We start from the raw sequence: 381,957 nt of genomic DNA on the forward strand, positions 1-381,957 counted from the left end.
ATCGCGTTACATTAATGAGAGCACCAGCCCTATTGAGATAAGCCCAACCCCTAGAGCGCGAGTCTTATACCACTGCTCCTTCAAGATATAGATCCCCATCAGCAGTCCAAACACAATACTGATTTGGCGCAATGCCACAACCAAGCTGACGTTTTCAGTCATGGTCATCGCAAACAGCACTAATCCATAGGTGGTGGCCATCATCACCCCAGCTACGGCGGAAGGCTTAATAATGGTCAACGCATTAGATAGCTCATGTCGATTACCAGATACCACAACCCAGACAATCATTGGAAAAAACATCGCCCAGAACTGCATACCGAGATAGAACACCGAAGAATATTGGTCAACGAGCAGATGCGAGGCGGCTTGATTCAAATGCAGCAACGCCTCTTTATCGATAATCGAATAGCCTGTTGTACCGATAGCGGCGACCACTGCCCATAGCACACCAAGGTTCATATAAGCCCTGACTCGCAACTCAGAAAATCGTGTTAACGGCACAAATAAACAACCCAGTGTAATGATTAAAAAGCCAATCCACTGCTGAGTCGAGAGTTCATAACCGAGTAAGAAGGTGCCATAACACACCATCAGCACTGGCAGAGCCCGCGCCATTGGGTAAATCACACCTATATCTGCCTGCTTATAGGCATACGCCAATCCAATCAGATACACCATCTGACAGATGCCACTGAAGAACAGCAATTGCCAAAAGGCAGTTGGCAACGCATCAAAGCCAATGGTGAGCAAAAACCAAATGAGATAAGGGGTCAGTATGGTGGCAGCAGCACCACTTGATGCAAGAAAAAATGCTGGGCCAGAACTTTGATTTGATTTACCAAGAATGTTCCAACCCGCATGTAAAAACGCCGATACCACGACCAGCAAGATAGCCAATATAGACATGCTTTGTGTTCGCTATCGCTTGAGTTCAGCTAGAGATTCAATGCTGATCGCATCGTGTCGCCAATATTCGATATCACAGTCGATCAATTCACCGGTTTGACTGTAGTTGATGCGCTCGACCACCATCGCGGGTGTGCCTGATGTGGCTCGCAGTGACTGAGCTGTGTCGCCTAATAGCGAACTGGTGCTCACACGATATTTGATCTTTGAATAAACCACACCAAAGTGCTCGCGGTAGATATCCGTCAATGACATTGAGAGATCAAAGTCCAATAGGTTCGGGAACAGTTCTGGGCGAACATAGTTGGTCACATGCATGACAGGTCTATCTTCCAGACTACGAACGCGATCAATACGGTGCACTTCTGAGAACGGAGGTAGACCGAGTAGCGTCGATGCGTGCTTTGGCGCCAGCATGGTTTTCGCACCCAATAGCTGAGTAGTCGCCACACGGCCTTGAGATTTGGCCATGTTCATAAAGTTGAGGGTTTGAGTCGGGTCATAGACCAGCGGCTCTGGTGAAATAAACCAACCACGGCGATCTTCTCGATAGATACGCCCTTCTGCTTCAAGTAGAGATAACGCTTCGCGTAAGGTCACTCGTGTGGTGTCGAATGATTCCGCGAGTTTGCGTTCAGCAGGCAGCTTTTGACGTGGTGAAAGCATGCCTGATTCGATTTGTTCCACAATCACATCTTTAATTTTTACGTACTGCAACTCAGTATCCTTTCTATATCCACCTCTTAACGCAGTGTTAAGAGGTGTTTTATCTTATTCTAATTTATATCGTGAGTGAATCATCATCACCCAAAACTCTGAGCTAGCGTTTGCGCCACGCTTGCGTTTTACTTTCGATCCACTTGCCCAGCGTCATATGCAATAATTTTGCACTCCCTGCTGAAAGCATGATCATGACAGCCATCGCTGCCGCCGCGCCTGTTTGACCGGCATCATCCATATTCAATACTGCGACAGAGGCAGGAATCGTGTTGGTTGAATATAAGAAAACAACGGCCGACGTCGTGGTCATCGCATTGATAAACATATAGGTCGCAATGTCTAAAATAGCCGGCATGCACACAGGTAAAGTCACTTTAAAGAATAACTTATATTGAGGCAACTTAACTGAGGCAGCAGTCGCTTCAATCTCTTCTGGTAACTGCTTCAGTGCTGTCACGGCCGTCATATGCCCCACAGTGTAATAGTGAACCACCGTATTAATGACCAAGAAAATCATTGTTCCGTAGAGTACATTTAACGGGTTGTTGGCATCATTGAAATAGAAGATATAGCCTAAACCTAACACCATGCCCGGTACTGCCATCGGGACAATACTCAACATCTGCATTAGCTGACGCACTGGCGCAAACGCGCGCCCTTTTTCGATACAGTAAGCACCGATAAAGATCACTGTCGTACCCACAATCGCACTCCACAAACCCAACTTGAGTGAGTTATAGAAAGGTGCCCAGCCATAGGTACTCATTTCTGCAAAGTTGTAGTTATTTAACGACAGGGTTTTATTCCATGGCCAAAATGTCACGAGTGAGCCATACACTGCCATACCGAGAACGGCGATAACCGCCACACAGATCAGCGAACAGTAGACAAAGCACAGGGTGTCTTTGACCTTGTTAGGCTCTGGTTGGTAAGCCACTGAGCGAGTATCAAACAGATTCTTTTGCTTCTTCTTAACCCAGCGGTCAGCAGCAAACGCCAAACATGCCGGTAGCAGAAGTAAAATACTGGTCACCGCACCCATTGAGAAGTTTTGTTGACCCACAACCTGCTTGAAGATGTCAGTCGCAAGAACGTTATAACTACCACCAATCACTTTAGGCACACCAAAGTCACACACCACCAGCGTAAATACGACAATCAGGGTACTGATCAAACCGTATTTTGCGGCAGGTAAAGTGACAATAAAGAAGGTCTTGAAGGGTGATGTTTTTAGTGCGCGAGCCGCCTCATACAAGCGTGCATCAGAGGTGCGCAGTGAGGTAGTCAGAATCATCAATGCATGCGGGAAAGTCCAAAATATCAGACCCATAGAGATCCCCACCAGACCATACACCGAATTACCCATCAGGAGATCTCTAGCGACGCCTTGATTACCAAATAAGTAAATAAGACTGATCGCGGGTAACAGAGACGGGGCAAGGATCGGCGCGGTACCGAGTACTTGAAATAGCCCCTTCATTGGCATGCAAGAACGCGTAATCGCATAGGCGTATCCGAACGCTAACGTGGTCACGATCACCGTTACTAAAAGTCCGAGCGTAAAGGTATTCTCGACCGAGCGCCATAACGCCTCAGAAGCAAAGTAAGTGGCAAAGTTTTCTAAACCAACAAACTCACCTTGCGAGTTTTGCACACTCTTTTTCAGCATCGCCCAAAGCGGCATCAAGATAAACAAGATCATGCACACCGACAAGAACGCTAAAAAGCCGCCCAAAATCAAGTTGTCTTTGCTGACTCGCTGAGTCCATGAGCGGGAAGCGCGTTGGTTGACGGTATTCGATTGCATCGGGGTCATCTCCATTGAAGTCACCTATGCTGCTTTGTTGAGTTTGGCAGCGGCATGCTTGGCATAACCTCGAAGGCCTTGCTGCTCAAAACCGATATACCGAATGTCACCACGAGTGAGTTTAAGCTCTTTGCTTAGTCTTACTGGCATATCAACATAGATCAGTTTCTCTGGATTCGCGTCTTGCAGTCGGCATTCAACGCGGCAGAAAGCACCTAAGAATTCGACACCTGCGACTTTAACGGGAATCGCATTTCGATAGTCTGTAACAAAGTGAAGCTGCTCCGGACGCACCGCAATATCGAGGTAATCGCCACTTTTTAACACCATATTATCTAGCTCTGGCTTAGCGATTAAACTTTCACCAATGCGCACTTGCGTGTCACTGACCACTGAGGTTTCAATGAAGTTCATGCTGCCAACAAACTCTGCAACAAAGCGTGTGGCCGGTTGCTGGTATATCTCTTCAGGCGTACCCACTTGCTCAATCACGCCGTGATTCATCACCACGATGCGATCGGCCATAGTTAGCGCTTCATCTTGATCATGCGTAACCATAATCGTCGTGATACCCAACTTACGCTGAAGCTGACAAATTTCATCACGCAAGTGAGTGCGTACTTTGGCGTCTAGAGCAGATAAAGGTTCATCTAATAGCAGTAAACCCGGTGAAAGTGCGAGCGCACGTGCTAATGCAACACGCTGCTGCTGGCCACCAGATAGTTGGTTCGGGAACTTTTGCCCAGATGTCGGTAGGCCAATCGTTTCCAGCCATTCATCGACCTTTTCTAAGGCTTCTTTGGTCGGCATGCCTTGGTTTTTAAGGCCAATGGCAATGTTTTCTTGTACGGTAAGGTTCGGAAACAGGGCATAAGATTGGAAGACAATACCAAAGTCGCGCTTTTCTGGCGGCAAGAATGTCGTATCATTGCCATCTTGCGAGATAACGCCTGCAGTTGGTAAGTCTAAACCTGCGATAGCGCGCAATAGGGTTGTTTTACCACAGCCTGATGGGCCTAAAAAACACACAAACTCTCCCTTTTCAATTGAAAGAGAGATCTGTTTTAATGCAGTGAACTGTCCAAATTGCTTCACAACATTTTCAATATTCAAATAAGGTTGGGTGGTCATCTCTCGACACTCCTTTCATGGTATATACCAATGATAGAAATGTAATATTTCAGCTGCGTGACATATTTTTATCAAGTTTGTGAATAACGATCTGACGTTAGAAAAATAGATAGGCTGTATTGGTTTTGATTGTACGACAAAGGGTTAGCACCACAGTGCTAACCCTCATTATAATTTGTCGCTACGCATTATTATGAATGCATGATTAAGGATACGCGATTAAGAGCGTGGCTCTGATTTCGCGTCAAACTTCGCTGCCCATTTCTTTAGAACGTCAGCACGCTCGTTACCCATGCGAGCAAAATCCATCTCCGCCATGTTGGTTTCAACATCTGGGAAGTGCGCAACGGTTGCTTCCACTTCTTTATGACCAACAACTGGGTACATTTCTACGTAAAGCTCATTCGCCGCTTTTGAAATAGACCAATCAACAACACGCTTGGCTGCATCAGACTCTTTCACTAGACCAACTGCTTCAGATTCCCAGCCGATGCCTGCAGGTGTGATTACCGCTAGAGGCGCACCTTGTGTTTTTAGACGTGCACCGCGGCTTGCCATAGAAATACCGATAGCGACTTCACCCATACCCGCTTCAACACATGGCTTAGAGCCTGAGTGTGTGTAGTGAGCGATGTTGTCGTCAAGTTTCTGCATGTAGCTCCAACCTTGGTCTTCACCCATGTTTTGTAGCCATGCTGAAACCTGCATGTAGCCTGTACCCGAAGACGCTGGGTTTGGCATTGAGATGTGACCTTTGTACACAGGGTTGGTTAAGTCTTCCCAGCTCTTAGGCATTGGTAGATTTAGCTGCTCAGCAACGATTTCGTTGAAACAGATAGCGTTAAAGAATGCATCGTTACCAAACCAAGCTTGCTCACCTTCAGGGTCGTTTAGGCTGACACGAAGGTCATCAACACCATTAGGTGTGTATGACGTCAAGATACCTTCGTTCTTTAGAAGAGCCATTGAAGAGCCCGCAAGACCCCATACAACTTCTGCTTGTGGGTTGTTTTTCTCAGCCAAAAGTTTCGCTGTCATGATACCTGTTGAATCACGTACCCAGTTGATTGAAATGTCTGGGTTCTCTGCTTCAAAAGCATTTTTGTATTTCGCTAGGATGTCAGTTTCAAATGCGGTGTATACCGTCACTTCTTGTGCTGCAAATGCATTTGTTGCAAGTAACGAAACAAGTGTTGCGATTGAACCTTTAACAAAACGGTTGCTCATCATCTTCTCCAATAAAGATCGTAGTTATGTATTTTTGTCATGTGTCGCCGTGATTTTGGTCTGCACCAGATGACGTTAATTACAGTAGAGGGCAGATATGACGATTTAGTGAACGGAACATGGCAGAAAAAATACAAAACATGACAGTTCGGTGGCTCAAAATCTGAGTATCGTTGTGAGTATGAAAGTTTTATGAAGATCAAAAGCGGCCTATTTACCCCGAAATAGAACCACTGCTACAGTAGCGTTAAATTTGGTATAGTCCAAGAGAAAAGACAATGAGAAATGAATATCTACTACTCACACCAGGCCCTCTATCCACTACAGAGACGGTCCGCTCAGCGATGTTGAAGGACTGGTGTACTTGGGATGACGACTACAACAAAGAAGTCGTCGAAGTCATTCGCCGCAAGTTAGCTGCGTTGGCAACACAGCAACCTGGCTATACCAGTGTTCTTATGCAAGGTAGTGGTACCGCTTCAGTTGAAGCAACCATTGGTTCAGCAATGAAGACGGGCGATAAACTGCTGGTAGTAGATAACGGTGCATACGGCGCACGCATCGCGCAAATTGCAGAGTATCTCAATATTGACTGCCATGTTGTTTCTCCCGGTGAGACAGCTCAACCAGACCTAAAAGAGATGGAGCAAGTGCTAACCAAGGATAGTGCTATTACTCATGTCGCTATCGTGCACTGTGAAACGACAACAGGCATGCTTAACCCTATTCAATCCATCGTCAGCTTAGCGAAACAACATGACAAAGTGGTGATCTTAGATGCGATGTCGAGCTTTGGTGGGATCCCGATGGATATTGGAGAGATGGGTGTTGATTTTATGATCAGCTCCGCCAATAAATGTATTCAGGGTGTCCCTGGCTTTGGCTTTGTTATCGCCAAACAATCAGAGCTAAAGCAATGCAAAGGGCGCGCGCGCTCATTAAGCTTGGATCTTTATGAACAATGGCACTGCATGGAGGTCAATCATGGTAAATGGCGCTTTACCTCTCCGACTCATACCGTCCGTGCGTTTTATCAAGCCCTTGTAGAGCTCGAACAAGAAGGAGGAATTGCCGCTCGTCATGATCGCTATGCCACCAATCAAACTGCGCTCGTAGCGGGAATGAAGAAGCTTGGTTTTACCCCTCTGCTCGATGAGTCTCTACATTCACCGATTATTACCTCATTCTATTCACCAACTCACAGCGACTACCAGTTCAAAACGTTTTACCTGCGCCTTAAAGAGCAGGGCTTCGTTATCTACCCGGGCAAGGTGTCAAATGCAGACTGCTTCCGCATCGGCAACATTGGTGATGTTCACCCAGATGACATCGAACGCTTAATCAACGCGATTGAAAAATCAATGTATTGGGAGTTGTCAGCATGAGCTTGATTACACCAGATATGGCAAGTGCAGAACAAGGGACACACTTTCGTAGCGAAGGCGATATCAATACCACACCAGCGCGTCAGGCATGGAACCAATCTCTTCAAGATGAGCGTACACAAGCGCTTCTTAAGCGTGATGAAGAAGTGTTCCTGCATCAAGCGATGTCAACACCGTGTCTTGATACATTAGAGGCTGCTGAAGGCATCTATCTGCAAGACACGACGGGTAAGCGTTATATCGACTTTCACGGTAACAATGTTCACCAGCTCGGTTATGGGCACCCTCACGTGATAAAAAGAGTGACAGAGCAGATGGCTAGCCTACCTTTTTCACCTCGTCGCTTTACCAATGAAACCGCCGTAGCCTGTGCAGAAAAACTCACCCAAATTTGTGGTGGTGAGCTCAACCGGGTGCTTTTCGCTCCTGGGGGCACTTCTGTTGTCGGCATGGCGCTGAAGCTAGCTCGACACATCACCAACAACTTCAAGGTCGTCTCACTTTGGGATTCATTCCACGGCGCCTCTCTTGACGCGATCTCAGTTGGTGGTGAAGCTTGTTTCCGAGAAGGCATGGGGCCTTTGATGGCCGGGGTTGAGCGTATTCCACCTGCGGTTTCTTATCGTGGAGCCTTCCCTCGCCTAGAAGCGAGTCATGAAGAGCGAGACGTTCACTACGCAGACTACCTTGAGTATGTCATTGAGAAAGAGGGCGGAATTGGCGCGTTTATCGCAGAAGCCGTGCGAAACACCGATGTACAAGTGCCAAGCAAAGCTTACTGGAAACGCGTTCGCGAGATCTGTGACAAACACAATGTGCTGTTGATTATCGACGATATTCCAAATGGTATGGGTCGCAGTGGTGAGTGGTTTACTTATCAAGCCTATGACATTGAACCCGATATTCTTTGTATCGGTAAAGGCCTCGGTGGCGGTCTAGTGCCTATCGCCGCAATGGTGACAAAAGATAAGTACAACACCGCGGCGCAAGTCTCGCTCGGTCACTACACCCATGAGAAAAGCCCTATTGGTTGTGCCGCTGCGCTTGCGACAATGGAAGCGATTGAACAAGACAACCTACTCGCAAAAGTGAAGCAAGACAGCGATTTCATGTATGAGCAACTCAACCGCATGAAAGAGACGTATCCGCTCATTGGCGATGTTCGAGGTATTGGTTTGCTTTGGGGGGTGGAACTTGTCACCGACCTTAGCACGAAAGAGAGAGCCTTTGCTGAAGCCGAAGCGGTTTTATACCAATGCCTCAACAATGGCATCAGCTTTAAGGTCTCCCAAGGCAATGTCATCCAACTGAGCCCACCGCTTATTATCGAGCGCTCAGATCTACAAACCGCACTCGATATTTTCGAGTCAGCGATACAACAAGTAAGTCAAACATTCGGCTACCCAACGGGGCAATAAGCCGCACTCTACGAGAACTCATTTGAGAACTCATTTGAGAACTCATTTGAGAACTCATTGTAAGAATTTGATAAGGAATAACCATGAACAACGCATCACAGATTCAAGCCGTTATCTTCGACTGGGCTGGCACAATTGTCGATTTCGGCTCATTTGCTCCGACTTCTATTTTTGTTGAAGCCTTTAAAGGCGGATTTGATTTCGAGATCAACCTTGAAGAAGCGCGCGTACCGATGGGGCTAGGCAAATGGGATCACATCAAAGCCGTCGGCAAGCTGGACTCAGTAGACTCTCGCTGGAATGAAATGTTTGGCCGCTCAATGAACGATGAAGACGTTGATCGTATCTACGAAATGTTTATGCCCCTGCAAAAAGCTAAAGTCTCTGACCACGCAGAGCCGATCCTTAATGCGATTGAAGTCGTGAATGATTTGAAAGACAAAGGGATTAAAATTGGATCTTGTTCTGGCTACCCACGTGAAGTAATGGATGTTTTGATTCCCGTTGCTGCCGATTACGGCTACAAACCGGACTATATTGTGGCAACCGATGACCTACCTCAAGGTGGCCGCCCAGCCCCGTTCATGGCACTAAAGAACGTAATCGAGCTCGGTGTCACAAACGTAGCAGCGTGCATTAAAGTCGATGACGCCGTACCAGGTATCGAAGAAGGTCATAACGCGGGAATGTGGACGGTTGGCCTATTGCTCTCTGGTAACGAAGCGGGATTAACCTTTGAAGAGTATCAAGCTGCAGATGAAGCAGCACTGACTGCTGCTCGTGAAAAAGCCCGTAGCGTGATGCAAAAGTCAACGCCACACTACTTAATTGACACTATTGCGGACTTGCCGCAGGTTATTGACGACATTGAGCGCCGCTTGCTCGCTGGAGAGCGTCCTTAAAACGTAAAAAGAGCGCTTAATGTCATTCATTAAGCGCTCTTTAGTATTTTGAATTTAAGCCGTTGCGTAAATGACGCTACCATCTTTAATCAAATCAATAATATCTCTAGCAAGTTCAGGCGGAAGCGCTGGGCATCCCCAACTGCGACCTAAATAGCCATTCTGCTTTATAAATGACTCTGTGGCGTAATCGGCACCATGAACCACAATATAACGCTCACGCGCTCTATCGTTCTTGCCTTTGCTCAAGCCATCCAAACGCAATGAATAGCCGTTGCCACCGTAGTAAGTGTCATCCGTTAAAAAAGTGCCTAAAGAGGTTTTACGAGAGTTTACTACGTTAGAAAATTTCGTTGCTGTTTTACCGCCGCTATTCACACCGTGTGAAACGTAAGTATTATAAACGAGCTTCTGTTTATCTATGTCGATGACAAAGAAACGCTTCTCTGTTGATGGTCGACTATAGTCAATAATTGTTAGCAGTGATTTCTTTCTGTTTGTCGCATTGTCATAAGCAATATAGGCATCACGATAAACATCGAAATCTAATAATCCATTAAGCCCTACCTTGTTGTAAGTATCCTTAATCAAGCTTTCTGATTGAGCTGTTTCCTGTTGCTTGTGAGAACTACTGGCGAACGCCGCCATCGGCAGGGCAAGCATCACCCACACCAAAAAATGTGATATTTTTTTCATTGTCAGTAAAAAGACTTTGGCAATAAAAAGTGAATAAATTTATATATTTAATTAAATATATAATCCCTCAAACTCCCTTTGATGGGCAATATTAATTATCTACACAAATATGAGCTCACCCTCTATTTAATAGAGGTATTTAACTCATAACCACTTCCGTAGGTTAATTAATTGATCGCAATTTGTTACAAGAGCAGATCGGTTTCCTCTGCTGTTTAAGCAGCGAAGAGATAGTATATTATTTGATCTATCAATAAAACTAGAATCTCGTAAATTTACGAGTTACTTACAATGGTAAAGCTAGGTAGAATAAGGCCTAAGTGGCAATTTAACACTAGAATTCATAGACCTACAAAGAAACACCATCGAATAATATTTATTCAAAAAGTGTGACAAAAGTTGTCATTATACAATCAGTTTCAATATGAAAATTAAGGCTTTCTAGCTAGATCTCGCGCAATAATTAGCGCTAAACCAAAAATCTGTAGGAACAAAGCAATATTGCGATAGTGTGCCACTTTATCTTGCAGTGCATCTATTTGCTCTGCTATCTCGAGATTATTTAAGTAGTGAGTATCAATCCGCTCTCGATATCCTTGCTGAGCGTTATCAATGGCCATCATAGCTGAGGATAACATCTGTAATGAAAGCTCATTCTCTTTTAACCCTGTCCATAATTGCAGCTGAGCAATCAAGGCAGCTTGAGTCTGTTGAGGCAATCCTACACTTCGGCTTAGATGTGAATGCAACAAAAGCGCCTCACGCTTGCGCTCGAGCGTTTCAACCCCATTCCAATCCAACTGAATAGCATATTGATTCTGAGCCTCTTGCGCACTCAGAACCCCAATACGCTGGTTATAAGACTCTACCAGCACGCTAGATACCAAAATAGCCAGAATGTTTAATACCAGACCAATGAGAACTAATACCCAAGGAGGCGGGATAAGAGATAAGTGCTTTTGTGGGTTCATAAGTCGACCGAAGCAACTAATACAATACTTACAGTCTAGACGTCACGATTCCCAGATAGCAAAAAGGAGAGCATTCGCTCTCCTTTTTTAGTATTCAACTTGTGTCGAATTCAACTCAGAGTACTCAATTACTCTTGGTTGTCACGGCGACCATGGCCACGCTCGCCACGGTAGTTGCCACGGTTGTCACCGCCACGGTTACGGTCAAAACGACGCTCACCATCACGACGACCACGGTTACCATCGCGACCACCTTCACGGTTGCCATCGCGGTTACCACGGTATCCACCGCGATTACCATCACGACCGCTATCACGACCACCATCACGATTACCGTCGCGGTTTCCACGGTATCCACCACGGTTACCATCACGACCACCATCACGGCGACCACGAGGCTCACGGAAATCGTTGAAATCTACAACAACAGCGCCCGCTTCTTTCTGACGGATGCGCAGCTTGCTTAGCTTGCCTGCTACATCAGAAGGCATCGCTTTAGGAAGCTGTACGTAAGTTTCGCCACGGTCTAGTTTGATAGCACCGATAGAACCTTTTGTTAGGCCAAGTTCGTTTGCTAGAGCGCCAACGATGTCTTTAACCTGAACGCCTTGCTCACGGCCAACTTGTAGCTGGTAAGTATCCCAGTCTTGAGTACTGAAGTCACGACCACCGCGCTCACCACGACCACCGTCACGGCCGCCTTCACGACGATCACGACGACGTTGCTTGTCGCGCTCGATAGCAGAGATCATTGGGTCTTCGCCAACGTAGAATAGAGGACGCTTACCTTGCTGACGTTTCAGAAGAATCGCAGCCAGTGTTGTTGCGTCGATCTCTAGAGACTCTTGCAGTTTCTCAACTAGCTCAGAGAACTTCTCTAGTGATTTGTGTTCTTTTTCAGCTTCTAGCTCAGCACCTAGTTTAACTAGACGTGCTTCTGCTACTTTGTCACGCATTGGAAGTTGGATCTCTTCCATTGATGACTTAGTTACACGCTCGATAGTGCGAAGCATACGCATTTGGTTAGTACGAACTAGAAGGATCGCTTTACCTTTACGTCCAGCACGGCCAGTACGACCGATACGGTGGATGTATGACTCAACATCGAATGGGATGTCGTAGTTAAATACGTGTGTAATACGTGGAACGTCAAGACCACGAGCAACAACGTCAGTTGCTACTAGGATATCGATAACACCTTGTTTGATGTTGTCGACTGTGCGCTCACGTTGAGACTGAGGAATGTCACCGTGAAGTGCTGCTGAACGGAAACCGCGAGCAGTTAGCCAGTCAGATAGACGCTCAGTGTCTTGGCGAGTACGTACGAATACAATAGATGCGTCAGTCTCTTCAGTTTCAAGAAGACGAGACATTGCTTCGTCTTTCTCTACGCCTTTCACAACCCAGAATTGCTGCTCTACTTTATCAACTGTGTGGTTTTTACCAGCAACGTCAACCGTTTCTGGATTACGCAGGAAGCGCTCAACAATGTTTTTCAGCATTGGAGGCATAGTTGCAGAGAACAGTACGCGCTGTGCAGACTCAGGAGCGTGCTCCATGATTGCAGTTACGTCGTCAACAAAACCCATGTTCAACATTTCGTCAGCTTCATCAAGAACGAACGTTGTTACTTCGTCTAGGTGTAGACGGTCGCGGTTGATAAGGTCTTGAACACGACCTGGAGTACCTACAACGATGTGTGCACCGTTTTTAAGCGCACGCATTTGGTCAACGATAGAAGTACCACCGTAGATCTCTAGCACTTTAAGACCAGAAATATTGCGGCCTAGGTTTTTCACTTCAGCGGCTACTTGGATAGCAAGTTCACGCGTTGGTGCAAGAACGATAGCTTGAGGTTTACGTTGTGCAAGGTCTAGCTTGTTTAGAAGCGGAAGAGAGAATGCTGCTGTTTTACCTGTACCTGTTTGAGCTTTACCTAGCGCGTCAGCACCTTTCATTAGGTGTGGAATGGCTGCAGCCTGAATAGGAGTTGGAGAAACAAAGCCCATTTCGTTAAGAGCAGAAAGGATAGAATCATTAAGCGACAGGTCGCTAAATTTGATTTCAGAATCTTGCATTGGGGATCCCATAAATTAATAAAACAAAAGGTCCCACGAGCTCTACCAAATCCAATACCAATCCAAATAAAGAGCTGATTCCGTTCAGATGCGGACAAGTTTTAAATCGCATCAAGCACTAGGGACGTCATCAAGGGGCGGGATTATTCCCTAAAAGCACAAAAAAAGCCAGAAAAAATTGAGTTATGTCACATATTTTCTTTACATTTCTATGAATTGTGACGCTAATTCACCAGATCCATACCTTGATCACACCCACTTTCCAGTCATTTAGGCGATCTTCGCGACAGACTTTGTAAATCAATAGCTTTTGTCGCTAATCACACAGCCTGACGAGATTCACCCTCATATTGGGGTGTTTAGTATAGATATTGTCACGTTCAATCATTATAGTGTGCCGAGATTTCGCAATTTATTGTAAAGAGACCATGTTCCAAGACAATCCACTACTGGCACAGCTTAAACAGCAAATTCAAGAAACCCTTCCAAAAAAGGAAGGGACAATTAAAGCAACCGATCGCGGCTTCGGATTTTTAGAAGTCGATAACAAGACCAGTTTCTTTATCCCACCTCCGTACATGAAAAAGTGCATGCATGGCGACAGAGTCAGCGCCATTATCCGCACTGAAAAAGAGAAAGAGGTGGCAGAGCCACAGGAACTACTTGAACAAGGTATCACGCGTTTCATTGGTCGCGTGAAACTCTTTAAAGGCAAACTTAATGTGGTGCCTGACCATCCACAGCTGAAGAAACTATCCCTTAAAGCCAAAACAAAGAAAGGCCTTAAGCAAGATGAGTTTGCCGAAGGCGACTGGGTCGTTGCTCACCTGATCCGTCACCCTCTGAAAGGCGACAACGACTTCTTCGTTGAAATCTCAGAAAAGATTACTGACGCTAACGACAAAATTGCTCCTTGGTGGGTGACGCTGGCACAAAACGATCTACCTAATACCGAGCCTGCTGGTATCGAACATTGGGAAATCAAAGACGATGCGGATCTTGAGCGTATCGATATGACAGCAATGCCATTTGTCACTATCGATGGTGAATCAACCAAAGATATGGATGACGCACTATACGCCAAGAAAAATGACAATGGCGACTTCGAGCTGACTATCGCGATTGCTGACCCAACGGCTTACATCACACCTGAAGATGATATGGATAAAGTCGCGCGTGAACGTGGCTACACTATCTACTTGCCGGGCCGCAATATTCCAATGCTGCCGCGTGATCTTGCCGATGAACTGTGTTCACTGATTGAAGGTGAAGAGCGCCCGACACTGTGCTGCCAAGTGACTGTCTCTAAAGATGGTGTGATTGGCGATGATATCCAATTCTTTGCCGCTAATATCAAATCGCACGCGCGTCTTGCTTATAACCCTGTGTCAGATTGGCTAGAAAACGGTGAATCTGCAGACTGGGCGCCTAATGAAACCATCGCTCAAGTGGTTCGCGACCTGTACGACTTCTCTCTTGCTCGCGCAAATTGGCGCGAAAAGAATGCGGTTGTCTTCCCAGACCGCCCAGACTACCGTTTTGAGCTAAGCGAAGATAACGATGTAGTTGCGATTCATGCCGACATGCGTCGCAGTGCAAACCGTCTGGTTGAAGAGGCGATGATCACGGCAAATATCTGTGCAGGTAAGACATTGCAGAACCACTTCAATGCTGGTGTATTTAACACTCATGCTGGTATCAAAGCCGAAAAGCTTGAGGATGTGATTAGGCTTGTTAACCCAGACCAAACCCTGCCATTTACCACTGAGTCTATTGCGACACTACAAGGTTTTGCAGAGCTTCGCCGTTGGTTAGCGGGACAAGAGACCTCATACCTAGACAACCGCATTCGCAAGATGCAAGCCTACAGTGAAGTGAGTAACGAACCACTTCCTCATTACGCAATGGGTCTTGATGTCTATGCGACGTGGACCTCGCCAATTCGTAAATATGGTGACATGATTAACCATCGTATGCTGAAAGCGCATATTCTAAACAAAGAGCCTGTACAGCGCCCTGACGAAACCGTCGGTGAAGAGCTGGCACTGCACCGTAAACACCACAATATTGCCGAGCGCACGGTGGGTGATTGGTTGTACGCACGTACATTGGCAGATGAGCCAACGAAGCAAACGGTATTCAACGCTGAGATCTTCGATATCAACCGTGCTGGTATGCGTGTTCGCCTACTAGAGAATGGCGCAAGTGCCTTCATTCCAGGCTCTGTAGTGATGGACAACAAAGAGCGTCTTGCTTGTGATAGCGAGCAAGGCCTGTTGTCTATCGACAAAGAGGTGGTTTACCGCTTAGGTGACGCGCTAGAGGTGACTCTGATTGAAGTCAATCAAGAGAACCGCAGCTTAGTTGCGAAACCAGTAGAAGTGTTTGCTGATAAGCCAGCCCCACAAGCGGCTGAATAAGCATTTATTGTTAACTTCTATTTAAGATAAGCCAGACTTCGGTCTGGCTTTTTCATATCTGCCACTACCCTATTATTCGAGCGATGCAAACAATCCTTTACACCTATCAGCAATGTCAATATAACCGAATCGATAGACAACGTGCTCGCGATCACTATTCTGATGGCAAACGGATATGGAAAGACTGCGTATGGATAACGAACACTCTCTCACCGAAAACTTGCTCGCGCTGATATTGGGCTGTGCACTGGTTTCCCTTGGAGTACACTTTTTTAATCAAATTGGCCTACTGACTGGCGGCACTGCCGGCCTAGCGCTATTTGTAACCAAAATCTCTGACTTCTCCTTTGGCCAAGTCTTCTTTGCCATTAATCTGCCTTTCTACTGGCTCTCTATCACCCGCATGGGCTGGCGATTTACCCTCAACACCTTTATTGCCGTCACCTTAGTCTCTTTCATGGTGGACAACCTGCATCATGTCCTTGATTTCGCAGTGGTGAACTCACTCTATGGTGCTGCAATTGGCGGGAGTTTGATTGGGGTCGGTATGCTGGTGATATTCCGCCATAAAATGAGCTTGGGCGGTTTTAATATCTTGGCGCTCTTTCTGCAAGAACGTTTCAATATTCGTGCAGGAAAAGTACAGATGGGGCTGGATTGCACCATCGTTGCGATGTCGTTCTTAATCATGAATGTCTGGGTGATTGCGTTATCTATTGGCGCGGCAATCATTACCAACTTAATCATTGCCATGAACCACAAGCCTGGGCGATACCAACCACACGGCATACCGGTAGCAACGACATCAAGCACTAGTAGCGCTTCAAAAGCAGACGAACAGGGATGCTAACGACCAGAAATTGTCTTTTTACCAGAAATAGTCTTTAGGGTCTTTTTCCACCTCACGGATCAATGCCGTGAGGTCACTGCTACAAGAAAGGTAAGGGTAGAGAATCCAGTTTAGGATGTCATTAGAAGGCTGCTCATTGGGAACGTGGAGCTCCCACAGGCTGGTATCATGATTCCAGATAATTCTTGCGACACCAATCGCGTAGTCACTGTATTTGGAGTCCAGCAAATAGTGTCTTTTGATAAATTCGACTCCGTTGGGAATCGCCTCGAAGCAAGAAACACCAAGATCGACAGGTAAATTACGGTTGCGGTTATGACATACCGTACTTGCTCGTGTCTCTACTTGCCTCTGTAACAAGTTCACCAAACTCATATCGACTCCCTGTGGCATTTTCATTCACTCATTGGCGACCAAGTTTAGCGAATGAACCTCTCTCCAATTTTAGACTACCCACACCCTTTGAGGTAACTTTCACTCAAAGGTTCTCTATAGAGTGCCACGAGTTTAACTCTCCGATAAAGAACTAGGTCAATAAATCAACCGATTTCAACTTCATGCATTGCTTGATTCACAAAAATGTCATGAGATAGAAATATAGTATCCAACGATTCTCAATTATGGATTAACAACGGAGTTTATTATGTTTCGAGTCTTGATGACTTTGATCTTATCAACAGGCCTACTAAGTCATAGCGCTATCGCTAAAGAGGTCAATGTTTCTGGCTCAACCTCAGTCTCCCGTATCATGGACATACTGGCTGAAGATTATAACCAAGCTAACCCTGATTCATTTATCGCCGTACAAGGCATCGGCTCGACTGCAGGATTAACGCTCGTGCATAAGGACGTGATTGATATCGCTATGACATCACGCTACCTGACGGAAGAAGAGCAAAATCAAGCCTATAGTGTCTCTCAACTTGCTTTCGATGGCCTTACTATGGTGGTAAACCCAGCGAACCCGGTCAGCGATCTAACCCGAGAGCAACTCTACAAAATCTATAAAGGCCAGATTACTAACTGGAAAGAGTTAGGGGGCCATGACCAACGTATCGCTGTAGTAACGCGAGAAGCCTCCTCAGGCACACGTTATAGCTTTGAGACCCAGGTTGGCCTGACGAAAGTGATCAACGACCGCTCGGTGTCTGACATTAGCCCAAACAATCTCGTAGTGAACAGCAATAGCATGGTGAAAACTCTGGTAAACCATAACAAACAAGCTATCGGCTTTATCTCTACAGGCTCGGTTGACCGCTCAGTAAAAGCGCTGACGTTTGAGGGTGTTGAAGGTGAAAACGACGCTATTGCACAAGGGAAATACGCCTTATACCGCCCGTTCTTACTGGTTTATAATCAGGAAAAACTGTCTGACGATGCAAAAGCCTTCTTGAGCTACCTAAAAACAGACCGTGCTCAAACTCTGATTGATGAGTACGGTTACACGCCGCTTGCGAAAGAAAAATAAAGCTGTGGTAGCGGTATCTCGAGACCGTTACATATCAGAAAGCAAAACGCCGAGCAAATGCTCGGCGTTTCTGTATTCTGTAACTGCTTAAAATGCAGTCAGGCCTAGAAATGCAACTGAATAACCGAAGTCACCACAGCGCCAGGACGACGTACTCCCTCAATCTGAACCTTGATTTCACGTTCGATTTCCAAGCCTTTTTTAATCGGCGTCACTTTGGTGAGTGTGCTCACTGCGCGGACTTGATTACCTGACTTAACTGGGTATGGGAATCGCACTGAGTTTAAACCAATATTCACGACCATTTTCGCAGTTGGGAAAAGGTTGTTGTCTGGATCCACCGAATCAGTCAATCGTGGCAACAGTGCTAGCGTCAAGAAGCCATGCGCGATCGTTGTCTTGAATGGCGATTCTTGTTCCGCACGCTCAGGGTCGGTATGGATCCACTGCTCATCTTCGGTTACTGCACCAAACTGATTGATACGGTCTTGGTCAACCATAATCCAATCACCCTTATGCATCACTTCGCCGATTTGAGCCTGCAGTTCGTTATACAGTGTCTCTGCTTCTGGCTTCATCTCAATCGCAGGGGCTGATGGCTTTGCTTGCACTGGGGCAAGGTCGACCTTTTCAACCACTTTTGCTACTGGCTCTATTGAAGGCTCATTAACTGCTTGGTCATTCACCTCATTAAGCCACGCAAAGAACGCGCGATTGTTCGCTTTGTGACGGATCCCTTCCCAATATTCACGAACGCTAGGAGAAACCTTTTGCATCAGCTCCTCTTGGTATTTAGAGACCGCTTCACTGCGATGTTTAAAGATATCCACAACTTTCATAAAAACCTCGAAAAAATCCATGCCAGAAAACTGGACAGACCACAATTTTACCGACTTCACACCAAGGTGCAAAAGGTTTATTGCGAACACGTGTAAACCGAACGCATGATTATCATTACAAATCATAAACTTAGCAATAAAACACTATTTTATTGATATACGCCCAACACGGCCACTCCTAAGTATAGTGGCTTTAAGCGCACTCTGTATTTGTCGCTGAATGGTTTCAAAATATGAAAAGCCTTGAATTTACACACTATTACCGCTATTAAAGACCCATATTCCAAGTAAAAACAGCACGAAGGCACACGATGATAACGAAATGGGCACAACGCTTTTATCAAATGGCACAACTGGTGGGCTCTTGGAGCAAAGACCCTTCAACGCAAGTGGGTGCCGTGATCACCAAGAGCAATCGAATTGTCTCTGTCGGCTTTAATGGCTACCCGCACGGTATTTCAGACAGTGCAGATACTGATGATCGCGACATGAAATATCTAAAAACGCTGCATGCAGAAGAGAATGCCATTCTATTTGCTAAGCGTGACCTGAATGATTGTGAGATTTGGGTGACACACTTTCCTTGCCCAAATTGTGCAGCAAAAATCATTCAAACCGGTATTTCTGCGGTTCATTGCCCAGAGCAATCTGAAGACTTCCTGTCCCGCTGGGGAGATAAGATCAAAGTGAGCCAAGATATGTTCTTGCAAGCGGGCGTTAAAGTAAATTGGCTACCACTCGATCAGCTGCCAGATTAAACTCATCTTTCATGTAGAATCTATACTTGTAAGCCTGAGCCATGTGTGTGCTCGGGCTTTATTTTGCCTTTTTGTCAGCTAAACGCTCAATAATTCGCCTTTCGCTCGCTGAATTCATCACTGTCATTTTTTATTCATCTAACTCTGATTAAATCATCAGGATATTAGGATAAGTCCGTCAAACGGATAATTGATGTAAATGGAGTCACCGTTGGCTAACACAACCCTTAGTGAACAAACGCTAAGCAACCTTCAATCTGTCGAGTATCAATGGGTACGCACGATGTATGTGGAAGGGTATAACGAGAGTGAAATTAATCACTACATCCAAACTTGCTTTGGAGGGGACGACCTTTTTGCTGACCTATTTCGACGGGTGGCACTCAATCAAGAGAGTCTCTACATATTGTTGCAACACCTTGGTTGCGCACCGTCCAATAAGGAGATGTAAATCTCCTTATTTTGTATGCGCCTATTGTATTGCATAACAAACCTCATCATCACTCGCAGCAATTGCTCAGTCTACTTTCTAAGTAAAATCATTCATTTAGTATCAATCCCACAGTATTTACCCTGCTTTTCTGGCACAAAAAAGCCCGAATGTTCATCGGGCTTTCGTTACAAATTTACTGTCTTAGCACGCATTAAGTAAGGAATACTTCGACAGCCAGCTATGCGTAACACCAATAAGATGTGTTTGATTAACATGTCGGCGGCCAAACCAAAGTTTCTTCCCATCCCTATTCCACATAAGCTGAGAAGAGTTAATCAAAAACAACTGGGCGACCTTGCGGTCGCCCTTATCGTTATTATCCTTTAACACCGCCAGCGGTTAGACCACCAACCAGCCAACGCTGTGCAAGTAAGAATACGATAGTAATCGGGAATGCTGACAGTACTGCTGCCGCCGCAAAATCACCCCATAGGTAGTTTTGTGGGTGCAAGTATTGCTGCATACCAACTGCTAGTGTGTACGAGTTTACATCAGAAAGTAGTAGTGACGCTACAGGTACTTCACCAACAACCATGATGAACGACAGAATAAATACAACCGCTAGAATTGGCACTGAAAGTGGCAGTAGAACCAGGCGGAATGCTTGCCATGGTGTCGCGCCGTCAAGTGCAGCAGCTTCTTCTAATGAACCATCGATCGTTTCGAAGTAACCCTTGATTGTCCAAACGTGCAGTGCGATACCACCCAAGTAAGCAAAGATAAGACCACCGTGGGTGTTCAAACCTAGGAATGGGATGTATTGACCTAGCTTGTCAAACAGTGCGTAAAGAGCAACCAGAGCCAATACTGCTGGGAACATCTGGAAGATCATCATCGCTTTTAGGATCGTGTTCTTACCTTTGAACTTCATACGAGCAAAAGCGTAAGCCGAAGTGGTAGATAGACACACAATCAAGATTGATGAAATACCTGCAACTTTAATCGAGTTCCACAACCAAGTAAGAACAGGAAACGGCGGTGGCACGATAGTACCGTCAGCTTTTTCAACTGAGAAGCCAAGAGCCAGTTTCCAGTGCTCCAGAGATGGATTCTCTGGGATTAGGCTACCGGTTGCGAAGTTACCTTCACGGAACGAGATAGCGATAATCATCAGTAGTGGGAAGATGATCAGCGATAGGAATGCCCACATTGCGATGTGAGTAGCCCAAACGCGGTATTTAAGTGATTTACCTTGAACCATTGCCATTTTGAGCCTCCTTAGTCCTGAGCTACTTTAGTTACGCGTAGGTTAAGCAACGCTAGAGCACCTACGAGTAGGAAGATAAGCGTAGCGATTGCACTTGCTAGACCGAAGTCTTGACCACCAGAACCCTCAAACGCGATACGGTAGGTGTAGTTAACAAGTAGGTCAGTGTAGCCCGCAGGTTCAGAGGTACCAATCATGTTTGGACCACCGTTTGTCAGGAGCTGAATCAATACGAAGTTATTGAAGTTAAACGCGAAACTCGCAATCAATAGCGGCGTTAGCGGTTTAATCATCAGTGGCAACGTAATGGTTGTAAAGTTCGAGATGAAGTTTGAGCCATCGATAGCCGATGCTTCATAGAGATCATCAGGAATCGCTTTGAGTAGACCCATACATAGAATCATCATGTAAGGGAAGCCTAGCCAAGTGTTCACGATGATAATCATCAATTTCGCGAGGAACGGGTCTGAGAACCAAGATGGGCTAATGCCGAATAGATTCTCTAGCACCATGTTCACTTCACCAAAGCTCTGGTTGAAGAGACCTTTAAAGATAAGAATCGAGATGAAGGCTGGCACTGCGTATGGAAGAATCAGAAGTACGCGGTAAATGGCGCGGCCTTTCAACGCTTCCCACTGAACCACACTGGCAAGTACAAGACCAATCATCATGGTTAAAGCAACGCTGGCCGCTGAGAACACCATTGTCCAAATAAAGATGCTAATGAATGGCTGCTTGATGCCATCGTCTTTCCATACACGCTCGAAGTTGTGCGTACCTATACCAACGATGTAGCCTGGTGCAACTGTATTGCCAACAAACTCGCCATTTTCGTCAACAGGCTGGTAGAAACCCACCGCAGCGTTTGGACGAAGCAAATCACCAGAACGATTATCTTGTAAGCTCTCACCATCTTCTTGAAGGGTGTAAAGCGGCTCTACAGCAGCGAACTTACGTAGGCCACTCATGCGCACTGCATCACCCGATGGGAAAATTAGGTCAATGCCTGAAAGCTTAGAACGCAGGGCAATGATATCTTTAATCGCCGCTTTTTCCCCTTGCTCTGCCGAAACAGGTGTCAGGTCAAAATCTTGGTCAGCCAGTTCAGATTCTTGGAATACCGGTGAAGCAAGGAGTTCACCGTCTTTGTTGATAACAATCTGATGGCCATTGTCTACGTGGTAAAGGTTAAATGAATAACTGTCACCACTTTGGAATGTTCTGTCGAGAAGTACGCTTTGCGCACGTTCAAAAGAGAGTTGGTTCTTAGCACTATAGTTAGTGAAAGCGAGTCCGACTGTGTAGGCAAGAGGGAATAGGATGAAAAGAATCATCCCCGCGATACCTGGATAAATATAACGGTGTGCGTAAGTCTTCTTGCTACCGAAAACGTAAAGGGCAAGCGCCGTTAAGATAACGGTCAAAAGTGCAAAAGCCAACTCACCACGCGAGTACATTAGAATCGTCGCGTAACCATTAACCAGACCAACGGAACCAAGAAGAGCCCATTTAATAAAGACACTCTTGCTTGACGGCATGCTCGTTGCTGGAGATGTCATTGCATCTGTACTTTGAACTGACTGCATAGAGAAACCTGCTAGCGAAATAAAATAAAAAAATGAAGAAATGAAGGAGGGGTTACCCCCTCCTTAAAAAGTTAACTATTACTTAGTCATTTGTGATTCTGCATCTGCAAGCGCTGCATCTACAGTTTGACGGCCATCAACAACGTTGATGATTGCGCTCTTAGCGCTGCCCCAGAATGCGTTCATCTGAGGAATATTTGGCATGATTTCGCCGTTCATCGCGTTGTCCATTGTCGCAGCGATACGTGCGTCAGCATCAAGCTCACGTTGGAAAGAGTTAAGAGCAACCGCACCTAGTGGCTTGTCGTCGTTAACCATACGTAGACCATCGTTAGTCAGTAGGTAGTTCTCGATGAACTCAACCGCTAGATCTTTATTAGGAGACGCTGTGCTGATACCCGCAGTTAGAACACCAACGAATGGTTTAGAAGCTTGACCTTGGAACTTAGGTAGAGTCGTTACGCCGTAGTTTACGCCAGCTGTTTCGATGTTACCCCAAGCCCATGGGCCGTTGATTGTCATCGCTACGTTACCTTGGCTGAACTCAGCTTCAGATACTGAGTAATCCATATCTGGAGAGATAACGCCTTTGTCTACAAGACCTTTAACAAAGTTCATAGAGTCTTTAACGCCTTGGTTTGCGATACCTGCATCTTTAACATCGTAGCCAGCTGATGTGTATTTGAATGCGTAACCGCCGTCAGCTGCCATTAGAGGCCATGTGAAGTACGGTTCTTTTAGGTTCCACATGATCGCTTTCTTGCCATCTTTTTGAAGTTCTTTGTCTAGAGCTTCAACTTCTTCCCAGTTCTTAGGTGGGTTTGGCACTAGGTCTTTGTTGTAGATTAGAGATAGAGACTCTACTGCTACTGGGTAGCCGATGTACTTACCATCGTAAGTTACTGCGTCCCATGCGAAATCAACAACGCCTTCTTTGATCTCTTTAGAAGGTTTAATTTCTGCTAGAAGACCTGCTTCTGCGTAACCACCGAAACGGTCGTGAGCCCAGAACACGATATCAGGACCATCACCTGTCGCTGCAACTTGTGGGAAACGGTTTTCTAGGCCGTCTGGGTGAGCAACAGATACTTTAATACCTGTCTCTTCTTCAAACTTCTTACCAACTTCCGCTAGACCGTTGTAACCTTTGTCACCGTTGATCCAGATAGTCAATTGTCCTTCTTCGATAGCAGCGTTTGCGCCAAACGAGCCAAGAGCAACTAGAGTACTAAGTGCTACAGTGCTTAGGGCATTTTTCATGTTCATATCCTTTTTATACTTGTGTTGTAGGGCTCGACCACAGAGAGGTTTCGCCTAATCCTCTGCTATAATCTGGCAAAAGAGCAAGAAGCTCATCATCCTATTTTCTACGCCCTCTGTAGTATGGAGTAAATCCGTGATCCACATCCTTAGATGTTGGAGACGGCGATCACAAAACCAGAAGCAAGTGTGATCAGATTCACCTGATTGGCGATGATTTTTTTGAAGTCGGTCTCTCTACGCCAGCTCATCCCCCTCCTTGCTCCTCCCCTCCTACTCCCCCTACAAAAAGTTTACTTGGGAGGATGTGACAGTTGACGGAAATCAGGAAACTACAGCTATCCAAGAGTGGATGGTAAGAACCCTTTCCAGTTGCTTGTAACTGGTTTGCATTGCCGAGTTAGTTTGCTGTTATAGCAAAGATGTTCGTGGTAATAGTTGTTACTTACGGGGGAGACGTCTTCGCTATACGGGGGAGGTAAACTAACCCTTTGGCATTGACGGGTGATGTGGACACGACTTCCCATTTTGTGTCCCTCACCCTTTTTTCTTTATGTTCTTACACAATTTATACTCAAGTGACTTCATAAATTCGGTTATCTTTGTACAATCGAACTTAATGACTCTGAAAGATCGTTCTTTCCCAGAACTGTAGAGGTTACTTTGGTATAACACCTTACTATAAATTCCTACTTTTACTGCCCAGTTGCTAGGACAGCTCAAGCAGTAACTATGATAAAAATATTGATCGAGGACGAGCTAAGATGGCGAGTGTCACATTAAAAAACGTATGTAAAGCATACGGCGATGTATTGATTTCTAAGAATGTTGACTTAGACATTAAAGAAGGCGAGTTTGTTGTCTTCGTTGGCCCATCAGGTTGTGGTAAATCAACGCTACTGCGTTGTATTGCAGGTCTGGAAGATATTACTTCTGGTGATCTATACATCGGCGAACAGCGCATGAACGATGTTGAACCATCAAAGCGTGGTGTTGGCATGGTATTCCAATCTTACGCTCTATACCCTCACTTGAACCTATACGACAACATGTCTTTTGGTCTTAAACTAGCTAAAGCAGACAAAGCAGAAATCGACAAACGTGTTGAACACGCAGCAGAAATCCTGCAGCTAAGCCACTTACTTGAGCGTCAACCTAAAGCGCTATCAGGTGGTCAACGTCAGCGTGTAGCTATCGGTCGTACACTGGTATCTCAGCCAAACTTATTCCTATTGGATGAGCCATTATCAAACCTTGATGCGGCTCTGCGTGTACAGATGCGCTCTGAAATCACTAAGCTACAACGCAAACTGGGTTGTACAATGATTTACGTAACGCACGACCAAGTAGAAGCAATGACAATGGCAGACAAAATCGTCGTTCTTGATGGCGGTTATGTTTCTCAAGTTGGTCGTCCACTAGAGCTATACCACTACCCACAAAACCGCTTCGTTGCTGGCTTTATTGGCTCGCCAAAGATGAACTTCATGAGCGTTTTCATTGAAGAAGCAGAAAAAGAGCGCGTAAAAGTACAGCTTTCTAACGGTACCTCTTTCTGGATCCCTGTTGATGGTACAACTGTGACTCGCGGTGAGCGCATGTCTATGGGTGTTCGCCCTGAGCACTTACTAAAATCAGGTGAAGGCGATGCAACTATCGACGGCACAGTGATGATAGTAGAGAAGCTGGGTAACGAAACTCAAGCTTATCTAAACCTAAAAGGCTCTGATTCAGATGTTATCTTCCGCCAACCAGATACGCTAGAAGTTGAAGTGGGCGATTCATTGAGCATCGGTATTCCTGCACATCGTTGTCACCTATTCCACAGCGATGGTCGCGCATGCCGCCGCCTATTCAAAGAACGTGGTGTGGACTTCGAAGAGCTTGAAGTTGCCTAACTGACACTCTTTCGCTTACAGATGTAAAAAAACCAGCTTCGGCTGGTTTTTTTACATCTGTAGAAGACAGGCAATATCAACGCATTCTCAAAGCTGATAAGAAGTGTCTAGGTTGTAGTCGTTGCCATCTTTGGCTGTAAACTCTTTATCCTCGCTACGTGCCGCTGGCTTTCCTTTACGATCGCTCTTGATAAGGCTAATCCAATGACGCATCGCCACTTCACAAGGTTGATTCTGTTGAGCAAGCGTTGAACAGCACTCAATTTGAATATCATCAATACGTGTTAGCTCGACACACCCAGTGCCTTTATTACAGCCGATCATCACTTCTACGTGGCTGCCCTCTCCGTCTCGCATTAAGATTGAACACGGCGACTCTTTCTCCCCGTTATAAGCCACAAAGTGCTTAGGATGACGCAGGCCTGTGTGGCTGCCATCTTTGAAATACGCCACCAAGTGACGATAGTCAATCATGTAAGCTGATACCTCTTGGTGAGAACCGGTTTCTAATGGAAACAGCTCATCTAAGATCTGTTTGCCTTGGCAAGATTTCTGGTCAGTGGCTTCGGCTGCAAGTGTTTCGACCGCAACGACAGCTTCAGCGATAAATGGTTTCTTCTTATTTTGGTATGACGTGGTATTCATCGTTAGCATATTCATGGTCTTTCCCTCACACAGCACTCGTAATTATTGGTAGAGCAACAATTCCAAACAAGCGTTTAAACTTTGCTTAAATTTGTGATGTCGCTTACTTGGTAGACTAGCGTAATTTTGACTACAATTTCACAACAGAAATTTTACAATGTGAATTTTACAAAATGAGCCTGTCAAAAAGCCTAGTCCGCCAATCCCATTTTCTTGGCACCAAGATACGTAATCTACGTAAGCGTAACCATTTAACCATGGAAGACCTCTCTGCGCGCTGCATTCGCATCGACCCAGATTACGCCCCTTCGGTGTCTTATCTCTCCATGATAGAGCGCGGCAAGCGTGTCCCGAGTGTGGACATGCTGTCGGTGATCGCTCAAGTGTTCCAAAAAGACCCTGCTTGGTTCCTCGATGATGAGCCAGAGCAAGAAGCCATTACCCCTGATAAAGGGCGTAGAGGGGGGATTAGCGGGATGGCATTGGAGCCTAGTTTTCTGTTTTCTAATGATATTTTGCAAATTGCCATCCCAGAAATGCTTTCTCAGGCCGGTATCACCGGGCGACAGTTTGCTCATTTACTCATTCGAGCCCACCAAGAGAGCAATCAAAACCATTTTCCAGACTTAGAACGGGCGGCTGAAGAGGTCGGGCTCAAGCGACTGAACCTCAGCGTTGAAGATTTAATCGATATCGCCCAATCTCTAGGCGTAAACATTCGCTGGATACAGCGTACGCCGCAAGACGTGGTTGATGAGTTAGGGGTGAGCAGTAAGCAAGTCATCAGCTCTTTCTTTGAGCCCCCCAGTACCATTTATCTTAATGAGGTACTGAAAGACTACCCGACTCGGTTGAAATACGACTTAGGGGTGTATATCGGCCACTGCGTTCTGCACAACCGTGAGAGCCTTAAAAATGTGTTGTTGGTGGGCAGTGCTAACACCTGGGAAGACAACATTCACCAGAGCTCTCAGGTAGAACTCAACTCACAAGATATTCTGCAAGCGTGGCGTGACTTCGAGTCGAGTTTCTTTGCAGGCGCCCTGCTCTGCCCTAAAGTCCCCTTTAGGCAACTTCTCGACCGTAATGGTTACGAAATAAGTGTGCATCAGAAAGCAGGCGTCTCTCCTTCTGTCGCTATGCGTAGGATGACCGTTGTCTCTCCTTATCCACACTGGCACTACTTTGATGCTTATGGCCAAAATAAACTGAAAGCGGTTTATCGCGGAAATGGTATTCCGCTTCCGTGGGGAAATATGCGTCAGGTTAACGACCCATGTCAGCACTGGGCGGTATTCCGTCGTTTATCAGAACCGCAATCTGGCAGTTCGGCGCAAATCTCAATTTTGCATGTGGGGGATGAGCCAAGGATCTACTGCTGTGAGTCTGCAAACATGATGGACTTAGCGGGTAACAACCGTGTCTTGTGCGCAGGTATCGATCTTAACCCCGCCATTGAGGCACAAGGCGGTGATGCGGTCAGTATGGCCGAACAGCTTAAAAAGGTGTGTGTCCAGTCTGGCGGTAGCGCGCAAATTCCGCTTTCGATTCGCAAAGATCTCACCACAATCGCCAAAATTCTCAATATCAATTGGATTGAAAGAGGCGTTAACGGCCCAGCGAGAGTGATTTGTGCGCGTGGAGCGGCGTGTCCAAGAGAGCCGAGTTGCTATGGCGACCCAATATCTGTGGTGGAGAAAACGTTTTAACGAACGTATTAACGTATGTTTTAACGGATGTTTTGACAGATTTCAGGCAAAAAAAAGCCAATCACAAATTGGGTGTGATTGGCGCTATATTTTTTGTGAACAATAAAGGTTCACTAACAACGTCAGTTGGCTAGGTGACCCTCGGCTTAATAAGGGTCGATTTAACTAATGCAGATGCTGTGCCAACTTTTAAACCTACCAAGAAAAACAGCACTTCAGTGATAATGTGCTCGATATTCCATCAATTTTAGCCCAACACTGTGCATAGCGAGAATGCACGATGGCTTAACATTATAATTTTGCAACGATAATTCTTTGCAATTTGCAATAAAATCCACATTTGCAATCCATTAAATGCAACTCATAACCTAAAGCACATAGGTTTCGACAATCTACTTACAAGCCATTTTAGGTGAGTGCTATATTTGAAGGACAAAAGGAATGTCTTAAGTACTTAGCAAACTTATTGCTTGTGGTCACTGAGGCTAATCAAAGGAAGGTGCAATGTCGCAATCACTGACATTCATACGCAATACATTTTCAACTTCGTGGTGGATTTCATTTACGCTTGCATCCGCTCTGCTGTCCCCCCTATCATGGTCCAGCAACCCGCTAAACGAATCGGATACTGCCGAGTTGATCAAGCTCACCTACGAAACCAAACTCGATACTCTACCTCTATTTAAACAAGGGCATTATGGTCTGCGCTTATATCGCCAGACACACAACCCCAAGTACATTCCTGCTATTGAGAGTGACTTAACCCGGATCGCTGACCGCCTCAACCTCTTCGCTCAAACGGTAGACAGCGATGAAGAGATTGCCGCTTATTCTCTTAAGCGCTTGCTAGGGTATCTCGATGATTATGATGAAAGAAGTCGCCGCCGTTACCATGCGACACAGTGGAACCCTGAATATCTCTATCTCGGTGTTGACTTGCTAGGCTCAATGGCACGAGCTAATGAGTATGGCCTCAAGCATCAACAAGATGAAAAGCTAAGAAGCATCCTAAAACGCTATGACTTCACTTTTTTTGTTACAGACCGAGATATGATTCAAGCGTGGGCAGCCCAACTCGCCAACCAGGTCTATTGGCTCAAGCAACTAGGTGAAGATGATTACACCGAACTCTTCATTAAGCGCTTTAAAGAGGTCTATCCTGACCACAAAGACAGTGAGCTGACCAAGCAGCAATACATGAATAAACTGTATGGGATGACACACATCATCTTAGCTGATTCTGAGTACTATCAAACAACAGTTACCGAATCTGACCATCAATGGATCTACAACTACTTTAGAGAGAATATCGAACATATTTTGGCGGTAACTAAAGAGGACGTCATTGCTGAAGTGGGGATCTGTTTTCTACTTGCGGGGCTAGACGATGATCCTGTGGTCACAAAATCGAAAGAAGTGATTAAACAGTCGGTGGACCTACAACAAGGTATGGTGCCCTCCGTCACTGGTAGCTTTGATTTTGCCTATGGCGAACATCGTAACGTGCTTGCTATTATGTTGTTAGATTGGCAAACACCTAAGCTAGGCCCAACAATTCAGCACAATCCGCAAGTATTCATTAACCTACCTCAAGGGTTAATTCCCAAGTAACGTTTGCTGTTGCCCACTAGCCGAACATATACATAACCCAAAGAAAAAATAGGCCACCAACACTCATCCATATCGCATAGCGGATATTTTCAGCTTTGTGTTTCTTTGAGTGAAGAATCGAAGACAGAGCGAGTCTTTTGACCAGCTCACTGTGTTGCTCATTATCTTGAGTTGCTTGCTTTGAAGGCTCTTGCTGTGAAAGTAAGTGCTTTGATGCAGACAGAGAGGCACGTTGATGAGCTTGTTCACTCTCGCGTATTTTGTCTGCTGTATTTGCCACTCGAGTGTAACGATGCCATTGCTCAAGCGTCATGTCACCCGATTTATCATAATGAGGCCGAGGCGAAATATGTGGGGATTTAACTGCCATGTCCTTCCTCCTTTGCATCCATAGACTAATGAGTTATCTATTTATAACTTAAGTATATAAGCAAAAAAGGCGCTTCATTAACTAATGAGCCCACCAAGATGTATCAAAACATTAACGCTGCAAATCAAACCCTAATTAGTCATTCAGCAAAACGACGTTAGGGTACATTTTCAAGCGGGACAGATCGTCAGATAAGTTACGTTTGGTTTGCTCTATAATTTCTGTATTGAAAGGCGCGTATTTGTCACTACCACTGTCCGCTATCCAATCCTTGTCTCCCGACAACAGTGCGACCTCTTTCTCTGAGAATGAGCTGCGTGAAGGCTTAACCTGATTGGAAAACTCGACCACCTCTCCAAAGGTCAAACTCGCTAGAAGACGTTCTTTATCGAGTCGAAATCGGTCAAAGTTAAACACTCTAAACTCGACATCTGGATGAGACTGAAACAGTGAATCAAAAACATCAACCCAGGACAAAGAAGTGATATCTAGCCCTGCTAGGTATTGCTCCAGAGATTGGTAGGGGAAATGCCTTAAGTGCTCACAATAGGCAGAGGTATAAAAATCGGCAAAATTACGAATGTTGATAAACACCACCAGCTTTTTGGTGTGAATGTGACGAATACACCAACTGACGCGTTGCTCACAATCGAAGTAGACCCCTTTGTTTAAGTGTTCTGTGCCATTGAGCACATTCTCATCAGATAATAGCAGTCGATTATGAGGTGAGGTCCGGCGTCCCACAGAACAGAACCCAAAGCGATAGATCTTGTCTCTCAGCACATCAAGCGGGTAATACTTCACTCCATATCTGTCCATATGACTGAGCGCAATTTGGTCTTGAACAAAGGTCGTTGCCGTCTTGTGAATACCAATATGAAAGTGACACTCATCAAAGGGGCCAAAACGGTATTGCTTGATTTTATCAATCACACTATGAGCCATAGCGCGGGTATATCGATAGCTTCTTCGCAGCAAACTCACCTCTTCGTACGGCGGAAAATCAAACCAAAACCCCTTTGCTCTCACATTCATCGACTCATCCTAAACTATTAGCGCTAGAGGTACTCAGTGTAAAAACACTAGCACTTTAGTAAGTACTAAATATTCATTAATTTCAGCTCAAGACCTTAATCCTATACCTACCCTCTGTCACACTGAGCAGGTGAACTTATCAAAAGGACCTGATATGCGACCGACAAAAAATGGTATGGATTCACTCTGTATAACAACCACTCTCTTAGCCTCGATTTGTGCCAGCAATGTGTATGCTGCTGCAGAGGAGTATCAACTTGTCTGGGCTGATGAGTTTGATTACACCGGCCTTCCTGACTCAGAGAAGTGGGGCTACGAAACCGGTTATGTGCGTAACAACGAGCTGCAATATTATACTGAAGCAGACCCGCTCAACGCTTATGTGTCCGATGGTCATCTCAAGATCATCGCAAGACGTCCACACGCCACTCACCCCAAAGTGACTTCTGCCAGCCTCACCACTGAAAATATCGTTGACTGGACTTACGGAAAAATTGAAGTAAGAGCTAAGCTGCCAACAGAAAAAGGCATGTGGCCGGCTATCTGGACGCTAGGCAGCAATATAAGAAAAGTTTACTGGCCCAAAAGTGGTGAGATTGACATCATGGAGTACGTCACCAGTAAATTGGGGGTCATACACAGTAATACGGTGTATTTCGATTATGACCTGAATACGAAACAACAGAAAAATGGCAACGCGACACGGATTGAAGAGTTAGAGGCGTTCTATACCTACGCCATTGAATGGACCCCTGAGAGCATTCGCTTTTTCGTCGACGATAAACAACACCATGAGTTTCATATCGATGTTGTTGATAAGGACAGAAACCCTTTCCACAAGCCCCACTACTTAATTATGAACCTTGCCGTGGGTGGAGCTTGGGCTGGGGAGCCCGACTATAGCTCATTCCCAGCCACATTCACGATTGACTATGTTCGCGTCTATCAAAAAACTCAAAGCCAATAATGTTATAGATACTCGCAAAGATACGCCGTTGCTGTTTCGACTTTAAGGTCAAACGATGATTCAGCGTCCACCTCAAATGCCTCGCCAGAGCTGAATGTTGTCCATTCACTGTCAGTGAGGCGTTTAATGGTTAAAGCGCCTTTAACAACGGTCATTCGCTCGGCAGCTACCGTACCAAATGTATATTCGCCTGGTGCCATCACACCAACACTGCTCTCTGCTCCCTGTTGAGAGAAACCCAGTGACTTCACACCACCTTCAAAATAACTGTTTTCCTTAATCATCATGCTTTCCTTGTTTGACTCAAATTAAGATATTGCATAATTTCAGATGTTTAACCAATTGTAAACCGCGTTATAATCTCTAGATAACAGACAACGTTAAGAGCATACATGTTAGAAAATCTAATCCGCGAAGCCAGCGCATTGCTGGGCGACTGGCAGCAAAGCGTACTGGCGATCACTATTGGCAGTTTGATTGTTTGGGGCTTGTGGCGCATCTTGTATCAACGCCTCGATACCATTACCAATAACACGCGCTTCAGCTGGGATGAGAGCTTACTGCATGCCGCAAAGTCACCCATCAGCGTATTAATTTGGTTTTGGCCTGCTACACTCTCTATCGGTGTTGTGCTTGATTACTTTTCTGATACGCCACACGCTTGGCTTGCCACAATCAAACACATCTTACTGATCCTGATATTTATCTGGTTCTGTACCCGCCTTGTGGGTGAAATTGAAAGTCATGCACTTAAATCAGAAAAGCATGACCCCTCGACCATTGAAGCGATTGGTAAGGTCGCTCGACTATTCTTCTTCGTCATTGGTTTGCTCACTATTATTCAGAGCTTGGGCGTCAGCCTAACCGGTCTTTTGACCTTCGGTGGTGTGGGTGGTTTGGTTGTCGGTCTGGCGGCGAAAGATCTCCTATCTAACTTCTTCGGCGGCATGATGATCTACTTTGACCGCCCATTTAAAATCGGCGACTGGATCCGCTCTCCAGATAGACAAATTGAAGGCACAGTGGAACGTATCGGTTGGCGTATGACGGTTATCCGCACATTTGACAAGCGACCTCTTTACATTCCCAACTCTGTCTTTAGCAGCATTGTGGTGGAGAACCCGTCGCGTATGCACAATCGTCGTATATCGGAAAATATCGGTATTCGCTATCAAGATGCTGCGCAGCTCGAGAGTATTGTGAATGAAGTCAAAACCATGCTGAAAACACATCCAGAGATTGATACTTCTCAGACGCTCATTGTTAACTTCAACGGCTATGGCGCATCGTCTCTCGATTTGATGGTTTACACCTTCACCAAGACGGTGAACTGGGTCTATTTCCATGAAGTGAAGCAAGATGTTCTGATCAAGACCTTAGCCATCATTCACCGCCACGATGCGGATATTGCCTTTCCGACTCAAACACTCAATGTCGTCACACAGTCGAATGAAGAGCCGCCCGTTCAGTAATTGGTTGCAAACTACTATTCAAATAACTATCTGGTTATCATAAATAAGGGCCTCCAATTGGAAGCCCTTGTTTATTTATATTGTTCTTCAGTCGATTAACCGTTACGACGCGCTTCCACTGCTGCGGCAAGTTGGCGCAATACTTTTTCTGTATCATCCCACCCAATACACGCATCGGTAATCGATTGACCGTACGTTGGAGCACAGCCGTCAACCAAATCTTGACGTCCTTCCACTAGGTGCGACTCGATCATCACACCAAAGATCGCCTGCTCACCGCCCGCAATTTGACCACACACATCTTCTGCGACGAGCATCTGACGTTGGTACTGCTTTGAGCTATTTGCATGGCTAAAGTCAATCATCACCTTTTGTGGCAAACCTGAAGCTTCAAGCTCGCTCTTAATCGCTGCAACATGCTCGGCACTGTAGTTTGGCTCTTTTCCGCCACGTAGGATCAAGTGACAGTCTTCATTACCCGCCGTTTCAACGATTGCAGAGTGACCGTATTTTGTCACTGATAAGAAGTGGTGTGAGGCACTTGCAGAGCGAATTGCGTCAGACGCGATCTTAATGTTGCCATCGGTACCGTTTTTGAAACCCACTGGGCATGACACACCAGACGCGAGCTCTCGGTGAACTTGAGACTCTGTAGTACGTGCGCCAATCGCACCCCAACTGATCAAATCACCGACATATTGAGGCGTGATCATATCCAGGAACTCACCCGCTGTCGGCATCCCCATATCAGTCAGGTCGAGCAGAAGCTTACGCCCCATACGCAAGCCATCATTAATCTTAAATGTATCGTTCAAGTAAGGGTCGTTGATCAGTCCTTTCCAGCCAACCGTGGTACGCGGCTTTTCAAAGTAAACACGCATGACCACTTCGAGCTTGTCACCCAACTCTTCACGCAGAACCTTTAGGCGCTTACCATACTCTAGCGCCGCTTCAGGATCATGAATCGAACATGGGCCGATAATCACCAACAGACGATCATCATCGCCTTTCAGCATGTTTGAAATGCTTTTGCGACTGTTATACGTGGTAGCTGCAGCGACTTCCGTTGTTGGAAACTTCTCTAAAACCGCCACTGGTGGCAAAAGTTCTTTTACTTTGCTAATTCTTACATCATCGGTTTGAAACATCGCTTACCTCATCCTTAAATCATTAAGCTGTTATAAATTTTTCTCAGCTCAAATACTGAAACTATTTTGTTTGTGTTTTGATTTAAGACGTAAGTTAACCAGTAAAAAAACGAACTTCAATCACTTTTTTCCACAAAAGGCAATAATACCGCTATTTTTATAATAAATTTAGAATGTAAACTTAGCATTACACTCAGCAGTGGCTAGACTTTTACAGTCGGTATCGAACAGTAGATCGCCTCAAGCTCAGCCAACGGTTTAGGCTTGCTGTATGAATAACCTTGAAGTATATCTATACCCGTGCTTTTTAGCGCCATCGAGTGCGCTTCGGTTTCCACCCCTTCTGCCACCACGCGATAACCTAAGCTTTTTCCCATCAAAATCATGGTGGCAACAAAATCTAAATTTGCCTGTCCATCGGTAATATCACGAATAAATGATCGATCAATTTTGACCTCATTAAGAGGCAAACGCTTAAGCAAAGACAAAGAGGAAAACCCAGTGCCAAAATCATCGAGAGAGAGCGCAATACCTGCCGAGTGTAACTGAGCTAATACTTGGCTACATAACTCATAATCGGTGATGGCGGCGGTTTCAGTTATCTCAAAGCAGAAGATTTCTAGAGGTAATTGATGATTGAGGATGGTCTGAATCGCAGACGACGCGAAGTGTGTATTTACGAGCTCTTTCGCACTGACGTTAATGGAGATACGAGATAAGCCTCGTAGCCATTGTGACGCTGACAAATCACGACACACCTGATTGAGAATATACTCGCCAAATGAGGTGATTAAACCACTCTCTTCGGCCACTTTAATAAATTGGTAGGGTGGTACATCACCGAGAGTCGATGAACGCCAACGGGCTAAGGCTTCAACACCCACGACCATATTGTTATCAGCACACACTTGAGGTTGATAGTGAATGTCTATTTCCCCTCTTTTTAGCGCCCCTTTTAGGTGGTGCTCCATGGTCACCATATCATCACTTGAGCAGTTCATCTCTGGCGAGTACACCACCGCTCGACAGCCACCAGCCTGCTTGGCTTTATACATGGCGATATCGGCTTTCTTGATCAATTCATCCGCTGTGGTTCCATCTTCTGGATAGAACGCCACACCGATACTACCTTGTGCTTCCAACTCGATATCATCGTGAACCAGAGGTCGGGCAATACGGCGTAAAATTTGACTGGTTAACTCGTTCGCTTGTTGATGGTTTTGTACATCACAGAAAAATAAAAACTCATCACCTCCCAAGCGAGCCAAATGCTGACGGTCATCTAATAGCTCACGTAGCTGCATGGAAACATGGCGCAATAATGCATCGCCGGTATGGTGACCAAACGTGTCATTGACCATCTTAAAACGGTTTAAGTCCATCAACATCACAGCTCTGCGACGATTGGTGTTTTGACTGATAAACTGATTGATGTCTTGAATGATTTTGCGGCGGTTCGCAATACCGGTTAACGCATCAAAATATGCCATATGATGAATTTTTTCGGCACTTTCTCTCTGTTGCGTAATGTCCGTCAAAGAGCCAATAAATCGGATCGGACGCCCACTAGAGTTGTGCACTGCCGCACCGTTCGCTTGCACCCACAAGAAATCCCCATGCGCAGTACGCATGCGAAATTCAGTTTTAAAAGGCACGTTATTGATGAGGTGCTCGTGAATCTTGTCTTCTATGTCAGAGATATCATCATGATGAATAAACTGGAAAAGCTCACTACAATCAATAAAGTAACGCTCGCTATTAGACACACCCAACATATCAACCAAACGGCTATTCCACGTTAAGCGGTTGGTTTGCAAATCCCAATCCCAGATACCGTCATTTGATGTATTCGACACCACTTTCAGTTGCTGAAGGATCTGCTGCAGGCTTTTTTGACGGGTGTTCGCCGTTTCTAGCAGTGCATCACGTTCAATAAATAGAGCAAGCATATCAAGGTAGTTGGCAAACATAGAGTATGCACCTACCCCTTGATCTACCTGCTGTGAGTCATTAATACACAATAGCTTCCATTGACCATCAAAACCGGTTTTGACCGGGATAACCGTAGAGACGTAATGCTGCTGTGGCATAGTGGCAGGAAAATGCTCAACACTGCGGGCAATCATGTTGTCACTCTGAGTGTGCTTTGCTTGTGAGCCATTGGCGTACAAGGTCTGCTCTATCTGGAAATGCTCAGATTGACAGTGCGCCAATACCGCCTCATCAAAGTGGTAACCAAAACAGTTTTGCGCATCTAGAATCGAATCAAAACCATCTTTAGCTTGCGAATAAAAGCTCTCAAATAGCTCTGCGGGCGATTGAGAATCCGCCGCCATCATTTGCTGACGGACGCTCTTGCTCTCATCCAAGTTCGGCTTAGCACCTTGGCCACCACACGAACTTCTCACTACCAAACATTGTGGGGTAAGGACAACTTCACTCGAATACGCAGCGCCTTTTACACGCTCTACCGCGCGCAGCAGGGCGCAACGAGCAAGTTCTTCAAGGTTTTGGTCAACGGTCGTCAACGAAACGGACTGTTTTTCACCAAGGAATACGTTATCGACTCCTACTAACGCTACATCTTCTGGAACGGATAGCCCTTGAGCTTTCAGTTGCTGCATCATCCCAATCGCATTTTGGTCTGCTGCACAGATGACGGCTGAGCACTGGCAATCTCTCTCAATGTAAGCTTTTCCTGCGTCTCGCCCACCAGCAAAAGAGCAATCTCCGACGGAGAAAAAATCACCAGAAACGAACTCTCCGTGATGCTGGCGCACTTTTTGTTGATAAGATTTAAACCGCAGACGAATATCGTTGACACTCAAGTCACCACAAAAAGCAATTCGCTCATGCCCCATTTCACGAAGCCAGTCATAAAGAACAGCAACACCTTGAGTTTGATTGCTGTAGAACTGCTCAACAGGCAATGGGCTGTAACTCGCTCCGAGAGAGATGACGGGAATGTTTTTCTCAACCGCCTTGGCGATCAATTGATGAGAAGCACTATGCAGGACAACGAGCAGTGCATTGAGATTTTCTAAGCCTATCGGCAACTCATAATTACGACTCTCACCCGAGCGTATAAACACTAAGTTGATGTCTTGCTGCCTTGCTAACTGACGCAAAGCAATGCTGAGTTCACCCATATAGAAGCCGCTGAGTAACGGCATGATCACGCCCACGGTGGGGCGTTCATTATTACAGTGATTAATATTTTTCATTTGTTGTTTGCAAGCGCGTAGAGTCACTGTATTTCACCCCATTAATGATCCATTTCTATTGTTTTGATGAATTCGAGAGGGGATGAAAAACCTAGCCAACCGGTTGTGATTCTTTAATTGTCGTGAGTGATGGAAGCCACATCACAGTATGTTGTTATAGTTGCTTAATTTACGTTGATTTCCTAATCATGAAACAGAAAAACCATGAATATTTAATTAAGCGCACATTTTGTACGCCTTAAATCACGCTCTATGTTCGCTCAATCACATTACTATATAGTGATCTAACAATAAGGCGACAAATAAGCCCATCAGGTGGTAGATGGAAAACTTAAATGTCTCTATCGCCGACTTGTCATGACTGAAGTATTTAAGCTGCAAGGCATAGTAGATAAATCCTGCACTCAACACGGTTGATACCGCCAGATACAGCCAGCCACTCATACCAACCAACACGGGCATCAAGACCACTAACGCCAGTAATATCGTATAGAGCACGATGGAGGTTTTGGTGTACTCAACGCCATGCGTCACGGGCAGCATAGGAATATCAGCGCTGGCATAATCTTCTTTGCGGTGTATCGCAAGCGCCCAAAAATGGGGAGGGGTCCACACAAAAATAATCATCACCAATAACCAAGCATTGCCACTAAGCTCACCCGTCACCGATGTCCAACCTAATAACGGCGGCATTGCTCCTGCGATACCAGCAATCACAATATTCTGTGGCGTTGCGCGCTTTAGATATAAGGTGTACACCACAGCATAACCAAGCAAACTTAGAAAGGTTAACCAAGCGGTTAAGGTATTTACGCCAAACCACAGCAGTGCAAAACCAAACAACCCTAGTGAAAAAGCGAAAAGGCTCACTTTTAGAGCCGACACATCTCCCTGCGGCAGAGGGCGTTTATGCGTTCTGGCCATAATGGCGTCGATTCTTCGGTCAATTAGGTGATTAAACGCAGCAGCCGATCCAGCCATCATACCAATCCCTATCAAGCCTAATACCGTTTGCTGTAACGGCAGTGCGCCATCCACCGCGAGGCACATACCCACAATAGCGGTCAATAGCATTAACAACACCACTTTCGGCTTGGTCAATGTCCAATACACGCGCCACTGAACCAGAGGCTTGCTAGTTGGTTGTGCTGTTAATGTTTTACTCATATCCCACTCCTTGGCGCTCTTACACTATATTGGCAATCTCACGCTATATTGGCGTTCTCAAACTATAAGTGTCACGGCTAGTTGCGGACCGCCGTGGTCCAAATTCGATAATTGGTATAAAGCACAGCTACCACTAAACTTGCTGCGCCCAAGTTATGTGCCACCGCCACCCACAATGGCAGATGTAAGACGACATTGGCGATACCCAAGGCCAGTTGCAGAGTTAACACCGCTGCGACCAATTTCGCTTCCGACCTCAAACTTGCCCACTGCCAACATTTATAGATGAGGAGCAACAGGCATAAAGTCGTCACTAACGCCCCAAAGCGATGCACGACATGAATCGTCATCCGAGGCCCGTAGCTCAATACACCAAACTCATAGTTATCATGACCTGCTTGCCACCAGTCAAAAGCTTTAGCAAAGTCGAGCATCGTCCACCATTGACCTTCGCAAATGGGTAAGCGCGTACACACTAATGCGGCATAGTTTGATGATGTCCAGCCCCCTAACATCACTTGCAGCACGACGACTACAAGCGCGGCAGCAGCAAACAGCTTGAGTCCGTGATTGCTCTCCCCCGTTAGTCGCTGTAACCCATGTGGAGCAGGTGGGTGTGAGAGTTTCCAATACAGCAGAGATAAGCTCGCGAGCAATGTGAAGCCTCCGAGCAAATGTGCCATGACCACCACTGGCAGCAGCTTTAATGTGACTGTCCACATACCAAGTAGGGCTTGGAATACCACTAAAGCAGCAATAAAGGTGGGGAGTGTTCGGCTGATTGTGCGCTCTTTCCAACAGCGAAAAGTAATCCACGCGATCAACAGACCAAGAGTACCGGCGACATAGCGATGAATCATCTCAAGCCAAGCCTTATAAGGCTCTACAGCACGCTCCGGGAAAGCCTGATTCGCGAGCGCAATATCTGTCTGAGACTGCGGCACCAAAATTTTGCCATAACAACCTGGCCAGTCAGGGCAACCTAACCCTGCATCGGATAAGCGAGTGTAAGCGCCCAATGCAATCACAATTACGGCAAGGTAAAGGGTGAATCGAACTAAACTGACGGTGCTCATTAATGCCTCCTTGCGGTGTAACTCGAGGTAGTTATATTACTTACCCTACCCTTGACAGCTTGAGCAGCTTTTTAAAATCACGCAGCATGCCCTTCATTAACTGCGGTTGCGCCGATGACGGAACTAAATCAAACGAGTAACGCATCACCCATTGACCGAGCGGGTCGATAATCACTACGTCTTCACCATCTGCCACACTATCGGGTAAGCGCTTCACCATCTGCGACGGGATATCAAAGCGCTGAATCAAGGTGGTATCACTGTCTCTTTGCATGATCAAAACTGGCTCTACCCGCTCGGTATATTTGCCGAGCGCCAAGTAGCTTTGTCTAAGCAAGGTGACACGTTCTTGGCAGGCTTTCTCACAATGCTTCGGCACCACAAATGCCAGTTGCCACATCGGTTTTTCAGGTCGGTAATCTACGCCAAGGTTTTGATAGGTCAATCTCGGCTCTATCAACACCCCTTGGTTAGTGACACCGGGTTGATACCATTGGTTATACAAAATCACGTACGCCGCGATAGCCGGAATGGCAAAAAACAGCACCAAGGCAATCAAAGTCACGCGCCCTTTCCATACTGAACGTTGCGGTGTCGCTGTCATATCAAAGCCCTCCTCGAGCTTGACGCTTTTGCAATGCTCGAACGCTCACCCATGTCATAAGGCCTAGGAACACCGCCGACATCATGAACCACTGGGTCGCATAGCCAAAGTGCTTAGTCGAAGACATTGGAATCGGCACCCAAGGTTGAGGGTAAGGCCAAGACTCAGCCTGTGGCTGGATCACCACAGGTTGGATCTCGATACCAAACAACTGAGAGATCTGCGCAATATTGAGGTTTTGAATTCGGTAGGGAGCAATAAACTCAGGGTCGATATCATTGCTAAGTGGGTTCTCCGAGCGCTGATAAACCCGAGCGCGATAAACAAAATCACCATGCTTCCAGTTCACCTTAGGCAATACCGAGCGTGAGGCCGGGGCAGTCACAAAGCCCCGCTCCAACAACCAATAACGCTCATCTGCCTCAATCAGTTGATAAGCCAGGTAACCGACTTTGCCTTTATAAACTTGATTATCGAGCAATAGATAACCTTCTGGGATTGCTCGCCCTTGCGCGATGACTGACAACCCCGTTGGGTTTTCTGCCTCGACAATTTCTGTCAAATCAACCGGAGGCTGCTTAGCACGCTCTACCAAACTGTGCTCTAGGCGCTCTTTTTGATAGCCACGATCCAATTGCCACAAACCCAATTTGAACAATAGGGAAAACACAACCACAGTGATAAGAGTCAAAGCGGCAATACGAAAAATAGTCGGACGCGAACTCATCGATTCAGGGGATACAGTTATGGTATTTTTATTTAAAACGGCTTTAGTCATTTTACTGCTCTTTATCATCCTTAATTTGGCGTTTGCCTTAGTACAACTGGTGCGTCAAAGTGACCAATCTGAAGAGCAAAAACCAATGAGCCATTACCTTGGTCGCCGAGTAATGTTCTCAGCTGTGGTGGTTGTCCTTCTCATCCTTGCATTGACTAGCGGGTTGATTGAACCCAACCCAACGCCTCAATAGCACCACCTTATTTAAAGACTAGTCTATTCAGTGGTATGCGCCCACTTTTAAGCTCATACTCTTGCTATAAGACATACACAAATACAAACAAGCACAGCCACACCACATCAACGAAGTGCCAATACCAACTGCCTGCCTGAAACGCAAAGTGGTTCTTCGGCGTAAAGTGGTCTTTGGCAATGCGGGCCAGAAGTACAATCAAAAACAGCGTGCCCAAGCAGACGTGAAGACCGTGAAAACCCGTGAGCATAAAGAAGGTATTGCCATAAACGCCCGATTGCAGCGTCAGCCCCATCTCTTGATAAGCGTGAATGTACTCTTCCACTTGGAAATAGAGAAAGAACACCGCAAGAATAATCGTGATCTCAAGCCAGACGATTAGCGCCGTGCGCTGGTTTCGCTCTAAACTCACATGCGCCATGTGCAGTGTGATAGACGAAATCAACAGTATGATGGTGTTTTTCAGGGGCAAACCTTGCCACGGCATCGCTTGCGTTGTGTCTCCTGCTGGCGTGGTGAGTAGCGGCCACAGCGCATCAAAACTTGGCCATAACAACTCGTGTGTCATCGCGTTGTTACTGGCGCCACCGAGCCAAGGCACAGAGATCATCCGTGCATAGAACAACGCCCCAAAAAACGCCCCAAAGAACATGATCTCAGAAAAGATAAACCAACTCATGCCTTGTCGAAACGAGCGCGACAACTGCTCTGAATACAGACCTGACAACGACTCGGTAATCACGTTGCTGAACCAACCGGCGAGCATATACAGCAACACGCCAAAGCCAATAAACAACACAACTTTACCAAACACGCCGCCCGCGCCATCATTGCCCATGTTTTGGATCGTTAATCCCGCACCGACAGCGACAAGAAACAGAGAGACTGCACCGACAATTGGCCAGCGGCTTTGAGCTGGCACATAGTAAGTACTTACCTTTGATTCGGTGGATGAATGAGGCTCTGTATTCATAGTGTCACTCCTTGCGACGAAACCACAACAGGTTGTGGTGCTGTGTCATTGGGGGTGGTGAAGCTCACCCGCTGAATCGAAACCGCATCGTCACGCTGGGCGGTTGTCGCCTGTGTATCGACACGATCAGAGATGTCATACAGCGTATAAGACAACGTCAGTGTGTGAATCGAATCTGGAATGTCTGGTTCGATGTAGAAAATCAACCCCATCTCAGTCGAAGCTTGTGCAGACAAAGGCTGTTGATTGAAGCAAAAGCACTCCATCTTATTGAAATAGCTCGCACCTAAACCCGGAGACACCGATGGCACGGCTTGCCCTACCATATCCGCAGCAGAGCGGTTCTCCGCGAGATAAAAGGTTTGAATCACCTCCCCGGGATGAACCTCCATCGTGGAGACTGACGGCGTAAAGCGCCAAGGCATATTCGGCGTGACGTGTGACATAAACTCCACCTTAATGGTGCGAGAAATATCCACCTGCATACCCACGGGCGCACTGACTGAACTGGCGTTGGTCTTGCCGTTTATCCCCAATACATCGCACATCACGTCATACAACGGCACCAAGGCAAAACCGAAGCCAAACATGGCAACAACAGCGCCGAGCAGTTTGACCGTCAGTTTGCGATTTTTATCTTGCGTATCCATACCTTCCCCTTTACGCCCTAATCAATCTTGGGCGGCGTTTCAAAGGTATGGTGAGGCGCCGGGCTTGGCACAGTCCACTCAAGCCCCTCGGCTCTGTCCCAAGGTTTGGCAGACGCTTTCTCACCGCCACGAATACACTTGATCACCAACCACAAGAAAATCAGCTGCGACAAACCAAAGGCGAACCCACCAATCGATACAATCTGATTCACGTCAGCAAACTGAATCGCATAGTCGGGAATGCGCCTTGGCATACCGGCTAGGCCTAAGAAGTGCATTGGGAAGAACAAGATATTGACCGAGATGACTGAGCACCAGAAGTGCCACAAACTCAGCTTGTGGTCATACATATTGCCTGTCCATTTCGGCAGCCAATAATATGCTGCTGCCATGATGGAGAATACCGCGCCAGACACCAACACATAGTGGAAGTGCGCTACGACAAAGTAGGTATCATGATATTGGAAATCTGCAGGCACAATCGCCAGCATCAAGCCTGATAAGCCGCCAATAGTAAACAGCACAATAAAGGCGATCGCGAACAGCATTGGCGTTTCAAATGTCATGGCCCCGCGCCACATGGTGGCCACCCAGTTGAATACTTTCACCCCTGTGGGTACGGCAATCAACATGGTGCAGTACATAAAGAACAGCTCGGCAAACACTGGCATACCTGTGGTGAACATGTGGTGCGCCCATACCAAGAATGACAGCAGCGCAATCGAGCAGGTGGCATACACCATCGAGTGATAACCGAACAGTTTCTTACCACTAAATGCGGGAATGATGGCTGAGACAATACCGAACGACGGTAATATCATGATGTACACTTCGGGATGACCAAAGAACCAGAAGATATGCTGGAACATTACCGGATCGCCCCCGCCAGCGGCATCGAAAAAGCTCGTTCCGAAGTATTTGTCCGTGAGCACCATGGTCACTGCGCCCGCGAGCACGGGCATTACCGCAATCAGCAAGAAGGCGGTGATCAGCCACGTCCAAACAAACATTGGCATTTTGAACCAAGTCATGCCCGGCGCGCGCATATTGACAATGGTTACAATCACGTTGATTGCCCCCATGATTGAGCTTATCCCCATGATGTGTACAGAGAACACAAACAGGGCGGTGCTATCAGGGCCATAGGTGGTGGAGAGTGGCGCGTAGAACGTCCAGCCAAAATCAGGGCCGCCCCCCGGCATAAACAGCGAAGCAAGCAATATGGCAAAAGCAAAAGGCAGAATCCAAAAACTGAGGTTGTTCATGCGAGGCAGTGCCATATCTGGCGCGCCAATCATCATCGGGATCATCCAGTTAGCTAATCCGGTAAACGCAGGCATTACCGCGCCGAATACCATGATTAAGCCATGAACAGTCGTCATCTGATTGAAAAAATGCGGCTCAACTAGCTGCAAGCCCGGTTGGAATAGCTCTGCACGAATGACCATCGCCATCGCACCGCCAGTTAAAAACATTGCAAAACTGAACCACAAATAGAGAGTGCCGATATCTTTGTGACTGGTTGAGTAGATCCAGCGCGCGATCCCTTTCGCAGGGCCATGACTATCATGGTCATCGTGCGCATGCCCTCCTGCTAAGACTTCATCGGGTGCGGCAGACTGCTTGCTGGGTTTATTGATAGGTTGGCTCATTACTCTGCCTCCTTGGCGGATGCCGAAAGGGCATTTTCCTTGAACTGATTAATGTCTGAGGCTTGAACGGTATCGCCAGTATCATTGCCCCAAGCATTGCGTTGATAGGTGATAACGGCAGCGATCTCTTGTTCAGTCAACTGATTGGCGAAGGCTTGCATCGCTGTGCCTGCTCGGCCGTTGACGATGATATCGATATGCGCATCCAAATCACCCGTTGCAATCGCACTGCCTTTGATAGCTGGGAATGCGCCCGTCACCCCTTCACCATTGGCTTGGTGACAAACCGCACAACGCGCGGCATAAACCGACTCCCCTTGCGTCATAAGGTCATCCATTCCTAATTCACTTGTAAGAGCTGCCGCCGCTTCTTCTTGCGCTTGAGCAATCTCCACTTTCTTCTCTGCTAGCCAAGCATCGTAATCGTCCTGCTCCATGGCATGAACCACGATTGGCATAAAGCCATGGGCTTTGCCGCACAGCTCTGCACACTGACCGCGGTAAACACCGGGCTTATCAACTAAAGTCCACGCTTCATTAATGAACCCCGGTATGGTGTCTTTTTTCACCGCAAAGTCAGGCACCCACCACGAATGGATGACATCATCCGATGTGAGTAGAAAACGGATTTTCTTACCGATTGGCACAACCAACGCATTGTCCACTTCTAACAAGTAATGCGCGCCCTTCTCTTCTAGACCATCAATCTGTTTCTGGTCGGTAGCGAGCAAACTGAAGAACTCGACGCCTTCGTCTAGATAGTCATAGTGCCATTTCCACTGAGAACCAGTGACTTTGATAGTGATATCAGATTGCGAGGTATCTTCCATCGCAAGCAGGGTCGTAGTCGCGGGGATAGCCATACCAATAAGAATCAGCACTGGAATGACTGTCCAGATGATCTCTACCTTGGTACTTTCATGAAAGTGCGCAGCCACCGCGCCTTTCGATTTGCGGTGCTTGATGATGGAATAAAACATAATCCCAAACACCACGAAAGCAATCGCGCAGCAGATATAAAAAATCAGCATATGCAGTTCATACACCTGCCCGCTGATCTCCGTGACCCCTTGCGTTAAGTTGAAGCGACTCATCGTGCTCGCACTTTCTTCACTGGCAAGTGCAAGTGAAGGGAACAATAACCCCACAGTCGACAGAATTGTTGCGACCAGCCTGTATCGAAGACTGGCACCATCCTTATGCAATCGCATCCATTTAGCTCCTTAGCATTCCCACCAATTATTCAATTGGAAAAAGGCCAATGAGGAGTTCAATGCTTACTCTTTGTTCCCTATATCCCTAAGTGCATCGAAAACAAAACCCCAGTGACAGCAACATCAATGTGCAAAACAAGATGTTATTTTTATGTTAATAAACGCTAGTTAAAGATACGTAAATGCGCAAGGGGTGGATTGGAAAAGGTTGGATTGAAGATTGAAGGTTGAAGGTTGAAGGTTGAAGGTTGAAGGAGAATACAGAATCGCCTTTGATAACAAAATGGCATTGTTTTCCTGCGAGCTTGAGACGCGAGATCCTTTAACCTTCAACCTCGAGCCTCTAACCAACCCAATCATTCCGACAACAGAAGAAGCAATCCGAACAACAAAAGCCGAATGTGATCCCCTCTGTACTCGTGTTTTATTTCGCCACCCACTCAGTTTCAATCAAAGTCTTATCCCCTTGCTTGAGGCGAACTAAAAACACATCACCCTCATGCACCACACCAACGCCGCTTGGGGTGCCGGTCATGATGACATCGTTGTCTTGTAGTGTGGTGTAGGTTTGCAGTTCAGAAAGAATCGTCAGGGGTGGGTAGAGCATTTGACTGACGTGGCCACGTTGAACGCGAACGCAGTTGATGAATAGCTCGATGCTCAACTCTGAGATATCGATATTTTCAAGTGAGATAAAGCGACTAAACACAGCAGAGCCGTCAAACGCTTTGGCGCGCTCCCAAGGTAGGCCTTTGTGTTTAAGTTTGGCTTGCAGTTCGCGCTTGGTGAGATCAAGGCCTACACCCACCGCTGAAAGCTGTTTGTTTTGAACCATAAAGCAGATTTCAGCTTCATAGTGCAACGGCTCTTGGTGATACGAACGCAGCTCTTGAGTGATCGCTGAGCAAGGCTTGCTAAACACCACCATCTCATCGGGAATTGAATTGCCTAGCTCTTTGATGTGCTCCACATAGTTGCGACCCACACAGAGAATTTTACTCGGCTGGATTAACTGCTCTCCATAGCGAATTGATGTCATTTCCTTGGCTTACCTTATGAAAAGTGGAAAGCGTAGTTTAATGATTTTTGGTGTCATTTCAGTGAAGTTGTGGGCAGAAATTGGAAATATTTTGGGGAGTTTGGGTTAAGGTTTTCTGGGAGATGGTCGTGCGATGGTTGGAGGGCGCTTCGCTTGAAGGCGAGAGAATCGAGAGTTCAGAGTTCAGAGTTCAGAGTTCAGAGTTCAGAGTTCAGAGTTCAGAGTTCAGAGTTCAGAGTTCAGAGTTCAGAGTTCAGAGTTCAGAGTTCAGAGTTCAGAGTTCAGAGTTCAGAGTTCAGAGTTCAGAGTTCAGAGTTCAGAGTTCAGAGTCTTGTGAGCATTTGCTGCGGAGTCAATACCAAAATCTGGGTCATCCTGAATTCATTTCAGGATCTACTCACAACACGCGCGAAAGCCAAACCACTCTCCCAAACTAGATGCTGAAATAAATTCAGCATGACACTCGCTGTGACATTCGCAGTAATTCTCCGTTCCCAGAACAAACAAAAACGGAGCAGGTTTCCCCACTCCGTTTTTTAAACAATCTTGCGATTCGTTATGCTACCTGATTATAGGTAGAAACGAGCACCGATTGTCCATTGGTCGTTAGTCTTAGAAGAGTATTGACCAGACTTATCATCATTTAGGTCAAACTGGTAACCAGTGAAACCAACGATGTTAGGAGCGAAATTGTATTCAACTTGAAGAGCTAACTCTTCACGCTCAGTCTCTTTAGAATAACCTTTGTCTTGAACTTCAACTGTTTCGTAGTTGATGCTGAAGTTTAGGCTGTTTGGAAGTGCGTAAGCAGCTAGTAGCTCGTATGCATCCACGTCTTGAAGGTTCTTCTCTTCAGACATTTGGTATACACCTGCTAGGTATAGACCGTTACCGTAAGAGCCGTAAGAAGCTGATACTGCATGGATATCTAGAGCATCTTTCTTAGATACAGTCTCTACATCACCAGTGCTGTATGCGTAACCTAACTTAGCGCCTGCGATAGAGTAAGTAAGAGCTAACTGTACACGATCATCGTAGTCAAACTCAGCTTCAGCTTTACCTTGCCAAGCTAGACCGAAGTCTAGTGCACCAGCTTCACCAAACTCAAAACCGTTACGGTAAGAAACCATTTGGTCTGAACGAGTCTGACCTGTTTTCGCGAAATCTTCACCACGAGTACCACGGTATAGGAAATCGTTCGCAAAAGCGATTGGCATATCAGTAAGACCAGCTACGTCGTAGAAAGGTGACCACTGTGTACCAACTACAAAACGACCAACTTCATCGTGAGTAAGACCAACGTAACCAAGACGAGTAGAGAAAGAGTTGCCGCCATTAGTTAGGTAGTTAAGAGCCCATTCACCGCGCGCATCCACTGTGTAACCGTTACCTAGGTCTTGAGTAGCTGTAAAGTTAATACGTGGAGAATTAGCACCAACTTCTGTGTTGCCAGAAGTATTGTAAGCATTGCTCTTCTCTTCACGCTCTGAACCATTAACGTTTACAGAAACGTGGCCGCCCATAGAGAAAGTAGTGCCGTCGTTGTTGTATAGTTCAACAGCAACAGCTTGTGTGCCGAATGTTGCAGCTGCGATTGCAATAGCAAGGATATTTTTGTTCATTTTAAAGTCCATATCTTAATACTTGGTCCCTGACAGTCCGCTAAAAAGGAGAGCAAAGCGCCTTCACTTCATGCCAGTTCGCGAAATGATAAACACCTAACACGTTGAATTACTCAAGAATCCATCTTGTGATTGCCAACATGTCCAAGGCAATTAACCAGTGACATCGACTCTACACACGAACATCATAAAAGTTCCATAAAACGATCAAAAAGAAGCAAAACCAGAAATCTAAAAAACCTAAAAGCAACAAAATCAAACACTTATAAAAATATAAAAACCTCCTTCTAGTTGTCAATTTAGAACTAAGTTGACATAGCGCACAAACCGTACGCGATGAAGATCACACTTTTAGATTGAGTTGAGAGTCCAATCTCGCTTTGCGCTAACAAATCCGACCACATTAGCGTGCTATAACGCTCAATTTGTAGCCCACCAATTCCGCTAAGTTATTCATTTTCCATAAATATAAATGCCACCAAACTGTCATAAAGCAGCCATGAAACTGTCATGCGTGAGCTCTAACTTATGTCGCCAGCACCAGAAGAAATTTGAACTAATCGTATTTTTCACGGTCGAGCCGAATTTCAATGGGTTAAGTTAATTCGAGCAAGTAAGCTCACTCTTAAAAAAGGTAAATGACAATGAAAACTTCAGCAGTGGCAAGCGCACTACTACTAGCACTAGCTTCTACTTCAACTGTAGCGGCAACGGTATACAGCAACGATGGTACTGAGCTTTCTATCGGCGGTCGTGTTGAGTTCCGTGGCGATTTCATCGGTGATGCTGATGGTGTAGAAGTAGACGGTACTATGTCTGATGCATCACGTATGCGTTTCAACTTTAAAGGTAAGACTGAAATCACTAACGGTCTTTCTGCTTTCGGTGTTTACGAAGGTGAGCAACGTTTTTCTGAAAACAACATCCGCCAACGTTACATGTACGCTGGTCTAGACACAGAAGTTGGCGCATTCTCTTTCGGTAAGCAAGACCACGCTTCTGTTATCATTTCTGACCTAACGGACATCACCGAATTCTCTGGTGTTCAGCAAGCGATCGACGCATCAAGCGACAAAGAAGACTCTGTAATCGCTTACCGCGGTGGTTTCGACTCAGTCGAAATCCAAGCAACTTACCAAGCGAACTCTGAGAAAGATTCTGACAAGTACAGCCTTGCTGCACTTTACTCTGCACCATTCGGTCTAGACGCAGGTATCGCATACTCAGGTGGTGACGTTGACGCTGATGAAGATCAAGACCAAGTTCTAATTGGTCTGGGTTACTCTATCGACAACTTCTATGTTGGTGGTACTTACTCTACTGGTTCTGATGAAAGCGAAGACTTCGATGCATACGAACTTGCAGCAACATACAAATTCACTAAAGAATTCACTCTAGCAGCAATGTACACTTACCGTGAGAACGACCCTAAAGGTTCAGCTAAATATGACGACGTAGAAGGTTTTGAACTTGCTGGTTACTACCGCTTTAATAGCAACTTCCGTATGTACGTTTCTTACTACATGAACCAACTTGATAAAGTAGAAAATAGTGATGATGTACTAGTTGATGCTGAAGACACTCTACGCCTAGGCGTACGTTACGACTTCTAATCAGTCCTAACACCGAACATAACTAATTATCCCATCCAAAGGCCGAGTTAACCCTCGGCCTTTTTTCATTCCCCCTCCTCCAACCTTCTTCCTTCAACCTTTCTTTTCCCAAAATTATTTTTGAAAGAATTCCCCCCCAACTTCTTTCCTATACTCTAACAAACGAATAAAAAGGATTGAGCCATGACATCACCAATCAAAATTACGCTTTACCGCTGGGCAGGAAGCTGGGGACCATTCAAAGTCAATATTCCATGTGGCGAGTGCACACTGACCAAAGACATTCTGCAAGATACCTTTGAGACTGAGTTAGATGGCATTCCGATTGAACTTGAGGTCAAAGATTGGTTGTCGCATTGGTGGGAGCCACTTAAAGCTGGTGGCTGGCATGCACCGATTATCATGGTGGAAGGCAAAATCATCAGCCAAGGCGAGGCATTAAATCGTGGGGTATTGGTTCAATCTGTGATTGTAGAGTGGACCAAGCGTGATGAAATTCAAGGTAATGTTGTGTTTGGTAAAGCCACCTGCCCTTACTGTGTAAAAGCGAAAAAGGCGCTTGATGAGGCCGGGATAGAATACACCTATCATGATGTGGTGAAAGACAGCGCGGCACTGTATCGCATGATTCCAGAAGTCAAAGCGATCATTGGAGAGAAAACCCCTGTCACCGTGCCCCAAATCTGGTTGGATGGTCAATATGTCGGAGGCTTTGATAACCTTGAAAAGCACTTGGTAGATAACACACCGCAAACACCGCCCGACAATATCGTCAACCTCGACTCCCGCGCGAGTTAAACTCATCACATTCAAGATCACAATACCTGAGAAATCAGGTATTTTTTTCGCTGATAGTTGGGGTAAATATCAACCCTGGTATCCTATACTGGTTAAAAAGGGACTTAATGAGGCAAAGTGTTGGTGAAAAACAATAATAAAAACCAATCCTTAGCGCGCCTATCTGTACTTGTCGTGGATGACTGCAACACCACACTACTGCTGTTCAAGCAGCAATTGAAACAGATCGGTGTCACTAAGGTCAGCGTGGCTACCAATTATCAAGACGCACTGCAATCTGTCGGTGCGCACCGTTATGACATTATCATTCTCGATTACCATCTCGATAAATCAGTGACGGGTAGCCAATTGGCGAGCATCTTCTATCGTCGCAAGCTCATCAGTCGCAGCACCGGTTTGCTGTTAGTGTCAGGGGATACCAGTCAAGAAGCGGTACTTACAGGCTTATCTGGGCATGTGCCACACTTTATGAAAAAGCCCTTCCAGCCGAGCGATCTGGCTAAGCGCCTCGTTCAGGTGTATCTCGATCAGTCAGCATTGAGAAAGCTTGAAGATATTCTGCTGCAGGTCGAGAGCTTTGATGAGTTAGGCTTAGTCAATATCGTGGCAAAAGCTCCGACACCTATTTTGGCAGAATCGTACGTGTTGCAAACCCTGATAAAGCAAGCGCGCTGGGATTGTTTAAGCCAATGGCTGTCGCACTCACCCACAACTGTCCATGTACAAAAGCTCATCGCTAAAGCCCAACTGCAAGCGCAGCACGGAGAGAAAGCGCGTGCACTATTGGATATCGAAGATTACATTCGTGACAACCCATTGGCGATTCATGCAATGGATTTGGCCACTCAGTTTTATACTGAAAGCAATAATTTTCACGAGGCTTTCCACTACGCCAAATTGGCTTTTGATAAAACACCAAGCATCAGTTCAAGAGCCATAGCAGCCGCCCGTTTAGCGACCGAACTGAACAAGTGGGATGTGTTACTGGAAATCGGCCGCGCTTATGCGAACTCACTCTCGGTGGCTGATGTGACTTGGATCAGCTCGATGCTGGTCTATGGCAAGTGCTTACAAAATGCGCTGACTCAAATATTGGCCAGCTCAAAACGCGACAGCTTCGTGCTCTCTATCCAAGAGATTTTTGATATTACCTATCAACGCTTATCTGCCACACAGTGTCGCTCGATGGACTTATATAAGCAGCTGTTTCTGATTGGCGTGCGCAAAGAGCAGCAACGGCATAAAGAGGCAAAAGCGATTCTGATTCAAACTGTTTTGCCGTATATCGATGATGTCGCAACTATCCCAACCTGCTTGTTGATTGAGTGCTACTTCCATCTCGATTTTTATCAAGAAGCCTGGTTTGCCGAAAAGGTCTCGACTGAGATTGAGAACCGTAATCTGTTTGATGATGAAACAGAGGAGTTGCTGCAAGAGTATCGCCGCTACCGGGGTATTCAACCGCAACCAACTAGTGCCTCACAGGCATTAAGTGTATTGCAAGCCCCATAAAAGCAGAAAACCCCAAGCGCTTTCACGCTTGGGGTTCGAATCCTTTAATAATAAAAGAAAGTGAATAGAAACTGTCCTCGTTTCGTAACTTTCTTTCATTTTTTCATCAATTACTTAGCAACTTTTTTGATCATACGCTTAAGAAATGATGGTTTCTTTGCTTTGACTTTACCCGTCATCGCTTCTTCCATCATCTGTTTTGCCATTAGTTGACCCAAGTATGCTGAACCTAATTCGTTGTGACCCATCATGGTAGTGCCCTCTCGCAAAATGTAATTAACTTTCAAAACTGTGGTTATATTAACTTAAATAATGACAAAAACAAGAGGCAAATCACATTTTCATATTCAAAAAGCGTGACATTTCATAACCGGCTCGTTTTTATGTAACTAAATTTCATTAGAAGAGGTACTATGACGACACAGGAAAGAAACTAAGGCGATGATTTTAAATAAAAAAAGAAGACACAAGGTCTTCTTCTCTTTTCAAAAAGTGAGTTGAAAGCTAGCTACGCTTTGGCTGACGGTATGTTTTTCCCGCCATTTGGTAGATATCTTTCACTTTTACATCGAACTGGCTATCGAAAAACCAGGCAACGAAGCGAACAATGTCATCACCTTCGTTCATCACATGCTCAACGAACTCTTCGTCGTCACCTTCTTCATTCGTTTGCACGGTCACATGATAGATACGTTTTTCACCTTCCGCCTCTGCAAGTGCAAATTGCCCAGTCAAAGCTTCTGCAGCAGATGATACCTCTTCATCTTCCACCTGTTTCAGCGCAGCGAGTGCCGAAGGAAGATCGACTAATGTGCACAGGTGCTTAACCAGTGCTTCAAAATCATTTTGTTGCATAATTACTCTACGATCTCCCAAGTGTGGGTCATATTAACCCCTTCACCCAACATCAAACACACTGAGCAGTATTTATCCAAAGAGTCCGCGGCGACTTTTGCCACGATCGCAGGATCTAGGTTGTCACCTTTTACGGCAAAGTGAATATTCACTGCGGTAAAGATACGTGGCGCGGTTTCGCGGCGCTCTGTGCTCAAGCTCGCCACACACTCGGTGACGTTTTGGTTGGCTGTTTTCAAGCCGTCAACCACGTCTACGGAGCTACAGCCACCGGCTGCCATAAGCACCATTTCCATTGGGCTTGGCGCAGTTGCACCACCATTGCCGTCCATCACGACAGAATGACCCGATTGAGAGTGACCAAGGAACTTAAAGCCCTCAATCCATTTTACTTCTGCTTGCATCTCTGTTTCTCTTTGCCTATTCGCTGTCTGCTGGAAATACGATACCCGTTTGACGGCGAATCTCTGTAATAATTCGGGCTACCTCAAGTGAACGCCTTGTGCAGTGAGGCACCATCTTTTGGTTCATCACCTGCTGCGCAAACTCGATGGCCTCATAAAGCATGGGATTCTTATCTTGCTCTACGGTTAAATCTTCACGCTTACCATCACGACTGATTTTCTCTACTCGCTCTCCATAAGAGATCATGTCCACCAGCACGCTACCATCTTCACCTTGAATTTCGCTTGGTAAAGCACTGCTGCTGGTTTTGGAGTGAGAAAGCACAACGTTGAAGTTAGGATAGGACAAAATCACATTTCCGCTACCATCGACGCCTGACTCCAGTCGGTGTGCGCTGGCGTGAATACTATCAGGTGCGCCAAATAATTCCACTGCTGCGCCAACACAGTAGAAGCCGATATCCATAATCGAGCCATTAGAAAACGCAGGATTAAAGGTGTTTGGCTGCTCGCCATTGAGGTATTTTTGATAACGCGATGAGTATTGGCAGTAACTAATATGCGCAAGGCGTATGCGGCCAATGTCTTGCATTGCTTGACGCGCCACTTTGAAATTTGGGGTGTGAGGCGACATAAAAGCCTCAAACAGCACCACGTTGTGCTGTCGGGCGATCTCAAACATGCGTGTGGCGAGTGCCACATTCGAGGCCATCGGTTTTTCAACAATCACATGCTTTCCCGCTTGCATCATTTGAATGGCTTGCGGACCATGCAATGAGTTCGGACTGGCAATATACACGGCATCAACCACCTCGCATTGAGCAAGCTCGTCTAGGTCATCAAAGTAGTGTTCAACTTGATACTTGTCGCCAAAAGCCAGTGCGTTTTCTTGGCGACGCGAGTAGACCGCAGTTAAGGCATATTCGCCAGTTTTTAATGCAGCAGCGACAAATTGATCGGAAATCCAGTTTGTTCCAATAACAGCTAAGCGAATCATCACTCTTCCTTGTGTTTGTTGATGTGGCTGAGGAGTTAGTTTTTGTTATAGCGTGACCAGCACTCGAATCGCTAATGCGATAAGTACGATGCCGGTCAGTTTATCAATCAATAACGCCTTGGAGCGAATCTTTTCAATAAATAGCGGACTGGAAAGAAGCAAGGTGATCAGGCTATACCAGAGACCGTCTACTAGCAGCGGCGTTGCGATGATCACGACCTGATTCGATAATGAGTCAGCAATCGCGACAAACTGACTGAACAGTGCGGTAAAAAACACCATAATTTTCGGGCTAAGCAGTGAGATCATCAGCCCTTCTTTCGCCGCTTGCAGCAAAGAGGCTTGCTCGCCTTTTTCCAGTTTTTCAACCACACCGCCTTTTGAGCGCAAGGCATTCCAACCTAAATAGGCCAGATAAAGTGCCCCTAACAAGGTAATACCCTTAAACACCATCGGTGCCTGCACCAGCAAAACACTCAAACCGGTTATCGTTATAAATGCATAAAACCCGATACCTATCGCATGTGCCCATGCCGTGGCAAGCCCATTGGCTCTTCCCCCTGCAAGGCTGTGTTTCGCCACCATCGCCAAACTTGGCCCCGGAGACATCGCTCCTAGCAGGCAAACTGTAAATAATGACAACCAAACTGAAAATGTCATTGCAACTATCCTTAATTGTTATATAACCCATGTGAGGCTTGTTTCAAAGTACAACTTTTTTATCCAACTATGAATTTATAATTCACTGTTTTTAATGGCAATGTTATCACCTAACTGCAAAGCAATCGTTTTACTTCACATTTTCACATTGACTCACGCTTCAATTTAACCATAATACCGCCCGTTTATCCGTCTTTTGGGCGAAATTTTCATCAATGGCTCGAAGCAACTTGAAGTAATCGCAAGTGTGTCGTAACACCTTGGAAACTTCAATGAGTGAGAGCATAAACGAATCTATTTGGAGTGTATTTTGGCTGCTGATAACAACTACAGTTTGGGTCCGGTTCCTAAATCGGCGCGTAAAGGTGTCGCATCACTCACTATGGTGATGCTGGGATTGACCTTCTTTTCAGCAAGCATGTGGACAGGAGGTTCGCTTGGTGCAGGGCTAAGTTTCGATGATTTCTTCTGGGCCGTATTAATCGGTAACCTTCTTCTCGGTATCTACACTTCTTTTCTTGGCTACATCGGCGCTTCTACTGGCCTCTCCACTCATCTTCTTGCTCGCTTCTCTTTTGGTTCTAAAGGATCTTGGCTTCCTTCCGCACTGCTTGGCGGCACTCAGGTCGGTTGGTTCGGTGTTGGCGTTGCCATGTTTGCCATTCCAGTTCACCACGCAACGGGTATTGATACTAACATTCTGATTTTAGTCTCTGGCTTACTGATGACTGCAACCGTCTACTTTGGTATTGCGGCTCTGATGGTACTTTCTGCGATTGCTGTTCCAGCCATTGCCGCGCTGGGTGGTTTCTCGGTATTTCAAGCCGTGGAAAGTGCCGGCGGTATTGAAGCGCTTAAAGCCATTGAACCGAAAGAGCCGCTAGATTTCTCTATCGCGCTGGCGATGGTGGTGGGCTCTTTTGTCTCTGCTGGCACACTGACGGCTGATTTTGTACGTTTTGGTAAAAAACCGGCTTCAGCGGTTGCAGTAACCATGATCGCTTTCTTTATCGGTAACTCGTTAATGTTCATTTTTGGCGCGGCGGGCGCTGCGGTAACGGGTGAATCAGACATTTCACAAGTGATGATTGCTCAAGGCTTGCTGATCCCTGCGATTATCGTACTTGGCCTCAATATTTGGACTACTAACGACAATGCGCTCTATGCCTCTGGGTTAGGTTTCTCCAACATTACTGGCTTACCAAGTAAATACATCTCAATGGTCAATGGCTTGGTTGGTACATTGTGTGCATTATGGCTGTATAACAACTTCGTTGGCTGGCTGACCTTCTTGTCGCTAGCGATTCCGCCGATTGGTGGTGTCATCATTGCGGATTTCTTTGTTAATCGTAAGCGCTATGCAAATTTCGAGAAGACTCAATTTAAGAGCGTAAACTGGGCTGCTATCATTGCTGTAGCACTCGGTGTTGCAGCAGGACACTTCCTGCCAGGTATTGTTCCACTAAACGCGGTACTTGGCGGTGCAATCGTGTATCTTGTGCTTAACCCGTTACTTAATAAAAACGCAGCTGTTGCGCAAACAGCTCAATAAGGTCATTTCATGCCATCCATGATTATAAAAAACGCACGCCTTCAAGATCGTGAAGGCTTGCACCAGATTGTGATTGAACAAGGCACATTCAGCCAAATTCGTGACAATGATAATACAATCGACCCGCAGTCAACTCTGATCGATGCTGATGGTGGCTTGGCTGTCGCCCCTTTTTGTGAGCCGCACATCCACCTCGACACCACGCAAACTGCCGGTGAGCCGAGCTGGAACATCTCAGGTACGCTGTTTGAAGGGATTGAGCGCTGGGCGGAGCGTAAAGCGATGCTCTCGATTGAAGATGTCAAACAACGCGCTAAACAAACTCTAGAGTGGCAGATTGCCAACGGCATCCAACACGTCCGTACTCACGTAGATGTCTCTGACCCGACGCTGACAGCGCTAAAAGCGATGGTTGAAGTACGTGAAGAGATGAAAGAGTGGGTAGACATTCAAATTGTCGCCTTTCCACAAGAGGGCATTCTCTCTTATCCGAATGGCAAAGCGCTATTGGAAGAAGCGGTACAACTGGGCGCTGACGTTGTAGGTGCGATTCCTCACTTTGAATTCACTCGTGAATACGGTGTTGAGTCTCTGCATATCGCCTTCGATATTGCACGTAAGTACGACTGTTTGATTGACGTGCACTGTGATGAAATTGATGATGAGCAGTCACGCTTTGTTGAGACACTTGCCGCACTTGCGCACAAGTATGAGATGGGTGATAAAGTCACTGCTAGCCATACGACAGCGATGGGTTCATATAATGGCGCTTATGCTTCTCGTCTGTTCCGCCTGCTTAAAATGTCAGGCATCAGCTTTGTGGCTAACCCGCTGGTGAACACGCACCTGCAAGGTCGCTTCGATGACTACCCAAAACGCCGTGGTATCACCCGAGTGAAAGAGATGCTAGCCGCAGATATCAATGTCTGCTTTGGTCATGATGATGTGTTTGACCCTTGGTATCCTCTCGGCACAGCCAACATGTTACAGGTATTGCACATGGGTCTGCATGTGACGCAAGTGATGGGCTATGATCAAATCAATCAAAGCCTAGCACTGATCAGTGATAACTCAGCCAAAGCGATGAACCTGCAAAATCAGCATGGTATTGAGGTCGGTAAGCCAGGTAATCTTCTGATCTTGCCAGCAGAAAATGGCTTTGATGCGGTTCGCCGTCAAGTGCCTGTTCGCTACTCTATCCGCGCGGGTAAAGTAATTGCTGAAACGCAGCCCGCAACCACTAAGATTCATTTAGAAGGTGAGAAAGCGATCGATTTTCGTCGCTAATCTATTTGGCCTCACTTAAGACATAAAAACCCGCAATCAGTCTACGCTGGTTGCGGGTTTTCTACATATATTGACTCAAAAAGTTGTCATGCTGAGCTTAACTCAGTATCTAGCTAAGGCAGTCGCAAAACTTAACTCGCGCTAGGTGTTCACTCTGTATCGAATTCAGGGCAGCGTCGGCATTATCAGTGATTAGAATGACTACCAAAGACTATTTAATCGGAATCTCAAACTGCATAAAGAAATCACCTTGATGCTTTTCGTGCCAACGATAATCAAAGCGCAATCTTGGCTCTCCTGCTTTTTTATCTCCGACTCCGAAACTAAACTGCAAACCATGACTGAGTAACCATTCGTCATAAGACATCTGATCAACATCATCTTCCAGCTCAGAAGGCATCCAAACACCTAAGCCAAAATAGTTATTCGCTAAACGTTGGGTTAAGAAGGGGTCAGACTGACTCTTTATCAACCACTGGTCCCAATATTCGGTATCGAGATCAAATTGATTGGTGCTCTCAGAAACCATCAAGTTGGCAAAAGTATCCGATACAAAATTAAGACTTTCTTGCACTGAATAACAAAAACCGCTGCTGTTCACGACAACAGAGTCGACACTACCGTTAGAAGAATACGTAGGGCTATCAAAAAGATCGCAAGCACGCGCAGTCATACTGAGCGTGCATATTCCAAGCGCAATCCAACAGGCCGCTTTGTCAGCTGGCATATAAACCCCAAAAACAACGTCATCTCATAATAATCGATGACTCAAAATCAATAATACGCACCAATTTAAACCATACAGGTGCCGATAACCGTAATAAATATCGCAGATTTGTTAATACGATTGTAGTTATTTTTCGACTAAAACGTGACTTTCTTTAGCAGTTTTACAACGTTTGGTGTGGTCAGATGGCTAATATCTTGATTATTTTCAATATTATTTCTTATGTCCGTACTGCGTATTTTTACCTTTTCCGGACACGCTAACACCGACCATCGCTGAACAATCTCTTCTGCGTTAAAAAAGCGTGCAAAACTGAACAGATTGTCTGGCCCCATAACGAAGGTAAACTCATAATCAGGATAACGCTCAGATAAGGCCTCTAACACCGCATAAGTGGTGACACTCTCCCCTGGTTTGTGCAACTGCTCCTCTATTTGGCAGCGCTTGACACTTTGATGGCCAAGATCACCAATAAACGCATCCACTAATGCACAACGTTGGTCATAAGCGAGCATCGATTTGCCCCATGCATGTGCAATGCTGGGTAACAGCCACACTTGATCAAAGTGCATGAGTGAATCGATCACACTTTTATGTCCAAGACTCGGTGGGTTAAATGCACTGCCAAAGATGGCGACTTTCTGTTTCATGGGCTCGATTCGTTATTGATTAGACATCACATCATTGATTGGAGAGATTTTTGCATCTTCCTGACCAACAATCTACTCGTATGAACAATTCACAGCAAACGGCCATCAAGTTCGTCTGCATCGGGTGACTTAAGATATCAATATCGCTTATCATACCAGAAGATATTTTTTACCCGAGACAAGGTACTGCGATGTGCCGCATTTCGGGTATCTGCTTGCAAGAATCAAGGGAAGAACCATGGAACAACAGATTCGCGATGAAATGCGTGTTTTACCTCAAATCGATGTTGATTTTGAGATTACACGCCGCGTTAATTTTATTAAGAGCAAACTGACTGAATCAGGCTGTAAAGCACTGGTACTTGGTATCAGTGGTGGTGTTGATTCAACCACATGTGGTCGCCTTGCTCAGTTAGCCGTTAATCAATTGAATGAAGAACAAGCAACGGATGCTTATCAGTTTATTGCGGTACGACTGCCTTATGGGGAACAAAAAGACGAAGACGAAGCCCAATTAGCGCTTAGCTTCATTGAGCCGACTCATTCAGTGTCAGTGAACATTAAATCCGGTGTGGATGGCCTACACGCAGCCAGCAATATCGCTTTAGAAGGTACGGGGTTAATCCCGCAAGACCCTGCAAAAATTGATTTTGTAAAAGGTAATGTCAAAGCACGCGCCCGTATGGTTGCACAATATGAGATCGCGGGCTTTGTGGGTGGTTTAGTGCTTGGCACAGACCACTCCGCGGAGAACATCACCGGTTTCTACACAAAGTTTGGTGATGGTGCGTGTGACCTCGCCCCTCTATTTGGCTTAAGCAAACGTCAAGTGCGCCAGCTTGCAAAGCAATTGGGTGCACCAGAGTTACTAGTGAAAAAAACGCCAACGGCAGACCTTGAAGAGCTCAGCCCACAAAAGGCGGATGAAGATGCTCTCAACCTAAGCTATGACCAAATTGATGACTTCCTAGAAGGCAAACCGGTCGATGCAGAAGCCAAAGCAGCGCTTATTCGTATTTATCAAGTCACTCAGCATAAACGCCTGCCAATCCCGACTATCTACGACTAACTCCGTATAGGTTACGCAACAAAGCGACTATCTAGCGCGCTTACACTTGGGTACTGTATGCCTGCTTCGATTACAAACCAGAAGCAGGCATAGTTAGATCTGGCTCTCACTCACTGGTGTATTTCACCCGATTGAAATCGTTTTACACCCCTTTCTCATTAGACCAGCAAACTGAAACTAAACCTTAGTTCCCCTATTTATCATCTTTCATTAGTACTTTATTAGACGCGAAATTTACGAGTATTAAATATCTACGGATTTGCTCACTAGCACTTAGGTGTAAATTTCAGTCTTTAATCGCCTGCCCACTTTGCAACAAACCAATAGACTTTATCCATTAGTTATTGTGTGTCGTGATCTCGCTGTCCACGTGCCGCAATGCCAACTTAACTTGGTTAACTCAAGTGTTTTGGGGTGATACCTAGGGCGGTAGCGTACCCAGGCTCAACACAAACTTAAATGGACTTAAGTGATGAACAAACACCATAAAGGACTCATTCGATCTCATGAAACAGGTTTTGCCTTTGTCTACAGGGTGATCGACATTGTGCTGGTCCTGTGCACGCTCTTTTTCCTCAACGAGGTCTATCTCTCTGCCTTCAGTAAAGACTATGTGTTACTTGGTGCGCTTGGCACTTTAACCTACTTTTTGGTGGCTGAAAGTAGTCATCTCTACCGCTCTTGGCGAACGACGACACTCAAAGCGCACATATTTAACACTCAGCTGTGTTGGTTTGTTGCGGCTGTGACCATCATGACCGTGCTCTATTTCACCAAATCCAGTGAGAGCTTTTCACGTATTGTACTTGGCGGTTGGTTTGTTCTAACACCAGTTCTATTAATGTTTTGGCGTGTGGCACTGAGATTGTTTTTGCAATCGGCTCGTAAGCGAGGCTTCAATGCCCGCCGAGCGATTATCGTCGGACACACACAACAAGGCGTTGCACTGGCACAAGAGCTCGAGTCACACACCCATCATGGGGTGATTTTCGAAGGCTTCTACGATGAGAGACAGAAAGATCGCACCCAAGTCGAGTCAAATTATCGTATCTATGGCAATGTCGAAGAGGCACTCGAACTGGCTAAATCCGGCGATATTGATTACGTCTACATTGCGATGCCGATGCACGCCAATGAACGTATTGCCAAGTTTTTAAACCAATTCTCTGACACCACCGCAAACACCTATCTTGTTCCTGATTTCTTTACCTATAACCTGCTGCACTCACGCTGGGATCAAATCGGCAATGTCCAAACACTGAGTGTTTTTGATACGCCGTTTGTGGGCATCTCATCTTGGGTTAAACGCTTAGAAGACATCATTCTGACATCACTCATTCTCGTACTTATCTCTCCGGTGTTATTGGTTGTCGCTTTAGCGGTGAAACTCACTTCTCCAGGCCCAGTGATCTTTAAGCAACATCGTTACGGACTCGATGGGCGTAAAATTAAAGTTTGGAAATTTCGCTCTATGACCACGATGGAGCAAGGTAGCGATGTCAAACAGGCCACAAAAAACGATCCGCGCATCACGCCCGTTGGCCGCTTTATCCGCCGCACATCTCTTGATGAACTTCCTCAGTTTTTCAATGTGTTACAGGGGTCTATGTCTATCGTCGGCCCTCGTCCACACGCGGTTTCTCACAATGAAGAGTATCGTCAAATCGTCGACCGCTACATGCTGCGTCACAAAGTAAAGCCAGGGATCACTGGCTGGGCACAAATTAATGGCTATCGCGGCGAAACCGACACGCTCGATAAAATGGAAAAGCGCGTCGAGTTTGATTTGGCCTATATCCGCGAATGGTCAGTTTGGATGGACATCAAGATTGTCTTTCTCACTGTATTCAAAGGCTTTACCGGCAAGAACGCCTATTGATCAACAAGGTGGTTGGCATGCAAGTAACATTACTGAACAAGTCAAAATGCGCTCTACTCATACTCAGCACGCTAGTGAGTGGCAGTGTGTTAGCAAGACCATTTAATTATCAGTTTGATAAAGATGACGCGCAGGGGTTTTCTCCTTTCGTTGACGCTGAGCTGGGGTATAACAGCAACGTGACCCATGCCAATGACAACGAAATCGACTCTGGATTCGTTACGGTAACTCCAGGTGTCGACTACACCTACCGCACAGGTGAAAGCCGCTTGAGTGCCTTATATATCGCTGATGGAGGCTACTACTTTGATAGTTCAGATGACAACTACTTTGACCAGTACCTTGAACTCAACGGTGCACTGCAATTCAACATTCGCCATCGTCTTAACCTGATTTACGGTTTTTATGACACCCATGAAGAGCGTGGTCAAGGGCTGACTGAAGGGATCAGTCGACTGGTTAACGATACGATCGAGTATCAGCAACAGCAGTTCTTAGCCGACTACACCTTTGGTGCTAAGCAAGCCAAAGGACAGATAAAGCTCCACGCGGGATTAGAAACTCGCGAATATCAAAACTACCGCACCATCGATAGCGATACAGGAACAAAATACAACGACTATGAGCTCATCAGTTATGGCGGCCGCTTCCTCTACCGCATCAAATCTGGTGCGCAGGCGTTTATTAGTGTGCAGCGTGAAGATAAACAATTTGACTACGCCGCACGCGAGCTTGCCAAACGCGACAATATCTCTGATTACTACGCCGTCGGTGCCCTTTGGCAGCTCACTGGGAAAACCCAAGGTGAAGCCTCTATCGGCTATCAAACTAAAGACTTCGACGACAACAGTTTTGAAGACTTTTCAGGCTTAAGTTGGCGCGCAAACTTAACTTGGCAACCTAAACAACAAACCAAGTTCAAGTTAAGGACTTCTCAATCCGCCGAAGACCCAGATCAATATGGTGGCTACACCGATGAAACGTATTTCGGCCTTGCATGGGCGCAACAGTGGCGCGATCGCCTAATCTCTACCGTCGGCGCCTCTTGGGAAGGGGATGACTTCAACGGTGGGGGCTACGATGGTCGCGAGGATGATCTCACCACCTTACTGTTTAAACTTCGCTACCAATTTAGTCGCCAGTTTAGCTTTGGCGCTCGTTATGAATACGAAGACAAAAGCTCGAACGTTTCTGACATCGAATACTCTCAACACATCATCGGCTTCTTTTCTCAGGTCGAGTTTTAATCAATAGGTCTCGCTATGCAACGTATGCTAATACTGATGCTTTTCCTGCTCTCACCTTGGGCTGTGGCCAATCAAGCAGATTATCGCCTTGGAGCAGGCGATCGCATCCAAATCAAGGTTTATGGTGAATCTGACCTCTCTTTTGATGAGCTATTTATCACCTCAACCGGTCAGTTTGAATATCCCTACATTGGCCGAATTACCGCGATAAACAAAACAACTAGAGAGCTTACTGAACAGATCACTCGCGAGCTCAAAGGGGACTATCTTGTCGACCCTAAAGTAATGGTCTCCATCCTCTCATTTCGCAAAATTTATGTGAATGGCGAGGTGAAAAAGCCCGGTGGCTATGAATATCAACCGGGCCTCACGATTGATAAAGCCATCGCGCTTGCAGGAGGCTTCACTGACCGTGCTGCGCGCAGCAAAATCTCTGTCACCAATAACACGACCGGGAATGACACCCTTAAAGCCAGACTGTCTAACCAAGTTCAGCCTGGCGACATTATTACGATTGAAGAAAGCTTCTTCTAAACCAAAGCGAAATAAGAATGGAATCGAAACAAAACACCTTCACTATTGAGCCGACCGTGATAGATGTCAGCCGTTACTTCACTGCACTGAAGCGCAGAATGCTACTGATCTTGCTCATTGTTGCGGCTCTCAGCAGCGCGACTTATCTTGTCACGCGCCAAATGTCGCCAATCTACTCGGCGACCACCACGCTGCTTATCGAGTCTAAACCAAAGTCAGCCATTTCAATTGAAGAGATCGTCGGTGTCGATGCCAGTAAGCAGGAATACTATCAAACTCAGTATGAAATCATGCGTTCGAACCAAGTTGCCGAGCGCGTTATCAACCAGTTTCAACTCGATTTTAACCCGGAGTTTAACGGCGAACTTCAGACATTTAGTATCAAAAACACGATTTTTGGTTATCTCTACGTGCTAAGAAACCGCTTGTTAGGCTCACCGGAAACCTCAGATGTTTATCCCGGGCTAGCTCAGAATGAAGAGCAGCGACGCAGAGTGTTAAACACCTTCAAAAGTAAGCTATCGGTCAGCCCGGTGCGCCAAACCCAGCTGGTCAACATCACATTTGAATCCTACAACCCAAGCACTGCAGCAACACTGGCCAACGCGGTTGCGCAAGCCTATATCGAAAACAACATTGAGGCGCGGATCATCGTTAGCCAACAGGCAGAAGTCTGGATCGATAGTAAACTCAAAGAGCTTTCAGCCCACCTCAGCCTTTCTGAACGTCGCCTCGCCGAGTTCCTTGAGGGTGAAGGGCTTGTCGATGTTGAAGGGGTCGATGCTCTACAAAGCCGCGTGCTCACCGATGTGACTAGCCAGATCTCTGTCGCGCGCGATCGCCGCTTGGCAGCTGAGTCTCTGTACCGTGTGCTGCAAGATAACCGCAATGCCGATATCTCAACCCTCTATGCGATACCAGACATTTCTAAGCACCCGCAGATTCGCGACGTACGTGTCGCTGAGATTGAGTTGCAACAGAAGCGCTCTGAGCTAAGCAAGCGCTATGGACCTAAACATGACAAAATGGTTCAGGTCAATGCGGAGCTTACATCCATTCAAGGACAAGCTCACCAACTGCTAAGACAGCTCGCCAGTGGCATTGAAAAAGAGTATCGCGCAGCCAAACGACAAGAAGAGGCTTTAAAAGCTGAACTAGAAGATATGAAATCTCAGTTCAACGCGGTCTCTATCAAACAAACGGAGTACTCTAAGTATCAACGTGACGTCGAAAACAACCGTCGTATTTTGGATCTCTTTGAGAACCGTAAAAAAGAAACTTCGGCGACTAGCGACTATCAACCTGCGATCGCACGCATCACAGACCCTGCACTCTATCCCGTCAAGCCAAGTAAGCCTAACCGATTAAAAATCGTGCTCGCTGTGGCAGTCGTATCATTTGCACTGCTCTGCACTCTAGTGATCATCCGAGAGTTCTTACGTAACGAGCTTGAGCAGGCCTCTGATGTCGAGCGTAAGCTTGGGTTTTCTCCTATCGCTTCAATTCCAAGAATCAAAAGGCGTTGGTTTGCCGCCAAACCTTCGGTGACGCAGTTTAATAACAGTGACAACCCATCATTCTCAGAAGCCATTCGTAGCCTTAGAACGCGTCTGCTGCTCTCTGTGAGTAACAAAAACCGAACCTGTTTTGCACTGACATCACCAAACCCCAATGAGGGTAAGAGTACTATAGCGGCGAACTTGGCATTGTCACTCACCAAGGTAGAAAAGGTGATTATTGTCGATGCCGACTTGCGTAAACCGACACTCGGCTCACTGTTTAATCTCTCTTTAAGTGATAACGGGTTAAGTAACTATCTATTGATGGATACACCTTTACAAGACTGCCTGCATTATGATGAAGACTCTGGCATTACCGTTCTTCCATCGGGCTTTATTCCACCTAACCCGCAAGAGATGCTCAGCAGCGAAAAGTTCAAACGTCTAATTGAACATCTAAAACAGCAATACGACCGCGTGATTATTGACTGCCCGCCAGTGATGGTTGTAAGCGATGCGCTACTTATTGGGCATTTATCGGAAGCAATGCTGCTGGTTTTGAAAGCGAATACAACAAAGACGCATCAAGCCAAAAATGCGATAGCTGAACTTATCAACCATCAAGTCAAAATCGATGGTGTGGTGTTGAACTACTGCAATGAAGAGCGTCTATCTAACGCCCAGTCTTACTACAAAAGCTACTCCTATAAGGCAACCCCTGCCGAGTAAGCCGTGAGCGTGATAGGCACTATTTGACTGATTTTAAAATATTTAGGAAACACAACATGGATTCGTTGAACATTCTAATCACGGGCGCCAGTGGGTTTATTGGTACTCACCTCATTCGCTCGTTAATTGGCAATAATCACAACATATACGCCCTCGATAGACTGCCACCACGCGAGCAGCACGATGGGGTGACTTACCTACAACATGACGTTCGAGATCTTACATCATTAGAGATCCCTGAAAAAATTGACCGCATCTATAATTTTGCGGCGGTACACACCACGCCAGGGCATGAAGATATTGAGTATTTTGATACTAATATTTTTGGGGCTATCGAAGTCACTGAGCTGGCCAAAAAACATCATACACAAGAGATTATCTTCACCAGTTCGATCTCAGTTTACGGGCCAAATGAAGCCAGCCTCGATGAGACTTCACAGCTCACGCCTAACTCCGCTTATGGTTATTCAAAAGCGCAAGCTGAAAAGATCCACATGTCTTGGGCGAATGACGCGCAAACACGCCGCTTAACTATCGTCCGTCCAGCGGTAGTGTTTGGTGAAGGCGAAGGGGGAAACTTTACCCGTTTAGCGAAAGTACTGCGCAAAGGGTATTTTCCGTTTCCGGGTCGTACCGATACGATTAAGGCTTGTATCTATGTCAAAGAGCTGCTTAACGCCATTGACTACATTCACGCACAGAATACGCATATCGTGGTATTTAATGGCGCATTTAATCAAAAATACACCATTGAACAGATCATCGATACCTTCGCTCAAGTTTCCTTCCCTAAGGTAAAAAAACTCCTTATTCCTCAAGTGTTAATCATGTCTGCTGCCAAAGTAATTTCCGTGTTTAAGGGATTTGGGCTGGGCATCAACCCAGAGCGAATTACTAAGCTAATCAAAAGCACTAATATTGAACCAAACTGTCTAACCAGTAGTGGTTATCAATATCAGTATGACTTGTCCACCTCTCTACAAGATTGGGCAAAAGACACCGCTGGTGAATACTCTTAAGGGCTGAATGTGGACACAATCACGCAAGCCGCTCCCCGCAGCCAAGTCATCCATGTCCAATATGAGTATCTCATCAGTGCTCTGATTATTGCTAGCCTCATTAGCTCGTCGCTAGTGAGTTCATTGGGTGCGCTCATTTTTCTATTGGCTGGGCTTTTTCACCTTGTCTATCGAATCGAGTATTCGCTTGCGGCGCTGATCAAAGGCTGGCCAATTTTACTATTTGGCATGGTGGGGATCGCCTCAACACTATGGTCAGACAACCCTGCACTGTCTTTTAAGCGTGGGGTGCAAATCTTGCTCTCCAGCATGATTTGCCTATCTCTGATCTACTCCGTGCGCAAAGAGATACTACTCTTGGTGCTAGCAAGCTGCTTAATTCTCGCCACAGGTTACGCACTCAGCTCAAGCCATACCACCTCAATTTTTTACACCGGCGAAGTGATTCGAGTCGGCCACTTTGGTAGTAAAAATAACATGTCGAGTTTTGGTGCGTTCGGCACGCTAATTGGCCTTGGTTGCCTCTTATTGCAGCGCCCACTCAAAGGGCAACGAGCCGTTGGTTTAATCTGCGTTATAGTATCGCTCATGGTGGTTTGGCTGGCCAAATCATTGGGGACGAATCTGATGATCCTCACCGTGATTGGGATTGCTACCTCACTATACCTTTACTCCACTCAGACCCACGATGCAGCCTTTCGCAGATTAGTTAACTTGATGGCAGTGGGGTATCTTCTCGCGATTATCACTACCATCATCATCACATTTGATTATGCCAGCTATGAAACGCTGATGCTCTCTCTGGGCAAAGACCCAACAATCACTGGGCGTACAATTATCTGGGAAATCGGCTTGCACTCAATTAAACAAAACCCTTGGTTGGGTGTTGGGCTGCAAGCCTATTGGAGCGAGTTTAACAGCGGCGCGCTAGAGATATGGCAAGCGATGCACAAGGATGTAGGCAGTTATTTTGGCTTCCATAACCTCTATTTCCATTACTACGCAGAGCTCGGCTTACTCGGTCTACTTGCGATTGTCACGGTCATAGCCACCGCAGCACTCTCTATCTATCGCTCCTCTATTTCGGGTATGTCGAGGGAGGATATCTTCCTAGTGGCACTTTTTATTTTCTTTTTCAGTAAGAGCTTTTTTGAAACCACCGGTTTTAACGAACTCAGTATTGAACATTTTCAGTTGTGTTTGTTCTGGTCTTTGTTGAACAAAAACACCTTTTTCCAAAGTGGCAGTCGATTCTGTCTACGATAATTTGATGTCGAGTTTACCCATGAATATTCTTTATATTGTTCACGATCTCAATGATGCCGCAGTGAAACGCCGAGTCGCTATGCTTGAAGTTGGCGGTGCGCAAGTCACAGTAGTTGGCTTTTATCGAGGGACAGCCGCATTTGACATAAATGAAAATGTCATCAGTTTAGGCCAAACGCATGACGCCTCGTTCATACACCGCATTAAAAGCGTAGTAAAAGAGAAGCTAACGCTTCAAAGGCGCTTTAGAGAGCACCATATTACTCATGATCGCTTTGACCTGATTGTCGCTAGAAACCTCGATATGCTAGCACTGGCGGTGTCAGCGAAAAAAATTCTCCACTTACCCCTCGTTTATGAATGCTTAGATATACACCGTTTTCTGATTCATTCTGGAGTGATAGGGCATGTTTTTAGGCAGCTCGAAAAGCGCTTATCTCAGCACGCTGGCTTGCTGATCACGAGTTCACAAGGCTTTGTCGAGCATTATTTCAACCCCCTTTCTCTGGCGGAACTGCCCACTTTAGTACTGGAAAATAAGGTCTTTTCCTCTAAACCACTCGCTGCACCGACACCAAAATCACTGAATGATGGCCCCATTATCATTACATGGAACGGCGCCATTCGTTGTCATCGTTCACTCGATATCTTGATTCAGGTCTCGCGGAAAATGGCTGGGAAAGTCCAAGTGGTGATACATGGTAAGCCCGCTTACACCGAGTTCGATGACTTTATCTCAACGATTGCTAATGAGCCCTACATCGAATTCCAGGGGCCTTATGTTTTTCCTGATGATCTGGCTGACATCTACAACAGTGCGCATTTTAACTGGACACTCGACTTCTTTGAGCAAGGCGGCAATTCGGAATGGCTGCTGCCTAACCGTATCTATGAAGGGGGGCTATTTGCACTGCCTCCTCTTTATCGAGCTGGCAATTACACAGCGCAAACGCTCAATAACCTACAAATAGGCTTCGCGCTAGAGGGAAAAACAAATCAAGAGATCGCGAACCATCTAGTAACCATGTTGCAAGGTATTGACGAAACGCAATATCAAAGCTTAGTTGCTGCCTCAAAGCAGGTTCCGACTTCACGCTGGTTATTTGATACCACTCAAGCTGAGTGGTTGGTCAGTTCATTGCAGATGTTTTGCCAGCAGCCCGATTCTCTGAGTCTAAGTGAGCAAGCGCAATGCTGAGTAAATCATCCATCGCTTCTAATGCCCTTTGGCATACGTTATCTCAGGTATTCTCGCGCGGCGTAAGGTTTCTCACTATCCCAATTATCGTGCGCCTACTTGACCCTGAGCAGTTAGGGGATGTCGCTATAACAATGGCCTTGACCATGTTCGTGGCAACGGTATTTGGTAATGGCGGCACCATCGACACCATGGTGTATTACTGCAAACGAACAAAGCATGTATTCAAATCCCTATTATGGTTTACCATTGGGGTAAGCGCTCTGCTCTCAGCCTCGGTGTTTGCACTTTCACAGCCGATTTCTGTATGGATTAATGTTCCTAGTGCCAAAGTTTACCTTGAGGTTATGAGCCTATTCCTACCCGTGGTGATGTTACAGTCGGTCTTTCAGGCCAAACTTATCGAACAACAAGCCTTTGCCTACATTGCTAAATGCCAAGCCAGTGTGTCAACCGTCGCGACACTGATTGCGATTGCACTTGCCTTTAATGGCTTAGGTGGATGGAGCTTGCTGATACAGCATATTTTCACTACGTGTGCTCTGTGTGGGCTCTTTTATCGCCGTGTTACGGTTGAAAAGGATGAGCAGTTTCATTCTCAAACGTTAAAGCAGATCCTTCCTTACTACTACAAATCAACTCTCTATAACACGATCATTTGGCTGGGATCTGAGTCGCCTTTGCTGATTGCCTCAAAAACCGTGGGCAGTGCCGGCGCTGGGATATACAGCGCTATGTCACGAGCAGCTTGCATGCCAATGGAGATCCTAGGGCGCGCGTTTCAACTCTCTTTCTTTTCTGAACTCTCAGCAAAGCGGGCAGATGAGCAGCTCAAACAACTCCAGCAGCAACAGCTTTTCTGGTCAATCAAGTGCCGTTTTTTGGCCCTGACAACGCTTTATACCCTCGGAGCATTAGTGGCTTACCCTGTTGTACGTCTTGTACTTGGAGAGCAATATGCCATCCATTCTGATGCCTTCTTTTGGCTGTGTATTGGCTTTGCGGTGATCTCATCAGCCGGCGAAATAGTTGGCTTTCTGCAAGGAACAGGAAGAATTAACTTAGTCACCATACTCAGTACTGTGCGCTGTGTATTAGTGATGAGCTGTTGTTATCTAATGTGGTCGTTTTCAGCCTCGATAGAGGCGGTAGCGCAAGGGTTTGCTCTCGCCAATAGTGCCCTTTTACTGGTTTATCTCTCCACTATTTTCTTAGTACTCAAGTTCAGTGTTAAGGCCTACATTTCACACACTTTACCATTGATAACCGTACTATTTTCAGCCATCGGCACAACCTATTTGGTGGACACTCTAGTTCCAAAGTTTAATCCGCTTGTTGACATAGTAGTGCTATCAACCGCTTACCTATTGAGCTTAGCTATCGCTTTTATTCTGGTTCTGCCAAATGAAACTGGCGCTATCCGCCGCCTACTCACAACCAAGGTATTGAACAAATTGCAAAAACAGACCGTTAGGGAACATGGATGATTGAACTGACTAGTAGAAACCTATTTTGCAAAACAAGTTACGTGATTGACCAGATTGTGGCTAAGACACAAAAAGTACAACCGGTGTTGATTACTGGATACTGGCGCAGTGGGACGACATGGGTGCAAAATGTATTGGCCGCTGGTATCGGCGCCAAAACACTGTTCGAGCCATTAGAGCCGAACACTCTGCTGCCACTGTATAATGGCAGAGTAAAAGAAGTAGCCCCTTACGTGCCATTGTCTTTCGATGTGTTGTCCAAAGACGATTTACGATTTCTTGATCTTGCTTTCGCGGGCATCTCTCCCAAATACCAACAATTTAACTATCTGTCTCGCGGCAACCTGCAAGAGGCCTTTCGCCACAACGTCGTGGTTAAATTAGTTCGCGGTCAATACATTTCAGGCGACCTTAAAGAGCGCTACAACCTGTCGAAAGTGCTGCATGTTTCCCGTCACCCCATGGCAGTCACATACAGCATGCTGCGTACCGATTGGGAATGGAGTATTCACGAAGCCGACTTTGCCCAACTGTATGTAAAAGAGCGTGACATGCCATTATCGGATGATAAACAAGCGATTCTTGACACCCTCTTGCGCTTCAACAACCAGCCACCAGAATGCAAGATTGCGGCAACCTGGGCACTAGGTGAGAAATACACTGAGGAACAAAGTCATACGCAGGTATTTCGCTATGAAGACTTAGTGACCCATCCAGAACGCGAGTTTCAAGCCATGACGCAACAAATAGGTCATGAGCTAACGCTACCAGATAACATCACTGCAGCCTCGGTGGTCACTGCGAAGGACCGCAAGCATATCGATACTGCAAGTCGACTCCATTCGTGGCGCGATAAGTTAGATGCACAGAAACAGTCAAATATCCGCTCGGTATTACGTGAGTTATGGCCAGACATCGAACAACATTGGGAACTGTAAATGAACACTACCGACCGCACTGTGCAACCTCAACCTTTACCGCTAGAGACGCAAGACAAAGTCCTTATCGTCATTCCCTGCTTAAACGAGGTCAATCATATTGAACGCATCGTGACATTTTGTTTCTGCGAAGCCCGGCACCCCGACAGCTTAGTGGTTGTGGCTGATGGAGGGAGTTGTGATGGCACTCTCGACATTCTCAACCAACTGCAGAATAAGCACAAAAACTTAGTCGTACTCGATAACCCAAGAAAAATTCAGAGTAGCGGCATAAATCTCGCAGTAACAACCTACGGCAAAGACTTTGAGGTCTTCATTCGTATCGACGTACATGCAGACTACCCTGCGGGCTATATATCGAGCTTAATTAAAGAACAAAAAGCCACACAAGCCGCCTCAGTGGTAGTGTCTATGGACACGCAAGGAAAAACCGCAAAACAGAAACTGATTGCCGCGACACAAAACTCCGCTTTAGGTAATGGTGGCTCTGGTCATCGTAACTCTCTCTCAGAAGGCCAGTGGGTTGAGCATGGTCATCACGCCTTAATGCATACACAAGCCTTCCTGCAAGTTCAGGGGTACGACGAAAGCTTTTCACATAATGAAGACGCGGAACTTGATGCCCGAATTACTCAGCAGGGTGGCAAAATTTGGTTAACGGCTAGCACCGGCCTGACTTACTACCCAAGGGACTCTTTTGCTGGCTTATTCAAACAGTACAAAGGTTATGGTTCTGGGCGATGTAAAACGCTTTTTAAGCACAAGATGAAGCCGAAACTGCGCCAACTTATCCCTGTGTTTGTTTTTCCTGCCGTTGCGCTCTCCATTTTTAGCTTTTTGACACCTATAGCTGCCATACCTGCCTTGGCTTGGTTGCTTCTTGTACTCTTTGCAGGCGCCCTGATAAGCAAGCCTAAAACACTCTCTGGGAGTGCTCGTTACTTGATTGGTGTGCCCGCTATCGTGATGCATTTTGCTTGGTCACTTGGCTTTTGCCAACAATGTTTAAAGCAGCTTTTTGTCAATCACAAGCCGTCAACTAAACAGGTGGCCACTCATGAAAGTTAACTTATGCGTCTGTACGTTTCGTCGGGCATCGCTCAAAGAGACCTTGAATTCAATTGATGCCATGGTCATTCCCGAAGGTGTGAGCCTCTCTATTATCGTTGCGGATAACGATATAGAGCCATCGGCACAAAGCATTGTTCATGAATTTAATACCCACAGCCAACTCTCTTCTCACTATGTTCATGCCCCTAAGCAGAATATTTCGATCGCCCGAAATGCCTGTCTGGAGCATTGTGATGGTGACTGGGTTGGTTTTATCGACGATGACGAACTGATTGATAAGCACTGGCTTGTCGCAATGCAAACCGCTACTGCAAACAGTCAACATGGTATCTTTCTTGGGCCTGTTGAAGCTCTTTATCACCCACATCACCGCCAGAACTGGATGCCTAAAGGCGCTTTTCACGACACTACCCCAACGTTTCGCAATGGCGAAATATGTTCTGGCTATACCTGTAATGTGCTTATCCGTTACTCCGACCCTAAAGTAAGAGCCATGCGCTTCGATGAGCGGTTTGGCCGCACCGGAGGCGAAGACACCTTAATGTTTGAACAGCTGCAGGCACAAGGCCTCTCTATGACTTATGTCGAAGGTGCATTAGTACAAGAGCCGGTGCCAGAAAGTCGCTCTTCAATGCGTTGGTTGCTGCAGCGACGTTATCGTTTTGGGCAAACTCACGCGCGCGTTTTACTCGAAGAAAACCTCTCGATATTAGCCAGACTACGTCACGTCACAATGGCGGCCGGGAAAGCACTATTTTGCTACTTCTCAGCCTTAGTGATGGCCTTCGATGCCGTAAAGTGGCGCCGGTGGGCTATTAGAGGCGCTCTACACCTAGGGGTTATTTCTCGTATGTTGAAAAATAAGGATATTGAACTCTATGGCCACGCATAACTCGCCAGCGAATGATCGCAAAATCAGCATCATTATTACCAGTTACAACTACGAAAAATTTATTCGTAACAGCATCGATAGCGTATTAGCCCAAGACTACCCACATGTTGAACTCATCGTAGTGGACGATTGTTCATCGGATAGCTCTCGAGAGATAATCTCCAGCTATGCTGATCAGCTTACAAGTTGCTTTCAAGAGGTAAATCAAGGGCATGGCGCTGCATTTAATCGCGGCTTTGCGGCTTCGAGCGGCGATTTAGTTATGTTTCTCGATGCGGATGATTTCCTATTACCGAATGCACTCTCAACCGCTATCGACGCGTTTCAGATGGATACGAGTTTATGCCAGTACCGCATGGCACTGGTTGATGAACAAGGACATCGTTTTGATGTGTTCCCCAAACTCGAAGTCGAATTTGATACCCAGCAAAGAGCCGAAAATAAACTGCTGCATAGTGGTTATTATCAAACAACCGTTACATCAGGCCTCATTTATTCTCGCCAATACCTAACTCAAGTTCTGCCCATGCCAAGTGAAGATTTTAGACAAGGCGGTGATGGATATCTCGTCTCTCTTGCGCCACTCTACGGCCCCGTAACCAGCAGTGAAATTGAGCTTTCGGGTTATCGTCAACATGGTGCAAACCACTCTAGTTTTACCAATCAGTTAGTAAAAAGAGCGCAGTGGCGCATTGAACACAACCAAATGCGCCACAAAGCCATCATCAAAGCCGCTGCACAACAGCAACGAGTCATCGATAAGCATTTCTACTTTAACGATGTCGGCCTTCTAAGTGAATTTATGTGCATCAAACTCTTCTCTGAATCGACCTCTCTCTTTCCTCAAGAGCCCCATACCGATTTGCCTGACCACAAAACAACGCCGTCTCGAACAACCATTGCCCGTCAAGCTCTGCGAAATCTATGGCAAGAGAACATCTCCGTGGCCAACAAGTTAATTCTTGCTGTTTGGTGGCTAAGTATCGCGACACTCCCCAAAAAAGCCGCGCAGCCAATCTACAGCTGGAAAGTGCTTGCATCGAGCCGACCTGCATTGATTTCAAGATTATCAAAAGTGCTAAGAAGAGCGTAAATCACACCTAAAAACCATTAATCTTGGCCTTGAATACCCCTTTTGCATTAAGGGGCATTTGATAACAAACCATGCTTTTATCATGATTTTGTGCACTCCTAAGGTAAGTATGAGAACCAAAATGGTGCTAATAAATAGATGCAAATTAAGACACTGAAAATTAAGCAGTTTTGTTTTCATGCCATTTTCATTCAAGACATGAAATCAGTTTGGCTAAGATCATCGTGTACCTTGTTCGAGGATAGGTAAAGGTAGACTTCACTGGCTAGGCCTCTGACAACATCTGATTCTAGGCAAGGACATGTAAAGGTTGTTTATTTTCTAGATAGATAAATATAAAGAGGACGTTATGTTTACTAAAATTTATGATGAGCTAACTGCAACACTAGATGATCCTAATCTAGTCGAATTAACCAATGGCGACGACGTTTTAAACCTAACAGGTAGTGATGTAAACCTCGTCAATGCTAAGTTCGGTGACGACACAATCAGCGGTGGCGAGAACACCGATATTATCTTCGGTATGAACGGAGACGACGTGATTGGCGGTGGTGCGGGCGACGATATTATCGTTGGTGGTATTGGCGCCGACCGCTTATTCGGCTCTTCTGGTAATGACATCATCGTAGGACGCACGGACGATGCCATGATCGGCGGTGACAATGGTTTTGATATTCTTTACCTAGCGGCTGCGGGTGACGACGATGGTTTCTTTGACTATGTGACACAAGCTCGAGGCATCGAGGCTATCGTTGCTTACGGTCAAGAAGAGGTTTCTGCTCGAGTCAGTTTAACGTCGATTCAAGGCCAATCACAAGATGACGGTGATGAGACCACACCAGACACAGACGACACCTTCATCGCAGTTGGGCTAGAAAGCCTATCACTGATTGGCGTTCACAAGTTCATGGAAGACGGTGCGTTGTCGTTTAGCGTTGAAGATATTGACGGTCAAGAAGAGCAAGATTATATCGAGCTGCTCAACCTTGATATCTTTTCTGAACTTAACCTTGACCTTAAAGCCATCACCTTTGGTGGTGAAGAAAACAGCGTCACTATCGTTACAGATATGGATCTCGACGATATCACTGCGTTCGATGGTGTGTCTCTTGAAGATATGTCAATGGACGCTTAGTCCTTTGAACAAACGCTTCATTGACTAAATGATAAGCACAGAAGCCTATGCTTCTGTGCTTTTACTACTTTCTGTAACGCGATCGATTCTTAGCGAGAGCAAAATTAGGGGTTAAACAAGGAGCCGTTAGCCTATATGAATACACCTCAACCATCACTCAGCTCTGTCTTCACTAAAGCCTCGAAAAAACTCAGGTTTGGTATTTGTTGGATCGTCTTTTTTTCATTCTTCATCAACGTGCTTGCCTTGGCATTGCCCTTCTATTCGCTCCAAGTCTTTGACCGCGTTCTCACTTCACAAAGCATCGATACCTTGTGGCTGCTCTCTGCCATCGCCTTATTATTTGTCACACTTTACGCCCTACTCGATTGGGTTCGAAATCGCATGTTTCTCGCTTTAAGTGAAAACTGGAATCATGACGTATCGAGTGCTGTCCACGTCACTTCCATCTATGCAAGCAAAAGTGGCAAAACACAGAGCCAGAGTATCTTGCAGTTGATGAAGTCCATCCGTAATACCCTATCGCTGTCACTATCGCCCTTGTTTGACTTGCCTTGGACGTCATTACTGTTTTTACTACTTGTTGCATTACACCCGCTTTACGGCGTAATCTCTGCCATTACTATCACTGGCCTTGTATTGCTTTCGTTACTCAATTATCGCTATAAAAAAAACAGCGATAAAGGGGCGTCTAAGGAACTAACTAAAAGCACAAATGAGAGTATCCGAGCCCTTAGTATGACCCGAGCTGCTGCAGGACACTTTTCAAACCAAGATTCAATAAGCTTCACCAAAAGCATCAAAACTCAGAGCTACAGTAAAAACATTGCGGGCTTTTCGCGTTTCTTCCGTTATCTAGCGCAAATTGCGATCGTTTCAACTGGCGCTATACTCGTCATCGACCGAGAAGTGACCGCGGGTACAATGATTGCCGCAAGCATGCTCGCTGGGCGAGTATTCTCACCCTATGAGGCCATGGTCTCCCATTTACATGCATGGTTATCTGCCAGTGATCACTGGTATAAACTCAAGGCGGCGACAAAAGCGGCTCAAGATCACCCGATTGATGTTTCGCTACCGGAGGCCAAGGGCCACATACAAGCACAAGGCGTCACTATTCTCCACCCGGGTTCAACAACCTCTTTTCTCAAACAGATATCGCTGGATGTCCCAGCAGGTTGCACAGTGGCATTTGTCGGCGAATCTGGATGTGGCAAAAGCACACTGCTTAAAGCATTCGCGGGGCTAAGGCAGCCCGCCTTTGGGCATATTCGTCTCGATGGGGCAACCTATGAGCAGTGGTATTCAGAGAAACTGTCTGGGGTATTAAGCTATTATTCCACCGATTCAGAGTTCATGGATGGCACAATTTTAGAGAACATCTCTCGATTTTCTGCGCTAACTGATGCAACAAAAGTCCACCAGGCCTGCCTTGCTGTTGGGCTCCATGAAACCATTCTAAAATGGCCAAAAGGGTATGAAACTCGACTAGGACAAGATGTCACTCCATCAAGCTCTGAATTTCATCGGCTGCTGCTCGCTCGGGCGCTCTTTAGCCAACCGAAAGTACTGATCCTCGACCAACCCGACGCTTTTCTTGGTCCACTCGGTGAAAAGCTACTCAAAAGGATACTCGTTGAGCGAAAAAAACTTAAGCTCACTACACTATTCGCAACCAACCACTCTGCTCTACTTAATTTTTCAGACCGCATTGTGGTGCTTGATAAAGGGAAGATTCAATCTGATGCCCCAACACATCAGCTTGCACAAGCTTATAAAGCGCAGTTAAAACCAGCCTAAACGGAATGAAATAATGAAATCAGGAATAAACTACTGGATTACTGTTGGGCTTACGCTTTTGATTATCGGTGCAGGCCTAACATTCTCATGGATATATTCGGCACCTTTGAGTAGCGCCGCCATCGCGCCTGGTCAGCTTATCGTGGAAGGAAAACGTAAAAAAATTCAACACCTTGAAGGCGGAATCATTGAAGAAATTCATGTTAAAGAGGGCGATTTAGTAGAAAAAGGCTCACAACTGGTAACACTTAACTCAACTCGCGCAAAAACACAATATCTACAAGTTCGCTCGCGATACCTTAATGCGCTTGCGAAGTACAATCGCCTACAATCAGAAGTCAAAGAGCAACGCCATATAGAGTATCATTCAGACCTTCTGGTGGATGACATACTCGCTCAGCAAGCGGTAGACACACAGACGAAGCTAATGCAGATCAGGTTGGAATCGCTTGACGGGTTGACCAACGTGGCTGAAAAACGCATGCAACAAGCTAAACAAAATTTAACCTCTTATCTCTCTCGCGCTAAAACAGACCGCAAGGCAATGGCGTTGTTAGACGAGCAAGTAAACATGCTTTCAAAGCTCTCTAAGCAGGGCTATGCCTCAAAAGACCAACTCCTGTATTCTCAGCGCGAGCGACTCGATATGCAACGCAGCATTGATGATTATGATTCTGCTATTCAACGCCAAGACTTAATTATTGCTGAGGCGGCGCAAACCATTACCAATATTCGCCTTGAGTTCATCAAAGAGGCGTCAGAAGAACTAGAAGAAGCGGAACACGACGTCATCGAGCTCAAAGAACGTGAGCAGCAAGCCATTGAAGAGCTTGCTCGCACCAAGGTTGCAAGCCCAATCAACGGCAAAGTGGTCGAGTTACATGTGAACACACTAGGCGGTATTGTCGATAGTGGTGAAGTGATTGTCGAGATCGTTCCCGTAGATGGAGAGCTTATCGTAGAAGCAAGTGTCGACCCCACCGACATTGATACCCTCGCCATAGGTCAAACCGCTGAAATTCGCCTGACTTCCTACAACTACCGGCGTACTCTCCCTCTTAAAGGCGAGGTGGTCTATATTTCTGCTGACAGCATACTGAATGAAAAAGACGACACTTCGAGCTATACCATTAACGTAAAAATCGACGCCCAAACGCTAGAGCAAGATCACCCCGTAAAACTCTATCCTGGCATGCCAGCTGAAGTGCTTATCTTGCTAGATAAACGAACGGTAGCTGACTATCTACTTAACCCTATTTTGATCTCTTTGAATCGATCATTCAGAGATTCAGACTACTAAACGCTGTACAAGGACTGTTCAGATGCAAAAAATCGCTGTGGTGATTCCATACTTTGGAAAGCTACCTAACTACTTTAACCTTTATATCAATAGCTTGAAAAATACACCTTATATAGACGTGCTGTTTTTTACTGACATTGTCATCAATGAACAGTTGCCAAGTAATTTTAAGGTGATTCCAACCACTTTGCCGATGCTTGCAGAGAGAATAGAAAACAGCCTTGGGATAAAAACTAATATTAATCATCCCATTAAACTGTGTGACTTTAAACCTACGTGGGGTGAAGTATTTCGAGAAGAGCTGCAATCCTATAGCCATTGGGGATTTGGCGATATTGATGTTGTGTATGGCGATATCCCTCAATTTTTACCGCATAACTGGCAAGATAAAGACATCGTCAGTTTTCTTCCCTACTGGCTTAGTGGCTCACTGTGCATCATAAAAAATAGCCCCAAAATGCGGACACTCTATCAGCAGAGTCGGTTTTGGCGAGAAGCACTGGAAACATCGAATCACACGGCATTTGATGAGTGTCATCACTTATATTCTGATTTAAGAAATGGCGAAAGCATTTTTGAACTCGATGATCAGCAATCATTTACTTGGGTGGTGAAAAAGAGCCACCTAAATGGTGACATCGACGCGTACTTTAGCGAGCCTGTAATCAAAGAAAAGATATATGTAAGGGAGTTCATCAACGTCGCGCCGGGTAAAGTCACCTTAAATGACGGGAAAGAAGTGGCTTACTATCACCTAATATGTGAGAAAAACCTAATGTCGTTTGAGCTTATTGAAGGGCAAGTGCCAGAAACGTTCATCATTGATAGGCAAGGGTTTCACTACCAAACTCACTTCCATCGCCCTGGGTATCGTGTAGTTAAAAGCATCGCCGGCTCTGGGTTATTTACCGTTCAACAAATTAGTCGAGGCATAAGAAAATTCAAACGCACGTTTAATTTAGCCCAACAGTAAATTAGCCACTGCTTAATTATAACCAAAAACAAAGATAATCACCTGCAAATGAATTAATCTTCGGGTGATTATCTATTGTTGAGAAAACCATTGTTCAAAAAATATCAGAGATTTTTCTTTGCCCAAGACATCGCTTGCGTTCTATTTTTAACCTCTAGCTTTTTAAAGATATTGTACAGGTGTGACTTAATTGTATGCTCACTGACAAACAGAGAGTCTGCAATTTCTATATTAGAGCCTCCTGATTTAAGGGATTCTAATATTTCCAACTCTCGTCGAGTTAATTCTGCGGCCAGGCAATCATCTTTCTCTACTTGAGTCACACTATTTTCATAGTGATTAATGAGCATATCTACGAGCTTCCTCGGTAGCCAGTTTTCACCCTTCGAGATAGCGCACAAACCGTTACAAACATGCTCCAAAGAGTCCTGTGCTGAAAAAGAGCCGCGTAGAGAGCGCCACCTCAATACTTCATTCACGTCCATTTCACCTTCATGGTTCAATAACACTGTCCCTGCCACTGATTCACTATTACGCAAGACCTCACAACAACTATGGTCAAGCCCTGTGGAAGCGATATCAATAATGACGATACTGTTAGACGGGAATGAAAAATCTGAAAGTGAGGTTGATGTCGGGAGAATCTCAATCAACATTTGAGTTTTGTCTTGCAGCATTCGGCGGAAATTTTCGCTCTGTAAACTGCTTTGTGTGACAAGGAAAACGGAGGGTTGTACCACTTCCGCCTGGGATAACGCCTGAGCCAACGGCATATGATAAGTATTGTCCATAATTTATAATCCAATCGATGTAGGGGTAATTTTTCCCTTCATTCCTTTCTAGCACTAAAAGTAGCAGATAGGTGCTAAATATATCGATATCAAACTATGAATCAAAGTGATTAGTATTGACAAATAAACGGCATCTCAGAGTTGAGAAATATTTGCGTTTATAAAGCAAGAATGAACCAGAACTATCGCAGTATTTTATCTTTACTAACATAAACTATTGAACTAAGAAACAACCGCCTAAAACGTAATTATACTTAATTTAAATATGGTTATTGTTAACTTAACTCTTCCATACCAATATTGTTATTGGCCCAAAGAAGAGCTTGTAGTCGATTTTTTGCATTTATCTTTTTAAAAATATTGTGCAGGTGGGTTTTGACCGTGTTTTCACTGACAAACAGTTCATCCGCTATCTGGTGATTTGACGCTCCGTGTCCCAATAGACGGATAATCTGTTTTTCGCGTTTGGTAAGGCTTTGATAGGTTGAAGAGGTGCTGACACTATGACTATTGCGATAGTGCATGATGTATTGCTGTGCAAGCTTACGCGACAACCACATTTCCCCTTCGAGGATCTTGGTCATCCCTTTCACTAGGTTGCGTAGGTCATCTTGTAGATAGAAGACCCCCACTAAGTCTCGCCAGCGAAAGATTGCATTGAATGAAATGTCTGATGGGCAATTGATCAAGACTTCCTGAAGCGGCCGAGCAATGTCCGCTTTTAATGAACTATAAAAATTGGCATCTTCTTCACTGAGGCTTGAGTAGTCGAGAATCACAATACTGTTTTCTTTCACACCCCACGAATGAGACGCACCTTCAGCGTGCATTCCTAGTTTTAACTCTGAAAACGGTAACACTTCGACCATCACTTGCAAGTTAGACTCTAGAGACTCTTTAAATAAGTTCGACTGCATACTGACATCCGCCAGTAGTATGATTTCCGTCGATTCTTCTTGCTTCATTTAAGCGTCTCCTTCGCTCGAATTTATCTTGAGGGTAATTCGTTGCTGCACTAACGACTTACCTCCTGTTGCACTGTAAAGATAGCTTAACAGGCTTAAACATCGTCAATAGCGTTAAATTAGTATGAACAACCGTATGAAAGTGCTATATCAAGACTAAGCTCATCTAAGATAGTTAGCACTTTCGTATATTGTTCATTATCGGCACGGATTAACTAACTAGTCTCTCCGGTCATTTTTCGTTTAAAATTACCTAGACACTCCCAAATTCAGATAATCCTATGTCTTCGTTTCCAGCTTGCTTCCATACTTTTACTCAACCCACTGAGCACATAGCGCTACCAGAAAAGTTCACGTTTCCGTTTTTTTATCAGCCTCACGCCATCGCCACGCTGGCAGCTAAAGCATTGATGGACCAACTTCAACAGCCAGGCACGCCGTTTGTGCATCAATTTCAGTGTGAAGACGAAAGACAGAGCAACGGTAAAATGTTTGGGGTATTAGTCGTCCGTCATTTCAGTGGGCATCTGGGCTACCTGCAAGGATTCTCTGGCAAGATAGACGATAACAATCACCATCAAGGCTTTGTGCCTCCGGTGTTTGATATGCTTGAGGAGCAAGGCTTTTTCCGTAAGGAGATGGAGCATATCAACCAAGTCACGGCGCTTCTGAGCCAAGCTGAAAGTGACATTGCGCTTCCAGAACTCAGTCAACAGCTCAATGTGATAACCCAGCAAGCCGAACACGAAGTGGAATCACTGCGCCAAATGACCATTGAGCGCAGAGCGCAACGGAAGTTAGCGCGTGAAAGCGCAGAGCATTTAACCGATTCAGAAAAGCAACAACTCATTGAGCAACTCGGTAAAGAGAGCGTGGCAGACAAGAATGCCCTCAAGCACCTAAAGCAGCACTGGCAAGCACAAATCGATGAGGCTCAACAGTTACTTAACCATAAGCGCGCCGATATTACTGCGCTAAAAAAACAACGCGCGACACTGTCCAACCAACTTCAACACCAACTGTTCAAACGCTACCGCTTCTTGAACGGCATGGGCGAGCACAAAGATCTCGTCGATATTTTTGCCGGTACCAGCACACCGACGCCTCCAGCAGGGGCAGGCGAATGTGCCGCGCCTAAATTATTGCATTACGCCTACTCAAATAATCTACAGCCTATCGCATTAGCAGAGTTCTGGTGGGGTACATCACCCAAATCTGAGATTCGTAAGCACAAGCAATATTACCCAGCATGCCAAAGTAAATGCCAACCGATCTTAGGCCACATGCTGCAAGGACTTGAGGTGGATGATAACCCTCTGCTGATCAACCCAGCCCAAAACAAGCCATTGGAAATTCTCTACCACGATGATGCGATTGTCGTTGTCAACAAGCCCGCAAATTTTCTATCCGTGCCAGGCAAACACATAAAAGATTCTGCGTTTACTCGTCTTGAAGCTGACTATCCTGATTGCGAGGGCCCTTTTGTCATCCATCGTTTAGACATGGCGACCTCTGGTATTTTGGTGTTTGCTCTTACTAGACGCGCCAATAAAAGCCTGCAAAAGCAGTTTATCTCGCGCACTGTAAGCAAGCGCTATGTTGCGAAGATTGCACGAAAAGATATCGCAGACACTGGCCGTATCGAACTGCCAATGCGTGGCGATCCATTTGATCGGCCTCGTCAACTGGTGTGTTATGAACATGGCAAGCACGCTTTAACAACTTGGCAAGTAAAAACACGCGATGAAGCAGGCACCACCTTATATTTGCACCCCCATACCGGGCGCACGCATCAATTAAGGGTTCACTGTGCGCATCACTTGGGTTTTGACAGCCCAATTATCGGCGACACGCTATATGGTGAGCCGAACCAGCGTCTTTACTTACATGCTGAGAGTCTCAGCTTTGAGCATCCCTACACCAAAGAGCCGCTGCACTTTCAGGTAGATGCAGATTTTTAGAGGCTTAGGCGTTGTTTTAATCCTTGGTGACGGCATCAGCAATATGCGACAATGATCACTGATTTGAACTGTGCGTGAATACTGATGAACTTTAAAGCAGCAATTTTTGATATGGATGGGCTTTTGCTCGATACCGAGCAGGTGTGTATGAGGATCTTTGAGCAAGCCTGTCATGCCGTAGGCGCCCCTTTCTTAAAAGAGACCTATTTATCGATCATTGGCTGCAATGCACAGCGTATCAATCAAATTTTAACCGAAGGTTACGCACCCTACATCGATTATCAGAAAATCCACGTTGAATGGCGTGAACGCTACAACGCGGTTGTATTACACCAAGCGATTCCCGTTCGTTCTGGTGTGATTGAAATGCTGGAATGGCTACAAGAGCACAACATTCCTTGCGCCGTTGCTACGTCAACACAGAAGGATGTCGCTGAAGTCAAACTCAAGCTTGCTGGGCTCGATGGCTATTTTGCAAACATCACCACTGGATGTGAAGTCACTCACAGCAAGCCTGCGCCCGAGATCTATCAGCTGGCCGCACAACGCCTTAATATCAGTGCCAATGACTGTATTGCGTTTGAGGATTCGAATAATGGAGTCAAAGCGGCGGTTGCTGCAGGCATGGCCACTTTCCAAATCCCTGACCTGGTTGAGCCTTCACAAGAAGTCATAAAGCTAGGTCACGCCATCTTACCCACAATGGGGGATGTTTTAAGCCACTTACAAACGAAAGTCGCTTGAACAAGTAACTTGAACAAGTAACTAGTCTCAGCATCAGGGCATTACTATTAGAGTACTGCCCCATTCTTATGCTTGCTCAGTCCCAGCTATTGTCTCTGAAACTCAGTTCTATTTAAATTCATAAGTGTATGAGAAACCGATAAAGTCGCGCTTACCGAAATCATCATCACTGTAAACACCAAACGTATTAAACGACTGATTGGTGTTGATCTTATAGCTCACTCCCCCACCGAGCCAGTAGCCGCTATAGTCATCTGAGCCTTTGTTCGCGCCACCAAAGCCCATCATTGACCAGTTTTCTGATAAAGGACGCAAACCAAACATACCTACATAACCACCGTGTGAGGCTTTTGGCGTTAACACATAATCTTCTAAGATATCGTCACTGCTCTCTTGACGTTCAAAGAACTCTCCATCGTTGTAGCTATATCCCGCCATCGGGAACAGCTGAATACCAAGAGGCTGGATATTAAAGTGGCTCAGTGGAATAAAAGTACCAATGCTGTAGTTGTTGCGATATGCCCCATCATCATAATCATTGCGACTGAAGTTGAAGTTAACGATCCCCATCGGCAACAACCAAGAACCTCCAATCCGCCACTCGTCACCGTCAGTACTAACACGACCATTGATCATGCGTGCCTCATCAAGGCCTACCGAGCCAGAGACTTTCCATGAATCATCAGCGTAACTGACACCCGCCTTGGTGACAATCTTAGTTGGGTCTTCATGGTGTTTCTCTTCAGCAAGTACAGTCGAAATATGCAAAGCAGAGAGAAGAATTATTGCTTTGGAGGTTTTTTGTATCAGAATTGTCATATCAGCATTTCTAGGCATTCACTCAGCATATCCATCCGATTGATATGTTGATTGGTTGTTATGATTGAAAATGACTACCTGTCCATGCCGACATTTTCGCAACCTAATCTTATCAAAAGTCATTATTCCAGTTAGAATATTCGATATTACAAACAAACGGTCACTTGTTAATCAACTTCGGTTGACATATTGATTTTACAAATTTTTCCCCAGGTGTTTATGCAAGATCTTAATGCTCTCCATGTCTTTGTTGCTCTATTCGACACGAAATCCACTCAAAAAGCAGCAAAAAAGCTTGGGCGCTCTCAATCCTATGTTTCAAAAACACTGGCGCAGCTTCGCGAAGAGTTAGCAGATCCTCTTTTCATTAGAAGTCGAAATGGTTTAATCCCAACCAGTTATGCTTCATCAATTGAGCGAAAATTGAGAAATGCTCTTGAGCAGGTCAGCATTTCGCTGGAGCCTGAACAGTTTAACCCTCGTAACATAGATAGTGTCTGTATTCATATGGTGGAGCCATACATTATCCACATCGGGAAAAAGCTCATTGATAGGATTCGTCAAGAGTCAAACACCACGATTATTTTGCGACAATGGACGCGAAATAGTGAGCAACTCATTCTTGAGGAAGATGTCGATATTGGCCTGCACATTTTGAGTGACAAGCCGCAAGACTTCTATCAAAAGAAGCTCCATTCAAGTGCAGGGTATTTGAGAGGGAAAACAGACGGTGAGTATGTCAAATTTATCGTTGCAGGCGTAAATGAATACACCAACTATTATCAGCACTTGTTGCCGGATACAGAAGCCAATATTATCATTGACCATCACGGGCTGATGGAGCAGCTAATGACGAACTACTGCACTTTATCCTACCACCCGATGAAAGAGCCAGATCCTCAGTTTAAGCTCAACATTGACGCAGCACTGATCACAAAGTCCACCCGCCGTTACTCAAACAAGATACAGTGGCTGTCTGAGCTTATTTCAGAGCTCGTTGATGAGTTTCTGCAGTCCAAATTGCCACTTTATCCACCCACCCCTAAATGAAAAAGAGAAGCCTAGGCTTCTCTTTTTCATTTAGGGGTTCTATTAACACTAAAGTGCTGATAGATAAGCTTTGTAAGACTTCAAGCGCACGGTTGCACCACCAATGATATCCATAAACCCTAGCATTGGGTGAGGTTTTTCAGCAGAAACCCAACCAGAACCCGTTGCACCGATAGGAACGATATAACCTTCCGGCTCTTCAAACTCAATGATTACCGTACGGCCATGTGTACCCATGTTATTGCCAACGTGTTGACGAACATGTTGTGTACCATTAATCACTGACACGCGCGCTTCACCGGTGCCCGCAGTCACACTGTGTACACGACCACGAAAGATTTCACCCGGGTAAGCATCAATATAGAACTCTGCAAACTGGCCAGCTTTAATACCTTTATAGCTTTGATCCGCAATACGCATCTCCACAAACTTTTTACTGGTATCGTAAAGGTGCATGTTACCTACGCGCGTACCGTCAGTAATGTTAGCAATGGACATCTGGCCATCAAACGGTGCACGAATTTCACGACGTTCATTTTGCCACTGTGCTGTAGCGATCTGAGCTTCAATCGATTTGATTTGCGCATTGGCAGAAGCAATTTTAGCGACATGTGAATCAATTCGAGTACGGATGTTGTCACGCTCTTGCTCTTGGGCGTAATCATTCAAACGCTGTAGACGATCAAGCGTCTTTTTATCATTCTCAATCTGGTGATTAACTGCAAGAATCTCAGCCTCTGCAGCAGCGCGCTGTGCTTCTAGGCCACGGATTTGAGAGTCTGTATCCACATCTTTCAATGTGTAGATCAAATCGCCTTTTTTCACTTGTTGGTTGTGAGTAACGAAAACACGCTCAACCTCTTGACCAAGCAACGGGCTAAGCACAGCATGCGGTGCTTTAACTGTTGTGCTGTCCGTCAAATCAGCAGGCGACCAAAAACGGTGCGCAGTAAACAGCATAAAGGCGAGGAAGAAACCTGTACCAATCATAACGGTGGCATTTTTTAGCGTCCAACGAACCAAGCCAGACTTAACCAGTAACCAACAAATTAGGATATATGGCAGCATAATCTCTTTCATGTGATTACTCCTCTGTTACTTTTGTTGTTGACTTAGTGTCATTACTCTCTGGATTCACACCTTTACGAATAATGTTCGAAATACTATCAGCTAATACATCCCAACGAGCGAATGCGATAATGATGGCTAAAACCCACCATGCCTTGTTGATAAACAAACCACACAAAGAGAGGGCAAAAACAATTTGGGTGTGAGCAGAAGACATTTCGTGCGCTTTATGCACCGCAACTTCATGCAGTTGCCAAAGCAAGTAGATGACGTACACAACAATCGCGACGGTCACGAAGAAGACAAAACCCATAAACACTTCAGAGTCGAGCAGACGCAAAATGGTTGGGTAGCCATTTAAGAAGTACTCTTCAGGTAAGTCTTTACCGTGAATTTTACCTAGCTTGGCAAGCAGCAAAGAAGAGCCGACCAATGTACCAAGAATCACCACTGCTTTTATCAAAAACAGGATGATGCCTTTTATCATCCCTAGAAAACTGAACTTGTCTTCTTTCCTTGAAGGTTCGTCTTTTCTATCTTCAGACATGATGTATTTCACCTTAATGATTGTTACTGAAAATGATAATACCCTGCTGGGTTGGTAAATATAGAATAGTGACTATTCCATATTGCTTAATTATTTATATTTTTCTTTCCTTGCATTCACATCATCTATAAGCCATTGTTTTTGTTGACTTTATTCCTGTTGAGCATTGACTTAAATCACAAAGTGTTTAAAATTTTTGCGAATACGCGGGGTAATATATTAAGCGGTTACAGTCTACTTTATTCGCATGCTTAAATTGGAATAGTCATTATTCCAAATGGAATAATGACTTGTTCTACAATCGCGCGTTGGATCTGAATTTATCTATCATTCCTAGAAAACACTATGCCAATATGCTGCGCAGATAGCAGGCAGAGAACAACACCAATCAGTCACTTGAGGTTTCATGAAATTACGTACAAAAATTATTGCTGCAGGGTCTCTGGTTAGCTTGGTATCGCTAAGCCTATTGTCTGCTATCAATTATAATGCGCTCAGCAAAGAAGTTGAGAAGTCAACAGCCACCACGATTGATATCTCACTAGAGCAAGTTGCCGACACACTTACGGCAACAATGGAAGGTAAGTTTCAGTTTGCAGACTACCTTTCTGAGCTGGTTGTGAATACTTCGCGTGATAATGCGACAACGATTTTTAATCAAAATCAGTTGCAAAATGTGTTTGTCACAGCGGGGATTGGCTATGAAAGCGATGGCTCCATTGTTCACAATGATAACAACTGGATCCCACCGTCTGATTGGGATTCACGTCAACGCCCTTGGTATATGCAGGCGAAAAATGAGCGTCAGCGTACAGTAACAGAGCCCTATGTTGATGAGGGAACAGGCAACATCCTTATCTCGGTATCTCAACCGGTTTATCAAGCCGGGCGACTTCATGGTGCCACTTTCTTTGACATCAACTTAAACACCCTCTCTGAGATAGTGAACCAAGCGGATGTGCCATACAGCACACTGTTTATCGTTGACCAAAATGGCACTATCATCGGCCATCCAAACAGCCGCTTAAACGGTCAACCGCTGACGAGCTACATTCCTGGGGGGGTGATCAGCTCAGAATTGTCGATATTTGACGTTGATGGTCGAGCTCACTATCTTGACTTCCATCCTGTGGCTCAAACTGATTGGTACGTGGGCATGATCGTTGATCACGAGAAAACCTATCTACCTCTTGATGAGATGCGCAACAACTCTGTGATTACTGCAACGACGCTAGTCGCTATCGCTCTAGGACTATTTTTCTATATCTTACTTTGGTTGACAAGCCCATTACGTGAACTCGGCGCAGCGATGGACAACGTAGCCAGCGGCGATGGAGATCTCACTAAGCGCCTTGATACTAACACCGATGAAGAGTTCAGTTTACTAGCCAAAAGCTTCAACAACTTTGTTGGTAAAATTCAAGATCTGATCAAAGACAGTCAGCAAACGGCGCACAATATCACCCACGTATCAGAGTCAACTCACGTTGCAGCAAACGATTCACGTCAACTTCTCAATACTCAGGTACTAGAAGTGGAGCAACTTGCTACTGCGATGAACGAAATGTCGACGACCTGTTCGTTGGTTGCGGAAAATGCGCAAAATGCGGCTCAAGCCGCTCAGGCAGCTGACTCAGCAGCAGAAGAGGGCAACAGCATTGTTTCAAACACCTCAGAGTCGATTCAGACGCTCGCTCATCAGATGGAGCAAGCGTCCAATACTGTGCGTGAACTCGAGTCATCGACTGAGAACATTGAATCTATTGTTAGTGTCATTAATGGCATTGCTGATCAAACCAACTTGCTGGCATTGAATGCTGCAATTGAAGCCGCTCGCGCGGGTGAATCTGGCCGCGGCTTTGCGGTAGTTGCTGACGAGGTTCGCACGTTGGCGCAGCGCACGACAGAATCAACAACTGAGATTCGCAACATGATTGAGCAGCTACAAGCCGGTGCTAACACAGCTGCCTCTGCTATGTCACAGAGCTATAACTTAGCGATTGATACCGTCGAGCAGGCTCACACAGCCAACCAATCACTGCACAGCATTAAAGAAGCGATCTCACAGATCACTGAAATGAACATTCAGATCGCATCAGCGGCAGAAGAGCAGAGCTTGGTCGCTGAAGAGATTAATGGTAACACGGTCAACATCAAGGATCTATCAAGCCAAGTTGCAGAGCGCTCGCAAGAGACTTCAAACTTAGTCGACGAACAAACTCGCCTGGTCGAAGAGCAATCATCGTCACTTAACAAGTTTATTGTTTAAACTGTTAGGCTGGTTGACTGACGAACTGACATAAACAGAACAAAAAGCGCAGAGATTGATTTTATCGTCTCTGCGCTTTTTTTACATTGAAGGTTACAGCCTTTGGCTCACTGCTTTAGCCAGCGCGCTATATCATTAGTGAGAGTATTCACCACCACTAACGAGCCCTGCTGCGATAGGTGCCCATAGTCACTAAATAGCATCTCACCATTCAGTTTGTATTCACAGACGCCGGCCTCACATAAAGAGGGCATAGGGTTGATGAAGTCACCGCTGGTGATAATAAACTCAAGCTCTTGGTTTATCGCCTCTTTTATTGTATTCGGCCAAGCGTTCGAGGCTTTTCCCTGCCCTTTTTGGTCATCAATAATCGACACATCAGTAATAAACTGTGGCGATTGACCAAACACCAAATAACGTACCCCTAGGTTATCCAGCTTCTCTAGAGTCGACGTCAGGCGATCAAGACCCGCCTTTTGATGATCGCTCCATTTAGCCGAGAGAAAGACCACATCAATATCAAGCGCTTCGATTAGCTCAAGTGCATTACGATTAAACTCATCGCAATACGGTAACGCGAAAGATTCAAACGTCATGATAGGCGGACAGCCGGCGGAGGCATACTTAATCAGTGTCAACTGTTGATGCTTCGCTAGTGATTCAAACCCTTTGGTGTAATGGTTCAAGAAGGAATCACCCCACATCAGAACCCGCTCCCCCTTTGGCGAGTCAACGAGGGTACATTCCTTATAGTCCCAGTCAGGGTAGTGTTTGGCATTCATCAAAAAACAGGGGTCAGAGGTTGGTTGGGACGTTGCCAGCAATTCTGTCGGTTGACGCTCCACACTCACAACTTGCACAGTGATAGCGAAGGTAACAAAAGAAGCAATACCCGCTCCCGATATCGAAAACACCTGTTTGCGTGACAGCACTTTGCGTCGACGTATGGGTTGCTCGACCCAGTAATAACTTGCCATAGCAAAAGTGAAGCTTAGCGCGATCACCATTAGCGAGTCCCACACTGACAGCGGTGCTAGGCGATAATACTTAAAGAACACCGTAATGGGCCAGTGCACTAAGTAGAGAGAATAAGACAGCAAGCCTACATACACCACAGGCTTTAGCGCCAACCCGCGTTGCACCCAACTAGGCTGAGTATTGGAAAACGAACCAGACGCTATAATCGCTGCCGCTCCCAAACATGGTAACAGTGCACTCAAGCCGGGAAAAGCAGTGTCTTTGTCATAAAGCACGGCGGCAGATACAATCGCGACGAGACCGATGACCCCGAGCAGGTTTGCTGCAAAAGCCGTTCGTAACTTAAACGGTGGCGCGGCGGCTAACACAGCACCCAGCAAAATCTCCCAACCTCGTGTTGGTAACAAGAAGTAATTGGCTGAAGCGGCTTTATCCATCAAAAACCAACTCAAAGCAAAGCTCGCAATCAGCGGTGGATAGAGCGCTAGATACCAGTTCTTGTTAAGCCATCGATAAACGGCTGCGACATAAATAGGCGCAAAGATGTAATACTGCTCTTCAAGAGACAAAGACCAAGTATGAAGCAGCGGTTTAAGCTCAGCAGCAGACCCAAAATAGTTGGTTGTTTTCCAGAAAAAAAGGTTCGAAATAAACGTTAAAGAAGCAACAAGTGATTGAAGGTATTGATGATAAAGCTCAGGAAGAAACAGAGCGTGAGCCACAACGGTTGTAAGCAACAAGGTAAAAAACAGTGCCGGCATAATCCGTTTGGCACGTCGATAATAGAACTCGGTGATAGAGAATGTCCCATTATCAAGCATATGCAGTAAGCTGAGCATAATCACATAACCGGATATAACGAAGAAGACATCAACGCCGATATAGCCGCCACTCAACTGCTCAAAGCCTGCGTGAAACAATACCACCACTAATACGGCAACCGCTCTCAAGCCATCCACATCGGGGCGATAGTTTATCGGTTTTCCTTGCATTTATATTCCCTATTCACCCAAATAATAGGTGGGTGTGTTTTCCTCAACTTTTGAACTAAGAATATCCCGTATTTTCTTTGACTATGGTCTGAATTTTGACTGAAAAGGCCAAGCTAAGACTGACGAATACTCTCATCATGTAACCTAAACTTTAAATCCAGTTGCTAGCACGTAATTTGCGTTAACAACTCTTTACGAGTGCTTTTTAACTTCGTTAAAACACCGTTTTTTTACAAGATCCAGATCACATCTTTTTTTTTCGTCACGCTCTTTGCAATTAACTGCTGCTAACCTCGGGCGCACTTTGAATGAATCAAGGTTAAAACTATAAGGAGTGTTCTTGATGAATACCAAGCAACCAATGTCGCTTACTGGCCGTGTAATCCTGGGGATGGTTACCGGTATTCTTACTGGATTTTTTATTCAAAATTTCTTGGCTGATGTCAGCTTCATTCACGACTATCTCGTGAATGGTCTTTTTGAAGTCGGTGGACAAATCTTTATCTCCAGCTTACAAATGCTGGTTGTGCCACTGATTTTCGTTTCTCTTGTATGCGGTACAAGCTCTCTACAAGATATTACAACCCTGGGCCGTATGGGTGGTAAAACGCTTGGCTTCTACCTCATTACAACAGCAGTAGCGATTACCCTTGCATTGACGATGGGCAACCTATTCCAACCTGGTGCAGGTGCAGACCTGACAGCGGCAGCAAGCTTCCAATCTGCTGAAGCGCCGTCTCTTGGCCAAGTTGTGATTAACATGTTCCCTAAAAACCCAATTGCTTCTATGGCACAGGGTAATACCCTCCAAATTATTGTCTTCGCCATTTTATTTGGTATTGCAATCAGTGCTGCGGGTGAACCAGGTAAACGTGTTGCTAACGCTTTCTCTGACCTAAATGAAGTGATCATGAAGCTTGTTGCGCTATTAATGAACATCGCACCGTTCGGCGTGTTCTTCCTAATGGCAAAACTGTTCTCTGGTCTTGGTCTTGGCGCTATCTGGAGTTTAGGTGGATACTTCCTTGTTCTAACCGGTACACTACTGCTTCACGGTCTAGTGACCTACGGTGTACTATTGAAAAGCATTACGGGTCTGAGCCCAACGCTCTTCTTGCGTAAGATGGAAGATGCGATCATGTTCGCCTTCTCTACGGCATCATCAAACGCGACGATTCCCGTCACGCTTGAGACAGTGAAAAACCGTCTAGGTGTGAAAAACCGCGTAGCATCATTCACTGTGCCTCTTGGTGCAACAGTGAACATGGATGGCACGGCCATCATGCAAGGTGTTGCTACCGCATTTATCGCGCAAGCGTTTAACATCGACCTTACGATGGGTGATTACCTAGCTGTTATCCTAACCGCAACTCTGGCTTCTGTTGGTACTGCGGGCGTTCCTGGTGTTGGTCTTATCATGCTAGCGATGGTTCTTAACCAAGTTGGCCTACCACTAGAAGGTATCGCTCTGATTATGGGTGTTGACCGTCTACTGGATATGATTCGTACCGCTGTAAACATCACAGGTGACAGTGCCGCTTCTGTCATCGTTGCGCACTCAGAGGGCGCGCTAGATAGAGATCGCTTTAACGACCCACTCGCGGGTGAAAAGGAAGAAGAAGTTCACTTCGTTCCTGCCGAAGAAGGCAAGTAATTCGTTAATCTTGTTATAAAAAAGCGCCAAGGCCCCCAGCCTTGGCGCTTTTTCGGTTATAGTCATTACTGTTTCACAAAAGCTTCAATCTCACCTAAAGCCATATTCCCAGCCTTATTCAGCTCTAAGCGAATATATCGAACACCACTCTCTGGCAGCTCTCCACTGGTAAACTCAAAGAGTTGAGCTTCACCCAATGATTCGAAATAGAGTGAAGGTTGCGACCAAACCGTTGACCTTTCGTTATCCAATAAGCTAATTGTCGCGCCATTAATGGTATTCGAATCATACTTATTTCGATTAGTCAGTAATAGTTGATCGATGTTCAGCAACTCTTCTAGGTCTATCTCGAGCCAATGGCTATAACCCCATTTGGTATGATAGTAAGTCCCCGTATCATCATCATTTATTTTGCTCCTAGAGTGTTTGTCACTATGCTCAGATGATGCTGAAACAGGCTTGTTTAATGCGACATTCACTCCCTCAAGTTTCATACCGCTCCAGCGGGTTGAACCATCAATTGGCAGTGTGTCATGATCTAACGAGTCACAATATTGATCACTCTCATATCGATAATATTTATTAGCATCCGCTATAGGGAGAGCAAACGTTGCTATTTGGCTCTTAGCCTCATCTGTTACTTCCTGCCCCCAACTTTCAATCACTGGGGTAAAATCCATACCTGATGCATAAGCAATCGCAATCGCTAACCAGTCATTTTGACTCAACGACTTTGCTTCTTCTCTTTCAAAAATGCTCAGGCCAATTTTATCTCGATAGTGTATCCAGTTTTCATCACTTCTTACTGCCTCTTCATACTCGCGAAGTAATATGTGAAGACGAGGGTATAAGTGCCAGCCATTTTGTAGCAGTCCATTCTCTTCAATTTGCATCATCATCTGTAGATAGAGTGCAGGCCCAGCGCGCCAATCACTACCTAGATTTAAGCTGGCCATGTAGGCCGAAGGATCGTTTTGATGGAACGCTTCCTGTAAGTGGGAGAAATAGACATCACTGTTTAAGTTTGAGCACTCTGTCAGTTTTCCTGTGTTTGCACGGAACATTGACTTGCTGTAATAGGCGTAAAAGTTAGTCGCACTATGCCCGGTAAAGCCAGTGAAGCGGAGACGACTCTTTTCCAATCCATGTCCAAGTTCATGAATATCACCATGTCCAACTGGGTCAAAAGGCCAATTCGCATCATACGGGTTTCCTGAGCATCCAGCACCACATGTCGCTTGATCAGCATTCATGTGCTTAGTATGGTGTTGTGTACGTACCTCTAAGCCTTTAGATTTCGCCCAATCAATAATTTCAGGAACTTCATCAATACCTGGACCTTGGTAACCTGCCAATACGTGCGGGTAGTTATGAGTATATCTTTCAACTGCATTAATTAGCTCATTACCATTATCAAAAACCGGATTGGCCATAGTAATGCCCATTTTCATTGCCGTGGAGTGTACTTCAAAATGGTTAGTCGAAATTTCAGCCCAGTCGAACTCGTTTTTACTTAACTCTTGCTCAAAATAACTAGAGTCTCCCCAACCTGGATAATGCGGATGCTCGCCAACATTCGAGAACAAAAGCGCAATCGGAGTCTCTTTCGTTCCAGACATCTCTACTTGTATTGGGCCACCATAAGGTGAAGTAAATTGAATCGTTTCACCTGGCTCAATCGGAATAGCAGTGGAGCGCAAGAATTTAGGACGCTTGTAACCATTTTGTTCAAACTCTTTTGTTGAAGTGCTACGTTGAGTATTCACAAATACCTTTGCTTCTATATCACTTGAGCTATCTTGGCGTTTAACTGTAACCGTTTGACCAGGAAGAGCATAAGCACCTGTAGACTTAAAGCCACCATGATTAACAAGTTCAACGCCTTTATTATCTGGAATTATATGACTAAAATCACTGCGACTAAAATTACCTAAGTCAGGTTGAGCCGGTGTATTGATTCGATAGTTGTGAATCACATGATCAGCAAAATAAGCCTGTAAGAACGCTAAGGTCTCTGTCGTATCATAACTCATTGGGTAGGTGATATTTTGGCGATAGTCGTCGGCTAATAGAATAATTGCCTTCAGGTAAGCAGGTAGATCACTCTCAAATATATTGATTTTGTTACTATCCAGTTGATTCACCCAATTGTGTATGTCATCAACACCTTGTTTAAACTCCTCATTATAAACATCACTATTGCAAGAACCCTGACACTCTGAAATATCAAAGCTGAAACTATTGTCTCGTAGATGTGTCAGTAACTGGTAAGTCGGAGCGATACTCTCGTCGATTGCCTCATAATCTGCAGTAGGATCGTAACTATTTAGTCCCGTTTGTGCCCAATAGTTTTTGCTCACTGAGCGAATAGCATAGTGTTCAAAAATCGGTATGCTCAGTTCGTTCTTATCTCTGAAGTGATTCGTAAATAGCAGTGGTATACCCAAAGCTTCGGCTCTTTTTACCTGCTCGTAAACCACACCTATATCGTCTTCAGGGTTATAGTGACTAGACAGAATCAGCAAGTCTGTATCAGCATCAATACATGAACTCAATGCTTGCCCATTACAACTAAATACTCCCTCATTATAGGCAACGCTTTCACCAAACTCCTCACCTAACCACTCTTTAAGCTTACTATCTTCTTTAAACCAATAGCTTTCATCATGATGCGCAATAACCACGTTTATTTTATCTGCGAGAATTTCTTGTCTGCTTTTACCAATAAGCCAATCAAGGGCATTATTATAGAACGACCAAAAGTCGTCATTCACCTCGCGGTCAAATCTTGCAATATTTTGCGGGTTCGTCGCTAAGAATAGGTAACGTTGATTTTTGTTTTCACCAATGATACCGACACTATTATTTACTTTACCGTTACCAAAAGAGTAGTTCCCTGGCAATATGGAATAATTGACACCATAGGTTGCTGCAAAGTTGACTGAATCATGACTCGGGTTCCAGGTAATATTATCCAGGCTAGTCTCGTCCCCTTTAGCCTGACCATCTTCAGTTAAATTAAACAGATTTCTCTTAATTGCCTGCAATTTAATCTGATGTTCTTCAATCCCTTGTATTGCATTGAGTAGATGAGTATTGTCTTTTGTACCAGAGGCGCTTTGTGCTGGCAAAGCCATAAATACACAAAGTGCAAGCGTACTTAGCGACATGACGTTTGATGATTTCATGAGACACCCTTTCTTTATTAGAATATAAACTTCCCTTTCACTTCGGAAGTATAAAAACCTTAGTATTAGTTAGGTATATATTCCAAGTTAATTGCTGCTAATTGAACCAAAGTATCAAATTACAGCAACTCTCATCATCCTTGTGAATATTTAAACCCAAAAACATACTTATGAGCAATATAAACATCAGCTATTATTCGTGTTATTTGGAGTGAATATTTTAAATTCTAATCTCAATCTAACAGTCAATTTAGAAACATCTTTTTGACTCATTCGTCACACTTGAACAACCGCAAAATGGTTAGACTAGAGAGGTTGTCCCTGTCTCGCCATGGAGGAATCAATGAAGGCACCTGCACTTACTTCGCTATCTCTACTCGGTTTGATGTCTGCGCCCGCATGGGCAACTTCAAGCACCTCATTAGACTTAACTCACTCTACTGTGGGCTATCTATGCCTCATTATCTTTGGTTTGGCCTATACACTTGTCATGTTAGAGGAGGTGTTGCAGCTAAGAAAATCAAAACCCGTTCTTCTAGCCGCGGGCATTATCTGGGCAATTCTCGGTTATGTTTACACCCAAAATGGCATTGCAGAACAAGCGCATGCCGCTCTTGAGCACAACCTATTAGAGTATGCTGAACTGTTACTATTCCTACTGGTTGCGATGACCTATATCAACGCGATGGAGGAGCGCAACCTGTTTGACGCCCTGCAAGCTTGGATGGTGGGGAAAGGCTTTAACTTTAAAACGCTGTTTTGGCTGACTGGTGTTCTGGCCTTCTTTATCTCTCCGATTGCTGACAACCTCACCACTGCGCTATTGATGTGTGCTGTGGTGATGAAAGTCGCAGGTGACAACAAACGTTTTGTAAATATCGCCTGTATCAATATCGTGATCGCCGCCAACGCAGGCGGTGCGTTTAGCCCATTTGGTGATATTACCACCCTCATGGTGTGGCAAGCTGGCCATGTCGCTTTCTCTGAGTTTATGCCACTGTTTATTCCCTCGGTGGTGAACTATGTTGTCCCTGCGGTCATCATGTCGTTTTTTGTACCAAACACGCAGCCAAATACTATCCACCAGCATATCGAGCTAAAACGTGGTGCACGCCGAATCGTTGGCTTATTTATATTAACCATTATGACCGCGGTCGCGTTCCATGCAGTGCTTCATTTCCCGCCAGTGGTCGGGATGATGATGGGTTTAGCCTACTTACAATTCTTCGGCTTCTATCTAAGAAAAACGCTACGTGCATCGTTAACGAGAAAAGCGGCAATGGCTATCGCCAATCGCGATGATTTAGCGCTCAAGCGTCTCGGCAGTGTGGTGCCTTTTGATGTTTTCCGCCGTGTTTCTCATGCCGAGTGGGACACACTATTATTCTTCTACGGCGTGGTGATGTGTGTCGGTGGCTTAAGCTTGCTGGGCTACCTTGGCATGGCGTCAGAGATCATGTACACCCAGTGGGATCCAATCTGGGCTAACGTCATGGTGGGGATCTTGTCTGCGATCGTCGATAACATTCCCGTGATGTTTGCTGTCTTAACCATGGATCCAGCCCTATCGATGGGTAACTGGTTACTCGTCACCTTAACAGCAGGTGTCGGCGGCAGCTTACTCTCTATCGGATCCGCCGCTGGTGTTGCTTTAATGGGCGCAGCACATGGGCAATACACCTTTTTCGGCCACTTGAAATGGGCGCCAGTGATCGGGCTGGGTTATATCGCCAGTATTTTGGTGCATTTGTGGCTGAATGGGGGGATGTTTTAAGGGGGAAGAAAATTGGAAAAGAAGAATACAGAGGTGGGTGTTCTGTGATCTGTTGAGGGGGAGAAGGCTGGAGGTGGAAGGTTTGAGGATCTATTACATTCAAACCTTCGTGCCTAAAACGAGTGCAAAACGTTGAAGAATCAGTTAACTAACAGCGATCACCTCTGAACTCTGTATTCCCCAATCCCCCCCCCTTCTACCTCCAACCTTCTATATACCCCCTACTCCATCTCCACACGCCCTGCTTGCTGCAAGGTATACGCCGTCAATGGGTCAATATCTCTCACCAACTCACAAACTTGATTAATCGCTTCAACCGATGAGCTACCTTTGCGGTAGCTTAAATAGATCGGGCGATACCAATCTTCGCTGTTTTCTACACGATACAGTTGGCCGGTGTCTAAGAAAGGTTTGACCATGGAATAAGGTAAGTAAGCACTTCCTTGCTTATCGAGGATGAAATCTAAAGCGATCCGCGCGGTTGAGGTTCTCAGCAAGGGTGGTGCCGCTTTGCCGTGGCGCTCTACATGCTCTGAGCCAAACTTGGTGCCCCAGTCTACGTAGACATAACCATTTTCAAATACGGTCTCTACGCTTTGCGGCGAAGTTGAAACCATCACAAGCACTAGATCTGCTACTTTCTTACATTCGAGCTCATCGGCTTTGATCTGATCAAACGCAAACGCCATGTCTAGAGTGCGCTCAAGCAAGTGGCGGTTGAGCGCTTCACGATTGAGCACTTCTGCCATAAAACCATAGCCAGAAAAGGATTCTGTCACTACGCTCAAACAGTTCTGTAGATAGGCATCCCAAATATTGGGTGTACCCCCCATTGTTAGCTGTAGCGCTTGACCACTCTCCAAAGACAACTCCAGCTTTGCCTGCTGTAGGGTCGAAACCATGACCTCTGCGTAGCCAATTAGGCGCTCACCTGCCGATGTCAGCTTGATATTGTTGCGATCACGAGTGAAAAGCTGGGTATCAAAATAGTTTTCTAACTGCTTAATACGCGCACTCACAGCCGCCTGAGTGATATAGAGGTTTTCAGATGCTTTACCAAAATGTTTGGTGCGAGCCACCTCTAAGAAGGTGCGGAAGACTTTTACATCCATTTATTTTTCCTGCAATACAAATGACATCTTATTCAAACAGATTATACAACCATAACGATGGAACAAGATTCAAAAATGTTATGACCGAAGTCCGAGATATGCTTATCGTCACGATAAATATCTTTTGATTCTCTTTCCAGTAGTTTACGAATATGTTTGCGTAACACCACAGCATCAACCGATGTTGTCAGGTGTCATAATTAACTGCGAATTTAACACGCACCCTGAATTTTATATCGAGGTCATTATGTCTGAAACTCACTTTCGCTACGGCAGAAAACGTTTTTATGACAACACCAAGTTCCCACGCGGTTTTGCTAAGTCAGGCGACTTTACGCTAGCAGAAGAGGAACTATTGATTCAATTCGGCGACACCATGCTTGGCTTAGAGCTGGGTGAACTTTCACCAGAGAACAGCGAAGAGAAGCATTTTTTGAAAGTGCTGGCTAACCCGCTAAAAGCGAAATCAAAGCTCGAGCGTACTTGGCTGAAATACACTCAATTGGCTCGTGGCCGCAAACGTTTTCATACCCTTAATGGTTCACGCCGTACCTCAGCTGCCGACAGCTTAGAAGAGTTCGATGCGGTTTTAGAAGACGATTAATTTAGCTTCGAGACAGCTTTTAAAACGAATAACATTTTTTAATTTGTGCTCCGCGAGATCACCAAGGATACGATCCACCAGTGAGCGGAGCACTTTTTCATACCTACTTCGCCAACAGCGCTACTTTCTTCAAAAAGCTCTCTTTAAGATGGGCTTGATCATAATCCATATGATAAGTGTTGTGGAAACCGATACTCAGCTCCACGCCATTACCGCGCAAATAGATGTTGTACCCATCATAGTCAGCAATCGCTTCGACACCCTCATAGATCATGCCATGCTCTGTTGGCGTGCCATTCGCCATAATTCGCTCATAAGCATGTAAGATTTTGGTTGAATCGAGTTCATTTTTCATCGTTCTACCTCCGAGCTGCACTCGGTTATGCACCTTATATAAGTATGGACGATATTCTGTCGTAAGGTGTGAAGCTGGCCAGGTTTTACTCTATGCTTAATCGAGCGCTTGGCTGGCGCTCTATTTACCCACCTTGCTCTCCGTTCTGCTCACATGTCATTAATTTAATATTCGTTAAAAGACAAATAGAAACATTTGCTTACACTCACAAACGCCAACTATAGTTATTGAACACTACACAGAGGTGTTTGTACTCAAGATACATAGCCCTCAACCTGATTAGCGCATTTGCCCAAATTAAAAAGGTTGTCATGAAAAAAAATCGTCTATTAGTGCTGTACGCGCATCCGGCTCAACACCGCTCCGAAGCCAACCGCCCGCTGTTTAACCTAGCGCAGAAAATGGCTGGAGTAACTACAGTTGATATGTACGCAGAATATCCCAAATTCAATATCAACATCGACCTTGAGCAGCAGCGCCTGCTTGACCATGATGTGATCATTTTTCAGTTCCCACTCTACTGGTATTCAACGCCAGCAATCTTAAAAGAGTGGCAGGATCTGGTGCTTGAATATGGTTTTGCCTACGGTACAGATGGGACAGCCTTAAAAGATAAGCTCTTTGTTTGCGCGTTAACCGCGGGAGGTAAACACGAGGCTTATCATGCCGATGGTTATAATCACTTTACCATCCGTGAGCTGTTGCAACCGCTTGAACAGATGGCACGCTTAACCCACATGCGCTATCTACCGCCACTTGCTCTTTTTGGCTCTCGAACCGCACTTGAAGAGAAGCGCGTAGAAAAACACACACTGCTTTACGGCAAAATGCTAAACGCCTTGCTGCTCGACCAAGTATCACCTGACAGCACAGAGAACCTAGAAACACTCAATGAGTTCATCAACCAACTGGATGAGGAGAAATCGGCATGACCGGACTGTTTTTACAAGCCTTTATCTACCTCGTTGCCGCCGTTATTGCGGTGCCTATCGCCAAAAGGCTCGGCCTCGGCTCAGTATTGGGTTATCTGATTGCAGGTGTGGTCATTGGCCCTGTGATTGGTCTGGTTGGTGAAGAAACCACAACCATTCAGCATTTTGCTGAGTTTGGTGTGGTAATGATGCTGTTTTTAGTCGGCCTTGAGCTTGAGCCCAAAATGCTATGGGCCATGCGTAATCGATTAATTGGTCTTGGCGGCCTGCAAGTAGGCGGTACAACCGCGGCGGTCACAGGTATTGCGATGGCGCTAGGCCAACCTTGGACCATCGCGTTAACCATCGGTCTTATCTTTGCCCTCTCCTCCACAGCGATCGTATTGCAAACCTTCAATGAAAAAGGTCTAACCAAAACAGAAGGTGGTAAAAATGCCTTCTCGGTTCTGCTGTTTCAAGATATCGCCGTGATCCCAATGTTGGCGTTTATCCCACTACTTGCACTTCCCGAACTGATTGAAGCGGCACAATCAGCCGCCAGTCACGCCGCCGAGCATCATGAAGAGATCTCTTTAGTCGCAGACTTACCAGGCTGGGCTTACGGGATTGTTATCATCGCCTCTATCGTGATCGTTGTGGTGGGTGGTCACTTCCTCAGTCGACCGCTGTTTCGCTTTGTCGCCGACTCTGGGCTGCGTGAAATCTTCACTGCGACCGCATTAATGCTTGTGATTGGCATTGCGGCCTTAATGAGCTTAGTTGGGCTGTCTCCCGCTTTAGGGACATTCCTTGCAGGTGTGGTGCTGGCCAACAGTGAGTTTCGTCATGAGCTGGAATCAAACATCGAGCCCTTCAAAGGGCTGTTACTTGGCTTGTTCTTCATCACTGTCGGCGCAGGCATCGATTTCTCCATCTTATTTGGTGAGTTCGTTACCATCATGTCACTCACGATTGGTGTCATGGTGCTAAAAGCCTTAGTTTTGTTTGCTTTAGCCCTCATTTTCCGCATCAAAGACAGTAATCGCTGGCTGTTTACCCTGAGCTTGGCACAGGCTGGTGAGTTTGGTTTTGTTCTTTTAAGCTTCTCACTACAAAACCACGTTATCCCATTTGAGCTGGCACAAACTCTGTCGCTGGTTGTCGCGCTCTCTATGTTCTTAACCCCTGGTCTGTTTATTTTGTTTGATAAAGTGATTCTGCCAAGATTTGAGCAAGAGTCGAACGAACAAGAAGCCGACACCATTGATGAACAAGGTACGGTCATTATTGCGGGCATTGGCCGCTTCGGTCAGATCGTTAACCGCCTGTTGATCTCTAACGGCGTTAACACTGTGGTGCTTGATCATGAAGCAGGACAAGTGCAAAACATGCGCGATATCGGAACCAAGACCTTCTATGGCGATGCCACTCGCCCTGACTTGCTCCATACAGCAGGCATCGAACACGCCAAAGCGCTAGTAGTCGCTATCGATGATCGCGAACGTGCGATTGAGTTGGTGGAGTATGTCAAACATACCTACCCTGCGGTGACGGTTATCGCTCGTGCCTTCGACCGTGGTCATGGCTATCAACTGAAACAAGCGGGCGCAGATATTGTTGAGTCAGAAACTTATCACTCTGCCCTTGAAGTTGGGGGTAAGGCACTCCATGTATTAGGCTTTCATCCTTTTGGTGTTGAACGCAGAAAGTCCACTTACCAGCGCGTTGAAGACAAGAAATTCGAGACTCTTTACCAAGCGTGGAAGGGAGGTTCGGAAGGAGAACGTTACGACAACAACTATCGTGACCTCTTCATTCAATCTGAGAAACATCTTGTGGATGAAATGGCGCGCTATTTGAGTGACAAACACTCTCATACTGAGCGTGGCTGGACGCCTCCACCAAAAGGTTATGCTGATCAATTTGATGACGCCACTGATGACCAAAAATAACCAGAAAAACCTCGCCAAACAGCTGTTCAAGATGACTTGGCCGATGCTGTTTGGCGTTTTATCGCTTATGAGCTTTCAGCTTATTGACAGTGCCTTTATCGGTCAACTGGGGGTTTTACCGCTGGCTGCACAAGGTTTCACCTTGCCGATACAGATGATTGTCATTGGTCTACAAGTCGGTCTAGGTATCGCTACCACTGCGGTGATCTCAACCGCGCTGGGGGCGAGTCAAACACGATATGCCCAACAACTCGGTGGGTTAATTATTGTTTTAGGGAGTGTGGGGATCGCCTTATTTGGCGTGATTGCCTATCTGTTGCGTGCGCCTATTCTCGCAGCGCTGAGCGCGCCTGAAGACATTATGCCAATCATTGATAGCTATTGGATTTGGTGGCTGATCAGCTCGTGGACTGGTGCAGTGCTGTATTTTCTCTATAGCCTCTGCCGCGCGAATGGCAACACCTTGCTACCTGGTTCGATGATGATGGTGACAAGTCTACTTAACCTTGTTCTTGACCCTATTTTCATTTTCACCCTCGATATGGGCATCAATGGCGCTGCAATTGCCACGATTATCGCCTTTGGTATTGGCATCTTAATCGTGGCGCCAAAAGTGGTGGCAAAAGAGTGGATGTGCTTCAAATGGGCAGACCTCGATATTGGCAAGAGTATTCGCTCGCTAACCAACATCATGGGACCTGCGATGATCAGCCAATTGCTACCGCCCCTCTCTTCGATGCTCGCCACCAAACTGCTTGCTGGCTTTGGCACCGCTGCGGTCGCCGCATGGGCTCTCGGCTCGCGCTACGAGTTTTTCGCTATCGTGGTGGTGTTAGCACTCACTATGTCTATGCCCCCTATGATTGGGCGCATGCGCGGCGCTAAGAACTACCAAGATATACGCACACTCACCGCCATCGCGGCTAAGTTTATCTTGGTTTTTCAGCTTTTTATTGCTGTCATCACCTATTTCACCGCCGCACCATTGGCTGATTTGATGACCAGCAACGAAGGCAATGTTGAACAAATTCTTATCTGGCATCTGACCATTGTGCCATTAAGCCTTGGCCCTTTAGGGGTTTGCATGCTCATGGTATCTAGCGCCAATGCGATTGGTCGTTCCTACCGCGCCTTGAGTATCTCTGCTCTGCGTCTGTTCGCTTTCTTTCTGCCTTGTTTGTGGATAGGCGCGCAAATCGGTGGCATTGAAGGGCTATTCTATGGTGCGTTCGTTGGTAACGTGTTTGCAGGGATAGCCGCTTGGGTGATGTATCAAAAAGCGCTAACTGAGCTCGAAAACGCCACCTCCAAAGCGTAATTATGATTCAACTCAAATGGCCTCTATTTATGAGGCCATTACCATTTTTTATGTGCTCTTTTCGATATCTTACAGCCTGCTGTAATTGTGATTCATTTCACCCATACAAAATGCCAAATCGTGCACACCATCAATACAAAGCTCAATAACAAAAACCGTGTCATCGCTATAATTTAGGCGCATTCCAAACCGTTATTTTCAGGAGCTTCCATGTCTTTGCCTTTCCTCTATCATGGACAAACCCACGAATGGGTCAGCCTTAATCAGCGCACACTTACCCTCACTCTCGTGACCGATAAAACGACGCCTTTTTCTCAGGTTTTAATCCGCCACGAACCCGATAACGAAGAACACTTTTCGCCAATGACACTCTCGAAAGAGACCGAGCACCTGCGTTATTGGCAAGGGAGTTTTGAGCTGCGCCACGACCAGCCACTCAACACCTATACCTTTAAACTCATCACTGACAATCAGCAGTTTTGGCTCAGTGGCTATGGCATTACCAAGCGCATGCCAGGGCTTGAAAAACACTTCAAAACCAACCCTGAACATCAGCCGCCAAGCTGGGTGAAAGAGCAGATTTTCTATCAAGTATTCCCGGATCGTTTTGCCAATGGGAAACCAGAAATCAGCACTCAAAGCGATGAATACAAAATTGCCGATGAGAGCAAAACCGTTGTTGCAAAAGAGTGGGGGGAGCCCGTTGACGGCCATGGAGGCAATGGTGGATATGAGTTCTACGGTGGCGACCTTTACGGCGTTAAGAGCAAACTCGATTATCTTCAGGAGTTAGGGATTACGACCCTATACCTTAACCCTATTTTCGCGGCACCAAGTAATCACCGTTATGACACGATGGATTATTACAATATCGATTCTCACCTTGCCACCAATGAGGATTTTGCCGAGCTGTGTGATGACGTCCACCAGCGTGGGATGAAAGTAGTATTAGATGCCGTGTTTAACCACACCTCCACAGAGCACCCTTGGTTTAACCGTTTGGGCTGGCATCAAGAGAGTGGCGCATACCAATCTGCCCAATCACAATACCGCGACTACTACTTCTTTGAAGGTGAAACGGAGCAATACATTGGTTGGAAAGGGGTAAGCAGCCTACCTGTGCTGAACTTTGAGAATCAACAAGTGCGTGAGGCTATCTATCAATCTGATGACGCCATCATCAAACACTGGCTTAAAGCGCCCTACAACATCGATGGCTGGCGCTTTGATGTGATTCATATGCTAGGAGAAGGAGACGGCGCAAAGAACAACGCGCACTATGTCAAAGCGTTTCGCGAATCCGCTAAAGAGGTCAATCCGGATAGCTATATCTTAGGTGAACACTTCTTTGAAGCGACCTCATGGCTGCAAGGTGAGCAAGAAGATGGCTCGATGAACTATTATGGTTTCGCACACCCACTGCGCGCTTTGCTTGCGAATAAAGACATTGCGTTAGACCCGATTAGCATCGATATGTTGGAGTTTCGTGATTGGCTAGCAGAGGCGCGCGCCAAAGTGCCGTGGGACAATCAACTGGCACAACTCAACCAGTTAGACAGTCACGATACACCGCGTTTTTTCACCTTGCTGAATGAGAATGAAGCGCTGTTTAAAATTGCGGCCACCTTCCTGTTCACCTATGTCGGTACGCCTTGTCTCTATTACGGCACTGAAATTGGTATGGCAGGCGGTTCAGACCCAGATAATCGCCGCTGTATGGAGTGGGATCGCGTTAAAGACTCTGAGTTTTTACCCTTCTTTAAAGAGCTGATTCAGCTGCGTAAAAGCCACCTTGCGCTACAGCACGGCAGTTTGCTAGAGCTGTATTGTGATGAAGCGTGTTTTGTCTTTGCGCGTCAGTTTGAGGAGGATGTGGTGATTGTGGGGATGAATTTAACAGATGATGAGAAAATCGTGAAACTGCCTAAAGAGTATGTTGAGTTACTTGATTTGTCAGCCTGCGAGTTCGTGTTACTAGGAAAACAGACGCTGATCGTCTAGCCGTAAACAGATATGAAGGCTCAAGCCTGAGCCTTCATATCTTGTGCGTTAATTGGCGATTAAGAATCTCCCCTCAAATGGTGCGAGTTCAATCTCGAAAACACCGTTACTTAGCGCAATTGATTCGTTCGACAACAGATCTTTCAAAGTTCCTTCAATGCCAAGTTCATCCTGCGAGTATCTCAACGACTGATGCGATTCACCAATGTTCAAAGCAAACACAATTTGCTCATCACCCGACTGTTTCGTATCAACATATATATCGCCATTCGAAGTAATATTCGTTCTAACTCCCTGATAAAGCGCTGGGTAGTCTTCACGCAGATTCATTAACGTTGACACGTACTCTTTGAGATCAGCCTGATTGGCATCTAACGTTGCCGTTACTCCCTCTATTTTTGCGCTGCTTCTGGCAACGTGATCATCACAAACACCTCTTATTGCACAAGTATTATTGTCTTCCTTGGCGGCAAAATCATCGACTTGATCGCCTATCTCATCGCCATAGTAAAGCGTAATTGGTCCTGTATAAGCAGCTTGGAAAGCAAACGCGGCTTTATGGCGCAGCCAGTACTCTTCATCGTTTGGCTGAGCAATGTCACCACGCTGAAGAAGATCGCCAAATCTGACTAGATCATGATTGCCAATCATTAAATTGGGTTGCGCGTGAGAAGGATACGCTTGGTGAGTCGTAAAACCGTTATCTAACCAATCGGCCGCTCTATCGCCATCACTGTTTTCATTGACAGCCAGTGTCTCTACGATGCGGTAACGCATGGGAAAATCAAAAGCAGAACACAGTGCAGGATTTTGTGTTGAGCCATACCCAGTTTCAGCAATGTAATCTTCACCATTCCAAATCTCTGCCACCATATACCCTAGTGGATTGACTTCTTGGTCTTCACTGTTGGTGTACGTTACGCTTTGTGAGGCTTCATCTACGGCTTTACGAATTTGTGTCCAGGCTTCTGTTGGGACTTGATAGGCTTGGTCTAATCGCCAGCCATCGATTTTAAGCTCGTTAATCCAATAGGTTGCGACCTCTTGATAAAACTCGAGGCTTTGTGGGTAATCAACCGGATTACTCGGCCCCGAAGGGGTTAAGCCAGATGGTGAGTGTTCAATTAAACCATCTTTATGATGCCCAAAAACCCCGTCAAAAAAGACATATAACCCTCGTCGATGTGCCTCATCGACCAGTTCACGGGCTGTTTCAAGATCGCCAAAACGAGGGTCGACGGAAAAATAGTCGGTTGCAAAATACCCTGTCGCATCCAATCTGTCAGCCCAGTGATCTTGGCCATCGATAGCTTCAGAGTGAAATATAGGCGTTAACCAGATCGCATTCACACCCAGAGATTCAATATACTCTAAAGAATCGATAATCCCTTGAAGATCGCCTTTATGGTGACTAGTACCGTAACCTGTTCCATGACCAATACTATCGTCACCATTGACGAAACTCTCCACCATGATTTGATAGGTTCTTAGTTGGTTACTGTTTTCAGCAACTTGTGAGGAGCACTGATAAGCATCAACGGGAGTCTCTCCTCCTGAACCACCTTCGCCACCAGAAGAGCCGCCACATGCTTGCAGTGCGCCAACAATGGCAACTGCCAATAGTGATTGGGTTATTTTTTTACTCATGAAAACTCCTTTTTTGAATAAAAAAAGGGAAGCATCTAGGCTTCCCAAATATCTTATTAGATAAGACTATAAAATGAATTATTTGCTGTTTACGGCTTTAACGAAGGCTTCTTGTGCGCCTTCTACATTGAGAGCTTTTGCTTCATCTAGTAGAGCTAAAGCCTTGTCTAACATGCCTGCATTAACGGCATTCTCAATACTAGTAATATAAAACTGCTGTTGTTCCACTGACAATGTCGTCTCATTTGACTCAATAACTGCAATTGTCGGAACGCTAGCTTTACTATTTAATTGAGCTTGACTCTCACGCTGTTCAAGCTCGCGCTTGAATTCCTCATGTGCAGTGTCAGAGCTACCCACCACAACTGCAGAATCCTCAATAAGAATCGCATCATCGACAGTAGCAACAATCGTCATTTCTCCATACGGAGAGTGAGGGATCACAGGGTTTGGTACATCCGGTGGATAATTACCACGAGCAATTGCGTCAAGTTTAACCGGGTGTAACACCTCGGACTCACCACTAATGAGCTCTGGCGTAGTGTAAATCAGTAACTTTACTTTCTGCTTACCTACAGGCTGTAAAGTAACTTCTGACACCAACCGATCACCTTCCAAGCCATAAGCATGCTTGTACTCAAAATCATCTGTGCCAAAAGCCTTTAAAATTTGGTTTTGTTCATTTAGAAGAAGCGCATTAGGATAGAACACGGACTTTTTAAAGTGGCTAACGATTTGTAAGTCAAGCTCCTTACCTTGTGTGTCTATATTAAACGCTGCTATGTAGCTCTTTCCTTCTGGAAGAACTAATTTTTGGTTTGATTCATCTATTGAGAAGTTAATACGCTTTGTTGGTTCAACTTCTAACCACTTAACTTGAGAGTAGTTTTCCGCAACTCGCTCAACGTTCGTTGAATCAAAAACAACCGTTTCTGTTGTCGTACAACCCAGCAAAGCCATGCTGATCGCGCAACCTAAGACTAATTGTTTCATTCGCACCTCATTCTCTGATGAAAAAAGCCGACTTAACATAAGTCGGCTTGATTTATGGACTTATAAAATTTAGGAGCTTAGCTTACCACCAAGCCTCTGCTTGAATACCTACGCTGAACTCAGTGTCGTTATTAGTACCAAACGCGTTGTCATCTTCATGATCCATGAAGTATGAACCGTAGATACGAATTTCAGGACGAGCCCAGAAGCTTGAACCCGCAGACCATGCTTGAGCAACAGTTAGCTTAGAACCAGCTGAGTCTTCTGTTGTACCACTTTGCTTAACTTCGTCAGCGTAGTAACCCGCTTCAAAGATAGTCTTCATGTGATCATCCCATTTGTACACTGGACGAACAACTGCATTGTACGCTGTGATATCACCGTCGGCAGTATCTGATGCTTGTGAATACATTACAGTGTGACCAACTTCCCAAGATTCGCCGAAGCCAGTTACACCCCAGTTGATGATACGGAAACCGTCTGCATCGTTGTTATCTTCACCACGATTGTACCAACCGCCACCACCGTATGTAGCCATTTGCTTACCGTACGCTTTAGTACCGTACTGTAGAACTGTTTGGTTGAAACCGTTTGATAGGCCTTGACCAATAACAGCTGTTAGCAATAGACCGTCGTCAGCACCAAGTTTCTGGTCTTGCATTTCATTAGCAAAATCGTACGCAAGAGCAAGTTCTAGATTTGCACCATCCCAAAGGTCAATACCAGCATAACGTGCATCAAATGTATAACCATTTACTTTTCCACCTTCAAAGTCCTCAGCATCATCATGCATGATTGCAAGTGATAGTTTACCTGGACCAACTGATAGGTTTTCAATACCACCGCCAGCACCGCCAGATGTATCTAGGAAGTAGAAGTCAGTGATGTGAATATCTTTACGTTGGTAGTAACGTTGACCAGCCCATAGAACCGCATCTTTATCGCTAAACAGACCCTTAGCTTGTACGTTCATAACACGTAGAGCAGGTTCAGTACCTTCCCAGTTATTGTTACCGTTTTGACCGTAAGCAACTAGAGACTCAAGTTTAAAACTAACGTCACCTTGATTGTAAAGCTCCGCATTAAGGCCAAGCTCTGCATATAGGTCTTTCTCATTACCTAGACGACCAACTTTTGCTTTGTTGTACTCAACGTTCTCACCATTATCACCACTTAGACCAACACCAGCACGCATGTAACCGTGGAAATCAACAGCAGCAGCAGAAGCGCCAGCAGATAGCGTCATAGCAACAGCAGCAGCAATTACACTTACTTTTTTCATTATTAACTCCGTTTAGGTTTTTTATTCTTTTCCTCTCTTATCACCCTAAAAGGCAGAAATAGGGACAACAGAAAAGAGAGGTAAGATGGGATTGCACTCTTTGGTGCTTTCCCCGTTTTGTTTCAACGGTGTCTAGATTAAGCGAGTTGGGTAAGGTTGACGTCCTCCACCCCCATTTAATTTAGGGGGGATGAGAAAGGAGGAGAAAAAGGGGCGTACGCCTTTATTTTCGGTTAGATCACACAATTTAGGGGGAGGAGGAGAGGCATTGATCACAAGTTCAATTTGAAAGTGTTAGCTTGCTCAAATTTTCAAAAAGATGACAAAGTAAAAACGAAATAAAAAAATAGTAAATTTTTATCAGAATGTGGCTCTTGCATTTATTCGGACAAAGTTTTCTACTATTAGTTCACACGGATGAACAAAAAAACGACGATAAAATGAACAATAATCGACCTATACCACTACAACTCGGTGCGACACTTGATGATTCTGGATGCCTGTTTGCTATCCACGCGCCGCACCAGCCTTATTTAAAGCTCGCGCTATTCAGTGAAAACAACACTTACGAAACCTATCCACTCGAAATCGACTGCTTGGGTGTGCAATCTGCTTATGTTAAAGGCGTCAAAGCAGGCCAACGCTATGGCTATATTGGTCGTGTTGACGGCAAGCCTCACTTTCTCTCAGACCCTTATGCAAAGGCACTTGATGGACAAGCTATTTACCCACGCCCGTTTGATTCAGAAAATAGCTTCTATTTACCCAAGTGCCTGGTGGTTGATGATAGCTTTGATTGGCAGCAAACCGACCATCCTTATATTCCGCGCGAAGAGACCATACTGTTTGAAACGCATGTAAAGGGTCTGACGAAACGTAATGCGTTTGTTGATGAACAAGATCAAGGCACCTACCTTGGTTTGATTAATCCAACCATGTTGGAGTTCTATAAAAAGCAGAATATCAACACTATTCAGCTGCTTCCTATTGCCGCCTGTCTCGATGAGCCTCACCTTGAGCCATTAGATAAAGTTAATTACTGGGGTTATAACCCTTACATTTTCATGGCACCAGACCCACGTTTTGCCCGTCAAGATGCCGTAACAGAGCTAAAAACAGCAGTGCGTGAACTGCATCGCAATGGGATTGAGGTGATTTTAGATGTGGTTTATAACCACACGGCAGAAGGTGGTGATGGCGGTGCGGTGCTCAACCTGAAGGCGCTCGATCCTCGCTACTATTTAATGCATGACCATCACTTTGTGAACTACACAGGGTGTGGCAACACGGTGGATCTTGATTACCAACCGTCATTGAACTTAGTGATGGATACCCTACGCTATTGGGTGACAGAGTATAAGATCGACGGCTTCCGCTTTGATCTTGCTGCAACACTAGGACGTAACGGCGATCAATTTAATAAAAGAGCCGCTTTTTTCCGCGCTGTCGCGCAAGATCCTGTACTAAGCAAGATCAAATTGATCGCCGAACCTTGGGATATCGGTCCGAATGGCTATCAAGTCGGTCAGTTCCCACTCGGTTGGAATGAGTGTAATGATAAGCTGCGTGACATTACGCGTAGTTTCTGGCGTGGTGATCACGGCTACCTGAAAGAGTTTGCCACGCGATTAATGGGTTCACGTGACTTATACAGCGCCGCAAATTGGCCATATAACATGACCGTGAACTATATTACCTACCACGATGGTTTCACCATGCAGGACTTAGTGTCTTATAAACATAAGCACAACAAAGCGAACGGTGAAAATAACCGTGATGGCCACGGTGACAACCGCTCTGAAAACTACGGTGTTGAAGGCCCAACCGAAAATCACACCATTAATGAGCTACGTGAGAAGCAAAAGCGTAACTTCATGACCAGTGTGCTGTTTGCCTTTGGTATTCCTCACATCTTGACCGCAGATGTCCTATCCCATACCCAGCAAGGCAACAATAATGCCTATTGCCAAGACAACAACATTAGTTGGCTAGATTGGCAGATGAATGAGCGTAAAAACGCATTTAAAGATTGGTTGGCTAAAATGCTTCAAGCGCGCCTGACCTACATGGTGCCGTTTGTTAAAGCGTTCAGTGGCCCAACTCGCAATCTTAACCGTGTCTATTGGCGTCGGGTAGATGGCGGTGCGATGTCGCATGATGATTGGAATCAACTGCGCTCAGTCGCAATGCACATGGGTATTGGCCAAGATGGCAATGAGTTGTTCTATTGTATTAACCAAACCAACGCGCCGGCTCGTTTCTCTTTACCAGATGACAGAGCGCAGACATGGAAAATGATCTGTAACACCGACTCTCACGAGCTGCACCGCAGTGTAGATGAAAAGCAGGTGTTAGTTGAACCTTGCTCGATTGCTATTTTCCACTACCAAGCCAATTGATCATTCTGAGCTTGATCCCAGGGCAGCACTCGCTGCCCTTTGTTTTGCCTCTCCGTCAATAATTCCTATTTTTTAACAAATTAACCTAGCTAATTTGGCTTGCGCACAAAGTGTGATCTAGTTAACATCTAAAAACTAATAAAACTAAATAGCTGTAACAAAAATAAGACATGCGCAGAAAGTGCTACATTTTACTCCGTCGCTGTCTTAAATCTGCAGAGCAACAACGTCAAATAGAGCAAGGAATGGCTTTACCTAAAATACTGATAAAAACCCTACCGCCAAGTCTATTTTTACTTAGCGCAGGGCTACTTTACTCCGCCTTTCAACAAGTGCAGTTAACGGAACATCAAGCACAAATTGAGTCGAAACGAAACCTGCAAATCGCAGAGCAGATTGTTGACTCACTGCTCAACGCAGCCGTCAGTAAAATCTTTCAGCTTGAACAAGCGCAGCAAACACAATCCCTTGGTGAAATCGCTCAATCTATTTTAGATAAGCATGTTGCCTATAGTGACATCATGTCAGTCGATAGCAGTCGCGGTGATTACTTCTCGTTTACTGATCAGAAACGTTATGCTTTGCCTAACGCTGAACTGACTTGGCGACCAATCAACGATCTAGCGAAACAATTTTGGTTTTCGTCGATTTATAAAAATCATCAAGACCGCTGGGTGTTTGCACTGAAACATCAAAAATCGCACTCAAGCGAAGAGTTTTGGATTCAGTTTGATCTTCAGATCACCTCTTCACGACTTGAAGCGTTAAAAACTCTGTCTAACGGCTATTTGTTTATTGTCGAGCAGCAAAGTGGTTTGATCGTGATTCATCCCGACTTACAACGCATTGGCACGCCATCGGTCAGCTATCAATCGGGTATTGCCCAGCGTGTTCTTAAAGGGGAACGTTCTGGTGAGCACGAGTACTATTACAAAACCCAGTTTAAAGTGAGTCAGTTTGATCTTGATGACGACACTGGTTGGGTTTATGTCTCAGGCACTGACCGTAAAGAGATCTTAGCCGCCTCGCACCAGTTCGCGATAGCGGGCGTAATCCTGTTGGTGATTATCTTTTCTGCGGTGATTAGAAGCTATCTTTTAAACCAACTGAACTCAGCGCTCAAGGCACTTGCGCAGCAAGAGGATTTGAACCAGTTCAAACAAGCATTAAAAGCCATTTTTGATCGCTTCTTTTACCATCGAGGGTTAACCTTCTGCGTGTATGACGCCCACCACCATCAGTTTCAAACCCTCGACTATCACGGTAACTTACAAAACGTGGTAGAAGACCCAAACTTGGCCAAGGTGCTTGTTGAGCGCCCGGTGCGTTTCTTAACGCAAAAGTCGGCCGATAAGGTCGCTAAAACCCTAAAACTGCGCCACAGACACTACTGTATTCCGCTAAAAACCAATGAGGGGCTGTTGGGTGTGGTCTATCTGCAAACCGCATTGCCTGTCCCGTATGCGCTGCTGTGTGCGATACAAACATACAGCGAAGTGGCTCTGGCCAACCTGCTGCTATCACAGCGGTTGAAAAGCAAAGATGTTATGACTCAGCTCGACAATAAGCTGACCATTCGTGAAAAGATCAATGAACACCTCACCTTGCCTCACACCTATTTTGCCATGTTAGACATTGATCATTTTAAACAGATCAACGACAACTTTGGCCATCAATGTGGGGATAAGGTCATCATTCAAGCGGCACTATTGATGGAAAAGTGCTTCCCGAAACCGGGTGCCATCAGTATCGCGCGTTACGGCGGTGAAGAGTTTTGTATTCTCTTTCGTGCCAACAATGAAAATGACGCCTACGACCAGTGCGAACTGCTCAGACAGCGTATCGAAAACTCGCCATTGCCCTTCAATCAACATCAAGTACGTTATACCGTCAGTATCGGCATCACCCAAATCCGCGACAGCCAACACATCACCATTGGCCGAGCAGACAAAGCTCTCTACCAAGCCAAAGGTTTAGGTCGTAATCAGGTGGTTTTGAACACCTTTGAATAACCACAACTAACCCACCTCAAGAGAGTCACCACACCGGCTCTCTTGAATTCCAACCTTCTACCTTGTACCTTCTCTATTATTTCTCACCACCCCAGCCACAACACAATTCTCCCCCAACATTCGCCCTCCTCTATTAACAACAGGTATACTGTCAACAAACCCAACATTAAGCACTCTCTATGATCAATCGCACTTGGCTTAGCACATTCAAAACACTGGTCGAAGTTGGCCACTTTACTCAAACAGCGGAAAAGCTGTTTATGACTCAACCTGGGGTCAGTCAACATGTGCGTAAACTCGAGCAAGCGTGTGGGCATGCGCTGTTGACTCGTTATCAAAAACGTTTTGATCTCACCGAGCAGGGGCAGTTAATGTATCAATATGCCTGCCAGATTGAACAACAAGAGAGTGACCTAGCAGAAGCGATGCAGTTGGACTCACCGCACATTGGTGAATGTAAACTGGCGTGTTCAGGCGCTATCGCTCTTTATCTATATCCAAAGCTACTTGAGTTACAAAAGCAGTACCCACGCTTGCAACTGCCGGTAGAGGCTGCGCCGAACACAAGTATTCTGACTCATGTTCATGAAGGGAAAATTGATTTAGGCATTGTGACTACCATCGATCACCCTGAACTCTACAATATAGATCCCCTGGGTGATGAAGAACTATGCCTGATTTTGCCCAAAGACTATGCTGGCAAGACGCTCGATTTTGATGGGTTAAATGCGTTGGGGTTAATTGGTCACCCAGATGCGCAGCGCTATCTTAATCTTTACTTCTCTCGTTGCGGCGAGCCAGCTCTTGAGCAGCTCAACGCAGAGACGTTTTATCGCTCTGGGTACATGAATCAAATTCATCAGATTTTGTTGCCTGTCGCTCAAGGTTTAGGCTTTACCATTTTGGCGCAAGCCGCAGTTGAAAGCTGCGCTTTCAAAGACGAGCTGGTGGTCTATCAACCGAAGACGCCAGTGAAGCTACCCCTATCACTCATCCATAAGGCGCAAAGACACCTACCCGCACGCAAGGCGCTGATCAAAGAGTATATCCTTGAGCAGTTTTGACAGCTTTTACAATGTAAATTACTAGCGACGTAAGCAGGATGTGCAGCCTCTACAAGCTGAGCGTGTCTGAGTATCGAGTTGACCACGATGGATTTTACAAAAGGCTGTGCGTAGAGCGCGACGCGCAGCAAACCAATCTTCAGGCTTTTGCAGCAAAAGATAGCCATTAAAGCGTTTAAGAATGGCACTTTGATTCTGATAGAGAAATTGTCGATTGACCTCTACCTCGAAATACTCAAACAGAGCTTCGATGTTAGGGAGGGAGGCAAGTTGACGTTGCAGTTCAGGGAAGCTCATTTGACCTTAATCTCGACGATTGAGCGGTGATTTTACCTCAATATCTACGAAAATGTATGCACTCGATGTAACTGTTGCACAAAATGCCTCTCTTTTGAGAATGATAAATCGGAATTTTTATCCTTTTTGCGCGCAGTATTTGACACTGATTTTTGCTCACATATACCTACTAATGTGACCTTAATCACACATACTGTACCCCCAATTTATTGAAGCCTTGCTTCAAACGATAAGGATAACAAGATGAAAATCATACTCACTATGCTGCTACTCGCTGTATCAACCCTCTCATTTGCTTCTTCTATGGCAGGCAGAGGCTCGACCGGCATTCCTACCGTACCTTGCTATGTGTCGGGAGAATTTATTGGCACTATGCCTATTACAGAGTGCGAGCGCAAAGAAGGTTCCGTATATAAAAATAAATAACGGCAGCTAGCGACAGAGAAGCTGAAAGCCTCTCTGTCGCCCAACTTACTATTGCTCTCTATGACTGAGGAAGAAATACTTCAGCCAGCATACATCGCACACTCCCCCCGCCAATGGTTTCAATCGTAGAGACATCAAAGGCAAGCAACTTGCCATGTGTAGAGAGTTGAGATTTCTGCACTGACGTAAATGCATCATAAGCACTTTGCGACATCGCAATACACTTCTCTCCGCGAGCGTTCTCTAACTGAAGAAGGTTGCCACAAAACTGACTCATCTGCTGTTGAGTGATTGAGATAACCTGCTTGGTTTTTGCTAACGACTTCAGCACCATGCGACGCTCAAACTCAGGGATCACTTCATCACAGATAACCGCAAAGCTTTCACCCACCGACATCATCACATTGGTGTGGTAGATACTTGAACCAGAAGATAGCTCAGTAGAGAACGCGACAACCTCATAGCCTTGACTTAGCGCATAGCTATCAAGCACCTCTCGGTCACACCGTTGTGATAAGGCGGCATAGATGCATTTGCCCAGATGATCCATCACCATCACACCCGTGCTTTCCAAATATTGCTTTCGCGGCAACCAATGAGTGAGATCCTCAACATGAGTCGCCTTGCGACCTTGCAGCTCCAGCGTGCTAAGCAGCGCATCAACGCGGACTTCTGATTGACGATTTTTACACGCCATAGGAAAGGTGGCGATGTGGCCGTTTGGCTGCGTGTTGAACCAATTATTGGGAAAGACAGCATCCGGTGTCGCGCTATCAGCCAGTGGATAATCAAACTCTATGACTTGGACACCATTGGCTCGTAGGCCAGTAACCATGGTGCGATATTCCCTCATCACTCGTTCAGTGACCTGTTCTGGCGTTAATGTCACTGCAATTTGAAATTCGTTGTCTGATGCCGTTTCCTGATTAAACTGAAACTCTTTTGGCGGCACCATCACCACACAATTGGCATTTTGACGAGAATCGATGGCTGAAACAGCCGATTGGTTTACACGCATAATCCATCCCACTATTTTTGCGAGTCAGTTCGCTTTCCTTGCTATTGGCCAATTGTAAACAGCTTGTTGTGGCTGAATTTTCCGAGTTAAATGAATAATAGGTTTGAATTCAGTAATTTTTACTGCATTTCAATGAAAATTCAGTAAACATTTTTGCGAAAATACCTCTATGTCCTATCTTCATCGGTGGCCTTGAGGTCTAACCTAAGCCTCTACCCTATAGTGGGTTAGTCATCAATGGATTATGGGTATATGATGATGGTAACGGTCTAAGAACCTGAAGTTGCTATAGGAATTAACCATAGACTCAACCCTGCCAGTACTAAGGCATTCCCCTACGTTCCTGTGAGCCGCTTCTTTGTTATCCCCTTGCTAGGAAGCAATATGTTTAAAAAGTTTGAAAGCTTTACCCAACCTTTTCCCGATGACTCCCCTCAGCCGCCACCAAATGGTATTTTCGCGTTTTGTCGCCACTATACGCGCGGATTCGAAGTCCCTTTACTATTGATGTCACTGATGTCGCTCGTTGTGGCTGTGGTTGAAGTCTCTCTATTTGGCGCGATGGGTAACTTAGTCGATTGGTTATCCAACAGTGATCCTGCCACTTTCTGGCAAGAAAACGGATCGCAACTGATCGGGTATTCAGTGCTGTTACTAGTAGTGATGCCTATTTTAGTGGTGATCTATTCGTTGTTGGTCCATCAAACGCTACTCGGTAACTACCCAATGTCGATTCGTTGGCTAGCTCACCGTTATCTGCTTAAGCAAAGCGTGACATTTTACCAAGATGACTTTGCAGGGCGTGTGGCAACTAAAGTGATGCAAACCTCGCTCGCCGTGCGTGAAACCGTTATGAAGACAATGGATGTATTCGTCTATGTGAGTGTGTATTTCACTTCAATTGTTGTCTTATTGGCTCAAGCTGATGTTCGACTGATGATCCCTATGCTGCTTTGGCTGGCTTCGTACATCTCAATTCAGCTTTACTATGTCCCCAAACTCAAGAAAGTCGCTTCTGATCAAGCAGATGCTCGCTCGACGATGACCGGGCGTATTGTCGACAGCTATACCAATATCGCGACAGTTAAACTATTTTCTCATACCGACCGAGAGACCGAGTATGCCCAAAAAGGGATGCAAGGCTTCTTGAAAACTGTTTATCAACAAATGCGCCTAGTCACAGGCTTTGACGTGCTGGTGGAGCTGACTAATTATCTGTTGGTGTTTTCTATCGGTGCGATTTCGATTTACTTGTGGATGAATAATGCCATTACCGTCGGCTCGATTGCGATTGCCATCGCTCTTGCGCTTCGGATCAACGGCATGTCAAAGTGGATCATGTGGGAGGTAAGCTCGCTATTTGAAAATATGGGTACAGTTGTTGATGGGATGAAAACCCTCTCTAAGCCGATCGCAATTGAAGACAAACCAAATGCGCAGCCTCTTTCGGTTGAACGTGGCGAAATTACCTTTGATAACGTGAGCTTTCACTATGGCGAAAACAAGGGCGTGATCAATCACCTTAACCTTGCCATTAAGCCTGGTGAAAAAGTTGGCTTGGTAGGGCGTTCCGGCGCGGGTAAATCAACCTTAGTCAACTTATTGCTGCGCTTTCATGATGTTGAAGCTGGTCAAATAAAGATTGATGGCCAAGCGATCACCGAGGTCACGCAAGACTCGCTGCGTGCCAACATTGGTATGGTGACACAAGACACTTCCCTACTGCACCGTTCTATTCGCGATAATATTTTATACAGTAACCCAGCAGCGAGCGAAGAAGACCTGTTTAATGCTACCCAACAAGCGCACGCCGATGAGTTTATCCAAACCTTAACAGACCCGTTTGGCAATGTGGGTTATGACGCGCAAGTCGGTGAACGAGGTGTCAAACTCTCTGGAGGTCAACGACAACGTATTGCCATTTCGCGTGTTCTCTTGAAAAACGCACCGATACTGGTACTTGATGAAGCGACCTCCGCCCTTGACTCTGAAGTGGAAGCCGCCATTCAAGAAAGTTTAGACGAACTAATGGTGGGTAAAACAGTGATAGCCATCGCTCACCGACTGTCCACCATCGCTGCGATGGACCGACTTATCGTGCTCGATAAAGGCGAAATTGTTGAACAAGGCTCTCACCAAGAGCTACTCAAACACGGTGGAATCTATGCTCATCTCTGGGCACATCAAACGGGTGGCTTTATCGGAACGGATGAAGAGGACAAAGATGCCCTTCAAGGCTAAAAGATTCACTCCGCTTGAATGCTCGTTGCGATAGCTTTTTCGCAAGAAATTGAGGCAAAAAATACAAAAGGGCCTTTCCAGTCAAATGGAAAGGCCCTTTTTACAGTGTAAATGCAAGAAGTGTAATCTTAGCTATTGGTTTGAGGTGTATGGCGCTTTGATGATCACTTTAAGGCTATCCCCCGCTTCGATGTCATCGACAGAGGCCAAGCCATTAAGAATCTCAACACCTTTGGTCTGCATTGGAGAATCAACACGCTTTAAGAGTTGTGAGATATTCTCGCCTTGTTGAACTTTGACAATCATCATCTCTCGCTGCTTGATGGATTGACGCTGTTTATCGGTGATCGGTTTAAAGCTCAAGGCACTCTCGCCTGTGGCAACGACCGTATCCGACTGGCTAACACTCATGATTTGGTAAGTCAGCTCGTCGACATCTAACCAATACTGATCAAGGAAAACTGGCTTGCCTTCTTTCTGATCTCTCACTTGCGCGTGATAAGTTTGCGTTCCCCAGTCGTTCTTATACTGAGAGATTTCAACTTTATAATCAAAACGCTGCTGCATGTATTGAGAAAACTGCTGAGACACCTGCTCGGCGTTGTAATCAGCGTTGACTAACGTCAGCGCGACCATTCCGGTTTGTGCCTTGTTGGCCGCTGCCACCGCATTCGGCTGATTGACTTTTTGCCACTCAGCTGGAAAGTGCATACTAAAGCCCAACTGCGGATGCAAATAGTCATCTTCGACGAACACACCTTTATCAGGGTTACTACCTAACAGCAGCCCATCAAGCTCCTGAACAAACTCACCGTCAGCAGGCGGAGCGAATGCATTGGAGAACTGTGTCGCCCATTGGTTCACGTGTTCTACGCGCTCTGGGGTGTACGGGTGGCTATCAAAATAACTTTTTTGTGCCTGCTGCTGAGTAGTAAACTCGACCGCTTCATTGAGGCGAGTCAAAATGACCCCCATCGCATACGGATTATACCCCGCCTTCACTGCCAGTCTGACACCCAACTCATCGGATTGCGTTTCATGACCTCGGCTATAACTCGCCATAAATAGGCCGCTGCCGACAGCCAAAGGTGCGTTAATCAACGCCCCGAGATCTTCACTGATGACACTACCGACGATATTGCCCGGCACCTGAGTTAAACCCGGAAGAATGCTACGCTTCATCTGCTTTACGGAGTGACGCTCAGTGACGTGAATAATCTCGTGTGCTAATACACAGGCCAATTCATCTTCGTTATTCATCAAAGCGAGTAATCCACGAGAAATGTAGATATACCCGCCCGGCAGTGCAAAGGCATTCGGTGTTGTGTCATCAACAATATGAAAAGAGAACTCGAACTCGGGATTCTCAAGTTGAGCCACTAGACGTTGCCCGACTTGATCGACATACTCATCTAACTGATGTTTTTGGTAGAGCCCCATTTGTGCTTCAACCATTTTAGAGTTCTGTTCGCCAACTGACTTATCATACTCAGGGCTAACGCTACACCCAGAGACAATTCCCGCACCAACAATTGCGACCGCTATTTTATTGTTCATTGTTATTCCATTTACTAACGTTGTTGCTCAGCCTTGAGTCTCATCTCAATTCACCGGGCTGATTATTGTTGTTTGAACCAAACCGAGTTTTCTTGGTCTCACTACTGTAGCAGCTCTTGCTACCGTTCATGTTTGTTTCTCTAATCTGTCACAGAATTGTCAATTTGGCGAGTGAATATAGAGACTCGACCGAGGTCGATAGTTAACTCTTTCAATTGAGAAAAGAGAAACGTATATAGCGAAAACGTGAACTAAATCGCGGAAACATCCTTCGATTACGATTAAATTCGAAGAGTAAATAAATTAGGTGCCAAAAATAATAAAAGGCATCAACCCTATGTCAGGAGGACATGATGAAGAAAATGAGACGCGCACAACTGCATCGCATTCGTATTCAATACTGGAAAGACTGCACTAAAGAGAGCAGCAACAATAAGAAATAGTCATTTCTTAACCCAACAAAAAACGCCCATTAGGGCGTTTTTTAGTTTCTGTGTGACTCGTTCTTGATTAAGCCGTTATATCGCTTCACTAAACGGAGAAGTGCGCTTAATTTTGTATTGGTTGAAGCTGAATATACTCGCGCCATGTTCCTTTGAGGTTGTCACCTTCTCGTCACCAAACTGAATCGTGACATGAGAGTAAACCTTTCCCTTAACCTCAACGGTATTATTCTCGAGCTTGTCTTCAAACTCTAGCTGGTGCAAGTCCAATGCGTTCTTAGCTGCGACCAGATTGTTATCTATCTCATTTTTAAACTGCTGTAATTCACGCTCTGCTTGTTCGGTTCTCTCAGCTTTTGGGATCTTCTTAAAGGCCATCTCTTTGCGAATCACTTCCATGGTTCGCTCTTGAGCCAATTTGTAGTTTGCTTTTAACGTTTCTGTCTGCTCTTTCTGCTGCTGAAAATTACTAAAGGCCATGATGTGAGTCGCGGTATTCCCCTCAACACCTAAGTTAACGCAAGTCAGTTTGTTGCCAATGTTCAACACACCGCCACCGACCGTACCTTGACGCTCTGTTCTATCCACCACAAGCAAATCATTGCCAGTCTGTATATCACTGTTTAAGCAGTGGATCTGTAATGAAATATCTTGAGCAGCTTTGACTTGGCAAAACTGAGCATAGTGGGCGGTAACAGAACCGCCACAAGACACACGACAACTTTTCTCTTCGCCTTCAGAAACATTATGCCCAATGATGCCTTTAGCGATCGTAATATCTCCCCCGGCACGGATGTTAGCTGATTCAACAAATCCACCAACGATGAGGTTGCCGGTCACATCGACCTGCATATCAGATTCTATGTTACCCGATACGATCACGCTGCCGTTAAACTGAACATGCCCAGACTCGACACCAATTGTCGCAACCTTCATGACATCATCAACTTCAACCGTGGTATCACGAATCAATGGTAAACCAGCTTTAGTGGCGACCAACACCTCCGGGTGATTTTTGCTAAACTGTGAGCCTTTACTCTCTTTTAGCTCGGTATTTTTACCTGGTTTTGGTTGGATTATATCGCCTAAAACCGTAATGCCTGGGCGACCGGCCGTTGCAGGTTCTCGCTTCATTAGTGGCTGCCCCACCTCAACAGTCAGAGCAACACCTCGGTCAAGCATATCGATTTTTCCAAGGTTCTCCTGCTCTGGCGTCTTTTTACTACTGCGCTGAATCAAGGAAATGAACTTGGCGTCTTTACCATGAATCGGTAAACGCCCCTGCGCGATAGGCTGAGTCACTTGCTCTCCGGGTTTCAACTGAGCACTCTTTAGCAGTAACTTCTTGAGCGCCGTTTTATTGATCCCTTTCTTAACGCCAGCAAACTGAATCACTTCAATCATTTTCTGTGGTGTTAGAGCCTCACCGCCGTAAGCTCCAGTACAAATCAAACTCGCGATTTGACAGTCTTGGGTAAAAGAAACCTCAAGCGTAGCATCAACACGCTGAGCAATTGAGATTCCAGCGCGAGCTTCCTTCTTGTCTTCTTTAGCGAAGTTGATAAAACTCTGCACGCCAGCTTCATCAATGCGCAAACTCGCGGCATCAATTTGGCTAAGCGCATCGTCTAAACCTTGCTGGCTAAAACTCGCTGGCACTCCCATTGAATCATCGGGAAGCATAGCGATAACTTGTGTCTTGTCATCTGACCAACTGAGAAAATCTGTCCACATACAACTGAGCAATATCATTCTATTTAGTACTTAGATATTAATCATTTATCGGGATGATATACATATTACTAATACAAAAGTCAGCGCTGCGTCACGCGTTGACGGGAGATTGGCGGTTTGGTTTAGGGAGGGGGGTTGAGGGATTTACAGTGTAAAGGGGGAAGGTTGAAGGTTGAAGGTTGAAGGTTGAAGGTTGAAGGTTGAAGGTTGAAGGTTGAAGGTTGAAAAAGATAGTCGTCGAAATAATTGTAGTGACAATAGATCACAAAAATATTTTAGAGGCAATTATGTCAATCACCTCTGTCCTTCAACCTCTTACCTATTATTGATCAAATTGAAAACTTGAAGCCTCTGAATTTACACTGTAAACCCCCACCACGTTTACACTGTAAATCACAGCACTGCTCTAACTCACTTGAAGCAGTTGTAGTACATCTTGGCGAATCTGCTTATCAAACTGTTTGCGACCAGTCAGCGAGAACCGTTGACAACATACTTCCACAGGTAAACGGCAGAGTATGTGCAGCAACAATAAATCTGAGCACGCCTGGCGTTGTTGTTTAGTCAGCGACGACAACCAGTCGTGCAGAACAAACGCACACGATTCGATGTTGCTTCCACCATTGGCGAAGTTGGTAACAAGTTGACGATCTGTAGCAACCGTGCTGTGCTTAGTTAGCGGCATGAGTTCACGAATCAGATCGGGAGCAAGATACTCACCTCGGTCAAGCATCCAATCAGGGGCTTGTCTTGGATAGTAATCCGTTCTGATAGCAGACGACAAAGACAATGCTCTGGCCATAATTAAAGAATAGGTACCACTTGCGGCATCTCTGGCGCTGCCTAGCTTTAATGGCTGAAACTGATTAGCCTGCCAAAAACGTACTAACTCGTTAGTCATACCAAAGCTGGTGGTGAGAGCCCCAGCTTCAGTTATCTGGCTTAATTGTTCGATCATCAAAGAGCCCAACCCCCTTCCCTGCCACTGCGGCTGAACAGCAATTCGCATCACTCGTTCACTCATGTGCAAGCCAAACTCATGCATACCTAGGTGCGTAATCAAAGAGGCACACACTAACTGACCTTTTGGCCGTCGACGGCCGAGGGCAATATCTGTAATCAACTCCTCACTCAACTCTCCTTCTTTGACCGTTAATAGACAACCCACCAGTTGTTGCTTGTTGTGCAATGTATAGAGTTGACTCTGTTTATCGCCAAGCAAGCTAAACAAGTCGTTCGGTGTCGTTTGGTAATGAGCATTGACTAACAAAGCAAACGCCTGACGTAACAAGTGCTTGTTCGCGAGCAGTTCAGTTGGCGAGTGTGACGAGAAGAGTAAATCATCAGGGCAGGTATCTGAGTCGACGTCGACTTGTTGTGACTCAGCATCCAATAGAAAACTAGCAAAAGCCCAAGATTCTAATGGGTCATTGCACTGCCACCGAATAGGCTGGGTAAGATGCATTTGACGCATGCCACTGCGCGTTTTTTTAAGCCAATCGACAAACTTAAGTGTGAAGCCTCTACCTGAGCCCTCATAACCATGAACGGTACTAGAGAAAGCAAGGCGGTGAAATCTCGTAACCATAGCCTCAAGCAGCGGCAAGGGAATTGCGGCAGCCTCATCGACCATGACAAAATCAAATTCTTTGCTAGTCCGCAGAAGCTCATCTGGAGCGATGAATTCTAGTGAGGAAGCACCGAACTCAAGTCGACCTTTGTTTTCGGCGGTTATATCGAGTTGCTGCTGAGCATGTGAAAACACTGGCTGAACTGATTTCAATTGCGGTGCTGTCACTGCTATACGGATTTGACGAGAAGCCATTAATCTCGCAGCCGCAATACCTAATGCGCTGCTTTTGCCACGACCTCGGTCAGCAGTAAGGACAAATGGACGTTTGCGATGACCTTCTACAACATTAACTAAGCGCTCAATCGCCTCATTTTGTTCCTCAAACATTGAAGCTGTGCTATCGCTACTATCGACTTGATAGTGTGGTAGAGAACAGGGTTGCGACTCATCGAGGACGATTAGTTGATTTAAACATTGAGCTAACCATTGCTGCGCTGGATTTGTTTGATCGCTTTGCCAAGGCCTGACTATCAGCACTCCCCCACCAACAAGAGCGCCTAATGCGGCAGTGAAACTATTGGCATCAAAGCCAGAAGAAAAGTCGACGACAAGAAGGTCGAGCTCTTGTCCCAGCAACTGCTCGCCTTTTTTGAAATGAATGCAGCGATGTGCCTCATCCCCTACTCCGCCAAGAAATGCGATACGTGGAGAGGAAAAATAGTCACTAAATGACTGCACCACCCGATCAGCCCATACCACTGAACCACAAAGATAGAAACCTAGGCGATGATGAGCAGTTTCAAGTTGAGCCATGAGTGTCGCGACAGGTAAATCAGATTTAGACATGGAATAGCAAAGCCTCAAATAACTTAAGCAAAGTTTACCTTAAGCAAGGCACAAAAAAAGCCGCTTTCGCGGCTTTCTTTATCAATCACTCAAATTAGAACTTACTCTCGATAAAAGCGAGGATATCATTCAGCGTGTCATCATCGACTTTCTTCATATTCAAAGACACAGCGTTGCCCTTACGTGAATATGAGACCTTACCTTTAACCAGATCCACCTTCTTGCTGCCAGGCTTTTGTGTCGGGTTCAGATCAGCAATCCACGCCTCAATCGTCTCAGAGACCTCTTTTGTTAAGCGCGCCACGCCTTGTGCTTCACTGCGTTGCCAAACTTGTTGGCCATCAGCATGACACTTGTCGAGCAATTGCTGCTGTTTTTCGCCACTCATTTCGTTGTATTGCTTGTGAAGCTTAACAATAGTTGGGCGGCCAAGCTCGGCTACATTTGGATATGCTTGTAGCAATTCGAGAGGCAAATCAGCGGCTTTTAATGCACCACTGACTAACGCTTCACTGCACTGGAAAATTTTCGCAAGCGCTTTTTGGTCTTCCGCTTCACCGCTTTGCAGTTTCGCTTGCATCTCTTTACCCTTTTCATACAAAGAGAGTGGCTTGTGCGCGTTAGCCACATCAGACAAGAACTTTGCGTGATGCTCATTGATGCCTTCAGCGACGTAAACTAAGAACTCTTTGCCTGCCAGAATACACGACATGCGACGGCGACTACCATCAAGCACCTCGATTTTTCCGTCTTCGTTACGTCGACCAACGGCTGGGTATTGCTGTCCACGTTCACGCAAAGTCGTCAGCACATCAGAAAGCGCGTGTTCGTTAAGGAACGATTGTTCACGCGCATTTTCGCTAAACACAACCGTTTGAGTTTCTACTTGATCAGCAGGAATACGCATCAACTCAAATGACACCAGCTCTTCGCCAGCAACAGAGAGTTCGATGACTTGTGCTTGTTCTTTCGCGGCCGCTTGCGCTTCTTGTGGTGTTGTTGCTCGGCGTTTATTCGCTTTACCGAACAATTTTGCATTGAGATCTGAAGTTTTAATTGCCATGTTTCATTACCCCTTGTTCAGTGAAGACCAGTGACCGTGAAGAACACGCTCGAGCTCTAATGCGCTCTTTTGAACCGCATCTTGAGCAACCGCAAGTGTTTTCTTACCACCTTCAAAATCGCCGGTTGTTAAATCAAAGACCGTACTATACGTATCAGCACAGGTTTCAAAGGCGCGGCTGCGTGGGATGGTGGCCATCATCACCTGATCACCAAGCAGATAGTTCATCTCGGTAAGCACAGAAACCTGCTTCTTGTTATCGTCTTCAAACATGGTTGGCATAAGACGAACAAACTCAAGGCCATTCCAATCTTCAGGGAACATCTCATAGACCGTAGGAAGATGCTGGAAGAAGTTCACCGTCGATGCCCAGTCAAGACGCTTTGCGGCACAAGGAATCAACAATGCGTTTGAGGCATACATCGCATTCCATACTAGCGGGTCAACGTGTGGACCAGTATCAATCATGATGACATCAAAATCGTCAGCAATCTTATCGATCAGCTTCTCTTTTAGCAGTTTAACGATATCCAAAGACTGGTTTTGAGACAGACTTTGCCACGCCTCAGCATTAAACATCGCATCTTCAGGGAATGCCGAAACCGTCTTTAAGTTTGGATATTGTGTTGGCAACAATACTGATTTACGTAAAAATTCGATATCAACTTCTGTCTCTTCAGGGACGTTATCCAACATGATATCAACTGCAGAATAGATATTGTCGTGTTCCGCAACACTAATTTCTGGATTAAGGAACAGTCGCAGTGAGCCTTGTGGGTCCAAGTCAATAAGACAGATGCGGTAGCGCTTATCTAAATTCAGCGCCAAGCACGCAGCCAAATGAACCGCTGTCATTGACTTGCCTGTACCACCCTTCTGGTTTTGAACGTTGATAATCCAAGGCTTGTTATCCTGGCTTTTCTTACGTTCATGAAACTTAGCGACACCGGCAGCATCCATCAGCATATGTGCTTCTTGGAGAGAGATAGAATAGTGATTTGCATTGTTTTTCGTGAACTGATGACCGTCAGCTTCTAGCTTAGAAATCGCATCGTCCAGTTTGCGTCGGGTTAAGCCAGAGCGCGTTTCCATCAATGCCTTTGACATCGGAGGAAAATGATCGTCACTACGCTCTTCCAAAATTATCTCAATACGATCTGCCTGAACCTGTTGGGTTTGTTCAGCCAGTTCATACAAATTCTCGATCGTTTGTTCTCTTTTCATCGCCAAGCTTCCGTAAGATTATACTTTGCCTATTGTACAGCGAAATAGAATACAATCAATTAAAAGGTGTACAAATTGATTGTGGCAGAAATCACATTAATTTAATGTCACATTGGTTTAATTATGAACACGATGATTTTTTCAGCTCAAAATATAATTTTTCAATCGGTTTTTTATCGATACTCAATCCTCAAAACACAACTACTTTTAAAATGTTACAGCATCACTTATTTACAATGTAAACGACTCATGTAAGCATTAACCTTCGGAACGATTCCAATCAACCGCTAAATTACGGCGCTTGCACTTTTGACTCTGTTTGATTAACGATTTGGATAATCACTTAGCGCTCATTACAAACAAACGGGTCTCTAACATGACCATCACGCGTAGCTTCTACACCCAAAACGCTTCACGCCAAAAAATAATCCCTGCGGTAATATTAGTTTTAGCGGGAGTGCCTATCTATATTTAGCACTGAAAGGAACGGTGAATCACACCGAAGCCTCTGAAAGCATGATCAAGGAGTTACCTTGATCATGCTTTCGTTCAAAAATCTATATGATGGAACAATGATCAAGGGAGTTGAGCCGCACAATGTCAATCTAGCTAACATCCTTAAAGGGTTTAAATTATCCCATGATCACGATCTTCTAACGGATCAATGATCAAGGGTAGAATCACTCTCGGAAGCATGTAAATCTCTGGCCAAATTACGGAAGAATGCTTGTCAATACTGGGTTTGTTTGAAAAACGCGTCCAATCCAAAGCAATAATGGCAATCGAAGTGGTTGAGGAAGCATAACATCGCATACCTTGATCATGTTTTCGAGAAGCTCAGCGGCACTGTTGAAGCTCAGTACACATGTAAGCGTGATCCACATGGGAACAGTTCGGTTGTTAAAAGGGAAAAAATAGCTCTATCTTACGTGCCTTGATCATCGTTTCGTGGTTATGAAAAGAGATCCGGTGCAAAAATATCACTACTATTGCTCTTTTTTAAATCACCAATGCCAAACAATTGACTTATTGGCGACCGACCTCTGTGGATAACTTGTGAAACAATGATGATCATGCTTTCTATACTCATTGATCATGTTTCCTGTGGCATCATGATCATGCTTGCGTCTACGTTTGATCATCGTTGCGGGTGGGTGATGATCACGCTTTCAGGGAATACTTGATCATAGTTCCGAAAGGTGATTGAACAATGTCGCTTAAAATCAATACCTTACAACAGAAAAAACAGCCAGATCATAAGATCATATTAATCAATATATATCAAAGGTATCAAAAAGATCAGTTTATAAAACAACAAGATTTTTCTTTATTTATGATCCAAATTTCTTTATCCTCACGGAACTATGGCAAACTTACGGATAAAGATAGTCTGATACTATGAGCACTGACGATAAAATATTGATCAAACTCCCGCGCACGCACAAAGGTGGTCACCTTTTTCAAGTATCAGAATCCGCCATTGAATGGATCGAACAATACCCACACTTTAAAGGTGTCACCAAAAGTATTGTTGAACTTCTTAATCTCATCGCGCTCCAGGGGATGCGCAGCAAAGATGGCTATGTTTCTACAACTGAACTTATCGATGCGACTGAAGGCGTGTTAACAAGAGCGGCAATACAACAACGCCTTCGTGCTGCAGTGAGCATAGGTTTATTTACTCAACATCGAGTCAAATTCGAAGAAGGCTTAGCGGGTAAAACAATGCTGCATCGCTTTGTGAACCCCAACTTACTGATATCAGCGCTTGGCAGTACAAGCTTGGTGACTGAAACCGCAAAACAAACAGAAAAACAGAAGCGCTCGAAAGCGTTGGCCCAAACGCAAGTTAATCGTCGGTTACTCACCGAACATGGACTCAATACGCCACCAGCCATGAAAGATGAGGCAGACCAATTTGTGGTATCACCAACCAATTGGGCCGGCATCATTGATCAAGCGTTAGCTCCACCACGTACACGCAAAAACTACCAAAAATCGATGGTTTCGATCTCTGGTACTCGCGCTGTGATCGAGACACGATCATCAAAAAATATCATGACGGTTGATGATCTCATGACCTTGTTTGCGTTGTTTACGTTGACGGTTCAGTATCATGATCACCACCGCGAGGCATATCAACTACATGGCGTTGCAGCCCCAAACAAAACACCGCTCTACATTACGGATATTCTCTCGTTGCGCGGCAAAAAAGACAGTGGACCAGCGCGCGACTCTATTCGTGACAGTATCGATCGTATTGAATTTACCGACTTTCAATTGCATGAGCTTACTGGCCGTTGGTTAAGTGAAAACATGCCCGAGGGCTTTAAAAGTGACCGCTTCCGCTTCCTTGCTCGAACCATAACCGCGTCAGAAGAAGCACCAACGGAAAATGCGGATGGTGAGATTCGTATCAAGCCGAACTTATATATTTTGGTTTGGGAGCCGTCGTTTTACGAAGAGCTCATGACCCGAGATTATTTCTTCTTGTTCCCACCAGAAGTGCTGAAACAGCATACCTTGGTGTTTCAGTTATACTCCTACTTCCGCAGCCGCATGTCCCGTCGTCATACCGACACCATGCTTTTGAGTGAGCTCAATCAGAAGTTGGCGCGCAATATTGAGTGGCGCCGGTTCTCAATGGATTTGATCCGTGAACTTAAGAAGTTGTCAAAAGGGGAGGGGAGCGACGATCATTTCTTAGTGAATTTGTGGGGTTACCATCTGACGATCGAGACGATCAATGAAAACGACAAGGTGATCGACTATCAAGTCGATATTAAATGTGATGTCGAAGAAGTATTGAGATTCTGTCGTGCCCGCACCACCAATGCAGGGAAGCGTAATATGGCGCCAACTCTGCCTAACCCGCTACGCAACGAAATGGTGACGAAGCAACAGTTGGATGAGCTTTCAACCGTGATTGATGGTGAGTTTGAGCCGATTCAACGAAAAACAGGCGCAAGCAAGGGCAAATTGGGGCGACGTGTTAAGCAGCGTAAGCACCTTGTGGAGATCAATGCTGACGAGATCACCATTACCTTAACTAAATATACCTCTCAGGAAGCGCTAGAACGCAGTATAGCAGCGTTATCGGCTATGACAGGTCATTCACCCTCTTCGATCAAAGAAGAGTGTCAGGGGCTCATAGAGAAGCTCGATTGGTTAAAGGTAAAAGATCAGGTATTGCCGTATGAAACGCTGAGTCAGCTCGTTGAGCTCTACAACAAACAATCTGACGCTAAGCACCTGACGATTGAACGCTTGATTGCTGGTCTTGCTGTGCGACGTAAGGTATGTAAGCAAGTATTGGATGGCCACCTCGATGAAGCCGTGTTCCGAGCGCTAGACGAGATGTCAGCCTAGATGTTTGTTTGCGAGAAGCAACGTTTAAGAGAACAACGCCGTTGGTATGAATCAAAGAGTGTGACAAGTGTAACAGCGTTTAATGTTTGAAATGACTGTTTACACTTGGCGATAAAAACAACCGTTTTCGTGCATTTCTCTGACATTTAACTGACATTACGACACCGGCTGCCTCCTAGTATAGAAAGCGAATAGACAACCTTTTGTCCTTTCTGATGAAATTAGATTGGCTCATATTGTTACATTCATTCTGAATAGTTCGCGAGTTCTTAGGAGCTCGCATTTTTTTGTCTCGTGTTTTCCCTCCCCATGGCATTCCTGCCACTTTGCTGTAATTGTTATTACTCTTGTTGTGCCTTCGTAGATTCAATGACGAGATCGTATTCTCCTTGATCATGCTTTCGTTATTTTGTGACTTACCTTGATCATCTTTCCGAACGAGAGTTAACGCACCGCTAGTCGAGGGTGAATATGCGTAGTAGTTCGTAGTGAGTAGAGAGCGCGATTTGAAGGCGTTGGAGCGAGAAAATGTGACACAGCGCTGATGATAAAACAAACAGCGTATTTTCGTAAATGTAATCGTGAAATTGACCCAACGCAAAGCAATATTGAGTGAATTGTCAGTTGAGTTTTGGAAGCGTAATCTCAGTCACAGAAAGAGAGAGAAAATCTTAACAAGGGAATCGTCATTTGCTACTGATTAGGTGTTGAAACATGGTTTTATCAGGAGGAAACAATGTCCATTAATTCTATTGACCATGATGAAATGTCAACCATCACTCATAAATGGGATCACGACAACATGCCTGACGATGTTCAGCCAACCAAGCAGGTGAAATGTGCGGAAGCTCGTCGTCGTATCGAAATGCTCAAGGAAATTAGAGAGAGCGGCCTCACAATGGAAGAGGCGAGAGAGTTAGGTTTGATCCATTAATCTTTCGAGGGTGGCGTTCACGTCACCCTTATTGTTTTTGTAGTGCCCCTTCAGTAATCGCTGTATGGAGACTACCGCCTAGATTTCAAACTCACACCTTTGGTTCACTTCCGTGTATACTGTGTGCCTTATGTACCAACTTGTCAGTGCGAGTAACCCGAAATGTCTCATAATTTGTCACTTTTAGACGCCAGCGCAAAAAATGTTATTGAGCTGGACAAGCAAGCTTCGTTTATCGTTTGGAAAGTCAAAAATGGCAAAGGAACCTTCGAGGAAGTTCAAAACCAGTTGGACAAATTGACCGATCCTGCAGAGCAAGAGACGTTTCAAGCATCAGTGATGAAATATCGTCAGATGATGGGTCTGTAAGGGTTGTTATTGGTCAAAGAACACCGAACTAAACGGTTTAGTTAATTGAAAAGGGCAATGGTTTTGCTAAAATCTTTGCCGTTAAAAATCGAAACACTAGAGAGAACATCCCGATGGGAAGAAGTTTTGAAGTGCGCAAAGCCTCAATGGCGAAAACTGCAGGCGCAAAAATTAAAGTTTATTCTAAGTACGGTAAAGAGATTTACGTTTGTGCAAAAAATGGCGGTTCTGATCCTGATATGAACCTATCGCTTAAGCACCTAATTGCAAAGGCGAAGAAAGACCAAGTTCCAGCACACGTTATTGATAAGGCACTAGACAAAGCGAGCGGTGGCGGTGGTGAAGATTACCAACCAGCGCGCTACGAAGGCTTTGGCCCAGGTGGCACTAGCGTGATCGTTGACTGTCTGACTGATAACGGCAACCGTACATTCCAAGATGTTCGCCAATGCTTTGTAAAAACAGGCGCGAAAATTGGTGTAGAAGGTTCGGTTTCTCACATGTTTGCTCACCAAGCGGTATTCCAGTTTAAGGGCGAAGATGATGAAGTGGTACTTGAAGCTCTGATGATGGAAGACGTTGATGTGACTGACGTTGAGCTAGAAGACGGTGTGATCACTGTGTTCGCTCCAACCACAGAGTTCTTCAAAACTAAAACTGCACTGAACGCGGCATTCCCAGATGTGACTCTTGATGTCGAAGAGATCACGTTTGTTCCTCAGACTCACACGCCAGTAGCTGGTGAAGATGCTGAGAAGTTCCAGAAGTTCCTGGACATGCTTGACGACTGTGATGACGTTCAACAGGTTTATCATAACGCTGAGCTTTAATCATTGCGGGCTGTCTTTGACAGTGAATCGCGTATGATAAGTTAATCTGGTATCAAAAATGCCCGCACAAGCGCCTTGCTTGTGCGGGCATTTTATTATGCGTCTCTTGACCAATAATATCTCAACAGTGCGTCTAGGCAGTGACATCGCTGCTCAATAGCGCTAACGTGTTGTAAACAAATCGACGATGAAAGGATTGGCAATGAAAGTTACTTTTCTTGGCTTAGGTGTCATGGGATTCCCTATGGCAGGGCACCTCACCAAAGCGGGCTTTGATGTGACAGTATTTAACCGCACTCACGCAAAAGCAGTTGCGTGGGGAGAAGCATTTTCTGGCCACGTGGCCTCAACGGTACAAGAGGCAGTGTGTGAAGCCGACGTGGTGTTGCTGTGTGTCGGCAATGACGATGATGTTCGTAGCATGACCACAAGTAAAAGTGGGGCGCTTCACTCCATGAAAGCGGGGGCAATTCTTGTTGATCATACAACGACGTCTGCCAGCCTAGCGGAAGAGCTCTCACAAGCGGCTCAGAGCCATTCTATTCGATTTATGGATGCACCAGTCTCAGGAGGCCAAGCCGGTGCGGAGAATGGCGTTCTGACGATTATGTGTGGTGGCGACCAAGCGTTGTTTGATGAACTGCAACCGGTTTTTTCTGCTTACGGTAAGTCGTCGGTGTTGATGGGTGCGGTAGGGCAGGGACAGCGCGCCAAGATGGTCAATCAAATTTGTATTGGTGGTGTATTATCTGGCTTGTCGGAAGGGCTTTTGTTAGCGGAAAAATCAGGTTTAGATATCGCGACTGTCGTTGACTGCTTAAAGCATGGCGCGGCGGGCTCTTGGCAAATGGAGAATCGCGGTGTCACCATGTCGCAAGATAAGTTCGATTTTGGCTTTGCGATTGATTGGATGATCAAAGATCTTGGTTTTTGTCTTGATGAAGCAGAGCGCCAAGGCGTCACATTACCTCTGACGGAAAAAGTGATTGCGCAGTATCGTCAGCTGAGTTCGCAAGGTGACAACCGAATGGATACATCGGTATTAATTCGCGCATTGCGCCAAGAGCAGTAAACAGTTTTACACTGTAAATGTGAGAAGCCTAAACAAGCTGAACCAAAGCGACTTTGACTTAGTCTTCAGCGTTTTGGGTCTTTCATGATCTCATCTTAAAAATGAACGAAAAAAAGAGCGCCAGCGAGTAACGCAGGCGCTCTTTCTATTTTTCGCTTCGCTATCTCTAATAGCCCATTAACTGCAGTAGGTTTTCTGCCGTGCGGATTGCCTCTTTGCGGTTGGCGATGTTGAGCTTTTGATACAAGTTGCGAATATGGGTTTTAATCGTTGTACCTGCGACATCCAGCTCTTGCGCAATCTGCTCGTTACTAAACCCAGAGTAGATCAGGCCAAGTACTTGCCACTCTCGCTGCGTGAGAGGGCTGGTGCGCACTAGTTCAGGAATATTTGGGTGATTGACCAGCTTCTCAACAAACTCTTCATCAAAGTGTACTGAGCGACTGCGCTGCGTGGTTGAGATGTCTTTCATCAGCTGCTGCGCTCGGTGACGCTCAAGATCCCCAAGTTCGGTCTTGTGGGTCAGTTTTTCAAGCAGGTGGCCAATTTTGCTGCCATCAACAAGGAAGTTACCCAAAATACCGGTTTGGTTGGTCATCTCTAAGGCGTACTTGAGCTTCGCTCGTGCTTCATCGTCTTCACCTTTGCTCGCAAGCAAAATAGTTTCGACAATTAGGTTACGGTTCGTATCCGTCACTAGCTGATGCTTATCTGCCTCTTGCTGCAGGAAGCTAAGCGTCTCTTGTGCTTGCTCAAACTCACCTAAGTTAATGTAGGCGCGTACGATATTGCGCCACTGTAACTGAGTAAAGTGGTTACACGCTTTATCTGGGCGAGTAGCAGTCTCTAGCCACTGCTGGATCGCACCACTGTCACCACGCGCCTGCCAGAAGAGCAGTAAGGAGAGTGAGGCATTCGCCGTCCAATCAACGTGGTAGGTGGATTGCTTCATCATGTGCTCGATTTGCTTGATGAACTTAGCTGCCTTATCAAGCTCACCACGACCAATCGCGATGCGTGCCAGCATAGAGTAGGAATGAAGGTGACGTGGGTCACTGTCGTTGCCAAGTACTTCAATCCCTTGGTAAGCACACACCTCAGCTTCATCCAATCGATTCCAGCACCACAACAGCTGTGAGCGGATACGCAGCAAGAACTCATTCATTGGCAATTGCTGAAGTTGATGCTCCTCAATGAGCTTAAAGGCGTTGTCTTGTACTTCGTAGGCCGCTTGAACGTAACCTTGAGCAATTAAGATCTCGCTCTGTTGCAGCATTGCCCACAACGCTTGATGGTAAACCTGATATTGACGAGCAAGCTTCTCTGTTTGTTGCATCATCGGCAGCGCACGACTGAGATGGCCAAGTACGTGGTTGACTTCGCCGACAACAGACGTGGCGACAATGCGGCTACGATATACCGTGTGATCAAGTTGACTGAGCGCCAGTTCCGCCAGCTCAAGTGCTTGCTCAGGCTGGTTTTGGTTAATCGCTACCTGTGCTTTTAGTGCATTAAGCTCACCTTGCTCTTTGGAGGATAGAGTGACATCGTACTCTTCCATGTGCTCAATCGCGGTGGTGAGCATGTCACCTACCTTGTTATAGCCATTGAGACTCTGCTCAACCCACGCTTGCAGCATCACGAGTTTCGGTACTGTGTAAAGCTGCTCTGGCGATAGGCTGCTGATCGCTTTTTCAAGGGACTCTAGCTCGCCTTGGTTGAACATCTTCCATCCGTGCTCACGCAGAATACCTGCCATTAGCTCAGTATCATTCGACATTTGAGCATGGCTGAGGGCGCGATGAGGCATACCTTGTTCTAGCCAAGCTTGCGCCGCTGCTTGGTGTAACTCTCCCTCTTTTTGTGGGATCCGTGCTTGACGCTCGTGAGCAAGAAACTCTGCAAACAGATTATGGAAGCGATACCAGTTGTGCTCTCCCTCAAGAGGGTAGACAAACAAACCATAGCGATTGAGAGACTCAAGCATGCTTAGTGCGTCTTCGCGCTTAGTCAAGGTGCAGACGAGGGTATCGTTGAAGTGATCCAGTACAGAACATTCCAACAAGAACTGGCGTGTCTCTTGATCAAGAAGATCGAAAACTTCCTCAATCAGATAGTCCCAAAGATGGGCGTGATTGAATTGTGAAACTGACTCAGCCGATTGTACTAAGGTACGCTGTTGGTGCTGAGCTTGTAAAGCGATCAACTGCAGCGCAGATGGCCAGCCTTCCACATAGGTGCGAAGGCTATTCGCAGTTTGATCGTCAATGCCATCATCTACTCGCTGATTGAAGAAACGTGTCGTCTCTTCAGTATCAAATGCGAGCAGCTCGTTGCCAATCTCAATCATCAGGTCACGAACGCGCAGGTTAGCGGTGCCCAATGGCGGTGCAGATCGGCTTGTGACCACTAGCGTGAGATTGTCAGGCATATGTTTAAGGAAAAAGCGCATCGCTTCATGAATTTCGTCATCATTAATGAGATGGTAGTCATCGATAACAATGTAGCTCTCTTGATAAAAGTCAGAAAGCTCAGTGAAGACTTCACCAAATAGTGAATGCAATGATGAGAACTGGCGCTTCTCAGCCAGTTTTTGAGCATTTGGACAGCAGTTATCTGTCGCTTTGTTCAGCGCTTGCAAAAAATAGTTAATAAAGCGAAATGGGTCGTTATCACTCTCATCTACGCTATACCAACCGACATGCGTTTTATCTGCTAGCCACTGAGCTGCCATTGTGGTTTTACCGTAGCCAGCTGGCGAACGGAACAGTACTAATTTGTAGCAGTTAGCTTCTTGCAGCAAGTCTAAAACTCGTGGGCGTAGAATCGCGTTATGTAATCGGCCCGGGCGAGTTAACTTTGATGGTATCCACATCTTATTCTTACCCTGATTTATCCAATGCACCGTTAACGGTGTCTCTATTTATTCGTCATACGTGCCTAAAAGTAGGATGGTATGACTGGGTATCGTCATGTTACTGAAAGAAAAACGCGAATGGCATTGATCCAACCCTCGTTTTCGCTCGCAATTCGTACATCTGGTACAACTACGCCCCATATCTGTGGGCTTGGTCACAAAATGTAGTCATTTGTTCACTATTATTGAAATCGATTGCACTGCTTATTAGCACAAAAGTGATGGCTCGATAAATATTTGTGACCAAGGTTATAAAAATCCCGATAACTCTAAAAAGGTTAATTTTTCTGTCATCGTTTACGGTTGTTTATAAAACGACCATGAGTGTGATCCGGTTCAACACAAATTTGAGCAAATCGAGTGTCAGTGAGAGTTAGATCACTTTATTTGCAAAGTAATAGGCTCTACGCCCTGTGCTCTCCTCCTATCCTCCACCCTATACGGGAGGATGTTTTGAAATAGGGGACAATGCACGATATATCGTAGATGGATTAAAACCAATAAGTGAGATTTCTCTAATGAAACCTACTCAACAGAAAAACTTTGACAAAGCTGCATTCCAAGCAGATGTTAAAAAACACCTTTCAGCGACTTACGCGACAACAGTAGAAACAGCTTCTCCTCGTGCATGGTACCTAGCAATGGGCCGCGCACTAGCAGAACTAACAACGCTTGACTTGCTACAAACAGAGCAAGACCCAAAAATCAAACAAGCGAAAAGCGTTAACTACCTTTCACTAGAGTTCCTTATTGGCCGTTTGACAGGTAACAACCTGATCAGCATGGGTCTGTACGAGCAGATCACTGAAGCGATGGAAGAGCTAGGTCAAAACCTAACAGATCTTCTAGAAGAAGAACGTGACCCATCACTAGGTAACGGTGGTCTAGGTCGTCTAGCAGCATGTTTCATGGATTCTTGTGCTGCACAAGAATACCCAACTGTAGGTTACGGCCTGCACTACGAATACGGTCTATTTAAGCAGTCATTTGAAGATGGCCGCCAGAAAGAAGCACCAGACGCATGGCGTGGTGTTGAGGGTTACCCTTGGGAAGTGGCTCGTCCTGAACTTGCTCAAGAGATCGGTTTCTTTGGCCGCGTAGAAGTGGTTAACCAAGGCGGCAAAGAAGTCCGCAAATGGGTACCAGGCATGACTGTGAAAGCAATGCCATGGGATCTACCTATCGTAGGTTACGAGTCAGAAACAGTGTATCCACTGCGTCTTTGGGAATGTCAGGCTCTTGCGCCTTTCTCTCTAGAGAGCTTCAACAACGGTGACTACTTCGAAGCTCAGCACGCACTGATCGATGCAGGTAACATCACGAAAGTTCTTTACCCGAACGACAACCACGAGAAAGGTAAGACTCTGCGTCTAATGCAGCAGTACTTCCACTCAGCAGCATCGGTACGCGACATCCTACGTCGCCACGAAGCAGCAGGTTACACACTAGCGGATCTTCCTAAGCAAGAGACTATCCAGCTTAACGATACACACCCAACTATCGCTATCCCAGAATTGATGCGCATCCTTCTTGATGAGAAAGGCCTATCTTGGGAAGAAGCATGGGAAATCAGCTCGCACACATTCGCGTACACAAACCACACTCTATTGCCAGAAGCACTAGAGACTTGGTCTGAGTCGCTAATTCAGCGTCTACTTCCTCGTCACATGGAAATTATCTTTGAAATCAACCACCGCTTCCTACAAGAAGTACGTGCAATGTGGCCTGGTGATGGTGAGAAGCAAGCTAAGCTTTCTATCATCCAAGAAGGTTTCCACCGCATGGTTCGTATGGCTAACCTATGTGTTATCGGTTCATACGCAGTTAACGGTGTAGCAGCACTTCACTCTGAGTTGGTGAAAGCTGACCTATTCCCAGAGTTCCACGAGATGTACCCAACTCGTCTACACAACGTAACGAACGGTGTGACACCTCGTCGTTGGTTGAAATTCTGTAACCCAGGTCTATCGGCTCTTATCACTGAGAAGATTGGTTCTGAGTGGCCAGCTAAGCTTGAACAGCTAGAAGGCATTGCGGAATTTGCTAACGATGCGAAATTCCAAAAAGAGTACATGGCTGTTAAGAAACAGAACAAACAGCGTCTAGCGGATTGGGTTAAAGAGAACATGGGTATCGAGCTAGATACGAATGCTATCTTTGACGTGATGATCAAGCGTCTGCACGAGTACAAGCGCCAGCAGCTTGATTTGCTACACGTGTTGTCTCTATACCACCGCCTACTGAATGACCCAACGTTTGATATGACGCCACGCGTTGTATTCTTCGGCTCGAAAGCGGCGCCAGGTTACCACTTAGCGAAAGAGATCATCTTTGCGATTAACAAGGTTGCTGAGAAAGTAAACAACGACCCTCGCCTAGGCGGTAAGCTGAAAGTGGTATTCATCCCTGACTACCGTGTAAGCATGGCTGAAATGTTGATCCCAGCGGCTGACGTTTCTCAGCAAATCTCTATGGCAGGTAAAGAAGCATCTGGTACGGGTAACATGAAGATGGCGCTTAACGGTGCCCTAACTATCGGTACGATGGACGGTGCTAACGTTGAGATCCGTGAAGAAGTAGGCGATGAGAACATCTACATCTTCGGCTTAGATGTTGATGGTGTGAAACGCACACAAGCGGCAGGTTACAACCCATACGACTACTACAACGCTGACCCACTATTGAAAGCATCTCTAGACCTACTACTAGGTGATGAGTTCACTCCAGGTCAACCAGGTCTACTACGTGCAACATACGACAGCCTACTAGATGGCGGTGACCCGTACCTATGTCTTGCTGACTTCGCGTCTTACGTGAAAGCTCACGAAGATATGGACGCGCAATACCGTGACCAAGCAGGTTGGGCGAAGAAAGCGATTCTAAACACGGCGCTAGTTGGCAAGTTCAGCTCAGACCGTTCGATTCGCGACTACGTGAACAACATTTGGAAACTAGAAGCGGTTAACCGTTAATTTCCAAAGTACAAAGATTAGCCAAGGCAACCGCCTTGGCTCTTCTGTCACTATTGAAGATATTTTTAGACTAACATTTTGTTAGTCAAACCCTACAGGATGAAGGTTAGCAGTCCTTCGGAGAGAGCGATGAAAGAACAAAGTGCACTAAAACAAGTCGCTGAAATGGCGCGATTGGCTGATAGTTACGTCAGTGCTTGGGGAGATGAGGCTAAGGTGGAAGAAGATACCTTACGTCGTCTACTTGCTTCCCTAGGTTACGACACTACAAATGATGAGACTTTGCTAAAGTCTGCAGAGAAAAAACATAAAAAAGACGTACTTGACCCAGTTCTAGTGCTACGCAGCGGAGAGCCAGTAGAAGTACCTCTTTACCTAGGTACAAGCGCGCGTGAAAGCGAGTTTAGCTGGTCATTAACAACGGAAGAGGGTGAGGTACTAGAAGGTTACCTACAGTCGCAAGTTGTTCGTGATGAGCGTGCGGAAGGTGGTCCATTGGTATTTGCTTTACCAAGCAACCTACCTTGGGGTTACCACAAGCTAGAGATCTCTCGCAAACGTCGTAAATCTCCATACTGCATGACGCTGATTATCACGCCGAAAGCGTGTTTCAAACAGCCAGAAATGGAATCGGGCAAAAAAATGTGGGGCCCGAGTGTTCAGCTTTACACACTACGTACACAACACAACTGGGGTATCGGTGATTTCGGTGACCTAAAACAGTTGGTGGCAGATATCGCATCACGTGGTGGTGATTTTGTGGGTCTGAACCCAATTCATTCACTATTCCCAGCTAACCCAGAAGGTGCGAGCCCATACAGCCCGTCTTCTCGTCGCTGGTTAAACATCATGTATATTGATGTGAGCTCTGTACCAGAGTTCTCTCTAAGTGCAGAAGCACAGCAGCAAGTTGGCAGCGCAGAGTTCCAAAAGCGTCTTCAAGAAGCGCGTGATGCTCACTGGGTGAACTACTCAGAAGTATCAGCGATGAAGATGAGCATTCTGCCATTGCTATTTAATGAATTTAAATCTCGTCACCTAGACAAAGGCACAGACCGCGCGAAAGAGTTTGAAGCATTTGTTGCAGAAGGGGGCGATAGCTTAGTACACCAAGCGGCATTTGATGCGCTGCACGCTGAGTTGCACGCAGAAGATAGCAACATGTGGGGCTGGCCGGTATTCCCTGAGAAATACCGTCACTTCGAAAACAGTGCCGTTCAAAAGTACATTAAAGACAACCAAGATCGCGTTAACCTATACATGTATCTACAGTGGGTTGCGGATACTCAAATTAACGAAGCTCAGACGCTAGCGGAAGAGAAGGGCATGTCAGTTGGCCTTTACCGCGACCTAGCGGTGGGTGTGGCTGATTCTGGCGCAGAAACTTGGGCTGATGATGGCAACCTTGTAATGGACGCAAGTATCGGTGCGCCACCGGATATTCTTGGTCCTCTTGGCCAAAACTGGGGTCTACCACCTCTAAACCCTCAAGCGCTACAAGCAACCAGCTATGATGCCTATATCAAGCTGCTGCGTGCCAACATGAAGCATTGTGGTTCACTGCGTATTGACCACGTATTAGGTCTTCTACGCCTTTGGTGGATTCCTAAGGGTGAGAACGCAACAAACGGCGCTTACATCTACTACCCGGTAGAAGATATGCTAGCAATCCTAGCACTAGAGTCGCACCGTCATGAGTGTTCAGTGATTGGTGAAGACTTGGGTACAGTACCTGATGAAATCGTAGGTATCCTGCGTGATGCTGGCGTTCACTCATACAAGGTATTCTTCTTCGAAACATCTGAAGATGATGGTGGTTACATCTCACCAGAGCACTACGCGAATCAATCTATGTCGGCACTGTGTACGCACGATATGCCAACACTGCGTGGTTTCTGGCACTGTGATGACCTGAAAATGGGTCGTGAGCTCGGTCTATACCCGAATGAGCAGCAGCTAGAAGGTCTGTTCGCTGATCGCTTGAAGAGCAAGCAGGGTATTCTAGACTCAGTGGCTTGGCACGGCTACTTGCCTGAAGGCGTAGGCCGTGACGCACAGTACGTACCGATGGACACCATGCTAGCGGAAGCGCTGCAACTTCATGTTGCATCGGGCTCTTCAACGCTGCTCAGTGTTCAGCTTGAAGATTGGCTAGAGATGGACAAACCTGTCAACATCCCTGGCACTGTCGACGAGTACCCGAACTGGCGTCGTAAGCTGTCGATGAACCTGGATCAGATCTTTGGTCGCGACAATGTAAACCGCTTAGCAAAACGCCTAACAGAAGTGCGCGCTGAGGCGAGTAAATAGTCACTGTTGAACAGAAATTTCGGTTAGGTCACTCTAATAGTAGTATTTATTAGGTAAACTGACCGGACGCTAATTTTAGACCCGCTTTTAGCGGGTCTTTTTTTTGCCTAAATTTGAATATTTACTCAAATATTAGGCGCATTATAACAACGTAAAAAAGAACAAGGGCTTGCCACTACCACCGTCAAATACTCTTTTGGGAAAAGTGTTTGCCAAAGACCAAAGGTAGAGCTGTTTTAGGTCATGTTCGACAGGTCTAGGAGAGAAAAAATTGAAGAGCGAAGGGCTTAAGGATATTGCGCTTGCATACAATCAGTTAGAAGACGCATCGTACGCGGATCCATTTTCATTTATTGGTCCGTTTCTAAGCGCAGAAGAGGGGAGTTTGCGCGTTTGGATGCCAGGAGCGTCGGGTGTAGAAGTTATCCTAGATGACGGCACACGTCTGCCAATGGCTCGAGAAGAAGCGTCAGGTTTTACACTACAACAACCATTTGATCTTCATCTGCAACACTATCAACTTGCGGTGGATTGGAGCGGCACAGAGCAGGTGCTCGACGATCCATACCAATACCATTCGTTGTACGCAGAGTTTGAAGATCTTCATACACCGAAATCAATGTATCACTACCTAGGAGCGCAATTTATCTCTCTAGAGCGTGGTGGCGAACAGATTTCTGGTACCCGTTTCTTAGTCTATGCACCACACGCAACAGCGTGCAGCATTGTGGGCGATTTCAACCAATGGGATGGTCGTCGTAACCCGATGCAGCGCCTAGACTATGGGATTTGGGGGATCTTTATCCCGAATCTACCTGAAGGCTCTCAATATAAGTTTGAGATGAAAGGCCCAGATGGTAAAGGCTTGCCACATAAAGCTGACCCATGGGGTTTCCATTCAGAGCAATACCCATCTTTTGCTTCACTGACTTACGATCACAATCGTTATCAGTGGAACGACAGTGACTGGCAAACGCGTCCAGTGACAGAAAAACGCAAAGAAGCGCTGTCTTTCTATGAGTTACACGCCGGATCTTGGCGTCGTGACGAAAACGGTGACTTCCTAAACTACCGCGATCTTGCGGATCAATTGGTACCGTATCTGGTTGATCTTGGTTATACCCATGTTGAATTGATGCCAGTATCAGAACACCCGTTCTATGGTTCATGGGGCTATCAACCTGTCGGTATGTTTGCACCAACCAGTCGTTTTGGTTCGCCAGATGACTTTAAGTACTTTGTCGACGAGTGTCATAAAGCGGGCTTAGGTGTGGTCCTTGACTGGGTGCCTGCGCACTTTCCGTCGGATGATCACGGTTTAGCGAACTTTGATGGAACACCACTGTTCCACGATCCAGACCCGCGCCGTGGTTGGCATCAAGATTGGAACTCATACATCTACGATCTCGGTCGAGAGCATGTACGTCGCTTCCTTGTTTCCAATGCACTGTATTGGTTTGAGCAGTTCCATATTGATGGTATTCGTGTTGATGCTGTGGCGTCCATGCTGTATCTAGACTACTCGCGCAGCCACGATCAGTGGATCCCTAATATCGACGGTGGTCGTGAGAACTACGATGCGATTGCGACACTTAAGTGGATGAACGAAGAGGTGTACAAACACTTCCCGAATGCCATGACCATTGCCGAAGAATCAACGGCATTCCCTGGTGTATCAGCACCAACTTTTGCTGGTGGCTTAGGCTTTGGTTTTAAGTGGAACATGGGTTGGATGCACGACAGTCTTTCTTATATCAAAGAAGATCCTGTTCATCGTAAATATCACCACAACACACTCACGTTCCCACTGATCTATGCCTTCAGTGAGAACTACGTATTGTCTCTGTCACATGATGAAGTGGTCTATGGTAAAGGCTCAATCATCGATAAGATGCCGGGCGATGAGTGGCAACAAACAGCGAACTGCCGCGCTTACTATGGCTATATGTATGGTCAGCCTGGTAAAAAGCTCAACTTTATGGGTGCAGAGCTGGGTCAAACCGCAGAGTGGAATCATGACGATCAGTTGCAATGGTTCTTGCTTGAGTTTGCACGTCATAAAGGGATGCAAAGCTTAACTCGTGACTTGAACTTGCTGTATCGCAATGAGAAAGCGCTACATGAATTGGATGCCGATCCACGTGGCTTTGAGTGGCGTTTGCAAGATGAAGCGGACCGCAGTGTGATTGCGCATGAGCGTATTAGTGAAGACGGTGAGCGCATTCTGGTGATCAGTAACTTTACACCTGTACCACACTCAAGCTTCCGCCTAGGTATGCCAGTTGAGGGTACTTATGAGCTGGTGTTGAGTACGGATGACACCAAGTACGACGGTAGTGGCTTTGATGTCGTCGCAGCAGCGTCTACGGAGGCGGTAAAATCAGAGGGGCTGGCTCAGTCTATCGAGATTGCACTTCCACCGCTATCAACGCTGTTCTATAAGCTAAAGTCTCAATAGACTCGTTAGTTTAGACAATTTGATTGAAAACAGTCGCCCTGACTCTTCTGAGTTTGGGCGACTTTTTAGTTTGGTGATTAGGACAGGTTATGCCACAAATAAAAACACCGTGGAATAAGCCACGGTGTTTTTATTTACAATGTAAATCAGATCAGCTGAAGGTTGGTAAGAATAAAAATACCTAATGTACAGGTGATAATCGAAGCCACGGTAGTTAAAGCAATGATATTGGCTGCGAGTGTTGAATTGCCCCCCATCGAGCGTGCCATGACATAGCTTGCGGCTGCGGTTGGTGCTGCGCTCATCATAAAAAATAAGCCTAACTCGATGTCTCTATAGCCAAATAAGTAAGCGGCTGCCGTAACCATGATAGGGGCGATGACCAGCTTTATTGTAGTGGCAAAGACGGTGGGTTTTTGGTCATGCTTGAGCGCACTCAGGTTGAGCGATCCACCTGTACACAACAGAGCCAGTGGCAGTGTCATATTGGCAAAATAGCCACCGGTATCGAGCACCATTTTCGGCACAGGCAGCGCGATTAGCTTCGCAACGACACCACACATGATGCCGATTATCAGCGGGTTTTTGGTGATGTTCTTCGTCATATCCACCACGGTAGCCATCCCACCATTGCTACTGCCTTTCGGTGTTAAGATGAACACTGCTTGGATGTTATACAATATGGTGGTAGTGGCGACATAGAGTGCTGAAATCGCGATGCCCTCCTCACCATAGAGCTTCGCCATGTAGGCAAGTGCGATAATTGCCGTGTTAGCGCGAAATCCACCTTGTACAATCACACCATGGTCTTGGTGGTTAGGCAGGGCAATTCGGGTAATAAAAATCGTGGCCACAAACACCAGCGTGTTGATGAATAACCCAAACAAAATCAGCTTTCCACTACCTGCAAGATCAAAGTTGCCATTGACGATGCTCAGAAACAGCATGGTTGGCAGGGTGATCTGAAACACCAGCTTCGATGCACTTTCTATAAAGGCATCGTGAATCATCCCAATACGCTTTAGAAACACCCCAAGTACGAGCATTAAGCAGATAGGTCCAGTGACAGAAGCGGAAAAGAGCAGCTGTTCAAGCATAAATAAACGCATCCAAGTGATTAAAACTAAAGCTATTCTGACATAGGTTATTTATATTGAATATCTATTTGTCATACAATTTAAATTAACTTGATCCAAATTAGGTTAATTTGCTTTATCTGTCGTGATATGTCGTAATTCGCTGCATAACCGTTAGCGCTAAAGGTCAAAGGAACGCGTCGATGAGCGACAAAATCTATTTCAATACCGGTAAAAAGTTTAACTTACGCCGCAGCATGGTGAGTGTGACAACTCGACTACACCACACTCTTGCCCCAAATCACGCCAAAAAGACCGCGAGAAAGCTCTTGTTGACCCCAGTTCGCTCCGAGCCAAAGAATGCCGAACCAGCAGGTTTGATTAAGTCGACAGTGGCCTGTGGAGAGGGAGAACTGACCACCTATCAACTAGGCACAGGGCCATTGTGGGTGCTTTCACATGGCTGGTCTGGCAGTGCGAGTCAGTTTTTTTCCATTGATGGAGCATATCGCTGCGCAAGGCTTTACGGCATTAGCCTATGATCACCCTGCGCACGGTAAAAGTGAAGGGGCGTTTGGTCATATTCCAGCATTCGTTAAGGGGCTTGAGGCGATTCTAGATAGTGTCGATGAGGTTGTGGGTGTGATTGCTCATAGCATGGGAACCGCCTCCCTACTAGAGTGTCACCATCAAAAACTGCAATCTGTGCCGATGATTTTAATTGCGCCTGTCCTTAACTATGTTGAGAACTTGTTTGGAAGTGTCGCCCGTTCAGGGTATTCCATGCGGTTGTTTAATGCTGTGGTCTCTGATCTTGAAGAGCAATACCGCTATCCGATCCAGTCTATCGATCCGTATCAAAAGCTGGGTCTACGTGCACCACAAACGGTGATCGTTCACGATAGAAACGATAAGTTTGCAGCGTTTGATGTGTCTGAAAAAGCCGCAGCAGAGATGGAGCGGGTGAATTTGGTGACGACACAAGGGCAAGGTCATGGTCGAGTGATGAACTGTCAGCAGGTGTTGGATGCTTTTGATGAAATTTCAAAACTAAAGGTCATTTAAAATCAGAGGTATAGCCTAAAAATAGGTAGGTTACTAAAAGTATACTAATTGCAAAAGGTATTCAGGTTACCATAATGAACCACATGAGTTAGCCAGTTCTATTGACTAACAATCGAAAATTGCAAAGAGGTATTGACGATGAGTAACGTACTTATTATTAACGCGCATGAAGTGTCTCCCTTTTCACCTGGTCGACTTAATGCGACCTTAGTCGACAAGGCTCAAACCCTGTTGCAGGCAAAAGGACATGCTGTTCGCGTAGTGACGATGCAAGATGACATCGTTGTTGATGAACAGCTTGCCCATTTTGAATGGGCCGATCGTGTGATTATTCAATCACCGATTAACTGGATGAGTGTGCCATGGTCTTTTAAAAAATACATGGATGACGTTTTCACTGCCGGGATGGGGGGCGCTTTATGTGCCTTTGATGGCCGAAGCGAAGATGCGCCAAAGAAAAATTATGGCACGGGTGGCACACGCACCAACACCAAGTACATGCTTTCACTCACCTTTAATGCCCCTCAAGAATCATTTGATGATGACAGTGAGTATCTGTTTCAGGGTAAGGGTGTGGATGACTTGATGTTCCACATGCACGCCAACTTCCGTTTCTTTGGAATGTCTGCACTGCCAACGTTCGCCAGTTTTGATGTAATGAAAAACCCAAATCTTGAACAAGACTTTACACGCTTTGAAGCGCATATTAACAGTAACTTCTAGTCCGATTTAGGCATAAGGTAGGGTTGTGATTTATTTGACTAGGTATAAACTAGTAACCTAGTCAACTAATGGTTGAGGCGATAACACAATCTTTATTGTTTCAACCATTCAGCAAGTGAGTGGTGATCTCCGTGGAAAGTAAAGTTAGCATCGATACCAAAGGACGAAAAAGTGTTGTCAATGTCTGTGCTGAGCCTTGTGCAATCGAAAAAGGGATGCGTCTCATTGGTGGCAAATGGAAAGGCTCTTTGATTTACCACCTAAAAGATGGCCCTGTGCGGTTTAATGACCTAGCCCGAATGCTTGGTGGGGCGAGCAAGAAGATGATTGATCAACGTCTGAAGGAGCTGGAGAGCGAAGGCATGGTGGTTCGTAAGGTGCTCAGTGATAGACCTATAGCAGTGAGTTATGAGTTAACTGAGTTTGGATCGACGGCCTTACAAATCCTCGAAGATTTGAGGATTTGGTCAGAAAAATACGATATTCAGTTGACGAAATAACCGTCAACGAAATAACAATAAAGCGGCACGCACAGTGAGTGAGCGCCGCTTTAATTTTATGTGGCCGTTGCTTAAAACTAGCTGAATTAATAGTCGAGTGTGCCGCGGATAGGGTAGTGATTGTTTGGATCACGAATCCAAGCCAGCCCACGAGTCAGCGCTCCTAACTCTGGTCGCACAAATGGGTTGTTAGAAATATCAACCACATGAAGTTGACCTTTCTCATTTACCACGAACAAGCCTGGCTCTGCGAAGTTGTGATCTGTCTCTTGCTCCGAGCGAGGAAGAGAGATATATACCCCAAGGGTTTTCATTTGTTCTTCTGATAGCCCATATGCCAATGGGAAGGAGACGTCGAGTTTTTCTGAATGCTGTTCTAGTTGGCTCTTTGAATCCCCTGAGACCGCAAGGATATCGACCCCTGCATCCGCAAACGCCTGTTTGTAGGATTCAATTTCATTCAAATACTTGGTACACAACGGGCAGTGTTTACCACGATAGACAAACACTGCTTGCCACGTCGCATCTTTGCGAGGTTTACCCAGAGTGACACTGGAGCCATCGAGTAATGTCGCGGTTAACGAAGGAAACGAATCCCCAGCTTTGAGTTTATTTGAGTACGCCATGCTATATCCCCTTGTTCTGTTTTGCTTTCCGTTGTTAAAACAATATAGAGAGGGATTTGAAAAGGGACAAGTGGTTACTTTTTAGTAACCTAACAGCGGAAGTGGGTTGCTGTAGCGTAATTTTCGAGTAGAAAAAATGGGACTCACTGTGTGTGTCGTCCCACTGGAATTATAGACTTGTGTCTTGCTCTAGGTGTCGCAATTATTGTGCGTTGATGTACGCCTTGAAGCGAGCTTGTGCATCAGCGTCCGCTTTGCTGTACCAGAAGTAAAGCATCTCTTCTGCGGTGCTTACACCATTTTCAGGCAGTTGCGCAGGGACAGGCTCTGGTAGCTGTGCGGGTACGGTGCCTGTTTCTGGTAGTTGAGTTGGGATAGCTGCCGCAACACCCACTGCTGCAATACCACCAGCACGGTTGTAGTCTTCAATTTCACGGACGTAATCGCGGCCAATTTGCATGCCGTCTTTGATGAGCTGATCTTGTGTAACTTCAACCGCTTGACCAGAGTTATTCACAAGCTTCCAGTCAAAACTATCAATCTTCGACTTCGCATCACGCTCGTGACGGTAGGTAGGGAGTTCAAACTTCAGCTCTTGGTTTGCAGCATCAAACTTAGCGATCGTCGCTTTGCTGTCGATGATGATACGCTCATCGCCTTTGTCAAAATATGGAGAGTAGCGGAACACCACTTGGTTTTCACCGTCTGGCAAAGTCAGAGTTTTAGTTGATGAGAAAATGCTGCCAGAAAGGTCGGCTTTTTCTTGGTTGACTGCCAATACAGAGATGGTTTCTGGAACTTCGATGGTCACAGCCGCCATGCTGTGTGCGCTCACTGATAGTGCGATTAGGGCCGCTAGAGAGTGAATACGTTTCATTGCAATTGTCCTAATTGAATGGTTTGACGAGCCAGCAAGGTTGCTGATTTGCAGTTAGATTGCCTAGCTATGTGCGAGATTGCAATAGGTGGCTAGTCAGTAAGCGTCAGTTTTTCCACTAAACTGACGTAATTTTATTTTTTACTGACTCAAGGTTGGTTTTTGATTGAAACGTTGTAGCCGTAGCAAGCAGATTTCCTCGTGTTTCTCGCAAAGAGTTTTAATTTTTCGCGTTAAAAATAAAGCCTACGCAAATACTCTCATCCGATGCCCGTATGCACATAGCACGGGCAGAGAGATTTAAGATTCAAGGAATGAGAGACAATACAATGAATCGTTTTACCTTTAAGGTCGCTGCAATAGCGGCTGCTTTATCTGCGAGCAGTGTCAATGCCGCCCCGAGTGTACCGAGCATTGATGTGTATGGTTCGAATAACTTACAGTTCTCCAAAATCGAGTTAGCTATGGAGACGACTTCGGGCTATAACGATATGGTGAAATATCGTGATCACGCTGACATCACCGTCAAGTTCAATCAATGGAGTGGTGAGAGAGGCGACTCCTACAATATCTATTTTGACGGGCAGAAAGTGGCGAGCGGCCCGATTACCGGCAGCCAAACAACGGCCAGTTTTCAATACGCGCAAGGTGGTCGCTATCAAATGGAGATTGAAGCCTGTGATGCTTCAGGCTGCAGTCGCAGCAGCGCAGCGGAGATTGTTGTTGCTGATACGGATGGTTCGCACTTAGCGCCGCTTGAAATGAACATCGATCTCAACAATGGCACGTTTAATACCGATCCTAATACCGTTGTCGGGACCTATTTTGTGGAGTGGGGGATATATGGTCGAGATTACACTATAGATAATCTACCCGCTGATAATTTGACGCATATTCTCTATGGCTTCATTCCCATTTGTGGACCTAACGAGTCAGTAAAATCAGTAGGAGGCAATAGCTTTAACGCGTTGCAAACAGCCTGTAGTGGCGTGCCTGACTATGAAGTGGTGATTCATGATCCTTGGGCTGCATTTCAAAAGAGCTTTCCGCAAGCGGGGCATCAATACAGCACTCCAATTAAGGGGAACTATGCGATGATGATGGCGCTTAAACAGCGTAACCCAGATATAAAAATCATCCCTTCTATTGGTGGCTGGACACTTTCAGACCCCTTCTTTGATTTCACCATTAAGGCCAATCGCGATACGTTCGTGGCCTCTGTTAAGCAATTTTTAACCACATGGAAGTTTTACGATGGGGTTGATATTGATTGGGAGTTTCCTGGTGGGGATGGCGCAGCCCCAGACTTGGGCGATCCTATAAATGATGGCCCAGCCTATATTGCTCTTATGCGTGAACTGCGCGCCATGCTTGATGAGCTTGAAGCTGAAAATGGTCGCAGCTATGAGTTGACCTCTGCGATTGGTGTTGGTCATGACAAAATTGAAGATGTCGATTATGCCGAAGCGATTCAGTACATGGATTACATCTTTGCTATGACTTACGACTTTTATGGTGGCTGGAACAATGTCGTGGGCCATCAAACCGCGCTTTATTGTGGCTCATTTATGCGCCCTGGTCAGTGTGATGGAACAGGCGTTGATGAAAATGGAGAGGCTTATAAAGGCCCTGCTTATACCTCTGATAATGGCATTCAGCTGCTTCTAGCGCAAGGTGTACCCGCTGAAAAACTCGTTCTCGGTACTGCGATGTATGGCCGTGGCTGGACAGGGGTGATGCCCGACACGCTCTCTGATCCATCAGATCCAATGACTGGTGTTGGCGCTGGCAAACTTAAAGGCAGCACAGCGCAAGGCGTATGGGAAGATGGCGTCATTGATTATAAAGGCATTAAATCATTCATGCTGGGGGCTTCAAACACAGGTATTAATGGCTTTGAGTATGGCTATGATGAGCAAGCTGAGGCTCCTTGGGTATGGAACCGTTCAACAGGTGATTTGATCACGTTTGATGATGAGCGTTCGGTGAAAGCCAAAGGCGCGTACGTACGCAGCTTAGGTCTTGCCGGTTTATTCTCATGGGAAATCGATGCTGATAACGGTGACATTCTCAATGCGATGCATGAGGGGCTCGCAGGTGGTGCAACAACGCCAGTTAATCGAGCACCGACAGCCAATGCTGGTGGAGATATTGTTATTGAAGGCGCAGGGACAGTAACACTTGATGGCAGTGCGTCACGTGATAGTGATGGCGTAATTGCCAGTTATGCTTGGAGTCAAATCTCGGGCCCCGCAGTAACGCTTGTGGGAGCAGACAGCGCAGCAGCCTCTTTTGATGTGAGTGAAGTGGCTCAAACCACATCGTTGTCTTTCGAGTTGATGGTGACAGACAATGAAGGTGCGACGGCAGTAGATAGTGTAACAGTGACACTTAACCCGCTACCAACGGAGCCGAGTAATACCGCTCCGGTTGTTGTGATTAGCGCACCGACTAGCGCCAGTGCTGGCGAAACGGTGGTGCTAGATGCATCTTCATCAAGCGATGCGGATGGTGATGCTTTGAGCTTTGCATGGACATTGCCAAACGGCCTGAACGCGGTGGTCAATGGCGCTCAGCTTAGCTTTGTGGCAGGTGAATATACGCAAGACACCTCTTTTAACTTTACGCTTGAGGTGAGCGATGGTCAGGCCTTAAGCACAAGCTCGGTGAGCGTGACTGTCATGGCGACATCGACCGGAGGAGGCGCTTGTGAAAACGCGTGGGATGCAGCAACGGTCTACACAGGCGGCGATCAAGTGACATGGGCTGATAGCCTCTACGAGGCCAAGTGGTGGACTCGAGGTGAAGACCCAACTCAATCAGGCCAGTGGGGTGTTTGGAAGCGAGTGGGTGAAGCCGCTTGCTCGACTAACTAACTCGATTTGTCGAAAGGCTTAAAGAAAGGGCAAGTGAATCATCACTTGCCCTTGATTGTATCGTTAAGGTCTAGATTTTCGCATTCACCCAGCAGCGTGAACGCCAGCGATAGGCCATGATGATACCGCGTACCCATTCATCAAGCGCGGTGGCCATCCAAGCACCAATGACACCAAATCCCCAGTGGATGCCAAGAATATAACTCATCGTTACACTCAAACCCCACATGCTTAATACGCCCATCTGCACGGGAAATTTTACATCCCCAGCGCCTTTTAGCGCCGAGATATAAATCAAGTTAAACACACGGCCACCTTCCAGAAGGATTGAACCTAGCAGCAATGAAGATGCCAGCAGCAAAATTTCTTGCTGATCAGTAAACACTGGCAGAATTAGGTCACGATTAAAGTAGAAAATCATTGTCATCGAGACGGATACAGCAAAACCGATAAAGAAGTAGGTATGTACTTTCTTGTAGATCGAGTCTACCCAACCGCGTCCAATGTAGTAGCCCGCCTGAATTTGCGATGCTTGACCAACAGCCAATGCAAAAGCAAACGAAAAACGAGCGATGTTTTGCGCATAGGTGAACGCCGCTAGAGATGACGTGCCCATCTGCACAACAAAATATACGATACAGATTTGCGCCATGTTGTATGACAGCACTTCGCCGCCGTTCATACCGCCAATCTTCAAGATACTCTTGTAGATTGGTTTAGGCACCTCTTTACCCTTGCTCAGTGGCAGTTCAATCGAACTGCGCATCACAATCACAACGAGCAGAAGTGTGCCGATCATTTGGCTGACAACAGTGGCAACTGCGACACCTTGAACACCATAAATAGGCAAGCCAAAAGGCTGATAGAGTGCAACGTAGTTACCTGCGACGTTGAGCACACCACTGATTAGGTTCACGACCATTGGCGAACGTGAATAGCCGTGGCTGCGCAAAATCGTGGTCAATACAACCCCGATGGTGACATTAAAGGTCAGCGCGCCACTGATAAGTAGATACTCTTCCGCATACTGCTCAACTTGGGCTTCAAGTCCATACAGTGGCAAGAAATAGAGCGCGACTACGATGGCCAATACGCTGAGCAGCGCACCCACCACAAATGACAACCAAACACTCGCGACACCCACATGGGTTGAATCGGCCGTGCGTCCCTCACCGTTGTAGCGTGCGATTAAGATCCCGGTACCGCTGCTGACAAATGTAGAGACAATGATTAAGAAAAACGTAATCTGAGTGATCACCCCAACCGCCGAAACGGCTTTGTCGGAATACCCACTCAGCATGAATACATCGCTGGTCCCTAGCGCAGTACGTAATAGAATTTCGATAAGAATCGGCCATGCTAAAGCCACAATGGACATTCTTTTATCGAGGTTTTGAGCTTTTGACATCAATTTCTACTCGAAGCACTAATAATTACAAAAACGCGGCAATATACTCGATCTTATTAGGGGATTCTATGACTAATTTCTGTTCAATTGAAAATAATGAGTATCAGCTAGGTGCAACGTTTACACATACCGCACAAACAGACGCCTTAGGAAAGTAATATTTGATAGTTTTTGGCTATGGAATGTATAGGATTTGCCCATTTTCTTTTCGTTAATCGGCGGCATAAACTAAACGCAATTAAACAGTTTTGCCTGACAATATTATACGAGGGGCTTGATATGACGACGAATTTTATCGGACTAGACAATCAAAAATCACAACAGCTTGCACATGAGCTCAATACCCTACTTGCGCATTACCAAGTGCTGTATATGAACGCTCGCGGCTACCATTGGAACATCAAAGGCGAGGCGTTTTTTGAGCTTCACGTGAAGTTTGAAGAGATCTACACCGATCTACAAACCAAAATCGATGAGCTCGCAGAGCGCATCCTAACGCTAGGCCACACTCCTGATCACGCCTTCAGTCGCTACCTAGAAGTAAGCGCGATTACAGAGCACCAGAATGCGACACAAGGTAAAGAGTGCGTAGCAGGATTGGTTGATGGGTTTGGCCAACTGCTGGTTATTCAGCGTAATATCCTAGACCAAGCAGGTGATGCTTCAGATGAAGGTACCGCAGCCTTGATGGGTGACTACATCCGCGAGCAAGAGAAGCTGATGTGGATGTTGAATGCTTATTTGCAGTAGTAATGAGCTTTAGCTTTTAAGGTTTGGGGTCGGGTCGATTTGAGGAAATTGGCTCGGCCCTTTTTCTTCATATGGAATACTTAATATTCCAAATTTACTATCGAAGATGGTTATGCTCGTTTCGCCTATTGGTCACAGTTAGACGGAACCCCATTAACCATGCGTAAATCGTTAGCCCTTGCTCTATTTCTTATTCCAACCCTAGCCAATGCATCTATTCGGTTTGAATATGGGCTAAGTAGCTTCAACGGAACAGACGGCGCCTCGTCGATCGCCCAGCAAGATACGGAATACTCTGATGGCTACTCGGTGGGTATCGGCTATGAACTTAATCGAGTGATGGGCTTTTACCTTTCTAAAACAGGTGGCAACAAGTTTTCCTTTCGAGAGGGAGGAGGGGCTAATTATTTTGAGCACCGTAACGATGTATCAACCACCTTTATCGGCACTGACATTGGTTACACCTTTGGTCAGAAGGTGACTTTTAAGCCTTATGCAGCTCTTGGCTATAACTGGATGAAAGAGAGCCTCCATACCACCGAAGTAGAACTAGACGAAGTTATCAGTGCTAGTTCAGTGACAACAAAAGAAAGCAGTTTTTTCTATGGCGTGGGTGCGCGTGTTGCCTACAAGTTCGTTAGCATTGATGCTTCTCTTTTACAGCCAGCAAAGAGCACCTCGATATGGGGTAGTGATGATAAAACCATATCAAAGTTGGCGTTTGGGGTTCGGTTTTAGGTGACTTGCAGTAGAGGTTGAAGGTGAAGCCGCAAGGATTCAGAGCTAACTTTGTAAGTTGGGGTCAGAGTCAATTTGAGGGAATTGGCTCTGACCCCATTTCTTCTACTTCGTTAGCGGAGTTTGATAGTAAAGGTATGTTTGCTCGCTAGCGAGTGAAAGGTCATAATTTCTCTTATGAATTTGGTCGTCTGTCTAAAGAAGTACAGATGGAGTTAGATGCTGCAATAACTAAAGTATTAATAGCACGTAATGATTAAACAAAATCTTTGGACACAAAACTCATACGGTGAATGGGAAGCTACAATTCCAGAGTCGGTTATTGATAAATACATAGGTCAATCTGACTCACTGAAGTGGGGATTTTTCAGTTTTGATCACAAAAAATGGAATACTTGTAGTCTCATAGAGTCTGAAGTTCGCACAGGGAAAAAAAAGCGTACAATTTATAAACGTGGTTTCTCCTCTCTTGACTTCCATAAGTTAATCCTACCATTTTTGTATAGGAAGTATTTTGACTTAATTACCCCTCCATCCGTGCCTATCAGTGATACCTTGGCTGATAAGCAAGTGTGGGAGAGCATCCATCAATACGCTAAATTTGCTCATGGCTTTGTTCCTAGAAAAAGCTGCATAACTCAAGCGAATGCGCATGTTGGGTACAGATATACTATATCGCTAGATATGAAGGATTTTTTTGAAAGTGTTTCTGTTGAACTAGTCAAAGGATTGATTCCTGAAGACTTAATTCCATTTTTGTTCATTAATGGTGTTGCGAGGCAAGGTCTGCCATCAAGTCCGATGATTACCAATATTGCATTTCATAAAATAGATATTGAAATTAACGATTACTTACAGGGATTACTATCCAAAAATAAAAAACCATTGGAACTTAAATTTGATAAGGACCCTTTTTTAATCAAAGACCCTAAAGATTTTAGCTACTCACGCTATGCAGATGATCTAACTATCAGCTTAAATTCTATTGAAGATATAGATGTTATCATTAGCAATGTTTGTTTAATTTTAGAACAGCATCTACTGAAGATAAACATAAAGAAAACTAAGGTTCAAAGCTATCGAAATGGGAGAAGAATTATATGTGGCGTTGGTGTTGATGATGTTGGGGTCTACCCCACAAGGAAAACGTTGAAAAAATTGCGAGCAGCTAAGCATCAAAAAAATGCCCCATCTCTAATTGGTCTATATTCATGGATAAGCTCAATTGAGTAACCGAGACGCTAAACGTCTCGGTTAGCTAGGCTACGTGTAGCAATTCGGACGCTTGCGTCCCAAATTTGAGCGTTTTTGATAGTCCAACCAGTGGACGAAACATCACACCTAAAAGACTATCGAGCTAGCCCTAGCAAAAAAATTATAACGTTATGTTGAGCAATGTCTAGGTTTATAAAGCTGCATAGACACTATTTTCATTAAAAGTGTCTAGGTTTACAAAAGGCGATTCTTTGCTGAACTTAAAATCCACAGCAATCAGCATGGCGTTATCAAAAGAGTTCCAATCATCAATAGGATAACTAACCTCTACTTTAAACTCTTTAGTAATCAACAAACAAACAACTACTTCCTGGCTTCGATCTTGGTCATACCTTATATCAATAATCAACCGACTAACTCGGTTATCATCAACGCGATCTAGAAAAACAGCCTTCATAGAGTACGGTGGGTAATCAATTACATGATGCTTCAAACACCATTTAAAACCCAATCTTCGAGTGGTATCTTTAAGCTCACTATATTTTTTTGAGTTCGAGTCAGGTATCTAGGCGCAGCTCGGACGAAGTGTTTTTTCTGGCCTTTATTGAAACTCGAAAGATGCTCTATGACTTCGACAGAGTCAGATCCCGCACCAAATACATCTTCAAAATCAGACATAAAAACACCTCATATTCGTTTCACTATAATTCAGTTTCAAACCTATTTTCCTACTACGATTGATTGGTGCTTTTAGCTTCAATATTCGCTATCCAATCATTAGAAGCTCTAATCACATCCTTAAAATCAGGCTGCATGAGTCATAAATTTTCACCATGTTAAGTAAAATCTTATTCAAAGTTAAAGGGCTTTAATGCTCATAGCACTGTGCTCACTGTCCTAATTCAACCCAGTATATCCCTATTTTCTGATGCCTTACCACATATTATAAACGGTGATAAGGTTCAATTAGGAATTTACGATACTCCAGCGAGGTGCTCATCATTAGGTCGCTTCTATTGATATGAGCATTGAGGAGTCGGTTGAACCGATCAAGTAACATTTGAAAGCCACTATTATTGATACACGGTTTCAGGGTTCAGCTCGATGGTAAAAACATGAATCAAAGAGAGGTGCAGCTTCTCTCGCACCTAATCTAACCGTTAGAATAGAATGACTTAACTTTGTAGGCAAAGCAGACTCCTCCGTTAATATTAAGTTTAGTTAACTTGGTGAACGATTACTGTTTCTGTCAAGCAATGTCATTTTGGAATAGTTGATATTCCTAATTGAATAACAACATTGGATAAACTCGACTCACTACTCACAACTTCTTAAGAACATGCATAACTTACTTACATGGTTTCCAAAATTATTTCTCTTACTTATCATTTTTTCATCGAGCACCAATGCAAGTCTACTCGACACACCATCAACACATTGGACTCAACTTGGTGATAGTGGCACATGGGTTATTCGAGCAAAAAATGATTCTGTGGGTGTTGAATTTGAAAGCTATCATATTCTAGCCGTTAGTCGAGTTGGCGAGCATATCGCATTAGGAGAGTTATTCTATCCATCATTTTCTGAGTGTTACCCAGCTAGACCAGGAGTTCTTGCCAGTGGAAATCGTAGTATGAATGATGCAGAAGTGCAGGTAGAAACACACTGCGTAGCAGATGCACTCGCAGCCACTGACTTAATATCACCGAAAGAAGCCGAGGAAGCCATAAAGCCACTACTGAATGGCCGTGAAGTCGTATTCAATTCTTGGGTTTATAGTTCAAATGGTTTTGATAATGTAGCAAAGCATCTTTTCTCTTCCCCAACAGAGCTTACACATTGGCATGAGTATCAAAACATGTCATACGCGTATACTGACCAAAATGGTTTTCGACTACTCGCTGGGATTGGGTTTAACGATAACAATGATAAGGACATTTTGTTTACCGCTGTAGGAGATGACACTGTTTGTTCAACAGAACACTCTGGTAGCATCATGGTCTTTCTTTTCAACTCACAACCTATTCAAGTTAAATATGAATGCAGTAACAATGAAGGAGTACGGTACTTGAATTTTTCACCTCATACATACGATGGATTTGACTTCGTTATTAAAGCCTTAACAAAGGCATCGGGATCTGTAAGAGTAGAAAGTGATTCAAGATTACCAAATTCACATTGGAAATCAGAGATTAGTGCCATTGGCTTTACTAAGCATTGGAACAGCACAAGAAAAGCACTCTAGTTATTACCTTAAGCTGTCAAATCAACCTAAATCGATTCGTCTTCCACGCCAACGGATCAATAAAGATTGGGGTCAGAGTCAATTTGAGGGAATTGGCTTTGACCCCATTTCTTTAAATAAACACCCGAGCCCTAACCCCAAACACCCAAGCACTGCTCTCTCCTGAAAATGCGGGATCTTTGATGTATTGAATATCAGGGGTGATCTGTAAGTGATCGCCGAACTGCATGTTGTAGTAGAGCTCTGTTGTCCACTGCTCGTCACCGCCGAAGGCTTCATTGTTTGTCTCGGCGTAGTTGATAGCAAAACCTAGGTTGTTGGTAGGTTTCCCTAAGCCGAAATAACCAAAGCCGACACTAATGGAGGTGTCGTAGAGTGCAACATCTCCCTCTGAAAAACCACCGCGAATAAATGGCATTAACTGCTCAGTGGCGAAATAGCTGGCAGAGAAGTTGATGCCTTTACCGCCTTCTCCTGCAGCGTTGCTGTGACGCGTATTTTCACCGAAATCCCATAGGGTAATATGGATGTTGTCGGTGTAGATTTGCTCTTGTGAGGCCGTCCAGCCGATCTCTAGTGTGGTGAAGAATTCACTTTCATCAAATAGGGTATTGAAGCCGTCAAAAATGTCATCAGATTGCCCATTTTCATCGGCGAACCCCGCAACGACATAGTAGTTGTCAGTTAACATATGACCGGCTGAAAGTGCCAGTATGCCATCATCTGGCAAACCCATAGCCCCAGAACCAGTTGAGAAGGCTAGGTTGCTAAAACCTGACCACGGACTGGCTAGAGCATACGTATCGATATAATCTGTGACATCTTGCCAACCCGCGATAAGAGAGGTTTTACCGTTATTGAATTTAAGCTTCCAGTGTAGGTTGGTGACCCTAAAACCTTGGTCGCTATAGGCAGAGCCTATCATGCCCACATAGCCAATCTGATGCTATTTTCGGCTAGCGACTCACGCCAGCTTTTTTGTGGCGAATTTTGTTGGGCAATCGTGTTATCTACAGAGTCTGGGCTTTCAAAGTTCGCCGCCAAGATCGGGCCAGCCGCTGACGCCGCGAAGATCATAATGTGTAAATTTGATGGTTTGAGGTTCATTGTCTGCTCTTGGAATCAAATGGATGGGTGGAGTGTAAATGCCATTAAATGAAACTAATGGCCACTTGATGACAGGAGCGGAAGGGAAGCGGATATTTGAAATGCCTAACTAGAGTTTAGATATGAGCTAATGTCTCAAAGCTTGAGTAAATTACTGCACTCGCCCACGAAGTGACTTAGTTTGCGCTTTGCGCTTTTTCGCATCGACTCGGCGCTTTTGTGATGCTCGTGTTGGCTTTGTTGGCCTGCGTTTTTTCTGCACTACCATAGCGGACACAATCAGATCTTTGAGGCGATTGAGAGCATCTTCTTTATTCTGCTCTTGCGTGCGATATTGCTGTGCTTTGATGATGATTACACCTTCTTTGGTTATGCGTGAATCCGATAACGACAATAGTCGCTCTTTGTAGATGTCAGGCAGCGCCGAGCGCTTGATATCAAAACGTAGGTGTATTGCGCTTGATACTTTATTTACATTCTGTCCACCCGCGCCCATTGCCCTTATGGCTGAGAGTTCAATTTCCCATTCGGCAATGGTAACGGTGTTGGATATTTGCAGCATGGGTAGTCTCGTTTTAGTAGTTTGAAGGGATTTTAGAGGAGATATGTGGGCTTGGCTATGGTTTAGCCGGTGACTTTGATTTAGGTTGATAGAGTTTATCCAACAGGGAGAGTGTGATGGAACTTGATATTTATGTGGTGGATGCGTTTACTAGCCAGCAGTTTTGTGGGAATTCAGCGGCGGTAGTGCCTGTAGAAGAGTGGCTTGATGAGAGCCTAATGCAAAGCATCGCGGCAGAGAACAACCTCTCTGAGACAGCGTTTATCAAGGCGATATCAGAAAATCACTACCATATTCGATGGTTCTCACCACTCACTGAGATTGATTTTTGTGGTCATGCCACTCTTGCTGCATCTTATGTTTTATTCAACCAGATAGGGGTGAGTGGCGTTCTACGTTACTCAACTGGAGAAGTCGGTGATCTGGAAGTCAAAATGACATCCGATGGTCAGATTGAGATGAGCTTCCCTAACCAAATGCCAAAAGAACTACCTGTAGTGCCTCAGGCTCTGTTGCAAGGGCTTTCAATTCAACCGATTCAAATATTGAAAAACCGCCAAGCGTATTTTGCTGTATTACCGTCAGCGCAAGACGTTTTAAATGTTAAATATGAGAGCGAAAAACTCAAACAGCTAGCGCCTTTTGATGTAGTGGTAACTGCTGCATCAGAGCAATATGATTTTGTCTCTCGTTATTTTTGGCCAGCAAATGGCGGTGACGAAGATCCTGTAACGGGCTCTATTCATTCTGGTCTTGCACCATATTGGGCGAAACAATTCAATCGAACACATTTAGTGGCTTATCAAGCCTCTCAGCGAGGCGGTTTGCTGCACTGTTGTGTCGAGGGTGAGCGGGTAATGGTCTCTGGTCGTGGTGTGTTATACCTCAAAGGACGATTGTTTGTGTGAGTGAAGGTTTGGTTTAAGTTATTGATATATAATAACTGTCGTTATGGTGTCAGATAAACGTCGTTCATATTAATCGAGTCTTTGGCTAGATTTAAATACAGAAAAGCAGAAAGGATTCAAAGATGATTATTAGAAAATTACGCTTAAAACGAGGTTGGACTCAAGAGCAGTTAGCAGAGTTAAGTGGCTTGAGTATTCGCACAGTTCAACGTATCGAACGTGGGCAAAACCAGGTTTAGAATCGCTTAAATCTTTGGCTGCTGTATTTGAAACCACCGTTGCTGAGTTACAGCAGGAGCCGATAATGCAAGACGATATCAATATTACCCAACAAGAGCGCGAGGTGATTGATCATGTGCGCGCGATTAAAGGATTTTACTCTCACGCCATCACCTATGTTTTTGTGATAGCACTATTATTTGTCATCAATTTTATTAGCTATTCAGGTTATATCTGGGCTTGGTGGCCAGCACTCGGTTGGGGTATTGGCTTATTGAGTCATGGAGTGAATACGTTTGAAGTGTTTAACTTCTTTGGCCCGAAGTGGGAAAAGCGTCAAATAGAAAAGCGTTTGGGGAGAAAGCTATAAATATTGAAAAGAGCTGCTATCTTTTAATTACGCATGCAAGCTATTAAAGGTAGGTATATGAACAAACTCATCTTGGCAGTAGGAATGGTTGTCGCTTTAGCGGGCTGTGAAGACTCAGCAAAAGCGATTGATGAAGCGAAAGACTCAGCCTCTCAACTTGTCGGTGACATGCAAGAGAAGATTGAGTCATTTGATATGGAAAGCCTTAACTTAGAGCAGTTCGGCGGTGCCGGAGAGCAAGTCCAAGCGCTCGCCGATTCGGTGCAAGAAGTGTTGAATACTGATTTCACTGATATGTCGGCTGTGACAGCTGTGAAAGACAAGCTTGCGAATGCCTACAGCTGTTTAGTTGGAGCTTCGTCTGATGTCACAGCGCAACAGGTGATCGAAAAACTCCTTTCATCAATCAACAACGAAGAAGCAGTAGAAGTGATTGAAGAGGGCGTTGAGCAGGGCGCTGATGCTGAGCAGTGTAGTATGTAGTTTTTGCTAGCCGCAGTTTTAAAATAAAAATAGGTGCGCCTTTGGGTAGCACCTTTTTTGTACTTATAAACATGAACTTATTGTCGACGGTAAGCGTAGTAGGAGCTGAGAAAGACAAAGATTAGGTAGTGAGCAAAGTATGACAGATGACGAACAGTCACGAGTAATTGAGATGGCATGGGAAGACCGAACTCCGTTTGAGGCGATTTATGCACAGTTTGGTCTAAGCGAAAGTCAAGTAATCCAATTGATGAGGCGTAGTCTAAAACCTCGGAGTTTCAAATTGTGGCGTCAGCGAGTAAGTGGAAGAAAGACCAAACATCTTATTCTGCGCTCACCTAGCGTTGAAAGAGGCTACTGTCCCACGCAATATAAGCAGCGGTGATGTATGAATAGAGTCAACCCGAAAAAACTGCTCAACAGCAAATGGACAGCCGTCGCTCCTGTAAAGCGCGAGAAGCATTTTATGGTCTCAGAGGTTGAGTTTGACGATGATGGGGCGGTGATCCACTGCCTTATTGAAGCGGTGATAACCGACAACGAATATGAGATAGACTGGCGAGACCTGAAAGACTCACACACCTGGAAGCAGGGTTGGAAATAGGGAAAGCTAGGCTTTCCCCAGACCCTGTTCTATTTTGGTATGCTCGCTTCGTCAATCAAATAGAGAATCGATTGATAAGGCACACCGCTATGATGAGATAAGCCGATCTCACAAGTACGGCTGTTGCTAAAACCCCGACGAACATGATTTGGAACTTGCGCTTTAAGAGGCGCAAGGGCGTTACGATTGAGCTCTGGTGTGGTAAAACCTTTGTCTCCTGCCCAACCACAGCATTCAATATGTTCAGGCACAATTACATTGCTGGCGCATTGATTGGCGACCATCAGCATATCGTTGACCAACCCCATTTTGCGAGCGCTGCAAGTAATGTGTAGCATAATGCTTTCATCTATTGGTGACAGTGAAAGTTCAGACAACAGAAAACGACTCACAAAGCCGACGGGTTCATAGATGGATAGTGGCTGAGTAAAGTGCTCTTTTGAGCGTTTACTGCATGGACTGGTGTCCATCAGGATAGGGTGTTTTCCCCGTTCACTGGCTTGCCAAAGTTGCCGCTCTAGTTGCTTTGATTTAGTTTGCGCGATGTCCACCATTCCCTTGCTGTCATAAGGCATACCACAACATAGGTCGGATAACGGCTCGGGAATAATAACGCGATACCCCGCTTTATCAAGCAGCGAAAGCGTCACCTCAGTGAGTGAACGCTGGTCTTGAGCGTCACGCTGTTGTCCCATATTGCGACTTGCGCACGAGGGCATGTAAACCACCGTTTTGGCTGTATGTGCTAGGTGGTTTGCTGTCAGTTGATGATCGTTGGCTTGTGGTGTTTCTTTCAGCCACAAAGGTGTTCGCTCACCGGTCCACTTTCTTAACCCATTAATAGCGGTGTCCATACGTTTATCACCGATTAATTGGGTTGTCATACTATTAATCTTGAGTCCGACCTTTACTAACTTGGTGGTGGTGGCAAAGTGCTTGGCTGTCCAGCGAGCGATCGGTTGATAGCGTTGATATTGGCTTTGGCGTAGTTGCTTGATGAGATCGCCGGTGTTAATGCCAACAGGGCAGCGTTCAGCACATAAGCCAGTGGCGGCACAGGTGTCTATGCCCTGATATTTAAAGGCTTCTTCGAGCTCTTGTGTATTCTCATTGTGTCGTTGGCGTTCACACAGCTCACGATAAAGTACGATACGTTGGCGTGGTGTTAGGGTAAGCCCTTTCGACGGACACACAGGCTCACAGAAGCCACACTCGATGCAACGGTCAACTATGTCATCCGCCTGTGGCATCGGCTTGAGGTTCTTTAAATGCGCTTGTTGATCGGCATTGATAATGACTCCCGGGTTGAGCAGCCCCTGAGGGTCAAAGATCTGTTTGATCTGCTGCATGAGCCTGTAGCCATCTTCTCCCCACTCTAGCTCAACATAGGGTGACATATTACGCCCAGTGCCATGCTCTGCTTTGAGAGAACCTTGATATTTGCCTGCGACAAGCTCGGCAATATCATCCATGAATCCGCCGTAGCGTGAGACTTCTTGTGGTGATTCAAAACCTTGGGTGAAGACAAAATGCAAGTTACCTTCAAGCGCATGGCCAAATATGATGGCCTCGTTATAGTGGTATTTCTTAAACAGGTTCTGTAAATCACGCACCCCTTCAGCCAGATGCTCTACGGGAAACGCCACATCCTCAATGATCACGGTAGTTCCTACCTCACGAACCGCTCCTACAGCAGGGAACATCCCCTTGCGAATGCCCCATAAGGTTGCCACCACATCTGGTGCTTGGGTAAAGGCTACCGATTCAATAATGCTGTATTGTGCCAGTATGGCTTCAACCTGTGCGCGTTTCGAGGCCAACTCTATTTCATCACTGGCGTGCACTTCAATGAGCAGTGCTGAGGCATCAAGAGTTAACTGTGGCATAAAGCCAGGCATACCGGGTTTATCGGCCACTGAACGCAGTGCTCGGCCATCCATCATTTCAACGGCAGCAACTGGGCTGTTCGCTAACTGACTGACCGCTTTAGAAGCGGTTTCAATATCGGCGAATACCACCAGAGTGCTGGCCTTTTGGCTGTACTCTATAACCGTGTTGTAGGTGACTTCGGCGATAAAACCTAGCGTACCTTCTGAGCCAATCATGAGATGTGCCAGGATATCAATCGGATCGTGATAATCCACCAATGCATTCAGAGCGTAGCCTGTGGTGTTTTTGAGGCGATATTTGTGCTCAATGCGTTGTTTTAGCTCGTCATTGTGTGCCACTTCATGATGCAAACAACAGAGAGCATCGAGCATGCTCGCGTGGCTTTGACGAAAGCGAGTAATACTCCGCTCGTCTGAGGTATCTAGAAACGTTCCATCGTGCAGTACCACTTTCATCGCAGCAATAGTGTGGTAGGAATTTTGCGCTGTACCACAGCACATGCCACTGGCGTTGTTAGCGGCAATGCCGCCAATTTTACAGGTGTTGATAGAGGCCGGGTCGGGTCCAATTTTACGTTGATAAGGTGCTAAGTATTTGTTGGCATCCGCGCCGATCACCCCTGGTTGTAGACGAATTTGCGTGCCGCTTTCGATGACTTCGTGGTGTCGCCAATCATCAGTTAAGGTAATCAATACTGAGTCAGAGACTGCTTGACCAGAGAGGCTTGTCCCTGCGGCTCGAAAGGTATAGGCAACCCCGAACTCGTTACACAATTGGAGGGTAAAAATCACCTCTTCTAAGCAGGCTAGGCGCACAATCAGTTGAGGGATCAGGCGATAAAAACTGGCATCAGTACCATATGCCATGCGTAGATGGGGATCGGTAATGATGCGGTCTTCAGGGAGTTTTTGATTGAGCTGTGTGGCGAGCTTGTGATAAATCGCGCTGTTCATAAACCTTCCTCGTGCTTTTCCCTTCGCTTGGTTGAGATATGGGGTTTTGCGACTGTGTTATACCTTTATTTAAGTAAGGTATCGGATTATGAGGGTATTTGATTTGCGCTAAGTCTCACCTTGAGGTGTGCTTCGACTAATGTCTATAGGTGACTAGGTGAATGAGGTTGAAGTCATTCACCCAGTATAGATTTTAGTTAACGGCTCTTACTTTGCCGCTTTTTAGGTCGTTGAGAACTTGAGATTTCGGACCATCGGCTAAGACCAAGCCCTTCTCCATCACGATGACACGATCAACAACATCCAGCATCGACATTTTGTGGGTAATCAAAATCAGCGTTTCATGCGACTTTAGCTGTGATAGTTGATGTTTGATCTGCATTTCTGAACGATTGTCCATCGCGCTGGTGGGTTCATCTAACAGCAATACAGGTGGTCGACCTAAAAAGGCTCGGGCAATCGCCACAGCCTGACGTTGACCACCGGAGAGTAATCCCCCCCCTTCACCGACTTGACGCTCAAGGCCAGCAGGATCTTGCTGGGTAAACTGGGTTACGCCAGCGCGGTTGGCGGCATCCATCACGTCGCGGTCATCTGAAAGCGGTCGCCCTAGGGTAATGTTGTCGCGGATTGAGCCAAAGAACAGCTGGCTGTCCTGCGGGACACAGCCTATGTTTCGGCGAATATCGATATGATGCAGCTGTTCAATATCGGTATCATCAATACGAACACTACCCTCTTTGGGCTGATATAACCCCATGATTAGACGCTCTAGCGTGGTCTTTCCTGATCCGATTCGCCCAATGATAGCGACCTTCTCTCCGGGTTCAATCGTTAGGCTGACATCGCGTATAGAAGCGACTTGAGCTTCAGGATAGCTGAATGAAACTTTATCCAACTCGACCTTGCCTTGAACGATAGGGCGATGAACGTAGCGTTTACCTTCCTCTTGCTCATCCGGCATATCCATGACCTGCTCAATGATAGTCATCGACGATTTGGCTTGGTTATAGCGCGTTGACAGTAGCGATAGCTGGACCATCGGACCAATTGCTCGACCACTCAACATCGTTGCTGCGATTAGGCCGCCCATAGTGAGGTCACCTTGAGCAATCAAATAGACCCCAACAATGATCATACCTACGCTACAGGCTTGCTGCACAAACCCCGCAGCATTTTGAATACCATCGGTGATTCGGCGGCTCTTGATGTTCCAGTTGGCCATGTGGGCAACGGCTTCTTCCCAGCGGTATTGATATTGGCTTTGTGCTCCAAAGAGTTTGAGTGTCTCTAAACCTGCAAGGCTCTCAATCAAGTTGGCGTATTTTTGCGACGCAAGGCGTGAACCCTCTTCGATAGCGCGTTTTAACGGCCCTTGAATCAACAGTGAATAAATCATTAAGATGATCACACCAGCCAGCGGTACGTAGACCAAATCGCCCGCCATGAGCCAAATGAGAATCAAAAATAGAATCGCAAAGGGCAAGTCGATAAGCGACGAAATGGTGGCAGAGGTAAAGAACTCTCTTATTGACTCAAACTCTTGCAGGTGACGAGCGAAAGCGCCGACAGAAGCAGGCTTGGCCTCCATCCGGATCCCTAATACTTTGCTAAACAGTTTAGATGAGATCAAAATGTCAGACTTTTTCCCCGCAACATCAATAAAATAGCTACGTAGTAGCTTTAGGAATAAGTCAAAGAAGAAAATGACAAACACACCACTGGCGAGTACCCATAACGTTTCAAACGCAAGGTTTGGGACCACCTTGTCATACACAATTCGTGTGAACATGGGGGCAGCAATGGCGAACAGGTTGATGAAAATCGACGCTATGAGCACATCACGATAGATTTTTTTAGATTGCCACAACGTACTCCAGAACCAATGGCCATCTTTGGTTTTGAGCACCTCTGGAGAGCGTTCATCGTAGCGGAACTGCTTCTTGACCAAGAAGTAACGCCCGCTGTACTGCTCTTGCAAATCCTCTAAAGGGATAGAAATAGGCGCAAGACCTGACTCACTATTGATGACCTCCGCTTCACTTTTTTCATTGTTTATCGAGTTAAGAACGCAAGCATCGCCACCCTTGAGAAGTAGAACAACAGGCAAAACGAGAGCGGAAATATCTTGCAATGGGCTGCGATTTTCTCGCGCCACAAGTCCAGCTCGCTCAGCAGAGCGAGGGAATAAAAACGGGGTTAATCGGCCATCAGTCAGCGGCAACCCATTGATGAGTGCCTCTGGCGAATTGGCGAGCCCATAATATCGGCTGACATAGATGAGCGAATTGAGTAGTGGGTCTTGCATGACTAGCGTTACCTTCTTAAATTGCTCATAAAATTACGAATTATCGACAATAAAGCCTTGGAAAGCCTCGACAAAGTGCTCAGAAAGGAAGTCCAACTGAGTTTGTGTCTCCACTCGTGACGCGATGGTCGTGATACCAAGGTTGTGTGCAGTTCGAGAGATAGACGTGAGGGTATATTTTTGCTTTTCATCGTCTAGGTTGTGCGTAAACAAGTAGTCGAGCTTCACGTAAGACGGAGAGAACTCGCTGAGATATTCTAAGGCTTGGAAGTCACGACCATAGTTGTCTACCCCGAAGTGAGCGCCAGCCGCTTTGACTGCGTTACAGAATAGGGCAGCATAATGTGGAGTTTGCACAAAGCAGCGTTCAGGTAATTCAAAGTGGAGAAGGCTTGCCACCCGTTTATGCTTACTTAACTTGTAGCTGATCCAACGGATAAAGCTCGCCTCTTCGACGCTAGAAGGAGAGATGTTGATGGCGATTGGCTCTTTGAATTCGCCTTGTTCAAGCTTTTTGATGACGGCTTCAATAACATACTCATCAAAAATATTACTCGACTTAAGTTGCTCGAGAGCAAACAAGTATTGGTTAGCGGTGTATCGCTCATCTCCTCTGACAATTGCGGTAAAGATTTCGCGATGGAACGTTTGTCCCCAGCTATTGTTGGCGGCTTGGAAGCGGAAGTCGAACCAATCGTTGTGAATCGCCTCTTCAACCAGGGCTTTCCATTGCTGTTTACCCATAACCCCGCTAGCACTTTCTTGTGCTGCAAGATGATAAAGTTCTTCTGGGTTGCCTTTGGCGGTGGCTACTGCGTTATCGAGTTGCGCCAAAATATCACTGCTCGATTGTTTGCGGTCGTTATAGATGACACCCAGTGCCAAAGGTAGCGCTGCGGTGGCGGTTGGGTCTGGGTTAACGCTTTGCACGTAGTTTATGATGCTATCAGCCAATAATTTGAGTTCTGACTCATCAATACTTGGGAAGATAAAGGCAATTTCGACACTGGATAATCGAGCAATCGTGCAGTTTAATTCGTTGATAGAGTTAGCTAACTGTTTCGCAACAGAACGCACCATCTCATCGCCTTCTTGATAGCCTTTTTGGTCATAAATACTCTGGATAAAACTGGCTTCTAGCAGTGCGACACCTCCTAGACCTCCCTCGTCGAGCCAACTGTTCAGTTGAGTCATAAACATCTTACGGTTGCCGAGCTGAGAAACCGGGTCGATATACGCCTGTTCACGTAATCGTTGTGCTTCTTTGGCTTGGGACTTAAAGGACTCTTCAACTTGTGAAGACATTTTATTGATGCCATTGACCACGTATTGCAAGTCTTTGGTGACGGGCAGTGGCAGAGGGGAACCAAAGTGGTTATTGGCAACTTGCTCCATTTTCGACACAATTTGTTTTAGTGGGCTCAGAGCGCGCTTGAGGATAAAGGCGATAGCCGCTAGGCCAAGGATCATAACGATAAAAAAGGCTACGAGAATTCGTTGAAAGGCTTGCCAAAGTTGTTGATATGCCTCTCCGGGGTGACTGATAATCTCGACTTCAGCGAGCTGCATCCATCCGCTGGTAATCACGCGTTGTTCGTGGATTTTGTCGAATAGATCAAGGCTAACAAACCAATTGGGAACGGTGCTAGGTTTGACGGGGTATGAACGCAATATTTCTTCACCGCTTTCAAGGAAAATCAAGCGCACAACCGAGTAGGTGCTGCCATCAAACAGCGCATTAATGACCGATTCAACTGCAACGGTATCATCGTCCTCCAAATAAGGTGCGAGAGCGAGTCCGACAGTGTTAATGGTGTTATACACTTCGGAGCGCTGCTGTTGCTCCAAGTTATTGCGCGTTGTCTTGAGTTCGATGATCGCCACCGAAACCAACAACAGCATAAACACTGAAATCATCCCTGCGACTAGCTGTTTATATAGTGTCATAGTCCCTACTCATCATAGTTAATGATCGGTTTGTTCAATTTGTCTGCTCGCTCACGAGCGCGTAAATCGTTCCATAATGTTAGGCGGGAAGCATCTCCTGCCAGCTGACTTTGCCGCGCTTTAACTAGCCACAAGTTTTTACCGTTAAAACTGTAGATAGGCAGTAAATCTGTGCGCTTTGAAGCGAGGCGAATAGTTGGGTCTAAGTTGTCCAAAATCAGTGGCTCTGCACTGGGCTTGGAGTAGTAGGCGAGTACCATATGGAATTGATCCAATTGAATCGCCTTGGCATAAATTAGCCGCAACTTTTTATCGGAGACACCCAGCTCAAGCAGAGAGAAGTATTTGGCAATGGTGAAGTCCTCACAATCACCGCCACTGCTTCCTAAAAACTCAAGAGGCGTTGCCCAGTAATCTTTCTTGCCCCACAAACGGATGTCATCAACGAAGTTCATCTGGTTAAAAAACTGATTGATTTCGCTTAGCTTCACCTGTTCCGGTTCATTTTTTAGTTCACCCATCAGTGAACGCCATGTTTCAACTCGTTTGCCAGCTCTGGGTCCATAGGTTCGCGAAACTAAGTCAACCCAGCGCTGTTCCTCACGATTGAGCGCCTCAGTTATCGATGGGCTAAACGACAATAGTCCAGCAAGCAGGCTACCACTCAACAGCTTGCTGTATGATCGAGGCTTAACCCACATCCGTATTTTTCACCTTTACTCTTTCAGCGCATTTTGTTGAGCGCTAAGAATCGGTTTGAGCAAATAATCGAGCACTGTTCGTTTGCCAGTAATAATGTCCACACTGGCTGTCATACCAGGAATAATCGGCAGCTGATTATCCGTACCTAAACTGGTGTTATCGGTGCGAATGCGCACAAGGTAGAAGCTATTGCCCTCCTCATCTTGAGTGGTATCCGCACTGATGTGTTCTAGTCGACCGACTAGCCCGCCGTATTTAGTGAAATCATAAGCACTGAATTTGACCGTGGCAGCAAGGTCTGGTCTCAAGAAAGCGATATCTTGCGGCGCTATTTTGGCTTCAACCAATAAGGTATCTTCGGTCGGTACGATTTCGACGATATCCATACCGGGTTGAATTACGCCGCCCACGGTATTCACATTGATGGTTTTTACCGTACCGGTTACCGGTGAAATCACCGTGGTTCGAGTGACTCGGTCTTCAAGGCCGACGGCAGACTCGGTCATCGCAGATAAGCGGTCTTGAGCTTCGTTGAGAGACTCTTGGTGTTCGATAATGAACTTCTGAGCAGCATCGATACGGCTTAGCATCACCTCTCGTGCTTCTGAGCGTAATACCGGAATTTTAAGATCAGTGGAAGTCATATCACGGCGTGTATCGTTCACTTGACGTTGGAGTTTGAGTAGCTCGACTTTCGGAACCACGCCTTCATCCGCTAACGGTTGAGTAATTTCAAGCTCTTTACGTGCAAAGTTATAGCTTTGACGCAGGTTATTGACTCTCGCTTGCGCTTCTACAATATCTTGCTGCTTCTGTTTAACCTTTTGATCGATGAGTGACAATTGGCTGCGCAGTTCGTTGAGGCCTTGAATATATTCAGCGCGTTGACGGGCCACCAAGTTTGGGTCTTGAGCGATCAAGGCTTCCGCGTAGTTAAGTTTGTCAGTATCGATTTTCACGTTGTCGCGCCAGTTACGCTCAGAGAAGTCACGATTGATTATGACACTGGAAATCGAAGCTGAGAGCTGCTGTACCGTCGCGCTGAGGTTAGAGACTTGCTTTTCACGCTCTTTGAAGTCTGAACGGAAGCGCGTGTCATCGAGTAGAAGAAGTTGCTGACCTTGTTGGACTTGTTGTCCCTCTGAGATAAGGATCTCTTTTACTAAACCGCCCTCCAGGTTGGAAACCACCTGAATTTGCGAAGAGGGGACAACCTTACCCTGACCAACTGTCACTTTGTCAATCTCAGCCCAGCTTGCCCAAACACCTGCCACAATAAAAAATAGGACGATAACCCATAGCAAAACACGTGCGCTGCTCGGGGTGTTGAGCAGCAGTGCAGCAGTTTTATCGTCCACATAATCCAGTTCTGTGGAGGAGAGCTTGTCAAAGCGGTCTTTGCTCATTGTGTTTCAATCCTTGAAAACGGCCATTGCTACTAGTTTAGTCGCTAGGTCATTGCATGTTAACTGTTTGATACAATTAATGTAAACAAATTGATTGCATCGTGTGAACTAATACTAGTTAAGGACAATCTTTTGCCCTTTCCAAGGCGTAATAATTAAAGCCACTTGCAGTGGAACTATGATCAACGCACAATCTAGTAAAATTGTTAGAAGAGTAAGCTCATGGATATAGCTGATATTCGTCGCGAGTACAGTCGCGATGGTCTAAGACGAAACGATCTGAAAGACGACCCTATTGACCAATTTAACCTCTGGTTACAGCAAGCGATTGATGCTGGTATGACCGATCCAACTGCGATGACGGTGGCAACGGTTGACGAGCGTGGTCAGCCGTTTCAGCGTATTGTTCTGCTCAAAAATCTAGACCAGCAAGGCTTTGTTTTTTATACCAATTTAGGCAGTCGTAAAGCGCAGCAAATAGAACATAACCACCGCGTTAGTTTGCACTTTCCTTGGCATCCGCTAGAGCGTCAAGTGCATGTTACCGGTGTTGCAGAAAAGATGTCATCGGTTGAGAACATGAAGTACTTCCTCTCTCGCCCGAAAGAGAGCCAAATTGCTGCCATTGCCAGTAAGCAAAGTAGCCGCATTTCAGCGCGTGGTGTTTTAGAGGCCAAATATTTAGAGTTGAAGCAGAAGTTTGAGAGGGGCGATGTGCCTGTGCCATCATTTTGGGGCGGCTACCGCATCAGGCCTGAATCGATCGAGTTTTGGCAGGGAGGCGAACATCGTTTACATGACAGATTTCTCTACTCTTCCTCGCAAAATCAATGGGATATAGAGCGCCTAGCACCGTAATTTAACGCTCTCCTATTTTTTGTCATGCTTCAAGGCTACTCTCGATAGTAGCCTTTCATTTATCCAACGGATTTCTCTCCCTAAAATTGGTGAAGCATTAACCGTAATTTATTCGCTCTTGATCATCGTTCCGAGAGAGTTTGATCACATTTCTTACCTTGTTATGTCCAATCATGTACGTCCATTTACATGTAGAACAAGCGCTTATACAATCCACTATTCAAGCTCGAACCCCTGATATACACTGGCCGCGTTTGCTGATTATATTGCTAGGTGAAACGTGTCAAAGTCTTCAATCCCTTCTCATACCCCATCGATACAACTGCCTACGCCTGCAGAAGTTGTTACTTTGCCCTCATTTATGGATTGCCATGATCATAGTTACACCCAGATCGTGATTGGTTTGGATGGCAGTTCCGAGTTCGAGGTATCGGGGGTGGGCAATATTGTGGGGCCAGGGCAAGGGTGTATTGTCAATTCGGGAGAAGGGCATGCGTTCGGGAGTGTACATAATCCGTCAGATATTCTGGTACTAAACCTTCCAGCGGCACAAGACAGTGACCCACTGTTATTACACAAGCTTAATCAAGTCGCCAAGACAGAGCTCTATTTTCAACTGGACACTTCGGTGCAACAGCTCATCCACTTGATGACCAAAGAGATGCGCGCACACCCTGATGATGTTCTGCTTCGTCGCGCTTGTAACGATACCGTGATTGCTCTTTTGCATCGCCACAGTCAGCAATTTCAGTTAGTAGAGAAGTCTCCCCGATTTGATATCGACTTGCTCAATCGTTATATCGATCAACATATTAGCCGTAAGATCTCAGTCACTCAGTTAGCGGGTAGCGTCTTTTTGAGTGAGAGTCAGTTTCATCACCTGTTTAAAGAGCAGTTCAACATCACACCGCATCAATATGTATTGAGTCGACGAGTCGATAAGGCGAAGCAGCTGATTGAGGTTGGTCAGTTTACTTTAGGTCAAGTCGCTGAACTCACGGGCTTTTCTAGCCAAAGCACTTTTGCCCATGCCTTTAGTCGTTTGGTGGGTCAAACACCATCATCATTTCGTAAGCGCTTTAAAGGTTAATGTGACGGCTGTGGCACATTATTTGTGATATTGTTTCGGTTTCGTTATGTATAGGAGTTTTTAAATAAAAAACCAGAGTTTTTGACAAGTTTTTCATTCCCCCTCAAAATAGACTGCTAGCCATTGTTTAATTCTCGAGACGCACTCGAGGCAGTCACAGATAGAGGGAAGTTATGTTTGCTGCATCAAATGTATTTACCCCAGCGTTTATCGAGCAGCCGCTCGAGGTGCTGTGGTCGCATATTTCTCCATTGTATATGGTGGATGAAACGCAATGGCTACAACAACTAATTCCATTAGCTACGCCTTCGGATTTGGAAAAACAGCAAATCCAATCTCAAACCCACTCACTGATTGAAGCCATTCGCGCGGATAAACAGTCGATCCAAATGATCGATGCACTGTTGCTTGAATACAGCTTAGACACGCAAGAAGGTATCTTGTTGATGTGTCTCGCTGAAGCATTGATGCGTATTCCTGATGCTGCAACCGCCGATGCCTTAATTAAAGATAAACTCACGGTGGCAGACTGGAAATCTCACTTAAAGAGTTCCGATTCGGTATTTGTTAATGCTTCCACGTGGGGGTTAATGCTGACCGGCAAAGTGATTGGTTTGCAGGAAAGTGACAAGCAAACCCCAGCGAACGCGATGAATCGTTTAATGAATAAAATGTCAGAGCCTGTCATTCGACGTGCGATGCATCAAGCGATGAAGATCATGGGGCATCAGTTTGTGCTTGGTCGCACTATTGGTGAGGCGCAGAAGAACAGCGTAAACCTGCAAAAACAAGGCTTTACGCACTCATACGATATGCTAGGTGAGGCTGCCCTCACTAGCGCTGATGCCAGTAAATACTTTAAAGATTACTTAATGGCGATTGAAGCGGTTGGCAGGCAAGAAAAAGTGGCAGGCTGCCCACTACCTTCCGTCTCTATTAAGTTATCGGCTCTGCATCCGCGTTATGAAGTGTCTCAACGTGAGCGTGTGATGACGGAGCTTTATGCCACGGTCAATGAGCTGCTAAAACGAGCGGTTGAGTTGGATATTCCGATTACTATTGATGCTGAAGAAGCAGATAGACTTGAATTGTCTCTTGAGCTGTTTGCCAAGCTTTATCAAAGCGATACTGTGCGTGGCTGGGGTCGATTTGGCTTGGTAGTTCAAGCTTATTCGAAGCGAGCGCTGGCCGTGTTGGTCTGGTTAAACCGCCTTGCTCAACTTCAAGGAGACACGATTCCGCTGCGCTTGGTTAAAGGCGCATATTGGGACAGTGAGATCAAATGGTCTCAGCAGTCGGGCTACCTTGCTTATCCGGTATTTACGCGTAAAGAAGCCACTGATGTCTCTTATCTAGCCTGTGCACGCTTCCTACTGAATGATGCCGTGCGGGGTAATATTTTCCCTCAGTTTGCCAGTCACAATGCGCAGACTGTAACCGCGATAGCCTCGATGGCAACACATTCGGATTACGAATTCCAACGGTTACATGGAATGGGAGAGGCGTTGTATCAACACGTCATGGCTCGCTATCAGCAATCAGTGCGTATCTATGCGCCCGTCGGAAGCCATAAAGACCTTCTGCCTTATCTCGTGCGCCGTTTGCTTGAAAATGGTGCCAACAGCTCTTTTGTTCATCGATTAGTGGATAGTCGTTGTCCCGTTGAGAGTTTGACCCATCATCCAATTGATACTTTGCTGGCTCATGAGAGCTTGGCCAATCCGCAGATCCCACTCCCTCCAGAAGTGTTTAATGACCGAATCAACTCACTAGGTGTCAATGTCGATATTGAGAGTGAGTGCTTACCCTTTGAGCGTCAAGTCGAGCAGTTTATCGATACCCAGTGGTATGGCGCGCCGATCATTAATGGCATTGTTACTTCCGAAAGCATGATCAAGGCAGATCCACAAGCTCTAATGATCACAGCCCCGTATGATCGCTCAAAACAGGTCGGGGTAATGAAGTTTACATCCCTTGATCATGTTTCCGACGCGATCAGTACAGCAAAACAAGGCTTTGAGGATTGGGCGAAGACGACCCCTGAGCAAAGAGGCGCTTATTTAGAGAAGTTTGCTGATGTTATGCAGGATAACTTAGCTGAGCTTGTCGCACTGTGTCATCACGAGGCCGGTAAAACGATTCACGATAGTATTGATGAAGTCCGTGAAGCAGTCGACTTTTGTCGTTATTACGCGAAGTTTGCGCCAATTTTTGAGAGTGAGACGAGACAAGGCATCAATGGTCGAGAGCAAACTTGGCAGCGTCAAGGGCGTGGCGTCTTTGTGTGCATTAGCCCTTGGAACTTTCCACTAGCGATCTTTGTTGGGCAAATCTCAGCGGCGTTAATGGCGGGCAATACGGTTATCGCTAAACCCGCAGAGCAAACCAGTTTAATGGCATGTAAAGCGGTGCAGTTGATGCTTGAAAGTGGTTTTCCAAGTTACGCGATCCAGCTTGTTCCTGGCTCTGGTGCAGAGTTGGGTGCGGCTCTGACACAACACCCTGATGTCGCGGGCGTTGCATTTACTGGATCGACGCCAACGGCGCAGCGTATTAATGCTTCGTTAGCGCAGCGAGAGACATTGCCTGTTCCGTTTATTGCTGAAACGGGAGGGCAGAATGCGATGATCGTTGATAGCACTGCGCTGCCAGAGCAGGTGGTGAGAGATGTGGTTCGTTCGGCTTTCGCTTCGGCAGGGCAGCGCTGTTCGGCACTGCGTGTGTTGTTTGTTCAGCAAGATATTGCTGATCGCATCCTTCACCTTATTCAAGGTGCAATGGATGAGCTTTATGTTGGTAAGCCTTATCTACATCAAGCAGATGTTGGACCGGTGATTGATCAAACCGCAAAGAACAAGCTCGAACAGCATATTGAACGTATGCAACGTGAACATCGCTTAGTTGCGCAAGCTAAATTCAGTGACGTATGTGACAGTGGGGACTATATCGCCCCAATCGCCTTTGAAATCGACAGCCTATCTTCACTCTCTGAAGAGCAGTTTGGCCCCATCCTACACATCGTACGTTATCAAGCCGATCAATTGGCGAACGTGGTTGAGCAAATTAACCAAAGTGGTTATGGCCTCACGATGGGTATTCATAGTCGCAACGAGACCACTTATCGCTGGATAGAGAAGCATGCTCAAGTAGGGAACTGCTATATCAATCGTGATCAAGTGGGCGCGGTTGTTGGTGTTCAACCGTTTGGCGGGCAAGGTTTATCAGGTACAGGGCCGAAAGCGGGTGGCCCGCATTATCTATATCGATTCTCTCAGTTTTCTTTGTTGGAGGTAGAGGCATGATTCAGCACATTACTCAATTTAAAGAAGCGAGTCTCGCGTTGGAATATTGGCGTTTTGTCGATAGCCAACAAAGAAGTGAGTACCTGCTTACCTTTCAATCGCAGCTGGCACAAAAGCAGCCGGCCTTAGCAGCCATAATGGCAATGCAGATTGCTGCTAGTCGAGAGCTTATCGACAAAACAACACCGCTTTGTGGGCCAACAGGTGAAACCAATGAGCTGTATCTCTCGGCTCGAGGGGTCACTTTATTGGTTCTGCAAGAGGAGTGCTTACAGGCTCGTATGGCACTGTTAGCTCAGCTGATCGCTGCACTCAGTGCAGGCAATAGTGTTGTGCTGTGCAGTGTTGATCATGAGTTTTCTCAGCTGATAGAGCAATCATGGGCTGCCACGCAAGCCAGCGCTCACCTTGTGCAGTGTTTCTCACTTGAAAGTTATCAAGAATTTGTTGAGTTGGATATTCGCACAGCAGGCTATGTTGGCAGTGAAGGCGGAGTAAAGGCGTTTAATCGTCATATCGCGCAGCGTGAGGGTGTGATTGTCCCTGTGGTTGTCGAAACAGATTTAACGATGTTGCCGACAGCACAAGATCCGATGTTGGCGCTGCGTTTTAGTACTGAGCGCACAAGAACCATCAATATTACAGCGGTGGGAGGCAACGCCACTCTTTTGGAGTTAGGTAATCCGACCCATTAAATTTGTATCACCGAAGCGGTGATTGAACGCTCTGCTTATCAAACATGGTGTTTGATAAGCAGAGCACAACAATAAAAAAGGAAAACATGATGTTCAATAGCTTTGCTATTACAACAACGTTTATTGCCTATTTACTGGTAATGCTTGGAATAGGCGTCGTAGCCTATATGAGAACCAAAAACTCGACGGACTACTTTCTCGGAGGGCGCTCACTAGGGCCATGGCCTGCTGCTTTGTCTGCCGGTGCTTCTGACATGAGTGGTTGGTTATTGATGGGCTTACCTGGATACGCTTATGCGGCAGGCTTTGAGGCAATATGGTTGGCTGGCGGGCTATTGCTGGGCACGTGGGCAAACTGGCTCATCTGTGCGAAACGCTTGAGAACGTACAGCATTACTACTGAGTCTCTGACGATTCCAGAGTATTTATCACGCCGTTTCCAAGATAACAGTAAGTTGATTCAAACTATCTCGGCCTTTTTCATTTTGCTGTTTTTCTTGTTCTATACCAGTTCAGGATTAGTCGCTGGCGGTAAGTTGTTTGAGACGGTATTTGGTCTCGATTACACCACCGCTGTGATCATTGGTACGGTGTGTGTGGTGTCTTACACCCTGTTTGGTGGGTTCCTCGCGGTGTCTTGGACAGACTTAGTTCAAGGCTTGCTGATGGCCGCAGCGCTATTAATTGTTCCGATCGCGGCCCTTGATGGTGGTTTTGCTAAGCTCAGTGGTGAGCTTACGGCTATTAACCCAGAGTTGTTAACCATGTGGAATGGTATGGATGGTAAGCCACTTTCGGCTATTGCAATCATCTCTTTAGCGGCTTGGGGTTTGGGTTACTTCGGACAACCTCATATCTTGGCACGTTTTAAGGCGTCACGAACCAACCGCGACCTCGTGACAGCGCGTCGAATCGCAGTAACTTGGACGGGGTTATCGATGGCAGGCGCAATGCTGGTGGGTTTTGTCGGCCTTATTTATGTCACGAACACTCCATCTGTCACCTTAGATGACAGTGAAAAAATCTTTATGTTGTTAGTGAACGCGATTTTCCACCCAGTGATCGCGGGTATTCTTCTCGCGGCGATTCTGGCGGCGATCATGAGTACGGCTGATTCACAACTATTGGTGTCTTCATCCGCCCTTGCTGAAGATTTTTATAAGCAGTGGTTAAACACCTCGGCAAGTTCAGAGCAGATCGTTAAAGTGGGCCGCTTTGCGGTTGTTGCGATTTCTATCTTTGCGTTAGTTTTAGCGATGAACCCAAACAGTTCAGTATTGGGGTTAGTCTCTTATGCTTGGGCTGGTTTTGGTGCCGCGTTTGGTCCTGTGATTATTCTGAGTCTGTATTGGAGTCGTATGAATCGTCAAGGCGCGCTGGCGGGTATTATCGTTGGTGGTGTGACTGTGGTGGTTTGGAAGCAACTGAGCGGCGGCTGGTTTGATCTGTATGAAATTGTCCCTGGAATTGTGCTAGCGACAATAGCCGTGGTTTTTGTGAGTTTAATCACGTCTGAGCCGAGTGACGACGTTGCTTCGCAACACGACAAATTTGAAAAATCTCTTAAAGATCTCGATTAATGTCTTCCTTTTAGTAGATAAAAATCGAACTTTAGGATTATTTTTTGAAGCTACATCACGAAAATGAAGGTGTTTAGTTATTGAGCGGAACTTTTTTAAGCAGAATGGCGTCTACCCTGTACAACCCAGCCATTGTTTTGAGGATGAAAACCATGCCAACTGCTTATTGTTCCTGCTGCCGAAAAGAAACTGCCCACAAAGTAGTTATGCGAAGGTCAGAGGAAGAGTTGCCGGCAATGTCACATTGTCTTCGTGTGGTTAAAGCAGTGTTTACGGGTGATCATTACATGAAAATGGAAAAAGTGGTCTCTTGCCGAGTATGTGCAACCGAATTTAAACCTGCAGTTGTGGTTGGCTCAGGGCTATCACCGGCTTAAAACCGCTCAAATGACTTTTAAAAAAACGGCGCTTATCACAGCGCCGTTTTTTGTGCTTTGTGCATTTTGACAACTTGAGTATATGATGCGGGCAAAGGCGTCATAATTGTGAGTATGAGAGATGGAACTCGACCGAACTGATAAAGAAATTCTGCGGCTTTTACACTTAAAGGGGCGATTGCCCGTTGTAGAGTTGGCCAAGCAAGTGAACCTCACGACTTCTCCTTGCTCAGAACGCGTCAAGCGACTTGAGAAAGAGGGATATATTACAGGCTACCATGCAGAACTTAACCCAGAAAAGCTCGGGGTTGATGTGCAGGTATTCATCCACATTCGCTTAGATCAAAGCAGTTTTTCTATTTTTGATAAGTTCGCCAAAGCGGTGGAAGATATGCCTGAAGTGGAAGAGTGTTACTCGTTATCTGGTGATTTCGATACCATGATAAAGGTTCGAGTAAAGGATATGAAAGCGTACCAAGCGTTTATGTCTCGCAAGCTTGGCACGCTCCCTGGCGTTATTCAAACACGCAGTGAAGTTGTGATTGAAGAGCACAAAAAAGGGTTTGGTGTTAATCCTGAGTTGTTCTCGATGCTTTAAGTTGGATAGATGCTCTAAGCTAGATAAAGGTGGCTGAAATCACACCAATCAGGCCACCAAACACCCCACCCCAAACGACGAGCCAGCCTAAGTGTTGCTTGATCATTTGCTGGACAAGTTCTTTGACCAATTGCGGCGTTAGCTCATTTAAGCGCTGAGTGATGATTTGCTCTATATTCGATTTGATGTCTTCCATCATATCTTTTGATTCAAACTGCTCTTTTAACGCACTTTTGACGGTATCGCTTTGGCCGATTTCAGCGACTGACTCACGCATTTTTTCAACGAAAGGCTGCTTTAAGGGCTCAAGAGCCTCAGTGCCACCAAACATCGCGATCATGCCGCCAAAAGAGGATTGCGCAATTACATCGACTAATTTGTCGAAAGTTGGGTTGAAGTCGATTTTTTCAATCACGGGCGCGAGATCAATGGCAGTTGAGCTGTTCATCTCTTCATTGAGGAAGCGGTCGATGTTTTCTTCGGTGAAAAACTGCTCCATCATCATAGTGCGGATCGCTGCTTTAAATTCTTCAAATCGCGCTGGAATAACCCCCGAGCCATAGAGCCCTGGCACTTTTTCAAACAGCATATGAATCGCAAGTGAGTTCGTCACCGCACCCGAGAAGGCAAAAATACCGGCAATGAACAGCATTTGGACCTGTGCAAAATGGCCTACGGCGATAAGGGCAATAGCGATGCCGTTGGTGAGGATGTTTTTATTCATGGGTTGCTTTCATTAGTCAGACGTTATGCGCGAATTTTAAAAGATAACGACGACAGAGAAAAGACGCCAACGGGGTGATCAGTTACAATAACTCGCTATTTGACCGCCTTGTATAGAGACCAAACTAAAGATCGAGCGATTTTGGTCGTTATATTAGAGTGGTTATTGTCGTTTTTGTTGGTGTTCATATCATCGGCGAAAGAGCGAGTATTGAGTATTTACTGAGAAGTTTGATGAGTTTTATTGGCATTGCAGTCGGGCTAGCGGGAGTATCGTTGATTTCGATGTTCCTTTGGATGTTATCTCTGTCCCTACGCAAAAAGAGAATGGAGCAAGAGAGGATTGAGCGGGATCGTCAGTATCGCCGTACACTTGCTCGTGCCAAAGAACAAGAGCATCAAGAACGTGTGATGAAAGCAGAGTGTGGGCATATTCCAACCATTCTCTACTTAGCGAAAGAGTCTGAGCGCCGTAACACGCGTGAAGCTTTGTATTGGTATGAGAAAGCTGCAGAGCTCGATAATATCATGGGCATGCAAGGGTTGATTAAAATTAGCCAGTTGCATACTGAAGATCTCGTTCTCAAAGAAAAGGCTAAGTTTTGGAAGAAGTGCGCCAAAGCACTTAATGGCGATCTCACCGCGAAGTATGAAACCGGTGTGGCGCTGATTTACGGGCAAGGTATTACGAAAGATCCCGACCGAGGTTTAGAACATGTAATTTCTGCCGCAGAGCTTGACTATATGGACTCAATCCTGTTTTTGGGTCAGTGGTATCAATCGAAAGATAACCCTTCACCAGAGCCGGAGAAAGCGCTGTTTTGGAACAAAGCAGCAGCGAAACTGGGCGATAAACGCGGCATGCTGAGCTTAGGGAAAAACTACCTAAAGGGCATAGGCACAGAGGTCGACTTTCTCCAAGGCTGTTACTGGTTAGAGCGAGCGGCTGAAAAAGGCAGCCCTGAAGCGATGTGCTTGGCGGGTGAAGTCTGGATAGATAAGAAGCCGAGTGGCAACGCAATTGCCTATACGTGGCTGTTTATGGCAGCGCATTACGGCTGGCAAGATGCGCGGCCTCTGCGTGATAAAGTCGCCAATAATATCGGGGTAGACTCTGTGGTGGGTTTACAGTCTTTAACTAAACCACTCATCCGCAAAATATCAGAAGGAAAGGTGGCTAAGCACAGCCTGATTAGAGCATTTAATAAGCTATATAAGCGTAAAGTTCCGATTCCTAAGAAAATCCCAGTAGTGAGTGAAGAGGCAATTGTCGAGGGTGTGACCACAGATAGCAATGCACCGTCAGGGCCAGTTGCTGATACCCTGTCGTATGAACCAGAAGTGCAGCACAGTGGTCAAGAACTCAATCCACAAATCGCCACGACATCGGTTGAAGCGCAAAGTGTGCCAGCGATGGATTTTAGCCAAACCCCAATGGATTCATCTTTTCGGCAGTAATACAGATTAGAAATAACAAGGGCGAGTCATTACTACTCGCCCTTGTTATTTTATATAAATGATACAGTTTTTATGCCTGAATAAGTTGCTTTGGCTCAAAAAGTATCTTTGGCGTAAAAATCAGTGATGGTGATGTTTCATCCCTTGCATGACCTTTTTCACCGGAGCATCGAATTGAAGCGTATCACCCTCTTTTAGCGATAATTCAACTGAGAGCACTTCTCCCTCTTTTAGAGGTGAGTCGAGGTTAAATAGCATGATGTGGTCTGCACCAGGTTTGAGGTGTAACTGCTGTTGAGCTGCGATGGTAAAATTAGGCACTTGACGCATCTTCATCACATCGCCTTCCATCTCGACCGTGTGCAGCTCGACTTTTCCTGCGCGCTCAGTGCTAGCTGACATGACGACAACTTCTTTATCTGAGTGATTGTGCAGCGTAGCGAAAACCGCACTGGTGGTGACGCTAGGTGGTGTTGCACGCGCATACGCATCTTGAACCTCGATAGAGTAGTGAGCTTGAGCAAAGCTTGATGTGAGTACAAATAGAGCCAGTGTTTTTGCAAGAGCGTGCATTGGTTTTCCTTAAGATTTCGTTATTGTTTTGATGGCTGCGAGCACTGGTGCTGGAGAGAGTGCATGCGGCACTTTCGTCATCAGATTGCCTTGTGCGTCGATAAAGTAAAAATAGGAATTATGGTCGAGGGTATAGTCCAACTCAGACCCTTCAAGCTCTGTTTTCTGAAAGATGACGCCATAGTGTTGAGCGAGCTTCTTAGTGGTCTCTAGACTACCACTCATGCCCTCAATCGCTGGGTGAAAGTACTGCGCATATTGATGTGCAAGCGCAGCATCATCACGATCTGGGTCGAGAGAGATGAAGATAGGACGAATTTGTTGCAGCTCAGATTCATCCAGCTGATTGAGTGCGCCAGATAGCATTGCTAGGGAGGTTGGGCAGACATCTGGGCAGCGAGTGAAACCAAAATAGATGACTCGAATCCGTGAGTCACTTGGGTCAAACAGTTCAGTGTTAGGGTTGTCTGTGGTACCTAAAGTGGCAGTAAACCCCTCTGGTTCCGTTTTTTGAAGGCCATATTGAGCGCCAATTCCAACCAAAAATGCCAAAGGGAGTAACCAGATCCATTTGTTCATCGCTGCATCCTTATACCTGTATAAATTGATTCATTGCCATCTGTGAGCTCGCCATACCACGTCATCGCATCGAGCGTGCAAACAGGCAGTATGACTTCGGCGACGTAGACTCCGGGTGTTGTGGCCTTCAGTTGAATACGAACTTCCCCCATATCCATCTCATGACCGACCAAGCGCAACTGCAGACTTTCTGTTTCACTCGGCCAGGCTACAGTGAGTCGCGCAGGTGTGAGTGGGGTCATTGTATCGACACTTAGTTGAACCGTTTTATCTTTGATTATACAAGGGGTGGTGGAGGCAAGGCAGGTGGGCGGCGGCAGGGCGGTTTGGGCTTCTTGCCAAGCGTGAATGGCAGGCATAAGAAAAAATCCTGCCATCACAGTTAGAGCAATTACAACGAGCAATATCCCTGCTCTCATGCGTCATCCTTAACCTTGTTTAGTGTTGTTGTGTATCGGCGACCTTCTCTAGTCCAAGCACAAGGCCAATCGCAACAAGCGCCGCGACCACAGCATAGAGCAAGTGAGCGGGCTCATTGTGCAGTGCCTCGAATGAGAATGGGCTGAGATTGATTTGCTCTAGAGGTACCTGTTCACCACTGGAGTTGGTGCGCCAACTAATGGTCTCTTTCCAAGGCCATATTTTAGGTAAAGTCCCTATCATTAAGCCAGTCAGAAACGTCAAAGTGAGGTCTCGGTAACGGTTTAGTAGCCAAGATAGCAGATGAGAGAAGCACAATAGGCCAGTGACACAGCCTGTCAAAAATAGCGCAAGAATACCAAAGTCAGCGCCTTTGACCGCCGCGAGTACTGGCGTGTACATTCCCAGCAGCAATAAAATAAAGCTGCCAGAAATACCCGGTAAGATCATCGCGCAAATAGCGATAGCACCACAGATGAGAAAGTTTATTGAGGTTGGTTCGAGATCAAGCGGCTTGAGTACAGTGATCACAAAAGCAAAGCCGACACCGAGTAGCAAAGCGGCCGCGGTTTTTAAGTCACGCTGTTTAACTTGGCGCATGACATGGTAGACCGACACTAAGATCAAACCGAAAAAGAAAGACCATAGTGGGATGGGGTGCGCCACCATCAGCCAAGAAATGAGTTTGGCTAAGGTTGCTATGCTGGTGAGTACTCCACCAAACAAGGCTATAAGGAAGGTACCATTGATCGACTGCCAAGCCCCTTTGATGCCTTGCTCTTTTATTGTGCCGATGAGGCTAGGATTGATGCTACGAATACTGTTCAATAGTTTATCGTAGATACCCGTGATGAAGGCAATCGTACCGCCAGAAACGCCAGGCACAACATCCGCTGCACCCATCGCCATCCCTTTTAAAAACGTGGTGAAATAATTCATAGTAAAAGTGTTAAATTTTTGATGGGTCAAGTATATACCCAAGTGATTCTACCTGGGTATAGCTAAGTGATTATTTACTAGGAGGGTTTTCGTTCTCAGTTAGCGCAGGGTTAGCTTGCTGCCATTAAACTTGAGATTAGCAAGTAGGAACTTGGCGTTCTCTCTGCCTTTATCATCAAATTGAACACCATAACGAGCGTGAAAACTTGAGCGTTGTAAATTACAGACACGACCATAGAGTGGAGCAAACTGCTTCTGCTTACCTTGGGGCATCAAAAAGGTGATTTCAACGCTGTCGCCGACCTGATAAGGACGGGCAAGAGGGGTGGTAATGAAGCGGCACCCCCCTTTTGATAGATCACGCACTTCACACTCCGCTTGCTGATTCTCTGATCGAACGCGACCTACGAGATTTACATCGTAGCGAGGTTCTTTACGTAACTGCTGAACTTTCATAGTACGTGGGACTGACATCGCGATATACGGCAGAGGGTCGTGAATCACGTGTTCTATTTGTGCTCTAAAGTGTACGACAGCTCCTTCACCTCGTGGTGAAATAGCTCTTACATTGACCCAAAAGCCTTCTTGAAAGTAGTTCGCAAGATCATCTTCAGACATCACTGGTGGTTCGATCATCACCATGGTGTCAGAGTGAGTGCCGATAAAGTTGGCTGAAATTCGAAATGTAGTGCCAACCGGTGTGGTGATATTGATGGTCATTTCACTGCCATGTTCCACCATCGCTAAGGCATCAACACTGTTGAGTGTAGACACTTCGCTGGTTGGTTTTCTCACTGATGTTGTAAGCCCCATTAAGCCTTCCCCGCTTATCGAGATTATTTTTATTTGCTGTGTGTTTTTTGATCAAACGAGACAATTTAAGTCAGTTGATTTTTTATGCTATACCCCTAGCCCGAGTATGCATTGAATATAATTTGGCCATTCTATGTGGGATCTCTGTTCCAGAAAATAGCTTATTGACCTATTTAAGGTTAATTCTGTCACACTCTGTTACATTGATCACATGAATAATCCCGATACTAAATGAAAAAGCCCGGCTAGAAAATAGCCAGGCTCAATAGGAAGGGTTAGTTGGTCAATTAATGATCTAAATAGAGGTAGTTTTGCCAACTCTTCATACGGATAAGTACTTTACGCATAACAGAGACATGGGTAAATTTATCCGAGTAAACCGCTACTTCTACCGCGGTACCCATAGGTAAATCATATTGGGTTAAATCGTCTGTAATTCGAAGTGTGACAAAGACGCGTCCATTGGTACGAAGCGCATCTGTCCCTAGTAGCTGTCCTCGTGCTTGGAATTGGCTTTCACCGATCGCTGGAATTACTTCGACCACTTCACCTTTAAATACTTGCCCTGGTAAGGCGCGGAACATAAATTCAGCCTCAAAGCCCGGTTTTAAGCGTTGCAATGAGTTTTGGCGAAATGCCGCTGTGTATAGGAGCTCTTCCGTATGAATGAAGGTCATGACTGGTGCGAGCGGCAGCGGCACTGCCATTACGCCGGGACGCAGCGCGATTTGGGTTGCATAGCCGTCGGTTGGCGCTCGTACGATAGTTTGCTCTAGGTTGAATTCAGCTTGTCGCAGTTCTGCAAGTAGTGAGGCGACTTGGGTGTTTTGCCCACCAATCTCGGAATCAAGTGCAATTTCGGCTTGTTTTTGATTGGCATTGGCCACTTCAAGTGCCGCTTGCGAGCCTTTGTAGGCTTGGCGACGAGTATCCAGTTGTTGCTCAGTAAACGCGCCCTTATCAAAGCCACGCTGATAACGCTGGAACTCGCGCAATGCTTTATCCCGCTCTGCGAGTGCCTGTTCAACAGCGGCTTTTGCCTCTACCAAGTTAGACTCAAGGCCCAAAGCGCCTTGGTTGGCTTCTTTGATTTTAGCTTGAACCTTAGCCACTTCTGCTTGGAAAGGCTCAGGATCGATTTTAAATAACACATCGCCTTTTTTTAGTGGTACGTTGGGTTCGACAGGCACTTCAGTTACACGTCCACGCACGCCTGACACTACAGGAGTGGTTGAGAAAATCTGGTTCCCGAGTTGTGTAAATGGGTGGTTGTAGTTCATTAGCAAGATGAGAGTGCCAACCAAGACAACCCCGCCTAACACAGCCGTTGGTACTGTCCATTTATTGAGGGGGATATTGAAAATCTTAAATATGGCGATACAAAGCGCCGCATAGGTCATAACGAGTAGTAAATCCATTATTGCTCCTCCTCGTTGTTCTTCTCTACCGACATAGTGGGTGCGGATTGAGCTTGCTTAAGTTGCTCGACTTCTTGTTGCAGCGCTTCGACTTTGTCGATCAACGCGTCGACACGGTGATGTATGTCGTGTTGCTCGGCTTCAAGCTTTTTGAATCCCCAGCCGCGCTCTTTACGCCACAGCGTCGCCCATATCCATAAAAAAGGCCATATTGCATGCAGGGTAAACAGGCTTACCCAGCCCGCATAGTGAATTGCATCTTGGTGAGGGTGTTCGCGTTCTTTGGCAATCTCATAAGGGATGTCATGAATGACAATGATGCCGTAGAAGATCACTAGCGCGACAAAAACCAGCAACCCTAACGCAAAGTAATCTAGAAACATGGGACTTCCTTGTGTGTTCTATAGAGTCTTTAGTATTTGGTAAATTTAATGTTAAAGCAATGATTTGTTGATGCTTTATTGATATTTACTACATTGTTTAAGTCAAAGCCTGTCAGAAGGCTCCTACATCAAAATAGAATAATGGTGTTGTACAAAAATACTTTCTGTACAAACTCATAATTCCCTACAATACTTATACAAAAAGTTAACTTGTACATGAGGTGCAGCATGGAAGCAGAAAAAGTCAGAATTGGTATCAGTTCTTGTGTGTTAGGTGAAAAAGTTCGCTTCGATTCTGGACACAAAATCAGTAATTTCGTCACTAAAGAGCTATCACCATACCTTGATTTTATCTCGGTATGTCCTGAGGTGGGGATTGGGATGTCAGTGCCGCGCCCAACCATTCGTTTGATCTCGGACGAGGAGCGTATTGCTCTAGTTGAAACCAAAGACGAATCGAAAGATTACACCGACAAGATGCTCTCTTTTTCTCATGAAAAAGTAGAGCAGCTAGACCAAGAGCAGTTGTGTGGCTATATCGTTTGCGCGAAATCTCCAACATGTGGAATGGAACGCGTGAAGGTGTACAAACACAAACGCGCCGATAAAGACGGTATCGGTATGTATACGGAAGTGCTCATGACCAAAATGCCCTGGTTACCGATTGAAGAAGACGGTCGTTTGAATGACCCGGTATTGAAGGAAAACTTCATTACCCGCGTATACAGTTTACAAGACTTCTATGACTCTATGGGTGAAGAAGTGACGGCAGGAAAAGTGGTGGCATTCCACTCACGCTATAAGTTGTCACTGATGGCTCATGACCCAATCTCTTACAAAGAGCTGGGACGTTTGGTGGCCGCTGTCAAAGAGTATGACACCAATGAGTTCTTCGAGCGCTATCGTTTAGGTTTTATGGAAGCGATGAAAAAACGAGCGAGTCGTAAAAACAATACCAACGTACTGATGCACATCCAGGGCTATTTCAAAAAGTATTTAGACAAGCAACAAAAAGCCGAACTGGCGAAAGTGATTGATGAATATCGTACAGGTATTTTGCCGTTACTTGCGCCACTAACGCTGATTAAACACTATATCAGCATGTATCCAGATGAGTATCTAGCCAGTCAGAAATACCTCGAACCGTATCCACAGGAGTTACGCTTACGTTATGGGTTGTGATAGTAAAAAATACGCGATCAGAGAGATCTCAGAGATCACCGGTGTAAAGCCGGTGACTTTAAGAGCTTGGCAACGGCGCTACAGCCTAATTCAGCCAGAAAGAACAGACAAAGGGCATCGCTTATATACCCAAGCTCATGTTGAGACGATACAAGAGATTCAGGGGTGGCTGGCTAAAGGCGTTGCGATTGGTAAGGTGAAAGAGTTGTTGGGGAATCCCGATATCAGTCCTGATCCCGATGCCGTGCCGCAATCTTTAGAGCAAGTTGAGCCAATGTTAGGTGCTCTAGCGCAGCTTAAGAGTGGCAAAGTGGATTCGATGGTGGCCTCCCTTTTCAAAGATTACCCCTTGCAGCAGGTGGAGAATCTGTTTATTGCTCCTGTCATGGAAGCACTGATGCGAGTAAAAGGCAGTAGCCGAAGTATTCAAAAAGCGCTTTTCCAGAGCGTTATGATCAGTCGGGTCTCATCGATAATAGAGTCTGAAAACAAGGCTGCGCACAAAGGGCATACTTTAGTGGTTAACCTTGATGCCGCGGGCAGTGTGTATGCTTGGCTTTGGTGCGTGAGGGTTGCAGAAACAGGGCAACGTGTCACCATGCTAGACGGCGTGGAAGATGCGTCTGGATTGCTTGAGATCGGTGTGACATTTGATCAGCTCTCTGTGTTTTCTAATCGCGCCTTGCCCGAAGCGACGAAAGAAGTCATCCATCAGCTTAAGCAGTTGTGGGGTGACAAAATGCTCTGTTCTCCGATGATTGAGCATCTAGGCTAAGGAGTTACACATGGAGTTAGTGTGGTTTCGTCGCGACCTACGCGTCGATGATAACCCAGCCCTGCAGGCCGCGATCCGTTCAAACCAGCCAGTTGTTGCGCTGTTTATCGCAACGCCACAGCAGTGGCAACAGCACAACATGGCACCGCGTCAAGCCGACCTCATTTTTCGTCGATTATCTGAGCTTCAGAGAGACTTGAGTCAACTCAACATTACACTCTTATATAAAGAGGTCGACATCTTTGACGATGCCATTGACGAAGTAGTGGGTCTGTGCCAGCAATATGCTGTCACGACATTGCATGCGAATCATGAGTATGAGCTCAACGAAGTTAACCGAGATGAACAATTACAACAGCGCTTAGGAGATCAGAAGACTGAACTACAGCTCTATCACGACCGCTGCTTAACCGTTCCAGGCAGTGTTCTCAACAAGCAGGGCAATTACTTTAAAGTCTTCACCCCATTTAAAAAGGCGCTTTTGGCACAGTGGCAGCCAAGACGCATTGTTAAAGTGGAGGCCTGTTTAGCCAATAGCGATATTGAGATAACAGAGTCGCAGTGGCAAAGCACCTCAAGTCCCTTTGGTTATCCTCGAGAGGATAGCCAAGCGTGGCCAGTCGGCACGCAAGCGATCCGACAACGGCTGCGAGATTTTTGCCAAGATACGGTAGAACATTATCAGCAAGAGAGGGATTTTCCTGCCAAACCATCAACCAGCCAGCTTTCGGCCTACCTCGCTATAGGGGCGTTGTCACCTCGGCAGTGTGTAGCCCGGTTATATGCAAACGGAGACTATCTCAACGAAGGGGGTAGCACTTGGCTTAGTGAGTTGATATGGCGTGATTTTTATCAGCATTTAATTTTCTTTGAACCCAAGCTGTGTCAGCACAAAGATTTTGTCGAGTGGGCACCTCATATTCGGTGGGACTACTCTGATGATCGACTCATTCAATGGCAGGAGGGCAGAACGGGCTATCCGATTGTTGATGCAGCGATGCGCCAACTAAACCAGACCGGTTGGATGCACAATCGACTTCGTATGGTGGTTGCCAGCTTCTTTACCAAAGATCTGCATCTCGATTGGCGTTTAGGTGAGCGCTATTTTATGTCGAAGCTAATTGATGGAGACTTTGCCGCTAACAATGGTGGCTGGCAGTGGTGTGCATCAACAGGGTGTGATGGGCAGCCGTATTTTCGCATCTTCAACCCGATCAGTCAGGGAGAGCGTTTTGATGCACAAGGTGAGTTTGTTCGACACTGGATCCCAGAACTTAAAGCGGTGCCAAACAAGTTTGTTCACGCACCTTGGCTTTGGTCTGAGTTCGATAGTATTGATTATCCGCCTCCAATAGTTGATCACAAAGTAGAAAGAGAGATAACCTTAGCACTATATAAAGAAGCAAAGGATTTCTAATGAAGTTGCGTAAGTGCTTGTCTCTGTGCTGGTTGTTAAGTGCATCCGCGTGGTCTGCGACATACAGCTTGCCGCCCGAGGGAAGCAATATTGTCGGTCGAACTCAGTATCATGTCGTGGAGCAGGGTGAGACCATTGCCAATATTGCTAAGCAGTATGATGTGGGCTTTTTGTCTTTGTTGGCAGCCAACAAGGGCGTTGACCCTTTTCTACCACAAGCTGACCATGTATTGACGATTCCAAGTCAGATCATTTTGCCGCAAGCAGAGCGCAAAGGCATCGTGATTAACCTTGCGGAACTTCGTTTGTACTACTTTGATCCTGAAGAGGATGTGGTACACATCTTCCCTGTGGGGATTGGCCGAGTTGGTCGAGATACACCAGAGATGACCACGCGAATCAGCCAGATGCGAGAAGCTCCCACATGGACGCCACCGCAATCCGTGCGTCGAGATTATCTGGCGAAAGGGGTAGAACTACCTGCAGTAGTGCCAGCAGGCCCTGACAACCCGTTAGGTGAATATGCGATGCGCCTTGCTTATGGGCACGGCGAATATCTGATTCATGGCACGAACAAAGACTTTGGTATTGGTTTGCGCGTGAGTGCAGGCTGTATCCGTATGGAGCCAACTGATATTGAATGGCTTTTCTATCAAGTCGATAAGGGCACCAAGGTGCGCATTATCGATGAGCCAGTTAAGATGACATTAGAGCCAGACAGAAGTGTATTTGTTGAGGCGCATGAGCCTTTGACGCGCAGTGATGGAACGAAAAAAGATTTAGAGGTTCCGATTGAACTTCGCTGGTGGCTTGATGAGTATGGATTATCTGACAGCAAAACCCGAGCAGTGTTAATGGCGCAAAATGGTGTTCCGGTTGAGGTGGTTGCGTCTCAATTTTAAGACTAAATTGCGATTTCACAGATAAAAAAAGAGCCTGCAACTGCAGGCTCTTTTTACAAAATCTTGCTGTCTACTACAAATTACTTAGTGTAAGACTGTGCAATGTTGTCGATACGCTCGTTAGCGCGCGCTGCTTCTTCTTGAGCAGACATTGCAGCGTTCGTTGCTTTCTGAACGTCAGCGTTGTGCATAGACTTCAGAGAAGACACTTCTTGGCTAAGTTGGCTAACTTGCGCGTTTAGCTCGTTTAGTTGTGCTGTTGTTTCTTCATCTGGACCTGACGCACAGCCAGCTAGTAGAAGTACAGAAGACGCTGCAGCTGCGATTAACATTTTGTTCATCATGAACTCCTTGCATATAGATTTAGGTATCAAATAACGCCCTATACATTCTTTTTATATAGTGACAAAAGCAATTGTAGACATATTCTTGGTTAACACAAAGCTTAGAAAAGCTAAAAAAACCAAGAATTTAATGATAACGTAAATAAATTGATCTTGATCGCAAAAATGATTAATAATTTTAGCATTCAAGTCGATCTTTTAACCTTTAGTTGCTAAGGGTCGTCAAAACCCTAGTAATTTCAGATATTAGCGAATGTTACAATAAGGTTTAAAATGTCAACCTCTTATTTTGCTCACCATTTGGTGCTAGAACGACTAAGTTCGAACTAGATTTGGGTAGTTTGCGCTTTTGATGTATTATTACGCGCTTTTTTATAATTCGTTGGAGAATGCTTTTGCAGTTTAAAGATTTGGGCCTAGACAATCGCCTTTTAAAGACACTTAACCACTACGATTTCCGTAAACCGACGGACATCCAGAAGCAGGCTGTGCCTGTGGTGATTGCAGGTAAGGATTTGTTGGCTTCATCAAAGACGGGTTCGGGTAAAACCTTAGCTTTCGTTTTGCCAATGCTGCACAAAGCGCTAAAGTCAAAAGCATTCTCTGCCAAAGACCCTCGCGCAGTGATCCTAGCGCCAACCCGTGAGCTTGCTAAACAGGTTTATGGTGAGCTGCGTTCTATGCTTGCTGGTCTATCTTACGAAGCGACCTTGATTCTGGGTGGTGAAAACTTTAACGACCAAGTTAAAGCGCTGCGCCGTTATCCTAAGTTTATTGTCGCGACGCCAGGACGCTTGGCCGACCACCTTGAGCATCGTTCGCTATTCCTTGACGGCCTAGACACTCTTATTCTGGACGAAGCTGATCGAATGCTGGATCTTGGTTTTGCTCCAGAGCTACGTCGTATTCATAAGGCAGCAAAGCACCGTCGTCGTCAAACCTTGATGTTCTCGGCCACACTGGATCATGCAGAGGTGAACGACATTGCTTCTGAGATGTTGAACGCACCGAAACGTATTGCTATTGGTGTATCAAATGAAGAGCACAAAGACATTAATCAACGCTTTTATCTGTGTGACCACTTAGACCACAAAGAAGCGATCCTTGAGCGTGTGCTTGAAGAGGCGGAGTATCGTCAGCTGATTATCTTCACCGCCACTCGTGATGACACTGAACGTTTGTGTGCGAAGTTGAATGAGAAGAAGCTAAAAGCGGTTGCTTTGAGTGGTAACTTAAATCAAACCCAGCGCAACACGATCATGAGTCAGTTTGAGCGAGCGGTATTTAAAATTCTGGTCACTACTGATGTTGCATCGCGTGGTCTTGATATTGCTAACGTGACACACGTGATTAACTTCGATATGCCAAAACACACCGAAGAGTATGTTCACCGTGTTGGCCGTACTGGCCGTGCTGGTAATAAAGGCGATGCGATTTCTCTGGTTGGCCCTAAAGATTGGGCGAGCTTTAAACGCATTGAGACTTACCTGCAACAAGATCTCACCTTCTCAGTGCTTGAAGGCCTGAAAGGCAAGTTCAAAGGTATCAAGCCTCGCAAACCTGACTTACGCGGTAAGAAAGCAGACGCTACGAAAGTAAAAGGCAAAAAGAAACCCGTTCAGAAGAAAAAACCGGTTAAACGTGATAAGAGCTTCCACCAGAATGTGGCTGTGGGCGATGCTGTGTTTGTTCCTAAAAAGAAAGTCGCACCGAAAGTCGACGATGAGTAACTCGGCAACGGTATAGATGTAAAAGAAAGGGGTGGTCAATATGGCCACCCCTTTTTTATCAGTAACTGCTATGAACAGTTATAACTTGAAGAAGCTCAATCGGTTCTTCTGATCTTCCGCGAGTGTTGACAGCTCGCGGCTTGCAGCAGCTGACTGATTAATACCAGTGACATTTTGATTGACGATATCTTGAATGTTGATCACATTGCGGTTGATGTCTGCGGTGACTTGGCTCTGCTCTTCCGCTGCTGAGGCGACCTGAGTGTTGATACTGGTCATATCATTGACGGCTTGTGAGATGCCTTCAAGCGCTTGGGTGACTTCACCACTAAGCTGGCGGTTCTGCTCTAGCATTTCCATTGACATGCTTACGCTGTCATTGGCTTCACCTGACTTGGCTTGTAGCTCTTCAATGATGCTTTGAATCTCGCGAGTCGATTCTTGAGTACGCGCCGCAAGCATGCGCACTTCATCTGCGACAACTGCAAATCCACGCCCGCTCTCGCCTGCACGCGCAGCCTCTATAGCGGCGTTAAGCGCGAGTAGGTTGGTTTGCTCTGAAATGCTTTCAATAACCTCGATAACATTACCAATTTTCTCAGATTGAAGCTTCAATGAGTTAACAACATCAGCCGCTTCACTCAATTGATTCGTCATACGTTCGCTGGCTTGATGGCTCTCATTAAATAGTGCTAAGCCCTGTGATGTCATATCACTTGCGTTGCGAGCCGTATTGTCAGCATCGACAGCATTCGTATTGACATGCTGCGCCGTGCTCTCGAGTTGGTTGACCGCAGACGCGACTTGTTCAATTTCTTGGCACTCTTGGTCTGAGTTTGCTGTTGCTTGAACCATAACGGTTGCGAGCTCAGTTGAAGCTGCAGCGACATCCTCGCTAACACGAGAAAGGTCTGTAACGGTGCTGCGTAGCTGACTTAGCGTCGCTGTCACACTGTTAGATAGCTGAGCCATCTCGTTTTTACCTGGCTCGACAAACTCTACTGATAAATCACCTTGTTCTACCTTCTTCATCACAGACTGCAAACGACTGATAGGTGCAATAATTAAGCTTGCGAGCCAAGCTGCAAAGACAAGTGCTACCAAAAGCCCCGCAAACATCACCATTTTCAGCCATTGACTTACACGGTCATGATTGGCTTCTGCCGATTGTATTGATGCTTCTGCAAGTCTATTGACGGCCTCAGAGAGTTGATTAATCGATGCTTCCATTTCAACACCAAGTTGGCGATATTGATTTGAAGCTTGTGCGTACTGCTGTTCAAAGCCAGGCGGAAGGTAGGTCTCGTTGTGCTTAGTCTCAAGCAGGTTGAACATGGTGTTTTGTGAAAAGTCGAAATAGGCTTGAATCGCATCCATCGCACGTTGCGACTCAGTGCTAATTCCTTCAGTGGTTCTCAGCTGGGCCAAAATTTGCGTCGTTTCATTCACTTCTTTCTTCAAGACAGAAATGTAGTCTTTGAGATCGTCACGATTGAATAGAGAGTAGATCGCTTTGATACGCATGTTGCCAGCATGGTCGATGATCACAACGAGATCGTCTTTCTGCTCAATCGCATTTTCCATTGTGACAGTGGCATCGTCGAATGCCGCATTTAAACGTATGTCCGCTAATCCTAGCCCAGATAGAACAATAATGACGGTAAATAGAACGGGTAGCAGCACTTGAGTTCGAATAGACAAGTGGCTCAAAAAGTTACGCACAAGCGTCTCCTAATTAATTGAAGATGAATATTCCCACACGGGCAGAACTATAAGTGTTAACTAAGTGTTTGTATTTATAGTGTTAATTATCACCTATCTTCGTGGAGAGAACTTGAAGATAGAATAATAGCTCTACGCAATCGCGCGCCTATAATAAGGCTCTTACCGTCCAATTTGTAGTCTATTAACAAAATACTTTTTAGTTGGTGTAACGTTTGCGTTACGAGATTTGTTAATAACTCACCCAGAATTGGTGATACTGGTTCAATTTTTTCCTTTGGCCTGGGGACAACCTCTCACTATCACTCTTGGTAATTTTTGTGTCACATGTCATTGAGTCTTCAATTAAGTGAAACATAACTGTCATATAAGCCGTCTAAAGTGAGCATCGTTCATGAAAACAACGGCAATCATGCCAACAAAGGAAATTTGTGATGAAAAAGACAGTTATCGGTGCAATGGCACTACTAGGCGCAATGGCAGTGACTTCTGTTTCTGCTAAAGAAACAATCTCTGCAGTAGGTTCTAGCAGCGTAACTCCACTGATGGAAGTTTTCTCTGAAACATACATGAAGACTAACGACAACGTGTATATCGAAGTTCAAGGTCCTGGTTCTTCTGCTGGTGTTCGCGCTGCAAAAGCAGGTACAGCTGACCTAGGTATGTCTTCTCGCGCTCTTAAAGATGACGAGAAAGAGCCTAACCTAGTTGAACTAACGGTTGCTCTAGACGGTATCGCAGTTGTTGTTAACCCAAACAACAACATCGAAGGTCTTACTGCTGACCAAGTAACTGCAATCTACAAAGGTGAAGTTGCTAACTGGAAAGAAGTTGGTGGTGAAGACAAGCCAATCGTAGCGGTAACTCGTGACACTGCATCTGGTACTCGTGGTGCTTTCGAAGACATCATGGACCTTAAGCAAAAAATCTCTGGTCAAACAGTAACAGCGATTTCTCAGCGTGCTCAAGTTGCTAACGGTAACGGTGCTCTGAAAACTATGGTTGCTTCTAACCCATACGCTATCGGTTATATCTCTCTAGGTACAGTTGACGCAACAGTTAACGCTCTACCTATCGACGGTGTTGAAGCGTCTGTAGACAACGTTAAGAACGGCTCTTACAAAGTTGCTCGTCCTTTCCTAGTTCTTTATAAAGAAGGTAAACCTTCTGGCGAAGCTCAAAAATTCCTAGACTGGATGGTTGCTCCTGAAGCTCAAGCACTTGCTGAACAAAAAGGCTACATCTCAGCTCAGTAATATCGAATTAAACAATATTTAGTTGCTCAGCCCACCTTTTCGGGCTGAGCCTTTTCTGTCTCATCCAAATGCGACTTGTTTGGACATAGAGAAAACATTATGACCATCGCACAAAATAGTGAACAGCTTATGACTACTGAAGCTAATGCTATCAACAAACCTGGTTTACGCGAGAAAAAGCGCGTTGACTGGAGAGAACGTATTTTCCACGGTCTATTTTTGACCAGTGCCGTTATCGGCATCGTATCCCTCGCCGTAATTGCTTACTTTATTGTTCGTGAAAGTATCCCAGCTTTCCAACAAGCTGGCGTATCGGGCATCGTACTAGGTCAAAACTGGCTACCACCAGCGTTATACGGCGTTGCAACGATGATTGTTGCTTCACTAGTATCAACACTTGGCGCAGTGGTTGTTGGTGTGCCAATTGGTGTGCTAACCGCTATCTTTATCGCAGAAATCGCGCCAAAACGCGTAGCGAATATCATTCGCCCAGCTGTTGAGCTGCTCGCGGGTATCCCATCGGTTGTTTATGGTTTCTTTGGTTTGGTTATCATCGTGCCACTGATTCAACAGGTGTTTAATGTTCCTGCTGGTAACACTATTCTTGCCGGTATCATCGTACTGGGTGTGATGATTCTTCCAACGGTGATTACCGTTTCAGAAACCTCTATCCGCGCAGTGCCTCGTACCTATAAAGAAGGCTCACTAGCACTTGGCGCTTCAAAGATTTTCACTATCTTTAAACTTCTCGTTCCTGCGGCTCGTTCAGGCATTATGACGGGCGTGATTCTAGGTATCGGTCGTGCGCTTGGTGAGACAATGGCGATCATCATGGTAATGGGTAACGCACCAGCCATGCCTGAAGGTCTATTAGACTCAGCTCGTACTTTGACTGCGAACATCGCAATCGAGATGTCCTATGCAAGTGGCATCCATGCGAACGCTCTATACGCAACCGGTGTTGTACTTCTGGCATTCATTATGATGCTAAACGCAGCACTACTTTACCTAAACCGTGAGAAGGCGAAATAGAATCATGGATCGCGTAAAACTAAAGAAATCACGAGACTTTAAAGACAACGTTCTAAATGGTTTCGTTTGGGCTGCTGCTGCTGCAACCGTTGGCTTCCTATTCTGGATTATTTGGTACATCCTTTCGAACGGCTTACAGCACGTTAACTGGGAGTTCATCTCAAGCAACTATACCCGTACAGGTGACACTCAGGGTATCTTCCCAATGATAGTGTCGACTATCTACATGGTTATTGCGTCGATTGCCGTAGCGGCGCCGCTAGGCATCATGACAGCTATCTATCTAACAGAGTATGCAAAAGTAGGTAGCAAGCTGGTGAAAGTGATTCGCTTCTGTACTGAATCACTGGCGGGTATTCCATCAATCATCTTCGGTTTGTTCGGTATGACGTTCTTCGTCACTATCATGGGCTTTGGCTTCTCGATTTTGTCGGGTGCATTAACGCTAAGCATCTTGATTCTTCCGGTTATCATTCGTACTACCGAAGAAGCACTGATGGCAGTGCCACAAACCTACCGCGAAGGCTCTTACGGCCTTGGCGCTTCTAAAATTTACACTATCTGGCGTTTGATCTTACCTAGCGCAATGCCAGGTATCTTAACCTCGGTCATTCTAAGTATTGGTCGTGTCATCGGTGAATCTGCTCCTGTGTTCTTAACAGCGGGTATGGTTGCGCGTATTCCTGACTCATTAATGGATTCAGGGCGTACGCTAACGGTTCACCTATTTAAGTTGACTACCGAGCTGTTCACTATTGATGAGTGGAACCAAGCTTACGGTACAGCAACGGTGCTTATTGTCGTCGTGCTGCTAATCAACATGATTACTAAGCTGATCGCAAGTCGATTCAACACAGCAACTTACTAATACGCTTCCAGTAAGCACTGACACGAATTCAAGATTTAAGAGATTAAGACAATGAACAAGTTTGATATTGAAAACCTAGACCTATTTTACGGCGATAACCAAGCACTAAAAGCCATTAACCTGCCGATTCCAACGAAGCAAGTAACGGCGCTGATCGGTCCTTCTGGTTGTGGTAAGTCAACGCTACTACGCTGCTTGAACCGTATGAACGACCTTATTGAAGGTGTAAAAATTACCGGTAAGTTGGATATGGATGGCACAGACATCTACGGCAACATCGATGTTGCGGACTTGCGCATCAAAGTGGGCATGGTATTCCAAAAGCCAAACCCATTCCCGATGAGCATTTACGAAAACGTGGCTTACGGTCTTCGTGCTCAAGGGATTAAAGACAAAAAGCACATTGATGAAGTGGTTGAAAATTCACTACGCGGCGCAGCACTGTGGGATGAAGTGAAAGATCGTCTTAAGTCGCACGCTTTCGGTCTGTCCGGTGGTCAGCAGCAGCGTCTGTGTATTGCGCGTACGATTGCGATGGAGCCGGACGTTATCCTAATGGATGAACCAACGTCTGCACTTGACCCTATTGCAACGCACAAAATCGAAGAGCTAATGGAAGAGCTTAAGAAAAACTATACGATCGTGATCGTGACTCACTCAATGCAGCAGGCGCGTCGTATTTCAGACCGCACCGCTTTCTTCCTAATGGGAGAGTTGGTTGAGCACAATGATACTGACGTAATCTTTAGCAACCCGAAAGACGACCGTACACAAGGCTACGTGAACGGCGACTTTGGTTAATCTTATTTACTGGCATATAACACTATAACTATAAGCGATGGTACTCTTGCCCCTCTTGATGAGGGGCTTTTTTATATCTGTGTATCAGTGCTTTATGCTGCTAGTTGCTTAACTAGCGCTAATCGATTAACCGACATCTTTCATTTTTGGTGAAGGTTGTTGGTCGAATTTCATTCGATACATATTCCCATCAGCGATAGAGAGTAGCTGTTCAATACTTTGTGAATCAATCGGGTAGCGACTCATTCCTATGCTGGTTCCAATCGATATCGCACGCCCATCCTCCAGAACAATACCTTGCTCAAAGCAGTGCTCGATATGGCTCAGTAGTGGGTTAATCATTTGATGGCTGCATCCTTGCATCAAGATAGAAAACTCATCACCTCCCATCCTATAGATGGTTGCTTTATAGGGCTGGATGGCCTCGAGCAATCGCTTGGATATCTGAATCAGCGTTTCATCTCCTGCCTTGTGGCCGAGATTATCATTGATGGTTTTGAAGCCATTGAGATCGAGTATCAGTAATGTGAACTCTTTGGATTTACGCAGTGTTTTTATGGCTTCGATAAAGGCTAAGCGATTAGGGATGCCCGTAAGGGTATCAGTACGTGAAAGTTGCCGATGGTATTTTGCATCCTGATAAAAGATATAAGTGACCAGACCGAAGCATAGCAGTAACGTGCCGAGCAGTAATAACTGGATGATGGCAATCGTATTGACCTCTGAAACTCGAGCGAGGTGCTTTGGGCTGTTAAGTCGATAGTTATTGGCAATAAATTGAATCACCGCTTGATAGATAGAATTAAGACGCACAGAGAGCTGCTCTGCATCGTATTTGGTTTCTAGTTTGGCAAAGTCAGATTCGAGTTTCTGAAGATTGGAAAACTGCTCTGAGAAGAAAATGGTGTAGCCTCGCTCAGTGATAAATCGTTCTGATTCACGACTGTGCAGTAAGATATCAAATCGGCTCCAAGTGAGCTCATACTGCAGCTGAGTCTGTTGTTTGGTACTTGCAGATAGATAGGCATAAGGTGTTAATGCCGAAAGCTCTGTAAACTCTTTGACTAGCTGATAGAGAAACCAATGCGCTTCATTTTGTTTACTCGAGTAGGCTTTGGCGATGTCTTTGGTTGAGACGAGCAGATACACATTAGCAGCGATCAGGACTATCGAACAAAAAGTAAGGATGGATTTTGTCTTGAGTAAAAATCCTTGCAACATAGTGGCTACTCACTGCTTGGGTAATGGAAGAGGATATCACTGATTTGCCATACCATTTTTTCGTAGTAGGTGTGGTTATCAAGGGCAGGGTAGCGCTGCACATCAAAGACTAGCCAGTAAGGGCCTTTGTCACGAATTTTTATGTCCTCGCCGTTTAAGCGATAGGCGACAATCGGATTAAAGTGAGTGATTTCACTCCAATGAATGTCAGCTCGATAATCATTCAGCGCACTGATGGTCACGTGAGTTGGTGGTGCGATCTCAAAATGTTCGATCAACTCATCGAGGCGGAATCCAGCAAAATCGAGCGCTTCATCATGCCAAGGAAGCTTGGTAGAAAAGCTGTGCGTCGGTAACGACTGCTCGAGCTGTTGACGTGAGAGTGTTAATGCTTGTCCTGTCTTGGGGTGTAAGGTAAGTGTACCTGCTTGTAGATATTGAGAGGCAAAGAACAGCCATACTGCTAACAACCTAACCATCATTGACAATCTTCCTTGAGCTCCGCTTTGATGATAATTGAGTTTCAGACTAAGCCCTATCATAGCATTTACTGTTACGAAAATGTTAGTAATGTATGGGATTTTGAAGATGCATTTGCTGGACTTATTGTATCAAACAAAAAAAACGCCCGAACAGAGTCGAGCGTTTGGTTTAAATTAGTGAGTATAGTTAGAAAATCAAATGAGCTACGCCCGCAATCACTGGTAATGTCACCAGTGTGCGCAGAATGAAGATGATGAACAGTTCACCAATGTTCACTGGGATTTTACTGCCAAGCAGTAGAGCACCGACTTCAGACATGTAAATGAGCTGTGTTACCGACATTGCAGCAATCACGAAGCGCGTCATCTCGCTGTCAATTGAAGCCGCTAGAATCGCTGGAATAAACATATCCGCGAAACCAACCACAATCGTTTGTGAAGCTTGCGCAGCTTCTGGGATACCTAGCAGTTCAAGGAATGGAATAAACGGCTGACCTAGGAAGGCAAATACAGAGGTGTACTCTGCAATCACCAAGGCAATCGTACCAAGACCCATCACCACTGGAAGAACACCAAAAACCATATCAATTGCGTTCTTTACACCCTCGCTCGTCACCGCTTTTGGTGAGCTCACTTGGCTCGCTTTGAACATAGCCAATTTGAGACCCCAAGAGAAGGTTGTTTGACCCTCTGGCAGTACGTTATCGTCTTTGCTTGGCGCAGTACCATCGATAAATAAGTCTTTTTTACGGCTTAGCGGAGGTAAACGAGGAACCACAATCGCAGCCACAAAGCCCGCTAAACAAACCGCGCCATAGAATGGTAGGAATAGATACTCAAGCTCAACCTGGGCGATGACAACGAGGCTGAATGTAATAGAGACGGCTGAGAACGTCGTACCAACAATCGCAGCTTCACGTTGTGTATAAAACTTTTGCTCATATTGTTTGCTGGTCATCAAAATTCCGACACTCCCGTCACCTAACCAAGAAGCAATACAGTCGATGGCGCTGCGGCCAGGAAGATTGAAAATAGGGCGCATGATTTTGCTCAGCATGGTGCCAAACAACTCTAGTAGACCAAAGTTCAGTAGAAGAGGTAGCAGCAGACCCGCAAAAATAAATACAGAAAACAGGGTTGGCAGAAGCCCTTCAAGAACCAAACCACCGGTATTTTCTTCCCAAATCGCTTCAGGTCCGAACTGGAAGTAGGTCATTACGACAGCTAGACCGCCGATGACGCGCACTGCTAACCACAAAGGTGATGGAGAAAGAAGATCATTTAGAAATTCGTTCTTCGCAATGAAAGCAGGCTTAACCACACGGTAAAGCACTGATGCAGTTGCCATAAACGCGATGATTGCCGTAATAAGAGGAACAATAATGTCGCCCATCGCCGCTTGTAGAGATTTTGCTAGTACAGCGACTGGAATGGTCAGGTCACCGTTGTAGCTAACAGGGGCCATGAATAAGAATAGGCCGATAAGAGATGGGATTAAAAATACCCAAAACGTTGATTTTTTGTGTTTTTTATCAAGTATTGATGCTTGGTCTTGCATGGCGTGACTCATATTACTGCTGCTTATCATTGTTTTCCTACCATGGAATATTTATGCACTAAAGTTCCGCTTTTAGTCATTGGCGCAAATAATATACGGAAACAGGTTATTCTGGCAATAGATATTCACACTAATCTGCTAAATATGCAGTGATATATGTTGCAAGAAAGTAAAAGACGATACTTTTCATTTTATCTAGGCTCATGTAACGTACCGATAAATAACCTATTAATGGAGATCCTGATGGGACGCCGAATCTTCAATATACCCGTGCTGCTATTTATTCCTTTGGCATTGCTTCTGATAGTGATTGTAGCGGGTGTCTACCGCTTTTCACTCAATGATGATGAGATAATGGATAAATTTTCATCCTCTCAGAGTGCTGACCCTGTCGTCGAGGCGATATTCGGCTTAAAAGTACCAAACGTTTTGGTGATTCCAGTGCCTGAGACGCATGCGAATGCAGTCTTTTCTGAGTTCGACTTTGAACATCAGATCGCATTAGCGAGTTTTGATTCAGGACAAGAGCGCGGCACGGTAGTGATGCAACGTCATCCGCAGGTCACAACTGACCTTAAGTTAGGACAAGGTTTTGTCGGTATCATTTCTGTCAGTAATCAGGGGTCAGGGAATTTCTATTATCTTGTTTCTTTGGGGTTAGATCGTCAGAGAACACGATTGGTCGCCTTAGACCGTTATTTTCTTGGTGACAGAGTGCTTGTATCCAAGCTCCAGAATGAAGTTGATCACATTTCTATTATTTATTTTGAGCATGGGGTGAAGCAAGCTATGTCGGATGATCCGAGCCAAAAAGTAGAAAAACAACTTGTCGTCAATGATTTGGGTAAGTTCATAGAAAAATAGTGACTATTGAGGACACTTTAGCGCTTGATGAAGGTCTCTATAACCATGACTTTTTGTTTGAAAAACGGTATTGTAGCTGGGTTTTTTCTTCCTGCGTTTTTTAACTTTTTGCTAACAGGATAGCGGGTCATACCAAACCTTGAGACGGTATAATTGTGTTTTTTAGAGACTTTACAAAGAATTTTTCGAGCATGAGCTACAAGAAGAAGTTAGCGATATGCTCCTCACCTATTTTACTTGCGGGTTTACTTGGCCTAGTTCCAGATTCAAACAGTCCGCAAGTGGTGGCTATCAATATTGATACTCAGCCACTTTCTGTTCAACCTCAGCCTGAACCGGTAGAAGAGCCTGATTTTCCAAGCTACGAGTACGTCATTCAAAAAGGCGATAATCTTAGTTCAATTTTTAATAAATTGGGCTTCGGTTATCAAGAGATGATGCAAGTTATGGAAACCGACTTGAACTATCTCTCACTCGATACCTTAAGGCCGGGTAATACGTTGCGTTTTTGGAGCGAAGAAGACCATCGATTGAGTAAGATGATGCTTGAGTTCAATGCGGTCGACAAAGTGGTGTATTCCCGTCTAGATGACGATAGCTTTGACTATGAGCGAATTGAAGAAGAGGGTGAGTGGGAAAACCGCGCCTTTATTGGTGAAATTCATGGTACGTTTTCTCAGTCGGTTAATGGTTCTGGCCTAGGAAATCGTGACGTCGAGAACGTCGTTGGTTTGCTCAAAGATAAACTGAATTTTGCTCGAGATCTGCGAGCGGGCGATCGCTTTGAGATTGTTCAATCACGTCAGTCATTTGAAGGTGAACTAACGGGTAACTCTGAAATTCAAGCGATTCGAATATTCAATCGTGGTCAGGAAGTCAGTGCTTACTTACACAGTGATGGGCAATACTATGATAAAGACGGTGAAAGCTTACAACGTGCTTTTCGTCGTAAGCCGATGGATGGTGCTTACCGTTTAAGCTCGCACTTTAACCCGAACCGTAAGCATCCAGTGACAGGCCGTGTGTCTCCACATAATGGCACTGACTGGGCAACGCCAACGGGCACGCCGATTGTATCAACTGGCGATGGTGTGGTTGTGATGACACGTAACCACCCTTATGCCGGTAAGTACGTAGTGATCCAGCACGGTAATACCTATAAAACGCGCTACCTTCACTTAAGTAAGATTTTGGTTAAGCAGGGTCAGAAGGTTTCTCGTGGCCAGCGAATTGGTTTAGCTGGCGCGACAGGGCGTGTGACAGGAGCACATATCCACTATGAGCTGATTGTTCGAGGTCGAGCGGTAAACCCAGTGACAGCAAATATCCCAATGGCAAGCTCTGTGCCGAAAGAGGAGATGTCAAAGTTTGTCGCAAAACGTGATGAGCTGAATGGTTGGTTAAAAGAGCAAGAGCTTCGCCTAGCCAATCAAGCTCCAGAAGACAACAATGCGAGCTAATACGGCATGTTAGTAATGCAACTCAATGACGTAAGTTGATGTTGCTTTTATTGAGAAAATGAAAATGGCGCTGATGATCAGCGCCATTTTTTACGTGTGTTTCAAGCTAAACATCATTCTAATGTCGTCGGACTAATTGGTAAGTCCAGTGTCCCATCTTGAATAAAGTCAACCATATGCGTTGTCATGACAGCGTGCGCTGCCTGATCAGCAAGTGTTGGGTCTTGTGGGAAGACAAATGTACTGTGAGTGCTGACATCAGAGAAGCGAATAAAGTTGCTATCAGTTGGTGTTGTACTCGCACTATCAATCACAGTCAGTCCTAACTTCGCGGCCAAAGGTTCCGTGCCAGCAAACCCACGGTTTGGAACATTATTTGGCACGGTGTCATCCCCCGCAACTTGAGAGAAGTACATTGGAATTGGATTTTCCAACAAGTATGAAGCATTGGTAAACGGATCAATTGAGTCCAGTACCGTTTGGGTCGCATAGGCAAATTGATTAAAACCAGTTTCAAGAGCCGGAATCGCTTCTGGTGCTGCCTGAGTGAATGCCGTAAAGCACTCAGATTCAGTCAAGTTGACACAAAACGACTGAGTGAATCCTTGATAATCAGTACTTGCCGCCAATGCAACGTTGTGTTTTATCAGGTTACCGTAGCTATCTGAACCTAATAGTAGCTCCACAATATGCCCACCAGAGTTTTTCGCGGCGAGGCCACTAAAGTTGAACAGCGTATCTGCACTTGGTGTCCCTAGGCTACGATTGGCATTGGCAACGGTACTAATCGCGACCATTCCGCCTAGAGAGTGCCCTACCATCGTCGGTGGAGAGGTGACTAAGTCCACGTTGGCCAAAGGCGATGCCTCTAATAGCATTGCTTGTTTTGAATAACTCAATGCCGCACGTAACCCCAAAATATCGAGAACGCTCTGACGGAAGTTGTCTCTTGCGACTGGGATATTGCTAAGGTTTAAGTAAGCGGTCACATCGGCATTGGCAGAGCGCTCGGCATCAAGGCTGCGCGACCCGTGTAGTGGCATATCAATCGCAATCACGGCAATGCCCTGTTGTGCGATGTTAGCAGCCATGAAATACGCATTCTCCTTGGCAGATGTAATGCCATGTTGATAAATAGCGACAGGCCAATCATCGGCATCCCCGCTCGGTGTAAAGAGTAGGAACTCTACCGCTTGCAGTGACTTTATTTTAGGCACAGGAGCGTAGCGCGTGATAAATCGGTCGGCATCTAACACCGTGCCGTCTGATTTAGTCAGTTCAAGACCAATAAGTTTGGCTTGTTCTGTTAACTCTGTAGCGAGCATCGTGGTATCAACGCCAGCCGCAACAAGTTGCGCGCCAATATTGGCTTGCTCTTGCGGATCAGCGAGTGCATTGCTCACGATAGCAAGGCTTGGCATCGCCGATACAAAAGGCTGGCTTGACCAATCTTCCCCTTGCTCCAAATAGTGTGGCAGCATGACCACGCCCTTTGAAACGGTGACTTGATTACCTGATTGCAGATACAGCCCCTGCAGTGTCTGTTTGAGATCAACGGGTGACTGGCTATCAAAGTATGTAGTGAAGTTGGTGTCTGCCGCGAGGGCGGTTGCGTAATCCTCAGAAGAAGTGAATTGCAGCGTGTAAGCCGCCGTCAGGTCAACATTGTTAGGGTTTGCGGCATCTTTCCATATGGTACCAATATTGCTTTGAGCGAGCCCTAGCGCTGTCGCTCCTTTGGTGGCGAAGAAGGTTTCGCCTACAGACTGGGTGGAGAACCAAGTGGAGTAAATGATGGAATCGGCATCTACGCCAACAGCTGAGAAGAGTGCTTCAGTGCCTTGGGTGACGGCTTGGAGTGTAGCAAAGGGTTCATCAGTGTAAGTACGAGAGTCGGACTTTAGAGTGGCATAGCTGCTTGATGTGCCTACAGGTTCTCCATTTTCGTCAGCGACTTCGTTGGTCACGGCTAAAATATACTCACTGGAAGGATTTAGCTCTTTACCTTGCAGGACAATCGTCAGTGAGTCTGTAGCTGAGTCACTGACAACCACAAAATCAACATTCTGTTGAAGAATATTCTTTGGAGTAGGTTGCCCTGTTAACCCTTCCGTTAGCTCAACAAGATGAACACCAGACGGTACCATGCCATCACTCAATCCTGCACCGGTAAATGAGAGATTGATTGGCATTGATGTTGACCAGCCATCCATCGTGCTCATCGCCGCTGCCGGGTTGGACAAGCTATCATCCCCATTAGTTGGTAAATCTAATGTTCCATCGATGGTATTCATCAGTGTGTAGCTAGGTAATGGAACGGCAGCATCACTGCCTAGCAGGGTGAATTCAATGGTGGTATCGCGTTCAAGAGCCTGTTGAATGTGACTCTCAAGTTCAGCACTGCTCGGGAGTTCACTCGATGTGTCATCACCACATCCTGCAAGTAACAACCCCGCAGAGATTGCAGAGAGTTTAATAAAATGATTCATATCGCAATCCTTGCTTTGTTAGAACAGATAGTTCATTTGAAGTGAAGTGATGTAGGCTGTGCCCTCCGACTCGAATTCAAAAGGTATCTCTGTAGAACCAGATTCAAAGGTTTCATTGAACGAGCCATCTTTACTGACGACAAGAGCGAAGCCTGCATCAAAAGACCAGTTGTCATTTAACTGATATGAGCCACCGATGCTATACCAGTAGCGGTCACTATCGGGAATGCTCAACGTAGCTTTACCCGCCTGCTCATCAAAGGCAAATCCGAGTCGCCCCGTCCATTTTTCATTGAAAGTTATCGTGGTGCCGACCGACCATCTGCCAGCGTCGTCGTAGTCTTCTTTTTTGAGGAAGCATTCATTATTTGGGCATTTTGGTGATGTTGCTTTGAGCTCTTTAAATGCACTCCAATCTGTTCGTTGGTAGCTGTAATGAACAGCAAACATTTCTGTGACTTGATGGAAGCCCGATATCTCCCAGATGGCTGGTAAATCGACTTTTAAGTCTGCTTTATGATCTGCTTGAGTAATATCGTTTGTGAAATCACCATCATCAAACTCGAGGTCTACCTGAGATCGATAACCAAAGCCAAATCGATGATTGTCATTTATCTCGTACATCGCGCCAATGTTCCAACCCCAACCGAAAGTATCACCTTCCATACTGACCAGCTTTCGCGATGGTGAAACGCCGGAAAATGTGCCGAGCGATCCATAGTGTCTATTTAGCTCTGCATGCGCGTAAACAAAATTAATGCCAGCGCCAATGCTAAAGTGCTCATTAATCTTGTAGGCGATTGATGGGTTTAGGTTTACTGATACTAAAGCGGTATCACCTGCAAGCATTCCCGCAGAAATATCATCTGGGTAATCCGTTGCAACACCATAGGTCGTAAACATACCAATACCCCATGCCCATTTATCGTTAATTGGGCTGAGGTAATAGCCAGCAGGTACAACTTGTAACGGTGCTACATCATTTGCTTTTTCAATATTGTCTGGGTCTGTAATGTCAGTGACATCTACCTCAGGATCAACGATAGAAATCGCCCCCGAAAACATAGCCCGGTCAAAGCGAGTCATCGCAGCAGGGTTGCGTGAGATAACCGAAGCATCTTGAGCGACAGCGGCTTCTCCCGAAAAGGCCCGACCGAGGCCTGAGGCTGAGTGTTCTGCGACTTGGAAGCCAGCAGCATGGGCTTGAAAGCTAGCAATAATCGCCAGCGAGAGTGTAGAGTAGTGTCTTATCTTCATGAATCAGATCTCCAAGGATCACGTATTATTATTCCGTTGCGCCTTAAAGTTAATTATATGTTAATTATTTGTCAAAGTTTGTTGGTTGTTTTTTTGCGTTGGCTGTCTTTTGCTCTGTGGATGTAATCGTTTCAATGGGTTAAAGACACTAGCTAATAACAAAGAGGTAGGATGACTGGGTAATTGTTGAACTGGTTTTAATTGTGATTCAAACAGCGTGTTTTGTTCTGTTAACAGGCGTAGCGTATTGCCTAGGCATAAATTTAAACACGACAACATCAGTTTATCTTTATATAAAACTTAATGGCTTAGACGGCGTAACGATGCAATTTGGAGTGGAATTCTCCGATCAGGTAGAGAGCGATGGAAAAGGTAATGAATGTCAAAAATAACGCGGTGTTGGGCCTCAAGTCGGCTTTGATGTGTGGACTCATGCTTTTTTCAGTGGGAGCAAGGGCAAACCATCCACTATTTTTTCCTTTTGTCGATGTGACGTCACCATATATTAGCACCTCGCAAGCTTATGAGGATGAGGTGACATTTGAGTGCTCTGAAAGGGAAAGCCAATGGCGCTATTGTGCGGAGTTCAATTACTACCAAGTCCCCGTGTTTGCTTATTTCTATAGTCATCAAGGTCAAATTGATAAGGCCGTTCTCGAGTTAGAATCTTCACCAGTTAATTTCACTCAATTGCAATATAACCTACGAAGGGATGGGTTTGAGCCAGTGTTGGCTGTTACCAGTAATGGGCGTTTTGATGTCATAGAGCGACTGAAAAAAGCACCGGAGTATCAAGTAGACGCCGAACTGGTTCAGTTTATTAACCAGCGGCCCATTGAAGGAGAAATGGAGATGATATGGGTGAATAATGCTAATAGCGCTGAGATTACTGCAACCTTGATTTATAAAGTAGAGACGCTGACGCTGGGGTTTACTCGAAGTAAGTAACCGAATACAAGCCCAAAACTTGAAAACTATGACCTAGCTAGGAATGCCCAGCAAGATTCATCACACCTTAGTGGAACTCAGTTATAATTTGAACAGTTATTACTACGGAGAGAATCATGTTGAATAGAGTTCAGATTGCCCCTCAAGGGCCAGAGTTTTCTGAATTGGTTCAGGGATATTGGCGACTAGCAGATTGGGGGATGACCCCAAAACAACGCTTAGACTTTCTCAAGCAACATATCGCGTTAGGTGTCACAACGGTCGATCACGCAGATATTTACGGTAACTACGAGTGTGAGCAGCTCTTTGGTGAGGCGTTAGCCCTTGATAAGAGTGTGCGTACTGAAATTGAGATTGTGACAAAGTGCGATATTAATTTGTGTGGTGACAAGACACCAGAGCGTAAGGTGAATCACTACGATACCAGCGCAGCACATATATACCAATCGGTGAATAACTCACTGCAGCGCCTTAACGTAGATGAAATTGATGTGCTGTTGATTCATCGTCCTGATGTATTAATGGATGCTGATGAAGTTGCCGAAGCATTTCAGGAACTTCATAAGGTGGGTAAAGTAAAACACTTTGGCGTTTCCAATTTCTCAACTCATCAGTTTGATCTATTGCAGTCTCGCCTGAGCAAGCCTTTAGTGACGAATCAGGTTGAAATTAACCCGTTGAACTTTGAAGTTGCTCATGACGGTACTCTCGATCAGCTACAAAAGCTAAGAGTGAACCCAATGGCATGGTCTTGCCTTGCTGGTGGGGCGCTGTTTAACCCTTCAACAGACCAAGCGAAACGTGTTATGGCCGTGCTTGAAGAGATTCGAGCGGAACTTGGTGCTCAATCGGTAGACCAAGTTATCTATGCGTGGGTAAGGCGCTTACCTTCAAATCCTCTTGCGATTATTGGCTCGGGCAAGATTGAACGCGTTGAAGCCGCGATTAAGTCAACTCAATATGAATTGACTCGAGAGCAGTGGTATCGGGTTTGGATTGCCTCCAAAGGGCATGGTGTGCCATAGAATGAAGTATGAATATAAACCAAACCAGCGCTTTAGCGCTGGTTTTTTTTGCTCTCAGGTGCGTATTAAAAACTGGAATTCACCTAAGCCAGCATTGAGATCCGCGTTTTTAACCCTAAGCTTTTACTAACACATTGAGCTATAATTGGCTAACATAGAAAAAACAAAATAATAACATTAGCCTATTATGCCTGTAATTCGGGCAATATTTTGCTAGGGAAATGAGTAATTTAGCATTCAACCGCCAATATGCGGTTATGAGGGGCCAAAAATGGACGTACAAGTAAACAGCCAGCGCGTGGTAGTGGAAGAAGTTGTCGGTAATGTTGTCGCATTGTCTGCCGACGGCAAAGCAAGAACCCTAGCAGTAGGTGACGTCATCAATCCAGGAGAGATTATTATCACTCCTGCAGATGGATCACTGCTTCTCTCGCAAGGAGAGGAGCAAAATCAACTTGACCCCAATTCTGTGGCTGCCATTGCCGATGGCGCTGTCAATGCTGCCCCCTTAGGCGGGGACGTCACGATTGACCCTACCCAGCAACCAGAGTTTGGCGAAGGCGATATAGCGGCAATTCAACAAGCCATTTTAGACGGCGCGGATCCCACTCAAATTCTAGAAGAAACCGCTGCGGGTGAAGCGGGAGTCGCTGCTAATGCAGGCTTTATTTCTATTGAATATGCCTATGCCGAAGCGCTAGCGGCGACTTTCTTTGAGACGGCGGCACCTTCACGAGACCAAGAAAGAGACGAAGAATTCGATGGCCGCGACACAATAGCGCCCCCGCTTGGCGGCGGAACAGTGAGCATCAGTGTTACAGAAGGATCAATTAACCGAGATACTTATCCTGAAAGCACAACAGTGACAGCCACGATAGAAGCGGGTCAGCTTCCTTTAAATCCCGCTTCATTCGTCCCCGATCCTGCCACGTTACAGTCTCTCTTAGATGAACTCAGTTCCGATATCACCTCATCCGGTGAACAAGTCGTTTTCCGCTACGACGAAGAAACCAACACAATTATTGGTGGCGCGAGTGATGGCGACGTCTTGCGTATCGAGATTGATGCCCAGCTAGTTGCTGGTGGTGATGTACTGCTCTCCATTACAACAACGGTACTTCAGCCTATTGATCATGTACCTAGTGTAGGAGACGGCGCAGTATCTATCGTTGATGACGTAATCGCCATTGATATACCGATTGTTGGTCAGGATGCCATCGGCAATGATCTGACATCACCGATCGATGTCACCGTTAGTATTCAAGATGGTGACAACCCAACCGCGACACCGGCGGTCATTGATAACGTCGAATCTAACTCAGATACTATTTCAGGAACGTTGTTCGATATCGGTAGTGATGAGCTCGAGAGTTTGGTTTTCCAACCAAGTGCGCTTGAGGCCTTTGATGGAGTATTAAGTAACAACCAGCCGACAGTAGCCACACTGTCTGAAGACGGTACAACTCTAATACTCACCTTAGAGGACTCGGATACACCACTTTTAGAAATTACGCTTGGTACGGATGGTTCGTTTACGTTCAATCAGTTTGGCCCACTTGAGCACCCTCAAGGTGACGGTGATATCAACAGTTTCGTGCTACCTGTTTCGGCAACAGATTATGATGGCGATAGTGTTGACACCACACTTACAGTAAATATCAGCGATGGTGCAGATCCGACCGTTACAGAAGTGACAGGAATTACGTTATCGGAAGCAAACTTGGCGGAGGGCAACAATCCAGATGCACCACTATTAACTGGCACCGGTACGATTACTGCCACAGCTGGAAGCGATGACATTGACCACTATGAACTTGATGTAGCAGCGTTTAACGAAAAATCACCGATAACGGCGTTCGGGCAGCCTGTTGAGTTGTCTGGCCCAGTTATCGTTGATGGTCAATACACATACACGGGTACTGTGGTGGTCGATGGCGAGACGATCGATGTGTTCAATGTCACCCTAGATGCTGAAGGTAATTACACATTTGAATTGCTAGAGCCGCTTGATCATATTGGTGACAATGGTGAGTCGTTAACTTTTGAACTGCCAGTATGCGCTATCGATATGGACGGTGATGCTTCACCTGCAGATAGCAAAGCCAATATTGCGGTTACCGTTTTAGATGACGCGCCTGTCATCAACAACGATGCCTACATCGTCATCGAACCTACTGTTGATGGTGAAAATGAAATCACGCATCAAATCATCGCAGCGGAGGGTGCCGATGGAGCGTCGGTTGTGAGCTTCGTCTACAAGGGTGAAACCGATACTACGTTTACTCTTGATCCATCAATTAGTGAAGAGCAAGCCTTTGATGTCGAGCATGGTACGTTGTATGTCACCACCGACGGTCAAATGCGCTTTGTTCCCGATCGAGACTTAGATCATTCAGAGTCTGAAAATATTCTCAGCTCGGTTGAGTTTACTGTGCGTGACAATGATGGTGATGAAGTAGTATCAACCGTGGGCTTAACGATTGTTGATGGACAAAACCCAGAAATAGAATCAACGACACCGATTAGCCTCAATGAGGCAAACCTCTCTGATGGAACAGATCCTGATAATGCTTTGGTTTCTGGAACGGGGTCTGTCACTCCTGTGGTTGGCAGTGACAATATCGACCACTATGAAGTCGATGTGAACACCTTCAATAGCAACGCTGAAATTACATCAATGGGCTTGCCTGTGGTGATCGGTGCGCCAATTGAAGTGACCGACCCTGAAACGGGTGTGGTTTCTTATGTTTATACCGCCTCGGTTACCGTAGACAACATGACCACGCTTGATGTCTTCCAGTTTACGATTGATGAGAATGGTGGCTATGAGTTTGTGTTGTATGAAGCACTCGACCATCAGGCGGGTGAAGGTGAAGACACGAATTTAGATTTCAATATTCCAGTTTATGCGGTGGATAGTGATGGAGATAACTCAGCCAATATTGATGTCATCGTTTCTGTTGCTGATGATACGCCAGTCATTGCGGATGAGGTAACGCTTCCCGTTACCGAGCCGGTCACCCCAGGAGAAAGTGCGACCGTTACTCATGACTTCCTAACCCAAGAAGGGGCGGATGGGGCGTCAGTGGTGAGCTTTGTGTATCAAGGCGATGAGACCAGTGCGCCATTCGTACTCGACCAAACCGAGACAGACTTCCAAGAGTTCACTGTGGAAGACGGTACGGTATTCATTAAAACCTCAGGTGAGATGTACTTCGAGCCAGACCGTAACCTAGACCACTCAACACTTGAGACGCTGAACACCTCAATCACCGCAACCATCGTCGATGGTGATGGTGATACTTACACGCCAGTGGCGAATATCCAAATCACCGATGGCCAAGACCCAGTGATCACCGGTGTCACCGCGATTACGCTGGATGAAGCGAACCTGGATGATGGTACGGACTCAAGCAATGCGGTTGTCAGCGGCTCTGGCACGGTGTCCGTGACGGTGGGCAGTGATGACATTGACCATATCGAGGTCGATGTGGCGGTATTTAATACGGCCGCAGACCTCGAAGCGATGGGCAAACCAGTTGTCTTAGGTCAGCCAACCGTAGAAGTCGACCCACAAACAGGTGTGGAAACGTACATCTACACCGGTAGCGTGACGCTTGACGACAACAGTGTAGTGGACGTGCTGCAAATCAGTGTGGATGGTGAGGGTAATTACAGCTTCGAATTGTACGAAGCGGTAGACCATGCCGATGGCACAGCCGAAGACGATTCATTGACCTTCAACATCCCAGTCGTAGCGGTTGACAGTGATGGTGATAAGTCGCTGTCGAACGCAAGCACCAACATTGCGGTGACCATCCTAGATGATGAGCCAGTGATTGCTGAAGAAGTGACGCTGCCTGTTACTGAGCCAGTGACCACGGGTGATAACGCAACAACCACCCATGACTTCCTAACCCAAGAAGGGGCGGATGGTGCGTCTGTCGTGAGCTTTGTGTATCAAGGTGATGCAACTAGTGCGCCGTTTGTACTCGACCAAACCGAGACAGAGTTCCAAGAGTTCACTGTGGAAGACGGTACGGTATTCATTAAAACCTCAGGTGAGATGTACTTCGAGCCAGACCGTAACCTAGACCACTCAACACTCGAGACACTCAATACTTCTATCACCGCAACCATCGTCGATGGTGATGGCGATACCTACACGCCAGTGGCGAACATCCAAATCACCGACGGCCAAGACCCAGTGATTACCGGTGTTACCGCGATTACGCTGGATGAAGCGAACCTGGATGATGGCACGGACTCAACTAACGCTGTTGTCAGCGGTAGCGGTTCGATTACTGCGACAACCGGTAGTGATGATATTGACCACTTTGAAGTGGATGTCAGCACCTTCAACACCGATGCAGGCATTACCGCGATGGGTAAACCGGTGGTATTGGGTGATCCAATCATCGTGACCGACCCACAAACCGGTGAGTCATCTTACGTTTACACTGGCAGTGTGACACTTGATGATAACAGTGTTATCGATGTACTCGAGATTTCTGTTGATGAAGCCGGCAACTACAGCTTTGAGTTGTATGAAGCGGTCGACCATGCTGATGGCACAGCCGAAGACGATTCACTGACCTTCAACATTCCAGTGGTGGCGGTTGATAGTGATGGTGATAAGTCGGTATCGAACGCAAGCACCAACATTGCAGTGACCATCCTTGATGATGAGCCAGTGATTGCTGAAGACGTGACGTTGCCTGTTACTGAGCCAGTGACGAGCGGTGATAACGCAACAACCACCCATGACTTCTTAACCCAAGAAGGGGCCGATGGTGCGTCTGTCGTGAGCTTTGTGTATCAAGGTGATGAAACGAGCGACCCATTCGTTCTCGACCAAACGGTTACTGACTTCCAAGAGTTTACTGTGGAAGACGGTACGGTATTCATTAAGACCTCGGGCGAGATGTACTTCGAGCCAGACCGTAACCTAGACCACTCAACACTTGAGACGCTGAATACCTCTATCACCGCAACCATCGTCGATGGTGATGGTGATACTTACACGCCAGTGGCGAATATCCAAATCACCGATGGCCAAGACCCAGTGATCACTGGTGTCACCGCGATTACGCTGGATGAAGCGAACCTGGATGATGGTACGGACTCAACTAACGCTGTCGTTAGCGGCTCTGGCACGGTGTCCGTGACGGTGGGCAGTGATGACATTGACCATATCGAAGTCGATGTAGCGGTCTTTAATGCAGCCGCTGATATCACGGCGATGGGCAAACCTGTCGTCTTAGGCGAGCCAACTGTAGAAGTCGACCCTCAAACGGGTGTGGAAACGTACATCTACACCGGTAACGTGACGCTTGACGACAACAGCGTGGTGGACGTGCTGCAAATCAGTGTGGATGGTGAGGGTAACTACAGCTTCGAATTGTACGAAGCGGTAGACCATGCCGATGGCACAGCGGAAGACGATTCGCTGACCTTCAACATCCCAGTCGTCGCAGTAGACAGTGATGGTGATAAGTCGGTGTCGAATGCGAGCACCAACATTGCAGTGACCATCCTTGATGATGAGCCAGTGATTGCTGAAGAAGTGACTCTTCCGGTAACAGAGCCAGTGACCACGGGTGATAACGCAACGACCACGCATGACTTCCTAACCCAAGAAGGGGCGGATGGTGCGTCGGTGGTGAGCTTTGTCTATCAAGGTGATGAAACGAGCGACCCATTCGTGCTAGACCAAACGGTTACTGACTTCCAAGAGTTCACTGTGGAAGACGGTACGGTATTCATTAAAACCTCAGGTGAAATGTACTTCGAGCCAGACCGTAACCTAGACCACTCAACACTTGAGACGCTGAACACCTCAATCACCGCAACCATCGTCGATGGTGATGGTGATACTTACACGCCAGTGGCGAATATCCAAATCACCGATGGCCAAGACCCAGTGATCACCGGTGTTACCGCAATTACGCTGGATGAAGCGAACCTGGATGATGGTACGGACCCAACTAACGCAGTTGTCAGCGGCTCTGGCACCGTGTCCGTGACGGTGGGCAGTGATGACATTGACCATATCGAAGTCGATGTGGCGGTCTTTAATGCAGCCGCTGATATCACGGCGATGGGCAAACCTGTCGTCTTAGGCGAGCCAACCGTAGAAGTCGACCCACAAACAGGTGTGGAAACGTACATCTACACCGGTAGCGTGACGCTTGACGACAACAGTGTAGTGGACGTGCTGCAAATCAGTGTGGATGGTGAGGGTAATTACAGCTTCGAATTGTACGAAGCGGTAGACCATGCCGATGGCACAGCCGAAGACGATTCATTGACCTTCAACATCCCAGTCGTAGCGGTTGACAGTGATGGTGATAAGTCGCTGTCGAACGCAAGCACCAACATTGCGGTGACCATCCTAGATGATGAGCCAGTGATTGCTGAAGAAGTGACGCTGCCTGTTACTGAGCCAGTGACCACGGGTGATAACGCAACAACCACCCATGACTTCCTAACCCAAGAAGGGGCGGATGGTGCGTCTGTCGTGAGCTTTGTGTATCAAGGTGATGCAACTAGTGCGCCGTTTGTACTCGACCAAACCGAGACAGAGTTCCAAGAGTTCACTGTGGAAGACGGTACGGTATTCATTAAAACCTCAGGTGAGATGTACTTCGAGCCAGACCGTAACCTAGACCACTCAACACTCGAGACACTCAATACTTCTATCACCGCAACCATCGTCGATGGTGATGGCGATACCTACACGCCAGTGGCGAACATCCAAATCACCGACGGCCAAGACCCAGTGATTACCGGTGTTACCGCGATTACGCTGGATGAAGCGAACCTGGATGATGGCACGGACTCAACTAACGCTGTTGTCAGCGGTAGCGGTTCGATTACTGCGACAACCGGTAGTGATGATATTGACCACTTTGAAGTGGATGTCAGCACCTTCAACACCGATGCAGGCATTACCGCGATGGGTAAACCGGTGGTATTGGGTGATCCAATCATCGTGACCGACCCACAAACCGGTGAGTCATCTTACGTTTACACTGGCAGTGTGACACTTGATGATAACAGTGTTATCGATGTACTCGAGATTTCTGTTGATGAAGCCGGCAACTACAGCTTTGAGTTGTATGAAGCGGTCGACCATGCTGATGGCACAGCCGAAGACGATTCACTGACCTTCAACATTCCAGTGGTGGCGGTTGATAGTGATGGTGATAAGTCGGTATCGAACGCAAGCACCAACATTGCAGTGACCATCCTTGATGATGAGCCAGTGATTGCTGAAGACGTGACGTTGCCTGTTACTGAGCCAGTGACGAGCGGTGATAACGCAACAACCACCCATGACTTCTTAACCCAAGAAGGGGCCGATGGTGCGTCTGTCGTGAGCTTTGTGTATCAAGGTGATGAAACGAGCGACCCATTCGTTCTCGACCAAACGGTTACTGACTTCCAAGAGTTTACTGTGGAAGACGGTACGGTATTCATTAAGACCTCGGGCGAGATGTACTTCGAGCCAGACCGTAACCTAGACCACTCAACACTTGAGACGCTGAATACCTCTATCACCGCAACCATCGTCGATGGTGATGGTGATACTTACACGCCAGTGGCGAATATCCAAATCACCGATGGCCAAGACCCAGTGATCACTGGTGTCACCGCGATTACGCTGGATGAAGCGAACCTGGATGATGGTACGGACTCAACTAACGCTGTCGTTAGCGGCTCTGGCACGGTGTCCGTGACGGTGGGCAGTGATGACATTGACCATATCGAAGTCGATGTAGCGGTCTTTAATGCAGCCGCTGATATCACGGCGATGGGCAAACCTGTCGTCTTAGGCGAGCCAACTGTAGAAGTCGACCCTCAAACGGGTGTGGAAACGTACATCTACACCGGTAACGTGACGCTTGACGACAACAGCGTGGTGGACGTGCTGCAAATCAGTGTGGATGGTGAGGGTAACTACAGCTTCGAATTGTACGAAGCGGTAGACCATGCCGATGGCACAGCGGAAGACGATTCGCTGACCTTCAACATCCCAGTCGTCGCAGTAGACAGTGATGGTGATAAGTCGGTGTCGAATGCGAGCACCAACATTGCAGTGACCATCCTTGATGATGAGCCAGTGATTGCTGAAGAAGTGACTCTTCCGGTAACAGAGCCAGTGACCACGGGTGATAACGCAACGACCACGCATGACTTCCTAACCCAAGAAGGGGCGGATGGTGCGTCGGTGGTGAGCTTTGTCTATCAAGGTGATGAAACGAGCGACCCATTCGTGCTAGACCAAACGGTTACTGACTTCCAAGAGTTCACTGTGGAAGACGGTACGGTATTCATTAAAACCTCAGGTGAAATGTACTTCGAGCCAGACCGTAACCTAGACCACTCAACACTTGAGACGCTGAACACCTCAATCACCGCAACCATCGTCGATGGTGATGGTGATACTTACACGCCAGTGGCGAATATCCAAATCACCGATGGCCAAGACCCAGTGATCACCGGTGTTACCGCAATTACGCTGGATGAAGCGAACCTGGATGATGGTACGGACCCAACTAACGCAGTTGTCAGCGGCTCTGGCACCGTGTCCGTGACGGTGGGCAGTGATGACATTGACCATATCGAAGTCGATGTGGCGGTCTTTAATGCAGCCGCTGATATCACGGCGATGGGCAAACCTGTCGTCTTAGGCGAGCCAACCGTAGAAGTCGACCCACAAACAGGTGTGGAAACGTACATCTACACCGGTAGCGTGACGCTTGACGACAACAGTGTAGTGGACGTGCTGCAAATCAGTGTGGATGGTGAGGGTAACTACAGCTTCGAATTGTACGAAGCGGTAGACCATGCCGATGGCACAGCCGAAGACGATTCATTGACCTTCAACATCCCAGTCGTAGCGGTTGATAGCGATGGTGATAAGTCGGTGTCGAACGCAAGCACGAATATTGCAGTGACTATCCTTGATGATGAGCTCATTGTGGACGATGCAGAGCTAACTGTGACTGAGCCAACAATTGATGGAGAGAATCAAGTTACCCATCAAGTGATCAACGAGCCAGGTGCAGATGGAGCGAGTGTTGTTAGTTTTGTTTACAAGGGAGAAAGTGATACAGAGTTTACTTTGAATCCTGCGATTGCAAATGATCAAGAACAGGCATTCACAGTAGAGCACGGTACTGTATATATTACGGGTGACGGAGCACTTCGCTTTGTACCAGATAGAGATTTGGAACATCCACAAGATAGCAATGAGATTCTAAGTGCAATTGATGTTACAAGTCGTGATGGAGATGGTGATACTGAGGTCGCTACGATTGATTTGACTATCGTTGACGGTCAAATACCTATTATTACCAATATCACAGCGGTTACATTGGACGAAGCTAATTTGCCAAATGGTACAGATACTGACCTGCAGGCTCTGGTGGGTACGGGAAGTTTCTCTGTTGCTGTCGGTAGTGACGATATCTCTCATTATGAGATTGATGTCGTTAGCTTCAATAACTCCAATACAATCCAAGCTTTTGGTGAAGATATTACACTTTCATCCCCTGTCATTGATGGTGATGAGTACACCTACACCGGTTCGGCATTAGTTGATGGTAATGAGATTGATATCTTTACTGTCGTGCTTGAGAAGTCATCATTGAATGATGGCAACGACGGCAAATATACCTTTACGTTACTCCAACCCATTACTCATATTGAAGATCCTGTTACAGATGGAACTGCAAGCGATCTCGCACTTGCGTTTGATTTCCCTGTCTATGCAGTCGACACAGACCTTGATAAGTCTACGTTGACTGGAGAAACAGAACCGATGGCAGCTTCATTATCTGTGACTATCCTCGATGATGAGATGATTGTTGCTGATGCTGTGTTAACCGTGGTGGAACCTACAACTGCTGGTGATAATGAAGTTACTCATCAAGTATTGTCTGAAGAAGGCGCAGATGGCGCAAGTGTTGTGAGCTTTATCTACAAAGGCACATCTGACGTTACCTTTACCTTGGATCCTGCCGTTGCTGGTGAGCAGAGCTTTGATGTTGAGCACGGTACTGTGTATCTGACAACAGAAGGCGCGTTCCGTTTTGTTCCAGATAGAGATTTAGAGCACCCTGTTAATACCAATGAGATATTGAGTGCTGTTGAGATCAAAGCGGTAGACGGTGATGGTGATAATACTGTTGCAACAATTGATTTGACCATTGTAGATGGCGACATCCCGGTCATTACAAACTCTCCAGTGCTAGAGCTTGATGAAGCTAACTTGGCTGATGGTACAGATCCAGACAATGCAGAAATCTCAGGCAGTGGAGTACTTAATGTCAATGTCGGTAGTGATGATGTTGATCACTTTGAAATCGATATTGCTGATTTTAACGACTCGAATACAGTCAAAGCATTTGGAGAACTTGTCACACTTTCTGCTCCAGTGATTGATGGTGACGAATACACCTACACGGCTTCAGTGAATGTTAATGGCGATATTATTGATGTATTTACCATCACGTTGGATAAAACGACAGCGAATGATGGTAATGATGGCAGCTTCTTATTTACGTTATTGCAGCCTGTTGAGCATATTGAAGGTGATTTAATTAAGGACGATGAACTCGTTTTCAATCTACCTGTTTATGCTGTAGATACTGACAATGACCTTTCAACCATCACTGGTGAAACGACCGCGACAGCGACAAACTTAGCCGTCACAATTATTGATGATGAGTTAATTGTACAGGACAACACTCTTGAAGTTATCGAGCCCGTTGTTGCAGGCGATAATGAGGTGACCCATCAGGTCATTCTTAAAGAGGGTGCCGACGGAGCGACTGTCACCAGTTTCGTTTACAACGGTACAGCCAGTACCACATACAACTTAAATCCAAATACAGATCCTACAGTTGAGCAGAGCTTCTCGGTTGAGCATGGTACGGTGTTCATGACAGGAGATGGTGCGTTCCGCTTTGAACCAGACAGAGACCTAGATCATACCGATTCGGAGAACATCTTAAGCCGTGTTGATGTTACTGCCACTGATGGAGACGGTGATACAGAAGTCTCTGTGATTGACCTCACTATTGTTGATGGTCAGATTCCAATCATCACAAGTGGCGGATCCGTTAGCTTTGATGAAACGAACCTTTCTGATGGCAATGAACCAAATGCTGGCGCACTAACAAAAACAGGTTCTATTACGACGACAGTAGGAAGTGATGACATTTCTTATTATGAACTCGAGCCATCAGAGTTTAATCCTGACGGTGACCTTCTATCTATGGGCCAAGAAGTGCAACTGGAGTTCTTAGGTGAATCTGGAGGTATTCGATCTTACCAAGGCTTTGTTGAAGTAGGTGGCAATAAGGTCCCTGTATTCTCTGTTGAACTGGATAAGCCAGGTTTAGGCCAATATGAAATTACTTTAATTGAAGAGTTAGACCATATTGGTATCGGTGAAGACGACTCATTAACGTTTGATCTTCCTGTGTATGCTGTTGATAGTGATGGTGACCGTTCAACGATTACAGGGCTGACAGACCCAACAGCATCAGCGATTAAAGTGACTGTCATCGATGATGAACCGATATTATTCGAGCAGAACTTAACTCGCGTTGAAGGCCAGTCGCGAGGAACTCGTTGGATGTTTGACGATCCATCAATTGGTGGTCGAGATAACGAGACAGGGGCAGATAATGGTGTCGTAACGAGCATAGAGGCAGAAGATGATCCAGCAAATAATCGAGATATCCAATTCCGTTTAGGTGATGGCACGGTAGTCGATAGTGCTGATTTGAATGGCTCAACCCTTACAGTCACAGTTGTAGAGATAGTTAATGGTGTGTCACAAGACCTTGGTAGTTTAGAGATCCGCCCTGATGGTCGCGCTCGCTTCACACCTGAAGAGTTTGTTGACCATGAGGATAGCCCTAACCTTGATTTCTCTGTCAATGTGACGGCGACAGACTTTGACCAAGATACTTCAACTGAGAAGCTCAACATTCGCATCACAGACCGCAATGCTCAAATTACTGATGCTCAGCTTGATGGTGTAGAAGAAGCAGGGCGAGATGATACCAACATCTTAGATAACTTAGATGGCCTTCCTGCTGATAGCTTAGAACCAATCAAAGTCGTTCTTAGCGTTGATTTGTTTGACCGAGATCGTGGAGAAGAGATTGGCAATGTCTTACTGAACAACATCGGTAATCACAACGGAACGTTCTATTACTATGATTCAGGAGCAGACAGTTTTGTTGCGCTTGCGACCAATTCGAATCGAGCTACGCTACTGGCTGATCAAGTTGAACAAACCATTGATGGCAATGTATCGACTGTCGAGAACCTATATTTTGTGCCTGATAGAAACTTCTCGACCAGTGAGAGTGGTATCAATATCGGTGTAAACGTTCAGATTCTGAATAACGATACTGGCGATCATAACGTTACAGGCCAGTTAAATATAAACGTTCAGAGTATTGCGGATAAACCGACTTGGACGGTTGATAGTGTCTTCAATTATACCTATTCAGACGACCCAACAGAAGACCGCTCGGTTGATGAAGACGGTAACAATGTAGAGCTGTCGATAGCGGCAGAAACTCAAGATACCAGTAATCCTGAAACCATTACGTATGAGCTTGAATTTACCTTTGGTGGTGACAATGCTGAGTTGGTGTACGGAAATGGTGCTGCTATCCCATCAACGACCGACCCTGATACGGGGCGTGTATATTATGTGGTAGATGCTGACAGAATCGATGAGGTAGAAGTCGACCCGATTGATCACTTCTCCGGCCAGATTAAACTGACAGTGACTGCAATTGCAGAAGAGTCAGAAAATGCAGTGGCAGATAAAGAGACGAAAGAGTCAGATCCGCAGGAGATCGTCATTGACGTTCGTCCTGTAGCAGATGCCGGTGCGTTTAAAGTTAATCGCATCAAGATTTTCGAAGATAATGCCACAGGCCTTGAAGACCCTACCTACGACCCAATGCAATTGAGTGAGGTGATTCAATTTACCGAGACTGCTGACATGCAAGTGGACGATTCTGAAGAATTGTTTGTGCGTATCAGTGAAGTGTCGGTAGATGGTGTGGAATTTGTATGGGCTGGCTCACCTGACCCAAGTCCAATTGTGTTTGTTGAGGTAGATGGTGGTGAGGACTACTACGAGATACCGGTAACAGCTCTTGAGTTAGTAGAAGTACAACCTACGCAGCATAGCAATGTTGATTTTGAATTTAAGGTCGAAGGCGTAGTGAGAGATACCGCTGACCTTTCGACTGGGACAGAGTTTGATGAGCGCTCACTTGGTGTCAAAACTGTTTTTGTTGATATTAAGGGTGTTGCTGATGAACCAGATGTCGTTTTAGACAATTCAGGCCCTACAACTTGGGCATTGTTTGATGACGGTGACGCGAAAGGTATTGAGACAACGATTCCTGAAAATGGTGAAGCGGTACTGAGCTTCTCAGCCGTCTCTGGTGAGTTAGCCGATCAACCTTTAGATGACTCTGAATCATTGACTGTTATTTTGTCGAATATTCCTGAAGGGGTAGAAATAGTTGATGGTGATGGAGCCAGTGTAGACCTTGTATTCGTAGGGTATGATGATAATGGTCAGCCAACCTATGAAGCCGATATTACTAACCTTAACTTCGACTCAGGTATTAAAGTAGTTCCAACGGAGTCTGCTACGGACAATATCGTTTTAACTGGGACCATTGTGGTCACTGAAAATGATGGCCACGTGCGAGCTTTTGAGCGAGAAATACGTGTGAAAGTTGAGCCAGTTATTGATATGGAGGATTACTCCAGAGATTCAAGAGGCTTTGAAGATGAGCTGATCAACATCAATTGGGCTCCAAGTAATACAGATAGACCAGATAGTGATGAGATCTTCACTCGTGTGGAAATCTCAGGAATTCCGGATGGCGCAACGGTTTTTGTTGATGGTAGTGAAGTGACTATCTCTGGTGGCGTATTAGTTGTTGAGCCAGCGGGAGGTCAGTCCGAAGAAGATTTTTCTGCGACGGCATTAGCGTCTGGCTATATTCAAATTTTGCCTCCAGAAGATAGCAGCACAGATATGCTTCTGACGACAAAAGTCACCGTGAAAGAGTATGATGCCGAGTATGTCGATAATGCAAACCCTGGTGAGGGTATCGCTGTGGCTAGTGATGACCCTGCAGATGAACCTGATCAGCCAGCAATTACCGGCACACTAACAGTTGAGGTTGTCCCTGTTGTTGAGCCTGATACTGATATTTCAGTAGTAAAGCCTAATGGAAACCCTGCAGGTACATTAGTGGACACGCAAGGTGATGGTGTTATCTCTTTTGTTATTAATGATTTGGATGCGGCAGGCCCACAAGATGAAGTATTACTGTTTGAAGATTTAGACCCTGATTCAGTAGAGCGTATCGATAGAATTATTATTGACCTAAAACCTGAAGTATTCTTGGCAAATAATGGCGATGATTATCTTGCAGACCCTGAAGAACTTTATGAACTTATCAACGGAACAACCCCGACTCAAGCTGAGCTAGACGCATTTGTTGCTCAAGGGAATGATGCACTGCTCAGTTTGTTGGAGGATGCATTTTTAGACCAGTTTTTTGTGACTGACGCTCTCAATAATGGTGATGGTACTTGGACGATTCTAGACCCTGATAATTTTAATATTACTGTGCCGAATGGTATGGCACTAGGAGATAGTATTGGTGGATCTCTAAACAGCCAGAATACGTGGACATTGGGTATTGTTGCGCAAGTGGTCGATGATGGCGATCCATCTGAAAATGAGCAAAGTGCCCCAGTACTGCGTGAAACTACTGCTGAAGTGAAGTTCCCGTCTTATATTGCAGACCCAACAGATATAGCTTCAGAGGTGGAACAGGATATATCCGATGAAGCTGTCGTGACAGGTACGGAGGATAACTCGTTCGATTTGAGTGATGCTCTTTTCTCACCTTATAATGGAACAGACAGTATCCTGTCGGTCATTAACGGTGATACTTCAGATGATGATCTTACAATTGTTGTCGACCCATCAGATTTGCCAGCAGGCTCGCAAGTAAGTGGTGCAATTTTTGATTATGTCGACAACGTATGGGTATTCAAAGCTGATGTGAATAGTGCTGGTGAAATTGAAAACTACGCAGGCTTTGTTATTACGCCTCCAGAAGATTTTGCTGGAGATTTTATCCTGCCAGTTAAAGTTGTCACAACAGATACAACCAGCGGTGATCAAAATATCTTTGACTTCAATATTCCGGTGGCTATTCACCCAGTTGTTGATGTGGAAGGTTCTGCGCAGCCAACTGATAGTGATATTACTCCAGAGCTTAGTGTTGCGATAAAAGCTACCTATGGACTGGATGCGGATAAACAGCCTACAGATCTATCCAATGATACACCTATTACTGATGGCAAGGGCTATGAAGATGGCCTGATTGAGCTCGACTTATCAGTATCTCTAGCAGACACCGATATCACGACAGATGAAGGTGAAGAATCAATTACATCGATAACCTTGACCTTAGCGGATTCAGACTCTGGTGAGTTTACCGATGCGAGTGGTAATCCATTAGGTGATGAACTGATACTATCGAGTGGCAATTATCCCGATGCTAACTTTGCTGATTTGGAGTCTGCATTAGGAAGTATTTTCTTTAAACCAGCTGAAAATTACCCGACTCTTAACGACAGCATTGTCCAAATTGATATTGCGGGCACAATTACAGATAGTGCTAAGTTTGATGAAACAAACGCGGAGGCACTGTTTGGTTTAGGTAATCTCGAGACAATTGGTGGTGAGCAACATATTGAAGTTGAACAGCCTTTTAGTGGTTCAGTATCATTTGAGGTTACCCCAGTTTTAGACCCGGTAGTTATTTCAGGCTCAGAGCCAGGAGAGGATATTCTTGTTGTTGGCGATGAGGATACCTGGATTTCATTAGGACAAGGTAGCTCTGGGCTTTCTATTGCCCTTGGAGAGGTTGATGACCCGGCTAATTTGACGGACAACTCGGAACAGTTTGTATCTGTTAAAATTACTGGAATCCCTGAAGACTTCTTACTTCAGTCTATATCGACGGATTATACTGTCAAAAATAATGGGGGTGGAGAATGGAGCATTCGTCTAAATGACCCTTCAGTGAGTTCAATAACGTTAGACGATATTCAAATCAAGCCCGCAGAGCAGTTTAGTGGTGAAGTTGACCTTGGGGTTGCGGTATACGTTCAAGAAGCTATCACCGCAGAGCCAGTAGAGTTTACCGCTGACTTTACACTTAAGGTAAACCCTGTTGCAGACACCATCGATACCGACATCGTTCAAGACACCATCTTTGTCTCAGAAGGTGAAGACATTATCATCGATTTGAATGCATCACTGGTTGATACTGAAGAATCGATTGGTGATGGCCCTAACTATGAAGAGAACGACCCTGAACAGGTTCGTATTACAATCGATGATGTGCCATTTGGTGCGTCAATTACGATTGGTGATGTCACTCTTACTCAAGCTGATGAAAATGGGTCTGCGCCGTTAGTGTTTGATATCCCTCAAGGCACGCTGATTGTCGAGTCGATGACCTTTAATTCTGGTGACTACAACCAAGACAACTGGGCGGGACAGCTAACAGTCACGCTCCAATCTACTGATACTGGGTTGGACGGTACAGTCTCTCTAGGTACTCCGGTAGTAGAGGTCTTGGATGTTGTTGTCTCACCTGTTAATGACCGCCCAGAAGTGACGATCACGAGTTCGGTTGATTCTCCGGAAGATAACCCAGCGCCCGTTACTGGCTTCAAAGTCGAAGATATTGACTCCACTTTAGATGACCCATCAGCGCCTTATGAGCTGACGCTCAGTGTTGGTACCGGCGTTCTTGAACTAGATGCTGGGTTACTAGCTACGTATAACATTGATGTAGAAAGTAGTTCAGCGTTAACGGTAACAATATCGGGAACCGTGAGTGACCTAAATGACTTCATCGCTGAAGAAGGCGTAATTTATAACCCAGTCGAACATTACTACGGCAATGTCGATATCACCATTGTGGCTGATGACTTGGGTAATAATGGTGAGGTGATAGCAACTGATGATAGCACCTCAAGTGTAAGTGCTCCTGCGGTACTGACTCTGAACATTACTCCGGTAAACGACCAGCCTACAACTGACAATGTTGTGTTGGACGACATTACTGAGGATAGCGGTTCGATACAAATTACGGCTACTGAGCTTCTTAGCCAAGCCGGCGACATTGAAACCGACGTTGCGAATCTTGTTGTGACTGCATTGGATGTGACAGATTCGGCGATGGGTGTTGTGGTGGATCAAGGCGGTGGTATTTGGAGCTTCACACCTGCAGAGAACTACTATGGCCCTGTGACATTTGATTACGTTATTACTGATAACGGTGCAACAGACACGGGAGATAATGTACTTGATGTTGCGGGTACCGCTTCACTCAATGTCTTGCCTGAAAATGATATGCCAGAAACCAGTAATGTGACCCTAGCTGATGTTCTGGAAGACTCTGGTTCAACACAAATCACCCAAGCTGACTTGTTGGCGCAAGCAAGTGATGTCGAGACTGATGTTGCTAACTTGGTTGTTTCATCTTTTGATGTTACAGATTCAGCGATGGGCGTAGTTGTTGATCAAGGCGGAGGTGTTTGGACTTTCACTCCGGCTGATGACTTCTATGGCGAAGTGACATTTGATTACGTGATTACTGACGATGGGGCAACCAACAACAGTGATAACGTATTGCAAGTGGCAGGAACGGCGTCGCTTGATGTGCTAGCGGTTAATGATGCGCCGACAGTTGATGTGACTGCAGCAACTAGCGTGATTGATGAAGCGATTGGTCAGAAAATCACAGGCATCTCTATTGCTGATATTGATTACGACGCAGCACATAGCGACGATGACATCACAGTGACTCTCGTGGTTGATGATGGCCTATTGAGTGTCTCTCCAGCGAGCCCATCCGGTGTGGCTGTTACAGCAGTGACAAATGGTGTCGAGCTAGTTGGCTCTCCAGATGATATCAATGCGTTATTATCTGATGCTGACCCAAGCAATGGTGTGTTTGTTGATGCAAGTGGTGTCAGTGGACTTGAAGTTGAGCTCACCGTGACAGTCAATGACGGTGGCGTCTACTATGAGAACGCGGCAGGAATGGCGTTGGAGGCAGAAGAGTCGTTCACTATTAGTGTTACGCCTGCCATTGTTAATGATGCGCCAACGCTTAGCTTCGATTCAAGCCTAAGCTATGGTCGTCAAATCTTTGCGAGTCGTGCAGCGGCTAATCAAGGCATTGCACTGATTGGACTGGTAGCCATGTTGGTGGACAGTAACGAAGTTCTCTCGATAGAGATTTCTGGCGTGCATGAAGATGCGTCGATTGTTTCGAACAATGGTGCGATATCGGTGACAGACCTTGGTGGAGGTGTTTGGAGTTTGACGGCGAGCGATCCTGCTTTGTTTAATAACCTAGAAGGTGTGACCGTGGTCGATTTACCAAATGATCAGCATACTCTGGATTTTGTTGCTATATCGACTGAGTCGGACGGCTCAGAAGCACGCTCTCAATCAGAGTCAATATCAATATCTGTCGATAATGGCGCAAATAACTTTGACATTGAAGGTGAGGCGAATGACTCATGGATCATTGGTCGAGCCAATGGCTCAGAGATGATTGGTGGTGATGGTGATGACGTGATTCAAGGTGGCAATGATGATGATATTCTCATCGGTGGCCCTGGCGATGACCTTCTGATTGGTGGTGGTGGAGAAGATATCTTCCGCTGGACAGAGGATTCGGTTTCTGAAGGTTCAACTGACACTATCCAAGACTTTAGTTTGTCTGATGGTGACGTCATTGACTTGAGAGACGTTATTGAAGATTTGTCGGAGGATGAATCAATCGCAGACATACTCGATAACGTGTCAGAACAAATCGAAGCGAGGCTTGTTGATGACAACGTTGAGTTGGATATCACGACAGATGACGATGTGCATCAAACCATAGTGGTAGAGAACGTGGGTACACAAGTGAATCTATCTGGCTTAGATTCTGATGGTATTGTGAATGCATTGCTGCAAAATAACATCATTCAGCACGGCAGCTAGCCTTTTATTGTGATACTGAGTTGATATAGAAAAGGGAGGACGATGTATCGTCCTCCCTTTGTGTTTTTGTCTTCAAGTTGTTTTTAACTAATGTAAATCATAAAGAAACGGTCAAAGATTAAACGCGGTTTTTCTTCACATAAAACGGGTTGTCATAGCGTTTGGGTGGCCCAAACTCTGAAATCACCAGTTTGTTCCACAATGCTACATCAAACTCCCCAGCAGGAATCGATGGATACATTGTTTCAACCTCTTCACGCGCAAAATTCAGAAAGTGCTTTTTCTTAATTTGGTTGTATTTTTTTGCCACACGATTGTGCTTGTGAATCCACTCACGTTTAAAGTGCTCAAGCTTTTGATACGCATCCTCTGGGTGCGTGGCAAAATATAAGCGCTTATACATGATCTTACGATCAATCATGCTACGCATTGATGTTTGGATATAGCGGCCATGTTCTGTGATGGATATGTCATTACTATCGAACAATTGAACGTGCCAGCGAGGGGCAAAGAAGCCGTGCTCTTTGTATTTTTTGTTTCTCACTTCTATTGCTGTGTGAAGCACAAGATCGGATGTGCCTCTAAACGTCTGCTGCCATTTACCAATTCGAATTTGAATTGATGTTGGCAAGCGATAAATATGGGTAAATTTATCTTCGCTCATCTGCTGCTCGCAACCTATTAGAATATGTAAAATTAAGAATGTAGTTAGGGCAAACATAAGCCGTGATTGCGAAATCAAGGCTGGTAGAACTGTATGTATCGCCGAGATTTTAGTTAGACAACGAATAAACCTCAAGCCTTAATCTTAGATTAAGCGCTCTATTGATTGGATGCAAACAAACGATGTAGATCAGTTAACTGCGGCACACTAATGGTGGCTAAATGCGCATAATCGGGTTGGTTGTCATGAGTGATCAAGCAAGAGGGCATATTCGCGTTGTTCGCTGCTTGAATATCATAGAGGTAGTCGCCGACATACAAAACCTCTGATACTTGCAGTGACCAGTGTTTCGCAAGAGCGAGCAAAGAATCTGGGGCAGGTTTAGGTGGAAAGTGCTCACGACAAATGAGCTCGTTGACGTCTAGTTTGAGCCTATCTAACTTGAGTGTGGCCGCTTTGATGCAATTTCGGGTCACAATGCCTGTGTAAAGGTTGGCGCTTTTTAGGTGGGTAAGGAATTCCTGACACCCTTCCATTAACTCTGCCGAGTGAGCATCAGACATCTCATGAGAAACGATGGTTTGATGGACATTAGTTCTTTGGAGAGAGCAGTCAAGGTTGTCTGCAAAACTGAGCAGATCGTCTTCAGAAGGGCAGCCAATATCCGCTCGGATAGAGGCGAAGTTGAGACTTGACGAAACGAGCGTGTTATCTAAATCAAATACCACAGCTTTGATTGAACGGCAATCTAGGCTCATCAGAGCTCCTTTTGTTTGCTTCCCCTCATATAAAAATAGCCAACAAATGTTGGCTATTTCAAAAAACTGAACAAAACGAGCTAGATTAGATAGCTACGATTTCTTCTGCTTGAGGGCCTTTTTGACCTTGAGTTACTTTGAACTCAACCTTTTGGCCTTCAGTTAGAGTACGGAAACCGTCACCTTTGATAGCGCTGAAGTGTGCGAATACATCAGGGCCGTTCTCTTGTTGGATGAAACCAAAACCTTTAGTTTCGTTGAACCACTTTACAGTGCCAGTTACTGTGTTAGACATTGTGTCAATTCCTATTAACAAATTTTAGAGCCGAATTCGGCGCGGATAGCGTGAAAAAGGAGATTGCTATTGCGTACGACACGACGGGAGTACTGGGTATTCCAACGAACCATTGCCTGTAAACAAAGAACCGCTTTCTAGCTGTAATCCAGTCTAAGGTAATAGGTAGGCAAGTCAATTAAGAAACTATGACATTGGGTGATTACTGTGATTTTTCTTTAAAAACATGAGCGTGGTTACATCTTAAATTGTGCTTATTGTTAATTATCTTAGTTTCATGGGTTTCATATTGCGCCCAAAGTGTGCAAAAATCGGCGTGTTCTCGATATCGAGATGTGAGATTTTTTGCACGCTTTTTGGTCAGAAGCGCAAAACCTGTGTAAAGACTTGTCAGAACGTAGCTTGGCAATTGTTATTCACCGAATAGCGTTGTAGGCTATAGCGAACTTGGAATGCTTAATTATGGTTGTATCTGACACGATTGGTTACAGAATCTGCGGAACGTAATGGAACTTTGCGACCCTAACTGTTTCAGTCGTTTTACACTTGTTTCTCAGAGTGGATGTGAGTAACAAGACTACCATGATTTATATTTTTTTAATGGAGCTAGCTCGTAGTGAAACTCATTAAGATTGCCTCAGCGATCGGTTTATGCTTTACCTCTTTGGCTTTTGCCGCACCCACTGTTGTTCCTAACGCCCCTGCACTTGGTGCTAAAGGCTATGTATTGATGGACTACAAGTCTGGTGAGGTAATTGTTGAGAAAAATGCCAATACGCCACTCAACCCGGCAAGCTTGACTAAACTCATGACAGCGTATGTCGCAGGTCAAGAGATGAATGCAGGGAACATTAGTGCGGATGATAGTGTGCTAATTAGTGAGAATGCGTGGGCGAAAAAATTCCCAGACTCATCGAAGATGTTTATCGAAGTCGGCACACGCGTCAACATGATGGACTTGTACCGCGGACTTATCGTGCAATCAGGTAACGATGCGAGTGTGGCTATCGCTGAGCACGTGGCTGGCAGTGCTGATGCGTTTGTGATGCTGATGAATTCTTGGGCAGATCGCCTAGGGCTTGCTAATACTTCGTTTGCTAACCCGCATGGCCTTGATAGCGAAAACCTTTACTCGACGCCTTATGATATAGCGAAGTTAGGTCAGGCGATTATTCGCGACCTGCCAGAGATTTACCCGCTATACAGCGAGCGTAGCTTCCAATACAACGGAATTACTCAATATAACCGCAATGGCTTGTTGCGTGATCGCAGTATTAACGTTGATGGTATGAAAACAGGTTACACATCAGGAGCAGGCTATAGTTTAGCCAGTTCGGCAACTCAAGGTGACATGCGTCTAATTGCTGTTGTGATGGGTTCGACTAGCCCGAAAGCTCGTGAGTCAGAGAGCAAGCAGCTTCTGAGTTACGGTTTCCGTTTCTTCGATACCATTGAGCCCAACAAAGTCGGTGAGCCAATTGCACAACCTCGCGTGTGGATGGGCGACAAAGACAATGTAAGTGTCGGTCTTGCAGAGCCACTTTACTTAACTATGCCAAAAGGCGATATCGCTAAACTAAGTGCAGTGGTTGAGATGCAGCCAGACTTGTCTGCGCCAATTGCACAAGGTGCGGTTGTCGGTCAGGTGATGTACAAACTGGAAGACGAAGTAATTGCGGAAGCAAGCCTCGTTGCCCAAGAGCCAGTAGAAGAGGGCAGCATCTTTAAGCGTCTGCTTGATTGGGTTAAGAAGCTATTTGCTTCGTTGTTCTAACCTGTTCATCATAGAGATGATTTAAAGGCGACCTTCGGGTCGCCTTTTTGCTTTAAAATGACAGGTTGTCGCGATGGGTTATTTGAACCTAACTACTGAGGCTTCTTCCCTCGAGGTTTGCCGCGAAATTGTTTAATACTGGTTTTCTTGTTGGTACGTCTGTTAGCTTGCTTGTCTCTCGGGGCACGCTTACTGTTGCCACTTGACGGCTTGTCTGTCACAGGGAAGCCTTCAAGTTCAGCAAGGGGCAGCTCTCGCCCAGTATGAGTTCGTATCGCCTCCAAATAGGCGGTTTCACCATGACAAACCAGCGAGATAGCGGAGCCATTCTGCCCAGCTCTGGCTGTTCGTCCGACGCGGTGGGTGTAGGTTTTTGGATCGCTTGGCAAATCAAAGTTAATCACTAGAGGCAAACTTTCGATATGAATGCCACGCGCAAGTAGATCTGTAGAGATGAGTGCTTGTATCTCACCACTTTTAAACTTGGTCAGCGTATTTTCACGTTCAGATTGATCTTTATTGCCATGCAATGCAGCAGAGGGGATACCCGCTTTGTTGAGTTTTTTGCAAATGGCATCTGCGTTGTCTTTGGCACCTACAAAAACAAGGGTTTGTTTACTCTTATGTAATTGTAGCTGCGCGATCAACACATTCGCTTTGCTGCCCTTGTTGACTAGGTAAAGGGATTCATTAATTCGCTCACTCACGTCATCTTCGATAGCTTGTGCTTGAATACGCTGTGGCTCAAACAAGAAGTGCTGCGCCTTCTGTTCGAGTTCTTGCGAGAACGTAGCAGAGAACATCATCACTTGTCGTTTGCTAGGCAGTAGAGTGAGGAGTTTACTGACATCAGGCCAGAACCCCATATCCAACATTCTATCGGCTTCATCGAGAACAACACTCTGTAATGTCTCAAACGCTATATCGTGTGCCGTCATAAGCTCAAGCAGACGACCTGGAGTCGCTACAACAATATTGGGCTTGCTGCGCAATTGTTCTAGTTGCTCGTCGATATCACAGCCGCCAGTCAACGTTAGGCATGTAGTACCGGCTTCATTTTCGATGGCTGCGTCACTTGCTATCGCGTTAATTGAGTGAGTAATTTGCCCAGCGAGCTCTCGCGTAGGCGTAAGCACAATTGATGAAGTCAGCTCCGGCTGATTGAGCGCTTTTTCAATCAGTGGCAAACCAAACGCCAGAGTCTTACCACTGCCGGTCTGAGCCAATGCGAAAATATCTTGATTGCCAAGTGCAGCAGGGACACTTAGAGTTTGAATTTCTGTCGGGACAGAGAAGCGGCGTTGCAGTGCAGCAGTCAGTTCAGGGCGTAACCCAAGGCTTGAAAATGGCATAGTAATCTTCAGCGTTTGTGATAGTGCCGCGCACCTTAACACAGGTCATTTACCCGCTCTATAGAAAAACAATGTGTGCTAGAATCCCGGCATCACACTTAAACGCACATTCCACCGGTTATGCTAGAAAAAGAGAATCTAATTAAGCTTGCACGCATGCAGATGCCCTATGGTAAATTCGCCGGACGTGTCTTGATCGACCTCCCTGAGGAGTATTTGTTGTGGTTTGATAAGAAGGGTTGGCCCAACGGGGAGTTAGGGGATTTACTAAAACTGTGTTTAGCTTTGAAAATTGAAGGGTTAGATAGCGTGGTTAAGCCATTAAAGCGCATGTGAATGCATGAATATCAGCGACTGTCACTATTTCTTCATCGCTTTTCAAGCGTGAGTGGCGTCACTTCGGTTGTTATTTTTGTGATATCAGTTAGAATTCTTCCCTTACTTGTAAACCATCATCGGTAATTGATGGTTGCATCGCAGAGAGATATCTCTCCCTATTTTTATATCGATGAATGCACGTGTTGCTTGGTATGCAACACCACTGTAAAGGATTTTTCATGCCTATTATTACTCTTCCTGACGGTAGTCAACGTCAATTCGATAACCCTGTTACAACTCTAGAAGTCGCTGCTGATATTGGCCCTGGTCTTGCGAAAGCAACCATTGCTGGTCGTGTTGATGGTGAGCGCGTTGACGCTTGCGATCTGATCGAAAACGATGCATCGCTTGAAATCATCACCAACAAAGATGATGTCGACGGTCTAGAAATTGTTCGTCACTCTTGTGCTCACTTGCTTGGTCATGCGATTAAGCAGCTATTCCCTGAAGCTAAGATGGCTATCGGGCCTACGATCGACAACGGTTTTTACTACGATATCGATCTAGAGCACTCTCTCACGCAAGAAGATCTAGAGAAGATCGAAAAGCGCATGAAAGAGCTAGCGAAAACCAAGTACCAAGTTATCAAGAAGAAAGTAAGTTGGCAGGAAGCACGTGATGCATTTGAAGCACGCGGTGAAACTTACAAGATGGAAATCTTGGATGAGAACGTTGCTCGTGACGATCGTCCAGGTCTTTACCATCACGAAGAATACATTGATATGTGTCGTGGCCCTCACGTACCGAACATGAGCTTCTGTCAGCACTTTACGCTGCTAAACGTTGCTGGTGCATACTGGCGCGGCAACAGTGATAACAAGATGCTTCAGCGTATCTACGGCACAGCGTTCCACGATAAGAAAGCACTTAAGGCACACCTTGTGCGTCTTGAAGAAGCGGCGAAGCGTGACCACCGTAAAATCGGTAAACAGCTAGACCTATTCCATATGCAGCAAGAAGCACCAGGTATGGTGTTCTGGCACCACAATGGTTGGTCTATCTTCCGTGACCTTGAAGTATTCGTGCGTGAAAAGCTAACTGAATACGACTACCAAGAAGTAAAAGGCCCATTAATGATGGACCGCGTTCTTTGGGAACGCTCTGGTCACTGGGATAAGTATGCAGATGCGATGTTCACGACATCTTCTGAGAACCGTGAATACGCAATCAAGCCAATGAACTGTCCGGGTCACGTTCAAATCTTTAACCAAGGTTTGAAATCTTACCGTGATCTGCCATTGCGTATGGCTGAGTTTGGTTCATGTCACCGTAACGAGCCATCAGGTGCGCTACACGGTATCATGCGTGTACGTGGCTTCACTCAAGATGATGCACACATCTTCTGTACAGAGAGTCAAATCCAAGAGGAAGTGACTGGCTGTATCAAGATGGTTTACGATACTTACCAAACATTTGGTTTCGACAACATTGTTGTGAAACTGTCTACTCGCCCTGAAAAGCGTGTAGGTTCTGATGAGATCTGGGATCAATCAGAAGAAGCATTGAAACTGTCACTAGAGTCAATGGATATTCCTTACGAAATCCAAGAAGGCGAAGGTGCGTTCTATGGCCCTAAGATTGAGTTCACTCTTTACGATTGTCTCGATCGTGCATGGCAATGTGGTACAGTTCAGCTAGACTTCAACTTACCAGGTCGTCTTGGTGCGACTTACGTGGATGAAAACAACGAGCGTCAAGTGCCGGTAATGATTCACCGTGCAATTCTTGGTTCGCTTGAGCGTTTCATCGGTATTCTTATTGAAGAATACTACGGCTTCTTCCCGACATGGCTTTCTCCTGAGCAAGCAGTGATCATGAATATCACTGATAAACAGTCTGATTATGTTCAAGAAGTTGCACAAAAACTACAAAAATGTGGAATTAGAGCAAAAGCGGACTTGAGAAATGAGAAGATTGGCTTTAAAATCCGCGAACACACTTTGAAGCGTGTCCCGTACATGTTGGTTTGTGGTGACCAAGAAATGGAAGCCGGCGAAATCGCAGTACGTACACGTAAAGGTAAAGACCTCGGTAAATTTAAAGTGGATGACTTTATTGAATACATCCGCACCGACGTTTCTACCCGTAGGCTCAATCTGGAGGAATAAGCTATTAAAGGCGGAAGACGTGGCCAACAACCGGCCAAACAAAACCAGCACCGTATGAACGGTGAAATTCGTGGCGTTCGTGAAGTTCGCTTAACAGGCGCTGACGGTGAACCTGTAGGTATCGTATCGATCCAAGAGGCACTTGCTGCTGCTGATGAAGCTGGTATGGATCTCGTAGAGATCAGCCCTAACGCCGAGCCACCTGTTTGTCGTGTGATGGACTATGGTAAGTTCCTCTTCGAGAAGAGCAAAGCTGCTAAAGAGCAGAAGAAGAAGCAAAAGCAGATCCAGATTAAGGAAGTAAAATTCCGTCCTGGAACTGACATTGGAGACTATCAGGTAAAACTACGCAACCTGACGCGTTTCCTTGAAGACGGCAACAAAGTGAAGGTAACAATTCGCTTCCGTGGCCGCGAAATGGCTCACCAAGAGATCGGTGTTGACGTTCTAAATCGTTTGAAAGAGGACACAGTAGATTTAGCTGTTGTTGAATCTTTCCCAACGAGAATTGAAGGTCGTCAGATGATCATGGTGCTGGCCCCTAAAAAGAAGTAATTAACGGCTTTACAAGTAATTGAACCTTGCTGCGCTCCTTTTTAAAGAAGGGTAAAGCGGCAGGGTTTTATTCGCCCTAATTACTATTGTTAATCAACTCAACAATGCGGAGTTATTCATCATGCCTAAGATGAAAACCAACAAAGGTGCTGCTAAGCGTTTTAAGAAAACTGCTGGTGGTATTAAGTACAAGCACGCTACAAAACGTCACATTCTGACTAAGCGTACTACTAAGAACAAGCGTCAACTACGTCCAAACGCAATCCTTCCTAAGTGTGAAGTGGCTGCAGTTGTTCGTATGATGCCATACGCTTAATTCTTTTTAGTTTATCAATCGTTTAGTTTAGGAGAGACATAATGCCTCGCGTAAAACGTGGTGTACAAGCTCGTGCACGTCATAAGAAAGTTCTAAAACAAGCTAAAGGTTACTACGGTGCACGTTCACGTGTTTACCGCGTAGCTTTCCAAGCAGTTACTAAAGCTGGTCAATACGCTTACCGTGACCGTCGCAACAAGAAACGTCAATTCCGTCAACTGTGGATTGCACGTATCAACGCTGCTTCTCGTCAAAATGGTCTATCTTACAGCCGTTTCATCAACGGTCTTAAGAAAGCATCTATCGAGATCGATCGTAAGATTCTTGCTGACATCGCGGTATTCGACAAAGCAGCATTTGCTGTTCTAGTTGAAAAAGCGAAAGCTGCTCTTTAATTAGAGTCAGTTATTCAGGTTTAAGAAGAAGGAGGGCTTAGGCTCTCCTTTTTTATTGCCCCTCATTCTCCCAAGCTCTTCTCTGGCCTTCTCAGCCTGTTTTGCTATCGACATGTTATTTTTGTGATGGTGATACTTATTACGTAGTTTTATCTTTCCACTTCAAAGATCCTTTTATCCAGATATAAATAATTCAATAAGTTATCTTTTTGCTAGCAACAAGCTTACGTAGTTCTACTTAATACCTAAGTCTAATCACACACAGCTCGCCCCCCTATTCTGCGTGTTCACGCCTATTTCATATTTCCTAAATGTTACGCATCTTTATAGGGACGAAATCGCACTCGATGGTTTTGGTGCGTTTGCAATGGAAGAACAAAAAGGACGAGAACATGAGTTTTATCCATCAATCAGTAAAACGAGCAGTCACAGGTGTAGTGGTTGCTGCCGTGTGTACTCTAGGCTCAGTGTCGGCAGTGGCGGCAGACAAAGTTTATCGCTTGAAGCTCGCAGAAACATGGGGCCCGAACTTCCCTGTCTTTGGTGATACCACAAAAAATATGGCGAAAATGGCAGAAGAGATGTCGGGTGGACGCCTGCAAATCCGTATTGATTCATCCAACAAACACAAAGCGCCGTTTGGTGTGTTTGATATGGTGAAGTCTGGTCAATACGATATGGGGCACTCTGCGTCGTATTACTGGAAAGGCAAAGTCCCAAATACACTTTATTTCACCTCGATGCCTTTTGGCATGCTTCCAGTCGAGCAGTACGCTTGGTTTTACTACGGTGGCGGTATGGAGTTGATGGAACAAGTTTATTCTCCACATAATCTGCTCTCTTTCCCAGGTGGTAATACGGATGTGCAGATGGGTGGCTGGTTTCAAAAAGAGATTAACTCGGTCGAAGACCTTCAAGGCCTGAAAATGCGTATCCCCGGTTTCGCCGGCGAAGTGCTTGCAGAGCTGGGCGCAAAACCGACAAATATCGCCCCGGGTGAGTTATATACTTCGCTTGAGCGCCGCACGATTGATGCGCTTGAGTGGGTAGGACCATCTTTAGATCTTCGTATGGGCTTTCACAAAATTGCCCCTTATTACTACACCGGTTGGCATGAGCCAGCAACAGAGCTTCAGTTCCTCGTTAACAAGCGTACCTGGGAAAAGCTGCCTGATGACTTGAAGGCTATTTTGCAAGTAGCGATGAAAACCGCGGCATACGATATGTACACTCAATCCAAGCATGAAAGTGGTAAGAACTGGGCAACGATTAAAACTGAATACCCAAATGTTCAGGTGAAAGACTTCCCACCAGAGGTCATGGCAGCGCTGCGTGAAGCCAATGATCGCTTGCTTAAAGAGCATGCTGAAAAAGATGCGCTCACGAAAGAGATTCAAGACTCACAAGCTGCGTATCTTGAACAAGTGCGTCCTTGGTCTAACATTTCGCATCGCGCTTATCTCAACGGACAAGCAGAAGCAGAAAAATAAAATAGCCAACTTGCCAATCAGCGGCGTTTGCCGCTGAGAAGCCCAAGAAACCTAATTTTTATTAATACTCTACTAAAAAGCGCCACCAATAGTCTTGCGTGGCGCGATTCAAAATTCCATGGAGCCTGGAATGAGAAGTCTTATCTATATAGAAAGAGCCTTTAATCGCTTTGGCGATGTTCTAGGTTGGCTCGCCAGTATTCTGTTTATCATCCTTTTGGCAAACGTGACCTATGACGTGGTGATGAGGTATGTGTTTAACGATGTCTCTATCGCGTTTCAGGAGATGGAGTGGCACTTATTCTCGTCTGTGTTTTTGCTCGGTGTGCCTTTTGCAATCAAGGCGGGTGGACACGTTAGGGTCGACATATTCTATGAGCGCCTCTCTCACAAAGCACAAGCCGTGATCGATATTCTGGGTACATTGGTCTTCTTATTTCCTTTTTGCCTTCTTGTTGCTTGGTATGGCGTCGATTTTGCCAAGGAAAGTTATGCCTTAGGCGAAACCTCGGGCGATCCCGGCGGCTTACCTTATCGCTGGATCATCAAAGCTATGATCCCTTTGTCCTTCCTGTTTATGGCCATCAGTGGAGTAGGGCTGGTCATTCACTCTCTTAATAAAATTGTTAACCCTCATTTAATTTACAACAGCACACATTCTGGTAAGCAGTAAGGACACACGAGATGATAGGTATAGTAATGTTTTTCGTGGCGTTGTTTGCGCTGCTTCTCGGGTTCCCCGTCGCTTTCACTTTTGGCGGTATTGCGCTGATTTTTGGCGTTTGGGCGGAAGGGATGGAGATGTTTGCTTTCATGCCTTACCGCATTCAATCCATCATGGAAAATACCGTGCTTATGGCGGTGCCGCTGTTTGTGTTTATGGGATTGGTCTTGCAGAAAACCAAGCTCGCCGAGCAGCTGCTTGAATCAATGGGACGTTTATTCGGCGGTGTACGCGGTGGTATCGCCGTTTCAACAGTCTTAGTGGGTGCGCTATTGGCTGCATCGACAGGGGTAGTTGGGGCATCAGTGGTAGCGATGGGCTTGATATCATTGCCTGTGATGCTGAAATACAACTACGACAAAGGGCTCGCCTGCGGCACAATTTGCGCGTCAGGTACACTTGGGCAAATCATTCCACCTTCGATTGTTCTCATTTTGCTCGGCGATGTACTGGGTGTGCCGGTCGGTGACTTGTTCCAAGCAGCCGTGTGGCCTGGGCTTGCTCTAGTGGCTGCGTATGTCATTTACATTCTGATTTATGCAAAGTTGCATCCCGAGTCAGCACAAGCTATCGAGCGTGAAGACACAATAAGTCGTAAACAAGAGGTGTTTAACGCCCTGAAAGCGGTCGTACCACCATTGGTGCTTATTGTTTTGGTCTTGGGCTCTATCTTTGCGGGTATTGCGACGCCAACCGAGTCAGCCGCTCTTGGTGGCGCTGGCGCGCTGATACTCGCTCTGCTTTATCGTCAATTTAGTTGGCGAATGGTGTATGAGGCTGCCAAAGAGACCGTGAAAGTGACTGCGATGGTGTTTGCAATTTTGCTCGGTGCAACTGCCTTTTCGATGGCGTTTACTTATACGGGAGGTGACTACTTAGTCGAAGAATGGATGTTACAGCTACCAGGAGAAAAGTGGGGCTTCTTAATCATCACAATGTTGGTGATTCTCATACTGGGCTTTTTCATCGACTTCGTTGAGATCTGTTTCATCATCGTACCGATTATCTCACCCGTCGCAGAGCTACTTGGGTTGAACATGACCTGGTTTGCCATACTGATTGCGATGAACCTGCAAACCTCATTCCTAACACCGCCATTTGGATTTAGTTTGTTCTACCTAAAAGGTGTTGCCCCCAATAGTGTCACAACACAAGACATCTATCGAGGTGTGTTACCGTTTATATTAATTCAGATAGTCGTGTTGGCATCACTGCTTGTTTTTCCTGAGATGTATGGCATGGGTGAGTAGTAGCGAACCATTGGCATGGAATATAGAAATTAAACGTAGAGCGTATTCAGTGGACTGAATGTGCTGAAGAGACAATCAATTGTTCAAAGTATGACCTTCGTAACCTCATGATTTTAAAATCGTTGCTACGTTTAAACTGCCCTTATCATTAGGGCAGTTTTAGTTTGAGGAATCCGCATGCCGTTAAAAGTGAAACTGATATTCCTAACGTTGTTACCTCTTGTCTTAGTGACATTGAGCGTCAGTTGGATCTCTATTCACCAAGCCAAAAGTTTAGGCCAAAAAGAGGTCGAAATTTTTCGCGATAGCCTCATCAAATCTCGGGAAAGTGCGTTAAAAGACAGTGTCGATTTAGCCTTCGATGCGATTCGACATGTCTATATGGATGAAGACCTCAATGAAGCCGAAGCGAAAGATGAAGTACGCACCATATTAACCAAACTGCGTTATGGCTCTGATGGCTATTTTTTTGCTTATGATGAGAACGGCGTCAATCTGGTGCATCCCATCATGCCGGAACTCGTCGGACAAAACTTACTTGACCTGAAAGATAGTAATGGTGACTACCTGATTGAAACCTTATTGTTTCAAGCCAAAGCTGGAGGCGGGTTTCATCAATATCTATGGCAAAAGCCATCGAGTGGCGAGATTGTCCCTAAGTTGAGCTATGCCGCTTGGCTGGACAAGTGGGGCTGGATGATAGGGACTGGCCTCTACATCGAAGATATCAGTCAAGAAGTCGACAATATGCACGCCGCGATCAATCGTAATATCGAAACCACCTTTTTTTCAGTGATGGTGATTTTGATCGTCACAGTCGCCGTGATCATCGTCTTAACGTTGGCGATTAATTTACACGAGCATCGATTAGCCGATAAAAACTTAAAAGAGCTTGCACATAAAACCGTGATGTTCCAAGAGGACGAGAAGAAACACCTCGCTAGAGAGTTACATGATGGGATCAATCAATTGTTGGTCTCGAGTAAATGCCACTTAGAGTTACTGAAAGACAGAGTGGAAGATGAGAGATTGCGTGCTCATCTCGATAAATCACAACACTCACTATTAATGGCGATTAATGAGGTGAGACACATTTCCCACCAACTGCGACCAAGTGCCCTTGATGATATTGGCCTAGAGGCGGCATTAACCACATTGCTTCAGGATTTTAAATCACATTCTGGAATGGAGATTGATGTCCATTTCGATACGCAGTCGCTCAAGCTCCCCTCTGATATTAGTACCACTCTCTATCGTGTTGTGCAGGAGTCTTTAAACAATGTTGAAAAGCACTCTGGTGCAGAGAAGGTCACTGTGCTGCTTCAAACCGTCGGCCGTCATCTACAATTGATGGTAAGAGATGATGGTGTCGGCTTTCATACCAAGACAGCCTTATCACGTGGTGGTATTGGACTGCGGAATATGCGCGAGCGGGTTGAGTTTATTGGGGGCGAGTTTGAGCTCATGAGTGAAGTGGGCTTAGGAACAGAAATAGCCGTGTTAATTAGTGTGGATGAATAGACAATGAGCGAAAAGATATCCGTAATCATGGTGGATGATCATCAAGTGGTGCTTGACGGCTTTATGGCGCGACTGGTTCAAGAGCCAGAGATTGAGGTCGTTGGTACGGCGAGTAATGGCTTAGAGGCGGTTGAAATTGTGGGACAGTTGTTGCCTGATGTGGTGCTGATGGATGTCAGTATGCCGATCATGAATGGCATCGATGCAACACGGCTGATATGTGAAGAGTACCCACAAGTGAAAGTGCTGATGCTTACCATGCATGATAACCGCGAATACATAATGAAAGTGATGCAAGCTGGGGCTGTGGGCTATATGCTCAAAGAAATTTGTGCCAACAAAATGGTGCAAGCAATCAAGACCGTGAACCAAGGTTCAACCTATTTCTGTGAATCAGTGACGCAAACCTTGTTCACACAAGAAGTCGTACCCTCAGAGCAAAAGCCCAACCCGCTTAGCCGCAGGGAGGAGTCCGTACTGAAATTGGTTGCCGAGGGACACAGTAGTAAGAAGGTTGCCGCTCTGCTAGGTATCAGTTACCGCACGGTCGAAACGCACCGACAAAACATTAAGCATAAGTTAGATTTACACTCAACGGCCGAGTTGGCGAAATACGCTATCGACAAGGGGATTATCCACTAGTGATGTGAGTATCTCGTGCTCGATATTGCGTCAGTCCAGCAATGGGATATTATTGCGTATGAGGCCTCGTCTCACGTTGTTACAAAGCTTGCCAAAGCGGCGAATTTCATCAAATTGTGGCGTAATACCACGTTGCAGCGCACTCTCCCAATAAGATACTTCAGATTCCACTAACTCCATGAGTTTTTTCGGGCATCCAATACACGAATTATCAGGGCTACAGACAAAGGTATCTTCATCATAGAGTGGCAATGTCGTTTTCACCTGCTCGATGATTTGCAGCATCGCAGTGGTACGGTCGGGCTTGAGTGTCATTTGTGTGTGGAGTGCATGATTGAAAATAGTACTTTAGGGGCAATTAGGATAAGAGAAAATGCCCATAAAGGGTAGATAAGCTATCGTAAAAGTGAGCTGCTCAAATTTATTGGAGTCGTATGAACAGTATCGAGGTCGTTTCAACTACACAGCTTCAAAAGAAAAAACCTGAGTTTGGTTACGTCCGCCATCTTTCGAGCGATAAAGAGCCTCATCGGTACTGTTGAGCCAATCAATATGGGTTTTAAATTCAGTATGATATTGGCAAACCCCTAAGCTTATTGTGAAGCGAATCTTCTGTCCTTCATGCTCAACACTGGCATTTTCAATGTTCTCCCTCAACCGCTCTGCAAACAGTTCCGCTTGCTCTGCGCAGGTATCGGGTAATAACACAGTAAATTCTTCACCCCCATAACGACCACAGACATCACTTTTTCGTACCGACTTTTTCAGCGTTCTGGCTGTGGCACGGATGACTTCATCACCGACATGGTGGCCGAAGGTGTCATTAATTTTTTTAAAATGGTCAATATCAAACATGACCAATGAGCAAGGCTGCATTGCACACAACATGCGTTCAAACTCTTTTTGTAGTGACTGTTCCCATGAGACACGATTGAAGAGATTGGTTAATCCATCTTTGCGACTGAGCTCAGACAATTGCTTGTTGGTCGTATTGAGATAAATCTTATGATGTGCCGTCTCTGAGACATCATTAATTTGGATGGCGATATGACTGACACCACCACATAAAGATTTTAGGGGAGTAAATACGACATCTTGGTACATGAATTGATTGCCATGAGACACAGGAGAGAAGTTCTTAAATGCAAAGAGGTAAGGGCGGTTCTCCCAGCTAGAAAAGCAACGCGTCTCTAGCATAGTCGCGTTGGCTATTTTTGCTTCTAGCCAAACTCTGGGCAGCTCAGGGCAGCTATCAAATAGGTTGTGGCCAAGGATGCTCTGTGAAGGAATCCCGCTATAGGACTGCATGAAATGATTCCAAACCACGACATTATTATCGAGGTCGAGCACCACAAGACCTGCGTCCATAGTGTCGAGAATTTGAGTCATCCAGTGAAACTCTTTTATATCTAACGTTATTCCAGACACTATATATTCTCCATAACACCGAGGATGACTTCTACCGAAGGTTTGTCGACAAGAAACAAAACCTCACATTCAAAATCAAGGGCTTCCGCTAAGCATGTGTATTCAATAGCAAAGAGCTGCTCATTGTCCTTAGACTGGATCTGCTGCAAGGCTGAGCTGGATAAAATCGCAGGCTGACGTAACGAGAAGGTTTTGTCGAGCATCGTGCCTAATGAAAGCAAGAACGAGGACACAAGTAGATTGGCGATATTTTGATAAATCTCAGCTGTTTGCGTGAATTCTGGGCGGTATCCCAGTTTGTTTCCAATATCCAATATGTGTTTACCACGCAAGCAAACAAACGCTTCACCATGTATTTCCCCGCCGACGAAGCGCTGTGTCACGGCGGTCGAGTTGGGTTGATTGAGCACGTCCATCATGGTCATGGCAAGTTCTGAGTAGGTCAGATAGCCAACATGAGGAATGGGGAGCTCAATAAAATGGTCGAGATGATTTGCCATGATTGCCGCACCTTTTCCAAGGGCGATATTGGCGACTTCTTTGAATTTTTGCGCTGGGCTGTGTTGAGAATCGGCTTTAGGCCATTGCTGGTTAAATGTCAGCCCCAACTCTTGAAAAACTGGCTCGATCTCAGCTTGATAAAAGGGCTTGGAGATAAAGTGCTTGGCTCCCAACTGACGACAACGCGTTTTTGCTTGTTCTTGCACGTCAGCAGAAAAAACAATGATGTCGGTAGGGTATGGGTTCACGGGCAACGCTTCTAGTAAGGCAAAGCCATCCATGACGGGCATGGTGAGGTCTAGGAATAAGGCATCAATATTGTGGCATTGCATAATCTGCAAAGCTTGATGCCCATCCTCTGCTTCAAACAAAGAGAGCGTCGGCTGATCACCTATCGAACGTACAATAGATTTTCTTGCTACAGCAGAGTCATCACAAACAAGAATATTCATAGCCAACTTGGAACCAAAGTCAAAGAAATGATCTTAAAGTGCTTTCGGCTTGTGTTCTAGTGACGGGTTACAAAAAGTGCCATTCAGTTGTCGATTTAATTCACATTTCAACCAAAAAATTGTAAGTGTTTAACATTATTGATGAATCTGTCAGTGTGCAATTTTAAGTATCATAAAAAATAGGTCGTTTAGTTCAGTCTTTTGTCTCATAAATGACACGTGTCGAAAGCTGGGATACAGGAATTTTATGAAGTCTCGCCGGTTTTTAGTTTAAATTCCATGAGTTGCATATTTATTCGATGGATATTGGAGATAAGTGTCCTAACTTACTGTTAGATATCAAGATGAATTGATTGTATAGAAACTTCCGCTAAAGGTGCTTGATGAGAAGATATCTGGGTAACATCAATAAGACATCGCTACTTGGAAGGATGCATAAAGTATTCGTTCCGGTCGCCGCCTTGTTTTATCTGTTTTTAGGTATCACTGCTTACGTGCTTTACTCAGAGCAGCTCACTACTTCGTTGGAAAATGAATGGGGAGAAAAAGCTACTTCCGCTTTGTCGCAACTGCCTATAGAGGTTATCCAAATTGATCGCCACATTGATTTAGCCTTAGAGCGAGAGCAATATCTCGCGTTTGCTAACTTAAATCGTGATAACCAAGGGACATTTCGGTCACTTTATCACTATCTCACACGATTGCTTGAGGTTTCATTGACCAACGTAAGCTCGGAGATGACCCTATTGTTCGTAGATCAGCAAGGTAACGTGATTGAGCACAACCAGAATATTCGTTCAAGTCTGGTGTCAGTATTGCTGGCAGAAGCAAAATTGACCTTAAACGAAACAGCAACGCGTTTTCACAAGATTGTTGTGGTTGATGAGCATCTACTTATCGTGACTGCCACCCATGTCTCTGATCGTTTTATCTTATTTATGATTCAGCCATTTTCAGCCTTTGATGAGTTATTGATTGATCTTCGAGAGGCATTTGGTGAACATTTTAGCTATCAGCTTGGCTTTAGTGACAACACTCTTATAAACACTAAGTTGGACAGCACATCAGCGTACCCTCTAGGGCCTCATATTCCCCACCCACATCCTGAATGGTTTGTCTCAGATTATTTTGAAGATAACACTGCTTACGAGCCCCTTCGATTAAGCTCTGGTGTTGGTCTGTCTTTGACAGACCCGCTACTGAACTTTTCTCTTGAGATAGATGAGGGTTATCTAGCAACTGTATTAGATCAACTGGCCGCGAAGATTGCTGCGGGAGCCTTTCTCGCTACCCTATTTAGCGTACTGTTTTTCCACATACTTGTTTCTCGATATGTGGTCACCCCATTAAACCGCTATTCTCGCCAAGTCGGTGATCAAACTCGTGTGGATGACCCTTCTAGTATTGAAATTGAAGAGCTAAGAGATGCCTATATTACGATGCGCAAAGATATGCGTACGCTACTGGAGGTTGATGACTTAACTGGGATAGGCAGCCGCAAGTTTTTCTTCAGCGAGCTAAAACGCTTGGTGGTGGATCAACAAGGCAGTGTGCCTGGCTATCTTGTGTATTTGGATATCGACCATTTTACGTGGATTAATGATCACCACGGGCATGACTGCGCTGATCGGTTTTTAATCGACTTCTCTGTCAAGGTGAGTGAACTGATTACGGGCTATATTGACAAGTCTGCACATGTTAGCTTTTCAAGGCTTGCGGTGGATCAGTTTGGCCTTTATATCAGTCAAACACGTGGCTTCTCGCAAAGCCTCCAGCTTATCCACGCGATTCAAGACATGTTTAATCCATCCTACCGCTTTGAAGGCCATGATTTGTCGGTATCGGTCAGTATTGGCGTCGTGGAGATTGACCATTACAGTCAGTCGTTAGGAATCGAGACGTTGCAAAGCCATGGTGAAAAAGCATTAGCCGCTGCCAAGGAGCGAGAAGGTAATCACTATCAATTTTATAATGTGGATATTGATCATCAAGTGAAAAAATGTGAGGCGATTGAACGTGAACTTATCTCTGCTTTGATTCACGATAGCTTCAAGTTGATGTTTATGCCGATTGTGGCAGCCAAGGGGCGACGTACACGCGGGTATGAGATTTTGTTGCGCTGTCCTTCTCTGGAGCAAATGAATTTTACGACGGAAGAGTATGTGACTCAGGCAGAAAAACTCGGCTTAATTGAAGAGATTGATTTATGGGTGCTGCGTAACAGCTTTTCTATTATCAGTAAGTTTCATGCGGCTTCTCATAAAGAGCTTATCTTCTCGATAAATATTTCAGCGTTAGAACTGGCGAATGAGCGCTTTTCGAGTCAAGTGGCGACTCTCCTCGAGCAGTATAATGTCGATACTTCATGTATCGAGTTAGAAGTGACTGAAACAGCTTTTGTCCCCAACGATCAAAAAGGGCTTGAGACGTTGAATGCGCTGAAAGATCTTGGCTTTCGTTTAGTGCTCGATGATTTCGGGGCGGGTTATACCTCTTTCCATCAGCTTGTGCATTATCCGTTTGATGTGTTGAAAATTGACAAAAGTTTTGTCGAAATTTTAAACGAGCAAACCCGTGACGAACAGTCGATGGTTGAAGTCATTTACTCATTGGCGAAAACCCATAACCTCAAATTGGTCGCAGAGGGTGTAGAGACGGAGTTTCAAGCTGACTATCTAACTGAGCTCGGTTGTGAGTGGTTGCAGGGCTATTACTTTTCAAAGCCCGTCTCTGAAGAGCTAATGCGCTTTGAGGTGCTAAGACGCCCTCACTTGGAATTGGTGGTGAAAGACGCGCTTTAGTTGATTCTCTTTTGGACTGCTCGATAAGTCATGTTAGGTTACCCGTAAGCGTGTTAATCATGGAAGAGTTATGAGCAGTATTTTAGAGTGTATCCGAACGGTGGGTCGCGGTGAGCGTGGTCGCAAACCACTCTCTTTTGAGCAAGCCTGTAAAGTGATGGATGAGTATCTTGATGGTCAGGTTGGCGATGATCAGATGGCTATGTTGATGATGCTGATTCGCGTGCAGAATGAAACCAGGCAAGAGATCGCAGGCTTTGTGAGTGCATTCCAGTCACGTATGCCAGAGATTGGCGCTGATATTGATTGGCCTTGCTATGCCGGAAAACGCCATGCCGCTGGGCCACCTTGGCAATTGCTAGCGGCAAAAATTCTGTCTGAAAATGGCTACAAAGTGCTGCTGCACGGCTACAAAGATCCCTCTATGGATCGCCTACATGTGGAAGACTACCTTACGCAAGTCGGTATTGAGGTGGCAAAAGATGCCAAGCAGGCGAAGTTCCTGTTGAAAAAGCAGGGCATAGCCTATCTTCCTCTGGCAAATTTTGCTTCTCAAGCGGAGACGATGATTGGTTGGAAGCAGCGTTATGGCCTACGAACACCGATTAATACAGTGGTGCGAGCGCTTAACCCGAGTAAGGCACGTCTGGGATTGCGTGGTAGTTTTCATCCGGGATTCCAACAGCTTCATGCAGAAGTGGAGCATGAAATAGGGCAGACGGAGCATGCGGTGATTTCATTTAAGGGGCAATCTGGTGAGTCAGAGTACAACCCGAAAGTGAGTCAAACAGTGTGGATGAGCTCTCCAGAGGGCGTAGAGTCATACTATTGGCAAGAGCGTCAATTGGATGAAATAGATTTGAGCTACCCGTGTCCACTTGGCACTTCTTCCGAGCAGCGTCACTTAATGGTGAACACAGTGATAGAAACCATGGCGGCAGTCCTCTTCACAGAATTGAGAGACCGAGATCGTGCCATTGCCATCGCCGATCGTTACTGGCATCAATTTATCGGTGTAGAAAAATCGTAATTCAGCAGAACGGTTCAAATACCAATACAAAAAAGGTCAGCATGTGCTGACCTTTTATTCAATGCTTTAAGCCTTCATGAAGGCTTAGCTTTTAATTACTTTTTACCTTGAACGACGGCTTTGTCTTCTTCCGTCAGTTCACGGATACGGCGGCTGATATCACGGCGTGCTTTAGAAATTTCTGCACTTTTGATGATGTGGTCATCAACGCGATCTTCGTAGTCAGCTTTCATGTTCTTGATGATAACAATGATTTCATCAGTAGACATGTCTGGACGGATGTAATCCATCAAGTTTTCTAGTAGGTCAACACGCTTGCGGTTGTCACGGATCTTCTTCTCGTTGTCTAGCAGCTCACGCTTCAGTTTGTTTTTACGACGTGCTTGGCTAACGATTTCAAAAACGCTACTCATAACTTTTCCCTAAAATTTCAATCTTTAAAAATGACGCTAGGCAATGTCTAGCGTCGACTTACCTGCCTTCGATTAAAGCACAGTTTTGTTTGTTTGCTCAAGGTGTTCTCAGTGCGTCTACTCACAGAGTTTGCATCACTGGTCATTGGTGGAGAGCTTGGGGTTTTATTTTATACATAAATGTATGGCTAGCTATTTTGACTTGAGATCAAACATAAGGTGGATAAAAAAGGTAATTGCGAGACAAAAGTTGACTTTTTATTCTGAATATATGACATTTCATGCTCTTTTGAACACTCTACCATAACGCACTTAATATACAGCTATGTCGCAAACACACACCGAGTCACAACCCGTGACCACTGAAAATAAAACCTGGCAAATGCCAGATACTCTTATTCTGATTTTTGTGGTTGGTATTCTTGCCAGCATTTTGACTTATTTTGTCCCTGCTGGACATTTTGATAGTCAGCAAGTCTCTTATATGGCTGAGGGTGTAGAAAAAACTCGCACCGTTATCGACCCAGCATCGTTTAGCTATGCGACCGATGAAAATGGTGATCTGCAATACAATAAAGTCGGTCTATTTGCCTCTGGCGGTGGTATCGGTCTTATGAACTTCCCATTTGAAGGCCTAGTGTCAGGCTCTAAGTGGGGCAGTGCCATCGGCGTGATTATGTTTATGCTGGTGATCGGCGGTGCGTTTGGTGTGGTAATGCGCACGGGGACGATTGATAACGGTATCTTGCGCCTTATCGATAAGACCAAAGGCAGCGAGTCGCTGTTTATTCCAGTGCTGTTCTTCCTGTTCTCTTTGGGGGGCGCAGTCTTCGGTATGGGCGAAGAAGCGGTGGCGTTTGCCATTATTATCGCACCACTGATGGTTCGCTTAGGGTATGACGGTATTACGACGGTAATGGTCACGTATGTGGCGACACAGATTGGCTTTGCGACCTCTTGGATGAACCCATTCTCAGTGGCAATCGCACAGGGTATCGCGGGTGTTCCTGTACTTTCTGGTATGCAAATGCGTATGGTGATGTGGGTGACCTTCACACTTATCGGTATCGCCTTCACTATGATGTATGCGTCGCGTATTAAATCGACTCCGTCGCTATCATACAGTTACGACAGTGATGCGCATTTCCGTAAACAAGATATTGGCAATCAAGAGTCTCGTTGGAACTTTGGTGACACGTTGGTTATCTTTACGGTGTTTGCTACAACAGTATGGGTAGTCTGGGGTGTTGTCGCGCACGCTTGGTATATCCCTGAAATTGCCTCTCAATTTTTTACCATGGGCTTTGTCGCGGGTATCATCGGTGTGGTTTTCCGTCTTAACGGTATGACGGTTAATGACATCGCTGCATCATTTAAAGAGGGTGCAAGTGTGATGCTAGCGCCAGCGCTACTTGTTGGTTGTGCAAAAGGTGTTTTGCTTATCCTTGGCGGAGGCTCAACCGACGAAGCAAGCGTACTTAACTCGATTTTGAACAGCGCTGGTGGTGTGATTAGTGGTCTACCTGAAGCCGGCGCAGCGTGGCTGATGTATGTATTCCAGTCAATCTTCAACTTCTTCGTGACATCGGGTTCAGGTCAGGCGGCATTGACCATGCCTCTGCTTGCTCCACTCGCTGACATTGCAGGTGTGACTCGTCAAGTTGCTGTACTCGCATTCCAGTTGGGTGATGGCTTTACCAATATTATTGTTCCAACATCGGCGTCACTCATGGCAACATTGGGTGTGTGTCGCATTGATTGGGGTAACTGGGCGAAGTTCTGCTGGCGTTTCATCTTGTTACTGTTCACGCTATCAAGCATCGTGGTAGTATCTGCGCATCTGTTAGGCTTCTCATAAGTCTTTCATCTAGCACTGTTTTTTAGGGCGAGTTATCTCGCCCTTTTTATTGGAGAAACAAAACTATGGCAACGGTTCGCTCAGGCGATATTGTTCAAGGAAAAGCGGTCATTGAACAACTTGATGTTCGTGACCTACAAGCGGGTACACATCCGTTCTGGTTTCAAGCGAGCTCTAATGCCATCGCACAACACTATTTGCTTCCTGTTACGGTATTCAAAGGCGAAGTAGAAGGCCCGCGCGTGATGATTACCGCAGGTGTTCACGGTGATGAACTTAATGGTGTATTGGCTTCTCATCAGCTGATTCGTGCACTCGAGAACGTCACGATCAAAGGCACGATTACGATTGTCTCAATGATTAATTTACCTGGCATGCTGCACCATAGCCGTGACTTTCACAGCTCTGATCCTGATGCGTCGCCAAGTAACCTAAATCGATTCTTCCCGGGAAATGCGACAGGTGATGCCGCGAATCGCCTGATTGATTCTGTTTGGAGCAAGCTACTTAAACCAAACGCCGATTGCGCGATTGATTTGCACACGCAAACCAGTGGCGCTGTGTATCCTCTGTATGTTTTTGCTGATTTTCGTTTGCCAGAAGCGTTACATATGGCGCGTTTGATGAATCCTGATTGCATTTTGGATGATCCGGGCGACGCTGGCGTTCTAGAAACCACGTGGAATCAAAGCTTAGTCCCAAGCATCACCGTTGAAGTCGGTATGGGCAAAGTGACGCAGCAGAGCTTGATTGACCGCTCAGTAGACGGTATGCAGAATATTTTGAAATACATCGGTGTTATCGATGGGCAGCCAAGTGCTCCAACGTTGGAGTGCAAAGAGGGCAAAACGATTACCAGTGTTCGCGCCAGACAAGGTGGTTTTGTTTTGCCGCAGGTTGAACTGCTTAGCGATGTGCAAGCAGGTGATGTGGTGGCGTTGCAGTATGATGCCTTTGGTCAGTTGATTGAGACCTATAGTGCTCCAAATGAAGGTAAGGTGTTGAGTTTTAATGTTGATTCAATGCGTGAGCCAGGTGCACTCGTTGTACGTTTGATCTCAGACTAGTCCGTCATGTTCAAAGCGCAATGCGCTTACTACTTTTGAAACGCAGGTCATGGCCTGCGTTTTTTAGTTTTTATGCTCAACATTTGCGCAACTATAATCTTGTAACGTTGTCGCCTAAGCGTTCTATAGCTATGATGTTGGCAACAATAAGAAAATACGCTATTCGCTTGGTTACCTAAAAAGCGATGGTTGCTATAAACAATGATATCTATAGACAATGATTTCCACTAAACAGCTGAATCATGAGATCGGTTATGTGGCTCAGCAAGTTGAGCCGACGCAGCCTACTGCTGATGCACAAAGTTCAAAGCTTCGTCAGTCTTATCAAGGTGCAAGAAAATGGATTGAAGCGACCGAGATAGAGTTGCAGCGTTCACGCATCATGATGGTTGATGAGAAGGGCAATATGCGCCCGTTAAATCTCTACCCAGAACATTAGAAAAGGATAACAACAATGACAATCATCCTCTCTCCTATTGAAGCACGAATCATCGGCTGCTTAATCGAAAAAGAAGTCACGACTCCTGATTATTATCCTCTCACTCTCAACAGTTTAACTTCTGCATGTAATCAAAAGAGCAACCGCGAGCCGGTGATGTCACTGAGCACAGATGAGGTAAAATCGGCCGTTGATGGATTGATTGCGAAAAGACTTGTGAGTGATGAAAGTGGCTTTAATAGCCGTGCAAACAAATACCAGCATCGTTTTTGTAACACAGAGTTTGGTGATTTCCACTTAACCAAACAAGAGAAGGGAATCGCTTGCTGTATGTTATTGCGCGGTGCTCAGACGCCGGGTGAGTTGCGCACTCGCACCAATCGCTTGTGTGAATTCTCTGACGTGAAAGAGGTCGAGCAGGTTTTAACGAAAATGGCTGAGCGTGAGACTGGAGGATTAGTGGTAAAACTACCTCGAGAAGCTGGCAAGCGTGAGTCTCGCTATCAACATCTTTTCTGTGGTGAAGTAGACCTTGCTGAGCTGGAAATCGCTGCCGCTTCTGCCACGAGCAGCAAAGATGCTCGCATTGCTGAGCTTGAACAAGAGGTCGCAGAGCTTAAAGCGCACATAGCACAGCTGGAAGCGCAACTTGGCTAACCTCTCTTTACAAGACCAAGGGCAGCCCCCTTGGTTTGTTTATCTTATTCGCACTAAAGCGAACACGCTCTACTGCGGGGTTACGACGGATACTCAAAGGCGTTTTGAGCAGCACTGCAGCGGCAAAGGGGCGAAAGCTCTACGAGGTAAAGGGCCTCTTGATTTGGTCTGGTCTGCGCCAGCGGGTCACTCAAGAAGTGAAGCGCAGCAATGGGAACATAAAGTCAAGAAGCTGACTAAACTTCGTAAAGAGATGTTAATCAAAGGTGAGTGCTCACTGACTCACCTTACATGATTTGATGTGGAACAACATACCGTCGTGAAGATGGTTTCGCTCAAATGGAAACATAGTCAATCAGAAGACATTATAAAATGAATAAGATCTTATCTTCAGTCGCCTTATCTGTCTTGGCCTTTAGCGCGAATGCCGACCATCACTCATTGCAAGTGCTTCGAGAATATTGGAAGTACGATGAGTTTTTGGCTGCATTTCCTCAACAGCATGCGTTAACCGAGAAGCTCAGCAAGACTGTACAAACAGACGCTATTCCGCTGCGTACTGAGCAGAAAAAACCGGTGACGATTTCTGTGGTTTATCCTGGTCAACAGGTATCAGATTACTGGGTAAGAAATATCAGTGCCTTTGAACAGCGTCTTGATGAGCTGAATATTGATTATCAAATTAATCAGGTATTTACTCGCCCTAACGTCGATTTGCGTCAGCAAAGCGTTTCCTTGATGGAAGCGCTCAAAAGTAAATCAGATTACCTAGTATTTACACTCGACACCACGCGTCATCGCAAGTTTATTGAGCATGTGTTGAGCACAGGCGAAACCAAGGTCATTCTACAAAATATCACCACACCTTTAAGAGATTGGGAACAACATCAACCGTTTATGTATGTTGGCTTTGACCATATCCAAGGTACGCAGTTGCTGATTGACCACTACAAGACACGCTTCCCCAAAGGGTCTTTTGATTACTCAGTGATTTACTTTTCTGAGGGTTATATCAGTGAGGCGCGTGGGACCACCTTTATCGATCAGATGTCTCGCGGTGGAGATTATAACTTGAGCTCTTCTTATTATACCGATGCAAGTCGTGAGTCCGGCTATCATGCTACCCTCAATATTCTCAAGCAAAATGAAGATATTGATTTTATCTATGCCTGCTCTACAGATGTGGCTCTAGGCGCCATTGACGCCTTAAAAGAGACGGGTAGAACCGATGTGTTTATCAATGGTTGGGGTGGCGGCACCGCAGAGTTAGAGGCGTTAGAAAAAAACGACCTTGATGTCACAGTGATGCGTATGAATGACGATACAGGCATCGCCATGGCGGAAGCAATTAAGTGGGATTTACAAGGTGAACCGGTACCAACGGTATATTCTGGTGGCTTTAAGCTCATCACCTCGGATGCCGATGTAAAACAGGTTCAGTCTCTTAAACAGAAAGCGTTTCGATACTCGAATCGCGATTAGGTCAGTTTAACATTCATGACTATGTTCACTCCCCGTAAGCCAAGACGGCCATTAACCACACTGATCACTCAATCGGTGTTCGTATTGATTGCCATATTCGCTTTGCTGGTGTTGTTTCAAAACTACTATGTTTCAACACAGATCATCAGTCGTGAAGCTGAGAGAGCAAGCACACAAACCTCAACACTAGTGCAGGGGATTTTCAACTTTCGCCTGGATGCACTAGAGATACAGCAAGACACCATTGGGCGTAGTGACTCTCTTGTTACCGCGGTTCGTGAGCAAAAGCGTTCTGATATCGACCGCCTGTTTGCGGGTCTAGATAATATAGATTCAAGTCTTGTGCCTGATATTCGTGTTATTACACGTTCTGATAGTCTGTATTGGAATGATGCCAATCACGGTTTTTATGGTATTTCTGAACGTTCACTGCAAAGCTTGACACAGAACCTTGCTCAAACCAAACACTGGTATCTAGCCCAAACTCCCTCGCAGTTAGGTACTCGTTATATCTTGATGCGCCGATCACCGATTGTTGATACACAAACCGGTGAAATCTTGGGTATGCTGAATATTGGTATTGTGCTGAACAACAACCTTTCATTGATGGTGAAGCTGCGAGACGGTAGTAACTCGCAAGACGTGATGTTAGCGGTGGGCTCGACGGTTATCGCCGCGAGTTTTAACAAAAAGCCAGAATATGGTCAGCTTGATATTTTATTGCGCCATGCCGATGAGCAAGAGAGCTTCTCTCTGAGTAACAATATCTCGGTGCGTAAGACGGATTTAGTGCTCAATGATACGCCAACCTTTTTAAGTATTTATACGATACGGACCTCTCCAACTGCCTCACTCTTAGTACGCAGTCATTTTATTGCTGTGGTCGCTCTGTTTTGTATCTTACTTGGTATTCTGTTTTGGGGACGCTATTGGCTCAAAAATAAGGTCGCGCGCGAGCTTGACCAGTTGATGAGCTACACCAGTGATATTGTCGAGCATCGAGCGGTAAAAAACTATAAGGGTTCGGCAATCATTGAGTTTGACCGCCTTGGTCATGTCATTGAAAACGCGTTTGTAAAACTGGGTGAGCAGGAAAAGCTGTTCGAAGACTTGTTTAATTTCTCACTCTCGCCAAGTATTGTCTGGAACGCTAACGGGCAAGTGGTGAGCATGAATCCTGTTGCCAAGCATCAGTTTGGTAGCTATGCCGAGTCGAGTTCTTCCTACGCTCAATTAATAGAGGCCCTGCTGCCGCATGTATTAAGAGCGGTTAAAGGTGAGCCGGTGATTGGGGTCAACACAGTTGTAGGCTCAGATACCTATCGCTGGAATATCTCCTCTATTTTTATCGAAAGTGGCCAACAGCAGATTATTGCGCAGGCGCAAGACATCTCCTCTTTGGTTGAGGCGGAGCGCCAAACACAACTGGCGAAAGAAGCTGCTGAAGAAACCGCGCGAGTCCGTGCTGATTTCTTGGCGAAGATGAGTCATGAATTACGCACGCCACTGAATGGGATTATTGGTGTATCACAGCTGTTGCAACATGGCTTAACACGCGAGCAGCACCAGAAGTATGTCGACATTTTATGTCAGAGTGGTGAGCATTTGCTCGCGGTACTTAACGATATCCTCGATTTCTCCAAAATTGAACAAGGGCAGTTTACCATTCAACCTGCACTGTTTAAGTTATTGGAGAGTTGCCGAGCGGTTGAGCAGATATATACGCCGCTGTGTGAAGAGAAAGGCATCGAACTGCGTGTACGTATGAATGCAGCGCCTGATTTGATGGTTGTGACAGACCAGGTGCGTTTGAACCAAATACTCTTTAATCTCGTCAGCAATGCAGTGAAGTTCACCGACACGGGTGGGGTTAGTGTTCTGGTTCAGGTATTAAGCTCAGACAAGATGACGGTAGAAGTGAAAGACTCCGGTATCGGCGTTGATGAGGCCGAAATTGGTCGGATTTTTGAGCCATTTGTTCAATTAGAGTCATCGATGACACGCCAACTAGGTGGCAGTGGATTAGGCTTAGCGATTGTGCGTAGTTTGGTTGACTTACTCGGTGGCACTATCCATGTTGTCAGCGAAAAAGGACAGGGTACGACCTTTAACTTATCTTTACCAATCAAAGTGCAAAGCCGTGATGAGAAGATTGCTGCACTTCCTCACCTGCAGCACTCACAGATCTTCTTTGAGGGTAAAGTCGATGTTTTATTGGTTGAAGATAACAATACCAACGCATTTATCGCACAAGCATTTTGCGAGAAGTTTGGTATGAAAGTCGATTGGGTCGCTGATGGTGTGAAGGCGATTGAAGCGATGAAAGTGAAAACCTACGATTTAGTGTTAATGGATAACCAGCTTCCTGAACTAAGCGGTATAGAAGCCACGCGTCATATTCGGCAAGAGTTGAAAATAGACACGCCGATATTTGCTTGTACGGCAGATGGGTTAGATGAAACACGCAATGCGTTTATGCTGGCAGGCGCGAACTATGTGTTGCTTAAACCGCTGAAAGAGCGCGCATTAATTGATGCATTGAAGTTCTTTAAGCAGAATTTTAGACCTAACGATTAGGGTCGGTACGGATTAAGGCAATATTGCTCTGAGCTGCCTCAAACCACGTAAGAACGAGGTAACTACAGTAGCTAATCAACTTATAGCAACACGTCACACTGAACTTGATTCAGTGTCTGCTTACAGCGCGATACGAGTTTAGGCGCACCTTTTGGCTAGATACTGAGTCAAGCTCAGCATGACGCTACTTTGGGCATTGTAAAGACCATTTAGACACAGAAGGTCATGCATATTGGCACTGAGTGTTCTGCTTAATCTTCTCCGATCGGTTTGGGCTCATTGGACGCAACTCGAGCAGAGAACTTACTGGCCAAGGATTGCATCTCCGGCATCATGCGATAGATCAGATGTAGCTGTTGCAATATCATTTTTACTGAGTTCTCATCTTCTTCGCGCCATTCTGAGAGGCGTTTTTCGATACCGCTGTCATAGTGCTCTTTGGTACTCACATCAGTTTCGTCATCCGATAGTTGCAGGTAAACACTTTCTAACTGTTGATGAATAAAGCGGTGCGCCTCAAGTATTAACTGATGAGTGGATTCGTCTTCGATTCGGTTACGATGAGCTCCCATGGCAGAAATATAGCTGAGTAAGGCGTGATTAAGGGTTAAGAAGCGAAAGCTCTCCTCAACGGCTCCTCGATAGCGGCCTGGCTCGACAAGCATGTTATTGATTGCGGCATTTAGAGCGGCATCGTGGTTGTGCGCTTGTCGACGTGCAACACGGTAGTTAAGGGTATCTTTTTTACCAATACGGTACTGACCAATCACTTGCGCGAGATAGCTGTTGTTACTCTTAAGAGCTTCTGCCATCACGCGATGTAAGCGTTTTGATTGCCAATCGGGCAAGATAAAGCTGACTGCACCAACGGCGAGTGCACACCCTATCAAGGTATCAGCCAAGCGTGGCAAGACGACTGCATAGCCTTCGCCTAATTGGTTAAAGCAGAAAAGCACCAACAAGGTAATAAAGCCAGTCGCGTAGCTGTAGTTGTTGATCCTAAAAGCAAAGAACAGCAAGCCACTGAGGACAATAAACACCAACTGGCTCTCTTGAGACGGGAACACCGTCAGCAGTGGAACGCCAATTAATAAACCAGCAATCGTACCAATGACGCGCGAGGTAAGCTTTTGTCGAGTAGCACTGTAGTTGGGTTGGCAGACAAACAAGGTGGTGAGCAAGATCCAATATCCGCGCTCAAGATTGAGAAACTGAATAACACCATAACCCAAGCTCAATGCCACAGACAGGCGAACGGCGTGACGGAACAAAATAGAATCTTTGTTAAAATTTGCCTTGATGCGTAGCCACATCGCTTTCAGCGTATGTGGATCAGTATCAGCAAGCTGATCATCTTCTTGCGCAACGTTGTCGCTTTGGTTGATGGAGCTAAAGAGCTTTTCAACCATCGCGAGATTGTTGAACAGATAACCAAGTTGAGCTAATGAGATTCGTGATGAACCGCCGGTGACATGCTCGATGTTGGTGTCACGTAAATACTGAATAGCGCTTTGCAGTTCATCCAACGCCATAATGGAGTCGCCAGAATGGTGATATTCCTGATTGAGTTGTATTGATTGAGCCAGCTCTCGACACGCTTTTGCTTGGGTTTCCAGCAGGTATTTGAAGCGAAACATGACATCAGAACGTTGAAATTCTTGCGCTAATTCTTGATAGCGATAGTGGCTTGAACTGACTCGCTCGTGAATATCTTGCGCTAAAAAGTAAATGGTTAAAAAACGCTGGTGACTACTGTGAATATGCCCCCTTTTGGAACGTGAGAGCAGGGTGTTTTTACACTGGTTTAACGCATCAACCGTCGCGGAGTTATATTTGGCTTCCGCTAAACGGTGAGGCTGTGGTGTCAAGTTGCTCACAGGGTGGAATAGCTGGCTTTTTGCATCAAGGTAATCGGCGAGACGAAAAAACACATGGGCACAGCTTTGTTGAATCGGCTGAGAGGGTGACATGCCTTGCCACAGCATCGACATAATGAAATACCATGCCGCGCCCGAGAGCAGCCAGGTCGGTTGAAACCAGAGGTTAGGGCTATCGTGCGCACCGAGCATGGTATAGATAGCGATTAAAATCGAACCAAAGGCAATGCTGGCATATCGAGGGCCAATGGCGCCAAGCATGATAAATCCAAAGCTTGATAGTGCGAGTCCTAACACAAAGAGCATTGGATAGGGAAACAGCAGTTCCACTGACAGTGAAGCGATAGCAAAGCAAAACAGGGTCAGTAAGATGGCTTTGAGCCTGCCAGTGAAGCTGTCATCACTTTCTGAAAGCGCAGCGGCGATCACCCCAAGAATCAGTGGAATAATCAGAGTTTTCAGATCGAAGTACCAACAGGGCAACACGACGCCCAGTAAGGTGAACAGTATCAAAATACTGTAGTTGAAGGTTTTATTGGCCCAGTGAAGCTGAAATTGCTGCGATAAAGAGCGGATAGTTACAGGCACAAGGCATCCATATTTATGCGTTAGGTTAGCGGTATTGTAACGACTCTCGCCAATAGACCTCAAGTGCTAGAGTGTGGTTATTGTAAAAGAGAAACAAAGAGATATGCCCTCTAGGGGTGTCAATCTTCACAACATTATCTAAGAGTTATGACATAGGACTGACTTTGATGTTTTGTTTGTGTAATTACTCCGTTATATACTCCAAGTATTATTTTTACACCCAAACAGAAAACACGTTGTCATGCAGTTAAGTGCCAGTTCTACCGCTCGTTTCTTTGCACAAAATGAATATCAACATGTGGCCATTGATGGCACAGAGTTGGTGATCTCCTCACCATTGCTCGAGGAGCGTATTCCTTTTCATGTGTGGAACGGCAATATTGAGGCTAAGCGTGGCTTTGTTTGGGGCTCTTTGGTGTTTTATGCCCATTCAGAAGATGATCATCAGCTCGCATGGTGCGTGCAAGGGCTGCCTTGGGATCGTTGCCGCAAGTTTGCTCAGCAAGCGGTGTTGAGCTATCAAGAGTGGCACAACAAACAGTGTGAGCAGCTCAATATCTGCCTGCCGAAATGGGAGTCGGAACTTCATCGTCTTAAATCCCTGCCTGAATTTCTTCCTCACTCAATGGTTGAGGACTGGCGAGAGCAAGTGGTGGACGATCTCACTCAGATGAGCATGTCATTGGAAGAAGCAGAGCATCATAAAGCCCAGAGAATTGACCAATTAAGGCCTTGGTTACTTGAAGCGCACACCCAAGTGATTGAACGCAATGATGAGTGGATCACCAATGAGCGTGCCAATTGGGAGGTGCTGTTTAGGAAAATAGAGTCTTCGCCTCTTAATGAAACACAACAGCATGCGGTGTTGCTAAATGATAACCATAACCTGGTGCTTGCGGGCGCGGGCTCAGGCAAAACCAGTGTGTTAACCGCTCGTGTCGCTTACCTTTTGCAAAGTCATTTAGCCAACGCTGAAGATGTCCTGTTATTGGCGTTTGGGCGTGATGCAGTGGGTGAAATGTCATCGCGCCTGGCTGGTAAAGTTGGGTTGGCCGCCGATGGTGTGACTGTGAACACGTTCCATCAGCTTGGTATGCGCATTTTGCGCGAAGTGGATGGGGAGATGCCGAAACTCAGCAAGTTAGCCACCGATGACAAGCTGCGTCAGGCTTGGTGTATCGATTGGTTGAAAAAACACTGGATGACACCGGCTAACTTCAAGCGTTGGCAAAAACACTTATCACAGTGGCCAATTGCTTATCTCGCTGGAGATGATGAGCTGGGCAGCAATGTTGAAAACCCGAAATTGATTGCCTGGCTCGATTCGCAACTCGCACAACTGGCTGCGATGGCAAGAAGCAAGAAAGACATTCAGCAGATGCTTGTTTCTCACCCTGAATATTCTCGGCTCAACAGTGAGCTTGCTTTGGTGTGGCCGTGTTACCAAGCATGGAAGCAGACATTGAAAGAGAGTGATGAAATCGATTTTAATATCATGATAAGCCGTGCTACTCAATATGTACTTAAAGGGCGATTTAAATCTCAATGGCGTCATATTATGGTGGATGAGTATCAAGATATTTCACCACAACGATTGGCTTTGATTGAAGCGCTGTGTGCATCGAAACATGTTGATGCGGTGCGTCTGTTTGCCGTTGGGGATGATTGGCAGTCAATTTATCAGTTCACCGGCTCAGATGTTAATTTGACTACGGGGTTTGCTCTGCGTTTTGCGAATTCAACCATTCACCACCTAGATACCACCTACCGCTTCAACCAAAAAATAGGTGAAGTGGCGAACCGTTTTATTCAGCAGAACCCGATTCAATTAAAGAAAACGCTGATCAGTGCGAAAGAAACCAAACAAGCTTCGGTATTTGTTGCGCCGCAAAGCCGTATTGAGCATGCGTTAGATGAGCTCCACCGTCACGCGCGCAAGAAAAAGTCAGTCTTGATTCTTGGGCGTAATCATTACCATCAGCCGGAACACCTCTCAACGTGGAAAAAGTCGTTCTCATCACTCGATATCGAGTTTATGACCTGTCACGGCAGTAAAGGCAAAGAGGCGGATTATGTGTTTGTGGTTAATGTCGATGAGGGACAGTTGCCTGCGAAAGTGAAAACACTGCATCTCGACAGTGCCGTTGTGCAAAGTGATGACAGTTTTGCGTATGCCGAGGAGCGAAGGCTGTTTTATGTTGCTCTGACACGTGCGAAAGAGAAGGTGTGGGTGATGTATAAAACCAGCCCATCTGTGTTTGTCAAAGAGTTGATAGAACAAGACTATCCAGTGGAAATCATAGAAAGCCGAGGTTAAGTGCTCGGCTCTATGCTGGAATATACCGCGTGATTACGTACGGTCTGCGAGGTATTTTTCGTAATCTGGAATTTCGATAATTACTTCAGATTCCAATAGGTTTGATGAAATCATAAAGTTGGCTGACGCGCGGTTTGTTGCCACAGGAATGTTCCAAACACCGGCGATTCGCAGCAGCGCTTTCACATCTGGGTCGTGTGGTACGGCATTCAGTGGATCCCAGAAGAAAATCAACATATCAATTTTGCCTTCAGAGATTAGTGCGCCAAGTTGTTGGTCGCCACCCATTGGGCCGCTGATAAAGCTCTTGATCGCTAGTCCCGTCTCTTTACTTAGCATATGACCTGTGGTGCCTGTGGCATACAAGAAGTGGCCTTGTAGCTTCTCTTTTTGCTCTTGGACCCAGCGCAGTAGTTCTGGTTTGTAGTTGTCATGCGCCACAAGTGCGATGTGCTTGTGCGCTGGCATGGTGCGAGTGGTTTTTTCCATGGAATGCGTAATCCTAGTTTGGTTCTTTTTGATTAACTCCGATTATGCGTAAAGCCAATGACATTTTCATTAGTAAAATTTCGTTATCAAGCTACAGAGATCAAGGAGTTGAAAAAAAAGTCGGTCGATATTCTGATGGAGACAGAGACTGCTGTTGATCAAAGTTCTTTAGATTACTTGGCGTTAAGCCATTGATGCTGATTGGAATAGAGTTATCGAGACTCCCATCTTTTAGATAAGAGATGGCCTGGCGAATAGAGGCGCGTCCTTGGAGAACCATGTGGTCAGTAGGAGCAAACTCAACTTTATTACGGACTAAACCACGATAGACGCCATGACTTAAGTAGGTTGCGATTAAGCCGATATCTTGTTGTTCAGTATCACGCAGTTCGCTGATAGCCGCCTCAATGGCGACTGCACTGCCATAGAGGTAATCAATGTCTTGATACTTCTCGAGCACTTTTTGTATCAGGTTTCGCTGTAGCTCTTTGTCGTTATCACCCCAATACGTGGCAATAATATCAATCTCTTGGTCGTCAATGGCATCATAAAACCCTTGTAGTACCGGCTTGGTACCACCGCTTGATTTTGGGCCCGGTAGTAATACAACGCGCAGAGGCTTGTCTGCGCTTTGCGCTTGATTGGCGAGAAACTGTCCAGACAGCAGACCCATACCATACCAATCTACACCAATAGTTGATTTGAGAAGTGGCTGATTGTGCTTATCGAGCTCTAGGTAGTTTACAACGGCAAATACTGGTGTGTCTTCAGTCAGTTGCTTCAAGTCATGTCGATAAGCGGTAGGTGAAACCGAACCGAGTAAAATCGCATCTGCGCCCCACTCATGGCAGTGGGTTAGCTGCTCTTGCTGCTTTTCAAGATTGTTATAACTTCCTGACTCTAAAACCCTCAAGGTGACATTTTGACGTCTTGCTTCGTCAACCATGCCATAGTTAACAGAGAGCCAATAAGAGTCTTTGAGGTGCGGATAAACGGCACATAACTTAGCTGGTGGTTGCGCCCATCCACTCGCGCTCATCCCTAAAGTAATGAGAAGAGCAAGCTTTGTGAGTAAGGTGGACGGAAACGATCTTGTCAGCATAAACGTGTTACATTATTCAACCTGAAAACGGGAAGTGGAAGGATACCAACTCCAGTGTTTAATGATAGTTATTCGAGAGGAATCCTGCACAGATTATCCTTTTGGGTGATAAGGTTACGGCGAATTTGAGTATTTTCTGGCCCATATAACGAGAGTAAAGACGCAAAAAGATGAGTATGTTCAATACCCGTAGTATTGGTGGTCGACTATTGATGGCATTTGCCGGATTGGCGCTGCTCGTGATTGCTTCCGCCTCGATTGGCATGGTGGGCTTTAGCTTGGTGTCAAAAACCGAGCGTAATGTGGTCACGAAGGCAATCCCGTCGATGATTGAAGCGAGACAGATTTCAGAGCTCAGTGCGCGGATGGTCGCATCGGTGCAAGGCTTGGCGAATGCGAGTAGTGAGAATGAGCGCCAGCAAGCAGGCCAGCAGCTTTTTAATAAGCTCGAGTCACTGCTTAATCACATTCGAGCACTCGGCGCCGACTCTTTTGATACTCAGTTGCTTGATCAGTTGGAAGATAACGTTGAGAACATTATTGATACGCTGGCCAGTCTTGGTATCGCCGTAGAAAAGCGTTTACTGCTCTCTGCAGATATTGACCAACGTTTAATCTTGATGCGTGAAGTGGGGCGCGAGTTAGAGGCATTGACGCGTACGCAGGTCTTGAACACCAGTACGGTAGCAGTGGCGAACGTCACCCAAATGTATGGCTTGGTGGAATCCGGCAATCAAGAAGAGGTGTATAACGCACTTGATAACCTAGTGGAAGTCGATCTTGATTTGAGCGATCGCTTGCACGAGCTGCATCTTTTAGCCTTTCAAAATCTCAATCAAATTGAAGAGCTACGTTCAGCAACGGATGCACAGCGTATTATTGATATCCGTGCTTCATATAATGAAAACCTGACCATTATGCAGCGCCGTGTTTCAGCGGTAGAAGATCCGACTCGCTATCAGCAGATGGTATCTATCATTGAGGACTTGGAAGCCAAACAGGTGGTATTTGAGTTGATGGCGCAGCGCGAACTTAACGCCTCTCAGTCTCAAACCTTACTTGCGCATGGGTTAGAGCGATTCGCAGCACTTAACCAGACGGTTGGCAAGCTGGTGGATGAATCCAATCAAGTGACGACTAACTCGGTATTGCAGCTCAAACAGACGTTAGAACAGGCGCGTTTGACTCTTGCTGTTATGGGAGTGCTGGGTTTACTGATTGTGGGTGTGATCATCTGGAAGCTGGTTTATGTATCCGTGATCCAGAGGCTCAATCGCTACTCAAGTTCATTGGTCGCGATAGCCAATGGTCAATATCCAGAGGATGTCCCTACCTCTGGCAGTGATGAGTTATCGCAGATGGGTAAAGCCATCAATAAGGCGCGAGATACCTCTAAAGCCTTGGCGGTCTTAGTAGATAAAGAAGCAGCGGCGCGTGAAGCGCTAGAGCAACATAAAACACAGCTTGAGGAGGTGGTGTTTGAACGCACTCACCAACTGCAGCAAAGTAACCAGCGTTTGAACCAAGAGGTGCATAATCACGCTCAGGCTCGTCAAGATGCCGAATCAGCGAACAAGGCAAAATCTGCCTTTCTGGCGACGATGAGCCATGAAATACGTACGCCACTGAATGGTGTATTAGGCACCACTCAGCTTCTATTAGATGAGGCACTTTCTCCGCAGCAAGCACAGTACGTAGAGGTTATTAACCGCAGTGGCAGCAACTTACTCACCGTACTGAATGATGTTTTGGATTATTCAAAAATTGAAGCGGGTCACTTTGCCTTGCAGTCTCAGATATTTGATTTAAAACAGTTGGTCGATGATGTAGTCGCTCTTTTTCAAGCAAAAGCAGAGCAGAAAGGTTTGCAACTCAATGCGCAAATTGAATCGGATGTTGCACGTTATTGGCAAGGCGATGCCGTACGAATCCAGCAAGTGCTGAACAATCTCATCAGTAATGCCGTTAAGTTTACCTATCAAGGGTACATCGACTTATATGTCTGCATGGATGCACATGATGAGCAACGTTTGCGCTTTGAGTTGTCCGATTCTGGTGTAGGCATCGCACCAGAAGAACAAACCCAACTGTTTGACCCTTTCAGTCAATCTCAGTCTGGGCAATCCCAATCAGGAGGTACTGGACTCGGTTTGGCTATATGCCAAAAATTGGTAAACGCAATGGGCAGCCATATCGAACTGACGTCAGAGGTTGGCCAAGGCTCGCAGTTCTCGTTTTCTCTACCTCTGTTTGAAAGCAGTGATGCCAACCTATCAGAAACCAAATCGAGTTCGTCATCGCTTTCGTCACCGTCCTCGTCTACTGGCCCGCTGACCATTCTTTTAGTGGAGGATAATCCAGTCAATCAGTTGGTGGCTCAAGGTTTCTTGGATAAGTTAGGACATACTCACTATACCGCGCAAAATTGCCAACAGGCACGAGAGTTGCTGCTAGAGCACACTTTTGACCTTGCGTTGTTTGACATAAACTTGCCAGATGGTAGCGGGGTTGAGCTACTTGAGTGGACTCGTGAGCAAGGGCTTGAGTTTATGCCGGTACTTGCCGTCTCAGCCCATGTGTTTGATGAAGAAGTCACCGAATACCTGGCAGCAGGTTTTGATGGGTTTGTCGGCAAGCCGATAGAGCAGCAGAAACTACAACGAGCGATCAATGACGTAATAGGGGACGAGCAGGAACCCTCATTACTCAATCAGATTGTTTACTCAGTTGAACATGACGTTACGGCGCTGTCGCAAGCAAGCACAAAGACGACGATTGATATTGCGAGTTTAGAGCGTGACTGTGCGGTTTTGGGCAAGGCCAAAATGGCACAGCTGATAGACCTATTTGCGACAACCAGTGAGCAGACGCTCAAAGAGATGGACGCGATGCTTAGCAAAGAGGATCATCACAAGAGCGATAAACCGATAGCTGAACTAGCGCACAGGATGAAAGGCTCAGCAGCTAGCCTTGGTTTGACGCAGGTATTTGAGCAGTGCTTGTTGATTGAGACTTCTAAGACACCAGTGCAGACTTATCAGGAAAGTCATTCAGCGTTGATTGCCGCGAGAGAAAGCGCTCTCGAAGAGCTTGCTCGGTGGCTAGAGGGGAGTGTGGGTCAATAAAAGCAAAAAGGGACATGGTGTAAACTTACATGTCCCTTGAGCTAGGTGATAGAGATACTAGACACGTGTGTCCAATTACATCTCTTTGTCTTCTTCTTTATGGTTTTCGCGGAAATATTCCCACTGCTCAACCATTTCATCTTCGGATAGTTTACAGTAAGTCACTCGCTTGCCGGCTTCCGTCACCATCATAAGCTCGCCTTCTTGTTCGACACAGTACACCGATGCTGGGTTAGACAGTGCAGTGTACTCACCGACATCATACTTCTCTTGAACATCAGCACAGCCGCTGACCAGTACACCTAGACCGATTCCCATTAGTACTAATTTTACGTTCATTAACCTATGTCCTCTTAACTGACTGTTTTTCTTAGCTTGATATAAGTGTAGAAGATGTTTGTGAAAACGGGTGATTGATATTTGATGATAACGCTGAAACAGCATTCAACAATACAAACCTCATCACAAACTGATATGAATTCAGTTTATCCAAGCAACAATTTTCGCGCCATCTTCTAAGATTAAAGAGCAAAATCAACTCACTAAGCGGACTTATGGAAGAGAAATCAAAAAAACGTGTACTCCCGTTACATATTCATATCTCTACGTTGTTTGTATTGACGGTTTTGATCATCTGCTCAACCTTGATCTACCTGACGCATTCGAGCCTTAATCGCGTGTTGATGTCAGCCAATACGCAGCTCTTCGCGCAGATCGCTTCAGAAACAAAAAATACACTGAACCGCCACTATGCTCCGGCGTTTGCTTCCGTTTCTTCCTTTGCCAATAGCTATATCCATTTGGCAGATACTCAACAAGAGGAAAAGGTCGTCCTTTCACAAGCCGCTTTTCTGCTGAAGGAGTATGCTCACATTACTTCGTTTAGCGTAAGTTACCCTGATGGCCGAGTGAGTATGCTGGTGACACTCAATGATCCGGCAATACGCCATATGTTCAAAGAGGTTGAGCATGGCTCTTACGTTTTCTTAGCCGGGGATGTGAAGAGTGGTGAGTTGCGTATCGATATCTTGGACCGCTTACTTAATGTGATATCCACAGCGAACACCGAGTTAGGGGATTACCAAGGCTTAGCAGAAGTATGGCGTTCGCACTCTTTAGTCGGAGAGACACATATCTCCCAGCCTTACCTTTACCCCAGGTTGAATAAAATTGGCATTGCGTTCTACTCTAAAGGTCAAGATGAGATAGTGGTTGCCGCCCATATTTTGTTATCAAGCCTGTCAGAATCGCTCAGTGAAACGTCGACACAAGCTAGCGGTATTCGAGTCCTATTTTCACCAGATAAGCAGTTGTATGCTTACAACAACCTCTCTGATTTAGATGAATCTGAACTCAAAAATGACCAAAAGATATGGCTGCGTGACTTGAATAATCCGGTTATCGATCATGCCGTCGCGCAGCGTGATCGTGACGGGACATTGAACGAGTTTGAGTATGATGGTGAGCAGTGGTTTGGGCAGGTAGAGGTAATCGGTGACTATCACGGCACACAGCTGTATCTATTGATGGCAGACAAGTCGCAAGAGATGCTAAAAGATGCCTATGATATTCGAAGCACAACGATATTTGCCTCCATCATTATTCTTTTGATTAGTGTGCCGATTATCTATCAACTGTCGCAGCGATTAGCAAAGCCGATCGTGTTGGAGACTCAGCGAGCGCGTTCAATAGAACGTTTTGATTTCACCACCAGTTATCAAGGCAACTCATCGATAAAAGAGATTTTTGAGTTAAAGTCATCCCTCAAAGGTATGCAGAGAACCATTAATCGCTATATTAATCTCACCAATAAAATCGCCCATGAGCCTAACTTAGATGAGTTATTGAAGCTGGTGGCACTAGATACCGTCGAAGCCGTGGAAGCCGACGGGGTGGTGATAATGCTTCTGGACGATGAACAAGCGCATTTAGAACCGCGTTACGTTTGGTTTAACCAATCGAACCCAAGTGACCTAGAATCAGTTCGGCAAATTAAAGTACCGATAAAAGGGACAAGTCCGGTCATTGAAAAACTATTGGCGGGAGAGCGCTATCAAATGGCGCTAATTAAAGACCTTCATTATGGGCGAAACCTTGTTGGGATGGATGCTGACAAAGATGGCTTTGTATTCTTGCCATTGAGGGATAGAAATCGAGATGTTATCGGTGTGTTCGGACTGCTCTATCGCAACATCGATCGCGACTATATTGTTGAGCGCTATATTGAATATATTAACTCTTTGCTTGATTATGTCGCGGTATCGATTGATGCTCGCACCATGCTGAAAGCGCAAAAAGATCTATTGGAAGCCGTGATTCGCGTTATCGCCAACGCTCTTGATACCAAGTCTCCTTACACAGGCAATCACTGTCAACGTGTTCCTGTACTTACAGAGTGGTTGAGTTATGCCGCTCATGAGAGCCAGACTGCACCTTTTGCCCACTTTTCGCTGTCAGAAACCGATAAAGAGGCGTTGCACATTGCAGCTTGGCTGCATGATTGCGGTAAGGTGACAACCCCAGAACATGTCGTCGATAAGGCGACAAAACTTGAAACCATCTATAACCGGATTCATGAAATACGCACACGCTTTGAAGTGGTTAAGCGCGATAAGCATCTTCAATGTTATCGAGCGTGTTACGGTGATCTAGACCAAGGCCAGCAGCAGCAACTTAAGCAAGAGTGGAAACAGCTAGATGAAGATTTTGCATTCGTCGCATCGTTGAATGAGGGCAGCGAATCGCTAAGTGAGTCTGCCCAGCAGCGCCTTTTAGAGATTGCGCAACAAACATGGAAGCGAACGATCGACAATAGTCTTGGCCTTTCGTGGGAAGAGCGAGAAAGGCTAAGTGAAACACAAGCATCTGTCGATAGCGAAAATCAGAAAGCCCAAGAGATAGAAGTGACAGAGGGGTTACTAGAAGACAAACCTGAGCAGCGAATCGATTGGACTCAACCCCGCCCAACCGATGAACGCTTTAATCTACCGACACCAGAGTTACAGAATAATTTAGGTGAACTCTATAACCTCCTTGTTCAACGAGGCACGTTAAATGATGAAGAGCGATTTGTTATTAACGATCACATAGTGCAAACGATACTAATGCTTGAGGCACTACCGTTTCCTAAAGGCATGAATCAGATCCCGCAAATTGCCGGAGGACATCATGAAAAATTGGATGGCAAAGGCTATCCGCAGGGGCTAACCAAACAGCAAATGCCCCTGACGGCGAGAGTCATGGCCATTGCTGATATTTTTGAGGCGCTAACCAGTGCCGACAGACCGTACAAAAAAGCGAAAACCCTCTCTGAAGCACTCAGTATCATGCACAAGATGGCTAATGACAGCCATATCGATGCTGACTTGTTTCACCTGTTCCTTTCCAGTGGCTTATACCTAAAATACGCCGAGCAGTTTCTTAACCCTGAGCAGATTGATGAGGTGGATATCTCACTCTATCTCTCTTGATTCACTCGTGGGTTAGGAGAAATAGATAGTCGGTAGCAACAAATGTTGGGAGAAGGGCGCGAGTTTGCTACAATTCGCGCCCTTTGTGCTTTTAGAGACTGTGTGAGATGACATTTACTGAACTAGGCCTAAACTCGATTCTGCTTGAACAACTGTCTGCGTTGAATTTTACTCAACCAACAGAGATTCAACAGCATGCCATTCCTGAGGTTCTAGCGGGTAAAGATGTGTTAGCCGCAGCACAGACTGGGACAGGTAAAACTGCCGCGTTTGCTCTGCCTATTCTTCATAAGCTTCTAGAGCAACAGGCATCGCTAGAAACAGCAAGGCAACCGCGCGCATTAGTTCTGGTACCAACCCGCGAACTTGCGCAGCAGGTGGTAGAGAGCATCCAAGCACTGTCTCAGCCTACTGATTTACAAACGGTAGCTCTGTACGGCGGTACGAGTATTAATGTGCAAACCAACAAACTTCGCCAAGGCTGTGACATTGTGGTCGCAACCCCCGGGCGCTTGTTGGATCACTTATACTGCAAAAACCTTAACCTCAAATCCATCGCCTACTTTGTGTTAGATGAAGCAGACCGTATGCTGGATATGGGCTTCAAACCGGACATTCAGCGCCTGTTGCGCACCTTGGGTACTCAACCTCGTCAGACGCTCCTTTTCTCAGCCACCTTCCATAAAGGCATCAAAAACTTTGCCTACCGCTTGCTAGAGCAGCCAATTGAAGTTGAGGTGTCGCCAGCCAATACCACCGCAGAATTGGTCGAACAAATTGTCTATCCCGTGGATAAATCCCGCAAGCGTGAACTGTTGTCGTTTTTGATTGGGTCAAGAAATTGGCAGCAAGTGTTAGTATTCACTAAAACCAAGCAAGGCAGTGATGCGCTAGCAAAAGAGCTCAAGTTAGATGGTATCGAAGCGGTATCCATCAACGGAGACAAAAGCCAAGGCGCGCGCCAACGAGCGCTAGATGAGTTCAAAGAGGGCAAAGTACGCGCTTTGATCGCTACGGATGTGGCTGCTCGAGGCCTGGATATCCCGCAACTTGAGCAAGTCATCAACTTCGATATGCCGTTCAAAGCAGAAGACTATGTGCACCGCATTGGCCGCACTGGTCGCGCTGGCCACAAAGGATTAGCGGTCTCTCTTATGAGTCATGATGAGCAACGCCTAGTGGATGCCATTGAACGCCTATTAGACACCCGTTTGCCACAAGAGTGGCTCGCAGGCTATGAGCCAAAACCGCAAAACGAAGTCAATCCAGAGCGCCCTAACAAGCGAATGAGTAAGTCTGCCCAGAAAAAAGCGCTAAAAGCACGACTAGGTATTCAATCAAAACGTCGTTAAATGCAATTTACATTTATTAATGAAAATTAACTTGTGTAAATAACAAACTAATCAACACGATGTACGCCCTCAATTTGTGATCGCAATCATGTTATTGATTTTTTGTGTTGATTTTGGTTTCTTTGATAACGCGCACGCATTCAAACCTATTAATTGATAACCCTATAAAACTAGTGGAGTAACTACTCTACTAATTGTGATCTAGGTCGTTACAAACTCTTAACTTTACTGACCTCCCTGTCAGTAATTGTGTTTTCAATGTTATTTTTTATCTAAAAATAACAAAATTATAATTTTGCCTCGTCAAACTTTTGTCGGTAGCATATTTCTCCGAGGTCGCAATCCGACCAAAGTTTAATAATGACACTTTTCCCAAATTTGATTTATTTAGATGGAGCTAAAAATGCTTACGAAGATGTTTGTGAACGCGCAAGTTGCGCTACAAAACCTTAAAAATGACGAGCGTGGTGTAACTGCGATTGAGTATGCGATTATTGGTGTGGCTATTTCTGGGATTGTACTATTTGTTTTTGGTCAAAAAAATGGTTTAAGCCAGTCTTTGCTAGACGCGGTAAGTACTATTTCTGGGAATATAGACTCAGCAAATGACCTGACAAGTGGTGCAACACCAAGCACCTAAAGATTTGTAGTGAGTAATTACACTTTTGGAGGCTGGTTAATGCTGGCCTCTATTATTCCATACATATGTTACTTAGATTGGAAGTATAGAAAGATTAGTAATAAATCATCTATTCTGGTTTTTGCGCTATGTATATTTATGAGCTTTAAGGTAGATAGCTCCGTTTCTTGGGCAATAGTTTGTGTTGCTGTTTGTTATATTCTTTATGGATTAAATGTATTTGCAGGTGGTGATATAAAGCTGTTTATTGCTTTCTTACCGGCTATATCATATGAGTACATTTTATATGTGGTACATTTGATTTTTCTACTAGGGGGGGCAGTAGTGTTTTTGATTTATTCTGTCGATTACCTCTCAAAATCACAAGCAATGGAAAAGCGAGGTGTGCCATTTGGTATTCCTATATCGATAGCATGTTTTGTTGGTGTTACTGCTTCATTGTAAGGATGGGTGTGTGCGTACAAAGATTTTAATGGTTCTTGCTTTTATAGCTATCTCTGTTGGTGTTTACGGTGTATTTAACCCTCCAAAGCAACAGGATCTTTCTAGGATTCAAAACTTGGTTGATGATAAACCTGTATTTTATCGTACCTATTTCCTGATTGAAGGTACAATCTCAGGGAAATTAGTATCAAACAAAGATTATGAGATACGTCATCTATCTCAACAAGAAGCGGGCAAATGGGGTATTTCAAGCGATGTCACGTTGGCAATTCCTCATGGATCGGTTTATCGTGACAACCTTGATTCAGGTAGATTAATCACTCAGAGTGACATTTTAACACCAGATGAGCCTGGATATATTGACGCGATTATTAAACCTAATCATGTTCCCTACGCAGTCAAAGTCAACCCAGAAACCGTCGTAGGCGGTTTAATCGACTCTGGTACAAAAATCGACGTCCTAGCCATCACCCAACCGTCAGAAGGCTACGGCAATACACAAATTTCTATTGAGCCTATCCTGACAGGTATTAAAGTTCTTCAAGTTAAGAAAGAACAACAAAATAATGCTGCTTCTAAGGGAGCGACTCAAAGCACAAATAATCATCTCATTCTAGAGCTTACAAGAAAGCAAGTTGCGCAACTAACTGTTGCCAAAAAAATAGCTCAAATCGAAGTGCACAAATCAATTGGTGATTACTCGTTAAATGATCTCAGCGCAAATGCTGGTGATGTGCTGCCCAACTTTAAAGCAATAAAAGAATTCCGCGCTAACCAAGTAACAGTGAAATAAGGATAGACACTATGAGTCGTTGGTTTACAGCACTCTGTGTTGGGGTTTTGTCTGTCGTATTGACAGTGCCAGCTTCTGCACAACGCTTATTGAATATCATGGAGGGAGAGGCCCAAAGCTTATTTACCTCTCAAGATATCGGTTCTGTATTCATTGCCAATCCTGCGATTGCGGATTATCAAGTAATGGATAAGAACCGAGTGATCGTTTTTGGTAAAGCGACAGGCTCAACTTCATTGTTGGTTTTCGATGAGAACAATAAAACCATATTGAGCCGTAAGGTAATAACCAACAAAAGTTATGACCATATTCTGCAAACGGTCAAACTCCACTATCCGAAATCTGATGTTGCCATGTATAACTTGGGCGACCAAATTGTGCTGTCTGGAACCGTTGCAACCGAAGCGGAAAAAGATGGGATTAATAGTTTAGTGGGTGACTTATTAGCACGCGGTGCATCAGAAAAAACTGTATCTATCGGTGGTGATGGTGGGGATTCTGATAATACCTTGGAGTTTATGACCAAAAAAGATTTCCAAGGTGTCATTAATCGTATTGAAGTTGCTGTAACAAAACAGGTTAACGTTAAACTATCTATTGCTGAAGTCTCTCACTCTTTTCTTGAAAATTTTGGTATTCAGTATGGCGATGCCGCATTAGGTGCGGGTATGTTTGTTAACCCGATATTAGATTTTAGTGCTGACAATATTTTGGCAGTAATAACCGCAATGGGCGATGATTCAGTAGGTCAGGTATTAGCAGAGCCGAATATGTCGGTGATCTCTGGCGAGAGCGCTTCCTTCCTTGTTGGTGGTGAAATCCCTGTTGTGACGGTGGTTGATGGCGGTACGAACATCGAATACAAAGAGTTCGGTGTTCGTCTCGATCTTGTTGCAAAAGTGTTGCGTGATGACAAGATTATGCTCTCACTGGCACCTGAAGTGAGCTCACTTGATTCACAATACACCAACGGCCAATACAGTCTTCCTGCTCTAAAAACACGCCGTGCTCAAACTACAGTTGAGTTGGGTGATGGCCAAAGTTTTGTATTAGGTGGCCTGTTAAGCTCTGAAGATATGGAGTCTTTGCGCAAAGTGCCTTACGCGGGTGATGTGCCTGTTTTGGGCTCAATGTTTAGACACACCGAGACTTCTCGTAGCAAAACTGAACTGATCATCGTTGCTACGGTAAACCTAGTTAAACCAATTCACAGCTCGCAAATTCAGCTGCCAACCATCCGTAAGACCACCAACTTACAGCGTTTCTTTGCGCTTGATAGCCAATACTCCACAGCAACACAAAAATGGGCAGAAGAGATCTTGTCATCGGGAGGGTTCAAAAAATGAGAACGTTGTTAATCACAACTCTAATGTCGACCAGCTTGATGATCGGCTGTTCACATCAAGTGGCAGAGAATGAGGGAATCGCAGTTGACCTTTATCCGGTGACGTATGCATTGGATCTCTCTTTAGAAAAATCCACCCAGCTTAGTGTCGAACGTGAGTGGAAACAGTTTTATCGCACCCATCAGCATGACCTTTTGTTGAAACCAGTTGAACTGAAGTACTACTCCAAGCCAGGTAAAGAGATCGCTGCAGGCTGGAAAGAGGAGTTGCGCACATTAGGTGCAGCAGATGTATCACTAGTCAATGCCTCGGGTGCGACTAAAGACTACGACGTAAGCGTCGAAGTGCACAGTTATCGTGTTGTCACTCCGGTTTGTGAATATGACCAAGTGGATCAGTATGGTTCAAGAAACCTAGGTTGTGCGATTGAAAGTGCCCGTTGGCAGTCGATGGTACACCCTGAAAATGTGTTGATTAAGGCCAAAGGAGAGTAAATCATGGGTACGAAAGAGCCGATGTTCGACATCCTTGAGTCGTTCAACAGTATGGATAACAAGGCCAAAACCAGTTTTAAGATGCCTTGTGTTGTGTTTACGCAAACGGATGAATGTCACACCCTGATTGAAGAAGCGTTTCGCTTTGAGGGTATCGAGCAACCTACGTTTGTCAAAAACCGCGACGAGGATATGCGCCGATATGTGCGCGAGTCTTCAGTCGAAATTGCCATTGTAGAGCTAAATGAATCTTCTGATGTCACCAAAGATATGGAACGCATCAGCCACTTGTTGCCCAACGAAGCTTCGGTGGTAGTGATTGGCAAAGAAGACGCTATCTCAACCATTCGTAACCTAAAGGCAATGGGTTTTTACTACCTGTTTTGGCCTATCACCAAGCAAGAGCTTATTGAGTTTCTAAAAAACGTACACGAGAACCGCTTGCGTGAGCATGGCTTGGGTAAAAAGCGCCAAGCGAAGAAGGTGGCTTTTTGGGGAAGCAAAGGCGGTGTTGGAACATCCATGCTAGCCACTGAAATTTCCTACGAGCTCTCAGAGCAGCGCAAATCGAAATGCGTGTTGGTTGACCATAACTACCTTGGTGGCAATCTAGATATCTTCCTTAACCTCGACAACTTTAACAAGAAAGGGGTCTCGTCTGTCAGCTCGGCTTCTGATCTCGATGTGACCTACGCCGTGAGTATGACGCGTAAAGTCAATGATATGCTGGCCTTTCTATCGGTTGAGTCTGATCAGCACCGTGAACATGAGTTGAAAGAGTATTCGCGCTCGTTAAGTGATCTACTGGCGGAATACAATAACTTCATCGTTGAAGACCTTTCTGGTGCAGGACAAAGTCGCCAAGATATTCAATATATCGCGGCGAATTGTGATGCAGTAGTCATCGTGGTAGCGCCAATGGTCTCCTGTGTGCGAGAAGCGAAAAAGATCTTGGATCTGCTAAGTAAAGAGCCAGGTAATTTGCGCCGTATTATTGTGCTTAATCACAACCTGCCAGCCAATGCGACAGTGATGACCAAGCGTGATGTTCAGCACTATCTTGGTCAAGAGGTGGCGATAGAGATCCCGTTTGAGCCAACTTTAGTTAAGACTGTGCTTAACGGTAAGCGTTTGTATAGCTCTCGTTTGAAAGCAGCAAAATCGATTCGCAAATTGACCTCTGAAATTCTTGGTGAAACGGATAAGCCGTCCGCCTTCTCTTTAGGCACACTATTGGGTAGGTAGTATGGTCGATCAAACCAAAGCAATCTTTGTCTCACTGCGTGAAAAAATATACGCAGCTCTTGAAGCAGACGTGGTCAATACATTAAGCCGTGAGCAGTTAACCGAACAGTTATCAGAAGCGATTGATGTGCTCATCGATAGAGAGCAGCACTCAGTCGCCACGGTCGTGCGTCGAGAGTATGTCAAAAGCCTTGTCGATGAAATTGTTGGGCTTGGGCCACTGCAACCGTTGATGGACGATGAGTCGATCAGTGACATTATGATCAACGGTCACGACAATGTGTTTATCGAGCGTAATGGTCTGGTTGAAAAATCGACGGTGACCTTTATTGACGAAACCCAACTGCAACAGATTGCCAAACGCATAGCTGCGCGTGTCGGGCGTCGAGTCGATGACTCTGCGCCAACCTGTGATGCGCGTTTAGCCGATGGTAGCCGTGTCAACATTGTGATACCACCAATTGCGATCGATGGCACGTCTGTGTCTATTCGTAAGTTCAAAAAACAGAGTATCGGATTAGAGGACTTGGTGGGATACAGCGCGATGAGCCCAGAGATGGCGAAGGTGCTGATGATCGCCTCACGTTGCCGACTCAATATTCTGATCTCAGGCGGTACGGGTTCAGGTAAAACCACCATGTTAAACGCGCTCTCTCAGTATATTTCTGAAAAAGAGCGTATTGTCACCATTGAAGATGCCGCAGAACTCAAACTTCAGCAACCACACGTTGTGCGTCTAGAGACTCGCACGTCCGGTATTGAAGGCAATGGTGCAATTCACCAGCGTGATTTGGTGATTAACTCGCTACGTATGCGTCCTGATCGCATTATTGTTGGTGAGTGTCGTGGTGGTGAAGCATTTGAGATGCTGCAAGCCATGAACACAGGTCACGATGGTTCGATGTCAACGCTCCACGCCAACACGCCTCGTGATGCATTGGCCCGTTGTGAAGCCATGGTAATGATGGCAACCAACAACCTACCGCTTGATGCGATTCGCCGCACGATTGTCAGCGCGGTGGATATTATTATTCAGATCAGTCGCCTGCATGATGGCTCGCGTAAAGTCATGAGTATCTCTGAAGTCGTGGGCTTGGAAGGCTCAAACGTCGTGCTTGAAGAGATCTTCCGCTTTGAACCTATGCCAGCACAGCCGGGTAGCGATAAAGTGAACGGCCAGTTTATTACTTCTGGCTTGATGAAACGCTCAGTGCTGTTTGAGAAAGCTCGCTTCTTTGGTTTGGAAGATAAACTTGCTTCTGCATTTAGTTTTGCGGGGGCAGCATGATCGCGTGGCTTTGTTTGATCGCAGGTGGTGTGTTCCTTTTGCTTCTGTTGAAAGAAGATAAGCAAGTACACAAACGTTACCTAGAATCTGAAAACCAAACGGTAGCCACCAAATCGATGGTGCATGGTGCGAGTGCAATCAACCTTGAAGCGCTTTCTGATGAAACATTGCGCCAGAAGATTGATCGAGTGAGCCGAAATATCAATCGACAGCTTGGCAAAGGCGCGCCGATTAAAATCTTCGGCTTTATGATTGCCTTGGTGTTTCTTGCTATCTACCTGAATAACAATTTTGTGCGCGTGCATCCGGCAATCATGATGGTGATTGTTGAGATAGTCGGTCTTTACGCAGGTTACGCATGGCTGCAAAAGCGCGAGAAAAAGCACTTCGAGGAAGCCTTTCCTGATGCACTTAACATGCTGACCAGTGCGGTGAGTGCGGGTGAGAGTTTGATGCACGCAATCATGTTTGTCGGCCGCTCTCTAGAAGGTGAAGTCGGTTCTGAATTTAAGCTAATGGGCGAACGCCTGCAGATGGGGGAATCCCCTGATACCGTCTTTCGCAAAGCGTGTAAGCGATTCCCATACTCTGAATTTCACTTTTTCGTGATTACGCTGCGCGCCAATATGCAGCGTGGTGGTCAATTGAAAGACATCATCACCCGTCTCAATCGTTTGATGTTCGATGCGCGTTCGGTAGAGAAAAAGAAATACTCTTTGACAGCAGAAGCGCGTATGTCTGCCAAAATTGTCGCCTCAATACCGTTTATCTTCCTGTTTATGCTCCAGTATCTCTCACCAGAGAACTACGAGTACGTGATGTTCAACCCTGATGGTCGCTACATCCTTTATTACGTTTTAATCAGTGAATTTATCGGTATCAGCATCGTTTGGTCTTTGATGAAGGGGGTCAGATGATAGAGCGTTTTGAATATTTTGTATTGCTATTGATTATCGGTGGCGTGCTTCTACTGCTTTTGAGCATGCGTAGCGATCAAGAGGCAAAGCAAGTTAGCCGCTTTCTTGATGACAATGCGAAACTGCAAACAAGCGCGACAAAGTTCAGTTTGATGGGCTGGCTTGAGTCTGCGGTGCCGAAATCATTGGCAAGTAACCAAGATGAAATCAACGAAAAGTTTAGCGCGGCTGGCTTTTATTCGACCACCTACACCCATTTATACATGCCAGCAAAATACGCAGCCCTTGCGGCGGGCAGCTTAATTATTTACCTGAGTTTGGGGAGTGATGATATAGCCTCTATGGGGGCGGTGTTAGCCGTTTGGGTTATCGCTGCGTTAATTCTTCCGGATATTTTACTCGATAGTCGTATCAAGGCCTATCGTGCCGATGTCTCTGGAAAACTACCCTATTTGATTGATTTACTGGCGGTTTGTGTACAAACGGGTATGACACTAGAAGCCTCTTTTGCCTATTTAGCCCATGAAATGAAGGGCTTTGACCCGAAAATGGCAAAGCTGGTGGGTAAAGCCAATGATCGTGCACACATCGTAGGGCTAGATAAATCATTGGACGAGCTTTATTTGCATATTCCAACCTCAGAAATGCGCAGCTTTGTGATGACACTCAAACAAAGCCTGCAATATGGTTCATCAATTTATAGCGTGTTAACCACACTATCAGCTGATATTCGTGAAGTGAATATGCTGACCTTAGAAGAGAAAATCGGCAAGCTGGCAGCCAAAATGTCGGTTCCACTAATTTTGTTCATAATGGTGCCAATCGTTATCTTGATTGCTGCGCCTGGTGTAATGAGGATGATGTCCGGTGCTTAAAAAATGGATGATTGGACTACTGACGGTAGTTGTTTTGCAAGGGTGTGCTTCAAGTGGAAGTACAGCAAGAAAGTATGATGCGTTTAAAGGAGACGATATTCTCTCCTCTAAACAAGAACACATCATGAAGATGTCAGGCAACTGGAAGGGGCTGATCCCTCTGTATAAGCAGCAATTGCAGCGTTATGAAACTGATGATGTTCGTGAGAAATTGGGCCGTGCATACCTGATGTCAGGCGATCCTGAATCGGCTATTTTCACCATCGAACCGATTCTTGAGAACGCCTACCCCACGGTGGTATCGCGTGTGATCCACGCTTCAGCGCTGTTTGATTTGGGTGACTCAGCACAAGCGAAAAAAATCTTAGTTGAAACTTATCGCACCGAAGCACCGCGTAATGGTGAGATAGAGAACTTATTGGGCATCATTCACGCCCAAGAGCACGAGTTCGATGTGGCGCGTGACTATTTCAACCTAGCACGACGCCATTACTACAACGACAACACAGTGAGAAACAATCTCGCGGTGGTAGATATCCTTGAAGATAAGCATGAAACCGCTGTCCGTCGTCTTGCCAGCATTGATATGAAAGGCAAGCGCGACCCGCAACTCGAAGCCAACCTTGCGATTGCTATGGCCAAGCGGGGTGAAATGCACTACGTGCGTAGTATGTTAGATAGCTCACTCTCAAGAGAGCAAGCGAGTGCCGTGTATGAGGCAATTCGTGATGCTGATTTAGCGGCATATTAAGCGGTTTTATGTCATGTTGATGAAATTAGCCCGATATAGTCTGCGCAAAACCAAAGGGATTGGCACGATTGAATTTGTCATGGGCTTCATGCTGTTTTGGTGGATGTGCATGGCATGGGTGGAAGCGAGCTTTATGTCGTACGTGTCTGCTTTGGGGGATTTGGCGGTGAGTGAGGCAGCTAGGGCAACTAAGGTTCGAGAGGATGAAGATTACACGGCAGTGTTTAATTCGGTGATAAATAACAGTGACTCTTTATGGGCAGGTATTGTCAGTTCAAACAACTTTAAGATGGATGTTGATTTCGTGGCAACGGTTTCTGAGCTGCATAATTATGATGCGACCACCTGTGGTTGGATGGTCCCTGTCAATTCCGATGATCCTTGCTACAACATCAAGTCTCCTGATGACAAAGCGATTGCAATCTATCGTGTCAATTATGAATACACGCCAATGTTTAATTACTTCTTAGACAGTAAGAAGCTGTTTCTGCGAGAAGCTATCGTGATACAGGAGTATGAACGTGACCAGTTCTATTTCAACTAAGCGCGGTAATTTCACTGTCGAGTTTGCGATAGTCGGTATTTTTTTCAGCTTACTTTTTGCATTTAGTGGTGATGTGATTATCAAACTCTCTTACAAAGGTAAGCTTGATCGTCTCTCATTTTCGGCGGTAAGTATCTTGAAAGAGAAAACGCAGCTTTATGATAATCGAACCTTTGACCCGGGTCAGACAGTTCCTACATTTAATGATGATGCAAAAGAGGTAGTGGATATAGTAACAGCCTCTCTAAGTCGAAGTATCAGTGCTTTTGATATCAACCAGTTTTCTTACACGATTGAATCATTGACCTATAACGGTACTAGTGCTGTCGATACTTTCATTACTGAAGCGAGTGGAGGCTGTGTGCCCAACCAAGATCTGAAAATACTCGACAATGGGGGGAATTTGTCGGTCATTTCATCTTGGGGGCGTCGAACACCCGTTTATCGGGTCACTTTATGTTATGACACAAATAACTGGATTGGTTCGCTGCTTGGTACCGATTTTACTCGAGTCTCCTCGAGCTCAGTGATTATAGGGAGATAACATGCAACATACGTTATCAAAGCAAAGCGGGCATGCAGCGATTCTATTTGCCATGATGATTCCTGTGTTTTTTGGGCTGTTTACATTAGGTTCTGATGGTGCTCGTATGATGCAGAGCAAAGCAAGGTTGGGGGATGCTATGGAAGCAGCGTCTCTGGCTGTGACAGCACATGCATCAACAGACAACAGTGCAAATGGTATTAATCAGACAATCGCCAAAAACTACATTGAATACTATGCCGCAGATTTAAAAGAAGTGAATAGCGTCAGTGTTAATCGGCGTGATTGTGACACAGCAACCGAATGTGTCCCAGGCGAAGACATGAAGTTCTTCCAGTACGACGTAACAGCAAGTGTAAAGTTCGATTCTTGGTTTCCGGGTAATGAAGCAATTGTGGGTTTTGGCGAGAGTTTCAATGTAGGTGCTGCTGGCAGGGCGAGGAAGTATCAAAGTCATGCGATTGATGTTGTATTGGCTGCGGATTTTTCTGGCTCGATGCGTGAGCACTGGGACAATAATTCGTCAAATCCTATTAAATATATAGAATTGATGGACATTATTGCTTTGGTGGCAGATGAGTTAGAAAATTTTAATCAGCTTGTTTCGAATGGAGTTAACACAATTGGGCTTGCTCCTTATGATCACAACAATCGAGTGAAACTAGGAATAGACCCTGATAAGGGAACAGACACAGATGTCACAGTGCCGTTTGACTACACAATTTGTAGTAATCCGACTAGATCATTGCGGGTTCCAAAGGAGGGGGGGAGTTATGATGCAGATGGGATTGTTCTGGGGCGTATTGATCATTTGGTAGAGACTACTTCAACTACGCCAGCTCAATCTGATTATCAGAAAATGATTGATAATATGCAGGATGATTTGTACGCCCCTAGTTATTGCCGACCTGATGATACTGAGTTAGCTCGGTTCTACTCTGTTGACTTAACATCAGACTTTTCTGCGTTTAAAAATGAAGTTAAAGACTTTCGCCCAGATGAGAAGTCAGGCAAAGGCTTTACGGCATCATTTCAAGGTTTCATCGAAGGGACACGACTACTAAAGCAAGGTGAGAATGAGCGGAAATTACTAATATTACTTTCGGATGGTGAGGATAATGGCGGAAATTGCTCTACTGTTGGGGGGAATGGACCAGGGTGCCCAAGCGGTCGAATGAATTTCAAAACAATAGCGACGGCGCTTTATAGAGATCATGGCATGTGTGACAGTATCAAAAGCTACTTAGAGGATCTGGGAGATGATAAACCTCAAGCACATGTTGAACTTGCTGTCATTGGTTTTGATTACCCTGTTGGAAGTTATGCTGCGTTAGAAAAATGCGTTGGAACAGATAATGTTTATCAAGCCGAAAACAAAGACGAAATCCTAGCCCAAATTCTCTCACTCATCGCCGAAGAAATTGGCCGTTTAAAATAATTAAGGACACCCAATGAAAAGGAACACACTTACCTACTCGGTTGCATTTGCGTTATCGGCAATGATGTCGGGTCAAGTTTTGGCGCAAATGAGTGGCGAGGAGCTGATTTCATTCTGTGCTAAGCCTGATATCGAAGTGAACCAAAGAACCTCGATTGGTGCGGGTAAAAGTATTATGTTGGTTCAGGGCTCAATGATGACGGTTGAAACCGATGCGCCAGCACCAACCAAAGAGTTGATTGCGAGTGAACTTACAACGCTGCAGGTACATAATGATTGCATAGAATATTTGATGGATAAAGGCATTGCTGACGAAACCTTAGGTCGTGTCTATTTCGATTTTGATAAGTCATCACTGACACCTGCATCTAAGCAAGTTCTGCAAGGGTTGATGGACAAGATTAATCGAGTTGAGTCAAACCTGCTGTTGTCCGGTCATACTGACTCGATTGGTACTAAAGAGTACAACTATGCACTCGGTTTACGACGCGCAGAGTCAGTGCAGGGATACTTGATGGATAAAGGCGTTGATAGAACGGCAATGATTCTTGAAACCCAGGGTGAAGACCAGCCGATTGCGGGCAATAATACCGCGCAAGGCCGTGAGAAAAACCGTCGTGTTGAACTGGTGGTGACACCAGAAGTGCAGCAATGATGTTCCGCCGAGTAATAGAACACAGCTCGATGGTGTTGAATGACCAGAGAGGCGTCACCACCATCGAATACGCGATCATCGGTGTCGCCATGTCGATTGTTGTTCTGGCTGTTTTTAATCAGAATAGTGAAATCATCAACGCGCTAGAGAGTGCGTTTCAGGTGATTGCGAACAACATTCAATCGGTATAGTCGCTACGAAAATACGTTGGTTTAAGGGGCTGATAAAACTATCTCTCACTAGTAATTAGCATATCAGCCCTTCTTTTTATTTCTTGCCCAGCGTTTAAACCCGCCCTTGCAACGGAATCACCGTCACCAACTCACCTTCTTTCACTGTATCCACCGCTGGTGAAATCTCAATCAAGCAATTAGCCTCACTCATCGAACGCAAAATTCCTGAGCCTTGCTTACCGGTTGTGCGCACCACTAGATGCCCTTGATTATTCATTTCATAAACGCCACGGCTAAACTCTGTGCGGCCTTGACGAGAACGTAGAGACTCAGCGGCTATCGCATTAACTTTTAGCGGCTGCCAATCTAACTGCCCTTGCATCTTGCGAATGGCGGGCTCAACAAAGTTAAGGAAGGACACCATGACAGCGACAGGGTTGCCGGGCAGTCCGAAAAATGGCTTATCATTAATTTTGCCAAAAGCCAGCGGGCGGCCAGGGCGCATATTGATACGCCAGAAGTCGATTTCGCCAAGGCGATCAAGTGCGAGCTTAATATAGTCTGCATCTCCGACAGACACACCGCCGGAAGTCATGACCAAATCCGCTTGGTGCGAGGCTTTTTCAATGGCTTTGATCATCTTCTCTTCATCGTCTTCAATGATGCCTAAATCAATGATGTCACAGCCGAGTTTTTCGAGCAGCCCCATCAACGTGAAGCGGTTTGAATCATAGATAGTGTTCGGTACTTGCTCTGCGCCAGGGTTTTGTACTTCGTCACCGGTAGAGAAGATCGCCACTTTCACGTTACGTGTTACCGGACATTGACCAAAGCCAAGCGACGCTAACATACCCATTTCAGGGGATTCGATTCGAGTGCCTTTAGCGAAAACAGCTGAGCCTAGGGCAAGGTCTTCGCCGGCTTGGCGGACATTTTGCCCTGCTTTGATATCGGCATTAAAGTGAACCGTTTGACCTTCTTGGTTTGCTTGCTCACGCATGATCACCGTATCAGCAAGTTCTGGCATCGGAGCGCCCGTCATGATTTTAACGGCTTCGCCCATTTGCAGTGGCGCGTCATAGCTATAACCAGCCATCACTTCGGCCACAACCTTGTAGCTCTCTCGTTGAAGATCGTCTGCGCGAATCGCATACCCGTCCATGGCTGAGTTAGTGTACTGAGGCACATTGACCGGAGAGATCACGTCTTCACTCAACACTCGACCATAGCTGTCGTTAATTGCGATATTTTCTTTACCTTCAACCATTGCAACGGCATTCAAGATTTTCTCTTGCCCCTGAGAGACCGATAAGAAAGCCGGTGAGAGCGTATCGCAGCAAGCCGTCGCTGGCTCTGATGGTTTCACAGCCGAAAAATCAGCGACATATTTCAATATGAAGTCGCGAATGGCATCGAGATCGTTGATGTCCATTTGGGGAAGTTCAGAATCAACTTGAGCATCAGCTGCAATCGCAATGATGTTGTTGTCGTTTGGATAGAGCCAAGGTTTACCGACTTCATCGCGGTGCAGCTCTATTTTTGGAAAGGCAATATTCTTACACCCTTCAACCAAGATAACATCCAGTTGCTCGGCGTCGAAGCGAGTCAGTAGATAGTCAAATTCAGCTTCGCTATCGGGGGTTTCGGTCATCAGTGCGTGGCGGTAGCGTGAAGCAATCAACATCTGGCTTGCGCCTGCTTTTCTTAAGCGGTAGCTGTCCTTACCCGGTTTATCGACGTCAAAATCGTGATGAGCATGTTTTAACACACCGATACGCAGCCCTGTCTCGGTCAGTTTTGGCAGCAGCGCTTCAAGAAGCGTGGTTTTACCGGTGCCAGAGTAGGCGGCAAAGCCGAGAAGCGGACGGTTAGGCTTTTGAATTGTCATTATTTTAATGTTCCAAATTGAGCCAACTCTTGTGGCGTGTTGAGGTTAACAAAGCAGCTCGGTGAGTCGCTAAAGTCGACGTATTTTGTCTCACACTCTTTGTAGAGAAGGATGATCTTACGGTCGCCGCGCTCGAGAAAAGCGCTGAGTTTTGGTAACACCCGTTTGTGAAACAGTGTAAAGACAGGCTGTTGATACTCACCATCGTGTGCGACAAGAATATCGCTATTGGGTTCTACCTGTTCACAGAAGCGCGCTACGAGATCGTGGTTAATGGCTGGACTGTCGCATGGTACAAAGCCGACCCAGTTAGTTTCGCTGGCCGTTAGCCCTGCATGGATTCCCCCAAGCGGGCCGGGGTAGTCTGGGAATTGATCACTGACAACAGGAGCAAGGGATTGATAGGTCTCTTGATTGCGATTGGCATTGATAATAATGCGCTCAGTTTGTGGCTGCAGGCGTTCAATCACATAGTGAATCAACGGTTTGCCGTTAAGTTCGATTAAGCCTTTGTCTGTGCCACCCATTCGGCTGGCTTGACCGCCAGCCAAAATAACCCAACTAGTTTCCTTCGGCAGAAGCATAAGAGTGATCTCGTTTCGATTTTGTAACTACTTTTAATAGCGGAGACTCTATCAAAGTGGTGTCTTTTATCCACCATTGTTTGCTACAAAGTGCGGTTAGATCATTGGTTTGATGGCTGGTAATGACAAGACTTGACCCTCGTTCAAGCAGGTCTTGTGCTAATACAACCAAGCGCTGGATAGATTCTTGGTCAAGTGACGCGCTTGGCTCATCCATCAGCAGAATAGAAGGTTTGAGAATCCAAGCTCGAGCCATGGCAACTCGTTGCTTCTCACCACCAGACAATACAGAGATATGTTCGTCAGCTAGCGTCTCGAGACCGACGAGTCTGAGCGCATTGATCACCTGTGAGCGCTTTTCATGTTGTGGCAGCGACTGAAAGCGGATGCCGTACACCACATTTTGGTAAACCGTGCCATCAAATAGATAGGGGGTTTGATGCAGGTAGATAACATCACTAAACGCAGAGCGGTGTGTGAGTCTTTGATACCAAGGCTGGTGGCCGCAGTTGATGGTGCCGGTTGTCGGTTTTTGTAGGCCAGACAGAATCTTGAGCAGGGTTGTCTTGCCTACGCCATTCGCGCCTTTCAGATAGACAGCTTCGTTCGGCCCGATCGACAGTTCAGGAATATGAAAGAGGACTCGCTCTTTAAAGCGCATCTCTAGTTGCTGTGCAGTTATTTTTATCGTCATACAGCACCCTTAGGTTCGGAGATAGCCCCGACCACTCATGCTTGATAGCATAAAGTTTAGGATCAGAGCGAGAGAGAGTAAAACAATACCTAAGGCGACACCTTGAGCAAATGCGCCTTTGTGGCTTTCCATCGCAATCGCGGTAGGAATATTTCGTGTCGCCCCCATAATGTTGCCCCCAACCATCATTGAACACCCAACTTCAGTGACAATGCGAGAGAAGGCCGCAATCGTGGCAGCGATCAGTGGGAAACGATGTTCCCAAATCATGGTATTGGCGATACGTAAGGGAGAAGCACCAAGGGTTTTCGCGGTTTCAATCGCACGGCGATCGCTTGATTGCAATGCGCCATACATCATCGAAACTAATACAGGGAAGCAGATCAGCATCTGACCGAAAATCATCGCTTTCTGCGTAAACAGCATTTGCCAATCTCCGAGGGGGCCAGAGCGTGACAGCATCATATACAGCAGAAGGCCAATTACCACTGTTGGTATTGACTGCATGGTATTGACGATAGATAGGAGTAACCACTTTCCACGAAAATTGGTGTACGCCAAGATAAACGACAATAGCGTGGCAGGCAGAATGACCAGCAAAATGGCTGACAGTGACACGCTGAAGGAGACCGCGACGATCTCCCAAAGGTCAGCATCAAAGCTTAACAGTAGTGCTAGTGCATCGAGTGTGGTTTGCCACAAATCCATAGTCGTTCGACTTTCCGTTATTTAGGTTATTCAGATTGCGCGTTGGCGATAAACAACTGCTCACCGTTTAGACGGAAGGCATTGATCAGTGCTTGTCCACGATCGCTGACTAACCAATCACTGAACGTGCGTGCGCCTTGTTCGTTTAGGCCTGAGTATCGATCAGGGTTAACAAGGATCACTTGATATGGGTTAAACAGACGCTCGTCGCCTTCAAGTATAACACTGAGATTGAGGGTATTTTGATAGGCTAGCCAGGTGCCTCGGTCGGTTAAAGTGTAAGCTTGCATTTCAGATGACATGTTCAGTGTCGGTCCCATGCCCTGACCTACAGAACGATAAGCAGAAAACGTCGGTTCTGTGTTGCTGCTTTCCCAAATAGTGAGCTCTTTTTTATGTGTACCCGAGTCGTCACCGCGTGAGACGAATAACGCGTTGTGCTCTGCGATTTTGCGGAATGCTTGCGCGACTTGTTTAACTTTATGCACTTTAGCAGGGTCAGACTCTGGGCCAACAAGAATAAAGTCGTTATACATTAAAGGTTTTGGTTCAATACCATAGCCTGCAGCAACAAAGTCTTGCTCTGCTTGTGGTGCGTGTGTCATCAGGATATCCACATCGCCATTTTCCCCCATTTTCAACGCTTTACCTGTACCAGCGGCGATGACATCGACATGATAGCCGGTCTCTTTTTCAAACTCAGGCAACAAGTGGTCAAGCAGGCCAGAGTGATAGGTACTGGTGGTAGTGGCAAGGCGTACGCTTGGTAGTTCATCAGCAGAGGCAAAAGTACTGCTGATCATTGCAAGAGACGCAACGAATAATGAAAGTAACGGCTTGTTCATGGGGATCCTTATTCCAATTGAGAGTGCATGGGGCGTGCAGTTTTCATTAATCAAACAATGGGGTCATGATGATAATAGTCACATAAAACGCAAGCATGTTTAGCAAACTCAATGCCAGCTCTTTTTAATCTATAAATTAGTCATTAACCTTATGTTTTATAGGTACTTTATCGTCTATTTATTTATGAGTACAGACTTGTTGTCGCCAAGCTAACATTAAAGAAACTTTGAAGTGAGACAAAATGTCGCACATAAATGATGGGTAATCCTAGAATCGTTGGTACACTCTGTCTCATAGAGATAAATAGTACGATATCAATTATGCCAACTCCCTTTGAAGTAAATTCCGCTAAACCCCACAAATTTGAAGCCTTTTCTGTTTTGGTTGTCGATGATGAAGTCGGTATGCAGAACATCTTGCGTAAAGCCCTGGGTAAATGGTTCTCAAAAGTTGACACCGCTTCAAGTGTTGAAGAGGCCGAGCAACTGCGCACAGACAATCACTATGATCTCATTATCTTGGATATTAATCTGCCTGGTCGATCTGGCATTGAGTGGGAAGAGGCCTTTCAGGATGACGGCAAACGTGCCGATGTGATTTTTATGACGGGCTATGCGGATCTGGAAACGGCGATTTCAGCACTGAAACTCGGTGCGAGTGACTTCATTCTTAAACCGTTTAATCTTGAGCAGATGCTACAAGCGGTGCAGCGTTGTATGGATAAGCGCTTGGTTGAACGCGCCCAATATGCGCTAAAACGAGACTTTGAGCGCCGCGTGAATACCGACATTATTGGTCAATCTCAGCCCACTCAGCAGCTAAAACAGTTAATCAGCCAGTTTGCCCCCTCGCGAGCTTCGGTGTTGATTGAAGGTGAGTCTGGTGTTGGTAAAGAGTTGGTGGCAAGGGGGATTCACACAGCGAGTGAGCGTCAAGGCCCCTTTGTGCCGATTAACTGTGGTGCTATTGCCCCAGAGCTATTGGAAAGCGAGTTGTTTGGTCATACTTCTGGTGCGTTTACTGGCGCGAAGAAAAGTCGAGAGGGACTTTTCCGAGTGGCCAATAACGGGACTTTATTTCTAGATGAAATTGGCGAAATGCCCCTGAATATGCAGACGGCGCTGCTGCGGGTATTAGAGCAGCGAACGATTCGACCAGTTGGTGGTGAGAAAGAGATCCCTGTTGATGTGCGAGTGGTTGCCGCGACTAACCGAGATCTAAAAGCGCGAGTTGATGAGGGGAAGTTTAGAGCGGATCTCTATTATCGACTCAATGTATTGAAGATCGAAGTGGCCCCGCTGAAAGCACGTAAGCAAGATTTGCATGAGTTAGTGCCGTATTTTGTTCGCCAGTTGTCTAGAGAGCTCGGGATGCCTGACCCTAACTGGGCGCATGAAGATATGCTCGCGCTTGAGGCATATGATTGGCCAGGCAACGTGCGTGAACTAAAGAATTTTATTGAGCGCAGTTTATTGTTGGCAACGCCACCTGCGCATCACTGGCGCATGTTGGGTGCACAAGATCCTCACCAATGTGAAGGCTCACAAGATACATCGTGTCGTGAAGAAGAGCTATCGAATATCAATGATAGCTCTTCTTCAAATGGCATTGGCTACCCGAATGAGTGGACGCTTAAAGCCGTTGAACGGGCTCATATTGAACAGCTAGTGGCGTTTCATGAGGGCAATAAATCGGCAGCTTCGCGTGATCTCGGAGTCGCAAGAAAGACGCTAGAGCGTAAGTATAAAGAGTGGGACTTCGAACAAGATGACAACTAAGTTACCCGAGCCAAAGCACAAAGCTCCGATATTAAACTGGATTGCCAAGTGGCGATTTCAGTTTCAAACCATGGTGCGCTATCGGTTACTGGTTCTTACTTCCGCGCCCATTATTCTTACCTTATTGGCGTTAATTGGCATCACCATCTATTGGTCTATTCACTATACGTGGAATAGCGCGCTTGTTGATGTTTCAGAGCGCTTAGGCGCTGCACGTCAAAGTGTTGAGCTGATTCAAAAGGCGCAAAACCAAAGTGTTAAATCATTCGTCAACTCCTATGAGTTTCAGACCCGTTTAAGAGAAAATTACTCGGATGATGAACTTGTGCAGTGGGTTGCAAGCCAATCTCCAAACTCGCAATTAGATTATCTACGCTATATTCCCGCTGATACCCCCAAAAAGCAGCTTAGGTATCTCAATTTGGTCAGAGACGAGGCCTTTTTCGATGTGTTGTCGCCAGATCAACTTAAAGAGATTAGCCCTCAATTAGCGCAGGCCGCAGAGATTCATGAGATGCAAGACGGCAAGCTAGAGGGGCGCGGATTAGTAATTCGCTCGCTGCTTCGAGTACATTCACCTGCAGGAGAGGTCTTAGGTTTTATTGATGGCAGTCTATTGTTAAACAACAGCACAACGCTGGTGGATGAGCTCAGAGATATTATCTATTCATCACAATATGATGCGGTTCGGCCCACAGGCACCATGACCATTTTTTTGGATGACTTACGTGTTAGCACCAATGTCCCTCTGGATAGCACAGAGAGTTTAGGTCGGGCAATTGGCTCTCATGTTTCTGATTCGGTAAGAGAAACGGTGTTAGACAAGGGAGAAGCGTGGGTTGATCGCGCGTTTGTCTACGACGCTTGGTACATCAGTGCTTATCAGCCGATTCGAGATCGCAATGATCAAGTGATTGGGATGTTTTACACCGGTTACTTACTGTGGCCGTTTGTGAAAACGTATTTTACCACCTTGGTTGAAATTGGCTTGATTACGCTTGGACTCTTATTGGTGTCTGGTTTGATGGTGTATCGTGGCTCTCGAGATCTGTTTCGACCGATTGAGCGTATCCACCGTGTTGTTAAGTTGATTCAACTGGGCAAACAGAAACGTATCGGAGAGCTTGGCCTCGACCCTCACCATGAGCTTGCTCAGTTGGCTAAGCAGTTTGATAACATGCTCGACCTACTCGATAAGCGCCAATCAGAAATTGAAGAGGCAGCCTTGGTTTTAGAAGACAAGGTGCACCAGCGCACAGCCAGTCTCAAAGAGAAAACCGAGCAACTGGAGTTCCACATCTCACTGCTCAATCAAACTCGCGATAAGCTGGTGACGAGTGAAAAACTCGCGGCTTTAGGTGGCTTAACGGCGGGCATTGCACACGAAATCAATAACCCAACCGCAGTGATCTTAGGCAATGTTGAGCTTCTCAAGTTTGAGCTTGGTGATGAGGCAAGCCGAGTCGAAGAGGAGATCGAGGCGATTCTGGCACAGATCGATCGGATTAGAAATATCACTAAAAGCCTACTTCAATATAGTCGTCAGGGTGGGATTCAAGACGAAATCACATGGCAATACGTCAACCCCATTATCGATGAGAGTATCACCTTAGTGAAAGCGGGTGCGAAAAAGCGCGATATCGTGTTTACACGTGATTTTCAGGCAAGTACTTCAGTCGAGGTTAACCGTCACCAGCTGTTGCAAATTTTGGTCAACTTACAAGTAAATGCTATTCACGCGATGCAAGGCAAGGGTGAGATTATCATTCGCAGTCGTGACTGGTGTGAGCAAGATGAAATTTTGGGTGCGATTATCGATATTAAAGATGAAGGTTGTGGGATTAAGCCAGAGCAACTCAAGCGAATTTTTGACCCATTTTATACTACAAAGCGGGAAGGCACGGGGCTTGGGCTATCAGTTTCTCAAAGCCTGTTAAGTCAGACCGGGGGGGAGATCCGCGCCGAGTCTGAATGGGGTAAAGGCAGCTGTTTTAGCGTTTATTTACCTAAGAAAAGTGAAACTAACCTTACTATTAATACATTAGAGTCATAAGCAAACTAACGACAGGGATGGGTCAATGAACACTTATGTGAAATCTTGGCTAAAGCCAGCGTTCTTCTGTGCAGCCGTTCTTTTGTCTTGGGTGGCCCAAGCAAATATTGAAATTCGCTACGAGGCAGCTGAAACTGAACAGGATAAAGTCAGCCTTGTACAAATCAAACGCCACCAAATTCCACAGCAAGTAGTGGCGCTTGTGGACGACACCCTCGAAATTGATGCAGACATTGTTTTACTTTTTGGAGGGGAGGACGGCCCCTTGTTCGATCCTCAGAAAACACTAATTCAGATTCCCTATGCCTTTATTAGTGAGGTGGTGGACCGATTTAAGATTCCGGAACTCGAGATGACGGAAGAAGAAGTTCAGCAGGCACTCGATGGTGCACTTGCTCATACCCTACTGCATGAAATCGGTCATGCGCTCGTTTTTGCTAATGAATTGCCGGTTCTCGGTAAAGAAGAAGATGCGGTGGATAGCTTTGCGACCTTATGGTTGCTGGAAGGTTTTGACGATGGGCAACAAATGGCTCTCGATGCAGCACTGCTTTTCGCATTGGAAGATCAAGATATTCCAGAGTTTGAAGAACAAGATTTTTGGGATGAACACAGTCTCGATATTCAACGGTATTATCAAACTTTGTGTTTAGTTTATGGTAGCGACCCAGAGCGGATGCAGTTAGAAACCGAACTTTATGATCAGGAGTTTATCGAAGAACGCTCGGAGATTTGTGTCGAGGAATTTGAAATATTAAGTACCAATTGGCAAACACTCACTCAATAATTTTTGTACTTGGCGCAAAGTGGTAAGCATCTCTATGTGAAGCCGTCATAATACCCCTCAAGCAGTTCACTACGTATGAGAGTAATTTCTCTCATCACGTGCGGATTTTGTTAATAATTTCAGTGTGTTTGCTTGACGCACCGAAGATGGGTTCTATTCTTTTTTATAGATGCATATCAATTATCTATGGATGGATTAAGGCAACCTTATGTCTGATGAAACATTGGAAAAAGATAAGACCTCAGTAGAGGTCTCTGAAAAAAATAACAAAGTTAAAAAAATCACCAACTATCTTCTTGCAACTATCGTTTTTTTACTGATTTTCAGTATGGTTTGCGATCGCATCATCCCCATCACGGATCAAGGGCGTGTTAAAGCCTATGTGGTTCCGATAAAACCGCAGGTTTCTGGACAGGTGATGGACATAAAAGTCAAGCCCAATCAACTTGTTGAAGAGGGTGAGGTGCTTGCTACGCTAGATAAGTCGGATTATGAGATAGCGGTTGCTCAGGCAGAGCAAAACCTTGAAATTGCGGGGCAAAATGTGGGGGCTCAAACTGCCAGCATCGCCTCAGCTCAGGCAAGGTTAACATCAGCATTAGTCGAGCGGCAAAATGTGCAAGTTCAAGCTGCGCGTGTTTTAGCCATGGCGGAAAAAGGTGTGGTCTCGAAAGCTGATGCGGACAAAGCGAGAGCCTCACTAGCTACCGCAAAAGCGAATGTGTTGAATGCTGAAGCTGACCTAGACAAAGCGAAGCAACAGCTGGGGGAAGATGGTGAAGAAAACTCCCAGATCAAAGCCGCCCTCCTGGCGCTTGAGCAAGCTCAACTCAATTTGGAGCGCACTGAAATCAAAGCGCCGACACCTGGAGGCGTAACGAACTTTAGTCTTTCTGAAGGTTTCTATGCTTCAGCGGGGCAACCAATGATGACCTTTGTATCAACCGATAACATCTGGATTGAAGCCTACTTCCGAGAAAACAGCTTAGGTAACGTTAAAGCGGGAGATAGTGTTGAAGTGGCACTAGATTTTGTGCCGGGTAAAGTGCTAAAAGGGCGCGTAACGAGTGTCGATTGGGGCATCGACTGGGGACAAAACAACCAAGCAGGTAAACTTGCCCAAGCAACGACTCAACAAGGCTGGCTGCGTCAAACCCAAATGTTGCCGATAACGATTGAGTTTGAGCGAGAAAAAGCGCAAGGGCTGCTCCGAGTGGGTGGGCAAGCTGATGTGATTGTCTATACCGATGATGGCTTCTTTTTTAACACCATCGGCAAGCTTTGGATTCGTTTGAAGGCGCTGTTGTCCTATGCAAGATAACCTCGCAGCAGAGTCAGAAGCACAAAGAAGGACAATACGGTTTATTGTTGGAGTTGGCATTGCCGTATTTGCGGCTGCCTATTTCAACTGGAGCCTTGCCTTTGTTGCGCCAGTGTTTACTGCTAAGTTTTTGATAGAGAAACCGAGTCTTAATAGCCAAACGGTTTATGAACTGGTTATCGCACTGGTTGTCACGATGTTTCTTGGCATGATGTTGACCGGTGGTATCACACAATATCCTTTAATTTTGATGCTGCTTGTCGGGCTCATGATGCTGTGGGGATATTATCTGTTTACTGATCCGAAATGGAATCTGTTTGCGTCAATCTTGCTCATAGCTGTACTACTGTTGCCTTTTATGGCGATTTCTAACCCGAGCATTTCATTCGTGCTTGCGAAAGGGCTATCCTTTTCCGGCATTGTGGCCATTTTAGTTTTTGCATTGGTGCATATTCTTATCCCAGAGCACAACAGAGACTTCAAAGGGTACGCTCAGCCTCAGATCTCGGACCAGCAGCGTTGGCATGCTGCGTTTCGCGCCATGATATTGGCCTTCCCTGTGGTGTGTTTCTTTTATGTTTTTCAGATCACATCTGCACTGCTCACCATGATTTTTATAGCCATTTTGTCATTACAAATCACGGGAGAAAAATCCATCAAGCTCTCAGCGTTTCTCGTGATCAGTAATGCAATAGGTGGTGTATTGGCCACTATCATGTTCTCGATATTGACTGTGGTACCAAACCTCATTTTCTACACTCTTGTGACTTGCTATATGGCTGCGGTGATGGGGAATAAGATCTATACCATCCCCGCTAAAGCGCCGGTTTATGTGACCGCCTTCAGTACCTTTTTAGTTCTCGTTGGCAATACAGTGAGTAGCACTGGGGGGGATATAGACAGTAATACCTGGGTTAGGATTTTACAGCTCGTAATGGTAGGACTTTACATGATAGTAGCGTCCTTCTACCTCGAAACTCGAGATTGGAAGTTCTTGAGAAATCAACATGCATAAAGATAAATCAAACGTAAGTTGGGAAACGATATGGACATAAAAGACGATTTTTCAAAACAGGCAATCGATGCTGCAATAAAAATTGGTGCGATAGCCATCTTGCTAATTTGGTGTTTTTCTATCTTAAGGCCTTTTTTAATGCTCGTGATCTGGGGGGGAATTATTGCCACAGCTCTCTACCCATTGGTGATCACTCTTCACAATAAAACCGGGTGGTCTGAGTCGAAAACCAGTTGGCTTTTGACCTTAGTGGGCGTTCTACTGCTCCTGTTACCCCTGATTGCATTGTCTACCGGTATCTATACCAATGCTTCCGATGTCGTTACAGGAATTCAAGATGGGTCGTTTGTGATTCCTCGTCCGCCAGAGGGGATGCGTGATTGGCCAGTCGTCGGCGATAAGCTTTATGCCTTTATCAATCTTGCCTCGACAAACCTTGAGGCATTGTTTGCTAAGTACGGTGATCAAATCCGGGATTTAATGGGCACGATTGCAGGGGTGGTTGGCTCGATTGGTGGTGGCTTTGTGCAGTTTATCGTCTCAACGATCATCGCTGGTGTGTTTATGTCTAATGCTCAAAAGTGTGAGTTAGCATTTGTGCGAATTGCTGAAAGGCTTGCGGGGGAACACGGTAAAGACCTTGTGTCTCTGTCTAAGTCAACGGTAAGAAGCGTTGTGCTAGGTGTCATTGGGGTTGCTATCATTCAATCGATACTATCGGGTATCGGTATGGCGTTTGTTGGTGTACCTGCACTAGGGATTTGGATGCTCGCGGTATTGCTAATAGCAATCATGCAATTACCTCCTGTCATAGCGTTATTGCCTGTTATTATTTATGTTTTCTCAACCAGTAGCTCCACTGTTGCAGTGATATTTTTAATTTGGTGTTTGCTGGTGAGCGGCAGTGATGGCGTATTGAAGCCAATGCTATTGAGTCGAGGCTCTGATATCCCAATGTTGGTTCTTCTATTGGGTGCGTTAGGTGGCATGGCAATGTCAGGGTTAGTTGGATTGTTTGTTGGGGCTGTTATTTTGGGTCTTACATATCAATTATTTACCGTTTGGTTGGGAATGAACGAAGGTGCAGATGCGCAAGAAGAAGATCACAAGGCAGGATAACTTTTACTTCCTGTACTTTGCATTAATCGCACTGTTCTTTGCGAGTGCGGTAGCGCAGCAATTTAACCCGGAAGGGCAAGAATCAGTCCTCTTTATGATGATTGTATGCCTTGCCTTTTCAATCGCGGGGATTAAAAGAGAGAGTGCTTTCTATCGCTCTTGGTATGGTGCTTTGTTGCTTCTTGCTGCCTTATCCGGTTTATTTGAATATTTTCAAGAGTCGAAAACAACGGTTGTTACGCTAATGGCTTTGCTAGCCTTTGTCGTGTCACAAACGTATTCGGCGCTAAAGCAGGTCTTTTCGACGCGAGAAGTTCATTTAAACCAAATTGTTGGCTCCATTTGTGTTTATATGCTGATGGGCCTTGCGTGGGCGATTATATATCTGATTCAGCTAGAGCTTTTTCCTGATTCATTTAATGGCTTAGAAAAAAAAGTATGGATGCACAATTTGTTCGAAGCGCTCTACTTTAGTTTCATTACATTGACGACAGTAGGTTATGGTGATATTTCTCCAGCGCTGCCTGTACCTAAGTTCTTTGTCTTCATGGAATCTCTGACGGGGAGCTTCTATGTGGCTATTTTGGTAGCGAGCTTGGTCAGTAGTCGCTTAAGTCAGGCTGAGCAAAGATAATACTTCGAGAATAATAAAATGCATAAAGGGGTATGAGTGCTTAGCTTATACCCCTTTGCTTTTTATCGGTACGTTCATTCAAATCAACGAGACACGTAAAAGTAGATCTTAAGGCCAATCCATACCAGTGCTTTGCCAATGAATCCAAGGACTCTAAAAGTAGTAGACAAGATGGCGCTTAGAAGTTGGTAGCTCCCTTGCATAATGACAAATAGATCAGAGTGACGAAATTCAGCAAAAGTGTTTTTGAACATAAGGGCTCGTTTGAGAACTCGCTTGAGAACTCGCTTGATAGGTAATGAACGAGCAAGATAATAGTGTGCTTGTATTGATTTAACTTACCAATTTTCGCCAGCGCAGCTGAAAATAGGTATCTAACCAAATATCAGGGAATTAAGCATGCGGCCTGGCATAAAAGCAAAGAATCCAGCGATAACAAACCCGCCAAGATAAACATTGAGCATAGTGACTTTATGCATTAACACATTACCCTGCCGAATGGCGATATAGGCTCTTGGAACACTCAGTATCACCACAATAGACAGTAGGTGTATGAAGCCAAAGTGATCGTAGTAGGTTGGTCCAACGCGTGCTGGCATAGCAAGGGAGATCACCGAAGAGGCAAGTAATAGAAATGCCGTAAAGCGCCCCACGGTTTTGTGGGTTTCGCTGCCCTTTTTGATAAAAAGAATAACAGTAGCAAACAGGAATGCAGGAAGGATCGTTGCCAAGTGCAAAAAAGCGAGTGTTTCGTATTCCATGGTGAACTCCTATGCAATCATACACTTAATAGTTAGGTTATATTCCTCCCAATTTCTAACTAAAAAGCATAAATAATGAGCTTGTATCATAAATGATAATCACATTCCTGACATTGATTATTTGATGAAAGCCCTCTGTATTCGATTTCTCCGACTATGCTAAAAAGAGCGTTAATTCATATGATTAGATAAACAAATTCGCTAAGCAGGTTAGGCTAGATATTTCAAGGATTGAGAATGAGTTGGATCAAGGTATGGCGACATATCGTCGTTGCTGTGTTCGGGCTAATGGTTGTATGCGGGTCACTGCTGTCAACGGCGTTGGCGAAAACGATCGACCTAACAGAAGCGGAAAAGCAAACGCTTGACCAGCGTGGTGTCCTCACTGTTGCACTTTTTCCCAGTAACTATCCCTACTCATTTATTGACCAGTCTGGTGTGTTTAAGGGAGTCGTAGCCGCTTATTTGGATGAGTTGGAAGCGTATTTAGGCCTCTCTTTTCGTCATGAGTTTTTCAACAATTTGGCACAAGCTAAACAGGCTTTATCTAACGGAGACGTTGACCTAATCCCATTCCCAGTCGCGAAAGACCCAAGTATATACGCACACACCGAACCATTTTGGAGCTTTGAACGGACACTCGTTGGCGCAGAAAACTCTGCTGCAATCATGACGCTTCGTCAGCTCAAAGGCAAAACGATAGCGGTTGCCAAAGGCGCACCACTGCCAAGTTGGTTTAGTGATAAGGGAGATGGGATAAAAATTGAGGTCTATGACGACTTACCCAATATGGTTGAAGCGTTAGTCGATGGCGACGTAGACCTTCTATTTGGTGAGCCGATTTCGCTGATAGAGTTTGGTCAACAGATGGGCAATGAAGCGCTTAAAGTGGTGAGCTTGGGTCAGCAAGGAATACGTTATTCAACGGGAATGACAATGCGTCTTGAGGATGAACCCATTGTCAAACTGCTTGATAAGGCTCTTGCCCATATTTCCAACAACACGCATAACAAAATCGCGTCTACTTGGCTTGAGGGCGCAGCAAATAAGATAGCCTTGCCGGGAGCAATGGGTTTTGGCTTACCACCTTATTTGTACGCACAAAGCTCAGGATTAGGGCTTGAATATGGGCTTTTACAGCAGATATTTTCACGCATGGGCTATCAGGTTGGCAATGTGACCCGCATGACACCTGATAACTTAGATCTAGCGATGCAATCAATCACGGGTTTAGCGTTCACATCGAGTATTGTGGAGAAGCAAGAAGGGCGCATCTATAGCGATGCGATAACGGAACTTGAGTATGTTGCGGTTAGTTTAAAATCACGCTCGATTCAATTGAGTAATGCAGAGAAGTTGAAAGTAGGGGGCATGATCTACGAAGGGCACTCTCCGAGTCAGATTGCGTTTGATCAACTGTTGTCCCAATATCGATTTGCTGAAACTCAAGATATAGCCGGACTCGAGCAAGGCTTTAGCCTGCTGAACGATAATGTGTTGGATTTATTGATGATCGAACGACGCGTCTTAAATTGGTATATCAACAATAGTCCTCAAGATCTCGATCTTTTTTATCAGCATCGCAACTTCTCAGTGTCCTTTCCCATTTATGTTGAGTTTGCCAGTGAATCACTAAGAGATCGTTTTAATATCGCCTTGGCTGATTTTGAAAATGACGAGATTGAGTACAACCGCTTTTTTGCTTCGCATATGAAAAGAAACCTCAACGGTCAGATCAAACGAGCAGAGCTATTGGCTGAAATCTACGCTTACCACCTGTTTTACGGTGAGTTGGCAAAGTTTGACTACGTTCTGAGTATTTTTGATACCGCCTTTGATATCGTCGCGATAGAGGGGTTTGAACAAGGCCGTTTAGACCCGAGTGTGACTTGGAAAGCAACGGAAGCTGGAATGATAAAAGTTGCTCAGATAGATAAATCACACTTATCTTTTATTGATATGGATGCGGTTTTTAATGGTAGCTCTGGCGAAACAAAATTAGGGAAATTGCGTATCTACCTTGATATGGCAAAGTTGATATCAAATCACGCTTACATTCCGGCACTTTCGCTATTTGAAGAGGTAGAGCCGAGGCTTTTTGAATACATTAAGGGGCTCTATGCCCAGTCCAAATTGACTGGTCAAATTCTTAATCTGACGCCACGTGAAGTAGCTTGGATAAAAAGCAACCCGGTGGTCACTCTCGGAGTCGACCCACATGCATTGCCTTATGAAGGTATCACTGATAACAATCAGTATATCGGCGTGATTAATGACTATCGGATGCTTATCGAGAATAAAACAGGACTAAGTGTCGAGCCTGTGTTAGTCAATCACTGGGGGGAGACAGAGGAAAAAGCGAGGCTTGGCGAGCTAGATATGATCTCTGCTGCGGTTGAAAATCGGCATTTCAGAGTCAACTACCTACCTTCTCGCGGCGTTTTTTCGAGTAAGCTTGCCATCGCATCGAATAAAGAAAACGCCAGAAGCTTAACCTTGAGCAACTTAAAAGGATGGAGCGTCGCCATTGTCTCTGGAGCGTCTAATACCCAGTATCTGATGCACAATTACCCACTAATCAAATGGCAAGCGGTAGAGAACACAGAGCAAGCTATGAAAATGCTTGATAAAGGGGATATCGACGCGGCAATTGATACGATTCATGTACTCAATTATCAAATTAATATGAGTGGCTATACTGATATCAATATCGTTGGTCGTTTAGATTACCAAGTGACGCCAACCTTCCATGTACTTAAATCCAATATTGAGTTGATGACCATATTGGATAAAGTGATAAGTCACATTACTGCGGCAGAACACAGTAAGATTCTCTCTAAATGGTCTACGCCGAAAACGATTGAAAAAATAGATTATCAGGTGGTTTATACCGTCTCATTTTTCGCTCTAGTTATCGTTGCCCTGATCATTTTTTGGAACCGAAAACTACAAGCTCAAATTGTGATCGCCAAAGAGGCAAAGCGGCAAGCTGAACAGGCACAAGAGATGATGTATGAGATGCTCGATACCTCCCCTGTTGCTGCTGGACTCATCAGTGATCAAAAAGCGATTTATACCAATGAACGGGCAAAAACCTTATTTGAACTTCACGGTGTCTCATTAGAAACCTTTGATATTACCTCTATCTACACGGATATCCGTATCCGTGAAAAGATGTATGAGCAGTTAGCTAAGGATGGGTTTGTATTCAACCAAGAGTTGGAACTTTTGACCCAATCTGGGAAGCCTTTTACCGCATTGACCAGTTATTACCTACTTCCCGAACATGACGGTAAGCAAGACCTGATTTTTTGGGCGTATGATATTTCGGATTTGAAGCAGCTTACAGTCGCACTCGATCAGGCTCGAGAATTAGCGGATAGGGCAAATACCGCGAAATCAGAGTTCCTTGCCAATATGAGTCATGAAATACGGACACCGATGAATGCGATACTAGGCATGTCTCATCTCGCACTTACTGAAGTTCAAAGCCCCACGGCTAAAGGCTATATCGAAAAAGTGCATCGCTCTGCACAGTCTTTACTACAGATAATTAATGACATTTTGGACCTGTCTAAAATCGAGGCGGGCAGTATGGGCCTTGAACATATTCCATACTCGCTCGCTGACACGGTTCAAGATGTACACGATATGCTGCTGGTGAAGGCGCAAGAGAAGAATCTCAGGTTTAGATATGATATCGACTCTTGCTTGCCCTCTGGGCTCGTTGGTGATCCGCTTCGCCTATCACAGGTGCTTTTAAACCTAGTAGGTAATGCCATCAAATTTACCAATCAAGGAGAGGTTCTCATTCAAGTCTCAGCTAATGAGTTGAACGAGCAAGAGTGTTGCTTCCGCGTTAGCGTGATTGATTCTGGCATCGGTATGACCCCGACACAAATGCAGGGCCTGTTTGATGCCTTCACGCAAGCAGATTCATCGACAACACGTCGCTATGGAGGGACAGGCCTAGGCTTAAACATCAGTCAAAAGCTGGTGGATGCAATGGGAGGAAATCTTGAGGTTGAGAGTGAGTACGGTAAGGGGAGTCAGTTCTATTTCACTCTAACCCAGCCTGTGGCTCAGTTGTCTGAAAAATCAGTTTCTGCGTCGCCACAAACTGTGTTCAATGGGCAGTCAGTGCTCTTGGTTGAAGATAACGACCTCAATCAAGATTTAGCCTTGGCGCTTCTTGGTAAAGCACAGTTAGACGTCACCGTCGCTGACAACGGTCAGCTGGCATTAGAAGCGATAGAGCAGCGTAGCTTTGATATTGTGCTTATGGACTTACAGATGCCAGTGATGGATGGCTATGAGGCGACTCAAGAGATACGTAAACGAGGTTATACGCTTCCAATACTCGCCATGTCGGCAAACATCATGCAAGACTCGAAACAACGTGCCTTTGATGCAGGAATGAATGGCTTCGTAGAGAAACCGATCATTATTGAGCAGTTGATAAGTGAGCTCAGCCGGTTTATTAAGCCTCAGGCAAGCGAAGCACGCACTCTTAGTAATCGAACTGATGTACATTTTGAGCATGATCTGTTTAGTGAGCAGCAACTACTTCAATCGGTATCAGGGGATAAGTCGCTGGCTATGCAGCTATTGACTCGCTATGCAGCGCGCTTGCAGCATTTCGAGGTAGATTTCACCACAGCAGCACAAAGTGATGAAAATAACGCATTGGAGCGTTTTGCCCATACGCTAAAGGGTAACAGTGCCACGATGGGGGCAAGCCAAGTTGCCAAGGCGTTTTCTGATTTAGAACTTGCCGCAGCTCACAATAATAATGAACAGATCGATACTTGCTTCACTATACTCAAAACACAGGTTGATAGGTTATTACCCGTTTTAGAACAGTACCTTGGTGAGAGTGAGAACGAACCTTCGGGTAGCCAATTACTGACTGCTCAGCAAGTCGCCACATTGAAAGCGAGTATCGAAGAATACGACATTGAAGCATTAAAGACATTGCGAAGTTGGCAACAAGAATATCAATTGGACCAACAGGAGATTCAAGCTCTGGTCACGGCATTGGAGTGTTACGATTTTGACAAAGCGCTCCAATGCTTAGAGGAGGTTAAAGTTCAGTAAGGGAACGGTCAATGTCGTGATTTGGTAAGTTTTTTGTTCATCTGCGCGTTAAAGTAGCGCGACTTTGTTGCTCAATGAGATGCATGATGAAACCAAATTCTGCCCGAACCTCACGTTCTATTCAGTATGGCCTCACTGCGGTGGTATTGATTTGTGCTTTATGTGTTTATTCCGTTAAGACATTTGCCAATGATTTGGCTATAGAAACCGATGCGTCTGATGTGATGTCGCAAGCGGAATATCAAGCCACATTGAATAACCGTGATGATTCAGAGATCACCTTACATGGGGCTCAGGCTGGGATTGCTCATGCGCAGGCGAAAATGGCGTTGTTGTATGAACAAGGCGATAAAGTAAAGCAAAGCGATGAAGAAGCCCTGTTTTGGTTTCAAATGGCGGCGAATCAAGATCATCCTCAGGCCCAGTATAACCTAGGTCTGATGCTGCTTGATGGGCGAGGAGCGGAGCAAGATCTGGCAGGTTCAGAATATTGGATTGAACGGGCTGCCCTACAGGACTACTTGCCAGCAATTTTACATTTGGCGCGAGGTGCAAATATCCATTCGCCCCTGCAAGAACAGGAGCTTCAATGGTTAACGACCGCCGCCGAGATGGGGGATGCAGTCTCACAATTACAGCTGGGTTACTACTATCTAGGGCAGTACTCGCTCGGGCATAACTTGTCTAAAGCGGAATTTTGGTTGAACAACGCAGCTAAGCACGGTTTGTATGATGCGCAATCAGCGTTGATTGAGCTGTACACATTATCGATTTATCAAATGGAAGACGAAGAACTTGCTCACCATTGGCGCCAAATCGCGGCGTTGAGCGCGGTGAGTTTAGAGTCGGATAAGAAGTAAAGGGAATGACAATGAAATTAATGAAACAGTGGCTAACGGCACTCACCATAATGTGCTTATCGTTTGCAGCCTCCGCTTCGATAGAGCGAATTACAGAGGTGCAAGACAAATTGACTCAAGACTTGGTGACACTCCAACAGGCCTCTGACTACGACCAGTCGTTTTTGGAAGATGTCCTTCGTCGCAAGAACCAAGCCTTGCGAGAGCGAATGACTCAATATGCAGCAGGCACAGAGGTAGATGAGGAGTCGTTTAAAGCACTACTCCAAGGTCAAATTGACCTAGTTGATGGATTAATTGAGTTCAGTGATGCCGATTTTGGGGCGTTGGCTGAGGCGAGCCGAAAAGTCGAAGGAGAAGAGAAACGCATCCTTGAGTTAAAAATGCAGCGTCGTAGTCGTATTTTAGATACCTATTTCAGTCAAATCACCTCATCGATTCAGTTAGCCAATCAATATGGTTTAGATGTCGCTGCTCTAAAAGAAGAGACAGAACAAGCCTTGATTCAGCGAGCAGGTTTTCTTGCTAATGTCATTCTCTACATTGATACCGAAAAGCAGGAGACTGAAGGCCGTCTTAAGTTTGTAAATGACACAGAAAAAGAAGAGCTGAATAACCAAATAATTCGCTACAACGAATACACATCAACGATGGTTATGGGGTTACAGGCGACGACTGGCCTGATGGAGAACTTTGGGCTCAATGTGGGTGAGTATAAGCAGCTGCTGCTGACAACCACTGGGGACATTAATGCGGATGTGTTAGACGTTCGCGTTGCGTATGGTTTGTTTGAAGAGTGGATGGTGTCATTCAAAGAGTGGGCATTCGATAATACCCCATCGATCATTGTGAAGCTGACATTGTTTTGTGTGATTTTGTACCTCACACGAGCCATCTCAAGAGTGGTGAGCAAAGCGGTGCGCAAGAGTGTGAAGCACTCAAAGATGGACTTTAGCGTGTTGATGCAAGATTTCTTTGTTTCAATGGCATCTAAAGCTGTGGTCTTTGTCGGTGTTTTGGTTGCGTTGTCTCAGGTCGGTATTGAGTTAGGGCCCCTATTGACCGGTTTTGGTGTTGCGGGTGTGATTATTGGCTTCGCACTACAAGACACGCTCTCTAACTTTGCTTCTGGTTTGATGATCCTTATCTATCGTCCTTATGATGTTGGCGACATGGTAAAAGTGGCGGGTATCCAGGGCACAGTAAATAACATGAGCCTCGTTTCTACAACCGTACAAACGATCGATAACCAACGCTTGGTTATCCCAAACAACAAAATTTGGGGTGATGTTATCAACAACATTACTGCAGAGCGCGTACGTCGTGTCGATATGGTATTTGGTATTGGTTATGGTGACGATATTGACAAAGCCAAGAGTATCTTCAATGAAATACTTCAAAGCGATGAGCGTGTGCTGAAAAGTCCAGAGCCGGTTGTGAAATTGCATACACTTAATGAGTCTTCAGTCGACTTTGTGGTGCGTCCTTGGGTAAAAACAGATGATTATTGGGATGTATATTGGGATGTAACGGAAACAGTGAAAAAACGCTTAGATGCAGAAGGCGTCACCATTCCATTCCCACAACGCGATGTACATATTTATCAGCACGCAGTGGATAGCAAAGAGAGCTAATTTAACAGCGGGCTTAAACTTCAAAGACACTCTTGGTTGTAACCAGAGTGTCTTTTTTTATTCATCTTTTTGAAATGGCGCATATTTATGGTGACAGCTTCAGAAAACGGAGAGTCAAAACCATGTTGAAAGCCCTAACCTATGCATTAACAGCGAGTACCTTATTTGTTCTGCCGAACGCCTTAGCGAATGATATCGCTCAAGGTGATGTGATTGAAGTCGAACTCAATCAAGTCATCCCAACGCAACCATCCGTTGGCTATGATCAAGTGTATTACAAGCTAGGTCGCTTCGAACATGATGAGAAAAAGCTGTTTGACGAGATCTGTGAGGCCAATGGTCAACGTGGTCTGTCTAGTTTTGATAAAGAGACATCTAACGCCCACGATTCAACAACATTTGAGTGTAAAGAAGCTGTGGGTGAGCGTACAAAGGACATGAAAACCATTGTAATTGCGCCTAATGGAGATTACTACTTAACGGATGGTCACCATACGTTTAATGTGTTTTGGACCATGCCTGAAGGCGGTGAAGACTTTCCTGTCCATGTCGTTGTAGACAAAGATTACCGCAATTTGGATTCCATGGATTCCTTCTGGGATGCGATGATCGCCGATGGTAATACATGGCTATTTGATAGTGAAGGTAAGGCGATTGTACCGAATGCGTTGCCTCAATCGTTGGGCTTAGAGAATTTCCAAAATGACAGCTATCGTTCATTGATGTACTTCTCTCGTGACGTGGGTTGGAACAAGCCTAAGCAGCCAGTCCCATTTTTGGAGTTTTACTGGTCTAAAGAGGTACGCCAAGAGATTGACTTGAATGATTATGATCTGGCAAGCAAGCAGGGTTACACGAAAGCGATTACAGATGTTAGTCAGTTCTTGCTCTCTCTAGATACTAACGATGTTGGTGGTTCTAACAAATCCGCAAAAGAGATGGGTCAGTTTGAAGAGTTCCAACAGAAAGGGCTAGATAAACAGCTTCGCGAGGGTAAAGGTAAAGTGTCTTACATGATTAACTACAAGACCGCACTCAACTAATCCAAACGGTATTCGATTAGAAAAGCCAGCTTCAGATAGCTGGCTTTTTTGCATCTATTTTTCGCCTTACTCGAAAAAACAGCTTCTTATAGTAGACTTAATTAGAGTGACTAAGAGGGCGGGAATGGTGCAAGACGATCGGAATCAACTCAATGTAAACCATCAAGGCTTTACCTTAATTGAGCTTGTTGTGTTGATAGTCATCTTGGCCATACTGGCGGTGGTGGCTTTGCCGAAATTCGTCAATCTATCAACCGATGCTCGTCAAGAAACCATGCATACTGTTGGGGCTGCAATGCGTTCCGCTTTAGAATTAGTTCATAGTCAAGCCGTGGTTGAGGGACAAGACATTGAACAGGGTCAGATCTATATTGGAAACGTGTTGCTACCCCTTTACAACGGCTATCCAGCTGTTGACGGAAGTGATAGCTTTGATGAGTTAAATGAACAGCTTAAAGCTTGGATGACCATAGATAGCGTGAGTAAAACAGCGATTATTGCCAATCCAGAGGCTGCGCCTTTTTTTACCGATAAATCCTCCAGCCAAAATCAAATCTATATCTTTTTTAGTGATGCTCCAACAGAAGGAAATCGAACTGAATACGGGTGTCAGGTTAGGTACCAAAACCCTGAAGGGGGGGAGGTATCAGTAAGAGTTCTTACAGATGAATGCTAGATGGGAATAAAATGACAATAAAAATCGAGAGTTTCAAAAAGTGTTTAATATTGGGCGTAGCAATCGTATTTAGCGGGTGTGCCAGCTACAGTATTACCGAGCAGGAAATGACAAATTATCTGCAAGACAACGTGAGCTTAGAGCAGTCTCTTGGGGTTGAAAACGTGATGCACGCACAAGTCTCTGTGGATGATCTTGAAGTCAAAATTGGACGCGCAGATGCAGACCGTATCTCTATTTTTGCCAACACTAACGCAGATGTACAAATGCTCACTTTGCAAAAACTTGGGCTAGATCTCGACTTGGAGTTTAGTGCCATACCTCATTACGACCAAGACACGGGAGAGATATTCCTGAAATCTCTGCGCCTAGAAAAGTTAGACGATCACAACAACTTACTCACGCCCGAAATCAAACAGTTTATCGAGCCTGCGGTCGCTTTGATTGGCACAGCACTCTCTAACCAGCCGGTTTACAAGCTCGATAGTGCCAAAACCCAAGAGGCTTTACTGAAGTCTACGGACCCACAACTTGTGATTAAAAACAATAAGTTGGTCATAGAGCTATTTAATTAAATAGCGCAGTTGTTGGGGGGTATTGTTTGATTATGTGCCTTGCTTGGCATGGAATAGAGCACGAGGGTTGAAGCCTGTCACCATCATGGTACCGGACAATATCAAGCCAGTGCCCAAGATGGTATTGAGGCCGATTGGCTCATCAAGGAACAAATACCCCCAAAGAATACCGAACATAGGAATCAAGAAGGTGACAGAGAGAGCAGAAGCGGCACCTTCATCGGTGACTAATCGGAAAAACAGCAAATAGGCATAGCCAGTACACACGACACCCAATAAAACGACCGATGTCCACTCAATAGGTGTTGGTTGTCCTCTCATTGGCATAAAGAACAGCAATGGGATCATCCAAAGCGTTGCCGCCCACATGCTGCCATGAGCGTTATCAAACGATTCGATGCTCGGCGCAGTTTTGGTGTAATTGGTGGCGAGTCCATAGCAAAACGCCGCCATGATGCCAGCAATAATAGCAGGTATCGAATGCGCGCCAATTCTTGCTCCGTCGATCCCAACCAAAATGCCTACCCCGATAATACCAATTAGAAGTCCGACTCCACCTGTACGAGTGAGTAGAGTTTTATGCCAGAAGAAGGCGATGATTGCCCCCCATATAGCGGCAGTGGAGTTTAAAATCGATAAAGTAGAGGCGTTAAGTGTCTGTGCAGCGTAGGCAAAGAGCGTAAAAGGTAATGCGGTATTTAGAAGTCCGAGTGTGAAGAAGTGCTTTTTATGTGGGACAAAAGCTAAGCGTTTCTTTAAATACAGTGATACGACAAAAAGGCTAATCAAAGCGAAGCCGACTCGAAACTCAATCAAAAATGCTGGGCCAAAGGTGTTAGCAGCAATACGTGTAAATAGAAACGAGCCACCCCAAATAGAGGCCAGTAACACGAGACGAAAGAAACTTGAAGCAGACACCGACACCTCCTGTGTCTTTAGATTAAGCTTGCTTGATATGAGTGGCCAGAATAGCAAAAAGCACGCTCTAGAGCGTGCTTTTTATTAACCAAAGCTAAAGTAGCTTACTGTTTCTTTAAAACTTACAGCTTCTTAGAGAACAGAGCTGCTAGGCCGATGATAACAAGACCCATCACCATGATAGCACCTTTACCACTGTCGAAACCACTCATGATGCCAGCGATAGCAACGATAGCGATTAGGCCAGGGATAATGAACTTCACTAGGTTGTACCATAAACCAAACAGTGGGAATGAAACTTCACCATCGTTTGTGATCTCTTTTTCTAGCTCGTCACGGTTTAGTCTCCAGCCTGCGAAGATACAGATGAACATACCGCCAACCGCTAGGAATGTTAGTAGGTCGAAGATATCGAATGCGCCAGTATCGAATAATGTTGGACCTACACCACCAAGAGATAGTGAAGCAAGAACACACAGAGATGCCATCACAACAGATGCTGAGATTACCGCTGTAGGACGCTTCATACCTTTCTCATCGATTAGGTAAGAAACCACAACTTCAAGCAGTGATACAGAAGAAGTCAATGCAGCAACACTCAAGCCTACAAAGAACAGTAGCGCAAGCAGTAGACCGATCATGCCGCCCATTTCAGCAAATAGCTGAGGAACAACAACGAAAACTAGGCCAGGACCTGCAGCCGGTTCCATGCCGAAGGCAAACATAGCTGGGAACATTGCAATACCCGCAAGGATAGCAACACCTGTATCCATTGCCGTAACCATTGCCGTGTTTTGTACTAGGTTCTCTTTCTTCTTCAGGTAAGAGCCGTATGTGATCATCGCACCCATACCAAGGCTGAGTGAGAAGAACGCTTGACCAAGAGCGGCAAGAACAACGTTGCTGTCTACCTTAGAGAAGTCAGGGCTGAATAGGAATTTAAGACCTGCTTCTGAGCCTGGTAGAGAAAGGCCTTTCACTGAAACAATGATAAGGATAACGAACAGTAGAGGCATTAGAATCTTACCCGCTTTCTCGATACCACCTGAGATGCCGCGAATAACAATCAAAATGTTTAGGAATAAGTAAAGTGCCATCCACATTAGAGGTTCAGTTGGGTTTGAAATGAAACCACCGAAACTGTCACCAATCGCTTCAGGCGTGCTTAGAAGGCCTGAAGCAATTTTGAATATGTAAGCAATTGACCAACCACCAACAACTGGGTAGAAGCCCATGATCAATAGGCCACTAAGAACGCCCATGATACCAACGAAACTCCAACGACGGTCATTCGATTTGAATGCACCTACTGCTGAAAGACCGGTTTTACGACCAATCGCAAATTCAGTCAGCATCACGCTGAAACCAATAAAGATTACAAAGAATAGATAAATGGCAACAAATGCACCACCACCACTTTCGCCGGCAGTGTAAGGAAACTTCCAGATGTTACCAAGACCAACAGCTGATCCCGCTGCTGCCATAATAAAGCCTAAACGTGAGCCCCAGGCGTCACGTGGCTTTGCGTTTGTATTGTTCACCACTACTTCTCCAAAATTTAGTGTTTGCAATCAAAAAGCGCCGAAAAGTTGGTGTGTAATTTTTTGTACACAGCAATAAAAAGAGTAATTGGCGCTTAATATTGACTAAGTAAACCAGTTTGTGACTTGCCGATAAACCCTTTTTTGATCTTTTTCGCATTTTTCTTCGATTTTTGTAGCTAACTGCTGATTTTTTAAACGTTGGTTGGATAATTACCATCAAACCTAAGCACAAAAAGTGAAAATCGGCGATACAATTCGGTCAAATTCAATAGAAAAGGATGAAGTCATTGAGAAGTGTAACGCTTGGTTACATTCTTGCGCTTTTTTACAAGCGATGAAAACAATCCATGTTCTATTCAGGAGCATTATCGTCTCAACTGGTACCGTCATTGTACAAGTTGATACTGCAATTTTAGCTTATAGAAACTTAATTCACTGGTCTACCTAGGCCTAGGCACGCTGCAGGTAGAGTTAAGTGCCGCTCTGATGTTATATGGCAGAGTTTATAACTAGATATCAAAAGCTATATAACGCCATTATCTATAGATAAACGACATGAAAGATGATCCGCTATATCTTCGAGATAACAAAAAACTTTCCTTTAAGGTGTATGTAAATTTTTACATGCAGAATCCTTCATTAACTCGTGCTTAGCAGCGTCAGTGAAGAGAGTGAATTCCATTTAGAACATCCAACGCAACAGTAGAAAAGTGAGTTTTGCATCGTTAGTTGAAAAATGTGCATTTATAGCTCATTTATAAGGGGTGGATAGGCTAGTTAAGACTGAATGATACGCGGCAATGAAATGCAAATGAAAATAAAATGTAAACATGTGTAGAGGTTTGATTTGTAGTATTTACTCTAGTTTTGATTTTAGGGAAAATTTAATTTTGATATTTTGAATTAATGTACTAAAGCAATGTATTCTGTTTGTTTTCGTTTTAATTCAGTGGCTTACGCAATAGCTTTACGGCGTGATCTCCTGTGCGTTTTTTATGCAAAATGGTTTTGACTTGTAAATAAAACTGTATTCTAATTGTAACACTTTATGGTTACTTTGGATTTACGGCTTATTTCAGATGTTTAAATGTACATGCCCGTCCATCTTTGTTTGAAGTTGACTATTTATACTTCTTACAAGTTTGATTCAGGCATCAGTTTGCTGCGGAGAAACGGAGTTCAGATATGAAGAAAATCGCTTTGATCACAGGGTCAAAAGGGGGCATTGGCTCAGCCATCTCAACGAAGTTGGTTGCCGAGGGATATAGAGTTATCGCGACATTTTATACGGGTAACTACGAATGTGCCTTGGAGTGGTTTAACGAATGTGGCTTTAGCGAAGAGCAAGTTCGCCTTTTTGAACTAGACGTGACGAATACGCAAGAGTGCGCGGAACGTCTAGCGTCACTTCTTGAACAAGAAGGAACGATCGATGTGGTGGTCAACAATGCAGGCATAACTCGTGATGGAGTGTTCAAAAAAATGTCAGCAGAGGCTTGGTTTGATGTCATCAATACTAACCTCAATAGCGTATTCAATGTGACCCAACCACTGTTCTCAGCAATGTGTGAGAAAGGGGGAGGTCGAGTTATTAATATTTCTTCAGTCAATGGTATCAAAGGCCAGTTTGGACAAACTAACTATTCTGCTGCCAAAGCAGGAATGATTGGTTTTACGAAAGCGTTAGCTTATGAAGGCGCACGAACTGGAGTCACAGCAAACGTTGTTGCACCAGGCTACACCGGCACACCAATGGTAGAGCAAATGAAAACGGAAGTTCTTGACTCTATTCGTTCAACTATTCCAATGCAAAGATTGGCAACCCCAGAAGAAATTGCTGAGTCGGTCTGGTTTCTAGCGAGTGATGCTGGTGCCTATATCACAGGAGAAACACTGTCTGTGAACGGCGGCTTATACATGAATTAAGGGAATAGTTGATGGAAAAAGTATTTGTTGTTGCGGCTAAACGCACGCCGCTAGGAAGTTTTTGTGGTTCACTGAAAGATCTCAGCGCTGGCAAGTTAGGTGCTGTAGCGATTAAAGGCGCACTTGAGGCCGCAGGGCTAAATGGCGAGCAAGTAGATGAAGTGATTGTTGGCAATGTGGTGGGTGCTGGTCAAGGTATGGGCGTTGGCCGACAAGCCTCTCTCTTTGCTGGTATTCCCGATTCTGTTCCAGCTTATACCCTCAACATGGTCTGCGGTAGTGGAATGAAGACAGTGATGGATGCTGTCTCTCACATTCGCTCAGGCGATGCGCAAGTTGTTGTTGCTGCGGGTGTCGAAGTGATGTCACAGATTCCTTTTGCACTGCCTTCTTCAGTGCGTAACGGCAACAAAATGGGCGACCTTGCGGCTAAAGACTTGTTGGTTAGCGATGGCCTAACCGATGTCTACAATCAATACCACATGGGTGTGACAGCCGAGAATATCGCTAAGCAGCTAGGGCTGACTCGAGAGCAACAAGATAGCTATGCACTCAATAGCCAACAAAAAGCGGTTGCAGCGATTGAAGCTGGGCGTTTCAGAGATGAAATTGTTCCAGTAGAAGTTAAGCAGCGCAGAGAAACCGTAGTCTTTGATACCGATGAATACCCTAAATCAAATGCAACGATGGAAGGCCTAGCGAAACTTCGCCCTGCCTTTGACCGTGAAGGTACAGTAACAGCAGGTAATGCCTCGGGCATTAATGATGGTGCGAGTGCGCTTATCCTTGCTTCAGAAAGTGCGGTCGCCAAGCTGGGCTTAAAGCCACTGGCAGAGGTCGCAGGTTACGCACAATCGGGGCTTGACCCACAAATCATGGGCTTAGGCCCAGTTGAATCAGTTACTAAGGCTTTAGATAAGGCTGATATCTCTATTCAAGATATTGACGTATTTGAACTCAATGAAGCCTTTGCCGCTCAAGCATTAGGGGTGATACATCAACTTGCTGATGTTCACCGCGTTTCCGCTGAGAGTATAAAAGACAAAGCGAATCATAATGGCGGAGCGATTGCTCTAGGCCACCCTCTAGGGGCATCGGGTAACCGTATTTTGGTTACTTTGATCCATGAACTCAATAAGCAAGATGGTCAATATGGCGTGGCATCCCTCTGCGTAGGTGGTGGAATGGGCACGGCGGTGATTGTAAAAGCAGTGAAGTAAATCTGGGACTACCTATCAAGATGTCGTTTAGACCGGATAGATAGCGCCTTATGGAAATATTAAAACCTCATCAAGGAGAATTACCATGTACACAGATCTATTTAAATCTTTCACAGATCAGTCTCAAAAATCAATGGAACCATATTTCAAGTTTAATCAGTTAATGACAAAAAACGTAGAAGTGTTAACTGAACTTCAATTGAACGCTATTCGCGCGTACAGCGACATGGGCCTAGAGCAAATGAAAGCGGCGGCAAGCGTTAAAGATGTTACGTCTCTAACTGCGTTTAGTGGTCAACAACTGAATGCACTGACCAAGCTATCTCAGCAGATGATGGATGACAGCAACAAGCTTCAAGGTATTGCTAAAGAGTTCAAAGATGACGTTGAGAAATTGACTTCTGAGAACCTAAAAACAGTGACACCAGCATAAGCTGACTTTTCCTGTACCGCCTGATTGGTGTGCGGGTAGTTCTGACCTGTTTAAGGCGTTTGTCTGTCCGAAATTGTCAGTCAATGCAAAGGAGCGGGGGAGCTTTCCCCCGCTCTTCATTGTTATCAAGCGATGAACGAGCTAAGAGGTCATGCAATCCAATCGCTTTATTTGAGGCGGGCGTCTTTCCGAACTTAGGAGTCAAACTATGTTTCCTCATCTCCTATCGGACTACCTCGTAAAGCTTCAAGAATCCAATCAGCAATGGTGGGACGAGTTTGAAGTCAACAAGGCAGCCGTGCAGTCACCTCTTAATAAAGCGCTACAAGAAGTGAACTTTGAAGATACAACCAAGCTGTTTGAACAGGCCGTCAATCAACCTGCTGCGTTACTTGAGCTCCAATCAAACTGGTGGGAGCAGCAACTGCAAATTTGGCAGAATGTCGTGCTTGGCAATACAGAACAAGTGGTCGAAGCGGAACGTGGCGATAAACGTTTTTCTGACCAATCTTGGCAAAATGAAGCCATGTTTAGCTTCATCAAACAGTCTTACTTGCTGTTTAGTAAAACCTACCTTGATACAATAGATTCAATTGAAGGCTTAGACGAAAAATCAAAAGAGCGCATCACGTTCTTCTCGCGTCAGGCTATCAATGCATTATCACCGTCAAACTTCATCGCAACCAATCCTGAGCTACTAAAGTTGACCCTTGAGCAGAACGGTCAGAATTTGATTTCGGGAATGGAGCAGCTCAAAGAAGACATCGACTCGAGTGCTGATATTCTGAAAGTTCGTATGACGAACAATAATGCATTCCGTCTCGGTGATGATGTAGCGACCACAGCCGGTGATGTGGTGTTCAAAAATGAGTTATTTGAACTCATCCAGTACCGTCCGCTCACCGAGCAAGTGAACTCAACACCACTGTTGATCGTGCCGCCATTTATCAATAAGTACTATATTCTCGATCTAACCGAGCGTAATTCGCTGGTGAAATGGTTGCTTGAGCAAGGGCACAGTGTGTTCATGATGTCTTGGCGTAACCCTGGTGTTGAGCAAGCTCAGGTTGAGTTTGGGGACTATGTGACCGAAGGTGTCGCTAAAGCAGTGACGGCTATCGAAGACATTACAGGACAAGAGCAGATTAATGCTGCTGGTTACTGTATCGGTGGCACGGTGCTAGCGTCTACAATCGCATACTACGCTGCGAAACGCATGAAAAAGCGCATCAAATCAGCTACGTTCTTCACAACATTACTCGATTTCTCACAACCTGGGGAAGTAGGGGCGTACATCAATGATACGGTTATCGGAGCGATTGAAGCGCAGAATAATGCTAAGGGATATATGGATGGGCGCTCACTCAGTGTGACGTTTAGCTTACTTCGTGAGAACAGCCTGTACTGGAACTACTACGTAGACAACTATCTCAAGGGTGGTAGCCCAGTTGATTTTGACCTGCTTTATTGGAACAGTGATAGCACTAATGTTTCAGCAGCTTGCCATAACTTCCTCCTTAGAGAGCTTTATCTTGAGAACAAGTTGGTACAAGACAAAGGCGTTAAAGTGGGTGGTGTGTGGATTGATTTAAACAAAATCAAAATACCGAGTTACTTTATCTCGACCAAAGAAGACCATATCGCACTTTGGCAAGGCACCTACCGTGGCGCGCTGAATACAGGCGGAAATAAGACATTCGTTCTTGGTGAATCAGGTCATATTGCCGGTATCGTTAACCACCCAGCGAAGAAAAAATATGGGTATTGGTTGAATGATAATCTTGATGATTCTGCTGATGAGTGGTTTAACAATGCAGAGCATAAAGAGGGGTCTTGGTGGACACACTGGGATCAATGGCTAGCGCAATACAATGCAGAAGAGAAAGTTGAACCGTTTAAAATTGGTTCAGAAAACTATCCTGTATTAACAGTTGCACCTGGTGATTATGTGAAGCAGGTTTTGCCGATTGAAGAGTCGTAATGACGTACGTTATCGTCTTTTGACTAGGTAAATTGATTAATAAAAGAAAAGTGGCAAAGCCACTTTTCTTTTATTTTTTGAGGGGGGGAGGAATGTCTTGCCTCAGGAGGACGGTATCAGACCTCTTTATCTTTGCCGAGCGACAATAGCCAAAGTGACACTGCAGCAACCCCAGCAAAACCACCAAGGATAATGACTGGCATAGCGCTATAGCCAAGTACGTGCCAGATAACCGATTCTAATGTACTCAATGTCTAACTCCTTATTGCCAGCCTTCAACGCCTTCCATATCAGGAAGTTTGTGCGCGATACCTTTGTGACAGTCTACACAGGTTTTCTCACCAGACGCGAGTGCTGTAGAGTGCTGTGCGGCACCACGACTGCCTTGCTCTGAGAAATCCATGTAGTCGAATTCATGACAGTTTCGACATTCCAAAGAGTCGTTCTTCTGCAAACGAGACCATTCACGCTCTGCAAGGTGGCCACGACGAGCTTGGAACTTCTCTGGGGTATCGATAGTGCCGATGAAGTGTGCAAACAGCTCTTTTGATGCTTGTACTTTACGTACAATCTTATCTGTCCATTCATGCGGAACGTGACAATCAGAACAGATAGCACGGACACCAGAACGGTTTGAGTAGTGAATAGTTTCTTGGATTTCAGCCACAATCGGTGCGTGACATCCAGAACAGAACTCTTCCGTATTGGTTGCTTCCATACCGGTGTTGAATGCGCCCCAGAATAGAAGACCACCAGCAAAACCTAGAAACAAGACAACGCCAGCCGCTGCCTTACTAGGGGTTGTTAGCCTCTTCCAAAACGCTTTAAGTATTTTCATAATTTGCCTCTCTCGTTGTCGCGATTAACGACTAACGTAGTGATTCCACTCGCTCGAAATTGTTCTCAACTAGCGGTTTCGCTTCGACTTGAGGAACATGACATTGCAAACAGAAGTAACGACGAGGTGATACATCCGAAAGAACAGCATCTTGACGGTTCACATAGTGTGTCACACTGATCTTGGTTGCCCCCATTTCTTGCGCGTTCTTCCAGCTATGGCACGCTAAACATTTGTTTGCATTGAGTGATACTTCGTAGCTGCGAATACTATGAGGTACCAATGGAGGTTGGAACACATAGTCACTCTCAAGAGCATGCTCTTTTGGATAGTCTTTAAAACTATCTGATGGACGAGTATCTTCCAATTCCGCAGCACCTCGCAGAGACTCAAGGCCGCCAATACCGCCTGGGTTATCCAGTTCGGCATGAGCAACCCCAGCCGCCACAGCACATACAGACAACAGTGCGATTAGTAGTTTTTTCATCATTCAATCTCCGCCCTTGTGGGCTAAATCTTTAATCAGGTCACAGCGTGTGCTGTGACCTTCCGTTCGTTCTTTGCGTGTTAAGCAACCTTGGTGATCTTCACTGGACACTTCTTAAAGTCAGTCTGTTTAGACAGTGGGTCAGTGGCATCAAGAATCAGCTTGTTAATCAAAATACGAGCATCAAAGAACGGTACGAACACCAAGCCTTGAGGTGGTCGATTACGACCGCGTGTTTCAACACGAACGCGCACTTCACCACGCTTGTTAGAGATTAATACTTCTTCGCCGCGACGTACGTTATGTGCTTTTGCATCGTCTGGGTGCATATAACATATTGCATCTGGCACTGCTTTATACAGCTCAGGTACACGACGAGTCATGGTACCTGTGTGCCAGTGTTCAAGAACACGGCCTGTACACAGCCACATATCGTATTCGCTATCTGGTTCTTCCGGTGGCGCTTCGTATGGTGCTGAAATTATCAGTGCTTTGCCGTCTGGCTTACCATAGAAGTCCCAACCAGAACCTTCTTTTGCATAAGGGTCAGAACCCTCTTTGAAGCGCCATAGCGTTTCCTTACCATCAACGACAGGCCAGCGCAGACCGCGAACTTGGTGGTAAACATCGTATGGTGCTAAGTCGTGACCGTGGTCGCGACCAAACTCTGCATACTCCTCAAAAATACCTTTTTGGATGTAATATCCGAAGTGATGTGCGTCGTCGTTCAGTTCACGAGCTTCTTCGATAGGGAACTTATCGATTTGGCCGTTGCGGAACAGCATGTCGTACATAGTTTTACCACGATATTGTGGTGCTTTAGCTAGCAACTCTTCGTCCCAAACCTCTTCCATCTTGAAGCGTTTTGAGAATTCCATTAGCTGCCACAAATCAGATTTAGACTCACCAACAGTCTCAACTTGTTGATACCAAGCTTGAGTACGACGTTCAGCGTTACCGTAAGCCCCTTCTTTTTCGATCCACATCGCTGTAGGAAGGATCAAATCGGCGGCTTGCGCGGTTGCTGTTGGGTAGGCATCTGAAACAACAATGAAGTTTTCTGGGTTGCGGTAGCCAGGCAGACGTTCATTGTTGATGTTCGGACCAGCCTGCATGTTGTTGTTACATTGAACCCAGTAAGCGTTGAGTTTGCCGTCTTTCAACATACGGTCTTGTTGAACCGCATGGTAGCCTGGTTTTGGTGGAATAGTGCCATCAGGCAGTTGCCAGATTTTTTCAGCAATTGCACGGTGTTTAGGGTTTGCAACCACCATGTCAGCAGGCAGTCGGTGAGCAAATGTCCCGACTTCTCGAGCTGTACCACACGCTGATGGTTGGCCAGTTAGAGAGAATGGGCTGTTGCCTGGAGTAGAGATTTTACCGGTTAGCAAGTGAATGTTGTAAATCAGGCTGTTCATCCATACGCCACGCGTATGTTGGTTCACACCCATTGTCCACAAAGACATCACTTTCGTATTTGGATCCGCATACTGCTTAGCGAGCTCAACCAGTTTCTCTTTTTCTACACCTGAGATTTCGTGTGCGCGATCAAGCGTGTATGGAGCGACTGACTTCTTGTACTCTTCAAATGAGATCTTACTCATATTGCCAGAGTTCGGGTTAGCAGCCGCTTGCTGTAGTGGATCATCGTCACGCAGACCGTAGCCGATATCAGTATCAGCTTGACTGAAGTTAGTGTGCTTGTTGACGAAGTCCCAGTTAACAGCATCATTTTCGATGATGTAATTGGCAATGTAGTTAGCAATTGCAAGGTCAGACTGAGGCTTGAAGATGTAGCCATGGTCAGCAAGCTCGAAAGAGCGGTGCGTATAAGTTGAAAGCACATTCACACGAACATGTGGGTGACCTAAGCGGCGGTCGGTAATGCGTGTCCAAAGAACAGGGTGCATCTCTGCCATGTTGGAACCCCACAGAACAAATGCGTCTGCGTGTTCAAAGTCATCGTAACAACCCATTGGTTCATCGATACCAAATGAGCGCATGAACCCAACAACCGCTGATGCCATACAGTGACGGGCATTCGGGTCAATGTTATTCGAACGGAAGCCCGCTTTCATCATCTTCGCAGCAGCGTAGCCTTCCATTACTGTCCATTGACCAGAGCCGAACATACCAACACTTGTTGGGCCTTTAGCTTTAAGTGCGGTTTTCCACTTCTCTGCCATGGTGTCGAAAGCCATATCCCAAGAGACGGGGGTAAAGTCACCATTCTTGTCGTATTTGCCATCGGTCATGCGCAGAAGAGGTTGAGTTAAACGGTCTGAACCGTACATGATTTTTGACAGGAAGTAGCCCTTGATACAGTTTAGGCCTTTGTTTACTGGCGATTCAGGGTCACCTTGTGTTGCCACTACCTTGCCATTTTGTGTACCAACAAGGACTGAACAACCTGTACCACAGAAACGACATGGTGCTTTGTCCCATGTGATCTTAGTTTGGTCTGAGCTCGCGATCAGGTTGGTTGCTTTTGCCGGTAGTGTAATACCAGCAACAGCAGCAGCTGATGCGGCTGCGTTTGCTTTCACAAACGCACGTCTTGTCATTTTCATGCTTCACCCTCGATTTGGGAATGTTGTATTCCAGCGTCTTTATATTGAAGTTCCGTCTCTTCAGAGTTTGATTCGATCTGGTGATACACCAGAACCGTACTCAGAACGTTCGGTAAATTGTTAATGGCGTCGATCGTATCGGTGATGAAGCCTTGGTTTTCTGTTTCTAAAACCACAACTATTTTGCCCTCTGGGCTATCACCATAGATTTCAGCGCCTTCGTATTCCGTAATCTGTTTCTTGATGATCGCTAGGTGGAGTGGATCACAATGAACGACTATGCTCGAAATGTGCACCTCATTTAGTGCCATGGGTTATATTCCCTTTTGTAATTGGTTGCTCACATTGATTGCTTTACTCGGACAGGCCGACACACAGGCTCCGCATCCGTTACATTCATCGAGGCTCACCTCTGGTTGAGCCACTTTACCCAACTCAAGCTTGAAGCCTATTGCCATCGGCTCGCAGAAATCTCCACAGCTTCGGCACTCGATATTCTGTTTAGCTAAACAGTTTTCCCCAATGGTTGCCTTGATGTCCCAAGGCGATTCTTCTTGAGCGTTAAACAAGCCTTCGGGACAAGCCTCTGCACAGCGGTAACAAAACGTACACTCATCAAGGTTAAAGTCGACGGTTGGAAAGCCAGCGTCACCTTTGATAATGATTTTGGTTTCACATGCTATAAGGCATTGACCACATTGGGTACAATCTCGGGTTAGAGTTTGTGGAGAAGTAAGCCAAGGCAATTGATGGTTGAGCTTTATATTGCTTTTTCTCGTCAAAAAACGTCGCTTGTTGAGATCGACCACTTCTTTAGTACTCCTCTCATTGTTGCGCAGATGTTAAAAGTATAGTAAAGAAAGCCATTAACAACCTGACATAATTAAACATATAAATTGTAGGTTTGATCATATTTCTATAAATACCCCATAAGGGTTAATTGGTATCCAGCGTTGTTTTAGATCAATAATTAGAGAGCGTAGCGATCACATATTGGTAGGTTGGGTTAACTGCTTGCCTGTCATAGCATTTTAAAGGGTATTATTTTGCCGCTATCAAAAAGAAAAAAATCGGTCACGAAGAATATCGTGTACGCCATGTCGCTTATTGTCCTGCTCTCAGTCGCGACGACTAGCTTTGCGATCTACACCCTCACGTCGAGCTTGAATGACGCAGAAGCCGTCAATGTGTCGGGTTCGATGCGAATGCAGAGTTACAGACTTGCGCACGATATCCAGATTCAGTCTTCCGATTTTGAATTTCATATTCAGCAGTTCGAGCAATCGATTTTTTCCGAATCTATGCAATCACTCGATGATTGGCGCGTACCTGATCACATTGCCAATGATTACCAGTTATTAATAAAACGCTGGCAAGAGCTGAAAACTGTTCTTGAAGGGGAGCAACCACAGCGCTACTTGCCATTGGTGGCGAGTTTTGTGAAACAAATCGATGATTTTGTTCTAAAACTGCAGATATTTTCTGAGCAGAAAATTACCAAGTTGACGGTCGTTGGTGGTCTTGGACTCGGTGGTATTGTTTTGGCGAGTATCTACGTTGTGTTGTATGTGCGTAGAGAGATTGTTTATCCACTAAATGAGTTGGCTATAGCCAGTGAGCGGATTCAGAATCGTTCTTTTGACGTTGAACTGTCTCATGAGAGCAAAACAGAGATGGGAGTGTTGACTCGAACGTTTTCTAACATGGCTAAAGACCTTGGCAAGCTCTATCGGGGTTTAGAGCAAGCCGTCGATGAAAAGACACAAGAGCTTCAGAAAGCGAATACCTCACTGCACGTGCTATATCGGTCATCTCAAGAGTTAGCAGATGCACGGATTAACATCGATAACTTCCAAGCGATATTACGCCATATTGTGAGTATTGACTCCATTGGTAAAGTCCAGCTCGATATAGATGATGACGATAGTTCTGTTTCCTTGTATGAAGGGGAAGCGGAACAAGCGGAAGTGATTCATCGAGAGCTGTATTTAGATGGTGAGCACCTTGGTTCGCTCCATTTCTACTGCATCCAAGACGCGCCAGAGCGCACATTGTTAGATAACTTTGCGCAGATACTCGCCAGAGCGATCTTTTACAATCAAGCTCAAAGACAGGCAGAGCAACTGTTGTTAGCCGAAGAGCGAGCGACAATTGCCCGCGAGTTGCACGACTCTCTGGCGCAATCACTGTCCTATTTAAAGATTCAAGTCGCTTTGCTTAAAAAGCAGATGACTAAACTGGAAATGTCTAGCGGTGCTGCAAACACGGTTATAGAGTTAGATACTGGCCTTTCAGATGCTTATACACAACTTCGCGAGCTATTAACGACATTTAGACTTACAATTAAGGAGGGCAATTTTGGTGTGGCATTGAAAGAAATGCTCAGTCAGCTTGATGACCAAACCTCCGCCATGATTGTCCTCGAGAACGGTTTGTCATCGGTAGAACTTGATGCTCACCAACAGGTGCATTTATTGCAGTTGATTCGTGAAGCGACGATCAACGCGATGAAGCATGCGGATGCGGGGCGAATACAAGTCTCGTGCTCGGAAGAGCAGGGTGAAATCGTCGTGAGTGTGGCCGACAACGGAATTGGCTTTGGTGATGGAGAAGCGAAAATAAATCACTATGGCATGAGTATTATGCGTGAGCGTGCAGAGCGACTTAACGGTCAGCTTACGGTAAACTCGCAACATGACAGCGGAACAGAAGTCCGACTCGTGTTTTCTCTAGGCACCAGCTAGGCATGGCTAGTATGGAACAACAACCATAAGAGGTCTCAAGACCCACTGACCTAACGAATAGGAAGAGCAATTTGACAGTAAATAGAGTGATGTTGGTCGATGACCATCCTTTGATGCGTCGAGGTATCAATCAATTACTAAGCTTTGAAGATGACTTTGAAGTTGTTGCAGAAGCGAGTAATGGCACGGATGCTGTCGCGCAAGCGAACCAATCGAACCCAGATTTGATCTTGCTTGATCTGAATATGAAAGGCATGTCTGGACTCGATACACTAAAGGCACTGCGCACGGATGGTATTGATGCGAAAGTCGTGATCTTGACAGTATCGGACAGCCCGTCAGATATTGATATGCTGGTAAAAGCGGGAGCGGATGGTTATCTACTTAAAGACACAGAGCCCGATGAGATGGTTCGACTCGTTCGTGAATCTCTAAATGGCCAAGCAGCGTACAGCGATATTGTGGCCGATTACTTGGCCAACCGTGGACAAACGAAAGATAATTTTGATGACCTGACCGATCGCGAAATGCAGATCCTCAAAGAGGTTGCTCAAGGTTTCCGCAACAAGCAAATTGCCGATCGACTGTTTATCTCTGAGTCGACCGTGAAAGTACACATGAAGAGTTTGCTTAAGAAGCTGCAAGTGGCATCGCGTACGGCTGCCACCATTCTCTATCTTGAGCGCTTTGGCGATATAAAGAGTTAACGATTCCACTCAATGACGGCGTAGAGTTGGACGTATTTACGAACCAGCTCTTCGTTGTTCATGCGTTTTAATGGATGAGCAATCTTTAAGAAATAAGGGCTTAAATTAAAATGCTCTTCGAGTGTTTGGCTTAATTGCGAATCACTTTCGTACAGGCTGACTCCCTGAGCTTGGTATGCATTCATTTCATCAGGTAATACACCCGTCCACCAGTGAATAAGCTCTCGGCTGCTGTGACTTCTCGTTAGCCAGTGATCACTCAAAACCAGCAGTAAATCATTTGGCTGAATGGCAAAGCCAAACTCACTCTTCCACTGGGCAATGTCCCTTATCAGTTTATTTCGATAGGTTTTACTCGCATTCATCATATGCTGCGTGATCACCCAAACACTGCCTAACTCACACGTCACCCGATAGTGGTGGGGCAAGTCGCGTTTTGGTCGCATATCCAAAGGTTGAGTCGAACTGCTATGTCCATATTCACTGAGAGTGCTGTTCAAGCGACGAGTGTACGCCAAAGCCATATGATGCTCGGTCATGCCGCGATTATGAATGGCAGGGTAGTGTCGTTCACACAGTTTTGAGCAGTCCTGCTGAAACTGGCTGATACTTTGAATCAAAATATCCGATAACAAAGAGAAGCGCTCCTAAATGTCCTTTTCTTTCCTCACCAAATTTTGGCTCAGAATCACGCTAGTGGAATATCAAACAATAGCATAATCACTTTACTAAATAGATGACAGCAAAACACTTTTGCTTGCTTGTTCAAAAATTTTGAATGAATTCATCAAATACGCCTACTTTTGTCAGGGCTTCAAATAAAAAATACTAAGCTCACGTTAAAGGTCACGAGTCCTCAACGCTTTTATTTGCACCTTTTTGTTGGTTGAGGAGATAACAGTTTATGGATGAAAAATGGCACAAGTGAATCAGTACAATGTTGTTTCAAGGGTTCTACACTGGGTGAGCGCCCTTGTGATTATCGGCATGTTTGCTGTCGGTTTGTGGATGGTCGATTTGAGTTACTACAGTGAGTGGTATCGCACAGCGCCTCACTGGCACAAATCTGTTGGTATTCTCATCGTAGCCACCACACTGTTTCGTTTGCTATGGAACAAAGTGGTCAAAACACCGCAAATCGATGGCACACCATTGATTCGCATGGCTGCACATCTTGGTCATTTAGCCTTGTACGCACTTATCTTGGTGATTGGTATCTCTGGCTATTTGATCTCAACAGAAGACGGTCGCGGCATTGAGGTGTTTGATTGGTTTACCGTGCCAGGCCTTGGACAGTTATTTGAAGGGCAAGCTGATCTCGCTGGAGAAATCCATTTTTATGCAGCTTGGTCTTTAATTCTTTTAGCAGCAGGGCACGCACTTGCTGCAATAAAACATCACGTAGTCGATAAAGACGACACGTTACGTAAAATGATAGGAGCATCAAAATGAAGAAATTAGGACTAGTAACAGGTTTGGTAGCGGCGTTGTCTTTGCCAATGAGTGTGTCAGCTGCAGACTACATGATTGATACTAAAGGTGCGCATGCATCGATCAACTTCAAGGTCAGCCACTTAGGCTACAGCTTTATCAAGGGTCGTTTTAACAAATTTGACGGTGACTTTTCATACGATCCAAATGATGTCGCGGCTTCTAAAGTTAATGTGACAGTAGACACTCGCAGCCTTGATTCAAACCATGCAGAACGTGACAAGCATATCCGCAGTGGTGATTTTATCGATGCCTCTAAATTCTCGACAGCGACCTTTGCCAGCACAGGTGTGATGGATAAAGGGGATGGTCAGCTTGATATTAGCGGTGACTTAACGCTACATGGTGTCACCAAACCAATCGTGATTAGCGCTGAGTTTATCGGTGCAGGTACAGACCCATGGGGCGGTGAACGTGCTGGATTTTTGGGTACGACACGCCTAGAGCTCGCAGACTTTAATATTCCAGTCATGGGCACATCGAGCTATGTTGATATGGAGCTGCATGTAGAAGGCATTAAAAAATAGAGTAAATGACACCACTCAATAAACTGCATTCTTAGAACAAAAAAAAAGAGGTGGCCATGGCCACCTCTTATTCTTAATTTCCCAAAATAGTTGTACGTTTCACTCCGTTCAGGCCGCTATTTCCAATCAGCTAAACATCATGTCACGCACACGAGGCCAGTTATTATTTAAGGCTTAACCCGTCCTCGTTATTCTCATGCAATTTCTAATCGAGACACCGCTTTAGCGCCATCGTCTTCATAGATTTTTCGCAACTCAAGCATCACGCTATCGCGAGTAATGGTTCCGATAAATCGACCGTTTTCTAGCACAGGAAGTAAACTTGGCTTGCTTACTTTCATCGCTTTAACGCGCTCTTCAATTGGCTGTTGAGGGGCGCTTGCAGTCGCAATACCCATCGCAGTGACAGGATAAAGCTGTTCTTTATCGATACACATATACTCTATGATATCCACCAAGCGATCATCAGCATCTACGGCTACTACATCACGACTCATCAAGTCGACGACTTTTGTCCCCTTACTTGGCAGGTAATTTTTGGACCAAAGTGCCACCATCACATCATGCGTTGAGAGGAACCCAACGAGGCGACCATTAACATCACAAACTGGTGCACCCGAGACGTTCTCTTCCAACATCAAATCGATCGCTTTTGGCACAAGCGTATCGGCACTGAGCGACAGTGGTTGAGTATTGGTAATATGCTTCACTGTTTTACTTGAAAGCTGATCTGTCTCTTTGACAGACACAATTTCAAGGCTTTGAGTTATCGAACTCACATTTGCGGCTTTTAGTTGAGGGCGACGGTAGATACACCAGTTAGTGAGTCCTACCAATACCGCTCCACCAAAAATATTGCCCAACGTGACAGGTATCAGATTCGCCATCAAAAACGTTGATACAGTAAGGTCACTGTATTGTTGAGGCTCTGCTGCTACCGTTTGCCAGAATTGCTCTGGTGCAAAATGAGAGATAACGATGCCGAGTGGCACCATAAACATGTTTGCAACCGAGTGTTCAAATCCGCTCGAAACGAACATTGAAACTGGCAAAATCATCAATAAAGCTTTTGTTAGGGCATTGGCAGCGCTGAAAGTCATCCAAATGGCTAAGCAAACCAATAGATTACACAGCACGCCCAAAGCAAAGGCTTGTATTGGTGTATGGTGGATCTTATGTTGAGCAATGTTCAACGCATTCAACCCCCACTGACCATGATTCAGCATGAATAGGCCAGCAGCGGTGATCATGAGTAGCATGAACATCGCACCGATGAAGTTTCCGATGTACACCTTGGCCCAAAGAGACAGCATCTTTTTCAGTGAAATTTGGCCGTTTGCCCAAGAAATACTTGAAAGCACTGAGCTGGTAAACAGCTCACCGCCGCACAACACGATTAAGATAAGCCCTAAGCTGAACGCAATTCCGCCGGTTAAGCGGCTGAGTCCCCATCCAACAGCATTACCACCCGTCGTAACAGTGATATAGAAAACAAAAGCTAAGCCGATAAATGCGCCTGCCATGACGGCAAGCCCCAGCGTCATACTGCTGGTCTTTTTCGCCTTGTTGAGAGCAAATTTCTCTGCCTCTGCCATCATCTCCATAGGTGAAAATAGGTGGTTATTACTGGAATCTACGTTACTCATGCGTCCCCCAATGTTTGCACATCTTTGTTCCCCTTCGATGTTTTAACTTAGGCTTCCTGCCCAAGTGTCCTGCTTAAATCTATCAAGCGACGACATGATAAGTAAAATTGATAATATTGAAAAGGTAAATCACATTTTCTTATACGGAAAGTATGATTGCTTTTTAGGTTAGTTGCGGGTTTTTCGATGTGAGTGGAGAGAAATAATCAAAATTGAGACAAAGTGGACTAACCTTCAGATGATGACTTTAGTTTAAATTGTTGATTTTAAATTGTTATTTTATTTAATGAGCTGTTGCCTTACTCATTCTGGGTATAAAGTAATACAAATAAACGTACCCCAAATCCCTCTCTTCTTTGCCCGATGACTGCTGATTAATGCGAATATCCCTATCAGAAAAACTGATAGACAAGAAAATCGATGGTTGAAGCGCACTCCAAGTTTTCGTCTTTACGGCGACGACAAATCGCCTTCAAACCCTCAATTTGAAAAAACGATAGTCGCGTTCAAGATAATTGATAGCCTTGATTAAGATGGCTAGACGAGAAAGCCGCGACAGTAACAATAGTAGGCTGTCAGCGGCAGAACAGGGGGGCGGTTACGTATTACCATTGGCCATGGTGACAACACGTTTTAGTGTCCAGCGCAATAAAACCGGTATACATTCGGCACCTTCTTCCTCGCAATGACCTACGATAGCAAGCGCAAGGTCGGGCTTGGCCTTTTTCTTTAATACCCTGTGAACCACTTTTTTTGCTGGGATCGGATGGTCTGGTGGAATTTTTACCATTTGTCGGAAGAATTGCTCAAAACCATTTTGGTAGAGGAAGTGTTCAATATCTCTATCGGGCAACTCCGTGAGGCGATGACGCTCTTGTTCTTCGTCCAGCATCGCTTTCACGGTAGCGGCGTACTTTTTGCCCGCTTGATCGCCATCAGTGACTACGTGCCAATCAATATCAAAGGCTTTAGCGACCTTTATCAGTGATCTCAGGCCGGATTGCGCGAACTCAATAATCTGCACACCTTCTGCGGCGAGGTTGTAGCCACAAATATTGGCAATTTCATTGAACAGCCAGACCTCTGTTTCACCTTCAACCAACAGCCAGCAACGCGCGAACATCGCCCCGGAGCGGTGAAAACGAATATGAAAGCCGATACGACGCAGCTCATCGTGAGACAGTTGAGTACCTTTGACATAACGCGCCACCGTGCGATCGGATTGACGAACCAAGCGCCTTATTGAGTGTATCGGCACCTGGCCGAGCAACTCTGAACTGTTGGTTGTGAGAATCTTTTGCATCGGGAGCAGCTGCAATAGCCCCCAAGCTCTCGCCATATGGGTTGGGTGCAATCGGCCTTCAGGATCTTCTATCAATAGAAGCGGCCTTGCGCAGCGTCTTAGATTGGTTGGCCCTTTCGCCTGCAGATAAGCATTGAGTAACCCCAGCATCAGAAGCCGAGTTTGCTTGCTGTTGGACTCATGAATGGTTTGTGACAGTGTTTTATCACTCGGGCTGCTATGAAATAGGCCGTCTCGTTGCTTACGCGGGTTCTTATTGGTGTTGTGCTTGAATGAAAAGTAGTGCTCAACCAAATCGTTCATCGTATTGAGGCTGCTTTTTATTTCGCCTTTATTGACGTGACCAGGCACCGCCAATAAGCGGCGGCAGGTGTTGTGAATACGTTTTTCTGCTCGGGTATTCGTGTCGTGTCCGTTGTTGCCTTTTGCGTAACGACGAGCATCACGCAGACGGATCACCGGATGCAGGGACATTAACTCCTGCGCGAGCTTCTCACTGTGATGAAGGTGCAGTGGCTCTCCTTGCGCATTAAGAAACGCATAGCGAGTGGTAATGTCTTTGCCATCTCGACTGGCACTTATCCGATAGTAAATGCGGTTCTTTTCATTGTCGTCTTTTACCCACACCGGTTTGATCTTACGATAGCGGCCAGCGCGTATTTCTACATCGTCATTAGCAACAAAAGCGAGAACGATTTGTAGATGTTGGGTTTGCGGGTGGGCAATCGCATAGTCGACGTGAAAATCCGTCATAGCAAATTGATATAACTCGCCAGAGGCGGGTAGTGCGATTGACAGAGCATCAAGAAGAGAGGACTTACCCCAGGTATTTTCACCAATGAGAGTGGTGAGCTCATCGAACTGCAGCGAAAGGCGTCGAATGCCGCGAAAGCCTGAAACTTCTATCCGGTCTAGCTGCATATCGCCTCCTTAGTGATAAACAGCATATGCATTTAGAGTATAGTAGAACAAAATTTTTCGCTGATGCTTCTCTCACAAAAACAGCGACTTATCATTGAACCGCTATTTTAGGAAAAAGAGTTAATGAATTTGTCATCTGCTTCGCGATAGGATAGCGGTGAATATAAAGAAGAGAAGAGTCTATGAGCGAAAAACGCCATAAGCCCGTCAGAATGACGGTTGCCCACATTAATGATACCCACTCCTATTTTGAACCTACGTCACTGCAGCTGCACCTTAATCATGTCGAACCGTCAATAGAGCCATATGTGAGTGCGGGTGGCTTTGCCCGAATAGCAACGCGCTCAAAGCAGCTGCGAGCTCAAGCAAAGAGCGAACAGCGACAGTTTCTATTCCTGCATGCCGGTGATTGTTTTCAAGGCACCCTGTATTTCTCGCTGTTCAAAGGGCGAGCCAATGCAGACATGCTTAACGCGCTAAATATTGATGCGATGACCCTTGGTAACCATGAGTTAGATATGGGCAACGAACCCGTTGCCGATTTTGTGCAGCGTATCGACTTCCCTTTTCTCTGTGGTAACTGGGATCTGTCTCAAGAGCTGATGAGCAAAGAGAAGCGTATTGGACAGCATAATGGCGTCTATAGCTATGACCCAGTAACCCGCGCTGCAAAGTGGATAACCAAAGAGGTAGATGGCGAATCTGTGGCGGTGTTTGGCTTATCGATAGATAAAATGACCGATATTGCCAACCCTGACTCTGATACTCCCTTTATCCAAGCGCTGGATGTCGCTCGCCATACTGTGAATGCGATTCACCAAACTGGCATTAATAAGATTATTTTGCTCAGTCATTTGGGCTATGAGCAAGATAAGGCTTTGGCTCACGAGGTGGAAGGCATCGGCTTGATTGTTGGTGGTCATAGCCATCGATTGCAGGGGGATTTCTCAGCGTTAGGTTTTGCTGACGATGAGGCCTATGGTCAGCATATAAACGGCACTTACGTGGTACAAGCGGGCTACCATGCGTTGTCGATGGGGCATTGCCATATTGATTTTGATGAGCATGGCCAAGTGACGTGGTTTGAAGGCCAAAATGAGTTGCTGTTTGGTCGCCGTGTCTTTCTCGATGCAAGTTTGAGTCAGCCACGTAACGATGCCCAGTATCAACTTGCGTGTGACTGGATCAAAGCTCAAACCAATGTGGTGATCTGTAAGAAAGACCCAGAAGTGCAGTCTTTGCTGCGGGATAAATACATGCCGAGAGTAAAAGCGCTCTCAGAGCAGGTAGTAGCGGTGTTAAGTCAACCGCTACGCCACGTTCGACTGCCAGATGAAAAAGGTGGTAGTGAACTTGCCCCTATGGTGGCAGAGTCATTCCTTTATGCGATGCGCAATTTAGGGCATGACATTCAATTTGCGATGCATAATGCCGGAGGCGTACGCAGCTCTTTGCATGCAGGAAGTGTTTCCGTTGCCGATATTTCCGGAAAGCTTTTGCCCTTTGCCGTTCCGATTGGTGTGTATCGAATTCATGGCCAAGCGCTAGCTGATTGTATAGAAGGGGCGATTAACAATGCCACGAACAACGGCGTAGAGGGCACGGGGTCGGGTTCTTATCCATATATGAGTCGCCTGCGTTTTGATTATGATGCTCAAGCGATCATCGGGCAGCGTGTGACAAGTCTGGAAATCTGCGATGACCAGGGACAATGGCAACCAGTTGAAAAAAATAAGATTTACTGCGGTACATCGTCGGCTTATACGATGAAGGGAAAAGAGGGCTATGATGCTATTTTGCAGCAGGAGCCCGGTTCTATTGTGACCACATTGTCGATGGCAGATTGCTTTGCTCAATACCTCACCGACTGTCACTCGGCTGAACTCGAAACAACCTATTCGATACATCAATAGGTGTTAATTAGAATAGTCAGACAAATTGGCATACCCTTTGCATTGTCACAGTTGAAGCCATTTATATTTATAAACGGTTCTGTGAATAAATTATCCGTCTAGAAAGGGGATAAGCTATGTGGCGCAAGGACTGGTTTGATGCTGCGATGGTAATGGTATGGGTTGGCGCTTGGGCGGCGTTGGTCTATTTGATGCCTTTTACCTTATAAAAATACACGCCTAAGAAAGCCGTAGTAAGTGATTGCTGCGGCTTTTTCTTTATCCAAAACGTTCTCACTTGCCGCACTTTTCATCAATCGCTATCGGTTCTAGTGGTTAACGCTATGAGTTTCAGTATGATGGAGTCAGTTGGCCTGTTTGCGAATACCATTATGAAATTTATCCATACCTCCGATTGGCACCTTGGGCGTCAATTTCACAATATGTCACTGCTTGACGATCAAAAAGCGGTGCTTGCCGATTTTATCCACTATCTAAAAGCCAATCCGGTTGATGCAGTTGTGATCGCCGGGGATATCTACGATCGTTCCGTGCCTCCAACCGCAGCGATAGAGTTGATGACACAGACGTTAGATACCTTATGCCAAGAGATGCAAATACCGGTTATTGTGATTCCAGGTAATCATGATGGCGCTCAGCGCTTGGGGTTTGCTGCGCAGCAGATGAAATCATCAGGACTGCATATCATCAGTGACTTCGACGCTATGATGACGCCGGTGGTGCTGCATAGTGAATCGGCTGGAGAGGTAGCATTTTATGGTATGCCTTATAACGACCCAGAGCAGGTGAGGCATTACTCTCAGCAACCCATTTCATCGCATGATGAGGCTCATCAGTGGTTGTGTCAGCAGATTCTATCAAAAACCGATAGCCAGCAAAAAAATGTGCTGCTAAGCCACTGCTTTGTTGATGGCGCAATGGAATCGGATTCAGAAAGACCGCTTTCTATTGGTGGCTCAGATCGCGTCAGTAGTGACCATTTTGACCCTTTTGATTACGTGGCTCTTGGGCATCTACACCAGCCACAGAAAAAAGGCGCTGAACATATACGCTATAGTGGCTCATTGATGAAATACAGTTTCTCTGAGCAACACCAAAAAAAGGGAATGACGTTGGTAGAAATGGATGAGCAGGGCTTTAAAAGTGCGACTCATATCGATTTCACTGCTCCCCATCAAATGCGCATTATTGAGGGCGAGCTTGATACGCTTCTGCAGATAGGTAAAGACGACCCGCATGCTGATGACTACTTACTGGTTCGCCTGACCGATCAACACGCCATTTTAGACCCGATGGACAAGCTTCGTGCGGTCTACCCCAATGTTTTACACCTTGAAAAACCAGGCATGCTGATGGGAATTGAGCAAGAGGTTGGCCGAGCAAAGCTTGCGCGAGGCGAACTAGATATGTTCAAAGACTTTTTTAGTGAAGTGCAAAAAACAGAGCTAACGTCAGAACAAAACGAGGCCATTCAAGCCGTGATTGAGCAACTGAACAAATCGAAAGGGCAGATGTAATGAAGCCGATAAAACTCACGTTTCAGGCCTTTGGCCCTTTTGCTGATAAGCAAGAAGTTGATTTTGATAAGCTTGGTCATGCTCCCTTATTCCTAATTAATGGCCCTACGGGGGCGGGTAAAAGTACCCTTCTCGATGCGATTTGCTTTGCCCTTTATGGTGAGACGACAGGCAGTGAGCGAACGGGCGATCAAATGCGCTGCGATCAAGCCGATGCCAAACAACTCACGTTTGTTGATTTTACTTTCTCGCTTGCAGGACAGAATTACCGTATTGAGCGCAGCCCAGAACAACAGGTGCCGAAACAGCGCGGCGAGGGTACGACTAAGAAAAGCCACAGTGCATCACTTTATAAACTGGATGGTGACAACGAGATTCTGCTTGCTCATCGCCCAAGCCCGGTTGCCAAAGAGGTAATTGAGTTGATGGGGCTGGATGTGAAGCAGTTCCGTCAAGTGATGGTGATCCCGCAGGGGCGTTTTAGAGAGCTGTTAACCGCGAACTCAAAAGAGCGCGAGCAGATCTTTGGGCAACTATTTTCCACCCATATCTATCGTGATATAGAGCGTGTTCTGTTTGAACAAGCGGCGGATATCCGTAAGCAGAAAGATCAATTTGATAATCAGATCAAAGGCGTATTAGAGCTTGCAGAAGTCGAAACAGAGGATCAATTGCAGGCCGCGATTGAGGAGCACACGCCACAAGTTGCTGGTGCCGCAAAAATGCTCGAAAGTGCTAAACAAGCACAAGACATAGCGACACAACAGTGGCAACAAGCAAATAAAATTGTCGAGAAGTTTAAGGCTCAACAAAACCTAAAGCATCAACAGCAACAGCTTGAGCAACAGGCTCTGGCTGTCGATGAGCAGCGTAGTCAGATTAAGCGAGCGCGTTTAGCGACCGCTTTATCGGCGGCGTATCAAGCGCAAAATACCAGTCAGAAAGCTTTTGAGCGCGCCGTACAAAAGAGTGCTCAAGCGCAGCAAGCTCTCAAGGTCGCAACGGATGAGCAATCGCGTGCTCAACTCGGTTTTGAGCAAGCAAAGCAGCAGTCTGAACAACTCCCAGAGCTCGAAAAACGCAGCTATCAGCTGCATGCTCAAATAGAACAGCTCAAACAATACCAAGCGCAACAGGCAAAACTCGTGGCTGCAGAACAGTCATTATCGAGTATTGGGCAGGCGATGAAAGCGACTGTTTTGCAACAACAAGCGGCTCAGAGTGCTTTAATACAGGCGCAACAACAGCAAGAGCAGGCGAAGCAAGCCAGCCTAGAGTTACCTGTGAAAGAGCAGCTTGAAAAAGCCCTCGCTAAACAGCTAAGTGTGCTCAAAGAGATAGACACCACACGTCAAGCCTGTGCGCAAAGCCAGCAACTCTTAGCTTCCGCGACTCAACAGCTTAGCCACTATCAGCAGGCGTTCAACCAAGCTAAGACCTTTGCTGACCAACAAGAGTATCAATGGCACAGCACACAAGCTGCGCAGTTAGCTCAGTTACTCAATGACGGTGAGGCGTGCCCAGTATGTGGCAGCGAATCACACCCTTCCCCAGCAATGCACCAAGGTCAATTAGTTACCAAAGAGGACGTCGATCATGCGCGCTCGGCCCAGCAACAAGCCTTCAACCAAGTTGAGCAGCAGCAAAGGATAGTCCAAGGCTTTACGGTTGAGCAGGGTAAAGTCGACAAAGCGTTAGAGGGTTGGAGTCGCTTGCTAAATGAAGAGTTGAGTCAAGACCCACAACAGTTGCTACAAGAGCAAAGCCAAGTCAGTCACGAGCTCAAAGCGCTACGATCTCTTAGCATTGAAAAAGCCCATCAACAGCTTCAGCAGTGTGAAGCACAAGTGGCGGAGCTAGAGAAAAATTACCAGCAACATGAACTTGTAAAGCAGCAATCACTGCAAGAAAAAAACAACCTTGATGGTCAGTTGGCTACGCTCAAGGCAAGTCTAGGTGATGCTCACGATATAGCGAACACCACGAAAATGCTCGATGCGACCAAGCAAGCGATTGAATCTAACAAACAGGCCTTTAACACTGCTCAGCAACACTACACCAAAGCCCAGCAAGCACTGGCAGTTGCTACCACCACGGTACAAGCAGATGCACAGGCGCAGCAAGAAGCAGAAAGTGAAGCGAGCAAGCAAGCTCAACTTTGGCAAGAGCAACTGGCGAGCAGCGATTTTAGTGATGTTGATGCATTTCTTAAGGCGAGCTTGAGCCGTGAACAACTAGACGGGATCGAGCAGACTATTGAGCAGTTTGATAAAGCCTATGCGCAAAATCTTGGGGCGTTACAGCAAATTGACTCAGAGCTTAAAGCGGTTGAGCCGCCTGACCTACAGGCTTTGTCGTCTAGTATGGAGCAAGCGAGCAATGCTTATCAGCAAGCACTGTCACAGCACACGCAAATTCAGAGTGTGATGAACAACCTCACCAAGGTAAAAGCCCGCTTGGCTGACTTGTATCTAGAAAATGAAAAGCTCGATAAAGCATACCAAGTGTTTGGTACATTGAGTGATGTTGCCAATGGTAAGACGGGCTCGAAAGTCAGCTTACATCGATTTGTGCTTGGGGTGCTGCTTGATGATGTGTTGATTCAAGCCACGCAGCGTTTGCGACTGATGAGCAAAGGCCGCTATGAATTGCTGCGCAAAGAGCAGCGAGCAAAAGGAAACGTGGGTTCGGGCCTAGACTTGCTCGTTGAGGACGCGTATAGCGGCAAAACCCGCGATGTGGCAACGCTTTCTGGCGGTGAGTCATTTATGGCTGCACTGGCACTTGCGTTAGGCTTATCGGATGTCGTTCAGTCATACAGTGGTGGGATTCGTTTAGATACGCTGTTCATCGACGAAGGTTTTGGCAGTCTTGATCCTGAATCGCTGGATTTAGCGATCCAAACCTTGATGGAGCTGCAACAGACAGGCCGAACGATTGGTATCATTTCGCATGTCTCAGAGCTAAAAGAGCAGATGAGTTTGCGAATTGATGTGAGTCCTTCACGTAGGGGAAGTCAGTTGTCGATCAGTCAGTAGTTACCTATTCTTTCTTCATGATTAACAGTAGTTTATGAAAAAAGGCTCAGAGTCATTACGACCTGAGCCTTTTTCGTAAAAATCAAAGCTAGTGGCCACTCATTTTCTCATTAACGAACCGAGACAATTTCAACTCCGGCCAATACATGGTGAAATAACGAAATGTTACCCATACCACCATGCAGGTGGCGATGACTAGTTCGACAAAGCCAAATTTGTGCAGCCAATGCCAATGTGGGTGAAAGTTATCGAAGAAATCGGTTAACCGCGCCATGGCGATAGCGCTGATCACCGAAGGGAAGGTCACTGCGGCAATGGATGGCTGGAAGCGCAAGCGCATCAAGCGGAAATAGCATAGATAGATAAACATCGTCATGGTGACGGCAATGCCAGCCAGAGCGCCCGTGAGAATAGGGTCAGGGTCGTTAAAATTGACTAAGTAGGCAGCCAGCGTCAAGTTGATTGGGGCGGCCATAATCGCCAATGTGGGGCGCGCTCGCTTAGGTAGCATGCCTTCAAACATCAGACGGTAAAGCACAACTGGCAGCATAAAGAAGTAAATCGTAATACAGATCTCTACCAGCGTAACGGAAAAGACGTTATAACCAAATTGAGTGCCCGCCAGTGAGCTGCTGATCATCCCTACCGGATACAGGAACCAGCTTGGAACGATGTTGGAAATTTTAAAGCTCTTTAGCTGTAGGGCAAAGAACACCAACATGTTGGTTAGGTGGATTGAAATTGCCACCATCCACAAAGGATACGCAATCCAAGGGGAAATAAGCGCAAGGTAGTCACAAAGTATCAGCATTGCCATGCTGATAGGTGCCATCAAACTGCCGCTGATAGGATGACGGATATCATTGAAGTAGAGGTGGCGATGCATCACATACTTGATGAGCACCGGCCCTAATAAGAAAGCACCAAAGGCGGCAATGAAAGGCTGTAGATCCACTCCAATGCTCGGCACATAGAGTGCCCAAGCTTGGCCTAAACCAATAACACCAAGGGCAAGTGAGGCTTGCGATGTGGGTACATTTTGGAATTGGGTAAGTCTTCTCCAGTTCAATGTCGTATCTCTAGTAGCTCAAAGTCAGCGAATGCAGGGTGGCGGCTAGTTTAGCAAACAATGGCTTATGAGTGGAGATGTGATCGCTGTGACAGTTTGAGATAAATCACTAAACTAAGTTTGCATTTCGGCGATTTTGTACCATATTTAAGTTGTAAGGCAAATCAATCAACTTCGCATGGAGGACACGAAAGCCTTACCTACAATTTGGATGGATTCAAACATCATTTCTGCATCCTCGTAATACATTGTGTCGCAGCTAAGTCGACACGATCCGCAAGCTCACGAATTGAGTCACGAGGGATAAGGCGCACCTAGATCGTGCGCCTTTTGTCGTCTGGTCTATGTTCACATTTGCAGCCTGCCCATTTTCATCATGTTAATCATTAAAAATTAATGACACTTTAGTCACTATTGAGTGATTTTGTCGTATGTGGTGCGTTAAAACTCTGTTACACTTCGCTCGATATATGGAATTAATGGAATAGGTGAAGAATGTCCTGTCGTGTCTTAATTTGTGACGACTCCGCATTAGCGAGAAAACAGATGGCAAGGTCGCTGCCTGCCTCACTGAACGCCGACATCACCTTTGCTGTACATGGATTAGATGCTCTAGAGAAGTTAGCTGAACAACCTTTCGACCTGATGTTTCTTGATCTAACCATGCCAGAGTTAGACGGTTTTGGAACGTTAGCGGCGATTAAAGAGAAGGCAATTGATATCTCGGTTGTGGTTGTCTCCGGTGATATTCAACCCAAAGCCAAGCAACGTGTTGAAGAGTTAGGTGCAAAAGCGTTTATTCAAAAGCCGATTGATAAGGCAATATTGAATGACGTACTTAAGCAACTTATTACCCCTCCAGCGCAGCCGCAGTTGGTGCAACCTAGCCCAATTGACCTCCCGATCCTGCGTCGCCGCGATATTTATATGGAAGTAGCGAACGTGTCAATCGGTCGTGCCGCCGATGCGCTGGCGCGTCACTTTGATGTGTTTGTGCAACTGCCTTTGCCGAACGTCAATATCTTTGAGGTGAGTGAGTTGCATATGGCGCTGAGAGATTTGGCGAGCAATGATCAAGTCTCCGGGGTTTGCCAAGGCTTCAGTGGCGAGGGGATTGCGGGCGAAGCCTTAGTTTTGCTCAGTGACTCAAGCGTCAGTGACCTTAAAAAGCTGATGAAAGTGCCTGCTGAAAGCGAAGACCTTGAAGAGCTAGAGCTGCTGATGGATGTGTCCAATATTTTAGTCGGTTCGTTCTTGAATGGTCTTGGAGAACAAGCAGAGGTGCGCTTCTTCCAAAGCTCTCCAGTGCTGCTAGGGCAACATATCCCCATTGATTCAGTGATTGATTCGACCACTGGCCGCTTTAAAAAGACCATGACCTTTGAGGTGAGCTATAACATTGAAGACACTTCTATTCGTTGTGATCTTTTGTTTATGTTCGTTGATGAATCACTGCCGCTTATTGATAGTAAACTTGCCTACTTGATGGAGGAGTTCTAATGCTGCATCTTCCTGCTGAATTTGAGCAATTTCATTGGATGGTCGACATGGTACAAAATGTCGATATGGGACTGATTGTTATTGACCGCGACTATAAGGTTCAAGTATGGAATGGCTTTATGACGCATCACAGCGGTAAACAATCGCACGATGCGATTGGTCAGTCGTTGTTTGAACTGTTTCCTGAAATCCCTCAAGAGTGGTTTAAGATCAAAACCAAGCCGGTTTATGATTTAGGGTGTCGCAGCTTTATTACGTGGCAGCAACGACCTTATCTGTTCCGTTGTCGCAACGTGCGGCCAGTCACTCAGCGTGCTGATTTCATGTATCAAAATGTCACACTAAACCCAATGCGAACCCCAACGGGTGAGATTAAATCTCTGTTTTTGTCGATCCAAGACGCAACAGCGGAGGCGCTTATCTCTTAAACTTGTCTTATGTCTTTAGAAGATTGAGATAAGTAGATGGACGACTTCACATATCTATATACCAGCGAGCAGATAAAAAGCGCGGAGCGGTGTATTGCTAGCGATAACGGCTTTCCTTTGTTTGACCTGATGGTCAAGGCAGGGAGAGCCGTTTTTGATCTTGCTTGCCTAACTTATCCTGATAAAAAACACTGGCTGGTGGTGTGCGGCAAAGGCAATAACGGGGGCGATGGCTATATTGTGGCAACCCTTGCTCTGCAAGCTGGAATCACAGCAACGGTTTATGAGATGGCAGGTTGTGAGCACAATCAAGGGGATGCGTTTAAGGCTCGGCAAGGTTTTTTGGCTGCCGGAGGTATGCCAAAAACGATGCAAGATGGCAATGAGCTTGCGAACGATAAACAAGTGAGTTTTGACCTCGTTTTTGATGCGCTGCTGGGTACGGGGCTAAAAGGTGAGCTTCGAGCAGAGTGTATCAATGTGATCCACGAGATTAACAAGCGAAGCTTGGCGGTCATTGCTATCGATGTTCCCTCTGGGCTGAATGCTGACACTGGAAAGGTTGAAGGGGATAAAGGGAACCCGATTGCGGTTATTGCTCGACATACGATCAGCTTTATTGGTGTAAAAACGGGTTTAGTGACAGGTCAAGCAAGGCATCATGTTGGGCGGCTGCATCTGGCCAGATTAGGGATCAGTGAGCAAGATCTGACGCATTATCAAGAACCAGCCTGCAGAGCAGATCTCTGTGCTAATGCGGCTAAATGGATGAGCCCGAGGGCAGCTACAGCACACAAAGGCACTGCGGGTAAGCTGTTGGTGGTTGGCGGCGGAGCAGGAATGCTGGGTGCCACACGTTTAGCCACCAATGCGGCGCTGCGCGCGGGTGCTGGGCTTGTTAAAGCCTGTGTTGATGAGGCGTCCCTATCGCCTTTGCAAGCTGCTGAGCGAGAGGTGATGGCGGCGTCATGGCAAGTAGCGAAGCCTAATCTAGCTTGGTGTGATGTTGTTGTACTAGGGCCGGGGCTTGGGCAGTCATCGTTGGCTCACTCAATATGCGAATTTGCTATCAGCCAGCGGGACAAGCCTATGGTCGTCGACGCTGACGGGCTTAACTATCTTGCCCAATATTCTCAATTTAAATCAACAGACAGAAGGGACAATTGGATTCTCACCCCCCATCCGGGAGAGGCGGCTAGGCTATTGCATTGTTCAGTTTCCCATATTGAGAGTGACCGCTATGCGGCAATAAAAGCAATACAGCAGCGCTATGGTGGTGCCGTCGTACTTAAAGGTGCAGGCACCTTAATATTTGATGGGCAAACATGCTATGTATGCACAAGAGGCAATGCAGGTATGGCGACCGGTGGAATGGGGGATGTTCTCTCTGGTGTGATAGGGAGTTACCTTGCTCAAGGTTACACACCAACCCAAGCTGCGCTATTAGGTGTGTTAGTGCATAGTATGGCGGCAGATAATTGTGTCAAAGAGAGTGGAATGATCGGTTTGCTTGCCTCCGAACTCTTGCCAGAAATACGCAGACTCACCAATTATTTCGCTCAGCGTTGATGAAATGTCGCCTGAGTGCTGGAAAATCGCACGATTTGGAAATGCTGAAACTGGGTGTAAAAACCTGAAATAAGAGAAAAATGAGAGATTAAGCAAGGTTATCGTTTGCGGGAAACGGTTTCTTTGTCTAAGTATTCCAGAAATTAAAGTAGCCTAAGTTATTGAATAGTATTAATTAAATGATTTTTCTTTGGCGGGAGATATGCAGCTAATCGAAATGGTAACACAAAAAAAATTCAATTATCAGTCTTGCCGGAAATAAATCACAGCCTATAATGCTGAAAACCGGAGCGTCTGCCAACGCTCCGGTTTTTTTGTGTCCGAAGAACAGTGAACTCGTCTGCCAACGAATTTACTACGCACTCTGGAAGACACATCAGTAGATGAATCAAGGAAAACACAATGCGTATCGAACAAGAACTTAAGCTCGGTTTTAAAGACGTCCTATTTCGCCCAAAGCGTTCAACGCTTAAAAGTCGCTCTCAAGTAAATTTAACCCGCGAGTTTACATTCAAGCACAGCGGTCGTCAATGGTCTGGTGTCCCTGTTATCGCAGCAAATATGGACTCGGTAGGTAGCTTCGAGATGGCGACGGCTCTAGCAGAGCACGGCGTTATGACAGCCATGCACAAGCACTACACGGTTGAGCAGTGGGCAGAGTTTGTAAAAGGTGCAAGCAAAGAGACGCTAAACAAGGTGTTCGTTTCTACTGGTACTTCTGAGCGTGATTTTGAGAAAACGAAAGATATCCTAGCGCTAAGCGAAGATCTTGAGTTTATCTGTATCGACATTGCGAACGGTTACTCTGAGCACCTTGTTGAGTATGTACAAAAAGTACGCGCAGCATTCCCTACCAAGACTATCTCAGCGGGCAACGTTGTGACTGGTGATATGTGTGAAGAGCTTATCCTTGCGGGTGCGGATATTGTCAAAGTGGGCATTGGCCCAGGCTCAGTATGTACGACTCGCGTCAAGACAGGTGTGGGTTACCCTCAACTGTCTGCAATCATTGAATGTGCCGATGCTGCACATGGCCTTGGCGGTATGATCATCGGTGACGGTGGTTGTGCATGTGCAGGTGATGTTGCGAAAGCCTTCGGTGGCGGCGCAGACTTCGTCATGCTAGGTGGCATGCTAGCAGGCCACGAAGAGTCAGGCGGTGAAGTAGTTGAGCAAGACGGCAAGCAGTTCATGAAGTTCTACGGCATGTCTTCTCAATCAGCAATGGATAAGCACTCTGGCGGCGTAGCGCAATACCGCGCAGCTGAGGGCAAAACAGTACTACTACCATACCGTGGCTCAGTGCATAACACGATTTCAGACATCCTAGGTGGCGTGCGCTCAACGTGTACTTACGTAGGTGCTGCCAAGCTGAAAGAACTCACAAAGAGAACGACGTTTATTCGCGTGCAAGAGCAAGAAAATAACGTATTTGGTAAAGAGTAAGTATCTGAATTAAAATAGTAAAAAATTAAAATTCACCAAAAGTGGTTGTTTGAAGTTAAATCTAGTTTAACTATACTTATCTTTAGAATAGTCACATCATAGATAGCCATTTGGGGGCTTGTCGTGATGTGGCTATTTTATATTTTGCGCATTGTTTATTGTTAATCCAAGTAGCTCAGTCGTCACTGAACCTTACTAGAGGATCACCTAACTATAGCGCGATAGGTAGGCTTTTCGAATAAATTCTCTTTCGTGAGTAATATGGCTGATATACCAAATGTTTTTCGAATAGCTGCCAAGATAGTATACTAGTCGTTTTAATCGCACAGGCTGCATTATGTCAGATGAAAGACTCGCTTTAGAGTGGATGCGTCAGCAGGCGCATAAAATTGACCCCTATACAGAAGACCCGTCATTTGATAAGTGTGTTGAGCTTCTCACACCTGCGTTTAAAAAAGGCAAAAGTGTCGCGCAATTGAAGCACTTGTTAGCAGAGGCTGACAGACGTGCGGGGGCGGCAGAGCGCAAGCATGCGGCATTAAAGTATGCCAAAGAGAAAAGCCCACAAGCGGGTCAAATTTTGCGTTTGCAAGGACGTCTTCAGCGTGTAGAGTTGGCTCTAAAACTTGCAACGGGTGATAACAACATGACGATATCTCAGTTCTGTGCTGAATATGATGTGTCTAAACGCGATGGTAACACGGCTTGGCATGAGATTTTGGTGCAGCAGGGTAAAAAGAAATAACGCAAAACGTCACCCAGTCAGATACAAAAATGCCGCTGTTTGTTTTTATCCTGTTGAGGTAATGACAAACCGCGGCATTTTTTATGATTGGCGATATTAGCTTTTTAGAATCTTGCGATTTTTCATCATTCGATGTGCTTCACGTTTGATGCACTCGAGAAGAGGGTGGTCACCCATCTCTGCTCGCCAAATAAATGAGATGGCGCGATCCATTTTAAGCTCTGGCACATTCAATGCCACAAGCTCACCGCTCTCAATGCTTGGTGCCACATCAAGGTAAGGCAAACAAGTAAGGTATTTACCGTTCGATACCAAAGAGCGAATGGCTGGCACATGAGAATACTCACGCCAAACATCGAGATCTGGGATCAATGGGACCATTGCACTTTCAAAAATCTCACGAGTACCCGCACCGCCTTCACGCAGAATCCATTGTGCATGTTCAAGTTGTGCAAGGCTGACACGATCGTTCTTTGCATAAGGGTGATGAGCAGCGCTCACAACAACAAGGTGGTCGCGACACCACTCTTCCTGATGTGTACGGTTGTCATCACAGCGACCTTCGATAATCCCTAGGTCATATTTATAGTTAAGAACACCCTCGATGACACCTTTACTACTGCGTACATCTAAACCCATTCGGATCTCTGGAAAGTCATTATCAATAATACTGATAAGCTCTGGAACCAAGTGTTCAGCAGGAGTTTGGCTCGCACCAATACTGATGTTGCCGCTAAATAGGTGTTGGTCGTAAAATCCGATTTCAATCTGTTCTGCATCTTGCAGTAGGCGTTTGGCACGTGGGCGCAACCAGTTGCCCCAGTGGCTAAGACGCATATCTTTGCCTTGGCGAATGAACAGATCTCTCCCTAGAAGCTTTTCTAATTGACTCAATGACATACTGGCTGCCGATTGAGTGACTGCGAGTCGTTCAGCTGCTTGGCTAACACTACCCAGCTCAGCAACTGCATCAAATACCGCTAATTGTTTTAACGAGTAACGCACTTCTGCTCCTTCTAATGCCCGTTCCCTCTCTGATAGAGGAAATAGGTCGCTGTTATTTCAGCGAAATGGTTGGTTTTACGGTGAATCTGCCCGACATTATATCAATTCTTTGTGGTTGGGTAACGTTCGATTGACACAAACTTGCCTTAATTGAAATGCATATCAGTTTGGTAACGGATTCTATTAATACTTAAGGGTTAGAATCTTACCGAAACATCTGTTTACACTTTTCGCATGACTATGCACGTCCATATTTGTGTGACAAATATTTCAGCTGTTGATCCTCAAGTTTGTATAGTGTGACGAGTGTCGTAAAAAAATATGAATTCGGCAGCCCTTGTCCCTCAAGGCTTATCAAAGTTTTTTATAGCCCTAGCTTACATTCTCAAGCTTCTCTGATTTTTCGATCAGCGAACTGGAATTCATTGTTTTTATAGCAAACCTGTCGCACGCATTTTTCGTGGCGGCTTTTCGTGTATCAGAAAAATTGAATAATCATTTAAATAAAATCAATTTTACTAATATAATGCCCCTCGGTAACATTCTCATCGGCAGCACATGGTAGCTGCTTTCATTTAGTTCGAAACGAATTACTACAAACGGCGTTGGTTATACTTTAGGAGATTGCTATGAGTGCTGTGCTTACCGTAAGAGATATCGTGAATCCACAAGTCCCTACATTTAATGTGGATACTTCTTTGTCATCGGCTATCGATATGCTGATTCAAAACCAAATGAATGGTGCACCAGTGTGTAATGCAAGTGGTGAACTGGTTGGTTTTCTATCAGCTCATGACGTGATGATTGAACTTTGGTGCCAAGACTACATTCCAGATAACACTGTGACGGTAGGTAACTTGATGAAGACCGATGTTGTCACTATGGATATTGAAGACCGTCTTACTGATGCGTTGGAATACCTTGCTATTGATAAAGAGCAACTGTTCCCAACCAGCGGTATGGGTTATGCCACTCAGATGACAACGCTATCTCTAGAAGAGCGCGCAAAATCTATCAAGGTGAACAAACCACAAATTCTGCCAGTACTCAATAAAGGGCAATACGTTGGGGTTGTATCACGTCAAGAAGTATTGAAAGCACTTCGCACACTGTTCACTGACTCAGTGAGCCCAGTTGAAGAAGTTGTTGCTGCACACGTTGCGTAGTTACCAGTCGAATATATAAATCGCTCACACTGAAGCCTATTGCTGAGTTAAGTGACTCTATGTCAAAACATAGAGCGGCTTCTGTGAGCACAAAACATAGCTTTTTGGAGTTGTAATGGAACAAGTTTCCCATCTTTTTGCTTTTAACCATTTTGTGATTGCGTTGGTTGCATTGACGCTTATGGTGCTTTTAGCTCGCGTTATCGTTGCAGGTACTAAGTACTCATCGCTTTTGGTTATCGTTGTCGCCGGTCTTGGTCTTGGTGCGTTGCTTGTACAAACAGGCATGGCGCAACCTGGTCTAGGTGAATTCCCTGTTATCGTTATCGTTGGTCAAACCACGGTTATTGCTTTGATCGCTTCGTTCTTCGTTGGTGGTCAAGAAATCAAGCGACTACTGTCGAAGCAGAGTCCAGATGGTGCGGACGCAGATTACTTTGTCCCTTCAACGAAAGAAGTGTTGATGGGTACAACAAGTACGCAGATGACTTACATCATTCGTGGTTTCTTCTTGCTAGTGGGTATTCAAGCGGCTGACGTACTGATTTCTGGTCGCGCTGATACTGCACTTCTTGGTGAGTCATACCTACTGTTTGCTTATGTATGTTTGGCGATTGGCTTCATGCTAATTGACCGTCGTGCTAAAACATCAAACAAGGCTCAATATATCCGTAAGGGTGTAGTAGAAATTATGGCAATCATTGTGGTTCTAAACCTATCTCTGATGATCGCTACAGCAATTGCACCATATATCGGTCTGCCACAAATCTTCTTTGCAATGATTCTATCGTCAGGCCTAGGTATGCTGCTTCCTAAGTGGAAACTGGGTCCTACAATGAATGCACTTCTGTTCGCTGGTATTCCTCTAGTTCTTGCTGGTGGTTTCCTAGTGGGCGGTTCTCACATGATTGAAGCATTTGGTATCCCAGGCCTACAGAGCGTTATCATCTACGGCTTCTCAGGTCAGATCTTCTGGATGTTTGGTGGTCTAGCACTGCTTATCTTCGCAGGTAACGCAAACCACGTTCGTAACCTAGCGCCAGGTCTTGCAGGTGGTCTATCTCACTCAGGTCTAACAGGTGCTTGTACAGCGGGTGACTTTGGTCCAACAGCTGCATCTCGTGCGCCTATCATGATCAACGTACCATTTGCAGGTCACATCTTCGTATTCACGATTCTTGCGGCAAGTGCAGAAGCGGGCTACCTAATGGTTCAGTACACGCTACCATTGATTGCAGCAGGTGCGGCGTGTGTATACTTCTCACTGAAAACACTACGCAATGCTAACGGTTGTGAAGCGAGTGAAGTAAAAGGCCTAATGCAGTTCTCGCTAGGCTGGCAGATCATGGCGGTATTCGGTAGCTTCACGATGCTATCACTAGCGGGTATGTCTCTAGAGCACGCTTCAATGTCTGCATCTTCAGGTCTATCACACTTCGGTCTATACGCAGCAGTACAAGAAGGCATGTTCGGTGCAACCGCAGCAAGCCTAATCACGTTCACGTTTGCAATGACATTCCTAGTGCACCCTCTAGTGTTCGGTATGTTTGGTAAAGCAGCAGAGAACGGCGGCGTTATGGCACAGAAAGGTGTAGCAATCCTAGCTTCACTAGGTGCAATGGGTGTTCTTTACTCTATGTTCACTATCTAACTAGAGTCTTAACAAACAAAAACAACATCGTTGGCTTAATACTCTCAAGCAGTCGCTCTTTAGCGGCTGCTTTTTTTGATCTCTAATCGATATTACTTTTGATGGTGACTGGATGCGCGTGATGAAATTTTTTCTTCTCATATGTTCTACAGTTAGTTAAGAGCATCAGGCGTTTGCCAAGGAGAATTGAATGCAGCCACTGAGCCAACTTACACTTTCTGATATCAGTGCCAAAGGTCTGCTGTTGGTCTTTATTCTACTGACTTCTTTAATTTTCGGTGGGATAGCGATTTTTGTATTAAGTGATGAGAGTAAATCCACCATAAAACAGCTGCAGAGTGGCAATGGGCAGTTCGAGCTTGAATCAGCAAAAATTTTTATGGAGCAGTACCTCGAAGTCGCGGAAGACCGAATTTTATTAGCGTCACAATATGAAGGTGTTGTGGAGGCATTGGCTGAAGGTAATGTGGAACGTCTTATCTATCAGCTTGATCGCTTTAAAGGTCAAAGCAAATCGATGCTTTATGCCGCGCGTGATCGTGAGGGTAACATTCTTTTTGAAGATACTTTTCGTCACCCGGCTTCCGAGCAAGAGCAATATATCTTTGAATCCATTACTCAATCTACATTGAATGAACGTGTTGTTTATCTATTGCATGACGATACCAGTCATATTTGCCTAAAACTGTTTGTACCTATCTGGAACGAGGGGCAGTTTGTTGGCTTGTTGTATGGGGAAACAGCCGTCGATTATGAGGATTTTTTTGGCAGCTTTATCACAGGTCGTGATCGTTGGTACGAGCTAAGTCAGAATAACCCTCCAGCACCAAGAGCGACGTTGGCAAGCAAGGAGCACGATCAAAGTGATCATCATGAGCATCTCTCCTTTGTCCCTAACCTTAGTCACTCATCACAATGGATAATTAACCAGACTACTTTGAGTAAAGGCGATTTGATATTAACGCAAGGTATCAGTAAGTCTTTTGTTGATCAGCAGCTATCTAGCTTACAGGGGGATTTAATTCAGAGTCTGTTGGTTGTGGTCGGGGTAAGCGCCATTCTTGTTGGTCTGATAGGCAAAAAGCTGTTTGTGAATCCTCATTCAGAACTCGCACGCTCAAAACAAGATTTAATGGACGCTAACAGCCAGCTAATGGAAAAAGAGAAGGAGAGTCACTTGCTGGCTACAGTTGTCAGAGCGGCACGTGATGCAGTCATTATAACGGATAGAGAAGGCAGGGTAGAGTGGGTGAATCAGGCCTTTGAGTCAATGACAGGTTATCATATTGACGGTATACGCGGTCGAACACCAGGTTCGTTTTTGCAGGGGCAGGCCTCTGACCCACAAACGGCAAAGAATATTGGTGACGCTCTACGAGCAGGTAATCAAGTAAAGGCAGAGATTCTCAATTATACGTCGGATGGCGCACCCTATTGGGTCGACATCGATATTACCCCATTGCGTGACAAAGAAGGAAGCGTAGAGCGTTTCATTGCTATTGAACGGGATGTGACCGACTTTAAGCAACTCGAAACCCAACTGGCGACGGCCGCTTTAGAGGCAACGTCAGCAAATCAAGCCAAATCTAAATTTCTTGCCACAATGAGTCATGAGATACGCACACCGATGAATGGATTGTTGGGGTTGCTGCAAATGCTTGAAGAAGAGGTGGATGATCCGCAGCATCGGGATGTGCTGAAACTGGCTTTGGGGTCCGGTGAGCATCTCATTTCCATTCTTAATGATATTCTGGATCTTGCCAAGATCGAAAATGATGCCTTGGAGTTGGACCCACATCTATTTTCAATGGAGGATGTCATTAACCCGGTAGTGAGCACCTATCAGAGCCTCTGTTCTGAAAAAGGTGTGCGCTTTATTTTCGACAATCAGTGTGACAAAGAGGCTTGTTATAACGGTGATGCAGTTAGAATAAGGCAGGTGTTACTAAACCTTGTTGGTAATGCTCTGAAATTTACCGATCAGGGGCACATTGGTGTCACTATTAGTCCCAAAGTCGGTGAGCGTGTAGAGTTTAAGGTGCAAGACACCGGGATCGGTATTCCTCAACACAGGCTCGAATCGATTTTTAATGAGTTTGAGCAAGCAGAGATTTCTACCAACCGCCGATTTGGGGGAACAGGGTTGGGGTTAGCTATATGCCAAAAGCTTGTTACCTTGATGAAAGGCGAATTGCAAGTCGAAAGTACGGAGGGGCAAGGAACGCTGTTTTATTTTATCGTTAAACTACCGCAACTGAATATAGAAAAAGAGAGCGAATCAGCTGTTGCTGAGAACACTGACTTTTCTCAATATCGCGTTTTGATTGCTGACGATAACAAAATGAATCAGATCATTGCCAAGGGTTTTTTAGATAAGTTAAACATACCAAACCAAACTTGCAGTAACGGTCTTGAAGTATTGGACTGGCTGAACAAAGAGTCGTTCAACCTGCTCATTATTGATAACCATATGCCCGAGCTCAATGGTGTGGATACCGTGGCTAAAATACGCTCTAGCGGAGATGATAAACTACTAATATTTGGCTGGACTGCCGATATTATGCAAACTTCGACTCAATCTTTCTTGAATAATGGGGCTGATGAGGTGCTTGCCAAGCCATTGATTAAGAAGGATCTTGTTAAGGCTTTGAATCGATATATTTCAAGAATATAAGCACGTTATCGAATAATAAACTTGACCCTACCCCAAGGGTAAGCTTTATACTGAATGAACGATCATTTGGGATAATATATGACTCATTCAATGCGCACTTTATGGATAACGCTTATCAGCATCACAGCGATGTTGTTGTCGGCGTACGTCTCGAGTGCACCTGCAATGTCATTGCAAATGGGTCAACATACAACTCAGCCAACCACCATGGCTCATTGCCAGTCAGCAAGTAAGCAGCATCATGATCATGACGATAAACATGACCATAGCCATGAACATACTGTTCATCATGTGATGACGTCAGATTCTGTTCAAACCAGCGATTGTGACAATCAGTCTCACAGCGTGCATAGCTGTTGTACATCCGTGTGTTCTAGTGTGTCCTATCCCATTGAGACAGCAAATATCACTCAACCTACCCTCGCGAGTTTAGCTTTACACCAGCCAATTACCATTGGAGATGCGCGGACTCGCCCTCGTCTATTGCTGCGTCCTCCTTCAATTTAGATTTTGCTAGTTGGTTGCTCCAAGTGAACGCACTTGAAGCAAAAGATGCATGTATTGGTTGTGGCCAATACCTAAATTGGAAAAAAATTGTGAATATACAATACACAACATTTGCGCTTGCTTTGTGCGCGAGTGTTTTGGTGGCAATGATGTCACCTGGAGTGTTTGCTTATACGAATATCGAGCAAAGCTCTATTCAGCGAAAACAATCCATTCAGCAGCTCGATGATCTGATCCAGTTTGCCATCAACCGAGATTCAGGGCGCAAGCAGTATCAGGCCCAATCTCAAGCGATTCGTGAAACAGGGGTGTCTCAATCGACCCTGATGGATCCCAAACTGAAAGTGGGCTTCGGCGGCCTGCCAGTAGACAGTTTTCGTTTTGACGAAGATCCGATGACGAATATTTCAGTGGGTTTGATGCAGCAATTCGAGCGTGGCTCTAGCTCTAACTTGAAACAAAAGCGAGCCAATCAACAAGCCGATGGCATGGCCCTACAGGTGGATGGCCGAGCGATTGATATTGCAAATAGCTTGACTCAACTGTGGTTAGAGCTCGGTTATCAGCAATACGCTCATCAAGTACTGAAAGAAAATCGTCGTCTAATGATGGAGATGGAGCAGTTTATCGAGACCAACTATGGTTTGGGCAAAAGTGAAGTGCAAGACTTGCTCAACGCTCAGCTCAATGTAAGTAAGTTGGATGAGAAAATCCTTAGTAACCAGCAAATGCAGCGTCGCATTTTATCTCAAATGTCCGAATGGCTCGGGGATGAGTGGCTCTATCAAAATAGTGATGCTATGGCGACCAATCAGATTAGCTGGCCACAACTGGATGACTATCTTGAGTCTGCTGGTGAATCAACTCAGCACTATCAGCGTATCAATGAGCACCCAGTGGTGAAAATGGCTGACCAAACCATTGCGAGTAATGAGACACAGGTCGCCTTGGCTGAGCAAGCTTACACGCCTCAGTTTGGTGTTGAAGTGATGTATGCCTATCGCCAGGCAGACAACATGCGTGGCGAACCTGCCTCTGATCTGGTGAGTGCCTACTTGACGATGGATATCCCGCTGTTTACTGACAACCGACAAGACAGAGATCTTGCGGCAGCACAGTATCAAGTCGGCGCTTCTCGCTCACAAAAAGATGTGCTTCTTGCTCAGATGAATGCCAAGGTCAACGCGTTATTGATTGATCGCATTAACCTCAAAGAGCGTATCGACCGTTTTAAAACAACCTTGCTCAGTCAAGCTAGCGCTCGAACTCAGGCGGTTGAGCGTGGCTATCAGAATAATACAGCACAGTATAATGATGTGATTTCCGCCTCTTCAGATGAGTTAACACTGGCTCTTGAATACCAGCGTTTAATTACCGATTTAAGCCTCGTCAACAGCAGTCTGTCTGCATTACTTGGAGGGTTTACTTTTCAAGCTAACCCTCCAACGATTACAAACAATGAGTCACTAAGGTAGGAAAATGAACAAAACTCATCAAGTTGCAGTGATTGCATTACTCGTCGGTGCCGCACTAGGCTTTAGTAGCCGCTATCTTCTACCTTTGCCGTCTCATGATATGGAAGGTATGAAAGCTGGGGCGAGTAACGCGTCCGACGAGCCCCTCTATTGGGTTGCACCAATGGATCCAAATTACAAACGAGACAAGCCAGGTAAATCACCGATGGGGATGGACTTAATCCCTGTGTTTGCAGAAGACCTATCCGGTGAAAACGACAAGCCGGGCACGGTGACCATCGACCCTGCTGTAGAGAATAACCTCGGAGTAAAAACGGCAGCTGTCATGCTGAGTAACCTCTCCCCAAGAATTGAGACTGTCGGTTACGTCGCGTTTGATGAAAGCTTGTTGTGGCAAACCAACGTAAGAGTCGCGGGTTGGGTAGAAACATTGTTTGTCAATGCAGTCGGAGACCGCGTAAGCAAAGGTGACAAGTTGTTTACGCTCTATTCCCCAGAGTTGGTTAAAGCTCAGGAAGAATTACTGAATGCGTATCGCACAGGGCGTAAGGGTTTACTCAAAGGAGCGACTGAGCGCTTGATGACCTTGGGTGTCGATAACGCTCAGATTCAAGCAATCAAGCGGCGAGGTAAAGCCTCTCAGTCCATTGATATCAAGGCACCAACAGATGGTGTAATTGCAGGCCTTAATATCCGTGAGGGTGGCTATTTGTCTCCAGCTCAAGCGGTGATCAGTGCTGGACCTCTCGATGAAGTTTGGGTTGATGCGGAAGTGTTTGAACGCCAAGCGCACTGGGTCAGCGCAGGCAGCCAAGCGTTGATGACACTTGATGCTATTCCTGGGCAAGAGTGGCAAGGCGTGGTGGATTATGTTTATCCGATTCTTGATCCAAAAACCCGAACTTTACGAGTGCGCTTGAAGTTTGCCAACGAGCGCGGGGCGTTAAAACCGAATATGTTTGCCAACATTGCACTTAAACCACAAACATCAGAGCAAGTGCTGACCATCCCTAGGTCTGCGGTGATTCGTTCTGGTGGAATGACACGTGTAGTGTTAGCTGAAGGCAGCGGAAAATACCGCTCTGCTCGTATCGAGGTTGGGCGTGAAGCAGGAGAGAGTATTGAAGTTTTAGAAGGGCTAAAAGAAGGCGAGCGTATTGTGACTTCTGCGCATTTTATGCTTGATTCTGAATCTAGCCAAAGTGCGGAGTTATCCCGAATCAATGGTGCGAATGAGCCGGTGGCAACAGTATGGGCTAAGGGCGAAGTGACCAAAGTGATGCTTGATCACCAAATGCTCACCATCAATCATCAGCCGGTCCCTGAGTGGGAGTGGCCCGGTATGGTCATGGATTTCAGCCTTGCCTCAAATGTCGACACTGATGGATTGCAAGTGGGTTCAGCCATTGAGTTTGAAATGCAAAAAGGCGCCACAGGTATGTATGAGGTCGTAGACCTTAAACTTGCTGAAAACGTAATGCCGACAGAGGCATGGGCACTCGGAGAAGTCACCATATTGATGGCAGATTTTGGCATGATCACTATTGAGCATCAGGTTGTTGATGAGTGGCAATGGCAGGCGGGGGAGATGAACTTTTCTGTTGAGGATGATGTTGATCTGTCAGCCCTGGCTGAGGGTGATGCGGTCCGTTTTCTGTTGAACAAACAAGGAGCGAACTATCAACTCAAACAGATAGAGAAAGTAGAGGGTAAACAATGATTAGTGCCATCATTCGCTGGTCCCTCAGAAACCGATTTCTCGTGTTAGTGGCAACATTATTGTTGACCGTGGGTGGGCTTTACAGTGTAAAAAACACACCTGTTGATGCGATACCAGATTTGTCTGATGTTCAAGTCATCATTAAAACAAGCTATCCGGGGCAGGCACCTCAGGTAGTTGAAGATCAAGTGACCTATCCGTTGACGACCGCAATGCTCGCCGTTCCGGGCGCCGAAACGGTTCGTGGATTTTCGTTCTTTGGTGACTCTTATGTGTACATCATTTTTGATGATGATACCGACATGTATTGGGCACGTTCGCGTGTACTTGAATATCTGAGTCAAGTCGCGCCAAATTTGCCTCCGAGTGCAGTGCCGACTTTAGGGCCAGACGCAACAGGCGTTGGCTGGGTTTACAACTATGTGCTGCAAGATAAAACCGGTCAGCATGACTTAGCGCAGTTACGCAGTTTGCAAGATTGGTTTTTGAAATACGAGTTGCAAACGGTAGATGGCGTCTCTGAAGTTGCCACTGTTGGCGGTATGGTTAAGCAGTATCAAGTGCAGATTGACCCAGCCAAGCTTCGTGCTTATGACTTAACACTTCAGCAAGTCAATATGGCGATCAAAAACGGTAATCAAGAAACAGGTGCTTCGGTGATTGAACAAGCAGAAGCAGAGCATATGGTGCGCACTACTGGTTACTTAACAGGGGTAGAGGATATTCAATCTCTGCCGCTGAAAGTGACCGAAACGGGAACGCCGCTGCTGTTAGGTGATATTGCTGAAATTAACCTTGGACCCCAGATGCGCAGAGGCATCTCAGAGTTTAACGGTGAAGGTGAGGCTGTTGGTGGTGTCGTAGTGATGCGCTTTGGTGAAAACGCCAGCGAAGTAATCGATAAAGTGAAGGCTAAGTTAGATGACTTGCAGCGCAGTCTTCCTGAGGGGGTCGAAATTGTCACTACCTATGACCGTTCAACGCTGATTGATTCTGCAGTAGAAAATTTGTGGAAGAAGTTAGCGGAAGAGTTCATTGTCGTGGCGGTGGTTTGTGCCCTATTCTTATTCCACATACGTTCATCGCTCGTTATTGCTCTTAGCTTACCAGTTGGGATCCTCAGCGCATTTATTGTCATGCATTGGCAGGGTATCAATGCCAACATCATGTCATTAGGTGGGATAGCCATTGCCATTGGTGCGATGGTTGATGGGGCGATCGTCATGATCGAAAACGTGCATAAACACATCGAGAGGACACCACTCAACGATCAAAATCGCTGGCAAGTGATCGGAAAAGCGGCAGAGGAAGTGGGCGCGCCACTCTTCTTCTCGCTATTGATCATCACATTAAGCTTTGTGCCCGTGTTTGCGCTTGAAGGGCAAGAAGGAAAAATGTTCTCTCCTCTCGCCTTCACCAAAACTTACGCGATGGCGGCTGCTGCCGGTTTAGCGATTACCTTAGTACCTGTTTTAATGGGGTATTTCATTCGCGGGAACGTATTGCCTGAGCATAAAAATCCCGTCAATAAAGCGTTAATTGCGCTCTATCGTCCGCTGTTAAGCATGAGTCTGTCCTATCCCAAAATAGTGATTATTCTGGCTCTCGTTTTGATGGGGTCTGCGTATTACCCCGCAAGCAAGTTGGGGAGTGAGTTTATCCCGCCACTAGATGAAGGGGATTTAATGTATATGCCGACCACTTATCCCGGCATTTCGGTGGGCAAGGCGAGAGAATTGCTGCAACAGACCAACAAGCTCATAAAAACGGTGCCTGAAGTTGATACTGTTTGGGGCAAAGTGGGCCGCGCGGAAACTGCGACTGATCCAGCGCCTCTAACTATGATTGAAACGGTGATTCAGCTTAAACCACGAGAACAGTGGCGAGAGGGGGTTACGACAGAATCTTTGCGTAGGGAGTTTGATCAACTGATTGAGTTCCCTGGTTTAACAAACGCTTGGGTCATGCCGATCAAAACCCGTATCGACATGCTAGCGACGGGGATAAAAACCCCAATTGGGATAAAGATAGCGGGACCTGAACTTGAGGTCATTGAGCAGATAGGCGCCGAACTTGAGCCGCTTCTGAGTCGTCTTCCCGGCACAGCGTCAGTGTATGCGGAACGTGTTGCAGGTGGCCGTTATGTCACTATTGATATTAAACGTCGAGCGGCTGCGAGATATGGTTTGAATATCAATGATGTTCAGCAAGTGATTTCGACAGCGATTGGTGGAATGAATGTAGGTGAGACCATTGAGGGGCTAGAACGATACCCTATCAATGTTCGTTATCCACAAGACTATCGAGACTCCGTGGTGAAGCTACAAAATCTACCATTGGTGACGCCCAATGGGGCCCGCATCGCCCTCGCGGATGTGGCGGATATTCGGTATGAAGATGGTCCTCCAATGATAAAAACAGAAAATGCTCGTCCAAACGGGTGGGTTTTTGTCGATATTGACGGACGAGACCTAGGTACCTACGTAGAGGAAGCCAAACAGGTTGTTGCAGAGCAGTTGCAATTGCCTGCGGGTTATTCACTTGCTTGGTCAGGGCAGTATGAATATATGGAGCGGGCGAAAGAGCGGCTCAATGTCGTCGTGCCAATTACCATTGCGATCATTATGTTATTGCTTTACTTCAGCTTTAGGCGAGTAGGGGAAGTGATGATCATCATGTTGACACTGCCGCTTTCAATGGTTGGTGGCCTATGGTTGATGCATCACCTCAACTATAACTTTTCCATTGCCGTCGGGGTGGGTTTTATCGCCTTAGCAGGTGTCGCCGTTGAGATTGGAGTCATTATGTTGGTTTACCTCAATCAAGCATGGCACTACAAAAAACTGGATGTGCAAGAGCAGCAGCAATCTCTGACTATGAGTGATCTCAGTGCAGCCATTCGAGAAGGAGCAGGGTTACGTGTCCGTCCAGTGATGATGACGGTGCTCACTGTGATTATAGGCCTTATCCCGATTATGTATGGAGAAGGAACGGGTTCTGAAGTCATGCAAAGAATCGCCGCTCCGATGATCGGCGGAATGGCATCGGCACTATTACTGACGTTATTAGTGTTGCCTGCCATCTTCAAATTGTGGAAGCAACAAGAATTAAAGCAACCCAAACAACCAAATGAAGTCACTAAAAAGTCTTACTAAGAAGGAAGGATAGATATGAAAAAGCAACTAATCGTACTGATGATGGCGATAGCATCGACATCCACGTGGGTTCATGCGGAGGGTATGGATCATGGTTCGATGGATCATAGTAGCATGGACCATAGTCAAATGGATCTCAGTAAAATGGATCACTCTAATATGAGCATGGAAGGTATGTCAGCAGTTGGTATGCCGGCCCACGGGGCGAAGCCAGACAAAGTGGTGCATGTCATTTTAAGTGATGACATGACGATAGACTTTAAGCGAGATGTGAAAATTGAACCGAATGATGTGGTGCAGTTTGTCGTTATGAATACCGGAAAAATGGACCACGAGTTTGTTATAGGGTCGCATGAGGAGCAACAAGCGCACCGAGAGATGATGGCTACGATGGAGGGAGATCATCATCATGATTCTGGAAACTCAGTAACAGTCGCACCAGGTAAAGCCAAACAAATATTATGGCACTTCCACGGTGAGAAAGAGGTTGAGTTTGCATGCAATATGCTAGGTCATGCGGAATCGGGTATGATTAAAAAGATCTCATTATAAATAGTAAAGATGCTATATGCATACGAAGGCGGCTCATTTGTGGCCGCCTTCTATCATAATAGCTACTTTCCATAAGCCCGTTTTTAGACAAAACTAATACGCAAAATGTAATTAAAAATTTGATCAATCTCTCCTTTTACGCTTTTTAAGAAATAATTGAATTAGAAACCTTGAAAAGCGGTCAAAAGTCCCCATTTTTGACGTGTATTCGCTGTTTTTTCTCGTTCAACCATGAAAATTGGTCGAAAACGGAGCAGTTGAGATGAATTTATGATTATTGAGTGTTCGATACAGGGGATCGGCTCGACAGGCTAAGCTCAGGTCGTTAGAATGCTTCGTCTAAATTTTTACCCTGAGACTAATCGGAGATACCTTTTTGGGGCTTTGCTGCTGGAAGATATCACTCATTAGTCCGGTACGCGGTTGGTTAACCGAGTATCGATGCTCAATTTAAATAAGCGTTCTAAGAGCGCTAAACAAGGATGCAGTCATACTCACTAGAATAGTCAGTTTGGCTCATACGCTCAGAGAACTCTGAGCCATTTTTGAGGTTTATAAACAATGCAAGTTACTGTTGAAACGCTAGAGGGCCTACAGCGCCGTCTTAACATTACTGTTCCTGCGTCTAACATTGAAGATGCGGTAACAGCTGAACTACGCAACATCGCGAAAAACCGTCGCTTTGATGGTTTCCGTAAAGGTAAAGTACCGATGAAGATGGTTGCTAAGATGTACGGTAAAGCGGTACGTCAAGATGTTCTAGGCGAAGTAATGCAGCGTCACTTCATCGAAGCGATCGTTAAAGAGAAGATCAACCCAGCTGGCGCACCAACTTTTGAACCAGTTGAAAACGCTGAAGGTCAAGACCTAGTATTCAACGCAACGTTCGAAGTTTACCCAGAAATCGAACTTGCTGGTCTAGACGCAATCGCTGTTGAGAAGCCAGTTGCTGAAGTTAAAGACGCAGACGTTGAAGAGATGATCGAGACGCTACGTAAGCAACAAGCGACTTGGGCTGAAGTTGAAGGCGCTGCTGAAGAAGGCACTCGTGCAACTATCGATTTCGTTGGTTCTATCGACGGCGAAGAGTTTGAAGGCGGTAAAGCTGAGAACTTCCCACTAGAAATGGGCGCTGGTCGCATGATCCCTGGTTTTGAAGACGGTATCACAGGTAAGACTGCTGGTATGGAATTCGAAATCGACGTGACTTTCCCAGAAGATTACCACGCAGAGAACCTAAAAGGTAAAGCAGCTAAGTTCGCAATCAAAGTGAACAAAGTTGAAGCGCGTGAGCTTCCAGAAATCAACGACGAGTTCGTTGCTAAGTTCGGTGTTGCTGAAGGCGGTGTTGACGCACTTAAAGCTGAAGTACGCAAGAACATGGAGCGTGAGCTTAAGCAAGCTGTTAAGAACCGCATCAAAGAGCAAGCGATTGACGGTCTAGTTAACGCGAACGACATCGACGTTCCTGCTGCACTTATCGACCAAGAGATCGGTGGTCTACGTCAGCAAGCAGCTCAACGCTTCGGTGGTAACCCAGAAGCTGCTGAACAGCTTCCACGTGAACTGTTCGAAGAGCAAGCTAAGCGTCGCGTAGCAGTTGGCCTACTACTTGGTGAAGTTATCAAGTCAGAAGAGCTAAAAGCTGATGATGAGAAAGTGAAAGCACTAATCGAAGAGATGGCAACAGCTTACGAAGACCCATCAGAAGTGATTGCTTACTACGAGCAAAACGAGCAAATGATGAACAACATGCGTAACGTTGCTCTAGAAGAGCAAGCTATCGACGCGATCATCGCTAAAGCACAAGTTACTGAGAAAGAAGTTGGCTTCAACGAGCTAATGAACCAGCAACCTGCTGCTTAATAGGCAGAAACGAAGCTAATTGGTTGACTAACCATTAACTCACTGCTAACAATGGTCCGTGTGATAATTTATCATCCGGGCCATTTATTTTTAGGGATATAAGACTATGAGCTACCAAGAAAAAAATGCAATGTCGCCAATTCTTGACGCGCTAGTACCAATGGTAGTAGAGCAGACATCTCGTGGCGAACGTTCATACGATATCTACTCACGTCTATTAAAAGAGCGTGTGATTTTCTTAACGGGTCAAGTGGAAGACCACATGGCGAACCTCGTTGTGGCTCAGCTGCTTTTCCTAGAGTCTGAAAATCCAGATAAGGACATTTTCCTTTACATCAACTCTCCGGGCGGTAGCGTGACTGCAGGTATGTCTATCTATGACACAATGCAGTTTATTAAGCCAAACGTAAGCACTGTATGTATGGGTCAAGCTTGTTCAATGGGTGCGTTCCTGCTTGCTGGTGGTGCACCAGGTAAGCGCTACGTACTACCGAACTCTCGCGTGATGATTCACCAACCACTAGGTGGTTTCCAAGGTCAGGCGTCTGATATTCAGATCCACGCGCAAGAAATTTTGACTATCAAACAAAAACTAAACACGCTTCTTGCTGAACATACTGGTCAGCCATTAGAGGTTATCGAGCGCGATACTGACCGCGATAATTTTATGGCCGCTGATCAAGCTGTTGAGTACGGGCTTGTTGATGCAGTGTTGACACACCGCGGTGAATAATCGTTAATAACGAGTGAATACACACAATCACTCAACCTTGCTGCGAGCAATGTTGAGTGATATGTAGTAAACTCGTTACGAAAGGAATAAAGGCTAAGAGGTTAGCGAATGACAGATAAAAGCAAAGATTCAGGTAACAGCAAGTTACTTTACTGCTCTTTCTGTGGCAAAAGCCAACACGAAGTTCGCAAGCTAATCGCAGGCCCTTCGGTTTATATTTGTGATGAATGTGTCGATCTGTGTAACGACATCATTCGTGAAGAAATCAAAGATATTCTTCCAAAGCAAGAGTCAGAAGCGTTACCAACGCCGAAAGCGATTCGTGATCACCTAGATGATTACGTTATCGGTCAAGACTATGCAAAAAAAGTATTGGCAGTAGCGGTTTATAACCACTACAAGCGTCTGCGTAATGGCGACACAACGAAAGAAGGTGTCGAACTAGGTAAGAGTAACATCTTGCTGATAGGTCCTACAGGTAGTGGTAAAACGCTACTTGCTGAGACGCTAGCGCGTTTCTTGGATGTTCCATTTACAATGGCAGATGCGACAACACTTACCGAAGCGGGCTACGTTGGTGAAGATGTAGAAAATATCATTCAGAAGCTTCTGCAAAAGTGTGACTATGACGTTGCGAAAGCAGAGCGCGGTATTGTTTACATCGACGAAATTGACAAGATTTCTCGCAAAGCTGAGAACCCATCTATCACGCGTGACGTGTCAGGTGAAGGTGTTCAGCAAGCACTATTGAAGTTGATTGAAGGTACAGTCGCTTCAGTACCACCTCAAGGTGGTCGTAAGCATCCACAACAAGAGTTCTTACAAGTAGATACTTCTAAGATTCTGTTTATCTGTGGTGGTGCGTTTGCCGGTCTAGATAAAGTGATTGAGCAGCGCGTTGCAACGGGCACGGGTATTGGCTTTGGTGCAGAAGTACGTTCGAAAGATGAATCTAAATCTCTGAGTGATCTGTTTATGCAGGTTGAACCAGAAGATCTAGTGAAGTACGGTTTGATCCCAGAGTTTATCGGTCGTCTGCCTGTAACGACGACATTGACTGAACTTGATCAAGATGCATTGATTCAGATTCTTTGTGAACCAAAGAACGCTCTAACTAAGCAGTATGCGGCATTGTTTGAGCTTGAAGATGCAGAACTTGAATTCCGTGAAGATGCGCTACGCGCGATTGCTAAGAAAGCAATGGAGCGTAAAACAGGTGCACGTGGTCTTCGTTCTATTCTTGAAGGTGTACTTCTAGAGACAATGTACGAACTGCCATCAGCGACAGACGTAAGCAAAGTTGTTATTGATGAGTCTGTAATTAATGGTGAGTCTGAGCCACTATTGATTTACAGCAACAACGACAATCAAGCGGCCGTTGCAGAGTAATTCTTGTCCATTTGTGACAGACACGAAAGAGGAAGCATTTATTGCTTCCTTTTTTTTATTCTGTCATTGAAACCAAGCGATTAGCCCCCATATACTCGAAATAAAGTAAAGCGGAAGAGAGAACTCTATGAACTTGGAACGTTCCGAGCGTATTGAAATCCCAGTATTGCCTCTGCGTGATGTGGTTGTCTATCCACACATGGTGATTCCACTGTTTGTTGGTCGTGAAAAATCGATCCAGTGTCTTGAAGCGGCAATGGACAACAATAAACAAGTGTTGCTTGTGGCTCAAAAACAAGCAGACAAAGATGAGCCAGCTATCGAAGACCTATTTGAAGTAGGTACGGTAGCCACTATTCTTCAGTTGCTAAAGCTCCCTGATGGCACGGTAAAAGTGCTTGTAGAAGGTCAGCAGCGAGCAAAAATCGAACAGTTCAAAGAGAGCGAGTTCTTTTTAGCGGATGCACAGTTCCTAGCAACAGCTGAACTTGATGAGCGTGAACAAGAAGTGATTGTTCGTAGCGCAATCAATCAATTTGAAGGTTTCATCAAACTGAATAAGAAGATTCCACCGGAAGTGTTAACGTCACTGACTGGAATTGATGAAGCTGCACGTCTAGCAGATACTATTGCTGCGCACATGCCGCTCAAGTTAGCGGATAAACAGCAAGTCCTTGAACTGCTTGACGTAACAGAGCGCCTTGAGTTTCTGATGAGCCAGATGGAGTCAGAGATTGATATCCTTCAGGTTGAGAAACGTATTCGCGGGCGCGTTAAGAAGCAAATGGAAAAATCTCAGCGCGAGTACTATCTGAACGAGCAAATGAAAGCGATTCAGAAAGAGCTGGGTGAAACGGAAGACGGCGTTGATGAATTTGAAGTTCTGAAGCAGAAGATCGAAGAATCTAAAATGCCTCAGGAAGCCAAAGAGAAGACGGAACAAGAGCTACAAAAGCTTAAGATGATGTCTCCAATGTCTGCAGAAGCAACGGTTGTTCGTAGCTACATTGACTGGATGGTCGGTGTACCTTGGGCGAAACGCTCGAAGGTTAAGAAGAACCTAGCGAAAGCGGAAGAGGTTCTGAATGAAGACCACTACGGCCTTGAGCGTGTTAAAGAACGTATCCTAGAGTATTTAGCGGTGCAAAACCGTATCAACAAGCTGAAAGGTCCAATCCTTTGTCTTGTTGGTCCCCCTGGTGTAGGTAAAACGTCTTTAGGTCGCTCTATCGCTGCTGCTACAGGCCGTAAGTACACACGTATGGCCCTGGGTGGCGTGCGTGATGAAGCTGAGATCCGTGGTCACCGCCGTACTTATATTGGCTCTTTGCCGGGTAAGCTTATCCAAAAGATGTCCAAGGTTGGCGTTAAGAACCCACTATTCCTATTGGATGAAATCGATAAGATGTCTTCTGATATGCGTGGCGACCCGTCTTCTGCACTGCTTGAAGTTCTCGACCCAGAGCAAAACAATGCGTTTAACGACCACTATCTAGAGGTCGATTACGATCTGTCAGATGTTATGTTTGTTGCAACATCGAACTCGATGGATATTCCGGGCCCGTTGCTGGACCGTATGGAAGTGATTCGCCTATCGGGTTATACCGAAGATGAAAAGCTTAACATCGCCAAGCGTCACCTAGTCGATAAGCAGATGAAGCGCAATGGCCTTAAGCCAAATGAAGTGATTATCGAAGACTCTGCCATTATCGGCATTATTCGTTATTACACGCGTGAAGCGGGTGTGCGTAACCTTGAGCGTGAGATCTCGAAGATCTGCCGCAAAGCGGTTAAGAACATCTTACTTGATAGCAGCTTGAAGTCGGTGACGGTCACTATGGATAACTTGAAAGAGTACCTAGGTGTTCAGCGTCATGACTTTGGTAAAGCTGACGATAGCAACCGCATTGGTCAAGTGACTGGTCTTGCTTGGACTCAAGTTGGTGGTGACCTATTAACCATCGAAACTGAATCTATGCCGGGTAAAGGTAAACTGACTCAAACAGGCTCGCTGGGCGATGTGATGAAAGAGTCGATTCAAGCGGCTATGACGGTTGTACGTTCTCGTGCTGAGAAACTGGGTATCAACTCAGACTTTTATGAGAAACGTGATATTCACGTTCACGTGCCTGAAGGTGCAACACCGAAAGATGGCCCAAGTGCGGGTATCGCGATGTGTACTGCATTGGTCTCTAGCTTAACGGGTAATCCTGTTAAAGCCGAGGTGGGTATGACGGGTGAAATCACGCTGCGTGGTGAAGTTTTACCTATCGGTGGCCTGAAGGAAAAACTCCTTGCAGCGCACCGTGGTGGTATCAAAACGGTCTTGATTCCTAAAGACAATGAGCGTGATTTGGAAGAGATTCCAGATAACGTTATCGCTGATCTGAAGGTGATTCCAGTACAGTGGATTGACGAAGTTTTGAACGTCGCACTAGAAAATGCACCGACTGGTGTCGAATTTGACGCTAAAAAATAGTGATATACAGCAAAAATAAGTAAAAGATTGCGCTGATAGGTCGAAAAAGGCTTGTCAGCGTTTTTTTTGGGCGCTAACGTTACAAACTATAGCTGAGCCTTTGTGTAGCAAGGGGTTGGCTAATTTTTAACTATAATTATTGGAACGAAACCTACCTCACAAATAGTCAAGGTAGACCAAAGGGGAATCACTGTGAATAAAACACAACTAGTAGAAAAAATTGCGGACAACGCAGACATTTCAAAAGCATCAGCTGGCCGCGCACTAGACGCATTCATCGAAGCTGTGGGTGACACACTTCAGTCTGGTGACCAAGTTGCTCTTGTAGGCTTTGGTACATTCAGCGTGCGTACTCGCGCAGCACGTACTGGCCGTAACCCTAAGACGGGTGAAGAGATTCAAATCGCAGAAGCGAAAGTACCAGCATTCAAAGCAGGTAAAGCACTTAAAGATTCGTGCAACTAATCTACACCTAAATCAGTTAGGTGAAACCTTGTTGCCAAATGAAACGAAATTTCACAATTTTAACTGGCAACAAGTGAACGATTTTAAAAATTGCGCATCATACTGATGCGCTTTTCTTTTTCTGTTATCATCGCGCACAAGATTATATTTTTTGAAGTGAGACTTCGGAGCTTTTCAACATGATGGATCGATTACGCGAAGGCGTTAATAGCCTTGCGGTTAAAATTATCCTCGGGATTATTATCCTTTCTTTTATTTTCGCTGGTGTCGGTAGCTACTTAGTCGGTGGCGGTGCAAACTCTGCGGCGACAGTAGGCAACACGGAAATCGGTCGAGGTGAGTTTGAACAAGCTTACCAGAACGAGCGTAACCGCATGCAATCACAGCTAGGCGATTACTTCTCTGCAATGCTAGGTGATCCAGCTTACGTTGCATCATTCCGTCAGTCTGTTCTAGACCGTATGGTTAACGACGTGTTGATCGAACAGCATGCAGAAAAGCTGGGTTTGCGCGTTAGTGATGACCAAGTTCGTCAACTGATGCTAGATATGCCTCAGTTCCAAAGCAATGGTCAGTTTGACTCAGACATCTACCAAGCTGCGCTGCGTCGTGCGGGCTTTACTCCGGATAGTTTTGCAGAGTACTTACGCCGCGACTTAGTTCGCAACCAACTGCTTTCTGCTGTACAAGGCAGTGAGTTCTCACTTGAAGGTGAAGTTGAGCTGCAAACTGCATTGGTTGGTCAAACTCGTGACATTCGTAAAGTGGTTCTTTCTCTAGAAGACTTTGCACAAGATGTTGAGCTAACCGATGAAGAGATTTCGGATTACTACCAACAAAATGCTCAGCGTTACACTCGTCCAGAGCAGGTTGTTGTTTCTTACCTTGAGCTTGACGCTCAAGCGATGCGTAATTCAATCGCTGTTTCTGACCAAGAAATCGCAGATTACTACGAGCAGAATATCGACAAGTATTCATCAGACGAGCAACGCAGCATTAGCCACATCCTAGTGCAAGACGAAGCTGCAGCAGATGAAATCCTAGCTGAATTGAACGGCGGTGCTGACTTTGCTGCACTTGCAGAAGAAAAATCAGAAGACTTTGGTAGCTCGGAAGAGGGCGGTTCACTGGGTTGGATTGAGCGTGGTGTTATGGACCCAGCATTTGAAGATGCTGCGTTTGACTTAACCACAGAAGGCGATATCTCTGGTGTGGTTAAATCTGACTTTGGTTTCCACATCATCAAGCTCGATGCTCTAAAAGATTCAGAAGCGAAACCACTTGAAGAAGTGACAGCAGAAATCAAACAAGAGCTGATTGACCAGCAAGCTATTGATGAGTTCTACAACCTGCAAAGCGATCTAGAGCGTATCTCATTCGAATTCCCAGACTCACTCGATGATGCCGCGCAAGCTGTCGGTGTTGATGTTGTGACGACGGACTTCATCTCTCAAGCCGATGCACCAGAAGTGCTTCTTAACCCAGCAGTGATGCAAGCTGTCCTTAGCCCTGAAGTGAAAGAAGATGGCCTAAACTCTGAGGTTATTGAGGTTGCTCCTGAACACGTTATCGTTGTTCGTGTAGAAGACATGCGTGATGAGATGGTACTACCTCTTGAAGAAGTGAAAGAGCAGGTAGAAGTGCAGCTAGCTCGTGTGAAAGGTGAGCAGGCAGCAGCAGAAGTGGCTCAAACGGTACTTGAAGCGCTACAGGCAGGCAACACTTCGGCTCTTGCACAGAATGGTCTAACGTTTGGTGATGTTGAAACTATCGATCGCCGCTCACCGATTGCTAACACTGTGTTTGCGATGACCAAGCCAGAAACTGGCCAAATGACGTATGCAAAGGCGTCTGAGATGAATGGTGATTTAGCCATTGTCGAACTGGCAGCAGTTAACGTGGATATGAACCCACAAATTGGTGAGCAAGTTGCATATCAGCTGATTCAAACCAATGCTCAGCAAGACCTTCAGGGTTTGATTGAAATCCTACGTGATGAGATCAGTATTGAGTACTACATCAACGAGTAACACTATCAACGAGTAACACTATCAACGAGTGGCGTTATCAGGGTATAACCGTGATCAGCCACTTAAGATAAGATGTAACAAGAGTATGAAAAGAACGAACTACTTTGTAGTTCGTTCTTTTTTTTGCTTTGTCTTATGGGCAGAGAGTAGTTGCTTTCGCTAGCATGCTGTCTTTGCTCAACAAAAAGGAAAAAGCAATGAAACATCACTTATCATCTATACTTTTTGCAGTTCTGTTAGCGGTGAGTTTTCCGTATGTAGCGACGGCGAATGAAAAACCAGACAAGTACGAAGGTATCGAAATCACCGTCAACATTAACACTGCAACCGCGGATGAGTTGGCAACCTTGTTGGTTGGGGTTGGCACAAAGAAAGCACAAGCCATTGTAGATTATCGTTCAGCGAACGGTGAGTTTAAAACACCAGATGATTTGACGAACGTTAAGGGGATTGGATCTTCGTTACTAGAGAAGAATCAGCAGCGGATTAAGTTATAAGTACGTGCTTGCTGATTACAGGTTAGTGGTAAAAACTGTGTAATTGAGTGAGCATATCCGGTTGTTTTTGTATATAATCAGCGCCGCATTTGGGTAAGGCTTGAAACTGCTCTTTAGTGTCTTCATCGAAGTAGAAGAGTGGCTGAATCGCCGAAAGAAAAAATAAATGGAGTAGACGATGTCCTCACACACACCCATAGTCACTGTTGATGGCCCAAGCGGCGCTGGCAAAGGCACGTTATGTATGCTTATCGCCGATAAGCTCGGCTACAAGTTATTAGACTCTGGCGCGATTTATCGCGTGCTTGCGTTAGCGGCTATACATCATGGTGTTGATTTAACGTCAGAAGAGGCATTAGTGCCGATTGCGACTCACTTAGACGTACAGTTTATTGCTGAGGGTGACCTTGTGAAGGTCATCCTTGAAGGCGAAAATGTATCGGGTGAGTTACGAAAAGAAGAAACAGGTATGGCGGCTTCAAAAGTTGCGGCATTGCCAAGAGTGCGTGAAGCACTATTACGCCGTCAGCGTGCATTTGCGCAAGAGCCAGGCCTTGTTGCTGACGGGCGCGATATGGGAACCGTAGTATTCCCTGACGCACCAGTAAAAATCTTCTTAGATGCGAGTGCTGAAGAGCGAGCGCAACGTCGCATGAAACAGTTGCAACTGAAGGGGTTAGATGTTAGATTTGACGACCTTTTGAGCGAAATCCAAGAGCGTGACGATAGAGATCGTAACCGTGCAGTAGCGCCATTGCGCCCTGCTGAGGATGCGCTAGTGCTTGATTCAACATCTATGTCAATTGACCAAGTTGTTGAACAGGCAATGAATTACATAGAATCTAAACTGGCTTAGTCATTCGACTAGGCTTGTACGGAGCGTTGGTTGCAAGGATGATAACCGGCGAAGTTAATAACCCCATGCGGTAGGATGCCCGTGGACGTTTAAATTATTGAAGATTGAATAATGACTGAATCTTTTGCTCAACTCTTTGAAGAGTTTCTAAACGAGACTGAATTCCAACAAGGTACTATCGTTAAAGGTACTGTAGTAGCTATCGAGAACGGTTTCGTTCTTGTTGACGCTGGTCTTAAGTCTGAGTCTGCTATCCCTGCTGAACAGTTCAAGAACGCTGCTGGCGAACTTGAAGTTGAAGTTGGTTCTGAAGTAGACGTAGCACTTGACGCTGTTGAAGACGGTTTCGGTGAGACGCAACTTTCTCGTGAGAAAGCTAAGCGTCACGAAGCTTGGATCGTTCTTGAGAAAGCTTACGAAGAAGCTGAAACTGTTGTTGGTATCATCAACGGTAAAGTTAAAGGCGGTTTCACTGTTGAACTAAACGGTATCCGTGCTTTCCTTCCAGGTTCTCTAGTAGACGTACGTCCTATCCGTGACACTGCTCACCTAGAAAACAAAGAGCTAGAGTTCAAAGTTATCAAACTTGACCAGAAGCGTAACAACGTAGTTGTTTCTCGCCGTGCAGTTATCGAGTCTGAGAACAGCGTTGAGCGTGACGAACTTCTAGAAACTCTACAAGAAGGTTCTGAAGTTAAAGGTATCGTTAAGAACCTTACTGACTACGGTGCGTTCGTAGATCTAGGTGGTGTTGACGGTCTTCTACACATCACTGACATGGCTTGGAAGCGCGTTAAGCACCCTTCTGAGATCGTTAACGTTGGTGACGAGATCCAAGTTAAAGTTCTTAAGTTTGACCGTGAGCGTACTCGCGTATCACTAGGTCTTAAGCAACTTGGCGAAGATCCATGGGTAGCAATCGCTAAGCGTTACCCAGAAGGTCACAAACTAACTGGTCGCGTTACTAACCTAACTGACTACGGCTGCTTCGTTGAAATCGAAGAAGGCGTTGAAGGTCTAGTACACGTTTCTGAAATGGATTGGACTAACAAGAACATCCACCCATCTAAAGTTGTTAATGTTGGCGACGAAGTTGAGGTTATGGTTCTTGAGATTGACGAAGAACGTCGTCGTATCTCTCTAGGTCTGAAACAGTGTAAAGCTAACCCATGGCAGTCATTCGCTGAAGCGCAAGCTAAAGGCGATAAAGTAACTGGTAAGATCAAGTCTATCACTGACTTTGGTATCTTCATCGGTCTTGACGGCGGCATCGACGGTCTAGTTCACCTATCTGACATTTCTTGGAATGTTGCTGGTGAAGAAGCAGTACGCGAATACAAGAAAGGCGACGAAATCTCTGCAGTAGTACTTGCAGTAGACGCTGAGCGTGAGCGTATTTCTCTAGGCGTTAAGCAAATGGAAAATGACCCATTCAATGCTTACGTTGCTGACAACAAGAAAGGTACACTAGTTAACGCTACTGTTACTGCAGTTGATGCTAAAGGCGCAACAGTTGAAATCATCGAAGGCGTAGAAGGTTACATCCGCGCTTCTGAAGTTTCTCGCGACCGCGTTGAAGATGCATCTCTAATCCTAAGCGTTGGCGACAGCGTTGAAGCGAAGTTCACAGGTGTAGACCGTAAGAACCGCGTAATCAACCTATCTGTTAAAGCTAAAGATGAAGCAGAAGAGCAAGAAGCAATGGCTTCACTGAACAAGCAAGAAGAAGGCGCGTTCGGTAATGCTATGGCAGACGCATTTAAAGCAGCTAAAGGTGAGTAATTCTCCCTCTGCTTAATAAAAGGAGCCTCAGGGCTCCTTTTTTGTTGCCTGCCATTTATGTCCCTTCATTTTCTACACCTTGCTTGTTAAAAGCCTGTTATTAGTCAAATAATTAGACTTAAATCTATCAATAAGTCGTTAAAAATTAGCCAAGTGGCGATTAATCAACTAAATTCAATCTAGAGTTCAAAACGCAAGCGTTTTGCACAATAGGTAACGAGACATATTCATGAAGGTGCTAAGCAGCGTGATTGAGAATATTTGTGATCAGAATGATGCAAGTATTTGTTGAATCTAAGAATGTTGTCTATAATCGCTGATAAAAGAACAAGACGAGGACGAACATGACTAAGTCTGAATTAATCGAACGTATCTGTACAGAGCAACCCCACCTGTCTGCTAAAGAAGTTGAAGATGCGGTAAAAGATATTCTGGAACAGATGGCGACAACCCTAGAGAGTGGTGATCGTATTGAGATTCGCGGCTTCGGCAGCTTCTCACTACACTATCGCGAACCTAGAGTGGGCCGTAACCCAAAAACCGGTGAAAAAGTTGAGTTGGAAGGCAAGCATGTTCCACACTTTAAACCTGGTAAGGAACTCCGTGAGCGCGTTAATAGCGGTAGCTGAGTAAACAGGATTATTGAAGGCGGTATACCTTAGGTGTACCGCTTTTTTATTGGGGGAATTTGTGCACAAGCATGGTTTATCAGACGCTTTTGCTGCATAATCGCTACAGCCGTACATAATGGAGACCGTAGATGATGAAAATAATCAAGGTACTAGCGGTAATAGTACTTTTCCTGGCTGCGTTAGCGTTAGGATCTCAAAATCAAGCTGTTGTCACTTTTAACTACCTGCTTGCTCAAGGTGAGTTTCACCTATCAACACTTTTAGGCGGTGTGTTTGTAGCGGGATTCGTCCTGGCATGGCTTCTGTTTGGTACGCTACATCTCCGTTCGAAGTTGCAAATCAATAAACTGAAAAAGCAGCTCAAGAAACACGAAGCTGCGAAGCCTTCTGCCACGACTACGCCAGCAACAACAAAATAAGTAGACCTCTGAACGAATGCTAGAGTTATTGTTTTTACTGCTTCCCATCGCTGCCGCTTACGGCTGGTACATGGGTAGCAGAAGCGCGAATCAAGAGCGACAAAAACAGTCCAACCAATTATCAAGGCAGTATGTTACTGGCCTTAACCTACTTTTATCTGATCAATCTGATAAGGCAGTCGATCACTTTATTGAATTGCTTCAGGTTGATGATGACACCATTGATACCCACCTTGCTTTGGGTAACCTATTTCGCTCACGTGGTGAAGTCGACCGAGCGATAAAAATCCACCAAAACCTGATTTCACGCCCTAGTTTAACCATAGACCAAAAAAATATTGCGCTACAGCAGCTAGCAAAAGACTACATGGTATCGGGCTTTCTTGACCGCGCAGAGCGTATTTTTGAGCAGTTGATAGATGAGCCAGATCACAAAGAAGCGGCGTTGACCCAGCTAGTGGTTATCTACCAGCAGACACGAGAGTGGAATAAAGCCATCGAGTGTGGAATGCACTTAATTAAACTCGGCAAGAAGCGAATGAAGGGCGCAGTCTCCCATTTCTGGTGTGAGTTAGCACAAGAACAGTTAGCCGATGGTAAGCAAGATAAAGCGGTGCAACTGCTAGAGAAAGCGTTAAAAGTTTACCCCAAGTGTGTTCGTGCGAGTATTGTGCTTGGCAAACTCTTTTTGGAGAATGAAGACTACCAAACCGCGGTTGAGCACTTTAAGCGTGTGTTAGAGCAAGACAGAGACTTTGTTGGCGAAGTGCTTCCCCTTATCGCTGATTGCTATTATCACTTATCGCAGGAAGATCAGTTGGTGGCGTTCCTGCGTGAGTGTATCGGTAACAAAGCGGGGGTATCGGCAGAGCTGATGCTCGCTCAATTGGTTGCCCAACACGATGGTGTCGGTGCAGCACAAGAAGTTCTGACGCGACAACTCGTTAAAAATCCAACAATGAAGGGCTTTTACCGCTTGATTGATTATCACATTCAAGAAGCGGAAGAGGGGCGTGGTAAGGACAGCTTAACCACGTTACAGAAGCTTGTTGGTGAACAGTTAAAAGTGAAACCTCACTATCGTTGTAGAAAGTGTGGTTTTTCGACTCACTCGGTCTATTGGCACTGCCCTTCTTGCAAAGGGTGGGGGTCAATTAAACCGATTCGCGGGCTTGATGGCGAGTAGCCTTAGCCCCATTTGATATTGCAATTAGGAGATGAAATGAACGACCCAAAAGTTATCGTTGCACTAGATTATGATAACCAAGCTGATGCGCTGGCATTTGTAGATAGAATCGACCCAGCAAGCTGCAGACTGAAAGTGGGTAAGGAAATGTTCACTCTGTTTGGTCCACAATATGTGAAAGCACTTCACGACCGTGGTTTCTCTGTGTTTTTGGATCTCAAGTTTCACGACATTCCTAACACATGCTCAAAAGCGGTTCGTGCTGCTGCAGAGATGGGTGTCTGGATGGTGAATGTTCACGCCAGTGGCGGTGAGCGTATGATGACAGCCTCACGAGAGATCCTAGAGCCATATGGTAAAGATCGCCCAATGCTGATTGGTGTTACGGTTCTAACCAGTATGGAGCAGTCTGATTTGGCGGGTATTGGCCTTGATGTGGCGCCACAAGAGCAAGTGATTCGTTTAGCGCAGCTAACGAAAAACTCAGGTCTTGACGGCGTAGTGTGCTCTGCTCAAGAAGCGAGCATGCTAAAGACCCAGCTAGGACAAGACTTTAAGCTTGTTACTCCTGGTATTCGTCCTGCAGGCGCTGCAGTTGGCGACCAGAAGCGTATTATGACACCAGTTGATGCGATCTCCGCAGGCTCTGACTATCTCGTTATTGGGCGTCCGATTACTCAAGCTAGTGACCCTGCTGCCGTTCTTGCAGAGATTAACCGCACACTGGTTTAATCTTCACAGCAAATATAGATCGCCAAGCCATGCCTCAACGCATGGCTTTTTTGATCGCCTTATTATGCTCCAATGCGAGCTAAAACGGGTTTACCGCTGTGGAACTTGAAGTCATCATCTGCTGACAGGATTAGCTCTGCCTCAATCGACGCGAGGTACTGAACACGCTCTTGAATATCACTTGCAGATACTTGCTCTGCCAAGATTAAATAGTCTTGATAGTGACGCGCTTCAGAGCGTAGCAGGGAGATGTAGAACTTGGCAAGGTCATCATCGAGATAAGGGGCAAGCTTTGCGAAACGTTCACAGGAGCGAGCCTCGATGAGTGCACCGATGATCAGTTTATCAACCAAGGTTTGCGGTTCATAGGTCGCCATGTTTGATATGAGTCCCTTCGCGTAGCGCCCAGCAAACACTGGCTCAAATTCAACTCCTCGTTGCTCCATGATTTCTAAAACTTGGTAAAAATGGTGCAGCTCCTCCTTGATCAAAAGCACCATTTTGTCGATAAGCTCTTGGCTATAGGTATTATTACTACGAGGAATAATTGCTTTAGAAATTTGGCTCTTGCCCTTAAGAGTATCAAGTGAGCCCGTTTTGCGGTAGGCAAAGTCCTCATATGGCTTGAACCACTCCAATAGCGCTTGGCTACTTGAATCATCTATCGCGTATTTTCGGATCAACAGCATTGCTGACTGTGCTGCCTTTAGCTCACACATCAAATGGTCAATTAAAAGGATCTTAAGGCGCTCAGGCTTACGTGCCTCCTCTATCCATTCATCGGGGGTTTCACAGTGCAGAAACTGGTGAATTGGCTCTAGAAGAGCATTAATCTGACTTTGTTGCATACGACTTCTATCGTTTCATCTCGTTATAAAAAAAGCTGCTTTTCAGCAGCTTTCTATCATAGCAAATGTTCTCAACTAGAGTGGAGTTACCACTTCTTCTTCTCGCCAAACAGCGCTTCCATATCATTCTCTTTTTGGCGATCTTCGAGCTGTTGTAACTCTTCTGCACTGCGGGATTGACGACGTTTTTCTAGGTCATCGTACATTTTTTGCAATTTTTCACGTGCTTGCATCGAGTAGTTGTCATTTTTGGTACTCAGCACATCTAGCCCCTTCTTGAGCAGTTGTATTGCTGTGCCGGGCTGGCCACGAGTGATCGCGTCGTTAGAGCGTTTGATAACATTTTCGATATTGATACGCATTTGAATAGTTTCAAGGCGAGCGCTTTCCACCACATATGTTTGCGTGTCCATGCGACCTTTATTGTGTTCGCTGCGCACAGTATCACGAAGGCGTTTTACAAGCTTGAGCATGATGATAGCTTGCTTGTCACTATTTGGGACTTTGAATGTCGAGCTTTCAGACTCTTCGTAATTTTCAGTAATTTGTTTGATTTGCTCTTTCATGTGTCCAATACGCTGGACAACATTTTTATTCTTAGGGTCAAGGGCCAGCATATTTTCTAAACAGTCTAAGATTCTATTGTTGAGGCAAAGAAGCAGCTGTTTGCTGAAAGGGACATGATGGGCGTTACCTATCAGATCTTCAGTTGCATCAATAATTGCCACGTAGCGAGCAGATTCCTGCTTCTTTGTGGCCTCGACCTTGACCTTGTATTGCAGCATGATGTTATAGCCCAGTACGAGTACGAGCAAAACAGCGACAAGCGCAATAATTAATCCAATATTCATAAACTACTAATCTAATTGGTTACAGCTGTGCAAAGGATACAGGAATCAAGCCTATATCGGTATCTTAATTTGTCCGCAAAGCACTGTTCCATCAAGGCTAGTGATGATTTGAAGGTGTGTTGTGTGATGCGGCATTATGTAGGCTTTTATTCGCATAGTGACTAGAAGCCAAAAAACTCCCTCTATTTATACACTTATGTGAACTGTATAGCCATGGTTCTCAGGGTAAATTAGGTCATGGCGTCAATAAAGTGTGAAGTGATTGTTATTTAGTGTTGGTGTTGATTTCTTTCTTAGTGTGTTGAATTGCTTGATTTGACTCGAAATATGAATATTCTTATAACAATTAATTATAAACACCCTGTAGGCTCATACTCGCACTAGCTTTGGCAAAGTAGCAAGATGAAAGGATTAAAGGACTAGCCATGAAATTGCAACAGCTCAAGTACATCGTTGAGGTGGTCAATCACAATCTAAATGTTTCGGCAACGGCTGAAAGTTTATACACGTCACAGCCTGGTATCAGTAAGCAAGTGCGCCTGCTAGAAGATGAGCTCGGGATTCAGATATTTGAACGCAGCGGAAAACACCTAACTAAGGTGACGGACGCGGGGCAAGATATCGTTAAAATCTCCCAAGAGATCTTAGCTCGTGTTGAGAGCATCAAGGCGGTAGCAGGGGAGCACACTCACCCTGAGATGGGCACGCTCAATATTTCTACCACGCATACGCAGGCCCGTTATGCATTGCCTGAAGTGATTAAAGGCTTTACCGCTCGTTATCCAAATGTTTCGCTTAATATGCATCAAGGAACGCCGAGTCAAATGTCTGAAGCTATCGCGAAGGGAACCGCAAACTTTGCGATTGCAACCGAGGCGCTGCACCTGTATCAAGACGCGATTATGCTACCTTGCTATCACTGGAATCGCTCTATTGTCGTGCCCAAAGATCACCCCTTGGCACAAAAGAAACCGATCTCCATCCATGATTTAGCGGCTTATCCAATAGTCACTTACGTATTCGGTTTTACCGGACGTTCTGAGCTTGATACTGCATTTGATCGTGAAGGGCTTAGCCCGAAAGTGGTGTTTACGGCAACGGATGCCGACGTGATCAAAACCTACGTACGCATGGGGATTGGTGTCGGTGTGATTGCCAGCATGGCGGTGGATGAGAAACTAGACTCTGACCTTGTTGCTATTGATGCTAGTCATCTATTTGGTGCGAGTACCACAAGTATTGGCTTTCGTCGCGGCACGTTTTTACGTACTTATATGTTTGACTTTATGGAAAGATTTGCCCCGCACTTAACCCGTCCACTGGTTGAACAAGCTATCTCACTCAAGTCGAACGCTGAAGTGGAAGAGATGTTTAAAGAGATCAAGCTTCCCGTACTTTAAAACCCTTCACCTCAATTAGAGTCGCCAATGCTTGGCGACTCTGGCTCTTGCCTCTACAATAGCGCCCCACGCAGGAGGAAGAGAATGTTAAAGCAATTCACCGAGATTGATCACTGGCTGTTAGAGCATCAAGCTTATTGGCGTATTGAACCGTTTTTACAAGCCTGTTTTCCAGAGCAACGTTTGCCTTCTATCCCTGCTCACATCCAAGAGTGGTTAAACACGCTCCAACCCGAGGAAATCTTGCGCTATAAGCTGTCGCCAGAGCATCTTTATGCGGAATTGCGCCATTTACTGCCCTCCATCGCGAGCAATATTTTGAACGCAAGCGAGCCACAATTTTCTTCTCCAAAGCTCGAGTTGAGTGCTCACTCCTGCACTGGCATACCCGGTCGCAAGCTAGAGCAAATTGTCGCGATGAGCAGCGTTTGTTTAGACTCGAATCGTGATATGCAGTGGCTTGAATGGTGTTCAGGTAAAGGTTACCTTGGGCGCATATTGGCATCCATCTCAGGGAAAAACGTCACCAGCTTAGAGTTTCAACAACAGCTGTGTCGCGACGGTCAGCATTATGCCGAACAGCACCACCTTCCGATGACGTTTGTGCATGGCGATGCTTTCTCTGATGAAGCAGAGTCTCTGTGTTGCTCTGATAAACACGCTGTAGCACTGCATGCGTGTGGAGATTTGCATGTCAGGCTGATAAAGAATGCAGCGCAATCGGGTATGGCTGCGCTTTCTGTCGCACCTTGTTGTTACCACCTTATTCAAGATGAAACCTACCAACCTTTATCGAGAGCAGCCAAACAAAGTGGTATGAGGTTGTCAAAGGCGGATTTACGTATTCCTCTACAAGAGACAGTGACTGGAGGCGAACGAGTTCACCGTCACCGCAAGTTGGAGATGACTTATCGTTTGGCGTTTCAACATCTCATCACAACTGAGTTAGGACTTGACGACTATTTGCCGATTCCGAGTATCAAAAAGTCATTACTGTCTGAAGGCTTTGAAGCCTTTTGCCATTGGGCTGCAGACAAAAAGCAGCTAACTTTACCTCCGGTAGATTGGGCTGAATATGAACGAGAAGGTGAGCAGCGCTTTTGGCGCATGGAGGCCTTGAGTTTATTGCCACAGCTTTTTCGTCGGCCATTAGAGCTGTGGTTGGTGCTCGATCGAGCATTATTCTTGGCAGAACATGGCTACAGCGTAGAAGTGGGCACCTTTTGTCAGCGTGAAGTAACGCCAAGAAATCTATTGATCAGAGCGAATCGCGAGTCGAATTAAAAAGGTAGCATTTTTTCCACGAGAAGTCGCTCTCCTGCACAGATACCCATCATGTTCTCAATTCTATGCTTTGCCACTATTATTAATTCTAACAGTTGCTAACATGCAATAGTTCACGAGAGCCGCACTTAACAGGAAAGTTAAGTGCAGTTGGTTCAATTATGTTGAACGTACTGAATTCAGGGAGTAGAGATGAAGGTACACTTTATGACTTGGTTTTGGGGGATTGTCACGATATTAGTGCTAAGTACCCAAGTGGTTGCCAGCGAAACCCGTGTCTATATATCTCAAATTATTGATCACCCAGCGCTAAACTCCGTTAAACAAGGTTTAGTAGAAGGCCTGCGAACCCATGGCTACAAACAAGGCGATAACCTCACTTTGGAATACAAAGTTGCAGACGGCAATGCAACTCAGGCAGCACAAATTGCACGACAGTTTGTGAGCGGCCATCCTGATGTGATGGTGGGTATCGCCACACCGACAGCGCAAGCGCTTGTGGCTTCCTCTCGTCAGATACCTATCGTCTTTACTGCGGTTACCGACCCTGTTGGTGCTCGACTCGTCAAACGCATGGACACTCCAGGGCGCAATGTCACCGGGCTTTCAGACTTATCGCCTATTTCTCAACACTTAGATTTGCTCACTGAGTTACTCCCCCACACAAAGCGTATCGGCATACTGTATAACCCTGGTGAGGCAAATTCGGCGGCACTGCTGGAATTGCTAAAGCAGCACTCCAGTTCTCGAGAGTTGGTCATTGTCGAGCGTGAGGTGCTAAGAAGCGATGACGTTAAGCATATTGCTTTACGGCTTGCTGATGAGGTTGATGTAATTTATGCGATCACAGATAACACTGTCGCGGCGGCGATTGGTGATCTTATTGGTTCCGCCACAAAACGAGAGACACCTGTCTTTGCTGGCGATATCGTGTATGTCGAAATGGGAGCAATAGCGGGGCTAGGGTTTGATTACTACCAAATCGGAGTGCAAACCGCTGATTATGTAGTGAGAATACTCAATGGAGAGAAGGCGGGTGACATTCCAGTTACGGTGGCAAAGGGCAGTCATCTCGCCGTTAACTTGCGTGCCGCTCAACAACTGGGGATTGAGATCCCTGAATCGATGAAAGCGCGCGTTACTCAATTGTACTAGTAGATAAGCGTATACTAGCTTGCGAGTTTCAACTGATATTGCTCAATCACACGTACAATATCATCCGCTTTTTTGAAGGTGCGAATCTCTCTAAACAGTGAATCTGCTTGGGGGTACTGCTGACGAAGATAAGAGAACCATTGCTTCACACGGTTCGAGTAGTAAAGCCCTTTATCCCCTTTCATTTC

Annotated in this window: 300 protein-coding genes and 6 pseudogenes; 187 read left to right on the forward strand and 119 right to left on the reverse strand. The window is 45.7% G+C overall.

Annotated features, from left to right (window positions below; all coding sequences use genetic code 11):
* Positions 1-6: 6 nt before the first annotated feature.
* The 5 genes from QWZ05_RS06120 to QWZ05_RS06140 form a co-directional block, all read right to left on the reverse strand.
* Positions 7-909, reverse strand: coding sequence for an EamA family transporter (locus tag QWZ05_RS06120; protein ID WP_290297289.1), 903 nt, complete (start codon positions 907-909; stop codon positions 7-9).
* 12 nt (positions 910-921) lie between these two features.
* Complete coding sequence (phnR, locus tag QWZ05_RS06125; RefSeq protein WP_264876035.1) at positions 922-1,626, reverse strand: phosphonate utilization transcriptional regulator PhnR; 705 nt, start codon at positions 1,624-1,626, stop codon at positions 922-924.
* 103 nt (positions 1,627-1,729) lie between these two features.
* Positions 1,730-3,445: a putative 2-aminoethylphosphonate ABC transporter permease subunit gene (locus tag QWZ05_RS06130; RefSeq protein ID WP_390216847.1), complete on the reverse strand. Its 1,716-nt coding sequence runs from the start codon at positions 3,443-3,445 to the stop codon at positions 1,730-1,732.
* 15 nt (positions 3,446-3,460) lie between these two features.
* The gene (locus QWZ05_RS06135) at positions 3,461-4,567 is read right to left on the reverse strand and encodes a putative 2-aminoethylphosphonate ABC transporter ATP-binding protein (RefSeq protein ID WP_264876037.1); all 1,107 of its coding nucleotides are present in this window, start codon (positions 4,565-4,567) and stop codon (positions 3,461-3,463) included.
* A gap of 219 nt (positions 4,568-4,786) precedes the next feature.
* The gene (locus QWZ05_RS06140) at positions 4,787-5,797 is read right to left on the reverse strand and encodes a putative 2-aminoethylphosphonate ABC transporter substrate-binding protein (protein WP_264876038.1); all 1,011 of its coding nucleotides are present in this window, start codon (positions 5,795-5,797) and stop codon (positions 4,787-4,789) included.
* A 275-nt stretch (positions 5,798-6,072) separates the two neighbouring features.
* On the opposite strand from QWZ05_RS06140, the gene phnW reads away from it, so the two are divergent.
* The 3 genes from phnW (at position 6,073) to phnX (ending at position 9,499) form a co-directional block, all read left to right on the forward strand.
* On the forward strand, positions 6,073-7,179 hold the full coding sequence (gene phnW, locus QWZ05_RS06145; protein WP_264876039.1) for a 2-aminoethylphosphonate--pyruvate transaminase: 1,107 nt from the start codon (positions 6,073-6,075) through the stop codon (positions 7,177-7,179).
* 17 nt (positions 7,180-7,196) lie between these two features.
* Positions 7,197-8,597 (forward strand): aspartate aminotransferase family protein, encoded by a 1,401-nt coding sequence (locus QWZ05_RS06150; RefSeq protein ID WP_264876246.1) that lies wholly within the window; start codon positions 7,197-7,199, stop codon positions 8,595-8,597.
* Between the two features lie 83 nt (positions 8,598-8,680).
* Positions 8,681-9,499: a phosphonoacetaldehyde hydrolase gene (gene phnX, locus QWZ05_RS06155; RefSeq protein WP_264876040.1), complete on the forward strand. Its 819-nt coding sequence runs from the start codon at positions 8,681-8,683 to the stop codon at positions 9,497-9,499.
* Between the two features lie 54 nt (positions 9,500-9,553).
* Here the strand turns inward: phnX and QWZ05_RS06160 are convergent, their stop codons facing one another.
* The 3 genes from QWZ05_RS06160 to QWZ05_RS06170 all read right to left on the reverse strand — a co-directional run bounded on the left by QWZ05_RS06160 (position 9,554) and on the right by QWZ05_RS06170 (position 13,244).
* The gene (locus QWZ05_RS06160) at positions 9,554-10,195 is read right to left on the reverse strand and encodes a murein L,D-transpeptidase catalytic domain family protein (protein WP_264876041.1); all 642 of its coding nucleotides are present in this window, start codon (positions 10,193-10,195) and stop codon (positions 9,554-9,556) included.
* A 431-nt stretch (positions 10,196-10,626) separates the two neighbouring features.
* Entirely contained in the window at positions 10,627-11,166 is a 540-nt protein-coding gene (locus QWZ05_RS06165; RefSeq protein WP_264876042.1) for a DNA mismatch repair protein, read from the reverse strand.
* A gap of 128 nt (positions 11,167-11,294) precedes the next feature.
* Positions 11,295-13,244 carry a DEAD/DEAH box helicase gene (locus tag QWZ05_RS06170; RefSeq protein ID WP_264876043.1) on the reverse strand — a complete coding sequence of 650 codons (1,950 nt, stop codon included), beginning with the start codon at positions 13,242-13,244 and terminating at the stop codon, positions 11,295-11,297.
* Positions 13,245-13,672: 428 nt separating this feature from the next.
* Here QWZ05_RS06170 and rnb point away from each other — a divergent pair, with 428 nt between their 5' ends.
* Both rnb and QWZ05_RS06180 read left to right on the forward strand, forming a co-directional pair.
* Positions 13,673-15,664 carry an exoribonuclease II gene (gene rnb / locus QWZ05_RS06175; RefSeq protein WP_290297297.1) on the forward strand — a complete coding sequence of 664 codons (1,992 nt, stop codon included), beginning with the start codon at positions 13,673-13,675 and terminating at the stop codon, positions 15,662-15,664.
* Positions 15,665-15,854: 190 nt separating this feature from the next.
* Positions 15,855-16,514: a YitT family protein gene (locus tag QWZ05_RS06180; RefSeq protein WP_264876247.1), complete on the forward strand. Its 660-nt coding sequence runs from the start codon at positions 15,855-15,857 to the stop codon at positions 16,512-16,514.
* 18 nt (positions 16,515-16,532) lie between these two features.
* Here QWZ05_RS06180 and QWZ05_RS06185 read toward each other — a convergent pair whose 3' ends face one another.
* Positions 16,533-16,889, reverse strand: a complete 357-nt coding sequence (locus tag QWZ05_RS06185) for a DUF3024 domain-containing protein (RefSeq protein WP_264876045.1) — start codon at positions 16,887-16,889, stop codon at positions 16,533-16,535.
* A 268-nt stretch (positions 16,890-17,157) separates the two neighbouring features.
* On the opposite strand from QWZ05_RS06185, the gene QWZ05_RS06190 reads away from it, so the two are divergent.
* Positions 17,158-17,982 carry a phosphate ABC transporter substrate-binding protein gene (locus tag QWZ05_RS06190; protein WP_290297300.1) on the forward strand — a complete coding sequence of 275 codons (825 nt, stop codon included), beginning with the start codon at positions 17,158-17,160 and terminating at the stop codon, positions 17,980-17,982.
* Positions 17,983-18,086: 104 nt separating this feature from the next.
* Here the strand turns inward: QWZ05_RS06190 and QWZ05_RS06195 are convergent, their stop codons facing one another.
* The gene (locus QWZ05_RS06195) at positions 18,087-18,821 is read right to left on the reverse strand and encodes a MaoC family dehydratase (RefSeq protein ID WP_264876047.1); all 735 of its coding nucleotides are present in this window, start codon (positions 18,819-18,821) and stop codon (positions 18,087-18,089) included.
* 311 nt (positions 18,822-19,132) lie between these two features.
* On the opposite strand from QWZ05_RS06195, the gene QWZ05_RS06200 reads away from it, so the two are divergent.
* Together QWZ05_RS06200 and QWZ05_RS06205 are read left to right on the forward strand one after the other, a co-directional pair.
* Positions 19,133-19,579 (forward strand): dCMP deaminase family protein, encoded by a 447-nt coding sequence (locus QWZ05_RS06200; protein ID WP_264876048.1) that lies wholly within the window; start codon positions 19,133-19,135, stop codon positions 19,577-19,579.
* 199 nt (positions 19,580-19,778) lie between these two features.
* Positions 19,779-20,030: a hypothetical protein gene (locus QWZ05_RS06205; protein ID WP_264876049.1), complete on the forward strand. Its 252-nt coding sequence runs from the start codon at positions 19,779-19,781 to the stop codon at positions 20,028-20,030.
* A 358-nt stretch (positions 20,031-20,388) separates the two neighbouring features.
* Here QWZ05_RS06205 and malG read toward each other — a convergent pair whose 3' ends face one another.
* The 3 genes from malG to malE all read right to left on the reverse strand — a co-directional run bounded on the left by malG (position 20,389) and on the right by malE (position 24,125).
* On the reverse strand, positions 20,389-21,279 hold the full coding sequence (gene malG / locus QWZ05_RS06210) for a maltose ABC transporter permease MalG (protein WP_264876050.1): 891 nt from the start codon (positions 21,277-21,279) through the stop codon (positions 20,389-20,391).
* Positions 21,280-21,290: 11 nt separating this feature from the next.
* Positions 21,291-22,865: a maltose ABC transporter permease MalF gene (gene malF / locus QWZ05_RS06215; RefSeq protein WP_290297306.1), complete on the reverse strand. Its 1,575-nt coding sequence runs from the start codon at positions 22,863-22,865 to the stop codon at positions 21,291-21,293.
* A gap of 78 nt (positions 22,866-22,943) precedes the next feature.
* A complete protein-coding gene (gene malE, locus QWZ05_RS06220; RefSeq protein WP_264876052.1) occupies positions 22,944-24,125 on the reverse strand; it encodes a maltose/maltodextrin ABC transporter substrate-binding protein MalE in 1,182 nt (393 codons plus the stop codon).
* A gap of 764 nt (positions 24,126-24,889) precedes the next feature.
* Here malE and malK point away from each other — a divergent pair.
* Positions 24,890-26,023: a maltose/maltodextrin ABC transporter ATP-binding protein MalK gene (gene malK / locus QWZ05_RS06225; protein WP_264876053.1), complete on the forward strand. Its 1,134-nt coding sequence runs from the start codon at positions 24,890-24,892 to the stop codon at positions 26,021-26,023.
* 87 nt (positions 26,024-26,110) lie between these two features.
* Here malK and QWZ05_RS06230 read toward each other — a convergent pair whose 3' ends face one another.
* Positions 26,111-26,683: an aldolase/citrate lyase/malate synthase family protein gene (locus QWZ05_RS06230; protein WP_290297310.1), complete on the reverse strand. Its 573-nt coding sequence runs from the start codon at positions 26,681-26,683 to the stop codon at positions 26,111-26,113.
* 158 nt (positions 26,684-26,841) lie between these two features.
* On the opposite strand from QWZ05_RS06230, the gene QWZ05_RS06235 reads away from it, so the two are divergent.
* Both QWZ05_RS06235 and QWZ05_RS06240 read left to right on the forward strand, forming a co-directional pair.
* Positions 26,842-28,377, forward strand: a complete 1,536-nt coding sequence (locus tag QWZ05_RS06235; RefSeq protein WP_290297312.1) for a DUF3612 domain-containing protein — start codon at positions 26,842-26,844, stop codon at positions 28,375-28,377.
* A gap of 504 nt (positions 28,378-28,881) precedes the next feature.
* Positions 28,882-29,988 (forward strand): DUF3541 domain-containing protein, encoded by a 1,107-nt coding sequence (locus QWZ05_RS06240; RefSeq protein WP_290297314.1) that lies wholly within the window; start codon positions 28,882-28,884, stop codon positions 29,986-29,988.
* 16 nt (positions 29,989-30,004) lie between these two features.
* On the opposite strand, the gene QWZ05_RS06245 is transcribed toward QWZ05_RS06240, so the two are convergent.
* Together QWZ05_RS06245 and QWZ05_RS06250 are read right to left on the reverse strand one after the other, a co-directional pair.
* The gene (locus QWZ05_RS06245; protein ID WP_264876057.1) at positions 30,005-30,358 is read right to left on the reverse strand and encodes a hypothetical protein; all 354 of its coding nucleotides are present in this window, start codon (positions 30,356-30,358) and stop codon (positions 30,005-30,007) included.
* 135 nt (positions 30,359-30,493) lie between these two features.
* Complete coding sequence (locus QWZ05_RS06250; protein ID WP_264876058.1) at positions 30,494-31,393, reverse strand: hypothetical protein; 900 nt, start codon at positions 31,391-31,393, stop codon at positions 30,494-30,496.
* Between the two features lie 154 nt (positions 31,394-31,547).
* Between QWZ05_RS06250 and QWZ05_RS06255 the strand changes: the two genes are divergently transcribed.
* On the forward strand, positions 31,548-32,360 hold the full coding sequence (locus QWZ05_RS06255; protein ID WP_290297317.1) for a glycoside hydrolase family 16 protein: 813 nt from the start codon (positions 31,548-31,550) through the stop codon (positions 32,358-32,360).
* A 2-nt stretch (positions 32,361-32,362) separates the two neighbouring features.
* Here the strand turns inward: QWZ05_RS06255 and ppnP are convergent, their stop codons facing one another.
* A complete protein-coding gene (ppnP, locus tag QWZ05_RS06260; RefSeq protein WP_264876060.1) occupies positions 32,363-32,644 on the reverse strand; it encodes a pyrimidine/purine nucleoside phosphorylase in 282 nt (93 codons plus the stop codon).
* 108 nt (positions 32,645-32,752) lie between these two features.
* On the opposite strand from ppnP, the gene QWZ05_RS06265 reads away from it, so the two are divergent.
* Entirely contained in the window at positions 32,753-33,832 is a 1,080-nt protein-coding gene (locus QWZ05_RS06265) for a mechanosensitive ion channel family protein (protein ID WP_264876061.1), read from the forward strand.
* 95 nt (positions 33,833-33,927) lie between these two features.
* Here QWZ05_RS06265 and aroG read toward each other — a convergent pair whose 3' ends face one another.
* The 6 genes from aroG to QWZ05_RS06295 form a co-directional block, all read right to left on the reverse strand.
* Positions 33,928-34,980, reverse strand: coding sequence for a 3-deoxy-7-phosphoheptulonate synthase AroG (gene aroG, locus QWZ05_RS06270; RefSeq protein WP_264876063.1), 1,053 nt, complete (start codon positions 34,978-34,980; stop codon positions 33,928-33,930).
* Positions 34,981-35,183: 203 nt separating this feature from the next.
* Positions 35,184-38,204 (reverse strand): EAL domain-containing protein, encoded by a 3,021-nt coding sequence (locus tag QWZ05_RS06275; protein ID WP_290297322.1) that lies wholly within the window; start codon positions 38,202-38,204, stop codon positions 35,184-35,186.
* Between the two features lie 264 nt (positions 38,205-38,468).
* A complete protein-coding gene (cyoE, locus tag QWZ05_RS06280) occupies positions 38,469-39,371 on the reverse strand; it encodes a heme o synthase (RefSeq protein ID WP_290297325.1) in 903 nt (300 codons plus the stop codon).
* A gap of 77 nt (positions 39,372-39,448) precedes the next feature.
* Entirely contained in the window at positions 39,449-40,447 is a 999-nt protein-coding gene (locus tag QWZ05_RS06285; RefSeq protein WP_290297328.1) for a COX15/CtaA family protein, read from the reverse strand.
* 40 nt (positions 40,448-40,487) lie between these two features.
* Entirely contained in the window at positions 40,488-41,051 is a 564-nt protein-coding gene (locus QWZ05_RS06290; RefSeq protein WP_264876068.1) for a redox-active disulfide-containing membrane protein, read from the reverse strand.
* A gap of 1 nt (position 41,052) precedes the next feature.
* Positions 41,053-41,829: an SURF1 family protein gene (locus QWZ05_RS06295; protein WP_290297330.1), complete on the reverse strand. Its 777-nt coding sequence runs from the start codon at positions 41,827-41,829 to the stop codon at positions 41,053-41,055.
* On the opposite strand from QWZ05_RS06295, the gene QWZ05_RS06300 reads away from it, so the two are divergent.
* Positions 41,798-42,022 (forward strand): DUF2909 family protein, encoded by a 225-nt coding sequence (locus QWZ05_RS06300; protein WP_264876070.1) that lies wholly within the window; start codon positions 41,798-41,800, stop codon positions 42,020-42,022. The genes QWZ05_RS06295 and QWZ05_RS06300 overlap by 32 nt on opposite strands.
* Before the next feature lie 64 nt (positions 42,023-42,086).
* Here QWZ05_RS06300 and QWZ05_RS06305 read toward each other — a convergent pair whose 3' ends face one another.
* The 6 genes and pseudogenes from QWZ05_RS06305 to QWZ05_RS06330 form a co-directional block, all read right to left on the reverse strand.
* Positions 42,087-42,995 carry a cytochrome c oxidase subunit 3 gene (locus QWZ05_RS06305; protein ID WP_264876071.1) on the reverse strand — a complete coding sequence of 303 codons (909 nt, stop codon included), beginning with the start codon at positions 42,993-42,995 and terminating at the stop codon, positions 42,087-42,089.
* On the reverse strand, positions 42,992-43,645 hold the full coding sequence (locus QWZ05_RS06310) for a cytochrome c oxidase assembly protein (protein WP_290297333.1): 654 nt from the start codon (positions 43,643-43,645) through the stop codon (positions 42,992-42,994). The genes QWZ05_RS06305 and QWZ05_RS06310 overlap by 4 nt, the downstream gene beginning before the upstream one ends.
* A gap of 17 nt (positions 43,646-43,662) precedes the next feature.
* A pseudogene (gene ctaD / locus QWZ05_RS06315) lies at positions 43,663-45,222 on the reverse strand (cytochrome c oxidase subunit I); the annotation flags it as partial.
* Between the two features lie 74 nt (positions 45,223-45,296).
* The gene (coxB, locus tag QWZ05_RS06320) at positions 45,297-46,508 is read right to left on the reverse strand and encodes a cytochrome c oxidase subunit II (RefSeq protein WP_373875531.1); all 1,212 of its coding nucleotides are present in this window, start codon (positions 46,506-46,508) and stop codon (positions 45,297-45,299) included.
* 427 nt (positions 46,509-46,935) lie between these two features.
* Positions 46,936-47,550, reverse strand: coding sequence for a fumarylacetoacetate hydrolase family protein (locus tag QWZ05_RS06325; RefSeq protein WP_290297336.1), 615 nt, complete (start codon positions 47,548-47,550; stop codon positions 46,936-46,938).
* Between the two features lie 569 nt (positions 47,551-48,119).
* Positions 48,120-49,172, reverse strand: coding sequence for a porin (locus tag QWZ05_RS06330; RefSeq protein WP_290297338.1), 1,053 nt, complete (start codon positions 49,170-49,172; stop codon positions 48,120-48,122).
* A gap of 644 nt (positions 49,173-49,816) precedes the next feature.
* On the opposite strand from QWZ05_RS06330, the gene QWZ05_RS06335 reads away from it, so the two are divergent.
* The 3 genes from QWZ05_RS06335 (at position 49,817) to QWZ05_RS06345 (ending at position 53,095) form a co-directional block, all read left to right on the forward strand.
* Positions 49,817-50,785, forward strand: coding sequence for a porin (locus tag QWZ05_RS06335; RefSeq protein WP_290297340.1), 969 nt, complete (start codon positions 49,817-49,819; stop codon positions 50,783-50,785).
* Positions 50,786-50,968: 183 nt separating this feature from the next.
* Positions 50,969-51,583: a glutaredoxin family protein gene (locus QWZ05_RS06340; protein ID WP_290297342.1), complete on the forward strand. Its 615-nt coding sequence runs from the start codon at positions 50,969-50,971 to the stop codon at positions 51,581-51,583.
* A 123-nt stretch (positions 51,584-51,706) separates the two neighbouring features.
* Positions 51,707-53,095 carry a response regulator gene (locus QWZ05_RS06345; RefSeq protein WP_290297344.1) on the forward strand — a complete coding sequence of 463 codons (1,389 nt, stop codon included), beginning with the start codon at positions 51,707-51,709 and terminating at the stop codon, positions 53,093-53,095.
* Between the two features lie 110 nt (positions 53,096-53,205).
* Here the strand turns inward: QWZ05_RS06345 and QWZ05_RS06350 are convergent, their stop codons facing one another.
* The 5 genes from QWZ05_RS06350 to QWZ05_RS06370 form a co-directional block, all read right to left on the reverse strand.
* On the reverse strand, positions 53,206-53,346 hold the full coding sequence (locus QWZ05_RS06350; RefSeq protein ID WP_264876254.1) for a hypothetical protein: 141 nt from the start codon (positions 53,344-53,346) through the stop codon (positions 53,206-53,208).
* Positions 53,347-53,599: 253 nt separating this feature from the next.
* Positions 53,600-53,950, reverse strand: coding sequence for a hypothetical protein (locus QWZ05_RS06355; protein ID WP_290297346.1), 351 nt, complete (start codon positions 53,948-53,950; stop codon positions 53,600-53,602).
* A 2-nt stretch (positions 53,951-53,952) separates the two neighbouring features.
* Positions 53,953-54,354 carry an OsmC family protein gene (locus QWZ05_RS06360; RefSeq protein WP_290297348.1) on the reverse strand — a complete coding sequence of 134 codons (402 nt, stop codon included), beginning with the start codon at positions 54,352-54,354 and terminating at the stop codon, positions 53,953-53,955.
* Positions 54,355-54,370: 16 nt separating this feature from the next.
* Positions 54,371-55,351 (reverse strand): Gfo/Idh/MocA family protein, encoded by a 981-nt coding sequence (locus QWZ05_RS06365; protein WP_290297350.1) that lies wholly within the window; start codon positions 55,349-55,351, stop codon positions 54,371-54,373.
* Positions 55,352-55,396: 45 nt separating this feature from the next.
* Positions 55,397-56,011 carry a LysE family translocator gene (locus tag QWZ05_RS06370; RefSeq protein WP_290297352.1) on the reverse strand — a complete coding sequence of 205 codons (615 nt, stop codon included), beginning with the start codon at positions 56,009-56,011 and terminating at the stop codon, positions 55,397-55,399.
* 310 nt (positions 56,012-56,321) lie between these two features.
* Here QWZ05_RS06370 and codB point away from each other — a divergent pair, with 310 nt between their 5' ends.
* Together codB and QWZ05_RS06380 are read left to right on the forward strand one after the other, a co-directional pair.
* Positions 56,322-57,563, forward strand: a complete 1,242-nt coding sequence (codB, locus tag QWZ05_RS06375; protein ID WP_290297353.1) for a cytosine permease — start codon at positions 56,322-56,324, stop codon at positions 57,561-57,563.
* 9 nt (positions 57,564-57,572) lie between these two features.
* Positions 57,573-58,850 carry a cytosine deaminase gene (locus QWZ05_RS06380; RefSeq protein ID WP_264876085.1) on the forward strand — a complete coding sequence of 426 codons (1,278 nt, stop codon included), beginning with the start codon at positions 57,573-57,575 and terminating at the stop codon, positions 58,848-58,850.
* 211 nt (positions 58,851-59,061) lie between these two features.
* Here the strand turns inward: QWZ05_RS06380 and QWZ05_RS06385 are convergent, their stop codons facing one another.
* Together QWZ05_RS06385 and QWZ05_RS06390 are read right to left on the reverse strand one after the other, a co-directional pair.
* Positions 59,062-59,577, reverse strand: coding sequence for a hypothetical protein (locus QWZ05_RS06385; protein WP_290297356.1), 516 nt, complete (start codon positions 59,575-59,577; stop codon positions 59,062-59,064).
* Positions 59,578-59,714: 137 nt separating this feature from the next.
* On the reverse strand, positions 59,715-60,227 hold the full coding sequence (locus QWZ05_RS06390; RefSeq protein WP_290297358.1) for a nicotinate-nicotinamide nucleotide adenylyltransferase: 513 nt from the start codon (positions 60,225-60,227) through the stop codon (positions 59,715-59,717).
* A gap of 238 nt (positions 60,228-60,465) precedes the next feature.
* Between QWZ05_RS06390 and nadE the strand changes: the two genes are divergently transcribed.
* The 17 genes from nadE to QWZ05_RS06475 all read left to right on the forward strand — a co-directional run bounded on the left by nadE (position 60,466) and on the right by QWZ05_RS06475 (position 81,356).
* Positions 60,466-61,296, forward strand: coding sequence for an NAD(+) synthase (gene nadE, locus QWZ05_RS06395; RefSeq protein ID WP_264876088.1), 831 nt, complete (start codon positions 60,466-60,468; stop codon positions 61,294-61,296).
* A 472-nt stretch (positions 61,297-61,768) separates the two neighbouring features.
* Entirely contained in the window at positions 61,769-63,175 is a 1,407-nt protein-coding gene (locus tag QWZ05_RS06400; protein WP_290297362.1) for an undecaprenyl-phosphate glucose phosphotransferase, read from the forward strand.
* Between the two features lie 17 nt (positions 63,176-63,192).
* A complete protein-coding gene (locus QWZ05_RS06405) occupies positions 63,193-64,422 on the forward strand; it encodes an outer membrane beta-barrel protein (protein ID WP_290297364.1) in 1,230 nt (409 codons plus the stop codon).
* A gap of 15 nt (positions 64,423-64,437) precedes the next feature.
* Entirely contained in the window at positions 64,438-64,956 is a 519-nt protein-coding gene (locus QWZ05_RS06410) for a polysaccharide biosynthesis/export family protein (RefSeq protein WP_264876092.1), read from the forward strand.
* A gap of 17 nt (positions 64,957-64,973) precedes the next feature.
* A complete protein-coding gene (locus QWZ05_RS06415) occupies positions 64,974-67,184 on the forward strand; it encodes a GumC family protein (protein WP_290297368.1) in 2,211 nt (736 codons plus the stop codon).
* Positions 67,185-67,240: 56 nt separating this feature from the next.
* Positions 67,241-68,203: an NAD-dependent epimerase/dehydratase family protein gene (locus tag QWZ05_RS06420; protein WP_290297370.1), complete on the forward strand. Its 963-nt coding sequence runs from the start codon at positions 67,241-67,243 to the stop codon at positions 68,201-68,203.
* Positions 68,204-68,212: 9 nt separating this feature from the next.
* Positions 68,213-69,469, forward strand: coding sequence for an O-antigen ligase family protein (locus tag QWZ05_RS06425; protein WP_290297372.1), 1,257 nt, complete (start codon positions 68,213-68,215; stop codon positions 69,467-69,469).
* Between the two features lie 19 nt (positions 69,470-69,488).
* Positions 69,489-70,667 carry a glycosyltransferase family protein gene (locus tag QWZ05_RS06430; protein WP_290297374.1) on the forward strand — a complete coding sequence of 393 codons (1,179 nt, stop codon included), beginning with the start codon at positions 69,489-69,491 and terminating at the stop codon, positions 70,665-70,667.
* Positions 70,661-72,154 (forward strand): oligosaccharide flippase family protein, encoded by a 1,494-nt coding sequence (locus tag QWZ05_RS06435; protein ID WP_290297376.1) that lies wholly within the window; start codon positions 70,661-70,663, stop codon positions 72,152-72,154. The genes QWZ05_RS06430 and QWZ05_RS06435 overlap by 7 nt, the downstream gene beginning before the upstream one ends.
* Positions 72,151-73,092: a sulfotransferase gene (locus tag QWZ05_RS06440; protein WP_290297377.1), complete on the forward strand. Its 942-nt coding sequence runs from the start codon at positions 72,151-72,153 to the stop codon at positions 73,090-73,092. Before QWZ05_RS06435 ends, QWZ05_RS06440 begins: the two co-directional genes overlap by 4 nt.
* On the forward strand, positions 73,093-74,160 hold the full coding sequence (locus QWZ05_RS06445; protein ID WP_290297379.1) for a glycosyltransferase family 2 protein: 1,068 nt from the start codon (positions 73,093-73,095) through the stop codon (positions 74,158-74,160).
* Positions 74,150-75,055, forward strand: a complete 906-nt coding sequence (locus QWZ05_RS06450; protein WP_290297383.1) for a glycosyltransferase family 2 protein — start codon at positions 74,150-74,152, stop codon at positions 75,053-75,055. Before QWZ05_RS06445 ends, QWZ05_RS06450 begins: the two co-directional genes overlap by 11 nt.
* Positions 75,042-76,148, forward strand: a complete 1,107-nt coding sequence (locus QWZ05_RS06455) for a glycosyltransferase family 2 protein (protein ID WP_290297385.1) — start codon at positions 75,042-75,044, stop codon at positions 76,146-76,148. Before QWZ05_RS06450 ends, QWZ05_RS06455 begins: the two co-directional genes overlap by 14 nt.
* A 349-nt stretch (positions 76,149-76,497) precedes the next feature.
* Entirely contained in the window at positions 76,498-77,283 is a 786-nt protein-coding gene (locus QWZ05_RS06460; protein WP_264876104.1) for a calcium-binding protein, read from the forward strand.
* Positions 77,284-77,418: 135 nt separating this feature from the next.
* Positions 77,419-79,083, forward strand: coding sequence for an ATP-binding cassette domain-containing protein (locus QWZ05_RS06465; RefSeq protein ID WP_290297387.1), 1,665 nt, complete (start codon positions 77,419-77,421; stop codon positions 79,081-79,083).
* Positions 79,084-79,096: 13 nt separating this feature from the next.
* The gene (locus tag QWZ05_RS06470; RefSeq protein ID WP_290297390.1) at positions 79,097-80,383 is read left to right on the forward strand and encodes an HlyD family type I secretion periplasmic adaptor subunit; all 1,287 of its coding nucleotides are present in this window, start codon (positions 79,097-79,099) and stop codon (positions 80,381-80,383) included.
* 22 nt (positions 80,384-80,405) lie between these two features.
* Positions 80,406-81,356, forward strand: coding sequence for a DUF6625 family protein (locus QWZ05_RS06475; protein ID WP_290297392.1), 951 nt, complete (start codon positions 80,406-80,408; stop codon positions 81,354-81,356).
* A 104-nt stretch (positions 81,357-81,460) separates the two neighbouring features.
* Here QWZ05_RS06475 and QWZ05_RS06480 read toward each other — a convergent pair whose 3' ends face one another.
* Positions 81,461-82,147 carry a LuxR C-terminal-related transcriptional regulator gene (locus tag QWZ05_RS06480; protein ID WP_290297394.1) on the reverse strand — a complete coding sequence of 229 codons (687 nt, stop codon included), beginning with the start codon at positions 82,145-82,147 and terminating at the stop codon, positions 81,461-81,463.
* Between the two features lie 275 nt (positions 82,148-82,422).
* Positions 82,423-83,112 (reverse strand): LuxR C-terminal-related transcriptional regulator, encoded by a 690-nt coding sequence (locus tag QWZ05_RS06485; RefSeq protein WP_264876110.1) that lies wholly within the window; start codon positions 83,110-83,112, stop codon positions 82,423-82,425.
* Between the two features lie 281 nt (positions 83,113-83,393).
* On the opposite strand from QWZ05_RS06485, the gene QWZ05_RS06490 reads away from it, so the two are divergent.
* Positions 83,394-85,073, forward strand: coding sequence for a pseudouridine synthase (locus tag QWZ05_RS06490; protein WP_290297397.1), 1,680 nt, complete (start codon positions 83,394-83,396; stop codon positions 85,071-85,073).
* Positions 85,074-85,157: 84 nt separating this feature from the next.
* The gene (locus tag QWZ05_RS06495; protein ID WP_264876112.1) at positions 85,158-85,817 is read left to right on the forward strand and encodes an HAD family hydrolase; all 660 of its coding nucleotides are present in this window, start codon (positions 85,158-85,160) and stop codon (positions 85,815-85,817) included.
* Positions 85,818-85,925: 108 nt separating this feature from the next.
* Here the strand turns inward: QWZ05_RS06495 and QWZ05_RS06500 are convergent, their stop codons facing one another.
* Complete coding sequence (locus tag QWZ05_RS06500; protein WP_290297400.1) at positions 85,926-86,636, reverse strand: hypothetical protein; 711 nt, start codon at positions 86,634-86,636, stop codon at positions 85,926-85,928.
* Positions 86,637-86,855: 219 nt separating this feature from the next.
* On the opposite strand from QWZ05_RS06500, the gene QWZ05_RS06505 reads away from it, so the two are divergent.
* The gene (locus QWZ05_RS06505) at positions 86,856-87,686 is read left to right on the forward strand and encodes a LysR family transcriptional regulator (protein WP_290297402.1); all 831 of its coding nucleotides are present in this window, start codon (positions 86,856-86,858) and stop codon (positions 87,684-87,686) included.
* Positions 87,687-87,734: 48 nt separating this feature from the next.
* Here QWZ05_RS06505 and QWZ05_RS06510 read toward each other — a convergent pair whose 3' ends face one another.
* On the reverse strand, positions 87,735-88,766 hold the full coding sequence (locus tag QWZ05_RS06510; RefSeq protein ID WP_290297404.1) for an HlyD family secretion protein: 1,032 nt from the start codon (positions 88,764-88,766) through the stop codon (positions 87,735-87,737).
* 4 nt (positions 88,767-88,770) lie between these two features.
* A complete protein-coding gene (locus QWZ05_RS06515) occupies positions 88,771-89,241 on the reverse strand; it encodes a magnesium transporter (RefSeq protein WP_289963890.1) in 471 nt (156 codons plus the stop codon).
* 466 nt (positions 89,242-89,707) lie between these two features.
* Here QWZ05_RS06515 and QWZ05_RS06520 point away from each other — a divergent pair, with 466 nt between their 5' ends.
* Positions 89,708-91,570, forward strand: coding sequence for a methyl-accepting chemotaxis protein (locus tag QWZ05_RS06520; RefSeq protein ID WP_290297406.1), 1,863 nt, complete (start codon positions 89,708-89,710; stop codon positions 91,568-91,570).
* Between the two features lie 107 nt (positions 91,571-91,677).
* Here the strand turns inward: QWZ05_RS06520 and QWZ05_RS06525 are convergent, their stop codons facing one another.
* A complete protein-coding gene (locus tag QWZ05_RS06525) occupies positions 91,678-93,540 on the reverse strand; it encodes an acyltransferase family protein (RefSeq protein ID WP_290297408.1) in 1,863 nt (620 codons plus the stop codon).
* Positions 93,541-93,883: 343 nt separating this feature from the next.
* Between QWZ05_RS06525 and QWZ05_RS06530 the strand changes: the two genes are divergently transcribed.
* On the forward strand, positions 93,884-95,194 hold the full coding sequence (locus tag QWZ05_RS06530) for a dicarboxylate/amino acid:cation symporter (protein WP_290297410.1): 1,311 nt from the start codon (positions 93,884-93,886) through the stop codon (positions 95,192-95,194).
* Between the two features lie 65 nt (positions 95,195-95,259).
* On the opposite strand, the gene QWZ05_RS06535 is transcribed toward QWZ05_RS06530, so the two are convergent.
* Positions 95,260-98,382, reverse strand: a complete 3,123-nt coding sequence (locus tag QWZ05_RS06535) for an ImpA family metalloprotease (protein ID WP_290297412.1) — start codon at positions 98,380-98,382, stop codon at positions 95,260-95,262.
* A gap of 385 nt (positions 98,383-98,767) precedes the next feature.
* Between QWZ05_RS06535 and nhaD the strand changes: the two genes are divergently transcribed.
* Positions 98,768-100,156: a sodium:proton antiporter NhaD gene (gene nhaD, locus QWZ05_RS06540; protein WP_390216848.1), complete on the forward strand. Its 1,389-nt coding sequence runs from the start codon at positions 98,768-98,770 to the stop codon at positions 100,154-100,156.
* A gap of 221 nt (positions 100,157-100,377) precedes the next feature.
* On the opposite strand, the gene QWZ05_RS06545 is transcribed toward nhaD, so the two are convergent.
* Positions 100,378-101,268: a LysR family transcriptional regulator gene (locus QWZ05_RS06545; protein ID WP_264876120.1), complete on the reverse strand. Its 891-nt coding sequence runs from the start codon at positions 101,266-101,268 to the stop codon at positions 100,378-100,380.
* A gap of 247 nt (positions 101,269-101,515) precedes the next feature.
* On the opposite strand from QWZ05_RS06545, the gene QWZ05_RS06550 reads away from it, so the two are divergent.
* On the forward strand, positions 101,516-101,872 hold the full coding sequence (locus QWZ05_RS06550) for a MaoP family protein (protein WP_264876121.1): 357 nt from the start codon (positions 101,516-101,518) through the stop codon (positions 101,870-101,872).
* Positions 101,873-101,975: 103 nt separating this feature from the next.
* Here QWZ05_RS06550 and QWZ05_RS06555 read toward each other — a convergent pair whose 3' ends face one another.
* Positions 101,976-102,227, reverse strand: coding sequence for a DUF3081 domain-containing protein (locus tag QWZ05_RS06555; RefSeq protein ID WP_264876122.1), 252 nt, complete (start codon positions 102,225-102,227; stop codon positions 101,976-101,978).
* Positions 102,228-102,538: 311 nt separating this feature from the next.
* Here QWZ05_RS06555 and QWZ05_RS06560 point away from each other — a divergent pair, with 311 nt between their 5' ends.
* From QWZ05_RS06560 to malZ, 4 genes are all read left to right on the forward strand, one after another.
* On the forward strand, positions 102,539-103,159 hold the full coding sequence (locus tag QWZ05_RS06560) for an NAD(P)H-dependent oxidoreductase (RefSeq protein WP_290297418.1): 621 nt from the start codon (positions 102,539-102,541) through the stop codon (positions 103,157-103,159).
* Positions 103,156-105,090: a monovalent cation:proton antiporter-2 (CPA2) family protein gene (locus QWZ05_RS06565; RefSeq protein ID WP_290297420.1), complete on the forward strand. Its 1,935-nt coding sequence runs from the start codon at positions 103,156-103,158 to the stop codon at positions 105,088-105,090. The genes QWZ05_RS06560 and QWZ05_RS06565 overlap by 4 nt, the downstream gene beginning before the upstream one ends.
* Entirely contained in the window at positions 105,077-106,408 is a 1,332-nt protein-coding gene (locus QWZ05_RS06570; protein WP_290297423.1) for an MATE family efflux transporter, read from the forward strand. The genes QWZ05_RS06565 and QWZ05_RS06570 overlap by 14 nt, the downstream gene beginning before the upstream one ends.
* 210 nt (positions 106,409-106,618) lie before the next feature.
* On the forward strand, positions 106,619-108,409 hold the full coding sequence (gene malZ / locus QWZ05_RS06575; protein ID WP_290297425.1) for a maltodextrin glucosidase: 1,791 nt from the start codon (positions 106,619-106,621) through the stop codon (positions 108,407-108,409).
* 48 nt (positions 108,410-108,457) lie between these two features.
* Here malZ and QWZ05_RS06580 read toward each other — a convergent pair whose 3' ends face one another.
* The 3 genes from QWZ05_RS06580 to QWZ05_RS06590 all read right to left on the reverse strand — a co-directional run bounded on the left by QWZ05_RS06580 (position 108,458) and on the right by QWZ05_RS06590 (position 112,331).
* Positions 108,458-110,056, reverse strand: a complete 1,599-nt coding sequence (locus tag QWZ05_RS06580; protein WP_290297427.1) for an alpha-amylase family glycosyl hydrolase — start codon at positions 110,054-110,056, stop codon at positions 108,458-108,460.
* A gap of 78 nt (positions 110,057-110,134) precedes the next feature.
* Positions 110,135-111,049, reverse strand: a complete 915-nt coding sequence (locus tag QWZ05_RS06585; protein ID WP_290297429.1) for a MalM family protein — start codon at positions 111,047-111,049, stop codon at positions 110,135-110,137.
* Between the two features lie 82 nt (positions 111,050-111,131).
* Positions 111,132-112,331 (reverse strand): maltoporin, encoded by a 1,200-nt coding sequence (locus QWZ05_RS06590; protein WP_290297431.1) that lies wholly within the window; start codon positions 112,329-112,331, stop codon positions 111,132-111,134.
* Positions 112,332-112,771: 440 nt separating this feature from the next.
* Between QWZ05_RS06590 and glgX the strand changes: the two genes are divergently transcribed.
* The 3 genes from glgX (at position 112,772) to QWZ05_RS06605 (ending at position 117,806) form a co-directional block, all read left to right on the forward strand.
* Positions 112,772-114,730 (forward strand): glycogen debranching protein GlgX, encoded by a 1,959-nt coding sequence (glgX, locus tag QWZ05_RS06595; RefSeq protein ID WP_290297433.1) that lies wholly within the window; start codon positions 112,772-112,774, stop codon positions 114,728-114,730.
* A gap of 245 nt (positions 114,731-114,975) precedes the next feature.
* Positions 114,976-116,742, forward strand: a complete 1,767-nt coding sequence (locus QWZ05_RS06600) for a sensor domain-containing diguanylate cyclase (RefSeq protein ID WP_290297435.1) — start codon at positions 114,976-114,978, stop codon at positions 116,740-116,742.
* 179 nt (positions 116,743-116,921) lie between these two features.
* Positions 116,922-117,806, forward strand: coding sequence for a LysR family transcriptional regulator (locus QWZ05_RS06605; RefSeq protein ID WP_290297438.1), 885 nt, complete (start codon positions 116,922-116,924; stop codon positions 117,804-117,806).
* A gap of 21 nt (positions 117,807-117,827) precedes the next feature.
* Here the strand turns inward: QWZ05_RS06605 and QWZ05_RS06610 are convergent, their stop codons facing one another.
* Positions 117,828-118,103 (reverse strand): nitrogenase-stabilizing/protective protein NifW, encoded by a 276-nt coding sequence (locus QWZ05_RS06610; protein WP_264876134.1) that lies wholly within the window; start codon positions 118,101-118,103, stop codon positions 117,828-117,830.
* A gap of 243 nt (positions 118,104-118,346) precedes the next feature.
* Here QWZ05_RS06610 and QWZ05_RS06615 point away from each other — a divergent pair, with 243 nt between their 5' ends.
* On the forward strand, positions 118,347-118,529 hold the full coding sequence (locus QWZ05_RS06615; protein WP_264876135.1) for a hypothetical protein: 183 nt from the start codon (positions 118,347-118,349) through the stop codon (positions 118,527-118,529).
* Positions 118,530-118,587: 58 nt separating this feature from the next.
* Here QWZ05_RS06615 and QWZ05_RS06620 read toward each other — a convergent pair whose 3' ends face one another.
* Positions 118,588-119,547, reverse strand: coding sequence for an arginine deiminase-related protein (locus tag QWZ05_RS06620; protein ID WP_290297442.1), 960 nt, complete (start codon positions 119,545-119,547; stop codon positions 118,588-118,590).
* A gap of 384 nt (positions 119,548-119,931) precedes the next feature.
* Here QWZ05_RS06620 and QWZ05_RS06625 point away from each other — a divergent pair, with 384 nt between their 5' ends.
* The gene (locus tag QWZ05_RS06625) at positions 119,932-121,788 is read left to right on the forward strand and encodes an ABC transporter ATP-binding protein (protein ID WP_264876137.1); all 1,857 of its coding nucleotides are present in this window, start codon (positions 119,932-119,934) and stop codon (positions 121,786-121,788) included.
* A 132-nt stretch (positions 121,789-121,920) separates the two neighbouring features.
* Here QWZ05_RS06625 and QWZ05_RS06630 read toward each other — a convergent pair whose 3' ends face one another.
* The 5 genes from QWZ05_RS06630 to QWZ05_RS06650 form a co-directional block, all read right to left on the reverse strand.
* Positions 121,921-123,345: a M48 family metalloprotease gene (locus tag QWZ05_RS06630; protein ID WP_290297443.1), complete on the reverse strand. Its 1,425-nt coding sequence runs from the start codon at positions 123,343-123,345 to the stop codon at positions 121,921-121,923.
* Between the two features lie 518 nt (positions 123,346-123,863).
* Complete coding sequence (locus QWZ05_RS06635; RefSeq protein ID WP_290297446.1) at positions 123,864-125,522, reverse strand: flagellar assembly protein A; 1,659 nt, start codon at positions 125,520-125,522, stop codon at positions 123,864-123,866.
* Positions 125,523-125,928: 406 nt separating this feature from the next.
* Complete coding sequence (locus QWZ05_RS06640; RefSeq protein WP_264876141.1) at positions 125,929-127,941, reverse strand: tRNA(Met) cytidine acetyltransferase TmcA domain-containing protein; 2,013 nt, start codon at positions 127,939-127,941, stop codon at positions 125,929-125,931.
* Positions 127,942-128,035: 94 nt separating this feature from the next.
* On the reverse strand, positions 128,036-129,004 hold the full coding sequence (locus QWZ05_RS06645; RefSeq protein ID WP_264876142.1) for a ParB/RepB/Spo0J family partition protein: 969 nt from the start codon (positions 129,002-129,004) through the stop codon (positions 128,036-128,038).
* A gap of 6 nt (positions 129,005-129,010) precedes the next feature.
* The gene (locus QWZ05_RS06650; protein ID WP_264876143.1) at positions 129,011-130,228 is read right to left on the reverse strand and encodes a ParA family protein; all 1,218 of its coding nucleotides are present in this window, start codon (positions 130,226-130,228) and stop codon (positions 129,011-129,013) included.
* Positions 130,229-131,626: 1,398 nt separating this feature from the next.
* On the opposite strand from QWZ05_RS06650, the gene QWZ05_RS06655 reads away from it, so the two are divergent.
* The 5 genes from QWZ05_RS06655 to QWZ05_RS06675 all read left to right on the forward strand — a co-directional run bounded on the left by QWZ05_RS06655 (position 131,627) and on the right by QWZ05_RS06675 (position 136,802).
* Positions 131,627-133,597, forward strand: coding sequence for a replication initiator protein RctB domain-containing protein (locus QWZ05_RS06655; protein WP_264876144.1), 1,971 nt, complete (start codon positions 131,627-131,629; stop codon positions 133,595-133,597).
* Positions 133,598-134,333: 736 nt separating this feature from the next.
* Positions 134,334-134,531 (forward strand): hypothetical protein, encoded by a 198-nt coding sequence (locus QWZ05_RS06660; RefSeq protein WP_264876145.1) that lies wholly within the window; start codon positions 134,334-134,336, stop codon positions 134,529-134,531.
* Between the two features lie 162 nt (positions 134,532-134,693).
* A complete protein-coding gene (locus QWZ05_RS06665) occupies positions 134,694-134,900 on the forward strand; it encodes a DUF3283 family protein (protein ID WP_264876146.1) in 207 nt (68 codons plus the stop codon).
* Positions 134,901-135,013: 113 nt separating this feature from the next.
* Positions 135,014-135,730, forward strand: coding sequence for a YebC/PmpR family DNA-binding transcriptional regulator (locus QWZ05_RS06670; RefSeq protein ID WP_264876147.1), 717 nt, complete (start codon positions 135,014-135,016; stop codon positions 135,728-135,730).
* A 202-nt stretch (positions 135,731-135,932) separates the two neighbouring features.
* Positions 135,933-136,802: an NAD(P)-dependent oxidoreductase gene (locus QWZ05_RS06675; protein WP_290297450.1), complete on the forward strand. Its 870-nt coding sequence runs from the start codon at positions 135,933-135,935 to the stop codon at positions 136,800-136,802.
* Between the two features lie 166 nt (positions 136,803-136,968).
* Here QWZ05_RS06675 and malT read toward each other — a convergent pair whose 3' ends face one another.
* Entirely contained in the window at positions 136,969-139,677 is a 2,709-nt protein-coding gene (gene malT / locus QWZ05_RS06680) for an HTH-type transcriptional regulator MalT (RefSeq protein ID WP_264876149.1), read from the reverse strand.
* 560 nt (positions 139,678-140,237) lie between these two features.
* On the opposite strand from malT, the gene QWZ05_RS06685 reads away from it, so the two are divergent.
* The 3 genes from QWZ05_RS06685 (at position 140,238) to glgB (ending at position 147,459) form a co-directional block, all read left to right on the forward strand.
* On the forward strand, positions 140,238-142,691 hold the full coding sequence (locus QWZ05_RS06685; protein WP_264876150.1) for a glycogen/starch/alpha-glucan phosphorylase: 2,454 nt from the start codon (positions 140,238-140,240) through the stop codon (positions 142,689-142,691).
* Positions 142,692-142,820: 129 nt separating this feature from the next.
* Complete coding sequence (gene malQ / locus QWZ05_RS06690; protein WP_290297455.1) at positions 142,821-145,001, forward strand: 4-alpha-glucanotransferase; 2,181 nt, start codon at positions 142,821-142,823, stop codon at positions 144,999-145,001.
* A gap of 271 nt (positions 145,002-145,272) precedes the next feature.
* Entirely contained in the window at positions 145,273-147,459 is a 2,187-nt protein-coding gene (glgB, locus tag QWZ05_RS06695; protein ID WP_290297457.1) for a 1,4-alpha-glucan branching protein GlgB, read from the forward strand.
* Between the two features lie 146 nt (positions 147,460-147,605).
* Here glgB and QWZ05_RS06700 read toward each other — a convergent pair whose 3' ends face one another.
* On the reverse strand, positions 147,606-148,556 hold the full coding sequence (locus QWZ05_RS06700; protein WP_290297459.1) for an AEC family transporter: 951 nt from the start codon (positions 148,554-148,556) through the stop codon (positions 147,606-147,608).
* 182 nt (positions 148,557-148,738) lie between these two features.
* Here QWZ05_RS06700 and QWZ05_RS06705 point away from each other — a divergent pair.
* From QWZ05_RS06705 to QWZ05_RS06715, 3 genes and pseudogenes are all read left to right on the forward strand, one after another.
* A pseudogene (locus QWZ05_RS06705) lies at positions 148,739-149,600 on the forward strand (alpha/beta hydrolase).
* A gap of 138 nt (positions 149,601-149,738) precedes the next feature.
* Positions 149,739-150,323, forward strand: a complete 585-nt coding sequence (locus QWZ05_RS06710) for an NAD(P)H-dependent oxidoreductase (RefSeq protein WP_290297461.1) — start codon at positions 149,739-149,741, stop codon at positions 150,321-150,323.
* A gap of 131 nt (positions 150,324-150,454) precedes the next feature.
* Positions 150,455-150,823, forward strand: a complete 369-nt coding sequence (locus QWZ05_RS06715; RefSeq protein ID WP_264876156.1) for a winged helix-turn-helix transcriptional regulator — start codon at positions 150,455-150,457, stop codon at positions 150,821-150,823.
* 86 nt (positions 150,824-150,909) lie between these two features.
* Here the strand turns inward: QWZ05_RS06715 and QWZ05_RS06720 are convergent, their stop codons facing one another.
* Positions 150,910-151,449, reverse strand: coding sequence for a redoxin domain-containing protein (locus QWZ05_RS06720; protein ID WP_264876157.1), 540 nt, complete (start codon positions 151,447-151,449; stop codon positions 150,910-150,912).
* 202 nt (positions 151,450-151,651) lie between these two features.
* Positions 151,652-152,326, reverse strand: a complete 675-nt coding sequence (locus tag QWZ05_RS06725; RefSeq protein ID WP_264876158.1) for a DUF2057 family protein — start codon at positions 152,324-152,326, stop codon at positions 151,652-151,654.
* Between the two features lie 329 nt (positions 152,327-152,655).
* On the opposite strand from QWZ05_RS06725, the gene QWZ05_RS06730 reads away from it, so the two are divergent.
* Positions 152,656-155,202 carry a glycosyl hydrolase family 18 protein gene (locus QWZ05_RS06730; protein ID WP_290297651.1) on the forward strand — a complete coding sequence of 849 codons (2,547 nt, stop codon included), beginning with the start codon at positions 152,656-152,658 and terminating at the stop codon, positions 155,200-155,202.
* A gap of 70 nt (positions 155,203-155,272) precedes the next feature.
* Here the strand turns inward: QWZ05_RS06730 and QWZ05_RS06735 are convergent, their stop codons facing one another.
* Complete coding sequence (locus QWZ05_RS06735) at positions 155,273-156,610, reverse strand: MATE family efflux transporter (protein WP_264876159.1); 1,338 nt, start codon at positions 156,608-156,610, stop codon at positions 155,273-155,275.
* A gap of 279 nt (positions 156,611-156,889) precedes the next feature.
* On the opposite strand from QWZ05_RS06735, the gene QWZ05_RS06740 reads away from it, so the two are divergent.
* The 4 genes and pseudogenes from QWZ05_RS06740 (at position 156,890) to QWZ05_RS06755 (ending at position 159,331) form a co-directional block, all read left to right on the forward strand.
* Entirely contained in the window at positions 156,890-157,360 is a 471-nt protein-coding gene (locus tag QWZ05_RS06740) for a Dps family protein (RefSeq protein ID WP_290297468.1), read from the forward strand.
* A 159-nt stretch (positions 157,361-157,519) separates the two neighbouring features.
* Complete coding sequence (locus tag QWZ05_RS06745; protein ID WP_290297470.1) at positions 157,520-158,098, forward strand: outer membrane beta-barrel protein; 579 nt, start codon at positions 157,520-157,522, stop codon at positions 158,096-158,098.
* A 107-nt stretch (positions 158,099-158,205) separates the two neighbouring features.
* Positions 158,206-158,358 (forward strand): annotated as a pseudogene (locus QWZ05_RS06750) (ParB family protein); the annotation flags it as partial.
* Positions 158,351-159,331 carry a reverse transcriptase domain-containing protein gene (locus tag QWZ05_RS06755; protein WP_290297472.1) on the forward strand — a complete coding sequence of 327 codons (981 nt, stop codon included), beginning with the start codon at positions 158,351-158,353 and terminating at the stop codon, positions 159,329-159,331. The pseudogene QWZ05_RS06750 and the gene QWZ05_RS06755, both read left to right, overlap by 8 nt.
* A 172-nt stretch (positions 159,332-159,503) precedes the next feature.
* Here QWZ05_RS06755 and QWZ05_RS06760 read toward each other — a convergent pair whose 3' ends face one another.
* Positions 159,504-159,770, reverse strand: a complete 267-nt coding sequence (locus tag QWZ05_RS06760; RefSeq protein WP_290297474.1) for a hypothetical protein — start codon at positions 159,768-159,770, stop codon at positions 159,504-159,506.
* Between the two features lie 882 nt (positions 159,771-160,652).
* On the opposite strand from QWZ05_RS06760, the gene QWZ05_RS06765 reads away from it, so the two are divergent.
* Entirely contained in the window at positions 160,653-161,558 is a 906-nt protein-coding gene (locus tag QWZ05_RS06765; RefSeq protein ID WP_290297476.1) for a hypothetical protein, read from the forward strand.
* Between the two features lie 112 nt (positions 161,559-161,670).
* Here the strand turns inward: QWZ05_RS06765 and QWZ05_RS06770 are convergent.
* A pseudogene (locus QWZ05_RS06770) lies at positions 161,671-162,665 on the reverse strand (carbohydrate porin).
* A 151-nt stretch (positions 162,666-162,816) separates the two neighbouring features.
* Positions 162,817-163,227 (reverse strand): alternative ribosome rescue aminoacyl-tRNA hydrolase ArfB, encoded by a 411-nt coding sequence (arfB, locus tag QWZ05_RS06775; RefSeq protein WP_290297478.1) that lies wholly within the window; start codon positions 163,225-163,227, stop codon positions 162,817-162,819.
* Between the two features lie 116 nt (positions 163,228-163,343).
* Between arfB and QWZ05_RS06780 the strand changes: the two genes are divergently transcribed.
* The 5 genes and pseudogenes from QWZ05_RS06780 to QWZ05_RS06800 all read left to right on the forward strand — a co-directional run bounded on the left by QWZ05_RS06780 (position 163,344) and on the right by QWZ05_RS06800 (position 165,811).
* On the forward strand, positions 163,344-164,135 hold the full coding sequence (locus QWZ05_RS06780; RefSeq protein ID WP_290297480.1) for a PhzF family phenazine biosynthesis protein: 792 nt from the start codon (positions 163,344-163,346) through the stop codon (positions 164,133-164,135).
* A 122-nt stretch (positions 164,136-164,257) separates the two neighbouring features.
* Positions 164,258-164,724 (forward strand): annotated as a pseudogene (locus tag QWZ05_RS06785) (2TM domain-containing protein).
* Positions 164,725-164,781: 57 nt separating this feature from the next.
* Positions 164,782-165,207, forward strand: coding sequence for a hypothetical protein (locus tag QWZ05_RS06790; protein WP_264876164.1), 426 nt, complete (start codon positions 164,782-164,784; stop codon positions 165,205-165,207).
* Between the two features lie 139 nt (positions 165,208-165,346).
* Positions 165,347-165,592, forward strand: a complete 246-nt coding sequence (locus QWZ05_RS06795) for a TIGR03643 family protein (RefSeq protein WP_290297483.1) — start codon at positions 165,347-165,349, stop codon at positions 165,590-165,592.
* 3 nt (positions 165,593-165,595) lie between these two features.
* On the forward strand, positions 165,596-165,811 hold the full coding sequence (locus QWZ05_RS06800) for a TIGR02450 family Trp-rich protein (RefSeq protein WP_264876167.1): 216 nt from the start codon (positions 165,596-165,598) through the stop codon (positions 165,809-165,811).
* Positions 165,812-165,840: 29 nt separating this feature from the next.
* Here the strand turns inward: QWZ05_RS06800 and QWZ05_RS06805 are convergent, their stop codons facing one another.
* The 5 genes from QWZ05_RS06805 to QWZ05_RS06825 all read right to left on the reverse strand — a co-directional run bounded on the left by QWZ05_RS06805 (position 165,841) and on the right by QWZ05_RS06825 (position 175,017).
* Positions 165,841-168,654, reverse strand: a complete 2,814-nt coding sequence (locus QWZ05_RS06805; protein ID WP_290297486.1) for an FAD-binding and (Fe-S)-binding domain-containing protein — start codon at positions 168,652-168,654, stop codon at positions 165,841-165,843.
* A 193-nt stretch (positions 168,655-168,847) separates the two neighbouring features.
* Positions 168,848-170,962, reverse strand: a complete 2,115-nt coding sequence (locus tag QWZ05_RS06810) for a type I secretion system permease/ATPase (RefSeq protein ID WP_290297487.1) — start codon at positions 170,960-170,962, stop codon at positions 168,848-168,850.
* Between the two features lie 33 nt (positions 170,963-170,995).
* On the reverse strand, positions 170,996-172,909 hold the full coding sequence (locus QWZ05_RS06815) for a bifunctional diguanylate cyclase/phosphodiesterase (protein WP_290297490.1): 1,914 nt from the start codon (positions 172,907-172,909) through the stop codon (positions 170,996-170,998).
* 5 nt (positions 172,910-172,914) lie between these two features.
* A complete protein-coding gene (locus QWZ05_RS06820; RefSeq protein ID WP_290297493.1) occupies positions 172,915-173,610 on the reverse strand; it encodes a transglutaminase-like cysteine peptidase in 696 nt (231 codons plus the stop codon).
* 15 nt (positions 173,611-173,625) lie between these two features.
* Positions 173,626-175,017, reverse strand: a complete 1,392-nt coding sequence (locus tag QWZ05_RS06825; RefSeq protein ID WP_290297495.1) for an HlyD family type I secretion periplasmic adaptor subunit — start codon at positions 175,015-175,017, stop codon at positions 173,626-173,628.
* 222 nt (positions 175,018-175,239) lie between these two features.
* Here QWZ05_RS06825 and pdxH point away from each other — a divergent pair, with 222 nt between their 5' ends.
* From pdxH to QWZ05_RS06860, 7 genes are all read left to right on the forward strand, one after another.
* Positions 175,240-175,875, forward strand: coding sequence for a pyridoxamine 5'-phosphate oxidase (gene pdxH / locus QWZ05_RS06830; protein WP_264876174.1), 636 nt, complete (start codon positions 175,240-175,242; stop codon positions 175,873-175,875).
* A gap of 280 nt (positions 175,876-176,155) precedes the next feature.
* A complete protein-coding gene (locus QWZ05_RS06835; RefSeq protein ID WP_290297497.1) occupies positions 176,156-176,965 on the forward strand; it encodes an AraC family transcriptional regulator in 810 nt (269 codons plus the stop codon).
* 173 nt (positions 176,966-177,138) lie between these two features.
* Complete coding sequence (gene putA / locus QWZ05_RS06840; RefSeq protein WP_290297499.1) at positions 177,139-180,267, forward strand: bifunctional proline dehydrogenase/L-glutamate gamma-semialdehyde dehydrogenase PutA; 3,129 nt, start codon at positions 177,139-177,141, stop codon at positions 180,265-180,267.
* Complete coding sequence (locus QWZ05_RS06845) at positions 180,264-180,962, forward strand: 1-pyrroline-5-carboxylate dehydrogenase (protein ID WP_290297501.1); 699 nt, start codon at positions 180,264-180,266, stop codon at positions 180,960-180,962. Before putA ends, QWZ05_RS06845 begins: the two co-directional genes overlap by 4 nt.
* Positions 180,963-181,051: 89 nt before the next feature.
* Positions 181,052-182,542, forward strand: coding sequence for a sodium/proline symporter PutP (gene putP, locus QWZ05_RS06850; protein ID WP_264876179.1), 1,491 nt, complete (start codon positions 181,052-181,054; stop codon positions 182,540-182,542).
* A 236-nt stretch (positions 182,543-182,778) separates the two neighbouring features.
* A complete protein-coding gene (locus QWZ05_RS06855) occupies positions 182,779-182,919 on the forward strand; it encodes a hypothetical protein (RefSeq protein ID WP_264876180.1) in 141 nt (46 codons plus the stop codon).
* 121 nt (positions 182,920-183,040) lie between these two features.
* The gene (locus tag QWZ05_RS06860; RefSeq protein WP_264876181.1) at positions 183,041-183,517 is read left to right on the forward strand and encodes an Lrp/AsnC family transcriptional regulator; all 477 of its coding nucleotides are present in this window, start codon (positions 183,041-183,043) and stop codon (positions 183,515-183,517) included.
* 19 nt (positions 183,518-183,536) lie between these two features.
* Here QWZ05_RS06860 and QWZ05_RS06865 read toward each other — a convergent pair whose 3' ends face one another.
* Positions 183,537-184,241 carry a DUF445 domain-containing protein gene (locus QWZ05_RS06865; protein WP_264876182.1) on the reverse strand — a complete coding sequence of 235 codons (705 nt, stop codon included), beginning with the start codon at positions 184,239-184,241 and terminating at the stop codon, positions 183,537-183,539.
* Positions 184,242-184,474: 233 nt separating this feature from the next.
* On the opposite strand from QWZ05_RS06865, the gene QWZ05_RS06870 reads away from it, so the two are divergent.
* Positions 184,475-185,698 (forward strand): tetratricopeptide repeat protein, encoded by a 1,224-nt coding sequence (locus tag QWZ05_RS06870; protein ID WP_264876183.1) that lies wholly within the window; start codon positions 184,475-184,477, stop codon positions 185,696-185,698.
* Between the two features lie 120 nt (positions 185,699-185,818).
* On the opposite strand, the gene QWZ05_RS06875 is transcribed toward QWZ05_RS06870, so the two are convergent.
* From QWZ05_RS06875 to QWZ05_RS06905, 7 genes are all read right to left on the reverse strand, one after another.
* Entirely contained in the window at positions 185,819-186,271 is a 453-nt protein-coding gene (locus QWZ05_RS06875) for a copper chaperone PCu(A)C (RefSeq protein WP_264876184.1), read from the reverse strand.
* A gap of 9 nt (positions 186,272-186,280) precedes the next feature.
* Positions 186,281-186,850, reverse strand: a complete 570-nt coding sequence (locus tag QWZ05_RS06880; RefSeq protein WP_264876185.1) for an SCO family protein — start codon at positions 186,848-186,850, stop codon at positions 186,281-186,283.
* Entirely contained in the window at positions 186,847-187,092 is a 246-nt protein-coding gene (locus QWZ05_RS06885) for a hypothetical protein (RefSeq protein ID WP_264876186.1), read from the reverse strand. The genes QWZ05_RS06880 and QWZ05_RS06885 overlap by 4 nt, the downstream gene beginning before the upstream one ends.
* A 196-nt stretch (positions 187,093-187,288) precedes the next feature.
* On the reverse strand, positions 187,289-188,209 hold the full coding sequence (locus tag QWZ05_RS06890; RefSeq protein ID WP_264876187.1) for a polyprenyl-phosphate transporter: 921 nt from the start codon (positions 188,207-188,209) through the stop codon (positions 187,289-187,291).
* Positions 188,210-188,308: 99 nt separating this feature from the next.
* Positions 188,309-189,022, reverse strand: coding sequence for a flagellar brake protein (locus QWZ05_RS06895; RefSeq protein ID WP_264876188.1), 714 nt, complete (start codon positions 189,020-189,022; stop codon positions 188,309-188,311).
* Positions 189,023-189,309: 287 nt separating this feature from the next.
* The gene (locus QWZ05_RS06900) at positions 189,310-190,440 is read right to left on the reverse strand and encodes an HlyD family secretion protein (protein WP_264876189.1); all 1,131 of its coding nucleotides are present in this window, start codon (positions 190,438-190,440) and stop codon (positions 189,310-189,312) included.
* The gene (locus tag QWZ05_RS06905; RefSeq protein ID WP_264876190.1) at positions 190,440-190,823 is read right to left on the reverse strand and encodes a DUF3302 domain-containing protein; all 384 of its coding nucleotides are present in this window, start codon (positions 190,821-190,823) and stop codon (positions 190,440-190,442) included. Before QWZ05_RS06905 ends, QWZ05_RS06900 begins: the two co-directional genes overlap by 1 nt.
* Positions 190,824-191,051: 228 nt before the next feature.
* On the opposite strand from QWZ05_RS06905, the gene QWZ05_RS06910 reads away from it, so the two are divergent.
* The 4 genes from QWZ05_RS06910 to QWZ05_RS06925 are packed head-to-tail and all read left to right on the forward strand — an operon-like array spanning position 191,052 to position 195,099.
* Positions 191,052-192,005, forward strand: coding sequence for a YbgA family protein (locus QWZ05_RS06910; protein ID WP_264876191.1), 954 nt, complete (start codon positions 191,052-191,054; stop codon positions 192,003-192,005).
* The gene (locus QWZ05_RS06915) at positions 191,995-192,780 is read left to right on the forward strand and encodes a MerR family transcriptional regulator (protein ID WP_290297514.1); all 786 of its coding nucleotides are present in this window, start codon (positions 191,995-191,997) and stop codon (positions 192,778-192,780) included. Before QWZ05_RS06910 ends, QWZ05_RS06915 begins: the two co-directional genes overlap by 11 nt.
* Positions 192,781-192,790: 10 nt before the next feature.
* Positions 192,791-194,197 carry a deoxyribodipyrimidine photo-lyase gene (phrB, locus tag QWZ05_RS06920; protein ID WP_290297516.1) on the forward strand — a complete coding sequence of 469 codons (1,407 nt, stop codon included), beginning with the start codon at positions 192,791-192,793 and terminating at the stop codon, positions 194,195-194,197.
* Positions 194,197-195,099 carry a L,D-transpeptidase family protein gene (locus tag QWZ05_RS06925; protein WP_264876195.1) on the forward strand — a complete coding sequence of 301 codons (903 nt, stop codon included), beginning with the start codon at positions 194,197-194,199 and terminating at the stop codon, positions 195,097-195,099. Before phrB ends, QWZ05_RS06925 begins: the two co-directional genes overlap by 1 nt.
* 80 nt (positions 195,100-195,179) lie before the next feature.
* On the opposite strand, the gene QWZ05_RS06930 is transcribed toward QWZ05_RS06925, so the two are convergent.
* Positions 195,180-195,440: an Lpp/OprI family alanine-zipper lipoprotein gene (locus tag QWZ05_RS06930; RefSeq protein WP_264876196.1), complete on the reverse strand. Its 261-nt coding sequence runs from the start codon at positions 195,438-195,440 to the stop codon at positions 195,180-195,182.
* Between the two features lie 392 nt (positions 195,441-195,832).
* Here QWZ05_RS06930 and QWZ05_RS06935 point away from each other — a divergent pair, with 392 nt between their 5' ends.
* The gene (locus QWZ05_RS06935) at positions 195,833-197,173 is read left to right on the forward strand and encodes a DEAD/DEAH box helicase (protein ID WP_373875537.1); all 1,341 of its coding nucleotides are present in this window, start codon (positions 195,833-195,835) and stop codon (positions 197,171-197,173) included.
* A 78-nt stretch (positions 197,174-197,251) separates the two neighbouring features.
* On the opposite strand, the gene QWZ05_RS06940 is transcribed toward QWZ05_RS06935, so the two are convergent.
* Positions 197,252-198,895: a methyl-accepting chemotaxis protein gene (locus QWZ05_RS06940; RefSeq protein WP_264876200.1), complete on the reverse strand. Its 1,644-nt coding sequence runs from the start codon at positions 198,893-198,895 to the stop codon at positions 197,252-197,254.
* Between the two features lie 434 nt (positions 198,896-199,329).
* Here QWZ05_RS06940 and QWZ05_RS06945 point away from each other — a divergent pair, with 434 nt between their 5' ends.
* From QWZ05_RS06945 to pstB, 4 genes are all read left to right on the forward strand, one after another.
* Positions 199,330-200,151 (forward strand): phosphate ABC transporter substrate-binding protein, encoded by an 822-nt coding sequence (locus QWZ05_RS06945; protein WP_264876201.1) that lies wholly within the window; start codon positions 199,330-199,332, stop codon positions 200,149-200,151.
* A gap of 99 nt (positions 200,152-200,250) precedes the next feature.
* The gene (pstC, locus tag QWZ05_RS06950) at positions 200,251-201,183 is read left to right on the forward strand and encodes a phosphate ABC transporter permease subunit PstC (RefSeq protein WP_264876203.1); all 933 of its coding nucleotides are present in this window, start codon (positions 200,251-200,253) and stop codon (positions 201,181-201,183) included.
* Between the two features lie 4 nt (positions 201,184-201,187).
* Positions 201,188-202,051, forward strand: coding sequence for a phosphate ABC transporter permease PstA (gene pstA, locus QWZ05_RS06955; protein ID WP_264876204.1), 864 nt, complete (start codon positions 201,188-201,190; stop codon positions 202,049-202,051).
* Positions 202,052-202,102: 51 nt separating this feature from the next.
* On the forward strand, positions 202,103-202,852 hold the full coding sequence (gene pstB, locus QWZ05_RS06960; protein WP_264876205.1) for a phosphate ABC transporter ATP-binding protein PstB: 750 nt from the start codon (positions 202,103-202,105) through the stop codon (positions 202,850-202,852).
* Positions 202,853-202,978: 126 nt separating this feature from the next.
* Here the strand turns inward: pstB and QWZ05_RS06965 are convergent, their stop codons facing one another.
* From QWZ05_RS06965 to QWZ05_RS06975, 3 genes are all read right to left on the reverse strand, one after another.
* Complete coding sequence (locus QWZ05_RS06965) at positions 202,979-204,073, reverse strand: GGDEF domain-containing protein (RefSeq protein ID WP_264876206.1); 1,095 nt, start codon at positions 204,071-204,073, stop codon at positions 202,979-202,981.
* Positions 204,074-204,078: 5 nt separating this feature from the next.
* Complete coding sequence (locus QWZ05_RS06970) at positions 204,079-204,555, reverse strand: putative pterin-binding protein (protein WP_290297523.1); 477 nt, start codon at positions 204,553-204,555, stop codon at positions 204,079-204,081.
* Between the two features lie 187 nt (positions 204,556-204,742).
* On the reverse strand, positions 204,743-206,113 hold the full coding sequence (locus QWZ05_RS06975) for a YjiH family protein (protein WP_290297653.1): 1,371 nt from the start codon (positions 206,111-206,113) through the stop codon (positions 204,743-204,745).
* A gap of 243 nt (positions 206,114-206,356) precedes the next feature.
* Here QWZ05_RS06975 and QWZ05_RS06980 point away from each other — a divergent pair, with 243 nt between their 5' ends.
* Positions 206,357-206,977, forward strand: coding sequence for a hypothetical protein (locus QWZ05_RS06980; protein ID WP_264876208.1), 621 nt, complete (start codon positions 206,357-206,359; stop codon positions 206,975-206,977).
* A gap of 155 nt (positions 206,978-207,132) precedes the next feature.
* A complete protein-coding gene (gene shyA, locus QWZ05_RS06985; protein WP_494338386.1) occupies positions 207,133-208,437 on the forward strand; it encodes a peptidoglycan DD-endopeptidase ShyA in 1,305 nt (434 codons plus the stop codon).
* A 113-nt stretch (positions 208,438-208,550) separates the two neighbouring features.
* On the opposite strand, the gene QWZ05_RS06990 is transcribed toward shyA, so the two are convergent.
* Both QWZ05_RS06990 and QWZ05_RS06995 read right to left on the reverse strand, forming a co-directional pair.
* On the reverse strand, positions 208,551-210,926 hold the full coding sequence (locus tag QWZ05_RS06990; protein WP_290297527.1) for a VolA/Pla-1 family phospholipase: 2,376 nt from the start codon (positions 210,924-210,926) through the stop codon (positions 208,551-208,553).
* Between the two features lie 18 nt (positions 210,927-210,944).
* Positions 210,945-212,183 carry an outer membrane protein transport protein gene (locus QWZ05_RS06995; RefSeq protein WP_264876211.1) on the reverse strand — a complete coding sequence of 413 codons (1,239 nt, stop codon included), beginning with the start codon at positions 212,181-212,183 and terminating at the stop codon, positions 210,945-210,947.
* 375 nt (positions 212,184-212,558) lie between these two features.
* Here QWZ05_RS06995 and QWZ05_RS07000 point away from each other — a divergent pair, with 375 nt between their 5' ends.
* The 3 genes from QWZ05_RS07000 (at position 212,559) to QWZ05_RS07010 (ending at position 233,312) form a co-directional block, all read left to right on the forward strand.
* Entirely contained in the window at positions 212,559-213,131 is a 573-nt protein-coding gene (locus QWZ05_RS07000) for a hypothetical protein (protein ID WP_264876212.1), read from the forward strand.
* Between the two features lie 116 nt (positions 213,132-213,247).
* Positions 213,248-214,156: an aldo/keto reductase gene (locus QWZ05_RS07005; protein WP_264876213.1), complete on the forward strand. Its 909-nt coding sequence runs from the start codon at positions 213,248-213,250 to the stop codon at positions 214,154-214,156.
* A 271-nt stretch (positions 214,157-214,427) separates the two neighbouring features.
* The gene (locus tag QWZ05_RS07010; protein ID WP_290297531.1) at positions 214,428-233,312 is read left to right on the forward strand and encodes a retention module-containing protein; all 18,885 of its coding nucleotides are present in this window, start codon (positions 214,428-214,430) and stop codon (positions 233,310-233,312) included.
* A gap of 118 nt (positions 233,313-233,430) precedes the next feature.
* Here QWZ05_RS07010 and QWZ05_RS07015 read toward each other — a convergent pair whose 3' ends face one another.
* From QWZ05_RS07015 to QWZ05_RS07025, 3 genes are all read right to left on the reverse strand, one after another.
* Positions 233,431-233,976 carry an MSHA operon transcriptional regulator gene (locus QWZ05_RS07015; protein WP_264876932.1) on the reverse strand — a complete coding sequence of 182 codons (546 nt, stop codon included), beginning with the start codon at positions 233,974-233,976 and terminating at the stop codon, positions 233,431-233,433.
* A gap of 158 nt (positions 233,977-234,134) precedes the next feature.
* Positions 234,135-234,734, reverse strand: a complete 600-nt coding sequence (locus QWZ05_RS07020) for an HAD family hydrolase (RefSeq protein WP_264876931.1) — start codon at positions 234,732-234,734, stop codon at positions 234,135-234,137.
* An 85-nt stretch (positions 234,735-234,819) separates the two neighbouring features.
* The gene (locus QWZ05_RS07025; RefSeq protein ID WP_164650760.1) at positions 234,820-235,029 is read right to left on the reverse strand and encodes a cold-shock protein; all 210 of its coding nucleotides are present in this window, start codon (positions 235,027-235,029) and stop codon (positions 234,820-234,822) included.
* Positions 235,030-235,645: 616 nt separating this feature from the next.
* Here QWZ05_RS07025 and QWZ05_RS07030 point away from each other — a divergent pair.
* Positions 235,646-236,803 (forward strand): D-alanyl-D-alanine carboxypeptidase family protein, encoded by a 1,158-nt coding sequence (locus QWZ05_RS07030; RefSeq protein WP_290297534.1) that lies wholly within the window; start codon positions 235,646-235,648, stop codon positions 236,801-236,803.
* Between the two features lie 92 nt (positions 236,804-236,895).
* On the opposite strand, the gene QWZ05_RS07035 is transcribed toward QWZ05_RS07030, so the two are convergent.
* Positions 236,896-238,155 carry a DEAD/DEAH box helicase gene (locus QWZ05_RS07035; RefSeq protein WP_290297535.1) on the reverse strand — a complete coding sequence of 420 codons (1,260 nt, stop codon included), beginning with the start codon at positions 238,153-238,155 and terminating at the stop codon, positions 236,896-236,898.
* A gap of 120 nt (positions 238,156-238,275) precedes the next feature.
* Between QWZ05_RS07035 and QWZ05_RS07040 the strand changes: the two genes are divergently transcribed.
* The 10 genes from QWZ05_RS07040 to QWZ05_RS07085 all read left to right on the forward strand — a co-directional run bounded on the left by QWZ05_RS07040 (position 238,276) and on the right by QWZ05_RS07085 (position 247,534).
* On the forward strand, positions 238,276-238,491 hold the full coding sequence (locus QWZ05_RS07040) for a DUF3820 family protein (protein WP_264876962.1): 216 nt from the start codon (positions 238,276-238,278) through the stop codon (positions 238,489-238,491).
* A gap of 221 nt (positions 238,492-238,712) precedes the next feature.
* On the forward strand, positions 238,713-240,641 hold the full coding sequence (thrS, locus tag QWZ05_RS07045; RefSeq protein ID WP_264876928.1) for a threonine--tRNA ligase: 1,929 nt from the start codon (positions 238,713-238,715) through the stop codon (positions 240,639-240,641).
* A 3-nt stretch (positions 240,642-240,644) separates the two neighbouring features.
* Positions 240,645-241,196, forward strand: a complete 552-nt coding sequence (gene infC / locus QWZ05_RS07050; protein ID WP_164651185.1) for a translation initiation factor IF-3 — start codon at positions 240,645-240,647, stop codon at positions 241,194-241,196.
* 121 nt (positions 241,197-241,317) lie between these two features.
* Positions 241,318-241,512: a 50S ribosomal protein L35 gene (gene rpmI, locus QWZ05_RS07055; protein WP_004401085.1), complete on the forward strand. Its 195-nt coding sequence runs from the start codon at positions 241,318-241,320 to the stop codon at positions 241,510-241,512.
* A gap of 41 nt (positions 241,513-241,553) precedes the next feature.
* Entirely contained in the window at positions 241,554-241,907 is a 354-nt protein-coding gene (gene rplT / locus QWZ05_RS07060) for a 50S ribosomal protein L20 (protein ID WP_004401084.1), read from the forward strand.
* Between the two features lie 392 nt (positions 241,908-242,299).
* Positions 242,300-243,397 (forward strand): TRAP transporter substrate-binding protein, encoded by a 1,098-nt coding sequence (locus QWZ05_RS07065; RefSeq protein WP_264876927.1) that lies wholly within the window; start codon positions 242,300-242,302, stop codon positions 243,395-243,397.
* A 130-nt stretch (positions 243,398-243,527) separates the two neighbouring features.
* Entirely contained in the window at positions 243,528-244,070 is a 543-nt protein-coding gene (locus QWZ05_RS07070; RefSeq protein ID WP_264876926.1) for a TRAP transporter small permease subunit, read from the forward strand.
* An 11-nt stretch (positions 244,071-244,081) separates the two neighbouring features.
* Positions 244,082-245,371, forward strand: a complete 1,290-nt coding sequence (locus tag QWZ05_RS07075; protein ID WP_290297542.1) for a TRAP transporter large permease — start codon at positions 244,082-244,084, stop codon at positions 245,369-245,371.
* A gap of 177 nt (positions 245,372-245,548) precedes the next feature.
* Positions 245,549-246,892, forward strand: a complete 1,344-nt coding sequence (locus tag QWZ05_RS07080; protein WP_264876924.1) for a cache domain-containing protein — start codon at positions 245,549-245,551, stop codon at positions 246,890-246,892.
* Between the two features lie 3 nt (positions 246,893-246,895).
* Positions 246,896-247,534 carry a response regulator gene (locus QWZ05_RS07085; RefSeq protein ID WP_290297543.1) on the forward strand — a complete coding sequence of 213 codons (639 nt, stop codon included), beginning with the start codon at positions 246,896-246,898 and terminating at the stop codon, positions 247,532-247,534.
* Positions 247,535-247,564: 30 nt separating this feature from the next.
* On the opposite strand, the gene QWZ05_RS07090 is transcribed toward QWZ05_RS07085, so the two are convergent.
* The 3 genes from QWZ05_RS07090 to QWZ05_RS07100 form a co-directional block, all read right to left on the reverse strand.
* Complete coding sequence (locus tag QWZ05_RS07090; RefSeq protein ID WP_264876922.1) at positions 247,565-247,849, reverse strand: hypothetical protein; 285 nt, start codon at positions 247,847-247,849, stop codon at positions 247,565-247,567.
* A gap of 144 nt (positions 247,850-247,993) precedes the next feature.
* Positions 247,994-248,962, reverse strand: a complete 969-nt coding sequence (locus QWZ05_RS07095; protein ID WP_264876921.1) for a GGDEF domain-containing protein — start codon at positions 248,960-248,962, stop codon at positions 247,994-247,996.
* Complete coding sequence (locus QWZ05_RS07100; protein ID WP_264876920.1) at positions 248,962-249,915, reverse strand: response regulator; 954 nt, start codon at positions 249,913-249,915, stop codon at positions 248,962-248,964. Before QWZ05_RS07100 ends, QWZ05_RS07095 begins: the two co-directional genes overlap by 1 nt.
* A gap of 383 nt (positions 249,916-250,298) precedes the next feature.
* Between QWZ05_RS07100 and QWZ05_RS07105 the strand changes: the two genes are divergently transcribed.
* Positions 250,299-252,716 carry a putative bifunctional diguanylate cyclase/phosphodiesterase gene (locus QWZ05_RS07105; RefSeq protein ID WP_264876919.1) on the forward strand — a complete coding sequence of 806 codons (2,418 nt, stop codon included), beginning with the start codon at positions 250,299-250,301 and terminating at the stop codon, positions 252,714-252,716.
* Positions 252,717-252,786: 70 nt separating this feature from the next.
* Positions 252,787-253,746, forward strand: a complete 960-nt coding sequence (locus QWZ05_RS07110) for a glycosyl transferase family protein (protein ID WP_290297548.1) — start codon at positions 252,787-252,789, stop codon at positions 253,744-253,746.
* A 95-nt stretch (positions 253,747-253,841) separates the two neighbouring features.
* Here QWZ05_RS07110 and QWZ05_RS07115 read toward each other — a convergent pair whose 3' ends face one another.
* Entirely contained in the window at positions 253,842-254,159 is a 318-nt protein-coding gene (locus tag QWZ05_RS07115) for a DUF496 family protein (protein ID WP_264876917.1), read from the reverse strand.
* Between the two features lie 382 nt (positions 254,160-254,541).
* On the opposite strand from QWZ05_RS07115, the gene yfcC reads away from it, so the two are divergent.
* From yfcC to luxQ, 7 genes are all read left to right on the forward strand, one after another.
* Positions 254,542-256,017 carry a putative basic amino acid antiporter YfcC gene (yfcC, locus tag QWZ05_RS07120; RefSeq protein WP_290297655.1) on the forward strand — a complete coding sequence of 492 codons (1,476 nt, stop codon included), beginning with the start codon at positions 254,542-254,544 and terminating at the stop codon, positions 256,015-256,017.
* A 65-nt stretch (positions 256,018-256,082) separates the two neighbouring features.
* On the forward strand, positions 256,083-257,084 hold the full coding sequence (locus QWZ05_RS07125) for a succinylglutamate desuccinylase/aspartoacylase family protein (RefSeq protein ID WP_290297551.1): 1,002 nt from the start codon (positions 256,083-256,085) through the stop codon (positions 257,082-257,084).
* 217 nt (positions 257,085-257,301) lie between these two features.
* A complete protein-coding gene (locus QWZ05_RS07130; RefSeq protein WP_264876915.1) occupies positions 257,302-257,523 on the forward strand; it encodes a hypothetical protein in 222 nt (73 codons plus the stop codon).
* Positions 257,524-257,538: 15 nt separating this feature from the next.
* On the forward strand, positions 257,539-258,180 hold the full coding sequence (locus QWZ05_RS07135; protein ID WP_264876914.1) for a YceH family protein: 642 nt from the start codon (positions 257,539-257,541) through the stop codon (positions 258,178-258,180).
* The gene (locus tag QWZ05_RS07140; protein WP_264876913.1) at positions 258,173-258,475 is read left to right on the forward strand and encodes a GIY-YIG nuclease family protein; all 303 of its coding nucleotides are present in this window, start codon (positions 258,173-258,175) and stop codon (positions 258,473-258,475) included. Before QWZ05_RS07135 ends, QWZ05_RS07140 begins: the two co-directional genes overlap by 8 nt.
* 77 nt (positions 258,476-258,552) lie before the next feature.
* Positions 258,553-259,662 carry an autoinducer 2-binding periplasmic protein LuxP gene (locus QWZ05_RS07145; RefSeq protein ID WP_290297554.1) on the forward strand — a complete coding sequence of 370 codons (1,110 nt, stop codon included), beginning with the start codon at positions 258,553-258,555 and terminating at the stop codon, positions 259,660-259,662.
* Between the two features lie 15 nt (positions 259,663-259,677).
* Positions 259,678-262,239, forward strand: a complete 2,562-nt coding sequence (gene luxQ, locus QWZ05_RS07150) for a quorum-sensing autoinducer 2 sensor kinase/phosphatase LuxQ (protein WP_264876911.1) — start codon at positions 259,678-259,680, stop codon at positions 262,237-262,239.
* A gap of 251 nt (positions 262,240-262,490) precedes the next feature.
* On the opposite strand, the gene yccS is transcribed toward luxQ, so the two are convergent.
* Entirely contained in the window at positions 262,491-264,704 is a 2,214-nt protein-coding gene (gene yccS / locus QWZ05_RS07155) for a YccS family putative transporter (RefSeq protein WP_290297557.1), read from the reverse strand.
* A gap of 241 nt (positions 264,705-264,945) precedes the next feature.
* On the opposite strand from yccS, the gene helD reads away from it, so the two are divergent.
* Entirely contained in the window at positions 264,946-267,021 is a 2,076-nt protein-coding gene (helD, locus tag QWZ05_RS07160; protein ID WP_264876909.1) for a DNA helicase IV, read from the forward strand.
* Positions 267,022-267,054: 33 nt separating this feature from the next.
* Here helD and QWZ05_RS07165 read toward each other — a convergent pair whose 3' ends face one another.
* Positions 267,055-267,510 carry a methylglyoxal synthase gene (locus QWZ05_RS07165; RefSeq protein WP_264876908.1) on the reverse strand — a complete coding sequence of 152 codons (456 nt, stop codon included), beginning with the start codon at positions 267,508-267,510 and terminating at the stop codon, positions 267,055-267,057.
* 100 nt (positions 267,511-267,610) lie between these two features.
* Entirely contained in the window at positions 267,611-268,612 is a 1,002-nt protein-coding gene (gene torT / locus QWZ05_RS07170) for a TMAO reductase system periplasmic protein TorT (RefSeq protein WP_373875558.1), read from the reverse strand.
* Between the two features lie 170 nt (positions 268,613-268,782).
* On the opposite strand from torT, the gene torS reads away from it, so the two are divergent.
* Positions 268,783-271,737: a TMAO reductase system sensor histidine kinase/response regulator TorS gene (torS, locus tag QWZ05_RS07175; RefSeq protein ID WP_415852279.1), complete on the forward strand. Its 2,955-nt coding sequence runs from the start codon at positions 268,783-268,785 to the stop codon at positions 271,735-271,737.
* Positions 271,738-271,812: 75 nt separating this feature from the next.
* Here the strand turns inward: torS and QWZ05_RS07180 are convergent, their stop codons facing one another.
* Positions 271,813-272,076 carry a putative hemolysin gene (locus tag QWZ05_RS07180; protein ID WP_264876906.1) on the reverse strand — a complete coding sequence of 88 codons (264 nt, stop codon included), beginning with the start codon at positions 272,074-272,076 and terminating at the stop codon, positions 271,813-271,815.
* Between the two features lie 215 nt (positions 272,077-272,291).
* On the opposite strand from QWZ05_RS07180, the gene QWZ05_RS07185 reads away from it, so the two are divergent.
* The 17 genes from QWZ05_RS07185 (at position 272,292) to QWZ05_RS07265 (ending at position 288,724) form a co-directional block, all read left to right on the forward strand.
* The gene (locus QWZ05_RS07185; RefSeq protein WP_290297560.1) at positions 272,292-275,207 is read left to right on the forward strand and encodes an HD domain-containing phosphohydrolase; all 2,916 of its coding nucleotides are present in this window, start codon (positions 272,292-272,294) and stop codon (positions 275,205-275,207) included.
* Between the two features lie 107 nt (positions 275,208-275,314).
* Complete coding sequence (locus QWZ05_RS07190; RefSeq protein WP_290297562.1) at positions 275,315-276,559, forward strand: DEAD/DEAH box helicase; 1,245 nt, start codon at positions 275,315-275,317, stop codon at positions 276,557-276,559.
* Positions 276,560-276,962: 403 nt separating this feature from the next.
* Complete coding sequence (locus tag QWZ05_RS07195) at positions 276,963-277,199, forward strand: Flp family type IVb pilin (RefSeq protein ID WP_290297564.1); 237 nt, start codon at positions 276,963-276,965, stop codon at positions 277,197-277,199.
* 9 nt (positions 277,200-277,208) lie between these two features.
* Positions 277,209-277,643 carry a prepilin peptidase gene (locus tag QWZ05_RS07200; protein WP_290297565.1) on the forward strand — a complete coding sequence of 145 codons (435 nt, stop codon included), beginning with the start codon at positions 277,209-277,211 and terminating at the stop codon, positions 277,641-277,643.
* A gap of 10 nt (positions 277,644-277,653) precedes the next feature.
* Positions 277,654-278,436 carry a Flp pilus assembly protein CpaB gene (gene cpaB / locus QWZ05_RS07205; protein WP_290297567.1) on the forward strand — a complete coding sequence of 261 codons (783 nt, stop codon included), beginning with the start codon at positions 277,654-277,656 and terminating at the stop codon, positions 278,434-278,436.
* 11 nt (positions 278,437-278,447) lie between these two features.
* Positions 278,448-279,782 (forward strand): type II and III secretion system protein family protein, encoded by a 1,335-nt coding sequence (locus QWZ05_RS07210; protein WP_290297569.1) that lies wholly within the window; start codon positions 278,448-278,450, stop codon positions 279,780-279,782.
* On the forward strand, positions 279,779-280,276 hold the full coding sequence (locus tag QWZ05_RS07215) for a hypothetical protein (protein ID WP_290297571.1): 498 nt from the start codon (positions 279,779-279,781) through the stop codon (positions 280,274-280,276). The genes QWZ05_RS07210 and QWZ05_RS07215 overlap by 4 nt, the downstream gene beginning before the upstream one ends.
* Positions 280,277-280,279: 3 nt before the next feature.
* Entirely contained in the window at positions 280,280-281,521 is a 1,242-nt protein-coding gene (locus QWZ05_RS07220; protein WP_290297573.1) for a CpaE/TadZ family protein, read from the forward strand.
* Between the two features lies 1 nt (position 281,522).
* Positions 281,523-282,809 (forward strand): TadA family conjugal transfer-associated ATPase, encoded by a 1,287-nt coding sequence (locus tag QWZ05_RS07225; RefSeq protein WP_289963798.1) that lies wholly within the window; start codon positions 281,523-281,525, stop codon positions 282,807-282,809.
* Positions 282,806-283,726: a type II secretion system F family protein gene (locus tag QWZ05_RS07230; RefSeq protein WP_290297574.1), complete on the forward strand. Its 921-nt coding sequence runs from the start codon at positions 282,806-282,808 to the stop codon at positions 283,724-283,726. Before QWZ05_RS07225 ends, QWZ05_RS07230 begins: the two co-directional genes overlap by 4 nt.
* Positions 283,723-284,601 (forward strand): type II secretion system F family protein, encoded by an 879-nt coding sequence (locus QWZ05_RS07235; protein ID WP_290297575.1) that lies wholly within the window; start codon positions 283,723-283,725, stop codon positions 284,599-284,601. The genes QWZ05_RS07230 and QWZ05_RS07235 overlap by 4 nt, the downstream gene beginning before the upstream one ends.
* Positions 284,594-285,352: a hypothetical protein gene (locus tag QWZ05_RS07240; RefSeq protein ID WP_290297576.1), complete on the forward strand. Its 759-nt coding sequence runs from the start codon at positions 284,594-284,596 to the stop codon at positions 285,350-285,352. Before QWZ05_RS07235 ends, QWZ05_RS07240 begins: the two co-directional genes overlap by 8 nt.
* A 19-nt stretch (positions 285,353-285,371) precedes the next feature.
* Entirely contained in the window at positions 285,372-285,896 is a 525-nt protein-coding gene (locus QWZ05_RS07245) for a TadE/TadG family type IV pilus assembly protein (protein ID WP_290297577.1), read from the forward strand.
* Positions 285,868-286,440 (forward strand): tight adherence pilus pseudopilin TadF, encoded by a 573-nt coding sequence (gene tadF, locus QWZ05_RS07250; protein WP_290297579.1) that lies wholly within the window; start codon positions 285,868-285,870, stop codon positions 286,438-286,440. Before QWZ05_RS07245 ends, tadF begins: the two co-directional genes overlap by 29 nt.
* Before the next feature lies 1 nt (position 286,441).
* Positions 286,442-287,878, forward strand: a complete 1,437-nt coding sequence (locus tag QWZ05_RS07255) for a TadE/TadG family type IV pilus assembly protein (RefSeq protein WP_290297581.1) — start codon at positions 286,442-286,444, stop codon at positions 287,876-287,878.
* Between the two features lie 13 nt (positions 287,879-287,891).
* Positions 287,892-288,533 carry an OmpA family protein gene (locus QWZ05_RS07260; protein WP_290297582.1) on the forward strand — a complete coding sequence of 214 codons (642 nt, stop codon included), beginning with the start codon at positions 287,892-287,894 and terminating at the stop codon, positions 288,531-288,533.
* Entirely contained in the window at positions 288,530-288,724 is a 195-nt protein-coding gene (locus QWZ05_RS07265) for a Flp family type IVb pilin (RefSeq protein WP_290297584.1), read from the forward strand. The genes QWZ05_RS07260 and QWZ05_RS07265 overlap by 4 nt, the downstream gene beginning before the upstream one ends.
* Positions 288,725-288,818: 94 nt before the next feature.
* On the opposite strand, the gene QWZ05_RS07270 is transcribed toward QWZ05_RS07265, so the two are convergent.
* The 5 genes from QWZ05_RS07270 to QWZ05_RS07290 are packed head-to-tail and all read right to left on the reverse strand — an operon-like array spanning position 288,819 to position 293,425.
* Positions 288,819-290,594, reverse strand: a complete 1,776-nt coding sequence (locus QWZ05_RS07270) for a bifunctional molybdopterin-guanine dinucleotide biosynthesis adaptor protein MobB/molybdopterin molybdotransferase MoeA (protein WP_290297585.1) — start codon at positions 290,592-290,594, stop codon at positions 288,819-288,821.
* A complete protein-coding gene (gene mobA, locus QWZ05_RS07275; protein WP_290297586.1) occupies positions 290,594-291,178 on the reverse strand; it encodes a molybdenum cofactor guanylyltransferase MobA in 585 nt (194 codons plus the stop codon). The genes QWZ05_RS07270 and mobA overlap by 1 nt, the downstream gene beginning before the upstream one ends.
* Positions 291,156-291,872 (reverse strand): energy-coupling factor ABC transporter ATP-binding protein, encoded by a 717-nt coding sequence (locus tag QWZ05_RS07280; protein ID WP_289963783.1) that lies wholly within the window; start codon positions 291,870-291,872, stop codon positions 291,156-291,158. The genes mobA and QWZ05_RS07280 overlap by 23 nt, the downstream gene beginning before the upstream one ends.
* 9 nt (positions 291,873-291,881) lie before the next feature.
* Entirely contained in the window at positions 291,882-292,580 is a 699-nt protein-coding gene (locus QWZ05_RS07285) for an ABC transporter permease (protein ID WP_289963782.1), read from the reverse strand.
* Between the two features lie 26 nt (positions 292,581-292,606).
* Entirely contained in the window at positions 292,607-293,425 is an 819-nt protein-coding gene (locus QWZ05_RS07290) for an ABC transporter substrate-binding protein (RefSeq protein WP_290297588.1), read from the reverse strand.
* Positions 293,426-293,746: 321 nt separating this feature from the next.
* On the opposite strand from QWZ05_RS07290, the gene QWZ05_RS07295 reads away from it, so the two are divergent.
* The 7 genes from QWZ05_RS07295 to QWZ05_RS07325 all read left to right on the forward strand — a co-directional run bounded on the left by QWZ05_RS07295 (position 293,747) and on the right by QWZ05_RS07325 (position 302,133).
* Positions 293,747-295,204, forward strand: coding sequence for a sigma-54-dependent transcriptional regulator (locus tag QWZ05_RS07295; RefSeq protein ID WP_290297590.1), 1,458 nt, complete (start codon positions 293,747-293,749; stop codon positions 295,202-295,204).
* 70 nt (positions 295,205-295,274) lie between these two features.
* Positions 295,275-297,257, forward strand: coding sequence for a sensor histidine kinase (locus QWZ05_RS07300; RefSeq protein WP_290297657.1), 1,983 nt, complete (start codon positions 295,275-295,277; stop codon positions 297,255-297,257).
* 25 nt (positions 297,258-297,282) lie between these two features.
* A complete protein-coding gene (locus tag QWZ05_RS07305) occupies positions 297,283-298,044 on the forward strand; it encodes a DUF4344 domain-containing metallopeptidase (RefSeq protein WP_264876883.1) in 762 nt (253 codons plus the stop codon).
* A gap of 208 nt (positions 298,045-298,252) precedes the next feature.
* Positions 298,253-299,365 carry an HlyD family secretion protein gene (locus QWZ05_RS07310; RefSeq protein ID WP_264876882.1) on the forward strand — a complete coding sequence of 371 codons (1,113 nt, stop codon included), beginning with the start codon at positions 298,253-298,255 and terminating at the stop codon, positions 299,363-299,365.
* Positions 299,355-300,380: a DUF2955 domain-containing protein gene (locus QWZ05_RS07315; protein WP_290297592.1), complete on the forward strand. Its 1,026-nt coding sequence runs from the start codon at positions 299,355-299,357 to the stop codon at positions 300,378-300,380. The genes QWZ05_RS07310 and QWZ05_RS07315 overlap by 11 nt, the downstream gene beginning before the upstream one ends.
* A gap of 30 nt (positions 300,381-300,410) precedes the next feature.
* On the forward strand, positions 300,411-301,499 hold the full coding sequence (locus tag QWZ05_RS07320; RefSeq protein WP_264876880.1) for an AI-2E family transporter: 1,089 nt from the start codon (positions 300,411-300,413) through the stop codon (positions 301,497-301,499).
* Positions 301,468-302,133, forward strand: a complete 666-nt coding sequence (locus QWZ05_RS07325; protein WP_264876879.1) for a potassium channel family protein — start codon at positions 301,468-301,470, stop codon at positions 302,131-302,133. The genes QWZ05_RS07320 and QWZ05_RS07325 overlap by 32 nt, the downstream gene beginning before the upstream one ends.
* A gap of 83 nt (positions 302,134-302,216) precedes the next feature.
* On the opposite strand, the gene QWZ05_RS07330 is transcribed toward QWZ05_RS07325, so the two are convergent.
* Together QWZ05_RS07330 and QWZ05_RS07335 are read right to left on the reverse strand one after the other, a co-directional pair.
* The gene (locus tag QWZ05_RS07330) at positions 302,217-302,387 is read right to left on the reverse strand and encodes a hypothetical protein (protein ID WP_290297594.1); all 171 of its coding nucleotides are present in this window, start codon (positions 302,385-302,387) and stop codon (positions 302,217-302,219) included.
* 120 nt (positions 302,388-302,507) lie between these two features.
* Positions 302,508-302,894, reverse strand: a complete 387-nt coding sequence (locus QWZ05_RS07335; protein WP_264876877.1) for a DUF2306 domain-containing protein — start codon at positions 302,892-302,894, stop codon at positions 302,508-302,510.
* Between the two features lie 237 nt (positions 302,895-303,131).
* On the opposite strand from QWZ05_RS07335, the gene QWZ05_RS07340 reads away from it, so the two are divergent.
* The 6 genes from QWZ05_RS07340 (at position 303,132) to QWZ05_RS07365 (ending at position 312,779) form a co-directional block, all read left to right on the forward strand.
* A complete protein-coding gene (locus QWZ05_RS07340) occupies positions 303,132-307,991 on the forward strand; it encodes a response regulator (RefSeq protein WP_290297595.1) in 4,860 nt (1,619 codons plus the stop codon).
* 83 nt (positions 307,992-308,074) lie between these two features.
* Positions 308,075-308,851, forward strand: coding sequence for a tetratricopeptide repeat protein (locus QWZ05_RS07345; protein ID WP_290297597.1), 777 nt, complete (start codon positions 308,075-308,077; stop codon positions 308,849-308,851).
* An 11-nt stretch (positions 308,852-308,862) separates the two neighbouring features.
* Positions 308,863-310,485 (forward strand): mechanosensitive ion channel family protein, encoded by a 1,623-nt coding sequence (locus QWZ05_RS07350; RefSeq protein ID WP_435433660.1) that lies wholly within the window; start codon positions 308,863-308,865, stop codon positions 310,483-310,485.
* A gap of 122 nt (positions 310,486-310,607) precedes the next feature.
* On the forward strand, positions 310,608-311,528 hold the full coding sequence (locus QWZ05_RS07355; protein ID WP_290297599.1) for a ParB/Srx family N-terminal domain-containing protein: 921 nt from the start codon (positions 310,608-310,610) through the stop codon (positions 311,526-311,528).
* A gap of 124 nt (positions 311,529-311,652) precedes the next feature.
* Positions 311,653-312,204 (forward strand): prepilin-type N-terminal cleavage/methylation domain-containing protein, encoded by a 552-nt coding sequence (locus tag QWZ05_RS07360; RefSeq protein ID WP_290297600.1) that lies wholly within the window; start codon positions 311,653-311,655, stop codon positions 312,202-312,204.
* 11 nt (positions 312,205-312,215) lie between these two features.
* The gene (locus QWZ05_RS07365) at positions 312,216-312,779 is read left to right on the forward strand and encodes a YceB family lipoprotein (protein ID WP_290297602.1); all 564 of its coding nucleotides are present in this window, start codon (positions 312,216-312,218) and stop codon (positions 312,777-312,779) included.
* Between the two features lie 30 nt (positions 312,780-312,809).
* Here the strand turns inward: QWZ05_RS07365 and QWZ05_RS07370 are convergent, their stop codons facing one another.
* Together QWZ05_RS07370 and QWZ05_RS07375 are read right to left on the reverse strand one after the other, a co-directional pair.
* On the reverse strand, positions 312,810-313,697 hold the full coding sequence (locus tag QWZ05_RS07370; RefSeq protein ID WP_264876871.1) for a DMT family transporter: 888 nt from the start codon (positions 313,695-313,697) through the stop codon (positions 312,810-312,812).
* A gap of 122 nt (positions 313,698-313,819) precedes the next feature.
* Complete coding sequence (locus QWZ05_RS07375; protein WP_390215902.1) at positions 313,820-315,181, reverse strand: sodium-dependent transporter; 1,362 nt, start codon at positions 315,179-315,181, stop codon at positions 313,820-313,822.
* A gap of 1,245 nt (positions 315,182-316,426) precedes the next feature.
* Between QWZ05_RS07375 and QWZ05_RS07380 the strand changes: the two genes are divergently transcribed.
* The 4 genes from QWZ05_RS07380 (at position 316,427) to phaC (ending at position 320,801) form a co-directional block, all read left to right on the forward strand.
* Entirely contained in the window at positions 316,427-317,167 is a 741-nt protein-coding gene (locus tag QWZ05_RS07380; RefSeq protein ID WP_290297606.1) for an SDR family oxidoreductase, read from the forward strand.
* 11 nt (positions 317,168-317,178) lie between these two features.
* Positions 317,179-318,387: an acetyl-CoA C-acetyltransferase gene (locus QWZ05_RS07385; protein ID WP_290297608.1), complete on the forward strand. Its 1,209-nt coding sequence runs from the start codon at positions 317,179-317,181 to the stop codon at positions 318,385-318,387.
* Positions 318,388-318,472: 85 nt separating this feature from the next.
* Complete coding sequence (locus QWZ05_RS07390) at positions 318,473-318,820, forward strand: phasin family protein (RefSeq protein ID WP_264876868.1); 348 nt, start codon at positions 318,473-318,475, stop codon at positions 318,818-318,820.
* Between the two features lie 208 nt (positions 318,821-319,028).
* Positions 319,029-320,801 (forward strand): class I poly(R)-hydroxyalkanoic acid synthase, encoded by a 1,773-nt coding sequence (phaC, locus tag QWZ05_RS07395; RefSeq protein WP_264876867.1) that lies wholly within the window; start codon positions 319,029-319,031, stop codon positions 320,799-320,801.
* Positions 320,802-320,917: 116 nt separating this feature from the next.
* Here the strand turns inward: phaC and QWZ05_RS07400 are convergent, their stop codons facing one another.
* The 6 genes from QWZ05_RS07400 to napF all read right to left on the reverse strand — a co-directional run bounded on the left by QWZ05_RS07400 (position 320,918) and on the right by napF (position 325,505).
* Positions 320,918-321,052, reverse strand: coding sequence for a TIGR02808 family protein (locus tag QWZ05_RS07400; RefSeq protein ID WP_264876866.1), 135 nt, complete (start codon positions 321,050-321,052; stop codon positions 320,918-320,920).
* A gap of 11 nt (positions 321,053-321,063) precedes the next feature.
* The gene (locus QWZ05_RS07405) at positions 321,064-321,639 is read right to left on the reverse strand and encodes a NapC/NirT family cytochrome c (protein ID WP_164650697.1); all 576 of its coding nucleotides are present in this window, start codon (positions 321,637-321,639) and stop codon (positions 321,064-321,066) included.
* A 31-nt stretch (positions 321,640-321,670) separates the two neighbouring features.
* Positions 321,671-322,126, reverse strand: coding sequence for a nitrate reductase cytochrome c-type subunit (locus QWZ05_RS07410; protein WP_264876955.1), 456 nt, complete (start codon positions 322,124-322,126; stop codon positions 321,671-321,673).
* Between the two features lie 80 nt (positions 322,127-322,206).
* The gene (gene napA, locus QWZ05_RS07415) at positions 322,207-324,696 is read right to left on the reverse strand and encodes a periplasmic nitrate reductase subunit alpha (protein ID WP_290297612.1); all 2,490 of its coding nucleotides are present in this window, start codon (positions 324,694-324,696) and stop codon (positions 322,207-322,209) included.
* Positions 324,693-325,007 (reverse strand): chaperone NapD, encoded by a 315-nt coding sequence (locus QWZ05_RS07420; protein ID WP_264876864.1) that lies wholly within the window; start codon positions 325,005-325,007, stop codon positions 324,693-324,695. Before QWZ05_RS07420 ends, napA begins: the two co-directional genes overlap by 4 nt.
* 3 nt (positions 325,008-325,010) lie before the next feature.
* Positions 325,011-325,505, reverse strand: a complete 495-nt coding sequence (gene napF / locus QWZ05_RS07425) for a ferredoxin-type protein NapF (protein WP_264876863.1) — start codon at positions 325,503-325,505, stop codon at positions 325,011-325,013.
* Between the two features lie 237 nt (positions 325,506-325,742).
* Here napF and narQ point away from each other — a divergent pair, with 237 nt between their 5' ends.
* Both narQ and QWZ05_RS07435 read left to right on the forward strand, forming a co-directional pair.
* Positions 325,743-327,440, forward strand: coding sequence for a nitrate/nitrite two-component system sensor histidine kinase NarQ (narQ, locus tag QWZ05_RS07430; protein ID WP_264876862.1), 1,698 nt, complete (start codon positions 325,743-325,745; stop codon positions 327,438-327,440).
* Between the two features lie 71 nt (positions 327,441-327,511).
* Positions 327,512-328,147 (forward strand): response regulator, encoded by a 636-nt coding sequence (locus QWZ05_RS07435; protein WP_264876861.1) that lies wholly within the window; start codon positions 327,512-327,514, stop codon positions 328,145-328,147.
* On the opposite strand, the gene QWZ05_RS07440 is transcribed toward QWZ05_RS07435, so the two are convergent.
* Entirely contained in the window at positions 328,144-328,782 is a 639-nt protein-coding gene (locus tag QWZ05_RS07440) for a hypothetical protein (protein WP_264876860.1), read from the reverse strand. The genes QWZ05_RS07435 and QWZ05_RS07440 overlap by 4 nt on opposite strands.
* 280 nt (positions 328,783-329,062) lie before the next feature.
* On the opposite strand from QWZ05_RS07440, the gene QWZ05_RS07445 reads away from it, so the two are divergent.
* Positions 329,063-329,599, forward strand: a complete 537-nt coding sequence (locus QWZ05_RS07445; RefSeq protein WP_264876859.1) for a cytochrome b — start codon at positions 329,063-329,065, stop codon at positions 329,597-329,599.
* Complete coding sequence (locus tag QWZ05_RS07450; protein WP_264876858.1) at positions 329,596-330,165, forward strand: YceI family protein; 570 nt, start codon at positions 329,596-329,598, stop codon at positions 330,163-330,165. The genes QWZ05_RS07445 and QWZ05_RS07450 overlap by 4 nt, the downstream gene beginning before the upstream one ends.
* 194 nt (positions 330,166-330,359) lie before the next feature.
* Here the strand turns inward: QWZ05_RS07450 and focA are convergent, their stop codons facing one another.
* On the reverse strand, positions 330,360-331,811 hold the full coding sequence (gene focA, locus QWZ05_RS07455) for a formate transporter FocA (protein WP_264876857.1): 1,452 nt from the start codon (positions 331,809-331,811) through the stop codon (positions 330,360-330,362).
* A 598-nt stretch (positions 331,812-332,409) separates the two neighbouring features.
* The gene (locus QWZ05_RS07460; RefSeq protein ID WP_290297619.1) at positions 332,410-334,035 is read right to left on the reverse strand and encodes an ATP-dependent endonuclease; all 1,626 of its coding nucleotides are present in this window, start codon (positions 334,033-334,035) and stop codon (positions 332,410-332,412) included.
* A gap of 182 nt (positions 334,036-334,217) precedes the next feature.
* Between QWZ05_RS07460 and QWZ05_RS07465 the strand changes: the two genes are divergently transcribed.
* The 3 genes from QWZ05_RS07465 to QWZ05_RS07475 all read left to right on the forward strand — a co-directional run bounded on the left by QWZ05_RS07465 (position 334,218) and on the right by QWZ05_RS07475 (position 340,503).
* Positions 334,218-335,948, forward strand: coding sequence for a bifunctional metallophosphatase/5'-nucleotidase (locus QWZ05_RS07465; protein ID WP_290297621.1), 1,731 nt, complete (start codon positions 334,218-334,220; stop codon positions 335,946-335,948).
* Positions 335,949-336,319: 371 nt separating this feature from the next.
* Positions 336,320-337,465, forward strand: coding sequence for an exonuclease SbcCD subunit D (locus QWZ05_RS07470; protein WP_264876954.1), 1,146 nt, complete (start codon positions 336,320-336,322; stop codon positions 337,463-337,465).
* A complete protein-coding gene (locus tag QWZ05_RS07475) occupies positions 337,465-340,503 on the forward strand; it encodes an AAA family ATPase (protein ID WP_290297624.1) in 3,039 nt (1,012 codons plus the stop codon). The genes QWZ05_RS07470 and QWZ05_RS07475 overlap by 1 nt, the downstream gene beginning before the upstream one ends.
* A gap of 88 nt (positions 340,504-340,591) precedes the next feature.
* Here the strand turns inward: QWZ05_RS07475 and QWZ05_RS07480 are convergent, their stop codons facing one another.
* Positions 340,592-341,572: a TDT family transporter gene (locus QWZ05_RS07480; protein WP_264876853.1), complete on the reverse strand. Its 981-nt coding sequence runs from the start codon at positions 341,570-341,572 to the stop codon at positions 340,592-340,594.
* A 495-nt stretch (positions 341,573-342,067) separates the two neighbouring features.
* Between QWZ05_RS07480 and QWZ05_RS07485 the strand changes: the two genes are divergently transcribed.
* From QWZ05_RS07485 to QWZ05_RS07505, 5 genes are all read left to right on the forward strand, one after another.
* A complete protein-coding gene (locus QWZ05_RS07485) occupies positions 342,068-343,072 on the forward strand; it encodes a response regulator (protein WP_264876852.1) in 1,005 nt (334 codons plus the stop codon).
* Complete coding sequence (locus QWZ05_RS07490; protein WP_264876851.1) at positions 343,072-343,500, forward strand: PAS domain-containing protein; 429 nt, start codon at positions 343,072-343,074, stop codon at positions 343,498-343,500. Before QWZ05_RS07485 ends, QWZ05_RS07490 begins: the two co-directional genes overlap by 1 nt.
* Positions 343,501-343,536: 36 nt before the next feature.
* On the forward strand, positions 343,537-345,069 hold the full coding sequence (locus QWZ05_RS07495) for an NAD(P)H-hydrate dehydratase (RefSeq protein WP_290297626.1): 1,533 nt from the start codon (positions 343,537-343,539) through the stop codon (positions 345,067-345,069).
* A gap of 402 nt (positions 345,070-345,471) precedes the next feature.
* Positions 345,472-346,515, forward strand: a complete 1,044-nt coding sequence (locus QWZ05_RS07500) for a GMP reductase (RefSeq protein ID WP_264876849.1) — start codon at positions 345,472-345,474, stop codon at positions 346,513-346,515.
* Positions 346,516-346,852: 337 nt separating this feature from the next.
* A complete protein-coding gene (locus tag QWZ05_RS07505) occupies positions 346,853-347,260 on the forward strand; it encodes a hypothetical protein (protein WP_264876846.1) in 408 nt (135 codons plus the stop codon).
* 96 nt (positions 347,261-347,356) lie between these two features.
* On the opposite strand, the gene QWZ05_RS07510 is transcribed toward QWZ05_RS07505, so the two are convergent.
* Positions 347,357-348,265, reverse strand: a complete 909-nt coding sequence (locus QWZ05_RS07510; RefSeq protein WP_264876845.1) for a LysR substrate-binding domain-containing protein — start codon at positions 348,263-348,265, stop codon at positions 347,357-347,359.
* Between the two features lie 629 nt (positions 348,266-348,894).
* On the opposite strand from QWZ05_RS07510, the gene QWZ05_RS07515 reads away from it, so the two are divergent.
* The 3 genes from QWZ05_RS07515 (at position 348,895) to QWZ05_RS07525 (ending at position 353,756) form a co-directional block, all read left to right on the forward strand.
* Entirely contained in the window at positions 348,895-349,431 is a 537-nt protein-coding gene (locus tag QWZ05_RS07515; protein WP_264876844.1) for a CBS domain-containing protein, read from the forward strand.
* A gap of 115 nt (positions 349,432-349,546) precedes the next feature.
* Positions 349,547-351,082, forward strand: coding sequence for a hypothetical protein (locus QWZ05_RS07520; protein WP_264876843.1), 1,536 nt, complete (start codon positions 349,547-349,549; stop codon positions 351,080-351,082).
* Between the two features lie 190 nt (positions 351,083-351,272).
* Positions 351,273-353,756: a PAS domain-containing hybrid sensor histidine kinase/response regulator gene (locus QWZ05_RS07525; protein WP_290297632.1), complete on the forward strand. Its 2,484-nt coding sequence runs from the start codon at positions 351,273-351,275 to the stop codon at positions 353,754-353,756.
* A gap of 121 nt (positions 353,757-353,877) precedes the next feature.
* Here the strand turns inward: QWZ05_RS07525 and QWZ05_RS07530 are convergent, their stop codons facing one another.
* A complete protein-coding gene (locus QWZ05_RS07530) occupies positions 353,878-354,120 on the reverse strand; it encodes a hypothetical protein (protein ID WP_264876841.1) in 243 nt (80 codons plus the stop codon).
* Between the two features lie 289 nt (positions 354,121-354,409).
* Between QWZ05_RS07530 and QWZ05_RS07535 the strand changes: the two genes are divergently transcribed.
* The 17 genes from QWZ05_RS07535 (at position 354,410) to pyrF (ending at position 376,231) form a co-directional block, all read left to right on the forward strand.
* A complete protein-coding gene (locus QWZ05_RS07535) occupies positions 354,410-355,738 on the forward strand; it encodes a TolC family protein (RefSeq protein ID WP_390215899.1) in 1,329 nt (442 codons plus the stop codon).
* Between the two features lie 4 nt (positions 355,739-355,742).
* The gene (locus QWZ05_RS07540) at positions 355,743-357,458 is read left to right on the forward strand and encodes an efflux RND transporter periplasmic adaptor subunit (RefSeq protein ID WP_290297635.1); all 1,716 of its coding nucleotides are present in this window, start codon (positions 355,743-355,745) and stop codon (positions 357,456-357,458) included.
* Positions 357,455-360,613, forward strand: coding sequence for an efflux RND transporter permease subunit (locus QWZ05_RS07545; RefSeq protein ID WP_290297636.1), 3,159 nt, complete (start codon positions 357,455-357,457; stop codon positions 360,611-360,613). Before QWZ05_RS07540 ends, QWZ05_RS07545 begins: the two co-directional genes overlap by 4 nt.
* Before the next feature lie 15 nt (positions 360,614-360,628).
* Positions 360,629-361,165 carry a copper-resistant cuproprotein CopI gene (copI, locus tag QWZ05_RS07550; RefSeq protein WP_290297637.1) on the forward strand — a complete coding sequence of 179 codons (537 nt, stop codon included), beginning with the start codon at positions 360,629-360,631 and terminating at the stop codon, positions 361,163-361,165.
* A 561-nt stretch (positions 361,166-361,726) separates the two neighbouring features.
* Positions 361,727-363,031 (forward strand): trigger factor, encoded by a 1,305-nt coding sequence (tig, locus tag QWZ05_RS07555; RefSeq protein WP_264876837.1) that lies wholly within the window; start codon positions 361,727-361,729, stop codon positions 363,029-363,031.
* Positions 363,032-363,137: 106 nt separating this feature from the next.
* Positions 363,138-363,764, forward strand: a complete 627-nt coding sequence (gene clpP, locus QWZ05_RS07560) for an ATP-dependent Clp endopeptidase proteolytic subunit ClpP (protein WP_264876836.1) — start codon at positions 363,138-363,140, stop codon at positions 363,762-363,764.
* Between the two features lie 108 nt (positions 363,765-363,872).
* Entirely contained in the window at positions 363,873-365,153 is a 1,281-nt protein-coding gene (gene clpX / locus QWZ05_RS07565; protein ID WP_289963725.1) for an ATP-dependent protease ATP-binding subunit ClpX, read from the forward strand.
* Between the two features lie 127 nt (positions 365,154-365,280).
* Positions 365,281-367,632: an endopeptidase La gene (gene lon, locus QWZ05_RS07570; protein ID WP_290297639.1), complete on the forward strand. Its 2,352-nt coding sequence runs from the start codon at positions 365,281-365,283 to the stop codon at positions 367,630-367,632.
* Between the two features lie 192 nt (positions 367,633-367,824).
* Entirely contained in the window at positions 367,825-368,097 is a 273-nt protein-coding gene (locus QWZ05_RS07575) for an HU family DNA-binding protein (protein ID WP_494338387.1), read from the forward strand.
* 179 nt (positions 368,098-368,276) lie between these two features.
* A complete protein-coding gene (ppiD, locus tag QWZ05_RS07580; RefSeq protein ID WP_290297640.1) occupies positions 368,277-370,127 on the forward strand; it encodes a peptidylprolyl isomerase in 1,851 nt (616 codons plus the stop codon).
* Positions 370,128-370,324: 197 nt separating this feature from the next.
* On the forward strand, positions 370,325-370,624 hold the full coding sequence (locus QWZ05_RS07585) for a ComEA family DNA-binding protein (protein WP_290297642.1): 300 nt from the start codon (positions 370,325-370,327) through the stop codon (positions 370,622-370,624).
* A 178-nt stretch (positions 370,625-370,802) separates the two neighbouring features.
* Positions 370,803-371,480 (forward strand): (d)CMP kinase, encoded by a 678-nt coding sequence (cmk, locus tag QWZ05_RS07590; protein ID WP_264876831.1) that lies wholly within the window; start codon positions 370,803-370,805, stop codon positions 371,478-371,480.
* Positions 371,481-371,591: 111 nt separating this feature from the next.
* Positions 371,592-373,262, forward strand: coding sequence for a 30S ribosomal protein S1 (gene rpsA / locus QWZ05_RS07595; protein ID WP_289963718.1), 1,671 nt, complete (start codon positions 371,592-371,594; stop codon positions 373,260-373,262).
* A gap of 344 nt (positions 373,263-373,606) precedes the next feature.
* Positions 373,607-373,891 (forward strand): integration host factor subunit beta, encoded by a 285-nt coding sequence (ihfB, locus tag QWZ05_RS07600; RefSeq protein ID WP_164650658.1) that lies wholly within the window; start codon positions 373,607-373,609, stop codon positions 373,889-373,891.
* 134 nt (positions 373,892-374,025) lie between these two features.
* Positions 374,026-374,313, forward strand: coding sequence for a LapA family protein (locus QWZ05_RS07605; protein WP_264876950.1), 288 nt, complete (start codon positions 374,026-374,028; stop codon positions 374,311-374,313).
* 16 nt (positions 374,314-374,329) lie between these two features.
* Positions 374,330-375,499 (forward strand): lipopolysaccharide assembly protein LapB, encoded by a 1,170-nt coding sequence (lapB, locus tag QWZ05_RS07610; protein ID WP_264876829.1) that lies wholly within the window; start codon positions 374,330-374,332, stop codon positions 375,497-375,499.
* A 36-nt stretch (positions 375,500-375,535) separates the two neighbouring features.
* Positions 375,536-376,231, forward strand: a complete 696-nt coding sequence (pyrF, locus tag QWZ05_RS07615) for an orotidine-5'-phosphate decarboxylase (protein ID WP_264876828.1) — start codon at positions 375,536-375,538, stop codon at positions 376,229-376,231.
* A gap of 62 nt (positions 376,232-376,293) precedes the next feature.
* Here pyrF and miaE read toward each other — a convergent pair whose 3' ends face one another.
* Positions 376,294-377,079, reverse strand: a complete 786-nt coding sequence (gene miaE, locus QWZ05_RS07620; RefSeq protein WP_264876827.1) for a tRNA isopentenyl-2-thiomethyl-A-37 hydroxylase MiaE — start codon at positions 377,077-377,079, stop codon at positions 376,294-376,296.
* A gap of 86 nt (positions 377,080-377,165) precedes the next feature.
* Positions 377,166-377,930 carry a DNA repair protein gene (locus tag QWZ05_RS07625; protein WP_264876826.1) on the reverse strand — a complete coding sequence of 255 codons (765 nt, stop codon included), beginning with the start codon at positions 377,928-377,930 and terminating at the stop codon, positions 377,166-377,168.
* 425 nt (positions 377,931-378,355) lie between these two features.
* Here QWZ05_RS07625 and cysB point away from each other — a divergent pair, with 425 nt between their 5' ends.
* From cysB to QWZ05_RS07640, 3 genes are all read left to right on the forward strand, one after another.
* Complete coding sequence (gene cysB / locus QWZ05_RS07630; RefSeq protein WP_264876825.1) at positions 378,356-379,330, forward strand: HTH-type transcriptional regulator CysB; 975 nt, start codon at positions 378,356-378,358, stop codon at positions 379,328-379,330.
* An 84-nt stretch (positions 379,331-379,414) separates the two neighbouring features.
* Entirely contained in the window at positions 379,415-380,614 is a 1,200-nt protein-coding gene (locus tag QWZ05_RS07635) for an SAM-dependent methyltransferase (RefSeq protein ID WP_264876824.1), read from the forward strand.
* Positions 380,615-380,821: 207 nt separating this feature from the next.
* Positions 380,822-381,769 carry an ABC transporter substrate-binding protein gene (locus QWZ05_RS07640; protein WP_264876949.1) on the forward strand — a complete coding sequence of 316 codons (948 nt, stop codon included), beginning with the start codon at positions 380,822-380,824 and terminating at the stop codon, positions 381,767-381,769.
* A gap of 14 nt (positions 381,770-381,783) precedes the next feature.
* Here QWZ05_RS07640 and QWZ05_RS07645 read toward each other — a convergent pair.
* A pseudogene (locus QWZ05_RS07645) lies at positions 381,784-381,957 on the reverse strand (tRNA dihydrouridine(16) synthase DusC); the annotation flags it as partial.

It is taken from the genome of Vibrio agarivorans (assembly GCF_030409635.1).
GTDB lineage: Bacteria > Pseudomonadota > Gammaproteobacteria > Enterobacterales > Vibrionaceae > Vibrio > Vibrio agarivorans.

What these genes read in the sequence shown, in the direction of transcription:
- QWZ05_RS06120 (WP_290297289.1), bottom strand. Translation starts at nt 909, where the DNA reads ATGTCTATATTGGCTATCTTGCTGGTCGTGGTATCGGCGTTTTTACAT.
- QWZ05_RS06130 (WP_390216847.1), bottom strand. Translation starts at nt 3,445, where the DNA reads ATGACCCCGATGCAATCGAATACCGTCAACCAACGCGCTTCCCGCTCA.
- QWZ05_RS06135 (WP_264876037.1), bottom strand. Translation starts at nt 4,567, where the DNA reads ATGACCACCCAACCTTATTTGAATATTGAAAATGTTGTGAAGCAATTT.
- QWZ05_RS06140 (WP_264876038.1), bottom strand. Translation starts at nt 5,797, where the DNA reads ATGATGAGCAACCGTTTTGTTAAAGGTTCAATCGCAACACTTGTTTCG.
- phnW (WP_264876039.1), top strand. Translation starts at nt 6,073, where the DNA reads ATGAGAAATGAATATCTACTACTCACACCAGGCCCTCTATCCACTACA.
- QWZ05_RS06150 (WP_264876246.1), top strand. Translation starts at nt 7,197, where the DNA reads ATGGCAAGTGCAGAACAAGGGACACACTTTCGTAGCGAAGGCGATATC.
- phnX (WP_264876040.1), top strand. Translation starts at nt 8,681, where the DNA reads ATGAACAACGCATCACAGATTCAAGCCGTTATCTTCGACTGGGCTGGC.
- QWZ05_RS06160 (WP_264876041.1), bottom strand. Translation starts at nt 10,195, where the DNA reads ATGAAAAAAATATCACATTTTTTGGTGTGGGTGATGCTTGCCCTGCCG.
- QWZ05_RS06165 (WP_264876042.1), bottom strand. Translation starts at nt 11,166, where the DNA reads ATGAACCCACAAAAGCACTTATCTCTTATCCCGCCTCCTTGGGTATTA.
- QWZ05_RS06170 (WP_264876043.1), bottom strand. Translation starts at nt 13,244, where the DNA reads ATGCAAGATTCTGAAATCAAATTTAGCGACCTGTCGCTTAATGATTCT.
- rnb (WP_290297297.1), top strand. Translation starts at nt 13,673, where the DNA reads ATGTTCCAAGACAATCCACTACTGGCACAGCTTAAACAGCAAATTCAA.
- QWZ05_RS06180 (WP_264876247.1), top strand. Translation starts at nt 15,855, where the DNA reads ATGGATAACGAACACTCTCTCACCGAAAACTTGCTCGCGCTGATATTG.
- QWZ05_RS06185 (WP_264876045.1), bottom strand. Translation starts at nt 16,889, where the DNA reads ATGAGTTTGGTGAACTTGTTACAGAGGCAAGTAGAGACACGAGCAAGT.
- QWZ05_RS06190 (WP_290297300.1), top strand. Translation starts at nt 17,158, where the DNA reads ATGTTTCGAGTCTTGATGACTTTGATCTTATCAACAGGCCTACTAAGT.
- QWZ05_RS06195 (WP_264876047.1), bottom strand. Translation starts at nt 18,821, where the DNA reads ATGAAAGTTGTGGATATCTTTAAACATCGCAGTGAAGCGGTCTCTAAA.
- QWZ05_RS06200 (WP_264876048.1), top strand. Translation starts at nt 19,133, where the DNA reads ATGATAACGAAATGGGCACAACGCTTTTATCAAATGGCACAACTGGTG.
- QWZ05_RS06205 (WP_264876049.1), top strand. Translation starts at nt 19,779, where the DNA reads ATGGAGTCACCGTTGGCTAACACAACCCTTAGTGAACAAACGCTAAGC.
- malG (WP_264876050.1), bottom strand. Translation starts at nt 21,279, where the DNA reads ATGGCAATGGTTCAAGGTAAATCACTTAAATACCGCGTTTGGGCTACT.
- malF (WP_290297306.1), bottom strand. Translation starts at nt 22,865, where the DNA reads ATGCAGTCAGTTCAAAGTACAGATGCAATGACATCTCCAGCAACGAGC.
- malE (WP_264876052.1), bottom strand. Translation starts at nt 24,125, where the DNA reads ATGAAAAATGCCCTAAGCACTGTAGCACTTAGTACTCTAGTTGCTCTT.
- malK (WP_264876053.1), top strand. Translation starts at nt 24,890, where the DNA reads ATGGCGAGTGTCACATTAAAAAACGTATGTAAAGCATACGGCGATGTA.
- QWZ05_RS06230 (WP_290297310.1), bottom strand. Translation starts at nt 26,683, where the DNA reads ATGAATATGCTAACGATGAATACCACGTCATACCAAAATAAGAAGAAA.
- QWZ05_RS06235 (WP_290297312.1), top strand. Translation starts at nt 26,842, where the DNA reads ATGAGCCTGTCAAAAAGCCTAGTCCGCCAATCCCATTTTCTTGGCACC.
- QWZ05_RS06240 (WP_290297314.1), top strand. Translation starts at nt 28,882, where the DNA reads ATGTCGCAATCACTGACATTCATACGCAATACATTTTCAACTTCGTGG.
- QWZ05_RS06245 (WP_264876057.1), bottom strand. Translation starts at nt 30,358, where the DNA reads ATGGCAGTTAAATCCCCACATATTTCGCCTCGGCCTCATTATGATAAA.
- QWZ05_RS06250 (WP_264876058.1), bottom strand. Translation starts at nt 31,393, where the DNA reads ATGAATGTGAGAGCAAAGGGGTTTTGGTTTGATTTTCCGCCGTACGAA.
- QWZ05_RS06255 (WP_290297317.1), top strand. Translation starts at nt 31,548, where the DNA reads ATGCGACCGACAAAAAATGGTATGGATTCACTCTGTATAACAACCACT.
- ppnP (WP_264876060.1), bottom strand. Translation starts at nt 32,644, where the DNA reads ATGATTAAGGAAAACAGTTATTTTGAAGGTGGTGTGAAGTCACTGGGT.
- QWZ05_RS06265 (WP_264876061.1), top strand. Translation starts at nt 32,753, where the DNA reads ATGTTAGAAAATCTAATCCGCGAAGCCAGCGCATTGCTGGGCGACTGG.
- aroG (WP_264876063.1), bottom strand. Translation starts at nt 34,980, where the DNA reads ATGTTTCAAACCGATGATGTAAGAATTAGCAAAGTAAAAGAACTTTTG.
- QWZ05_RS06275 (WP_290297322.1), bottom strand. Translation starts at nt 38,204, where the DNA reads ATGAAAAATATTAATCACTGTAATAATGAACGCCCCACCGTGGGCGTG.
- cyoE (WP_290297325.1), bottom strand. Translation starts at nt 39,371, where the DNA reads ATGAGTAAAACATTAACAGCACAACCAACTAGCAAGCCTCTGGTTCAG.
- QWZ05_RS06285 (WP_290297328.1), bottom strand. Translation starts at nt 40,447, where the DNA reads ATGAGCACCGTCAGTTTAGTTCGATTCACCCTTTACCTTGCCGTAATT.
- QWZ05_RS06290 (WP_264876068.1), bottom strand. Translation starts at nt 41,051, where the DNA reads ATGACAGCGACACCGCAACGTTCAGTATGGAAAGGGCGCGTGACTTTG.
- QWZ05_RS06300 (WP_264876070.1), top strand. Translation starts at nt 41,798, where the DNA reads ATGGTATTTTTATTTAAAACGGCTTTAGTCATTTTACTGCTCTTTATC.
- QWZ05_RS06295 (WP_290297330.1), bottom strand. Translation starts at nt 41,829, where the DNA reads ATGACTAAAGCCGTTTTAAATAAAAATACCATAACTGTATCCCCTGAA.
- QWZ05_RS06305 (WP_264876071.1), bottom strand. Translation starts at nt 42,995, where the DNA reads ATGAATACAGAGCCTCATTCATCCACCGAATCAAAGGTAAGTACTTAC.
- QWZ05_RS06310 (WP_290297333.1), bottom strand. Translation starts at nt 43,645, where the DNA reads ATGGATACGCAAGATAAAAATCGCAAACTGACGGTCAAACTGCTCGGC.
- coxB (WP_373875531.1), bottom strand. Translation starts at nt 46,508, where the DNA reads ATGCGATTGCATAAGGATGGTGCCAGTCTTCGATACAGGCTGGTCGCA.
- QWZ05_RS06325 (WP_290297336.1), bottom strand. Translation starts at nt 47,550, where the DNA reads ATGACATCAATTCGCTATGGAGAGCAGTTAATCCAGCCGAGTAAAATT.
- QWZ05_RS06330 (WP_290297338.1), bottom strand. Translation starts at nt 49,172, where the DNA reads ATGAACAAAAATATCCTTGCTATTGCAATCGCAGCTGCAACATTCGGC.
- QWZ05_RS06335 (WP_290297340.1), top strand. Translation starts at nt 49,817, where the DNA reads ATGAAAACTTCAGCAGTGGCAAGCGCACTACTACTAGCACTAGCTTCT.
- QWZ05_RS06340 (WP_290297342.1), top strand. Translation starts at nt 50,969, where the DNA reads ATGACATCACCAATCAAAATTACGCTTTACCGCTGGGCAGGAAGCTGG.
- QWZ05_RS06350 (WP_264876254.1), bottom strand. Translation starts at nt 53,346, where the DNA reads ATGATGGGTCACAACGAATTAGGTTCAGCATACTTGGGTCAACTAATG.
- QWZ05_RS06355 (WP_290297346.1), bottom strand. Translation starts at nt 53,950, where the DNA reads ATGCAACAAAATGATTTTGAAGCACTGGTTAAGCACCTGTGCACATTA.
- QWZ05_RS06360 (WP_290297348.1), bottom strand. Translation starts at nt 54,354, where the DNA reads ATGCAAGCAGAAGTAAAATGGATTGAGGGCTTTAAGTTCCTTGGTCAC.
- QWZ05_RS06365 (WP_290297350.1), bottom strand. Translation starts at nt 55,351, where the DNA reads ATGATTCGCTTAGCTGTTATTGGAACAAACTGGATTTCCGATCAATTT.
- QWZ05_RS06370 (WP_290297352.1), bottom strand. Translation starts at nt 56,011, where the DNA reads ATGACATTTTCAGTTTGGTTGTCATTATTTACAGTTTGCCTGCTAGGA.
- QWZ05_RS06380 (WP_264876085.1), top strand. Translation starts at nt 57,573, where the DNA reads ATGCCATCCATGATTATAAAAAACGCACGCCTTCAAGATCGTGAAGGC.
- QWZ05_RS06385 (WP_290297356.1), bottom strand. Translation starts at nt 59,577, where the DNA reads ATGCCAGCTGACAAAGCGGCCTGTTGGATTGCGCTTGGAATATGCACG.
- QWZ05_RS06390 (WP_290297358.1), bottom strand. Translation starts at nt 60,227, where the DNA reads ATGAAACAGAAAGTCGCCATCTTTGGCAGTGCATTTAACCCACCGAGT.
- nadE (WP_264876088.1), top strand. Translation starts at nt 60,466, where the DNA reads ATGGAACAACAGATTCGCGATGAAATGCGTGTTTTACCTCAAATCGAT.
- QWZ05_RS06400 (WP_290297362.1), top strand. Translation starts at nt 61,769, where the DNA reads ATGAACAAACACCATAAAGGACTCATTCGATCTCATGAAACAGGTTTT.
- QWZ05_RS06405 (WP_290297364.1), top strand. Translation starts at nt 63,193, where the DNA reads ATGCAAGTAACATTACTGAACAAGTCAAAATGCGCTCTACTCATACTC.
- QWZ05_RS06410 (WP_264876092.1), top strand. Translation starts at nt 64,438, where the DNA reads ATGCAACGTATGCTAATACTGATGCTTTTCCTGCTCTCACCTTGGGCT.
- QWZ05_RS06415 (WP_290297368.1), top strand. Translation starts at nt 64,974, where the DNA reads ATGGAATCGAAACAAAACACCTTCACTATTGAGCCGACCGTGATAGAT.
- QWZ05_RS06420 (WP_290297370.1), top strand. Translation starts at nt 67,241, where the DNA reads ATGGATTCGTTGAACATTCTAATCACGGGCGCCAGTGGGTTTATTGGT.
- QWZ05_RS06430 (WP_290297374.1), top strand. Translation starts at nt 69,489, where the DNA reads ATGAATATTCTTTATATTGTTCACGATCTCAATGATGCCGCAGTGAAA.
- QWZ05_RS06435 (WP_290297376.1), top strand. Translation starts at nt 70,661, where the DNA reads ATGCTGAGTAAATCATCCATCGCTTCTAATGCCCTTTGGCATACGTTA.
- QWZ05_RS06440 (WP_290297377.1), top strand. Translation starts at nt 72,151, where the DNA reads ATGATTGAACTGACTAGTAGAAACCTATTTTGCAAAACAAGTTACGTG.
- QWZ05_RS06445 (WP_290297379.1), top strand. Translation starts at nt 73,093, where the DNA reads ATGAACACTACCGACCGCACTGTGCAACCTCAACCTTTACCGCTAGAG.
- QWZ05_RS06450 (WP_290297383.1), top strand. Translation starts at nt 74,150, where the DNA reads ATGAAAGTTAACTTATGCGTCTGTACGTTTCGTCGGGCATCGCTCAAA.
- QWZ05_RS06455 (WP_290297385.1), top strand. Translation starts at nt 75,042, where the DNA reads ATGGCCACGCATAACTCGCCAGCGAATGATCGCAAAATCAGCATCATT.
- QWZ05_RS06460 (WP_264876104.1), top strand. Translation starts at nt 76,498, where the DNA reads ATGTTTACTAAAATTTATGATGAGCTAACTGCAACACTAGATGATCCT.
- QWZ05_RS06465 (WP_290297387.1), top strand. Translation starts at nt 77,419, where the DNA reads ATGAATACACCTCAACCATCACTCAGCTCTGTCTTCACTAAAGCCTCG.
- QWZ05_RS06470 (WP_290297390.1), top strand. Translation starts at nt 79,097, where the DNA reads ATGAAATCAGGAATAAACTACTGGATTACTGTTGGGCTTACGCTTTTG.
- QWZ05_RS06475 (WP_290297392.1), top strand. Translation starts at nt 80,406, where the DNA reads ATGCAAAAAATCGCTGTGGTGATTCCATACTTTGGAAAGCTACCTAAC.
- QWZ05_RS06480 (WP_290297394.1), bottom strand. Translation starts at nt 82,147, where the DNA reads ATGGACAATACTTATCATATGCCGTTGGCTCAGGCGTTATCCCAGGCG.
- QWZ05_RS06485 (WP_264876110.1), bottom strand. Translation starts at nt 83,112, where the DNA reads ATGAAGCAAGAAGAATCGACGGAAATCATACTACTGGCGGATGTCAGT.
- QWZ05_RS06490 (WP_290297397.1), top strand. Translation starts at nt 83,394, where the DNA reads ATGTCTTCGTTTCCAGCTTGCTTCCATACTTTTACTCAACCCACTGAG.
- QWZ05_RS06495 (WP_264876112.1), top strand. Translation starts at nt 85,158, where the DNA reads ATGAACTTTAAAGCAGCAATTTTTGATATGGATGGGCTTTTGCTCGAT.
- QWZ05_RS06500 (WP_290297400.1), bottom strand. Translation starts at nt 86,636, where the DNA reads ATGACAATTCTGATACAAAAAACCTCCAAAGCAATAATTCTTCTCTCT.
- QWZ05_RS06505 (WP_290297402.1), top strand. Translation starts at nt 86,856, where the DNA reads ATGCAAGATCTTAATGCTCTCCATGTCTTTGTTGCTCTATTCGACACG.
- QWZ05_RS06510 (WP_290297404.1), bottom strand. Translation starts at nt 88,766, where the DNA reads ATGAAAGAGATTATGCTGCCATATATCCTAATTTGTTGGTTACTGGTT.
- QWZ05_RS06515 (WP_289963890.1), bottom strand. Translation starts at nt 89,241, where the DNA reads ATGATAAAAGGCATCATCCTGTTTTTGATAAAAGCAGTGGTGATTCTT.
- QWZ05_RS06520 (WP_290297406.1), top strand. Translation starts at nt 89,708, where the DNA reads ATGAAATTACGTACAAAAATTATTGCTGCAGGGTCTCTGGTTAGCTTG.
- QWZ05_RS06525 (WP_290297408.1), bottom strand. Translation starts at nt 93,540, where the DNA reads ATGCAAGGAAAACCGATAAACTATCGCCCCGATGTGGATGGCTTGAGA.
- QWZ05_RS06530 (WP_290297410.1), top strand. Translation starts at nt 93,884, where the DNA reads ATGAATACCAAGCAACCAATGTCGCTTACTGGCCGTGTAATCCTGGGG.
- QWZ05_RS06535 (WP_290297412.1), bottom strand. Translation starts at nt 98,382, where the DNA reads ATGAAATCATCAAACGTCATGTCGCTAAGTACGCTTGCACTTTGTGTA.
- nhaD (WP_390216848.1), top strand. Translation starts at nt 98,768, where the DNA reads ATGTCTGCGCCCGCATGGGCAACTTCAAGCACCTCATTAGACTTAACT.
- QWZ05_RS06545 (WP_264876120.1), bottom strand. Translation starts at nt 101,268, where the DNA reads ATGGATGTAAAAGTCTTCCGCACCTTCTTAGAGGTGGCTCGCACCAAA.
- QWZ05_RS06550 (WP_264876121.1), top strand. Translation starts at nt 101,516, where the DNA reads ATGTCTGAAACTCACTTTCGCTACGGCAGAAAACGTTTTTATGACAAC.
- QWZ05_RS06555 (WP_264876122.1), bottom strand. Translation starts at nt 102,227, where the DNA reads ATGAAAAATGAACTCGATTCAACCAAAATCTTACATGCTTATGAGCGA.
- QWZ05_RS06560 (WP_290297418.1), top strand. Translation starts at nt 102,539, where the DNA reads ATGAAAAAAAATCGTCTATTAGTGCTGTACGCGCATCCGGCTCAACAC.
- QWZ05_RS06565 (WP_290297420.1), top strand. Translation starts at nt 103,156, where the DNA reads ATGACCGGACTGTTTTTACAAGCCTTTATCTACCTCGTTGCCGCCGTT.
- QWZ05_RS06570 (WP_290297423.1), top strand. Translation starts at nt 105,077, where the DNA reads ATGACCAAAAATAACCAGAAAAACCTCGCCAAACAGCTGTTCAAGATG.
- malZ (WP_290297425.1), top strand. Translation starts at nt 106,619, where the DNA reads ATGTCTTTGCCTTTCCTCTATCATGGACAAACCCACGAATGGGTCAGC.
- QWZ05_RS06580 (WP_290297427.1), bottom strand. Translation starts at nt 110,056, where the DNA reads ATGAGTAAAAAAATAACCCAATCACTATTGGCAGTTGCCATTGTTGGC.
- QWZ05_RS06585 (WP_290297429.1), bottom strand. Translation starts at nt 111,049, where the DNA reads ATGAAACAATTAGTCTTAGGTTGCGCGATCAGCATGGCTTTGCTGGGT.
- QWZ05_RS06590 (WP_290297431.1), bottom strand. Translation starts at nt 112,331, where the DNA reads ATGAAAAAAGTAAGTGTAATTGCTGCTGCTGTTGCTATGACGCTATCT.
- glgX (WP_290297433.1), top strand. Translation starts at nt 112,772, where the DNA reads ATGAACAATAATCGACCTATACCACTACAACTCGGTGCGACACTTGAT.
- QWZ05_RS06600 (WP_290297435.1), top strand. Translation starts at nt 114,976, where the DNA reads ATGGCTTTACCTAAAATACTGATAAAAACCCTACCGCCAAGTCTATTT.
- QWZ05_RS06605 (WP_290297438.1), top strand. Translation starts at nt 116,922, where the DNA reads ATGATCAATCGCACTTGGCTTAGCACATTCAAAACACTGGTCGAAGTT.
- QWZ05_RS06610 (WP_264876134.1), bottom strand. Translation starts at nt 118,103, where the DNA reads ATGAGCTTCCCTGAACTGCAACGTCAACTTGCCTCCCTCCCTAACATC.
- QWZ05_RS06615 (WP_264876135.1), top strand. Translation starts at nt 118,347, where the DNA reads ATGAAAATCATACTCACTATGCTGCTACTCGCTGTATCAACCCTCTCA.
- QWZ05_RS06620 (WP_290297442.1), bottom strand. Translation starts at nt 119,547, where the DNA reads ATGCGTGTAAACCAATCGGCTGTTTCAGCCATCGATTCTCGTCAAAAT.
- QWZ05_RS06625 (WP_264876137.1), top strand. Translation starts at nt 119,932, where the DNA reads ATGTTTAAAAAGTTTGAAAGCTTTACCCAACCTTTTCCCGATGACTCC.
- QWZ05_RS06630 (WP_290297443.1), bottom strand. Translation starts at nt 123,345, where the DNA reads ATGAACAATAAAATAGCGGTCGCAATTGTTGGTGCGGGAATTGTCTCT.
- QWZ05_RS06635 (WP_290297446.1), bottom strand. Translation starts at nt 125,522, where the DNA reads ATGTGGACAGATTTTCTCAGTTGGTCAGATGACAAGACACAAGTTATC.
- QWZ05_RS06640 (WP_264876141.1), bottom strand. Translation starts at nt 127,941, where the DNA reads ATGTCTAAATCTGATTTACCTGTCGCGACACTCATGGCTCAACTTGAA.
- QWZ05_RS06645 (WP_264876142.1), bottom strand. Translation starts at nt 129,004, where the DNA reads ATGGCAATTAAAACTTCAGATCTCAATGCAAAATTGTTCGGTAAAGCG.
- QWZ05_RS06650 (WP_264876143.1), bottom strand. Translation starts at nt 130,228, where the DNA reads ATGAAAAGAGAACAAACGATCGAGAATTTGTATGAACTGGCTGAACAA.
- QWZ05_RS06655 (WP_264876144.1), top strand. Translation starts at nt 131,627, where the DNA reads ATGAGCACTGACGATAAAATATTGATCAAACTCCCGCGCACGCACAAA.
- QWZ05_RS06660 (WP_264876145.1), top strand. Translation starts at nt 134,334, where the DNA reads ATGTCCATTAATTCTATTGACCATGATGAAATGTCAACCATCACTCAT.
- QWZ05_RS06665 (WP_264876146.1), top strand. Translation starts at nt 134,694, where the DNA reads ATGTCTCATAATTTGTCACTTTTAGACGCCAGCGCAAAAAATGTTATT.
- QWZ05_RS06670 (WP_264876147.1), top strand. Translation starts at nt 135,014, where the DNA reads ATGGGAAGAAGTTTTGAAGTGCGCAAAGCCTCAATGGCGAAAACTGCA.
- QWZ05_RS06675 (WP_290297450.1), top strand. Translation starts at nt 135,933, where the DNA reads ATGAAAGTTACTTTTCTTGGCTTAGGTGTCATGGGATTCCCTATGGCA.
- malT (WP_264876149.1), bottom strand. Translation starts at nt 139,677, where the DNA reads ATGTGGATACCATCAAAGTTAACTCGCCCGGGCCGATTACATAACGCG.
- QWZ05_RS06685 (WP_264876150.1), top strand. Translation starts at nt 140,238, where the DNA reads ATGAAACCTACTCAACAGAAAAACTTTGACAAAGCTGCATTCCAAGCA.
- malQ (WP_290297455.1), top strand. Translation starts at nt 142,821, where the DNA reads ATGAAAGAACAAAGTGCACTAAAACAAGTCGCTGAAATGGCGCGATTG.
- QWZ05_RS06700 (WP_290297459.1), bottom strand. Translation starts at nt 148,556, where the DNA reads ATGCTTGAACAGCTGCTCTTTTCCGCTTCTGTCACTGGACCTATCTGC.
- QWZ05_RS06710 (WP_290297461.1), top strand. Translation starts at nt 149,739, where the DNA reads ATGAGTAACGTACTTATTATTAACGCGCATGAAGTGTCTCCCTTTTCA.
- QWZ05_RS06720 (WP_264876157.1), bottom strand. Translation starts at nt 151,449, where the DNA reads ATGGCGTACTCAAATAAACTCAAAGCTGGGGATTCGTTTCCTTCGTTA.
- QWZ05_RS06725 (WP_264876158.1), bottom strand. Translation starts at nt 152,326, where the DNA reads ATGAAACGTATTCACTCTCTAGCGGCCCTAATCGCACTATCAGTGAGC.
- QWZ05_RS06730 (WP_290297651.1), top strand. Translation starts at nt 152,656, where the DNA reads ATGAATCGTTTTACCTTTAAGGTCGCTGCAATAGCGGCTGCTTTATCT.
- QWZ05_RS06735 (WP_264876159.1), bottom strand. Translation starts at nt 156,610, where the DNA reads ATGTCAAAAGCTCAAAACCTCGATAAAAGAATGTCCATTGTGGCTTTA.
- QWZ05_RS06740 (WP_290297468.1), top strand. Translation starts at nt 156,890, where the DNA reads ATGACGACGAATTTTATCGGACTAGACAATCAAAAATCACAACAGCTT.
- QWZ05_RS06745 (WP_290297470.1), top strand. Translation starts at nt 157,520, where the DNA reads ATGCGTAAATCGTTAGCCCTTGCTCTATTTCTTATTCCAACCCTAGCC.
- QWZ05_RS06755 (WP_290297472.1), top strand. Translation starts at nt 158,351, where the DNA reads ATGATTAAACAAAATCTTTGGACACAAAACTCATACGGTGAATGGGAA.
- QWZ05_RS06760 (WP_290297474.1), bottom strand. Translation starts at nt 159,770, where the DNA reads ATGAAGGCTGTTTTTCTAGATCGCGTTGATGATAACCGAGTTAGTCGG.
- QWZ05_RS06765 (WP_290297476.1), top strand. Translation starts at nt 160,653, where the DNA reads ATGCATAACTTACTTACATGGTTTCCAAAATTATTTCTCTTACTTATC.
- arfB (WP_290297478.1), bottom strand. Translation starts at nt 163,227, where the DNA reads ATGCTGCAAATATCCAACACCGTTACCATTGCCGAATGGGAAATTGAA.
- QWZ05_RS06780 (WP_290297480.1), top strand. Translation starts at nt 163,344, where the DNA reads ATGGAACTTGATATTTATGTGGTGGATGCGTTTACTAGCCAGCAGTTT.
- QWZ05_RS06790 (WP_264876164.1), top strand. Translation starts at nt 164,782, where the DNA reads ATGAACAAACTCATCTTGGCAGTAGGAATGGTTGTCGCTTTAGCGGGC.
- QWZ05_RS06795 (WP_290297483.1), top strand. Translation starts at nt 165,347, where the DNA reads ATGACAGATGACGAACAGTCACGAGTAATTGAGATGGCATGGGAAGAC.
- QWZ05_RS06800 (WP_264876167.1), top strand. Translation starts at nt 165,596, where the DNA reads ATGAATAGAGTCAACCCGAAAAAACTGCTCAACAGCAAATGGACAGCC.
- QWZ05_RS06805 (WP_290297486.1), bottom strand. Translation starts at nt 168,654, where the DNA reads ATGAACAGCGCGATTTATCACAAGCTCGCCACACAGCTCAATCAAAAA.
- QWZ05_RS06810 (WP_290297487.1), bottom strand. Translation starts at nt 170,962, where the DNA reads ATGCAAGACCCACTACTCAATTCGCTCATCTATGTCAGCCGATATTAT.
- QWZ05_RS06815 (WP_290297490.1), bottom strand. Translation starts at nt 172,909, where the DNA reads ATGACACTATATAAACAGCTAGTCGCAGGGATGATTTCAGTGTTTATG.
- QWZ05_RS06820 (WP_290297493.1), bottom strand. Translation starts at nt 173,610, where the DNA reads ATGTGGGTTAAGCCTCGATCATACAGCAAGCTGTTGAGTGGTAGCCTG.
- QWZ05_RS06825 (WP_290297495.1), bottom strand. Translation starts at nt 175,017, where the DNA reads ATGAGCAAAGACCGCTTTGACAAGCTCTCCTCCACAGAACTGGATTAT.
- pdxH (WP_264876174.1), top strand. Translation starts at nt 175,240, where the DNA reads ATGGATATAGCTGATATTCGTCGCGAGTACAGTCGCGATGGTCTAAGA.
- putA (WP_290297499.1), top strand. Translation starts at nt 177,139, where the DNA reads ATGTTTGCTGCATCAAATGTATTTACCCCAGCGTTTATCGAGCAGCCG.
- QWZ05_RS06845 (WP_290297501.1), top strand. Translation starts at nt 180,264, where the DNA reads ATGATTCAGCACATTACTCAATTTAAAGAAGCGAGTCTCGCGTTGGAA.
- putP (WP_264876179.1), top strand. Translation starts at nt 181,052, where the DNA reads ATGTTCAATAGCTTTGCTATTACAACAACGTTTATTGCCTATTTACTG.
- QWZ05_RS06855 (WP_264876180.1), top strand. Translation starts at nt 182,779, where the DNA reads ATGTCACATTGTCTTCGTGTGGTTAAAGCAGTGTTTACGGGTGATCAT.
- QWZ05_RS06860 (WP_264876181.1), top strand. Translation starts at nt 183,041, where the DNA reads ATGGAACTCGACCGAACTGATAAAGAAATTCTGCGGCTTTTACACTTA.
- QWZ05_RS06865 (WP_264876182.1), bottom strand. Translation starts at nt 184,241, where the DNA reads ATGAATAAAAACATCCTCACCAACGGCATCGCTATTGCCCTTATCGCC.
- QWZ05_RS06870 (WP_264876183.1), top strand. Translation starts at nt 184,475, where the DNA reads ATGAGTTTTATTGGCATTGCAGTCGGGCTAGCGGGAGTATCGTTGATT.
- QWZ05_RS06875 (WP_264876184.1), bottom strand. Translation starts at nt 186,271, where the DNA reads ATGCACGCTCTTGCAAAAACACTGGCTCTATTTGTACTCACATCAAGC.
- QWZ05_RS06880 (WP_264876185.1), bottom strand. Translation starts at nt 186,850, where the DNA reads ATGAACAAATGGATCTGGTTACTCCCTTTGGCATTTTTGGTTGGAATT.
- QWZ05_RS06885 (WP_264876186.1), bottom strand. Translation starts at nt 187,092, where the DNA reads ATGACCCCACTCACACCTGCGCGACTCACTGTAGCCTGGCCGAGTGAA.
- QWZ05_RS06890 (WP_264876187.1), bottom strand. Translation starts at nt 188,209, where the DNA reads ATGAATTATTTCACCACGTTTTTAAAAGGGATGGCGATGGGTGCAGCG.
- QWZ05_RS06895 (WP_264876188.1), bottom strand. Translation starts at nt 189,022, where the DNA reads ATGGGGCTTACAACATCAGTGAGAAAACCAACCAGCGAAGTGTCTACA.
- QWZ05_RS06900 (WP_264876189.1), bottom strand. Translation starts at nt 190,440, where the DNA reads ATGGATTTACTACTCGTTATGACCTATGCGGCGCTTTGTATCGCCATA.
- QWZ05_RS06905 (WP_264876190.1), bottom strand. Translation starts at nt 190,823, where the DNA reads ATGTTTCTAGATTACTTTGCGTTAGGGTTGCTGGTTTTTGTCGCGCTA.
- QWZ05_RS06910 (WP_264876191.1), top strand. Translation starts at nt 191,052, where the DNA reads ATGGAAGCAGAAAAAGTCAGAATTGGTATCAGTTCTTGTGTGTTAGGT.
- QWZ05_RS06915 (WP_290297514.1), top strand. Translation starts at nt 191,995, where the DNA reads ATGGGTTGTGATAGTAAAAAATACGCGATCAGAGAGATCTCAGAGATC.
- phrB (WP_290297516.1), top strand. Translation starts at nt 192,791, where the DNA reads ATGGAGTTAGTGTGGTTTCGTCGCGACCTACGCGTCGATGATAACCCA.
- QWZ05_RS06925 (WP_264876195.1), top strand. Translation starts at nt 194,197, where the DNA reads ATGAAGTTGCGTAAGTGCTTGTCTCTGTGCTGGTTGTTAAGTGCATCC.
- QWZ05_RS06930 (WP_264876196.1), bottom strand. Translation starts at nt 195,440, where the DNA reads ATGAACAAAATGTTAATCGCAGCTGCAGCGTCTTCTGTACTTCTACTA.
- QWZ05_RS06935 (WP_373875537.1), top strand. Translation starts at nt 195,833, where the DNA reads ATGCTTTTGCAGTTTAAAGATTTGGGCCTAGACAATCGCCTTTTAAAG.
- QWZ05_RS06945 (WP_264876201.1), top strand. Translation starts at nt 199,330, where the DNA reads ATGAAAAAGACAGTTATCGGTGCAATGGCACTACTAGGCGCAATGGCA.
- pstC (WP_264876203.1), top strand. Translation starts at nt 200,251, where the DNA reads ATGACCATCGCACAAAATAGTGAACAGCTTATGACTACTGAAGCTAAT.
- pstA (WP_264876204.1), top strand. Translation starts at nt 201,188, where the DNA reads ATGGATCGCGTAAAACTAAAGAAATCACGAGACTTTAAAGACAACGTT.
- pstB (WP_264876205.1), top strand. Translation starts at nt 202,103, where the DNA reads ATGAACAAGTTTGATATTGAAAACCTAGACCTATTTTACGGCGATAAC.
- QWZ05_RS06965 (WP_264876206.1), bottom strand. Translation starts at nt 204,073, where the DNA reads ATGTTGCAAGGATTTTTACTCAAGACAAAATCCATCCTTACTTTTTGT.
- QWZ05_RS06970 (WP_290297523.1), bottom strand. Translation starts at nt 204,555, where the DNA reads ATGATGGTTAGGTTGTTAGCAGTATGGCTGTTCTTTGCCTCTCAATAT.
- QWZ05_RS06975 (WP_290297653.1), bottom strand. Translation starts at nt 206,113, where the DNA reads ATGCAAGACCAAGCATCAATACTTGATAAAAAACACAAAAAATCAACG.
- QWZ05_RS06980 (WP_264876208.1), top strand. Translation starts at nt 206,357, where the DNA reads ATGGGACGCCGAATCTTCAATATACCCGTGCTGCTATTTATTCCTTTG.
- QWZ05_RS06990 (WP_290297527.1), bottom strand. Translation starts at nt 210,926, where the DNA reads ATGAATCATTTTATTAAACTCTCTGCAATCTCTGCGGGGTTGTTACTT.
- QWZ05_RS06995 (WP_264876211.1), bottom strand. Translation starts at nt 212,183, where the DNA reads ATGAAGATAAGACACTACTCTACACTCTCGCTGGCGATTATTGCTAGC.
- QWZ05_RS07000 (WP_264876212.1), top strand. Translation starts at nt 212,559, where the DNA reads ATGAATGTCAAAAATAACGCGGTGTTGGGCCTCAAGTCGGCTTTGATG.
- QWZ05_RS07005 (WP_264876213.1), top strand. Translation starts at nt 213,248, where the DNA reads ATGTTGAATAGAGTTCAGATTGCCCCTCAAGGGCCAGAGTTTTCTGAA.
- QWZ05_RS07010 (WP_290297531.1), top strand. Translation starts at nt 214,428, where the DNA reads ATGGACGTACAAGTAAACAGCCAGCGCGTGGTAGTGGAAGAAGTTGTC.
- QWZ05_RS07015 (WP_264876932.1), bottom strand. Translation starts at nt 233,976, where the DNA reads ATGAGCGAAGATAAATTTACCCATATTTATCGCTTGCCAACATCAATT.
- QWZ05_RS07020 (WP_264876931.1), bottom strand. Translation starts at nt 234,734, where the DNA reads ATGAGCCTAGATTGCCGTTCAATCAAAGCTGTGGTATTTGATTTAGAT.
- QWZ05_RS07025 (WP_164650760.1), bottom strand. Translation starts at nt 235,029, where the DNA reads ATGTCTAACACAGTAACTGGCACTGTAAAGTGGTTCAACGAAACTAAA.
- QWZ05_RS07035 (WP_290297535.1), bottom strand. Translation starts at nt 238,155, where the DNA reads ATGCCATTTTCAAGCCTTGGGTTACGCCCTGAACTGACTGCTGCACTG.
- QWZ05_RS07040 (WP_264876962.1), top strand. Translation starts at nt 238,276, where the DNA reads ATGCTAGAAAAAGAGAATCTAATTAAGCTTGCACGCATGCAGATGCCC.
- thrS (WP_264876928.1), top strand. Translation starts at nt 238,713, where the DNA reads ATGCCTATTATTACTCTTCCTGACGGTAGTCAACGTCAATTCGATAAC.
- rpmI (WP_004401085.1), top strand. Translation starts at nt 241,318, where the DNA reads ATGCCTAAGATGAAAACCAACAAAGGTGCTGCTAAGCGTTTTAAGAAA.
- rplT (WP_004401084.1), top strand. Translation starts at nt 241,554, where the DNA reads ATGCCTCGCGTAAAACGTGGTGTACAAGCTCGTGCACGTCATAAGAAA.
- QWZ05_RS07065 (WP_264876927.1), top strand. Translation starts at nt 242,300, where the DNA reads ATGAGTTTTATCCATCAATCAGTAAAACGAGCAGTCACAGGTGTAGTG.
- QWZ05_RS07070 (WP_264876926.1), top strand. Translation starts at nt 243,528, where the DNA reads ATGAGAAGTCTTATCTATATAGAAAGAGCCTTTAATCGCTTTGGCGAT.
- QWZ05_RS07075 (WP_290297542.1), top strand. Translation starts at nt 244,082, where the DNA reads ATGATAGGTATAGTAATGTTTTTCGTGGCGTTGTTTGCGCTGCTTCTC.
- QWZ05_RS07080 (WP_264876924.1), top strand. Translation starts at nt 245,549, where the DNA reads ATGCCGTTAAAAGTGAAACTGATATTCCTAACGTTGTTACCTCTTGTC.
- QWZ05_RS07085 (WP_290297543.1), top strand. Translation starts at nt 246,896, where the DNA reads ATGAGCGAAAAGATATCCGTAATCATGGTGGATGATCATCAAGTGGTG.
- QWZ05_RS07090 (WP_264876922.1), bottom strand. Translation starts at nt 247,849, where the DNA reads ATGACACTCAAGCCCGACCGTACCACTGCGATGCTGCAAATCATCGAG.
- QWZ05_RS07100 (WP_264876920.1), bottom strand. Translation starts at nt 249,915, where the DNA reads ATGAATATTCTTGTTTGTGATGACTCTGCTGTAGCAAGAAAATCTATT.
- QWZ05_RS07105 (WP_264876919.1), top strand. Translation starts at nt 250,299, where the DNA reads ATGAGAAGATATCTGGGTAACATCAATAAGACATCGCTACTTGGAAGG.
- QWZ05_RS07110 (WP_290297548.1), top strand. Translation starts at nt 252,787, where the DNA reads ATGAGCAGTATTTTAGAGTGTATCCGAACGGTGGGTCGCGGTGAGCGT.
- QWZ05_RS07115 (WP_264876917.1), bottom strand. Translation starts at nt 254,159, where the DNA reads ATGAGTAGCGTTTTTGAAATCGTTAGCCAAGCACGTCGTAAAAACAAA.
- yfcC (WP_290297655.1), top strand. Translation starts at nt 254,542, where the DNA reads ATGCCAGATACTCTTATTCTGATTTTTGTGGTTGGTATTCTTGCCAGC.
- QWZ05_RS07125 (WP_290297551.1), top strand. Translation starts at nt 256,083, where the DNA reads ATGGCAACGGTTCGCTCAGGCGATATTGTTCAAGGAAAAGCGGTCATT.
- QWZ05_RS07130 (WP_264876915.1), top strand. Translation starts at nt 257,302, where the DNA reads ATGATTTCCACTAAACAGCTGAATCATGAGATCGGTTATGTGGCTCAG.
- QWZ05_RS07135 (WP_264876914.1), top strand. Translation starts at nt 257,539, where the DNA reads ATGACAATCATCCTCTCTCCTATTGAAGCACGAATCATCGGCTGCTTA.
- QWZ05_RS07145 (WP_290297554.1), top strand. Translation starts at nt 258,553, where the DNA reads ATGAATAAGATCTTATCTTCAGTCGCCTTATCTGTCTTGGCCTTTAGC.
- luxQ (WP_264876911.1), top strand. Translation starts at nt 259,678, where the DNA reads ATGACTATGTTCACTCCCCGTAAGCCAAGACGGCCATTAACCACACTG.
- helD (WP_264876909.1), top strand. Translation starts at nt 264,946, where the DNA reads ATGCAGTTAAGTGCCAGTTCTACCGCTCGTTTCTTTGCACAAAATGAA.
- QWZ05_RS07165 (WP_264876908.1), bottom strand. Translation starts at nt 267,510, where the DNA reads ATGGAAAAAACCACTCGCACCATGCCAGCGCACAAGCACATCGCACTT.
- torT (WP_373875558.1), bottom strand. Translation starts at nt 268,612, where the DNA reads ATGCTGACAAGATCGTTTCCGTCCACCTTACTCACAAAGCTTGCTCTT.
- torS (WP_415852279.1), top strand. Translation starts at nt 268,783, where the DNA reads ATGAGTATGTTCAATACCCGTAGTATTGGTGGTCGACTATTGATGGCA.
- QWZ05_RS07180 (WP_264876906.1), bottom strand. Translation starts at nt 272,076, where the DNA reads ATGAACGTAAAATTAGTACTAATGGGAATCGGTCTAGGTGTACTGGTC.
- QWZ05_RS07185 (WP_290297560.1), top strand. Translation starts at nt 272,292, where the DNA reads ATGGAAGAGAAATCAAAAAAACGTGTACTCCCGTTACATATTCATATC.
- QWZ05_RS07190 (WP_290297562.1), top strand. Translation starts at nt 275,315, where the DNA reads ATGACATTTACTGAACTAGGCCTAAACTCGATTCTGCTTGAACAACTG.
- QWZ05_RS07195 (WP_290297564.1), top strand. Translation starts at nt 276,963, where the DNA reads ATGCTTACGAAGATGTTTGTGAACGCGCAAGTTGCGCTACAAAACCTT.
- QWZ05_RS07210 (WP_290297569.1), top strand. Translation starts at nt 278,448, where the DNA reads ATGAGTCGTTGGTTTACAGCACTCTGTGTTGGGGTTTTGTCTGTCGTA.
- QWZ05_RS07215 (WP_290297571.1), top strand. Translation starts at nt 279,779, where the DNA reads ATGAGAACGTTGTTAATCACAACTCTAATGTCGACCAGCTTGATGATC.
- QWZ05_RS07220 (WP_290297573.1), top strand. Translation starts at nt 280,280, where the DNA reads ATGGGTACGAAAGAGCCGATGTTCGACATCCTTGAGTCGTTCAACAGT.
- QWZ05_RS07225 (WP_289963798.1), top strand. Translation starts at nt 281,523, where the DNA reads ATGGTCGATCAAACCAAAGCAATCTTTGTCTCACTGCGTGAAAAAATA.
- QWZ05_RS07230 (WP_290297574.1), top strand. Translation starts at nt 282,806, where the DNA reads ATGATCGCGTGGCTTTGTTTGATCGCAGGTGGTGTGTTCCTTTTGCTT.
- QWZ05_RS07235 (WP_290297575.1), top strand. Translation starts at nt 283,723, where the DNA reads ATGATAGAGCGTTTTGAATATTTTGTATTGCTATTGATTATCGGTGGC.
- QWZ05_RS07245 (WP_290297577.1), top strand. Translation starts at nt 285,372, where the DNA reads ATGAAATTAGCCCGATATAGTCTGCGCAAAACCAAAGGGATTGGCACG.
- tadF (WP_290297579.1), top strand. Translation starts at nt 285,868, where the DNA reads ATGAACGTGACCAGTTCTATTTCAACTAAGCGCGGTAATTTCACTGTC.
- QWZ05_RS07255 (WP_290297581.1), top strand. Translation starts at nt 286,442, where the DNA reads ATGCAACATACGTTATCAAAGCAAAGCGGGCATGCAGCGATTCTATTT.
- QWZ05_RS07260 (WP_290297582.1), top strand. Translation starts at nt 287,892, where the DNA reads ATGAAAAGGAACACACTTACCTACTCGGTTGCATTTGCGTTATCGGCA.
- QWZ05_RS07265 (WP_290297584.1), top strand. Translation starts at nt 288,530, where the DNA reads ATGATGTTCCGCCGAGTAATAGAACACAGCTCGATGGTGTTGAATGAC.
- QWZ05_RS07270 (WP_290297585.1), bottom strand. Translation starts at nt 290,594, where the DNA reads ATGACAATTCAAAAGCCTAACCGTCCGCTTCTCGGCTTTGCCGCCTAC.
- mobA (WP_290297586.1), bottom strand. Translation starts at nt 291,178, where the DNA reads ATGCTTCTGCCGAAGGAAACTAGTTGGGTTATTTTGGCTGGCGGTCAA.
- QWZ05_RS07280 (WP_289963783.1), bottom strand. Translation starts at nt 291,872, where the DNA reads ATGACGATAAAAATAACTGCACAGCAACTAGAGATGCGCTTTAAAGAG.
- QWZ05_RS07285 (WP_289963782.1), bottom strand. Translation starts at nt 292,580, where the DNA reads ATGGATTTGTGGCAAACCACACTCGATGCACTAGCACTACTGTTAAGC.
- QWZ05_RS07290 (WP_290297588.1), bottom strand. Translation starts at nt 293,425, where the DNA reads ATGAACAAGCCGTTACTTTCATTATTCGTTGCGTCTCTTGCAATGATC.
- QWZ05_RS07295 (WP_290297590.1), top strand. Translation starts at nt 293,747, where the DNA reads ATGCCAACTCCCTTTGAAGTAAATTCCGCTAAACCCCACAAATTTGAA.
- QWZ05_RS07300 (WP_290297657.1), top strand. Translation starts at nt 295,275, where the DNA reads ATGGTGCGCTATCGGTTACTGGTTCTTACTTCCGCGCCCATTATTCTT.
- QWZ05_RS07305 (WP_264876883.1), top strand. Translation starts at nt 297,283, where the DNA reads ATGAACACTTATGTGAAATCTTGGCTAAAGCCAGCGTTCTTCTGTGCA.
- QWZ05_RS07310 (WP_264876882.1), top strand. Translation starts at nt 298,253, where the DNA reads ATGTCTGATGAAACATTGGAAAAAGATAAGACCTCAGTAGAGGTCTCT.
- QWZ05_RS07315 (WP_290297592.1), top strand. Translation starts at nt 299,355, where the DNA reads ATGCAAGATAACCTCGCAGCAGAGTCAGAAGCACAAAGAAGGACAATA.
- QWZ05_RS07320 (WP_264876880.1), top strand. Translation starts at nt 300,411, where the DNA reads ATGGACATAAAAGACGATTTTTCAAAACAGGCAATCGATGCTGCAATA.
- QWZ05_RS07325 (WP_264876879.1), top strand. Translation starts at nt 301,468, where the DNA reads ATGCGCAAGAAGAAGATCACAAGGCAGGATAACTTTTACTTCCTGTAC.
- QWZ05_RS07330 (WP_290297594.1), bottom strand. Translation starts at nt 302,387, where the DNA reads ATGTTCAAAAACACTTTTGCTGAATTTCGTCACTCTGATCTATTTGTC.
- QWZ05_RS07335 (WP_264876877.1), bottom strand. Translation starts at nt 302,894, where the DNA reads ATGGAATACGAAACACTCGCTTTTTTGCACTTGGCAACGATCCTTCCT.
- QWZ05_RS07340 (WP_290297595.1), top strand. Translation starts at nt 303,132, where the DNA reads ATGAGTTGGATCAAGGTATGGCGACATATCGTCGTTGCTGTGTTCGGG.
- QWZ05_RS07345 (WP_290297597.1), top strand. Translation starts at nt 308,075, where the DNA reads ATGATGAAACCAAATTCTGCCCGAACCTCACGTTCTATTCAGTATGGC.
- QWZ05_RS07350 (WP_435433660.1), top strand. Translation starts at nt 308,863, where the DNA reads ATGAAATTAATGAAACAGTGGCTAACGGCACTCACCATAATGTGCTTA.
- QWZ05_RS07355 (WP_290297599.1), top strand. Translation starts at nt 310,608, where the DNA reads ATGTTGAAAGCCCTAACCTATGCATTAACAGCGAGTACCTTATTTGTT.
- QWZ05_RS07360 (WP_290297600.1), top strand. Translation starts at nt 311,653, where the DNA reads ATGGTGCAAGACGATCGGAATCAACTCAATGTAAACCATCAAGGCTTT.
- QWZ05_RS07365 (WP_290297602.1), top strand. Translation starts at nt 312,216, where the DNA reads ATGACAATAAAAATCGAGAGTTTCAAAAAGTGTTTAATATTGGGCGTA.
- QWZ05_RS07375 (WP_390215902.1), bottom strand. Translation starts at nt 315,181, where the DNA reads ATGGCAGCAGCGGGATCAGCTGTTGGTCTTGGTAACATCTGGAAGTTT.
- QWZ05_RS07380 (WP_290297606.1), top strand. Translation starts at nt 316,427, where the DNA reads ATGAAGAAAATCGCTTTGATCACAGGGTCAAAAGGGGGCATTGGCTCA.
- QWZ05_RS07385 (WP_290297608.1), top strand. Translation starts at nt 317,179, where the DNA reads ATGGAAAAAGTATTTGTTGTTGCGGCTAAACGCACGCCGCTAGGAAGT.
- QWZ05_RS07390 (WP_264876868.1), top strand. Translation starts at nt 318,473, where the DNA reads ATGTACACAGATCTATTTAAATCTTTCACAGATCAGTCTCAAAAATCA.
- phaC (WP_264876867.1), top strand. Translation starts at nt 319,029, where the DNA reads ATGTTTCCTCATCTCCTATCGGACTACCTCGTAAAGCTTCAAGAATCC.
- QWZ05_RS07405 (WP_164650697.1), bottom strand. Translation starts at nt 321,639, where the DNA reads ATGAAAATACTTAAAGCGTTTTGGAAGAGGCTAACAACCCCTAGTAAG.
- QWZ05_RS07410 (WP_264876955.1), bottom strand. Translation starts at nt 322,126, where the DNA reads ATGAAAAAACTACTAATCGCACTGTTGTCTGTATGTGCTGTGGCGGCT.
- napA (WP_290297612.1), bottom strand. Translation starts at nt 324,696, where the DNA reads ATGAAAATGACAAGACGTGCGTTTGTGAAAGCAAACGCAGCCGCATCA.
- QWZ05_RS07420 (WP_264876864.1), bottom strand. Translation starts at nt 325,007, where the DNA reads ATGGCACTAAATGAGGTGCACATTTCGAGCATAGTCGTTCATTGTGAT.
- QWZ05_RS07445 (WP_264876859.1), top strand. Translation starts at nt 329,063, where the DNA reads ATGGCACAAGTGAATCAGTACAATGTTGTTTCAAGGGTTCTACACTGG.
- QWZ05_RS07450 (WP_264876858.1), top strand. Translation starts at nt 329,596, where the DNA reads ATGAAGAAATTAGGACTAGTAACAGGTTTGGTAGCGGCGTTGTCTTTG.
- focA (WP_264876857.1), bottom strand. Translation starts at nt 331,811, where the DNA reads ATGAGTAACGTAGATTCCAGTAATAACCACCTATTTTCACCTATGGAG.
- QWZ05_RS07460 (WP_290297619.1), bottom strand. Translation starts at nt 334,035, where the DNA reads ATGCAGCTAGACCGGATAGAAGTTTCAGGCTTTCGCGGCATTCGACGC.
- QWZ05_RS07465 (WP_290297621.1), top strand. Translation starts at nt 334,218, where the DNA reads ATGAGCGAAAAACGCCATAAGCCCGTCAGAATGACGGTTGCCCACATT.
- QWZ05_RS07470 (WP_264876954.1), top strand. Translation starts at nt 336,320, where the DNA reads ATGAAATTTATCCATACCTCCGATTGGCACCTTGGGCGTCAATTTCAC.
- QWZ05_RS07475 (WP_290297624.1), top strand. Translation starts at nt 337,465, where the DNA reads ATGAAGCCGATAAAACTCACGTTTCAGGCCTTTGGCCCTTTTGCTGAT.
- QWZ05_RS07485 (WP_264876852.1), top strand. Translation starts at nt 342,068, where the DNA reads ATGTCCTGTCGTGTCTTAATTTGTGACGACTCCGCATTAGCGAGAAAA.
- QWZ05_RS07490 (WP_264876851.1), top strand. Translation starts at nt 343,072, where the DNA reads ATGCTGCATCTTCCTGCTGAATTTGAGCAATTTCATTGGATGGTCGAC.
- QWZ05_RS07495 (WP_290297626.1), top strand. Translation starts at nt 343,537, where the DNA reads ATGGACGACTTCACATATCTATATACCAGCGAGCAGATAAAAAGCGCG.
- QWZ05_RS07500 (WP_264876849.1), top strand. Translation starts at nt 345,472, where the DNA reads ATGCGTATCGAACAAGAACTTAAGCTCGGTTTTAAAGACGTCCTATTT.
- QWZ05_RS07505 (WP_264876846.1), top strand. Translation starts at nt 346,853, where the DNA reads ATGTCAGATGAAAGACTCGCTTTAGAGTGGATGCGTCAGCAGGCGCAT.
- QWZ05_RS07515 (WP_264876844.1), top strand. Translation starts at nt 348,895, where the DNA reads ATGAGTGCTGTGCTTACCGTAAGAGATATCGTGAATCCACAAGTCCCT.
- QWZ05_RS07520 (WP_264876843.1), top strand. Translation starts at nt 349,547, where the DNA reads ATGGAACAAGTTTCCCATCTTTTTGCTTTTAACCATTTTGTGATTGCG.
- QWZ05_RS07525 (WP_290297632.1), top strand. Translation starts at nt 351,273, where the DNA reads ATGCAGCCACTGAGCCAACTTACACTTTCTGATATCAGTGCCAAAGGT.
- QWZ05_RS07530 (WP_264876841.1), bottom strand. Translation starts at nt 354,120, where the DNA reads ATGTACAACAGCTATGCACGCTGTGAGACTGATTGTCACAATCGCTGG.
- QWZ05_RS07535 (WP_390215899.1), top strand. Translation starts at nt 354,410, where the DNA reads ATGATGTCACCTGGAGTGTTTGCTTATACGAATATCGAGCAAAGCTCT.
- QWZ05_RS07540 (WP_290297635.1), top strand. Translation starts at nt 355,743, where the DNA reads ATGAACAAAACTCATCAAGTTGCAGTGATTGCATTACTCGTCGGTGCC.
- QWZ05_RS07545 (WP_290297636.1), top strand. Translation starts at nt 357,455, where the DNA reads ATGATTAGTGCCATCATTCGCTGGTCCCTCAGAAACCGATTTCTCGTG.
- copI (WP_290297637.1), top strand. Translation starts at nt 360,629, where the DNA reads ATGAAAAAGCAACTAATCGTACTGATGATGGCGATAGCATCGACATCC.
- tig (WP_264876837.1), top strand. Translation starts at nt 361,727, where the DNA reads ATGCAAGTTACTGTTGAAACGCTAGAGGGCCTACAGCGCCGTCTTAAC.
- clpP (WP_264876836.1), top strand. Translation starts at nt 363,138, where the DNA reads ATGAGCTACCAAGAAAAAAATGCAATGTCGCCAATTCTTGACGCGCTA.
- clpX (WP_289963725.1), top strand. Translation starts at nt 363,873, where the DNA reads ATGACAGATAAAAGCAAAGATTCAGGTAACAGCAAGTTACTTTACTGC.
- lon (WP_290297639.1), top strand. Translation starts at nt 365,281, where the DNA reads ATGAACTTGGAACGTTCCGAGCGTATTGAAATCCCAGTATTGCCTCTG.
- ppiD (WP_290297640.1), top strand. Translation starts at nt 368,277, where the DNA reads ATGATGGATCGATTACGCGAAGGCGTTAATAGCCTTGCGGTTAAAATT.
- QWZ05_RS07585 (WP_290297642.1), top strand. Translation starts at nt 370,325, where the DNA reads ATGAAACATCACTTATCATCTATACTTTTTGCAGTTCTGTTAGCGGTG.
- cmk (WP_264876831.1), top strand. Translation starts at nt 370,803, where the DNA reads ATGTCCTCACACACACCCATAGTCACTGTTGATGGCCCAAGCGGCGCT.
- rpsA (WP_289963718.1), top strand. Translation starts at nt 371,592, where the DNA reads ATGACTGAATCTTTTGCTCAACTCTTTGAAGAGTTTCTAAACGAGACT.
- ihfB (WP_164650658.1), top strand. Translation starts at nt 373,607, where the DNA reads ATGACTAAGTCTGAATTAATCGAACGTATCTGTACAGAGCAACCCCAC.
- QWZ05_RS07605 (WP_264876950.1), top strand. Translation starts at nt 374,026, where the DNA reads ATGAAAATAATCAAGGTACTAGCGGTAATAGTACTTTTCCTGGCTGCG.
- lapB (WP_264876829.1), top strand. Translation starts at nt 374,330, where the DNA reads ATGCTAGAGTTATTGTTTTTACTGCTTCCCATCGCTGCCGCTTACGGC.
- pyrF (WP_264876828.1), top strand. Translation starts at nt 375,536, where the DNA reads ATGAACGACCCAAAAGTTATCGTTGCACTAGATTATGATAACCAAGCT.
- miaE (WP_264876827.1), bottom strand. Translation starts at nt 377,079, where the DNA reads ATGCAACAAAGTCAGATTAATGCTCTTCTAGAGCCAATTCACCAGTTT.
- QWZ05_RS07625 (WP_264876826.1), bottom strand. Translation starts at nt 377,930, where the DNA reads ATGAATATTGGATTAATTATTGCGCTTGTCGCTGTTTTGCTCGTACTC.
- cysB (WP_264876825.1), top strand. Translation starts at nt 378,356, where the DNA reads ATGAAATTGCAACAGCTCAAGTACATCGTTGAGGTGGTCAATCACAAT.
- QWZ05_RS07635 (WP_264876824.1), top strand. Translation starts at nt 379,415, where the DNA reads ATGTTAAAGCAATTCACCGAGATTGATCACTGGCTGTTAGAGCATCAA.
- QWZ05_RS07640 (WP_264876949.1), top strand. Translation starts at nt 380,822, where the DNA reads ATGACTTGGTTTTGGGGGATTGTCACGATATTAGTGCTAAGTACCCAA.